This is a genomic window from Seonamhaeicola sp. ABD4_340, assembly GCF_056312135.1.
On the sequence record NZ_CM149981.1, the window covers coordinates 2,826,371 to 3,287,743 of the forward strand.

The window sequence follows — 461,373 nt, forward strand, 5'->3', positions numbered from 1 at the left end:
AATGAAAGAAGAAATTACTTGGATAGAAACCTATTTACTTAACAAGCCTAAAACTAAAAATGAAGCATTTAAAAAAGAAAGTCCTTTGGGTGATATTTTAAAGCTTCAATCTGTAAAATCTCAAAATGGTTTATATGGTGAATTAAAAGATAATAAGTTAATTCCTGAAACGGTTAGCATACAAAAAGATTCAACGTCCATTGGTCGTTTTGAAGTAACTAACGCCCAGTTAAAGGCATTTAAACAAAATCATACTTTTGCAGTTGGTCATGAAAATTATCCAGCGGTTGTAAATTTAGAAACAGCTAAAAATTACATTACGTGGCTATCAAATTTAACCGGAAATGTTTACAGATTACCCAATAAAAAAGAAGCTAAAGCATTACATAAACATGCCGTAAAAGTGGCTTCAAAAGAAAATATTATAAACTATTGGGCGGGTTATAAATTAATACCAAGCGATTATGAAAAATTACAAGAAAAATTAAACGATGTTAAAGTGTCACTATTAAAGCCCGTAGGAAGTTTTAAAGCTGTTAAAATAGGTAATGCTGAAATTTATGATTTAGGTGGTAATGTAGCAGAATTTTACAGCAATGGCATTTACGGCTACAGCGCCTATGATTATTTTGATGTAAATAGTACGGAATACTTAACAAAAAGTAATTACACAGGAATTAGAATAATAAAAGAATAATTTCCTGTGTTTCAATGTAATTTTATTTGTAAAATTATTATAAATCCTCACTCTTAAAGTGGGGATTTTTTTATGTTTAAAACTAAAGTTGCTTAGTGTAATGTATCCTCAAGCACTACTTCAAAATCAAGCAACCATAACATTTTCTTATGCTTAAATAATTTTTGTTTAACTAAAATAAAAATAAGTTAAACAAAATATTGTATCTTTGAAGTAGATTACCTTTTTAACCTATTAAGTTTTATCATGGCAAAGAAAAAAAATATTACAAAAACAGACATCATTTCCATGTATATGGATTATGTTTTAGAGCACAACGAAGACCCAAAATCTGTATACAAATTCAGTAAAGACAACAATTTTGATGAAGCATTGTTTTATCAAATTTTTACTTCATTTGAAACCATAAAAAATGAAATTTTTACTGTTTTTTTTGAAAACACTTTGGGTTTACTTCACAAAAGCGATGAATTTGAAAGTTTTGATGCCAGAAATCAGCTTTTAAGTTTTTATTACACGTTTTTCGAAATTCTTACGGCCAACCGTAGTTACGTAGTGTATGCTTTAAACCAACAAAAAAACAAATTAGAAGTCATGAAAAGCTTAAAAGGTTTAAAGCATGGTTTTACAAAATTTATTGATGGTTTAAACATAGAAAAGTTAGATGTAAAGCAAGAGCGTTTAGAAAAAATTCAAAACAAAGCATTAAGTGAAACTGCTTGGTTACAATTGGTTTTAACTATTAAGTTTTGGTTAGATGATAGTTCTGCTGGCTTTGAAAAAACAGATTTGTTTATTGAAAAATCAGTAAATGCCAGTTTTGATATCATCAATATTGCACCTGTCAAAAGTGTAATTGATTTAGGTAAATTTCTATTTAAAGAAAAAATGAAAAACTAATGAAAACAATAGATAATATTCCAACATCAAAAATACAACGTGCTTCAAAACTTGTGCAAACAGGAGCAAAGGTTGGTGTAAACTACCTAAAATATTATGGTAGTAAATTGGTTAATGGTGAAGATGAAGCTAAAGAACAGTTAAATAAAGACAATGCAGAAGATATTTATGACGGCTTAAAGCAGCTTAAAGGTAGTGCCTTGAAAGTTGCTCAAATGCTTAGTATGGAAAAAGGTATTTTACCACAAGCGTATGTTGAGCAATTTTCATTATCGCAGTTTTCAGTGCCACCATTATCGGCTCCTTTAGTAAAAAAAACCTTCAAAAAATACTTTGGAAAAAACCCAAATGAATTGTTTGACACCTTTAACTTAAACGCAGTTAGTGGCGCAAGTATTGGGCAAGTTCACATTGCAGAAAAAAATGGTAAAAAATATGCCGTTAAAATTCAATATCCTGGTGTTGCAGAAAGTATTTCTACAGATTTGGCTTTGGTTAAACCCATAGCTATTAAAATGTTTAATATTCGTGGCAAAGACAGCGATAAGTATTTTAAAGAAGTTGAAAATAAGTTAATTGAAGAAACAAATTATGTGTTAGAGGTGGCGCAAAGTCAGGCTATTGTTGATGCATGCAAGCATATACCAAATTTACTGTTTCCTAATTATTATGAAGATTTATCTTCTGATAGAATAATTACAATGGATTGGATGAATGGCATTCATCTATCAGAATTCACAAAACAAAATACCAACAAAGAAGTAGCCAATAAACTTGGGCAAGCCTTATGGGATTTTTACATGTACCAAATGCACGTGCTCAAAAAAGTACATGCAGATCCGCACCCAGGAAATTTCATGATTTCTAAAGACAATCAATTAATAGTTTTAGATTTTGGCTGTATGAAAGAGGTGCCAGAAGAGTTTTATGTGCCATATTTTGAGTTGGCTAAAAAAGAAAATATTTCAAACCCAGACCTTTTTGAACAAAAGCTTTACGAGTTAGAAATTTTAAGAACAGATGACAGCAAAGAAGAGCTCACATTTTTCAAAGAAATGTTTCATGAAATGTTAAGCTTATTTACTGAACCTTTTAATAATGAGGTATTTGATTTTTCTGATGAAACATTCTTCGGAAAAATAACAGAATTAGGTACTAAATATTCTAAAAACACAGAGCTAAGAAATATGAATGGCAACCGCGGTTCAAAGCATTTCATTTATATAAATAGAACATTTTTTGGCTTGTATAATTTAATGCATGATTTAAAAGCAACCAACGTAATTATAAATAATTTCAAAACATACGCATGATTTTTTTTAATACCGAAGATATAAAGGGTTTTGATAAAATTTACAGAATTAACCTAATGAATAGTTTATCGGGTTACAAATCTGCTAATTTAATAGGAAGCATTTCAAACAGTTGTAAAGAAAACGTGGCAGTATTTAGTTCTGTAATTCATTTGGGCTCTAATCCGCCATTATTGGGGTTTATTTTACGCCCTAACACCGTGCCAAGAAACACCTATGAAAACATTAAAGAAACGGGTTTTTATACTATAAACCACATAAATGAAGCCTTTATTGAAAGTGCTCATCATACATCGGCAAAGTATCCTAAAGATGTGTCTGAGTTTGAAATTACAGGTTTAACACCCGTTTATAAAAATGAATTTAAAGCACCTTTTGTAAATGAATCATCTGTACAAATTGGCTTAAAGTATGTTGAAGAATATCATATTAAAGCTAACAACACCATTTTGGTGGTTGGTGAAATACAGTGTTTTTATGTGAATGATGATATGCTTGAAACTGATGGTTTTTTAAATCTATCAAAAGCAAAAACAGCAACAATTAATGGTTTAGATGCATATGCTATACCAGAATTAAAAATGCGTTTTGAATATCAAAGACCCAAAAGTTTAGAAAATAAGGTATAAATGAAAATTTTAATCACAGGAACAACCGGTTACATTGCCAAAAGGCTTGCTTTAAAATTAATTGAAAGCGGGCATGAGTTGGTGTGTTGTGTGCGTGATTTAAATAGAATACCCGATGAAATTGAATTTAAAGACCAAGTTGAATTTATAAAAGTAGATTTCTTAAACGATAATTTACCAGATTTACCAAAAGATATTGATGCCGCATATTACCTCATACATTCTATGGCAACAACTGCCAGTAATTTTGAAAATTTAGAACAAAAATGTGCTCAAAATTTTAAGGCTTTAGTTAATAAAACGGATTGTAAGCAGGTTATTTATTTAAGCGGTATTGTTAATGATAAAAGCTTATCAACACACTTAAAATCTAGATTACAAGTTGAAAATACTCTACATTCTAATAATTATGCATTAACCACGTTTAGAGCAGGTATAATTGTGGGTAGTGGTAGTGCTTCATTTGAAATTATAAGAGACATCGTTGAAAAATTACCAATAATGATAACACCTAAGTGGCTTAACACAAAAACACAACCACTTGCTGTTAGAGATGTATTATTGTTTTTAGAGCGTGCGTTGTTAAACCCTAAAGTGCTTAACAAGTCTTTTGATATTTGCGGACCAGAAATTTTAACTTATAAACAAATGCTATTGCAGTTTGCAAGCGTTAGAGGTTTTAAACGCTATATAATAACATTGCCTGTATTATCACCCAAAATGTCGTCTTACTGGTTGTATTTTGTAACGTCAACATCATTTAATTTGGCAAAAGCGTTGGTAGATAGTATGAAAGTTGAAGTAGTTGCAAAACCAAGCAATATCAACCAAATTTTAGGTGTTTTTCCTATTACTTATAAAAAAGCAGTGTCTTTAGCATTTCAAAAAATAGAACAAAATGCTGTAATTTCAAGTTGGAAAGACGCCATGAGTAGTGGTGTTTTTAATTCACAATTAAGTAAACATATACAAATACCGCAATACGGATGTTTTAAAGATTTACGTTCTGTACCCGTTAACGATGAAACTTTTACATTAAACAAAATCTGGTCTATTGGCGGAGAAAACGGTTGGTACAGTTTCAATTGGCTTTGGCGTATAAGAGGGTATATAGATAAATTGTTTGGTGGTGTTGGTTTAAGACGTGGCAGAACGCATAATACTTATTTAGAACCTGGTGATCCAGTAGATTTTTGGCGTGTTTTATTAGCCGACAAAGAAGAAAAACGCCTATTGTTATTTGCCGAAATGAAACTGCCTGGTGAGGCTTGGTTAGAATTCAAAATAGTTAAAAACCAATTATTTCAACGTGCCGTTTTTAGACCCAAAGGTATTTGGGGGCGCCTGTATTGGTTCTCGGTGTTGCCGTTTCATGCTTTTGTTTTTAATGGTATGATAAAGGCTTTAGTAACCAATGACAAGTAGAAAAAAACAACATTTACCCAGTAAAATATGTCCTGTTTGCGAACGACCATTTACATGGCGAAAAAAATGTGAGCGAGACTGGGAGAATGTAAAATATTGTAGTAAAAAATGCAGCAAAACAAAACAGCCATAGTATGGTTTACCACTAATTTACGTGTTCAAGATAATGAAGCTTTATATCAGGCTTGTGCTAATTACGAGCAAGTAATTGCAGTGTATTGTTTTGATGAGGAATTATTTACAAAAACACAGTTTGGATTTAAAAAAATTGAAAAATATAGAGCACAGTTTTTAAGAGAATCGGTTATAGATCTTCAAAAAAACTTACAATCTTTAAATGTTCCTTTTTCTATTTACTATGGGTGTCCGCAACAGGTGGTTACAAGTGTATGTTTAGAATACAACGCAAGCGCCCTCTTTTTTCAGAAAGAGTTTACTAGTGAAGAAAATAAACAAATAGATGCTGTATTAAAAAACTTGCCAAAAAATGTAACAACTCATAGTTTTTATGATCAGTTTTTATTTCATCCAGATGATGTTCCATTTTCTATCAGAAAACTACCAGAGGTTTTTACAATATTTAGAAAAAAGGTTGAAAAATTATCAGAAGTAAGATCTAGGTTCTCACTTCTCCCTAAAAAAGAAACAAAAGTATCAGTTCCTGAATCTAAAGTACCATCTTTAAAAGCATTAGGCTTTGATTCTTTTGAACTTCCTGTAAATACTGCTTTTCCTTTTAAAGGAGGAGAAACAGCCGCGTTACAAAGGTTAAATGATTATTTTTTTAATACTAAAAAGTTAGCTTTTTACAAGAAAACAAGAAACGGACTTATTGGGACAGATTATAGTTCTAAATTTTCATCATGGCTAGCAAACGGAAGCATCTCAGCAAAAACCATTTATTGGAAAGTTAGAGAGTTTGAAAATGAATTTGGTGGAAATCAATCTACTTACTGGATGATTTTTGAGCTTATTTGGAGAGATTATTTCAAGTTTATTGCTTTAAAACACCAAAATAAGCTGTTTAAAATTAGTGGTTTAAAAAACATACACTATGATTGGAAAGAAAGTCAAGCTCAAATAGACCGATGGATTAACGGAGAAACTCAAGAGCCATTTGTAAACGCAAATATGATAGAGTTAAAATTAACTGGTTGGATGAGTAATAGAGGAAGGCAAAATGTAGCATCTTATTTTGCTAAAGAATTGCTGTTAGATTGGCGAATTGGAGCTGCATATTTTGAGAGTATGTTAATAGATTATGATGTACACAGTAACTACGGAAATTGGCAATATGTAGCGGGTGTAGGGAATGATCCAAGAGATAGAAAGTTTAATGTTCAGCTACAGGCAGAAAGGTATGATGCCAAAGGTGCTTTTCAACGTATGTGGTTACAACCAACACTTTTTTAGTTATGAATGAAGTTACTGTTATATTTCCGCATCAATTATTTAAAAATACTGAGTTTTTACCTTCAAAAACACCTGTGTTTTTAGTAGAAGAATACTTGTTTTTTAGTCAATATAATTTTCATAAACAAAAAGTAGCTTTTCATAGAGCAAGTATGAAATTTTATGAAAGCTTTTTAGCTGATAAAGGTTTCAAAGTTACCTATATAGAAGCTTCAGACAAAATAAGTGATGTTAGAAAGCTATTTTCTTTTTTTATTGATGAAGAGATAACAACAGTTCATATTATAAACCCTACTGATAATTGGCTGGAGAAAAGAATAAATACTTTTTCAGAGCAAATATCAATTCAGTATTATGAAAATCCGTTATTTATAAATTCTAAAGAAGAATTAAGTTCTTTTTTTAAACCCAACAAAAAGAAATTTTTTCAAACGTCATTTTATAAAAATCAACGTACGGATAGAAATATTTTAGTCACAAACGGTGAACCTGTTGGTGGTAAATGGACTTTTGATTCAGATAACAGAAAAAAATACCCAAAAGATAAAACACCTCCAACTATTACATATCCAAAGGTTAATAAACATTTTAAAGAAGCAGTAGATTATGTAAATGCCAACTTTAAAAATAATATAGGTGAGGTAGATTCAATCCAGTACTATCCTACAACTTTCAAAGAATCTGAAGATTGGTTACAAGATTTTTTTAAGGTACGTTTTCATGATTTTGGTGCTTATGAAGATGCTATTGTAAAAAAAGAACATTTTTTAAACCATAGTATTCTATCTCCTTTAATTAATGTTGGATTATTGTCGCCTTTGTATGTAATTGAAGAGGCTATAGATTTTGCGGCTAAAAATGACATTCCTATTAATTCTTTAGAAGGTTTTGTCAGACAAATTTTGGGGTGGAGAGAATTTATAAGAGGTGTTTATGAAGTAAAAGGTACAGAAGAACGTACAAAGAATTTTTGGAATCATACTAGAAAAATACCATCTTCTTTTTATACCGGAACAACGGGTATTGATCCTATAGATACTACAATTAAAAAACTATTAAAAATAGGATATGCGCATCATATAGAACGTTTAATGATTTTAGGAAACTTTATGTTGTTGTGTGAGTTTAACCCTGATGAGGTTTACAAATGGTTTATGGAGTTGTTTATTGATGCGTATGATTGGGTTATGGTTCCCAATGTATATGGTATGACTTTGTTTGCAGACGGTGGTTTAATGTCTACAAAACCCTATATAAGTAGTAGTAATTATATAAAAAAAATGAGTGACTATCCTAATGGAGAATGGCAGCAAATATGGGATGGTTTATTTTGGAATTTTATGGATAAAAACAGAAGTTTTTTGAGTAAAAATCCACGTTTAAATATGTTATTGTCCAATTTAGATAAAATGGATAATTCTAAAAGAGAAACTCATTTTAAAAACGCTGCTATGTTTTTTGAACAATTAGAAAATCCTAAAAAAGAAACACAGCTTAATTTATTATAAATGAGTAAAAAAGAAAACATATCTGTTGTTTGGTTAAAACGAGATTTGCGTTTACATGATAATGAAGCAATATATAACGCTTTACAGTCAGGAAACAGAGTGCTTTTTATGTTTGTTTTCGAAAACTTACTACTTCAAGATGCACATTACAGTGAGCGTCATTGGAACTTTATAAAACAATCTATTCAAGATTTAAACGAAGATTTAAAACACTATAACACGCAAGTTTTTTGTGCCACTGGAGAAATTTTTGCCATTTTCAATCAGTTATTCACCAATTTTGATGTAACACAAGTATTTTCTCATCAAGAAACAGGATTACAAGTTACTTTTAATAGAGATAAAGAATTCGCTAGATATTGTAGAAACAATTCTATTGAATGGATAGAAAATATAAATAATGGTGTATTAAGAGGTTTATTAAATAGAGAAGATTGGTTTGATAAGTGGGAGAGTTACATGTATTTACCACAAATACCTTTTGAAGCTTCTTCAGAAAACTTTATCAGTATTGATGAAATCCAAAATATAAGTAAGTATTTTCATGTTACAGATTTATCAACAGAAAAAGATGTAAATTTTCAATATGGCGGAACAAAAATGGCTTGGAAGTATGCAGATTCTTTTTTTAATGAACGATATGAAAAATATATGTTTCATATATCTAAACCAGAAGCGTCTAGAAGTAGTTGCAGTAGGTTATCACCATATATAGCTTGGGGAAATGTATCTATTAGAACCGTATTTCAAAAAGCCAAAGAAGTTAAAGCGCAATCAAAAAATAAAAGACATTTAAGCGCTTTTATATCTCGATTACGATGGCAAGCGCACTTCATTCAAAAGTTCGAAATGGAGTGTACTATGGAAAATGCAAGTGTTAATAAGGGATATCATAAGCTAAAAAAATCGATATCAGAAACCTATAAAACTGCTTGGGAAACAGGATATACAGGTTTTCCTTTAGTAGATGCTTCTATGCGTTGTTTAGCACAAACAGGTTATATAAATTTTAGAATGCGCGCTATGTTAGTATCTTTTTTTACGCATATTTTATGGCAACCATGGCAAGAGGCAACCCATCATTTATCACGCTTATTTCTTGATTTTGAACCTGGTATTCATTTTCCACAATTACAGATGCAAGCAGGTGAAACAGGTATTAATAATTTACGAATTTACAATCCTGTTAAAAATGGACAAGAGCATGATCCTGATGCTGTTTTCATAAAAAAATGGGTGCCTGAATTAGCTCATTTACCAGTTCCGTTTATTCATGAACCCTATTTATTGACTCCTTTAGAGCAACAATTTAACAATTGCATTATAGGGGAAGATTATCCAGCTCCAATTGTAGATATTAAAGAGAATAGAAAACGTGCTAGTGATATTTTATGGAATATGAAAAAAGATCCTGAAGTACGTAGAGAAAGCTACAGAATATTAAAAAAGCATACAATAGATAATAGAAGTAGAATGTTAAGAGATGAATAATGATATTTAATACCACATATACAAACGAAGATTTTCTTGTTTACAGTAGAGAATTTCTAGGTAAACCATTCTCATTACTAAATAAAGTTAAACTGAATGGTGTAGGTTCTGGTCGTTTTATGATTGCTGAAATAAGTCAGAAATTAAAATCAGATAAAGTTCAATTTTCAGAATTAAATTACGGAAATATAGAAATGCGTCCAAAAGGTATTTTAGTTCATTTTACTAACAGACTAGAGCGTTTTTCTTGGTGTATTCCTTACCACAAATTAGTAGTTTACAATGCTTCGTTTTTCAGCATTCATGCCGAAGGAAGTTTCATAAAATTTTTAAAAAACAAGAATTATTCAGCGAATAAAAAATTCATTTCAAAAATGATTGATTATAAAAATGAATATTTAAATCTAGATTATTATGACGGATAGACAAATTGATAGAATTATTGAAATGGCTTGGGAAGATAGAACCACTTTTGATGCTATTCAGTTTCAATTTGGTTTAAAAGAGCAGGAGGTTATTAACTTAATGCGAAGAGAAATGAAGCCTTCTAGTTTTAGAATGTGGCGCAAAAGAGTTCAAGGTAGAGCTACAAAACATGAAGCTAAAAGAGCATTTATAAAAGGTCGTTTTAAATGTTCAAGACAAAGAAATATATCTAATAATAAAATATCTAAAAGATAAAATATGAAAACAATTATAGTAGTAGGAGGAAGTAAAGGTATTGGAGCTGCCATTATAAACAGCTTAAAAGATACTCATAAGGTTATTAACATTAGTAGAACAGCAGCAATATCACATGCTAATGTTACCAATTACAACGTAAATGTTTTAGAGGATGAGCTGCCAGAAATAGAAGCGACAATCAATGGATTAGTGTATTGTCCAGGTAGTATTAATTTAAAACCTATTAACCGATTAAGTTTAGATGATTTTAGAGCTGATTTTGAGATTAATGTTTTAGGAGCTGTTAATGTTATTCAAAAATATGTTAATAATTTAAAGAATAACAACGGTAGTGTAGTATTGTTTAGTACGGTGGCTACTAAGTTAGGTATGCCTTTTCATGCAAGTGTTGCAGCAAGTAAATCTGCTGTAGAAGGTTTAACAAAATCACTGGCCGGAGAATTTGCTACCAAGGTGCGTTTTAATTGTATAGCACCTACTGTTACAGAAACATCATTAGCAGACAAATTATTAAGAAACGACAAACAAAAAGAAAACATGGAGAATAGACATCCATTAAAAACCTATTTACAACCTACAGATGTTGCGAGTTTAGCAGACTATTTGTTATCAGATGCATCTGCAGCTATCTCAGGACAAGTTTTCCCAATAGACGCAGGTATTGTTAGTTTAAAGTTATAATTATACGATGTTTTTTTATCTTTTAAATTTATTACTTATACAAACACATGTTATGATAGCAGATTTTTCAAATTCATACCCTATAGAATCATGGAATATTACTAATGATGTTGTTATGGGAGGGCTATCAAATTCTTATATGAGTTTAACTAATGATGGTCATGCTGTATTTTCGGGTGATGTTTCCACCAAAAATAATGGAGGTTTTGCTATGACAAGACATACAGAATCCATCAATTTTGATAAAAGTCATTCTAAAATAGTTTTAAAAGTTAAAGGAGACGGAAAAAAATATCAGTTTAGAATAAAATCTAACGCACAACAAAATTATTGGTATATTCAAACTTTTCAAACCTCAAACAAATGGGAAGAAATAACCTTGTCTCTCAATGATTTTTATCCATCGTTTAGAGGGAAAAAGCTTAGTTTTCCTAACTTTTCATTTAATAACATTGAAGAAATGGCATTTTTAATAGGTAATAAAAAAGATGAAAATTTTAAACTTATTATAGATACAATCTTAATAAAATAATCTGTTATGAATAAGCCATTAGTGCGTTTTATTATTTTTTTAATAGCTAATTTTTTAGCATTGTACATTGGTACTTTATTGATGAATGACGGACCACAAACTTCTTGGTATCAAAATTTAAATAAAGCTCCATGGACACCACCCGGTTGGGTTTTTGGTGCAGCATGGACAACCATAATGCTACTTTTTGCAGTTTACATGAGTAAATTAAGTTTTCAATTTAATCTTTTTGATAAAAAGTTAATGGTATTATACAGTTTGCAATGGGTTTTAAATGTAAGTTGGAATTTGTTTTTTTTTAACAAACACCTTACAGCTATTGGTTTAGTAATCATAACACTGCTTTGGTTATTAATAGGATATTTTACGTTTAAGTTTAAAAAAGACCTTAGCTATAATACGTTATTTATTTTACCTTACTTAATTTGGATGACCATCGCTACCAGCTTAAATGCCTATGTAGTTTTGTATAATTAAAAACCATTTGTTGTATTTTTTAGTTAACCATTATCCTTTACCTCACTAAATAGCAATTAGTTTTGTTAATACAACTAATAAACTAAACTATTTAATTATGAAGATTTTTAAATTATTATTTCTATGTGTCTTTGTCCTTGTGAGCGGGTGCTCAAGTTCTTCTGAAGACGGTATAAACCCAGATGATTATCGCTTAGATGAAGAAGAACAAATAGAGGAGCAAGAAACCGATGAAACAGATGAAACCGAAGAAGAGGCAGAAGTTGTAACGGTTGATGGTATAAAAATAGGACCTAATTATATAGTATTTGAGCCAGAAGTTACCAAATCAGATTTAGGCTTATGGATATTAAGAAAAAAAGGAGAGGCTGGTTATTATCCAGATACAGATAAGTTTAAAACTACAGCCAACGAAATACCTGCATTAAATGATAATTACTTAGAATTTACAGGAAATAATTTAAACGGTGGAGCAGCAAAATCACCTTTAAAATATACATTTGTGTGTCCTAAAACAGCAAAATTCAGGCTAACAATGCGTATGTTACAACCTTTGGAAAAATGTACACCAGGATCGCAACACTGTACAGATGATGGTTTTGAAAAGGGCGATAAAAGAAATGATTTATGGTTTAAAATTGAAGGCAATTTTACAACGGCATCTACGTTTCCTACAGATCAAATAAAGAAAAATCATAAATTCTGGGGGCGTGGTGTTCGTAAATGGGGCTCATTACATAAAATGGAAGGCCATGTTGATGGAACAAAAAGAAACTCTGATGTGGTAGTAAATTTAAAAAAAGGTGAAGAGTATACGTTAACAATTTCAGGACGAGCTCAGGGATGTAGTATAGATTATATTTTGTTTTATGAAAAAGATTTAGAAAATAAAGAAGGTAGTGAGTTCACTATTGAGAACCATACAGATATAGCCATAGCTTTACCACAATATTTACAACCAGATGTAGTAGATTAATAGCTTAACCCTAACTAAAACTGGTTAACAAAGCTTTGAATTTATGTTCAAGGCTTTTTTGTTTTTAAATGTTTGATATTTTTGTCCTATGAATAATAACTTTGTAAACGAATTTTTTGGAATTGGTATTTTAAACGGTAAAACACCAGAAAACTTGGGTGTTTTATGGCGTTCGGCACAAAATATGGGCGCTAGTTTTATATTCACAATTGGTAACCGCTATGCAAAACAAGCGTGCGATACACACAATGCTGTTAAATCAATGCCATATTTTCACTACAATACTTTTGAAGATTTTTTTAATAATTTACCCAAAGGCACACGCATTGTTGGGGTAGAATTAGATGAGAGTGCAAAAGATTTAGAGACTTTTAATCACCCAAGGCGATGTGTGTATTTATTAGGAGCAGAAGATCATGGTTTAACAAAAGAAGCGATTGAAAAATCTCATTTTTTAGTAAAATTTAAATCAACTTTAAGCTTAAATGTTTCCGTAGCGGGCAGTATTATTATGTATGATAGGCAATTAAGTAAACCCCGAAGCTAATTAATATTAAGCTCTGTTTGTATTCTAAAACAGCGCTCGGTTCCTAAATAATTTGGGTCTCCATAGGTTTCAGACCAAAATCCTTCTAAAATATCTTTGGTTAAGCACTTATAAACTACCACACCTTTAAACGTATCATTATCAACTCCTAAATATTCAAAATTAATAACTAAAATATGGTCTTTAAAAAAACCATAACCTGTCTGTTTTTGTTGGTTGTTAATAAGCCATTTAGCAACAACTCTGTTATAGTCATCGGTAGTAAGCGTTAGTGTGCCTTTGTATTGTATATTCGTTTCATTTTGGTTAGTTCCAATAATGTTGTATGTGCCTTCTAAATCGTTAACTGTCATTCTGCCTTTATACTTTGCTGCAAAGTAACGCTATTTTATTATTATCAATATCTGTTGTGAAGAAAATATAGGTGCCACCTCCATCTTTTATATTAAGTTTTTTACGTATTTGTTGTACTGTTTCAGGAAAATTTCTGGTGGTAATATTCGCTTTAGATATGCCTAGTTTTTTAAAAACCTTTTTGTTGTAAGCTATTTTATTTTCTATTTTAAAAATGCGTCCGGGAAAGGTTTCTAAAACCGTTTCATTAGTATATAAATGTGAATGTTTATGTAATTTAAAAACAGGCAATTGTTGGGTAATTTCATTAAAAGCACCCGATTTTAATATAGCGGCATTAGGTTCATATAAAAAAGAAAGTGGTTTGCTAAATTTAGCAGTTGGTAATGTGTTTGTTTTGAAATTAAAATGTTCGTTTTTGTCTTTTTTTATGTTTACCGTTTCAATAGTAATAGCTTCTTTATTATTATGTTCTAAAACCCAGAGCAGTTCTTTTACCTCATTATTTACAGCAACTACATGTATGGTTTTAACATGGTTTAACTCGTTAATACCAATTGAAATATCTAGCAATGGCGATGTTTTTATAAGTATGCATTTTGCTGTTTTAAAAAGTAACTCTAAATGTTCTGGTATATTAGGTAAACAATCTTTTAAAAAAAAGACTTTGCCTTTACTGTCATGCCTGCGAGACGGATCAATATAAATCCAATCATAGGTTTTTTGTTCAGTTTTTAAAAACGCAATACCATCGGTTTTAACCGTAATTATATTTTTTATTTGAAGTTGCTTAAAGTTATGCGCTACTATTTTTGATAAATTTTCATTTATTTCGCAGTGCGTAACGGTTTCAAAGTGTTTAGAAAAGTAGTAACAATCTACCCCAAAACCACCGGTTACATCAATTATAGAATTGCCCGAAATTAATTCAGCTTTATATTTAGCTGTGATTTCTGATGATGTTTGCTCAATATTTAACTTGTTTGGGTAATAAATATGGGCGGTATTAAACCACGTACTAAGTTTGGTTTTGCAACGCGTTTTAGCTTCAATTTGCTCAACAATTTCTTTAGTATTTACAGCTTCAAAATTTGTACCTTTTAGTAGTATTGTGTTAATATCTGTTTGAAGATTTTCTGAAATGAATTCTTGAACTACAGTATTTAAAATGGCTAAATTCAATAGTAATTATAAATCTTTTGTAAGTTTTTTAACTATTTTATTTTCAGATAAAAAGGCTTTTAAAATTACTTTAATAGCAGTATAAGCAGGTACCGCAATTATGAGCCCTAAAACACCAAATAAAATACCAGCAATTAAAATAACCAAAAATATTTCTAATGGGTGCGATTTTACACTTTTTGAAAAAATTATTGGTTGGCTACCAAAATTATCAACCAATTGACCAATGGCAATAACAAGTAATACCCATAGTGTTTTTGGTAATATAACGTCACTAAAACTTTGCCCAAGTGAGCTTGTCATGGTTAAGGTTACCATTAAAAGTCCGCCAATTAATGGGCCAACGTAGGGTATTAAATTTAGTAATGCACACAAAAAAGCAATAACAACAGCGTTTTCAACACCAATAATTAGTAGCCCAATCATGTAAATAATAAACAAAATAAGTATTTGAAAAATAAGCCCAACAAAGTAACGAGATAGTAAATCTTTTATTTTTTCTGAAGATGCTTTCCAGCGGTTTTCTTTGTTATCTGGTATTAGTGTAAGTATGCTGTTTTCAAACAAACGACTGTCTTTTAAAAAGAAAAACGAAATGAATAATACCGAAAAAAGCCCAATACTAAAGCTGCCTAAACCACTAATTACCGAGTTTAAAAAGTTGGGAATTACCGAAAAATCTAACTTTGAAAATAGGTTAGAATCTTTTAATGATTGCTCAACATCAATTTGATGCAAATCAAAATACGTAATAATTTCAGCGTAAAGCGTTTCAATATCACCTTGTAATTCATTGATGTTTAAAAGCGATAAGTTTTGGCCTTGTTTTATTATTAACGGAATAAACAAGCTAATTAAACCCGCAAAAATACTTAAAAGCAGCGCCATAGTAACTACTACAGCAATGGTGTTTTTAAACTTCAGCCGATTTTCTAAAAATAAAACAATAGGCCTGCCAATTAATGATATTACTGCAGCAATGGCAACATAACCTATAACCGATTGAATTTTGTACAAAAACAAAAGCACCAAAACCACACCGCAAATTATGGCTATAGCACGTAAAATACCGTTGGCAATTAATTTAGAGTTCATTTAGTAAATATATAATAATAAGACTTTTAAGCACAAAAAATGTTACATTAACTGCTTGGTAATTTCATAAAGCGCTATGTTTGTGGCTTGTACAACATTCATACTACTGTTTTGCCCAAACATGTTAATATGAATGGTGGTGTTAGACATGGCTAAAATTTCATTTGATACACCAAAATTTTCATCGCCAATAATTAAAGCAATTGGTTTTTTTACTTCGGAAAAATTAAAAGTATGTAATGGTTGGCTACTGTTAGTTATTTCTAATGATATTATTTGATAACCTTCGTTTTTTAACGTTGAAATGGTGTTAGTGGCATTTAATTGTATTTCAAAATGCACTGATTTTTCGGTAGCTCTTGATGTTTTTGTCATTTTACGCCCAAACGGAATGTTTTCACCACAAAGTATGAGTTTTTCAACACCAAAAGCATCACAAATTCTAAATAAACTTCCAATATTAGGAGCATTGGTTACATTGTTACAAACTACTGTAACCGGAAATGTATGTTTTGTAAAGTTGGTATTGTAGTGGGTGAGTTGCAAGAGGCTTTTGGGTTTTAAGTTTACTTTTAATGTTAGTTTTCAAAAGCATATTTAATAATATTTGCGCCCATTTTAAGCGCTTTTTCTCTAACATGAATAGGGTCATTGTGTACGGCTTCGTCTTCCCAACCATCACCTAAATCGCTTTCAAAAGTAAATAATAATACAAGTCTATCTTTTTCAAAAATACCAAAAGCTTGTGGGCGTTTACCATCATGTTCATGTATTTTAGGTAAACCATTTGGGAAATTATAAACATTATTAAAGATTTTATGATTAGCAGGTAATTCTACCAATTCTTTATCTGGAAATACCTTTTTCAATTCTTTAGTTATAAATGGTTGCATACCGTAGTTATCATCAATATGCAAAAAACCGCCCGATGTTAAGTAATTCCTTAAGTTTTGGGCATCATCATCACTAAAAAAAACATGTCCGTGACCAGTCATATGTACAAACGGATACTGAAAAATATCGGTACTGCCAACTTCAACATTTTGTACGTTGGTTTCTAGTTGGGTGTTTATGTGCGTGTTGCAATAGTTTATAAGGTTTGGCAGTGCGGTTGGGTTACTGTACCAATCTCCACCGCCACTATATTTTAAAACGGCAAGTTCTTGCGCGTTTACTTGTAAAATTGAAAATGATATTGTTAAAAGTAGTAGTAGGTTTTTCATAATTATTCATTAACAAAAGCAACAGAATGGCATGCAACAATAGCAGCGGTTTCTGTTCTTAATCTGGTGTTTCCTAAAGTTACTGGAATACATTTATTTGCTAAAGCCATTTCAATTTCTTGTGAGCTAAAATCGCCTTCAGGACCAATTAAAATGGTAATATTTTCATTTGGTTTTAGTTCACTTTTAAGTGATTTTTTATCGGTTTCTTCACAATGAGCAATGTATGTTTTGCCTTCAAAATTTTGAGTAATAAAATCTTTAAACGTTACAGCGTTATTAAGCTTAGGCATGTAACAGTGTAAAGATTGTTTCATGGCTGCTTGTAAAATACGCTCAAAACGCTCGGGCTTTATTATTTTACGCTCACTATGTTCACAAATAATAGGCGTGATGCTATCAATACCAATTTCTGTAGCTTTTTCTAAAAACCACTCATAGCGGTCGTTCATTTTGGTTGGTGCTACCGCTAAGTGCAAGCTATAAGGGCGCTTATCTTGTTTTTCTTTGTAAATAATATTAGCAATACATTTGTTTGTATTGGGCATTGTTATTTCGGCTTTAAACAACCAACCATTACCATTTGTAATGTTTAAAACATCGCCAGTTTTTTTTCTTAAAACTTTAACAATATGTTTGCTTTCATCTTTTGGGAAAATGATTTGTGCGGTAGTTTCGGTAATATCAGGATTGTAAAATAGTTGCATTTAAAACGCCTTGTTTTACGCAAAGGTATTTAAAAATGATAAGTTATTTATAAAAGTAGAAAAACAAAAAAGCTGCGTTAAACTAAACGCAGCTTTTTACTTATTTAAAAAATGTTGTATTATGAATATGTAATGGTTTTACCAATCTGGGTTCTGTAGTTTGAAGATAAAATAGTGTCAACAAAAATCCATTCAGATTTTACTTCAGTACTAGTAAATGTAGCCATTAAAAACCCGCGCCTTGAGGCATCAAAATAGTTTAAACCATCAATTAAAACAGTTAAAGCTTGCTCAAAACTAGCCACTGTAGTTGGGTCTGTACCAATAAAACTTTCAAAACCAGGTGAACTTACACCGGCAGTTGCTAATTCTATACCAACTTCAGTGTTATTTGCGGTTGTTAACGTGTTGCTCCAAGCATTGTGTGTATCACCTGCAAGTGTAATTATTTTTTTACCATTAAGGGCATTGTAAATAATTTCGCGTTCTGCAGGGTAACCATCCCAAGCATCTAAATTATAAGGCAAAACAGTGGTTACTCTTGCTTTTTCTTGCTCAGTTAATGTTGGGTCTCCTTGTAAAAGTCTGGTTTTTATAGTAACCAGTTCTGTTAGCACTTCAACAAAATTTGAAGCGCCAAAGGCAGTAAGCATTTCGGCAGGAACATACATTTTCCCCATTAAAACCTGTTGCCCTAAAACTTGCCATTTAGCGTTGCTAGTACTTATTTGGTTTAGTAACCAAGTGCGTTGTGTTGCGCCTAAAATGCTTCGGTTAGGGTTGCTTATATCTGTTTGAAATGAAGCAGCATCAAAACCAGAAGTGCCAAAGTAACTAAAAATATCTAGTTGTTTATCTCTACCAATTAATCGGGTATCTAACATTATGAGGTTAACAAGATTTCCAATATTTATGTTTCTATAAATTAAACTATTATCATCTTGTTGTAGCCTTGAAAAAGGTAAAAATTCACTATATGCTTGTAAAGCGTTTTGTTTTCTAACCTCAAAACTACCTTCAGTAGCTTCGTCATGGTTTTCGGCACCATTTTTATAGGTGTCGTTGGCTATCTCGTGGTCATCCCAAACACAAATAAAAGGTTTTTTTTGGTGGGCTAATTGCAATGAAACGTCAGATCTATATTGTTTAAAACGTGTTCTGTAATCTTCTAAATTTATAACTTCTTTATCTGGTTCATGAAACCTGTTTAAACTGGCATTTTCTGCTGTAGCGCCATAACCGCCAGCGGCATATTCATAAAAATAATCGCCTAAATGAATAATGATATCTGCTTCAGAATTAGCCATAGCATCATAAACATTAAATAACCCAGCTTGATAGTTTGAACAAGAACACACAGCTAATTTTGTACTAGAAGCATCTTTGGGTAATGTTATGGTTTCACCTATAACAGATACTTCTTCATCTTCAATATTAACAAAACGGTAGTATAATTTTTGGTTTTCGTCTAGTTGAGTAACTTCAATAGCAACAGTAAAATCTCTAGAGGCATCTGTTGTAACTTTACCATCTCTAATTTTATTTTTAAAGTTAACATCAGAAGCTATTTCCCAAACAATTTCTTGTGTTGGCCCACTGTAGCGTGTCCAAATAATTACTTTAGAATCTGAGGGATCAAAACTAGCAACACCTTCTTTAAAATTTGTAGTTGTAAAGTTAGTGGTGTCAAAATTAAAACCTAAATCGTCATCACTTTTACAACTAATAAAATTAGGAGCTAAAATAATACCACCTGTTGCAAATAGTGCTTTTTGAAGAAAATGTCTTCGGCTGTTATGTTTGTTCATAGTATCAATTTGTTTGCATAAAATTGAAGCTATTTTAAATATTAAGCGTTACTTAAAGTTTAATTTTATATTACGCTTTTTAAAAAAAAATATTTAAACTTTAGGCTCGACAATTTTTAATACGTCAATTTCTGGAATTTCTTTAGGTTCTTCAGTTAAAAGAACTACATAATACCAGTTTTGTGATGGAATATCTAGTGTGAAAGCTTCACCAATAGTATGGTTGGTTTTTATAATTTCTTGTTCAAAATCTGGATGTAAATCGCCTTTTGTAAACCAACCTAAATCGCCTCCTTTTTTAGCATTATCATCCATAGAATATTGTTTGGCTAAAAAATTAAAAGTTGCCCCGGCATTGTAGCGCCCAATGATATTTTTTCTTAAATCATTTATACTTTCGAGGGTGTATTTTGAACCATCTAAATAAATATATGAAGCACGGTAATACGTTTTACTTTTTTTAGCAACTACTTTGTAAAACGTTTTTTCAAATTCGTTTTCAACTGTTTTAGTTCTACCTGTTCCTAATTTAAAAAGTTCTTTAGCTAATATGGTTTTATGTTTTTCTTGGTTAAACGTAATAAGTTTATTTTTTTTAGAGTTTTTAGTAGCTAAATAACGTTCAATTTGCTGGGGTGTTTCAATACTATCAAGCTCTTTTTCGGTAGTACTTTGTGCAAATAGTTGCGTTTGTGAAATAATAATTGATAGTAAAATAAGTAATGTTTTTTTCATAATGTAATTTGGGGTTTTTAAAATTAAGTGTTTTATATTTTTAATCTGGCAGAAGCCATAATGTTTTGTTGTGTTGAGTAGCCCTCTAAATATTTTAAATACCCAACAATAGCAATCATTGCAGCGTTATCTGTGGTGTATTCAAATTTAGGTATGTAGGTAGACCATCCAAATTTTTGTTCGCCATCTTTTAAAGCCTGACGAATTCCTGAATTAGCCGAAACACCACCACCAATAGCAATATGTTTTATACCGGTTTCTTTTGATGCTTTTTTCAGTTTATCAATTAAAATACCAATAATAGTGTATTGAATAGATGCGCAAATATCATTTAAATTTTCTGTAATAAAATTAGGGTTTTCTTTTGTTTCACGTTGAATAAAATACATAATACCTGTTTTTAAACCAGAAAAACTAAAGTTTAAACCATCAACCTTTGGTTTTGTAAATTTAAAGGCTTTTGGGTTGCCAAGTTTAGCACGTTTATCAATTTCTGGACCCGCAGGATAGCCAAGACCTAAAATTTTTCCGCTTTTATCAAAAGCTTCACCAACAGCATCATCAATGGTTTCACCAATAACTTCCATATCAAAATAATGGTTCACTTTTACAATTTGAGTATGGCCGCCAGAAATGGTCATGGCTAAAAACGGAAAAGGCGGTTTTTCAAAACCTTTTTCATCAATATAATGCGCTAAAATATGCCCTTGCATGTGGTTAACATCAATTAACGGAATGTTTAAGCCGTAAGCCAAAGATTTTGCAAAAGATGTACCCACAAGCAAACTACCCATTAAACCTGGGCCACGCGTAAAGGCTACAGCGTTTAAATCTTTTTTTGTAATTCCTGCTTTTTCAAGCGCTTGGTGCACCACGGGCACAATGTTTTGCTGGTGTGCTCTAGAGGCTAATTCTGGCACAACACCACCGTAAGCTTCGTGTATTTTTTGGTTAGCAATAACATTGCTTAAAATTTTTCCGTTATGTATTACTGCAGCAGCGGTATCATCGCATGATGACTCAATTCCTAGAATGTAAATATTTTGTGAATCCATTAATAAATATTAGGCACAATAATTGTTAATTTTGGCATTAATTAACGTTTAAAACTATTTTAATAAACGTAAGTGCAAAAATAGTTTATTCTTAATAATATCAATAATTTTATAGCGTATCAAAAAAGCACTTAAAATAGCATTAAAAATAGCGGGTATTTTCCTGCTTTTGTTCATCATTTTGGTGTTGGTGTTTTCTATTCCTTCAATTCAAACAAGCTTAGGTAATTACGCTACTAAAGAACTCAATAAAGAGTTTGGCACAAATATAAATATTGAAAAAGTTGGTTTACAGTTTAATGGCGATGTAGAATTTAAAAATATTTATGTTGAAGATTATAAAAAAGATACCCTAATTAGTATTGCAGAACTAAATACTTCTATTTTAAGTTTTAGAAATTTAGTTAACAATAAAATGACCTTTGGTGATATTGATATTATAGATTTAATATTAAATATTAAAACCTACAAAGGCGAAACAGATACTAATTTGGATGTTTTTATAGCCAAATTAGAAGGCGATAATCCTAAAAAAGGCGATGGCACTTTTCTTTTGTCCTCAAGTGATGTATCAATTTATAACAGTATTTTTAGACTTATTGATGAAAACCGCGAAACCCCAAAACGGTTAGATTTTTCAAACTTAAATATTAACGGCACCAATTTTTTAATAAAAGGAAGTGATGTTAGTACCAGAATAAATAAACTATCGTTTGTTGATAGTCGCGGGTTAGAGGTTAAAGATATGATGACTAATTTTGAGTATACTTTAACCAGCATGACTTTTGATGATTTAGTGCTAAAAACACCAGAATCTGTTTTAAACGGCAACATTAAATTTACCTACAACCGCCAAGATTTACAATACTTTACAGATAAAGTTCAAATAAATGCCAACTTTACAAACTCAAATATTCTACTAAATGAATTAAATATTCTTTATAACGAATTTGGAAAAACTCAAAGAGCCTTGTTTAGTACAAATGTTTCAGGAACTTTAAACAACTTAAAAGCCTCAAATTTAGATTTAAGTACAAGCCAAAGCACCAAAATACGCGGTAATATAGCTTTTGAAAACCTATTTAATAGTGAAGAAAACAACTTTTACATGAATGGGCGTTTTTCAAACCTAACCTCTACATATCAAGATTTAACCGCTTTGTTACCCAACGTAATTGGTGATGCCATACCATCAACATTCGACAGGTTGGGGCGTTTTACAATAGTAGGAAATACACAAATAACATCAACACTTATAAATGCCGATGTACAAATTGATACCGATATTGGTTTAATAGATTCCAACCTTGAAATAAATAAAGTAAACGATATTGATAACGCCACCTACAAAGGCAACATTTCATTAACAGATTTTGATTTTGGTACTTTTTTAGACGAACCCAAAATTGGCATAGGTTCACTTAATTTTGATGTGAATGGCAACGGTTTTATTACCGAAAATTTAAACACCCAACTAAGCGGCGATGTTTTTAATGTAGTTTATAACAATTACAAATACAACAAAATAAAAGTAGCAGGTAAAGTAATTAATAAAATTTTTGATGGTAATTTAATTGTGAACGACAGAAATTTACAATTAAACTTTAATGGTTTAGTAGATTTTTCTGAAGACGTAAAAAAATATGATTTTGAGGCTAAAGTAGATTACGCCAACCTAAACACCCTAAACTTTGTAAAAAAAGATAGTATTTCAATTTTTAAAAGTAGGGTTAAAATGAATATGAATAGTAGTAATTTAGATGATGCAAAGGGAGTAATATCATTTAGTAATACTACTTATAAAAATGAACACGATACGTATTATTTTAAAAAATTTGATATTTCATCACGTTTTGAAAATACCACGCGTTATATTGAGTTTAAATCACCCGATATTGTTGAAGGTAACTTAAAAGGCACCTTTGTATTTAAAGATTTAAAAAAGCTTTTTGAAAACTCAATTGGGCATATTTACACCAATTATCAGCCACATAAAGTAAACATTAATCAAAGTATAGATTTTAACTTTAAAATTTATAATAAAATAGCCGAAGTTATTTTTCCTGAAATAGAATTGGGTAAAAACACTTTTATTAGAGGCCGTGTTGAGAGTGATGAAACCAAGTTTAAACTCACGTTTAAATCGCCACAAATAAAAGTGTATAATTATTTTGCTGATAATATTGAGCTTCAGGTAGATAACAGCAACCCGCTATTCAATACATATGTTGAAATTGATAGCTTAAATACCAAGTTTTATAACGTTTCAAAATTTAATTTAATTAATGTTACCGTAAATGATACGCTGTTTATGCGTTCAGAATTTAACGGCGGTAAACGAAATGATGATAATTTTAACCTAAGTTTTTATCACACTATAAATGAAAATAAAGAATCTGTTTTAGGGTTAAAAAAATCAGATTTTACCGTAAAAAATCGTAAATGGTTTATAAATGAAGCAGGCGATAGGTTTAATAAAATTTCGTTTGATAAATCATTATCAAAATTCAATGTAGATAATTTTAAAATCAATCATAAAAATGAAGAAATTAAACTTTCCGGGTTTTTAAAAGATTCTACTCAAAAAGACATAAAACTTAATTTTAAAAACGTAAATCTAGCTAAAATAACACCAGATATTGATAGTTTATCTTTAGGAGGAAACGTAAACGGAAAGTTAGATATTCTTCAAAAAAACGGCAGTTATTTGCCTAATTCAACCATAGTAATTAATGATTTTGCAGTGAATAATTTCCCCTTAGGAGATTTTAATGCACAAATTACCGGAAACGATAATTTAACGCATTATTTGGTTGATGCCACTATAAAAAACAACATATCAAAATCGTTTACAGCAAAGGGTGATATTGTTGTAAACAGGCGGCAATCTAACCTTAATGTAGATTTAACGTTTGATGATTTTAAACTAGCACCATTAAACCCATTACTTTATGATGTTTTATCTAATATTAGAGGCGAAGTATCAGGTAAAGTAAAACTTATTGGTGATGCAAGAAAGCCCAATATAAATGGCAATTTAACCTTAGCCAATGCCGGTTTTACAATACCTTATTTAAATGTTGATTATGCTTTTAAAAACCAGGAAAAAGTAACCTTAAAAGCACAAAGTTTTATTTTTAATAATATTGAATTAACCGATACGCAGTTTAATTCTGGCGGCACTTTAAACGGCACTTTAAGCCATAATAATTTATCAAAATGGGATTTAGATTTAGATATTAATACCAAACGGTTATTAGTTCTAAACACGCAAGAAACTGAAGATGCCTTGTATTACGGACGTGGTTTTATTGGTGGTGAAGCTAAAATTTTTGGTCCTACAGATCAATTAACCATAAGTGTTGTAGCGCAAACAAAACCAGGTACCGTATTTAAAATTCCTTTAAATGATACCGAATCATTTGGTGATAATACCTTTATAAGGCTAGTTTCAAAAGAAGAAAAAGAAGCCAAAAATAAAAATAAAGCCTATGTTTTTGATGATATAAAAGGGTTAGAATTAGATTTTGATGTTGATATTACTGAAGATGCAGACCTAGAAATTATAATAGATAAAAGCACAGGCCACTCATTAAAAGGTAATGGACGTGGTGGTATTTTAGTTGAAATAAATACTAACGGGAAGTTTGATATGTGGGGAGATTTCTCGGTATTTAAAGGTGTTTACAATTTTGCTTATGGAGGTTTAGTACAAAAACAATTTATAGTGCAACCAGGTGGTTCTATTAACTGGGAAGGAGACCCGCTAAAAGCAAGAATAGATATGCTAGCTATTTACAAAACACAAGCAAATCCATCGCCGTTACTTGATAATCCTATAAACCGCAGCATTCCTGTAGAACTAAATATAGCGTTAACAGGTGAGCTTGAACAACCAGACCCAGAGTTTAGTTTTGAGTTTCCAAATGTAAATTCAGCAGTAAAATCTGAGCTGCAATATAGGTTAGATTCCCCAGAAGATATGCAAAACCAAGCACTGTACTTAATATCTACAGGTTCGTTTTCGCGAGGTTTAAATGAACTTAATTTCTCTGGTACCATTGCCGAAAGGCTTAACGGTATTATAAACGGTATTTTTTCAAACGGAGATGGGAAACTTAACTTAGGTTTAAATTATGAAGCTGGCCAAAACAGACCAGATTATCAAACAAATGATAGAGTAGGCCTTACGTTACAAACCCAAATTAGTGACAGAGTACTTATAAATGGTAAAGTAGGTGTACCTATTGGCGATAGTAATGCTACTAACACAGTTGTAGCCGGCGATGTGCAAATAGAATTTTTATTAAATGAAGAAGGTACACTAGTAGCAAAAGTATTTAATAGAGAAAATAGCATTCAAAATTTTGGAGAACAAATTGGCTACACACAGGGTGTTGGTTTATCATATAATGTAGATTTTGATACCTTTAAAGAACTACTTCAAAATTTATTTAAAAGTAAAAAAGAAGAAAAGCCAACAGAAGAAATTATAGAAGAAAATACCTCGCCAGATTTTATTACTCACAAGCAAACTTCACAAAATTAAAGTATCTTCTTTTTAGTTGTTTTTTAGGTAATTATAAAACAATTATTAACTAAAACGTTATAGTATTAACAATGTATTAAAAAGCGCTAAATGCTATGTTTTTTAGGTTTTTGTTTATAATTTTACAAGCAAATACAAATAAAGTATATGTCAAATAAAATTACAAGAATAGCAGTTTTAACTTCTGGAGGAGATTCACCCGGAATGAACGCAGCTATACGCTCTGTGGTTAGAACATGTGCCTACCATAATGTAGAATGTATTGGTATCTACCAAGGATATCAAGGAATGATAGATGATGAGTTTACCCCTTTAGATGCACGTAGCGTTAAAGGTATAATTAACAAAGGAGGTACGTTTTTAAAATCTGCACGCTCACAAGAGTTTCGCACCAAAGAAGGCCGAGAAAAAGCACATAAAAACTTATTAAAGCATAATATTGATGCCTTGGTAGTTATTGGTGGTGATGGTTCTTTTACAGGAGGTTTAGTGTTTAATCAAGAATTTGGGTTTCCTGTAATAGGCATTCCAGGTACTATTGATAATGATATTTACGGTACAACACATACCTTAGGGTTTGATACCGCTTTAAATACCGTTGTTGATGCTATTGATAAAATTAGAGATACAGCCAGCTCACATAACAGATTGTTTTTTATTGAAGTTATGGGGCGTGATGTTGGCCATATTGCACTTAACACAGGTATTGCAGGTGGTGCTGAAGAAATTTTAATTCCTGAAGAAGATTTAGGATTAGATAGATTAGTAGATTCGCTTAACAAAAGTAGAAAATCTGGAAAATCATCAAGCATTGTTGTAGTTGCCGAAGGTGATAAAATTGGTAAAAACATATTTGAATTAAAAGAATATGTTGATCAAAATATGGAAGGGTATGATGTTCGCGTATCTGTTTTAGGGCACATGCAACGTGGTGGTGCACCTTCATGTTTTGATAGAGTTTTAGCAAGCCGTATGGGTGTAAAAGCAGTAGAATCTTTACTAGAAGGCAAAACCAATTATATGGTTGGTTTGTTAAATAGTAAAATGGAACTTACACCATTAGAAAAAGCCATAAAAGGAAAAACAAAAATAAATTTAGAATTATTACGAGTGTCAGATATAATGACTACTTAAAACACTTATTAAATAAGAGATTATGTCAAAATTAAAATTAGGAATTAACGGATTTGGTAGAATTGGTAGAATTGCATTTAGAGTTGCAGCTTCAAGACCAGATGTTGAAATAGTAGCAATTAACGATTTATTAGACGTTGAACACTTAGCATATTTATTAAAATACGATTCTGTTCACGGAAGATTTAACGGAACAGTAGACGTTAAAAACGGTAACTTAGTAGTTAACGGTAACGAAATTAGAATTACTGCAGAGCGTAACCCAGAAGATTTAAAATGGGATGCTGTTGGTGTTGAAGTAGTTTTAGATTGTACAGGTATTTTCACAACTTTAGATAAAGCTCAAGCGCACATTAAAGCAGGTGCTAAAAAAGTAGCAATTTCAGCGCCTTCTGCTGATGCTCCTATGTTTGTAATGGGTGTAAACCACGATAAAATTACAAATGCAGATACAATTGTATCAAATGCTTCTTGTACAACTAACTGTTTAGCACCTTTAGCTAAAGTAATTAACGATAAATTTGGTATTGCTGAAGGTTTAATGACAACCGTTCACGCTTCAACTTCTACACAGTTTGTTGTAGATGCACCTTCAAGAAAAAATTACAGATTAGGTCGTGCAGCCATTTCAAACATTATACCATCTTCAACTGGTGCAGCTAAAGCTGTAGGTAAAGTAATTCCTGAATTAAACGGAAAATTAACAGGTATGGCTTTTAGAGTACCAACGCCAGATGTTTCTGTTGTAGATTTAACGTGTCGTTTAGAAAATCCAGCTTCTTTTGATGATGTTAAAGCTGCTTTAAAAGAAGCTTCAGAAAATGAGTTAAAAGGAATTTTAGGTTATACTGAAGAAGGTGTAGTATCTCAAGATTTTGTTTCAGAACCAAGAACAAGTGTTTTTGATGCTGGTGCAAGTATTGGTTTAAATGATGGTTTCATTAAATTAATTTCTTGGTATGATAATGAGTTTGGTTACTCAACTAAACTTGTTGATTTAGCACAACACATTGGTTCTTTATAATATTTAAATAACTTTAAAGCTCCGCAATTTTTTGGTTGCGGAGCTTTTTTATTCTTAAACTTATGATTTTAATTGTTGATAGTGGTTCTACAAAATCAGATTGGTTAGCAGTAGATAAACAAGGAAATAAACTAATGGATAAAGTACGAACTAAAGGACTTAATCCAGCTATTTTAAGTGAAAAAAAACTTCACAAAACAATTTTAAAAAGTAAAGAATTAAAAGAAAATATAGAACAAGTAACACACGTGTTTTTTTATGGCGCTGGTTGTGGTACAGAAAATGCTAAAGAGCTATTAACTTCTGTTTTAACCGAAATTTTCCCTAAGGCTCATGTTGAAGTTAATGAAGATACTTTAGCAGCTGTTTACGCAACAATTAATCATCCAAAAGAAGCTGCTGTTGTTTGTATTATGGGTACTGGTTCAAATTGTAGTTATTATGATGGAGAGGTGTTGCACCAACGCGTTAAATCTTTAGGTTATACATTAATGGATGACGCCTCAGGTAATTATTATGGCAAACAGTTAATTAAAGATTATTACTTTAACCACATGCCAGAAAATGTAAAAATAGCTTTTGGCGCTAAGTATAATTTAGATGCAGATTTTATTAAATATAATTTATACAAGCAACCAAGCCCTAACGCATATTTAGCAAATTTTGCAGAGTTTATGTTTTTGCACAAAGACTCAAACTACACCATTAATTTAATTAAAAATGGAGTAAGAGAGTTTGCTAGAAATATGATTTTTCAATACAAGGAAGAACTTAAAACAGTTCCTGTTCATTTTGCAGGTTCTATAGCCTTTTTTGCTCAAAAAGAAATTAAAGAAGTAGCTGAAGAAATGGGGTTTAAAGTTGGTAATTTTGAACGCAGACCCATTGATGGTTTAGTACCTTTTCACACTAAAAATTTATAGTAAAACCATACAATAAAATTCATAACCTTTAAGCAGTAACACTATTGTTTAAAGGTTTTTTTTATAACTAATTATTAAGTAATTTGAAAACACACGTAGCCATATATATATCAAGCAAACACGATAAACAATTACTAGTAAATAGTATAATTTCTGGTAAATTATTGCCAAACTTGAAACCATTAAATGGCGCCATTTTTTCTGAAACTATTATTAACAAACATATTGATTTAGAAAGACAATACGGACATGTGTTTATTACGGCAGCCAATAAAAATAGTTTAGCTAAAGCATCCGAAGGTGAGCGTAAAAAAGCACTATTAAAACACATAATTTCAAAAAAGCCTGAATATATAATAGCCGATAATATTTTTGGTAATTTAGATGTTGAAGCCCAACAAAACATTAAAACACAATTCAAAAAATTAAGCAATAGCATACCAATTATTCAAATTACAAACCGAAAACAAGATGTTTTAAGCTTTATAAATACTGTTTTTTACTTTTCAGAAAACACATTAAAACCTTTAATACATACTGAAGATATAAAAAACACCCAAAATTACTTTATAAACACCTTGCCAAAACCACACAAGCCAATAAGATTAAAAACTAAAACACTTGTTAGGTTTGAAAATGTATCAGTAGCGTATTTTGATAGAATGATAATTAAAAATATAAACTGGGAAGTAAAACAAGGTGAATTTTGGCAATTAAAAGGCGCTAATGGTTCAGGTAAAAGCACCATATTATCATTAATTTCAGGTGATAATCCTAAAGCATACAATCAAAATATTTATCTCTTCGGAAATAAAAAGGGTAGTGGTGAAAGTGTTTGGGATATTAAAAAGCAAGTTGGGTTCTTTGGCTTTGATATGCTAAGAGGTTTTAAAAAACACGAAAGCATTGAAAACATGATTCTATCTGGGTTTTATGATTCTGTAGGTTTGTATAAATATCCCAACGAATCTGAAATAACTTTAGTACAACAATGGTTAGCGCTTTTAGGCTTAGAAACAATTAAAAGTAAAAGTTTTCAAACATTATCATCGGGTCATAAGCGTTTGGTTTTAATAGCCAGAGCAATGGTAAAACATCCTCCTTTGTTAATTTTAGATGAGCCCACAAATGGTTTAGATGATGCAGACGCATTAATTTTCACAAGCTTAATTAATAAAATAGCCAATGAAACTAACACGGCTATTATATACGTATCTCATAGAGATGAAGTTGGTTTAAAACCAAATTTTATTTACCAATTATCACCAGGTAAAACAGGTTCAACGGGTAAACAAATTACTTAGAGTATACTGTGTTTTCTTGTTCTGCAACTCTAATAAATGTTGTACGCTTTGTAAGTTCTTTTAAACGTTGGGCACCAACATAGGTACAAGTGCTTCTTAAACCACCTAGAATATCTTGTAAAGTAGATTCTACTGCACCGCGGTACGGTACTTCAACAGTTTTGCCTTCACTAGCTCTGTATTCGGCAACGCCTCCAACGTGTTTTTCCATAGCTGTAGCAGAACTCATACCATAAAATTGCTTGTAGGTTTTGCCATTTTTTTTAATGGTTTGTCCGCCACTTTCATCATGGCCAGCAAGCATGCCACCAAGCATTACAAAATCTGCACCAGCACCAAAAGCTTTAGCCACATCACCAGGTATGGCACAACCGCCATCACTAATTATTTGTCCGCCCAAACCATGTGCAGCATCGGCACATTCTATAATGGCAGAAAGTTGTGGGTATCCAACGCCGGTTTTAACTCTGGTAGTGCAAACAGAACCAGGACCAATACCAACTTTTACAATATCGGCACCAGATAACAATAATTCTTCAACCATTTCACCAGTAACAACATTGCCAGCAATTATTACTTTATCAGGATATTTTTCACGAGTTTGCTTTACAAAATTTGCAAAATATTCTGAGTAGCCATTGGCAACATCAATACATATAAATTTAAACTGCGGATTATACTTAATTATTTGCGCAAGTTTAGTAGAATCTTGTTCGCTAATGCCTGTACTAATAGCTACATAATTGGTGTAATTTTGTGGTAAATTAGCCGAAAAAGCGTTCCAATCGGCTAAAGTGTAATGTTTATGTATTGCGGTAAATAATTGTTTATTTGCTAAAGCATTAGCCATTTCAAAAGTACCAACTGTATCCATATTTGCAGCTATAATAGGTATGCCTGACCAAACTAAAGGACTGTGTAAAAATTTAAATGTTCTTTCTAAATTTACTTCCGATCTGCTTTTTAATGTAGATCGTTTTGGGCGAATCATCACATCTTTAAACCCTAATTTAATTTCATATTCTATGCGCATTCTACTTAAATTTTGTTAAAATAAAAGTACAATAATTTATATAATTATAGCATCTTTACAAAGCCTAATAGTACTATTAATTTGATATTTGCTATATTTATAAATATGTTTGCCTAACCCATACATTAAATGAATATTCTCCTAAAATTTATGAGATCTAATACCAAAAAGGTATTGTCGCTTTTAATCTTTGCCTCTATCGTTTTAATCCTTTTTTTAGGGTTTGCTTTTATAAATGGTTTTCTAGGTTTAAAAATTATAATAATAACACTTTTTGTTTTAGCCATCATACAAGTTTTTACACTGCAATATTTTTTTAAAAATCAACTAAAAAATAATTTTACTCGCGGAAATTTATTAACCCGTATTAAGGAATTAAAATCTGCGCTTGATGAGAGCGAAAAATTAGCCGACCATAAGTCTATTTACTTAGAAAACATGAGTTACGAGGTTAGAACACCTTTAAGCACCGTTATGGGCATGCTAAATATGCTAATGCAAACAGAATTAAATACAGACCAGCGTGCGCAGGCTGAAATTGCTTTATATTCATCAAAATACTTATTGCAATTGGTAGATATGGTTACCAATAATGCAAATGTTGATACAGGAAATTTACAATTAAATGAAACGGCAATAGATTTAAAATTAGACCTAACACGTTTATTTAAAGTTTTTGAATATCAAGCATGGGAAAAAGGTTTAGAATTTGAATTTAAATTTTTATCAAAAGAAACAGATAAGTTTTTGGTAATGGCAGATTCTACCCGTATACAACAAGTATTAATAAACCTAATTAATAATGCCATTAAGTTTACTAATTCAGGTAAAATATCTGTTATTGTAGATCAAACTGTGGGTATAGATAATGAACAAATAATAACATTTTACATTAAAGATACAGGTGTTGGAATGCGCCCACAAGAGGTACGACGTATTTTTAAAAATGCTGAAGCATCTCAAGGAAATATATTAGCCACAGATTATAGAGGTGGTGGTATTGGTTTGGCAATTTCACACCAATTGGTACACGCTATGGGGGGTGAACTTAAGTTAGAAACCAAAGAGAATGAAGGCTCAACATTTTATTTTAGTTTACAACTTAAAAAGACACTAAACATTAAAAACGAGGCTACTAATTTTAAGCCTATACTAACTAATAAATTTAATGTTTTAGTTGCTGAAGATAACCGCATGAACCAAAAGGTTATTAAATTTTTATTAGAACGTTTAGGAGCAGATTGTACTTTTGTGAAGAACGGTTTAGAAGCTTTGGAGCTTTATAAAATTTTAGATTTTGATATGGTGTTTATGGATATTTATATGCCAGATATGGATGGTTATGAAGCTACACAATTAATTCAAAAAACAGATAAGTATGCCAAAACCAAAACACCAATAATTGGTGTATCAGCAAGTGCTTTTGAAGCCGATATCAATAAAGCTAAACTGGCAGGAATTGATGCGTTTTTAGCAAAACCAATTGACGTTGATGAGTTAAAAGAATTACTTATTGAATATGCTAAAAAGTAAGCTGCATTAGTTGTTTATTTAACAGCAATCATGCTAATTTCAACATTTACATTTTTGGGTAATTTAGCTACTTGCACAGTTTCTCTTGCAGGAGCAGTGGCTTCATTAAAATAACTGCCATAAACGGTATTAATAGCATTAAAATCGTCCATGTTACTTATAAAAATTGATGATTTAACAACATTTTCAAAAGTCATATTAGCTGCTTTTAATACAGCTTCTAAGTTTTTCATAACTTGCGTAGTTTCAGCATTTATATCTACTAAAACAAGTGCGTTAGTTTGCGTGTTAATAGCTATTTGGCCAGAAATATAAAGGGTGTTGCCACTTAAAATAGCTTGGTTGTAGGGTCCAAGAGGAGCAGGGGCATTTGGTGTAGTTATAATAGTTTTCATGTGCTATAATTGTTGGTCTGGTTGTCTTCGTTTTTCGTATTTCAGGTCTTTCAAAATACTAGATTTTATACCAATAAAGAAATTCCAAGAGGTTCTATCGCTAAAAGGTATCCAACTAAAATTCATATTCCAACTTTCTAAATCTCTTTGAAACCTAAATTGAGTGTATGTAAAGCCTTGGTTTTTAATATCGTAACCAGATGAAGCACCAATAGACCATTTACTAGTTAACTCAATATCACCAGAAAACATGAGTGAGTGCGATGAAATTTCATTTTGCCTTCGTGAATTGGCATAATTTACGGCATAGGCTAAACGCACATTCCAAGGTATTTTATGATTGAAGAATTTTGATGGTTCTTCATCTTCATCATTATTACCCTTTTTGGTGTCTTTATTGTTTTGGTATTCGTTTATTTGGTCATTAGAGAAATCCATGTTTTTGGGTAAAAAATCTTCAGGATTATCACTGGCCGAAGTATTGCCTTTGTCTTTACCTTTATTCTTGTTTGATAAAGACCAACTAGCCGTTAAGTTAGCGCTTGTTAGCCTAAATAAACTACCGCCATTATCAATATTAAATTTGTTAATACGTGTATTATTGTTGTCTAGCGCATACGGATCTAAAGTTGCACCAAAATTTATACTCATTTGGTTTTGAAAAAGTTGCGTACTACCACTCATTCTAACCGGACTCCATTGTAAAGAATCTGCGGCAAAATTATAGGCCGATGAAAAGTTTAAACTGTTTAGTAATTTAATTTTTTTAGGCTCGGTTGCTGTACTGTCACGGTCTTTTACTTTAGCTTCAAAATTATTGGCTAAAGATATACCCATTGAACTTGAAAAATTTTTGTTTGGTGCACCAAAAATAGCATCTTCAAACCTTGAAAACTCAACGTCTCTGGTTGTTAAACCATCGGCAGTAATAACTTCTTCTTCGTATGTATTGTAATATTTATCAAAAGCCGGATTAATATTATAGCTAATAGAAGGCCGCATAACATGCCTTATGGCTTTAAGCTTGGTATCTTTACCTTCTTTTTCAAAATTAAACATACCATAAACAGTGGTACCAATACTGGTGCTAAAATTGTAAGTTCTGTAAGCATCAAAGCCATTAATGGTTTCAACTTCTTCTTCACCTAAAACAGAGTTAAAACGTTTATCAATGGTTTTAAAAGTCCAAACCTCATTGTAATTGGCACCAGCACTTACACTAAAATATTTAAATATTTTGAAGTTTGTACTAATTGGTATTGTATGCTGAAACCCAGCGCGGGCATCATCAAACATTTCTTTTTTAAAGAAAAGCGAATCTACAGTGGCAATTCTGTTTTCACCACGTACGTTGTATTGAAGATTTATATTTTGAATAATACCTTTTTTAGAACCCGATTTTGATGAAAACGGATACATTCTACCAACACTACCTTGAAATGTTGGTAAAGTCATGTTTATGGTTTGAGTATTGGTGTTTTGAGAATGTGTTGCCGTTAAACTGTAACTAACTTGAGGCTCACCTTGAAATGTTTTTGAGTATGAAACCGAAGATGATAAAGTGTTTGTTAAGTAATTACTACCAGAATTTATTTGATTTATAGAATTTCTGTAATAGGTGCTACTACCTAAATTTACCGATGCTGAAAAGCGTGAGCTTGGGTTGGCTTTAGAGTCTTGACTATGAGACCAGCGTAGATTATAAATAGTGTTTCGGGCATAATCTGGAAAACCACGCTCACTAGTAATAAGGTTTTCATACCTAAAGGCTAAATTACCTCTAAATCTGTAGCGTTTGGCATAGGTATTTTCTAGGCGTAAACCAAAACTACCATTGGTGTAATAATCGCCTAAAACGGCCAAATCCATATAATCACTTATAGCAAAATAGTAACCACCGTTTTGTAAAAAGTAACCTCTATCATTTTGTTCACCAAAGGTTGGAATTATAATACCAGATGTATGTTTTTCGCTTTGCGGAAAAAAACTAAAAGGCAACCAAACAGGTGTTGGTACATCATAAATATAAATACCTGCAGGCCCTGTAACTATTTTTTTACCGGGTACAATTTTGGCCTTTAAAAGTCTGATGTAATAATCTGGGTCTTCAAGATTTTCTGCAGTGGTGTATTTGGCGTTTTTAATAAAGTAAACAGAGTCATTTTCCTTTTTAGTAATTCTTGCAATAACGTTGCCTTCGCCTTGTTCTGTAACAGAGTTATAAATTAATGCTTTTTGAGATTTAGTGTTAAAAACAATAGAATCTGGCTCAACAACATTACTACCTTGAGTAAACACGGGTTTTTGTGTGTAGCCATCAATAGTATCTGTAATTCCGCGTGCATAAACTGTATTTGTACCGTAATCTACAGTAATACTACCTGCGGAAATATTCATATCACCATAATCAATTTTAGCATTGTTATACAAGTATAATTGTTGTTTTTTATTGTTGAATTTGGTGTAATCTGTAGCACTGTATTTTACAATATGTTCAAGTAATTCTTTAGGTTTAACACTGTCTGTAACAGTGGTATCTGCAATTTTTTCAGAGTTTAAAGCTTCGGGTTCAGTAGGTTTATCAATATTAACCACCACAGAATCTTTCACTGTTGCGCCAATAGATTTACCTTTTTTGGGAATATCTTGGCTGTAGCTTAACGTGTTAATAAACACTGTAAAACTTAGCACAAAAAGTATTTTAAAGTTGTTTGTATGCAACGCTTTTAATGTATTTTTGTAAAAGTATGGCTCGGTTTTTGAATTGCCAAAATTACATATATTTTTTGTGTGATTTATTAAAATTTAAAATAAAAATCTGCACAGTAAAAAACCAAAGCAATAATTCAATTTTTTAGTTGTTTAAACATTTATGCAAACGTACAGAATATCCTTTTTCGTATTTATAATTTCAGTATTAACATTTTCTTTAAATAATGTTCAGGCACAAGCTGCTTCAAATTCATTTGTAATAATGATAGATCCTGGGCATGGTGGTAAAGATTCTGGTACACCAGGAACTGGAAGATATAAAGCCACTGAGAAAGATATTGCTTTAGATGTATCATTAGATTTGGGTGAAATGATAGAAAAAAAACTAGACAACGTTAAAGTATTATACACAAGAAAAAATGATACGTACCCAACGTTAAATGGTAGAACCGTTTTAGCAAATAAAAAGGATGTAGATTTATTTATTTCTATTCACTGTAATGCGCAACCAGGAAAAACAGGTAGTGCTTACGGCTCTGAAACCTATGTTTTAGGTTTAACAAAAAATAAACAAAATTTAGAGGTTGCCAAGCGTGAAAATAGTGTTATTGCTTTAGAAGATGATACAGAGGTTTATAAAGATTTCAACCCAAATTCACCAGAATCTGTTTTAGGTTTAATGATTGCGCAAGAAGAATATTTAGACCGTAGTATAAAATTAGCCAGATATATTGAAGATGAGTTTCAAACAACTGCTAAACGCCGTAGCAGAGGTGTAAAACAAAATATATTTTATGTATTAGCATACACATACATGCCTAGTGTTTTAGTTGAACTTGGGTTTTTAACACATAAAAAAGAAGAAGATTTTTTAAATTCTAAAAAAGGAAAAGCTTTAATGACAAAATCTTTATACAATGCTGTTGAAAACTATATTAAATACTTCAATTTAAATAAAAAAAGTGTTTCTGTAAGTGCCAATTTACCTGAAATTGAAACTACAGAAACAACTACCAATACTTCAATTGAATATAAAATTCAAATAGCAGCTAGTTCAAAAGCTTTAGAAACTAAACCCTATAATTTTAAGGGTTTAAGTGAGATTTCGCGTATTAAAGAAGGCAATCTCTACAAATATTATTACGGTAGTACGCATAATTATGATACTACAAAAAAACTTGAAGAAGAGGCCAAAAGTAAAGGGTACAAATCTAGTTTTATAGTGGCTTTTAAAAACGGTAAAAAAATAAGTTTAGCCGAAGCTTTAAAAACAACAGCCAATTAAAAATTTCCTATTCAAAATTATTCTAAATTTGCTATAAACGGTAAATTGTATTTAATTGCAATATAGTTTCCTTTATATTTATGGCTTAAATATTAGCCCAAAATCAAAAAAACTAAACCAACCCAATGAAAATATCTAGAGAAGTAAAAACAGCTTTATTAGTAATATCAGGTATTGTACTGTTAATTTTTGGTTTTAATTATTTAAAAGGTCAAAATTTATTAGATAGTTCTAGAACATTTTACACAGAATACAATAATGTTGAAGGTTTAACACCTTCAATGCCGGTTACAATAAATGGATTAATAGTTGGTAAAGTAACCAATATAAGTTTTAAAGGTGATGGGTCTGCAAAATTAAAGGTAACATTGTTGGTTGATAGTGATTATCAATTTTCAAAAAATAGTAAAGCAGAGTTGTATGAAGCTGGCTTAATTGGAGGTAAAGCCGTGGCTATTGTACCTGCTTTTGATAATGCTGAAATTGCTAAAAATGGTGACGATTTACAAGGCACTGTAAAAGCCGGATTAAGCGAGCTTGTAAACCAAAAATTAACACCATTGCAAGAAAGCCTTGGCGGTACTTTAATTCGAGCCGAAGAACTTTTAAAAAATATAAACGAAGTGTTTGATGCCCAAACAAAAAACAATTTAAAAAGCAGTTTGGCTAATTTAAATGCGGTGCTTGCCAATTTCAAGCAAACATCTGGCACATTAAATAACATAGTTACAGAAAACAAAACCAAATTAGATAACACACTTAGTAATGTAGATAATATGTCGGCAAACTTTTCAAAAGTGTCAGATTCTTTAGCAAATGCCAATATAGGTGCTACCGTTGCAAATTTAGAAGCTACTTTAAAAAACTTCAACAATATTTTAGCAAGTGTTGAAAGCGGAAAAGGCTCAATGGGCAAACTTTTAAAAGACGATGGTTTGTATAATAATATTGAAGGTGCCACTGGCGAGCTAGAAGAACTTTTAAGAGACATTAAACTACATCCAAAACGTTATTTTAGAATTCTTTCTAAAAAAGAAATTCCTTATTCTAAAGAAAATTAATAGTAATAGTATGCAATACCTACCAAATATCATTTTTGCTATCCTGCTAATTGTAGCCATAGGATATTTTGCAAAAAACGTTAAAAAACTAATAAGAAACATAAAACTGGGGCAAGATGTAGACGTTTCAAACAATAAAAAGGAACGTTTAAAAAATATGGCAATGATTGCCTTAGGGCAAAGTAAAATGGTAAAACGGCCCATAGCTGGTATTTTACACATTATAGTTTATGTAGGCTTTATAATAATTAATATTGAAGTTTTAGAAATTATAATTGATGGGCTTTTTGGTACACACAGAGCGTTTTCGGGTATTGGCCCCATTTACGGCGTATTAATTGGCATTTTTGAAATTTTAGCCTTTTTAGTTTTTGTTGCAGTTGTTATTTTCTGGATAAGACGAAATGTTATGAAACTAAGTCGTTTTTGGAAAAGTGAAATGACCACATGGCCCAAAAATGATGGTAACTTCATTCTCTATTTTGAAATGGTATTAATGACACTATTTTTAGTAATGAATGCTACCGATGTTACCTTTCAAAACATGAATAACGGTAACGTAATTAGTCAATTTATAGCACCATTATTTAATGGCATGCCAGAAACCACATTACACATAATTGAAAGAGCCGCTTGGTGGTTACACATAGTGGGTATTTTAATATTTTTAAACTATTTATATTTTTCAAAACACCTCCATATAATTTTAGCTTTTCCAAACACGTATTATGGTAGCTTAAAACCTAAAGGAGCGTTTAATAATTTAGAGGCGGTTACAAAAGAGGTTAAAATGATGATGGACCCTAACGTAGACCCTTTTGCAGCACCACCAGAAGGCGCTGAACCAGCAATGCCAGCTAAATTTGGTGCAAGTGATGTGCAAGATTTAAATTGGGTACAACTTTTAAGTGCCTACACTTGTACAGAGTGTGGTAGGTGTACATCGGCGTGTCCTGCTAACCTAACAGGTAAAAAGTTATCGCCAAGAAAAATTATGATGGATACCAGAGACCGTCTTGAAGAGGTTGGTAAAAATATTGACGCTAATAATGGAGCGTTTAAAGATGATGGTAAACAACTTTTAGGTGATTATATTACAAACGAAGAACTTTGGGCATGTACCACTTGTAATGCCTGTGTAGAAGAATGTCCTGTAAGCATCAATCCATTATCAATTATTTTAGAAATGCGCCGTTACCTAGTAATGGAACAAAGTGCAGCACCCGTTGAATTAAATAATATGATGACAAACATTGAAAACAACGGTGCCCCTTGGCCATATAACCAAATGGACAGATTAAACTGGAAAGACGAATAAACAAACAACCCCAATACACACATGAAAACCTTTTTTAAAACCGTAGCATTTTTAATAGCATTTTTTCCATTGTTAATGCACGCGCAACAGGCCGAAGTTAAAGCAATGGCAGACAAAATGTTTACCGATGTTTTAAACAAAGATTTTGAATCTTTATTAAACATGACACACCCCAAAGTGTTTGATTTAGTACCAAAAGAACAAATGCTACCAATTATAAAAGGCACGTTTGAAGGTAATGATGAGTTTTCAATAGAACTACCAAAAGAAACCCCTTCATATAAAATATCTGAAGTGTTTAAAGGCGAAAACAACAATTTAGTTTACGCTTTTGTAACCTATGATATGGCTATGAATATGACCTTTAAAAAACAAGAGTTTGACGAAGAATCAAAAAAAATGATGATTTCAATATTGAAAGCTCAAGGCATGGATGTAGAGTTTACATCAAGTAATAGCATGAATGTTTTAATGCGCGATAGAATAACCATTTTCTTAAAAGAAGATGCCACAAATAATGAATGGGTTGTTGTAAATTATGACGCTAATTCGCCTTTATTTTACCAAGTATTATCGTCTGATTTGCTAGAAGCAGCTAAAACTTACAAGCAAGATTTAATGCTTGAAAGTAAAAAGAAAACAGAGAACTAATAAAAACCATTGAGTATGATAGTTAAAACAATGGCAGAATTTATGGCCGAAGGCAAACAACCAGAAATTTTATTTTGGGTTGGTTCTGCAGGAAGCTATGATGATAGAGCAAAAAAAATAACAAAAGCATTTGTTAAAATTCTTAATAAAGCCAATGTAGATTTTGCAGTTTTAGGCACCGAAGAAAGTAACACGGGCGACGTTGCAAAACGCGCCGGAAACGAGTTTTTGTTTCAAATGCAAGCAGTAATGAATATTGAAGTTTTAAACGCTTACCAGGTTAAAAAAATTGTAACCTGCGATCCGCATTCATACAACTGTTTAAAAAATGAGTATCCAAGTTTAGGTGGTAATTATCAAGTATTGCATCATACGCAATTTATTCAACATTTAATACAAGAAGGCCGTTTAACGTTACAAGGTAACTTGTATAAGGGCAAACGTATTACATTTCATGATCCGTGCTATTTGGGTAGAGCAAACAATGAGTTTGATGCACCTAGAAATGTATTAAAAAATACGAATGCTGAAATAATAGAAATGAAACGCCACAAACAAACGGCTTTGTGTTGTGGAGCTGGTGGTGCACAAATGTTTAAAGAACCTGAAAAAGGAGATAAGGATATTAATGTGTTAAGAACCGAAGATGCACTTGAAACCAAACCAAATATCATAGCAACGGGCTGCCCTTACTGCAATACAATGATGACTGATGGTGTAAAAGCTAAAGAAAAGGAAGCCGAAATAACTGTTTTAGATATTGCTGAACTTATAGCAAATTCTGAAGAATTATAATTTAGGTAAATTCACAATTTATACAATGTTAGTAGATTTTAATACATTACCAGAAGCCTCAAGAGTCTGGATATATCAAGCAAACCGTTCGTTTACCGAAGATGAAATTGCTGAAATTTCATCAAAACTAAATACGTTTATAGAAAACTGGACTGCACATGGTTCAGATTTACAAGCGGGCTATCAAATTAAATACAAACGATTCATAATACTGGGTTTAAATCAAAATTTAAATGCAGCTACAGGCTGTTCAATTGATGCTTCAGTACATTTTATTCAGCAGTTAGAAAAAACCTATAATGTTGATTTAATGGATAAAATGAATGTGTCTTACAAACAAGGTGAATTTATTGCCTATAAATCATTAACAGATTTTAAACAAATGGCAAAAGACAAGGCCGTGTCTAAAAACACCATTGTTTTTAATAACCTTGTAGCAAATAAAGCAGAGTTTGAAGAAAATTGGGAAGTGCCTGCAAGTGAAAGTTGGCACAACAGATTTATTAAATAATTAATTCTGCATAAAATCACTTTCATATTTCAATTAGAATATTCATTTTTACAAACGTAAAAGTGAAACAACTAAATTATGGCTAAAGAAATTTTTTTACTAAATATTTCCGGACAAGATAAACCTGGTTTAACATCGGCATTAACAGCTGTTTTAGCGCAATACAATGCCAAAGTTTTAGATATTGGGCAAGCAAACATACATGATACACTTTCTTTAGGAATGATGTTTGAAGTGAAATCTAAAAAAAAATCGGCAGCCGTATTAAAAGATTTACTTTTTAAAGCCTATGAGTTAGGTATTAACTGCAAATTTACACCAATTTCTCTTGAAGATTATGAAGATTGGGTAAACCAACAAGGAAAAAACAGGTACATAGTTACCATTTTAGGAGAAAAACTAAAAGCCGAACAAATATCTAGGGTTACAGAAATAATTTCTGAAAAAAACCTAAATATTGATGCTATTAAGCGTTTAACTGGGCGTTTATCTCTGGTTAAAAAAGACGATTATCCAAGGGCATCAATTCAATTATCTATTAGAGGAAGAATTGATAATAAAGCAGAATTTACAGAGAAATTCATGCAAATATCGCAAGAATTAGATGTTGATATTGCTTTTCAAGAAGATAACATTTTTAGAAGAAACAGACGTTTAGTGTGTTTTGATATGGATTCAACCTTAATTCAAACCGAAGTTATTGATGAATTAGCAGAATTAGCAGGTGTTGGTGAACAGGTTAAAGCCATTACCGAAGCAGCAATGCAAGGCGAAATTGATTTTAACGAAAGCTTTAAAAGACGCATGAAACTCTTAGAAGGTTTAAGTGAAGATGTATTGCAAAATGTTGCTGTTAATTTGCCTATTACAAAAGGAGCCAGACGATTAATTGATACCCTTAAAAACTACGGGTTTAAAACCGCTATTTTATCTGGTGGTTTTACCTATTTTGGGCACTATTTACAAAAAGAATTGGGTATAGATTACGTGTATGCTAACCAATTAGAAATAAAAAATGGTGCTTTAACGGGTAACTATTTAGGTGAAATTGTAAATGGCGAAAAGAAAGCTGAATATTTAAAACAAATAGCCGAACAAGAAGGTATTGATATTAGCCAAACCATTGCTGTTGGTGATGGCGCTAATGATTTACCAATGCTAAATCTTGCCGGTTTAGGTATTGCATTTCATGCAAAGCCAAAAGTAAAAGACAATGCACAAAGCTCAATATCAAGTATTGGGTTAGATGGCGTACTGTATCTTTTAGGCTACCACGATAGGCATATTGATTTAATAGAGTAACCCAAAACGTGGTTAATTTCTTATTTATAAAACTATCTTAAAGTCTTTTTATCTTGTTGCTAAAAGTAGTATTTTGGCATGATTATTAGTGTAAATAAAACAAAACTAATAAGCCAAAAAATACACCTATGCGTCAAACCTTTATATATAGTTTTTTCTTATTTATATTCAGTGCTTTATATGCACAAAATACACCAAATCCGTTATTAACAGATGATGCTGAATCTCAAAAAAAATGGGTAGATAGCATTTACAACAACATGTCTTTAAAAGAAAAAGTAGGGCAGTTGTTTATGGTGCAGGTAATGTCTAACCAAAGTTTAGCCGAAAAAAACAAGATAGTACAGCTCATTCAAAAATCGCATATTGGAGGTGTTATTTATTCAACTGGCGGTCCTGTAAGGCAAGCAAAACTTAATAATGAGCTACAATTTGCAGCCAAAGTACCATTATTAATAGGTATGGATGCAGAATGGGGTTTAAGCATGCGGTTAGATTCTACGTATGCTTTTCCGTGGAATATGACTTTAGGTGCTATTAAAGACGCAAAACTTGTTGAACGTGCAGGCAAGCACATAGGTGAGCACAATAAAAGGTTAGGGGTGCATTTTAATTTTGCACCTGTTGTAGATATTAATACAAACCCCAACAACCCAATAATTGGAAATCGTTCTTTTGGTGAAGATAGAGATAATGTTACGGAAAAAGCATTAGCCTTTATGAAAGGTATGCAAGACGCCGGTGTTTTAGCAAATGCAAAACATTTTCCAGGACATGGAGATACTGAAACAGATTCTCATAAAACCTTACCAAGTATTAATTTTGATGAAAAACGTATAGATTCTATAGAGCTATATCCATACCGAAAGTTAATAAAAGAAGGCTTATCAAGTGTTATGGTGGCTCATTTGAGTGTGCCAAGTTTAGAGCCTCGTACAAATTACCCTTCATCTCTATCAAAACATATAGTTACTAATATTTTAAAAGAAAAGTTAGGATTTAAAGGTCTTATTTTTACAGATGCTTTAACCATGAAAGGCGCTGCAAATTATGCCGAAAAAGCGGTTGATGGTATTGCTCCCAAAACCTTGCCTAAAGGCGGTGAGGTAGATTTACTTGCCTTTTTATCAGGTAATGATGTCATGTTAATGTCTGAAAATCCAGAACAAGCTATTAACAGATTTGTATATGCGTTTAACAATAAAATTATAACTGAAGAAAGGTTAGCACATTCAGTTAAAAAAATACTTCAAGCTAAGTATAAAGTAGGTTTAAATAATTATAAACCTATTGGTATTCACAATTTAGTTGAAGATTTAAACAGGCTACAAGACGACATATTATACGAAGAACTTATTGAAAATGCGGTTACCGTTGTAAAAAACAGTAATAATTTATTGCCTTTAATGCAGTTAGAAACTAAAACGATGGCTTATGTGCATTTGGGTGATGATGATGGGAGTGTTTTTTATAATGAACTAAAAAAATACAATAAAATACACCAAATAAAATCTGATAATTTAGATGACTTAATACAAAAGCTAAAATCGTATAATACGGTAGTGGTTGGTTTTCATCGTTCCAATGCTAACCCTTGGAAAGCCTATAAATTTACAAATCAAGAAATTGTTTGGTTACAAGAAATAGCAAGAAATCACAATGTTATTTTAGATGTTTTTGTGCGCCCCTATGCACTATCAAACATTAAAAGTATTGAAAATATTGAAAGCATTATTGTGAGCTATCAAAACAGTAAAATAGCTCAAGAAAAATCTGCTCAAATAATTTTTGGTGCATTACCCGCTAAAGGAAATTTACCGGTTTCAGTAGGGCATTTTAGTTTAAATGAAGGTATTCATTACAATCAAATAAGTCGTTTAGGTTATACCGTTCCAGAGCGTGTGGGAATGAGTTCAGAAAAATTAAAAAAAGTAGATTCTATGGCAAACCTAGCTGTTAATGGTAAAATGACACCAGGTATACAACTATTAATTGCCAGAAAAGGTAAAGTTATTTACAATAAAAACTTTGGAAAACACACCTATGAAGGCAACCAAAAAGTAACTTTTGATGCTATTTATGATGTAGCTTCACTAACAAAAATATTAGCTACATTGCCCTTGTTAATGGAACTTGAAGAGCAAGGTATTGTGTCTTTAGATACCAAGCTATCAGAAATTTTACCAGCATATAAAACTAGTAATAAAGCCAATATTACAATAAAGCAAATGCTATCACATTATGCAAGATTACGCCCTTGGGAACCTTTTTATTATCATACGCTAGACACCATAACAAAAAAACCAAGTAAAAAATATTATCGATCAGAAAAGAGTGATCAGTTTAATATTGAAGTTACAAAAAACATGTATTTAAGGTCTGATTATCAAGATTCTATTCAGGAAATTATAAAAGATTCAGAACTATTAGATAGATTACGTTACCGCTACAGTGATTTTCCTTATTACATTTTAAAGAAATTTATTGAAACACATTACGACAAATCTTTAGACGAGTTAGTGCAAGATCATATTTATCAGTCTTTAGGGGCAAATAACACGCTGTACAATCCATATTACAAAATAAGCAATAAAAAAATTGTACCTACAGAAATTGATGACTATTACCGCCATCAAAAAGTGCATGGTTTTGTACATGATATGGGAGCTGCAATGCAAAATGGTGTTGGCGGGCATGCAGGTATTTTTAGTAATGCTAATGATGTTGCTAAAATTATGCAAATGTTTTTACAAAAAGGGTTTTATGGCGGTAAGCGCTATTTTAAACCAGAAACAATAGATAAGTTTAACACCTGCTATTTTTGTGAAAATAAAAACAGGCGTGGTGTTGGTTTTGATAAACCGCAATTAGACGAAGAAGGGCCAACATGCGGTTGTGTGTCTATGACAAGTTTTGGGCATTCTGGTTTTACAGGAACCTACGCTTGGGCAGATCCTGAAGCCGATTTAGTATACGTGTTTTTAGCTAACAGAACGTATCCAAATGCAGGTAAAAATTTGCTGCTAAGAGAAAATATAAGAACAGAAATTCAACGCTTTATTTATGAAGCCATTGAAAATTAATAAAGCATAAAATAAAACCAATGAAAATAGGCATAGTTTGTTACCCAACATTTGGTGGTAGTGGCGTAGTTGCAACAGAGTTAGGGTTAGAACTTTCTAAACGCGGGCATGAAATTCACTTCATAACATACAATCAGCCCGTTAGGTTAGAGTTAATAAGTAATAACGTGCATTATCATGAAGTTACTGTACCAGAATATCCATTATTTCATTACCAACCTTATGAGTTGGCTTTGTCAAGTAAATTGGTAGATATGGTAAAGCTTCACAATATTGAAATTTTACACGTACACTATGCAATACCGCATGCTTATGCTGCATACATGGCAAAAAAAATGTTAAAAGAAGAAGGTATTCATGTGCCTATTGTAACTACTTTACACGGTACAGATATTACACTTGTTGGTAGTCATCCGTTTTACAAACCAGCAGTTACTTTTAGCATCAACAAATCTGATGCGGTAACAGCCGTTTCTAAAAGTTTAAAAGATGATACATTAAGGTTATTTGATATAAAAAGAAGTATAAACGTTGTACCAAATTTTATTGATTTAGAAAAATATAGTAACCAAGGTTTTACAGATTGCCAACGCCATATTATGGCAAATGAAGACGAGAAAATAATTACACATATTAGTAATTTGCGCCCTGTAAAGCGCGCGCATGATGTTATTAGCGTGTTTTATAATATTCAAAAGCAAATTCCAGCTAAATTGATGTTTATTGGTGAAGGCCCTGAAAAAGAAAACATTGAAAAGCAATGTGCAGATTTAGGTATTTTAGATAGGGTTATTTTCTTTGGAAGAAGTAATGAAATAGATAAAATATTGTGCTTTAGCGATTTGTTTTTACTGCCCTCATTAACCGAAAGTTTTGGGTTGGCGGCTTTAGAGGCTATGGCATCGGGTGTACCTGTAATTTCAAGCAATACCGGCGGCATACCCGAAGTAAATGTACATGGCTATTCTGGGTTTTTAAGTGATGTTGGAGATATTGATGATATGACTAAAAATGCACTACATATTTTAAGTGACGATGAAAGATTGAAAACATTTAAAGATAATGCTAGAAAAGAATCATTAAAATTCGATTTACATAAAATAGTACCGCAATACGAAGCTATTTATCAAGATACTTTAAGTAAATGTTTGGTACTTTAATAATTTAAAAAACACATACATGGCCGTTTTAGGAAGTTTAATTAAAGGTTTTATTGAGTTGTCTGATACGTTTTCTTCAGAAACAAATCATTTAGAATCTCAAAAAAATGTATTAAAAGAACTTTTAGAAACAGCCAAAAACACAGCATTTGGTAAACATTACAATTTTGAGGCTATTTTAGCTTCAGAAGATATTCAAAAGGCATTTTCAAAAACAGTTCCTTATTTTGATTATCATAACATGCACCAAGCATGGTGGCACAAATTACATGAAGGTGAAACCAATGTAACATGGCCGGGAGATTTAAACTATTTTGCCTTAAGCTCTGGCACAACAGGTAAAACTAGCAAACGAATTCCAGTAACCAATGCTATGATAGCTGCCATTAGGCAATCTGGAATTAAGCAGGTTTTAGCACTTAAAAACTTTGACTTTCCAGCAGATTTTTTTGAAAAAGAAATCATGATGTTAGGAAGCTCAACCGATTTAAATGAACATAACGATTTTCTTGAAGGCGAAATTAGCGGCATAAGCGCTAGTAATATTCCATTTTGGTTTAAAAGCTACTATAAACCGGGTGAAAATATTGCTAAAATTGACGATTGGGATGCTCGTGTTTTACAAATTGCTAAACGTGCTAAAGATTGGGACATTGGTGCATTAAGCGGTATTCCGTCTTGGATAGAGTTAATGCTTCAAAAAGTAATAGAATATCATAATTTGAACAATATTCATGATATTTGGCCAAATTTAATGGTTTATACGTCTGGTGGTGTAGCTTTTGGGCCTTATGAAAAAAGTTTTCATGCCTTAATGGGAAAACCAGTTACAGTTATAGATACTTATTTGGCTTCCGAAGGTTATATAGCAACACAAACCAGACCAGAAACTACGGCCATGGAATTAAATACTAACCACGGTATTTATTTTGAATTTGTGCCTTTTAAACCAGAATTTATTAATCAAGATGGTTCTTTAGCTCAAAACGCACCCGTTGTAACGCTTGAAAATGTTGAATTAGAGCAAGATTATGTGTTAATTATAAGCACCGTTAGTGGGGCATGGCGTTATTTAATTGGCGATACCATTGAGTTTACTAACATTGAACGTGCTGAAATTAAAATTACAGGCCGTACAAAATTCTTTTTAAATACGGTAGGTTCTCAACTATCTGTTAATAAAATGGATGCTGCAATGAAGAGTTTAGAAGATACGTTTTCTACTAAAATTACAGAATATACCATTTGTGCAAAACGCGGTGATGATGATGAGTTTTATCATTTTTGGTATATAGGAGCAGACAATACAAATTTAGATGAAACAGATGTTGCAAATGCTTTAGATGAAGCATTAAAAACAGCTAATAAAAACTATAAAGTAGCCAGGAGTAAAGCATTAAAAGGCGTAAAAGTTACATTGGTAAGCCCTGAAATGTTTCATGAATGGAACGCAAAAAACAAGAAAAAAGGTGGGCAAGTTAAAATGGAACGTGTAATGGGTGAAGACACCTTTACAGCTTGGGAAACTTTTGTAAAATCACAATAACATTTTAACTTTTTAAACTATTTCGGTTATTAACCAATTCCATGATTTCTTCGGGTGATAAGTAATAACGTTTTATACGTTTTTTATAGCTTTCGGTAATATCAGCATGGTTTAAAATAAAGTTTTTCGTTTTTAAAATATACTTATCCATACCGTTGTTTACAGCAAAAGTATCAGCGGTTCTCTCAGCTTCTACAATATGTTTTTCAAACAGTAAATATTTAATACCAAATTGTATTAAGTTGAAGTTACTGCGTGTTTTATAATCCATAATATGGCCTAATTCATGACCAATCCAACCTATGAATATATCAGAAGGTATGTGCTTTGTTAAAAACTTTTTATCAGCTATTTTAAAAGATTCACTAATTAAAATAATATAATGCCTTTTGTGTTTTGGTTTAAAAAAACTACCCAATTTAGGTTGTGCCTGCATAGTAGATTTTTTTATATTTTTTTTGAATTTAAATTCAATAGGTGTTTTAGCTAATTCAGGAAAAAAACTTAGCGCTGTTTTTACTTCTTTTGTTATGCTTTGAGGAATTTTATGTAGCAATGTGTTTTTGTATAAAGATACTATTAAATACCAAGAAAGGGCAAATGTTTTACGTTATGATATGTTAAAGCAGCTACAATACAAGGTTGTAAAAGGTTTTTGGGTAGTGATTCATTTAAATTTAAAACTATGGCTCGGTTACCGTTAAAACTTAGCATATTTTTGTACAATAACCTAAATGTGGTTACTAATTTGCTATTGCATTGAAAATAAATATAATATGTATTAGGGGTTTTAACTTTCCAGTCTATTCTTAAGGTGCTTCCGTGTTTGGTTATATAGCTAGGTTCTCCCCATTTTAAAGTTTCTTCTAAGGTATCTATATCTTCAATATTTTTTGCAACATCAATTATAAATGTTCTTAAAGCATCCATTTTAGGTTTTACATGTTCTGGGTAGCTATTAAAAAAAATGCTAACATTTTTGTTAGTAATTAGCTTCATTCTAAAAATAAATTAAGGTTTATAAACCCACTTTCTTACACTTGTACTGTCTGCTGTTGGGAAATCTTTAGGTATTTCTTGTGTTACTTTTCCCGTAGCAGCCCACTCAGCACCGCGTTGAAATGTGGTTATAAAACCAGCACATTCAAACGAATAATCCATGTGCCCAAGAGCAGAGTGAAATATTCTGCCTTTACCGTAATTTATAGCCATTAACATAGGCTCATGCCTTCCGGTTCCAGTTACGTCTTTTTTCCAAGGTGGTGCATTTTTTTCAACATCAGAATAGGCTGTAGCTAAAATAGTCATGTTGTTTCCAGGACCACGCATTCTATCATATAGCTCGTCTTTTGTGTGTAGCCATAGTTTTGGTAATCCTTTCATTATAGGATGATTTTCAGCTCTGGTTTGAATTTGAAATTCATATTGAGCTCCATGCGAAGCGCAGATACCTTCAGATGGGTCATGTTCAACTTCATTAGCATCATTATAAAAAATGTACGGGCCTGTTTGTGCATTTCTATCGCCCCAAGCACCTAAGCCAATCATTTTGTTGTATGCATCCCATTGCCCCCAAGCATTATTAGCTGCGTGCACAACCACCAAACCACCACCATTTTTCATATAGTTTTCAAATTTTGTTTTAGTGGCTTCTGGCCAATTTGAAGATTTCCAACCTAAATTATTTATTACAACATCATAGTTTTCAAAATCTGGATTAAAATTTGGGTCTTCCTTAGGTTCATCAACAGCTGTTCTTTTTACACCATCATTTAAAGGGTAGAGCGTTAGTAGTTCATTAATATCTGTAACGCCTTCAATTTCATTGTAATGTGGCCCAATCCAAGTGTATGTTTTTCTGGTAATATCTACTTCAAAAAGGCCAGTTTCTTCTAAATAACTTTTCATCATAAAGGTTGTTTTTGGCCAGACACCGTGGTTGTTTTCGCCATCTAAAATGAGCGCTTTTAATTTTTGCTTTTGTGGTGTTTCAGGTTGTTTTTTTGTATTGTTTTTACAGTTGAAAATCAACATTGAAAACATGAAAAAATAGCAAATGTGTTTAATATTCATGGTGTAATATTTAGTGTAATTGATTTTTAAAGATAATTAATTGAGTTTAAGTAAAGGTTCAAAATATTTCACCGTAAAAATTTATACAATAAAAAAAGCGCCATTATAAGGCGCTTTATGATATTTTTTTGTGTTTTGTTAGAATTGATAACGGATGCCAAGAGCAATATCAAAATCTAAATCGTTGTTATCATAAACATCATCACCAAAACCAATTTCTGGTCTGAAGTCTAATGATAACTGCAGCGGAATGTCAAAATCATACTCAATACCAATATCACCAGCAGCAAAAATAAACGTGTCTGTTACATCATTGCCTGGTGTATCAATACTAAAAGAGCCAATACCACCACCAGCACCAACGTACCAGTTAAAGTTACCATCTAAAGGCATAACCCATTGGTATAAACCTGCTAGTTTAAAACCATCGTAGTTGTTTCCATCTCTCCAGCCTAAATCAAACTCTAAACGATTGCTATCACCAAGTGCTCTTTGGTATGAAATTTCGGCACCAAAGCCGTCGCTATCACCTAAGCGTAAGCCTAAAGCATTTTCAGATATACTTTGCGCGTTTGTTGTAAATACAAATGATACTAGTGCTATTACAGCAATACATAGTTTTTTCATAAAAATTAATTTTTTGTTTTAATTGATGTTCTAAAACAAAGTACGTTAAAATACTTTGTTTAGATTTTTGTCAAAAATAACGCCAAAAACTATGTAATATTTATTTTTTTGTGCTTAAAAAAACAATATAACAGGTAAGTATTTGTTTTTTAAGTAGTTGTTGTGATTTAGTTTTTTTCGTGTTTGTCTACAATGGTAATGGCAGCAATTAAATCTTTAACTTCTAAGTCTTCCATAGAATCATCAATGTAAAAAGGCGCTAGTTTGTCTTTGTTGTAGTTGTAAATTTTCCAGCGTTTAAATTGATACTCTAAAGCGGTAAAGTTTTCAACCCAATCACCAGAATTTAGGTACATGGTTTTACCGTGTTTATTTTCTTTGTATTCCATTTTAGGTTGATGTATATGGCCGCAAACCACATAATCATAACCGTTTTCAATGGCTAAATCAGATATTACGGTTTCAAAATCATTAATAAATTTAACCGCTTTTTTTACACTGTTTTTTATTTTTTTTGAGAAAGAATAGCGCTCTTTACCACGTTTTTCTAAATACCAATTAACAAGTCTGTTTATTAAAATAAGTAAATCATACCCGTAACCACCTAGTTTAGCTACCCATTTTGCTTGCTGAATAGAGACATCAAAAACATCACCATGAAAAAACCACCCTTTTTTTCCATCTAAATTTAAAACAAGCTTATCAACAATAGCAATATTACCAATACTTGTACCGCTAAATTTACGGAGCATTTCATCATGATTTCCCGTGATATAGAAAATTTCAACGCCATCAGAAGCCATATCCATTATTTTTTTAATCACCTTTAAGTGTGATTTTGGAAAATAACGTTTACTAAATTGCCAAACATCAATAATATCACCATTCAATATTAATTTTTTTGGATCAATACTATTAAGGTATGTTAACAAATGTTTAGCATGGCATCCGTATGTTCCTAGGTGAACATCAGATATAACGGCAATTTCTATTTTTCTTTTTACTTTCAATATTAGGGAGTTAATGGTTTATACAAATAACAGTTTTTACTATTATGTAATCATTACCGCATAATTATTTATATATGAGAATATTGTTAAGCTATTGTTACCATTTTTTGTATTTATATAGTTTGTTTCAGCCAATTTCATTTTTGTTTTTGTGATATAACATTTACATTAGCACAAAATTTTTGTTATGGCAGGAAATTCCTTTGGAAAACTATTTAATTTAACCACTTACGGAGAGTCTCACGGGTCCGCTTTAGGCGGCGTAATTGATGGTTGTCCATCTGGTGTAGCTTTAGATTTAGATGCAATTCAACACGAGTTAAATAGGCGTAAACCAGGGCAATCTGCCATAGTAACACAACGTAAAGAGCCTGATACAGTTAAATTTCACTCAGGCATCTTTGAAGGAAAAACTACAGGAACACCAATTGGCTTTGTAATTGAAAATACCAACCAAAAATCTCATGACTATTCGCATATAAAAGATAGCTACAGACCAAGTCATGCCGATTATGTGTACGATAAAAAATACGGTTTTAGAGATTACCGTGGTGGCGGACGTAGTTCTGCACGCGAAACCGCTTGTAGAGTAGTAGCAGGTGCCATAGCCAAACAATTACTTAAAGGTATTGAAATAACAGCCTATGTGTCTGGTGTAGGAACCATGAAACTTAATAAGCCTTATACAGATTTAAATTTGGCTAAAGCCGAAGAAAATATAGTACGTTGCCCAGACCCTGAAATGGCAACTCAAATGGAAAGCTATATTAAAGAAGTGCGTAGTAAAGGAGATACTGTTGGCGGTATTGTAAGCTGTGTTATTAAAAATGTACCTGTTGGTTTAGGTGAGCCTGTTTTTGATAAATTACATGCCGAATTAGGTAAAGCAATGTTATCAATAAACGCTGTTAAAGGTTTTGAATATGGTAGTGGCTTTCACGGTAGTACCATGTATGGAAGTGAGCACAATGATGCATTTAATAACGATGGTAGTACAAAATCAAATTTTTCAGGTGGCGTACAAGGCGGTATAAGCAATGGTATGGATATTTACTTTAATGTAGCCTTTAAACCGGTAGCCACATTAATTCAAAAGTATGAAACTATTGATAAGCATGGTAAAACCGTTGAAATGCAAGGTAAAGGGCGTCATGACCCATGTGTTGTACCACGCGCCGTACCAATTGTAGAAGCTATGGCAGCTTTAGTTTTAGCAGATTACTATCTAATTAACAAAATGCATTCTTAATAGCTTTTTGCATTGTAGTAAAATCAAAATTCTTTTTGTTTAGCATAAAGCTTAACATCTTTGTTATTGCATCACTCTTAAAATGATGCATTAATAATTTAATATGTTAATTTGCTGTGTTTCTTATTAAATAACTATTAAAAGTAGGCAAATTTAGCATGTTATTAAAAGCAGGTTAAAAAAGTGCTTTGGCTTTATGTAACTAAAAAAAATGGTTAACTTTAGCTATCAATAAAATTAAACACCCTAAAATATAACAAACATGAATGTTTGCTTTTTAATGTACCCCTGGGAAGAAATAGACCCAGAAAAAGATTCAACATTAGCATTAATTAAAGAATGTGTAAAACGTAACCACGGTGTAGCCATGTGTGTTCCAGCAGATTTAACCATACGAAACAGTGTTACAACAGCAAATTGTTCGGTTATTAAGCGTATGGAAAAAACACCAGCAGCGCTAAAATCGTTTTATAATAAGGTTGAATTTAGAAAAGAAATGTTACCGTTAGCGGGGTTTGATGTTATATTTTTTAGAGCAAATCCGCCACTAGATCCGTTAATGCTTAATTTTCTAGATTCTGTTAAAGATGATGTTTTTGTAATGAATTCTTTAGAAGGACTTCGCGAAGCAAATAATAAACTCTATACTGCAGCCTTTGGTGATGCACACAGCAATATAATACCTGCCACGCATGTTTCAAAAAGTAAAAATTATTTGATCAGGCAAATTAAAGAGTCTAAGGCAGATAAAATGATACTGAAACCATTAAATGGCTATGGCGGATCTGGCGTTATTCTAATTGAAAAATCGGCAATGAGTAATATTAATTCGCTGTTAGATTTTTACATAACCAATAGAGATGGCACTAAAAACTACGTGATACTGCAAGATTATATTGAAGGAGCCGATAAAGGCGATGTTCGTATTCTACTTTTAAACGGAGAACCCATTGGCGCTATGAAACGCGTTCCTGGTAATGAAGATCACAGATCTAATATTACCGCAGGAGGCAGCGTACAAAGGCACACGCTAAGTAAAGAAGAAAAAGCATTGTGCAAACAAATTGGACCTAAATTAGTAAATGACGGGCTCTATTTTGTGGGTATTGATGTTATTGGTGGTAAACTGGTAGAGGTTAATGTAATGTCTCCCGGAGGTATCACATACATAAATAAAGTGTATAAATTAAAAACTAAAATTGAAGAAAAAGTGGTAGATTTTCTAGAAATGAAAGTGCTAGATAAATTACAAGCTTTTGATAGAAGACAACGCTTACGTAAAGCCGTACAAGACGCTTAAAATTTAAAATACCAATGAAAAGAAAATTAATAATTGCTATTGCTTGCTTGGGGGTGTTTTTAATTTCATGTAAAAAAGAAAAAACACCAAAACAAGAGTTGTTAAGTATTATGACAAAACTGCAAAAAGATACTGATTATTCTTTTTTTAAAACATTTGAACCCACAAAAGCAGATATAAAATTTATAGCAAAAGATAGTTTAGTAACAGAACAATTATTTAAATACTCAAAAAGTAGGTGGGCTGTGGTTGATGAGATGCCAAAAAACCTAATGTTATTAGATAATAAAACCGACAAAATAGCCATTGTGTCATCAAATAAAATGCAGTTGGTAGAGTGGCGTCATTTAGGTGGTGTACCACAAAATTATAGCATGTTACATGAGTTTATTAATAATGATGTTGTTGTTTACGGCATTCAATTTATTAATAATGAAGGTAAATTAATAAAAGAAAGAGATGCCTTTTTTAAAGTTAACAATAAATGGATTTTTATACCAGAAACATATAAAGCATTTTATTAATAATTATGAATAATCAACTAACACTATTACATCCGGTTGTATCGGTAACATGGCTAAATAATAATATTAACGCCTCAAATTTAGTGGTGTTAGATGGCACCATAGCAAAAACATTAAACGCAGATTCTATACAAATTCCCAAAGCCCGTTTTTTTAATATAAAAGAAACGTTTAGTGATATTAGTAGCGCGTTCCCTAGTACATTTCCTTCGGAAAAACAATTTCAAACCGAAGCTCAAAATTTAGGCATCAATAATAATAGTGCCATTGTGGTTTATGATGATAAAGGTATTTATTCTAGTGCCCGCGTATGGTGGTTGTTTAAAGCATTTGGTTACAATAATGTAGCAATTTTAAATGGCGGTTTTCCTGCTTGGTTAAAAAGTAATCTTCAAACAGAAAAAGCAATGCCTTATACTGGTGAAAAAGGTGATTTTATGGCTAATCTTCAACCAGAATATATGATGTTTTTTAATGATGTAAAACAAGCTTCAAACAATAAAACACATACAATTATTGATGCGCGTTCTGAAGGCAGGTTTTCAGGAAAAGAACCAGAACCTAGAGCAGGTTTGCGTTCGGGTACCATTCCAAATTCTGTTAATTTACCGTTTACTAATCTGTTAAAAAATGGTGTTTTAAAAGATGAAGAAACAATAGCTAAAGCATTTTCAAACGTAATAAAAAGTAAAAACGAGCCTGTTATTTTTTCATGTGGGTCTGGTATTACAGCCTGTGTTTTGGCTTTAGGTGCTGAAATTTCAGGATATAAAAATGTAGCTGTTTATGATGGTTCTTGGACAGAGTGGGGCACATTAGTACCAGCAAGTATGGAGCACCCAAGCACATGGACAAAGCAACAACTTTTAGCTTATATTTTACTTTATGTTGCGCATTCAGATTTAAATGAAAGCAACAAAGAAAAAGACTATATTTTAAATAGAGTTGATAAAAATGTGTACAAATTGGTGTATGATCGTTTTGAAAAAGATAACGATTACCAAAGCATTGAAAATATTATTGAAGCTGTAAAAGCACATGATTATTTTAGAAATGATTTGGCCGATTTATTTGCCGATATTAAACTCATGGCATTTGCCGATGGAGATTTTAACACCATGGAACAAGTAGTTTATAATCAATTACAGCATATTTTGAAGCATGAATAAGCTTAGTGTTGAAAATATAATTACCAATATTGCCAATAAAAAAACATTTCATGCCGTGGCTTCAGATTATAGTTTTACTATAAAAATTGAAAGTTATGTGCCCTATGCTTGTGCAGCTATTCATAACGGACATCAATTTAGAAAAGACCTTTGGAGTAATTGTTTTCATACTGCTTATGAACGGTGGTATGAAGAAGACCCCGAAACAAAAACTATGATACAAAGTCACCCAATTGTTATTGCAGGTTGCGATTCTAGGTTTGAATACGATTTAAATCGTACGCCAGAAGAAGCTGTGTTTACAACAGCCTGGGGTAAAGCGCTATGGAAAACACCATTAACTAATGAAGCTAAAACCCAAAGCTTAAATAAGCATGCAAACTTTTATAAAGTTGTATATGCGCTTATTGAAACTTTAGAAAAAACTTTTGGTTTCTGTACGGTTTATGATATGCATAGTTATAATTGGGAACGTTGGGATAGGGAAGTGCCTACATGGAATTTAGGTACAACAAACCTAGATAATAAACGATTTGGAGAGGTTATTGAGTTATGGAGACAAAATCTGGAAAGTATAAAACTACCAAACGGAATAGCACAAACTGCTAAAATAAACGACACGTTTTTTGGTAATGGTTATTTTTTAAAATACATAACCAATCACTTTAATAATACCTTAGTTTTAGCCACCGAAATAGCTAAAGTATATTGTGATGAAACAAACCAAATTATATATCCAGAGGTAGTTACTGCTGTTGAAAACCAATTAAAAACACATATTGAAACACATGCCAACCATGTTTACAACGTAATGTGTTAAAACTATAAAGTGTTAAAGTGGCTAATATTTAAAAATAAACTTTGCAACACTTTAAATTATTTTCAAAAAAACATCATGAATATAGATAGTAATATAGATAACAAAGCACTTATAATAATTGATGCTAATATTGATAAATTAGTAAAACAAATAGAACTTTTAAGCTTTGTTAATCCTGTTAATATTGAAGAAGAAAAACAACGTTTTTTTGCTTCAAAATATTTAACCGATCCTGTTTTTAAATACCCAAACATAAATTTTGACAGGTACAAACTTCATAGGAAATTATTTGAGAATAACTTAGAAGCTATTGAAAATAATGCTATTAGAAAATTATATGAAGATATTATTTACCAATATTCAGGTTTAATTCAGTGTATTGAAAACATTGGTAGTGGTAAAAAGTTTTATTATGATTGTTTACGTTGTTTTGGTACACCTACAGAGCAAGATGTTGAAAACGCTAAATTTATTTTACATTTTGAAGAAGAACCTGCTGATGTTGGTATGTTTGAACCAAAGTATAGCGCCCAAGTCTCTGAAACGTTTTTTAGAGACTATTCAAAACGATATGATTTTGATTATAAAATTGCACATTCCAACAAAATATCGGCCATTGCAATGGTATTAAACAATGTGCAAACATTAGTTTTAAATAGTAATTACACCTATTCTGATAATGAAATTGCAGTACTAACCAATCATGAAATTGGTGTGCATATGGTAACTACCATGAATGCGCAGCAACATGCTTTAAAAATATTTTCGCATGGGTTTCCAAATAATGAAGAAACCCAAGAGGGGTTAGCTGTTTTTTCAGAATATATGAGTAATAATCTCACTATAAAACGGCTCAAAGAATTAGCCTATAGAGTTATTGCTGTTGATAGTTTAGCAAAAGGCTATTCGTTTTCAAAAACCTTTAGATTACTTCACAACCAATACGATTTAAACCGTGAAAAGGCTTTTTTTATAACTCTTAGAGTACATCGAGGTGGAGGTTTTACCAAAGATTATTTGTATTTAACAGGCTTAAAAAAAGTTTACAACTACTATAAAGATGGTAAAGATTTAGGTTTGTTGCTCACAGGAAAAGTAACTTTAGAGTATGCAAGCCAAATACAAACGTTGATAAAACAAGGTTTAGCAACACCACCAAAGCATATAACAGATGCTTATGCGGTAAATAAAAACACCAATAAAACAATAGATTTTATTTTAGAAAGTTTAAAGTAACTTTTTAAAATAAAGGTGTTTTTTGTCATACTGTTCTTAAGGTGCTAAAATAAACCCAGGCAATAAAGAAACATTGCAACGGAATTCTAAACCATAAATAAGAAATGCCATGGCCGTTAAAGGTGCCTTTTTGATAATTAATACTGTGAATTGAAGCATAAACATTAGCAGGTAGCATTAATAGTAAAAAAACAATTAAAAGCCATCCGCTGAGTACTTTAAATTTTGGAATAAGCAAACCAATAGCTAAAATGACTTCTAATATACCGGTAAGGTAAACAAGAAACGTTTTAAACGGCATAAATTGAGGTATCATCATTGTCATTCCTTTAGTAAATAAAAAATGTCCAAGTGCCGTAAAGCAAAGCATAACAGCCATTGCTACTCTTGCAGCTAAAATTATATCATATGTTTTTTTTGCAAATTTCACTATGAAAATTGCAATTACAAAGCTTACTAAAAGCACTAATAATGGTTTCATATTGTCTATATTTAATAAATTACAAAGTTGCAATTCGGTTTTAAATTAGACAATGAACCTAAGTTAAGTAATGCGTTTCCGTATTCTGCTTAGGGCTTGTGGAGTAACGCCAATATAAGATGCAATAAATTTAAGTGGAATTTGTTTTAATAAATTAGGGCGTTCTAAAAACAGGTCTAAATAGCGCGCTTCGGCTGTTTTACTTAATAGTGCCATTTCTCTTTTTGCTTTTATTAAAAACATGTTTTCAGCCATAACTCGTCCAATTATATTGCCACTTTTAGTTTTGTTATAAACGTCTTGCAGGTTTTTAAAGGTTATTTGCCACAAAATGGTATCTGTTAATGTTTCTATTTCATATAATGAGGGTGTTTGGGTAATAAAAGAATCATAAGCCGTTACAAATTCGTTTTCAAATACAAATCCAAAAGTTAAGTCGGTTTCTTCTTTCGGAATATAAAGTCTTACCGTGCCTTCAGAAATAAACGATAGATAGTTTTCAATAGCACCAGTTTTTATTAAAGTTGTGTGCTTTTTTAATGTGGTTTTATGTAGTTTAGAAGAAAAAAAAGCCCAGTCAGTATCACTCATTGGGTGAATTTTATCAATAAATTTTTTGATTTCTTCCATGCTATTTTTGATTAGTTAACAACTTTATTTATTAAAACATTAGAATAATTAACATTATGCCATAAAAATAAAAAGTATTCTTTAATTATTACTTACATGCATTATTTACAGTAATTTTATATTTGTTACATTTATAGAATGAGTTAACTATTAACTAGATTTGTTGCTTTTTTGGTGCATTTTCTCAATAAAAAGATTAATTTCTTTCAAGTTGGAATTCTTATGCTTGTAAGAATAAAATAGTTTTTGCCCTATTTTATTAGAAGATTTAAAGGGTGTTTTAACTGTTTTTTGCTGAAGCGCATCTTCACACAAGCTCCTAGGTACTACGGCACATCCGCTGTTGTTTTTTAAAGCGTCAATTATACCTAAATAAGATGGTAAAACATATCTTGGTACTATTTTAGGGCTAGTATTAAAACTAAAATCCCAAAATTTTTTAATATCTTTTTGTTCGTTATTAAAAGTAAACCAAGTTTGCTTTTGTAACCATTTAATAAGTTTAATATTGTTTTTTTTGATGTTTTCAGGAATGCTAATATTGTTAGAGCATATTAACTCTAAAGTTTCATTCTTTAAATAAGTGAACTCATGATCGTGTGTTTCATGTTTTTTTATACCAACTAATAATTGAATTTCTTCGGCTTCAAGGGCTTCTATTAAATCTTTTTCTGTACCAAATTGGGTAACAATGTACATGTCAAAAGTGTAAATTTTATGAATTAATTCTTTCTTAAATACATCTGTTGTACAACCAATTGTAATAGAAGAACGTTGCTTTTTTGTTCTTTGACTTGAATAATATTCTACTTTTTTTAACTCCTGTAAAGGGTTGCTAATTTGAGAATATAAAAACTTTCCATATTCTGTGGCTAACAATTTTCTTGTAGTTCTTTCAAATAATTTTTTCCCAATATGGCTTTCTAATGCAGATAAGTGTTTACTAACACCTGGCTGAGTCATATTTAATTTTTTTGAGGCTTCTGTGATGCTTATACATTCATATATAGCGCTAAATGTTCTTAGCCATTCTAAATTAATCATAACAATTGTTATAAATACATAAACAAAAATAATTAAAATTATTAATAGGCTAGATCTATATTTGTAAAAAATATAATTTATGACAAAAACATTAGCAATTAATTATGCCCCAAGAAAAGGTTCATACACGAAAATTTTATTTGATGAATTTGTGAAACTTGCTAAAGGGAAAACAGAAATTAAACAACTTAATTTAGTAGAAAATCCACCAGATTTGCTGCTAGAAGAAAATTTGAATTTAATAATGGCTTGGAATTTAGGAAAGAGAGACTTTACCGAAGATGAAATTAAAACACTATCCAACCATCAAAAACTTATTAATGATGTTGTAGAAGCCGATAATATTGTATTAGCATTCCCTATTTATAATTTTACTATGCCAGCAACTGTTAAAGCATGGATAGATGCTATTGTTGTAAGTGATAAAACATTTTCTTTTAATCCTGAAACGGGTTTCATTGGTCTTTGCAATAATAAAAAAGCTTTATCTATAATGGTGAGCGGATTTGATTATAGTAAATCAGGAAATATTAAAGAATTTGCTTCTTCTACCTTAAAACAAAATTTTGATTTTATAGGCATGACTTCTGAACAGGTTTCAGCTTTTGGAATAGACCAAAATAGAGATCAATTAAATTTGATTTTAGATAATGCCAAATCTGAAATTAAGGCTGTAATTGATAAATGGTTCACAGGTTAATATAATTTACATGTAATTTATATAGATAAAGAATAGGTAAAACAACTTGTAGCTACAGTAAAAACTTGCTTTCTAACTCAGGAGTTGGTAACATGCAAGCATCTTTTTTACCAAACCATTTATAGCGGTTTTTAGCAATAAAACCATACACCCAATTGCGTATAAAAGCAGGCACAATTAAAAACAATACTAAAAGGTTTGTTGGTAAGCCTAAATGTTTGGCAATGCCTAAGGCAGCGGTACTTTTGTGTGTAATGCCTTTGTTTGGTGTGTACAATAATATAGAATCTATTTTTTTTGTGTTAATGTTATATGCTTTAATAAGTTGTTGCCCTATATTGCTTTGTAAGGGCGCAAATAAAAAGCGGTTGTTTTTATCATGTTTTATAACATACTGCACAGCATTGTTGCAAAGGTTGCAAACGCCATCAAATAAAATAAGTTGTTTGTTATGTGGTATTGGGGTTTTCACATTACAAAAATACGGCTTTTAAAGGGTATTTAAAAAGGTGTTTAAATCGGTTTCTTTATCTAGTTTTAGTTTCTTTTTCAGTCGGTATTTACTTTTTAAAACACTTTCGGGTAATACATTAAGCATTGAGGCAATCTCTTTTGTAGACAGGTTCATACGTAAAAAGGATGCTAACCTAATTTCTTTTTCGGTAATTTCGGCATAAATGGTTTTTAATTTGTTATCAAAGTTGTTATGTACCTCAGAAAAGTAGCTTTTAAATATTTCCCAGTCTTTATCTTCAGCACTTTCTTTTTTAAGTAGCATAACCAAACGGCGGAATTCAACTTTAAAAAGTTCTGGAGATTTTTTTATCTTCTCTAAATTCTCTTTTAACTCTTGTATAAAGGTGTTTTTTTGAACCAAATGTAGCGTTTGTGAAGCAAGTTCTTTCTTTTTAAAAGCAATCTCCTGTTTGTAGATTACTTCTTGTTTTTCACGCTCAATTTTATTTTTCTTTATACGTTGTTTAAACCCGAAATATAACAAACCAGAAACTGCAAGAAATGTAAACATACCACCGGCGTAAAGCCCTTTTTTAAGATTGCTAATTTCAACTTTTTGGTTTAGAGTTTCTATTTCTTTTTGTTGAAAAGCAATTTCAGCTTCTTTTTTTTCGGTTTCATAAATGGTTTGTAGTTCAGATAATTTTTGTCCGTTTTCAATATTGTAAATGCTATCGCTTATTTTTTTAAAGAGCTTATGATAGAAAAAGGCTTGATTGGTTTGGTTTAATTTTTCATAATTTTTATAAAGTAAATTGTAAGTGTTTAGCTGTGTTTCTAATAAGTCTTTATGTTTTGCAAGCTTTAAAGCTTTTTCTGAAAGACTAATGCTTTTGTTGTAGTTACTTTCTACAAAAGCAATTTCAGCCATTTGAATTTGATTATCGGTAACTCTAGCTGTTTCTTGAAGAGAGTCAGATATTTTTAAAGATTTGTTAAAGTATTTGTTCGCTTCTTTATATGTTTTTCCTTTTTTATGATAGAGACCTAAACCATAATAAACCATAGATAGTCTACCTGGGCTTTTCATTTCAATAGCAAGATCTTTGGCTTCTAATAGCATTGTTTTAGATGTATTGTAATGTTCTTTGTTTCTAAGATTAAGAACACCTAATTGTGTGAGTCCAAAAATAACCCCAAGCTTATCATCTCTTTCTTTGTATTTGTTGAGTGCTTTTTCATAGTAATTAATTGCCATTGAAGTGTCCTTCATTTTTAAGTAGTTATAACCAATAGAATTTATAGCACTAATGGTACTTCTTATGGCTCTATCATCTGAATATTGTTCATAAATCCTCATGGCTTTTAAGTTGTTTTCTAACGCCAATTTAAACTGTCCTAAATCATTATAAACAATAGCTTTCTTTTCAAGTGCTCCAGCATAACCTGTAGTATCGTGAGCTATAAGAAAGTGTTTTTCAGCCTTACTTGCATGATATAAAGTGCTGTCGTGTTGGTTAATAATAGCATGGTTTAGTGATAAATTTAAGTGCATTACAGCAATGCAACTATGTTCTTCATGTTCAATACTTAATTTTAGGCCTTTTCTGTAATATTTATTAGAATTTTCTAAGTCGTCTGTATAAGAATATGCAATAGCCATTCTTTGGTAACCAGTATAGGTGGTAGGCACATCGTTTAGTTTTTTGCCTAAATCTACAAGTTGTTGTGCATATGCAAATGCTTTACCGCTATTTCTATTTATATGGGCTCTCCATAAATTTGTTAAAATGGGTGTTCTTTCTGTGGTTTCTGGTGTGTTGTTTAAAATATTTATAAGGCTGTCAATTTGTTTTGGTGTAGCATCATATTGTGAAAAACAGAAAGAAACGCTAAATAAAAGAAGAAATAAAGTGGTTAACTTTTTCATTATTAGGATGGTTAATTACACAACTAAGATAGTTAATAAACCTTTTGTTTTCTATATAAGAAGTTTTCTTAAAAATAGTCTTGTCCACAATAAGTCTATGTCTTTGGTTTGGGTTTTATAATTGTTTTAAAAATTAGTTTACTGATAATCAGTTTTTTGTGGTGATTTTAAAAATTGTATGTTACAGCTTTGTCCATGTGTGTTTTTAGCTGTTTTTGGTAATGCTGTCCATGGTTTGTCCATGCTAAAAATTAGTTTTCACTTCCATTGGTGTATAAGTTTGAACTGTTGAATCACAAAAATTAGAAATCATGAAAACACAGCTATTAACAATCAAGCCAATTTTATTGGTATTAACAACCATTATACTTTCATGCAACGCATGCAGTTCAGAAAGTGTAGAAACAAACCCAAACAATCAAGTATCGGGCGAAGCACTTTTAGAAGTAAATAATCTTCTAGCAAGTCTAAGTAATTTTGAACAACCAGACGAAGACGCCAACCAAAAATTTGTTGAAGAAGTAAGTAAAGAGCGCGAAGGCCAAAAAAACGAGTGCGTAGTAAACAAATACAAGTTATCACCCGGTTTTAGTGAAATGATTTTACTAGACCCTACAAGCGATGTTATTTACCCTGGCGCTATGCTAAAAGGAGAATCGATTCCAACAGGAGAATATATTGGTATAACAGGAAATAGAGCTCCCATAACTTTATCGGTTTCTTTAGAAAATTTAAACGGAAAACCATCAGCGTATATAGAAAACCCTAATGTAAACACTGTAAGAACAGGTGTAAAAAATATGCTGCAACAAGGTGTAACGGGGTCAGCATCAGCAAAAGTAAATTTTACTACAGAAGAAGTATATTCAGAAGAGCACTTAGGGGTTGCATTAGGCGCTAGTTATTCTAAAGGAAAAAATAGTATTTCGGGGTCTTTCAATTTCAATAGTTCAGAAAAAAAATATAAATACGTTATTAAATATTTGCAAGTATATTATACCATAGATTTAACCATAGAAGACAGTGAAAACCCTGGAAAACTTTTCGCTTCAGCACCTAATTTAAACAGTACAAGCCCTGTAATAGTATCTTCTGTAAAATACGGACGAATGTTAATTTATACTGTAGAAACCAACTCAAAATTTACCGATACCCAAGCAGCCTTTAATGCGGCATTTAAAGGTGGATCTGCTGGTGGTAATGGAGAGCACCAAGCATTTTGGAACAGCTCTACCGTAAAAGCGCTAGTAATTGGAGGTTCATCTGGTGATGCGGCACAGGTTGTAAGCGGTCCGCAAGGTGTATACAGTTATATTACTGAAGGTGGCGAGTATTCAGCAAATTCTCCTGGCGCACCTTTGGGTTATACATTGCGTTATATTAGAAAAGGCTTTCCGGTTGCAAATGTGGTGTTATCTAGTGAATATAATATTAGAACATGTTATGAAGCATATCATAAATTTGGTATTCAGCTTTACGGTATAAACTTGGTAAAAAATAACGGTGGCAGTATACGTTTACACGGTAATATGAAAGCACAAGTTTTTCAAAATAACAATGTTATGGCGTCAGAGTCTTACACACGTACTAGAAATAATTACATTATACCCGAGGAAGGTAAGTTTTGGCCTATACCAATAGATAAAACTCAAGAAATTGAATTGTATATGCCAGATTTAGAGAACGATTATATATTACTTTCTGCAGAGTTTACCGAGGATGATGCCATTGGAGGCGATGACTATTTAGGAAAAACAGAAATGAAAATTTTACTAAAAGATGTGCAAAATGGTAAAGATGATGATAATGATGGCAGCGACAAAGACGATTATGTTAGATTACTTCTAACAGAAGATAAAGATATTGATATGCGTACCTACTTTTATGCGTGGCGAGTTTACTAATATATTTATTAAAAGCAGTCGGCACCTTAAAGTTGTAGATTCAACAACTTGGTGTTGGCTGTTAATTAATTCCTTAAAACTTTTAAACTATAATTTTTTATGGTGTTACCCTTCTTAGGTCGGGTCGGGCTTTCGGTAGTCGCTCTCTCCTGCGTCGAGGAGCTCCAACAAATACCTCAATCCCTAACACAACTACCAGCAATAACAGTTAAACACACAAAAAAAATTACTGCCAGCCAATGCCTAATACTTTATTTTTTCACAGCTTCAACCAATTCCAATTGTTCTAAACTCACATTGGTAGTAAAAATACCGTAGTTAACAACAGCTTTGTTTTTTTCAATTTTGTCAATAGTACCAATAGCTCTGCCATCTTCCATTCTAACGCGGTCTCCAAGTTTCAAAATAGGTTTTGGTTTAGGTGGTTGTTTGGCTTTTAGTTCTTTTTCAACCTTTTTCTTTTTTCTTATAACGTTTACCTTTTTTTCAACCTCCTGCTTTACCTGTTTTTCTTTGGCTTTTTCTGCCTTTTTTTGTTTAACCGATATGCGCTTACGTTTCGAGTTTTCAATTTGTACCAACTTAAAAAGCTCGTTCATTAAATCTCGCTTTTGTTTGTTGTTAAAATATTTTTCGGCTAAATCATCAACTTTTTGTCCTAAATAAATTAAGCGTTGGTTGCTATCGTATAGTTCTTGGTAGCTTTCAAGCTTTTTCTGTATTTTGGCATTAATCTCTTCTAACTTATCAGCTTCTTCACCTTTTTTCTTTTCATTTTGTTTAAGTGATTGCCCTGTTTTTTCAAGCTTAGAGCGTTCTTTTTGTAGTTTAGCAATAGTAGCATCAAAACGCACTTTACTGCGTTCAATTTTCTTTTTAGCACGGTTAATTAAACTGTACGGTATACCGTTTTTCTGGGCAACTTCAAACGTAAAACTACTACCAGCTTGCCCAATTACTAGTTTAAACATGGGCTCTAATGTGCGCTCATTAAACAGCATATTAGCGTTTTCCATAAAAGGCAATTCGGTAGCTAATATTTTTAGGTTAGAGTAGTGGGTGGTTATAATACCAAAGGCTTCACGGTGGTAAAACTCTTCTAAAAACGTTTCGGCTAAAGCGCCACCAAGCTCTGGGTCACTACCTGTACCAAATTCATCAATTAAAAAAAGCGTGTTTTTATTACACTTTCTTAAAAAGTAATTCATTTGTTTTAGCCTGTAACTGTAGGTGCTTAAGTGATTTTCTATAGATTGGTTATCGCCAATATCACTTAAAACCCTATCAAAAATACAAACCCTACTGCGCTCATGCACCGGAATTAATATACCACTTTGCAGCATAACTTGCAGTAAACCAATGGTTTTTAATGTAATACTTTTTCCGCCAGCATTTGGCCCAGAAATAACAATAATTCTACTATCTTGTTTTAGTTCAATAGTTTGCGGAAAGGTTTCTTCATTTTTTGCTAAATTATTTAAATATAGCAGCGGGTGGTAGGCGTCACGTAAAAATAGGTGGCGTTCTTCGGTTATTTCAGGTAAAATAGCATTCATAGAGCGCGCATATTTAGCTTTAGCTGCAATTACATCCATGGTTACTAAAAACGATTGAGAGTCTTTTAAATGGTTTGCAAATGGCCTAATAAAGTTAGTAAGTTCTTTTAAAATTCTTATAACTTCTTCTTGCTCTTCGTATTCTAAATTATTAAGTTCTCGGGTATGTTGTAAAGTTGTTTCGGGTTCAATATAAACGATACTACCGGTTTTACTGCTGCCCATTATAGAACCACGTACTTTGCGCCTGTACATGGCTTTTACGGCTAAAACGCGCTTGTTTTCTATTACGGTTTCTCTAATATCATCTAAATAATCCTGACTACTGTATTGGTTTAAAGCCGATGTAAAACTTTGGTTTATTTTCCCTTTTATAATGTTTATAGATTGCCTTAAATTATAAAGTAATGGTGATGCATTGTTTTTAATTTCACCAAATTTATCAATAACACTTTCGGTTTTTTCAATAATTATTTTGGTAACTTCAATGCGTGAACTTAAATTATTTAGTTGTAAATAGTACTCTTTAAACTTTTCTAAAAACAGTACAATGTCATTGGTAGTTGCAGATAGTGATGCTATTTTTTTAAAACTGTAAACCTCTAAGTATGTGTTTTCTATGTTTAGTAACTTTAACTCTTTGTTTATATCTTCAAAACCATGGTTTGGTATCCGGTTGTCATTATAAAATGAAGATACATACTCATTGGTTAATGCTAATGAGAATAGAACAGCTTCTTTGGTTTTTAGCGGATTTGATTTTAGAACACGTGCTGTACCAAGTGGCGTAATACAGTGTGTGCTTACTTGTTGTAAAACCGTGTAAAACTCTAAATCTTCTAATGTTTTTTTGTGAATGTTTATCATTCTTAAATGCTAAATAAGGCTGCAAATTTAAGCATTATGTTTAAAGGTTTGTGTGGTTTTGTTTAGGTTAATTACTGTTAATTAACAATGCGGTGTTGTTTTTTAACACAGTTATAACGTTAACTTGTTGATTTTGTGTGTACTTTGCACTTGTGGAAATTAATTAATTATCCAAAGCAAACATTAATCAAACATCGAACAGTTAAGTGAAAAACCCAATTGGAAACAGTTGGGTTTTTTAGCTTATGTAATTCCAAATGTTTTTGTATTTAGATAATGCTTTGTAAGTATTTAAAATATTAATATTACTTGGATGTGATAATGAGGGATCTTCTTTAAGTACTTTTTTAGCGTAGTAGCGTGCATGTTGCAATACATCTTTATCTTTTACAATATCGGCAATTCTTAGGTTTAAAACACCGCTTTGTTGGGTTCCCATAACATCACCAGGACCTCTTAGTTTTAAGTCAACTTCGGCAATTTCAAAACCGTCATTAGTTTTAACCATGGTGTCTAATCTAGTTTTACTGTCGTCAGATAATTTATGCCCTGTCATAAGTATGCAGTAGCTTTGTTCTGCACCTCTACCAACACGACCACGTAATTGGTGTAGTTGTGATAAGCCAAAACGTTCGGCGCTTTCTATAATCATTACCGAAGCATTAGGCACATTAACGCCTACTTCAATTACAGTTGTAGCAACCATAATTTGTGTTTCGCCTTTGGCAAAGCGTTGCATTTCATAATCTTTATCGGCGGGTTTCATTTTACCGTGAACAATAGAAATTTGGTAATCTGGCATAGGAAAATCTCTCGAAATGCTTTCATAGCCATCCATTAAATCTTTATAATCCATTTTTTCACTTTCTTGAATTAACGGATATACCACGTAAATTTGGCGACCTTTTTTTATTTCGTCTTTAATAAACTTAAAAACATTAAGGCGGTTTTTATCAAACCTGTGTACGGTTTTAATGGCTTGTCTCCCCGGAGGTAATTCATCAATAACAGAAATATCTAAATCACCGTAAACAGACATTGCTAAAGTTCGCGGAATTGGTGTAGCGGTCATTACCAAAATATGGGGCGGATTTGAGGTGCCTTTATCCCAAAGTTTTTTTCTTTGTGCTACTCCAAAACGGTGTTGCTCATCAATAATAGCAAGTCCTAAATTTTTAAATTTCACTTTGTCTTCAAGTAAGGCATGAGTGCCTACTAATATTTGCAAATTACCGCTTTCAAGCGCTTGGTGTATTGTTTTTCTATTTGAAGTTTTAGTTGAGCCTGTTAATATTTTTATATTGATATTCAGTTTATTACACCATTCTAATAATCCGTTGTAGTGTTGAACTGACAAAATTTCAGTAGGCGCCATTAAGCAGGCTTGAAAACCATTATCTAAAGCCATAAGCATACACATAAAAGCCACAATGGTTTTACCGGAACCAACATCACCTTGTAACAGTCTGTTCATTTGGGCATTGCTTCCTAAGTCGGCTCTTATTTCTTTTAAAACTCGCTTTTGAGCATTGGTTAATTCAAAAGGCAAATGGTTGTTGAAAAAGGTGTTAAAATAGGTGCCAACTTTATCAAAAGTAAACCCTTTAATTTTTGTTTTATGAATAAGGTTTTTAATTATTAGTTGTAGCTGAATAAAAAATAATTCTTCAAATTTTAAGCGTAATTGTGCTTTTGCTAATAATTCTTGGCTTTTTGGAAAATGAATATTTAAAAGCGCTTCACTTTTATTTAAAAGGTGTAATTCTGAAATGAGTTCAGAAGAAAGTGTCTCGGTAAAACGTCCTTTTGTTTCTAAAAATAATTGCTGCACAATTTTACTAACAACCCTATTACTAATGCCTTTATTTGTAAGTTTTTCGGTTGAAGGATAAATAGGTTGTATACCCGCGTTAAGTCCTTTTTTGTGCTCTTCAGTAGTTTCAATATCGGGGTGTGGCATGCTAAATTTGCCGTTAAACCAATTGGTTTTACCAAAAATAACATAAGGGATATTTAATTTTAAGCTGTCTTTTATCCATTTATGACCTCTAAACCAAACCAGTTCCATAGTGCCAGTTTCATCTTGAAATGTTGCCACTAAACGCTTGCCACGTTTTTGTGCCACCTCTTTAAAGCTTTTAATAACGCCAACCACTTGTATTTCGGCATTACTTTGCTTAATTTGGTTTATTTTGTAATACCGCGTTCGGTCTATGTAACGGTTAGGGAATAGGTTGAGTAAATCTTGAAATGTATGAATACCTAGCTCTTTACGCAACAAATCGGCTCTGTTGGGGCCAACGCCTTTAAGGTAATCTATGGGTGTTTGTAAAAAAGCGGTATTCATAGAACTAAATTAATTCTTTTGAAACGAATTACAAATGGTATTTTGGACTAAAGTTTGCTATATTCACTGTATGAAACATATATTCATATTATTTCTGTTTTTTTTAACAGTAGTCTGTTTTGGCCAACAAACTGATAGTGTTGATTTTAAAACTTGTAAAGCAAATATTAGTTTTAATGTTGCTAAAAATGAAGTAATAGGCAAGGTGGCTTATACTTTTAGTATATTAAAAAAAACAGATTCGGTTTATTTAGATGCACAAAACATGCAGTTTAAAAATGTTAGCTTGTTTAAAAATAATAAGCAACAATTTTTAAATATCGTAAATTCTAAAAGTAAACTCATACTTCATCATACATTTAAAAAAGGGAAACAATACACTGTAACGTTTAATTATAATGCTACTCCAAAAAAAGCATTATACTTTGTTGAAAGAGATAATGAACCTCAAATTTGGACTCAAGGACAAGGGAAATATACAAGCAATTGGTTACCAAGTATTGATGATATGAATGATAAAATAGCGTTTAACTTAGCTGTTACTTTTAATAAAAATTATGCAGTTATAGCCAACGGTAATGTAATAAACAAGCATATAAACCAATCTACAACCGCATGGCACTATAGTATGCAAAAACCCATGTCTAGCTATTTGGTAGCTCTGGTTATTGGTAAATATGATAAAAAGGTAGAATATTCTAAAAGCGGCATTCCTTTAGAAATGTATTACTACCCAGAAGACTCCCTAAAAGTTGAACCAACCTATCGCTACACGAAACAAATATTCGATTTTTTAGAAGAAGACATTGAAGTACCATACCCTTGGCAAAATTACAAGCAAATACCAGTAAAAGACTTTTTATATGCCGGTATGGAAAACACAAGCGCAACTATTTTTGTTGATAGTTTTGTAACAGATTCTATTGCATTTACAGATAAAAATTATGTAAATGTAAATGCCCATGAGTTGGCACACCAATGGTTTGGTAATTTGGTAACAGAAACCAATGGTACGCACCATTGGTTACAAGAAGGTTTTGCAACATATTACGCCTTATTAGCAGAAAAAGAAGTGTTTGGAGAAAATTACTATTATTGGCAACTATATAAGTACGCAAAAGAATTACAACAACAAGATAAAGCAAAAGCAGGTACAGCGGTTTTAAACCCTAAGGCAAGTAGCACAACATTTTACAAAAGAGGCGCATGGGTGTTGCATGCACTAAGAAATAAAATAGGAGATGCCGCTTTTAAAAAAGCTGTTAAAAACTATTTGCAAAAACATCAATATAAAAATGTTGAAACTAATGATTTTATAAGTGAAGTAGAAAAAGTAAGCAAGCAAAACTTAAAGGGATTTGTTGAAACTTGGTTAAAGTGTGAGGTTTTTAATTTTGATGATGCTATACAACTTTTAAAAACATCAACATTGATAAGCAATTATTTAGAAGTTGACTGTGAAACTAATGATTTGAAATGTAAACAGTTGTTAAATACTAATAGTTCAGATGAGGTAAAAGTGAAAATAATTACAGAAAACCCACAGCTAATAACTAAAAATACATTTAAAAATTCTATAAAAGTAAGGCAAGCCATTGCTCAAAATTTAATAGAAATTCCTTTAGAATTAAAAGAAGATTATGAGTCGCTTTTAAGTGATAAATCATATGTAACTATTGAAACTGCGTTGTTTAATTTATGGCGAAATTTTCCTGAAAATCAATCAAAATATTTAAAAGCAACAAAGGGAATAATTGGCTTTCAAAATAAAAATATAAGAACGCTTTGGTTAACATTAGCCTTAATTACTGATGGTTTTGAAACCGAATATAAAAAACAATATTTTGAAGAATTAACAGCTTATACAAGTGCCAAATATGGTTTTGAAGTTAGGCAAAATGCCTTTCAATATTTAAGTGAAATTCAAGCTTGTGCAAGCCATTGTAAAGAAAACTTAAAACAAGCTACTAAACATCATAATTGGCGTTTTAAAAGTTTTGCAACTACTTTACTTAAAGCATTAAAAGCAGAATAATTATTTTCTACGTTCGTTATTTGCAGGATTTCTACAAACTAAACAAGCTGCTAAGTAGGTTATAGAAAGTTCGTAAACACCATCGGTTCTTCCAATATTTGATGTGTTAAAATCATAGGAAAAACCAAAGCGTAAACGTTCAAATTCTACACCAACCAATGCATTTATTGATGTTAGTAAATGACTGTTACCACTATTTTTAGCTGGATTTGTAACAGCCATAGCGCCTAAAAATAGTTTGTTTAGTTTGGCTGTGGCGGCTAAATCAAACCTGTTAAACTCGCCTTGTTGCATATAATTTGCAGAAAGTATCATGTCATTATAATCAAAATACGGAAACTTATAATTGGCGTGTATAGTGTACAGAATATCTAATGGAACATTACCATTGTTTAAAAACGAAATATTGGGTCTATTTAAGTGTTTTACGGCGGCACCAAGCCATAAATCGGTATCATTACTTCTGTTTTTTTTATCGAACACAAAACCAGCAGTAAAATCTACAAATCCAATATTATCATTGGCATTAGCAGCAAACGGATCACTAGAATTTGTGTTTACAGTACCAGCATTTATATTAATTTGATCTGATAACAATAAATTTCTGAAGTTAAACGATTTCATGCCGTAACCAATTTCAATGGCAGGCCTAAAAAACCAATCGTTATTTAAACCAATAATATAGGTAAAGTTAGCATTAAACTGAAAATGGTTGTAACTAGTGCTGCTTTCTCGCTGATTTAAAACACTAGCACCAACACCAATGCCATTACTAGCAGTTTCTAACCACGTGTTAAAAAAGGCATAATTAGTGTCTACTTGTAAGTCTAAATAAGGCCATTGTGTACGGTGTAAAACTCCAAAATAGGTAGCTTGTTCAAAACCTGAAAATGCAGGGTTTATAGTTTCAGGCACCATGAAATACTGACTAAAAATGGGGTCTTGCGCATGTGCTTTAAAACAATAACATGCGGTTATTACAATAACATATAATTTTATTTTCATGAGTTTTATCTAATTAGTACAACAACACCTTTGCTAGTAATGGTTTTTCCGTAAAACGTATCACCTGAAAAGGTGTAGTAATAATTGCCGTTTTCAGCTTCGGCATCGTTTACTTTGCCGTCCCAACCACGTATGCTTTCGCCTTCTTCAGAATAAATCATATTGCCCCAAGTATTGTAAATTTCAAATTTCATGTTTGAAAGCGCAATTTGTGAAGGCAAAAAGAAATCGTTTAAAGCATCTTTATTGGGTGTAAAAGCATTTGGTACAATTAAACTGTAGCCTTTTTTTATGTGAATGGTAATACTTTTTGTATAAACGCAATTAAAAGGATACGTTACTGTTTGTGTTATGGTGTAAATGCCCTCGGTTTTGTAGGTGTGTGTAGAATTTTCATTGCTAGAAAAATTGCCGTCTCCAAAATCCCATGAAACTCCAACAAAACTTCCTGTAGAGGTATTTGTAAATGTTATGGGTGATTCAATTGAATAAAAACCAAAGGTGTTAAAAGCTTCTGCGTTTATTGTGAAATCGGCATTACCCAACACAGGAATGTCAACATTGTATGAATATGAAATGGTGCAACCCGCAGCATCTGTAACATCAATAATTACAAGGCCATTTTGTGTAGTTTGCATTGTGTTGTTATTGCTACCACTTACCGTACCGCTAGACCATGCTATTTGATACGGAGGAACACCTCCAGAGGGTTGTGCTATAAATTGCTGATTAATTTCTTTGGTTTCGCAATTATGGGTGGTTTCAGTAACAACCTCAACTGTTAGGGGTTCAAACCTGTTTATGGTAAAGGTTTCAGAAACGTCACAATTATTAGCATCTGTAACCGTAAGGGTGTAATTTCCAGGCGGTAAGTTGGTTATATCTTCTGTAGTTGCGCCGTGAGACCAACTATAGGTTAATGGTAAAGTACCACCTGTAACAATTGCGTTTATTGCTCCAGAGTTGGCATTATCACAATCTAAGGCATCGGTTTTAGTACCCGAAATGGAAAGCTCATCAGGTTCTATAATGGTAAATGTTTCGTTTATGGTACAGGGTTTACCATCAGTAATAGTTACGCTATAGGTTCCTGGCCCCAAGTTGTTACGCTCAACACCTGCGCTAGGGTCATCATCCCAAACTAAATTAACAGGTGCTATGCCGCCTTCAAAATTTAAAACAATGCGTCCGTCGTTTTCACCAAAACAAGAGATATGTTCCACTTGTGGTGTTATTCTAAAAAGAGGGGCTTCATCAATAATAATAGTAGCTTGTTTTTGGCAATTAGTAGCATCGGTTACCGTAATAACATAAGTGCCAGCAGATAAGTTTGTTTGCGAATTACCAGTGCCTAAATTGCTCCAAGCAACAGTGTAAGGTGCATTGCCACCAGTTATAGAATTAATGGTAATTGAAGCATCATTATCGCCATAGCAGGCAATTTCGGTGGCAGTATAATCAATGATAATTTCATCAGATTGATTGATTACAACGTCTAGGGTAGTGGTACAATTAGAAGCATCGGTTACAGTAACTGTATAAGTGCCAGCAGATAGGTTTGATATGTTTTGGTTTGTGCTTGTAAAACTATTTGGACCTGTCCATGTGTACGTATAATTAAAAACACCAGGACTTGTTTCAATTTGTCTTCCGCCAGTGACATCAATATAAATTTCACCTGTAGCATCACCAAAACAAATAACATTTACTTTATTATTTAAGGATGCAATAAGTTCTGCAGGTTCAACCACAGTAAAATTTTGTGTAATAGAGGGGCAGTTATTAGCATCTGTAACAGTAATTTCGTAATTGCCAGGTGAAAGATTTGTTAAATCTTCATCGGTGCTGTAGGTCATACCATTTCTAGTCCAGTTATAGGTATAAGGTTGTGTGCCGCCGCTTACATCAATTGCAATTTCACCATCATTAGCTTGAAAACAACTAATGGTATCAGGATCAAAATCAATATTACTAAACACCAGTTCATCAGGCTCGGTAATAATAAATGTTTCTGAAAAAGGGCAACCACCATCATCTAAAATAGACACGGTGTAGTTACCGGGAGCTAAGTTTGAAATATCTTCATTACTGCTTGTAAATCCGTTAGGACCTGTCCAAGTAATTTGATACGGATTTCCTGTTGAAAATGGCACACCTCCAGCAATAGTAATGTTTAATGCACCCGCATTAGCACTAAAACAATTACTGTTTATTTGTGATGAAGTAATACTTATTGATGGATTTACAGTTATTTCTACCTCAAAACTTGCGCCCACACAATTGCCTAAGGTCGGCGTTATAGTATACGTAACTGTAGCGGGGTTGGGTGTTGTGTTTGTTAAGGTTTGACTTATAGAAGATTGCGGTGTGGTTTCTTCGGAAGCACCAGTAATAGATCCTGAAGGATTAATAACAGGGGTGCTCCATGTATAAGTTGTTCCGTTGGGAGCTATGTCACTCATCAAAGGTGTTATTGTAAAACTGTTACCACTACAAATAATAGTTGTTTTATTACTGATATTAGGAGTTTCATTAACCGTTTGTTCAGAAGGTGCCGATGCAATTTCTGTACATCCACCTGTAGCAAAAGTTAATACTACATAGTAATACACAGTGCCAATAGTTGTTGAACTAGGTATGAAGTTAGAGCTCGTTTCACCACTAATTGGTGTACCCGAAGTATTGTTGTTTGTGGTATTAGAATACCATTGATAACTAGGTATGCCAACACCATTTGTATAGTTAACAGATAAGGTATTAAAACTGTCACCAAAGCAAATGGTTTCAGAAATTGGCTGATTGGTAATGGTAGCAGCTTGATTGATAATGACTTCAGATGTGTTGCTATTAACTGCACAATCAATACCGGCTTGAGTAACTTCAACATAATAATAAACGGTTCCAACAGCAGAATTTGGTGGTGTAAAAATGGCGTTTGTAGCACCTGTTATGGCTGTGCCGCCAACATTTGTATTGGTACTATTGGTGTACCATTGGTAATTATAGTTATTCCCTAAACCACCCGAAACACTAACACTTAAATTTGTAACTGCAGTGCCTTCGCAAATGGTTTGGGTTGGTAAGGGTTGGTTATCTATAGCGGGGTCTGTAACCACTATAACTTCAGAAACATTGCTGGTTACAGGATTACAACCACTACCAGTTGCGGTAATAATGACGTAAAAATAGTAATTACCAGCTGTATTGAATGTTGGCGGATTATAGCTAGAACTTGTAGCACCTGCTATAGCTGTTCCACCAGTATTGCTATTTGTGGTGTTAGAATACCATTGATAACTTAAAGTGCCTGTGCCGCCTGTATGCGTAACCGATAAGCTGGATGATAGAGTACCACCAACACACAGGCTTTCTGTTGGGGTTGGTTGGGTGGTTATTTGTAGGCCTTCAACAACTTCAACGCGTGCTGTATTTGAACTTATTTCATCACAACCAGCACCCGATGTGAATGATGCAATTACATAATAATATGTAATGCCTATAGTATTGTTTGGTGGTGTAAAGCTATTACTGGTTTCACCGGTAATAGCAGTACCTGTAACGGTGTTATTTGTAGTGTTTTCATACCATTGATAGGTTGGTGTACCCGGACCGTTAACTGATACTGATAAGGGTGTAGAGCTACCGTTTAAGCAAATGGTTTCATCTTGTGGCTGATTGGTAAATGCTGGAGCAGGATCTACAGTAATAACTAGGTTTACAGGTGCACCATCACAACTTCCATTAAATGGTGTTATGGTGTATACCACGTTTTCTGAAGTGGTATTGGTGTTTGTAATTGTTTGTACTGGAATAGCATTGGTAGTGCCACTAGTTGTGTATCCTGTAACCCCTGTTGGTGCTGTGGCAGACCACGAATAAGTAGTGCCAGCAATATTAGATGTTAAATTTACCTCGGTAGTTTGTGTCCCAGAGCAAATGGTTTGTGCTAAATTGGTATTGGTAAGCGTTGGCACTTCATTAATAGTGAAATCTTCGGTAGTGGTTGTAGTGCCACAACTAGAGCTTACACTTAAGCTAATTTGATAGTTTCCTGGACTGCTATAGCTTATAGTTCCGGGGTTTTCGGTAGTTGCAGTAGCTGGTGTTCCGCCGGGGAAACTCCAATTGTAACTAATGGTTTCTGTAGCGGGCGCACAGGTATTTATAATTGCTGAGGGGTTTAATGTGGCAGTTCCGCAGAAATCATTTATAGCATTAATAGTAATGGTTGGTGGCTGTTTAACTTCTATGGTTTGTGATGTAGTATTGCTTCCGCAGCTATTGGTTGTGGTTAATGTAAGCGTGTATGTGCCATCTGTTGTGAACTCTAAAGTTGGTGATTGTGAATTTTCGTTTGTGCCATTAGTAAATTGCCATTGGACAATACCTGTATTACAAAATCCTGAAGTATAACTCACTTCCCAAAGGTATTGCTCACCGCCACAACTATTGGTTAAATTGGTATTATTTGTTGTTTGAACAGTTAAAGGCGTACAGCCATTGTTTGTGTTTAAAGTAAAGGCAGGTACTATTTCAGGTTCTATGCAAATAGTGTTTGTTATGGTATTTGTTGTACCGCAAAAGTTTTGAGCATACAATGATACGGTGTAAGTACCCGGTGTAGTGTACGTATGCAAAGGGTCTCTTAAATTTGATGTATTACCATCACCAAAATCCCAAAAATACCCTGCAGTAGTATCACAGTTTTGGTTATAGCCTGTTTGTGATGTATTAGTAAACTGTACAGCCGTATTAACACAGCCTGTTGCCGGATTTTCAAAAGCCACATCAGGTTTTTTTAATATAATTATGGGGCCTGCTGTTAAGTTTGTAGCACCACATGATGTTGTAATGTATAAAAACACCGTATAACTAAAGTTTGGGCAGTTAGATTCTGTATATTCATGAGGAATAGGGAAATCTTGAGAATTCACTGGGGCTGCACTATTGTAATATATTGAGTTTTCTAGTTGTTGTTGGGTGTAAGTTTCAATAGTACCATCACCAAAATCAACTTGGTAATTGGTATCTGGCGGATTTGTACCCCATGAACCAATGGCAAATTCAATAGGCGCAATGGGTGTACATAAATTAACTGTATTACCAGGGTTTACAATAGCGCCTGTAGGGTTACTTGAATTTTTTATTAAATAAGTTACGGTATTGTTACAATTTGTGCCATTACCTGTAATGCGCATATTGTAAGACCCTAGTTGTGTGTAGGTGTGCGTTAAAGGAAAACTTACGTTTGTTTCAGTGTTGCCATCGCCCCAATCTATATCATAAGATGTTATACAACTTCCGGTTGATCTGTTTCCTACATTTACGGTGTATGAAGGATCTGATGTATTATTTCCACAATTATCAAATTGAGGTGTAAAATTAGCTTCGGCATCAATATCATAAAAATTTAAATTAGGTGTTTCAAGTACAGGAACAGCTTTGGTTACAGAAGCTCTTTCTCCATTGGAGTCTGTTACTGTAAGTGTAACATTTACGTTTCTAGTACCGCAACCCACTACATTAAACCTATGTGAAGGGTTGTTACTAGTGCTAGTGCTGCCGTCATCACTAAAATTCCATAAATAGGTAAAAGGACCATCTCCAGAAACCGATGAAGTAAAATTAACTTGAGTACCAGAACAAGCCCCACTATTATTAAACGTAAAATCTATTACAGGAGGTGGTAAAGCATGTGATGAACTATTTAAAAACGATGATGCTAACAGGTTTTGGTTAGATTTTAGCGCAGATAATGATGCAATAATTGCAACAGAAAACACTGCAAGAAGAAAAAATTTCTTAAGCATACGCAGGGTTAAGATTTTAGTTAATAGCTGATACTAAAATAGATATTCTTTTTTTTCCTGCTAAATTAAATTAGAGGTATAACCTTTTTATTCTATAAACTACCAACCTATTTAAAAAAAACAGAAGGCTTGTATAAATGTGATGCCATAATCATTATATTTAAACCTTATTTTACTTTATGAAAGCATTAGTAATTTCTGGCGGTGGTAGTAAAGGCGCTTTTGCGGGCGGTGTTGCTCAATATTTAATTGAAGAACAAAAAAACGATTATGATATGTTTTTGGGTACTTCAACCGGAAGCTTGTTAGTGCCACATTTAGCAGCGGGTAGAATTGATAAATTATTTGATGTTTATACCAATGTAAATCAAGATAGCATTTTTAGTGTAAACCCTTTTGTTATAAGGAAAAAGGGCGATAGAAACTTTGTATCTATAGATTTTATAAATACCATTTGGCAGTTTATAAAAATGAAACGCACCTTTGGTGAAAGTAAAAACCTAAAAAAACTAATTAAGCGAAAATTTACTGAAGAAGAGTTTAACTTAATTAAACAAACCAAAGATGATGTGGTTATAACGGTATCTAACCTTACAAAAAACAGTGTTGAGTATAAATCTATTAACGATTATTCATACGAAGAATTTTGTGAATGGATTTGGATTTCATGTAATTACATACCATTTATGTCTTTAGTGAAAAAGAATGATTTTGAATATGCCGATGGCGGTTTAGGGTGTATTGTACCTATACGCGAAGCTATTTTAAGAGGTGCAACACAGGTTGATGCCATTGTTTTAAAAGCAGAATCTATGCAAGGCAATAAAGTGTTGGGAAAAAATCCGTTTTCACTAATGATTAGTTTGTTTGGGCATTTATTAGACAGAATGGAGCGTAACGATGTTACCATTGGTAAATTAGCTGCTATTGCTAAAAATGTAGACCTTAATTTATATTACACACCATCAAACCTTACAGAAAACTCATTGATTTTTGATAAAAAACTAATGCGTACTTGGTGGCAACAAGGTTTTGAGTATGCTAAAAATAAATGCGCAGAAGCTAAAAATAACGAACTCCGTTTAGAAGAAGATTAAGAGGTTACCAAAGGCTAGAAACCTCATCTTTAATAAACATAAGCGCCGTGTCACTAGGTGCTTTTCGCTCCATCATTTCAGTTAAAATAATCTCACGTAATTTACTGGCCGTATCTGTTTTTTCAGAAAGATTTGCTTTTCTAATTAATTGAATAGTAGCGTTTTTAGCCGCTACAATTATGCTCCAGCATTTATCTGTAACGTAAATTTGTTGTGATAAGTTATGTTCAAATTCCTGTTCAATACTCTGTATTAAAAGTGCTTCATACATGTTTTTATCGTCACTGTTTGGTGCAACTCTTAGCAGTAATTTAGAAGGCGTAATACGTTCTAAAAAAAGGGCCATACGCTCATAGGCTTGTAATCTAGAGGGTAGTGCGCTTACTTGTAAATCTTTTTTTAATAAAAAGCGCCTACGACCATCTTCATTTTTAGTATGCGCTTTAAAAAATTTATAGGCAATTATACCAGTAATTAATGTTGGTATAGCAAAAAGAAATAAATCAAAAATTCTGGTTAATTCCATGATGTTTTAAGCGTTTTGTTTACCACCCAAATATAAACAATCTTTTAAATGTTGCATGCCAGAAAATGGCACTGGGTCTTTTTCGTACATGTACGTGCGGCTTAATTCTTTACTCAAGTTGTGGTCATCAACATTTACTTCAATATCAGTCATTTTAAACTGGCAAGGGTGCTCATAACCGGCAGCATGTGTTATTTCAATTAATTCTTTTTTAAAGGTTTTAAAATACTGTGCTAAACGTTCAGATTTTAAAGGAATATTAATACCATTTTGTAGCCATTTACTTTGGGTAGCTATACCAGCAGGACAACGGTTTGTATGGCAAACTTGCGCTTGTATGCAGCCAATGCTCATCATAGCTTCACGGGCTACATTAATACAATCTGCCCCCATAGCAAAGGCCATAGCAGCTTTGGCAGGAAAACCTAATTTGCCACTACCAATAAACACAATACGGTCTGTTAAGCCTTTATTTTTAAAAAGTTTGTATAAATCACTAAAACCATACACCCATGGTAATGATACGTGGTCTGCAAAACTAGGAGGTGCAGCTCCTGTACCGCCTTCACCACCGTCAACAGCAATAAAATCGGGGCCTTTTCCTGTTTTAAGCATAATGTCGGCTAATTCTTGCCATTGATTTAATTTACCAATAGCGGCTTTAATACCAACAGGTAAACCGGTTGCTTCGGCAATGTTTTCAATAAAATCTACCATCTCTTTAACGTTAGAAAACGCCGAATGATTTGGAGGCGATAGTACGTCTTTACCAATTTCAACACCACGAATATCTGCAATTTGTTTGGTTATTTTTGCACCTGGTAATACACCACCTTTTCCTGGTTTTGCACCCTGTGAAAGTTTAATTTCTATCGCTTTAATAAACGGATTATCGTTAACCAGTTGCTTCATTTTTTCCATAGAAAAATTACCATCATTATCACGCACACCAAAATAACCCGTACCAAAATGAAAAATAACATCGCCACCGTTTCTGTGGTAGGGCGATAGGCCACCTTCACCTGTATTATGGTAAGCATCGGCAATTTTAACACCTTTGTTTAAAGACTCAACAGCTTTGGCAGATAATGAGCCAAAACTCATAGCAGAAACATTAATTATAGACGCTGGCCTATAAGGTTTTTTGCGTTTGTTGTAAGCACCCATAACTTTGGCACATGGTAAAAAACTTTTATCAATGCTATTAGGGTGGTTTTTATCAATTTTATAAGGCATCATAGCATTATTTATAAAAATATGCTGATGTTCAAAAATATCTCTATCTGTACCAAAACCTTCGTAGTTGTTTTCGTTTTTAGCCGAGGCGTAAATCCAACCACGTTCAATACGGTTAAACGGCAGTTCTTCGCGGTTATTAGCTACAAAATATTGGCGCATTTCGGGGCCTATACTTTCTAGCCAATAGCGTAAATGCCCAACAATAGGGTAGTTGTGGCTTATAGTGTGTTTTTTTTGTATAAAAATATCACGAATTGCCACTAAGATTAAAACAATAAAAATCCATAACCACCAAGGTATATTTGAGAGGGTATTAAAAACAGTATCCATGTAAATTAAATTGATAAGTATTTTGTAAAGTTAAAGATATTTAAAATTTAAAACTTATAATGTTAACACAACCTTAAGTATTGATTTTATGAAATGCTGAGGTTTTAATAATATTGTTTATAATTATTAATAAATAGCTATAATTAAAACCGAAACAATAGTTATTTTCACATGATTAAAAATGATGATGATTTGGAAAAGTATTTAAGCCAACTAAATGACGCACAATTAGAGCCTACCATACAAGTTGATGGCCCTATGATTGTTATAGCAGGAGCAGGTTCTGGTAAAACCAGAGTGCTTACGTATAGAATTGCATATATGATGAGTAAAGGTATTGATGCCTTTAATATTTTAGCCTTAACATTTACCAATAAAGCAGCGCGCGAAATGAAAGAGCGTATTGCTAGTATTGTAGGAACTACCGAAGCCAAAAATTTATGGATGGGTACATTTCACTCGGTGTTTGCTAGAATTTTACGTAGTGAGGCCGATAAGTTAGGCTACCCAAGTAATTTTACTATTTATGATACACAAGATTCTGATAGGTTAATACGCGATATAATTAAAGAATTACAGCTAGATAAAGATATTTATAAGTATAAACAAATACGCTCTAGAATTTCATCATACAAAAACAGTTTAATTACGGTACGTGCTTATTTTCAAAACCCGGAACTAATTGAGGCCGATACCATGGCACGCAGACCACGCATGGGCGATATTTACAAAACCTATGTAGAGCGCTGTTTTAAAGCTGGTGCTATGGATTTTGATGATTTATTGCTTAAAACAAACGAACTTTTAACGCGTTTCCCAGAGGTGTTAGCCAAATACCAAAACCGTTTTAAATATATTTTGGTAGATGAGTACCAAGATACCAACCATTCACAATATTTGATAGTTAGAGCCTTATCAGATAAGTTTCAAAATATATGTGTTGTGGGTGATGATGCGCAAAGTATTTATGCCTTCCGTGGGGCAAACATTAATAATATTTTAAATTTTCAAAAAGATTATGATGATGTAAAAGTGTTTAGGTTAGAGCAAAATTACCGCTCTACCAAAAACATTGTAAATGCCGCTAATTCCGTAATCGATAAAAATCAAACCAAATTAGATAAAGTAGTTTGGACAGCCAATGACGAGGGAGGTAAAATTGTAGTACACCGCTCTTTAACCGATGCCGATGAAGGGCGTTACGTGGCTAGTACAATTTTTGATACTAAAATGAATAATCAATTACCTAATAGTGATTTTGCTATTTTGTATAGAACCAATGCCCAATCGCGCTCCATTGAAGATGCGTTACGCAAACGCGAAATTCCTTATAGAATTTATGGTGGTTTATCGTTCTATCAGCGTAAAGAAATTAAAGATGTACTATCATACTTAAGGCTTGTTATAAACCCCAAAGACGAAGAGGCTTTAAAGCGTGTTATAAACTTTCCACCACGCGGTATTGGGCAAACTACTATTGATAAATTAATGGTGGCAGCCAATGGGTACAACCGCTCTATTTTTGAGGTTATGAAAAACATTGATAAAACCAATGTTAAAGTAAATTCAGGCACCAAAAATAAGCTGCTAGATTTTGTAACCCTAATAGAAAGTTACCAAGTATTAAACCAAACTGCCGATGTTTTTGAGTTAGCTGAACATGTTACCAAAAGCAGCGGTTTAATAAAAGAATTTAATAAAGATGGTACGCCCGAAGGTGTTACCAGAATGGAAAATATTGAAGAGCTTTTAAATGGTATGAAAGATTTTGTGGAAGGCCAAAAAGAAATTGCCGATGCCAGAGGATCTTTAGCAGAGTTTTTAGAAGATGTTGCCTTAGCTACCGATATGGATAATGATAAAGATGATGGCAATAAAGTAGCACTTATGACCATTCACTTAGCCAAAGGTTTAGAGTTTCCGTATGTGTATATTGTTGGTTTAGAAGAAGATTTGTTTCCAAGTGCTATGAGCATGAATACCCGTAGCGAGTTAGAAGAAGAGCGCCGTTTGTTTTATGTAGCTTTAACCAGAGCCGAAAAGCAAGCCTATTTAACCTATGCCTTATCACGTTACCGTTGGGGGAAATTAGTAGATTCTGAACCAAGTAGATTTATTCAAGAAATAGACGAGCAGTATTTAGATATACAAACGCCTATAGAAGAACAGCGTATTAACCCTATGCTTAGCGCCGATATTTTTGGCGATGTTGATGCAAACGGACACAAAACAGAGTATAACAAAGTACGTTTTAAACCCGCAAAACAACCTACTTTAAAAAAGGGACAAACCAAACAAGCACCAGAAAAATATCAAGCACCTACGCCTAAAAATTTAAAACGCGTATCTAGTGCAACAAGTAATGCCGGAAGCACCAATTTATTTGATGGTAAATTAGTAGCAGGTAATATGGTTAAGCACGAGCGTTTTGGAACAGGCGAAGTCTTAAAAATTGAAGGCGTTGGAGCAGATACCAAAGCAGAAATTAAATTTACTGGTGTTGGTGTAAAAAAATTACTATTAAGATTTGCTAAGTTAGAAGTAGTAGGGTAGTATTTTAAGTTAATTACGCGTTAAATAATTAAGGTTTATCATATACATTTTCTCATTGCATTAAATTTGAATTCATAAATATCGTAATTATGAAATTGTATATATCTCTATTTATTGTTTTAAGTTTTAACATGTTGTCTTTTGCTCAAAGAGGTGGCGGTGGTATGCAAGGAGGTGGTATGAGAGGTGGCGGACAAAGAGGTAATATGCCTAACGGTATGCAACAAAGACCAGAAGTTAAAAAATTTAATGCTTATGATGTTGCTGGTTTTATAACCTATGACTCTGATGAAATTATAAAAAAAATAAAGCTAAAAAAAGATAAAAAGGTTATTCTAGGTTTAGAAAGAGCTGTTGCTACTTACAATCAAAGTATAAGTGAAATTAAGCTAATGAATAAAGATAATTTTGATACGCTTAACATTTATATGAATTCAATTATGGAAGCTAGAATGCTTGAAAGAAGATCTGGTATGGTTACCCAAATGCCAGGTGAAGATGAGCAAATGTTAGAAGCTAGAAAGAAAATAGGCGAAAAAATAAAACCAGCAAGACAAGCAATAAAAAAAGAGGGTGAAAAATTAAATGCCGCTATGAAAATATTACTAGATAATAAAAAATTTAGTAAATGGGTTAAATACGAAAAAGAGTTAAAAGAAGCTCTAAAACCAGAGAAAGTTAATAGAAATGAAGATAATTTGAGTATGCAAAGGCGTGGTAGTATGGGTAGGCCGCGTTTTTAAACGCTGTTATTTCACCATACAAACTGAGTTTACATTACCAGAATCATCATATTCTTTAACGCTGTTATTGGGGTCTGTAATCCATTGTCCATCAACAATAAATTTGTAATGGTGTTTACCACCAGAAAGCGGCACTACGTATTTCCAACCATAATCGGTTTTGCGCATTTCATATAAATACGTATTCCAGTTATTAAAAGAGCCAGACAATATCACTTTTTTAGCATTGGTATGGCCTCTAAGTTTAAAAGCGGTGTAGGCCTTTATATCTATAACCGAGTTGAATTCACCATACTCATTGGGTGTTTTATTAGGGTTGTGCGGGTCTTCTATCCAGTGGCCATCAACAATAAACCGGTATTGATACACATCGGGTTTCATTTGTAATGTAAGTTCCCAACCGGTTGATGTGCGTTTCATTTTAAATAAATTTTCATGCCATTTATTAAAAGAACCTGCCAAAATAACACGCTTCGCATTTTTATAACCATTTAGTTTAAAATGCACGTTGCCATTATCATCAGGGTAGGCGGTGTACATTTTTAGGTTGTAAATACCTTTTAATTTTATATGGTGCTTGCGGGCTTTTGCTATATTTGGGTCTTGTTTTGTAGGTTCTGCCCAATAGTTGTTGTTTATTACAAACTTAAATTCGTAAGTAAAATTATCAGAAAAATCTAAAATACTTTTTTTAAGTTGATACACGTATTGGTCAATTCTTGCCATTTTCCAATGGTTTCTAGACCATAAATTGAAATCGCCAGCAACTACCACATTTTCAATATCAAAATCTTGAAATTCTAAAACTTGCCCCGTATGTTCTTGGGTAAATTTTTGGTAATCTCGCACATCAAAAGTAAACACCACGGTATCGCCTTCAATTTTATAGCCTTTAAAGGTGTTTTTTTGGGCAAACATGGCTAAAGAAAAGGTGGTAATATAAATAAAAATAATATGTGTAACTACTAGTTTCAATGTTGGGGTAACGGAAAATCTATGAAATATAACATTTCTTTTTTGTAATTAATAATAGTACGTTTTTGGGCAAAAAAGGCGTACCCTAAAATACCGTCTAAATCTGTGCCAAAAGCAGCATTCATGTTATTTAAATTTGTTAAAATAGTAAGCATGGGGCCAAAATAAATGCGCTCACTTAGTTTTACACGGTGTAATTTGCCTGCTAATACTTCAATGCGCCTGTGTTTACTAGCCCCGGTTAATATAAGTCTTTTTTTAGGAATAAAATATTGTAAAGCCTTTTTGTTAATGCGTTTATTAATTTGGTTAAACTCGGCAGCACTATCTATACCAAGTTTTACAAAGTGGTTATTTATAAAACCATTAACAACAATACTGTGTTTTTTAAGGGTAAAGTTAAGGCTATCAGCAATTTTTTCTAGGTACACGTGTTTGTTTAAGGTATTACCTGCGTGGTCTGTTTTTGTAAGTGTTATTTGGTTTAAGTACATATCAATAAACACTTCATAATCTTTAAGTATGTTATAGCCAATAATACCTAAAATTTGTGTTTTTTTGGTTTTTTCAATATGCGATAAATCAATAACATCCGATGTTTTATTTTCTAAAGTAAAGCCTTGTAGCGCTAATTTTTTAATTTGTTTTTGGTGTAGGTTTTCAATATTGTGTAATACGCCACTAGTGTTGCTTTGTTTTTTATTAAAAGCATATACGTTTTTAAAATGTACTTTGTTTAAAATTAGGCTTTCAGAACCAGTATCAATAATAAAATTGCCTTTTTTATTAAGTAATTCAGCTTCAACCACCATTAAATGGTCTACTAGTTTAAACGGAATTCTGGTAGTATATTTGTTAACATTTTCGGCTTTTGAAAACCTTATAGGTGGCACTATACCAGTATTTGCAAGAGCGTTATTGCCTATTAAAATAAACGTAATAATGTATAAAAGCTTTTGCATATACCATAAAAGACGCCTGTACAATGTATATGTTACAAGAAATTGTTTTAAATTGTTATTAATTACAAAAAAAATGAGGTGTTATGGCAGTATTATTAAGAATTTATGAAGAAAACCCCAATGCTAAAGATATTGAAAAAGCAGTAGCTGTTTTAAAACGCGGTGGTTTAATAATTTACCCAACCGATACCGTATATAGTTTAGGGTGCGATATTACTAATATTAAAGCCCTAGAACGTGTTGCACAAATAAAAGGAGTGAAATTAGAAAAGGCTAACTTTTCATTTGTGTGTCATGATTTAAGTAATTTAAGCGATTATGTAAAGCAAATAGATACGTCTGTTTTTAAAATACTAAAACGTGCGTTACCAGGGCCATATACCTTTGTGTTGCCAGGAGCAAAATCATTACCCAATCCGTTTAAAAAACGTAAAACCGTAGGTATACGTGTGCCCAATAATGCCATAACTTTAGAGCTGGTAAAGCAATTAGGTAACCCTATAATTTCAACCTCTATTTATGATGAAGATGAAGTTATTGAATATACCACAGACCCTGAACTTATTCACGAAAAATGGAATACCACGGTAGATTTGGTTATAGATGGTGGTTATGGCGATAACGTACCATCAACCATTATTGATGTATCAAAAGACACGCCCGAAGTAGTACGAGAAGGCAAAGGCGATTTATCTATTTTTTAACCTTTTCAACCAAACTTAATAAATAAAAATACTGTTTTTAATTTGATAAACAACATCATGAATAGTTTCAATTAACATATAATTTCTTCTGAATATAAAAACGCTTTAAAAACTACTATTTATCTTATAAAAAAGCACTTAAAAACAGTGTTGTATAAAAAATATTACGTAATTTAGTTATGTCTTTTGAAGGGTGTTTATTGCTAGCTTCTATAACTCATAAGGCAACGTGCTCTCACAACAAAAAGCAACGTTTTATATAATTAAACGTGTGCTTTAATTTCTAATGTACAATTGTGGAATATGGAGCATTATTTAAAACAAGAACTTTATGATTTAATAAAAACGGATAGTAACATATTCAATTTTATTGAAAAAGGATCGCTTGATGGTATTTGGTATTGGGATTTAGAACATCCTGAAAATGAATGGATGAGCGAAAAATTTTGGACTGAGCTTGGGTACAATCCTGAAGACATGCCCCATAAAGCTTCTGCATGGCAAGACATTATAAACCAAGACGATTTAGCTGTAGCCATTGATAATTTTAATAAACACTGTGCAGACTCATCACATCCATATGATCAAATTGTGAGATACACTCATAAAAATGGTTCTACAGTATATATACGTTGCCGGGGCTTAGTAATTCGTGATGATAACGGAAAACCCCTAAGAATGTTAGGCGCTCATAACAACATCACATCGGCTATAAACTATAATTTAGAAAAACAAGTAAACCAAAAATTAGCAGACACCAATAAACTTCTTAAAAGTAAAAATAACGAGCTTGAGCAGTTTTCATACATTACCTCACATGATTTGCAAGAGCCTCTTAATTCCATAATTTCATTCTCAAATTTATTAGAAAACGAAAAAGCCAACATGGGCGAAGTTGGTATTAAGAGTATTGAAGTTATTAAAAGTTCGGCATACAGAATGAAAGATTTTATTGTGTCTTTGCTTGAATATTCCAGAATAGGAAAACAGAAAGAAAAAACAATAGTTGATATTGAAACCATTATTAATAACCTAAAAATAGACTTGCACGATTTAATTAAATGCAAACAAGCAAGTGTAAATTATATAGGTAAGCCCTTAAAAATAAGTGCTTTTAAACAAGATTTAATAAAAGTATTTCAAAATTTAGTAGTAAACGGTATAAAGTACACCAAAGAAAATAAGCAACCATTTATAGTTATAAATGTAGAAGAAGACACCAAAGTATATAAATTCTCGGTAACCGATAATGGTATAGGCATTCCAGAAAACCAATTTGATAAAGTATTTGAAGTATTCCAAAGATTACATGCACGAGACAAATACTCAGGTACAGGCATAGGGCTATCGCACTGTAAAAAAGTTGTAGAATTACACGGTGGTGATATGTGGTTAACTTCTCAAGTAGGAAAAGGCAGTACATTTTATTTTACAATAGCTAAAACATAACAAATGAAAACTTTAGAGCGTATTATGTTGGTTGATGATGACCCCAACACCAACTATTACAACAAAATTGTATTAGAACAAAAAAAACTATCAAACCACATTGTTATTTTTGAAAGCGCACAGGAAGCTTTAGAATATTTAAAACACGGCAATGATAAAGTAGATTTAATTTTGTTAGACATTAATATGCCAATAATGAATGGGTGGCAGTTTTTAGAGCATTATGAGGCTTTAGATGCTAACAGAAAAGCAACCATAGTTGTTGTTATGCTAACATCATCAGTTAATGGTGATGATAAAGACAAAGCCGAAAAGTTAGGTACGGTTAAAAAGTTTATTAATAAACCTTTAGTACCAGAAACCATTGATGAAATACGAAGCCTTTTTGAATAATTACATGTAGACTTTTAAGAACTTTTTATAGGCTAAAAACCCCTAAAAAAACACTAATTTATGTTATGGGCGTTTTCCTAAAAAAATGCCTTGTAAAGCCCAGTAAAATTAGGGGCTAAGAACGGTACTGATGAATAAATTGATTCGTCAGTACCGTTTTGCGCATTCATGCGTACGAATAAAATGATTCGTACGCATGAATTTTTGCACTCGTTTGGATGGTGCTTTTTTTTAGGCTTTTTTAGGGTAAAAATTTTGTTTAAAATGCCTATAAAATACCAGTTAATTACAGTGTGTTTTATTTAAGAAATTTCATATATTTATAATCTCTCTCTTAAAAAAATAACAGCTCATTTTTAGTTGTGTGTAACTTGTTGATAGCTAGTGTTAAAGTGTTTTACTGAAAAATACATCTAATTAAAAACTAGGATAATTAGATGCCGAATACGTAAATTTTATAATTTATGAGTTAGTACTAGTGAAATCATTTTATAGCAAAAAAATGCGTCGAATTAGAAGTCGAGGCGGCTTAAATGTTTTACTCGCAAATTTTATGATTGATAGGATTGAGCTCGTGAAGCCATTTAAAGAAAAAAAGAAAACGACACAAGATAACCTATGCCGTTTTAAATGTTTTCACAACGGAATAATCCTTATTGTGAATTGCTTTCAGTACGGTAAATATATAAAAAAATTAATAAACCAAATACGGATTTCCGTAATAGACATAATAAATAAACTTATAAGTTTTAATAAAGCATACATTAATGAAAAAAATACTAGGGTTAGATTTAGGTACCAACTCTATTGGGTGGGCGTTAGTAGATCAAAATTTTGATAAAAAGGAAGGAAAAATAAACAATTTGGGTGTCCGTATTATTCCAATGAGTGCGGACATTCTAGGAAAGTTTGATGCGGGACAATCGCATTCACAAACAGCAGATAGGACAGGATATAGAGGAACAAGACGTTTATACCAACGTGATAACTTACGTAGAGAACGTTTGCATCGTGTACTGAATATACTTGGTTTTTTACCAGAACATTATGCAGAACATATTGATTTTGAAAAACATTTGGGACAATTTAAACAGGGTAAAGAAATTAAGCTTAATTATAAACCGACTGCTGAAGGCAAGTTTGAGTTTATTTTTCAATCTTCTTTTAAAGAAATGGTTGCAGATTTCAAAAAACATCAAGCAGAATTGTTCTATGTGAAGCCTAACGGAGAAGAAACTAAGATACCCTATGATTGGACACTCTATTATTTGCGCAAGAAAGCGTTAACTCAACCTTTAACCAAACAAGAACTTGCTTGGATTATTCTAAATTTCAACCAAAAACGTGGATATTATCAGTTACGAGGTGAAGAGATTGATGATGATAAAAACAAGCAATTTGTAAAGCTTAAGGTAAAAGAAGTTATTGACTCTGGCGAAGCTGTAAAAGGAAAACCATTGTTTAATGTGATTTTTGAAAACGGTTGGAATTACGATAAACAAGTTGTTAAAACCGAAGATTGGATAGATAGAACCAAAGAGTTTATTGTAACTACAAAAACTCTAAAAAATGGAGATTTAAAAAGAACCTATAAAGCGGTAGATTCTGAACAAGATTGGGCAGCCATAAAAGCTAAAACCGAACAAGATATTGAATGTTCAAGTAAAACGGTTGGCGAATATATTTACGAAACCCTACTTGAAAATCCAACCCAAAAGATAAGAGGGAAACTTGTAAAAACCATCGAACGTAAGTTCTACAAAGAGGAATTGCAGAAAATATTATCAAAGCAAAAAGAGCTACAACCGCATCTTTTTACAAATGACTTATTCACAGCTTGTATTGAAGAATTATATCCTAGAAATGAAGCACATCAAAATACTATAAAAAATAAAGATTTCGTTTATTTATTGATGGACGATATTATTTTTTATCAACGTCCTCTTAAAAGTCAAAAATCTAATATTTCGGGTTGCCAATTAGAACAACGCGTTTACTTCAAAACCAATAAAGAAACAGGTGAAAAAGAAAAAGTGAAACAAGCTGTAAAAAGCATACCAAAATCGCACCCGTTATTTCAAGAGTTTAGAATATGGCAGTGGTTACAAAACCTAAAAATTTATAATAAAGTTGATACGGATAAAGGAGAACTAACCGATGTTACTTCAGAATTATTACCAAACGAAGTCAGTTGGGTAGATTTATTTGACTTTCTTCAAAGTAAAAAAGAACTAGAACAAAAGCAATTCATAAAATACTTCATTGACAAAAAGCTTATCAATAAAACTGAAAAAGACCATTACCGTTGGAATTATGTTGAGGATAAAAAATATCCTTTCGCAGAAACCAGAGCTCAGTTTATTTCTCGTTTATCTAAAGTAGAAGGTATTGAAGACATCAACACCTTTTTAGATGAAAAAACCCAACTCGGGACTAAACAAAACAGCCCCATTGTATCCAGAATCGAACAGCTCTGGCACATTATTTATTCGGTTTCAGATATTAACGAATACAAATCTGCCCTAGAAAAGTTCGCCATAAAGCACCATTTAAATCAAGAATCTTTTGTAGCCAATTTCATTAAATTTCCACCTTTTAAAAGCGACTATGGCAGCTATTCTAAAAAAGCATTAAACAAATTGTTGCCTTTAATGCGTAGAGGTAAATACTGGAACGAAAATGAGATTTCAGATAAAGTAAAACAGCGTGCTTCTGAGGTAATGGAACGCATTAAGGCGCTTCAGCTAAAAGAGGATTTCAGTACCAAGGAATTAGCCGAAGCTTTGGCAGCTGTTAGTGATGATGATGTAAACAAACAGCTTGTCAAAAGTTTTGTTCCATTTACAAATAAAAACCCTTTAATGGGCTTAAATACTTATCAAGCTACATATTTGGTTTATGGCAGACATTCCGAGGTTGGTGAAATTCAAAAGTGGAAAACACCGGAAGATATAGACACGTATCTTAAAAACTTTAAGCAACACTCACTTCGTAATCCAATTGTTGAGCAAGTAGTTACTGAAACGTTGCGTGTGGTACGCGATATATGGAAATACCACGGCAAAAGCCAACCTAGATTTTTCAATGAAATTCATGTAGAGCTAGGTCGTGAAATGAAAAACCCAGCCGGAAAACGTGAACAAATTTCAAAACGAAATACCGAGAACGAAAATACCAATCATCGCATTAGAGAAATCTTAAAAGAGTTAATGAAAGATGCTTCTATTCATGGTGATGTTCGAGATTATTCTCCTAATCAACAAGATTTATTAAAAATTTATGAAGAAGGGGTATATCAAAGTCCAAAGGTAGATTACTCAAAAGTTAGCGAAGATGAGATTGCTAAGATTAGACGTAGCAACAGCCCAACGCCAAAGGAAATTCAGCGTTATCGCTTATGGCTAGAACAAGGCTATATTTCTCCATACACAGGTAAACTAATTCCATTGTCAAAACTGTTTACGCACGAATATCAAATAGAACATATTATACCACAGTCGCGTTACTTTGACAATTCATTAAGTAATAAAATTATTTGCGAAAGCGCTGTCAATGAGGATAAAGATAATAAAACAGCATTTGAATATTTGCAAGTAAAAGGCGGGAACGTTGTCAACGGTCATAAATTATTAAGTCTTGCTGAATATGAAGCCCATGTTGCTCAATACTTCAAAAACAATCGTCAAAAGCTTAAAAACCTGTTGAGTGAAGATATTCCAGAAGGGTTTATTAATCGACAAATGAACGATAGTCGTTACATAAGTAAATTGATTAAAGGTTTATTGAGTAATATTGTACGAGAAGAGGGCGAACAAGAAGCTACCTCTAAAAACTTAATTCCTGTAACAGGTTCTATAACCTCAAAACTTAAAAACGATTGGGGATTAAACGACAAATGGAACGAACTTATTTTACCACGGTTTGAACGTTTAAATCAATTAACTCAAACTAACGCTTTTACAACAAAAAACACTAATGGTACTACAATACCTACTGTACCAGATAACTTGCTAAAAGGCTTTAGCAAAAAACGAATAGACCATCGCCATCACGCTTTAGATGCTTTGGTGGTAGCTTGCAGCACACGAAAGCATACGCAATACCTTAACTCATTAAACAATGAAAAAATAAAACACGAACTAAAGCCTTCTTTACTAGTTAAAAATAGTGATAGCAGGTATTCAAAAGCTTTCCAAATGCCGTGGCAAGGATTTACATCCGAGGCTAAAAACCAGCTAGAAAAAACGGTGGTTAGTTTTAAGCAAAACTTACGAGTTATCAACAAAGCCAACAATAAATTTTGGTCTTATACAGATGAAAATGGTAAACTAAACTTAGACAAAAACAACAACCCCGTTAAAAAACTTCGCAAGCAAACCAAGGGTGATAATTGGGCAATTAGAAAAGCAATGCATAAAGAAACCGTTTCAGGCAAATACAATATCAAAACACCTAACGGTAAAATTGCGACTGCTGTAAGAGGTTCTTTGGCTGACATTAAAAACGAAAAGCATTTAGCTAAAATAACAGACGCCCAAATAAGAGAAGTGATTTTACCAAATCATTTAAAAAACTATATAGACGAGAAAGGCAAAATTAAATTTGATGTAGCCTTTAGCGATGAAGGAATCGAAGATTTGAACAAAAATATTGTCGACTTAAACAATGGTAAAAAGCATCAACCTATTCGTAAAGTTAAGTTTTTTGAAGTTGGGAGTAAGTTTTCTGTATCCGAAAATGAAAATTCAGCAAAAAACAAGAAATACGTTGAAGCTGCAAAAGGCACCAACCTCTTTTTTGCTGTGTATTGGAATGATAAAAAACAAAAAAGAAATTATGAAACTGTACCCCTTAATGAGGTAATTGCACACCAAAAGCAAGTAGCACATTTACCCAAAAGTGAACGTTTACCCATACAGCCCAACAGTCAAAAAGGTGAGCTTCTATTTACGCTTTCGCCAAATGACTTGGTTTACGTTCCAACAGATGAGGAACTAATCAATATAGATGCCATTGACTTCAATAGTTTAAATCAAGAACAAACAAAACGAGTGTATAAAATGGTGAGCTGTACTGGAAGTGAATGTCATTTCATATCACAAACACTAGCATCATTAATTAAAAATTACGATTCGAAATCAAAAATCGGTGAATTAGGTAGTTTAAACAAACAAGAAACATCAATGGATTTAATAAATTCTATCAGAATAAAAGAAAGATGCATCAAACTAAAAGTCGATAGACTCGGTATCATAACACAAATTAAGTAGAATGATAAAACGCACTCTTTTTTTTGGCAATCCGGCTTATTTGAGTACCAAAAACGAACAAATGGTAGTCAGTTTTCCTGAAGATGATAAACTAGAAAGAAACATACCAATTGAAGATTTAGGGTATTTGGTTCTAGAACATTCACAAATAACTATTACCAATGGGTTGCTCATGAAACTGGTGCAAAATAAAACAGCAGTTATAACCTGCGATAAACAACATTTACCTTGTGGTTTTCTACAACCTTTGGTAGGGCATACAGAACAGACCGAACGTATGCGCCACCAATTAAATACTAGCCTCCCCTTAAAAAAGAATATGTGGCAGCAAACCGTAATGGCTAAAATAGACAATCAAGCCAATCATTTTTTAAGTTTAGGCAAAAATGCCCTACGCTTAAAACGTTATGCTAAAGCTGTAAAAAGTGGTGATTTAAATAATGAAGAAGCCTTGGCGGCAGCATATTATTTTCAAAATTTATTTGATATAGAGGGGTTTAGCCGCAACCAAAAAGGTGTAGCGCCCAATAACCTGCTCAATTATGGGTATGCTATATTAAGAGCGGTAACAGCAAGAGCCATAGTAAGTAGTGGTTTGTTGCCAAGTGTAGGTATTTTTCATCATAACAAATACAATGCCTTTTGTTTAGCCGATGATGTTATGGAACCCTACAGGCCATTTGTAGATGCATTGGTGTACGATATTGTAGAAAGTGGTTGCCAAATAGAAGAACTAAATACAAATTTAAAAGCGGAATTATTAACCATACCAGCTATTGATGTGGTGATTGATGATAAACAGAGCCCATTAATGAATGCTATGAGTAGAACAACAGCTAGTTTATATGAGTGTTTTGAAGGTACAAGCCGTAAAATTAGGTATCCTGTTTTTCAATAAATTATGAGGCAAAACCGATTAAACCGTTTAAATCAATACCGTTGCATGTGGGTTTTAGTATTTTTTGATTTGCCAACCGAAACCATAACCGAGCGTAAAGTAGCAGCCAAGTTTAGAAAAAACTTACTTAATGATGGTTTTAATATGTTTCAGTTTAGTATTTACATGCGCCATTGCCCCAGTAGAGAAAATGCTGCGGTGCATATAAAACGCACAAAACAAGCATTGCCTAAAAAAGGAAAGGTGTGTATTATGCAAATAACCGATAAACAGTTTAGTATGATGGAGTTGTTTCATGGTAAAAAAGAAGTTGAAAAAGAAACACCAAATCAGCAGCTAGAATTGTTTTAATTATAATGCAAAACTGGTATGTATTTAACTTGTTTTCAGTAATTCAGTATCTCAAAAAAACAACTTTTATATATGTGTAACCCTAATTCAGATAAAAAATGTGTAATTCTATAAATATAGATAAAAAACAGAATACCAGCTATTTGTAGCAAGTATCCTGTGAATTATCCATAAAAATAAAGAACTGAAAGCAATTCACAACCCTCTTCTGACTTAACCTCGATGTCTTCAGCCTGTGAATTATCCATAAAAATAAAGAACTGAAAGCAATTCACAACTAGATTCACCTAAAGCTATTATATATTTCCCTGTGAATTATCCATAAAAATAAAGAACTGAAAGCAATTCACAACTGGCTTTCTCGAAGCCTGTAAAACCTTGTTCCTGTGAATTATCCATAAAAATAAAGAACTGAAAGCAATTCACAACGCTCACCTAAAACCTCCATTATGATAGCTTCCTGTGAATTATCCATAAAAATAAAGAACTGAAAGCAATTCACAACTGATACCTTGATATGTATTAATAACAGCTTCCTGTGAATTATCCATAAAAATAAAGAACTGAAAGCAATTCACAACAAAAAACATGTTTAAAAATATGCAACCATGCCTGTGAATTATCCATAAAAATAAAGAACTGAAAGCAATTCACAACTGTCACTAAGTAATGAGCGTTTTGTACTGGCCTGTGAATTATCCATAAAAATAAAGAACTGAAAGCAATTCACAACGTTTTCATAATTTAAGGGTTTTAAGGGTTCCTGTGAATTATCCATAAAAATAAAGAACTGAAAGCAATTCACAACTAGTTAAGGCGAGTGCGCCTGAATATGTGACCTGTGAATTATCCATAAAAATAAAGAACTGAAAGCAATTCACAACGTGATGATTTTGGTACTAATAGACGTGTACCTGTGAATTATCCATAAAAATAAAGAACTGAAAGCAATTCACAACCAACATCATCTTGTTGTTTTTCCCACTTGCCTGTGAATTATCCATAAAAATAAAGAACTGAAAGCAATTCACAACTTTTACTACCTAATATTAAATTACCAAAAGCCTGTGAATTATCCATAAAAATAAAGAACTGAAAGCAATTCACAACTAGTTTTATAACTATGAACCACATAATTATCCTGTGAATTATCCATAAAAATAAAGAACTGAAAGCAATTCACAACGTGTTAACATTTCTGTTACTAGTTCGTGTTCCTGTGAATTATCCATAAAAATAAAGAACTGAAAGCAATTCACAACTAAAATCTCTTCCCTTATATCGTCTATATTCCTGTGAATTATCCATAAAAATAAAGAACTGAAAGCAATTCACAACTTGCGGATTGCTAACACTTCCAAACTTCATCCTGTGAATTATCCATAAAAATAAAGAACTGAAAGCAATTCACAACTTGGTTCTGTTGCGAATGATTCGGTTGTTTCCTGTGAATTATCCATAAAAATAAAGAACTGAAAGCAATTCACAACTAGTTTTATAACTATGAACCACATAATTATCCTGTGAATTATCCATAAAAATAAAGAACTGAAAGCAATTCACAACTATGTGGCGTTACTATTATGAAAGAATTACCTGTGAATTATCCATAAAAATAAAGAACTGAAAGCAATTCACAACGGTTGTTGCTTCTACTGTGTATATGTTCGCCCTGTGAATTATCCATAAAAATAAAGAACTGAAAGCAATTCACAACCTAGTGAAGCTAAAGCGTTTAAACCATTCACCTGTGAATTATCCATAAAAATAAAGAACTGAAAGCAATTCACAACACACGCCATGTTCCTGATTCTTGGTACAATCCTGTGAATTATCCATAAAAATAAAGAACTGAAAGCAATTCACAACACCTGTTCCAAACTCAACATAAGCAGCATACCTGTGAATTATCCATAAAAATAAAGAACTGAAAGCAATTCACAACAGTATGCGGTTGAAAGATTGTAAATAAATGCCTGTGAATTATCCATAAAAATAAAGAACTGAAAGCAATTCACAACGTGTCTTATTTCTTCGTTTAGTCTAACTTGCCTGTGAATTATCCATAAAAATAAAGAACTGAAAGCAATTCACAACTAAGAGATGCTTTTTATATCGACGACCAAACCTGTGAATTATCCATAAAAATAAAGAACTGAAAGCAATTCACAACTCATCGACTGTAATTTCTTCAAAGTCTGGACCTGTGAATTATCCATAAAAATAAAGAACTGAAAGCAATTCACAACATGGTGTTGTGTTGGGAGGTGATTATTTACCTGTGAATTATCCATAAAAATAAAGAACTGAAAGCAATTCACAACTAACAACTAACAATAATTAAAGTTATAATACCTGTGAATTATCCATAAAAATAAAGAACTGAAAGCAATTCACAACTTGCTCGATTGCCACTAACGCCAGCCGTAACCTGTGAATTATCCATAAAAATAAAGAACTGAAAGCAATTCACAACTCTTGCTTGTTTTGACCTATTAACCCCATTCCTGTGAATTATCCATAAAAATAAAGAACTGAAAGCAATTCACAACGCGAAGGTAGTTACCCGCTTTATTTTTTGCCCTGTGAATTATCCATAAAAATAAAGAACTGAAAGCAATTCACAACCTAACGAAGCTAAAGCGTTTAAACCATTCACCTGTGAATTATCCATAAAAATAAAGAACTGAAAGCAATTCACAACATGTAGTAGGTAGTTTGTTTGCGCCTTTTGCCTGTGAATTATCCATAAAAATAAAGAACTGAAAGCAATTCACAACTTTGGGTGGATGAATCCTTTGGAGGCGCACCCTGTGAATTATCCATAAAAATAAAGAACTGAAAGCAATTCACAACGTGTTTCGGCATCATTATTAGCTGTTGCGCCCTGTGAATTATCCATAAAAATAAAGAACTGAAAGCAATTCACAACGTAATTCATATTTCTTTAGTTTTTGTAATTCCTGTGAATTATCCATAAAAATAAAGAACTGAAAGCAATTCACAACTATAAATAGTTTCAGGCTCTTGCACTGCCTCCTGTGAATTATCCATAAAAATAAAGAACTGAAAGCAATTCACAACTTTGGTCGTCTATCTCATAAGCTGTACCTTCCTGTGAATTATCCATAAAAATAAAGAACTGAAAGCAATTCACAACAAAAAGCCTTTCTAAAATAACCTTTAGAACCTGTGAATTATCCATAAAAATAAAGAACTGAAAGCAATTCACAACAACACCACTAACACCTTTATCCATGTATGGCCTGTGAATTATCCATAAAAATAAAGAACTGAAAGCAATTCACAACGTAAGAACACAAGCGTTTTGTTATTTGTAACCTGTGAATTATCCATAAAAATAAAGAACTGAAAGCAATTCACAACGTAAGAACACAAGCGTTTTGTTATTTGTAACCTGTGAATTATCCATAAAAATAAAGAACTGAAAGCAATTCACAACGTAGTATTTATTTAAAACATCATTTGGTTTCCTGTGAATTATCCATAAAAATAAAGAACTGAAAGAAGCAATTACACAATAATGTAAATAGAGATAACGTTTTTACCGTTTAAAAAGCAATATAAATGAACACATTAAAGTTTATAGCATGGAACTAGAACCAATTAATTATTACTATGATTTAATTAATAGAGACGCCATAATAGTAAAGCAAAAAGCTCCTTTTTTTAATTGGGTGAATACTGTTTTTACTGATGATGAGCCTGTTACCAGTAATACCGAAAATAACGTATATCTTTTAAGAGAGATGGATGATATTGAAAAAGTTAGAAATTGGATAAAACACAACTACAATAAAATATTTGTAAACGAATTAAATGATTGGTGTACTGATGAAGCTAGTTGGCCGCAAAAAAGAACATTTAAAATGTTTAATGAATGGTTTGATGTTGATGTAACTTCAATGGTATTAGATTTAGAAGATTTCCCTGTGACTAAAGACTTATAAATGAATCATACTTTTTTGTAATAAAAAAACATAAAATAATACAATAAAACAAAAAAGCCCAACATTGTTGGGCTTTTAAAATATATGTATTGTTTATCTACTAGTTAGTAGCAGATAAGTTTTTCATTTCTTTTTCAATCATGTCGTAAAACTGATCAATTTTTGGTAATACAACAATACGCGTACGTCTGTTTTTTGCTCTGTTTTCAGCAGTATTGTTATCAACTAACGGTACATAGTGGCTACGTCCTGCAGCAATTAACTGGCTTGGGTTAACACCTAAATCTTCTAATACTCTAATAATAGATGTAGAACGTTTAACACTTAAATCCCAGTTGTCTAACAATGGCTCTTTTCTGTAAGGTACGTTATCAGTATGTCCTTCCACCATACACTCAAAATCTGGTTTACTATTTACCACTTTAGCAACTTTAGCTAATACATCTTTAGCTTTTGATGTTACAATGTAGCTACCGCTTTTAAATAATAATTTATCGGCAATAGAAATAAATACCACACCTTTTTCAACATTTACTTCAATGTCTGGGTCGTTAATACCAACTTCGCGTTTTAAGCTTGTTACTAAAGCCAATGTTACACTATCTTTTTTAGTAAGGGCATCTTGTAAGCGTGTAATTTTTAAATCTTTTTCTTTAATGCTTTCTAATGTTTTTTCAACATTGCTAGCACCTTTAGCAGATAATATTTGAAGGTTATCATTATACTTACGTAAATCTGCTACTTGCTCTTCTAAGGCTTGAGATCTTGCCGATGCTGATGCTTTTTCTTCTAAACATGAGTTTAATTTAACGGTAGCAGAGTTAAGCAAATCTTGAGTTTCTTTTTGTTTTTCTTGTAATGCCGTGTACTCTTTTTTAGATACACATGAGCTTAACAATAATACTGAAGATAAGCTAAATAATAAGAATTTTTTCATAAGTTATTAAGTAATTTATAAGGATTAATTTATCTAGTTGTGTTACAAAAGTATGTAAAAAAAACTGTTCAAAGTTGTTAGTTAACAAAACTTTTACTAAGTGCTTTTTATAATTGGTTATACGTGTTTTTTCTTAAAACAAAATATTGAAATACTATAGACTTTACATGGTTATACGTTTTTTTTGGTGTCATGGTTGTTCGTTTTTTTAATAATTGGTTTAATTGCGCATAGTAATGTAAATGCGCTTTAAGTATGGCTAAAGTGTGTTGGGGTTTTAATTCACATAAAAACTTAATTGCAGCAACACCATCTAGCAATAACCTAGCCAAAATTATACCAAAAAGTATGCCATGTGTGTTTTTTGTGAGTGTAAATAAGCTATTTCTAAAATTTAAGTACGTTTTTTTGGGGTTTGTGTTTTTTAGCGTAGCACCACCAACATGATATACGGTTGATGCACCTACGTATTTTACTTGGTAGCCCAAATTTATAGCACGCCAGCATAGGTCAATTTCTTCCATGTGCGCAAAAAAGGAAGCATCAAAGCCGTTTAAGGTGTTAAATACTGTTTTGCGTATAAATAAACAGGCCCCCGATGCCCAAAAAATTGAAGTTGTATCATTGTATTGCCCAACATCTTTTTCAACAGTATTAAAAATTCTGCCACGGCAATAGGGGTAAGCAAAGGCATCAATAAAACCACCGGCAGCACCAGCATATTCAAAATGGTCTTTTTGCTTGTAATCTAATATTTTAGGCTGAATAATAGCCGTGTTAGCATCTGTTTTAAAAGCAGTAATAATGGGTTCTAACCAATGTTCTGTTACTTCAACATCACTATTTAAAAGGCAAAAAATGGGTTCTTCAACATGTTTTAAAGCATCATTATAACCTTTGGCGTAGCCTCCATTTTCTGTGTTTTGAATAATTTTTACGGTAGGAAAATGTGCTTTTACATAAGCTACCGAAGCATCTGTTGAGGCATTATCTGCCACATAAATACTGGCTTGGGGCGAGTGTTTTGTTACCGATGGTAAAAATTGCTCTAGTAATTGTTTTCCATTCCAGTTTAATATAACAACGGCTATTTTCATACTTTGTAATTAGGAATGTCTTTTAAAAAATTATAACGCTCATTATCAAAATCCATTTGGCAATAATAATGATTTAATCCGTTTGTAACCATTAAATAGGTAGCGTTAAGCGCTAGATTGTATTGCGCAACTTGATCAAAAGTAGTTTGGTTAATAGTAATTTTAGGCGCTTTGCATTCAACAATTAAAAAAATTGAACCGTTGGGGTTAAAAACTACAATGTCGTAGCGTTTTTTTAATCCGTTTACAGTCAGTTCTTTTTCAACATTTATAAGCGATTTAGGATATTTTTTTTCCAACATTAAATACCTTACACAATGCTGGCGTACCCATTCTTCGGGCTGTAAAACCACAAACTTTTTACGAATACTATCGAATATAGAAATTTTATTTTCGTTACTTTTGAAACGAAACGCATATGTGGGGAAATTAAGTTGTTGCACGCTGCAAATTTATAACTATATAATGGCACTTTAAATTATTTTTAATAGAAAATAGTTTTGAAAATAATACCATAAATAGCACTTAAATACTAGCAAGGCAACACATACATTAAAAATAATTACACTTTTGGACGAGGTTAAACAACTGGTAACAGCCATAAAAAATAAGCAATTAAAACCCATTTACTTTTTAATGGGCGAAGAACCGTATTACATTGATAAAATATCAGATTTTATTGAAAGTACTGTTTTAACCGAAGAAGAGCGCGGGTTTAACCAAATGGTATTGTACGGTAGAGATGTAAGTATTGAAGATATTGTAAGTAATGCCAAACGATTTCCAATGATGGCCGAATACCAGGTTGTTATTGTAAAAGAAGCCCAAGACCTCTCTAGAACCATTGAAAAATTGGCGGCTTATGCGCAAAATCCGCAGCCAACCACCATATTAGTTGTAAATTACAAATACAAAAAAATAGATAAGCGCAAAACACTTTACAAAAGCCTCAAAAAAACAGGGGTTATTTATGAAAGTAAAAAACTGTATGATAACCAAGTAGCCGATTGGATTAGGCGCGTGCTTTCGCCAAAAGGCTATAAAATAGCTCCAAAAGCAGCGCAAATGTTGGTAGAGTTTTTAGGAACCGATTTAAGTAAAATTAATAACGAGCTTGAAAAACTTCAAATTATTTTACCTGAAAACACACAAATCACACCAGAGCATATTGAAGAAAACATAGGAATAAGTAAAGACTTTAATAATTTTGAGTTACGCAAAGCCATTGGTGAAAAAAATGCGATTAAAGCGTATAAGATAGTGAATTACTTTGCCGAAAACCCTAAAGACAACCCTATGGTGGTTACCGTGGCGTTGTTGTTTAACTTTTTTTCGCAGTTATTACAGTTTCATGGCATGACCGATAAATCACCCAGAAATGTAGCGGCTGCACTTAAAATCAATCCGTATTTTGTAAATGAATATATTACAGCAGCAAAAAACTATCCTATGCGAAAAGTTAGTGCTATTGTGGCACTGTTAAGAACGTTTGATGTAAAAGGAAAAGGGGTAGGTGCTAATGCTGTTCCGCAAGGCGATTTATTAAAAGAATTACTTGCTGGTATTTTAAATTAACATACTATATTTTGAATGAACGTTGATATTCACCATAGTTGGAGACCTTATTTAGAACCCGAATTTAATAAACCATATTTTTCTGAGTTGGTAGCCTTTGTAAAACAAGAGTATGAGCAATACACGTGTTATCCGCCAGGGAATGCTATTTTTAACGCTTTTAATCACTGTCATTTTAATGATGTTAAAGTCGTTATCATTGGTCAAGACCCCTACCACGGACCAAACCAAGCTAACGGATTATGTTTTTCAGTGAATGACGGTATAGCGCATCCACCATCATTAATAAATATTTTTAAAGAAATAGAAACTGATTTAGGTGTGGCGTATCCTAAAAGTGGTAATTTAATGCGTTGGGCGCAACAAGGGGTTTTGCTTTTAAACGCAACACTTACAGTGAGAGCTCACGAGGCAGGAAGTCACCAAAAACAAGGTTGGGAAACCTTTACTGATGCTGTTATAAAAACCGTTAGTACTCACACAAATGATGTGGTGTTTTTATTATGGGGTGGCTTTGCTAAGAAAAAGGCTAAGTTAATAGATGTAAAGAAACACCATGTGTTAACTTCAGGGCATCCTTCGCCATTAAGTGCAAATAGAGGGTATTGGTTTAATAATTCACATTTTAGTAAAACCAATAGCATATTAAAAAAGGTGCATAAAGCACCTGTTAATTGGTAGTTTTTAGCTTCCTGTAGGTGCTAAAACTTGGTTGCCTGTAGTTGCGTGTGCCTTTCTAGAGTTTAGTACAACAATTCTTTTGTCTTTATTACTTTTATTAACTTTATTAACACTAAAAATCAGCAATAAAAAGTTAATTAAAACTAAAGAAGCAATGGTTAGGGTAATTGTTAATAGCATAGGCCACTGGGTTTTAAGTTTACGGTAAAATACGCTTTTTGGTTGATAAAAAGCATAAATTACTATTAAATTTACAATTATACTGCAAACATAATACATAAAGTACTACAAAACAATACGTGCTTATACTAATCTATTATAATTAACAAATGTTTAAAATACCTCTAACATAATATGTAATATGTTAATTTATTAACAAGAAAATTATCTAATTCTAGATGCCCTATTTGTTTAAAAAAATTATTTTTGAGAAAAATATGAATTATGAAGAAAGCAAATTGGGTAACAGCTAAAGAATATCAAGATATAACATATAAAAAATGTAACGGTGTAGCACGTATTGCATTTAACAGACCAAATGTTAGAAATGCCTTTAGGCCAAAAACAACAAGTGAGCTTTATGATGCTTTTTATGATGCTAATGAAGACGTTAATATAGGTGCCGTTTTACTATCGGCCGAAGGACCTTCAACCAAAGATGGCGTGTATTCGTTTTGTAGTGGTGGCGACCAAAAAGCGAGAGGGCATCAAGGTTACGTTGGTGAAGATGGATACCACAGATTAAATATTTTAGAAGTACAACGTTTAATACGGTTTATGCCAAAAGCGGTTATAGCCGTAGTACCAGGATGGGCTGTTGGTGGTGGCCATAGTTTGCATGTGGTGTGCGATTTAACTCTAGCAAGTAAAGAACACGCTATTTTTAAACAAACAGATGCCGATGTTACTAGTTTTGATGGTGGTTATGGCTCAGCGTATTTAGCTAAAATGGTAGGGCAAAAAAAAGCCAGAGAAATATTCTTTTTAGGCAGAAATTATTCGGCACAAGAGGCTTATGAAATGGGGATGGTAAATGCTGTTATTCCGCATGATGAATTAGAAGATACAGCCTATGAATGGGCACAAGAAATTTTAGCAAAATCACCCACATCTATAAAAATGCTAAAGTTCGCCATGAATTTAACTGATGATGGTATGGTTGGCCAACAAGTATTTGCAGGTGAAGCTACAAGGTTAGCTTACATGACCGATGAAGCTAGAGAAGGGCGTAATGCATTTTTAGAAAAACGAGCGCCTAATTTTGAGAAAAAATGGATTCCTTAAAATATGAGTAAATTTTCTATTTGGGTATCTTCAATGCGGTTGCGTACGTTACCGCTTTCAATTTCTGGTATTATAATAGCATCGTGTTTAGCGGCAAAAAAAGGTGTGTTTAGCTGGGGTATTTTTACACTCGCTATTTTAACCACATTGAGTTTGCAAATTTTATCTAATTTGGCAAATGATTATGGAGATGGCGTAAAAGGCACAGATAATGATGATAGAATAGGGCCTGAGCGCGCTATTCAATCGGGTAAATTAACACCCAAAGAAATGCTAAACGCCATTAAAATAAACGTGTTTATAGCCATTGCTCTTGCTTTAACACTCATTTTTACAGCTTTTGGTACACAAAATGTTTTATTATTACTCACGTTTTTTATTTTAGGTTTAGCCAGTATTGTGGCTGCCATAAAATATACTATTGGTGGTAGCGCTTATGGTTACCGTGGGTTGGGTGATGTGTTTGTGTTTATATTTTTTGGCTTGGTAAGTGTATGTGGTTGTTATGTGTTATACGCCAAAGCTTTACATGCTGTGGTTTTTTTGCCAGCATGTGCAGTGGGGTTATTAAGTGCGGGTGTTCTTAATTTAAATAATATGCGCGACATCATATCTGATGAAAAATCTAATAAAATAACCTTAGCAGTAAAATTAGGAAGAAAAAAAGCAAAAATATACCACTATACACTTGTTGTGTTGGCAATAATATTATCGGCCTTATTCGGTATACTTTATTATGCATCACCTTTAAATCTTATTTTTGTGGTGGCTTATGTGCCTTTATTATTTCATTTAAAAACCGTTAAAAATAACAAAGAACCCAAGCTCTTAGACCCTGAATTAAAAAAACTAGCATTAACAACCGTTTTGCTAGCCATTCTTTTAGGTGTAGGGCATTTATTGTAAGCATAACTTTTTGTAATTTTAGCTAGTCAATTTTTTAATACAAACATCATGAAAATTACATTTTTGGGTCACGCCAGTTTAGCCATTCAAATTGGCGATATTGATATTTTGGTCGATCCGTTTATTACAGGAAACCCTAAAGCGTCACATATAAAAATAGAAAACTTAAATGCCAACTATATTTTAGTAACACATGCACACCAAGATCATATTTTAGATGTTGAAGCTATTGCAAGACATACAGGCGCCACAATAATTTCTAATTATGAAATTGTGAACCATTACAGCGCTTTGAATTTAGAAGGACACCCAATGAATCATGGCGGTTCATGGGATTTTGAGTTTGGCAAAGTAAAATATGTAAATGCCATACACACATCATCATTTCCTGATGGTAGTTACGGTGGGCAACCTGGAGGTTTTATAATTGAAGGCGAACATAAAAATATTTACATAGCCGGTGATACCGCTTTAACTTTTGATATGAAATTAATACCCATGCAAACCAATTTAGATTTAGCCATTTTACCAATTGGCGATAATTTTACAATGGGTGTTGATGATGCCATTATTGCAAGTAATTTTTTAGAATGTAATAAAGTTTTAGGCTATCATTATGATACCTTTGGTTATATTGAAATTGATCATGCTGCCGCAAAGAAAAAATTCTTTGATAATGATAAAGATTTAATGTTGTTGAATATAGGAGAATCTATTGAATTGTAAATGATTAAAGCCAGTTACCAACAATACATTTTAAATTTTAAACACCCCAGCGGAACTTCACGAGGTATTTTAAAAACCAAAGAAACGTGGTTTATTTTTTTAACTTCGGAAGGCAAACAAGGCATTGGCGAATGTGGTTTATTTAGAGGTTTATCTATTGATGATAGACCTGATTATGAAGAAAAACTACAATGGGTTTGCAATAACATACATTTGGGGTTGACCAAACTATTAGAAGCTTTAACCGAATTCCCCAGCATTCAATTTGGTTTAGAAATGGCTTTTTTATCGTTACAAGCCACTGATTCTTTTACGTTATTTCCTTCACAATTTACAAAAAACGAAGCGCCAATACCAATTAATGGTTTAATTTGGATGGGTTCTGAAGCCTTTATGAAACAGCAAATAGAGGCTAAAATTAAGGAAGGTTTTACATGCATAAAAATGAAAATTGGAGCTATAGATTTTGATGCCGAATGTAAACTACTAAAATCTATAAGAACATCATTTTCAGTAAATGATATAGAATTACGTGTTGATGCCAATGGTGCTTTTTCACCCGGTGAAGCTTTAGAGAAATTAAAAATATTATCAGATTTCAATTTACACTCCATTGAACAACCCATAAAACAAGGTCAAATAGAAGACATGGCACAACTTTGTGATGTAACGCCGTTACCAATAGCTTTAGATGAAGAATTAATTGGTGTGTTTTCTGTAACAAATAAAGAAACTTTAATACAAACCATACAACCGCAATACATTATACTAAAACCCAGTTTAATTGGTGGTTTTAGCGGAAGTGATACGTGGATACAAATTGCTGAAAATCATAATATTGGTTGGTGGATTACCAGTGCTTTAGAAAGTAATGTAGGCCTTAATGCCATTGCACAATACACCTATAATAAACAAAGTATTATGCCCCAAGGATTAGGCACAGGCAGTTTATTTACAAACAATTTTAGTAGTCCATTGCAAGTAAAAAATGGTACATTGCAATACAATAAAAACAAAACGTGGAATTTAGAATTTTTAACAAACAAATAATAGTATGTATATAGCACAAGCATTTAATGTTTTGCATGATTGGTGGCGGTATGTAATTGGCGTGGTAATAGTTGTATTTGGTGTTATAGTTGGGCAGTTGCCATTTACAGCAGCCGTTATAGCAAAAGCATTTAGTAGTGGTGAAGATATGGCTAATTTAGACCAAACTAAAATGCTTGGATTATTAGAGCCTAATTTAAGTCTGTTTTTAATGTTATTATCATTCGCGACAGGTTTATTAGCAGTTATTTTAGTATCAAAATACTTGCATAAGCAATCATTTACGCATTTAACCACCAGCCGCAAAAAAATAGATTGGAAACGTTTTTGGTTTATTTTTGTGATTTGGGGCGTTATTTCTAGTGCTTTAATAGCGGTTGAATATTTTGCTGCACCAGAAAATTACCAACTAAATTTTAAGTTAGTACCATTTTTAATTTTATGCGTAATTGCCATAATAATGGTACCGCTGCAAACCAGTTTTGAAGAGTACTTATTTAGAGGCTATTTAATGCAGGGTATTGGGGTTATTTCTAAAAATAAATGGCTACCACTATTAATTACATCTATAGTTTTCGGCTTGCTACATATTGCAAATCCGGAGGTAGAAAAATTAGGCTATCTTATAATGGTTTACTACATTGGTACTGGTTTATTTTTGGGTATAATAACGCTAATGGATGAAGGTATGGAATTAGCTTTGGGCTTTCACGCAGCCAATAATTTATTTGCTGCTTTATTGCTTACAGCAGACTGGACAGCGTTTCAAACGCACTCTATTTTAAAAGATATTTCAGACCCCGAGCAAATTGGGTTTACGGAGCTTATTTTGCCTGTTTTTGTAATTTTTCCAATACTACTGTTTATACTTTCAAAAAAATATAAATGGACCAACTGGAAAGATAAATTAGTAGGCACAGTTACAGAACCGCCTAAAGAAGATTACAAAGTTTTAGAAGATATAGATTTTCAACCATAAATACACAACACAATGATTCCTACTTACACAAACGTACACTTAAGGTTTAAGTTAAATAACTATCATTATTCATTTGAAGACCTCATGGAAGTAGCCTACAGTTTTACCAAAGAAGGTATACCGTACCAGCGTGAGTTAGGGTTATTTCTGTTAGATTGGTTAGATAATAAAGATTATATAGAAGTACAAACCTCAGGGTCTACAGGCAAACCCAAAAAACTAAAAATAAAAAAACAAGCTATGGTAAATTCTGCCATTGCTACAGGTAACTTTTTTAATTTAACTCCAGGAAAAAAGGTGTTAAACTGTTTACCATCAAACTTTATTGCTGGTAAAATGATGATTGTTAGAGCCATAATTTTAGGTTTAGAACTAGATATGGTTGAACCATCTGTTTCACCAAGAATAGATTTAAAAAAGCACTATGATTTTTGTGCTTTTACACCCATGCAACTTAAAAACTTTGCAAAACACCTAAAATCTTTAAAAACAGCTATAGTTGGCGGCGGTCGCGTATCTGAACCCATAAAAGCTTTAATTCAAGATAAACCAACGCAGGTGTATGAAACTTATGGCATGACAGAAACTGTTACGCATATTGCCGTTAGAAAACTTAACCATTTTACAGATGAAGATTCTAAAATATGTTTCACAACACTACCCGATATTAAAATTTCAACAGATGAAAGAAATTGTTTAGTAATTGAAGCACCTCACATATCAGATGATACAGTAGTTACTAACGATATTGTGAAAATTCATTCTGAAAACGAGTTTGAATGGTTAGGGCGTTTTGATAATGTGATAAATTCTGGTGGGATAAAATTATATCCTGAACAAATTGAAGAAAAACTGCAAAGTAAAATAAAAGAACAATTTTTTGTTACTTCTATGCCCGATGATACTTTGGGAGATAAACTAATTTTAATTGTTGAAGGTGAAGAAAATTGTGTAGATCCTTCTGTTTTTAATGGTTTAGATAAATATCAAGTACCTAAAAAGGTATACTATTTACCTAATTTTGCTGAAACACTTTCAGGTAAAATACACAGAGAAAACACTTTAAAATTGATACAGTAAAAAATTTTAGTTTTAGTGTTTTCAAAACAAATACAATCTTTATACAAACCGAAACGTTTAGCGGTAAAACTTAGTGCAAAAGGCGAGCAATCTGTTTTAAAACAGCACCCATGGGTGTTTTCAAATAGCATAATAAAAATTAATAATAATGCTAAAACAGGCGATTTAGCTATTGTTTTCAGTAAAAATAGCAACAAACCCATTGGCTTGGGTTTATTTGATGCTAATTCACCCATAAGAATTAAAATGATGCATTTTTCAGCAGAAACCATCAATGCATCTTTCTTTTTAAAAAAAATAAAAACAGCCTATTCAAAACGCTTACCATTATTAAAAACTAATACCAATAGTTACAGATTGCTGTTTGGTGAAAATGATGGGTTTCCGGGTTTAATTGCAGATGTATATGCGTCTGTTTTAGTTGTAAAATTATATTCTGAAATTTGGTTACCTTATTTAGAAACTGTTTTAGAAAGTTTGCAAACTGTAACGCAGGCAAACACCATTGTAATACGGTTAAGCAGAAGTTTGCAACAAGCTAATAATCATCATTTAAATGATGGCGATGTTGTGTTTGGTACTTTAGAAAATGAAGTAGTTAATTTCGTGGAGCATAACGTAAACTTTTCAGCTAACGTTATAAAAGGACATAAAACGGGTTATTTTTTAGATCATAGAGCCAACCGAAAACAAGTAGGGCAGTGGAGCAAAAATAAAACTGTTTTAGATGTGTTTAGTTATGCTGGCGGTTTTTCGGTGCATGCCTTAGCCAATGGCGCAAAAGAAGTTACAAGTTTAGATATTAGTAAACAAGCGCTAAATATTGCCGTTGAAAATGGTAAATTAAATAACTACACAGGCAAACATTTAACCATGGCTGGAGACGCTTTTGAAACTTTAAATACGCTTATAAAAAACGGTAAAACTTTTGATGTGGTGGTAATTGATCCGCCTAGTTTTGCCAAACAACAATCTGAAATTGTATTGGCTAAAAAAAAGTATGCACAATTAGCAAAATTAGGTGTAAAACTAACTGCTAAAAATGGTTTGTTAGTGTTAGCATCATGTTCATCGCGTGTGTTGGCACAAGCTTTTTTTGACATTAATTTGCAAGTATTAACAGCCCAAACAAGACCTTTTAAAAACATATTAAATACGTACCACGATATAGATCATCCTGTGGCATTTCCAGAAGGTGCCTATTTAAAATGTGGTTATTATAGGTTTAGTAATTAAATAAATTGGCCTTTTTCATTTGTTTTTACTTCAATAATGTCATTATTATGTTTTAATATTACGTGATATTCTTTTACTGCCAATCCTTTTTTAGCTATGTATTTAAGTTTGTAAACATCTTCAACAATGCAGCAGTTTGGGTATTTTTTACAAATGGCTTGCGAAACTTCTAACGGTAAACGTACGTTATTAAATGTTTCATAAGCACGCACAATAGTTCCTTCTTTTGTAAAATACGCTACAATGTCACCATGTTCTGTACTAAAATTTACGCTATATACATCATCTTTTCTATCATACAGTTCTGCTATAGTTTCATAATCAAAATTAGAAACTATTTCTTGTAACTTTTTTATGCACAATGCATTATCTTCTTCAAAAGTAGAAGTATAATCTGTGTTAACAGTTATTACTGTGTTTGGTAACGTAATGGTTTGGGCGGTAGTGAAGCCTAATGCAAATAGGGTTAAAATACTAGTAACGAGAGTTTTCATGATATTGTTGTTTTATTTCAACTATAAAATTAACTATGCGTGCATAATAATTTTATGATAAATATCATGTTATCAGAAATTTAAGTTCAGATTAAATATAAATTTGTTATGCATGCATAATATTTATTATATTTGTTTAAATTGAAATAGTATGTCTGTAAGTATCACCAATATTTTAAATATAAAATACCCAATTATACAAGCACCCATGTTTTTGGTATCTAATGTTGCTATGGTAACCGAGGCTATGAAAAGTGGTATAGCAGGTTGTATACCAGCATTAAATTACCGTACGTTAGATGAATTAAGTGAGGCTATACAAGCTCTTAAAAAGGCAAAAGTTGAAGGTGGTTCATTTGGGTTTAATTTAATTGTAAATAAATCGAATGTAAAATACAAAGCGCAGTTAGAAGTTTTGTGTAACGAAGGTTGTGATTTTATTATAACCTCACTGGGTAGTCCAGAGGAAACCATAAAACAAGCTCACAAAGCAGGTATAAAAGTATTTTGTGATGTAACCGATTTAAAATTTGCAAAAAAAGTGGAAGCTTTAGGTGCCGATGCTATTATTGCTGTAAATAATGAAGCAGGTGGCCACCGAGGCAATATTTCACCAAAAGATTTAATTACAGAATTGGTAGCAAATTGTAATATTCCTGTTATTTCGGCAGGTGGTGTTGGTTGTAAGGCAGATGTTGATAAAATGTTAAGCTACGGCGCTTCGGGCGTATCAGTTGGCAGTCCGTTTATAGCATCTGTAGAAGCTGGTGTAACTAGTGAGTATAAACAAGCTTGTGTAGATTATGGCGCCGATGATATTGTAATGACAGAACGTATTTCTGGTACACCGTGTACTGTTATAAATACACCTTATGTAAAAAAAATAGGCACAAAATCTACGTGGATTGAAAACATATTAAATAAAAACCGAAAACTTAAAAAGTGGGTGAAAATGATACGTTTTTCAATAGGTATGAATGCCACTAAAAATGCGGCCACCAAAGCTACCTACAAAACAGTTTGGGTTGCTGGCCCAAGTATAGAGCACACCAAAGCTATTTTACCCGTTAAAGCTATTGTAAAAGGTTTAGTTAGCTAATAGCAATGCTTCTTTTTGTTTTTTAGCTTTGTTTTTGCCTGTAAAAATACTTAAGGTAAAACTAGCCGCTAGTCCACCAAGTGCGCTACTAGCAGCTTCAACAGTATCAAATTTGTTATTGGGTTTTCCGCTATCTAAGAGCTCTTTAGTAATTCCAGCGGCTGTAGCCATACCAAAGCTATACCAAAAGGCCTTTTTCTTATCTTTTGTTTTAATATAAACTACGGTATAAATACTTGTTGAAATAACTGCACCTGCAATAATATGCAATTTATCATCTTCTGAAGGATATTGTGCTTGAGAGACTGCACAAAACATACATGTTAATAATAGCAAAAAAGATTTCATAATTGGTTGATTTACTTTTAATTATTCAATTTTAAAACCTTTTTTTTATATTAAAGTTTATAATAGTTTAAAAGTAAATTTTAATAGATAAAAACACGAAATAGTGCAGTTTGTAAACTCAAAAAAATATAAACCAACAACAACAAAACAAATACTAATGCTTTAAGTTTTGTATTTTTGCAAACTAAAAATTAAAAAATTATTCAGCATGCAACTATCTAAAGAAATGGTATTAGAACAAGCAAATAACGCTACCAAAAATACTTTAATGGAAACCTTAGATATTAAAATGATTGATTTTGGTGACGATTTTTTAATAGCCCGCATGCCTGTTACACCCAAAGTACATCAACCCGATGGTGTTTTGCACGGTGGCGCTACAGCTGCTTTAGCTGAAACCGTGGGTAGTTTTGCATCGCATATTTTTATTGATACAGAAAATATGTTTGTTCGTGGTTTAGAAATTACGGCAAACCATTTAAAAAGCGTAAAATCTGGTTTTGTGTATGCCAAGGCCACGTTTTTACATAAAGGCCGCACTACACAACTTATTGATATTAAAATTACCGATGATGATGAAAACTTAATATCGGTTTGTAAATTAACTACCATTTCGCTTCCAAAAAAATAGATAAATAATGACTTCGGAAGTGTTTTTCAACCATATTGAAACCCAATACAAACAGCAGTTACCATTTGTAGTATACCGTAAGCCAAATAAAACAAAAGTTAGCGGTTTATTACAAAAAACTGATGAATTGCATACAACATCAAATTTTACAGAACAAGGCTTTGTGTTTTCTCCTTTTGATGATTCTCAAAAAACAGTTTTATTTCCTTTTAAAGCTTGTGAAACCATAACACTAAATGATTACACTGAAACTAGCAATTTTTCAAGTAATACAAATGCCAAATTTGATGACGTTTCAAAAAAACAGCATATAGCATTAGTTGAAAAAGCTGTTGAAGTTTTAAAAGAAGACACTTTAAAAAAAGTAGTATTATCTAGGGTTGAAAGTATAGATTTAAACACCGAGAATCCGTTTTTAATATTTAAACGTTTACTTCAAAACTATCAAAAGGCATTTGTGTACTGCTGGTATCACCCAAAAGTAGGGTTGTGGTTAGGCGCTACCCCAGAAACCTTAGTAAAAATTGAAGGTAGCAGATTTTCTATAATGGCCTTGGCCGGTACACAAGTGTATAATGGCAGTTTAGATGTGGTTTGGCAAAATAAAGAATTACAAGAACAGCAATACGTAACAGATTATGTGGTTAAAAATTTAAAATCTGCCGCCCAAAGTATTCAGGTTTCAAAAACAAACACAGTTAAAGCGGGGAGTTTACTACATTTAAAAACCATAATATCTGCACAGCTAAAAACTACTGCCAATTTAAACGATGTTATAAAAACCATGCACCCAACACCAGCTGTTTGCGGTGTGCCCAAAGAAAAAGCCAAACAATTTATTTTAAAACACGAGCCTTATAATCGTGAGTTTTATACAGGTTTTTTAGGAGAATTAAATTATGAAACTACTTTAAAACCACGATCTAGCAAACGCAACATAGAAAATAGGGCATACAGCACCACTAAAAAAAGCACACAATTGTATGTTAACTTGCGTTGCATGCAACTTAAAAACAACCAAGCGTTAGTGTATATAGGTGGCGGTATTACAAAAGGATCTAATGCCGAAAAAGAGTGGGAGGAAACCGTTTCAAAATCATTAATAATAAAATCGGTTTTATAAAAGTATTAACAGTGGTTTTGGCATATATTTAAAGCACTATTTTGTAATTTTGTATTACATTTTTTAGTTCTATGATGTATCCTAAAATTCCGTTAGCCCAAACCGTTATTCAACTTTGTAAAGCTAAAGGTATTAAACATATAGTTTTATCTCCTGGTAGCCGTAATGCACCACTAACCATTGGGTTTTCAAATAACAACTATTTTAAATGTTACAGTGTTGTAGATGAGCGTTGTGCGGCATTTTTTGCACTTGGTATTGCACAAAAATTACAAGAACCAACAGCTGTGGTTTGTACATCGGGTAGTGCGCTATTAAATTATTATCCGGCAGTTGCCGAGGCCTTTTACAGCCATATTCCGTTAGTAGTTATTTCGGCTGATAGACCTAAGCATTTAATTGGTATTGGTGATGGGCAAACCATTAATCAGCCCAATGTTTTTGAAAATCACATTCATTATTCGGCCAATTTGAAGCAAGATTTAAATGAAAATGAAGCAGAAAATCAAACCGAAGATGTGCCTATTTTTCAAAATTTAGAAAATAAAATTGAAACGTTATTAGGTTTAAAACAATCTATTCAAACTTATAATGAAACTGAAATTAACAAAGCCATTAATGTTTCAATAGAAAAAAAAGGACCTGTACATTTAAATGTGCCTTTTAATGAACCATTATATGAACGTGTTGAACATTTATCTGTACAGCCAGAAGTTCAATTACCTAAAATAAAAGATGATACGGTTAATGATGATGTTTTAAATACTTGTGTTGCAGATTGGAATAACGCAAAACGTAAAATGATTTTAGTAGGCGTAAATAAACCCAACGACATTGAACAGCATTGGCTTGATGCATTAGCTAATGATAAAAGCGTTATTGTTTTTACAGAAACGACTTCAAACATTCACAACAACGCTTTTTTTCCAAGTATAGATCAAATAATTGCGCCATTAAATGCAGATGATTTCAATAAGCTTCAACCAGAAATATTACTCACCTTTGGCGGATTAGTAGTATCAAAAAAAATAAAAGCATTTTTACGCAATTACAAACCTAAACAGCATTGGCATATTGGTAATACTAAAGCTAACAACACGTTTTTCAGTTTAAATAAAATTATAGAAACCACACCAAATACATTTTTCAACGTATTTTTACCTAAAATAAATGCCGTAAAAAGTAACTATCAAACGTATTGGGAAAACGTAAAAAAGCATAGAATTTTAAAACATAGTGCGTATTTAAAAACCATTCCATTTTCAGATTTTACGGCTTTTAACACACTATTACAAGCCATACCAAACCATACGGTTTTACAACTAAGCAATAGTTCAACCATACGCTATGCGCAGTTGTTTACATTAAATAATACTTTAGAGGTGTATTGTAACCGTGGTACAAGTGGTATAGATGGTAGTACGGCTACAGCTATTGGGTTTGCATCAGTTTCAAACAAACAAACAACACTCATTACAGGCGATTTAAGCTTTTTTTACGATAGCAATGCCCTTTGGAACAACCATATTCCTTTAAATTTTAGAATTATAGTAATAAACAATCAAGGTGGTGGTATTTTCAGGATTTTACCAGGCCACAAAAACACCGAAAATTTTGATACCTATTTTGAAACCACACACCATTTAACAGCAAAACATTTATGCGCCATGTATGGGTTTAACTATGAAAAAGCACATGATAATACATCATTAAAAAGCGCTTTAAAAACATTTTTTAATGAAGACGATACTCCAAAATTATTAGAAATATTTACCCCAAAAAATACTAATGATGAAATCCTTTTAAATTATTTTAAATTTATAAAGTAAAAATGTGACTTATTTTTTACAGCTGTGTCTAAAAATTGTATCTTTAAAAAAGTTATCAATTAAAATATTTTACTAACACTTAAACACTAAATTAATCATGAGTAAACGTGACGAACTTATTGCAAAATACGCAGCAGATTTAAAAGAGAAATGTGGAGTTGATGCAGACATGGATTTTTTAACCAAAGTAACAATTGGTTGTGGGCCATCTATTTATAATGCAGATGCTTCAACCGTATCTGGTTCAGACCAAAAAGAATTAGACACCGTAAAAAACAACTTCTTAATTAAAAAATTAGGTTTAAGTGAATCTGATGATTTAGACGGTGCAATTGCTAGCGTAATTGAGCAATACGGTAAATCAAACAGAACAAAATACAGAGCTGTTGTATACTACTTATTAGCCAAACATTTTGGTAAAGAAGCTATTTACTCATAAATAGATATTCTTATAAAAAATATTAAGCGCTGCACATAGTAGCGCTTTTTTTATGCGCTAAACTTAAAAATATATTTGGGCGTTACCCCGATGAAAAATTGGGGTCAGGCTTTCCGCGTTACACGGTAACTTGCTTCAATCCTTAACGCAAAACACAATTTGTTAGTTTATATTACTACCTTTGCCACATGATGCAATTAGGAAAAATAAATACCTTAGAAATACTACGCGAAACAGACCACGGCGTCTATTTAGTAGATGAAGAAAATAACGAAGTTTTATTACCAAACCGTTATGTGCCAAGTGCATTTAAAATTTGGGATAAAATTGATGTTTTTGTGTATTTAGATAATGAAGAAAGACTTGTCGCCACCACCGATGTGCCTTACATAACTCTGGGCGATTTTGCCTTACTACGCTGTAGCCAAGTAAATGATTTTGGTGCGTTTTTAGATTGGGGTTTGGTAAAAGAACTCTTTTGCCCATTTAAAGAACAGTCCTTTAAAATGAAACCAGGCGGTTGGTATTTGGTACATTGCTATTTAGATGAAAAAACCGAAAGACTTGTAGCTTCAAGTAAAACAAACCATTTTTTAAGTAATAAAACATTAACAGTAAACCAATTTGATGAAGTAGATATTATAGTTTCGCATCCGTCTGATATTGGTTGGAATGTTATTGTAAATAAGCAACACACAGGCTTAATTTTTAAAGATACCATATTTACCGATGTAAACGTAGGTGATAAGTTTAAAGCTATTGTTAAAAAAATAAGACCTGGTAATAAATTAGACATTGTTTTAGGCCAAATAGGATATAGAAATATAGAGCCTAATGCTAAGCGTGTTTTAGAAATGCTAGAAGATAATAGTGGCTTTTTAAATTTAACCGATAAATCTGACCCAGAAACAATTAAAGACGTGTTGCAAATGAGTAAAAAGAGCTTTAAAAAAGCTATTGGAACTTTATATAAACAACGCCAAATAGATATTAAAACAGATGGTGTTTACTTATTAAATAAGTAAACACTAGTTTTCATTTACACAGGTTTTAACCCATTCAATAGCCAAATCTAAATCGGTAAAATTTTCTTTATTAAACTTAAAAAAGTGTTTTTCTAGGTCAAAAAGTTTATTGTTAATTACGTTGTAAATTACAGTAGCGTAGGCTTTTAAGTTGGTGAATTCTTTGGTAAACAAAGGGCCGTCTTTTAAATCAATGGCGTATGAGTTTACTCTATTACCAATAAAACCAAAAGGCTTATTACCGTAAAATTCTTTTATAAGTATCGTTGCTTCTTTAAAATTTTCAAAGTTAACAACAACCCCTTCCTTAAATTCTGCTATTAAAAATGTATCAAAAAAATATAATTTCCCTATAGGTATAATTTCTTCTTTTATACATTCATTTTTTAATAATGATGATTGTACTTGCATGGTGGTTTTGTAAAATGGGGCCCAAATATACTCTATTTTAATGTATTAAAACAATAAATTAGTTATCTTCTAATTTCCATGTTCTTACCCAGTCGTATTTTGTAGTTCTATCATCCCATGAGGCAGTTTCAAATAAATTATTTTCATCAATGGGGTTCCAATCATAGGTTTCAATAGCCATTGTAATATGTCCTTCCAAATCAAAGTTAGTTGGTGGTGTTATGGTGTAAGCATATTTACCATCTAGATAGAAAATAATTTCCGAAGGTGATTTCCACCAACAGCCATAAACAAAATATCTAGAATGATTTTTTTCTTCTAAGTTTATTTTAGCAGGTGCATTTTTGCTTTCAGTTTCTTCAGTATCACAAATTCTGTTATGTCTCCAAGTATTAGAATGGTAAATAGCATCCCATTTGCTTGCCCAAGATTGGGTTCCACTATGAGTTCTTCCAACACATTCTTGTATGTCTAATTCTAATTTTCTTAGTGGGCCTGTATTACAATTTTGAAGAAAGGCAATCCAGAATGTAGAAGACATAACGGTTTTGTTTGCTTGCATTTTACACTCATAATAATAACCATGTTTTGCTTTGGTTTTAGAGCGTAAAATAGCACCACCATGTGTCCAATTTATATTTTTTACATTTTTAGGGTTATCAAATTTTTCAACAGTAACATTAAGGTTTCCATTGCTAACAGTAACATTGTCGGCTTCAAACAGAGCTGGAGGTCTTCCGTACCAACCAAATGGATCTTTTGAAGGGTCTCTAAACCATTTAGAATCATCAAAACTAGCGTTATTAAATTCATCAGATAATTCTTCAACCTTAACCCATTTTTTGCCATTAGGTGTTGGGTTTATTTCAACAAAAAACGGCATATTTTCAGAGGGTGTATTTTGAGAAACAACAACATCAAAACTACAAGTGCTAGTGTTTCCGGCAGCATCTTTAACTTCAAAAGTATTGGTGGTAGTTCCTATTGGAAATAATTCACCCGATGCAATACCGCTAATTTGTGTTGTTATAGCCCCATCATTATCATCTGTACCAACAGGTGTTGTGTATGTTACAGCGGTTTCAGTAGTAAAATTATCAACAGAAATATTTATAGTTTCAAGGCAGTTAATTGTTGGCTTAATAGTATCGGCTGTTGGTGTGTTGTTATCATCATTACCGCTACTACAATTTGTAATTAATAAGCCAGCAGTTAAACAGCTTATAAATATCAGTTTTTGTTTAATCATTGTGCAATTGTTTAGTTTAGTATCACAAATTTTAACTTTATTATAATTTTTTAATGCTTCAAATGGTTATATGAATAAAACAAATGAGCCAAAGCACTAAATAATATTATATTTTTGCAGCATGATTAATAATGATACTATTGTAGCTTTGGCAACACCTTCAGGAGCAGGTGCCATTGCAGTTATAAGACTTTCTGGAAATGACGCTATTACTATTGCCGAAAAACAATTTAAATCTGTTTCTGGCAAGCAATTAGCCAAACAGCCAACGCACACTATACATTTGGGACATATAATTGAAGAAAATAGAACTTTAGATGAAGTTTTGGTATCTGTTTTTAAAAACCCTAATTCTTATACAGGTGAAAATGTAGTAGAAATATCTTGTCATGGTTCTAATTATATTCAACAAGAAATAATACAATTATTTTTAAGAAACGGGTGCCGAATGGCCACTGCGGGCGAATTTACATTGCGTGCTTTTTTAAATGGGAAATTAGATTTAAGTCAAGCCGAAGCTGTAGCCGATTTAATTGCTAGTGATAATGAAGCATCTCACCAAATTGCTATGCAACAAATGCGTGGGGGTTTTTCTACTGAAATTGCCAAATTACGCGAAGAGTTATTAAATTTTGCTAGTTTAATTGAATTAGAATTAGATTTTGCAGAAGAAGATGTAGAATTTGCCGATAGAACCCAGTTTAAAGATTTAACAGCTAGAATTTTAACGGTTTTAAAACGTTTAATAGATTCTTTTGCCGTTGGTAATGTTATTAAAAATGGTATACCAGTAGCTATTGTAGGAGAACCCAATGTTGGTAAATCTACATTATTAAATGCACTTTTAAATGAAGAACGTGCTATAGTAAGTGACATTGCGGGTACTACACGCGATACTATTGAAGACGAAATTTCTATTGGCGGCATAGGGTTTAGGTTTATAGATACAGCAGGTATAAGAGATACCAAAGATGTAGTTGAAAGCATTGGAATTAAAAAAACCTTTGAAAAAATAGAACAAGCACAGGTAGTTATTTATCTTTTTGAAGCTGATGTGTTTGTAAATGACACCGAAAAATCAAATCTACTGAAAGTTGAAATTGAAAAAATTAAAAACAAGTATCCGCAAAAACCGTTATTAATTATTGCAAATAAGTCTGATAAAATTTCTGAAGTACAATTTTCAGAATTAAATAAAGTACTAACAAATATATCTAAAACAGGAGCTAAATCTCAAGCTCAAATGTTATCGGCTAAAACAAATGACGGTGTAGAACAACTAAAAAATACACTTTTAAGTTTTGTAAATACAGGAGCTTTAAAAAATAACGATACTATTGTAACAAATACAAGACATTATGATTCTTTACTAAAGGCTTTAGAAGAAGTACAAAAGGTAAAATATGGTCTTGAAACTGGCTTATCAGGCGATTTGTTGGCAATAGATATTCGTCAGGCTTTATATTATTTTGGTGAGATTACGGGAGAAATATCTAATGATGATTTACTTGGTAATATTTTTGCTAATTTTTGTATTGGTAAGTAGTATTGTCTTAAAGCAACATTTCATTTTTATCTTTAAATTGCTCATATAATTCTGGGTAATTTTTTTTAAATGTTTCTTTGATAAAAATGAAAGGGACATCTTCAAAATGGCCGTAATCTTCTAAATATGTCATGAATTTATGGTCATCTTTATTATATTCTTGTAAAACGGCATCATGAGTACCATCAAAATCTAAAACATCAACATTGTAAATTTTACAAAGCTCTATATTGAATGCTGGTGAACATTTCACCCATTTTTCGTTGTAAAAAACATCAACTAACCCATGTGGTGCTAATTCATTAGTACCAATTATTTTTTCTAAACGTTCAGTAGCTATGTGGTTTGATACTTTAGCTAAATGTAGGCGGGCAGGAATATTAAATGAGCGTAAACAAGCAATATATAAAATGGCCTTATCAATACAATGTCCATGATTTTTTTTGGCAATATTACTAGCTTTAAAATGTGCTTTAGTTAAGCCAATATTAAAAGGTGTATAACGCCAATTGTCACGTATTTTTATATATAAACTCTCAATAATTTTTTGTTTAGAATGTAAATGCTCAAACTCTTTTGTTATATTTTTTATAACAGGGTTTTCATAATCAAAATAGTACGTGTTTGCTGTGTAATTCATAAATTAAAATTACAAATTTTATATAAAACATTACATTATTTCATTATGAAGTACATTTCAAGTTCTCTACAATATTGTTGCCTTTTGTATTTGTTATAAATTAATTCATATTTTTATCACTAAATAACTTATCAAATTTAGTGCAGATAAACAAAAAATCTATAGCTGTTCTACCATTTGTTAATATGAGTAATGATATTGACAATGAATATTTTAGTGACGGAATTACAGAAGAAATTATTAATGCTTTAACCAAAATTAAAGGTCTAAAAGTAATTGCTAGGACTTCTTCTTTTGCTTTTAAAAACAAAAGCATTGATGTTAGACATATTGGTAGTCAATTAAGTGTAGCAACCATCTTAGAAGGTAGTATTAGAATATTTAAAGATAGAATCCGCATTAATACCCAGTTAATACGAACAAATGATGGTTTTCAAATTTGGTCACAAAATTTTGATAGAAAATTAGATCATATTTTTGAACTTCAAGATGAAATAAGTTTAATAATTGCAGAACAGATTAGGGAAAACTTTGGGCACTTACATATACATAACCACATATCTATAATTGGAACTAAAAATATTTATGCTTATAAATTATATTTAAAAGGTAGAGCTTATCAACTTAATTGGGTTTTAGAAGATTATCTTAATGCAATAGATTATTATAAAAAAAGTATAGCAGTTGATGCAAATTTTTATGATGCTTACTTTGCATTAAGTAGATCCTATGGTATTTTATCTAGTTGGGGTTTTATAGATAAAACAGAAGGAGAAAGATTAGCTAAACATTATTTAAATAAAGGCTTAAAAATTAATTCATCATCTTATTTAGCATATTTTTCTCAATCTTCATTAAGTTTTTGGAACCAATGGAATTACACTAATGGCATAAATTTATTAAAAGAAACATTACATAAAAACCCAAACTATGCTATAGCTTATGAGGGTATTGCCGAAATATATATGGCTACTAATCAGTTAGAAAAAGCTTTACTAAATATTAATAAGGCTATAGAAATTAGTCCATTATCACCTAATCATCATTTTACTAAAGGAAATATTTATTTTCTAAAAAAAATGTATAACGAATCTATTTTACATTTAAATGAATGTTTAAGAATAGATCCAAATTTTAGTTTAGCAATTGAAACTAAATTAGCATGTTATATATTTTTAAACGACGTTTCAAAATTTGAAAACTTTATTGCTGTAATGCCACAACTAAATAATCCTGAAATTTGCAAAGCGTTATTTAGTTTGATTAATAAAAAACAATTAAAAAGACCTATTGACATTGCCACTATTGATATAGATGAAAGTTTTAAATATATATATCCTTGGCATTTTTATTTACTGATACATTATGGTAATACAGAAAAAGCACTAGATGTTTTAGAAGATAAAATGAAATTAAAAGTAGGTCAATTAGTTAACTTTCAATTAGATCCTTTTTTAGATTCTTTGAGAGAAAACAAGCGCTTTCAATTAATAACAAAACAAATTATTTCTTCAGAATCATTCTCAGAAAACAAAGAAGTTATAAATAAAATTGAAAGAGAAATTTCAAAACCTTCTAATGATTCTGAGATCAAGGAATATAAGTTGATTTTAGAGAATTTTATAAAAAACAATAAGCCATTTTTAAACCCAAATCTTTCATTAAAAGAACTAGGTGAAAGTATTGATTTACATCCTAATAAATTGTCTTGGTTACTTAATACTGAATTCAATAAAAATTTTAATGATTTTATAAACTACTTTCGTCTTAATCATTTTAAAACTATAGCCTTAAACCCTAAAAATTCTCATCTTACTATTCTTGGGTTGGCTTATGATAGTGGTTTTAATTCTAAAAGCGTATTTAATACATACTTCAAAAAAGCTGAAGGGATTACACCTAGCAAATGGGTGCAAAAACACTCTAAGTAAATTACTTTTCATTTCAAATTCCGAACGTTCTAAATTATAATTCGGAACGATTAGCACTGAAACTTGCTTCACCTTTGCCATACAATCAGTAAAATATTTTCAAAATGAAAAAACAAGTATGGCTTATTGCCTTTATGGCATTGATGGGTTTAAAACACAATGCACAAACACGATTTATAAAAGCAAACGACACCGTTAGACAGTTTACAATTTATAGTTCGTCAAAAATAAATTCAGACGAAAAAGTGCCATTATTGCTGAACTTTCACGGTTCTGGGATGACCGCAATAGAACATATGTTTTATACAAACACCAACGCTTTAGCCGAAGCAAAAGATTTTATTGTGGTGTATCCGCAAGGTCTCAATAACGATTGGAATGTAGGCTTTGAGCAAGACTACGATCATGGCACTAAAGATGTGGAATTCATACAAATACTTATACAAAAACTACAAAAACACTATCCTATAGATGTCGATAAAATTTATGCTACTGGCCTTTCAAGAGGTGGTTTTTTTATTCAACGCTTAGTTGCTGAATTACCCAATACGATAAAAGGTTTTGTTTCTGTAGGAGCACCTATGCCAAATGAAGTAAAAAACCGCATGCAGTCTTCAGAGCCCGTAAAAGCCATGTATGTTCATGGTACAGCAGATGAAATTGTTTCTCCCGATGGTATGAACAATGCATACCTTTCCGTCACTGACTGCTTAGACTATTGGAAACAAAGAAATAAATCAAATAAAAAAGCCTTGGTTTCTGAGTATGATGTTGTAGATGACAACACCTCAATAATAGTAGAAAATTATAACTCGGTTGCTTTTATGAAGATAAAAAACGGAGGTCATACTTGGCCAAATTCAGATCCTTTTAACGTCGGATTTCCTTTAGGTAAAACAACCCAAGACATCAATTTTAACGAACATATTTACAATTTTTTATTCCATTAAATCAATCAAAACAACAACAGTTATGACAACTTTACACAAATTATTAGTCGCATTAGCAGTTAGCATGGTGATCCTTTTTACATCATGCTCATCTGATGATGACAGTAACACACCTTCCGTTAATTACACAACCGCTGAAAATTTATTAACCGACATTAACTTTCAAGGCTATGTTATTATCACAAAAAATGGAAACGATTTGGTGCGCCAAGGTTTTGGCTTAGCCAATGAAAATACTGCACTTCCTCAGGATTACGAATTAGCTTACCGCATTGGTTCGGTATCTAAAACATTAACTGCAGCTGCAATTATTCAGCTAAAACGCGATGGTTATATTTCTAATTACAACCAAACGTTAAACGAATTTGATCCAGAGTTTCCAAATGGAAATCAAATTAGTATTGCACAACTTTTATCGCACCAATCAGGTATTCCAGATTATCAATTTGTGGTTGAAGATGCTGCAGCACAAGGAAGCTTTTTTGATGAAGAAGATATCTATGAAGTGATTATTGAATTAATTACAGAAAACGGACTCAACTTTACACCAGGCGCAGGGAAACAATACAGTAACTCTAACTACCTTATTGCGGCTTTGCTGGTTGAAGAACTTACTAACATGTCTTACCACGACTACATTCAGCAAAATATTTTTAATCCTTTGCAAATGACAGACACATACAGAGGTACTGATATTATTGACCAAAACACACATGCCGAAGGCTACAACAATGGTAGTGCAAATAGTGTTTACCCTATGAATTTAGCGTTTGGCGCTGGCGATTTTAGTAGCACACCAAAAGATATGGAAACTTGGACAAATGCGGTAAAGACGAACTGGTTTTCGGCTACGGAAAAAGACGATATATTCGCGCAAGATGTGCCAAGTGGTTATGTAGATTTTGGTTTGGGTTGGTTTACAACACAAGAAGGTAACACTACACTTTACTGGCATGGTGGCGATATCAATGGTTACTGGAGTATGATTGGCTTTATACCAGAATACGATGCTACTATTGTACTATTAAGCAATAAGCAAGACGATACTGGCACACAGCGTAATACTATTATTGAAAAACTATTAACAAAAGAGTTTAACCAATAAATTACAGATATGCAACATATCAATGTTTTATTGGCAGGTGCTACTGGTTATCTTGGCAGACATTTATTAAAGGTTTTAATAGAAAAACAAAACCAGGTGGTTGCTATTGTCCGTAACCCAAATCAGATTGATAATCCTAATGAAAACTATCTGGAAATTAAACAAGCCGAAGTCACCAAACCCGAAACTTTACGAGACATTTGTAAGGGCATAGACACGGTCATTTCAACCGTTGGCATTACGAGGCAAAAGGATGGTTTAACTTATATGGATGTCGATTATCAAGCAAATATGAATTTACTTGAAGAAGCTAAAAAGTCTGGTGTAAATCACTTTGTTTATGTGTCTGCTATTAATGGCGATAAACATCGAAATTTGAAAATTTTTGAAGCCAAAGAAAAGTTTGTTGACGCTTTAAAAACATCAGGATTAAATTATACCATTGTTAGACCTAATGGATTTTTCTCAGACATGAAAGATTTTCTGCAAATGGCAAAATCGGGTCGTGTGTATTTATTTGGATCAGGCAATCAAAAATTCAATCCAATTCACGGAGAGGATTTAGCAAAAGCTATTGTCGATAAATTAGAGGATTTCAACAACGAATTAACAATTGGAGGTCCTGATATATTAAGCTTAAATGATATTAGTAAACTCGCACTGACTTCATTAAACAAGCCCATAAAAATAACGCGTTTACCAGATTGCTTAAGACGATTCACTATTTGGACTTTAAGAACATTTACCAGCGTAAAAACCTATGGTCCTATTGAATTTTTCTTAACCTTAATGGCTGAGGATAATATTGCCCCAACTTATGGCGAGTATCATTTAAAAGACTATTTTAGAGAAGAAGCTAATACATTATGAATATGAACATTCCAGATCCAAATACCGTTTTTCCGTTAGCCAATTACGATAAGTTGTGCTTTTTGAAAAACTACATCAACAATCCTAATATTGAGGTTGGTGACTACACCTATTATGACGATTTTGAAGATGTTTCTAACTTTGAAAAAAATGTGAAATACCATTTCGATTTTATTGGTGACAAACTCATCATTGGTAAGTTTTGTATGATTGCTTCTGGCGCAATTTTTATTATGAATGGTGGTAATCATTTGACCGAAGCTACATCTGCTTACCCATTTGCTATTTTTGGTGGTGCGTGGCAACATGCAATGGATAGTAAAAACTATCCAACTAAAGGTAACACCGTAATTGGTAATGATGTGTGGATTGGTCACGATGCTACCATTATGCCTGGTGTAACCATTGGTGATGGTGCTATTATAGCCACAAAAGCAGTGGTTACAAAAAACGTAGAACCTTACACTATTGTTGGTGGCAATCCTGCAAAACCGATTAAAAAACGTTTTTCAGATGACATTATTTCAAAACTATTAGAACTTAAATGGTGGGATTGGGATATCGAGAAAATCACTAAAAATGTAGATAAACTCACCTCTCATCCAAAAGCGTTGTTTTAAAATAATACTCTAAAGATTAATTAAAGGTTTAGCACTAATTGTGTTAAGCCTTTTTTTTTATTCAAAAACCCTAAAAATCAGCAATAAGTGCTGAATTTCAAAAAGGTTTGAAATCATAATTCAGGACGATTGACTTTCACTTCTGTCTCATCTTTGTTCCATAAAATTAACAATCAAAAAACGAACAATTTAAACATCCATCACAATGAAAAAATTAGTAATTATCTGCTTAACACTTTTCACAATTCACGGTTTTGCTCAACAGATTTCCAAACAAGAAAAACACAATGACTCTGATTTAAAATACAGAGTTAGTTTTCCTGCTATTATCTTATCTAATATTGGTGACGGAGGTAAAAGAACCAACACACAACACATTGAATTACACGTTAAACGCGAGCTCGATGCCAAAAACATAGTTGGCGTAAAATTTGCCACTTGGCGTTTGTTTCAACCTATGGGAATTCAATGGTGGGATGGACTTACAGACAAAATAGATTCTGAAACCGAATTTTATCCTGGCTATTTACGCGAGACAGGTATAGGTATCTCATACCAACGTATGCTATGGAAAGGGTTATTTGCTTCAATTGAAGTATTACCATTATACAAAACGTATTTAGATCTTAATGACAAGAAAATAGCCAACGGTTTTAAACTCTACAACTCATATCATATTGGTTATCATTTTGCTTTTGGTAAAAAGAAACAGTTTTTTATAGAACCACAATTTCATTGTAATGTTTGGCATTTTGACACCAATACGCCAGATTCATTTAAGCAACTCGACAAGAAATGGGATTCCTATTTTCTGTTTGAACCTAACCTTTATATTGGTGTAAAATTTTAACTTACAAAACCATTATTCAACAAATCACTAATATTATGAAACATCTATTTCTAGGTATAATATTTTTAGTTGGATTATCAGCTATTGCTCAACAAACAATAGAAACAACAATTAAAAAATATTTTAAAACCGAATTAGTAAAGGAAAATATAAAAAGTGGAATGCTACACGTGTATTCTGAATCCCGTGGTGTCGATATTCAGATTGCGGAAAGTAAAGAAGATTCTATTTCAATAAATCATCCATTTTATACAGCTAGCATTACCAAGATGTTTACCGCAACAGCAATTGGTATTTTAAAAGATAGAAAGTTATTAAGTTTTGAAGATAAAATTGCTCAGTACATACCAGATTCTTTGGTGAATAATCTTCATGTTTTAAATGGTAAAAACTATTCAAAAGATTTAACCATCGCACATTTATTACAACACACCTCTGGTTTACCTGATTATTTCACCGATGAAACTAACGACGGAAGTCCGAATATCATCAATCAACTATTAATGAATCCTAATAAATTGTGGTCTGCTGAAGGACTGATTCAATTTTCTAAAGAAAAAATGACACCTCATTTTGTTCCTAGTAAAGGTTATCATTACACAGATACTGAATATGTGCTTCTAGCCTTAATTATTGAAAATGTTAGTGGTTTACCGTTAGAAGAGTTCTTTAAGCAGCATATTTTTCAACCATTGAATATGAATAGTTCGTACATGAACTTAAAATCTAAAGCTATAGATAATAAACGTTCTATAGTTAAATTCTATGCAAGTCAATATGAATTATCTTCTCTTAAAAGCTTAAGTGCCGATTGGGGCGGAGGCGGCTTAGTCTCAACCACTCACGATTTAATAGCATTTTTAAAAGCCTTTAATACCGATAAAATTGTAAAGAAAGACACACGTTTAGCCATGCAAAATTGGGTAACTGAATCAAAAGGAATGGAATACGGTTTTGGGATAAGACAAGTGTCTATTGATGAATTAACTAACACAGAATCTGACTTGCAGCTTATTGGTCATTCTGGATCTACAGCGTCGTTTTTATGGTATTGTCCGCAATTAGATACTTATATTTCGGGGACTTTTAATCAATTAGAAGTTTCGAAAAGTGCCATGATTTTGGTAAATAATGTAATCAATCTAATTAAAAAGAATTAATAAAAAATCTTAATAATTTAAAAATACGTTACTCAAAAATTATTACATCTTCGAAAACTATTGATGTTTTATATGTATTAAGAGTTAGAAAGTAATTGTTAGTTTGGTGTTATTTTATTTTTTGAAAAGAAAACATCACGTGTTTTTAAAACCACTTGTTTGCCTTCAATGTTAATGTTTTTAGATAATTTAATATCTAAAGAAGAAGCTCCAATTTTAAATTGATATACTCCAGGATTAATAATCCATTTTTTGTTTTTATAATAAGCCAATTGTTGAGGTGAAACTAAAATTTCAATAGTTTTTGTGGCGCCTTTTTTTAAATACACTTTAGCAAAACCTTTTAATTCAATAGGCTCTAAATGATTGTTTTCTTTTGGAGGTGTTACATATAATTGAGCAATTTCTGCCCCATCAAATTTACTTTTATTTGTTATTGTGAATGAAAGCGGAATAGTTTCATCGTTTATTGAAACCGTAGCAGGTGCATTTAAATTATTATAAACAAATGACGCATAACTTAATCCGTAGCCAAAAGGGTACATGGGCATGTCATTTTCATCATAACCTTTACTGTAAACAATAGGTGCTTGCCCGTTGTGTTTAGGGTACGTAACGGTTAATTTTGCTGACGGATTTACCTTTCCTGTAATAATATCTGACAATGCGTTGCCGCCTTCTTCTCCAGGAAACCACGCTTGTATAATGGCAGCGCATTTTGGAGCTAACTCTGTTATAATTTGTGGTCTGCCTCCAAAAATAACCAAAACCACAGGTTTTCCAGTAGCTTGTAATTGTTTAACAAAAGCCGCTTGCTCTCCAGGTAAATGAATGTCTTTTCTGTCTCTACCTTCGCCCACTAAATAGAGGTGTTCTCCCATAGCGGCAATAATTACATCGCTTTCTTTAGCTATTTTTAAAGCACGTTTTGTATTTGGTTCAGGAAAATCTTTAACACCAATATATGCAAACTTTTTAATGCGCTCATCGCCAATTTTTTCATTGGGTTGTTTGTTGTTAATTTTAGTCCAATCACAACCTCTTTCAAAATTAATTTCGGTGTTATTTCCTAGTGTATTTTGTAATCCTTCAAGTAAAGTAACAAGTTTAGGATTATTTGGGTCTACAGGCTCCGATCTAAAAAAGGTAGATAAAGATTGGTGTGTGTAGTCACCTAATAAAGACTGAACAGCATTGGCATTAGGGCCAACAACAGCTATTTTTTTTGTGTTTTTTGAAAGTGGTAAAATACCATTGTTTTTTAGTAATACTATGGCTTCGCAAGCGGCATTGTAAGCTAAAGTTCGGTTAGTAGGCGGATCTAAATCTACAGGTTTTATTTCTGGTCGTTTATAGTCTAATAAACCAAGATTTCCTTTTGATATTAACACGCGCTTTAAAGCTTTATCTATAACGCTTACAGAGATAGAACCTTTATTAATTTCATTTTTTAAATAAGGAAAACTCATGCCAAATGGCAGTTCAACATCTAAACCTGCTTTCAAACTTAAAACACCAGCTTCAGCTTCTGTTTTAGCATGCTTATATCTTGAAAATACTTGTTTTACAGACCAAAAATCTGATACTACAACGCCGTTAAACCCTAATTCTTCTCTTAAAATAGTGGTGAGTAATTCAGGGTTTGCTGAACAAGGAATATTTTTTATTTGATGATAACCAGCCATGGCATTTTGCGCATTACCTAATTTTATGGCAACTTCATGGGGTAAAAGTGTTTCTTCGTAAAAATTTTTCTCATCAAAATCACCTTTATATCCGTAACCAGCAAAATGCTTAATTGTAGTAGCAACGCCATTGGTTAAATCATCAGTTTGCATTCCTTTAACAAAAGCTAAACCCATGCTAGCAGTTAAATAAGGCTCTTCACCAAAGCTTTCTTCAATTCTTCCCCAATGTGAATTTCTACATATATCTAGCATAGGAGACAGCACATGTGTAGCCCCAACGCTGCGCATTAATTTTGATGTGTTAGCGCTGTTACGTTCAATTAAACTAGGATTCCAAGAACAGCCCATGCCAATTTGTTGAGGCAAAGTTGTAGCGCCTTTTGTAGAAAACCCGCTAATGGCTTCTTCTGAAAAAATAGCAGGAATTTGACTTTCGGTTTCATTAATTAAATAATCTTGAAGATCTGCAATTGCAATTTTTAATTCTGTTGGATTTGTTTTTAAATTACCCGAAAATTGTGCTAAATAGCCAATACCATGCGGAATTTTTTTTCGGCAAGAATCTAAAGATAATTTTGTGCCATCCATTAAATCTTTCATCCAAATACCTTGAAGCTGTGCTACTTTTTCTTCTAAAGGCATGTTTTTTATTAATGAATCAACTTTGGCTTCAAGTTGTATTTTAGAATTGGCAATATTAACTGATGTGTTTTCTTTTCTTTTAGAAGAACAAGCTCCTAATAACACTATGGCTGTAATAAGAAGAAATTTATGCATGGTAATTTTTTGTGTTATAAGTACAAAATTAGGCATGCTAAAACGCTAAGGTTACAACAAATGTTTTTTTTAAAGAATCAAACAGTTATTTACGCTTATTTCTGTTGGTTGAGTTTCTAATAACTAATTCAGATTTTAAAATGCGTTGCGTATAAGTGGTATCTGCTTTATTTTTTATGTTATTAAATATTAGTTGAGCAGCTTCAAAGCCCATTTGGTAAGCAGGTTGATCTATACTTGTTAATGAAGGCTCTAAAAGTTCGTTCACAGGTTCATTGTTAAAACCAATAATAGCCAAATCTTCAGGAATATTTAATCCGCGTTCTTTGGCTGCAAGCATTGCAGAAATAGCTACTTGGTCACTAAAAGCAATAATGCCATCGGGCGGCGTAGGAGCGTACAATAATTTTCTGGCAGCACTTAAGTTACTTTCTTTAGTAAAATTACAATACTCAATAAGTTTGTTGTTTTTAATAATATTAGCGTCTTTTAAAGCTTGTTCATAGCCTAATTGCCTCGTGTTACTAATTTGTAAAATTGGCGGACCACCAATAAAAGCTATATTTTTACAGCCAATTGATGTTAGGTGTTCTGTAGCATCATATGCTGCTTTAAAATTATCTATTACAACTTTATGGGTGTCAACTTCATCACATTGTCTGTTAAAAAACACAAGTGGAATTTGTTTCTTTTTCAACTCTAAAAAGTGCTCAAATTGTTTTGTTTCACTGGCTAAAGAAATTATTAAACCAGAAACACCAATTTCTATAAGTTCTTCAGTTAAACTTTTTTCACGTTCAAAAGATTCGTTAGACTGACAAATAATGAGGTGCATACCGTTTTCTTCGGCAACTTTTTCAATTCCGCTTATGGCCATAGCATATAAATGATAACTTATTTTAGGCACAATAACACCAATAGCATTTAATTTTCTAGGAATAATAGTTTCAGGAAACTTAGTTTCAAAATAATTGAGTTCTTTAGCTACATCTAATACTTTTTTACGCATACTATCACTTATTCTAGGGTTGTTTTGTAACGCCCTAGATGCTGTAGAAGTAGATATGCTTAAGGCCTTTGCAATGTCTTGTAATGTAGCTTTCTTTTTCAAAATATTGAATTTAAATAGTTTTCAAAATTAAAACTAAAATTTATTTATGCAATAATTTGCGCATATTTTTTAGTAAAAAATGTGTTTTTATCATGTTTTATTATGTTTTTTTTCTATTTTTGAAAACAAATTAGATAAAACAACTAACTTAGCGCAATAATTTGCGCAAAAGAAAATTTAAAATTAAATGAGTAAAAATTACAAAATAGCGGTTGTTCCAGGTGATGGTATAGGTAAAGAAATTGTGCCTGAAGGATTACGCGTTATAAACGCCGTAGCAAAAAAACATGGTTTTTCAATTAATACTGAAACGTTTGATTGGGGCGCTGGTTATTATTTAAAAAATAACGAGTTTATGCCAGCAAACGGTTTAGAAATTCTTAAAGCTTTTGATGCCGTATATTTTGGCTCAGTTGGTTTACCCGAAGTTGACGACACTTTACCTGCTAAAGATTATACATTTAAAGTACGTACAGGTTTTAATCAATATGTTAATTACAGGCCAGTTAGAACGTATCCTGGTGTGCAGCGCCCATTAAGAACCGACAAACATATAGACTTTGTTATTGTTAGAGAAAATACAGAAGGTGAATTTGTACAAATGGGCGGACAATATTTACCAGATGAAGCCAACGGTATGGGTACAGATACCAGTGTATTTACAAGAAAAGGCATTGAACGTGTTGCGCATTACGCATTTAAATTAGCACGTACAAGACGTAATAAAGTAACCCATATTACAAAATCTAACACTTTAATTAATAGTTTAAGTTATTGGGACAGAGTTATTAAAGAAGTAGCGCAGCAATACCCAGATGTAGAGCACGAACAAATGTATATTGATAACTCTACGGCTATGTTTGTTTTAAAACCAGAAATTTTTGACGTGGTTTTAACAACCAATTTATTTGGTGATATTTTAAGTGATTTAGGAGGTGCTGTAATGGGAAGCCTTGGTTTAGGTGGCAGTGGAAATGTTAATCCTGAAAAAGAATTTCCATCAATGTTTGAGCCTATTCATGGTTCTGCACCAGATATAGCTGGTAAAAATATTGCAAACCCTTACGGTCAAATTTGGTCTGCCTCAATAATGTTAAATCATTTAGGCGAAACCGAAGCTGCTAATAGTATTATGGAAGCTATTGATAAAACAACATCTTCTGGTGTTTTAACGGTAGATTTAGGAGGAAATGCCAGTACTTCTGATGTGGCCGATGCTGTTATTAAAAATTTATAATCATACATGAATATTGTAGATCTTACATTAACATACTCCAACAGTTTTAGTGGTTTTTCAAAACAAACTGCTAAAACTGTTAAAAATGATGGCTGGAATGCAAGCACGCTTACATTTTATTCGCATTGTGGTACACACATGGATGCGCCCGTTCATTTTAATGTAAGTGAGCAAACAATTGATGCAATACCAGTAAAAAACTTTGTTGGGAAAGCATGGGTAATTGATGTAGCACATGTAGGTGCAAAAGGTGTAATAGAAGTATTTCATATTCCTGAAAACATACTCAAAGCTTTTGAAAAAGGAGATAGCTTAGTTTTTAAAACAGGATGGTCTCAATTTGTAAACACACCTAAATACCGTGATGAATTACCACGAATTAGTGAAAATTTAGCGCATTGGTGTGTGGATAATAAAGTTAAAATACTTGGTGTTGAACCGCCATCTGTTGCCGATGTAAATAACATTGATGAAGTAACAAAAATTCATAAAATATTATTACAAAGTGTTGTAATTGTTGAAGGCTTAACCAATCTTAACCAATTAACAACCAACTGCGTAGAGCTTATTGCTTTACCACTTAAAATTGAAGGAGGCGATGGTGCACCCGCAAGAGTTATAGCTATTGAAAAATATTAAATGAACATTTCTTTTACTAACATATTAGCTACATTACCAAAGCCTGAAACCATCAATTACAGAAGCTTAAACCAACAACTATTCAACAAACTAAATAAGGCTTGTATTGTAATTGATGATGATCCAACGGGAAACCAAACCGTTTATAACATTCCGTTGCTAACCACTTGGAACGAAACGGTTTTTATTGAAGAATTCACAAAAGGCACACCTGTGTTTTTTGTGTTAACTAATTCTAGAAGTTTATCAGCTAAAGAAACTAAAAGGGTGTATACTGAAATTGCTCAAAACATCTTAAAAGCTTCTGAAATTACAAAACGTGAATTCACCATTATTAGTAGAAGCGATTCTACATTACGTGGCCATTTCCCGTTGGAACCTTCAACTTTAAAATCATATTTAAAATTACAAGATGCCATTACAGTGTTTTTACCGGTTATGTTTGAAGGTAATCGTGTAACGGTTAATAACACACATTACATTTTAGATAATGATGTTTTAACACCTGTTAATAACACACCATTTGCGCAAGATCATTCGTTTAAATATTCAAAAGCAAATCTTAAAGCGTATATTGAAGAAAAATCTGAAGGACGTATTAAAGCGTCTAGTGTAATTTCTTTTTCTTTAGAAGATATTAGAATTAAAAACACTAAAGAATTAGCAGCAGCTATTTTAAGTTTGCCTAAAAACTGCTATTGCATTTTTAATAGTGTTAATTATCATGATTTAGATAAAGTATCAAACGCATTACTTATAGCTCAAGAAAACGGAAAGCAAATAATTTACAGAACATCAAGTTCATTTGTACCGTCGTATATTGGACAAACACCTCAAAACTTATTATCTGCTGAAGATTTATTAACCACCTCAAAAACAAATGTTGGCGGATTAACCATTGTAGGTTCTTATGTGAAAAAATCATCAGATCAACTCAAAGAAGCATTACAACTTTTTGATGAAACCACCACCTTTGAAGTTGATGTAGAACAGGTTTTAAGTGAAAATTCTAAAACATATTTACAACTGTTTATAAGTAAGTTAGATAGCGTTTTAAAATCTGGAAAAAATTGTATTGTTTTTACAAGTAGAAAATTAGTAACAGGAAACAGTGAAACAGCCACAATAAATATTGCAGCAGCAATTTCAAATGCATTGGTAAAAATAGTTGAAGGATTAACCACCCAACCCAAATATTTAATAGCCAAAGGCGGTATTACATCACATGATTTGGCCACAAAAGGCTTAAAAATGAAACGCTCAAAAGTAATAGGGCAAATTCAAGCAGGTATTCCTGTTTGGCAAATGAACAACCAAACTAAATTCCCCAACTTACCTTACGTTGTTTTTCCAGGTAACGTTGGTACCATACAAACTTTAAAAGACGTAATAACTAAATTAAACTAAATAATGAGTAAACCCATACCAAAAAAAAGATATTGGTTTTTTGCTGGTTCTTTTTTAATAACCCTTCTTTTGTATATAGATAGGGTGTGTATTTCTTCAGCAAAAGACGCCATTAGTTCAGATTTAAACTTAACCGATATACAAATGGGTTGGGTACTTAGTGCTTTTGCTTTGGGCTATGCATTATTTCAAGTACCAGGAGGTGCCATGGGCGATAAATATGGTGTTAGAAAAGTAATGACTAGCATTATGGTGTTATGGTCAATTTTTACAGCATTAACAGGTGCTGCCTGGAATTATGTTTCCATGCTTTTCTTCAGATTTATTTTTGGTGCTGGTGAAGCTGGTGCATTTCCAAACATATCAAGAGCAGCCTTTTCTTGGGTGCCTACTAAAGAGCGAGGTGTTTTTCAAGGTATAAATTTTTCAGGTTCCAGATTAGGAGCTGCTTTTGCACTACCTTTAGTAGCTTATTTAATTGATGCTTGGGGTTGGCGTAGCATATTTTATTTTTTTGGTGCTGTTGGGCTTGTTTTTGCGGTTTGGTTTGTAATTTTCTTTAGAAACAAACCCGAAGAACACAAAGGATTATCTAATGAAGAAAAAGAATACATCATTAAAAACAGGCAGCATGAGGTTGAAAAAAAAGGTGGTAACTTACCATTAAAAACGGTACTTACCTCAAAAAATGTAATTTTAGCAATGGTGCAATATATAGGGAGTAATTTTATATTTTTCTTCATGTTAACATGGTTGTTTCCGTATATTAAAGATAAATATGAATTAAGCTTGGTAGCTACTGGTTTTTATGCTATGTTACCATTATTGGCAGGAGCTTTTGGAAATTGGACTTCTGGTTTTATGGTTGATAGTATTTACAGAAAAGGACATTGGAAACGCTCAAGACAATTACCTGCAACCATTGGTTTTATTTTAGTGGTTATTGGTATTTTGTCTAGCCTTTACATGAATACTGCTTTAGGTGCAGTATTATGTTTATCTGTAGCTATTTTTGGTGCAGATATGACGTTAAGTCCCTCATGGTCATTTTGTATGGATATAGGCGAAGAAAACTCAGGAAAAGTATCTGGAATGATGAATATGGCCGGTAATTTAGGGGCGTTTACAACCGCGTTAGCATTTCCGTATTTACAGGAATGGACAGGATCTAACGAACCATTTTTTTATGTAGCGGCCGTTTTAGGTATTGTAGCCATTTTTTGTTGGTCTTTTATGAATCCGAATAAAAAATTAAATAATGCAGAATAAATTAAAAGGTGTTGCCATAGGCGCAGGGTATTTTAGTAAATTTCAATATGAAGCATGGACACGCATTCCTGATGTTGAAATTACAGCGCTTTGTAATTCTAATTTAGAGCGTGCCAAAAGCATTATGGAACCTTATGGTGTAAAAAAACATTACACCGATTATAAGGAAATGATTCTTACAGAAAAACCAGATTTTGTAGATATCATAACGCCGCCAGAAACACATTTTGAAATGTGCAAATTTGCAGCAGATAACGGTGTGCATATTATTTGTCAAAAACCATTAGCACCAACATTTGAAGAGTCTAAAAAAATAGTAGACTATGTCTCTAAAAAAGATGTACGTTTTGCAGTGCACGAAAATTTCAGATTTCAACCTTGGCACAGAGAAATAAAAAAAATTATTAATAATGATGGTATTGGTAATGTTTTTAGTCTAAATTTTAGGTCGCGTATGGGCGATGGTTGGGGAGACAATGCTTATTTAGCCAGACAACCCTATTTTAGAGATTACAAAAAACTACTTATTTATGAAACGGGCGTACATTTTATTGATACGTTTCGTTACCACGCAGGTGAAGTAACCAGTGCTTACGCCATTTTAAAACGCTTAAACCCAGTTATAAAAGGTGAAGATTCTGGGTTAGTGGTGTTAAATTTTGAAAACAATGCACATGCCATTTGGGATGCCAACCGTTATAACGAAAACAACTTTAAAAAATCTAGATACACCTTTGGAGAGTATTTAATTGATGGCTCTAAAGGCTCAATCCGCTTGTATTCTGATGGGAAAATAACCATTCAAAAATTAGGTGAGTCTGAACAAGAACACGAATACACACACAATGATGTAGGTTTTGCAGGAGACTGCTGTTATATTTTTCAACAAGATTTTATTGATAAATTATGCAGTGGTGAACCTTTTGAAACCAGCGGAAGCAACTATTTAAAAACATTGCAAGTGCAGGAAGCTGTCTACAAATCGGCCGAAATTAATGCACCTGTAACCTTGTAAATCACAATCAAAAAAACAAACTATTTACGTATTAAATTACTATAACACATGCAAAAAATATCCGTTTTATTAGCAATAATGCTTTTCACAATATTAAACGTAAAAGCGCAAAAAATAGATGGGCCTTTAAAAAAATGGCATAAAATAACTTTAAGTTTTGAAGGTGATGAATTAAGTGAAAGTGAAGAAGAAAATCCGTTTTTAAATTATAGACTAAACGTAATTTTCAAACACAAGAAAAAAACAATGGTTATTCCAGGTTTTTTTGCTGCCGATGGTAATGCTGCCGAAACAAGTGCAAAATATGGAAAGATTTGGCAAGTTAGGTTTATGCCAGACGAAGTAGGCGAGTGGACGTATGAAGTATCATTTAGAAAAGGTAAAAACATAGCTGTAAGTGATGATTTTTATGCAGGTAAACCTGTAAGCTTCAATGGTACAAAAGGTAGTTTTACAATTGCTGAAGCAGATAAAACAGGAAACAATTTTAGAACCAAAGGAAGATTAAAATACACCGGAGATAGATATTTAAAGTATGCTGATACAAATGAAGCATTTTTAAAAGGAGGCGCAGATAGTCCTGAAAGTTTTTTAGGATATTATGAATTTGACCAAACACCAGCTTCACATAAATACGAAGCGCATGCCAAAGATTTTAAACAAGGTGACCCTACATGGCAAAACGGAAAAGGCAAAAACATTATAGGCGCTTTAAATTATTTAGCATCTAAAGGTATGAATTCTGTATACTTTTTAACTATGAATATTCAAGGTGATGGTAAAGATGTTTGGCCTTGGACTAATGAGCATGAGCGTTTTCGTTTTGATTGTAGTAAACTAGACCAATGGGAAATTGTTTTTGATCATATGGATAATTTAGGTTTAATGCTTCATATTGTTACCCAAGAGACTGAAAACGAGTTGTTGCTAGATTTAGGTGAAACTAAAACCATGCGTAAATTATATTACCGCGAGTTAATTGCACGTTTTGCACATCATTTAGCAGTTACTTGGAATTTAGGAGAAGAAAACGGGCCGTTGGTTTGGACACCTAAAGGACAAACCGATAAAGATAGAAAAGAAATGGCTAAGTATATTAAAACACATGATCCTTACCATAATTTTGTGGTTTTACATACGCATGCCAATACCAATGCTCAAAATTTATTTTTAACCCCACTTTTAGGGTATGAATATTTAGATGGCCCTTCAATGCAAACACATCATCCGCATGATGTGCATGATATTACAGTTAATTGGATTAATGAATCTGCTAATTATAACAGGCAATGGGTGGTTTGTCAAGATGAAATTGGGCCAGCACACACAGGAGCAAAACCTGATGCTGATGATCCGGATCATGATGATATTAGAGCTGAAGTTTTATGGGGCAATTTAATGGCAGGTGGCGCCGGTGTAGAGTGGTATTTTGGGTATAAATTTGCGCACCACGATTTAACTTGCGAAGATTGGCGCTCTAGAAACAATGTTTGGGAGCAAACTAAACATGCTTTAGATTTTTTTAATACCTATTTGCCTTTTGAGCAAATGGTGTCTGCAGATGATTTAACAGCAAACACACATGACTATGTGTTTGCAAAAACAGGTGATGTTTACGCGGTGTATCTTCCAACAGTTGAAGAAACTAAATTGCATTTAGCTGGTAATAAAGCTAAATATTCCGTTAAATGGTACAATGCTAAAACGGGTGGTAATCTTCAGACGGGAACTATAAAAACTGTAAGATCTGGTGAAAATGTTTCAATAGGTTTACCGCCGTCAAAAACTGGCGATTGGGTTGCTTTAATTCAAAATACATCTAAGAAAAAAAATACGGCTAGCGCTAAAAATACAATGGTGTTAAATGCTATTCAAGATTTCATAATAGATGAAAGCTCTGAAGCCACTTATTACAAAGAAGAAAAACGTGGTACTTTTGCTATTAATGCAGGAAAAAAAGACCAAAGAGACAAGCAAGCTAAAGCTTTTACAGTGTTTAAAGGTGCTACTGGATTTTACACAGGTGTTTTAAACACGGTTGCTGAAAATGATGGTGAATCTACTTATGAAATTAGAATAAATAACAATGGTTTAAAAAAGGTTAAAAACCCGCAAGCGCCAGAATCTTTTAAAAACACCCGTTTAGCAATAGGAACACTGCATTTAAAAGAAGGAGATACTATAACAATAGGCTCTAAAGCTCTTACAAATGGCAGAATACCTGAAGGTGATGAAACAGCTTGGGCAAGAGGACGTTGGAGATCTTTAGAGTTAACTCCTAAAAACTTCACGTTAAAAGAAACATTAAAATCTGTTACTCCTTTTGAAGAAAAAAATGGTGTTTTAGAAGTTGAAGGAGAAGCTTTTCACCATAACACAAATAACGGTAGCCCAAGAAAATTTTACATTAATGCTTATGAAGGCGAGTTTCCATTTACAACAAGGCATGGTAATCATGCTAAAACTGCAAGTGGTAAAGCGTATATTGAGGCTATGCCAGATACAAGAGTAACTCATAAAGATAAATTGATTGTAGGTGAAAACTTTTTTCCTATACCAGGTACGGGTGGTGTTGTGTCTTATAAAGTAAAAATTAATACACCAGGTACTTATTATGTATGGGTTAGGGCGTTTTCAACGGGGCCAGAAGATAATGGTTTGCATGTTGGTGTTAATGGTGAATGGCCAGAAAGCGGTCAACGCATTCAATTATGCCAAGGAAAACATAATTGGACATGGTCATCGGCTCAACGTGTGCCAGAAAACCATTGCGGATACAAGCAAACTATAACTTTAACATTTGATAAAGCCGATGAATACATTATTTCATTTTCAATGCGTGAAGATGGTTTTGAGCTTGATAAATGGATGTTAGTTATGGATAAAAGCTATATACCAGAATAAAAAGAAGTTTTAGTAGTTAATATTAAAGGCGTTAAGTTAATTTTTAATTTAGCGCCTTTTTCCTGAATACTCCATAGCTTCACCTTTACCAAAACCATAACTTAGGCCAATTGTAATAAAGCGTCCGCGTTGGTTTTCATTGTATAAATAAAAATCGGGTTGAATGGTTTCGCTTTTTTCAATTCTAGAGGCAAAAACATCTCTTACACTTAGGTTAATAACACCTTTACCTTTAATTACTTTTTTGCGTAAGCCTAAATCGGCAAAAATAACGTTGGCTTCATTACCTTGCACTGTTTCGGTTTCGGATCTGTAGTTTCCTGTAATTTCAAAATCTATATCAGCGGGTAGTTTTAATTTACTGGTAAGTTTACCTGTCCATTGGTCTGCATCAAAATCAATTGTTGTGCTATTTAAATTTCCATTACGCTTAAAAGCATTATAATTAATATCACCATTAAAAATTAACCAATTGGTTATTGGGTATTTGCCATTAAACTCAACACCTACAGCGTTTGTTGTGCCTAAGTTTAAAGGTTTAAATGTGTTTACATTGTTTGTAAAAGTTGAAACACTACGCTCAATGGCATTGGTGGTGTAGCGATAATATATGCCAAAATTTATAGAGGCTTTCCCTAGGTTATAAATATTTGTAAGTTCATAAGAATCTGTAAATTCAGGTTGTAAATCTGGGTTTCCGGTTCTAATATTAAAATTGTTTCTTATGTTGAAAAACGGATTTAAGTCCCATAACCTAGGCCTATAAACGCGTCTGGAATACCCAATTTGTACTGAGTAATTACCTGTTATTTTATATGATGCATGTATGCTAGGAAATACGTTAGAATAGTTTTGTTTATTTTGTTCGTTGGTATTTTTAAGTAAAGTTTCTAAATCGGTATTTTCAAGTCGTAAGCCAACTTTAATGCCCCATTTTTCGGCTTCGTAAGCAGCAGTTCCGTAAATACCTAAAACGTTTTGGTTAAAATCAAAAATATTAGTTTGGTTAGCATCGGTAACATAGCTACCATTTTCAAAGTTTTGAACTTCATAATCGTTACTAACATTATTTAATACATATTGTGCTCCAGTTTCAATGGTAAATTTGTCATTAAAAGGTTTGGTATAATCTAACTTAAAGGTGTAATTTGCTTCATCAAAATCTGTTCTGGTTTTTTGTAAGTTATCACGATTATCTCCAGCAATAGTAACATCTTCAAAATTTGAAGACTGTTCTTTACCAAAAAAGCGGCCTAAAGCACTAAATAAAAGCATGTGGTCTTCATGGTCATCAAAATCTTTTTTGTATTGAAGTTCGTATTGGTATTTAGGGTTTGTGGCATCTGTTTCTTCGGTGCGTTTCCAAAGAGACGTATTTGCTGTCTCGGTTTCATCTGTAAAACTAAAGTTTGTTGTTGAGGGCTGATCTTCTACTTCATAAGCATAACTACCAGATAACGTTAAAACATTATTATCGTTTATATGATAATCTGTACCTAAAATAATGTTATAAAACTTTTCATTTCGGTATTCGGTGCCGTTAGAATTTAGGGTGGTATTATTAACCAAATGTTTGTTAATGCTAAATCTGTCATTTGGTAACTTACGGTAACCAACACCAAATTGGCTAAATAAGTTAAACTTTTCGGTACGCCTGTTTAAACTTAAGCCAAAGCTATGATTTGTTGGTGTGCCTAAATTTAAACTGGCAGAACCATTTAAGCCTTTACGTTCATCTTTTTTTAAAACAATGTTAATTATACCGGCAGTTCCTTCGGCGTCGTATTTAGCAGAAGGGTTTGTAATAACTTCAATACGCTCAATCATATCGGCAGTAATTGTTCCTAAGGCATTACCACCATCACTAGCAATGACCGATGGTTTACCGTTAATTAGTATTTGCACACCTTGACTACCTCTAAGGCTAATGGCGCCTTCAATATTTACGTTTACAGACGGCACATTGTTTAAAATTTCAAGAGCACTTGCGCCTGTGCTACTTAAATCTTTACCAATATTAAAAATACGTTTATCTAGCTTAAATTGTGTTTTTGAAACTTCGGCTTCTACAACTACTTCACTTAATTGCGCTAAATCTTCAGTTAAAAATATAGTACCAAGATTTATACTGTTGTTTTTTATAATATACTCATTAATTACTTTAGTTTTGTAACCAATAAAGCTAATTTCAATATTAAATTTTGAAATATTAGTAGATAAATTAAAGGTGCCATCTTCACTAGAAGTAGTACCGCTAATGTTCTTTTTTGTTTGAGCATCTACAATTAAAACCGATGCATAGGCTACAGGTTGTTTGCTACTATATTCTAGAACTTTTCCTGTAATATCTATGGTTTTATTTTGACTTAATGTTGGTATTGAAACACAACAAAACAGACATAAAAAAACAACATGCTTTATTAGTTTATTTGTATACATTGTAATTGATTGAGAAATAATTAACTGATTATTAATTTAGCTAACAAATTAATTAAAAAACAGGCCTTAAATTCTATAATTTTACAATTACTTTAAAATTTTAACATTTTTTTAATAAGGGAAATTAAGAAATGCGGCGTCTAACTTAAAAACACATAAAATTATCTATAAATACATGAAAAAATTTTCAACATTATTATTTCTATTTGTAGGCTTGTTAACATTTGGACAAGACTTAAATAACGCACTTCCGGTTGATGAAACTATAAAAAAAGGTGTTTTACCTAACGGTTTAACTTATTATATTAAAAGTACAGATGTTGTAAAAGATGCAGCAAGCTACTACATAATACAAAATGTAGGTTCTGTTTTAGAAAATGATGACCAACAAGGGTTAGCACACTTTTTAGAACATATGGCTTTTAATGGCACTGAAAATTTTGAAGGAAAAGGTATTTTAAATACGTTTCAAGAAAAAGGACTAGTTTTTGGTAGAGATATTAACGCCTACACTAGTTTTGATGAAACGGTTTATAACATTGATAATGTACCCACAACTCCAGAATTAATAGATAAAGGTTTGCTAGTATTGCATGATTGGTGTAACTATTTATTATTAACTGATGAAGAAATTGATGCAGAAAGAGGTGTGATTAAAGAAGAATGGAGATCACGCCAAAACGGACAAATGCGTTTGTTTCAAACCTCATTGCCTGTAACCTTTAACAATTCTAAATACGCAAAAAGATTGCCAATTGGTTTAATGAGTATTGTTGAAAATTTTGAATACAAAGCGCTTAGAGATTTTTATCATGATTGGTACAGAACAGATTTACAAGCTATTGCCGTAGTTGGTGATATTGATGTTGATGTTATTGAATCTAAAATAAAAGCATTGTTTTCAAAAATACCAGCTGTAAAAAATCCAAGAGAACGCTTTATTGTTGAAGTACCCGAAAACCAAGAAATGCTCTACAGTTTGGGTATGGATAAAGAAATATCTACAGCTAGAATAGATTTTGGTATTCGTCATAAAAAATCATTAGAAAACCAAACTGTAGCAGATTTACAAGAATCATTACTACAATCAATGGTAACCACAATGTTATCATCAAGAATATCAGATGAATCTCAAAAGCCTAACGCTAGTTTTTTAGGAGCTAGAGTTGGATACCAATCTTTAGCAAGAGCTAACAACGCATTTTCTATTACTGTTGTACCAAAACCTGGGCAACAAGAAGCTGCTTTTAAAGCAGTGTTAACAGAGGTTGTTAGAGCCGTTAAATATGGTTTTACACCATCAGAAATAGCGCGTACCATCAAAGAGTTTTCAAACTATTATGAAAATGAAATAGCTAAAAAAGACGATAAAAGTCATGGAGCCCTAATTAATGTTATTAAAGCCGATTATTTAGATAACAAAACCATTACAGATATTGAGAAAGAATATAACATTGCTAAAACATTATTTGCAAGTTTAACGTCACAAACACTTCACAATACAATAAAAAAACTATATACAAAGCATAACAGGTTTTTAAACGTTACAGGCGTAGAAGGGAAAGAAAACTTAACCCAAGAACGTGCTTTAGCTGTTATTAATGAAGTTGAAAATGATACTAGTTTAAAAGCATACACCGAAGCTTTTGAAGGCAAAACTTTAATTTCTGGCCTAAATATTGCTACAGGTAAAATAGCTAATAAAACTGTTAGTAAAGAGCTAGCAGCTACAACCTATACATTAAGCAACGGTATTAAAGTGCACTATAAATTTGCAGATAAACAAAAAAACACGGTAGCTTTTGAAGCTATTAGCCATGGTGGTAAATCACTAATTAGTGATGCTAATTTACCGTCGGCAGAATTGTTAGGAAACTTAATTCAAATGTCTGGTTTAGGTGATTTTTCAGCCACTGAATTACCAAAAATTTTAGCAGGAAAAACGGCATCAATGTCACCAAGCTTAGGTGAAACAACAGAGTCTTTAACCGGTGCTTCAACAACAAAAGATGTTGAAACTATGTTGCAACTTGCACATTTGTATTTTGTGAAACCACGTTTTGATGAGCAAGCTTACAAAGTTTTACAAAGCGGTATTGATAATTATGTTATTAGAAGAAGTAAAGACATAAATGAGCAAATAAAAGACAAAATTACAACCACATTATACGGTAATAATAACCCAAGAAAACGTGTGTTTAATCAAGATTTTGTAAATGATGTATCATTTGAAAAAATAAAAGAAGTGTACTTAAATAGGTTTGCTAATGCAGCAGATTTTGAATTTTTTATTGTTGGCGATATAAAAGCTGAAAATTTAGAGCCTCTTTTAACCAAATATATTGCAAGTATTCCTGTTACTTCAAATAAAGAGCAATTTAAAGATGTAGTACCAAAATGGAAAAGTAATAAGGTTGATGAAGATGTTACTTTAGCAATGGAAGATCCTAAAACAAACGTAAATATTGCTTTAAAAATTGAAACAGATTATACAGTAAAAAATCAATTTGTAACAAAAGCGTTAGGTGATATTTTACAATTAAGGTTAGTAGAAACGCTTAGAGAAGAAGAGGGTGGCGTTTACAGCCCAAGAGCAGGTGCTTTTTTAGTAAAAGAACCTAAAGTATTATCATATGTAACTATAAAGTTTGATTGTAACCCAGCTTTAGCTGAAAAATTAGTTAGCATTGTACATGCTGAAATTTCTAAAATAGCTAAAGGTGAAATAAAACAAGAAGATTTAGATAAAACGTTAACTAGTTATAAAAAATCTAGAGAACAATCAAAAAGTAACAACGGGTATGATATGACACTTTTAACCACTTTTTATAGAGATGGTTATAATATGGAAAACCCAAATAATTTTGAAAAAGTAATTAATAATATTAATAAAAAAGACATACAAAACTTAGCTAAAAAATTGCAAACAAACGGGCAATCGTTTGAAATTGTTGTAAAACCATTAGCTAAAAACTAAAAGCATCTTTTTTAACGTTTATTTTAGTTGTTTTTTTGATTTTGAGTTAGTCAACCACCAAAATTAATAAAGATGCCCAATAAGGGTTATTTGTTAAAAATAACCCTTATTATTAATAAAAATTAAACACACAAAAACATGAAAAAATTAATAGCAATTGCATTACTAGTTTTAACAACTAGCGCCTATTCTCAAATTTTAGAACCTGTAAAATGGAGTACATCTGTAGAAAAAGTTTCAGGCACTGAATACAAATTAATAAGTAAAGCAGTTATTGAAAATGGTTGGCACTTATACTCACAAGCAGTACCAGAAGGTGGTCCAATTGCTACTAGTTTTACTTACAACAGTAATGGGGCTTACCTTAAAAAAGGAAATACTAATGAAGGCGACGGACATGTTGTTGATGATCCTATTTTTAATATGAAAATTAAATATTTTGAAATAGAAACAGTTTTTGAACAACGTATAAAACTAAAAAGTGCAGATGCCTTTCCTGTAACCGCAACAGTAACATTTATGGTGTGCGATGACAGCCGTTGTTTACCTCCAACCGATAAAGAATTAGTTTTTAAATTACAATAACTTTCGCTAAACTAACCTAATGAAAAAGTTTTTATTCCTACTAACGTTATTAATTGTAACGTATAGTAATGCACAAATATTAGATCCTGTAAAATGGACAACTTCTGTTGAAAAAATTTCAGAAACCCAATACAAATTAGTGGCTAATGCTAGTATTGATGCTGGTTGGCATTTATATTCGCAAAATGTTCCTGAGGGAGGACCAATAGCCACTAGTTTTATTTTTGATGATAATAACGGTGCCATCACCTTAGTTGGTAATACAACTGAAGAAAAAGGACATACAATTAACGACCCTGTTTTTGATATGGTTATTACTTTTTTTGAAGATAATGCCATTTTTGAACAAAACATAGAAGTTAAAAACAATACAAACACTGTTAATGGTTTTGTAGAATTTATGGTGTGCGATGATACACGTTGTTTACCACCAAAAGAAGTAGAGTTAACGTTTAATTTAAATAATACTAAAACTTCTGAGGAAGTAGCAGTAGCACAAACCGTAAATTCATCATCAAACAACTCTAATGATGCCGTAAATTCAACTTTAAATGATGGGGCTGAAACATCAAAAAGAGGTTTAATAACCTTATTCTTTTTAGCCTTTTTATCTGGGTTTGCAGCATTGTTAACACCTTGTGTATTTCCAATGATCCCCTTAACAGTAAGCTTCTTTACAAAACAATCTGATAATAAAGCAAAAGGCATTAGAAACGCTATATTTTATGGCGTTTGCATTGTGGTAATCTATGTATTATTGGGTGTTGCTGTATCTGCTATTTTTGGGCCTGCAGCTATGAATGCTTTAGCTTCAAACGTTTGGTTTAATTTAATTTTCTTCTTAATTTTAATAGTATTTGCGCTATCATTTTTAGGTGCTTTTGAAATTACATTACCGCAATCATGGGCCAATAAAGTTGATGCACAATCTAACCGTAGTGGTTTAGTAGGCATATTTTTTATGGCATTGGCTTTAGCAATAGTATCATTTTCATGTACTGGGCCTATTGTTGGTACTATTTTAGTTGAAGCGGCTTCTGGTGGCGATAAAGTAGGGCCAGTAATAGGTATGTTAGGTTTTTCACTAGCAATAGCATTACCATTTGCTTTATTTGCAGCATTTCCAGGCTGGATGAACTCATTACCAAAATCTGGCGGTTGGTTAAATACCGTAAAAGTGGTTTTAGGGTTTTTAGAATTAGCCTTAGCATTTAAGTTTTTATCAACAGCCGATTTAGTATTACAATTACACATTTTTGAGCGCGAAATTTTTATAGCCATCTGGATAGCTGTTTTTGGCGCCTTAGCCATGTATTTATTTGGTAAAATTCAGTTACCACATGATTCGCCATTAACACACATTTCTGTGGGGCGTTTAGGTCTGGGCTTAATAGTTTTAGCATTTACAGTATACTTAATACCAGGATTATGGGGTGCACCATTAAAATTAATTAGTGGTTTTCCTCCGCCATTAAATTATAGTGAATCACCTTACGGTGTTGGTTATACAAAATTAGGGTCTGGTGGTTCTGTAGCCCATGAAGCTTTACCCGAAGATGCGCATTATGGCGTACATGACATAGTAATGTTTCATGATTACGATAAAGGATTAGCTTACGCGAAAAAAGTTGGAAAACCTGCTATTATAGATTTTACTGGATGGTCTTGTGTTAATTGTCGTAAAATGGAAGAATACGTATGGTCTGATCCTAAAGTACTTGACGTAATAAAAAACGACTATGTTATGATATCATTATATGTTGATGAAAAACGAGCACCAACAGAAAGTGAACAAGGTATTTCAGAATATCTATACCCAGGAAAACCCTTTAAAAAAATAGGTGATAAATGGGCAGAATTACAAATAATGAGATACAAATCTAACGCGCAACCGTTGTATGTTTTAATAGATCATAATGAAGCTAACTTAAATGCGCCAGTAGCCTATACGCCCAATGTAGATGATTACTTCAATTGGCTGAAAGACGGTGTTAAAAAGTTTAAGAAATAATAAAAAACTAGGTTTTTGTTTTAGTGAAAAAACTGCCTTGGTTATGTTGTTTTTCCAGGGTGGTTTTTTAAAAAATTAATGCATATGAATGCTATAATAAAAGGAATGAATAAGGTTTTTAAATCTAAACCTAACGCTGCTGTTTCAAATCTTGAAACATATTTTAAACCGTTTAGAGATCATGTAGTGGGTAATGATGAATATTTTGAATCGCCTTACGGAAGAAAAAAAATTATTTATGCCGATTGGACTGCTAGCGGAAGACTATACGAACCTATTGAAACAAAAATATTAAATGATATTGGCCCTTTTGTTGCCAATACACACACTGAAACCTCTATAACAGGTTCTGCAATGACGCATGCGTATCATGATGCCAGAAGCATTATTAAAAATCATGTAAATGCATCGGCAAATGATGTTTTAATAACCGTTGGAACAGGAATGACGGGTGCCATTAATAAGTTTCAGAGAATTTTAGGTATAAAACTTAATGAGAATTTAAAAGATCATACCAAAGTTCCTGAAGAAAAACGCCCTATAATTTTTGTGTCTCATATGGAACATCATTCTAACCAAACATCATGGTTAGAAACCATAGCGAGGGTAGAGGTAATACCATCAAACGCTCACGGTTTGCCGTGTACAGATGAGCTTTTAAAACTCATAGAAAAATATCAAAATTGTCCTATTAAAATAGCTGCTATTACGGGATGTTCAAACGTAACTGGCATTAGAACAAATTACCATGAAGTAGCCAAAATAATGCATCAAAATAATGGCTTGTGCTTTGTAGATTTTGCATGTTCTGCACCCTATGTTAGCATAAATATGCATCCTGAAGATGATGAAGCGTATTTAGATGCTATTACATTTTCTCCTCACAAGTTTTTAGGTGGCCCAGGATCATCAGGAGTTTTAATTTTTAATAAAAAATTATATAAAAATTTAGTACCCGATAATCCTGGTGGTGGTACAGTTTCGTATACAAATCCGTGGGGTGATCATGATTATATTGATGATATTGAAACACGAGAAGATGGCGGAACTCCAGGGTTTTTACAAGCCATTAAAATAGCCCTTTCTATTAAGCTGAAAGAAAAAATGGGTGTTGCTAATATTTTAAAACGAGAACATGAATTAAACACCATTGTTTTTGATAGGTTAAATAAGATAAAAAATCTTAAAATTTTGGCACCAAATCACACAGATAGGTTAGGGGTGTTTTCATTTTATATAGAGAATGTTCATTATAACTTAATTGTAAAACTTTTAAATGATAGGTTTGGTGTACAAACTAGAGGCGGCTGCTCTTGCGCAGGCACATATGGCCATTATTTACTTAATGTAGACAAAAATACATCAAAAGCTATTGAAAAAAAGATATTAGACGGTTGTTTAATTGAACGCCCAGGTTGGATTCGTATGTCTATTCACCCTACAATGACTAATACTGATATTGAATTTATTTGTGATGCTATTAAGCAAGTAGCTATAAATTATGAAACTTGGGGTAAAGATTATGAATATAATGCTTTAAAAAATGAATATATTCACAAATCAAACATTAACACAGAAAAGGAAATAACAAAAAAATGGTTTAGCTTGTAGGCTAAACCATTTTTTTATTCAACAATTTCAATTTCAAACAACTTGTCCCAGCGTTTTCCGGTTACAAAAATAGTTTTGGTTTGTGGGTTGTAAGCAATACCGTTTAAAACATCTAATTTTTCATGTTTCGTAACATGTTTTTTTAATGGCGAAAAATCTATTACACCTATAACAGCACCATTTTTAGGGTTAATTATGGCAACGCCATCCTTTTGGTAACGGTTGGCAAATATTTTTCCATCTATCCATTCCATTTCATTAATTTCAACAATTTTTCCTTTGTTGGTAAATACTTGTATGTAGTCTTCTTCAACAAGCGTTTCAGGATTTAAAGTCCAAATTTTTTCAGTACCATCGCTTTTGTAAATAACATTATCGTGGTTGCATAAACCCCAACCTTCTTTACTGTTACCATATTTAAAACTCCCCGTTTTTTCTAAAGTTTCAGCATTATAAACAAAACCAGTACCTGCTTTCCAGGTTAATTGATACACTTTGTTATTTAATACGGTTAAACCTTCACCAAAATATTGATCGGCTAAATCTATATTTTTTAAAACGTCTCCTGTTTTATAGTTTACAGTTCGTAATTTAGATTCTTTGTATTGCCCTGTACTTTCATACAAAATACCATTAAAAAACTCTAAACCTTGTGTGTATGATGTTATATCATGCGGATATTCATTCACAATATTATATTTAAAAATTTTAGGCGCTTCACTGTTTAAAATTGTAATTGGAGTTGTAGCTGTTTGCCTATCGCCTTCAAAATAAATGGTAGCTTCAATGGTTTGTTTACCAAGTTTAAAATTGTTTAAGGGTGTGTTTTCTGTGATTAGTTTATTATTTAGTTTATACACAACAGAATCTATAGTTGCATTTTTTTTGTTTATTAATAATACTTTTAAGGTTTCATTATTACTAATATTGCCTTTATTAGCATTGGTTTTAATTAAAAAATTTATTTTTTGCTTACCAGAATTAGAACCGCATGAAGCAAAAATTACTGCTAAGAATATGATTGATAGATATTTGAGTGAACGCATAATTTTATATTATTTTTAGGCAAGATATTTATTTAAAATCAGTTTAAAAAATCATTGTTATATTTTTAAAAGATTGTATCTTTGCAGCCGGCAAGTCCTACACAACCAGCTCCTGTAGAATCCTCCAGGGCGGGAACGCAGCAAAGGTATACGGTTGTAGCGGTGTGATGTAGGTAGCTTGCCTTTTTTTATGCGCTAAAATTAAATTTTCTTTTCGGTAATCTATATTGTAATTTGGCGCTTTGTTTTCAAAAAAATCTTTAAATATGTCTAAAGTTGTTTTAATAACTGGAGGTTCTTCAGGAATAGGAAAATCTATTGGTGAATTTTTAAATGAAAAAGGCTACGCTGTTTACGGTACTAGTAGAAATCCGGAAAAATACGCCAACAGTAAATTTCCAATTTTGGCTTTAGATGTTAAAGATGTTGAATCCATTAAAACATCAGTAAATACAGTAATTAAAAAAGAAGGTAAATTAGATGTTTTAATTAATAATGCAGGTGCAGGTATTACCGGACCTATTGAAGAAACACCTGAGGCAGAAATTAAAAATAATTTTGATACTAATTTTTTTGGACCAATAAATGTAATAAAAGCCGTTTTACCGCTAATGCGCACACAACAAAGTGGTTTAATTATAAATATAACATCTATTGCTGGTTATATGGGATTGCCTTACAGAGGCATTTACAGCGCTAGTAAAGGAGCTTTAGAATTAATTACAGAAGCTTTTAGAATGGAGCTTAAAGACTTCAATATAAAAATGACAAACGTTGCACCTGGTGATTTTGCAACCAATATTGCGGCAGGAAGATATCATGCGCCTTTGTTAAATAATTCGCCTTACAAAAAGCCTTACGGTAACACTTTAGATTTAATGAATACTCATGTTGATGCTGGTAGTGATCCTAACCAAATGGCTGAAGCAGTTTATAAAATAATAAATACTAAAAAACCTAAAGTACACTACAAAGTGGGGGCGTTTATGCAAAAATTTTCAATAGTATTAAAACGTATTTTACCAGATTTGGTTTATGAAAAGTTATTAATGAATCACTACAAACTTTAGGTTTATTGGTTAATTACGCCTAAAAGTTGTTCTTCAAAATTAATAGAGAAAATATTAGCGCTAGCACTTACAACCTTTTGGTTTTTATTAACTATAATTGTTTTAGTCATTGGGTAAATGGCTAGTGTTTTTTTACTGGCTTCAGGGTTTTTAAACACATATTGATTTTTATAATTAAACCTAGATGTTTTAAAAGTTTGTTTAGGTTTTTCTACATCCATTTCATCAATATTTATGTAAATAAAATTTACTTCAGGGTATTTTACCTTTAGTTCTTTAATTTTAGCATAACTCTTTTTAAAATGATTATAATACATGTGAGACCAAAAACTTACTACCGTTGGCGTATTGTTTACAAGGTTACTAATATTGTATTCATTGTTATTGAAATCTAAAACTTGAATAGCAGGTAAATTAGAGCCAATTTCTAGATTTTTTAAAGATTTGGTATAATTTATAATAGCAGTTTTAGCTTTTTCATCAGTAGTTTTTTCTAAAAATGAGTTAACAAGGCTATCTGTTTTATTAGCGTTATTGTTAAATGAAATAAACTTCATTGTAAAGTGATAGAGTAATTCATTTTTTATTTTGGGGTTGGTAACTAAACTATCAACTAAATCAAGCCTATCTAAATTGAAACGTAAAACATTCCATTTAAACGATTTGTAATCAGGGTAGCTTGTGTATTTTTCTAAGGTTAAGGTATTAATGTTGTGTTTTAAAAACCTAAGGTAATTGTGGTAACTTTCAAAAAATGTATCATTATAATTTATGTCTTTTCTAAAAGCATAAAAATCTTTTGGTAGTGATTTTAAAAAAGCACCTTTATTTTGCCCATAATGCATAAAAGGATAAGCTTCTTTACTTGAATAGTACTGGAAATCTATGTTTGCCTTTGCTATTTTTTTAAATAGTTTTGATGCGCTACATTTTTTAGTGTAAGGTTCTAGTTTTTTTAATTTTGCATTTCTAATAGAATCTAAACTTTTTTCAAACGCATTGGGAGGTAATTGGCATAACCTTAAAATTTGTTTTTCAATATATTCATTATCTAAAAACTCATTAATAAAGTAATTATTTTTTTTAGCACCATTGCCTGTAAACACAAGTGATTCGTCAAATTCTAGGGTGTTTAGTCTAACTAAAATACTATCTTCGGGCTCTAATAAAATTGTTTGATATTCGCCACCATGTTTAAAGGTGTAAACGCCTTTTTTTAAGTTTTCTATTTTAAAAATAAAGCGGTTTCTGCCATCTAATTTTATAGTATCCGTATGGTGTTCACTATCTGTAATTGTAACAAAACGGGCGTTTGGGTTTATAACTTCACCACCAAAATAGGCATAGTTTTCCTTGATTTTTTCGCTGTTATTGTTGCAGCCAAAAAACACCAACAAACCAAGTATTGTGCATAAGTAAAATTTCATAAAATCCCCCTGTTAACAGTAAATTGTAAACAAAAATACTTTAACATATTAACAAGTGTTGTTAATGCGTTGTTAAATGTTGATTTTTTAGGTAAAACAGAATATTTAGTGGTTAAAAATAGCAGTTATAAGTTTCGGCTTACCAATTCATTTTTCTACTTTTGCAAAAATTTAAAGTAAGCATATGTTATCAGTATCAAATCTTTCGGTTCAATTTGGAAAACGTATTTTGTTTGATGAAGTAAATACCACCTTTACACAGGGTAATTGTTATGGTATAATTGGAGCCAATGGCGCAGGAAAATCTACTTTTTTAAAGATTATTTCTGGAAAAATGGAAGCAACATCCGGACACGTATCGTTAGAATCTGGTAAACGCATGTCTGTATTAGAGCAAAACCATAATTTATATGATGAGCATACGGTTTTAGAAACTGTTTTAATGGGAAACAAACCTTTATTTAAAATTAAAACTGAAATTGATGCGTTGTATGCTGATTATTCTGACGAGAATGCCGATAGAATTGGCGAGCTTCAAGTGCAATTTGAAGAAATGAATGGTTGGAATGCCGATAGTGATGCTGCAGCCATGTTATCTAACCTAGGTATAAAGGAAGATTTTCATTATACATTAATGAGTGATTTAGATGGAAAACAAAAAGTACGCGTGTTATTGGCGCAAGCTCTTTTTGGAAATCCAGATGTGCTTATTATGGATGAGCCTACTAACGACCTTGATTATGAAACCATTTCTTGGTTAGAAAACTTTTTAGCAAATTATGATAACTGTGTAATTGTAGTATCACACGACCGTCACTTTTTAGATGCCGTTTGCACCCATATTTCAGATATTGATTTTGGGAAAATAAATCATTTTTCTGGTAACTATACATTTTGGTACGAGTCATCGCAGCTAGCAGCACGCCAAAGAGCACAACAAAACAAAAAGGCCGAAGAGAAAAAGAAAGAATTAGAAGAATTTATTCGTCGTTTTTCAGCTAATGTTGCTAAAAGTAAACAAGCAACTAGTAGAAAAAAGATGATTGATAAACTAAATATTGAAGATATTAGGCCATCATCTCGCCGTTATCCTGCCATTATTTTTGAACGTGAGCGTGAAGCAGGTGATCAAATTTTAAATGTTGAAGGATTAACAGCTTCAATTGATGGCGAATTACTATTTAAAAATATAGACTTAAACCTTACAAAAGGCGATAAAGTTGTTGTTTTTTCTAGAGATTCTAGAGCAACTACTGCTTTTTATCAAATTTTAAACGATAAAGAAAAAGCCGATGCCGGCACCTTTGCTTGGGGTATTACTACAACACAATCATACTTACCATTAGACAATAGCGAGTTTTTTAAAAACGATTTAACTTTAGTTGATTGGTTACGCCAGTGGGCAAAAACAGAAGAAGAACGTGAAGAGGTAAATATTAGAGGCTTTTTAGGTAAAATGATTTTTAGTGGTGAAGAAGCTTTAAAAAAAAGTAATGTACTTTCTGGTGGAGAAAAAGTACGTTGTATGTTAAGTAGAATGATGTTACAAAGGGCAAATGTTTTAATGCTAGATGAGCCAACAAACCACCTAGACCTTGAAAGTATCACTGCATTTAACAACTCTTTAAAAAACTTTAAAGGCACAATTTTATTTACAACCCATGACCATGAGTTTGCGCAAACTGTAGCCAACAGAGTAGTGGAGTTAACACCAAATGGTGTAATAGACCGTTACACAACGTTTGATGATTACATGCAAAACCCAAAAGTAAAAGAATTAAGAGAAAAAATGTATACAGTAACTGCTTAGTTTACTTACTTTATTCAAAATAAAAACACCCGTTAATAATTTTATTAACGGGTGTTTTTTATGTTTTTACTTTTAGTATTAAACCTTAAACTGAGCGTTTATAGTTTCAATAATTGTAACAGCTTTATCAACTTCATCATTATGAACATAAATTTCTTGTAAGCCTTGTATAGCAGGACCAAAACCTGCTAACCGCGCAGATTCTGCTTCATCTTTAACCACTGCTTTAATATTAACAGTTTCAAGTTCATTTACCATACGTTGTACGGTTATAAAATCTCCAGTGAAAACTTTAATATATTTTGAATCTATCATGTTATTCAAATTTAAATGTTCTTTTAAAGATACAAAATTTTCAGTAGAAAGTATAATAAAGCTTCGCACTAAAAAACACCAACAATACCTATTTTATTAGTACCAAAAGATAAATTCCAAGAAACTGTTTTAGGTTTTAAAGATTTTGTAATGTTATGAGCTTCATTTTTAAACAAAAATTTATCAACACCATCAACCACAATAATACTAACAGCAGCACCAAAAGCAATGTCTGTTAGCCAATGGGCACCATCTATTAATCTAGACACAGGAGCAATGGCACCAACGCTATAAATACCAGCTTTTGTCCAAGGGCTTTTAAATTGTTTAGCAATTGCGTGCGCCATAGTTATAGATAGAACCGTGTGGCCAGAAGGAAAAGAATGATGGCCAGCTTCTTTTGAAAAAGGTTTGAAAAAATAAGGCCCCAAACCAGTACCTGGTCTAGCTCTACCAAAACCATTTTTGGCTATGGTTTGTATTAAACCTGTAGTTACAGATGATGTTATAATTAATACACTTGTACGCCTAATTTTGGCATTTTTAGTAAATAAACCAAAACCATACAAACCTGCATTGGCCATAAAATAGTTTTGCGGACTCCCAAAATACCATCCAATATCTCTTAAAAGCTCTGGGTAACCTTCCCGTTGATGCCCCATAAAGGTTTCAACACTTCTATCAGTAAAAGATAGAGCTGCTGTACCCGCTACTAAGCCACCAAATTTTAAAAAGTCTTTTTCTTTCCATGAAAGTGGCTTTGTTAAAGAGTATTTAACACCATGCCAAGTGGTATTTACGTCATATTTAAAAAGCGTCCATGTAGATGATGTATCTTGCTCTATTTTATAAAGTAAACTGTTGTTTTGTGCTATACTTGTTTTGAAAAGTAAAACACATATAAGCAACAAATAAAAGTATTTTAATTGCATAACTATCTATCTTAACTCTGCACCCAATTGTTTTTCAAAATTAGCTTGCAATTTGTTCATTATTTTATCAATTTGTTTGTCTGTAAGTGTTTTGTTTTCATCTTGAAGTGTAAAACTAACAGCATAACTTTTTTTGCCTTCAGGAAGATTTTTACCTTGGTATACATCAAACAAATCAACATCTTTAAGTAATTGTTTCTCGGTTTGTGATGCTATTCTATCTATTTCTTCAAACGTTACAGTATCATCTAGCAACAGTGCAAAATCTCTTCTAACAGCAGGATATTTAGGAATATCTTTAAACTTAATATTGTTATGTTTTGCCATGTTTAAAACAGTATCCCAACTAAAATCTGCAAATAATACGTTTTGTGAAATACCAAAGTGCTTTAGTATTTTTTTGTTAACCAATCCAAAATCAACTAATTTATTTTTGCCTAATGATAAGCTAATACCTTCACTAAAAATATCGTTTTTAACAGGAGATACTTTATATCTTGATAACCCTAATCTATTTAAAATGCTAGTAATGGTACCTTTTAAGAAAAAGAAATCACTTTTTTGTACAGTATTAGTCCAGCGTTCTTGTGAGCGGTTACCTGTTACAAAAACAGATAGATGTTTAAATTCTTCTCTGGTATCATTAAATTGATGATATGTTTTACCAAATTCAAAAAGTTTTAAACTATCTTGTTTTCTATTTATGTTGTATGCAATAGCCTCTAAACCAGAAAACAATAAACTTTGGCGCATTACACCCAAATCTGTACTTAAATGGTTTAATATTGAAATATTATGTTCTTCTTTTAACTGTTCTGTTAATGTAATGTATTTTGAAGTTGTTAAAGAGTTTGCCATTATTTCATAAAACCCTTGTGCTACCAGTTGATTACCAACAATGTTTTGAATTTTATAGTCATCAAATTTTGATGTGCTTGAAATAGAGGCATTTAACTTTTTAGTTGTTTTTATATTGTTGTAGCCGTAAACACGTAAAATTTCTTCAATAACATCAGCTTCACGCTGTACATCATTTCTGTACGCAGGAACGGTAAGACCTAAACCGGCTTCGGTTACATTATTTACTTTAATTTCTAAGGATGTTAAAATACTTTTAATGGTTTCTTTAGGAATTTCTTCTCCTATTAATTTTTTAGCATTATCAAAGGCTAATCGTACTTGAAAATCTTCAATTTTATTAGGATAAAAATCTGTAATATCACTGGTAATTTCACCACCTGCTAATTCTTGAATTAAAAGTGCCGCTCTTTTTAAAGCATATTTAGTAATATTAGGATCTATTCCTCGTTCAAACCTAAAAGAAGCATCAGTGTTTAAAGCATGACGTTTAGCTGTTTTTCTTATTGAAACAGGATTAAAATAAGCACTTTCTAAAAATATACTTGTTGTACTTTCTGAAACACCAGAGTATTCGCCTCCAAAAACACCCGCAATACACATAGGTTTTTCGGCATCACAAATCATTAAATCATCTTCGTGTAATTCTCTCTCAACACCGTCTAAGGTTGTAAATTTTGTGCCTTTTTCTAAAGTTTTTACTTCAATTTTACTGCCCGTAATTTTAACAGCATCAAAGGCATGAAGTGGTTGCCCTAATTCATGTAAAACATAATTAGTAGCATCAACAATATTGTTTATTGGTGCCAAACCAATAGCTTTTAACCTGTTTTGTAACCATGCCGGCGATTCTTTTACTTTTACACCTGTTAATGTAACACCGCAGTATCTTGGAGCAAGATCTTTGTTAATAACATCTACATCAATTTTTAATGTTCTATTGTCAACATGAAATGCGCTTACAGATGGTGTTATGAGTTCTTGTTTTATATCTTTTTGTTGTAGGCCTGCTTTTAAATCTCGTGCTACACCAAAATGGCTCATGGCGTCGGCTCTGTTTGGTGTCAGGCCAATTTCAAAAACAGCGTCATTTTCAATATTAAAAATTTCGGCACAAGGAGTTCCAACGGTTAAGTCTTCATTTAAAACCATGATACCGTCATGAGATTTACCTAAACCAAGTTCGTCTTCGGCACAAATCATTCCAAAGCTTTCTTCGCCTCTAATTTTACCTTTTTTAATGGTCCAACTTTCACCTTCAGGCGTATAAAGCGTTGTGCCTATAGTAGCAACAGGCACTTTTTGGCCAGTAGCAACATTTGGTGCACCACATACAATTTGTACAGGTTCATTGTTACCAATGTTTACTGTGGTAACTTTTAATTTATCTGCATTAGGATGTTTTTCACATGTTAAAACTTCACCAACAACTACACCTTGTAAACCGCCTTTAACGGACTGGTATGTTTCAATGCCTTCAACCTCAAGTCCTAAATCTGTAAGTAATTCACCTGTTTTTTCAGGTGTCCAATCTATTTTAATAAACTGCTTTAGCCAATTGTATGAAATCTTCATAAAGTGTACATATAGTTAAGAGGGCAAATATAAAACTATTGAAACAAGCAGTCAAAAAAAGTATGCTTATTTGCGTTGATTTTGTATGTGTTTCTGTGTGAAACATGAAATAAAAAGTATTGTTGTTGTTTTTAATTTACAAAAAAAAACAGGTTACATGTACTACATATATAATAAATAATTTTGAATGAAAAGACGTATTTTTTTGAGTGATTAAATATTTAATAAAAAGTTCTATGCATTATTAAATTTTGCTAGAATAAGGGTGCAAATCATTCAGATAAAGCAGTAATTACAGGATATGAGTTGACAATTGGTAGATAATGATTAGAATTTTACTATGCGTTTAAAGTTTCTATTATTATATTAAAATCATATTGTAAATCTTCATGTAATGTATTTATTTGTTTTTTAGCTAAAAGCAGTTGTCTGTTATACATATTTTGAAGTTGCACACTTTTATTAATATTAGGCTTAAATTTTTTAAGTTTCTCACAAAAATAGAGTAGTAGCTCTACTTCGGTTTCTTTCTTTTTTGAATACCTAATGTATTTTTTTATGTTACGAAGAATTTTTCTTAAACTTTTTTTAATGTAATATAAACTATCAGTATTTATAGTATCAAATTCTGTATCAATATAGTTTTTAACACTATCAATATAACCAGCTTCATTATTAGCTTCAAAAAGTAAATACGTGAGTAATTCTTTGTTTTCTTTTTTAAATCTTGAAAGCCTTAAACAAAGTTCTTGAATTTCTTTGTGTGATAGTGTGCTAAGTTCTTTTTTTATTTCTCTAACAGATACGGCATTCATAAACTAAAGAAATTATCGCAATTTTGGATAATTTGAAGGGCTTACTTCATGCATAACATCATAAATAGCTTCAAAAATATCTTCGGCCGATGGTTTTGAGAAATAATCACCATCATTACCATAAGCAGGTCTATGAGCCTTAGCTGTTAGTGTTTTTGGTTCACTATCTAAATACTGAAAAGCTTTTTGCTTATTTAAAATTTCATCTAAAATATATGCCGATGCACCACCAGGAACATCTTCATCAATAATCATAACACGGTTTGTTTTTTCAATACTTTTTACAATATCATGATTAATATCAAAAGGTAAAAGAGACTGAACATCAATAACTTCAGCATTAATGCCAACTGTAAGTAAATCTTTGGCTGTTTGTTCAACTAAACGTAGGGTAGAGCCGTATGAAACTAAAGTAATATCTGTACCTTCTTTTACGGTTTCAACAACACCAATAGGTGTTTTTAAACTACCTAAATTACTTGGCATTTTTTCTTTTAACCTGTAACCGTTTAGGCATTCTACAACAATGGCAGGGTCATCACCTTGCAACAGTGTATTGTAAAAACCTGCGGCTTTAGTCATGTTTCTTGGCACTAAAACATTAACACCGCGTGCTAAATGCAATATGCCACCCATTTGAGAGCCTGAGTGCCAAATACCTTCTAAACGATGACCTCTGGTTCTTATAATTAATGGCGACTTTTGTTTGCCTTTTGTGCGGTAATGCGTTGTGGCCAAATCATCACTAATGGTTTGAATGGCGTATAAAATATAGTCTAAATACTGAATTTCGGCTATTGGGCGTAAACCGCGTAAAGACATACCAATGCCTTGCCCAATAATGGTAGCTTCTCTAATACCTGTATCTGCAATTCTAAGCGCTCCAAATTTTGCTTGTAAACCTTCTAAACCTTGGTTTACATCACCAATATTACCAGTATCTTCTCCAAAAACTAAGGCTTCTGGGTAGTTGGTAAATATGGCATCAAAATTATCTCTAATTATAATTCTACCATCAACTAGTGGTGCATTATCATTATAAGTTGGTTTAACTTCTGATATTTTTGTGTTAGCATGAGCCGTTTCAGAGTATAAATGAGAACTGAATAACGGTTGCGTTTGGTTTATAATAGTATCTATCCAGTTCTTTAGCTTTTGTTTTTCAGCAGATGTATCTGCAATAGTGTATCTGAGCGCTTTTCTAGCTACAGATAATATATCTTTTCTAGCAGGCTCATCTATTGTTACCAAACCATCTTTAAGTTTATTAATAAAAACACCATTGGCCGATTTTGCTGCCAATTGTGTTAAAATAGCAATAAGCTCTGTTTTTTCTTTTACTATTGGTTTTAAAAAGGTGTTCCAAGCATTCTTTTTTGCTTCACGAACTTCTCTTTTTATCACTCTATCAATATCAGTTAATTCTTCATTTGTGGCAATACCACTTTCAATCATCCAATTACGCATTTTTAGGTTACAATCATGCTGTCTTTCCCATTCTAAACGTTCAGGACTTTTGTAACGTTCATGAGAACCTGATGTGGAGTGCCCTTGAGGTTGTGTAAGTTCTTGTACGTGAATTAAAATAGGCACATGTTCTTCTCTTGCAATGGCACTTGCTTCTTGGTATGTTTCAATAAGGTTTGCGTAATCCCAACCTTTAACACGTAAAATTTCGAAACCTTTATTATCTGAATCGCGTTGGAAACCTTTAAGTATTTCAGAGATATTTTCTTTAGTGGTTTGATGTTTGGCGTGAACTGAAATACCATATTCATCATCCCACACACTTACAACCATTGGAACTTGTAAAACACCAGCAGCATTTATGGTTTCAAAAAACAAACCTTCACTAGTACTGGCATTACCAATGGTTCCCCAGGCTACCTCATTACCATTTACTGAAAAATTTGACGTTTTAATACCATCTACATGTCTGAATATTTTAGAAGCCTGTGCTAAACCCAACAAACGGGGCATTTGGCCTGCTGTTGGTGAAATATCGGCACTAGAATTGTACTGTTTTGTAAGGTCTTTCCAGTTACCATTTTTATCTAAACTGTGGGTTACAAAATGGCCACCCATTTGACGACCAGCAGACATGGGTTCTAACTCAATATTTGTGTTAGCGTATAGGCCTGCAAAAAACTGTTCAGGAGTAAGTTCTCCAATAGCCATCATAAAGGTTTGGTCTCTGTAGTACCCAGATCTCCAATCGCCTTTTTTAAAAGCTTTAGCCATGGCAAGTTGTGGTACTTCTTTACCGTCACCAAAAATACCAAATTTTGCTTTACCTGTTAGAACTTCGCGTCTTCCTAATAAGCTACATTCTCTACTTCTAACAGCAACTTTATAATCATTTATAACTTCGGTTTTGAAATCTTCAAATGAAATGTTTTTTAAATCAGGAATACTTTGCATAATTAAGAACGCTTTAGTGCTTTTGCAAAAGTAGTAAAAATTTGTCTTTTTAGCAATATTTTGAAATGCTAAGTTGCTGCTTAATATTGAAAAATATTCATTTTAAAGCGTTTAAAATTAAAATTATTCATCTATAACTGTATTTTAATACAAATACTTCAAAATAATTAAAACCAACGTCTTCTAAATAGTCCAAGAAGTACCTGTGGGTCTACGGTGAATTTAAAGCGTATTTTTTGGTCGTAATTAGGTTGCCCAATTTCCCAGCCTAAATTAGAATACACGGGGAAATATATTTCAAAATAATCGGTTACCAAATTGAGTCTTATACCAGAATCATACATAAAATGCTCAGACTTGTGTTTGTTTTTCACAAAACCAATATCACCGTAAGCTAAAATGTATTTCCAAAGTGTTGTACTTACATTCATGGTTGAAATCCATTGGTTGGCATAAGGTATTTCTAGTTTAGATTTAAAACCACCTTCGGCAGTGATGTATTGCTGACTAAAAATTCCGGTACCTTCAGAGCGTCCTAAGTAGTTATAATCAAACAAATAATCGGTTGGCCTATCTAAAGCAAAACTAAAGTAGTTTGAAGCAGGATTATTGTTATTCTGCAAAAACATACCTCCAAAAAACCTAACGTTTAACTGCCTGTTGCTTTCAAAAAGTTTTCTATATTCATAATTAAAAGCTACTTTGCTAAACTTTTTACCTATTTGAAAATCGGCGTACCATTTATTAAAATTTATTAAATTATCGTTTGAATTAACGTATCGGGCATTAAAAATACTGTAGTTTGGCTCATCAGATGTTAGTGCGTTATTAGCATCTCTATCTCTATGAATATCAATATATCTAAATGTTAAAGAAGCCCGTTTGTTTGATCTGAAATCACTATCATCTCTAAAGGAAAATGATAACGATGGTGTAATTCTTCTAACAAATAAATTTTCGGCGTAAGATGCATAACCTCCATTAATACCGTAATTTATAGCGTATAAATTGGTGTTTTCTAAATAATGAACATTAAAAATTGAAGCAGAACCCGTTATGGTTTTAGATTTTAAAGCGTAACGTGGTTCAAACTTATAGTTAAAAAGCTTTTTTAATACGGTTTTATTGTAAGCTTTAACCCCAAGTGTTAACCCGTCATATATATTATTAAACTCTACCACAGGCATAAAAAACACTTGATTATAGTGTGGATCTTCAATGTCTTTAAAAAGTCTAAATTGTAATGGTTTGTTATTGAAAAAGAAGCCTTTAAGTGATTTCCAGTTGTCTCTTATATTAATTTCTGGTATTACCTCATTGTAATTTAAAACCAGTTTATTAGCGTCGTTACGCGGTAAAGTTAGTGTTTTGTTAATGTTTATATTTTGAACCCAGGTTTTTGAAACAATACTATCGTCTTTTAACGTATATAAAGATACTGGCATGCTATTATTACGTTTATTTTTAATGGTAATAGTTACAGAATCTTTAGTTTTTGAAATTTTTTTTATTTTGAAATCAATTTTTTTGCGTGTCTTTATGTAATCTGAAAAAAACCAATCGACATTTTTTGATGTTTTAGATTCTATAAGCTTTTTAAACGCACGTGTGTTTGTTTGTTGTAGTTTGTTTGTTTTTACAAATTCAGATAAACTATTTTCAACAACATTACTATTTACAAAATCATCTAAATATTTTAAACCAATTCCCGCTTTATATTTATTAGCAATATTGGTATTAAATTTTAACAGTGAATCTTTGGCCATGGTTAGTTTTTGGTCTCGGTTTGTTCTGGCCATAAACATAAAAACAAGGTTATATTTATCGTTGTAACTCATGTCTGCTGCATGAAAAGACCTAACACCCCAAATATTAGCAAAAGATCCTAAAAATTTCATATCAGGGTATTGTTCATCAACATATTTTATTAAGTAATACACCATAATTCCATCAATTAACCAATGATCTTTTCTAGGGTTAATTAAAAGCGTATTTTCTAAATAGTTTAGTAGTGAAATTTTTAAAAGCTTTAATTCATATTGAAAGCTTTTAGGGTATGGTTTTAAAAATTTAGGCAAAAAATTTAAACCATAAATAGGGTTTTTATCATAATCTACATGTGTGAGTAATAATTTTTCATGCGGATATTTACCTAAATTACTTTCAATAAAACGTAATATTTTTTCTGTTATCAAAACCTTATCAACAACCTCTAAATTTTCATCACTAATACTAGAAACTAATGAGATGTTTTCATTTTGAATGGTATTAAAAACTTTGCTTTTTGTTAGAAAAAGTTTAGAGTTAACTCTGTTTTTTCCTGAAATATTAATTAATTGATTTTTAGTATTTTGTGTGTGATTATCTACATTTAATTCTGAAGTAATAAAATAGCCTTTTGGATATTCAATTTCCATTGAAATATTGGCTGTAGACACATACAAATCATCTAAATTTTTATTACTGTAATATTGCCACTCGCCGTTATAAATAGCTGGTGTAATGTACCAATAACGCAAGTTTACATCGCCAGTATTTGTAATACCGTATTTTGTGAATTTAGCATCTGGAATTCTAACAATATAATTTAAATCTATATTATAAGATGTGTTTGGTAAAAGCGGATGTTGCAAATCTACTTTAATAACATCAGGATGTTTTTCAAGCTCGCAATAGGTTATATCGTTATTGTTTTGGGTTATTGATGTTACAACACTATAACCTCTATCTGTACTTTTTGCTAGATGAAAATCGTTAATATATTCATCTGCAATACGCTTAGCTAAAGGTGTTTTTTTTGTGGCGTAACTATTGGCCCAATTGTTTAAATATACCGTTTTTAATGTGTCTTGTGTAGTGTTTAAATAAGTTATGCTTTGTGAAATTTTTATTTCTCTATTATCAACATCAAAACTAGCTTTTAAGTCAATACTATCTTGACTAAAACTGTGTAATGAAAATATAAGTGATATTAAGAATAAATAATTAAAATGAAACTTCAAATTTAGCAAACATTAAAGGTTTAAAAAGTACATTTAAGGGGTTGCAATATAGCAAAATAAGTAAACTACAAGATTAATAGTACTTTACGTAAGCATTATTAAGCTTGTAGTTTTAAGGTTTTATTAAAAATTAGGACTAAGCTGCGATTGTTTGTAGAAATTATCTAGAATATCGGTGACTTCTTCAGCAGTATCAACAAGATGAATTAAGTCTAAATCGCCAGGGCTAATATTATTAAACGTATCTAAAAGTGTTTTTTTAACCCAGTCTAGCAAGCCTTCCCAAAAATCTGTACCCACTAAAATTATTGGAAACTTTCCAATTTTATGTGTTTGAATAAGTGTAATGGCTTCAAAAAGTTCATCAAGTGTACCAAAGCCACCAGGCATAACTACAAACCCTTGTGAGTATTTAACAAACATAACTTTGCGCACAAAGAAATAATCAAAATCTAAATTTTTATCGTGGTCTATGTACGGGTTATCGTGTTGCTCAAAAGGCAATTCAATGTTTAACCCAACCGATGTACCGCCACCAAGGTGTGCACCTTTGTTACCAGCTTCCATAATACCTGGGCCTCCACCAGTAATAACACCATAGCCAGATTGTACAATTTTTTCGGCAACATCAACGGTAAGTTTATAATATTTGTGGTCTGGTTTTGTTCTTGCAGAGCCAAAAATAGACACACAAGGTCCTATTTTACTCATTTTTTCAAAACCATTAACAAATTCTCCCATTATTTTAAAAATTGCCCAAGAATCGTTTGTTTTAATTTCGTTCCAACCTTTGTGGTGCAGTTCTTTTCTCATATAATTTTAATATTTTATGTAATTGTTAGGTGTTTTTTATTTCAGAATGAACACCTGCAAAATACATAGTTTTATTTTGAAAGTATAACAGACTAATTTAATTCTTTTTTAAGAAATTTAGCAGTATAACTTTTTTTATGTTTTGCTACTTCTTCGGGTGTGCCTTCAACAACTAGTTGTCCGCCGCCTTTACCACCTTCATAACCAATGTCAATAATGTGGTCAACGGTTTTAATAACATCTAAATTGTGTTCAATAATTAAAACGGTATTACCTTTGTCTGCCAATTTGTTTAAAACTTGCATAAGTACTCTAATATCTTCAAAATGAAGCCCAGTTGTAGGTTCATCTAAAATATAAAATGTGTTTCCGGTATCTCTTTTACTAAGTTCTGTGGCTAATTTTATACGCTGTGCTTCGCCACCAGATAGCGTAGTACTTTGTTGGCCAAGTGTTATATAGCCCAAACCAACATCTTTTATAGTTTTTAGTTTTTTGAAAATTTTTGGAATGTGCTCAAAAAAATCAACCGCTTCGTTAATAGTCATTTCTAAAACATCACTTATAGATTTTCCTTTGTATCTAATTTCAAGTGTTTCTCTATTAAAACGTTTACCTTGACAAGTTTCACATTCAACATAAACATCGGGTAAAAAATTCATTTCAATAACACGTAAACCACCGCCTTGGCAAGTTTCACAACGTCCACCTTTAACATTAAAACTAAAACGCCCGGGCTTGTAACCACGTATCATGGCTTCGGGTGTTTTTGCAAACAGGCTTCTAATTTCACTAAATGTACCAGTGTAAGTGGCTGGATTACTGCGTGGTGTACGGCCAATGGGAGATTGGTTAATATCTATAACTTTATCAATATGCTCTAAGCCTTTAATGCTTTTGTATGGCATTGGTTTTTTAACACCATTAAAATAATGAGCATTTAAAATAGGGTAGAGCGTTTCATTAATTAATGTAGATTTACCACTACCCGAAACACCCGTAACACCAATCATTTTTCCTAAAGGAAATTTAACCGATACATTTTTTAAGTTATTACCTGTACAACCTTTAAGCTCTAAAAAATTACCATTACCTTTTCTTCGTTTTTTTGGAACTTCAATTTCTTTTGTACCGTTTAAATAATGCGCAGTAAGTGTATTGTGCGTTTTGAGTTCTTTAACATTGCCTTCACTTATAATTTCGCCACCAAATTTACCCGCTTTTGGGCCAATATCAATAACATAATCGGCACGTTCAATCATGTCTTTATCATGTTCAACAACAATAACAGAGTTACCAATATCTCTTAAGGAAACGAGTGAATTTATAAGTTTTTCGTTGTCGCGTTGATGTAAACCAATGCTAGGTTCATCTAAAATATAAAGCACACCAACTAGTTGAGAACCAATTTGTGTTGCTAAACGTATGCGTTGTGCTTCGCCGCCCGATAAGGTTTTAGAGCTTCGGTTTAATGATAAATAATCTAAACCAACATCTAATAAAAATTGGAGTCTAGATTTTATTTCTTTTAGAATTTCCTCAGCTATTTTAAGTTGTTTTTTAGAAAGATGCTCATCTAAATTGTTAAACCAATTTGCAAGCTCCACAATATCAGTATTGGCAAGTTCAGCAATATTTTTATTGTTTATTTTGAAGTAAAGTGATTCTTTTTTTAATCTGGAGCCTTCACATTCCGGACATTTAATTTTGTCCATATATTCTTTTGCCCATCGTTTTAATGATGTAGATTCGGCAGTTTTGTATTGATTTTCAATAAAATTGGCAACACCTTCAAAATCTATATTGTAATTTCTAGTTACGCCTAATGTTTTACTTTCAATGGTAAACTTTTCGTTTCCACCAAAAAGAATCATTTGTTTTGCTTCTTCAGGAATGTCTTTGTAAGCATCGGTTAATTTAAAATCAAAGCGTTGCGCAATGGTTTCAAACTGTTTAAAAATCCAACTTTTTTTCTCAGGGCCATGGGGCGCTAAAGCACCGTTTTTTATTGAAAGTGAATCATCTGGTACTATTTTACTTGGGTTTACTTTGTAAAGTTCGCCAATGCCATTACAATTTGGGCAAGCACCTTTTGGTGAGTTAAACGAAAAATTATTGGGTTCTGGGTTTGGATATGAAATGCCTGAACTTGGGCACATTAAATTTCTGCTAAAATAGCGTGCCTTTTGAGTGTCTTGATCAATAACCATAAGCACATCTTCGCCATGATACATAGCTGTATTTATGGTTTCGGTAAGGCGTTTATCATTATCAGCGGTATTATTTACAACCAATCTATCAATAACTATTTCAATGTCATGTGTTTTGTAGCGGTCTAGCTTCATGCCTTTGGTGATGTCTTTAATTTCACCATCGGTTCTAACTTTAACAAAGCCTTGTTTTGCTATTTGCTCAAAAAGCTCACGATAATGCCCTTTTCTAGAACGAATTACAGGCGCTAAAATGTTTATGCGCTTACCTTCAAAATCTTTTTTTATAAGTTCTTTTATTTGCTCATCACTGTAGCTTACCATTTTTTCGCCAGAATTGTAGCTGTAAGCATCACTAGCACGTGCAAAAAGCAGGCGCATAAAATCATAAATTTCAGTAATTGTGCCAACGGTTGAACGTGGTGATTTGCTGGTTGTTTTTTGCTCAATGGCAATAACGGGTGAGAGGCCGTCAATTTTATCAACATCGGGTCTTTCTAAACCACCTAAAAACTGGCGTGCATAAGCCGAAAAAGTTTCAATGTAACGGCGTTGTCCTTCGGCATAAATAGTATCAAATGCTAAAGACGATTTTCCACTGCCAGACAACCCCGTAATAACCACAAGTTTTTCTCTTGGTATTGCAACATCAATATTTTTAAGGTTGTGGGCTCTAGCACCTTTAACTTCAATAAAATCTGTAAACTCACTCATAAATTTGCAAAAGCGCTAATTTACAACATTCGTTCTTAAAATTATAGCTTGCAGTTTATGTTAAATATTAAAAATTGTTAAATAAAAAAGCCGCATAAAAATGCAGCTTTTTGTGAGTTAGTCAAAAAAAATATTTTAAAACTATTACATTTTTGTTAGCTCTCCAGAGTTTAAAGAGTTGTTATAGTTTGCTTTAATTTGTTTAACATAGCCAAAGAATTTGCTATTATCTTTTTTCTCTAAAATTACGTAGGTGTTTCCGTTTTTATTTTCCACATCTTTAACAACTACTTCGGCACCGTGTACTGGTTTGTAAGTTGCTAAATTTCCTTTTTTCACAATGAAATTTAATTTAGGAAAATAAACATGATTGTACTTTGTATTTGAGGTAGCATTTACAACTAAAACATCACCAACCTTTGGTTCATTTTGGGATAATGCGTTAGGGTTTGTGTTGTTTGCAAATGAAATTCCAAAAACAAATAATAAGGCAAAACTTAATTTTTTCATGATGTTAATTTTTATAGTTAATACTGATCTTTAACGTGAAAATAACTGATGAAAATCATATAAAAAATAGCTTTTGAAATCTTTAACTTTTACCTTTTTTCAATAGTTTTTAAGCAAACCCCTTAGTTTTATAGGGTGTGTTTTTATTTTTATATGTTCACTTGTTTATTAAGGTTATTTTTGTGAATGTTCTTATTCATTTTTAATATAATAAAAGCGCAAATACCGTATAAATTAAGGGGTTGTTATTTTAATGTTATTTTTAAAATTTTAACGTTTTATTAAGAAAACAGAATAACCAAATTTAACCAAGCAACTATTTTGATATAAAAAAGGTTATTTTATTTTTGAAATTATAATAACAACTAAAAACAAGACAAATGAAATTATTAGGAATAGGCTCTAGAATAAACCATAACGATTACGGAAAAGGTGTTATAACTAATGTGACATCTCAACATTATTGGGTGACATTTATTGAAAACGGATTAGAAACTATTGATTTAAATAGTGATTTTGAAGTTATAGAAGCTGCGCATGATGATGTTGATACAGTTAGTTTTTTAGATGTTGAAACAAGTTTGGTAAATATTTTAAAAAAATGGAGTGATGCTACAGAAGTTGTTACCATTGCCGATAAATACAAAGGAGGAACACTAATTTTACAACCAGCAGATGATAATTTGAAACCGTATGAATTACCTATTGATAAGTTTTTTCATAAAATAACAATGGTAAGAGATAGATTGCGAGTTATGGAACAACGTGTTAATGCCAGCGATTTAGATGCGCAACAAAAAATAGATTTACAACAATACATTACAAGAATTTACGGTAGTTTAACCAGTTTTAATGTGCTTTTTAAATCTGATAGCCATAAGTTTGTTGGCCAAAAAAGTAAGTAATTTACTTTACACCTTCAATATCGGTAATTTCAATACCTAAAAATAATAATTTATGAAACGTGGGCACTTGTGCGCCACTTTGTGTGGTAGTCCAATCTGCCCATGAAGCTTCTAAGCCATCAATGGGTAAAATGGAAGTCCACATTTTAAAGGCTTTGGGTTTGTAATTTGTATCAAGCATCCATAGGTAAGAATCACCTGGTGTGCTACCGCCTGTTGTGTAAGTAACTAACAAACCTTTTTCATTATTAGGTAATGTTACAAGTTTGCGTTGTACACCTTCATCAAAAACTTTGTATGGTGCAAAAACCCAAAAAGAATCATTATTATAGTATTTAACTGCTTTTTCAATAAGGTCGTTGGCTAAATCGCCATCAACTTTAAAACTATGTACGTAAGCTGTATGTTTTTTAGGATTATTTAAATTTAAAACAACTTTGTATTCTTGCCACAATACAGCACATTCATTAGTTGTTTTATTCCATTTGTAATGGTGTCTTTGTTTAAAAGTCCATTCAAAATTAGCGGTATTTTTATAAGCTTCAAAATTTAAAGCTTTAAGCATTTTATGGGCTAGGGCATCAGCTTCAACACCTGTTGTTCCTTGTGGTAAATCTTCATTATACTTAAAGTATAAAAAGCCAAAAAGAAGTAAACTTGGCAGTGTAAAAAATATAATGACACCAATAATGACTTTAAATAATTTCTTTAATTTCACTGTAGAATAGGGAGTTAAGTGATTTTTCTTTAAAACTAATTTATTAAATACATTTCATTTTAAAAAAGAAAAAAGATAAACGGATAAATTAAAGGTACTAAAAAGCTATTTTGCAGTTTGAAATTGTATTGATATTTCTTCAAGTTTCTCTTCTGAAAAAATAATTAGCTCTTTAAAAAAAGACGTGAATTCAACTTCAAATTCATTGTAAAACATATCTAGTTCAACAATAGCTTCATTCATTTTTGCCCTGTTTTTAGTTCTTTTATTCATGCCATTTAAAACCTTAGCAATACCACTGGTGGTAGCATAGCTTAACAACCAATTATCTGTTATTAAATAAGGCATCATATTTTTTATTCGAGTGGGAAGTAACTCGTAATGTTCATTCAAATTATTGTAAAAATTGGCTGTATAAATTTCAAGAGGTGTGTTTGAATAGTTACTCCAGTTTTTTGCTAAAAAATGATCATAAAGTATATCTACAATAATACCAGAATATAAGCCATATTTTTTTTGAAGTTTTTTTTTGCTGGCTTTTACAGTTTGGTGCGTATCAGTAAAAAAATCAATTTGTCTGTGCAGTAAAATACCAATTTGTATGGGTGTTGGGTATGTAGTGTATTTTTTTCCTTTAATACTATCGGCTATAAAATTGCCAATTTGTACAAGATTGTTGTTGCCAGATAGGTAGATGTGGGCTAAATAATTCATTCTTTAAACTTACAAATAATTACACAAACTAATTATGTAATGTTCTGTAAATATCATGTTCTTATTTTTTTAAGTTTAATTAAAATACAAGCTAAAAAAATTATGTACGTTTGCAAAAACTACTAATAATTATGACATTAATAAAATCAATATCAGGAATTAGAGGCACTATAGGCGGAGCAATAGGTGAAAATTTAACCCCAATTGACGCTGTTAAATTTGCAGCAGCTTACGGTGCTTGGGTAAAACAAAACAGAAAAAAAGACAACTACACAGTTGTGGTTGGTAGAGACGCAAGAATTTCTGGTAAAATGATACAGAATTTAGTAATGAACACATTAATAGGCCAAGGTATTAATGTGGTTAATTTAGGGTTATCTACTACACCAACAGTTGAAGTTGCTGTACCAATGGAACATGCCGATGGCGGTATAATACTTACAGCAAGCCACAACCCAAAACAATGGAATGCACTTAAGTTATTAAATGAAAAAGGTGAATTTTTAGATGCTGATGAAGGTGCTAAAATACTTGAGTTAGCCGAAAGTAACACCATTAATTTTGCTGATGTAGATAGCTTAGGAAAAATAACTAAAAACGATGCCTATATAGATTTACACATTATTGAGGTGTTAGATTTACCTTTAGTAACCGTAAAACCTATTGAAGAAGCTAATTTTACAGTTGTTGTTGATGGTGTAAACTCAACCGGAGGTATTGCAATACCTTTATTATTAGAACGTTTAGGTGTTGAAGTTATTAAACTATATTGCGAACCAAACGGGCATTTTCCACACAACCCAGAACCTTTAAAAGAACATTTAACCGATTTATCTGAGGCTGTAAAAAAACATAATGCCGATTTTGGTATAGTGGTAGATCCTGATGTTGATAGATTAGCCTTTATGGATGAAAACGGAAATATGTTTGGCGAAGAATACACTTTAGTAGCTTGTGCAGATTATGTTTTGAGTAAAACACCAGGAAACACAGTAAGCAACATGAGCTCAACAAGAGCTTTACGCGATGTAACTGAAAAACACGGAGGAACCTATGAAGCAAGTGCTGTAGGCGAAGTGAACGTTGTTAAACTAATGAAAAAGAATAAAGTAGTTATTGGTGGCGAAGGTAACGGTGGTATTATTTATCCATCATCACATTACGGGCGCGATGCATTGGTTGGTGTAGCGTTATTTTTAAGTTTATTAGCCGAAAAGAAAATGACGGTTAGTGAGTTAAGAAACACGTATCCTAGCTACTTTATGAGCAAAAAGAAAATTCAATTAACACCAGAATTAGATGTTGATGCTGTATTAAAAACCATAGAAAACAGATATCAAAATGAACAAATAACAACCATTGATGGTGTAAAAATAGATTTCCCAGAAAATTGGGTGCATTTACGTAAAAGTAATACAGAACCTATTATTAGAATTTATACTGAGGCAAAATCACAAGAAGAAGCCGATGCTTTAGCTAATAAATTTATTACTGAACTTAGTGAAATAGCAGGTATTTAAAATGTTGTATTAGTAAAATAATATCGAAATTATGTAAATATTGGTCGTTTATAAAAACGGCCTTTTTTATGTTTAAATTTACCTAAACCATCAATTATAACTATGATTTTTAAAAACTACTTATTTTACATTATAGCTTGTTTTACAATTGTTTTTACATCTTGTAATTCAAAAAAAAACAAGTCACTAAAAACTGAAAAACCAAACATAGTTTTAATAATTGCAGATGATGTTAGTTGGGATGATACACAACCTTACGGCCACCCCAATGTAAAAACACCACATTTAAATAAAATGGCTAATGAGGGCATGCTTTTTACAGAAGCTTTTTTAACAACAAGTTCATGTAGCCCAAGTAGAACAAGTATTGTTTCAGGGTTATACCCGCACAATACTGATGCCGAACAATTATCATGGCCTCTGCCAGAAAACAAAAACACCTTTGTGCAGGCTTTAAAAGACGCAGGATATTGGACAGGTTTAGCTGGTAAATATCACATGGGTGATCCTGTAAGAGATGATTTTGATACACTTTTAGAAATGCAATGGATTGATGCTCCAATTGGATTAGACAGACGATTAAAAGGTGATGGTAGCGGCTGCGATGAATGGATTAAACTTTTAAAAGAAAGACCAAAAGACAAACCTTTTTTTACTTGGCTAGCTTCTTTTGATGCACATCGTCCGTTTTACGAAGGTATTAGCGACAATCCATACAGTCCTGATGAGGCCGTAATTCCACCTTACATGCCAGAAACTGAAGCATCAAAAAAAGATTTCGCTTTGTATTATGATGAAATTGCTAGAATGGATGATTATATAGGAAAAGTAATGGCAGAACTTGAAGCCCAAGGTGTTGCTGAAAATACGGTTGTATTATTTATTTCAGACAACGGAAGAGCTTTTCCTAGAGATAAAACCACCTTGTATGACGGTGGTATTAAAACACCATGGATAATTAAATGGCCAGCAAATATAAAACCGGGCACTGTAAACACTAATTTGGTTAGTTCGGTTGATATTGCACCAACATTTTTAATGATGGCAGGAATAAACCCACTGCCAGAATTTGAAGGTGTTAACTTATTGCCAACATTAAAAGATACTACTAAAAAGGTTAGAGATTATGTGTATGCTGAAGATCATTTTCATGATTTTGAAGATTATACACGTGCTGTTAGAAACAAAAAATACAAGTACATTAAAAACTATTATACAGATTTGCCAAACACACCTTCTGCTGATATTATTAGAGACTTAACATGGAAAAGTATGAAAGAAGAACGTGATAAAGGTACTTTAACCGAAGCGCAAATGCATTGCTTTAAAATACCAAGACCAGAGGAAGAGCTATATGATATAGAAAAAGACCCATATGAGCTAAATAATTTAGCCCAAAACAAAGATTATGATTTTATTTTAAATGATATGCGCATGAAACTAAAAACCATGCGTGAAACCACAAACGATTTTTTACCAACTCAAAGAACACCTGATGATTTTGTTAGAGAAACAGGCTATCCTACAAAATATAGAATACGTCCAAGACCATCAAAAGCAGTGTATATGAAAGCCAAAGAAGAAGGACGGGTTTTAATGAATCCAGATTTTGTAGATACAACACCTAAATAATTATTATTTAGGTTCTTTACCACGGTGTTTCCATCTTCTATGTGTCCATAAATAGTATTCAGGAGCTTCATGAAGTTGTTCTTCAACACGTTCTAAAGCAATGTCTGTAATTTCATAATTTTTAAGGTCTTTTGGGGTGTTTGTAATTGTTGAAAAAGTAGCTTCATAATACCCTCTTTTTACCTTTTTTACCTTTAAAAACACGGTAGCCATATCTAGTTTTTTTGCTAGTATTTCGGCACCCACATGTACTGGAACTCTTATTCCCATAAATTCTTTCCAATGTAGGGCTTTACGTAACAATGGAGATTGGTCAAAAACAAAACCATTAAGCGTTAATTCATTATTTTTTTTAGCCTCAATAAGTGTTGTAAATGTTTTTTTAGTAGTAATTAAGTGGCTATTATATTTTGCTCTAATGCGCTTTATCAGTTTGTCAAAATATTTATTACTTAAAGCTTTATAAACGGCGTAACCTTTATACTTAATATGTGTTTGCAAAATAAAAATCCATTCCCAACTAGCATAATGTCCCATTAATAAAACAATGCTTTTATTCTGTTTTTCAAGTTGATGAATTATATCTAAATTGGTAAAAACATAGCGTTTTTGCATCTCAGCTTCAGAAATACTAATAGATTTTATAGCCTCTACCATCATATCACATAAATGATGATAGAATTTTTTTCTAATTGTAGCTATTTCTTTTTCTGATTTTTCAGGGAAAGCAAGTTTTAAATTATTTGTTACAACCTTTGTTCTGTAACCAAAAATACGATAGAGTATAATATAAATACCGTCTGAAATTAAATAAAGTAATTTAAAAGGCAACTTAGAAATAAACCATAATAGCGGATAAACAATAATATAAATTATAAATTGCATGAATTAATTTTACATTTGTAGCCGCAAAAGTACGTGTTTTTGTTTTTACAAAATAAAAATAAAGTGTTTTCATTTTAAACGTTATCACATTATGAATCTAGATATAATAACAATTGTAATTATTGCAGCCAATGTAGTGGTGTCATTAAAAGGTTTTAATGATTATGGTTTTTTTGATAAGTACAAATTTCATGTTGGCGGTATACAGCGTGGTGAGCAAATACGCATGTTTAGTTCTGGTTTTTTGCATGTAGATATGCAACATTTACTTTTTAACATGATTACGCTGTTTTTCTTTGCAAACATTGTTATAGATTTTTTGGGTAATGGTGGTTTTATTTTAGTGTATTTAGGCAGTTTAATTTTAGGGAATTTACTATCACTTTATTTTCATAAAAACGAATACCATTATAGCGCTGTGGGTGCTAGTGGTGCAGTAACAGGTGTTTTATACGCAGCTATTTTACTAAGGCCAGAAATGAGTTTGTATATGTTTTTTATTCCCATACCAATTCCGGCATATGTTTTTGGTATAGGCTATTTATTATACTCAATTTATGGTATGAAAACACGTTTGGGAAACATTGGGCATGATGCGCATTTTGGCGGAGCAATTGGTGGTTACATACTCACGTTATTTATGGCATCGTGGTTGTTTGAACGCAATTTACTTATGGTAATATTACTGGCTTTACCAATTGTATTATTATTTGTTTTAAAACGTGCAGGTAAGCTTTAATACTTCAAAGTTTTGTATCTAGTTATAACGAATGGCATAAGTATTGACCTTATTACTGTGTAATATCAACAAGTGTTTTGTTAAGTAATTGATATTTAAATAATTAATAGTTTTTGCTAATTAAAAAAATGAAGTTAATGTGTTTAATTATGACATATTGACTTGAAAATATATATGAAAAAATCTAATTTTATAACACTAGACAGTTTGTCATTTCAGGAATTCGATGAAAATTCAGAGTTAATTCCACTAATGACACCAGAAGATGAAGAGGCCATAAATAATGAAGCGTTGCCAGAAACATTACCTATTTTATCTTTAAGAAATACCGTATTGTTTCCTGGTGTAGTAATACCTATAACTGCAGGCAGAGACAAATCAATAAAACTTATAAACGATGCCAACAAAGGCAGCAAAGTTATTGGTGTTGTGGCGCAAAAAGACGAATCTGTTGAAAACCCTTCATCAAAAGATATTCATGAAACTGGTACTGTAGCGCGTATTTTACGTGTTTTAAAAATGCCCGATGGCAATGTAACTGTTATTATTCAAGGTAAAAAACGTTTTAAAGTAGCCGAAGTGCTTACTGAAGAACCTTACATGAATGCCACTATTAGAGACTTACCAGAGGCAAAACCTGCAGTAAACAATGAAGAGTTTACAGCCATTATAGAGTCTATAAAAGATTTAGCTTTAGAAATCATTAAAGAAAGTCCTAATATTCCAAGTGAGGCTTCTTTCGCTATAAAAAATATTGAAAGCAATTCGTTTTTGGTAAATTTTGTGTCTTCAAACATGAATTTATCGGTTACTGAAAAACAATCACTTTTAGAAATAAACGATTTAAAACAACGTGCTTTGGCTACATTAAAACATATGAATGTAGAATTCCAAAGACTTGAGCTTAAAAACGATATTCAATCTAAGGTGCAGATGGATATGAGCCAGCAACAGCGCGAGTATTTTTTACACCAACAAATTAAAACTATTCAAGAAGAATTAGGCGGTGTAAGTCATGACGAAGAGATTGAAGACATGAAAGCCAAAGCCCAAGAAAAACATTGGGATGACAAAGTAGCTAAGCATTTTGAAAAAGAAATAGCCAAACTACAGCGCATGAACCCGCAAGTGGCCGAATATTCAATTCAACGTAATTACTTAGAGCTGTTTTTAGATTTACCTTGGAATGAATTCAGCAAAGATAAATTCGATTTAAAACGCGCCAAAAAGATATTAGACAGAGATCATTACGGTTTAGATGATGTGAAAAAACGTATTATTGAATACTTAGCGGTTTTAAAGTTAAGAAATGATATGAAATCGCCAATTTTATGTCTTTATGGTCCTCCAGGAGTTGGTAAAACATCTTTAGGAAAATCTATAGCCGAAGCGTTAGGGCGCGAATATGTTAGAATTTCTTTAGGTGGTTTACGTGATGAAGCTGAAATTAGAGGTCACAGAAAAACCTACATAGGCGCTATGCCAGGGCGTATTATTCAAAGTTTAAAAAAGGCAGGCACATCAAACCCTGTGTTTGTTTTAGATGAAATTGATAAATTATCAAACTCGCATCAAGGAGATCCTTCTTCAGCAATGCTTGAAGTTTTAGACCCTGAACAAAATAGTGAGTTTTATGACAACTTTTTAGAAATGGGCTATGACCTCTCAAAAGTTATGTTCATTGCTACATCAAACAGTTTAGCAACCATTCAACCTGCATTGTTAGACCGTATGGAAATTATAAATGTAACAGGTTATACTATTGAAGAAAAAGTAGAAATTGGTAAACGTCATTTACTTCCAAAGCAATTAAAAGAACACGGTTTAAATACCGATAATCTTAAAATAGGAAAACCACAACTAGAAAAAATTGTTGAAGGTTATACAAGAGAATCTGGTGTGCGTGGTTTAGATAAACAAATAGCTAAAATGGTGCGTTTTGCAGCAAAAAACATAGCTATGGAAGAAGATTACAACATAAAAGTAACAAATGACGATGTTATTGATGTACTAGGAAGCCCTAAATTAGAGCGTGATAAATACGAAAATAACAATGTTGCTGGTGTTGTAACTGGGTTGGCATGGACACGTGTTGGTGGTGATATTTTGTTTATTGAATCTATTTTATCTAAAGGAAAAGGTGCTTTAACAATTACAGGTAACCTTGGTAAAGTCATGAAAGAATCGGCTACCATTGCCATGGAATATATAAAATCTCATGCTGATGAATTTGGTATAAACCCTGAAGTTTTTGATAAGTATAATGTGCATATTCACGTACCAGAAGGTGCTACACCTAAAGATGGGCCAAGTGCGGGTGTAACCATGTTAACATCATTAATTTCATTATTTACACAGCGTAAAGTAAAAAAGAGTATAGCCATGACAGGAGAAATTACTTTACGTGGTAAAGTACTGCCAGTAGGTGGTATAAAAGAGAAAATTTTAGCAGCAAAACGCGCAAGAATAAAAGAAATTTTACTTTGCGAAGATAATAAACGTGATATTGAAGAAATAAAACCTGAATATTTAAAAGGTTTAACATTCCATTACGTGCAAGATATGAGTGATGTTATTAAAATAGCACTCACAAACCAAAAAGTAAAAAATGCTAAAAAACTTTAGTAAGTAATATTTAAAATTAAAAATGTCATTTTAAACCTACTGTTTATAATGACATTTTTTTATGAAATAAAAAAAACATAGTATCGTTTTTAAGATAGATTTACGTTATTTGTACGGTAAATATATGTTTAGAAAAATTATCACGTTTTATTGTTTGTGTTTTTGCTCTTTAATTTTTGCACAAATTGGAGGCGAACACACGTATCAATTTCTAAATTTAATATCTTCTCCAAGACAAGCTGCTTTAGGCGGAAAAGTACTAACCAATGTAGATTATGATGTAACACAAGCCTTATATAACCCAGCAACAATTAATGTTGAAATGGATAACCAATTGGCCGTAAATTACACCAGTTATTTAGGCGGCATAAGTTATGGTACTGCTGCATATGCTTACACTTTAGATAGAAGAACACAAACATTTCACGCAGGTGTAACATATATAAATTATGGCTCTTTTGATGGGTATGACGAACAAGGAAATGCCACAGGAACTTTTTCAGGAGGCGAAGCCGCTTTGTCATTTGGTTATGCTCGCCAAATTGGATATTCAGATTTTTATTTAGGCGGTAATTTGAAATTGATAAGTTCAAAATTAGAACAATACACATCATTTGGTGCAGCCGTTGATGTTGGTTTAATTTATATAAATGAGTATTTAGATTTTAATGCCGCTTTAGTAATTAGAAACCTTGGTACACAAATTACAACATATGCTGGCTTGCAAGAAACATTACCTTTTGAAGTAAGCTTGGGCTTATCACAACGTTTAGAAAATGTGCCAATTCGTTGGCATGTAACTTTAGAAAATTTGCAGCAATGGCCTATTGCAGCATCAAATCCGGCAAGATCTACAAGCGATTTAAACGGTAACCAATCCAATGAAAAAGTGGGATTTCTGGGGCAGGTTATTAGGCATACAATTTTAGGAGCCGAATTATTTCCTGAAGGCGGATTCAATATTAGATTAGGCTATAATTTTAGAAGAGGTGAGGAGTTGCGTATTGTAGATCAGCGTAATTTTTCAGGTTTATCTGCTGGTATTTCTATAAAAATGAATAAAATGCGTTTTAGTTATACACACGCTAAATACACAAGTGCAGCCAATTCAAATTTCTTTGGCTTACAAATAGATTTAAATTAATAAACTCAGTTAAGTACTTTGGTTATTTATTTTTATAAAATTGAAGTATTTTTGTATTTCAAATCTAAAAAATGAACAAAATAACCATTGCAATTGATGGGTTTTCATCAACCGGAAAAAGTACGGTAGCTAAACAAATAGCAAATCATTTAGGGTATATTTATGTAGATTCTGGTGCAATGTATAGAGCTGTTACGCTTTATGCAATGCAAGAAGGGTTAATTTTAAAAGATGATTTTAATGTTGAAGCATTAATTTATCAATTAGATAAAGTAAATATTAGCTTTACTTATAATGAAGATTTAGGTTTTGCTGAAGTTTATTTAAACGGAATTAATGTTGAAAAAAAGATAAGAACTCTTGAAGTTTCAAGTTTTGTTAGTAAAGTAGCTGCAGTATCTGAAGTCAGACAAAAATTAGTAACAATTCAGCAACAATTAGGCAAAGATAAAGGTGTTGTTATGGATGGACGCGATATTGGTACCGTAGTGTTTCCTAATGCTGAATTAAAGTTATTTATGACAGCATCTGCCGAAACTAGAGCGCAAAGGCGTTACAAAGAACTTACAGATAGAGGTGATGATATAACGTATGAAAACGTACTTAAAAATGTGCAAGAACGTGATTATTTAGATTCTACAAGAAAAGATTCACCACTAATAAAAGCAGATGATGCTATTGAAATTGATAACTCAAATTTATCACTTAAACAACAGTTTGAAAAAATTTTGATGTTAGTTAAAATGACTTTAGAAGATACGGAGTGATTTTATAAAATAACTTAATTACATAGAAAAGGCGAAGATTAAAAACTTCGCCTTTTTTAGGTTATTACTTATTTACTAATTTATATTGTGTTTCTAAAGGAACACCAAATAAACCTTCTAATTCGGTTTTAATTTGTTTATAAAATTTGGTGTCTGGAGGCATAACTAAATTATTCCAGAATTCAGGGTTGTATTTTACATCTAAATCATTAACATCTTTTTCTACGCCATAAGGTATTACCTTTATTTTCTTTTTATCTGTTTCAACGTTTAGTACAAAAGCTTCAGATTTATATTGTAAAGTTTCTGCTGGTGTACCCAGTAATTCTTTAGGAATTTTATCTTTTGGAAATTTCCATGAATTTCTGTAGTAGCTTAATACCATTTTTCCATTAGTATGTTTTTTATAAATATAAAGTGAGTTTCCTCGTTCTATTCTATAAACGTTATTATTGTTTACACCAATGTATATTTTTATTTTTTCCCAATCATAAACATTACTTTGGCCTTGCAGTATTACAACATCTTCACCATCATAAGAAGAATCTCCTATTTTTTTCCAAGAAAACTTTTTTAAGTTTCTGGCATGTTGAGAAGCCATAGGCCTAAATGGGTTAAGCTCAAACATACCTTGTATGGGGTGTCTCCATTGTTTTCTTTTCCAGTATCTGTAATCGGCAGATTTTCTTGCTTCTGCTATTTCTACTTGCCCCATGTAATATGCAGGACCTCTATCTCTAATTTTTATATAATTTTCAACAAAAAATTTAGCTTTATTTTCTTCAGTTGAAGAAGCTCTATATAAAATCTCTAATAAATGTGGCTTACTAATTGTGTTGTCTTTTAAAGATTTAATAGCATTTAGTGCGTAATCTTTTGGTGCTAATAGTGTAACTGCATCAAGTTCTGTAATAGTTTCAACTAAAATAATTTCTTTTTTTTCAAGCTTTAAAAAATCTTCAACAACTATTTTATAAGGGTTATAACCTAAACTAGATACAGATATGGTGTCTTTAAGTTCATTTTGTGTTATAGAAAAAGCAAATTCACCATCTTCGGTACTTGCTGTACCAATGTATTTTTCAACAATACCAACAGCAACAAAGGGAACGGGTTCATTAAATTCATCTAAAATAATACCTTTTATTTCTGTTTTTTGTTGTGCATGTGTATGTATAAAACCTATTAAAAACAAGGTTAGTACGTAAAATATTCTTTTCATATAATTTTAATTATTAATTAATTCGTATTGTTTTTCTAACGGTACACCGTAATTACTTTCTAATTCTTTTTTAATTTTTTTGTAGAATTCCGTATCTGGAGGCATGCTAAGATTGTGCCAAAAATAAGCATTGTATGGTACATTGATTTCTCCCATGTCTGTATCGCCTCCAAAAGGTTTTACTTTAGATTTTTTCTTGTCAACTTCAACTTTATAAATAAACGCTTCAGATTTGTATGAAATAATCTTAGCATCAGTATTCCAGTATTCTCTTGGTATTTGGGTTTTGTTATTTTTTGAGTTCCAGCCCCACTCAGATGAATAATAACTTAAATACAACTTGCCATTTACATGTTTTTTGTACAAGTATAATGATTTTCCTTTTTCAATTTTATAAATTCCGTAGTTATCTACACCAATGTATAATGTTATTTTTTCCCATTTTTTCTTTGGGTTTGTACCTTCTAAAATTATAACATCTTCACCTTCATATGATGTGTCTCCTGTTTTTTTCCAGCTAAACTTTTTAAGGTTAGGTTGTTTTTCTGAAGGCCTCAAGGGGTTTCCTGTAGCCATGTAATTAATATTATGTGTCCATTGTTTACGCTTCCAAACTCTATAATCTGCAGATTTTCTAACTTGTGAAACTTCAATTAAGCCTAAAGGGTAAGCGGGACCTCTATCACGAATTTTTATATAATTTTCAACAAAAAATTTAGATTTTCCACTTTCGGTAGCAGCTCTTCTATAAAGCATTTCAATTTTGTGAGGGTCACTTAAAGTATTTTGCTTTAAATATTTGAGAGCATTTACAATATATTCACTTGGTGATAATAATTTAATAATATCAAGTTCTGTTACAGTTTCTTTTAAAATTATTTCTTTTTTCTCTAGTTTTAAATAATCTTCAACCTTTATTTTAAAAGAGTCAAAACCTAAGCTTGATACACTTAAACTATCCTGAAGTTCGTTTTTTGTTACTAAAAATGAAAAACCACCATCTTCAGTACTTGCTGTTCCTATATATTTTTCAACAATACCAACCGCAACAAAAGGTACGGGTTCATTAAATTCGTCTAAAATAATACCTTTAATTTCTATTTTTTGTTGTGCAAATAATAGAAAAGGTAGTATTAAAAATAAATACGTAATTTTTCTCATCATAAGTAATTAGTTTTAAGTTTTAGTTTTTGTGGTTTTTTACATTTAATTAAACGAAAAGTTTTGTAATAAAAAAATGCGTGCTTCAAAAATACTTTTAAAGCACGCATTTAAGTAAAACTTATGTTTTTATATATACAATAAAAGTACTTTTATTATAGGTTTGGTATAACCAACTCTTGGTCTGGGTGAATTACATCTGGGTTTTTTAAAATGTTTGTGTTTGCTTCAAAAATTTCTTTGTATTTCATGGCATCTTTGTAGTAATGCTTAGCAATTTTACCTAGAGTTTCGCCACTTTTTACTATATGTCTGTGGTACACAGTTTCATCGGCTACTTTAATATCGGCCATGATATCTGCTGGATTTTCACCGCCAATTTCCTTAATCTTATCCCAAATTAAGTTTTTTTCGTATTGGGTGTTTGCTGTTCCAAAAACTTTAAGAACATCACCTTCAATTTGTACATCTCCGTTTTGAATGTTTAAAGTTTCTCCTAAATCTAAAACGTCTTGGTATTTTGCTTTTACTGCCATGTTTAAAAAATTTGTATTAATGTTAAGGTTAAATATAATTAAATTTATTAGGTATAAACCAATTTTATAATTTATGTTTCTATTAATTAAGACACATTATTTTGTGTTAAGTCACAAAATATTATGAGTTCATTTTTAGGTAATTAGGTTAAAAATAGTTATTTTTGCACTCCTTTTAGCAAATTGTGAAAAGATAAAAGGGCTGAAACACTAGTAAAATTAACACTTCTGTGTGTTATTTGCTTAATTCTTTTCAAGCATACAGAATACAAATTACAATGTGTATTTATTTACAATAATAATAAATAAAACCATTGTTTACTTATTAAATGGCTGAAGAAGCAAAAAATCCTGAAGTTGAAACTCAAGAAACTTCAACTGTAAAAGAAGCTCCAGTAGTATCTGAAGCACAAGCTAATCCTGAAAAATTTTTAAAAGACTTTAACTGGCACAATTACCAAGAAGGTATTGATGAAGTTGACGGTAAACAACTTGAAGAATTTGAAAAATTAGTAGCTGAAAACTTTGTAGACACTTTAAATGATGAAGTTGTTGAGGGTACAGTAGTTCACATTTCTGATAGAGATGCAATTATTGATATCAACGCAAAATCTGAAGGTGTAATTTCATTAAACGAGTTTCGCTACAACCCTAACTTAGCAGTTGGTGATAAAGTAGAAGTATTAATTGATGTACGTGAAGATGCTACAGGACAATTAGTATTATCTCACAGAAAAGCAAGAGTAATCAAAGCATGGGACCGCGTAAATGCAGCGCATGACACAGGTGAAATTGTTAACGGTTTTGTAAAATGCAGAACTAAAGGAGGTATGATTGTAGATGTTTTTGGCATTGAAGCATTCTTACCAGGATCTCAAATTGACGTTAAACCAATTAGAGATTACGACCAGTATGTAAATAAAACTATGGAATTCAAGGTTGTAAAAATCAACCACGAGTTTAAAAACGTTGTTGTTTCTCATAAAGCACTTATTGAAGCTGATATTGAAGAACAAAAGAAAGAAATCATTGGTCAGTTAGAAAAAGGTCAAGTACTAGAAGGTGTTGTTAAAAACATTACATCTTACGGTGTATTTATTGATCTTGGTGGTGTAGATGGTTTAATTCACATTACAGACTTATCATGGTCTAGAATTAACCACCCTAACGAAATTGTTGAGTTAGATCAAAAATTAAATGTTGTAATTCTTGATTTTGATGAAGATAAATCTAGAATTCAATTAGGATTAAAACAATTAAGCAAACACCCTTGGGAAGCATTAGCTGAAGAGGTTAAAGTAGGTGATAAAGTAAAAGGTAAAGTAGTTGTAATTGCAGATTACGGTGCATTTATTGAAGTTGCTGATGGTGTTGAAGGTTTAATTCACGTATCTGAAATGTCATGGTCTACACACTTACGCTCTGCACAAGATTTCGTTTCTGTAGGAGATGAAGTTGAAGCAGTTATCTTAACTTTAGATAGAGAAGAGCGTAAAATGTCTTTAGGTATTAAGCAATTAACTCCAGACCCATGGACAGATATTACTACTAAATACCCATTAGGCTCTAAACACACAGGTATTGTACGTAACTTTACTAACTTTGGTGTATTTGTTGAATTAGAAGAAGGTATTGACGGGTTAATTTATATCTCAGATTTATCTTGGACTAAGAAAATTAAACACCCAAGTGAATTCTGTGCTGTAGGAGATAAGTTAGATGTTGTTGTTTTAGAATTAGATGTTGAAGGACGTAAATTATCTTTAGGTCACAAACAAACAACTGTAAACCCTTGGGATAAATACGAAACTGAATTTGCTTTAGATACAACACACTCTGGTGCAATTGAAGAATTAGTAGACAAAGGAGCAACAGTTAAGTTTAACGAAGATATAGTAGCATTTGTACCTTCTAGACATTTAGAAAAAGAAGACGGAAGCAAATTATCTAAAGGTGAAACTGCAGATTTCAAAATTATTGAATTCAACAAAGAATTTAAACGTGTTGTAGCATCGCATACAGCAATATTTAGAGAAGAAGAAGCTAAAAATGTAAAAGCTGCCGCTAAAAAAGCTGCCGCTGCTGCTGCTGAAGCTAAACCAACTCTAGGTGATGCTAATGATGCTTTACAAGCTCTTAAAGATAAAATGGACGGAAAAGCATAATTAATAATTTTTTTCATTTCTGTAAAAACAGAAATTCATTTATAAACTTTAAAAAGCCTTCAAGAAATTGAAGGCTTTTTCTATTTAAAACATATAGTTTCTTAAACAATATAATCTTTCAACTTCTAAAATTTTACACTACATTTGTTCTCCAAACCGTTTGGATTAGTATATGAGTCAAAAAGTTTTACTAAACACAAAAGAAGTAAACATCATTCTTCACCGATTGGCTTGTCAACTTATTGAAAAACATAACGATTTTTCAAACACCGTTTTAATTGGTTTACAACCAAGAGGCGTTTATTTGGCAAACAGAATTTCTAAAATACTTAAAAATCAATACAACGTAAAAAACGTTAAACAAGGCCAATTAGATATTACATTTTATAGAGATGATTTTAGAAGAGGAGACAAACCGCTAAAAGCAAACACAACTCAAGTAGATTTTCTTGTTGAAAATAAAAATATTGTGTTCATTGATGATGTTTTGTATACAGGCCGAAGCATAAGAGCCGCTTTAACAGCTATACAATCATTTGGCAGACCAAACGAAATTGAGCTGCTAACCTTAATTGACAGGCGTTTTAGTAGGCATTTACCCATACAACCTAACTACAGAGGCAGGCAAGTTGATGCCATTAATAATGAAAAAGTAATAGTACATTGGCAAGAAAACGAAGGAGAAGATGCCGTGTATTTAATTGAAAAATAATACGTTTTTGGTTTTTATTGTGAAGCATTTTAAACTAAAAACATTAAAATTTAAGTAAATAAAATGAGCGAATTAAGTGTAAACCACTTATTAGGAATAAAATATCTTAAGCCAAAAGATATTGATCTAATTTTTGAAACGGCAGATCATTTTAAAGAAGTGATTAATAGGCCTATAAAAAAAGTACCTTCGCTTAGAGATATTACAATAGCAAACCTGTTTTTTGAAAATTCAACCAGAACAAAATTATCGTTTGAATTAGCCGAAAAACGCTTATCTGCCGATGTTATAAACTTCTCATCAGGGCAATCTTCAGTAAAAAAAGGAGAAACACTTATAGATACTGTAAACAATATTTTATCAATGAAAGTTGATATGGTTGTTATGCGTCACCCCAATCCGGGAGCAGGTATATTTTTATCTAAACACGTAAAGGCAAGCATTGTAAATGCAGGTGATGGCGCACATGAACACCCAACACAAGCCTTGTTAGATTCATATTCTATAAGAGAAAAATTAGGCGATGTAGCTGGTAAAAAAGTGGTTATTGTGGGCGATATTTTACACAGCAGAGTGGCGCTTTCAAATATATTTGCTTTACAATTACAAGGTGCCCAAGTTATGGTTTGTGGCCCAAAAACACTATTGCCTAAATATATTAGTGAATTAGGTGTAAAAGTAGAAACAAACCTGCGTAAAGCGTTAAATTGGTGTGATGTAGCCAATATGTTGCGAGTGCAAAATGAACGCATGGATATTAGTTATTTCCCTTCAACCAGAGAATACACACAACAATTTGGTGTAAACAAAGCCTTTTTAGATTCTTTAGATAAAGAAATTACAATAATGCACCCAGGACCAATTAATAGAGGTGTTGAAATTACTAGTGATGTGGCAGATTCTAATCAATCCATCATTTTAAATCAAGTTGAAAACGGCGTAGCCATAAGAATGGCCGTAATTTATTTGTTAGCCTCAAAAATAAAACAATAGCTATGATTTTTGATCAAAAAGAAAATACAACCATAATAACACAAGAAAAAGCTACCGTTATTGAGTTGGTTAAAAAACTTCAGGCGTTATACCCAAAGTATAAAAATAATAACGTAATTATTAATTTAACAACGTTAAAGCCTATAAAGCTAGAAGAACTTATTGAGTTTTTACAATTATCAAACACGCACAGAGCTGCTAAACATTCGTTTATAATAGTTACTAATAAAGTAAATTTTGATGAAGTTCCAGATGAAATTGTTGTAGTGCCAACATTACAAGAGGCTTATGATATTATTGAAATGGAAGAAATGGAACGCGATTTAGGCTTTTAACCTTATGAAATTAACTATTTTAGGCTGTTACAGTGCCACACCAAGAATTTTAACCAATCCTACCTCTCAAGTTTTAGAGATGCGCGGAAATATGTTTTTAATTGATTGTGGTGAAGGTACACAAGTACAACTTAGAAAACATAAAATAAAGTTTAGCCGCATAAAACACATATTTATATCGCATTTACACGGCGATCATTTTTTTGGTTTAGTTGGCGTAATTTCAACGTTTAGGTTGTTAGGTAGAGAAGCAGATTTGCATATTTATGGACCTAAAGGCATTAAAGAAATAATTACCTTGCAAATGAAGTTGGCAGATTCTTGGACCAATTATAAGCTCATTTTTCATGAACTTACAGAAACCAATTCGCAATGTATTTTTGAAGATGATAAAGTTGAAGTTCATACCATTCCTTTAAATCATAGAATATATACAAACGGTTTTTTATTCAAAGAAAAAGAAGGCGACAGAAAGTTAGATATTAACGCTGCAACAGATGCTAATATTGATGTTGCATACTACCGCAAACTAAAACAAGGTTTTGATATAGTTAATGAAAACGGTGATACTATTAAAAATGAAACGGTAACTAAACCTGCCAAAAAACCTAAAAGTTATGCCTTTTGTAGTGATACTATGTACAAAGAAGATATTGTACCTATAATACAAAATGTAGATGTGCTGTATCACGAATCTACTTTTTTAGAAACCCAAGCACATTTAACAGAGCGTACCAAACATTCAACAGCTAAAGAAGCCGCAACCATTGCTAAAAAAGCAAATACTAATACATTAATTTTAGGGCATTATTCAACACGATATAAAGATATAAATGACTTTAAATTAGAGGCAGAACAAGTTTTTAATAATGTTGTGTTGGCTCAAGATGGTAAAGTTTTCAACTTTTAAGCACCACAAGTTCTTTTAAATTTGAAATCCATTCAATAGCTTCGTTTAAACTTTCGCAACGTTTAATACTTTTATTTGTAATCATTTTTTCAATAGAAGCATTACCAAAAGCCAAATCACTGTATAAAACAAAAGCACTAGCGGTAACAAAATTATATTCAGCATCAATTTTATTAAAACATTGCGGGTTAGTAGAGTATGAGTTAATTCTGTTAGCAATAAAACCTATTTTTGAATGTTCACCATAAAAACTAACCAAATCTTCCATTAACGCTTTTAACAAACTATAATCAATATGTACACCTTCATTAATTTCGGCTACATAAAAATTTTCACAAAGGTAAAATGTACCAAAAGATAAAACATGTTTATAGCTGTTGTTGTTTTTAAAATAATTAGTAGTTTCGAAGCGCATAATACAAACAATTAATTTGAGTATTTTTAAAATTTGAGAAGAGGTTTATAGCAATAATGGCTTCAAAAAATAATCCTATACACTAATATACAATATTTTACATTAATATTAATTATAATAAAAAGTAAAGTTTGTGTTAATTTAATTTATGGAAAACGATTTAAGTAATTACAGAAAATCTTATGAAAAAGGAGCTTTACTTTTAGCCGATGCTCCAGAAAACCCAATGGAATTATTTCAAAAATGGTTTTTTGAAGTTGATGCCTTTTTTACAGAAGATGAAAATAACGCCATGACAATTTCAACAATTGGTTTAGACGGTTTTCCTAAAAGTAGGGTAGTACTACTAAAAAAATATACTTTTGAAGGGTTTATTTTTTATACCAATTATTTAAGTGAAAAGGGTAAAGCCATTGAAAAAAATCCAAATGTATGTTTATCTTTTTTTTGGCATAAAGCCGAAAGACAAGTTATAATTAAAGGAAAAGCCAGTAAAATTGCCGAAAACCTAAGTGATGGTTATTTTGAGTCTAGACCAAGAGGCAGCCAATTAGGGGCATTAGTTTCAAACCAAAGTGAAGTTATAGAAAGCAGGAGTTATATTGAAAACAAACTTATAAACTTAGAAAAAGCCTACGAAGGTAAAGAAATACAAAGACCGGCACATTGGGGTGGTTATATAGTCAAACCTGTTGAAATTGAATTTTGGCAAGGTAGACCAAACAGATTGCATGACAGAATACGATATCAATTACAGGAAGATTATAACTGGCTTATAAATCGACTATCTCCTTAAAATATCGTTTAAAAGCTTTTTTTTAACATTTTAGACTATTTTTAATCGATTAAATACATATTTTTGCGATTAAACACATGTTTTTAATCGATTTTAACATTTCATTAACACTTTATAAGTAGGTTAACCTTAAATTTATAATACCAAATCTAAATTTACCTACTTATGAAGTTATTAGCTAAACTGCCAACATTGGCATTGTTTGCTGTATTGTGCGTTTCTTGTGCCACAGACAGTATTGACGATAAAGTTGAATTGTTAGAATTAAGTACCGTAACCCCACAAACTAAAACTATAGAAATTGAAGTTTTAGAACACATTAACAATCACCGGTTATCTATAGGCTTAAATCCTTTACAAGATTTACAAATTATTAAATCTGTTGCTTTTACACACACAGATTATATGCTTGATACAGGCGATGTGTCTCATCATAATTTTTTTACTAGGAGCGATTATTTAAAATCGAATGCTGGCGCAAAATCTGTTTCTGAAAATGTAGCTTATGGCTATAGTTCTGCCGAAACTGTTGTTAAAGCTTGGTTAAAAAGTGAAGGCCATAGAGCAACAATTGAAGGCGATTTTACAAATTGTGATATTTCAGCTGAACAAAACGACAAAGGGCGTTGGTATTTCACCAACATCTTCATTAAAAAATAACGTTGCATTATACCCTATAATGGTTACGTAAACCCATAACCTTTTATGTTTAAATAATCGTATGGCAAATAGGCACGCTATATGTTACGTTTTATTCATTTTAAGTGTTATATTAATAACTACAGGTTATTAAATTTAGCTTTAGGTATATAAATCCTCTCTTTAAAGGGAGGATTTATTGTTTTATATAGATGAATTAAAATAATAATAAAAAGCCTTTGTATTAATTTACAAAGGCTTTTAGTGAGAAATATATAGAACTTCTAATTGGTTTTTAGTTTGATGTAATAATAATAAACTGTGTACGTCTATTTTGTTGATGTTCAGCTTCAGTACATTTAGTATTATTGTTACAATTATTTACTAATTGTTCTTCGCCATAACCTGTGTAGCCTTTAATTCTACTTTCAGGAACACCTTTATTAATTAAGTATTTAAACGTAGCATTAGCTCTTTTTTGAGATAACATTTTATTGTAATTACTAGGGCCTCTAGAATCTGTATGCGATGCAATACTAATTTCTATATTTGGGTATTTAACTAGTAATATCTCAGCTATTTTATCTAACGCTTCACCACTATCTTTTCTAATGTTAGAAGTATCAAAATCAAAATAAATAGTACTTAAATTATCTAAACTAGGCGCTTCTTCAACAGCTTTGGGTTGTAAAGAAACGTTGTTAGTTATTTTAGTTGTACTTTTTTCTATGTTTTTTGTAGAGACTTGTATTGATTTGTCAATAAAGTTTTCTTTTAAAACTTCAACAATATAGTTTGTGTCTCTTTCTAAATTTATTTCATAATTACCATTTTCATCAGTGGTTAATTCTGCAATTTTAGTACCATTTAGATCTTTAAGAATAACTTTAGCATTTTCTATTGGGGCATTAGTTGAAGCATCGGTAATACTACCTTCTAGTGTTAATTGTGGTATTCTATCAAAAGCATAAATATCATCACTACCAACACCGCCATGTCTGTTTGAAGCGAAAAATCCAGTTAATCCATCATCATCCATAAAAAAAGAGAAATCGTCTTTACTAGAATTTACTGGCACTCCTAAATTAACAATATTAAAATTATTATTACTGTTTTTTACAGCAGCAAAAATATCTAACATGCCTAATCCTGGGTGCCCATCGGAAGCAAAAAACAATGTGCCTTCAGTGTTAATAAACGGGAAACGTTCATTTTTATAGGTGTTAATAGTGTTTCCAACATTAACAGGTTTGCCGTAATTACCATCATTAAGTATTTCTACATAATAAATATCTGATCCACCGTTACCTCCTGGCATATCTGAAGCAAAATACAGTTTTGTTTCATCGTGGTTTAAAGCGGGGTGTGCGTTAGAGTAGGCATTGTTATTAAAGTTTAATTCTTCAATATTGGTCCATGTGTCATCAACAAGCGTGGCTTTATATATTTTTAAATTACTTGTGCCTTTAGAGTCTTTATCTAATTTATTTTTTCTGAAAGATGTTCTAGAAAAATACATGGTTTTACCATCTTTAGTAATAGTAACAGGGCCATCATGGTACACCGAATTTACTTTCCCTTTTAGCCTAGATTTATTGTTTACAATACTGTCAGTTATATTATTTGTAGTGTATATGTCTAAAAAAGGCTGGTTGTCCCAACCGTAAACATGTTTTGTTGAGGCGCCTTCTGTTCTTGATGACGTAAAGTATATTGTACCATTGTGTTTGTACGCTCCAAAATCACTGTATTTAGAGTTAAATTTTACATCTTTTAAAAAGTATTGCTGCTTAGCATCAAATATATTGTTTAAGAAAGTACCATCATTATTTAGTAAGCGAGAGTTCATTACACCACCAGCTTGCTTAAATTTTTGTAAATATGTTCTAGATTCATTGTACTTACCAACTGCACGTAATGCTTGTGCATATTTGTATAAATACTCTTTAGGAGCGTTATTTTGCTGTAAAACTTTTTCGTAATAGACAACAGCACTATCTGCATTACGCATGTAAGCATAACTATCGGCTAGTTGCCTAGTAGCATATTCTGCATTGAAATTTTTATCAATAAGATTGTGGTATACCTTTGTTGCATTGGCAAAAGAAAAGGTATTAAATAGTTTGTCTGCCTTTTTTTGCGCGCCATATTGAGCAAAAGCATTTACGGCAATTAGTATAGCAAAAGCATTTAATATGTATGTTTTTAATTTCATAGGGGCGGTAATTTAAATTAAAAAACTACTAGTAAGCTAGTAAATGAATACAAGTACTAGCTTTTTGTTTATTCCATTTTTACAACAATAAATTGTGTTCTACGGTTTAATTGATGATCTTCTTCTTCACAATTTTCACCATCTTCACAACCGTTGGTTAATCTACGTTCACCAAAACCTTCATGAGCTGTAATTCTATCAGGGTGTATACCTTTTAAAATTAGGTATTCATATGTTGAGTTTGCTCTATCAATAGATAATTTATCATTGTAAGTTAAAGATCCTCTAGAATCTGTGTGTGATTCAATTCTAATTACCATTTCAGGATAATCATTTTGCATGAGGTTTACAATTTTATCTAGCTCTAATGCAGCGTCTTCTCTTATGTTATGTTTGTTAAAATCAAAATAAATGGTATTTAATTCGGCTAGTTTAATAACGTCTTGTACTGGATTTAACAGCATGTTAGCATCAATGGTAACAAGTTCTGTTTGAATATTTTTTGATGTAAAGTTTCTATAATCATCAATATATTTATCTTGACTGGCAACTATTTTATAATCTTGATTTCTATCTATGTTAATTTGATAAAAGCCATTTTCATCGGTTTCCATATAGGCTATTTCATTACCTTTATCATCAAATAAAGTAATTTTTGCACCTACAATGGGGTTCATATTAATAGCATCATTTACAACACCTTCAACATGCAAGGTAGGCTCTCTATGATAGGCATAAATATCATCACTACCGCGACCGCCTTTTCTATTTGAAGCAAAATACCCTGTAATGCCGTTTGGGTTCATTGTAAACGAAAAATCATCTTTGTTAGAGTTTATAGGAATACCTAGATTTACTACATCAATAAAATCATCATTTTCACCTTTAATAGTTGCAAAAATATCAAGTAAACCAAGTCCTGTATGCCCATCGGAGGAGAAGAATAATACATCTTCTTTATTTATAAACGGAAAACCTTCAGCACTTTCAGTATTTATAACACTACCTAAATTTTGGGGTTCACCTAAAGAACCATCAGGTTTTATGTCAACCACGTAAATATCAGATCCGCCGAAGCCTCCAGGTCTATCGGATGCAAAATATAGTTTAGAATCATCTTTATTTAATGCGGCATGTTGTGTAGAGAAATCATCACTATTTATTGAAAGATCTTCAATATCTGTCCATGTACTATCGCGGTATGTTGCACGGTATATTTTCATATTAGTCATACCTTTACTATCTTTTTTCTCAATATCATTTTGAAAATTATTACTTGAGAAATACATGTGTTTACCATTTTTTGTGATAGTTACTGGGCCATCATGGAAAATAGAATTAACATCACCTTTAAGTTTTCCTGAATGATCTACGTTTCTTCTAGATTTAACATCAGTTACGTACACATCAAGAAAAGGCTGCTCATTCCACCCATATACACGCTTTATAGAAACACCTTCATCTCTAGATGAGGCAAAGTAAACTTTACCATTATGTTCAAAAGCGCCAAAATCACTGTATTTAGAATTAAATCTAACTCTGTCTAAAAAATATTGTTTTTTAGCACCAAAAACACTTGAAATAAAATTGATGTCTTTTGAAAAATCATTAGCGTTTACAACCCCACCAGAATCTTTATAACGTTTAAGCCAAATATTAGATTCTTTGTACTTTTTTATACCACGTAATGCTTGGGCGTAACTATAGTAATATTCTACCGGAACATTTTCTTGCTTTACAACACTTTTATAGTATCTGGCAGCATTTTTTGGGTCTCTTAAATACGTATAGCAATCGGCTAAACGTCTTGTTGCATAATCTTTATTATAATTTTTTTGAATAAGTTCTCTGTAAACTTTAGCAGCTTTTACAAATGAAAACTTATTAAAAAGTGTATCGGCTCTTTTTTGCTTGCCTTGTTGTGCATATGCAGATAGACTAAGCGTTAGCGTTATACAAACTAATATGTAATGTTTTAATTTCATAAAATGCCTTAATTAGAAATAACGTGGTGATTTTAGTTTAGAACTTAAGAATTTGAATTCATAAATTAATAGAATTTCATGTGTTCCTGAAGTGTAATCTGCTATGTCTGAAATGGGTTTTTCATAAGCATACCCAACACGCAATTGTCTTGAAATTTGAAAATCTGCAATACCACCAATAGCAGCAGTTTGCTCATTAATTCTGTAAGAACCACCTAACCATAATTTTTCGTTAAAAAGAAAGTTTGCAGTTAAATCAAAAGATAAAGGCGCACCGTTTGTAGCTTTTACTAAACCTGCGGGCTTAAATTTTATGCTGTTACTTAAATCTATAACACCACCAAGTGTGAAATAATAACTTATACGCTCTAAAGCTTCAAAATCATCATTTTTATTACTAAAATCGTTATTAAGAATTCTTGGAGCCGATAAACCAGCGTAAATTCTATCTGTACTCCAATAAATACCTGCACCAAGGTTTGGTGTCCATCTATCTTCAGTACCATAAATTAATGGGTCGTTTTGGTTATCTGGGTCTAATCTAAAATCGGTATCAAAGCTAAATTGTGTAAAACCAGCTTTTAAACCAAAGGCTAGTTTACCTTTATAACCTGTAGGAATTGCATACGAAAAATCGCCATATAAATAGCTAAAATTTTGCGGACCTAAATCATCTTCAATAAACGATAAACCTAAACCAATTCTATCATTACGTAAAGGTGTATGAACAGAAAGGGTTTGTGTGATTGGGCCACCTTTAAAACCAACCCATTGGCTACGGTGTAAACCTACAATGCTTAAAGCTTCTCTACTTCCTGCATATGCAGGGTTTATAGATATAGTATTGTACATGTACTGAGTAAATTGCGGTAATTGTTGCGCAAACCCTGATGTACTAACAAACAATACTAATGTTATTATTAAATATTTAATACGTGTCATAATAGGTTAAGGTTTTATTTGGTTCCAATATAAAGAGGTCCTGTAAATGGAGGTAAACCACTGTCTTTAATTTTTATGATGTAATAATATGTTCCGTTAGGTACTTTACCTGCAGCACCAACAGCAGATTTTGTGCTAGAGCCATCCCAATCATTTTGGTAATCATCAGATTCAAAAACTAAGGCACCCCATCTGTTATAAATTTGAACTTGATAGGTAAATCCGCATAAATCAATACCTGCAATTTCAAATGTTTCGTTGTGGGCATCACCATTAGGTGTAAGAGCTGTTGAAATTTCAACGTCTTTTTCGCCACAAGGTAATACCACACAATCTGCGTGTACATTCATGGTTATTTCTGTAATATTAATACAGCCATCATGCGTTGTTGTATACCTAAATAGGTAGTTTATACCACCGCTATCTGGTAAAAATTCTAGACTTAATTCTAAAGTAGAAGGATCAAAAATATTTTGAGTTAATGTAGCATTTGTATCACCTTCAATCATCTCCCAAGTACCATTTGTGTTAATATCACCAGGTAATAACGAATTCATATCAATAATGCCTTCTTCAAAACACCAATCTGGAGCAACAATATCTAAAATAACTTCATCTAAAATTACATTTAAAGTTTGGGTGTAAACGGCTTCATTGTTGCACTCATCTCTAACAGTCCAAGTTCTCACTATTTGATAGTCTTCAAAAACACCTTCTTCATAAGTACTAGTTTCATTGAAAACTACAATAATGCTAGATTTTGATGAACAATTATCTTCAAATTCTAACTCAGGAATTTCAGGAATATCAGTACAGCTAACTTCTAAAGTTTCCTCAAATGTCGTGGTTGGTAACGGTGCTTTTGTGTCTTGAACAGTAATTAATTGCGTGTGTGTTGCTGTTAAACCACACTCATCAGTAGCCGTCCAAGTACGTGCAATAATATAATTGTTAGGGCAGTTGCCATTTGTAATAGCATCTGCATGTGTTACTGTAGCATCACCACAATTATCAGTTGCAGTAAGTGTTTCTGCATCAGGAATTGCATCACATTCCACTGTAATGTTGCTAGGCAAATCTGAAGTAAATGTTGGCGCAGTTGTATCTTGAACAGTAATTATTTGTGTGTGTGTAGTTGTTAAACCACAAGCATCAGTTGCCGTCCAAGTTCTTGCTAACGTGTAATTTGAAGCACAATCGCCATCAGTTCTAACATCTTCAACAGTTACAGTAGCACTACCACAACTATCTGTAGCAGTAAGTGTTTCTGCTTCAGGAATATTGTTACATTCTACAACTATATTAGCTGCAGGTAAGGTTTCAACAAATGTTGGCGCAGTGGTATCTTGAACTGTTATGGTTTGTACATGAGTATTTGTAATTCCGCAATCATCTCTAGCGGTATATGTTCTGGTTATTGTGTAGTTTGAAGGACAATCACCATTAGTAATAATTTCTTCAAAAGTTACAGTAGCATCTCCACAATTATCGGTTGCAGTTAATGTGACAGCTTCTGGTATATCATCACATTCTACAGTTATGTTTTCTGGTAATTCAGACTGATCAAATTCTGGAGCAGTTGTATCAGAAACGGTTATAATTTGGTCTGCAGCAAAAGTATTTCCACAAGCATCAGTAGTAGACCAAGTTCTAGTAATTGTATATGTACCTTCGCAATCACCCTCAGTAATAACATCTGTAAATGTTACAGAAGGATTATCATCACAATTATCTGTTGCTGTAGCTGTTCCGTATGAAGCGGGTGATAAATCGTCACTACATTCAGCAGAAACATTAGGAGGTAAAATTAATTCAGGTGCTGTAGTGTCAACAACTGTTATTGTTTGTGTAAAACTTTCACTAGTATTTCCACAAGAATCAGTGAAGTTCCAAGTTCTAATTTGAACATAACCATTAGGGCAATTAGGTTCTTGATTAACCACATCACTAACTAAATTTAAAACAGTTGCACTACAATCATCTGTAGCTGCAGGAACTAAAGAAAGTGCAGCAGTTAAAGCGCTCGCATCAGAACATTCAACTGTTCTGTCTAAATCACCATTAGTTGTTTCAACAATTGGCGCTTCAGTATCTTTAATTAAGTATGTAGCAGTTGTTGTAGCAGTAAGACCGCACTCATCGGTAGCGGTAAAAGTAACTGTAACAGCACCGTTATCGCATTGAACAGAATCATCAGCACCGTAGTTGTTAGACCAGGTAACGTTACCACAATTATCAGTAGCTGTGGCACCAGCGTTGTTATTTAACCAATCTTGTAGGGTAGTGGTAGTATCACCAACACCACATTCAATTTCTATATTTTGAGTGTTTGTATTGTCTATTACTGGAGCAGTGGTGTCTTGAACAGTAATAGTTTGATCTTGACTAACGGTGTTGTTACATTCGTCTGTAGCCGTCCAAGTTCTAGTAATTACATAAGTTCCCGGACATGCACCAGGTGTTGTTACATCAGAAGATGAGATAGTTATATTAGCTACTGCAGAACAATTATCATTAGCGGTAGCAGTACCTAAAGCAGTGGTTGATAAATCATCACTACATTCAGCAGTTACATTGGCAGGTAAGGTAATTATAGGTGCTGTATTATCTTCAACAGTAATAATTTGATCTAAACTAGATGCATTATTACATTCGTCTGTAGCTGTCCAAGTTCTCGTAATAACATAGCTATTAGCACAAGTACCCGGTGTTGTTACATCAGAAAATGTAATAGTAATATTAGCTTCCGCAGAACAATTATCTGTAGCAGCAGCAGATCCTAAAGCTGTGGTTGATAAATCATCACTACACTCAACAGTTGTATTACTTGGTAAAGTAATTACAGGAGCTGTAGTATCTTGTACTGTAATAATTTGATCAAGACTAGTAGCGTTGTTACAAGCATCGGTAGCTGTCCAAGTTCTTGTAATAACATAACTGTTAGCACAAGTACCCGGTGTAGTAACATCGGTGAAAGTGATATTAACAGCAGAACAATTATCAGTAGCAGTAGCGTTACCTTGAGTAGCAGGAGTTAAATCGTCATCACATTCAGCAGTGGTGTTACTAGGAATTGTAAGCGTAGGCGCTTCAGTATCTTTAATTAAGTATGTAGCAGTTGTCGTAGCAGTAAGACCGCACTCATCAGTAGCGGTAAAAGTAACCGTAACTGCACCGTTATCACATTGAACAGAATCATCAGCACCGTAGTTGTTAGACCAGGTAACGTTACCACAATTATCAGTAGCTGTGGCGCCAGCGTTGTTATCTAACCAATCTTGTAGGGTAGTGGTAGTATCACCAACACCACATTCAATTTCTATATTTTGAGTGTTTGTGTTGTCTATTATAGGAGCTGTGGTATCTTGAACAGTAATAGTTTGATCTTGACTAACGGTGTTGTTACATTCGTCTGTAGCCGTCCAAGTTCTAGTAATTACATAAGTTCCCGGACAAGCACCAGGTGTTGTTACATCAGAAGATGAGATAGTTATATTAGCTTCTGCAGAACAATTATCATTAGCGGTAGCAGTACCTAAAGCAGTAGTTGATAAATCATCACTACATTCAGCAGTTACATTGGCAGGTAAGGTAATTATAGGTGCTGTATTATCTTCAACAGTAATAATTTGATCTAAACTAGATGCATTATTACATTCGTCTGTAGCTGTCCAAGTTCTCGTAATAACATAGCTATTAGCACAAGTACCCGGTGTTGTTACATCAGAAAATGTAATAGTAATATTAGCTTCCGCAGAACAATTATCTGTAGCAGCAGCAGATCCTAAAGCTGTGGTTGATAAATCATCACTACACTCAACAGTTGTATTACTTGGTAAAGTAATTACAGGAGCTGTAGTATCTTGTACTGTAATAATTTGATCAAGACTAGTAGCGTTGTTACAAGCATCGGTAGCTGTCCAAGTTCTTGTAATAACATAACTGTTAGCACAAGTACCCGGTGTAGTAACATCGGTGAAAGTGATATTAACAGCAGAACAATTATCAGTAGCAGTAGCGTTACCTTGAGTAGCAGGAGTTAAATCGTCATCACATTCAGCAGTGGTGTTACTAGGAATTGTAAGCGTAGGCGCTTCAGTATCTTTAATTAAGTATGTAGCAGTTGTCGTAGCAGTAAGACCGCACTCATCAGTAGCGGTAAAAGTAACCGTAACTGCACCGTTATCACATTGAACAGAATCATCAGCACCGTAGTTGTTAGACCAGGTAACGTTACCACAATTATCAGTAGCTGTGGCGCCAGCGTTGTTATCTAACCAATCTTGTAGGGTAGTGGTAGTATCACCAACACCACATTCAATTTCTATATTTTGAGTGTTTGTGTTGTCTATAATTGGAGCTGTTTGATCACTACCAGAATGTGTAATAGTTTCGCCAGTTATAGTATTACCACAATCATCAACTACGTTGTATGTATAGGTTAAAGACCAGCTACAATTATCTCCAGTTAATTCAGTATTGGTAAGGTTTACAGTGACACTTCCACAGTTATCAGAATAACTAGAAGCTATTGTGTTAGCATCAAAACTATAAGTAGATTGCGCATCAGCATAACATGCATTGGCATTTGTATTTCCTGTTGGTGCAGTTCCTGTAGGAGCTGTTTGATCACTACCAGAATGTGTAATAGTTTCGCCAGTTATGGTATTACCACAATCATCAACTACGTTGTAAGTGTAGGTTAAAGACCAACTACAATTATCTCCAGTTAATTCAGTATTGGTAAGGTTTACCGTAACACTTCCGCAGTTATCAGAATAACTAGAAGCTACTGTGTTAGCATCAAAACTGTAAGTAGATTGCGCATCAGCATAACAAGCATTGGCATTTGTATTTCCTGTTGGTGCAGTTCCTGTAGGAGCTGTTTGATCACTACCAGAATGTGTAATTGTTTCGCCAGTTAGTGTGTTACCACAATCATCAACTACGTTGTAAGTGTAGGTTAAAGACCAGCTACAATTATCTCCAGTTAATTCAGTATTGGTAAGGTTTACCGTAACACTTCCGCAGTTATCAGAATAACTAGAAGCTATTGTGTTAGCATCAAAACTATAAGTAGATTGTGCATCAGCATAACAAGCGTTTACATTTGTATTTCCTGTTGGTGCAGTTCCTGTAGGAGCTGTTTGATCACTACCAGAATGTGTAATTGTTTCGCCAGTTAGGGTGTTACCGCAATCATCAACTACGTTGTAAGTATAGGTTAAAGACCAACTACAATTATCTCCAGTTAATTCAGTATTGGTAAGGTTTACCGTAACACTTCCGCAGTTATCAGAATAACTAGAGGCTACTGTGTTAGCATCAAAACTGTAAGTAGATTGTGCATCAGCATAACAAGCGTTTACATTTGTATTTCCTGTTGGTGCAGTTCCTGTAGGAGCTGTTGTATCAGTAACTGTGATTACTTGAGTAAAATCAGAAATTGTTACACCACAAGCATCAGTAAATGTCCAGGTATTAGTGTAAGTTCCAGCATTAGCACAATTAGCATCAGCAACAAAACTACCTGATGTTTTAACAGGGGTTAAATTACATTTATCGGCCACCGGCGCTAAGCTTTGAGCATCATTTAAATCTGTTGTATTACCACATTCAACAGTTCTATTTAAAGCATTTGGTAATGTTTGCCATGAAATTAAGGGCTGGTTAATAGTAATTGTTAAAGGGTCTTTATTTCCAACACCACATTCGTCTAAAGTTGCAGAACTATTGGTTGTTTGAGGCGCTGGGTTTTGATCTCCTGTGTAATTAGCCTCTAACTGTAAATCGAAATCTAGATCACAATCATCTTCTAAGAAATAACATTCATTATTAATTTGAATATCAAAATTTACAACTACTTCATCATCACCAGCTTCAACAACACTATCATCTATAACAAACTCTAATAATCTGGTAGTTGCATTATAATTATAAGTAACTCCAGATGGTAAGGCTGGTGAAATAGGTTCTACTAAAGAAACTTGCGGTGGTAATGTTGTAGACACTTCTAAACCTAAAGCGTCATCGTTACCAGTATTTTCAATACCAAAACTAACACCTAGAGTGTCACCTGGGTTTGATGTTGTAGTAGGCGCATCTAAAACAAGTTCAATTGGGCTTAAGTTAGGAGCCCAAACATCAACAGATAAACCTAGTAAATATAAACCATAAGCCTCTTGAGTAGATGTTAGTCTAACTGTAGCCGAAGTTTGGTTATTACCAATTATAGAATTCCCGGGGTTTGATAATTCAAAAACAGCAGCATCAAAACCTAACGTATTTTCACTAGCAGGTCTTCTGTCAGAAAAATTATTATTATCAATAGTAATTCTACTATTAAAGAAATTTAATGATGATCTTATTGGGAATAAGGGAGCTGTAGATAAATCAACAAATACATTTGATGTATTTTGTATTTGTAATCTATCACCACCAATACCTCTATCGCCTTCCAAGGCACCTATAAGTATATTTGCGTTAACATCACCTGTTGGAATTGTTTGAAAACCACTGAAATTAATATCATAATCTTTAGCGCCATTTTGGTTTAAAACATGGGCGTAACCATCAAAAATTGTTACATTTTTAGCAGGAAGTGTTGGCGATTCATAAACAAAAACTATTTGCCAACCACCTGAAACACCTGTAGCTAAACCGTTTTGATGATCGTTTAACGACCCTATTTTACCTTCAACGTTAGCTATTTGATAAGTACCAAAAGGGTTTGCTAATGTATTAACATCACTAGTTATATCTTTAACACATATGTACGGGGCATAACTAAAACGAACTTCTTTACCTCTGTAAATAACTTCATCGGCTGTATATGTTGTATACGCTGCTTGAGAAGGAAGCATTAACTTAACATCATTAAAATTCCAATTAGGTTGATTATCTCCTCCAGGAGTTGGTTCTTGATCTGAAGCTGCCCAATATAAAAGTACTTTTTTAAGTGTTAAACAGCTTGCACCAGGAGCAGGGTTTAAAAAGTCTGCGCTACTAGAATTGAAAGTAGTTGGATCTGAATCTATATCTACATAAACAAGGTTGGAAAGACTATTGTTATCGGCTGTTCCATTGTAATCACCAGTGGCTGTTGTAGAAATTGTATTGTTTGCAATAATTGTAAAATCACCATTTACAGGCTCATTAAAACGCGGAGTAAAAGGTGTTTGTAATTGTGCATTAGCAAAGGCGCATAGTAAAAAAACAACTAGCGGTAAAAGTTTTTTACAATTAATAAAAGGTGTAGAGATTTTCATAAGCCTTAAGTTGATAGTTTGTTTTATTAAACTTGAAAGTTTAATTGCCTAAGCTGTTTTGGTTAGCAATTACATTTTTAATTATTACAGATTTTGAAATTAAATCTGAACTCTGAGCTGAAATTTTGAAAAATTTAGTTTCACCTACTTCAGTATTATCTATGCGTTTCATTTTAACATAAAACTTTAGTTCTTCGCTTGGGTTTAGTGTAATGGTATTTAAATTTTTAGTTTTTGTACCATCTACAAAAGAAACCTCAATGCTATTGGCTATTTGTTTAGTATTTATTTTAGTGGTTTTACTAAAGGTAGTAGCATCTTTTTTTCCGTGTTGGTTTTCAACCACGTTTTCATAAGCTTCTTTGTAGTTAGTTACATCACTCTTTAAACTATAACTAGTTTGTTTGTTGCTAGTATTTTTTAAAGAAAGTATGTGGTAGTGTTCTAAACTAAAATCTGGTTGATCACTGTAACTAACAATTTCTAATTCAAATGCATTGGCTGAATCAAAATTATTAATTTGTGCGTTCAAACTTAAAGTTATAATACACATAAAAATAACATTAAATGCTATACTGCTTGTATGTTTCATGATTCGCTTATGTTGTGTTTTTTATTCTTATTGATATTTCATTTAGTTAAATAATGCTAAAAAATAGTCACACTATTTCAATCTAATATATTTCATTAAATTAAACAGTAATAAAGTTTTTGAGGGGAAAAACAATGAGGGAGTAGTACCGTTAAACAATACCTTATTTATATGTGAAATCAGATTTGGGGTCATAATTCTTTAATTAAATAGGTTCCACAAAAAAAACAAGCAATTGCAAAGGATTCAAAAATTTGTGCTAAATCACTTATAAATTCGTTTAAGCGCAGCATATGTACTTTTAATCGGGTTTTAATGTTTTTTTAACGGTTACAGTTAATAATTAATAAAAATTTAAATTATTAAGCTTTAATAATGGGTAAATATTGTACTTTATATTAGATTTACAAAGTATAATAATTGATTTTAATCGATAAAAACAACTTTTTGTCGATTTAAAAAGTATTTAATCGACATTATGAAAACACTTATTTTAGTTAGGCATGCAAAATCTTCTTGGGAATTTGATGTAACAGATCACGAAAGACCATTAAAAAAAAGAGGGGTAAATGATGCCAAACTTGTATCTAATACATTAAAAAATGAAAATTTTAAATTTGATAAAATATTAAGCAGTGATGCCACTAGAACAAAAGAAACTTCTAAAATATTTTTAAAGCATTTAAAAATAGATGCCTCAAATATTCAATATCTCTATAAGTTATATGATTTTTCAGGTACAGATTTAACAAACGTTATTAAAAGTACAAACAATAGCGTAGATAATCTTTTAGTGTTTGGGCATAACCATGCTATAACCGCTTTTGTTAATTTGTATGGTAATACATATATAGATAATGTACCAACAAGTGGTGTGGTTATAATAACATTTAATGTTAATGATTGGAACTTAATTAAAAATGGAGAAACAGTTAAAACTATTTTTCCAAAACATTTAAAAGATTAAAACACATACCTTTATACTATAATATTTGTAAGAAAAATAAATAAAACAGGTTTATTTTGTAAAAAAACCGATTAAATGATTGTTTTTTACGATAAAATGTATAAATTTACCGCCAGAACCACAAATCTTAACATAAATGAAAACAAAATTAATCCTACTTGGTTTTGGTTTATTCTTTGTAACTACCGTTAGTTTTGCTCAAAAAGGCAAGTCTAAAAGTATTATTAGTGATCAAGTTGCTATAAAAAAATACCATAGTAAAGAAGAGTTAGACCGAAAAGCTAAAGGCGAGTTATTGGTACTGTACATTGAAAGAATAGAAAGTTTAGTGCAACTTATGCCTTACATAGCTTTTGCAACTAAACCTGGTGTAACTCTCTCAACTTTGGGTATACCTGAAAATAATGACAATAAAAAAGTTCTTGAAACCAAATTTGAAGCAACTGATGAGTTTTTAGAAAGTAATAGAGAATTTCAAAAAACAATTCTCCCATATTCTGATACAAATAATTTAGTTTCTGCAATATTATTTTTTGAAGACACACTTAAATCACTACATGAATATAGCGAATTTCATTAGCTAGAAACATGAAGTTATAAATTATAAAGCAGCCTAAATTGGTTGCTTTTTTGTTACAGTTTACATTAAAGTCTTAGTTAGATAGATTTTTCCTATAAAACATCGATGAAATACACTAAATTTTAACAAAATCCAGCATTTTATCGATTTATTTGGTATTTCGTGGATTTTATTCTATATTTGACTTGTTTATTAGAAACCCCATTTCTACTAACAACCTAAATGCTTGATTATGAAAATATTTAAATTAGTAACCTACCTATTTTTTCTTGTAGCTACAACAGGTTTAGCACAACAAGAAAAAGGAATTGTTGGTAAAAACAATTGGTTAGAAAACTGGACAGAGTTTAAACCAAGTCAAATTACCTACAGAGAGCCTACTCAAATTATTACTGGAAACATTACTGAAGACACAAAGCTTAACAAGCGCGATACATATTTGCTTGTTGGTAGTGTATTTGTAACCAATAATGCCACACTTACAATTGAACCCGGAACAGTAATTTTAGCAGATTATACATCAAAAGCTTCTTTAACAATTTCTAAAGGCGCTAAAATTATGGCTGAAGGCACTGAAACAGATCCTATTGTTTTTTCATCTAACAGAAGTATGAAATACCCAGGAGATTGGGGTGGCCTTGTTTTATTAGGTAATGCACCTTCTAATAAATTTGGCAATGGTTCAGTTGCAAACTTATATTATAATCTAAATCCTGCAAATTATGCGCATGTAAACTTTGGAGGAGATGATAATTGTAGTAGTTCAGGAACATTAAAGTATGTTAGAATTGAATATGCAGGAAAACGCATAAGAGGTGCAGGATACCTAAATGGCCTATTATTAGCAGGTGTTGGCAATGAAACAGCAATAAACAATGTAATGGTAAGTTACTGTGCTGGTGATGCATTTGAAATATGGGGTGGTGAGGTTAATATAAACAAAGCTATTTCATACAAAACAAGTAGTACAGATTTTAAACTAAATTTCGGTGCGCAATGCAAATTGAATAATTCTTTAGCTATTCGTTCACCATATATATCTAGTAGTGAAGGGTCTCGTTGTTTAAAGATACTTTCGTATGATAAAAAAGAAGAAGTAGATTTTTCAAAAAAAGGCACATCATTAGTTGCTACAAATTTAACTTTACTTAATGATAGTGAAACATTAAAAGACGATATTAGCAAAGGTTTAGTAAATGAAGCTGTTTTTATTGGTAAAGATGCGTCTCTAGACATGAAAACAACTGTAATTTCAGGTTTTAATCCTGCTGTTATTTTAGATGATGATATTGTAATTGGTCAAGCAAGTTTAGAGCAAATACAATTTTCTAACATGTATTTTAATAATTGTAATGGTAATATTTTTGAAGAAAATAATACTAATAATGACGATTTAGAAAATTGGTACGGTAACGCTGCTTTTTTTAATGTGTATTCTAAAAGTTCAAATGTTGAAACGTTTATAGATATACAAAATGAAAGAAGGCCAGATTACAGATTGAGAATTAATAAAATTATAGCAACAAACATTGATGATATAAACGATTAGTAATTTTTCCTTTAAATCATTTAGGCAATAATTTCTCTCTTAAAACTAAAAACACAGTGTCTAATGAAACATATTTATGTTATAGTAATTTGCTATTTATTTACTGTATTTACTGTAAATGCACAACTTGTTATAGGTAAGCCAAACTTAGGTTTTACACAAGCTTGTGCTAGTGAATCATTTAATAGTTATAAAGTTACATTTTCATTTTCACCAGAAATTGCATTAACGGCATCAAATAGTTTTATTGTAGAGTTATCTGATGAAACTGGAGATTTTACAGATGCAACCCCAATTTACACATCATCACCAGGCAGTGTAACAAGTTCTCCAGCAACATTAACATTTGCAATTCCTGAAACAACTAGAGGTGAGGCTTTTAAAGTAAGAATAAAAAGCACATCGCCTGCTGCAACTAGTACGCCTTCAAATGCTTTTGCGGCTTATTATAAAATTCAAGATGCTCCTTTCACAATAAATAATTTAGTTGAAGATGCTATTTTTTGTAGCGGTGAAAGCTATTTATTAACTATTGATAATCCTGGGAGTGACATGAATGATTCTCCGCTTCAATATCCATCATTAACCTATAATTGGTATAAAGAAATTACAGAAACAACATCTGTTTTTGTGGCATCGGGTAATAGTTTAGAGGTTTTTGAAGAAGGTACGTATTTTGTTGAAACAGATTATGGTACATGTACTTCAAACTCGTTTTCAAACAGAGTAACGGTAAGCGAAGTTGATGCAGATGAAATAGATATTTCTATTGAATCATCGTTGGGTAATCCATATTGTCATCAAAATGGGCCAACAGTATTGTCAACTATTAATGGTAATTCTTACCAATGGTTTAAAGACGGTGTTGAAATTACTGGAGCAACCAATCAAACATTAGAAACCAATGAAGCGGGTGTGTTTTCAGTTATTGTAAGTTTAGGTGAGTGTTCTGCAACAGATTCAATAGATTTAGAAAATAGTGGCTTTACAAGTAGCATAGATTTTGAAGGCGCTTATGAGTTAGAAGAAAATGAAACATTTACAGTTACTTTAACAACATCTGCAACTAATCCTGTTTTTCAATGGTATAGAGATGATGTTTTAATTAACGGTGAATCAAATAGTTCTTTAGATATTTCAACATCTGGAAATTACACAGCAACTATTACGCAAAATGTGGGTTGTGAATCTACTAAAGCCTATACGTTTGAAATTACCGAACAATTTCCTGATGTAGCCAATATTCCAAACTTAATAAGTCCTAATGGTGATGATATTAATGATACTTGGATAATTCCAAAAGAATTTATTACAGGTACAAATACACAAATAACCATTTTTAATGCGCAAGGAAAAATAGAATTATCAACCAATCAATATCAAAATAACTGGCCAGAAAATTTAGAGTTTAAAGATGTAAACCCTGTTTACTACTATATAATCACTACATCTAATAACCAAACCTACAAAGGCTCTATAACAGTAGTAAAGTAATATGTTAAAAACGTTTCAATATATATTTTTGTTTTTTTGCTTTGTGCAATTAACCCATGCTCAAGAAACTGAAAATGGTGTTGTGGCGTTAGATTTACCTGTTAGAAACTCACTAAAATTTAATAGATATGTTGTAAACCCAACATTTAGCTTTGTGCGTGAACAAAATAAATATATTAGTTTTAGTAATAAAAGGCAGTGGACCCAATTTGAGAATCCGCCGCAAACATATTTATTTAGTTTCACAGGCAGAATAAAAGAAAATATAGGTGCAAGTATTGGGTTATTTCAGCAAGATTACGGCGTGCAAACTGTTTTTGGCGGAATTTTAAACTTTGCATACAATGCAGCCATAAATAGAGATAACAATTTAACGTTTGGTTTAAACATTGGTGCTTACCAAAGTGGTATTAATGAAGGTAAAGTTGTAACTAACACACCAGAACCGGTTTTAAATAATATTCCAAATAATTTATTATTAACTATAAATCCGGGTATAAATTATGGTACAGAGTTTTTTGATTTCGGATTATCTATAAATAATTTAGTATCGTACAATTTAAATTCATCTAAAATAATTGAAGACAATCCGCAACAAAGTCTGCAAGCACACGTAATGTACACTGGTTATATGGATACACGTGGCTTTTTTGACGAAAGTAAGTTTTCTACATTAATAACATCAGAATTCAAAAAAGAAGAAACTGTAATTTCAGGGTTGGCCATGTTAACTGTTCCTAAAGGTATTTGGGCTCAAGTTGGTTATAATACATTGTATGGCGCCTCAGCAGGTTTGGGGGTAAATATTACCGAACAAATTGCTTTAGAATATAATTTTGAAAAATCTATTGGCGATTTATCTGAATTTGGTACATCGCATGAATTTTCAGTAGCATACAGATTTAAAAATAATAATAGATACGTTTACAGTGGTGACGATGAAGAATCTGCACTATTAGCACCAAAACGAAAAAAACAAACGGTAGCAAAACGTAAACCTTCTAAAAAGAAAAAGGAAAATAAGCCAAGTACTACCGTAAAAAATAATGAAGCAAAAGACGTTGCCGAAAACACAAATAATGAAGAGGCAGAAGCTAAAGCACAAGAAGAAGCTGCACGTTTAGAAGCCCTAGAAGCGGAAAAAGCTAAAGCAGAAGAAGCGGCCAGATTAAAGGCAGAACAAGAAAAACAGAAAGCTGAAGAGGAAGCTAGAGCAGAAGCATTACGCAAACAACAAGAGGCAGAAGCTAAAGCACAAGAAGAAGCTGCACGTTTAGAAGCCTTAGAAGCTGATAAAGCTAAAGCAGAGGAAGCTGCTAGATTAAAAGCAGAACAAGAAAAACAAAAAGCTGAAGAGGAAGCTAAAGCAGAAGCATTACGCAAACAACAAGAGGCAGAGGCTAAAGCACAAGAGGAAGCTGCACGTTTAGAAGCCTTAGAAGCGGAAAAAGCTAAAGCAGAAGAAGCGGCCAGATTAAAGGCAGAACAAGAAAAACAAAAAGCTGAAGAGGAGGAAGCTAAAGCAGAAGCATTACGCAAACAACAAGAGGCAGAGGCTAAAGCACAAGAGGAAGCTGCACGTTTAGAAGCCTTAGAAGCGGAAAAAGCTAAAGCAGAAGAAGCGGCCAGATTAAAGGCAGAACAGGAAAAACAAAAAGCTGAAGAGGAGGCTAAAGTAGAAGCATTACGCAAACAACAAGAGGCAGAGGCAAAAGCAAAAGAGGAAGCTGCACGATTAGAAGCCTTAGAAGCTGAAAAAGCTAAAGCAGAGGAAGCAGCCAGATTAAAGGCAGAACAAGAAAAACAGAAAGCTGAAGAAGAAGCAAGATTAAAAGCAGAGCAAGAAAAAACCGAAGATTTAAGTAATTTAGATGCAGAAACCGTTGCTGAAATTGAAAAATTAAATACTGTTTCAGATAATGCTGCACAATCTCAAGGTGCTTTAATAGATAAGCTAACAGAAAAGGTTGCTGTTAAGCAAGAAGATTTAAATGCACTTAAAAAAGAAAATGACTTAAGTGAACGCGGTATTGTTGTTGCACCTAGACCTTTTAAAAGTATAGCTGCTGAAAATGCTGAAATTGAATCTATTAAAGATGAGTTAGATCAAATTATTGAAGAGCAACGCTTTAAAATAGAAGAATTAGAAGCTGTTTACATTAGCAGAAAACGTAAAGTAAAAGATGATAATGATCCGCTAAATGCTGCGTATTTAAAAGCTATAGAGCAATTGAAAGCAGAGCAATTAAAAACAATAAACGCTAAAGCAAATTTAGAAACTACATTAAAAGATATTAAACTAGCTACCGATGTTGAACGTAGACGCAGAATAAAACGCGCCGTTTATGACAATCAAAAAGATAGATTTGTAAAAGATAGTAATGCACTTTCTAATATTAAAAAATTCACAAATCCATCAATCGAACCCATAACGGTTTCAGATTTTGACTTCGGTGAAAAAGCAAGTAACAACATTCAAATTGTTAAAAATGTACCGTATGCGGAATCTGGATATTATATGGTTTTAGCAGTGCACAGTAGTGAAGAAAAACGCGATGAGTTTTTAAGAAAAGCTGTTGCAGCTGGTCAAAAAGATATTAACTTCTTCTTTGATGTAAATACTAATAAATATTTTATTTATTATGATAGGTTTGATTCAATAGAGCAGGCTCAATATACACTTCAAAACGAGTCTAAAGAACCTTATGATGCTAATAGGTCTATAGTTAAAATTGAAAACTAATAAAAAAACATAATTTAAAGCACTACTTTCTTGTAGTGCTTTTCTGTTTTACATGTTAAGAAAACAGGTTTAAAGGTGTTAAAATTTCGATGAAATGCAAAAAAATACGCTTTTATGTTTTATTCTTAAGAAATTTTAACGATATTTACATCGACAAAAGACAATAATAACAGCTTAATTGTAATTTTTTTATAGAATAATCTTACGGTTAATCATGTTTAGATTTAAATAAAAAATAGACATTTTCATTTTAACGCCCCTTAAAGTGGATTAAAACGCCAGCCCATGAAAAAAACTACTTATGTAAAAAGTATTGGCATCTTTGTAATTCTTATGCTGTTTTCTGCAAAAATATTTGCACAAAATTACCAGCCATTTACTCCAAGATTTAACCAAGATTTAAAAGGCGATATTGTTTTAATTGGTAACAATATATTAGGGCCAAATAATAACGCGTTTAATAACAATTCTACGTACAACCACAATGTTAACATGCGCTATATTGATATTGATGGAGACCCATCAACATTCAGTTCCTCTAGCGCAGACCTCGTGATTGATAATGCAGCTTGTTATAATATTATTCATGCAGGTTTATATTGGGGTGCAGTAAATAGAGGTAGTGCACCTATAAATCAAGTAAGATTAAAAGGTCCTACAGGTAATTATCAAGATATTACGGGTACTGTAGTTTATAATGCCGGTACATCATCAGTTGATGGAGGAGATAGTTATCCTTACGCATGTTATGCAGATGTTACTAATATAATTACAAGTTTAGGAACCAATTTAGGTACATACACAGTTGCAAATGTTTCATCTGCACAAGGAAGAACTCGCAGATTTGGAAATAACACAGGGCATTCTGCGGGATGGTCTTTATTTATAGTTTATGAAGATCCAACGCTTACAGGAAAATCTATTACAAGTTTTGATGGGTTTAGCGCTATTAGTATAGCAGGAGGAAATCCAACTTTAGATATTCCTGTTTCTGGTTTTAGAACCGTTCCTGCGCCAACACCTGTACGCGCAAATTTTGCCTTTGCAACTTTAGAGGGTGACAAGGCAATTAGGGGAGATAGATTAAGACTTAATGGTTCTATATTATCATCGGCAGATAGAGGAGCTAATAACTTTTTTAATAGTTCTGTTACACAACTTAGTGCTACTCCTGTAAATAACAGGGTGCCTAATAGTACAAATACCTTGGGTTTTGATACAGGTATAATGGCTGTACCTAACCCTAGTAACTCTGTAATAGCCAATGGTGCTACTTCGGCTACTGTTAGGTTAGAAACATCAGGTGATACTTATTTTCCGTATTTCTTCGCTTTAGCTGTAGATATTATTGAACCCAACATTGTTTTAACTAAAATTGTTGAAGATGATTCTGGTAATAACATTGGTGGGCAGGTTGTAAACTTAGGTGATGAACTTAACTACGTAATTGGATTTCAAAATACAGGAAATGATAATGCTACAAATTTAACTATTAGAGATGTTTTACCTGTAAATATTGTATTTGATTATCCATCAGATATTGTTTCATTACCACCAGGTGTATCAGTTCAAAGTTATGATCCCGTAACTAGAGAAATAATTTTTCAGGTAGAAGATTATGTTGTTGAAGAATTTGATCCAGTTTCAGAAATTAGATTTAGAGTAAGTGTAGTTTCAAATTGTAGCCTTTTAAATGATGCATGTTCAAATGTGGTTAATAACCAGGCTTACGCAACGTACGCGGGGACATTAAACCCTAATTTTACAATTTCTGATGACCCAAGTATAAATTCTAATACGGGTTGTTTATTAACCCCAGGCGCAACTACTTTTTTAGGCGATTTAAATTGTGAGTTTAGAGAAGAAGTTATTTTATGTGGTGATAATGTTGTTTTAACAGCAGGTGATGGTTATGATAATTACACATGGTCTACAAGTACATCTGTTACTGTTATAGGTAGAAGTCAATCTATTACAGTAACAGATGTTGGTACGTATTATGTATATAATGAAGCTGTAGCACCATGTCAATCTATTGTTCAAATTTTTGACGTTATAACTTACGGAGCAGGTGTGCCAAATCCTGTAATACCGTTTGCAGACCAAGTTGTTACATGCCCAAATGATGGTAAAGAACTACCAAACTTCTTTTTATGTGGTGCAAATGATTTTAGAGATATTGAAACAGGTATTACAGATACCTCATCTATGATTTGGGAACGTTTAGATGAATCAAGCTGTTCTGCAGTAATAAATCAAAACTGTGCCAATGAAGATGCTGCTTGCTCTTGGATACAAGTTGCTACAGGGCCAGATTACACAGTAGATACCGTTGGTCAATATAGATTAACATTAAATTATACAGGTGGTTGTTTTAATCAATATTATTTCAATGCTTATGAAAACGTACTAGAACCTACAGTAAACTCAAGAGATATTATTTGTAATACGCCAGGTGAAATTGTTGTTGGCGGCATACCAAGTGGTTATGAGTTTAGTATTGATAATGTTAACTATCAATCAAGTAATACATTAAGCGTAAATACAGCAGGTATTTATACAGTATATATTAGGCAAGCGGGTGTTTCGCCAAATCCATGTATATTTGAAGTACCTGATGTTCAAGTAAGAGAACGAAATTTTTCAGTGTCAACAACAGTTACACAGCCACTATGTCATGATGATTTAGGAAATGTAGTATTAGCAGCAAACGATGCTAGACCACAATATTTCTTTTCTATATACCAAGGTGCAACTTTAGTTAATAGTGTTGGCCCAATAACTGAAAATAATTACACATTTAGTAATTTAAATCCTGGTACTTACACTGTAAATGTTTCTACTGAAGATGGTTGTACACACACCGAAGATATTGAAATTATTCAGCCTCCATTATTAACAGCAACGGCAGCAATAACACAACCATTAACATGTACCAATGGCGAAATAACAATATATCCAAACGGAGGAACAGCACCATATTTCTACTTTATAAACAGCACAACAGATTTTCAAACAGTACCAACAATTGATGTTGATACGGCAGGAACATTCAATATTACAGTTGTAGATTCTAACAATTGTACCGCTGAAGTTTCTATTGATATTGATGCAATATCGCCTCCTGAGTTCACTATAAATACATCTGATATTTTATGTGCTGAAGATGTAAATGGCGGAAGCATAAACGTAAATGTAACTAATGCCAATGGAAACACATTACGTTATAGTATTGATAATGGTTCAACGTATCAAAATTCACCAACATTTTCAGGTTTAGCCGCAGGTTCTTATGATGTAATGGTTGAATACACTTTTGGAAATGATGTTTGTGAAACCATATCGCAAAATGCTACAATTAATGCCGTAAACGCTATAGATGGTATAGCAACACTAACAACTAATTATACTTGTACTACAGATGGTGTTATAACAGTTTCTGGTGTAACAGGTGGTACAGCGCCATATATGTATAGTTTAAATGGTGTAGTATACCAAACAGGAAATACTTTTAATGGATTAACTAACGGTAGTTATACAGTAACAATTAGAGACGCCAACAATTGTACTTTTGTTACAGCACCAGTTAATATAGATCCTTTAGATCCTCCAACAAATTTAGACTTTAGTCATACAGCATTAAGTTGTCCTGCAAATACAAGTACAGTAACTTTAACAGCCACAGGAGGAACACCTGCTTTAGAATACCAAATTACATCACCGGCAAGTGCAGCTACAGCATATCAATCTGGGAATTCATTCTCAGGTCTAGCTCCAGGTTCGTATACTTTTCAAGTTAGAGATGCTAATAACTGTGAGTATTCTGAAACATATATTATAGATCCGTTACCTCAGCTATCAGTTGTAGGTCAGGTTATTGAAAATATTAGTTGTTTTGGCGCAGCAGATGGTGAAGCGCAATTTACAGTTTCAAATACTACATCATTTACATATACAGTTAACGGAGGAACTGCCGTAGCAGGAACTTCTCCAATAAATTTAACAGGATTAACAGCGGGTAATTACACTGTTGAAATTACTGATACTGTAACAAATTGTACAGCTTCAGATACCGTTACAATCAATGGACCAAGTGCTGCATTGTCAATGTCTTTAAGTACAGATCCGCTTACTTGTGTGTCTGGTGGTAGTGTAACTATAACAGCAACTGGTGGTTGGGGCAATTATTCGTATCAATTAGAGCAACCAAACAGCACTGTAGTTGGACCACAAAATAACAATACATTTGCTAATTTAACACAATCAGGAACTTATACCGTTAGTGTTACTGATGCTAACAACTGTACAATTACAGATACGTTTAATCTAAACGCTCCAATAGGGCCAACTGCTACTATTGATACCAGTTCAGATTACTGTTATGACGCTAGTAATAGTGCAACTATTGTGGTTAATGCTTCAAGTGGAAACCCACCATACGAATACAGTGTTAATAGCGGACCTTATACGTCTAATAATACATTTAATAATTTAGCTCCTGGAAGCTATAATATTGTAGTAAGAGATGCTTTTGGTTGTGTGTTTGCATTACCAACACAGGTAATAGCTGATGAATTAGCTTTAGATGCAAATTTAATTAAAGGTTTAGATTGTTCTACAACACCTGATGCATCAATTTCTTTAGCTCCAATTGGCGGAACTGCACCATTTACATATGAAGTTAATTATAATGGTGGTGGTTTTACAGCTATAACAGGAACACCTTCACCTTATACAGCAACAGCAGCTGGTACTTATGAAATTAGAATTACAGATAATTTTGGTTGTGAAGCTACTTCCACAATTACTGTTAACCTTATAAGTAATCCAACAGCAACTGAAACTATTGTGAATCCTACTTGTAGTGGAGATGCCAATGGATCGGTTCAAATTATTGCATCAGGAGGTGCTGGTCCTTATGAATATAGTTTTGATGGCAGTAGTTTTTCATCAACATCATTATATGATAATTTATTAGCAGGTACTTATACGTATGAAGTTAGAGATGCTAACCAATGTATTGGCACAGGTTCTGTAACATTAACAGCTCCTTCAGCATTAACAACAACAGCTAGTGCTACATCATTTAGTTGTAATACTTCAAACGCACCACAATCAGCTACAATTACGGTAAGTGTTCCAACTACAGGAACAGCACCTTATCAATACAGTTTTAATGGTTCAGGTTTTAATTCAAACAACACATATACTGTAAACGATAATGGAAGCACTCAAACTATTAACTATACAGTTAGAGATGCTCAAGGATGTACCTTTACAGATTCGGTTACTTTATCTCCTTTAGATCCTCCAACAGCATTAACATTAACTGCAAGCGCTGTTACCTGTTCTGCAACAACTAGTAATGTTAATGCAGTAGCAACAGGAGGTTTAGGAACTTTAACTTATGAAATAATAGCGCCTTCAGCTGCAGCAGCATCAAATACTACAGGTAGTTTTACTGGCTTAGCTCCAGACACCTACGTGTTTAGAGTAACAGATGCTAGTGGTTGTTATTTTGAAGAATCATTAATTATAAATCCGGTAGTAAATATTGGTGTAATTGGTGTTTTAGATAGTGATGTAAGCTGTAATGGTGGAAATGACGGTGCATTAACATTTACTGTTTCCGATTTTTCTAGTACATATAGTTACACAATTAATAGTGGAACACCAGCAACTGGTCAAACTGCTACAACAATACCTTTAACAGGTTTATCTGCGGGCACATACACTATTGATGTAACTGATGAAACTACAGATTGTACAGCTACAGCAACAATATCCGTTAGTGAGCCAACATCAGCTTTATCATTTACAGCAACAGCTACTAATGTATTTTGTACAAATGATCAATCTCAAATTACTGTTACAGCAACAGGAGGAACTCCAAATTACAGATATGCAGCTGTAGTATCTGGTGCATCAGCACCTTCGGCGGGCGCTTACATATCAAGTAATGTAATTACTGTTGATACTAATTCAGCCACTGATTTAGTTTGGGATGTTTATGTAAGAGATATAAACGACTGTGAATTGATGCAGTCTGTAACAATAATTAATGATAATCCGCCAACTTTAGATCCAATACCACAACAATGTTATGATGGAAGTAGTTTTAATGTAACTCTATCAGGCACCGTATTTGTTGGTACAGCAGAATACAGTATGGGAAGCGGTTATCAAGCAAGCCCAACTTTTACAATAACAAGTGCAGGAACCTATACATTTAGCATTAGAGACGGAAATGGATGTACTGCTACTCAAACATTAGTAGTTGAGCCAAATTTATTAGCCAGTGCATTGTTAACAAAAGATTTAACCTGTTCTGTTCCTGTTGATGCTACAATAGATGTAACTATATCAGGTGGTACAGGTACTTACACTAACTATGAAGTATCAACCGATGGTGGTACAACTTACAATCCCGTAATTCCAACACCAGCGGGCGCATCTTTTACTTATACAACAGCAACTGCTGGTAATTATGAATTTAGAATAACAGATTCAAATTCATGTCAAATAACAACAAACAGTGTAGCAGTTAGTGCTCCTGTAAATCCAAGTATAACAAGCGTTACTCAAATAACCGATGTATTATGTAGTGGTGAATCAACTGCATCTATAGATGTTGTTTATGATAACACACAAGGTATACCACCATTTACAATTAACGTGAATAATGATACTACAGGTACTAATTACGGTACACAAACCAGTGGTCTAACTGCGGGTACATATACAATTACATTAACTGATGGAAATGGTTGTACAGATACAGATACAATAACAATTAGTGAGCCTAATCCAATATCAGTTTCACACACGGTAACACCTATTACTTGTGGTGCAGGAGGTGTATCATTAGGAGAAATTGTAATTAATTCTGTTACAGGTGGCACACCTAATTATAGCTATCACGTAACAGGTGTTAACGGTTATGATGTTGAAAGAACAAACCAAACTGGAACAACTTCAGTTTTTGAAGTAGTAGATTTTGGTATATATGAAATAATAATTACTGATGCTAATGGGTGTACAGCTATTGTACAAAACATATTAGTTGCATCTCCGCCAGATGATTTAGATATTACTGTAACCTCTCCGCCAGCAGATTGCTCAACGGGTGGTGAAGCTACTGTTGGAATAGGAACAGCAACAACGGTAACAGGTACGGGGCCATTCTATTTTGCAATTTACACAGGGCCTGGAATGACTTGGGATGGTATTGTTGGAGGTTCTGCTACTTGGCAATTAGGAACAGGATCACCTGCATCAACTACATTTACAAATTTAATTCCTGGTGCCTCATATACATTTATAGTTTATGATGATGATACAAAATGTTATTATTTTGAACAATCAACTATTCCGGTACCAACTAATTCAACATTAACAACAACCGCAGTTGCATCAAATAATGTTACTTGTACAGGTAGTGCCGATGGTAACGTGAGTTTTGAAATAAATAGTATTTATAATACTGATACACCAGTTAGCTATGAAATTTATGAAACACTTTCTTTAGCCACTACAGGTGTAACAGGCACAGGCCTTGTTCCTTCAAATGGTACATTAACAGTAAGTAATTTAGGGCCATTACCTTTTGGTGATTATATTGTAGTTATTACTGAAACTGGTACAGCTGAAAACGCTGGTTGTAGTGTGGTTACAACAAACTTCCAAATTACAGAGTCCGCTATTTTATTAGCTGTAACTGCAAATGCAACAAGAAACGAAAATTGTAATGAGTTAGGTGTAATTACCGTAACTGCGCAACATGGAACTGGGCCTTATGAATACCAAGCTGTTGCAACAGGTTCTGGTATTCCTGTTACATGGGTAGGTACAAATTCATTTAATTTAGCAGCAGGAACTTACGATCTTTATGTTAGAGATGCTTACGGTTGTATACAGTTTGATACTGAAACAGTTATTAGAGATGCTGATCCAACATTAGACCCTATTCCGCAGCAATGTTTTACAGGTTCTCCATTAAGTATAACGCTTTCAGGTACAGTATCGGTAGGGCCAGCTTCATACAGTATGGGTGGAGCTTTTCAAAATAGTCCAACATTTAGTATTACAACACCAGGTACTTATACATTCACAATACAAGATGCTAATGGATGTACAGCAACACAAAATTTAGTTGTTGAACCACAACTTCAATTATTAGCAGAATTAACAAAAGAATTAGATTGTACTACAACACCAGACGCAACCATTACGCTTACACCATCTGGTGGTACAGGAACTTATACTACTTTTGAAGTAGATTACAATGGTGGCGGATTTGTAGCTATTGGAGGTTCGCCTTATACAGCTGTGGCTGCAGGAACATATCAATTTAGAGTTACAGATAGCCAAGGTTGTACCGCTTTATCAAATGTAATAACTGTTGATGCTATAACCAACCCAACAGCTTCAGAAACACATATTGATGTAAGTTGTAATGGCGGAAGTGATGGTAGTATAACAGTTACGGCTTCGGGTGGTGTTGGTCCTTATGAATATAGTATTGATAATGGTAGTACCTATCAAACATCAAATACATTTACTGGCTTAAATGTTGCTGGTAATACATACAACGTAATAGTAAGAGATAGTAAAAGTTGTACATCTAACGTTATTGCTGTAGATCTAATAGAACCATCAACAGTTACAGCAAGTTTAACGCTAACACAAGGCTTAACTTGTGGTACATCAAATACAACACAAGCAGCTGTTTTAACTGCCACAGGTAATAATGGTACACCACCGTACATGTATAGTTTTAATGGTGGTACATTTACATCAACCAACACATTCACAACAAATACAGCAGGTTTAGTATCTGTTGTAGTTAGAGATGCTAATGGTTGTTTAAGTGCTGCGGCTACTGAAACAGTACCTGCTTTAGATCCGCCAACAGATTTATCATTCTCGTCAACACCTATAACATGTTCTGCTACAACAAGTGATGTAACAGTAACAGCTACTAATGGTGTAGCGCCACTTAGTTTTGAAATTATTTCTCCTGCTAGTGCTACATCTAACACTACCGGTGCATCATCTGGTGTATTCACGGGATTAGCACCTGACGTTTATGTGTTTAGAGTTACTGATGCTAATGGCTGTTATTATGATGAGTCTTTTACTGTTAATACAGTTGAAAATATAGCTGTAATAGGAAATTTAGATACTAATGTTAGTTGTAATAGTGGAAATGACGGTGCTGTTACATTTACAGTTTCAGGTTTTTCAGGTACTTATAGCTACACAATTAACGGAGGTACAGCAGTAACGGGTGTTTCTGGCACAACAATTCCTTTAACAGGTTTAGTTGCTAACACGTATACCATTGTTGTCACAGATGAGATTACTGATTGTACTGCAACAACCAATGTTGTAGTTACAGAACCTACAGTGTTAAACCTTACTGAAACTTCAAACATTAATGCTAATTGTAATATTGATGCCCAAGTTACTGTTGAGGCAACAGGAGGTACAGCACCTTATACTTACGCATTTGTACAAGACGGTGTTGCGCCAATAGCTACTGATTATACATCGAGCGATTCTAGAGTATTAGATCCAACAACAAATACAGATTGGGATATATATGTTTTAGATGCTAACAATTGTATGTTTATGATAGATGTAGTTGTTGCTACAGATCTGTTACCATCGGTAACAGTGCCAACATTTGCTTCAAATCAATGTGATCCATCTGGTCCTTACTCGTTTACGGTTACAAGTCCTACAGGAATTGCTCCTTTTGAATATAGCATTGATGGCGGATTGTCATATCAAACTAGTCCAACATTCTCTGTGAATACTGCAGGTACTTACACTGTAACAGTACGAGACGGAAATGGCTGTTCAATTGACATACCAACAACTATTGAGATTTACAATGGTTTAAATATAACACCAACAGTTACAGCATTACCATCATGTAGTAATAATGATGGTGAAATAACGGTTACAGGCGCAGGTGGATCTGGTACATACTCATACAGTATAAGCCCGAGTGCAGGTATTACTTTAACAGGTAATGTATTTTCTGGTGTACCATCAGGAACATATACCGTTACAATTACCGATCTTGTTACATCATGTACCACAAATGTAAATGTAGAATTAGAAGCTGCTACACCAGTTACGTTTACAACAACAGCTACTGATGTGTCTTGTGCTTCAGGAAGTGATGGTACAATTACAGTAAATTTAGATGCTACAAATGATAATCCAACATATTCATATGAAATTACAGCGCCAATTACAGTAGCGCCTCAAAGTTCAAATGTATTTACAGGTTTACCAGCAGATACTTATACGGTACAAGTTACATCAGGAAGAAACTGTGTTGCTACAGCAAACGTAATTATAAATGAGCCTGCTATATTAACAGCATCAGGTACTGCAACAGATTATAGTTGTACAGCTTCAAATGTTGTAAATACGTCTACATTAACAATTACAGAAACAGGAGGTACTGCACCATACATGTATAGTATTGATGGTTCAAACTATTTCACATCAAATTCATTTGATATTATTGATACCGGAAGTGTTCAAAATATTGATGTATATGTTAGAGATACTAATAATTGTATTGCTACAAATACAGTAACTATAAACCCGTTACCAACTTTAACAGCGGCTACAGTTACTGAAGCAACTCCAATAGACTGTAATAATACAGGAAGCGTAACAATTAATGTTACTGGTGGTTCTGGTAGTTTTGAGTATGTTATGTTACCAAGCGGAACACCTCAAGCATCAAATACATTTAGTGTTATAGCTCCAGGCGACTACTATTTTGAAGTACGTGATTTAACTACTAGTTGTACAATAACAACAGCAGCTTACACAGTTGCCCCTTACAATACTATTGAAGCTACTGCAACAGCAACAGCATCTGTTACTTGTTTTGGTGATGTAAATGGTACTTTTGAATTAAATGTTACTAATTACACGGGTAACTACACGTATGAAGTTTTTGATAGCAATGATGTATCTGTAATTGCAGCAACTCCTGCAAATACATCAACAAATCCACTTTCTGTAACAGGACTAGCTGGTGGTAATTATTATGTAGAAGTAACAGAAACAGATAGCCCTTTTTGTAGTACAACAACTAATGTGTTTACAATAAACTCTCCTGCAAGTGCACTAACATTAGTAGCTTCAGAAGATGCTAATGTAACATGTGATAATGATAAAGGAGCCATTACAGCAGTAGCTAGTGGAGGTTGGGGAAGTTATGAATACGAATTAACAGGAACTGCTACAGTTGCATATTCATCAAACCCAACTTTTACAGGACTTTCAGCTGGGGCTTATACTGTTAATGTTCGTGATGCCGGTGGGTGTATAGCTTCATTCAATATAACTTTAAATCCTCCAACTCCAATAAATGGTACTATTACAGCAACACCATCACCATTAGCGTGTTTTGGTGATGATAATTCAACAATTACAGTAAGTGGTGTAACTGGTGGGCAAGGAGCAAACTATTCATATACATTAAATACTATAGCGCCAACAGCAAGTAATTCTGGTCCGCAATCATCGCCAGTATTCACAAATTTAGCAGCTGGCACGTATAATGTAACAATAACTGATGGTTATAACTGTACGTTCACAACAACAGATGTTGTTATAGCACAACCACCAGTAATTGAAACTAGTTTAGTAAAAGCTACCTCGCAAACATGTACAACCAATGCTACTTTAACATTAAGTGCAAACGGAGGAACCGGTTCTTATGAATATAGTGATACAGAAACCTTTGCAACTGTAATAGGTACGTTTACAAGCTCAGTAACTTTTGCGGTAACGCCTGGTGATTACATGTATTATGTAAGAGATGCAAATGGATGTATTTCATCAGTTTCAAACCAAATAACTATTGATCCGTTACCTCCTTTAACCCTAGCGGTAGATGATACTAACGCAACCATTAATTGTGCAGGTGACACAACGGGTGTAATTGTGGCAGTAGCCGAAGGTGGCTTAGGTAATTACGTTTACACGTTACAAGATACTATGGGTAACGCTATACCAGCAACACAAGATAGCCCAGGAGTATTTACTAACTTAGGTGTGGGAGATTACCAAGTACATGTTGATAGTGGCGATTGTTTATACACATCTGCAACTGTTAGCATAATAGAACCAAGCTTACCTTTAGAAGTTAGTTTTGATGTTACAGATGTAACCTGTAATGGTGAAAACAACGGTATTTTAGAAATTATTGCAACGGGTGGTACAGGTGTTATTAAATATGCTATTTCACCACAATTGAATCAATTTTTTGATGAGCCAATTTTTGAAAACTTAGCCCCAGGAAATTACCAAGCAATTGTACAAGATGAATTAGGTTGTTTCGTGTTATTTGATTATGTAATTAATGAGCCTGCTCCAGTTTTAATTTCAATAGTACCAAACTCTTTATCTCCTGAAGTTTGTGAAGGCGATATGGATGGTGAATTTAGTATAGACATTTCTGGTGGTACCTTGCCGTATAGTGTAGCTTTAGATGATATTAACGGAACATATACCACAGGAAGCGCAACACAAACACGATTTGATTTTACAAATTTAGAAGGTGGAGATCATATAGTTTACATTACTGATGCTGAAGGTTGCGAATCTGAATGGAATATAGCGTTTCCAGAATCTGTAGCATTAAATCCTGAAGCAACTGTTGCATATTGTACTGATATTGCCGATGCTACAAGTAATACTGTAACCATAACAATTGATGAAAGTATTGATGCAAATGAGGTTGATTACTCACTTGATGGTGTAAACTTCCAAACTAATAACGTGTTTGTTGATGTTGCTCCAGGAACAAATCAATCTATTACTGTTAGGCATTCAAACGGTTGTGAGCAACTTGTTTTCTTTGATGTTAATGACTATGATCCGTTAGAAATAGCATTATCTGATGGTGAAATTAACGAAATCATTGCCCAAGCAAGTGGTGGTGCTGGAAACTATGAATACGCTGTTAGACGTGTAAATGAGGTAGATTATGAACCTTACCAAAACACAGGCTCATTTGTAATTTATGAATCTGGTGAATACACTGTAACTGTTACAGATAGTAACGGGTGTGTTGCAACAGCTACTAGGTATTTTGAATACATTGATATTTGTGTACCAAACTACTTTGTACCAGCAAATGGTGGTTGGGGTCCTGGTTGTGTTACACAATACAAAAACTTAACCTTTGATATTTTTGATAGATACGGACGTAAAATAGCTACTTTAAATGTAGATGACACATGGGATGGTACTTACAATGGTAAAGAATTACCAACAGGAGATTATTGGTACTTAGTTAAGCTAAATGATCCTAGAGACGATAGAACTTTTGTAGGCAACTTTACATTATATAGATAGTTTTAAAAACAAAAAACATGCAAAAATTATTTACATATCTGTGCTTTTTACTAGTAACGTTTACTTATGCGCAGGAGCTTAATTTACCAGTATTTACCCAATATTTGGCAGATAACAACTTTGTGGTTTCGCCAACCTATGCCGGTATTGGTGATAATGTAAAGCTTAGAGCTAATGGTTTAACACAATGGGTTGGTATTAAAAATGCCCCAGACAACCAATCGTTTTATGGTGATGTTAGAATAGCCGATAGGTCTGGTGTTGGTTTATCTTTGTATAACGATAGAAATGGTAACACTATACAAACTGGTGCTAAATTTTCGTTTGCTCACCATTTAGTACTAGATTATTATGCAAAAATGTACTTGTCTTTAGGTATTTCATATAACATTAATAATTTTAGAATTGATATTAACAACTTTAATACAAGTTATGAAAATCCAACAATAGACCCTTTTGTTACTGATGATAGAAGAACAACCAATCATAACTTTGATGTTGGAGCATTATTTAGGCTTAAAGGCATGTTTGTAAGCTTAAATGTGAATAATATTTTAGAGAAAAAACTTGAAGAATCTGAAAGAGTTTTTGAGCCTAACTTGCTTTTAAATTATCAAATATATGCGGGTTACACCATTCCTGGGCCAAAAAAGAGTGGTTTAGAGTTTGAGCCTTCTATTTTCTATCAAATGTTTACTAGTGATAAACGTTCGGCTACCGATGTGAATTTTAAAGTTAGAAAATATAACCGTAAAGAAGATTATATTTGGGGTGGTATTAGTTACCGTTTTTTAAACGATCAGTTTTTTAAGCCACTAAATGTGGGGCCAATGGTTGGGTTTAAAAAATCTATGTTTTATTTTGGTTATGCTTACCAGGTTACTACTAATGATTTATCGGCTTATAATTCTGGCACACACGTTGTTACAATTGGCATAGACTTTTTGCAGGGTATAAGCAATTGCCCTTGTACGCAAGACCCTGTACACCACTAGTAAGCGCGTTAGGGATAGCAGCGGAAAGCCCACAGCGGTAGCGAGGACTTGCAGCGTATAGCCCGCCAGCACCATAGGTGGTGGAACGCCAAAATTTTTGTAGTATATTTAAAGGAAATTTAAAGCTAGAGTCTTTATTTTTTATAGTTAAATAGAATATATTTGTTTGCTGTTACATCCTTAAATATATAATTCTGCAAAAATATGATAGCTACCGAAACCGAAAATAACTTATATATAAACCGTGAGATAAGTTGGTTACAATTTAATGCAAGAGTACTTCAAGAAGCTTCAGATGAGCGTGTACCTCTTATTGAACGTTTAAGGTTTTTAGGCATTTTTTCTAATAATTTAGATGAATTTTTTAAAGTACGTTATGCAACTGTTAAACGTATTGTTGAGGTTGGTAAAGATGGTAAAAACCAACTTGGTGGTATTAAAGCCAAAGAATTGCTTGAAATTATAACCCAAATTGTAATTAAACAACAAGCAGAAAGTATAAAGGTTTTAAATGATATTGATGCCAAATTAAAGGAAGAAAATATTTATGTTATAGATGAAACGCAAGTTGATAGCCTGCAACATGAATATATTAAAAAATATTACTACCAAAATGTAAGTTCTGCTTTAGTTACCATTATTTTAAATGATTTGGTTCAAATACCAAATTTAAAAGACAGTGCTGCTTATTTAGCTGTTAAAATGGAAATGAATGATGATACTAAGCAGTTTGCACTTATTGAAATACCAAAATCTGTTAAGCGTTTTATTGAGTTACCTAATCAAAATGGGCATAGTTATATTATAATGTATGATGATTTGTTGAGGTATTGCTTAAGTGATATTTTTAGCATTTTTGATTACAAAACCATATCGGCTCACATGATTAAAATAACACGCGATGCTGAGCTTGATTTTGATAGTGATTTAAGTAAAAGTTTTATTGAAAAAATATCAGATAGCGTTAAACACCGCGAAATTGGTGATCCTGTACGTTTTGTTTTTGATAAAACTATTGATGATGACACGTTGCACTATCTTATGGAAAAAATGAATATTGAAAATACAGATAGTATTATTCCAGGAGGCCGTTATCACAATAAAAGAGACTACATGGGATTTCCTAGTTTAGGAAGAACCGATTTGTTATATGATAAAATTGAAGCTTTGCCCATAAAAGGTTTAAGTTTAGAAAGCAGTAGCATTTTTGAGGCTATTGCTAAAAAAGATTATTTACAACACGCACCATACCAAACGTTTTCATATATTATTAAGTTTTTACGAGAAGCCTCTTTAGATCCTAAAGTAAAAACTATAAAAATTACCATTTACAGGTTAGCACAAATATCGCACGTTGCAAGTGCCTTAATTAATGCTGCCATTAATGGCAAAACGGTTACGGTTTCCATTGAGCTAAGAGCACGTTTTGATGAAAAAGCCAATATTAAATACGCCGAACAAATGAAACGAGAAGGCGTAAATTTAATTTTTGGAGTTCCTGGTTTAAAAGTACACAGTAAAATGTGTGTTATTGAGCGTGAAGAAGGCAAAAAAATAAAACGTTACGGATTTATTAGTACAGGAAACTTTAATGAATCTACAGCAAAAATATATACAGATTATACATTATTTACTGCCAACCAAGGCATATTAAAAGATGTAAATAAAATATTTAATTTTTTTGATGCTAACTATAAAATATTCTCATACAAGCATTTATTAGTATCTCCACATTACACACAAAAAAGCATTTTTAAATTAATTGATAAAGAAATTGAAAAAAGCAAAAATGGCAAAGGTGGTTACATTAGGTTAAAAATGAATAGCGTATCAAGCTATGAAATGGTAGATAAATTATATGAAGCCAGTAACCATGGCGTTAAAATTGATATGATTGTTCGTGGTATTTGTTGTTTAATTCCTGGCGTTGCGGGTATGAGTGAAAATATTAACGTAATTAGTGTTGTTGATAAATTTTTAGAACACCCAAGAGTTTATATTTTTGGTAAAGAAGAAGATACTAAAGTTTACATATCTTCAGCAGATTGGATGACAAGAAATATTGTGAATAGAGTAGAGGTAAGTTGTCCTGTTTATGATGAAGATATTAAACAAGAAATTATTGATACCTTTAATATTTGTTGGAGTGATAATGTAAAGGCTAGATTAATTAATACGCCTAATGAAAATGAATACAGAAAAAATGATAATCCGGAAGTACGCTCACAAATAGCAATTTACGATTATTATTTAGAGAAGCTTAAAAACTAATATGCTTACAATTAAAAAATACGCAGCCATAGATATAGGTTCTAACGCTGTAAGACTACTAATTTCAAACATAATAGAAGAAACCGGCAAACCAGTTAAGTTTAAAAAAAACTCATTGGTAAGGGTGCCAATACGCTTGGGTGCCGATGTGTTTATAAACAAAAAAATTTCAGAAGAAAATAAAGAGCGCATGGTTGATACCATGTTAGCCTTTAAATTGCTTATGAAATCTCATAAGGTTGAAAAATACAAAGCCTGCGCAACATCGGCCATGAGAGAATCTAAAAACGGAAAAGCCGTTGTAGAACTCATAAAAAAGAATGCAGGCATTAATATAGATTTAATTAATGGTGAAGTTGAAGCTGAAATTATTGCAGCAACAGATTTAAATAAATTTATAGACCCTAACAAAACTTATTTATACGTTGATGTTGGTGGTGGTAGTACAGAGTTTAGTGTTATTTGTAATGGCGAAAAAAAAGCCTCAAAATCATTTAAAATAGGTACTGTACGTATTTTAAATGACATGGTGAAAGATAATGCTTGGGAAAAACTAGAAAAATGGATTGGCAAACATACAGCCGGTTATGATAAAGTGTATGTTTTAGGTTCTGGTGGTAATATTAATAAAATATTTAAAGTATCAGGTAAAGCAATTGGAAAGCCTTTAACGTACTTTTATTTAACTAATTACTACAAATTACTACAAAGCTATACCTATGAAGAACGTATTACAGAGCTTGAACTTAACCAAGACAGAGCCGATGTTATTATTCCAGCAATGAAAATTTATTTATCTGCCATGAAATGGAGTAAATCTAAACATATTTATGTACCAAAAATAGGATTAGCTGATGGTATTATAAAAAGCATATACTATGATACCGTTTCAAGTAATACACAGTAAAATTATGCACTTTAGCCTGTAAAATATTGCTTTTTAATATTATAGCATATATTCGTATTAATATAATTACAACTACAAGCCCAAATTTATTACTTATGAAAAAAACAGTACTTTTTACCTTACTTCTTGTTTTTTCAGTATATAGTTTTTCTCAAGAAAAAACACAAGACACAACAAAAGTAGTTGCTGCAAAAAAACAAGATAATTACGTTTATAAAGGCGTTAAATACGGTATTAGAGGTGGTTATAACATTTCAAATTTAGATTTTGAAGATACACCACCAATGATTAACAAACACCGCAATAGTGTTTATTTTGGTTTTTTTGCTCAAATAGGTTTTTCAAAAAGCATTGCCTTAGCACCTGAGTTACAATTTTCTGCAGAGGGTGCTAATGATGAAAAAATTCATTTAGATTATATACAAGCGCCAATACTTTTAAAAGTAAGATTAAGCGAAAAGTTTCATATTGGTGCTGGTCCGCAGGTGGGTTTAAAAGTACATAAAGAAGATGATGGTGTAAACAACTTTGCATACTCTGCTGTTGGTGCTTTAGAATATAAAATCAACTATGCATTATTTGCTGATGTAAGATACACTTATGGTATTAGAAATGTTTTTGAAGATGCCACAGGGTTGTCAGCTAAAAACACTAATATTCAAATAGGTGTAGGCTATAAGTTTTAGCCGTGTACGGTTTCGTTTTTTCCTAAATCAGACATAATTTTTGCTTCAAACTCTAAAAGTTGTTGCCATTTGGTGTCAACTTCTTTTTTATCACCATATTTTCTGGCAAAGCCTAGAAACATGGTGTAATGGTTTGCTTCACTTACCATTAAATTTCTATAAAAAGTAGCTAACTCTTGGTCTTTTAATTCTTCAGATAATAACCTGAAACGTTCACAACTTCTAGCTTCAATTAAAGCAGCATAAAGCAACCTGTGCACTAGTTGTGTTGTACGGCTTCCTCCTTTTGGGAAAAATTTCATTAATTGAATTACGTATTCGTCTTTTCGGTCTCTACCTAAAGTCCAGCCACGTTCTAAAATTTTATCATGTACCATTTTAAAATGGCTAATTTCTTCTTTAACCAAAGCAACCATTTCTTGAACAAGTTCAGTATATTCAGGAAAACTAACAATTAATGAAATAGCAGTACTGGTAGCTTTTTGTTCACAAAAGGCATGGTCTGTAAGTATTTCTTCAATATTTTTTTCAACAATATTTACCCATCTTGGGTCTGTTGGTAACTTAAGTCCTAGCATAGGTATTTAAATTTTCTGTTGTAAAATGGCCATTTTCATCAATTATAATATAAAATGATATACAATCTGTACTTTTTGGTTTGTATAATGAAGCCGTTAACACAAGTTTATTAAATTTTAAAGTTGCTTCTTGGTTTATAGTTATGGTATTACCTACAAATTGACTTCCATTAATTAGATTTGGAAGGTTATTGACAATAAAATCTGTATCAATTTTTTTATTGAAGATAATGGCGTTGTTTTTTGTTACCAGAACATCAGATTCTATACATCTAAAATGCGCTGTATTAATAACCGAATTGTTTTTAACAACTTCAGTTATCGCTTTTTCCATGTTGGTATAATTTTTTATACTAACGTTATAGCCATTGCTTAAAATGGAATCTTGCACAACCTCATTATAGTGTTTTGGTGTAAAACTTTCAATTTCAATAGGTTTAGAAGTTTTATTGAAATCTGTAATAGCATCTTTCAATAAATCGGTTTTATGTTTTCGGCCATCACAACTTGATAGCATTATAAAAACTCCTAAAAATAAGAGTAATGTTATGTTTATAATTTTTTTAAACATCTAGATTAAAAGTTTTTCTTAGTAACTCAATATTAGGGTTTTTTTCTTTTAATTTTTCAAACTTTTCTAGCGTTGTATAAGCATATTGTTTTTCTTTAATTTCATTAACAGAAATAGATAATTCAATATCATAATTTTTTAAAGATTGCCTAATAAATGCTAATAAATCGTATTGATTACGCTCAATTTCAACTTTATTTGTTGCATTTGGGTATTCTAAATACGCGGTTGTTCCTTTAACTCTAGGCGTATCAATGGAAAGAATTGATGCCAAATTACGTTTTCCTTGTTCTAAAAGTTTTTCAATATATGTATGCCATACTTTAAGAAAGGCTTCTTCTGTAAATGGTTCTTTTGGTAAATTTTCTTCATCAACAACAACATTCATTTGCTTAATTTGGTGCTCTTTTTTCGCTTTTAAACTACTTAAAGATAGACCAGAAGTTCGCTTATTAGATTGTTTTAAAATAATTTTTTGAGGTTGTGTTTTTTGAAAATCATTACCTGTTTTGTTGGCTTTTAAATCTGTTTTTTCAGGTTCAGTTTCTGGTGTTGCCTTAGGTTTGTTTTCTGGCACAGAAACTTTTACAGGTTTAATACCTTTACTTTTAAAGTAAGCTGCCGGAATTATGTAATGTTTGCTATTTTTTTTTTCTCCATCAAAAGTGATAGAGGCAAGTTGCATAAGGCAAAGTTCAACCAGCAATCGCTGATTTTTACTGGTTTTATACTTGAGGTCGCATTCATTAGCCAAATGAATACCTTGAATTAAAAACTCCCTATTGGCTTTTCTAGATTGTTGTAAATATTTTTGTTTGGTTTGTTCACCAACTTCAAGTAAAGCTATGGTATTTTCGGTTTTACTAACCAATAAATCTCTAAAATGAGAAGCTAAACCTGCAATATAATGGTGTCCATCAAAACCTTTAGACAGCGTTTCATTGAATTGTAGTAAAAGCTCTGGTATTTTATTATCTAAAATAAGATTGGTGCTTTCAAAATACGTTTCGTAATCTAAAACATTTAAATTTTCGGTTACGGCTTGTCTGGTAAGGTTTTTTCCAGAAAAACTTACCACACGATCAAAAATTGAAAGTGCATCGCGCATAGCGCCATCTGCCTTTTGCGCTATAATGTGCAAGGCATCATCTTCGGCAGTAATGCCTTGTTCTTCAGCAATATATTTTAAATATTCTTTTGCATCGGTTACTGTTATGCGTTTAAAGTCAAATATTTGACAACGCGATAAAATAGTGGGTATTATTTTATGTTTTTCAGTAGTTGCTAAAATAAAAATACAGTGTTTTGGTGGTTCTTCTAAAGTTTTTAAAAACGCATTAAAAGCAGCCTGTGAGAGCATGTGAACCTCGTCAATAATATAAACCTTGTATTTACCAACTTGTGGCGGAATTCTAACTTGATCGGTTAAATTTCTAATATCATCAACAGAGTTGTTTGATGCGGCATCTAATTCAAAAATATTAAATGCGAAATCTTCATCTGTATCAACACCATCACTATTAATCATTTTGGCTAAAATACGTGCGCAAGTAGTTTTACCAACACCACGCGGCCCTGTAAAAAGAAGCGCTTGGGCTAAATGGTTGTTGTTTATGGCATTTAATAATGTATTTGTAATAGCCTTTTGCCCAACAACGTCTTTAAACGTTTGGGGTCTGTATTTTCTGGCTGATACTACAAAATGTTCCATTAAAAATTATTAGAATAACAAATTTAAAAATTCAGTTATTAATTATAAAGTTTGAAGGTGATTTTTAAAAGGAGTTATTAACAATTTGTTTACTTTTGCGGCAAAGTAGACCGCCTTATCGCTTTTTAACGTTGAACTTGTTTCAGCGTAAAAGAGAGGAAAGTCCGAACACCGTAGTGCAATATAGTGGTTAATGGCCACCAGTTGTAAAGCTAGGAAAAGTGCAACAGAAAGTATGTACAGGTAAGGCTGTAGTGAAATCAGGTAAACTCTATATGGTGCAATGCCATGTATACCAACGTTTAAGGGTTGCACGCCCAATGTTGGAGGGTAGGCAGCTAAAGTGTATTGGCAACAGTACATTAAGATAAATGATAAGGGTGTTTTTTATTGTGAATGGTTTCATTCTCAATTTTAAGCATACAGAATTCGGCTTATAGGTTTACTTTAAAATAAACAAACCCTTCGTTTTGAAGGGTTTTGCTTTTATTTATTTTCTATAATTTCGAAAAAGCTAAATACGTTACCGCCATAACTTTTGGAGTAACTGAAGTGTTTTAATTCAGATAAGTTAGTGTGTTTTGAGTGTTCTACTATTAAAACACCACCTTCTTCTAATACATTATTTTGAAAAACTAACTGCGGAATGGTTTCAAAAAGCTCCGTAGAAAAATCATAAGGCGGGTCTGCAAAAATAACATCATATTTTAAGGTGTTATTTTCTAAAAATTTAAATACATCACTTTTTATAGTTTCAATAGGCATTTCAAAAGCTGTAGCCGTTTCATTTATAAACTTAATACAGTTGTAATTTTGGTCTACACTTGTAATATTTTCAGTGCCACGAGATGCAAATTCATAACTTATGTTGCCTGTGCCCGCAAATAAATCTAAAACATTAATATCATCAAAATAGTACAAATTGTTTAAAATGTTGAATAGTGATTCTTTGGCCATATCTGTAGTTGGGCGCACCGGTAAATTTTTGGGAGCTACTATTTTTCGTCGTTTGTATGTGCCTGATATTATTCGCATTAAAAACTCTTAATTAAAGTGAAAAATGAATGTTTATCTTTTGGTTTTTCAGTAAAATTATAATTAGCAATGCTATTGCCAAAAGAAACATTTCTTACGTATTTGTATGTTATTTTGTAAAACTCATCGGCATCATCAATATCACCAACAAATACTAAATTAAAAACCTCTGGATTTAATTCTAATTGTTCTGCAGTAAACAATATATAGTAAATAAAATCTTGTTTTGTAATGTATTCAAAAGTGTTATAAAAAACAAGTTTGTTATTATTTACAATTACAAGTTCAAAATTATTTGTGTTTACATTAACATAAACTTTGGGTTCTTTATTGTCTTTTTCCGTTTCTAATATACTTTCAATTAGTACTGTTGAGATATGTTTAAATGTAAATGCGCCAAATTTGTCATAAATATAATTGTTTATGTTAACGTAGGGTACATAAACGCTTATTGCTTCAGTGTTGTTTATTTCATCAAAAGAAATAAAATCTGTTTGTAATATTTTAGCGTTAAACTTTAAATAATCAGCCAAAGCATCTTCATTAAAAACATGTTTTGGTACGAGAGTGGATAGCTCGTTTTCGTGAATTACCGTTACATTATTAAAAGTGTCTTTTTGCAAGCTTTTTTCTGTTTTAAAAAGCGTTTCTACCTGCTCTAAAAGTTTAATAGGGTTTAGTTTTTTACTAAAGTCTATTTTTTTTAATGCAGTAATAGTGTTTGTGTCTTGATTTAAAACACAAAAAGAAAGTCCATTCAAACTAATTTGAATGGACAGTTTCTTGTTAGTTAGTTTATGTACTGTATTACTCGTTAGAGCCATAAGTTTTAGGCCAGTTTCCTATAGTTTTAACTTCTTCCATAGAACCTACTTTTAAAGCGCTACCATTAACACCATCAACCGATATTACTTGGTTTTCTTGCACTAAAAGGTCTTTATTTTGGTCAAATAAAATAACGTCTTTTTTAACTGAAGCTTCAAAAACAGGAATGTTTAAATTGTTTTGCTCAATAAAACCTGCATCCATTTTAAATTTAGCACCAGGTTCTCCAACAGGTACATTCATCATTGTTTTATATCTGTCTGAATTTTTGAATAATGAATCTTTAACAGATGCATATCCTAAGGTATCAATAATTACAATGTCTTTAAACATATCAACACCGTAACGTTTTGTTTGTTCAACATCTAAAACACTAGAATCTCTTCGTTGTGTAATTGTAAATTTAGCAGTATCTAAAAACTTAACTAAACCATCAAAATCTTTTGAGAATTTTCCGGTAACTGTTTTGTGTGCTAATTGTGAGTCTCTAATATCAATTAAGCTTTTAATTACTTTAGCGTAACGTTTTTGCTTTGTTTTATTAAATTGAATTGGCTCATATATAGACATGTAAGTTTGGTAGCCCAAAAATCCTATTAATACCCAAAGGATGATGGTTAAAAAAGGTTTAGCTTTTGTTGGTACAAATTTGTCTATTAATTTTACTAATACTATGGTTAGAAGTATAACACCAACTGCAATAAGAATAAATTTTAGCATTGTTATTTTTAATTATTAAGTTATCAAAGGTCTTTCGCAAATCTACAATTTTTTTTTATTCGTTAAAACCTACAAACAAAAAAATCATTTCTATATTTGAATAATTTTTTTCTTGGTAATTAATTCATGACGTCTTCAGAATTTTATTCGCTTATAAAACAACATTTTCCTTTTCAGCCAACGCTAAAGCAAGATGTTGTATTACAGCAACTTTCAAATTTTATTTTTAGTAAAACGCCTAATAGTCTTTATGTTTTAAAAGGCTATGCGGGTACAGGTAAAACAACTATTGTTGGTGCTATAGTTTCTAACCTTTGGAAGGCAAAAAAGAGCGCAATTTTAATGGCGCCTACCGGAAGAGCAGCAAAAGTAATAGCAAATTATTCTAAAAAAGAGGCATTTACCATTCATAAGAAGATATATTTCCCTCGAAAAGAAAAGGGTGGTGGTGTTAAATTTGTATTACAGCCAAACAAACATAAAAACACTATTTTTATTGTAGATGAAGCCTCAATGATACCAGATACACCTGGCGATTCAAAATTATTTGAAAATGGCTCATTACTTGATGATTTAATGCAATATGTATATTCTGGTCACCAATGTAAATTACTTTTAATTGGTGATACAGCACAATTACCACCAGTAAAATTAGATTTAAGTCCTGCTTTAAACGAAGATACTATTAGCTTAAATTACAATAAAGAAGTTAGTGTAATGGAACTTGATGAAGTTGTAAGGCAAGAATATGACTCCGGAATATTATCTAATGCTACCATTTTAAGAGAAGCTCTTGCTAATGAAGTTTATGACTATTTTAAGTTTGATTTAAACGGCTTTAAAGATATTGTAAGGCTTGTTGATGGCTATGAAATTATGGACGCCATAAACGAATCTTACAGCAATTTAGGTAATGAAGAAACGGCTATTATTGTACGCAGCAATAAACGAGCCAACTTATATAACCAGCAAATACGCAGTCGTATTCTATTTAATGAATACGAACTTTCTTCAGGAGATTATCTTATGGTTGTTAAAAACAATTACTTTTGGGTAAAACCAAACTCTGAAGCAGGTTTTATTGCCAATGGTGATATTATTGAAGTGCTTGAAATTTTTAGAATTGAAGAACTTTACGGTTTTAAATTTGCATCGGTTAAAATACGCATGGTAGATTACCCCAAAATGCAACCCATTGAAACCATGTTACTATTAGATACTATTACTGCCGAAACGCCTTCATTATCTTATAACGATTCAAACAGATTGTACCAAGAAGTAGCTAAAGACTATGAAAACGAAAGTAATTATAAAAAGTTTTTAAAAATAAAAGCCAATAAACATTTTAATGCGCTACAGGTTAAGTTTTCATATGCTATTACCTGCCATAAATCTCAAGGTGGACAATGGAATACTGTGTTTGTTGAGCAACCATATTTACCAGATGGAATAAATAAAGATTATTTACGTTGGTTGTATACCGCTGTAACCAGAGCCAAAGAAAAATTGTATCTTATTGGTTTTAAAGATGATTTTTTTGAAGAATAACACATATGAATTCAGAAACATTAATTAGTATTTGTTTAGGTATTGGACTTTCAGCATCGGTTGGCTTTAGAGTTTTTTTGCCATTATTTGCATTAAGTCTTGCTGCTTATTTTGATGTTTGGCAACTCAATGAATCATGGCAATGGGTTGGCAGTACAACGGCTTTAGTAACCTTAGGTGTGGCAACAATTGCCGAAATTACAGCATATTTTATTCCATATATTGATAATTTGTTAGATAGTATTGCGGTGCCATTAGCAGGTATTGCAGGTACCGTGGTAATGCTTTCAACAGTAGCTAATCTAGACCCTGTAATTACGTGGTCTTTAGCTATAATTGCTGGTGGTGGTACTGCTGCAGCAATTTCTGGAGCTTCTGGTACAACACGTTTAGCATCAACAGCCACTACTGCTGGTGTAGCAAATCCATTAGTTTCTAGTTTAGAAACAGGTACCTCATTAATTATGTCTGTTTTATCCATATTTATGCCTGTTGTTGCTGTTATTTTTACGGTTTTTATATGTTATATTTTTTTCAAACTGTATAAAAAGTTAAAGAAAACCAAGCATACTGCTCCATAAAAAAGAGTATTTTTGAAGACGAATTGATTAATTAATTTATGAAGATAATTTCAATGATTCCGGCGCGTTACAGCGCAACAAGGTTTCCTGCAAAACTCATGCAAGACCTTAATGGTAAACCTGTAATATTACGAACTTACCAAGCCACAGTTGCAACAAATTTATTTGATGATGTTTTTGTGGTTACAGATAGTGATATTATTTATAATGAAATTGTAAATAATGGCGGAAAAGCCATAATGAGTAAAAAAGAACATCAATCAGGCAGTGATAGAATTGCTGAAGCAGTTGAAAATATGGATGTAGATGTTGTTATAAATGTTCAAGGTGATGAACCTTTTACCGATAAAGAATCATTATCAAAACTCATTCAAGTTTTTAAAAATGACAATGATAAAACGGTTGATTTGGCTTCATTAATGGTACATATTACTGATGAAGACGAAATAAATAACCCTAACACGGTAAAGGTAATTATTGATACTTTCAACTTTGCATTATATTTTTCTAGAAGCCCAATTCCGTATCCAAGAGACACAACTGTTAATGTTAAATATTACAAACACAAAGGTGTTTATGCTTTTAGAAAACAGGCGCTTATAGATTTTTACAATTTACCAATGCTAACTTTAGAAGCTTCAGAAAAACTAGAGCAACTTAGGTATTTAGAATATGGTAAACGCATAAAAATGGTTGAAACAAACGTACAAGGCATAGAAATTGATACACCTGAAGATTTAGAACGGGCTAAAAAAGCTTGGAAATAGTTAGTAAATATGAGTGAATACAAAAACATAAAAGTTATTGGTTTTGATGCAGATGATACACTTTGGGTTAACGAAACCTATTTTAGAGAAGCCGAAGAGGCATTTTGTAAATTATTATCTGAATACGAAACACCTAACAAATTAGACCAAGAACTTTTTAAAATGGAAATGGCTAATTTAGAGCTTTACGGTTATGGAGTTAAGGCTTTTACACTATCAATGGTGGAAGCTGCTCTAGAACTTTCAAATTATAATATTTCAAACAAAAAGCTGGAGCAGGTTTTAAATATTGGAAAAAACATGCTTAATAAACCCGTTGAATTACTTGATGGGGTAGAGCAAGTGTTAAAAACACTATCAAAAAAATACAAACTAATTTTAGCTACTAAAGGCGATTTGCTAGACCAAGAGCGCAAGCTTGAAAAATCTGGATTAACATCGTATTTTCATCACATTGAAGTTTTAAGTGATAAAAAAGAAGCTAATTACAGCAAACTTTTAAATCATCTAGATATAAAGCCAGAGCAGTTTCTAATGGTTGGAAATTCGTTAAAATCTGATGTGCTTCCGTTAGTAAATCTAAAAGCGCATGCTATTCATGTGCCATTTCATATAACTTGGGCGCATGAACTTGTAACCGAAAACGAAACCAACGGAAAAGAATACAAAACAATAAGTTCACTAAAAGAACTTTTAAACTTACTAGATTAGTGAAAATTATAGATATTGAAAACTGGAACAGAAAAGCGCATTACAACCATTTTTGTGGTTTAAAAGATCCGTATTTTGCATTAACCATACCATTTAACGTTACCAAAGCATATCAGTTTTCAAAAGACAATAACATTAGTTTTTTTGCAAAATATTTACATGATTGTATGAAAGCTATTAATGCTGTTGATAATTTAAAATACAGAATAGAAAATAACAATGTGGTACAGCATGATGTTATAAATGCATCGGCTACTTTAATGCGTAGTGATAATACATACGGATTTTCGTTTATAGATTTTGATGCAGATTTACAAACTTTCATAAAAAATATTGAAAGCGAAAAACAGCGCATAGAAAATTCAAATGATTTGTATCCTCCAAAAAATACTTTAGACTGTATTCATTGCTCTGCATTACCTTGGGTGTATTATTCGGGTCATAAAGAGCCTGTTTCGGGTGTTTTAGAGTCTATTCCAAAATTATCATTTAGTAAGGCAATTAAAAATCAATCAGAATTAACCATGAATGTATCTATAAACGTAAATCATGCATTGGTAGATGGTTATCATGTTGGGCTTTTTTCTGAGAAATTTCAACAAAATTTAAACCAATAAACGTAGAAATAGTATTATTTTTACATTTCGAAAAAGAAATTAGAGTAAATGAGTTATAAAAACTTTCCAATGGTGCCAAGAGTTGTTTTTGGCAGAGGTAGTTTCAACCAATTAAGCGAAATATTAGACCCCAAACGCTTAAGTATAAATGCTCCATTTATATTTTTAGTAGATGCTGTTTTTAAAACAGATGGTAAATTAACTTCAAGAATACCGTTATCATATAATGACAAAATAATATATGTTTCAGCTAAAGAAGAACCAAAAACAGAGCAGGTTGATAACATTGTTAAAGATATCATCTTAACTACAAAAGAAAGACCTTCGGGCATTATTGGTATTGGTGGAGGTACGCTACTAGATTTAGCAAAAGCGGTGTCTATTATGCTTACAAATGAAGGCGAAGCTAAAGATTACCAAGGTTGGGATTTGGTTAAAAACCCAGCCATTTACCACGTTGGTATTCCAACAATTTCGGGTACAGGTGCTGAAGTTTCGAGAACAACCGTTTTAACAGGACCAGAAAAAAAATTAGGAATAAATTCAGATTTTACACCTTTTGATCAAGTTGTTTTAGATTCTGAATTATTACAGGGCGTAGACAAAAACCAATGGTTTTACACAGGTATGGATTGCTATATTCACTGTATAGAATCTTTAAACGGCACTTATTTAAACGCCTTTAGCCAAAGTTATGGAGATATTGCACTTTCACTTTGTAAAGAAGTGTTTTTAAATAATAATTTATCGCAAGTTGAAGCCGACGAAAAGCTTATGATGGCTTCATGGCACGGTGGTATGAGTATTGCATATTCTCAAGTTGGCGTAGCGCATGCTATGAGTTATGGCTTATCTTATCTTTTAGGAACAAAACATGGTATTGGCAACTGTATTGTTTTTGATCATTTAGAAGAATTTTATCCTGAAGGTGTAAAACTTTTTAAAGAAATGAAAGCTCTGCATAACATAACATTACCACAAGGAATTTGTGCAAATTTATCTGATGCAGATTTTGATACTATGATTGATATTTCATTAGATTTAAAACCACTTTGGGAAAATGCTTTAGGTAAAAATTGGCAAAAAATAATTACCCGTAAAAAGTTAAAAGCGCTTTACCAAAAAATGTAACATGCGCTGGTTATCAAAATTTATTTACTTTAAAATACTACGCTGGAAAGTTGTAGGCAATGTTACGCTTTCAAAAAACACCATAAAAAAAGCTGTAATAATAGCAGCACCTCATACTAGCTGGCACGATTTTTACATTGGTGTGCTTTTACGTTCTGTAATTAACGTTAAAACAAATTATATTGCAAAAAAAGCATTGTTTAAATTTCCTTACGGATGGTTTTTTAGAGCTTTAGGTGGTACACCTGTAAATAGGTTTTCAAATGAAAATAAAGTATTAGCCATTGCCAATATTTTTAAAAAGCATAATGAATTTAGAATAACCATGGCGCCTGAAGGTACCAGAAAAAAGGTTAACCATTGGCGTACTGGTTTTTATTATATAGCTAAAGAAGCCCATGTGCCCATTATAATGATTACGTTTGATTTTAAAAACAAACAAAATAAAATTTCTGAACCTTTCTATCCAACAAAAAATAAGGAAGACGATTTTAAATTTATGCGAAACTTTTTTAAAAATGTTGAAGGTAAGATACCCAAATATTCTTAAATATCAGGTAATTAATAAATTATGGCATACATTTTGATTATTATTCGTTGTACTTAGTTAATGAAACATAAAGTAAACAATTAGTCCCTAAAAAGAAACATAAACTAATACACTGTAAAAAAACAAAAAAGCTATTTCTAAAACGAAATAGCTTTTTTTTATTGGTCATATTTTTAGGTATTACTTTATTTCTTTTAAAGCATTATCTATTAAGGTTCTTAAATGTTGTTTATGCGCTCTAGATGCCGTATTGCCACTTGTATTGGCTATTGCTCTTATACGTTTCAAATTATATAAAGCCATAGATTTTGATGTATTTGTAAACTTACTAGATTGTTTACCTGTTAACATATTTATTAGTCTATTAGTATATTCAATTTGTAAATTTTGTCTAAACGAATTTACATTACCATAAATATCTGCTTTAAAAATTGCATCATTCAAATCTGTCATGAAAGTAGATAAACTATACTGGTTTCCATAAAGCTCAGAATCTGTTATACGTTGTAAGGTGTTAGGGTGTAGTATATGATTTAACACATTTTTTTGATAACTTAAAACTTGACTATGAATTTTAGGGTCTTCAGGTCCACTCATAAAATCAAAACCACGACGTTGTTTAGCTAAATAGTTGAATAAATCATTGGGTGTATTAAAAGCATTTGGCGCAAAAACATATTTTCTTAAGGCAGTCATTGCTCGTTTTTGGTCTGCTAAACTAACTGGTGTATAAGGTTGTGTTGCGCCTTGTTGTCCTGCCATAGCTCTATCAACGTATACACCGCCTATGTAACGAGAAATTATATTAGCAGCGCCACTTCTTTGTCCGCTTAATAAGCCATAAACACGTCTTAATTCTTCGTATGATTGTCCATCTTTCACAAATTTTTCTTTAGCTGTTTGAAGTAAATTATCAGAAAGTTCTATTCTATCAATAGCATACTGTATAGCATCACTAGATTGATCGTTGGTATTCACTCTTGGGTCAATGGCTTTACCTGGAGCCCGCATATCATCAGCATCATTACCAAAAATTAATTCTGGTTCAGTAGATCTGTTCAATAATAGATTTTTTTCAGCTTCATTTTTAAAAGGCGTATAACCAAATTGAATAGCCCAAACATCATATGGGCCAACAGCTACGTCATCATATTGACCTTGTTTGCTTCTGTCTTTGGTAATATTAAGTGTTGCATAATCCATTACAGATGCTGTTAAGCATTTACCTTCAATAAAATCAGGTGTTGCCAATTGTTCTGGAGAAAATAACTGACTCGCTTTCATGTTATGGTTTAGCCCAAGAGTATGCCCAACTTCATGCATAATTAAAGCCATCATAGACTCTTTTTTTATACGCTCCATTTCTAAATCTGATGCGCCCGTAGCACTAGCAACAGCATTTGCAAACATGATGTCTACATGCATGGCATCACCAAACGAACAGTAATTATGATTATGTTCATCATGCGAGTTGTTTTCAAAAGCTTTGTGTTCACTAGCTAATTCGTAAACCTTGTCATAAAACACACGGTTTGTAAAATGCACATATTCTAGCATAATATCTGCACCTAAAATTTCACCTGTTCTAGGGTTAACAAAACTTGGTCCGTAACCACCAAAAGGAGGTTGCGGAGATGATGTCCAACGCAACACATTATACCTAATATCTCCAGCATCCCAATCTGCATCATCTGGCTGTTGTTTAACAACCATGGCATTTTTAAAACCAGCTTTTTCAAACGCTTTATTCCATTGTAAAACAGCTTCTTTAATAGTTGCTCTCCATTCATGAGGTGTTGAGTTTTCCATCCACCAAACAATTGGTTTAACAGGCTCAGAAATTACGGCATTAGGATCTTTTTTTACTAAATTCCATCTATGTACCAAATCTCTATATGCAATAGTTTTTGTAGTAGTTTGGTCGTCAACTTGCGTGGTGAAATACCCAACTCTTGGGTCATCAAATCTAGGTTGGTAGTCATTATCAGGCATTGCAATTAAACTATGAAACACTTTAATGCTTACGTTTCTACCATCAGAAACAGCCCCCGAACCTCTGTTTAATGCATAGGGGTTAGAGTAAACATATTCAATTTTTAAATTAGTGTTTTCAGGGTAGTTTTTAATAGCATTTACTTTGGTTTTGTTTTTATCTAAATTACCAAGTTTAAAAGCTAGAGGAGATGTGCCTGGTCTAGATGCAGGTTTTACTGTTGCAAATGTTTCTTTTAAAAATAAGTCGTTAGCTTTAATTAAGTATAAGCCTTTCTTTTCATCATGTGCTTCTATTTTTAAGCTTGCCATTATGCCTTCACTTATATTGGCAGATTCAGATTTTGAGATAGGGTTTGTTGGATCAAAATAAAACGAAGTGTTTTGATAAACAAATTCAATTTTATCAAAATACTTATTAATTTTAAATACTTTTGAACCTCTGTAAGAACCTCTATTAATTCTACCAGCATCCATTACACCATCGGCTATTTGGCTAAAATAGATAAACTCTTTACCTAATTGCTCTTCAGAAATTAACATTTGTAAAGCTCCATTTACTGTATCTTGATAAATGGTAAATAAACCTTCCATTTTTTTGCTTCGCTTAACAAAGTCTGCAATTTGTTTCTTTTTTGGAGTTTTTGGTTTTGGAGCTTCAGTTTTAGCCTGATTTTTTTTCTTTTTCTTCTTTTGTGCCGAAATATTTAAGGGCGACAAAAATGCTACCAAAACAAAAGCAGCCAATAGCATTTTAATTGGTTTTTGTAGTTTGATTTTCATGTATTGAAATTGATTATTAAGTATAAATGATGTCATTTTTTAAAAATGATACCAAATTTAACCAAACAATAACAAAATTGTTACAATAAAATGTTAAATTGAAATGTTTTGAAAGCTGTAAACTAGAGTTTTCCTAATATTTTATCCATAACCCAATTAGTGTGTAATGCTGTTTTTCCTGTTGAAGGATGCTTGTAATTGTTGTAAAGTAATTGATTACGCATACCTTCAATATGAAATTGCTGTATGTGTTTAGGGTTTTCTATTTCAATTGCTGTGGTTTTAGAGGCTGTTGTTAAAACCAATGGCTTTTCATGAAAAACTGCAAAATTAATAGTGCCTTTACTACCATAAATAGTAACAGTATCTAAATGTAAACTTGCAGCAAAGTTCCATGAAGCACAACCTGTAGCACCATTAGCATGCAACCAACTCGCTGTAACGGCATCTTTTGCGCTGTATAAATTTTGTTGATTAGTAGCAAAACCTGTAGCGTTAACAATGTTACCTAAAAGTTGCGAAAATAAATCTAAGCCATGACTAGCTAAATCGTCAAAATAACCACCAGAAGCAATGTTAGCATCGGTACGCCAATTATATTCACCAGATAAATCAAGTGCACTTGCAGGTTTGCATTGTTGCCAATTTATGTGCCTTACAATACCAATTTCACCAGCATCAATCCATGTTTTAATTTGTTTAAAACGGGGCAAAGAACGCCTGTAATATGCCACAAATAACGGAATGTTTTTGTCTTTAAATGTGTTATAAATTTCTAAGCTATCGTGGTAAGATGGTGTCATAGGTTTTTCAATGCAACAAATTTTACCCGCATTAGCAACTTTAAGTGCGTAAAACTTATGTGTATCGGGCGGTGTAGCTATGTAAACAGCATCAACTTCGGTATCGTTAATTAAAGCATCTGCATTCGTGTAATATTTTTTTACCTGATGGCGCAGTGCATAATCTTTTGCTTTAGCTTCATTACGGCGCATTACAGCAACTAAATCAAAACCATCAGTTAATTTATAGGGAGGACCGCTTTTTATTTCGGTTACATTACCGCAACCAATAATGCCCCATTTAATAGTTTTGTTGGGTTGTGTTGCGGTTTCCATAATTTAAAAATTGAAGTATTATTAAGCAGATTCTTCCATGGTATGATATACGTTTTGTACATCATCATCTTCTTCAAGTTTTTCTAATAGTTTTTCAACATCGGCAACTTGTTCTTCGTTTAATTTTTTTGTTACCTGCGGAATACGCTCAAAACCAGAAGATAGAATTTCAATATTATTTTCTTCTAAATACGCTTGTATTTTACCAAAACTTTCAAAAGGAGCATAAATCATAATACTGGTTATTTCGTTTCCATCTGCATCTTCATCAGTATCTTCAAAAATTTCTTCAACACCAAAATCAATCAACTCTAATTCTAGTTCTTCTAAATCTAAATTTTCACCTTTTACTTTAAAATTGCACGTATGATCGAACATGAAAACAACAGATCCTGAAGTGCCTAAACTTCCGTCGCATTTATTAAAATAGCTACGTACGTTGGCTACAGTTCTTGTATTGTTATCGGTTGCTGTTTCAACTAAAATAGCAATACCGTGTTGTGCATAACCTTCAAAAAGTACTTCTTTATAATCGCCTTGGCTTTTATCGCTTGCACGTTTTATAGCGCGTTCAATATTATCTTTTGGCATGTTAACAGACTTTGCATTCTGTATAACAGCGCGTAAACGGGAATTACTGTCTGGGTCTGGGCCACCTTCTTTTACAGCCATAACAATATCTTTACCAATACGTGTAAAGGCTTTACTCATGGCAGACCAACGTTTCATTTTTCTTGCTTTTCTAAATTCAAAAGCTCTTCCCATAATACTATTTAAGTTAAAAGTTATTTTACGCTTTAATGTTGTTGTTTTTAAAACGTTGCGCAAATTTAAAAAATTATTGCATTTTTAGTAGTTTTTGTACTCTGTGATGTGAAATTTATTCATCAACCGGTTCTACAATGGCTTCAATGGCCTCGGCAAGTTTAAAATCTTTATCGGTTACGCCATTAGCATCGTGTGTTGAAAGTGATATTGTTAATACATTATAAATGTTGCTCCAGTTTGGGTGATGGTTAAGTGCTTCGCATTCAAAGGCTATACGACTCATGGCGCTAAAGCAGTCTCTAAAATTATCAAATTCAAATTCAGCATGAATAGCATCATCAAAATATTCCCAATCTGGGAAACGTAAAAGTTTTGTTTCAATGTCTTGTGCCGATAGTTTACTCATTTTATTTGTGTTTTTTGATTAACAGATTAAAAATACTGATTATTGCTGTTTAAATCAATTATTTTTTTAAATCTTCTAAAACATTTGTACTATAAATTTGTAAATGTTTTGGTAGCTTATTGGTTTTTGGTAAAACCGCTAAATAACGTTCATCATTTGTTGTGAAAACTCTTTTTATAAGCGCTTTTTTTGGTGTTATAATTTGAATCATTTCATTAATAAAGTCGTCATGATGTACCAAATCATTACTACCTAAATGAAAAACGCCATATTTATTTCGGTTTATTATATAGTGTATTTGTTGTGATAATTTATCAATATTTGTAACATTCATAATTAAATTTGGAAACACTTCAACGGGTTCATTTTCATTGATGTTTTTGAGTATTTCAAGCACTCTAGGAGATTTAGCGCCAAAAACCATTGGCAACCTTAAAACAGCTACTTGTTTTTTGGGCAAACGCAATAAATTATTTTCTATTTTTATTTTGAAATGCCCATAAATACTATTGCTAAGCGTTTTTTCATCTTCGTAACTTGGGTATTTACTGTAAGCGTCAAAAACGTTTGCTGATGATAAGTATATTATTTTTATTTTATGGACTCTTACGTATTCAGAAAGATGTAAATGTAGTAGTACTTGTTTTGAAAAATCGCCTCGTAGTGCCGAAATAATTATTGTTGGTTTTACAATTTCTAGAATTTCATATAAATCATCTTCTTCAAAATTATAATGAAAAAAGTGACGATTTTTTTCTAATTGAGTATTTGGTGTACAATAAGTGCCAAAAGTTTTAAAATAAGAGCATAGTTCTTTATAAATGGCATTGCCTATAAAACCACTAGCGCCAAGTATTAATATGCTATGTTTTTCATCTTTCATTTTTAATGAGCAACAACAATTTATCCCTTATAAAAAGGTAATTTAACTACAGTTGCAGGAATGGCTTTTTTTCTAATTTGAATGTTAATTTTACTATCTACCGCTGCAAAAACTTTAGGCAGATAACCTAAACCAATACCAATACCTAGGCTAGGAGACATGGTACCCGATGTTACGTTGCCTATAATATTGCCGTTGCCATCTACAATGTCATATCCTTGGCGCGGAATACCACGTTCATCTAACTTAAAGGCTACTAATTTACGATTTGCACCACGTTCTTTTTCGGCTTTTAAAGCTTCAGAATTTGTAAAATTTTTAGTGAATTTTGTAATCCAACTTAAGCCAGCTTCAATAGGCGATGTAGTGTCATCAATATCATTTCCATATAAACAATATCCCATTTCTAAGCGTAAAGTATCTCTAGCAGCTAAACCAATAGGTTTTATACCAAAATCTGCTCCGGCTTCAAATACTTTGTCCCAAATTTGTTTTACTTCAGAGTTTTTACAGTAAATTTCAAATCCGCCACTACCTGTATAGCCAGTTGCAGAAATAATAACATGCTCAATACCAGCAAAATCACCTACAATAAAGCTGTAAAAGTTAATGGCCGATAAGTCATGACTACTTAAACTTTGCATGGCTTCAACGGCTTTAGGGCCTTGAATGGCTAGTAAAGAATAGTCATCACTTAAATTTCGCATGGTTGCACCAACATCATTTTTACTAGAAATCCAGTTCCAATCTTTTTCAATATTACTGGCATTAACAACCAATAAATACGTATTTTCTTTAATTTTATAAACAATTAAATCATCTACAATACCGCCAGTTTCATTAGGTAAACAACTGTATTGTGCTTTACCTATTGTTAGTTTTGAGGCATCATTACTTGTTACTTTTTGTATTAAATCTAAAGCTTTTTCTCCTTCAATTAAAAATTCGCCCATGTGGCTAACATCAAAAACACCCACAGCATTTCTAACGGTTTCATGTTCAGCATTTACACCTTCGTATTGTACAGGCATATTAAAACCAGCAAAAGGCACCATTTTAGCACCTAAAGCTTCATGAGTTGATGTTAAGGCGGTATTTTTCATAATTTCAACAACTATTTAGATTAAATTTTGGCAAATGTATCGAAAATTGTTCGGTTTTATAAACCTATGCTTAACATTAACTTTATATGAATTCCATAAGGTAATGCAAGTGTTTCTGTTTTAAATTGTTAGTGATTTATAGTTGTTAATACTTGTTAAACTCAGGTTAATTAGCGTTAAATTGTTGGAAATTAATATGTTTGAAGTTATACTGTATATATGGAAAATATATTAGTAGCCGGTGCAAATGGCACCACAGGAAAACAAATAGTAAATTTATTAAACGCATCGCAATATTTTAAGCCTATTGCTATGGTTAGGAAAGAAGAGCAAAAATCGCAATTTGAAAATGAAAATATAAAAACTGTTTTAGGCGATTTAGAAGAAGATTTAAATCATGTATTTAACAGTGAAACAAGCATAGATAAAGTGTTATTTGCTGCTGGTTCTGGCGGTAAAAATGTATTTGCTGTAGACCAAGATGGTGCAAAACGATTAATTGATGCTTCAAAAAACAACAACGTAAAGAAGTTTGTTATGTTAAGCTCTATGGGTGCTGATAAACCCGAAGAAGCTTCTCAACTAAAAGATTATTTAAAAGCAAAACATAATGCCGATGAATATTTAAAAAGTAGCGGATTAAATTATAGTATTGTGCGCCCCGGAACATTAACAAATAATGCAGCTGAACATAAAATTAAGTTAGAAGAAACACTAAATGAGCATGGTGAAATTAGTAGGGCAGATGTAGCACAAACTTTAGTTAAAGTACTTAATGATGATACTGCAAATAAAGCAACTTTTGAAATAATAAAAGGCCACACCTTAATAGGTGAAGCCTTAGATAAATTTTCAACGGTTGTGTATTAACGATTAAGTAAATACAATTTTAAATCATTGTAGCTGCCAATTTTGGTGGCTACTTTTGTTTTACCCATTACAGCTTGAATTTGTTCTGGTAAAGGTTGTTTTTCTTTTACAACATCTTCAACTACATCTAAAAACTTAGTTGGGTGTGCTGTTTCTAAAAATACACAATGTGCATTTGGGTTAGTTTCTAAATGTTTTTTACAACCTAAATACCCAACAGCACCATGCGGATCTGCAACATAGTTATAATTGTTATACATTTCTAACATAGCAGCTTTGGTAGCATCATCTGTAAACCAATACGAAGACAAGTTATTTTTTAATGTTTCAAATTTGTTTTTATATATTTCTTGAATTCTTATAAAGTTACTTGGTGCACCAACATCCATAGCATTGCTTATTGTTTGTATAGATGGTTTAGGCTCATACAATGCAGATTCTAAATAACGTGTTACAACGTTATTAGCATTATTTGAAGCTATAAAGTGTTTTATTGGCAACCCTAATTGTTGCGCCATCATACCAGCACAAATATTACCAAAATTACCACTTGGTACAGAAAATACAATGTTATTATGCTTTTTATAAAGTTGTTTGTAAGCAAATATAAAGTAAAATAACTGTGGTAACCAACGTGCTACATTAATAGAGTTTGCAGATGTTAGCTGCATTTTATTAGTTAAATCTTCATCTAAAAATGCTGTTTTAACCATGGCTTGACAGTCATCAAAAGTGCCATTAACTTCTAAAGCCTTTATGTTTTGTCCAAGTGTAGTTAATTGCTTTTCTTGAATATCACTCACTTTTCCGCTAGGATAAAGTATGACTACATTTACACCTTTAACACCTAAAAAACCATTTGCAACAGCACCTCCAGTATCACCAGATGTTGCTACTAAAACAGTTACTTCATTATTATTGTTTTTATTAAAATAACCTAAACAACGCGCCATAAAGCGTGCGCCAACATCTTTAAATGCCATGGTTGGCCCATGAAACAATTCTAATGTTGAAATATTATCATTCAACTTTACTACAGGAAAATCAAATGACAAGGTTTCTTCAACAATAGTTTTCAAAACGTCTTCTGGAATTTCTGGTGATACGAATTGTTTAATAGTTTCAAAAGCTATTTCTGCATTTGATAAATTGTCTAAATTTTTAAAAAAATCGTCTGATAATGGCGTTATGCTTTCAGGAAAATATAAACCTTTATCTGATGCTAAGCCTTTAACAACTGCGTTTTCAAAGGTTGTGTTTGGTGCTTGTTTATTAAGAGAATAATAATTCATGGTTTGTTTAATTCAATATTTTTATCCCTTTTGTATTAATTTTAGATATGTGAATATCAAAATCAATTCCAGTAGAGTTGTATACGTTTTTAATAGCTTCTGCTACTTTTTTTGCAGTTTCTTCGCCTTTGCAAAGCGAAAAAATAGATGGTCCGGAACCCGAAATACAAGCGCCTAATGCTCCGGCACTTAGCATGCTGTTTTTAACCTCTTGATAATGCGGAATTAGTTTGCTTCTGTGCGGTTCTATAATAACATCGTGAAGCGAATCTTTAATTAAATTATAATCACTTGTATGTAAGGCATGAATTAAACTACCCACATTAGACCATTGTGTTATAGCATCATTTAGCGAAACTTCATTTGGTAATACAGCTCTTGAGTCTGATGTTTTTATTTCTATTTGTGGATGAATAATAGTTGCAAACAAATTATCTGGACTCGGAATTTCCAAAATTTGCAAAGGCTTGATGCCTTTTACTAAAGTAAAACCACCAAACATAGCAGGAGCAAGGTTATCGGCATGTTCACATTTACTTGCTAAAGCTTCGCCTTTCATGGCAAATTCTGTTAGTTGTGTTTTGTTAAACGGACGATTTAAAAGTTCGTTCATACCAAAAACGCTACCCACAGCACTGGCTGCGCTACTACCAATACCGCTACCAGGTTTTATGTTTTTATAAATTTCAATTTCAAAACCAAAATCTATATCCAGAGCTTCGTACATGGCTAGTGCTGAAACACCAGCTACGTTTTGTTCGGCTTCATAAGGCAAATTGAAACCTTCAATATTTGTTATTTTAATACCTTTAGTTTCAACCTTACGAATAACCATGGTATCACCAACAGTATCTAAACAAAAGCCTAAAACGTCAAATCCGCAAGCAACATTTGCTACTGTAGCAGGTGAAAAAATTTTTATTTCGTTCATGTTTTCAATTAAATAATTTTCTGCGGCACTAGAGCATGAAATATCACTTTCTTTGTGTAATTCCATAATTTTTTAATTGTTTGCTAGTCTAATAATATCTGCAAACAAGCCTGATGCTGTAACATCGGCACCAGCGCCAGCGCCTTTAATAATCATAGGTTGTTTTGGGTAACGTTCAGTATAAAACATTACTATATTATCACTACCTTCTAAATTATAAAATGGATGTCCTACAGGAATTTCTTGCAGGCTTACACTTGCTTTACCGTTATCAAACTTTGCTACATATTTTAACTGACAATTTTGCGCTTTCGCGGAAGCAAATAAAGCTTGGTAATGTGCTTCATCATCAATCAATGTTTTATAGAAATCATCAACGGTATCACTTTTTAGTCCTGCTTGAGAAAGGAATGATGTGTTTTCAATGTCTTCTAAATTCATTTCAACACCGCTTTCTCTGGCTAAAATTAAAATTTTTCTAGCCACATCAACACCACTTAAGTCTATTCTTGGGTCTGGCTCAGTGTAACCTTCGGCTGCTGCTTGTTTTACAACATCGTAAAATTTAGTGGTATCATTAAAATTGTTAAAAACAAAGTTTAAACTTCCGCTTAAAACGGCTTGAATAGATTTAACTTTATCACCCGAAGCTACTAAATTATTAAGCGTATCAATAACAGGTAAACCTGCGCCAACGTTGGTTTCAAACAAAAAAGGCGCATTATATTTTAATGATAAACGTTTTAACTCTTTGTAGTTTGAAAACGCACTAGAGCAGGCAATTTTATTACATGCTACAACAGCAATACTTTCACGCAAATAATGTGCGTAAAGGTTAGCAACATCTTTGTTGGCAGTAACATCAACAAAAATACTATTACGTAAATTAAGCAATTTTGTTTTTTCAAAAAAGCCTTGTAATGTTGCTTTTTCTCCGTTATTTAGTTGGTCTTTCCAGTCTTTTAAATCTAAACCACTTTCATTAAAAACCATTTTTCTTGAGTTTGAAAGTCCGGCAACACGTAGGTTTATTTTTAAATTTTCTTTTAAATATTTACGTTGTTGTTTTATTTGTTCAACCAAACGTTCGCCAACATTACCAACACCTGTAATAAATACATTAAGTTGCTTTGTTTTACTTTCAAAAAACTGTTCGTGTAGTACGTTTAATGCCTTTTTTACATCACTTTCGGCAATGACAACAGATATGTTTTTTTCTGAAGCACCTTGAGCAATGGCACGAATATTAATATTGTTTTTACCAAGAGCGCTAAACATTTTACCACTAATACCTTGGTGGTTTTTCATATTATCGCCCACTAAAGCAACAATAGACAAATGTTCTTCAACAATAATAGGTTCTATTTTATTAAGAGCAATTTCGTTTTCAAAAGTAGCATCAATAGCTTCTTTTGCTAACACAGCATCTTTAGCTTCAATACCTAAACAAATAGAATGTTCAGATGATGCTTGGGTAATTAAAATAATATTAATTTTTTCTTGAGAAAGTGTTTCAAACAAACGCTTAGAGAACCCAGGGATTCCAACCATTCCGCTACCTTCTAAAGTCAACAAAGCAATGTTACCAATGTTACTTATTCCTTTTACGGGGTTAGCGCCATTTGTAGCTTTATTTGATATTATTGTACCAACAGCTTCGGGCTTTAAAGTGTTTTTTATATGAATAGGAATTTCTAAATTTAAAACAGGTTGTACCGTTGGCGGGTATAAAACCTTAGCGCCAAAATGCGATAATTCCATGGCTTCTTGGTATGATATTTCGCTAATAGGGTAGGCTTGTTTTACCATTTTTGGGTTGGTGGTAAACATACCGCTAACATCTGTCCAAATTTCTAATTGTTCAACTTTTAAAGCTGCTGCAATAATTGCTGCTGTAAAATCTGATCCGCCACGACCTAAAGTTGTTTGTTCTCCATTTAAAGATTTTGAAACAAAACCAGGTAAAATGGTAATTGTTTGTGAGGCCGATTTAAAGTAATTTTGAATGTTTTCATTGGTAATTTTGTAATTAACTTCGGCTTTTGTAAAGTTAGCATTAGTAATTACAAGCTCTTGAGAATTTTTTCTTTCAGCAGATATTCCTCTACTTTTCATGGTTTCAGCAATAATGAAAGACGATAAAAGCTCACCAAAGCTCACAAGTTTATCTGATGTTTTTGGTGATAACTCGTTTATTAAAAAAATACCATCTAATAAATTTTTTAATGCCTCAAGTTTTTCTTCAACATAAGCTATAACCGTTTGGTTGTTTTCTGGTATTAACTCCTTTACAATGGTAATATGCGTTTGCTTTATAGTGTTAAAAACATTGGTGAAGTCTGCTTCTTTATTTTGTGCTTTTTTACCTGCTAATAACAATTTATCGGTAATGCCTCCAACAGCAGACACAACACATGCTACGTTGCTGTTTTTTGAGGTGTTTTCTAAAATGTTTATTACGTTATTTATGTTTTTTGAAGAACCTACAGATGTTCCCCCAAATTTTAAAACCTTCATTTTTTAATGAAATTGATTATGTAAATATTTTATTGAAACGTGATTTGTTGAAAAAATCACACGATAGCCCGAAGTATATATAATTAACAACCCCAAAGGGTAGTTGTGTTTGTAGTTGTACCAATAATAGAAATGGTTCTTTTAGTAGAAAAAGAACGTGTAAACATCGTATTTTGGTTCAAATGAATCATTATAAGCTATTATAATATTACCCAAAAGTATTACATTTAACCAAATTAAAAAACTAAAACATTTTTTTTGTAGTATTCTTAAGCATAACACTTTTTATTTTAAGAAATTCAACGTTATTACAAAAGAATTAGAAATTCAATAAACATTACATTAATGAAAATATTCTCTAAAGAACAAATTTACGAAGGAGATAAACTTACAGCCGTAAGACAAAATATTACATCAACCGATTTAATGGAACGTGCGGCTACCCAAATTTTTAACTGGATGCACATGCGCATGCAAGGTGCTCAAGTACCCGTGCACGTATTTTGTGGTATTGGCAATAATGGTGGCGATGGTTTGGTATTAGCAAGGCATTTAATAACACATGGCTACAATGTGCACACTTATGTTGTAAACTACAGTGATAAACGCTCAAAAGATTTTTTAATAAATTATGATAGAATAAAAAATGTTACTAAAAATTGGCCCACTTTATTAAAATGTGAAGAAGATTTTCCTGAAATTCACCCTGATGATATTATTGTTGATGCTGTTTTTGGCATAGGCCTAAATAGACCGGTTGCAAACTGGGTTAAAGCCTTATTTGTTCATTTTAGAAATACAAAAGCTTTCACTTTATCGGTTGATATCCCATCAGGATTACATACCGATAAAGTTCCCGAAAATGAAAATGATGTTGTACAAGCCGGTTATACCTTAAGTTTTGCAACCCCAAAACTAGTGTTCTTTTTACCTGAAACCGCTAAGTACACTGTACAGTGGGAAGTTTTAGATATTGGTTTAGATGCCGAATTTGTGCAAACTACTAACACCGAAGTAGAATTAATTGGTAAATATGAAGTTTTGCCAATGTACGTTCCGCGTGATAAATTTTCGCATAAAGGCAATTTTGGACATAGTTTAATAATTGGAGGAAGCTACGGAAAAATTGGCGCTGTTACTTTGGCCAGTAAAGCGTGTTTATCTGCAGGTGCTGGCTTAGTTTCTGCATTTGTTCCTAAATGTGGTTATAATGTGTTGCAAGCTTCATTTCCTGAAGCCATGGTGTTTACAGATGATAGTGAAACTCACATAACTAATATTGTATTTGATGTTGAACCAACGGTTGTTGGCTTGGGTATTGGTTTAGGTACCAACACCAAAACAGTAACAGCTTTTGAAAAATTTTTAAAAGAAAACAAAACACCTTTAGTTATTGATGCCGATGGCCTAAATATTTTAGCAAAAAACAAAGATTTATTAAAATTATTACCCGAAAACACAGTTTTAACCCCGCACCCAAAAGAATTAGAGCGTCTTGTTGGTAAATGGGAAGACGATTTTGATAAACTGAAAAAAACCAAAGCTTTATCAAAAAAATACAGAATTATTATTGTTGTGAAAGGCGCCAATACCATTACTGTTGCTGGCGATAAACTTTATGTAAACACTACAGGAAATCCGGGGTTAGCCACCGCAGGAACGGGAGATGTTTTAATGGGAATTATTACTGGTTTAATTTCACAAGGTTACAACCCGTTGGCTGCAAGTATTTTTGGTGTTTATTTACACGGAAAATCTGGAGATATTGCTGTTAACGATTATGGTTACCAAAGTTTAATAGCAAGTCACATAATAGATTATTTAGGCGAAGCCTTTATAGATTTATTTAAACAGCCAGAACAAGAACAAGCGCCTAAAGAAGGCGATGAAGCAGCAGCACAACAGTAAATTAAATTTAGCTATACACTGGTTTTGTTTAAACTAAGCAATACAAAAAACTAGTGTATAGTTTCATTACTTATTAACAAGGCATCTTTAACAAGTAATTTTTCACCATTATTAGTAGCTACAATAAACGCGTCTTTAAAGCCAAGAGTTATTAAGTCTTTTTTTAAAGATAAAGCTTCATTATAGTTTCTAAAATTACCAACAGCATATTTGTAATTATTATTAACCTTGCTTTTGGTTATAACGCCAGCTTGATGTTCTTCTATTGTTTTTATATTAAACTTTTCAAAAGCACCTATTTGTACGCTGTATATTAAACCTTGGTATGTGTTAGTGTTTAATGCTGTATTAAGCAATTCAGGTTGTTTTTTTATTACTATTTCATGGTTTACAATTTGGTTTTCATTATTAAAAGTATAGAAATAGTAAAGCGCGTAGACAAGGCCAAAAAACAGAATACAAGCAAGTATTATTAGCATTTTATTAAAAAAATAAGCGTTTTGTAACTTGCTTGTTTTTGTTTTTATTTCTTGTGAAGCAAGATCTAAATCTTTTTCTCCTTTTTCAATTAATTTATGTAAGTTAACTAAGTTGGTTTCTTCAATAAAAGGCATCTTTTATAAAGTGTTTTTTGCATTAATAAATTCTTAAAAGAAAACTTGCTAGGGAAAGTTCTGCTTAAAACAAATATAAAGTTTTAATATTTTTTTTCAAATAAGTTTTTGGTATAAAAAAAGCCTCAAAAAATGAGGCTTTACTTTATTTTATAATGAAATTTTTAAATACTTAAACTATTAAATATTTCGATGAGTTTTGGGCTTGAAGGTCTTGGTGCATCGGCATCAACAACATTTCCTTCTGGATCAATAATAATGAATCTAGGAATACCCATAATTTTATAGCCTTGTACAAATTCTGATCTCCAAGCATTATCTGCTAATAACTGTAAGCCACCCATGTTTTTATCGGCAATCATTTTTTTCCAACCTTCTTTAGCTGCTGCTAAACGAGCTTCGGGCGTATCGCCTTTATAACCACGACCTTCATCAACAGAAATGCTTACAAACTCAATATTTTTATCGTGATATTTTGCTTCAACTTCCTTTAAAAACGGAATTTCTCTTTTGCATGGTCCGCACCAAGTTGCCCAAATATCAATGTATAAGTATTTTCCTTTTAAATCACTTAAAGATGTAGTGCCGCCTTTAGCGTTTTCATAGTTAGAAAAACTAGGTGATGGTTTTCCAATTAAATCATCATATTGGCTTGCCATGGCTTTTTGTTGCTTGTAAGCCGTAAGTAAACCTTCTTCCATTTTACTTAAATTAGTAGCTTCATTGGCTTGAATAGTTGAATCTAAACCTTTTGAATTTTCTAATAATTCAGTGAATTGCTTTTGCACTTCAGATACTTTAGTTTTAAAAGCATCTTCTTCTAAATCTAACAAATCTGCAGTTAAAGCGGTTTCTTGCAATAATGCTTTTTTAGCTAAATAGGTACTAGTTTCTGCACCTTCACCTGTATAACTTATACTTTCATCAAATTCATCAGTATTTAAAGTCATTTTGATATCTACACCATTTTTTAAAAATAAATAGGTAGATTCTTTTCCATCAAATAAGTTGTAAACACCAGCTTCTACTTTTAGTGTATCTTTAAAAGTTCCATCGTCATTAACCTGTATTGTTTTAGTGAAATTTCTAGATCTAATTAATAGTGAGTCACTATTTTTATTAGTTATTTCACCCGAAAGTGTTGCGTAATCTTTAGGTTCTTGTTTGCAAGCAAATGCAAAAGCAACTAAAGTAATTAATAAAATTTTCTTCATTATTTATATAAATTTTCAATTCAAAAATACACAATTAGTTATGTCTGCTATAAATTTTTCAATTTAATTAACAGTTGTTTCTTTTATATTTTATGAATTAATGTGTTGTAGTCTACTTTATTGGGTATTATGTTTAGTTTTAGCAGTTTGTTTTGTACGTTTTCAATGGTATTTTTATCAATAACCTCTTGAGACCACTCTGTTAAAGTGAGCCATTCTTGTACATCTTCTAGTTTTTGTTCATAGCGGTTTGCTATGGTTTTATCAATACTTGGTATGTCTTTAAAATCGGCTGTGGTGTTATTAATAATATCTAGAATAGTTTTGAGTTCAGCTTCATTATTTTCAATAAAATCTTCTCTAACAGCAATAACAAAACAAGGCCACGGAGAAGGGCAGTTGCCAACACTTCTAAAAGTACCATCATCTACCAAAGGCTTAGTTGTAAATTTTTCCCAAAGAAAATAATCGGCATCACCATTGGTTAAACCTTCAACAGCACCGTTAAGGTTTTTTATAACTTCAAAATTTAAATCATTTTCTAAATTCCATTGGTTATTTTCGGCATTTATGTAAGCCATTAAATGTGACCCAGAACCATATCTGCTAATTGCAGCTTTTGTTCCTTTTAAATCATTTAAAGTTTTATATTTTGATTTTTCTGCTACGTGAATACCCCAAATTAAAGGTGTTTGCACAAAGGTTTGCACAATTTTGCTTGGGTTTCCGGCAATGATATCTTTTATAATGCCTTCGGTTAAAATAACAGCTATATCAATATCTTTATTTCTTAAAGCTTTACACATGGCGCCTGTACCACCATAATAGTCGTGCCAGCGTAAATTAATACCTTCATTTTTATACTCACCATCTTTTAGCGTTAAGTACCAAGCTAAATTAAAATGCTCTGGTACACCACCAATGTTTACTTGTTTCATTAATTATTCTGCAATTTTATTAAGGGTGTATGTTATTAAATTCTCAACGGTTTTGTATGGGTTTTGGCTAAAATCACCTGTTGCTCTGTTTGCTATAATAGCGTTCATAGAAACGGCATTATGCCCTAAAAGTTCACTAAGGCCGTAAATGGCCGATGTTTCCATTTCTAAATTGGTAACACGCAATCCGTTAAAATTAAAACTATCAATTTTTTTATTAAGAAGTTCATCTTGCAAAGGTAACCTTAGTACGCGACCCTGTGGCGCATAAAAACCGCCAGCCGTGGCCGTAACGCCTAGAAACGTTTGGTTACTATTAATTTTATTTTGAAGCGTTTCACTGTTTTTTATAACAATAGGGCGCGCTTTGTTAGCACTCCAATTAGTTTGGTTTACAAAAGCATTTTCAATATCTGGATGGCTAATATTTTCTATTTGATAACTATGGAGCATACCGTTTAAATCTAGAGCGTATTCACTTAAAACAAAAGCATCAACAGGAATATCTTTTTGTAAAGAACCTGATGTGCCAATTCTAATAATATCAAGACTTTTAAGTGTTTTGTTAGGTTGCCTAGTATCTAAATTTATGTTTACAAGAGCATCTAATTCATTTAAAACAATATCAATATTGTCAGGCCCAATACCGGTTGAAATAACCGATATTCGCTTGCCTTTGTAGGTGCCTGTTTGTGTTTTAAACTCTCTTTTTTGAGTTTCAAAATCTACAGTATCAAAATGTTTTGTTACTTTTTCAACTCTATTTTGGTCACCAACAAAAATAATTGTACCTCCAATGTTTTCAGGTTTTAAATTTAAATGATAAACACTACCATCTGGATTTAAAATTAGTTCAGATTCTTTTATTGCCATAATATTGTATTAGCCGCCAACGCGTTTTACTTTAAACCCTTTGTTTTTTAAAATAGTCATTATTTTATCTCTGTAATCACCTTGAATAAAAATTTTATCATCTTTAAAACTACCACCAACACTTAGCGTTTTTTTTATGTCTTTTGCTAGTATTTTAAAATCTTCGGTAGCGCCTGTGTAACCTTCTAAAATTGTAATAGGCTTGCCTTTACGTTTTTCGTATTTGCAAATTATAGGGTCATCTTGCATCCAAATATTATCATTTTCATTGGAAGTTTCATTAATTGGTTCTTCCGATACGTGATCTGGAAACAGATTTTTTAATTGATCTTGTAAATCCATATTAAGTTTAAATAAATAAGCAAACGGCTATTTTTTAATTAGGCCCAATTCAATTAAACGTTCGGTTAAAAATTCGCCAGCAGTAATATTATCAAACTGTTTTGGGTTATTTTCATCAATGCATTGCTCTAAAACATCTAATTTCATATCACTAATTGGATGCATAAAAAATGGAATTGAATAACGCGAAGTTCCCCAAAGCTCTTTAGGTGGATTAACCACTCTATGAATTGTAGATTTTAATTTATTATTTGTGTGCCTTGATAGCATGTCTCCAACATTAATCATTAATTCATCAGGTTGTGCTATGGCATCAATCCATTCGCCTTTATGATTTTGCACTTGTAAACCTTTACCTTGCGCACCCATTAAAAGGGTTATTAAATTAATATCGCCATGTGCAGCAGCTCTAACAGCTTCTTTAGGTTCTGCAGTTATTGGTGGGTAATGAATAGGCCTTAAAATAGAGTTTCCGTTGTGTATGTAATTATCAAAATATGTTTCTTCTAAACCTAAATGAAGTGCTAAAGCCCTAAGTACATATTTTGCTGTTTTTTCAAGCATTTTGTAGGTTTCTTTACCAACTTTGTTAAATTCTGGTAATTCTTCAACATTAACATTTTCTGGGTATTCGGCTTTTAAAGCGTCATTATCATCAACATATTGTCCAAAATGCCAAAACTCTTTTAAATCGCCTTCTTTTTTACCTTTTGCACTTTCTTTTCCAAATGACACATAACCTCTTTGTCCGCCAATACCTGGAATTTCGTATTTCTGCTTAGTTTCTAAAGGTAATTCAAAAAAATTCTTTACTTCAGTATATAACCTTTCAACCAATGCGTCATCTAAAAAATGCCCTTTTAAGGCCACAAAACCTATATCTTCATAAGCCTTTCCTATGGCATTTACAAAGCTTTGTTTTTTTTCTGGATTGTTAGAAATAAAATCTTCTAAATTAACACTTGGTATACTATTCATGTTATTTTTTTTAATTGTGAATGTTACAAATGTACAAAAACATTACAAGTTTAGAGTCTGTTTAATTTAACTTAAATTTGAGGATTAAGCTTGCTTTTTATGGTATATTTGATATGTAATATCCCAAATTATGAGCGCTAGTTTTGCTAATAAAACCTTAGTTTATAAAAACAAATTAAAAACCAAAAAGTTAATAAACTTATACGTAAACATGCTAAAATCTCGCATGATTGAAGAGCGTATGCTTTTATTACTTAGGCAAGGAAAAATAAGCAAATGGTTTTCGGGTATTGGGCAAGAAGCAATTGCCGTTGGTGTTACGTTAGCATTAAAAAAGAATGAATATATTTTACCAATGCACCGTAATCTGGGAGTTTTTACTAGTAGAAACATACCATTAAACAGATTGTTTGCACAGTGGTTTGGCAAAGCTTCGGGTTTTACAAAAGGTAGAGACAGATCGTTTCACTTTGGTACACAAGCATATAAAATTATTGGTATGATATCACATTTGGGCCCACAATTAGGTGTTGCCGATGGCATAGCATTAGCCAGTAAATTAAAAAACAAAAACACTGTAACTGCTGTTTTTACAGGTGAAGGCGGCACTAGTGAGGGTGATTTTCATGAAGCACTAAATGTGGCTTCCGTTTGGCAATTACCCGTATTATTTTGTGTTGAGAATAATGGTTACGGACTTTCAACTCCTACAAAAGAGCAATATAATTGTGAAAATTTGGCTGATAGAGGTTTAGGTTACGGTATGGAATCGCATATAATTGACGGCAATAATATTATTGACGTTTACACCAAAATTAAAAAGATAGCCAAAAGTATGCGCAAAAATGCACGACCTGTTTTAGTAGAATTTAAAACTTTTAGAATGCGTGGACACGAAGAGGCTAGCGGTACTAAATACGTTCCGGAATCTCTTTTAAAGACTTGGAAAAAGAGAGATCCGTTAAAAAATTATGAGCAGTATTTAAAAAGTAAAAATATTATAACTGATGATTTTGAAGTTAAAATTAAAGCTGAAATAGATACTGAAATAAAAGACAATTTAGCTATTGCTTTTGCTGAAAATGATATTGTATTTTGTGAAAGTATAGAATTAAATGATGTTTTTAAAAATTTTGATTTTCAAGAGTTTAAACCAGTAAAAAATACAAATAATTTAAGGTTTGTTGATGCCATTTCTGATGGGCTAAAACAAAGCATGGAACAACATGAAGATTTAGTTGTTTTAGGACAAGACATTGCTGAATATGGTGGTGTTTTTAAGGTAACCGAAGGTTTTGTTCAGCAATTTGGTAAAGAGCGTGTTCGTAATACACCCATTTGCGAATCTGCAATTATTGAAACCGCCATGGGTTTATCAATTGCAGGCATGAAAGCAGTTGTAGAACTTCAGTTTGCAGATTTTATTAGTTCGGGTTTTAATCCTGTGGTAAATTATTTAGCAAAATCATACTACCGTTGGCAACAACACGCTCATGTAGTTTTAAGAATGCCTTGTGGTGCAGATGTTGGTGCGGGTCCTTTTCATTCACAAACCAATGAAGCGTGGTTTACAAAAACACCTGGTTTAAAAGTGGTGTATCCTGCATTTCCGCAAGACGCCAAAGGCTTGTTAAACACTGCTATAAATGACCCTAATCCGGTATTATTTTTTGAGCACAAAGCCCTTTATAGAAGCATACGGCAACCCGTGCCCACTAATTATTACACCATTCCGTTTGGAAAAGCTTCAGTAATAAAACAAGGCGCGCAAGTTAGTGTTATAGCGTATGGCGCAGCCGTTCATTGGGCGTTAAATACTCTAAATAAAAATCCAGACATATCAGCCGATGTAATTGATTTACGTACACTTCAACCACTAGATACTGAAACTATTTTTAATTCGGTAAAAAAAACAGGTCGTGTTATTATATTTCAAGAAGACTCGCTTTTTGGTGGCATTGCTAGTGATATTTCAGCATTGATAATAGAAAATTGTTTTGAATATTTAGATGCGCCCATACAACGGGTTGCTAGTATTGATACGCCAATTCCGTTTGCTAAACCTTTAGAAGATGGCTATTTACCCAAAAACCGATTTGAAATAGCTTTAAAAACACTTATTAATTATTAATATGAATACCTATTTAGAGGCTTTTTACAACGCTTTTGTTAATTCTGTTACATGGACTTGGCATTCAATAACTTTTAAAGTACCAATACAACAAAATTACTTTTGGGGTTTAGTGGTTATTTCTTTGATTGTTTGGCTGTTAGAAATTGTATTTCCTTGGCGTAAAGAACAATCTATATTTAGAAAAGATTTTTGGTTAGATGCTTTCTACATGTTTTTTAACTTTTTTATATTCACAATAATTATAAGCGGTTTTTACAATGTTTTAGAATTAATTTTTGAAAATTTTGGTATAAAAGCAACATCATTTCAATTGATAAATTTAGCGCATTTACCAACATGGTTAGAATTATTAGTATTTTTTGTGCTATTAGATTTTGTACAGTGGTTTACTCATGTTATGCTACATAGATTTGAGTTTTTATGGCAATTTCATAAAGTACACCATTCTGTAAAACAAATGGGTTTTGCTGCACATCTGCGTTACCATTGGATGGAAAACATATTATACAAACCGTTAAAACTATTAGCTGTTATGTTTATAGGTGGTTTTGAACCCCAACAAGCTTTTATTGTACATTTTGTAGCAATAACCATTGGGCATTTAAACCATGCCAACATTAAATTATCATATGGGCCACTAAAATATATTTTCAATAATCCTGTAATGCACTTATATCACCATGCTTATACACTACCAAAAACGCATAACCATGGTGTGAATTATGGTATTAGCCTAAGTATTTGGGATTATATTTTTAATACCAATTATATACCTGAAACTAGTGGCAAAATAACTTTAGGCTACAATGATGATAATAAAATGCCTAAAAACTTCTTTAAACAGCTAGTTTATGGCTTTAAAAAAGAAAAAAAGGAATAGTTTTTGTGTTAAAAGAAGTAAAAATGTATTTTAATTGTTAAGAATAAAAAATATATTTGAAAAAGTAACACAGTATTACATGATTAAAACACAACATTTCTATTATTTATTTATTGTGCTTTTGTTTTTTTCTGTATCAATGCAAGCTCAAATTGATTCTAAGAAAAAATCATTTGCAATACCCGCTGTAGAAACTAAAAAAGACTCCTTAGATGCGTCTCCTTTAACACCTTCAAAAAAAATAGATAATAAATCTAACCCATTCACAGGATTATCTGCCCCTAAACAAGTTCAAAATTTAAAAATGCCAAAAAAAGAATTATCTATGTTTAGTGAAGATTTTGGCGACCCTGGTGAATTGTATACAGACCGCATTAAAAAACACGAAAATACCATAAAACAACAAGAAGGTTTAGGTACTAAAGGGAGCAAGGTTGATGTGTTTTTTGGAGATCACAGAACAACATCAAAAGTGGTTAGAGTTATGTACAGAGATTATGGTTTAGAAGATGGTGATTTAGTGCGTGTTACTGTAAATGGTGAAATTATGGTTTACAGAGCAGGTTTATCAAATGCTTTTAGTGGTTTTAAAATTGAACTAAAGCCAGGTGTAAACACCATTGAATTTTTAGCCTTAGATGAAGGCTATGCATTACCAAATACCGCACATTTTAGAGTTGTTGATGAAAACAACAAAGTTATAGCATCAGATTTGTGGGCGCTTTCAATAAATGTAAAAGGCACCGTAAATATTATAAAAGAATAGCTGATTAAACACCAACTATTCTTTCAATACTTTGTAATTCTTCTTCAGAAAACTCTAAATTATCTAAAGCTTTTAAATTTTCTTTTAACTGATTTGCAGAACTTGCACCAAGTAAAACCGAGGCTACTTGTGGTTTTCTCAAAATCCAAGCAATAGCCATTTGTGATAATTTTTGTCCGCGTTGTTCAGCTATTTTATTTAAAGCTTGTACTTTTTTAATATTACTTTCAACAGTTTCAGTATTTAAATAACTTAAACTTTTTGCAGCTCTAGAACCTTCGGGTATTCCGTTTAGGTATTTATCTGTAAGCATGCCTTGAGCCAAAGGAGAAAATGCAATACAACCAACACCATTATCTTCTAAAGTATCTAACAGACCATTTTCTACCCATCTATCAAACATAGAATAACGTGCTTGATGCAAAATAAAAGGCACATTCAATTGTTTTAATATGGTTGCTGCTTTTTGAGTTTCTTCAGATTGATAGTTAGAGATACCTACATACAAGGCTTTTCCTTGGCGCACAATATCTGCCAAAGCACCCATGGTTTCTTCCAAAGGCGTATCTGGGTCTGGTCTATGATGGTAAAAAATATCAACATAATCTAACCCCATACGTTTCAAACTTTGGTCTAAACTTGCTATTAAATATTTTCTAGAGCCTAAATTACCGTATGGCCCGGGCCACATATCATAACCGGCTTTGGTAGCAATAAAAAGTTCATCTCTGTATTGTTTAAAATCTTGCTTAAATATAGTGCCAAAATTCTCTTCGGCAGAACCATAAGGCGGGCCGTAATTATTAGCTAAATCAAAATGAGTGATGCCAGCATCAAAAGCGCAACGTAAAATATCTCTTCCGTTTTGAATGCTATCAATAAAACCAAAATTATGCCACAACCCAATTGAAATAGCAGGTAAAAGCACACCACTTTTTCCGGTGCGCTTGTATGTCATTGAATCATAGCGTTGTTCATTAGCGCTGTAAGCTTTAACACCAGATTTATCGTTTATTTGCATGTTTTTTATTTTAATGTGATGTAGCAAAAATATGAATAAGATTAAGTTTTATTCAATATTTTACGTTAAACATACTTTCAAAACTGCATAAAGATGTTATTTTTGCATTTGTAAAAAATATTACATGGCAGTATCACAAACAGAATTAGAAGAAAGAAAAACCGGTAAAGATTTATACAGTTACCAAAAAGGCGCAATTGATAAAATTTTTAAAAGTTTTGATGAATCTCCTTCTGATTATCATTTGCTATATCAATTACCAACAGGTGGAGGTAAAACCGTTATTTTCTCTGAAATTGTTAGACAATATTTAAAAACTCATAAGAAGAAAGTTTTAGTAATGACTCATAGAATTGAGTTATGCAAGCAAACCTCTAGGGTTTTAACAGAATTTGGAGTTCATAATAAAGTAGTAGATAGTAAGGCAGATTTAAGTGATCAAGCAGACTATTCTTGCTTTGTAGCCATGGTTGAAACCTTAAACAATAGGTTAAATGATGATAAGTTAGATATTTCTGATATTGGCTTGGTAATTATTGATGAAGCGCACTACAATTCATTTACAAAACTATTTAAATTTTTTAGTCAAAGTTTTATTTTAGGTGTAACTGCAACACCTTTAAGTTCAAGCATTGAGCTGCCAATGACTGATAATTACGATGAGTTAATTGTTGGTGAAAGTATAGAATCTTTAATTAGTAATGGCTTTTTGGCAAGAGCCGAAATGTTTAGCTACAATGTTGGTTTAACATCATTAGTAGTAGGAGCAAATGGTGATTATACCGTAAAATCTTCTGAAGATTTATATACAGATGATAATATGCTCTCAAAATTATTAAGAGCTTATGAAGAACGTTCTAAAGGCAAAAAAACCTTAATTTTTAACAACGGTATTAATACATCATTACACGTGTATGATACTTTTAGAAGAGCAGGTTACCCAATAGCACACCTAGATAATACACACTCTAAAAAAGAACGTGCACAAATATTAAAATGGTTTAGTAAAACACCCGATGCCATTTTAACCTCGGTAAGTATTTTAACCACTGGTTTTGATGAACCTACCGTTGAAAGTATTATTTTAAACAGAGCTACAAAATCTTTAACACTTTACTATCAAATGATTGGTAGAGGGTCAAGGGTTTTAGACAATAAAAAAACATTTGCGGTTATAGATTTGGGTAACAACTTTCATAGGTTTGGACCTTGGGGTGATAATTTAGATTGGCAACGTATTTTTAGGTCTCCAAACTATTATTTAGATGCTTTATTAAGTGATGAAGAATTAGAAAGCAACTTTAGGTATGAAATGCCCGATGCTTTAAGAGAAGAATTTAGCAATTCTAAAGAAGTGTATTTTGATATTCAAAAAACATATGTAGAGTCTATTAGAGCTGGCGAATCATCAAAAGTTGTGTTAGAACGTTCTATTGCACAACACGCAAAAATTTGTGTTGAAAATAGCGAAGATGTTTATGATGCGCTTACACTAGCAAGAAAATTAGGTGATGACATTGATTTTAGAATTGGCCGTTACACAAAATGTATTAGTAAAAGTACATTTAATTTTGTTGAATGGTTAAAAGGCGAGTACCGTAAAAAACTAAACTCATACATTAGAACTAATTTTGATGAAGTTTTTGAAACCGTTCACGGCTATCCTCCTGAAGATTAAAAGATAAACACACCCTTTAAATAGTTTTATTTGGATTATAAACAAGCTTTAAAGTTTATGCTTATTAGTACACTTTCATTTGCGTGTATGAATAGCATTGTAAAGCATTTAGTGCAATTTAGCGCTTATCAAATTGTATTTTTTAGGTCTTTTGGTACATTAATATTTACGTTTTCCATTCTTTTTAAAAACAACATTTCCTTTTTTGGCAATAACAAAAAGCTTTTAATACTGCGTGGTATTGTTGGTTTAACATCAATGACATTCTTTTTTATGTCTACTAAATATTTGCCCATTGGTACAGCGGTTTCACTACGCTATATGGCACCTATTTTTGCAGCAGTTTTTTCAATTTTCTTTTTAAAAGAAACCGTAAAGCCTTTGCAATGGCTTTGTTTTATAATAGCTTTTGTGGGCGTTGTTATTTTAAAAGGGTTTGATACTCAAGTAAGCACTTATGGGCTTGTGCTCATTTTTTTATCGGCTATTTTTAGCGGATTTGTTTATATTGTGTTGAGTAAAATTGGTAATACAGAACATCCTGTTGTAGTGGTAAATTATTTTATGCTAATTTCATTATTTGTTGGTGGTTTATTATCAATTAATAACTGGATTACTCCAAAAGGTATAGAGTGGTTATTACTTTTAGCTTTAGGTGTTTTTGGGTATTTTGGACAAGTTTTTATGACTAAAGCATTCTATAAAGTAGCATCGGCAAGCCAAATAGCTCCTTTAAAATATATTGAAACTGTTTTCACCCTATTGTTTGGTGTATTTATTTTTTCTGAAGTATATACATTTTGGAGTTTATTAGGTATTGCTTTAATTATTATTGGTTTAGTTTTAAACGCAAGGTTTAAAGAAAAGAAATAGCAACTTTATGAATATTAAAAAAGCCATTAATAGCTTAAGATTTAAGGTAATGGGGCGTTTAACAAAAAACGTTGGCAAATCATACACTACACCAAATACACAATTAAAAAATGCTTCTCAAATAAAAAAAATATTGGTTAGTCGTCCTAATCATAAACTAGGTAATCAACTACTCTTAACACCTTTAATTCAAGAGCTTAATAACACGTTTCCTCACAGCAAAATAGATTTATTTGTAAAAGGAAGTGTAGCACATGTTATATATAAAAATTACAAACAGATAAATACCATAATAGAATTACCACGTAAACCATTTAACCAATTATTAAAATATGGTTTTACTTGGTTGAAGTTGAAAAAAACAAAATACGATTTAGTAATTAATGTTGACAAAAACTCATCTTCGGGCAAATTATCAACCAAATTTGCGAGGTCTACCTTTAAATTATTTGGCGATGTTGATGCTCAAATAATTAATAATTTTGATGATTATGAGCACCTTTCAAAATATCCTATTTACAATTTAAGACTGTATTTGCAGGTATTAGGATTACCAACAAACCAAACTGATGTTCCTGTTTTAAACATTAAACTAACCAATTCTGAAATTAAACACGGTAAAACAATTTTAAATAATATTACAAAAAACAACAAGCCAACTATTTGTATTTATACAAACGCAACAGGTAATAAATGTTATGATGAAATTTGGTGGAACACACTTTACAAGCGCCTTTTGAAAGAATTTCCAAAGCATAATATTATTGAAATGTTACCCGTTGAAAATATTTCAAAAATTAATTTTGAAGCACCTCATTTTTACAGTAAAGATATTAGAGAAATGGCTGGTGTATTAAATAACACCGCTGCTTTTATAGCTGCAGATAATGGTGTTATGCATTTAGCTAGCGCATCATTAACACCAACAGTTGGTTTTTTTAAAACAACCAACGCTGCTATTTACGCGCCATATGGTAACGGTAGTTTTGCTATAAACACTAATAAAAATACCAATATAAATGATTGGATTATTAGTATTAAAAATGTTGTGAAAACTGTTTAAATTATCGCTGGTTTTAAAAGTAAATTACCTATTTCTTCCCAATTTGTTACACGTTTGTAACCTGTGTCTTTTATATTATGCGGATTAGAAAATAAAAGTGTATCACCTTCAAAATTTTCTAAATTATAGACTCTATCATCAATTAATAAATCGCCATTTAAAATAAATTTATGGCCACACATAATTTGATGTTCCCAGGTAATAAACGGCATATATTTAGCCAACCAATCGCTTTTTTCTTTTAATGAAGTAGGAAACTGCGTAGCCGCTGTGGCTATATAAACTTCGTGTTTATTGTAAAGTGCTTCCATAACTTCAATACTATTAGGCAAAGGTTCTAATTCATAAAAAAAGCCAGGAGTAAAGGCATGTTGTAATACACTTTTTTGGTGCTGTTTTGGTACATTTTGGTAAACTTCGCCACTAATTATATCTTCTCTTTTTAAATTGGCATTAAACTCTCTGTTATACCATGCAATGTGTTTACCAAACGTGTCGGCTAGCACATCATCCATATCTACAAATATTGTCATAAACTTAATTTTTTAACTAAGTTCGGCAATTTTCAAAATACAAAAAACAGCAAATTGTTAAATAAAGTTAATATAACTGTAAGTTGTTTTGGTATAGGTGTTTAATCGGTGTTTTTTGCAAAAGAAATCAATTTATCGAGTTAATGTATTCATTGATATATTTTTTATTGCTGAACAGTTTAAAAAATATAATTTCAAAATAAATTAATTAACCCTATGAAAAATTATGCTTCCCTCATGAGCATTATTACTATTGGTATGGTAATAATGAGTGCTTCAGTATTAGCACAAGAAAATAATACTGTTATAAATGATGCACCTGAAAATTATAAAAAACGCAGTCCTGTTTATGATTTTTCTGAAAAAAACTTGAACAATACTGATACTATTCCAGATTTCAATTCGAAAAAAAATAAGTTAAAAATAACAGGTACTATTTATGAAGCCGATGGTGTTACACCTGCTAAAAATGTAGTATTGTTTGTGCATCAAACTGATGAAGATGGCAATTTTGAATTAAAACGCCACAATAAAAAACGCTATGTACACCACAGAGGTTGGGTAAGAACTGATGAAGATGGCAAATACACACTTTACACATTTGTACCTGGTAGTTATTTTCATAGCAAAGAGCCCAAACAAATTTATCCAATTGTAAAAGAACCTAATAAACCTGAATATAAAATTGAAACTTTTTTGTTTGATGACGACCCATTATTAACAGAAAAATGCAGAAAAGAAGTTAAAGAAACAGATCCGCAAAGAATTTTAAAATTAGATTTAAAAGAAGGGTTGTGGGTAGCTAAAAGAGATATTATTTTAGGTAGAGAAATAGATTCTTACTAAAGAAAAATACAACATAAAATTAAAGCAATCAAGTTAGTCACTTTGTTGCTTTTTTTGTTAATATACATTTAACTTATAGTATTTGTAAAATGTGTACTTTTAAACATCTCCTTAAACAAAATTGTTAGCCTAATCTTATAAAATAACTAATATTATGTGGTATAACGATTTAAGACCCGATAGTGAGCTCACAACAGACAGGTATTCATTAATAATGCTAGATGCTAGTAATAATTTTGCTAGAGAAATGACTGATGTTGATAAACAACGAACTATCAGCAATATTTTAGAATTAAAAAATGGGCTTCAACAAAAAATACCCAATAAAACAGTTGATAAAAACTTGCTTTTAGCTTCTTGGAATATTAAAAATTTCGGAAAACTGCTAAACAGAACCTCAGAATCGCTTTATTATATAGCAGAAATAATTAGCGCTTTCGATATTGTTGGTATACAAGAAATTAATAGCAACATTACTCAGTTTAATAAGTTGTTACAAATACTTGGAAGCCATTGGAAATATACTTTAAGCGATGTAACCGAAGGTGATTCTGGTAACGATGAACGTTTTGGTTTTATTTATGATTCTAGGCGTGTAACACACTCTGGGTTGGCTGGTGAGTTGGTTATTCCGGCAGAAATAGCAAATAACAACCCCATAATTAAGCAATTAAAACGAACACCAACTTTTACTGGTTTTGAAAGTGGTTGGCGAAAATTTTCTGTAGTTAGTGTACATTTACACCCAGGCGATGGTAACACTAATAAAAATTTACGCAAAGAAGAAGTTAAATTATTGCTGAATTTACTTGAAGGTAAACAAAAGAGTACTTCGTACGAAAATCAAAATCTTATTATTTTAGGTGATACTAATTTATATGTAGATGATGATGATATTGTAGATTTATTTACCTCTAAAGGCTTTTTTGAAAGCGATGGTTTAAAAGGAAAATTTACAAATACCAGTTTAAATCAAATTTACGATAGGATATTTTTAAACGTTCATAAATATTTTAAAATTGGTACAGATGCTAATGGCAATGAAAGAGGAGGCGTATTCAACCTTTTTGATTATGTGTATAAAAACACTGATGCTGAAATTGAAAAATATCACAGCTTAATGCTAGCGCATAAGGGCGATCCTTCAACATTAACATCAAATTCAGCTTTTAAAAGCTATTTCAATTCGTATTGGAAACGCAACCAAATAAGTGACCATTTACCTGTTTGGTTAGAAATTGAAGTAGATAGTAGCCCCAGTTTTTTGGCCAGCAAACTTCATAAGTTTTAAGCTTTTTTAAATAGGTATTTGTAAAACATTAAAAATTAAACGCTTTAGGCAACATCACAAGCCCCACGTTTTAGCAACATATATTCACCTTTGTTTTTAAATTCTTTAATAGAAGTACCTGCGTAACGCTTAAAGGTTTTAGAAAGGTGACTAACATCAGTAAACCCTAAATCGTCTGCAATTTGAGTTAGTGTGAAATCTGAATTTAACAATCTTATCTCAACTAATTTTAGTTTTGCTTTTATAATGTACTCACGTAACGACATTTTAGCTTGTTTTTTAAAATATTCACTAACGTAAGTGGCAGACATGTTAAATACATTGGCTAAATTATCAACTTTAAGTAATTCAGTTTTATCAATGTTTTCATTTATATAGGTTAGCATTTTAGTTATTTTATCATCACTTTTATCTTTAGGCAATTCAAAATAATTAGCTTTTTTAATATTTCTAATTAAAATTTCTAAAACGCTGGTCATTAAGCTTGTAACCAAACTAATGGCATTAGCATTACTACTTTTAGATTCTTGTAAAATAATATTTATTAGGCTTTCAAGAAAATCTCTGTCTGCAGTTTCTTTTATAATATCACCTGGTAATTGGTTGTAGTTAGATAAAATGTAAGCTGCTTCTTTAAACCATTCATTTCTATCAATACTTATGCTTTTAGCGCTTCTAAAAAATGAATCTGTAAATTTTAAAAACACAAACTTAGTTGGTTTTTCAATAGTAAAAGAATGACATTTTAAAGGTGGTAATAAAAAAATACTGCCTTTTTTGTATTTGTAATGGTTATAATTAATGCATTGTGAACCTTCGCCCTCCTTTATTAAAACTAATTCAAAAAAATTATTCTTTACAGGGCGTTGTTTCCAATCAGATAATTCAATTTCTTGTATTTCAAAAGGTTTATAAGCTTCTATTACTTGCATAACTAGAGATTTATGTTTGGTTTACTCGCAAAATTAACTAAAAATAGAGGTGTTGTGTTAATTTTAACCTTTATTTATACATTTCTACTATTAACAGCCCAAAAATTAATGCTCAATTATCAATTAAAACGCACACAAAATTGTTAAATAAAGACTATAAGCACAGGACTTTAAGAAAAGTTTAAGAGTAAAACCTCTTTTTATACTAACAACACCTTTTTTTGTACATGCTTTTACTAATGAAGCTAATGTACTTTTGTTTATATAATTAGAAAACTATTTAAAAAACACATAAAAATGAATACACCAAACATTGCACAAGAAGACATTTTAAACGCATTTAATTACAGACACGCTACCAAAGAATTTGACGCGTCAAAAACATTAACCGATGAGCAAATCAATTTCATCTTAAAAACAGCCAATTTATCACCAAGTTCTTTTGGTTTTGAACCTTGGCATTTTATAGTAGTGCAAGACAAAGAATTACGCGAACTTTTAAAACCTGTAGCTTGGGGAGCACCAGTAAAATTAGATACTGCAAGTCACTTTATTTTAGGTTTAGCCATGAAAGCACCTATGGTAAAACACGATGCAGCATACATTGAACACATGATGAAAGAGGTTAAGCAAATGCCTGAAGATGTTATAGAAATGTATTCTAAATTTTACAGAGAATTCCAAGAGCGCGATTTTAATTTAGATTCAGATAAAAAATTATTCGATTGGTCATCAAAGCAAACTTACATTGCATTAGGTAATATGATGACTGCTGCCGCATTAACAGGAATCGATTCTTGCCCAATAGAAGGATTTCATATTGAAGAAACCGAAGCTCTATTAAGAGATAAGTTTGATGTTGATACTGATAAATACGGAATTTCATTTATGGCTGCATTCGGATACAGAAAAGCAGATCCTGAATTCCCAAAATCTAGAAGAGCTTTTGATGAGATTGTAACTTGGAAGTAAGAAATATTATGAAAACAATAGCATACAAAGAGAACTTGCCAATTGATAACGAAAAGTCGCTGCAAGACGTTGAGCTTGACATTCCAAAAGCAAAAGGACATGATATTCTTGTTAAAACAAAAGCCATTTCAGTAAATCCAGCAGATTACAAAGTGCGTGCAGGAATGCCTGCTGAAGGTGACAACTGGAAAGTAATTGGTTGGGATGCAACAGGAATTGTAAAGGAAGTTGGAGAAGATGTAACCTTGTTTAGTGTAGGTGATGAAGTTTGGTATGCAGGAGATTTTACACGTCAAGGTAGTTATGCAGAATACCAAATTGTAGATGAACGTATTGTTGGTAAAAAACCAAAAAGTTTATCGTTTTCTGAAGCTGCTGCGTTGCCGTTAACAACACTTACAGCATACGAAATGTTGTTTGATAGGTTAGAGGTTTCAAAAGAAGATCCCAACAAATCTATTTTAGTTATTGGTGCTGCGGGTGGTGTTGGTTCTATTATGGTGCAATTAATTAAAAAGTTAACGAAGTTGAATATTATTGGTACAGCTTCTCGCGAAGAAACCACATCTTGGTTAAAAGAATTGGGCGCGGATACCGTAATCAATCACAGAAATAAATTGAGTGAAGAGTTTGAAAAATACAAACTTCCTGCACCAGAATATGTAGTGAGTTTAAATGCTACGGAACACCACGTAGATGAAATTGTAAAACTGATTAAACCTCAAGGTAAATTCGGATTTATCGACGATCCAAAATCGCTAAACGTGATGCCTTTTAAATCAAAAGCGGTATCAACGCACATCGAATTTATGTTTGCACGCTCAATGTTTCAGACCGAAGATATGATTGAGCAGCATAATATTTTGAACGAAGTTTCCGAATTAATCGACAACGGAACCATAAAAACCACATTAGGTGAAAATTTCGGAACTATAAATGCTGAAAACCTGAGAAAAGCACATGCGTTTTTAGAAACAGGTAAAGCAAAAGGAAAAATTGTTTTAGAAGGATTTTAGAAACAATAGAGTATAAAATTGTAAATTATGAAAACGAAAATAGTTGCTTTAATAATACTTATAGTTTGTTTTATAGGAGTTGAAGCAAGCGCACAAGTAAATAGCATAGATTCTGTAGCCACTTCAAAAGTGCAACATTTCAATTTTGATGAAATGGAATCAGAAACTATTGGTAAAGGCATAAAACGCAAGTGGTTTCACGGTGAAAAAGGACAAATGACCATTTTCAATCTTGAAAAAGGCGCTCATATTCCTTGGCACAAACACCCAAATGAGCAAATTACATACATTTTGTCTGGTAAGGTGAAAATAAAAACCATAATAGACGGTAAAGAAGAATTTGTAATTGTTTCTGGCGGAGAAGTAATTGTTTTTCCAGAAAATGTGCCACACGAATTTTGGGCATTAGAAGAAACGGTAGATTTAGATGTGCATGTGCCGGTTCGTCAAGATTGGCTAAGCAAAGAATTACCTGCATATCTTAAGAAAACAAAAGAAAAATAAAATTTTTAAAACGAAATGTTTTCGTTTTTAATCAATAAAAACAAAAATCATGAAATCAATCACAACAACATTAGTATTGCTGTTATTAAGTGTTACGGCTTTTGCCCAAACACCAACAACAGATGCTAGAAAATCTAAAAACGAAGTCGTAACGGCAGACAACGTAGAATGGGGATGGTTAAATCCATTACGAGGCGATAAAAGTCCTGCTGCAGGAAAACTTTGGGGCGACCGTACAAAAAATGAGCCAGCAGGTTTTTTAGTGAAATTTAAAAAAGGATTTTCATCACCACCACATATTCACAACATCACCTATCGTGGTGTTGTAATTAAAGGTTTGTTACATAATGATGATGAAAACGCCGAAAAACAATGGTTACCAGCCGGTTCATATTGGCAGCAACCAGCAGGAGAAGCACATATTACAGCTGCAGATGCTGAAGATAATATGGCGTTTTTAGATATTCAAGAAGGACCATATTTGGTAAAACCAACATCAGAAGCGTTTGATAATGGCGAAAAACCAGTAAACGTAGATAAAACCAATTTAGTTTGGTTAAACGCTAATGATATTGAATGGGTTTCAGAAAAAAGTAATGTAGAAACTGCTTTTTTATGGGGAAGTCACGAAAAAAATCAACTGCGCGCGTCTTTAATAAAATTACCTGCTGGATTTAAAGGTAAAATTAAAAATTTAAGTCCAAATTTTAGAGCTGTTGTTATATCAGGTAAAGTAACGCATCAATTTTCTAAAAAAGATGCTAAAAATATCTTAGAACCAGGTTCTTATTTTGGTGCAGAAGAAAAAGCATCACCACGCTTAAGTACAGATACAGAAACGGTTATTTACATCCGTTCTAATGGTAAATTCAAAATTAAATAGTACTTATGAAAACTTTAAAAATAGTATCTATTATAGCTTTGTCATTACTTTTTGGATGTCATTCAAAAGCAGATAAAACAGCCAAAAATAGCGAGTCAAAAGAAGAACAAAAGCAACCTAATATTCTTCTAATATTGGCAGATGATATGGGTTATGGTGACATTGGCGTTTACGGTAGTGAAATCAATACACCAAACATCAATAAATTGGCAGAAGAAGGCACGCAGTTTACTAATTTCCACGTAAGTGCAGCTTGTTCGCCATCTAGGTCTATGCTGATGACTGGTGTCGATAATCATAGAGCAGGTATTGGTAATTTGGTAGAAATACAAGCCGATAACCAATTTGGGCAACCAGGTTACGAAGGTTTTTTAAATGATGACGTAGTATCTGTAGCCACTCGATTAAAAGATGGTGGTTACCATACTTATATGGTTGGTAAATGGCACTTGGGAAAAACAGAAACCAAAATTCCTTATGCCAGAGGTTTCGAAAAGTCTTTTGCACTTATGGAAAGTGGTGCAGATAATTGGGTTGAACAACCGTATATGCCACTAAACAAAGAAGTGCATTATTTTGAAGATGATAAACAAATTAGTTTGCCAACAGAAAACTATTTTTCTTCAAATTACTACACTGATAAAATGATAAGCTACATCGATTCTAGTAAAGAAGATAACAAACCATTTTTTGGTTATGTAGCATATCAAGCGGTTCATTATCCACATCAGGCGCCAAAAGAATTTATAGACAAATATAATGGTGTTTATGATAAGGGTTGGAAAGAATTACGCCTTAACAGGTTACAGAAACAAAAAGAATTAGGAATAGTTTCACCAGAAGTTACCCTTAATTTTGAAAATGCAGCAACAACAGTTCCTGCTTGGAAATTGTCCGATTGGGAAAACTTATCAGAAGAAGAACAAAAGTTCAATGCCAGAAGAATGCAAGCCTACGCAGGTATGGCAGATAATATGGACTATAATATTGGTCGTATCATCAATCATCTTAAAGACATTGGTGAGTATGATAATACGGTAATTATTTTCCTTTCAGATAATGGTGCAGACCCAAATCAGTTACCAAAAAATCCGGCATTTAAAGATTGGTACAAAAACAATTACACCTATTCTTCTATGGAAGATTATAATGGTGATTATTCGCAAGTAGGGCTAAAAGGTTCCTTTTCAGATTACGGTCCAAACTGGGCTTCAGCATCCAACACGCCAAATAGTTATTACAAAATGTTTTCTACTGAAGGTGGTGTAAGAGTGCCTTTTATAGCGTGGTATCCAAAGAAAATTAAAGCCGGAAAAATTACTCAAGAATTTGCATTTATTAAGGATGTAGTACCTACAATGTTAGAAGTTGCAGGATTGGAAGACACAGGAAACACCTATAAAAACAAGGACATTTTTCCAATTACAGGAAAAAGTATGTGGGCATCTTTAACCACTGAATCGAGTAAAGTTCACAGCGCAGAGGAAACCATAGGTTCAGAATTGGCAGGTAGTAGAGCTGTTTTTAAAGGCGATTACAAACTAGTGTACAACCCTAAAACTAAAGGTTTTGGTGAATGGGAACTTTATAACATTATCAAAGACCCATCAGAAATGCATAATCTAATTTCTGAAATGCCAGAAGTTGCAGAAGAATTAAAGAAAGCTTACGAAGTGTACCAAACTGAAAACGGTGTAATTCCTGTTCCAAGTGATTATGATGTATTGAAACAGTTGGTGAAAAATTCTGAAAGAGAGAATTCGCATTAAAAAGTATAATTGTAAAATAGCTATGAAACATTCCATCTTAGTATTTGCTTTAGCAGTTTCGGTTATGACATTAAACGCACAAAATTCACTGACAGAAGCAGAAGTATTTGCCACAACAAATCAGGCAGTTGGTAACATTACGTTTACCAATAACGGCGATTTAGTTTATAGCCATCATCCATTTTTTGAACCCGAAAATCGCGTGATGATAATGGATGCAAAAACCAAAGAAAGCAAACCGTTTCCAAATAAAGCGTGGAACAAACCAAGAGTTACAGATGACAACTATTTAAGTAACGTTTTAGGAATCCGTAATGACCAAAATGGAATCATTTGGATGATAGATATGGCACAACGTAATAACGTAACGCCAAAAATCGTGGGATGGAATACAAACACCAACAGTTTAGAGCGTATTTATTACTTGCCAAAGTCGTCGGTTCCAAAGATTGCACAGCCCAACGATATGGTCGTAGATACCAAACACGGTTATTTTATCATTGCAGACGAAGGTATTGGTAATGGTGGCGATGGAAGTAAGGCGGCATTCATCATTGTAAATATGAAAACTGGAAAAACACGTCGCATTTTGGAAGGTACACGAACCACAAAACCAGAAAACACACCAACGGTTATTAATGGTAAACATCTGGCAGTAAACGGAAACGATTTGTTGGTTGGTAACGACGGAATTACAGCAGATAAAGATTTTGAATACATCTACTACGGACCGTTAAACGGAACCAAAATTTACAGAATTAAAACGCTTGATTTAGTAAATGAAGCTTATACAGATAAAGATTTAGATGCTAAAATTGAAACCTATTCTGAAAAACCGAACAATGGCGGAATGAGTATTGATATGGATGGAAATATTTACCTAACAGCACTTGAAACGCAAAGTGTTGCAGTGGTTTTAGCGAAAGATAAATCTGTAAAAACAATGGTTCAAGACAAAAATATGGTATGGCCAGATGGCGTGAGTTACAATCACTTAGATGGTTATATGTACGTTTCTGCAGCACAAGTAAACAATGGCGCTGTATTTAATAACGGAAAAGATAAATCATCAACACCATTTTACATATTTAGATTTAAACCTTTAGTAAAAGGTGTTCCTTATAGATAGTTTTAAGTTTAGTTTGATTGATTAATAGCAGAAAAAGCCACTATTTATAGTTTATAATGTGTGGCTTTTTCATTTTTAAAATGTTAAATTGGTAAGCATTATGGCAAGAACAATCCTAGAAAATATCGTTATTCAACAATACAAAGAGCAAACATTTTTCTCGTTTTGTGAGTATACCAGCATTCGTTTTTTCGAGATTTTATATTTTGAATCGGGTAATGGACGTATTAAAATAAACGGAAATACGGTTAATTATACACCAAATAGCATTTTTGTATTTGTTCCAGATGATATTTACATCGTTGAACCCGAAACGGCTACAAGTACCATTGCCATTAAGTTTTTAAAGAGTTTCTTTAGAAATCCCAACGAACAAAACCAAGAATTACCAGTAAACGACTGGTTTCGTAAAATTGAAGAAATTCTTAATAGCGAAAGCCATCAACTACGTGAAATGCAGTTTGAAACAACTTCAGACAGGTCGCACTTGGTTTCTTTAGTAAATATGGTAGCTACGGAATATTTAAATACCCAAACTCACGATATTTTTATTATTCAAAATTCATTGTCTGTAATTCTTCATTTAATTGCGCGTAATATTCAGTATGTAAACGCTTCAGAAGTCAAAGCAATAAAGTCTTCAAAAATTCAGCAAATCATTAACTATATTCATTCTAACATTTATAATTCGGAATTATTAACTACTAAAAGTTTAGCCAATGAATTCCATATGGCAGATAATTACATTAGTGAATATTTTAAAAAACATACCGATGTTTCTCTTAAAAAGTATATCATCAACTACAAATTAAAGTTGGTAGAAACTCGCCTAAAATACACCGATGCACAAGACTCTGAAATTGCATTAGAACTTGGTTTTACAGATTCTAGTCATTTAAACAAAACGTTTAAAACTTATAAAGGCATTAGTTTAAGTGCCTATAAAGCTAGTTTATAATAGTTTTTTACTAGAAACCTTATTTTTTACCAATACCACATTGTTTTCTACCAAAAAATAGCTTGATGTCTAGAATACATTTGTACTGTACAAACAACACAACAGTATTAATCAAATTCAGACATTATGAACTACAAGAACTTTCAAACATTCACAGCAAAACAAAACGGTGCTATTTTAACCGTAGACATCAACTTCGGACCGGTAAACGTACAAGGCCAAGAAATGTTAGCAGACTTAAGCAGTCTCTGTTTACGATTAGAACGCGATAGAAGCGTAAAAGTAGTCGTTTTTGAATCATCTAATCCAGGTTATTGGGTTTGCCATTACGATACCGATTTACTTAAAGACTTATCTACCGAAGCGGTACCAAGAAATGAAATAAAATTATTCGATTTACAATCTATTTTAGAGCGTTTAAGCAATTTGCCACAGGCAACAATAGCAAAAATTGAAGGTTTTGCGCGTGGTGGCGGACACGAAATGGCATTGGCTTTAGATATGCGTTTTGCAGCAAGAGGAAAAGCCAAATTCATGCAAATGGAAGTAGGTATGGGCATTTTACCTTGTGGTGGTGGCGCTTCCCGTATGGCAAGACAAACTAGCTTGGGTAAAGCTTTGGAAATCATACTTGGTGCAAGAGACTGGGGCGCAGATGAGGCAGAAAAATTTGGAACAGTAAACAAAGCATTAGATCCTGATGAGATTGGACCCTATGTTGATGCTTTAGCAGAACGTATCGCAAAATTTCCAGCAGATTCTATAGCAGCATGTAAGCGTGCAGTTTATGCTTCATTAGACTTGCCAATTAAAGAAGCTTTAAAAGAAGAAGCCTACCAATTATTCCAAGCAACAAGTAGAACACCAGCAGTTAAACGTTTTCAATATGCCGATGAAAATGGTGCTCAGTTTAACCATGATAACCAAAAGAATTGGGAATCTATGCTCATAGATATTCAAGAAATAAATTAAAATTTTAAAATCAAATTAATAAATCATAAATAAAAAGAAGAAAAATTATGAAAGCAATGTTATTAAACAGTTACGCTGAAAATGCAACATTTACAGCAACTGAAATTGATAAACCAGAAGTAAAAACAAATCACGTTTTAGTTAAAATAGCGGCATCTAGTGTGAATACAATTGACACCATGATTAAAAACATGGGAACCGATTTACCGTTATCGCCTGCTACACCTGCCTTATTAGGAATGGATTTTTCAGGAACCGTAGAAGCTGTTGGTGATGGTGTAGAAGGTTTTAAAGTAGGTGATGAAGTGTATGGTTGTGCCGGCGGATTAGCCGATTTACCAGGAACCTTAACGGAATATATTGTAGCAGATAGCAACCTTGTTTCACACAAACCAAAAGGCTTAACCATGCGCGAAACTGCAGCCTTACCATTAGTTGCTATTACAGCTTACGAAGGTTTAACAAGAGCAGGTGTAAAAGAAGGTCAAAAAGTACTAATACACGGTGGTTCTGGTGGTGTTGGTCACTTAGCAGTACAATTGGCAAAGTATTTTGGAGCAGAAGTTTTTGCCACAGGAACAGGTGACGACCAAAAAGCGATTGTAGAAAAATTTGGCGCAACCTTCATCGATTTTAAAACTGAAAAAGTAGCCGATTATACTGCAAAATATACCGATGGCGGTTTTGATGTAGTTTTTGATACCGTTGGTGGTGCAAACCTTACCAATTCTATTGAAGCCATAGCGCTTAACGGACATATTGCAACTACAGTTTCTTTATGTGAATTAGACTTAACACCCTTACATTTTAAAGGCGCATCATTACACGTGGTATTCATGCTAATTCCAATGTTACATAACTTTAAAAGAGATGTTCATGGTAAAATTCTAGAGCGTTTAGCTGAAATTTCTAATGAAGGACATTTAACACCAATTTTAGATGAAAATAAGTTTTCGCTAGAACAAGTGGGTGACGCTTATGCACACTTACAAAGCGGAAAAGCTATTGGTAAAATAGTAGTAGAAAACTAAAAAAAAATAAGGATTTGCAATGTATCCTTATGGTTGATTAGTAGCGTTAAATGCCTCTTTTAGAGGCATTTTTCATTTTTAAACAGTCAAAACCTTGTTTTTTACTAAAACCACCATTTTTACTACCAAAAACAAAGAGGACTTCACACGTAGATTTGCTGTATAAAAAAAACAAATTTTAGAAAATTTTTAAAACCAATCAGTTATGTATACTAAACCAAAATATTCAATTCCAGTAGTTCTTAAATGGACCAGAAGGTATATTTACATCTTCTTTTTAACCGCTTTAATTCCTGTACTACTTTATGAGGTTGTAGGTTGCAAATGGCTAACATTACCTTGGCAACCAATTGGGTTAATTGGTACTGCATTAGCCTTTATAACCGGTTTTAAAAACAATGCGTCTTACGATAGACAATGGGAAGCAAGAAAAATTTATGGCGGTATTGTAAATGCTTCGCGCTGGTTTACTACCATGGTAAACGATTTTATTACCAATACAAATGCAGAAGAACCAAAGAGTGAAAAAGAACTTTTTCTTATTAAAAAAACGATGGTGTTACGTCATGTTGCTTGGATGAGTGCCTTACGTCATGCTTTACGACAAAAAAAGACTTGGGAAACTGCAAAAACCAATAAATCGGACCAAGAGCATATGAAACAAATAAAGGTGCCAGAATTCGAAAACACATTATCTGACGATTTAGAAGACTATTTGTCTCTAGATGAAAAAGGTAAAGTTCTTTCTAAAACCAATAAACAAACGGCAGTTTTAAATTTTCAGTCTAATCACATTAGCAAATTGGCTTCATTAGGATTAATAGATAATTTTAGACATGTTGAATTTCAAAATGTTATAGGCGAATTATTCACCTTACAAGGAAAAGCAGAGCGTATTAAAAATTTCCCATACCCAAGGCAATTTGCAACTTTAAACACTTTTTTCGTTTGGATTTTCATCTTAATAATGCCTTTCGGTTTTATGCGTCAGTTTGATTTAACGGGACAATCTTTAATAGAATCTGGTATCCCAAATGCCTATTTTGGATTTTTAGCAGAAAATTTTGTGTGGCTTTCTATTCCGTTTAGTATAATTATTTCGTGGATATTTTTTGCTATGGAACGTGTAGGAGATACTTCAGAAAACCCGTTTGAAGGTATGGGTAACGATGTGCCAATTTCTACGATATCTAGAGCAATAGAAATAGATATTAGAGAAATGATTGATGATGACAAAACACTTATACCAAAGCCATTACCAGAATATCAAAATACTCAAATGTAAGTTTTAAGGTCTTAATTTTTCAAACCTTGTTTTTTACTAAAACTACCAGTTTTACTACCAAAATTTAGCTGCTGTTTAGCTTTAAATTTGTATCAAATAATAAAAGCAATTATAAAATTTTAAAAAATAATATCATGAAAACAATAGAACATACAAACGCACTTAAAGAAGCACTTGCTTTAGAAGTGCCATCAAGAGAATTATCATTAAGACGCGATCCATCGGTTTCTAAATTTTGGAACGATAACCGTGAATTATTAGAAGCTGCTTGGGCGGAATGGGAACAAAAAAACAAAGATAATTTGTTATTACCAGACGAATCTTTACTCGACCCAAAATTGCGTAAAGCCATTAACGATGCTTGGGAAAATCCAGAAAAAGAAATTGCTGTAGCCGATTTATGGGAAGAAATTATTCCTGGTGTGTACGAAACGCAGTTTTTCGATTTAGAGCGTTTAGCCGATTTTAGAACGTATTTAGAAGATGTGGTTAATTCTGGAATTCCAAAACGTGCACCTTACGGTATTCAATTAAACCGCTACGGTATGATGTTAGATCCACGTTCTGAAGGTCATTTGGCAGCACCAAGTTTTCAAGCATTCTATAACGCTATTATGGACCGTTATATGCGTCCTATTTCTCGCCTTTTATTAGGAACTTACGGTTACGACAATCAAACTTTCGGATTTTCAATACAGTACAATCCTGATAAAGACAAAGATTTACATGCGCATACCGATGCTTCATCAGCAACCTTAAATATTAACACCAATTTACCTGATGAAGAATTTACGGGTTCCATAGTAGACTTCTATGATAAAGCTTCTGGTAAAACGGTACAAACCAAGTTTCAACCTGGTAAAGCCATCATTCACAGAGGTAATGTACCACACGCCACACATCCAATTGAAAGCGGGCAACGCAGTAATTTAGTAGTTTGGTTGTATGGCGATAATATGCAGATACCACGAGGAAGTACCAGTAGTTATGGAAATATTAGTAACAGCAGTAGTATTAAAGATGTGGCATTAGAAAACGTTACAGCGCGCCAACGTTGGAGTTTGCCTGATGGACCAAAAGATACTGTTGCACCATTCTAAAAAATAGAATATTTTACAAATGAATTAGAAACGTCAGTTCGAGTAATTATTCTTCAGAACAATTTTTGAAAAAAAATAGTATGAAGAACTTCTCTTGAACTGACATTTTAATAAAACATAAAAAAATGAAAACCATATTAATAACAGGAAGTACCGATGGCATTGGGAAACTTACCGCTTTAAAACTAGCCAAAGAAGGACACCAAATATATCTTCATGGTAGAAGTGAAGAAAAATTAAAAGCAGTAATTAATGAACTAAAAGAAGCTTCAGAAAACCAAAATATTAAAGGATTTGTAGCTGATTTTTCAGATTTAAATGCTGTAAAACAAATGGCAGAACAAATTAATAAAGATGTTCCAAAACTAGATATATTAATCAATAACGCTGGAATATTTAAAACATCTTCAGAAAAAACAAAAGACGGTTTAGATATTAGAATGGCTGTAAATTACTTGGCGCCTTTCATCTTAACAGAAAACATTATTTCGGTTTTAGAAAAAGGAACAAATACAAGAGTGGTTAATTTAAGTTCAGCAGCACAATCTACCGTACAAAAAGGGGTATTAACTGGTGATGCAACAGTAAATGATAGTGAAAGTTATGCGCAGAGTAAACTGGCATTAACCATGTGGTCGTTCAATTTTGCAAAACAACATTCCAATATTACAACCATAGCCGTAAATCCAGGTTCGTTATTAAACACAAAAATGGCAAAGGAAGCTTATGGTCAACATTGGTCGTCTGCGGAGAAAGGTGTAGATATTTTATATTCTCTAGCCATGGATAGCATTCATGCCAATAAAACAGGTTCTTATTTTGATAACGATAGAGGTGGATATAATAATGCGCATCCAGATGCTTATGATATTGATAAAATTAATAATCTTTTAACTAATACAGCAGGTGTTTTAACAAATGTTTAATGCTTTAAATTAGGGCATTAAAGCTTTATTATTAGATTTATTATAGCATTAGTTTCAAAAAAAATAAAAAAAGGAAAATTACTACATGAAAGCATCAGATTTATTTATTAAAGCACTAGAAAACGAAGGCGTAGAATACATCTTTGGTTTACCCGGTGAAGAGAATTTAGATTTCTTAGAATCTCTACGAAAATCAAAAAAAATAAAATTGGTGCTAACACGCCATGAACAAGGTGCTGGTTTTATGGCCGCAACTTATGGCAGATTAACAGGCAAACCAGGTGTTTGTTTAGCTACTTTAGGTCCGGGCGCTACTAATTTAGTAACACCGGCCGCTTATGCGCAATTGGGCGCTATGCCTTTGGTAATGATTACGGGGCAAAAGCCTATTAAAAAAAGTAAACAAGGTAAATTTCAAATAATTGATGTGGTTGAAATGATGCAACCACTCACAAAATTTACTAAACAAGTTACACATGGTGCACATATTCCGTCAATAACGCGAGAGGCATTTAGGTTAGCTCAGGAAGAAAGACCCGGAGCTGTACATATTGAATTACCCGAAGATATTGCCGAAGAACAGGTTGAAGATGCTAATATTTTTGAAGTAGTAGATTATAGAATACCACACGTAGATACCGAAACGATAACAAAAGCAGCTACCATGATAAAGGCAGCAAAAAAGCCTTTATTACTTATAGGTGCTGGCGCAAACCGCAAAAGAGCTAGTGAAGCACTCACCAAATTTGTTGATGTGTTGGGTATTCCGTTTTTTAATACCCAAATGGGCAAAGGTATCATAGATGAAAGACATCCCATGTATTTGGGTACTGCTGCCTTGTCAGAGTCAGATTTCCTTCATGAAGCCATCAGTAATGCCGATGTTATAATAAATGTAGGGCATGATACCATTGAAAAACCACCGTTTTTTATGCATACTGAAGACACCCGAAAGGTCATTCACCTTAACTTTTTCCCTGCCGAAATTGATGAGGTTTATTTCCCGCATCTCAATGTTATAGGAGACATTGCTAACAGTGTTACACAATTAACAAAGGCTTTAAAAGTATTTGCAAAAAGCTGGGATATTGATTTCTTTTTAAAAGTAAAACAAAATGTAAACAAACACTTATCAAAATACAAAGAAGACAATAGGTTTCCTGTTTTGCCACAGCGTTTGGTAAATATTATTAGAAATACTTTACCCGAAAATGGCATTGTAACCTTAGATAACGGTATTTATAAAATTTGGTTTGCACGTAATTACCCAGCATACCAACAAAACAGTTTAATTTTAGATAATGCTTTGGCAACCATGGGCGCTGGTTTAGCTTCAGCAATTATGGCCAAAGAATTAAACCCAAATAAAAAAGTAATTTCGGTAAATGGCGATGGCGGTTTTATGATGAATTCTCAAGAACTTGAAACTGCAGTGCGATTAAATTTAGACTTGGTTGTTATTATTTTGAATGACAACGCCTACGGAATGATTAAATGGAAACAAGAGAATAATGGTTTTGGCGCTTACGGTTTAGATTATAAAAATCCTGATTTCATTAAATATGCCGAAAGTTTCGGTGCCAAGGGCTACAGAGCTTCATCTGTAGAAAATTTCCAAAACATTCTAGAAACCTCTTTAAATTCAAAAGGTGTACATATTATAGATTTACCTGTTGACTATTCACTAAATCACGAAATTCTAAATGTGCGCATAAAAGAATTTTCACAAAATTTAAAAAAATAAAAAATGGCAAACGCAATAAGTATAAATCCTTCAAACGGAAAAGAAATAGCAACCTACAAACGTAAAGATGAAGATGAATTAAATGATAAAATTTTAAAAGCACATAAAACTTTTAAAACTTGGAAAACACTTTCCTTTGAAGAACGTGCAACCTACATGCGAAAATTGGCTAATGTTTTAGAAACCAACAAAGAACACTACGCACAATTGGCTACTGCCGAAATGGGGAAAACAATTGGGCAGTCTAGAAAAGAAATAGAAAAATGTATCTGGATTTGTAATTATTATGCCGATAACACGAGTGATTTACTAGCTAATGAAACCGTTAAAACCGAAGCAAGTAAAAGCTATGTAGTATTTCAACCAATAGGCGTTGTTTTAGCAGTTATGCCTTGGAATTTTCCTTTTTATCAGGTTATAAGGTTTGCAGCACCTGCATTAATGGCGGGTAATATTGGGGTACTTAAACACGCATCAAACGTACAAGGTTGTGCATTTGCTTTAGAAGATGCTTTTAAACAAGCAGGTTTTCCAGAATATACTTTTACAAACCTAAATATAAGTTCTAAATTAGTTAAAAATGTTATTGAAAACCAAGCTGTTGCTGCTGTTACATTAACGGGTAGTGATCCTGCCGGAAGATCGGTAGCTTCTATCGCTGGCCAAAATCTTAAAAAAACAGTTATGGAACTTGGCGGTAGTGATGCTTATATTATTTTAGAAGATGCCGATTTAGATAAAGCCACAGATTTAGCCACATTTGGTAGGCTACAAAACAACGGACAAACATGTATTGCAGCCAAACGTTTTGTTGTTTTAGAAAGCATTTATGACGAATTTTTAGAGCGTTACAAAACTAAAATGGCCGCTGCTAAAATGGGAAGTCCGTTAGATGAAGATACCTATTTTGGCCCCATGGCACGAGTAGATTTAAGAGACGAGCTACATGAACAAGTAACCAAAACTATTGAGCAAGGTGGAAAATTAATTTTAGGTGGTACTATACCAGAAACAGATGGTGCTTATTATCCAGCTACAATTTTAGCCGATTTAAAACCAGGAATGGAAGGTTTTGATAATGAGCTATTTGGCCCTGTTGCTTCAGTTATTAAAGCCAAAGATGAAGCTGAAGCTATAGCGCTTGCAAACAACTCACAATTTGGTTTGGGGTCTGGTGTTATTACAAGCAACAAAGCACGCGGTGAAAACATAGCATTGCAACTTGAAGCTGGTAGTAGCTTTGTAAATAAATTAGTGGTTTCAGATCCGAGATTACCATTTGGCGGTGTTAAAAACAGTGGTTACGGTAGAGAGTTAGCAGGCTATGGTATCAAAGAATTTACAAATACAAAATCTGTTTGGGTAGATTAAAGTGCTATTAAAAGTTAAATTATTACTAACTTTAACATAGGCTATTACAAGCTTGTAATCTCTTAACATCAACCAATTTCAGCTAATGAAAAAAGTTCTCATCCTTTTTGCACATCCTAAATTTGAAAAATCTAGAGTTAATGCAACGCTTATTGAGCGATTAAAGGATAAAGCTCATGTTACATTTCACGATTTGTATGAGCATTATCCTAACTTTCATATCAATGTGCAGCATGAACAAGAGTTACTGCTTCAGCACGACATTATTATTTGGCATCATCCGCTGTATTGGTACAGCAGTCCCGCCATTTTAAAGCAATGGAAAGACTTGGTTTTAGAGTTTAACTGGGCATACGGTCCAAACGGAAAAGTATTGCACAACAAAACCGTTTTTAACGTAATAACTACTGGCGGATCTCGCGAAGTGTATTGTACAGAAGGGTATAATACGTATACAATTAATGAGTTTTTAAGACCTTTTGAACAAACTGCAAAATTATGTGGTATGAACTATTTACCGCCTTTTGCAGTTATGGGAACACATCATTTATCTGATGATGATTTATTGGATTACGCCAACCAATACGAACAGCTAATTGATTTGTTACAAGGTGATTTTAAAGCAACCCAATTATCAAATTGCTTTTTCTTGAACGATTTAGAAATTTTAAACGCGTAATGTATGTCTGGAAGTTTATTATTTGAAGCAATTGTTTTTCTAGCTGGTGCCATTATTTGTGTATCAATAGCTAAACGATTGGGTTTAAGCTCAGTCATTGGATATTTATTAGCTGGTGTACTTATCGGTCCTTATGTTTTGGGATTTATTGGTGAAGAAGGTGAAGATATTTTACACTTTGCTGAGTTTGGCGTTGTAGTAATGCTGTTTTTAATAGGATTAGAAATTGAACCTAAAAATTTCTGGAACATGCGAAAGTCCATTCTCGGAATGGGCGGAATACAAGTGGCACTAACCATTGGGTTAACCTATGTGTTATTTGCTTTTTTAGGTTATGAATGGCAAGTTGCTCTTGCAATTGGTATGGCTGTGGCGCTCTCATCAACTGCAATTGCGTTACAAACCATAAAGGAAAAAGGGTTAATGAACACCACCTTTGGTTCAAGTTCATTTTCAATATTATTATTTCAAGATATTATTGTTATATTTATGATTGGTATCTTGCCTTTATTTAGTAATTCATCTGAAGAAACAACAACTACAAATACACATGCAACAGAGACTTTAATTGAAAGCTTACCAATTGGTTTACAGACTTTAGCAATTATACTTTCCGTAGTTTTAATTGTTATAGCGGGTCGTTTTGTAGTGGTGCCCATGTTGCGCAAAGTGGCTAAAACAGGCGTGAGAGAATTGTTGATTGCGGCTGCGTTTTTAATCGTTTTCGGAATTTCATACTTAATGGAATTTGTTGGTTTAAGTCCAGCTCTAGGTGCCTTTTTAGGCGGTGTTGTTTTATCTACAAGTGAATTTAAGCATGAATTAGAAAGCACGCTAGAACCGTTTAAAAATCTACTACTCGGACTCTTTTTTATGGCGGTTGGTGCGTCTATTAATTTTGTGGTGATTGCGAATAGCCCGTTAACTATTGGCGGTATTTTACTCGCTATTGTTGCCATAAAAGCGTTGGTATTATTTATTACAGGGCGTATTTTCAAATTAAAACTCGATCAAAATGTGCTATTAACTTTCAGTTTAGCGCAGGTTGGTGAGTTTGCTTTTGTACTGCTGTCGTTCGCCTTTCAGCTTAATATTTTAGAACAAGCACAAATGGATATGATGTTGGTAGTTACCGCAGTCTCAATGTCATTAACACCAATTTTAGCTGTGGTAAACGAGCGTTTTATTCTTCCTAAAATAGGAACTAAAGAATCTATTAAACGCCCAATGGATCATATTGCTAAATCGCAAAAAGTAATATTAGTTGGTTTTGGGCATTTTGGTAGTACGGTTGGCCGATTTTTGCGTTCACACGGTGTAGAAGCCACCATTTTAGATTTCGATTCTAACCGAGTAGATTTTTTACGTAAAATGGGATTCGAAGTGTATTATGGTGATGCCACACGCGAAGATTTGTTAGAATCTGCCGGAATTGCAGAAGCTAAATTACTCATTTGCGCCACAAATAAAGTTTCTGTAGCAAAAGCGATTAGTAAAATTGTGAAAGAAAAATATCCGCATGTTGAAATGTTGGTTCGCACAAAAAACCGTTACGATGCTTACGAGTTATTAAATCTTGACGTAACTAATATTTACCGAGAAACTTTAGATACGTCGTTAGCGTTGGCCAGTGATGCCCTTAATAAATTAGGCTTTAGAAAATACACGTTGAATCGTCAAGTACAGAATTTTATTAAATATGATGAAGCCAGTTTACGTCGTTTAGCAACCTCACCAAAACGTGATGACGATTATATATTTAACGCCCGAAAGGAACTTCAACAACAGGAAAAACTACTTGAAGATGATTTTAAAAGAGGTATTGTAGCTTATGATAATCATTGGGATAGCGAGCATATTAGAAAGCAATTAGAAAAATCTAATGAAGCCATAAGTTAAAATAGGGCAGAGGTGGCACAAAAAGATCTTCCAAATATTGAGTTTAAATCTAAAAAACCAAACAATTCTGGCGTAGAAATTCTTACCATTGAAAATTTAGCCAGTCGTAAAGATTTAGTGAAAGACCATCATCCAGAAAAAGCACATCAAGTGGCTTTTAATATGATTGTGTACTATACCGAAGGTGAAAGCCAACAACTGGTAGACTTTGTATGGCATCCGGTGAAAAAAAACACTATAATTCATATTTCAAAAGGTCAGATAAATGCTTTCAAATTTACCAAAGAATTAAAGGGTTATATTTTATTGTTTACTTCGAAATATCTTCAAAAGCAAATTAATGCATTACCTAAAAATGAAATTATTAGGTTGTTTAATGCGCACTTGTTTTCACCCATCATTCAAGTTCCTAAAGATTCAAATGTGTTGCAGTATTTTAATTTATTTTATGAAGAATATACCAATTCAAACGAAGATTACAATCAAGAAAACACCTATAAAGCCTTACATTCAATTATTTTTTCAAAATTAGAACGCTTAAAGCAATATCAAACATTTCATCTTAAACAATCTGAAAAGCTTCAAACGTTTCTACAATTCAAATCACTATTAGAAAAGCATTACAAATTAAGTAGAAATGCCGATTTTTTTGCCGAAAAACTTAACATTACCTACAAACACCTTAACACCATTTGTAAATCTACTGTTAGTATTACAGCCAAACAATTTATTGATCAGTTTTTGGTATTAGAAGCTAAACGTTTACTTATAAATTCAGAAATTAAGAGTACCGAATTAGCTTATAATTTAGGGTTTGAAGAGCCTACAAATTTTGTGAAATACTTTAAAAAACATACAGGATTAACCCCAAATAACTTCAAAAAAGAATATCTGTAAATACTTAGGTTCGATATTTACCATTTTTCTTCTGAAATCTATCTTAATACAAGTTAAGTTTCATAATAATTTTGCTGTGTAATTAAAGCACAAACCAAAATGAAACATTTAGTAACAGCATTATCGCTAGCATTAGTTATAGCATCATGCAAATCTGAAAAACAAAGCAAAAACACGCAAAAAGAAGAAATAAACGCTATGGAAACACAAGTTAAATTATCTAATAAAGATAAAGTGGTCGCACTTTTAAAAAGTATAGAAACTGGAGATAAAACACCAGCAAGCTACATTAATCCAGAAAAATACATTCAGCATAACTTAACTGTAGCCGATGGTTTAGCAGGATTTGGAGCAATATTGCAAAACGCACCAGAAGGCGGATTTAAAGTAAATACTATAAGAGCTTTTGAAGATGGTGATTATGTATTTACACAAACAGAATATGATTTTTTTGGACCAAAAATAGGTTTTGATGTTTTTCGATTCGAAAATGGTTTAATTGTAGAACATTGGGATAATTTAATTGAAAAACAACCCGAAAATCCAAGTGGTCGCACGCAAATAGATGGTACAACAACTATTACCGATTTAGATAAAACCGAAGCTAACAAAACATTAGTATTAAACTTTGCAAATGATGTTTTAGTGAATGGAAAAATGGATAAGCTTCAAAGTTACTTTAATGACGATAATTACATACAACACAACCCAAATATTGCCGATGGTTTATCTGGACTAGGGCAAGCGTTAGAAGCTATGGCGAAACAAGGTATAAATATGGAGTTTGATACCGTACACAAAACATTAGGTGAAGGTAATTTTGTATTAACCATTAGCGAAGGTCGTTTTGCAGGTAAACCAACCTCATATTATGATTTATTTAGAGTAGAAGACGGTAAAATTGCAGAACACTGGGATGTAATGGAAACCATTTTACCTGAAACTGATAGAAAAAACACAAACGGAAAATTTAACTTTTAATAAAACCAACAATGAAATACGCAATAATTATATTTTTAAGTTTAACAGCTTTAAGCTTTAATAAAAAAGAAAAAAACATGGACACTTATGTAATAGAAATAACCACTTTCAAAATGAAATCAACAGTAAATGCTGATGAGTTTTGGATTGAAGATGCCAAGGTAGATACTAATTATACCAGTAAACAACCTGGTTATATTAGTAGAGAAAGCGCTTTTGATGACGACACCAATGAAGTATTAGTAGTAGCTAAATGGAAGACAATGACAGATGCAGAAAATTCTATGCAAAAATTTATGAAAGACACATCTGTTGCAACATATGCCAATATGATTGATGGAAATACAATGAAAATGAAAAGGTATATCGTAAAATAATAGGTGTAAATTAATAGCAGAAAAGACTACCATTTTGGGTAGTCTTTTCATTTGTTAACCATAAAAACAACTTAAAAATGTCAGATGTAAGAACATGCCCAACCTGTGCCGCAAAAGCAAAGTATAAAGAAAACGAAGGTGTAGAAACTTTTACAGCAGTACAAGATGAAGAGGCTTTTAAGAAAATAGAACAGATGAAGAAAGCTCTAGAAAAGTTTAAAGCCAAAACAGAAGCTTTAGAGAAGGAATTGAAAGCTTTGAAATCATAAAAAAAACAGGACTTTATGTAAAATAAAGTCCTGTTTTTCTTTATGATTATTATATTAAAGCTATACTATTTTAATATGCCATAGTTACTATTTTTTTAGCGTCTGTTGGCAATAATTCTTGTTTTTCACCCAATTTCCAGCCACGATCTTCAAAACGTTTTTCTACTTCTTCAGCAGTACCTTCAAACTTATCTGTGTAATCAGATAATTTAGTATCTATACCTAACTGGCGGTAAAACGCTTCGGTTTTCTCAATAGCAGCATAGGCTTTATCATCAATACTACCTTCGGTTACATTCCAAACACGTTCTGCGTATTGCGCTAATTTTTCTTTTTTAGCTTCAAAATTATACTTGTAATGGCTTGGTGCAATAACAGCTAATGTTCTGGCATGATCTATTCCAAATAAAGCGGTTAATTCGTGTCCCATCATATGGATGGCCCAGTCACCTGGAACTCCTTGTTGTATAAGTCCGTTTAACGCCATAGTACAGCTCCACATAAAGTTAGACGCTGCTTCATAATTTGTAGGATCTTCTAATACTTTTGGTGCAACTTCTATTAAGGTTTGAATAATACTTTCGGCAAATCTATCTTGTAATAATGCGCCAACAGGATAGGTCATATACTGCTCTAAAACGTGTGTAAAAGCATCAGCTAAACCGTTTGCTAATTGACGTTGTGGAATAGAGGTAATTACCGAAGGATCTAATATTGAAAACTGCGGAAATAAACCTGGTCCGCCCATAGCTAATTTCTCTTTAGTTTCTTCTCTGGTAATAACTGCTCCAGAATTCATTTCAGATCCTGTAGCAGGTAAGGTTAATACGGTACCAAATGGCATTCCTTTTTCAGTACGCACTTTGTTTATTAAAATATCCCAAGGTGTGTCACCGTCATAAACTGCAGCAGCCGATAAAAATTTTGTTCCGTCAATTACAGAACCGCCACCAACAGCTAATAAATAGGTGATGTTTTCTTCTTTAATGACTTTTAAAGCGTTCATTAAAATATCATATTCTGGATTAGCAGGAATACCTCCAAACTCGGTAACGTCTACGTTAGCTAAAGCGGTTTTTACTTTATCATAAATACCATTTTTTTTAATACTACCACCACCATAAAGCATTAATACTTTGGCATCTTGTGGTATTTGATTTTTTAGTTTTTCTATTGAATCCTTTCCAAAAATGATTTTGGTAGGATTTTTAAATTCAAAATTGTTCATTTTCTTTCTCTTTTTTTAATTAGTCAATTACGGTTACTAAATCTTCCATAGGTTTTCTAACCTTTACAAGATTTACCAACCAATCATTTTCTTCTTCTCTATAACCAAGCGGTAACAATACTGCACTACGTAAGCCTTTTTCGCGTAAGCCTAAAATTTTATCTACAGCTTCAGGATCAAAACCTTCAATTGGTGTTGCATCTACACCTTCAAAAGCAGCAGCTGCGATTGCTTGAGAAAATGCAATGTAGGCTTGTTTTGCCGCGTGATTAAAGTTTTCTTCTTCGTCTTTTTGTGGATATGCGTTAAGTAACATTTGACGGTAATTCTCCCAACCTTCATTTTTAAAACCACGAATATCGTTGGTTAAATCGAACATGTAATTAATGCGATCTGCAGTGTACGTGTCCCAAGCAGCAAAAACGAGTAGGTGAGAGCACTCTGTAATAACTCTTTGGTTCCAAGCTATTGGTTTAATTTGTTCTTTAATGTCTTGGTTTTTTACCACAAAAATTTCGAAAGGTTGCAAACCACTAGACGTTGGTGCTAATCTTGCAGCTTCTAAAATACGTTCTACTTTTTCTTCTGGTACGGCTTTACCGTTCATAGCCTTAGCGGCATATCTCCAATTTAATTTATCTAATAATTCCATAGTTTGTTTTTATTTTTTTATACTGTTCCAAGCTGCTTCAAAAGCATTTTTAATTAAGGTGTCATCTAAAGTAATTGCGCCACGTTTTTGAGCTAACATTAAAAAAGCTAACGGGTTTATAGCGTAGGCGTATAAAATATAGTCTGAATATGGCTTAATAATACCTTCGGCTTTACCTTTTGCCCACAAATCCAAAAGTGGTTGTAAGTGTTTAATGCCTTCTTGTCTGCTAGCTTCATCAATCATTGGTGTATTATCACATTGTGCTAAAAAGAGAGCGTGTTCGCATTGTTTTAGTTTAAAATCTGCAATTCGATTCCAGATGTATTGAAATGCTTCTTTTACAGGTGCATTGGCATCATAATTTTCAAAAGTAAAACGTGTAAATTCAGTTTTTACATCTATGTAAGTTTGATTCACTAAATCTTGCTTGTTTTCAAAATATAAATAGATTGTTGCTGGCGAAACATTAGCCATTTTAGCAATTTTACTCATAGGTGTAGCGTGGAAACCATTGTTGTTTACCAAATCAATAGTTGCCTTAATTAAAGCGTTACGCTTGTCTATGCTTTTTTGAAGTTTTGCCATTACTTTTAATTCTACTATGCAAAGGTAGAAAAAAGTGAATGAACATTCATTTTTTTTAACAAATGTTTAATGTAAATACGCTAATTATAACAAAATTTTAACTGTATAGAATAAGAAAAACGCCTGCCATAATACCTGCTAAAGGTACCAGTTTTTTGCGTTTATTTTGCTCTTTAAAAATGAAGCCACCAACCACAACGGCTATGATAATTTGACTACGTTTAATAGCTGACAGTAGCATAATTAAAGCATCAGGATCTTGTAAAGCCTTAAAGTAAAAATAGTCGGCTGCTTGCAATAAAATGCCAACTGCAATTATAGACCATCTGAATTTGAATGCTTTACGTTTTTCTGTAAAAGGAAACCAAGTTATACTTAAAATAATTAGTAAAATAAGAATAGTGTAGAGGCAGAACCAAAATTGTAATGTTTGCGGATTTAAGCTTAAATTTTGAATTAAAAATTTATCATATAATCCGCTACTAGCTCCCAAAAACGTTGCGCCAATAATGGCAAATATCCATTTATTTCGTTTGAAAATGATGCCTTCCTTTTTTCCTATTTTTGAATATAGAATTACCGAAAAAATAATGAGAAAAAAACCTATCCATTGATAAAAATTAGGACTTTCTCTGTAAATAACTATGGCGCCAATAAAGGTAAAAAATGGACCTGCAGAACGAATAGGTGTTACAATAGTTATAGGTAAATGTTTTAATGCTTGATACGCTAATAACCATGATGCTGCCATTATAGCTGATTTTATGATTATAAAACCATGTTGTTGCCATGAAATATCTTGAAAATTATAGCCTTTACTTTGGGCATATTCCGGATAAAAAACAGATAACACATAAAAAAAAGCTATAAAAACAAAACCACTAGATACAGTGCCTAACAACACCGGAAATGCCTCATTACCCTGTACTGCATGCTTTTTACAAAGATTGTGTAAACCTAAAAACAACGCAGCTAATAAACCTAAATACATCCACATAATGGGCGCAAATATAGTTTGTTCTTAAGGTTTAAAATAGGAGTTTGTATTAATTTTATTTAAAAAAAAAATAAAATTATTTGAAGCAATATAACACTAATTTCTTTTTGTTTTAATTGGACTTGTTTCAACAATAAATTTTGTTAAAAAGAAAAGTGCCGTGAAATGTGTTAGTAAAATTAAAACCGAAAAAAACTTATGAGAATATAAATATTGGTTTATTGTACTAAGCGTTATTTGAAAAAAAAGTAAAATACCTGAAATTAATATTATAGGACCATTTTTATAAACATTACTTAAATAAATAACTGCAATTGCTGTTAAATAAACTACCAGTAAAAAGGCACATAAAAATGTAATAATAATTTTATTTCCAACTATAAAACTCATTAAATAACTTAAAATCATGTATAAAACATAACCAATAAATAAAACACTTATTAAAACATGAGCTTTTAAGAAATTACTCAATTTACTATGGGTTAAATAATTTTTAATTACCAGAATAAACCCAATTAAATATGTTGATGTTAGAAGCGCCACAACATGCTGAAATTTTGAAAAAGCCAACAAAGAAATAATATCTGTTACAAAAACAATACATAAAGCTATTACAAAAAGCAGGTTAAGTTTTTGCTTTTTTTGGGTTACATAAAAAGATAACAAATTAAATCCTAATAAGGGCACAACATAAATTTGACAACGCCTCTCAAAAAAGAAGGCTATTACACTTCCTATTAAAAGAAGAACATAAAAGCTAGTTATTAAAGCCTTTTTTAAGCCATTATTAGGATTTATATTTTTATTAAAAACAAACATTAAATGTTATTCACTTTTTTTTAAAAAAAGTAGGTTAAGTTTGTTTTAATCGATTTGGTTTTACAAATATATTAGCCAAATTCAATTTAAACAGTTGTTATTAGTTAAATATTCTTGTATGTATAGATGAATACAAATTTAAAGAAGGTAAGCTGTTAATTTTAAACAAATCTTTCTTCAGTGTTTTTAACACTGCTCACCTTAGTTTCAACAATAAACTTCATTAAAAAGTAAATTGCTACAAAATGTGTAATAATTATTAAAACAGTAAAAAACTTATTAAAATACAAATACTCATTTATAGTACTTAATCCCATTTGAAAAAATAACAAAATACCTGAGGTTAAAACATTTAAACAATTTTCATAAACATCGTTTATATAAATAACCGATACTGTAAACATAAAAACCACTATACTAATAGCGCATATTAAAGAGAAGAATAATTCATTATCTGAGATTTGTTCCATCAAAAAACTTAAAACAGTGTAAATAATATATAGTATTAAACCAAAACTAATTATTACATGGCTTTTTAAAAATGACTTTAACGTGCCTTTTTTTAAATATTTTTTTAAAACTACTGAAAATAATACCAAATGTAATGTTGTTAAATTGGTTATCCATAGGTAAAACCTATCAAAATTATAAAGTGAAAAAAAATTAGAAACTAAAACCGCAATTAATGCTGCTATAAATAGTAAATTGGCTTTTTTTTTGGTTTTGTGTATGTATGTAATTATTAATGCCAAAACAGCTGCAGGTACAATAATGTACAACTGTTGCTTTTGTAAAAAAGCACTCATAATAACTGATGCTGCAGCTAAAACAAAAAACAAAACATCAAAAAAAGTTATTTTGGCAACATCATTCATTCAACATTACAGTTTACTTTAGTGTATTTAATTTTAATAAGATATTGATAGACTATCAAATTTAGTTATTAATTTTCATTGAGTTTATAATTAAATGATGAAATAATTATTTTAAAAAGCATTTTCATCTTTTTTATAGATTAAATGCATCATACTTTAAAAAAGTAGTTATTTTAAATTAATAGCACCAATACCTTCTTTCCATAACATTGCATTAAAACCGGGTATTTTAGTATTAATTAAATTATCTGCTGTTTGTTTTAAAGTTTTCCATTGTTTATCTAATTCTTGTTTCCTAAGTACTGATGCTTGGGTTATTTTTGGTAAACTGCTGTTAGTTTGATTCATTAAAAATAAATAATCTGCTGTAAATTTATTTTCAAAGTTTTCAACGTCATCATATGCTTGAGATTTTCGTTGTACCATTTTTTCATCCCAGTTTTTTATGGCTTTCAATATACTATCACCTGTTTTAATAACATCAGAGTCTTTATTCTTCTTTTTTAACCTAATTAATGCCTTACTTATATCTTTAGCTACTGAATTTAACAAGTTAACCTTGTTATGCATTTCGGTAACATTGGCTTCTAATTCGCTCATAATTGTATCATAAGCTATGTATTCATCTTTTGTGATATTGTAGTCTGGATTTTCTTTAATTACCGCTTTTGTAGTATACGTTTTTCCATCATAACTTAATGTAATTGTATATTCACCTGGTATAACTTTGTGACCGTTAAAACTAGCTTCAATATAAACCTTTGGTATACCGGGCACAATTTTATGTTGCATATTCCACACAAAACGGTTTAAACCTTCTTTTTTAGACAGCATAGGAGCTCTTGGTGCACCACCACCGTTATGTGGCACGTAGGTAGAATCTTTTACAGAAGTATATGTATTAATAAGTTTACCGTTACTATCTGTTACTTTTAACGTAACAGGTTTTGATTTTTCTACCTTTGGAAGCTCATAATACAGCTCAATACCGTTAGTTGGATTAACACCAACAAAGTTTTGCATACCATTAAATTTATCAATATTGCCGTTCATTCTGCTTCCCCAATTGCCATAGTAAATAGGCTCTGGTTCATATAATTTTACACCTTTGATTTTGGCTTCGTATTGTGATAATAATGACAAATTATCTAATATCCAGAATGATCTGCCTGAAGTTGCTACAATTAAATCATTTTGGTGTACCATTATATCTAAAATGGGTGTTTGCGGCAAGTTTCTTTGAAAAGATTCCCATGTATTTCCATCATCAAAAGATATATAAATACCCAATTCTGTACCTGCATACAATAGTCCTTTTTTAGCTTTATCTTCTCTAATTACTCTGGTGTGAGCACCTTGTGGAATGCCGTTATTAATAGCTTTCCATGTTTTTCCATAATCATTACTTTTAAAAAGGGCAGGCGTGTAGTTGCCTAGTTTATATTTGGTAGTAGCTATGTAAACCACTGCCGGATTGTGTGGCGATACTTCAATAGCATTAATAAGTGTTTCTCCTAATTTTTTAGGTGTAATATTCTGCCAGGTTTTGCCATTATCTTTGGTAATGTGCACCAAACCATCATCACTACCGGAGTAAAACACGCCTTTTTCATGAGGCGATTCTATTAAATAACTAATAGTGCCATAATTTTCGGCACCAACAGCTTCATTGGTATATGGGCCACCGCCTTTACCTTGCTTTTCATCAATATTTCTAGTTAAATCTGGAGAGAAATGTGTCCAGGTTTTTCCCATATCAGTAGATTTTAAAACCAATTGTGCTGCATGAAAAATAGTGTTTGGCTCATGTTGAGACCAAATAATAGGCGCATTCCAATTAAAAAGATATTTCATGTCTCTGGCGGCTTTTCCTAGATATTGAATAGGCGCAGCCATAATTTTGGTGCTTACTTTAGTTTTCATATTTAAAGCCTCTATAGTACCTAAGTAGCTTCCGCCAACAGTAACGGTTGGATTATCTTTGTTGAAGGCTAAAAATGCACTTTCACCACCAGCAGCCGGTGTCCAGTTACGTTCTGTAATGCTGCTACCTGTCAAATTCATACTTGCAATTTTTACCGAAGTATTGTCTTGCTGGCCCGCGTAAATATTATAAGGAAAATCATTATCAACATTAATACGGTAAAATTGCGCGGTAGGCATAATATCTTGTGAAGACCAACTTTTTGCAAAATTAAAGGAAATTGCTGCGCCACCATCATTGGCAATTACCATATTTTTTGAGTCGTTTGGGTTAATCCATAAATCATGAAAATCGCCATGAGTTCCGGTAATTCTTTCCCAAGATTTCCCACCATCTTTAGAGCGTAGTGCTGGTGCGCTCAATACATAAACAGTTTCATCATCTTTAGGATCAACAAAAACTTCAATATAATACCAAGCGCGTTGTGTTAACCTGTTATCACCACTTACTTGTTTCCAAGATTTCCCTGCGTTGTTTGATACATATAAACCACTTTTATCGGTTTCTGAATCACTTTCAATAAGCGCATACACTTTATTGCTATTGCTACGGCAAACCGTAATAGCCAATTTACCTAAGGCTTTTGGTAAACCATTTTCTAATTTTGTCCATGTTTCACCAGCATCGGTAGATTTATATAAACCACTACCTTGGCCACCACTAATCATTTTCCAAGGTGTTCTTTGATGATGCCATAAAGCCGCATAAAGCACTTGCGGATTATTCATATCTATTGATAATTCTGAAGCACCAGAAAAATCATTAACAAATAAAGTTTTTTTCCAAGTTTTACCACCATCAACAGATTTATAAACGCCACGTTCTTGGGTTGGGGAACTATATTTTCCTTGGGCAGCTACGTAAACAATATCTGGATTTGTTGGATGAATAACAATTCTAGAAATTTGTTCGGTTTTAGTTAAACCAATGTGTTTCCATGTTTTTCCGGCATCGGTAGATTTGTAAACACCATCACCGTAAGAGGTCATTACACCTCGTATAGCGTGTTCACCCATGCCAACATAAATAATATTGGGGTTACTTTCTGAAGCAGCTACAGCACCAACAGAACCTGTTTTAAAAAAACCATCACTAATGTTATTCCAGTGCGCACCAGCATCTTCAGTTTTCCAAAGACCACCTCCTGTGGTTCCCATATAATAGGTGAGTGGGTTATTTACAACACCAGTGGCACTCACAGAACGTCCGCCTCTAAACGGACCAATATTTCTGTATTTCATAGAAGAAAAATACGTATTCGCGTCTTGAGCAATTAATAACACTGGTACTAATAATAATGTATACGTTATTTTGAATTTCATAAAAAAATGATGGTTTGTTTTCCACTAAATTACATGATTTATTTTGAATAAAATAACATAATAATTATCTGTTTAATTTGATAAAAACCCTTATGGATTTTTACGAAAAATCTAAATTTAACATCATATTTTTATTATTTAAAAAGTTATAGTAACTTTTAATAATAGTTATTTTTGCGTATACAATTAGTTATTACATAAAGTATTGGATTCACTAACACAAATAGTATTGGGCGCCGCAGTAGGTGAAGCCATTTTAGGAAAAAAAATAGGCAATAAAGCATTGCTTTACGGGGCTATTGCTGGTACAATACCAGATCTTGATGTGTTACTTGGAAATTTTACAGATACTATAACTGCCATAGAACTGCATCGTGGTTTTAGTCATTCAATAGTATTTTGTTTGTTTATGGCACCTTTATTGGGGTTGCTAGTTAATAAATTTGAAAAAAAACAAAATCTTGGTTGGCAACCATGGGCAAAATTGTTTTTTTGGTGTTTAGTAACACACCCCATGTTAGATGCTTTTACCACATGGGGCACACAACTTTTTTGGCCTTTTAACTTAAAACTTGCCTTTAACGCTATTTTTGTAATAGACCCTTTGTACACATTACCGTTTCTATTTTGTTGTATTGTTGTAATGTTTTGCAAACGCAATTCAAAACTAAGAAGGCGATTTAATAATTTTGGTTTATTATTTTCAACAAGTTATTTATTGGTAACACTTGTTTTAAAGTTTGCAGCACACCAAAAAATTGAGCAAGCATTACAAGATCAAGACATTGAATATACAGCTATAAGTACACGTCCGGCACCATTAAATACTATTTTATGGAATGCTAATATTGATACCAAAGAGGATTACCTCATAACAGATTACTCATTTTTTGATACAAAACCCTTAAAATTCACCAAATACCCTAAAAACCGTGAAACTTCATTTTTTTTAACAAAACACCCTAATGTTCAACGCCTTATAAATATTTCTGAAGGTTGGTATATCATTGAACAAAAAGAAGGCGTGTGGTACTTTAATGATTTGCGTTTTGGATTAATCCCCAAAAAAGATGGTACTTCGTTTTTTACATTTTCTTATGCTTTAGAAAAAAATAATGGGCAAATAGAAGCTACTGAAGTTCCAAAAACTGGTCGTGATGCTAAATTTTTGATGAATTTTTTATGGAACCGGATTGAAGGAAATTAAAATGGCTTTTTAGAGAACATACTTCAATCATGCCAAATAAAACGAAATGCGATATTTCAACAATTTGTTATTTGTACTATAATTTATATTATGTAAAATAGAATATTTCTCCTGTACTACTTTCAATAAAAAGAAATATATTTATAAAGTATTTTATGAAACAAAAACCTCAGTTTGTATATATAGCTTTTGATGTATTTCCTTCAAAAAAAGGTGCTGCAACACATATAAATCACTGTTTAAACGCTTTACAAGAAACATTTAGTTGTGGATTGTTAATTTGTTTAGGTAATGATACTATGCCAACTTTTCAATATGAGGAAAACCGAAAACTTTATGTATACCGTTGGAAAGAAAAAATTTATAATTTTTTAGAACGTACAACTAAGTTTCAAGCAGCTGTTTCAAACATTTTAGCATCAGATATTTGTAAAAATATTAAACTTATTCATTTTCGTGATATTTGGGGCGGCTTACCTGCTCTAAAATCATCAAAAAATGTAAAAACAGTATTTGAAGTTAACGCTTTTAATCATATTGAATTACCAAACAGATACCCTAACATTAGTGCATCGGTATTGCAAAAAATTAAAAACATCGAACTGTATTGTATAGAAAACGCATCGGTTTTAATAACACCTTCAAAAATTACAAAGCAATTTGTAATGCAGTTTTCAAATACTAACGATAATAAAATAACTGTAATACCCAACGGTGTAACTATCTATAAATCAAATAGTAAAATTAATATTAAGCCTCACTCCTACATTTTATATTTTGGAGCTTTACAAAAATGGCAAGGTATAAAAACGCTTTTAAAAGCGTTAAAAGAGTTAGAAAACACAGATATACAATTGGTAATTTGTGCATCTGTACCAGAAAAAAGAACGTTAATTTATAAAGAATTAGCTATTGCTATTGGTGTAAACCATAAAATCACGTGGTTATTTGAACTAGATAAGTCTAGTTTAGCTACCGTAATAAAAAATGCAATTTTAACAGTGGCGCCGCTTACTGCTTGCAATAGAAACATTATACAAGGTTGTAATCCGTTAAAAATCATAGAGTCTTTAGCGTATGGTACACCGGTTATTGCTAGCCATATTCCTGTGGTTAATGAAATAATTACAGCAAATAAAACAGGTATTTTAGTGCCACCAGACCGACCACAAATTTTAGGCAGAAAAATTAAAGAATTACTTGAAAACCCTGAAATTTTAAAACGTATTGGTGAAAACGGAAAAAAACATATTGAAAAAAATTATCTTTGGAAACATCAAGAAACTAAAATGATTAATACCTACAAAAAACTTTTAGAACATGCTTGAAAAAGCGCTTAAAAAAGACCTTCAAAATATAGGAAAAACTAAAAGATTTAAGGCTAAACGCCCTATTGAATATTGGTTGTTTTTTTTTAAAGAAACCATATTTATACGCACCTCGTTTTTAAACAGGCTTACACCAGCTTACCTATTGTATTTACTACCAATAATAGTTTTGGTCATAATTATATTTAAACTTCAAAAATATAACCTTATTATACCAACAATAATTTTTAGCTTTTTTTATAGCATTATATTAAGCATAGTTTTAGTGGCCGTTAAAAAACAGGCATTTGTACCAGTTGATGCTTTTCAAGATTTAGCAAAATTCCTTATTGCCAATAAAGGTGATATTTACAAAAACCTTATTACATTAAGGCTAGACTATTCTACTATTGAAAACGAAAATAATTTACTAGACCCCAATAAAATTGGCATTAAAAAACGCAGAAAAACTGAATTTAAGCCTTATAAATTAGAGCGTTATCATGCACAATTTACCATGAAAGATGGTACTGTTTGTACAACAGCACTCAACCAAATTTCAGTACGTGTTAAAACCACAAAAAGACGCTCAAGTGGTAAAGTAAAAACAAAAATTAAACATAAACACAAGTTTTTTTATGCTTTAACTTTAAAACTTAATGCCAATAACTATAATATAATAGATGTAAAACAAGCTTTAAAATTATGTAATGAAACGTACAATTTAGCAGTAACATCACAAAACAATGCGCATTTTGTTAAAATAAAATGCAAAACTAAACCTAGTGTTGTGGCTTCTGCCCTAAGGCCGCAATTAAAACATTCAACATCAAAAATTACTGAAATGATGGATTATTTAATTGATAACAACGTAATCATATCTCAATTAAAACTAAAACAAGCCTAAATATGAAGTGTGAACAAAAGTCTGGCCTGTTTTTAAATTTAAATTGTAACAATACTGCTGAAGAAACATGTAACAACTGCCAGAAAAAAGTTTGTAGTGTGCATGCGTTTAAAACTAATACCAAAATATATTGTGAAGACTGTTATTGGGAAAATTATTTATACACTGCTGAAATTGTAAATACCACAAAAAGGCATGATGATGTGTTTATTTCAACCAACCACACTCCTACTACATTTAGTAATACAAATTCTGAATCCCAAAATCCTGAAGGCTTTGAAAACGGGTTTGGTGGAGGAAGTTTTGGTGGCGGTGGCGCACAAGCTGAATGGACCGATGGCGAAATGCAGAGTTTACATAATGATGATGAAAATAATAACATTGGAGGCATGCTTAGTGCCGATGATACGTTTTTTTACAGTTAATAAATAACGCATGGTTATAAGCTGGTTTACAGAAAATTACCCGCCAAATAAAGGCGGTATGGCTAGAAGCTGTGACAGAATTATTGATAATTTAAGAAAACACCATACAGTAAACATTTATCACTTCACAAATAAACTAAAAGCTTTTGAAACCGTAGCGCAAGTAAACGGTAATTACACCGCTATCCCTGTTTTTGAAGACAGCGCACATACTTTAAACACGTTATGGACTTATTTAAATATTAACACTCAAATTTCAAAAAGTAGTGCTTTAGTGGCCTACGGCAGTCATTTATGTTTAAAAGGCTTGCCCTTAATTGCTAAATGGTTAAAACAACCATTGCTTATTTGTTTTAGAGGTAATGATTTTGACACCGCTATTTTTTCACAAAAAAAACAAGATGTATTGTTTGCTATTGAAAACGCAACTGCTATTGCTTGCGTATCAAAAGAAAAGGTAAACCGTATTAAGGCTCTTAAACTCAATAATAACGTATTTTTTACGCCAAATGCCATAGATACTAACCATTGGAAAACATTAAAATCTGATTTAGATTTAGCTAAAACACTCCATGAAAAAATTAATAGCTCCAAGCATGCAACCATTATAGGTTTTATAGGGTATTTAAAACAGAAAAAAGGTATCGATTTTTTTATTAGTGGTTTAAAAAAATCCGCACTTTACAAACGTGTACATTTACATTTTGTTGGCGAAGTTGAGCCACACATTACAGGGCTTTTAAATAAATTAAATATTCCTTTTTCAATTGCGAAGCCCGAATCTAAAACAGATTTGATAGCAAATTATTTACTTTGCAATGCCGTTGCTATTCCTTCAATTTATGACGGTATGCCCAACGTAATTTTTGAAGCTGCAGTTTTAAAAGTGCCAATAATAGCTTCAAACGCTGGCGGAATTCCAGATGTTTTAAATAACAGCAATTCTTTTATTTTCAATTCGTTAAAAGAAGAATCATTAATAAACACTTTAAATACATTTCACTCAACCACTATTGATGTTGTTCAACAAAAAACGAGTGTTTTACATCATGAAATAAATACAAATTACACACCTGAAACAGAAATATCAAACTATTTAAAAATTATAGAAAACATCCATTCTTATGAAAGTTAAAAAAACAAATCAATTATTAGTAAGCATTTTTTTTATTATTCTAATTACCGCTTGTAAGCAAAATACAAATACAACAAATGCAAGTTCTGAAACATCGAAAACATCCATAAATAGTGCTTCGGAAACATACACGTCTAAAATGACTAAGGCAGATAAGAAAAAATACTACAACACTAGCGGCAATGTAGTTTTTGAAATTAAATACAAATCTGATGGTTTTAAATTAAGAACAGCTAATTCTGATTTACTTTGGAAAATTAAACTGTACGAAAACAAAATAAAAATAAGTGATAATGAAGAAAATTTAAATCCGTTTGAAATAAAATTCACTGATACTAAAAAAGCAAAATTGGTAAAAAACGATGTTACACTTGCCAGAACTTCTTATAATTTAGAAAAAAATGAACAAATAGTTTCTGTTGAAAATGCATCTCCAGAGTTTTTTAATCAAAACTATTCTGCAAGTCTTTTAATTTCTAAAATACCAAGTATTCCAAATAACCAAAAGGAAATAATTATAAAGGAATTAATTCTAAAAGGCTATTAATGCATGTGTTTTATGCCCAAGGTGGCGGTTTGGGGCATTTAACTAGAATAGACACTTTAGTTAAACAACTTGAAATCCCTCAAAACAATGTAATAATTATAGCGCCTTTAACTTTTACAAAGTATTTTAATTACACTTTTATTGGTTTATCATGGCAAGATGATACTTTAAGTTGGACTGAAATTATAACAACCTGCATTAAACAGCATAAAATAACCTCATTTTATATTGATGCGTTTCCTTTTGGATTAAAAGGCGAGCTAATTACTATTTACAAAAAACACCCTAACATAAACTATATTTATATTTCTAGAGTTTTAAAATGGTCTTTTTATTTAAAAAGCATTCAACCACAAAACCAAATTATCTTTAGCAAAACACTACTTTTAGAAAAACTATACACCAATCATTATAACTGGATTTTAAAACATTCAAAAAGCACAGAAACATTAAGTATAAATGAGTCTGTTCCTCAAAAAAACATAGTATTTTCAGCTTCACCTTATATAGTGATAGTACATTCTGGCGGTAAAAATGATGTGCTAAAACTTTGTGGTTTAGTTGTAAAAAATGAGTGTTTACAGGGAAATATTATTGTTGCCGTTTTTACTCAAGTTAATTTAAAGTATAAACACCCTAAATTTAAAATATTCAATAATATATATCCTGTAAACTTATATTTTAAGCACGCCTTAAAAATTTATACGGGTTGCGGTTTCAATGCAGCACATCAACTAAAACCCTACAAAAACAAACATATTATTATTCCTTTTGAAAAGCTTTACGACGATCAGTACTTTAGAAAAACCTCAATAAACACATAGACTTCAAGGCTTTTTGTGTTAAAAATTTGATAAACGTAATATATTTCTTTAGCAACCAAAAAAAAGAAACTAAATTTGCAGGCCTTAAATTAGTGTACTATACCATGAAACCTAAAGAAAAGTCTAAAACAGAACGTAAATCGCGTTTGCATTTACTGCACCAATACTACAGCTATACAGGCTTTTATAACTTTGTTGGTAAAAGTGTTTTAAAAGCTTTGCCTTATATTATTATTGCCGTTGCAGCAATTTACGTGGTAAATCACTTTTTTAATATTAATGAAGCTCTTGTAAAACTAACGCAAATACTGCCTGTTTATGGCGTTTTATTATTTTTCTTTGTTTCAGAAACCCTATTAGGTTTAGTGCCACCAGAAATATTTATTGCATGGTCTGGTAAATTACATAACCCATGGCTATATTTAAGCATTTTAGCATTATTATCATATGCTGGCGGTTTAGTATCGTATTATATTGGAGATTTTATAACTAAAATCCCCAGAGTGCACAACTACTTGCAAAACAAAATGGAAAAACAGCTAAAAAACTCCAAAAAATGGGGCGGTTTTTTAATAATTGTTGGCGCTTTGCTACCACTACCCTTTTCAATTTCATGTATGGCTGCGGGCATCATTAATTTTCCATTTAAAAACGTAGTAATTTATGGGTCATTACGCTTGTTACGCTTTGCTATTTATGGCCTTATAATTTTTAATGTTGTTTAGTATTTAGTACTTATTTACAACTTTAAACCTTATTTTTGTGAAAAAATAACACATGTTTTCACTACTTAATATATTTAGGCTAGTTGCCTTTTTAGAAGGCGTTTCATACCTGCTACTTCTGTTTATTGCAACGCCAATTAAATACCTTTCTGGAGATCCGCAATATGTAAAACTATTAGGCATGCCACACGGTATTTTATTTATGCTTTATATTGTTTTAGCTTTCATAATAAAACCAGATTTTAAATGGAATAACAAACAATTTATTACGGTGTTAATAGCTTCAATAATTCCGTTTGGCACGTTTTATGTTGAAAGAAAATTATTAAAAAGCCCTAATTAAACCATGAATAACATAAAACTATTACTTTATAATTACCTAATTGAACAAGGTGTGCAGGTTGCTACAGCAAAGTATTTAAACATGCTAGCACTTTTGGTAGTAGCTATAATAGTTGTTTTTGTAGTAGATTTTATAATTAGAAAAATTTTACTGCAAATGTTTATGCGTTTTGCTCAAGCATCTAAATCTAATTTTGATGATTTGCTTGTTGAAAACAAAGTACCTAGAAATATAGCACACATCATTCCGCTTTTACTAGCATTAGAATTTATACCCATAGTATTTTTTCATTTTGAAACGTTTGAAATTTATGTTGAAAAAGGCGTACAAGTTTTTGCTATTGTTTTAACATTATGGATTGTTAGAAGCTTACTACACACCGCAAAAGATTTTTTAAAAACATTACCTAGTTTAAAGGACAAACCCATTGCAAGCTACATACAAGTTTTTATGATTTTTGCTTGGTTAGGTGGTATTATGTCTGCCATTGCCATTATTACGGGCATTCCATTTTTAAAATTTTTAACCGGTCTTGGCGCTATTTCAGCAGTTATAATTTTAGTTTTTAAAGATACCATTTTAGGCTTTGTTGCAAGCATACAAGTATCTATAAATGACATGGTTAGAATTGGAGATTGGGTAACTTTTGAAAAATTTGGAGCCGATGGCGATGTAACCGAAATCACTCTAGCTACCGTAAAAGTTCAAAATTTCGACAAAACAATAACCACCATTCCTACGTACGCTCTCATATCTGAATCGTTTAAAAACTGGCGCGGAATGACAAGTTCTGAAGGCAGACGTATTAAGCGTTCCATAAACATAAAAACAGATAGCATTAAGTTTTTAACCCCTGAAACTGTTGAAAAACTTAAAAGCATCCAATTACTAGAAAGCTATTTAAATACAAGACAAAAAGACATTAATAAACATAACGAGCAGCATAAGGCCAACAAAACATTAGCCATAAACGGCAGAAATTTAACCAACATTGGTGTTTTTAGAAAATATGTTCAAACATATATTGAACAACATTCAGCTATAAATAAAGATATGACGGTAATGGTGCGCCAGCTACAGCCAACATCTCAAGGTTTACCTATTGAAATTTATGCGTTTAGCAGTGATAAACGATGGGTTAATTATGAGTATATTTTAGCTGATATTTTTGACCACGTCATTGCTGCTATTCCATTTTTTGAATTAGAAATTTTTGAATTACCCAGTAGTTCAACCTTCTCAAAATAAAGTTGTTAATCTGTATGTTTGAAAATTTTTAATTATTTTTGTTTAATTTACCTACTTATTTTTAATAAAATATGAAGTTTTTAAGTTTTATCCCCATTCTATTATTAAGCTTTTTTTATTGTGAAGCTCAAAATGTAGATTTTGTTTTTCACAAAGATTTTAATGCTTTAATGGTTGAAAAAGAAGGCAGTTCTCCTTATGTATATGAAATACTTAACGAAAAAGGCGCTTCAACCATTACAACAATTCCTGCCACAAAGCGCTTAACAGCTTATTATAAAAAAGCATTGGCTTATTATAAAAAAGCTCAAAATGACAGTTCAAAAATATCAAAACTTGTAAAGGCTGGTAAAACTAAATCACAAATAAATAAAATAATTAATATTGATGATGTTAGTAAAAGGTTAGCTACTTCACATCGTATTTTAAGAACCACACGAAAATATGAACGTGTACCAAGTAAAGTTGTAACTACTAAAGGAAATAAATATAAGTTAAGACGAAATTTATTTAAACCTGAAACCATTGTTTTAGGAAACTTTAAACATTTAGGCAGCTATTATGTTGCTAAAAGTGTAAAAGGTTATATACAAGGAGATTTAATACCCGAAGCTACAGCTAAAAAAGAGAATTTAACCACAAACGATTTTCTTTTTGCAAACGTTTTTGATTTAATTCAAAATATAAATACTGAAGATATTTATATGGTATATCCAGATTTTTTAAAAAACTACCCTATAAACGTTGCCCGTTATAGAGATGTTAAATCTAATTTAGACATTAAAATAAATGACTTAATAAAAGCATACCGCGTTAAATAAAAGAAAAACGCATCTTGTTTAACGCATAAAAAAAAGACCCATCAATAAAAAATTGACAGGTCTTTTCAAGTGTTAGTTAGTTGTCTATTTAGTTATTATTTATATGTTTGCGGCCAACCAATCGCCTACTTCTTTAGTTCCGTAAGCTTTTGCACCATCTGATAAATCTTCAGTTACAACACCTTCATTTAACGCTTTATTTACAGCATCTCTAATAGTTTTTCCTTCTTCAGCTAAACCAAAATTTTCAAACATCATAGCAGCCGATAAAACTGTTGCCATTGGGTTTGCAATATTTTTCCCAGCAGCTTGCGGGTAAGACCCGTGAATTGGTTCAAATAAACCAATATCAGACCCTAAAGACGCAGAAGGCATTAAACCCATTGATCCTGAAATTACAGAGGCTTCATCAGTTAAAATATCACCAAATAAGTTTTCAGTAATTAACACATCATAATCTGATGGCCATTGTACCAAACGCATTGCTACAGCATCAACAAATTCATAAGATACAGTAACCTCAGGGTATTCTGCTTCTAAACCTTGAACAGTTTCACGCCATAAACGAGATGTTTCAAGTACATTTGCTTTATCTACACAGCATAAACGTTTAGAGCGCGTCATAGCTAATTCAAAACCTTTTCGTGCTAAACGCGTTACTTCATCTTTTGTATAAACACAATTATCATAGGCTGTATTTCTATCATCTCTTCTACCCTTTTCACCAAAATAAATACCACCAGTTAACTCACGTAAAAACACTAAATCAGTACCTTCAATACGTTCCTTTTTCAATGGTGATTTATCTAATAACGAAGGAAACACAAATGTTGGGCGCACATTAGCAAATAAACCCAAGGCTTTACGCATTTTTAACAACCCTTGCTCTGGGCGTACAGGTGCAGAAGGATCATTATCATACTTTGGGTCTCCAATAGCACCAAACAAAACAGCATCAGAAGATTTACAAATTTCATGGGTTTCATCTGGGTAAGGCTCACCAACGGCATCAATAGCTGCGGCACCTGTTAACGCTGGTTTCCAAGTAATATCATGTCCAAATTTAGCTGCTACCGCATCACTTACTTTTACGGCTTGGTCTATAACTTCTGGTCCAATACCATCACCTGCTAAAAGTGCTATGTTTAATTTCATGTGTTTATTTTTATAGTTTTATCTTAATTATTTATAATATTGAGCATTTTTTCTGTGGCTTTGATAGCTGAAACCGTTTGATCTGAATCTAAGCCACGTGTTTTAAACTCTTTATTTTGGTTTTTCCAAGTTATAATGGTTTCACAAAGCGCATCAGATTTACTTCCAGGAGGAATTCTCACTGCGTAATCTGTTAATTGTGGTAAAGTGATGTTTTTCTTTTTGAATATTTTTTTAATGGCATTCATAAAAGCATCAAATTGTCCGTCACCTTGTGCATTTTCTTCAAACTTTTCACTTTCAATAGAAATAGCTACTGTTGTTGAAGGTTTTAAGCCTTTTGAATGTGTTAACACGTACGATTCAATTTTCACTTTCTCTTCATAAGAACCACTATCTAAAACATCAGAAATAATGTATGGTAAATCTTCTTTAGTAACAACTTGTTTTTTATCTCCTAATTCAATAATTCGTTGTGTTACTTTTTTTATTTCCTCATCATTTAACTGAAGCCCTAATTCTTGTAAATTCTTTTGAATATTAGCTTTACCAGAAGCTTTACCTAGTGCGTATTGGCGTGTTCTACCAAAACGTTCTGGCGATAATTCACTAAAATAAAGATTGTTTTTATTATCTCCATCTGCATGAATACCAGCGGTTTGCGTAAACACATTAGCACCAATTACAGGTTTGTTTGCAGGTATCATTACGCCAGAAAAATTCTCTACCAGTTTACTAACAGTGTAAAGTACTTTTTCATTAACATCTATGTTAATTTCTGGCATAAAATCATTTATTACAGCAACGGTACTTGCCATGGGTGCGTTACCCGCACGCTCTCCCATACCATTTACGGTTAAATGCAAACCATCGGCACCGGCCTTTAAAGCCTCCATAGCATTTGAAACACCCAAATCATAATCGTTATGCGGGTGGAAATCAAAATGTAAATGAGGGAATTTTGTTTTAATTTCAGCAATAAAATCAAAAGATTCTTTAGGAGTTAAAACGCCTAAAGTATCAGGTAACATTATACGCTTAACATTTTGTGTGGTTAAAAACTCTAAAAACTGAAAAACATAGTCTTTAGAATTACGCATGCCATTACTCCAATCTTCTAAATAAATGTTAGTTGCAACACCTTGTTCTGAAGCATTGTTTATTACATTTTCAATTTCTTTAAAATGCTGACTAGGTGTTTTTTTAAGTTGATGAGTTAAATGATTAAGTGAACCTTTAGTTAACAAATTTTGAACTCTTGCTCCTGCTTTAACTATCCAATCAATAGAAACACCATTATCTACAAACGCTAAAACTTCAACAGCATTTAAATAACCATGTTCTCTTGCCCAATTTGTTATAACTTTTACGGCTTGAAATTCGCCTTCAGATACTCTGGCCGATGCTACTTCTATTCTATTTACTTTAAGTTCTTCTAGTAATAGTTTTGCTATGGTTAATTTTTCGGAAGCAGAAAACGACACGCTTGAGGTTTGTTCACCATCACGCAATGTCGTGTCCATTATTTCTATATGCTTATTGTGCATAATGTTTTGTAGAAAAATTAAATGTCATTCAGCATAAAAAGTTTATCAAATTTTAAAAAGATGATTTATTTTGATGTTGAATGACAAAAATTAAAAAGGTTTATTTAAAACGGTCTAGTTTCTCCAAAAGCAGCAATTTCTTCTTTCATATTTTGAAGATAATCAATATCATCAAAACCATTAAGCATATTGCCTTTTTTGTAACCGTTAATATCAAAAGATTCAGATTCACCTGTTGCTACCAACGTTACAGTTTGGTTTGGTAAATCTACTTTAATTTCAGCTTTTGGGTTTGCTTCAATTGCATCAAATAATTTTTGAGCAAATTCAGCAGATACTTGTACTGGCAAAACGCCAATATTTAAACAGTTATTTCTAAAAATATCTGCAAAAAACGATGAAATTACGCAACGTAAGCCAAAATCATACACAGACCATGCTGCGTGCTCTCTTGAAGACCCTGAGCCAAAATTTTTACCACCAACTAATATTTTAGAACCAGCGTATTTTGTATCATTTAAAGGAAAATCTGCAATAGGATTTCCTTCAGAATCATATCTCCAATCTCTAAAAAAGTTATCACCAAACCCTTTACGCTCTGTTGCTTTTAAAAAACGTGCAGGTATAATTTGGTCTGTATCTACATTTTCTATTGGTAATGGATATGCTGTACTTGTTAGTACTTCAAATTTATCGTAAGCCATGTTTTATTTTCTTTTGGCCTTTAGCTATATGCTATTGGCAAACTTATAATTTATATTTTATTTGCTGATGGCCAATAGCCAAAAGCTAGTAGCTATTTAAGCTGTTTCTAATATTGTTCTTGGATCTGTAACTACACCTTCAACAGCTGTTGCTGCTGCTACTAATGGAGATGCTAATAAGGTTCTTGAACCTGGTCCTTGGCGTCCTTCAAAGTTTCTATTAGAAGTAGATACTGCTAATTTACCAGCAGGAACTTTATCATCGTTCATTGCTAAACATGCCGAACAACCTGGTTCTCTTAATACAAATCCTGCAGCTTCTAAAATTTTATCTAAACCTTCTTCTTTTATTTGGTCGACTACTTTGTGAGATCCTGGTACTAACCAAGCGGTTATATTCTCAGCTTTTTGGCGTCCTTCAATTATAGAACAAAAGGCTCTAAAATCTTCAATACGTCCGTTTGTACATGAACCAAGAAACACATAGTCAACAGGTTTGCCAATCATATTGTCACCTTCGTTAAACTTCATGTAACCTAATGATTTTTTATAGGTAGCTTCACCACCTTCAACTTCATTAGCATTAGGAATTGATTTTGTAACACCAATACCCATACCCGGGTTAGTACCGTAAGTAATCATTGGTTCAATATCGGCTGCGTCATAATTAAATTCGGCATCAAACGCTGCACCATCTTCGGTGTAAAGTGTTTGCCAGTATTCCATAGCCTTATCCCAATCGGCTCCTTTTGGTGTATGCTTTCTACCTTTTATGTATTCAAAAGTTTTTTCATCAGGAGCAATCATACCTCCACGTGCTCCCATTTCTATTGAAAGGTTACAAACAGTCATACGGCCTTCCATAGTCATATCCTCAAAAACATCGCCAGCATACTCTACAAAATAGCCTGTAGCACCTGATGTTGTTTGTTTTGAAATAATATATAAAGCAACATCTTTAGGTGTAACACCAAAGCCTAATTTACCATTTACGTTAATACGCATTTTTTTAGGTTTTGGTTGCATGATACATTGTGTAGATAATACCATTTCTACTTCAGAAGTACCAATACCAAAGGCTATTGCGCCAAAAGCACCGTGTGTTGATGTATGTGAGTCTCCACAAACAATAGTTGAACCTGGTAATGTAATACCATTTTCAGGACCAACAATATGAACAATACCATTATTTCTGTGACCTAAACCCCAGTGAGAAATACCATGTTCTTCAGCATTGTTAGCTAAAGCTTCAAGTTGATTTGCAGATAATGGATCTGCCACTGGTAAATGTTGATTCCAAGTTGGTGTGTTATGATCGGCAGTAGCAAATGTTTTTTCAGGATACATTACGCCAATACCACGACTTTTTAAACCAACAAAGGCTACAGGACTGGTAACTTCGTGAATAAAATGACGGTCTATAAAAAATACGTCTGGACCATCTTCTATTTTTCTAACAACATGGGAATCCCATACTTTATCAAACAGTGTTTTGCTCATAAAATGTTTTGAATTAATTTTTGCCAAATTTATAAAATATAGCTTGTTTTACTAGGAAAACCGAGAATCTCTGATACGATAGTCAACATTTTTGTATAATTGTTAATCATTTTAAGCAAATCGCTAATAAGTTCAATAAAATAGCGTGTTTGCTGAAAATTTTACAAGATAAATTGGTGCATTATTTTACGAAAGCCAAAAAATAAAATTTTAAAAATAAGCTAATTTTATGTTTACTATTTTAATCTATCGGCAACATATTCTACTTTGGTTTTTCCGTGTGGCAAAGCTTTACCGTCTTTACCAAGGTTTACCATTACAATACTTGCTACCGTAATAATGGTTTCATGAGTCATTTTATTTCTAACTTCGCAGCTTAATGTAAGTGAAGCTTTGCCAAACTTTACAACATCAATACCTATTTCTATTATATCGCCTTGGCGTGCAGATGCTTTAAAATCTATTTCACTTATATACTTTGTAACTACTTTTTGGTTTTCTAATTGTATAATGGTGTAAAGTGCAGCTTCTTCGTCTATCCATTCTAATAAGCGGCCACCAAATAAGGTGCCATTTGCATTTAAATCTTCAGGTTTAATCCATTTTCTGGTGTGAAATCTCATATGTGTGTATTGTTTTATTGTTTTGAAGATGTATTGTATACCTTTTAAAATAATGCTTGTTGTTCATCTTCATTAGGAATTTTTAATGAGCAACCCAATGTTTTATTAAGTTCTTTAATGAAATAAGCCGATAATAATGGAGATTCTTTTTCTATATTTTGATGAATAAAAAAATCTATTTCTTTAATACCTTGATCTTGCCACGTTTTAAGGCGCGCAACCCAATCATTTAAACGCGTATAATCACTCTCATGGTTTGCGCCAACATAGCGTACAAAAGCTGTAGCATTGGTTAAACGCATATGAAGTAAATCTCGCCTACCAGCTGTATCTACAATTACATTAGATATATTATTGGTTTCTAATAGTTGAAACAATTCGTTAGCAACAACATTATCATTATACCAATTTGTATGACGAAACTCTAAGGCTAAAGGCACTTCTTTTGGCCACGTTTCAACAAAATTAACTACTCTATCAAAATCTTTGGGCGCAAAATTATTGTGCATTTGTAAAAATATAGTACCTAATTTTTCTTTTAAGTTTGAAGCATTGTATAAATAATGTTCTACTACTTCTTTTGTATCATTTAAGCGTTTCCAATGGCTAATTTCTTGATTTAATTTTGGAAAAAACTTAAAGTTAGCAGGTGTTTTATCATACCACTTAGCAAACTGTTCTGCTGGAAATATTCTATAAAAAGTGGCATTTAACTCAATGGCATTAAACTGTTTTGAATAGTATGCTAATTCATCTTTTGTGCCTCTTGGATAAAACCCTTTTAAATCTGCCCTATTCCATTTAGCACACCCTACAAATATTTCAGGTATATTGTCATCTATCACACTATTTAAAACAGATTTTGTTTTTGGATGATCTGGTGGTAAGGTAAAATTAATGTCTTGCGGGTTGCTAACACTTCCAAACTTCATAAAAAGATAATATTTAATACATGGTAAAATTACAATAATTTAATTGTTAATAATACCGTTGAAAACTATATTTACCTCAATGTTTATATGCCATTATAATTAATAATTTTATTAAAACTACAAAAATGAGCCCACGAGACATTAACCTAAAAAGCATGCGCCCTGAAATTGCTTCATCAAAAGTAAATGATAATATGAGCAGCGACGAGCGTTTTCAAAATTCAGTTTTAAGACCTGTAATTAAACTTCAAAATGATTTGTTAATAGCTGTTTTTAAAAATTATATTAGTAAACACAAGGCTGTGTTTTATGAATTAACCATGCAAAAGCGTATTGATTATATTGAAAATGCCATACATAAAGACATGAAATTTAGAAACTCTGTTAAAGGTATGATTATTGGCATGTTCACCATTGAAGAATATACGTTGTACATTAAAAATTCTTCGGCTTTAAATAAACGTATGATGAATTTAGTAAAAGATAGGTTGCTTAGTCAAATTCAACTTTTTGAAAAACCTGATTTATTAAAAGCTGTTTAAATTTTACTATTTTTCTTCTAAAAAAATCATTTAAACCAATTTATTTGCATTTCAGCGAAAAAAACAAGACATTTCATCGATATTTAAACCTCTTTAACATATTTTATTTTACTGTTTTTAGAAATTAGTAGTACCTAAAGTTTTGTAATCAAATATTAAAGTATTTAACCTTTACATTTTTAAGTAGAACGCCCTAAACCTACTAACTATGAGAACACTACTATTTTTTTCGCTATGTATTTTTACATTACAATTTAATGCACAAGTAAATTTTAACTACACGTACAGTGGTACTGGTTATTGGACAGATACGGCTAATTGGTCGCCTTCATATCCTGGAACTATGGTAACCCAATCATACACGGTAACAATTCCATCAGGATCTAGTATAACCATAGATACCCCTACATCTATTTATGGAAAAATTACAGTTGATGGCTCTATAAAAAACGCTTCAAATTTTAATATTGTTGGTGAATTTATTTGCAACGGAACGTTTACTAATAATTCGCTTTTTTCAAATTTTGGTAACTCAACTTTTAATAATACAGTAACAAGCACATCGGTATTTACAAATGAAGGAACGGCTATTTTTAAATCAACTTTTGATAACAACTCATCTTTAGTTACTAAAAATGCTGGTATAACTAAAATTGAATCTACTTTAAACAACACATCATCTATTAAAATTGAGTTTGGTGGCAGCTTAGTAAATACAGGTACAATTAACAATACCAATACCGCTAGTATTTCAAATAACGGTACTATTACAAATGAAAACATTATAAATAGCTACACTTTTACTAATAATAATACCATTATTAATGATGTTGGCACCATAACGTTTAGTAATAGCGTATTTTATTTAATGGGAAATAATGTATCACATACAGGTAATAATAGTTTTACAAACAGAATTTCGCCTAAAACAATGGTTGATGCTAATTACAACACCATTTTTCCTGCAAACCCCATTGGCACATATACTTTAAATGATAATGCTACATTGCAAAATTCTTCAAGAATTGAAATAGATTTAAAAGCAGATAACGATTATGATAAAATTATGATTGGCGGAACAGCATCTATTTCTGGTATTTTAGAAGTGCGTTTGGTTGATGGTTATGATCCTGCAATTGGTACTAAATTAACCTTTTTACAGGCAAACACAGTTGTAAACGGTACATTCAGCACAACAGTTTTACCAAATTTAGGTGGCTCAAAAACCTTTGCCGTAAACTACAATGCTAATAATATAGAGTTAGAAGTTGTAAGCGCACTTTCTGCCAACGATGTTGCTAAAAATACATTTAGCCTGTACCCTAACCCAACAAAAGATGTTTTACATATAAAAAATTTAAAACATTCTGAAACATTTACATTAAACACAATTACAGGACAAAAAGTTATGGAAACTACCATTTCACCGTATAAAAACAATGTAGATTTAAGCCCTTTAAAACCTGCAATGTACATTGCTACCATAGCAAATAATTCTTTTAAAATATTGAAGAATTAAATAAGCTTTGGTTATTCAATTAAAGAAACACCATTTAAATCTGTAGTTAACACATCGCTCATGTAGTCAAAAAACGGACGTACTGCTTTAAATGATGCATTTACATCATCAATAAACGTAGCCGATAACACTTGAGCATCAGTATATTTTTTAGTGAAAATGTATTGTTTTTTCTTTATTAAATCTATGGCTTTGTGGTCTTTACTAAAACCTTTGGGGGCTGTTTTTACTTCATCGCCTTCAAAGGTATTGCCCCAAACAGAACTGAATTTTTTGTTAGCTAATATGGCTCGTATATCTTCATCATCCATTTCAAACTCTTTTCTTATGCGCAACAAATCTTCTTTAACAGGCTCCCAAAAACCTGTGGCAATAAAACTTTGGTTGTTGGGTTGTATGTGTAAATAGTAACCACCGCGTAATTTGGGTTTTGTTCTATTAAACGAACCTCCAAAATGGGTTTTATATGGTAGTTTGTTTTTTGAAAAACGCACGTCTCTATATATTCTAAACAGTTTCATTTTATCTATATCGTCGTGGGTGTTAAGCGCATCAAAAATACCAGCATATACCTGTTTTACGTCTTTTTCTAAAGCTTTAAATTCTTTTTTATGTTCATTAAACCAATCTCTATTGTTGTTTTTTTCTAAGGTTTTTAAAAATTTGAAAACGGCTTCTGGTATGCTTACAGACATTTATATTGTTATTTAATGTGAATGAAATTTAAAAATACAAAAAAGTCCTAAGTAACTTAGGACTTTTTAATCTTTCTATTTCATAGCGTTTTATACTAACTGCTTACATCGGCTAGTTTATAAACCTTGGTTTCAATGGTATCAGACTCTTTGTTGTAGTATTGAATAACAAAATCGCCTTCTGTATTAAAATAACCAACACCTGCATAAGTTTCACCATTTACTAAATAATGGCCATTAGCATCGGTAGTTATAGCTTCTTCAATGGTTACAAATTTATTTTCGTCTTTATTAAATGCTATTTTAAAACCACGATTGTTGGGTGTAAATAAATACTTTTTTTCTCCTAATTGATAATAGGTTTCTTTGGTTAACATATCATAATCACCATCAGTATCATTATCAACCATAATCATTTTTTCAACCTTTGATGCCGATTGTACCCTGCTTTGGTTAACACTATTTTTATCTTTTTCATTTAAAGTAACCTGAGCTGTTTCTCTGGTAACTACTTTTACTTTTTTCTCGGTAGTTTTTTCGCCATCTTTAATTTTTACTACCTTAACTTCGGTTTCTTCTTTGGCTTCTTTTGGCTTTTCTTGCGCCACTGCAGCACTTGTTATAAGTATAAAAGCGCTTGTATATATTAAATTTTTCATTGTTTTATTTTTTTTTATTATTCTATTTTTCAGCCTCTTCTTTAGCTTCTTCTATTTCATCTTTCACATCTTCAATGGCATCTTGCACATCATCTGAAGCGTTTTCTACATCATCTTCAACTTCATCAATAGCTTTTTCTATGTGTTCATCGGGTGTTTTTTTGTTATCTCTGCACCCAAGAAATACTGCTGATGATGTTAAAATTAAGGCTAATACTATTATTACTTTTTTCATTTTTGTTGCTTTTGGTTAAACTAAATTGCATGTTGGCTTAAAGCTCATCTTCTACTTCATCAACGGCGTCTTCAACACCATCTTTAACTTCTTCTACACCTTCTTCAATTTTATCTTCTGTACTTTTTTGATCTCTACAACCTGTTAAGATTATTGATGTTGTAAATAAAAATGCTATGGCTAATATGATTTTTTTCATGATTTTATTTTTTTTGATTTGTTAATTGATTTTTTTATTGAAGGTGCTTATTCTACTTTCTAACAAGCCCTCTTAATAGTGATAAAACAAATAGCACTAAAAATATAAAGAAACATATTTTTGCTATGCCTGCAGATGCTCCTGCTATACCGCCAAAGCCCAAAACTCCGGCTATTAATGCAATAACTACAAATGTGATTGTCCAACGTAACATAATTCTAATATTTTAATGATTGTTATTAATAACTTGCAAAAAAAGCCGCAAGTCTACTCTATGTTTTAGAGAATTGTAATAGCTAGCTAATAAATAAGTACTATACTTAATTTACGGTAGTTACTAGCAGCCAGATGCTTTGTTAACATAGTTTGTGATTTTGTTTCACAAAGTGTTAAATTAATTAAGAAATAGGCGCAACTGATGCCTTTACAACAGATTAGTTGTTTGAGAATTGATTTTGAATTGAAGCTTCATCAAAAGCCAATTTATTATTAAATTCAAGTGTTCTAATAGGAAACGGAATGTTAATGCCATTGCTATCATAGGCCTTTTTAATTTCAATAATAGCTTTGGTTTTTGCTTTAAGTTTTTCAAGCATACTTTCAGATTCTATCCAAAATCTACATAAATAATTAATAGAACTGTCTCCAAATTCAGTGTAATAAAACTCTACATTGTCAGAGCCGCCAACCTCATTAAAAGTATTGGCTATAGTTTGTTTGGTTAGGGTTTCTACCGCTTCTAAATCAGACTCATAACCAACACCACACTCTAAATTAACACGCATTTTATTGGTTAGCGAATAGTTTTTTAACGGATTTTCTAAAACCATTTTATTAGGTATAATAACTAAATTATTATCGGCTTCTCGTAATACAAATTCTTTTAAATTTACATCAACAACCTCTCCTGAAAACCCATTGGTTTCTACCCAATTACCTAATTGAATACGTTTTCTAAAAGATATAACCACACCAGCAAAGGTGTTTGATAGCGTGCCTTGTAAGGCTAAACCAACAGCTAAACCAGCAACACCAGCACCAGCTAGTAAAGAGGTTAACATTTTACTTAAGTTTAAAATACCTAATGATAAAAATAACCCTACTGCAACAACTACTACTGCTGAAATTTTAGCAATCATGTTTGCTACAGATGCTTGACTAACACGTTTACTTATTAGTTTTAAAACCAGCTTTCTAGTATAAATAGCTATAAAATATGAAGCTACCATTACTAAAATTGCTAATACTAAATTGGGTATATTTTGAATAAAAGCACTTAACCAACCGTGAAGTTTGTCTATTAAACTATTGAGTGCTTCTGTTATTGTATCTATCATTTTTATTAGTTTTTAAGGTTAATAATTAAAGTTTTAAACAGAAATTATTATTTAACCTCTACTAAATTTTCTTTTAAAGATTCTGTTGTTTTTTTACTCCACGCTGTTAACATCCAGCTCGTTTTTTCAAGTTCTCTAATGTATGCACCAATTAAATCTACAGTACCTTCATCTGAAATGGCATTGGCTTCATCAACCACTTTGCCCATTTGTTCTAACAGAATTTTATGGTCACTTAATGTTTCTTTCACCATTTCAGTATCTGTTTTTAAAGGTGTATCTTCACTAATTGAAGCTGTTTTTAAATAATCTTGATACTTACTCATTGGGTGATGTTTTAGTGTTAAAATGCGTTCTGCAATTTCATCAATTTTAACTTTGGCATCGTTATACATTTCTTCAAACTTTTCATGTAAATCAAAAAAGTTTTTACCTGTAATATTCCAATGATTGCTTCTTAACTTTTGATAATATACGTGGTAATCAGCTAAAAGGATGTTTAATTCTACCACTACATTTAATAATTTCTCGTCGTTCATATTCAAATACTTCATAATTTATTTTTTTTTAAGTTCTCCATTCAAGTTAGGGCATAAACTCGTTTTGTCAAGCGCTTTAACAGGGTTTAACGGTGTTAAGTTTTAATTAACTTAAATTATGTTAAAACTTTTTGCGGGTGTTAATTTTTTTAAGAAGAATAATACCGTTTAATTAAACGCTACAGTATTTAAAATTAGGCCAGAAGCAGGTGCAATGTAGGTCATTTTTACATACACATTTGGCTGTAAACTATGCTCAATATCTTGTAAAGTTAAAATGCCTTTACCCAAATCAAACAATGTTCCCATCATGAGGCGTATTTGGTTGCGCATAAAACCTTTACCTTTTACACGAAGTATATATGATTTTTCGGGGAAATAATTTGCCGTATAAATAGTATTTTCAACAAGTTCACAGGTTTCAATAGTTCTTGTGTAAATACCTTTATCGGTAGGTTTGTAGCAATACGATTTAAAATGATGTTCGCCTTCAAACAATTTTGCGCCTTGTTTCATTATTTCAATATCTAAATCATCTAAAATAGTAGTCATTATGGGCGCGCAAAACGGATGACATTTTTCACCAAAAGTGAATAAATACAAATATTCTTTTGTTTTTGGGTGATTTATTATATTGAATTTAGCATCAACTTCTTTAATACTTAATGCTCTGATATCTTGCGGAAGATTGTAGTTGAAAAGCGCTAAAAAAGTATCTAAATCTTCAATTTCATGCTGAAGAAATAACTCAAACGTAGCATTTTCAGCAGATACCATTGCATCTGTTCTGCCTGAAACTAAGGTTTTAAAATATTTGCCTTCAAGAATGTAATTTAAGGTTCTGTCAACCATTAAATGCAATGTTTTTACATTAGGTTGTTTTTGCCAACCATGAAACCTGTAGCCTAAATACTGAAAGTTTACTAAATAATAATATTTTTTGGGCTGAAATTGCATTTGGCAATAATACTACTTTTAATTAATCCAGCAGCCATTCCAAGGAGTGTTTTGTTGCAACGGAATATCAAAAGGCTCATTGTTATAGGTGTTTCCGTTAGCACTACCTGAAACCTCTAGAAAACGGTATGCCCAACACGTATTTGGGTGTGTTACGGCATTGTTTTCTAAAATTAAATTTTCCATTTCTTTAAAAGCTAAATGACCATTAATCATGCTATTATTTTTTAAGGTTAAATTAGCGCCTTTATACATATACATACCACAATTATTAAGTGTGTTATTTTCAATAAATGTTGTATCTGTATTGCTTTTAGGGGTGTCATTTGAATACATTATAATACCATTCCAGTTATTAACTGATACTGTTCGCATGGTAATGCTATTATTTTTTATTGTAGCACTTGCGTTTTTCCAGTATACCAAAGGGCCGTCAATATACTCACTTTCATTACCTTGTAATAAAATATTATTTTCAATAACAACATGAGTACCATCTGTATTTACAATATCACCGCCTCTGTTATTATGAAAATAATTACTTCTTATAACCACACTATCGTTTATTCTGCCAGCTCCTTCCAAATCAATACCAAATTGTGGTGCAGTACCATTGGTATGGTGAAATTCATTGTTTTCTATTAAAATATGTTTACCGCCTACAATTGAAATTCCTTGCCTTCTATTATCAGAAAAATTATTTCTGCTTATGTTAATGTTAGCTAATTTTTGATTTTCTCCAACGCCGCTGCCTACTATTAAAACACCATCGCCATTGGCTTTACCAAGAATGGTGTTTTCTACGGTAACAAAAGTACTTTCTCCTTCAATACAAATAAGATGTCCTTCATCATGAGCTCTGGAACCATCAGCTCTTTGGGTATACTCATGGTTATCTCTATCTCCAAGAATAGTTCCACCAGAAACTATAACGTTAGATTGGTTACTAATTTTAATGGCACAATAATTCCATTTGTTATTAGGTGACATTTCAATAATTGCATTTTGATCTAACATTAAAGCTACGTTACTACTTAACTCTAAACCACCGTAATAAATGTTATTTTTTTCAATTCCTATTAAATAATGACCTTCAGGAATACAAATAATTCCGTAACCTTCGTTTACAGCCCAGTCAATAGCTTTCTGTAAGTTTTCAGTAGTTTTTGTGGGGTTTGTTCTATTGTTTGGTATATCCCATAACTCAATATCTATACAATATTTAGCGCTTGAAATTTCTGCGTAAGGTATTCTATCAATTGGTGCTTGTGGACCATTAAAAGGAAAAGGATTATTAGGATCTGTATCACTTAAAACTATTGGGTTAAAGGAAGGATTATCATCTAAATCATAAGCACAGGCACAAATGATAAGACCTATAATAGTTAACAAACAACAATTTTTAAAAGTAAAGTAGGCATTCATTAATTTGGGGTTTAATGTTACACCTAATATACGATTAAAACCGAAATAAAGTTTACTTATGTCTGCCTTTTAATTCTGTCTCAATGTCTTTGAGCGTGAACCCTTTAGCTTGAAGTAACATTAAGTAATGAAACAACAAATCGGCCGATTCATATAAAAACAGTTCATCGCTATTATCCATTGCTTCAATAACGGTTTCAACGGCCTCCTCGCCTACTTTCTGCGCCACTTTATTAATGCCTTTTGCAAACAAACTCGCCACATACGATTTTGCGGTATCTTTATTCGCTACACGTTCTGCAATTACAGTTTCTAAGGTTGAAAAGAAACCATAATTAGGCGTATTTTCTTCGCCCCAACAATTTCCTGTTCCTTTATGGCAGGTTGGTCCTGCAGGATTTACTTGAATTAGCAACGAATCGTTATCGCAATCGTTCTTAAGTTCAACCAAGTTTAAAAAGTTACCACTCTCCTCGCCTTTTGTCCATAAGCGTTGTTTACTACGGCTAAAAAAAGTAACTTTTTTAGTTTCTATTGTTTTTTGGTAAGCTTCTTCGTTCATATAACCCAACATTAATACATTTTTTGTTGTGGCATCTTGAATTATTGCTGGTACTAAGCCGTTTGAATCGAATTTAATTTTCATTTTAATCGTTATTGTTATTGCGAATCGCGTAGCGATGTGGCAATCTATTAAACAGATTACGTCGTCATTCTTCCTTGGAATGATTTATAATCGTACTTCAATATTTTGTTTTTTTAACTCTTTTTTTAATTCTGGTATAGGAATTTCACCAAAATGAAACACACTTGCTGCTAAGGCCGCATCTGCTTTTCCTTCTACAAAAGTATCCACAAAATGCTGAACATTTCCCGCACCACCTGATGCAATAATAGGGATATTTAAGGTTTCGGACAATTGTGCCAACGCTTCATTTGCAAAACCTGCTTTTGTACCATCGTGATCCATTGAAGTGAATAAAATTTCACCCGCACCACGTGTTTCAACCTCTTTTGCCCATTCAAATAAATCGATTTCTGTTGGAATGGTACCTCCTGCTAAATGCACTTTCCAGTTTCCATCAACTTGTTTAGCATCAATAGCAACTACAACACACTGACTACCAAATTTGTTTGCCAATTCGTTTACCAATTCTGGTCGTTTTACTGCCGATGAATTGATTGACACTTTATCGGCACCACATTTTAAAAGGGCATCAACGTGTTCTACAGACGAAATACCGCCACCAACAGTAAACGGAATGTTAACTTGTTCGGCAACACGTGTAACCATATCTAAAGTGGTTCCTCTATTTTCTAAAGTGGCTGCAATGTCAAGAAAAACCAGCTCATCTGCTCCAACTTCGGCATATTGTTTGGCAAGTTCTACAGGATCACCGGCATCACGTAAATCTACAAAGTTTACGCCTTTTACTGTGCGACCATTTTTTATATCTAGACAGGGAACAATTCTTTTTGTGAGCATAATTTAAGCATTTAGCTTTTGGCTTTTGGCTGCTTGCAGATGCTAACAGCAATAGACAAGTAGCTTATTTATTCAATATATATTCTTCTAATTGTTTTAAACTTATTTTATTCTCGTAAATAGCTTTTCCAATTATGGTGCCTTCGCAACCTATTTCGGCTAGTTTTGGCAATTCATCAAATGTAGAAATACCACCTGATGCTATTAATTTTAAAGATTTTTCGCTTTCACTTCGACTGCGCTCAGTGTGACATTCTTCGAGCATTTTTTTATACAAATCAAACGAAGGGCCTTGTAACATACCATCTTTAGCGATATCTGTACAAATAACATAACTAACACCTTTAGTCATATAATTCTGCACAAACGGAATTAACTCTTCATCACTTTCTTCTAACCAACCGCTAATGGCAATTTTTTCGTTATTGGCATCGGCACCTAAAATAATTTTATCGCTTCCGTATTTGGTTAGCCAACTTTCAAAAACTTCTGGTTTTTTAACAGCAATGCTTCCACCAGTAATTTGTCCTGCGCCAGATTCAAAAGCAATTCTTAAATCATCATCAGTTTTTAAACCACCACCAAAATCAATCTTCAAATTGGTTTTATTTGCTATAGTTTCTAACACTTTATGGTTTACAATATGACTAGCTTTTGCGCCATCTAAATCTACTAAATGTAAATATTCAATGCCATGAGCTTCGTATTGCTTTGCTATTTCTAACGGATTTTCGTTATATATTTTTTTTGTACTGTAATCGCCTTTTGACAGTCTTACACATTTACCGTCTATGATGTCTATGGCTGGTATAATTCTCATTTTCTAATATTAAATATTTGAAGTTTGATATTAAAAGTTATTTTAGAAATCATTTTTTATTCTGATTTTTCTTAGCAGTATTAATTGAAGCTACTGTTATAGCCAATAATCTGATTCTTCATAAGCTTTTAATATCTAACCTTTAACTTCTAACTTTAAGAAGTTTTCTAAAATTTTAGCACCCTCATTGCCACTTTTTTCTGGGTGAAACTGCGTTCCGTAAAAATTTTCATGTTGTAATGCTGATGCGTAATTAATTTCATAATCGGTAGCAGCAATGGTTTCGTTGCAATGTTCGGCATAAAAACTATGTACCAAATACATGTATTCGTTTTCTTTAATACCTTTAAATAAATCGGATTTTAAATCTTTTACAACATTCCATCCCATTTGAGGCACTTTTACATTGTTTGAAAAACGCTTCACCTTAGTTTGAAATATTCCTAAACCATCGGTATTGCCTTCTTCGGAATGTAAACACATAAGTTGCATACCCAAACAAATGCCTAAAACAGGTTGTTTTAACGTAGGAATTAAAGTATCTAAACCACTTTTTTTAAGCATTTTCATGGCAGAACTTGCTTCGCCTACTCCTGGAAAAATAACTTTATCAGCAGCTTTTATTTCTTCAGGATTATTCGATAAAACGGCATTAACACCTAAACGTTTAAAAGCAAATTGTATGCTTTTAATATTTCCTGCACCGTAATCTATTATAACAATCCCCCCAGCCCCCAAAGGGGGAGCATAAGGGCTTTCTTTTGTATTTTCTTTCATATTATTTATTTTACACTTTCCCTTTGGGAAGGTTGGGATGGGCTTACAACATTCCCTTTGTACTTGGTAAAAACATTTTATTGGCATCGCGTTTTACGGCCATTTTCATGGCTTTTGCAAAGGCTTTAAAAATACCTTCGATTTTATGATGCTCGTTTACACCTTCTGCTTTTACATTTAAATTACATTTTGCACCATCGGTAAACGATTTGAATAAATGATAAAACATTTCAGTGGGCATATCGCCTATTTTTTCGCGCTTAAATTCGGCATCCCATTCTAACCAGTTTCTTCCTCCAAAATCTACCGCAACTTGCGCTAAGCAATCGTCCATTGGTAAACAAAAGCCGTAACGTTCAATACCTAATTTATTACCTAAGGCTTTATTGAATAATTCGCCTAAAGCAATCATGGTATCTTCAATGGTATGATGTTCGTCAACCTCTAAATCGCCATTTACTTTTATGGTTAAATCCATGGCACCATGGCGACCAATTTGGTCTAACATATGATCGAAAAACGACAAACCTGTATCAATATCATTTTTACCCGAACCATCAAGATTTAATTTTATATAAATTTGAGTTTCATTGGTGTTACGTGTAATTTCTTCAACTCTATCTTTAAGTTTTAAAAACTCATAAATAGCTTTCCAATCGGTGCTTGTTAACGCAATACAATCTGAAATTTCCTGCTTTGATGATTCTATTTCATCGGCACCTAAATCTGGATCTTCAGACAAATAAATACCTTTTGCTCCCAAATTTTTAGCCAATTCCATATCGGTAATACGATCACCTAAAACAAACGAATTTTCTAGATCGTAATCTTCAGAAAAATACTTTGTCAATAAACCTGTTCTTGGTTTACGAGTATCGGCATTTTCATGCGGGAAGGTTTTATCTATATGAATTTCAGTAAACTCTACACCTTCTTTTTTAAACGCATCAATAATTTTGTTTTGTGCTGGCCAAAAGGTATCTTCGGGAAAAGAATCGGTTCCTAAGCCATCTTGATTGGTAACCATAACCAATTCAAAATCTAATTCACTGGCAATTTTAGCCATGTATTGAAATACTTTTGGGTAAAATTCAAGCTTTTCAAGACTATCTAATTGATAATCTACTGGTGGTTCTAACACCAACGTGCCGTCACGGTCTATAAATAATACTTTTTTCATATTTATGCTTTTGGCTTTTGGCTTTTAGCTATTTGCTAACTGCCTTAAAGCAAAAATTAATTTTTTATTTTCATTTGGAGTTCCCACTGTAAAACGCAATGTATTTTCGCAAAGCGGTTGCGTGGTTCGGTTTCTAATGACGATGCCTTTTTCGAGTAACTGATTGTAACGTTTTGTAGCATCATCAACACGTGCTAACACAAAATTAGCTTCGGTTGGAAAAATAGTTTCTACAAAATTGATGTTATTCAAAGCTTCAATTAAAATGGTACGCTCCTTTAAAACCGCATTAACCTCATTTTTAACTACTTCTAAATCAGAAATACGCTCTAGCGCTCGTTTTTGGGTGAGTTCATTAACATTATAAGGCGGTTTAATTTTGTTTAAAACCGTAATAATTTCTGCGGAAGCGTAACACAACCCTAAACGAATTCCGGCTAAACCATAAGCTTTAGACAGTGTTTGTGTAACAATTAAATTCGGGTAATTGTTTAATTCTGAAATCCAACTTTGCTCATTTGAAAAATCGATATAAGCTTCATCAATCACTACTAATCCATTAAATTTTTCGAGTAGTATTTTTATTTTTTCTGAAGCTATTAAATTTCCGGTTGGGTTATTTGGCGAACAAATGAAAAGCATTTTAGAGTTTATATCAACGGCTTCTAAAATAGCATCAACATTCGGTTGAAAATCTGCGTTTAACTCAACTTTTCGTTCTTCAATTTCATTTAAATTCGCTAAAACCGTGTACATGCCGTATGTTGGCGGCAAGGTTATAATGTTGTCTTTTTTAGGATCACAAAACGCCCTGAATAGTAAATCCAATACTTCGTCACTGCCATTTCCTAATAAAATCTGATTTTCAGAAACGTTTTTTTGCTGCGCTAAAACAGCTTTTAATGAACGCTGTAACGGATCTGGGTAGCGGTTTACACCATTTTTGAACGGATTTTCATTGGCGTCTAAAAAAATCATTTTAGAACCATCGGAAACATATTCGTCTCGTGCCGAACTGTAAGCTTTCATTGCTTTTACGTTCTCACGAATTATATTTTGTAGATTGAAGTTGTTCATTGTTTTATTCCGAAATTACTTCTGGTTATAATCTATTTTTTATGTTATGCAAAAACAAGCTCAGCATAACACAAAACGTTCTATTTTAAATCTTTTAAACGAATACTAACCGCATTTTTGTGCGCTTGTAAACCTTCGGCTTCGGCCATTAATTCAATAGTTTTACCAATATTTAAAATACCTTCCTTTGATATTTTTTGAAAGGTCATACTCTTCATGAAACTATCTAAATTTACACCAGAATAAGCTTTACTAAATCCGTTTGTTGGCAATGTATGGTTGGTTCCAGAAGCATAATCTCCTGCGCTTTCTGGTGTGTAATCGCCAATAAAAACCGAACCTGCATTTCTTATATTTTCAACATAAAAATCTTCATTTTTCGAACAAATAATGAAGTGTTCTGGCCCGTATTGATTGATTAAATCTAAAGCAATTTCATCGTTTTCAACAAAAATAGATTTTGAATTAGCAATGGCTTTTTCAGCAATTTCCTTGCGTGGTAACACTTGTAATTGTGCTTCAACTTCTTCAGAAACCTTAGCAATCAGCTCTTTTGAAGTGGCTACTAAAATCACCTGACTATCAACGCCATGTTCTGCTTGACTTAACAAATCCGAAGCAATATAACTTGCATTGGCGCTATCATCAGCAACTACTAATAATTCACTTGGACCTGCGGGCATATCGATAGCCACACCAAACTTTGTAGCCAATTGTTTTGCTACGGTTACAAATTGGTTTCCCGGACCAAAAATTTTATAAACCTGCGGAATGGTTTCCGTACCAAAGGTTAAGGCTGCAATAGCTTGAATGCCTCCTACTTTAAATATTTTAGTGACACCACAAAGTTTTGCTGCGTATAAAATTTCTGGAGCAAGTTTGCCTTGTTTATTTGGTGGTGAACACAATACAATCTCGTTACAACCTGCAATTTGTGCAGGAGCAGCCAACATTAAAACGGTTGAAAACAAAGGCGCTGTACCACCAGGAATATACAAACCAACACGTTCTATAGGACGTTTTTCTTGCCAACATTGTACACCATTTGTGGTTTCTAAATGTACTTTTTGTGTTTTTTGTGCGCTATGGAAAGCTTCAATGTTTGCTTTTGCGTTTGCAATTGCAGTTTTTAAAGCTTCTGGAATGGTTTTAACAGCCGCTTCAATTTCTTCAGTAGAGACTAAATTAGTTTCTAAAGTTACCTTATCGAAACGTTCTGTATAATTTTTTATAGCACTGTCGCCATTGTTTTGCACATCTTTAAACACCTCGCTTACAACACCTTCAATATCGTTAACGGTTTGTGTTGGACGCTCTAAAATATCAGCCCATGTGCTTTTATCTGGATTGTTAATTATTTGCATAAAACTTTCTTTTCTTCATTTCCGTAAAAGTGGAAATACAAAAACTTTTCATTAAAGCACCATTTTCTCAATTGGGCAAACTAGAATGCCTTCGGCGCCGTTGGCTTTTAACTCGTCAATAACTTCCCAAAAATCGTTTTTATTAATTACAGAATGTACCGAGCTCCAACCTTCTTGCGCTAATGGTAATACAGTTGGGCTTTTCATACCTGGTAATAAACTCACAATTTTATTAAGCTTATCGTTTGGCGCGTTTAATAAAACGTATTTAGAGTTTTTCCCTTTTAAAACAGCTTTCATTCTAAATAACAACTTATTTAAAATGGCTTGTTTCTCTTCAGATAATTGCGGTGCCGAAGTTAATACAGCTTCACTTTTAAACAGTACTTCAACTTCTTTTAAATTGTTTTTAAAAAGCGTACTTCCACTTGAAACAATATCAACAATAGCATGAGATAACCCAATATTTGGAGCAATTTCTACCGAACCGTTAATGATATGAATATCGGCTTTTTCGCCTTTCTTTTCAAAATATTGATTTACGGTATTTGGGTAAGATGTTGCTATTTTTTTACCGCGTAAATCTTCAATAGAATTGTACTCGGCATTTTTAGGTACAGCAATAGACACTTTGCATTTTGAAAACCCTAAACGCTCTACAATTGGCAAATCGTTTCCTTTTTCAATTAACGTGTTTTCGCCTAAAATGGCAATATCTACAACGCCATCGCGCAAATACTGCGGAATATCGCCATTACGAAGGTATAAAACTTCCATAGGGAAATTTCTAGCTTCGGCTTTAAGTTGGTCTTTACCATTATCGATAGAGATTCCACAATTTTTTAACAAGTCTAACGATTCTTCGTTTAATCGTCCTGATTTTTGTACTGCAATTTTTAGTTTACTCATTGTTGTTTTTTATATGAGTTTGAAACAATCTTGTTGATTTTTTTAAATGAAAAACCCGCTTGATTGTCTCAAACGGGTTTAAATATATGTTTTTCATTAAAATCAATACATTCTTACTTCGCTTGAGAGCAAATGTGAAAATGATGATGTAAATGAATAAAAGTCATGTCTTTTTTATTTCTTCAGCAAATATCAAAATTTTAAATAATATTTCAAACTCTAAAGTGTAAATTTTGAAACATTTTACAATTTTTAAGTATTTGTAATATATTTATTTAAAATGTTTATTGGTTTCCTAAAATTATTGGCATTCCGCTATCACCAGAGCCAATTACGATAACTTTACTGTTTGAAGATTCTGATAGTTTTATTGTAGCTTCAATACCTTTGTCTTGTAAAATTTTATCGGTTAGTGATGCGCTTAGTATTTTGTTGGCATCGGCTTTTCCTTTTGCCTCAATACGTTGTTTTTCTGCTTCTTTTTCAGCAGTTACTAATCTAAACTCATACTCTAAAGATTCTTGTTCTTGTTTTAGCTTACGCTCAATAGCATCTTTTATGGTTGGTGGTAACGTTACGTCTCTAATTAAAATACTATTTAGTTGAATATATTGACTTTCAACAATTTTCTTGGTTTCCATAAATATTTCTTCTTGTATGGCATCGCGTTTACTAGAATATAATTGCTCTGGCGTGTAGCGGCCAACAACACTTCTTGCTGCACTTCTAACTGCTGGTTGTAAAACTCTTCTTAAATAATTTTCTCCTTTTTCATTGTGAAGTCTTCCTAAATTATTAACATCGGGTTCATATAAAACCGATGCATCTAATTTAATATCTAACCCGTTTGATGATAATACAGACATGGCTTCTGGAACTTCTTGCTGGCGTGTTTCATAATCAATAACACGATTCCAAGGTGCTATAATATGAAAACCCGGACCTAAAGGGGCTTTTTCAGAGTCGACACCATTTCCTAAAGTTTCATATAGAACTCCAGCATGTCCTGCATCTATAGTAACAGCCGATTTAACTAATACAATTATAATAATAAAAATTGCCACTATTATAGGCAATCCAATTTTGGGTAATTTGTTCATTTTTTTATTGTTTAAATTAATCCGTTATATTTTCTTAAAAACCACTCTACACTTAGCGCTACAGCTATTATTGCTAATAAAATTTTCCAATCAATTAATGGTATAGTGGTTTTTGTACTCTTTTGTATGGCTGTGTAGTTTTTGTTATTAATAACATCTTCAACCAAATTACTAGTGTTATCAATAAAATAACTTTTACCTTGACTATTAGTAGCTACCTGTTGTAGTTTTGTTACATTGGCATTTAAAAATTGTTGCTCAACATTGTATTCTAAAATGGTAAAACTGCCAGATTTACTAATATTTGCTGTATTTGCCTTAACCGTAAAATTATACTCGCCTGCTTGTAAACTACTTAAATCTACCTGATAATTGGCGTTTTTTAGTATTAAAGGGAACTCTTTTTTATTATTGGTTTTAGTATTTGTAACGGTTATTGATATGTTTTCTCGGGTATCAAACACATAATTTTTATCAAAAAACTGCGCATTAATAACAACATTATTATTGCCAATATAAAACGATTCAAAATCTACATTTAAACGATTACGTTTTTTTGCAGTAGCCAAATATTGCACCAATCTGCCCATAAAATTATCAAAAGCGTTAAACGATTTAGTGTTTAAATAACTTTGCGCACGCCACCTCCAAATATTTTCTCCAAATAAAACAGCTTCTCTTCTGCCTTCATTTTCAATGGTTGCTAATAAAGGCTCTTTGGTAGCAACATCAGCTACACGCTTTGTTAAAATATTTTGATAAGGCACAAAAAAATTAACAGACCCGTAATTGGATTGCAGTGGAGGAAACGATTCAAAATCTATGTTATCTATTTGAAAAGGTGCATAATTAGTATTTAAATTGGCTTGGTATTCTTCAATTTGCGGTAATAATTCATGGGTGTAAGCCGTTGTGTTTTCATTCACAAAACTTACATTGGTTTTAGTAGCAACAACCACTAACCTATTCAAATTCAAACTATTTAATAACGCGTATACTTGCTTAAAATCTGCATCTGGCTGATATAAAATGGCTAACTGAAAATCATTTTGCTTTGCAATGTACGCTTTTGGTTTTAGTATGGTTACAGCACGCTGTTCATTAGTTTCAATACTTTTTTTAATAGCTCCAATATCTGGGTGTAAAATATTAGCAACAATGGCTATGTTTGTTTTTTGGTCTATAACATTTACTGCAAAATTTTTAACGTTGTTTACGGTATTTTTTTCGTTTTTTAAAGGTGTTAATTTAGCCGTATACGTATTGGTGCCAATAGAGTTTGCAGATAAAGTAAGGTTTATAATTTTTGAATTATTTACTTTTGAAAACGTAACAGGCTCTGAATGTACCAACCTAGTGCCTTTATAAATGGCTAATTTGCTGTTTACCGTTGTGTTTCCTTTGTAAACTAAAATAGCCTCAACAGGAAATTTATTTTTTAAGTAAGCGTATTTATTAACGTTTAGTTGTTCTATTTTTAAATCGGTGTAAGTAACTGTATCTCCAACAATTACAGGGTAAATAGGTTGTTTAAAACGCGATGTTATAAATTGATAATCACTACCATAAGTTTGGTTACCATCTGTTATTAAAATGGTAGGTGTTGTAGTGTTTTTATAAATAGGCTCAAGCTGCTCTAATGCGTTATGTATATTGGTTTCCTTTTCAGAAAACTGTAAACTATCAGAAGTATTTAAACCACCTCCAAAGGTGTATGTTGTAATAGTAAACTTTTCTTTAAGTGAAGAATTATTTTTTAAATTATTGAATAGTTTAACTGTTTGTGCATCTCGTTTTAAATGCTGAATAGATGAAGAATTATCGGCTAAAATAACCAAATTAGGTTTTTCAGTATAGTATTTTATTTTGTTAAACTTTGGGTTTACCAGTAACAATAATAGTGCAAATACTGATGTAAATCTTAAAAAAGTAAAAATAATAGCGTGCCTTTTACTTTTTAATTTTGATTTATACCCATACTGAAAAAGCGCTATAAATAGCGCTATAATTCCAGATATAATAATATACATTAACGTTTGTAAAGACATGTATAAGTTCAGGTTTACGAATATTAGTGCACTTTCAAAATAAAATTGAAAATATATTTAGGCCATCTAAATTCGTAAAATTAAGTAAGCATTCCGCCATCAACATTTAAAGTCTGCCCTGTAACATACGCCGATAAATCACTAGCTAAAAACACACAAGCATTGGCTACATCTTCAGGTGAACCACCACGTTTTAATGGAATGCCTGCACGCCATCCTTTTACAACTTCCTCATCTAATTTGGCTGTCATTTCAGTTTCTATAAATCCAGGCGCAATCACGTTGCTTCTTATGTTTCTTGAGCCTAACTCTAAAGCTACAGATTTTGAAAATCCTATAATACCAGCTTTACTAGCTGCATAATTTGTTTGACCCGCATTACCTTTAACACCAACCACAGAACTCATATTAATAATAGAACCTTTGCGCTGTTTTAACATGGTGCGTTGTACAGCTTTGGTCATGTTGAAAACCGATTTTAGGTTCACTTCAATAACAGTATCAAAATCTTCTTCACTAATGCGCATTAATAAATTATCTTTAGTAATACCTGCGTTATTAACCAATATATCAATACTTCCAAATTCTTTTACAACAGCATCGGCTAAAGTTTGTGCTTCATCAAAACTAGCAGCATTACTTTGGTAACCTTTAGCTTTTACGCCTAAATTAGTTAATTCGGTTTCTAATGCTTTTGCTGCATCTACCGATGAGCTATATGTAAATGCCACATTAGCACCTTGCTTAGCAAACACTTCTGCTATTCCTTTACCAATACCTCTACTTGCACCAGTAATTATAGCCGTTTTTCCTTCTAATAATTTCATTTTAATACTATGTAATTTTTAAAATAGTTGATATCAAATATACTAATTACCTGCTGCATGAAATAACAAAACTGTAAAATTAATGCACTATTTTTTGCAGAAATAAAAAAATCCGTTGATTTAACTAATCAACGGATTTATATTATGTTGTGCTTTGTTTAATTATGCTAAAACTTCAGCTACCTTTACACCTATTTTTGCTGGAGAATCTACTACGTGAATACCACATTCTTTCATAATAGCTTTTTTTGCTTGTGCTGTATCATCACTACCGCCTACAATAGCACCAGCATGACCCATGGTGCGTCCCGCAGGAGCTGTTTCACCAGCAATAAAACCAATAACTGGTTTTTTACTACCACTTTCTTTATACCATTTAGCAGCATCGGCTTCTAATTGCCCACCAATTTCACCAATCATTACAACCGCTTCAGTTTCTGGGTCATTAATTAATAATTCAACAGCTTCTTTGGTAGTTGTTCCAATAATTGGATCGCCTCCAATACCAATAGCTGTAGTAATGCCTAAACCTTGTTTTACAACTTGGTCTGCAGCTTCATAAGTTAATGTACCAGATTTTGATACAATACCTACTTTACCTTTTTTGAAAACAAACCCTGGCATGATACCTACTTTTGCTTCACCTGGAGTTATAACACCTGGGCAGTTAGGACCAATTAAACGGCAGTCTTTTCCTTTTATATAATCTGCAGCCTTAATCATATCGGCAACAGGAATACCTTCTGTAATAGTTATAATTACTTTAATACCGGCATTAGCAGCTTCCATAATGGCATCGGCAGCAAATGCTGGCGGAACAAAAATAATGGTAGTATCTGCTCCAACTTCTTTTACAGCTTCAGCAACTGTGTTAAAAACGGGTTTGTCTAAGTGTGTTTGCCCTCCTTTACCAGGTGTAACACCACCAACCACATTGGTACCGTACTCTATCATTTGACTAGCGTGAAATGTACCTTCACTACCAGTAAATCCTTGAACTATTATTTTTGAATCTTTATTTACTAAAACACTCATACGTGACTATTTGAAGTTATTGAATAAATACGAGCAAATGTAATTTTTTGAATTAATTTTTTAAAGGAATAATGCAATTATTTTTAGAAAAAACTAAATCTTTGCTTGTGTTTTTATATAATCTAAAATCTCTGGAATTTTTTTAATGGAAGCAATTTCTTTGTATTTGCTTCTAAAATCATCGGCAGGCACACCAAAATAACTTTTATGGCCTTCTAAAGATTTACTAACACCCGATTTTGCCGAAATTACCGCCTTAGCTCCTATGGTTATGCCGCTAGTTATACCAACTTGCCCCCAAATGGTAACCTCGTCTTCAATAACAACACAACCGGCAATACCAACATGCGAGGCTATTAAGCATTTTTTACCAATAATGGTATCATGACCAACTTGCACTAAATTATCAATTTTAGTACCTTCTTTTATAGTTGTATCACCTGTAACACCTCTATCTACGGTACAATTAGCGCCAATATCAACATGGTTTTCAATACAGATACTGCCGCATGATAGTAACCTATCAAAACCTTCGGGCCTTTTTTTATAGTAAAAGGCATTAGCACCTAAAACAGTGCCTGCATGAATGGTAACATTATCACCTAAAACAACATCATCATAAATACTTACATTGGAGTGAATTACGCAGTTTTCGCCAATAACAACGTTATTGCCAATAAATGTATTGGGTTGAATAACAGTATTTTTACCTATTTTAGCAGACTCTGAAATTTGCGTATTGGCTGCTTTAAAGGGTTTAAAGTGATTTGATAGTTTATTGAAATCTCTAAAAGGGTCATCACTAACCAACAATGCTTTACCTTCGGGACAATCAACTTTTTTATTAATTAAAACAATTGTAGCGGCCGATTGTAGTGCTTTATCGTAATATTTTGGATGATCAACAAATACAATGTCTCCAGGTTCAACAACATGAATTTCGTTCATGCCTAATACCGGAAAATGAGCATCACCAACAAAATCTACATCTATTAATTGCGCTATTTGCTGTAAGGTGTGTGGTTTTGGAAATTTCATGCTTAATACAGATGAAAAATAGTCTGTTTTCAGAAGTAATAATTACTATTTAATACTGAAACAGACCACTTTAAATTACTCTTTTATACGTTCTTTATACGTACCTTTATCGGTTTCAACCTTAATTTTATCACCTTCATTAATAAATAAAGGCACATTAACGGTAGCACCAGTTTCTACAGTTGCTGGTTTTGTAGCATTTGTAGCTGTGTTTCCTTTTACACCAGGCTCTGTATGTGTAACTTCTAAAATAACATTTGCTGGCATTTCAACTGATAATGGCATACCATCTTCTGTGTTTATTAAAACGGTTACAACTTCACCTTCTTTCATTAAATCAGGACTATCTAAAGTGGCTTTTTGTAATGCTATTTGTGAATAATCGCTTGTATTCATAAAATGATAGGTTTCGCCTTCATTGTATAAATATTGAAATTTATGCGTTTCAACTCTTACATCTTCTAATTTATGTCCTGCAGAAAAGGTATTATCAATAACTTTACCTGTAGTTACACTTTTAAGTTTTGTTCTTACAAAAGCAGGCCCTTTACCTGGTTTTACATGTAAAAATTCTATAATTTTAAAAATATCATGATTGTATCGTATACATAATCCGTTTCTAATATCACTAGTACTTGCCATATAATTAATTTGATTTAAAATATCCTTTCATAATACCACGGTGTGAATTCTTTATAAATTGAAGAATTTCATCACGTTCTGGTGTTGCTTCCATTTCAGCTTCAATAATTTCAGAAGCTTGTGTGTTGTTATAATTTTTTTGGTACAGAATTCTGTATATATTCTGAATTTCTCTAATCTTTTCGGTATCAAAACCACGTCTTCTTAAGCCTACAGAATTAATACCAACGTATGATAATGGTTCTCTAGCAGCTTTTACAAATGGAGGTACATCTTTTCTAACTAAAGACCCGCCTGTTACAAAGGCATGGTTTCCAACAGAAACAAACTGATGTACCGCTGTCATACCTGCTAACACTACATAATCGCCCACTGTTATGTGGCCTGCTAATGTACTATTGTTTGAAAAAATACAGTTATTACCCACAATACAATCGTGCGCTATGTGGCAATAGGCCATAATTAAACAATTATTACCAATTACGGTTTTCATTCTATCGGCTGTACCTCTATTAATGGTTACACATTCTCTTATGGTAACATTATCGCCTATTTGTACTATGGTATCTTCGCCGTTATACTTTAAGTCTTGTGGATTTGCAGAAATAACAGAACCTGGAAATATACTACAATTTTTACCTATACGGGCACCTTCCATGATGGTTACATTGCTTCCAATCCAAGTGCCTTCACCAATAACAACATTGTTATCTATGGTAGTAAAAGGCTCAATCACTACATTTTTAGCAATTTTAGCACCAGGGTGCACATAAGCTAAGGGTTGATTCATTTTTTATTTTTTTATTTAGTAAGTATAAATGTTATGCGCAATAAAAAGTTAATGTTATTTTACTTTTGTTATTTGCGCCATTAATTCTGCCTCGGCACATAATTTACCGTTGGCATAAGCATACCCTTGCATGTGGCAAATACCACGACGTATAGGAGTTATTAATGAACATTTAAAAATTAACGTGTCTCCTGGCATTACTTTTTGTTTAAACTTTACATTATCCATTTTCATGAAAAATGTTAAGTAATTTTCAGGATCTGGCACGGTGTTTAAAACCAAAATACCACCAGTTTGCGCCATAGCTTCTACTATTAAAACACCTGGCATTACAGGTGCTCCCGGGAAGTGTCCTTTAAAAAACTCTTCATTCATAGTAACGTTTTTGGTTGCTGTAACATGGTTATCTGTTAGCTCAAAAACTTTATCTATTAATAAAAATGGTTGCCTGTGTGGTAACATAGCCATTATTTGGGTAACATCCATTAATGGCGCTTGGTTTAAATCTATATTAGGAACGTTGTTTCTACGCTCGTTTTTTATAATTTTAGCTAATTTTTTAGCAAATTGTGTGTTTACAAAATGACCTGGTTTGTTAGCTATAACTTTACCTTTAATACGGGTTCTAACCAAAGCTAAATCTCCAATAACATCAAGTAATTTATGTCTTGCAGCTTCATTTGGGTAGTGCAATGTAAGGTTGTCTAAAATACCATTAGGTTTTATAGCAATACTATCTTTTTTAAAGGCTACTTTTAGTTTTTCCATAGTGTCTTCAGACAGTGGTTTGTCTACATACACAATAGCATTGTTTAAATCGCCGCCTTTAATTAAACCATGCTCTAAAAGCATTTCAAGTTCATGTAAAAAACTAAAGGTTCTAGAGCTTGCTATGTCTTCTTTAAAATCAGACATTTGTTTTAAGGTAGCATTTTGGGTGCCTAAAACTTTTGTACCAAAATCTACCATGGTAGTAACTTGATATGCTTTTGCTGGCATCACTAATATTTCACTACCAGATTCTTCATCAGTATAAGATACTATTTCTGTAACTTCAAATTCTTCTCTAAACGCATCTTGTTCAACAATACCTGCTTTTTCAATAGCTTCAACAAAAAACTTTGAAGACCCATCCATAATTGGTGGTTCAGAAGCATCTAATTCTATAATGGCATTATCAACATCTAAACCAACAAAGGCTGCTAAAACATGTTCAGAGGTTTGAATTTTAACACCGTTTTTTTCTAAACAGGTGCCACGTTGTGTGTTGGTAACATAATTGGCATCTGCTTCAATAATTGGAGCGCCTTCTAAATCTACGCGTTTAAAAGCCAACCCAAAGTTTGCCGGTGCTGGTGTGAATTTTAGTGTAACATCTTTACCGGTGTGCAAGCCTACGCCTGTTAAAGATACTTCGTTATCAATGGTTTTCTGTTTTACATCAGTGTTTATAATTCCCATTATTATTTTTCTATATCGTTTAGTTTCTTAACTATTTTTGGTAAGTTTTTAAAGTGTACGTAAGATTTGTTATAATCTGAATACGGTAAAGCTGGCGAACCTTGTAACACTTCGTTGTCTTTTACATTGCGTCCAATACCAGACTGGGCTTGTATTTTCACATTGTTACCAATGGTAATATGGCCAACAATACCAACCTGCCCTCCTATTTGACAATTTTCGCCAATTTTAGTTGAGCCAGCAACACCTGTTTGTGCCGCTATTACAGTATTTTTACCAATTTCTACGTTATGTGCTATTTGTATTTGGTTGTCTAGTTTAACACCACTACGTATTATGGTTGATCCTAAGGTAGCCCTATCAATGGTAGTTGCAGCACCAATATCAACATGGTCTTCAAGAATTACATTACCAATTTGAGGCACTTTATGGTATTCCCCTTTTTCATTAGGCGTAAATCCAAAACCATCAGCTCCTATAATAGCCCCTGAGTTTACTACGCAATTATTACCTATTACGGTTTCAGAATATATTTTAGCACCTGCAAATACAACAGTATTATTGCCTATAGTGACATTATCACCAATATAAGCGTTGGGGAAAATTTTAACGTTATCGCCAATGTTTACATTTTCACCTATATAAGAAAAAGCACCAATATAAATGCCACTGCCGTAAGAGGCTGTATTTGCTATAAAATGAGGTTGCTCTATACCTTCTTTATTGTTTTTAACTTCGTTATAATACGCTAAAAGCTTTGAAAAGGCTTTATAAGCATCATCTACTTTAATTAAAGTGGTGCTTATAGGTTCTTCGGGTGTAAAACTTTTATTAACAATAGCCACAGTAGCTTTTGTTGTGTAAATATGTGCGGTGTATTTAGGGTTTGCCAAAAAGGTTAATGCACCTTCGGTCCCTTCTTCTATTTTTGATAATTTAGATACTTCGGCGTTTGGATTGCCTACTACATCGCCCTCTAAAATACCTGCAATTTGTTGTGCTGTAAATTTCACACTGTCTTGAGTTTGTAGTTATTTGTTAGTTTGGTAGCGCAAAAATAGAAAAAATGTGCTAAAATTTGCTATGTACCATTTCTTATTAATTTTTAATTAGCTGATATCTGTTTTAGGATAGCACAAATAATACTTAGTAACAGGTTTTGAAAGTGCTTTCAAATTAAGGTGATCTGAAGCTTTTACGATGTCTTCAATTTTGCCATTTTTATACAAAATGTTAATACCCCTATGCTTTAATTGGTAGGCTTGGTTTGATATACTTCCAGTAAATACAAAGTAGGCCGCTTCTTCGCTACTAATATTATGCTTTTGCATTAATGCCGTTGTATGATTATCTAAACTACTTGTTTTAGCGGGTTTCTTTTTAAGTTTTATTTTTAAAAGGTTTCTATTAATAATCATTTCGCATAAGTTGCTTAGCACAAAATCGTCTTCGTACTGCCAGTGTTTCATTGCCGAAATAATATCATAATCATCTAAACGCGCAAATACCTCTAAGGTTTCAGTAGTAAAGTTTTCTTTTGTAATTTTTGTATCTAAAAAATACATAAGTGCTTTACTAGCGTATAATTTATGGCCGCTTTCATGCAATTCTTTGGCGCGTTTTAACACCCTTATTAGCAACTGTTCTGCCACCAAACTGGTTTTATGTAAATATACTTGCCAATACATTAAACGTCTGGCTACAATAAATTTTTCAACACTATAAATACCTTTTTCTTCAACCACTAATTCATCATCAACTACATTTAACATGGTTATTAAGCGCTCACTATTTATGTTTCCTTCGGCAACGCCTGTGTAAAAACTATCGCGTTTTAAATAATCGGCCCTATCCATATCTAACTGACCAGAAATAAGCTGACACAGAAAATTTCGATGATATTCACCTTTAAAAACCGCAATGGCAAGCGTTAAAGTTCCGTTAAATTCTTCATTTAAACGCTCCATAAAAAGCAATGAAATTTCTTCATGTGATACGTTGTTTACAATACTATGTTCCATAGCATGCGAAAAAGGCCCGTGCCCAATATCATGTAATAAAATAGCAATGTAAAGCGCGTTTTCTTCGTCTTCAGAAATGCTAACACCCTTAAAACGAAGCACATTTACAGCCTGCTGCATTAAATGCATGCAACCTAAAGCGTGATGAAATCTGGTATGATGTGCACCAGGATATACTAAATACGATAAACCCATTTGGGTAATACGCCTAAGCCTTTGAAAATATTTATGCTGAATTAAATCAAAAATTAACGAATTTGGAATGGTAATAAATCCGTAAATTGGGTCGTTTAATATTTTAAGTTTATTCAAACTTTTAAAATTGCGGTTATATTTTACAAATATAATTATTACAATAACATTTAACAGTAGCTTTAATGAATACAATACATATACTTTGGGTTGATGATGAAATAGATTTACTAAAACCACATATTATTTTTTTAGAACAACGCCATTATAAAGTCACCAAATGCAAAAGCGGTACCGAAGCGCTAGATGCCATAGCAGATACAGCGTTTGACATTGTTTTTTTAGATGAAAACATGCCCGGTTTAACAGGTCTTGAAACGCTTAATGCCATCAAAGAAAAAAAGGCTAATTTGCCCGTTGTAATGATTACAAAAAGCGAAGAAGAATATATTATGGAAGAGGCTATTGGAAATAAAATTGCCGATTACCTTATAAAACCCGTAAACCCTAACCAAATATTATTAAGTTTAAAAAAGAATTTAGACCACTCTAGACTGGTTTCTGAAAAAACCACCTCAAATTACCAACAAGAATTTAGAAAAATAGCTATGAATTTGGCCATGGTAAACACCTATGAAGAATGGGTAGAGTTATACCAAAAACTTATTTATTGGGAAATTCAATTAGAAGATATTGAAGACACCGGGATGTTTGAAATTTTAGAATCGCAAAAAAACGAAGCCAACATACAATTTGGTAAGTTTATTGAAAAAAATTACCCCAAATGGTTTGAACCAAATACCAATGCGCCGGTTATGTCTCACACCTTATTTAAGGAAAAGGTACTACCCGAGATTTCACCTAAACAACCTACTCTACTTTTAGTAATTGATAACTTAAGGTACGACCAATGGAAAGCTTTTGAACCCATTATTAATAACTATTATAAAAAAGACAAAGAAGATGCCTTTTTTAGCATACTACCATCGGCAACCCAATATGCGCGAAATGCTATTTTCTCAGGTTTAATGCCTAGTGATATGGAAACCTTATTTCCGCAGTTTTGGAAAAATGATACGGATGATGGTGGAAAAAACTTGCACGAAGCCGATTTTTTAGACGCCCAAATGAAACGTTTAGGCTTAAACAACTTAAACTATGAATACCATAAAATAACCAACCTAAAAAACGGAAAAAAACTAGCAGAAAACTTTAGCACACTAAAAAACAACGATTTAACAGTGGTGGTTTATAATTTTGTTGATATGCTATCGCATGCTAAAACCGAAATGGAAGTAGTTAAAGAGTTAGCTTCAAATGATAAAGCTTACAGATCATTAACCGTAAGTTGGTTTAAAAATTCACCGTTGTTAGACATGATTCAGCAAGCACAACAACTGGGGTTTAAACTTATTTTAACCACAGACCACGGTACTATAAATGTTAAAAACCCTTCAAAAGTTATTGGCGATAGAGAAACCAGCTTAAATTTACGCTATAAAACAGGCCGAAGTTTAACCTATGATTCCAAAGAAGTTTTTGAAGTTAAAAACCCCAAAGCATTACACTTGCCTGCAATAACCATGAGCAGTTCGTTTATTTTTGCTAAAAGCGACTCGTTTTTTGCTTACCCCAATAATTATAATCATTATGTAAGCTATTACAGAAACACATATCAACATGGGGGTATTTCCATGGAAGAAATGATTATTCCGTTTACGGTGCTTTCACCAAAATAATCCACATAATACACAAAACACCTGATGAAATGCATTGAACTGCTAGGAAAAGATAAATTAATTACTTATACTTGCATTAAAATAGGTAGATTTTGAAAGTTGATTATACCATTGAAAACATTGATGCTATAGCGCAAAACATAGTTAACAATTTAACTAGCAACATCATACTATTATATGGCAACATGGGCGTTGGTAAAACCACATTGGTTAAACATTTGGTTAAAACCCTAAGTAGTCACGACGATGTTAGTAGCCCAACGTTTTCTATAGTTAATGAATATGAAGCAAAAGATAAATTAATATATCATTTTGATTTGTATAGAATAAAAGATATTGAAGAAGCTTATAATTTTGGTATTGAAGATTATTTATATAGTGAAAACTACATACTAATTGAATGGCCAGAATTAATAGAAAAATATATTGATAACCCTGTTAATTGTATTAAAATTGTTTTAAACCCAGACAATTCAAGAACGTTAACATTACAGTAACCAACAAAAAAGCAGAATACTGCTGCCATATGTAACGCTAAACCAAATGATTAAAATGAGCGTATTTTTTGCTATGTACGGAAAAACCATAGCTAAATTTTACAAAAACCCTCTTTTTAACATTTCTTTAACATTTTGAAGCCAACTGAATTTTAGTCTTTAGCTACTTTTGAGGTAAATAATTAATTAATTTAAATCCCTTAAAAAAATGAAAACTAAAAAGTATTTAATCGCTTTAGCGATTTTTACCGGAATGGTATTTTTAGCTCAGGCAGCTGATTCATATAATGATAATGGAACAGAAACAGCAAAAGTTGACAAAAGAAAAATCAAAGTTCCAAGGAGCGGATAGAAAAGGCTTAATAGTAGGCAGTATTGTTGCTACCATAATAGCAAGCACGCCTTACTTATTTTATTTATATGAAAGTGTTCCAAACGAAAAGGTTTGGAACACTTTTTTATTTACATACAATAGTGGTTATTTTGAGGATGCCAATGTGGCCATGTGGATTATTACAAGTAAATCGATTCCCTTAATTTTACTTGTTTTATGGTTTTTTACGTGCAGGCATTGGTGGTATCATGTTTTATTAGTACCCATAGTCATGTATGCTTATCAATTATTCGACACTATAAGTAATGATCAAGTTTATTTTGACTCTAACCAACTTGTTTATTTAATACCTGTTATGGCAGTATTTATTCCTTCAATTTATTTAATAAGAGCACGTATTTTTAATAAAATTAACGATGCTGAAAAATCGTTAGAAGAATTAGAAGAAGAATTAAAATTATCGCCAAAAAACTTTTGGCAAAAAATTAAACAATACTTTTAAATTATTTATCGCTGCGGTCTAAGCGGTCTCTTTCTTCCAATTCAATGGTGCGCTTTTTAATTTTTAGTTTTGTATTACCAAATTTGTAGTTAAAACCAACAGTAAACAATCTGTTTTCAATATTCGACTTTGTTAAAATATCTTGATTTAAATAATTGGTGCTATAATTAAAATTTAGTGTGTTAAAAATATCGGTAACTCCCAAACTTAATGACGCTTTATTGTCCCAAAACGTTTTTCTTACACTTAAATCTACTCCCAATCGCGAACTTGCTTCCGAAGGGCCATCAACTATAGGCGATATATAAAATAAAGAGGCCTCAGCACTTAAACTTTTATCTTTTAAAAAGCTAACATAATTCACCATTTGTGCTAATAATGTCCACTTTTCGAAATTTAACGTTGCGCTATTGTTTTCTAAAGCAATAAACGTATTATCATAATAAAAAATACTAGATAATACATAAATACTCCAATCTTTAAGTATTGGTGTGTAGGTTGTAAAATCAAAACCATAAGACACACTGTTGTCTATATTAGTATTTATGTATTTAATAAGGTTTTCGTTATTATCTTGAAAACTAACTTCTAACGTCGGATTGTTTTCATAGCGGTAGTATAACTCAAAAGTAAAGGTATTATTTAGCGTATATCCTAATGTAAACACGTCATCAATTTGTGGTAACAGGCCTGGGTCTCCTGTAATGTATGTATTGTCGTTTAAAAAGAATTTAAACGGGTTTAACTGGTTATATCTAGGCCTATAAATACGTTTTTTATAGTTGGCATACACTTCGTGATTTTGATTAATACGGTGCAAAAGATTAACCGATGGAAACAACTTAAAATAATTAGTGTCATTATCTTGATTTTGTGATGCAGACACACTATTTATTGTAGTATATTCACCACGAAAACCTGCCTTTAAGCTCCAATTTTGCCAATCTTTTTCAAAACTAACATAGGCGGCGTAATTGCCCTCTTCATAATCAAAAATATCAGAATTTTCAAAATCTGTTTCTTTCATTCCATTTTCAAAAGAAAACTGATTTAAAACACTTTCAGAATTTATATGTGACACCTTCACCCCTGTTTCAAACAAAGCATCATTAGCCAAAGGCCATTCAAAATCAGTTTGTGCTGTACTTAGTTTTATAACCTGACTAGAAAAGGTTTGAAATTTATTATTTCTAAAAGGGCTGTTTGCATTTGGTAGAAAATACCCAGTATTAACATCTTGAAAGTTAGAAAAATCATAATTTGTATGATGCAAACTGGCCGATAATTGTGCACCTTCTTTGTTAAATTGATGTTTATAATCTAAAGTAAACGCCATATTAAAAAGCTCTAAAACAGCATTGTTGGTGGTGTGAAATGTAGAATCTAAATTTTTATTAGCATCAAAAACTTCGGTATAGGAATCTACATCGGTTTGCGAAGGACGCCTTGGTGAAATTAGCATATTGGTGCTTAACCCTAAACTATTCTTGGCATCTATACTATAATCTATTTGCGCATTAATGGTTTTATTAGCCGATTGTCTGGTGCGTTTATAATCTGTTTCCCAAGCAGTTGTTTGGATGTTATTGGTATAAAAGTTTACAAATTCTAGATTGTTTCTGTAGGCTTTTTGCGGATTATCATTAAAATTGACATACGTATTCAGCTTATCTGATTTAAAAAAATGACTTGTACCATACGAAAACTTAGGAAACTGAAACCCCTGTTTATAACTACCATAAACAGAACCATGATAGCCGGTAATTAAATTTCTAGTAGTTACAATATTTAAAACCGAACCGCCTTCAGCTTCATATTTTGCTGGTGGATTGGTAATAACCTCTACAGATTTTATGTTATTGGCCGGTGTTGCCTCTAAAAGCTGCAACACTTCATTGGCAGACAAATGTACTTTACGGTCGTTTATGTATATGGTAGGTTCTGAATTTTTAATAGATATACGGCCATCAAACACCAAAACACTGGGCGTATGCTTTAACACATCTAGCATGGTATTGTTAGAAAGGGTAGAGTTTTCAACTTGAAACACCAACCTATCTACCATACGCTTTATAGTAGGTTTTTTAGCAACAACCGTAACACCATCAAGAGATTCTACAGCATCTTTTAATATTAAAGTATTCACGTTAACATCACTAGAAACTGTTAACGATCTTTTTAACGTGCTATACCCCAAAAAACGCACTTCTAAGGTATATACACCACTTTTTAAATGTTGCGCCACAAAATTACCTAGGTCATCTGTAGTGGTTCCCTTTACAATCACGTCATTTTGCAATAAAACAATATTAGCAAACGCTATAGGCTTTTGCTGCTCATCTATAACTTTACCGCTTACAGTATATGTTTGAGAAAACACTAGACTATTAAAAAATATAATAGAGAGAAGTAGTATTTTTTTTATCATTAGGTTAAATTCTGATTACAAAAATACATAATTTAACATTTAAGCACTTCGGAAAAACCACAGAAAACGGCAAAACAAACATCACTTTTATTAATTTGTTATTTTTTTAATCAATAATTATATTTTGTTTTAATTCGCATTAAAAAATTTATTTGTAATTTGATTTTTATAAACAAACAACACCATGTCAAATCCATTATCCCCTTTTACTAAGCAACAGCTTATTCCGCAAGAAGAAACCTTAGAAATTTTTAAAAAAAAGGGTGATTTATTTATAGGTATTCCAAAAGAAACCGCTTTTCAAGAAAAACGTATTTGTTTAACGCCCGATGCTGTTTATGCGCTAGTAAATAATGGCCACCGCGTATTATTAGAGGCCGGTGCTGGTGAAGGCGCTAGTTTTACAGATAAAGATTACAGTGAAGCAGGTGCTGAAATAACCAAAGATACCGCCAAAGTATTTGGCTGCCCTATGATTTTAAAAGTAGAGCCGCCAACACTAGAGCAAATAAAACTTATAAATCCTGGTACCATCCTAATATCGGCATTACAATTAAAAACACAAACAAAAAAATACTTTGAAACCTTAGCTAGCAAACGTATTACAGCTCTAGCTTTCGAGTTTATAAAAGATGCCGATGGTACATATCCTGCGGTAAAATCCTTAAGCGAAATAGCAGGTACTGCCTCGGTATTAATTGCTTCAGAATTGCTATCAAACCCCCATACGGGTAACGGCCTTATGTTTGGTAATATTAGTGGTGTGCCACCGGTTGAAGTGGTTATTTTGGGCGCAGGTACAGTAGGTGAATTTGCTGCCAGAGGCGCCATGGGATTAGGAGCTAACGTGAAGGTTTTTGATAATTCTATTACCAAATTACGCTGCATTCAAACGCATTTGGGTAGGCCTTTTTTCACATCTACCATACAGCCTAAAAATTTAACCAAAGCCTTAAAACGTTGCGATGTGGTTATTGGTGCTGTTAGAGGTAAAAACAGATCGCCTATAGTGGTTTCTGAAAGTTTAGTACAATCTATGAAAAAAGGCGCTATTATTATAGATGTTAGTATTGATATGGGTGGTTGTTTTGAAACCAGTGAAGTAACATCTCATAAAAACCCCACCTTTGAAAAACATGGTGTGGTACATTATTGTGTGCCTAATATTCCTGCCAGATATCCTAAAACTGCTTCAGTTTCAATAAGTAATATTTTCACGCCCTACTTAATGCAAATTGCAGAAGATGGTGGTTTAGAAAATTCATTACGAATAGACCGCGGTTTAAGAAATGGGTTGTATTTTTACCACGGCATTTTAACCAGTAAACCCGTTGGCGAATGGTTCGATTTAGGATATAATGATGCCAATTTGCTTATTTTTTAACAGCTTCCTAAAACACAATACATGAAATTAATGCAACGTTTAGGCTACTATTTGGGTGGCTTTTCAGTAGGTTTAATCATTTTAGCTTTTTTTTTAAGTGGTAAAAAAACCTCGTGTAGTTACGGGCCAGAAGCACGCGTTTTAAAAAACATAAACTCTAAAACCCTTCATTATACACCAAGGTTTTTAAAAGATTCTGTAATAATTACACAAATTTTGCACACTGGTAATGTGGTGTTTTCAAAAAGCAACCCTAGGCAAACACCTTGTGGCACTTATTGTATTGAAGGGCAGTACAATGATTTTCTGTATGAATTAACCATTGAAAACTGCGATAGTATAGCTACCGTTAAAAATTTTAAGCACGCCCCCTAACATGCTAAAACGAGGTTTTGATATTGTTTTTTCGGTTATTGGTATTATCATAACGGCGCCCTTACTTGCAATTATTGCCATACTTATAAAACTAGACTCTAAAGGCCCTATCCTATTCATACAAGGGCGTGTTGGGAAGCACAACACAGATTTTAATATTTATAAATTTAGAACCATGCGTGTGCGTTCTGAAACATCGGGCTTGCTCACCCTTGGTAATAATGATAATAGAATCACTAAAGTTGGTTATGTATTAAGACGGTATAAATTAGATGAATTTCCACAGTTATTCAATATTTTAAAAGGTGATATGAGTTTTGTAGGGCCACGACCCGAACTACGATATTACGTTAATTTTTATACTGAAGATGATATGAAAATTTTTGCGGTACGCCCAGGTATTACAGGGCTTGCCTCTTTAAAATATCGGAATGAGGTTGAACTTTTAAAAGCAGCCGATGATCCTGAACATTTTTTTATACATACTATAATTCCTGATAAACTGCGTTACAACAAAACCTACATTAAAAATCAAAGCTTTTTATTAGATATCAAACTTATAGCGCAAACCATTTTTAAAGTCATAACTAAATAATATACTTTTAATTATAAATGCTGCCGTTTCTAATTTTATGACTACATTACAAATTTTATACGTTTAGTAAAAAACATCTACACAAAATAAAAATTTAATTTACATCATAATTAAGCAATTTGAGCTTAAAATACACATAAAAACCATGTCACAGACAACAAACATAAACCTTGCCGTTCTTATTGATGGCGATAATATACCTTCTGCATAAGTAAAAGAAATGATGGAAGAAATAGCAAAATACGGCAACCCCACAATAAAAAGAATTTATGGTGATTGGACTAAGCCTAATTTATCTAAATGGAAGAACATGTTATTAGAACATGCCATAACACCTATTCAACAATATGGTTATACCTCTGGTAAAAATGCTACAGATTCAGCCATGATTATAGATGCTATGGATATTTTATACTCTAATAAAGTACATGGGTTTTGCATTGTCTCTAGTGACAGTGATTTTACCAGATTAGCAACAAGATTAAGAGAAGCAGGTATGCAAGTAATTGGTATTGGTGAAAAGAAGACACCAAACCCATTTATAGTGGCCTGTGATAAGTTTATATATATTGAAATTCTTAAAACACAATCAAAAGAAAAACAATCTGAAGAAGCTAAAGAACAAGACATAGAATCAGTTGAAAAAATAACAAATAAAGAGCTGAAACTTATTGCGGATTCTATTAATGCCGTGTCAGATGATGATGGTTGGGCTTTTTTAGGAGACGTTGGAAGTTTAATTCAAAAAAAACGTCCTAATTTTGATCCTAGAAACTATGGGTTTCAAAAGTTAACGCCACTAATAAATGCAACAGCTGCTTTTGATATTGAAAAACGCGAAAACCAAAAAGGAAAATACAAATTAATTTATGTAAAAAATAAAGAAAAGCGGTTGACACGTAATTAAAAATTTAAATTTAAAACATCGTATATTTATACGTTACCATACAATAAATTAATTTCATAGTGTGCATACATGAAACCAAATACGCCCAATTATTTAGACCAACTTTTTAATAGCTATGAAGAGGTCTCTGATCAAACTACCTATGCTACACAAAATAAAACACTAGATTTTTCACAACATACCATTTTAATAACAGGCGCTGCAGGCACCATTGGCAGTGCATTAACCAATCAATTGGCTGCTTCAAATGTTAAAAAATTAATAGCTGTTGATGTTGCAGAATCCCCTCTTTATAATCTTAGCAAAGCCTTAGAAAACACAGCAAACAACCACATAACTTTTGCACTTTTAGATATTTTAGATGAAGATGCATTGCTGCACATTTTTAAAACACACCAACCAACACTGGTATTTCATACCGCCGCTTACAAGCATGTGCCCCTTATGGAAAACGCGCCATACAATGCTGTTAGAGTAAATATTTTAGGTACACATCGTGTAGCTAATATGGCGCATACATTTAAGGTACAAAAATTTGTGTTTATATCAACCGATAAAGCTGTGCAAGCATCGGGTGTTATGGGCATGAGTAAAAAGGTGGTCGAAAACTATCTACACACCCTATCTAAAACCAGTACTACCTCCTTTATAACAGCAAGGTTTGGTAATATTTTTGGTTCTAATGGTTCTGTGGTATGCCAGTTTAAACAACAATTAGCGTTGGGTTTACCGCTAACCATTACAAATACCAATATTGCACGCTATTTTATTTCCAAGCAACAGGCTACCGCACTTATTTTACAAATAGCAACATATAAAAGTAAAGGCTATACATTATACAGTTTCAACATGGGGCAAGCCATTAAAATTATAGATATCGCAAAAAAGCTTTTACAGCGTAATCATAAAAATCTAGAAGATCACATCCGTATTACAGGCCTCAGGCCAGGTGAAAAGTTTTCAGAAATCTTAGTTGCTGCTCATGAAACCATAATACCTACCGCCCATAAAGATATTTTTGAAATTAGCACGCAAACACCGTGCAATAATATTACTGATATTTCTGTGTTTGAAACAGTAAAACCGCATACTGCTGCACATACTATAAAAGCCTTACTTAAAGCACATATCTAAAACGCATTTGCATTTTTTTCATTGAAACGATTACTCATAACCATCAATTACTGAAAATACACAAAGTTTTTCGGTTTTACAGTTACGCTAGCAATATCGGGTGAATTCTTAGAGGTAGCCAACTATGCAGTAATGGCATTTATAGATTATTAACATCAATACGGAACGAATTTTGATATCGTAATAAAATGTATTTACTTTGTAATAACATACTAAGATATTATGGAAACATCAATAATCAAAATTGGAAATTCAAAAGGGCTTCGTTTAAGCAAGACCATTTTGGAAAAATATAACATAAAAGACAAGGTTGAACTTATTCTTGAAAAAGGGCAGATAATTATAAAACCTGTTACTTCACCAAGAAAAAATTGGGAAGAGAAATTTAAGAAGATGAGTGAAAACGGTGACGACAAATTACTTATGAATGATGTGTTCGATGATGAAAACCTTGAAGAATGGATTTAAAACAATATGCAATAGTTCTTGTAAATCTTGACCCAACAATTGGGAGTGAAATAAAAAAGACAAGACCTTGTGTTATCATTTCTCCAAATGAAATGAATAAATATTTAAACACCATCGTGCTTGCTCCAATGACTACAAACCTGAAAGAGTATCCAACAAGAGTTTCAGTAAAACATAACGGAAAAAAGGGAATGATTGCAATAGACCAAATTCGGACAGTTGATAAAACCAGAATCGTCCGAGTTTTTGAATGTTTGACAACATCAGAAATCAGAAATTGCAAAGAAGTAATAAAAGAAACCTTTGTGAGTTAAAAAAAGCACTTATGCCTACAATGTGCAAATTAATTACTTAGTTATAAGACTACTATTGGCAACACACAGGCAACGTCTGTATTTATTGTTTGTTTCTTAAATGTTATATGTTGCCTCAACATAATTTAATTAATTAGTGTAAACATGTACCAAAAGCAAATCATCTCAAATTATATTACACTATAAAACTACACCTCTTTTCTGCGCTGGATCTCTTTGTTTATAAGCGTTAATTCTCTACTGGTTTGTCCTGCTACCGAGGTGTTTTCTTCAGCCCTTCTAATTAAATAAGGCATCACATCTTTTACAGGGCCAAACGGTAAATACTTAGCCACATTATAGCTATGGTGTGCCAAGTTAAAACTAATATGATCACTCATACCGTACAATTGGCCAAACCATACGCGGGCATCATTATGGGCTATTTGTTGGTTTTGCATTAAATCCATAAGCAAGTATGAACTGTTTTCGTTATGTGTTCCGGCAAATAAAGCAATGGTATCTATATGCGCCATAATGTATTTTAAAGCCGCATTAAAATTTTCATCGGTTGTAAACTTGTCTTTGCATATAGGTGATGCATAGCCGCGGTCTTCAGCCCTATCATTTTCTTTTTCCATATACGCACCACGCACTACTTTATAACCTAAAAAATAACCTTCGGCAAGGGCTTTTTCGTGTTCTTTTTTTAGAAACGCCATACGGTCGTGTCTGTACATTTGCAGTGTATTAAAAATAAGCGCCTTTTCGGTATTGTAGGTTTGCATCATTTGTGTTACCAAACCATCGGCGGCATCTTGCATCCAGCTTTCTTCGGCATCAACTAAAATAGCAACGTCATAAGCTTTGGCTTTTTTACAAACGGCATCAAACCTCGCTACAATACGTTGCCATGCGTCTTGTTCGGCAGGGCTTAATGTACTGCCAGCACCTACTTTTTCATACAAACGTATACTACCAAATGCCGTAGGTTTAAAAACCGCAATAGGTATAGCTTCTAAATGTTTGGCAAATTCAATAATCTCAAGTATTTTTTCGCATGACGCATCAAAATGTGTTTCATCATTTTTGCCTTCCACAGAATAGTCTAACACAGAACACACCCCTTTGTCATACATCGCATTAATTACAGGTACGCAATCGTTTTCGTTAACACCGCCACAAAAATGATCAAATACGGTAGCACGTATTAAACCATCAATAGGCAAACGTAATTTTATAGCAACATGGGTAAGTGCAGTGCCTATTTTAACCAAGGGCGCTATAGAAATCATTCTAAACAAATAATACGCGCGTTTTAAAGCGGTATTGTTCTTTAATGAAAACGCAATTTCAGTATTATTAAAGATTTGATTGTTTTGTTGCATTATCTTCAAAATTTTCGGCAAATATAATTAACCTTATGCTATCATTTTATATAAAAACGCCGTAATTTCACGGCTTTAAAAATTTTAACTTTTTTTTATGGATTCTATTAGTTATAAAAATTGTAAAATTCATTTCAACAATACGTGCTACACTGCTATAAATGCGCACATTACACAACATAATTTCTCTAAAATCTTCATTTTAGTAGATGAAAACACGCACACCCATTGTTTACCATTATTTTTAAAACATTTAGAAACTCATGTTGCTATTGAGATTATTGAAATAGCATCGGGCGAAATACATAAAACCATAGACACTTGTGTGGGCGTTTGGAACACCTTGTCTGATCTTGATGCCGATAGAAAAAGTCTTATGATAAACATTGGCGGTGGCGTTATTACAGATCTTGGTGGTTTTGTAGCCTGTACCTTTAAAAGAGGTATTGCTTATGTTAATGTGCCTACTACCCTATTATCTATGGTTGATGCTTCGGTAGGTGGAAAAACAGGTGTAGATTTAGGGCATTTAAAAAATCAAATTGGGGTTATTAGCGACCCAGATATGGTACTTATAGATCCGTATTTTTTAAATACACTCCCAGCAAACCAAATGCGCTCTGGTCTTGCCGAAATGCTAAAACACGGGCTCATTAGCGGTGATACCTATTGGCAAAAGTTTCAAGATTTAGCCGCATTAACCTTGGCCGATTTAGACATGCTTATTTATGAATCGGTGCTTATTAAAAAGCATGTGGTTAGCGAAGACCCTTTTGAAGATGGTATACGCAAAACCCTAAACTATGGGCATACCCTTGGGCACGCCATAGAATCGTATTTTTTAAGTCACCCAAACAAGCAAACACTGCTTCATGGTGAAGCTATTGTAATAGGCATGATTTTAGCAAACTACATTTCTACTCAATTAACAGGGTTTCCTAAAGAAACTACAGACGCAATTAAAGCGTTATTTGTTAGTTACTATGGTAAAGTAAAAATTGATACCTCTGAATATGAACCAATAATGGAGCTTCTTAAATATGACAAGAAGAATAACCACGGAAATATTAATTTTGTATTGTTAGAAGCCATAGGAAAACCTAAAATAGATTGCAAAGTAGATGATGCCATTATTATTGATGCCTTTGCATATTACGCCAGTTAAATACTAATATCACGTCAGTCCACGTGATTTTGAGGCACAAGGCATTGTATCGAGAAGCCATAGTGAGCAATACGATACCAATAAAATCGCATCAGGCGAACTGATGATGATGAAAAAATTATGCTCACAAAAAGAATAATTCCTTGCCTAGTTATTAAAATGGTCGCACCGTAAAAGGCGTAAACTTTTCAGATTTACGTGATGCCTACACTATCTAGTAAAACACGTTAAACAATATGCCGAAGTTTGTACAGTCCCCCTAAATATAACCTATAATCCTAGCACCTCAGTTCGCGTTTCATCTCACTATAAAGCATGGTATCAAAAACCTGGTATTAAAATTGAGCTGTTTTTTTTGTAAATTTGTTTAAGACAATTTTTATTTACATGGACATACAAACCACAAAACTAGAATTACTAAAAATCATTTTAGAAAACGAAAACGCTGAATTTATTCAACGTATAGCTGATTTTGTGAAAAAAGAAGAAAAAGATTTTTGGTATGACCTTAGTGCCTCTGAGCAGGCAGAAATCAAAAAAGGCATTCAAGACCTTAAAGAAGGACGAAGGATTTCTTACGAGGATTTTTTAAATAAAATGTCGTAAATAATGACTGTATTTTTATCTGCTCTTGCAGAAACTAAGCTTCTAAAACTATCAGAATACTTAATAAAACATTGGAATTTAAAAACAAGAGATGATTTTATTACTAAATTAACTGAAAAAATCAACCAAATTTCAGTGCATCCAGAAAGCTTTCCGAAATCATCTGAATTCCAAAACCTGTATAAATGTGTTGTAACAAAACAAACAACCCTGTATTATCAGATTAATTTCCCTAAAAATGAAGTTGAAATCATTACTATTTTTGATAGCCGACAACAACCTGAAAGGCTAAAAAAAGATATAAATTAAACCATATAAAAACAGCGAAAAACGACATCACTACAAAACAGTTAAACAACCCTTTTCAAATTCTTATCACATCAGTTCGCGTAATTTTGGGCACAAGGCATTGTATCAAAAACCAAACGCTATAAACACACTCATACGTTGATATCATCATGCTATATCACAAACAAAAAAACGTCGGTAATTATAATATCACAGACGTTTTTTATATTAAAATATATCGTTTTTAAGCCTTCCCTTTTTTAAACCAGCGTTTCTTTTGAGGTGCTGCATAATACCCATAATTACCACCGTAACCATAGTTAGATTCTTGTACATCATTCACCACAAGCATCATACCGTTTAATTTATTATCGGCATGTAATTCTTTGGTAAAGTTTAAAATGCGCTTTTCGGTATAGCCTGCTCTGGTTACATATATGGTATGACCCGCATATTGGCTTATTAATAATGTATCTGTGACTAACATGGCAGGAGCTGTATCTACAATAACATAATCGTACTGTTCAGAAACAGTATCAAATAATACTTTCATACGGTCACTCATTAACAACTCTGCTGGGTTTGGTGGTATTTTACCAGATAGCATAATATCAATAGACACGTCATTAATATCATACGGGTTTACAGCATCTTGAATACCTAAGGTATCATCTACTAAAAATTCTGTTAAACCAATATCAGCTTCTTCCGTATCTATGCGGCGTTTAATAGCTTTATAAATTTGTGGGTTACGTATATCAGCCCCAAGTAACAACACGCGTTTACCTGCATTAGCCATCGTTAATGCCAAGTTTAAACTCACAAACGATTTTCCCTCGCCGCTAATAGTAGAGGTTACAAATATCACATTGTTTTGCGTTTTCACTTGTCTACCGCGTGCAATGAAGTCTAGGTTGGTACGTATAATTCTAAACGATTCAGACATGATAGAACGGTCGTGCTTGGTTACCAAACCATTGGCTTTATTGCCAAAATTTGGTATTTCACCCAGTACCGTAATATTAGGAATTTCCTGTTGCAAGTCTTCTTTACTATGAATTTTAGTATCTAATAAATCTTTCACGTAAATAACACCAAACGGTATAAACAAACCTAAAAATAAAGCCCCAAAAATAAGCACTGTAGGCTGTGGTGCTATAAAACTACCCAAGCTATAAGGGCTTTCAACCACTTTTATTTTTGGTGAAATCGATGAAATAGATATGTGGGCTTCCTCACGTTTTTCTAAAAGAAAAATGTACATCGATTCTATAATACCCTGCTTACGCTGTATAGAACGTAAGGTACGCTCTTGGTTAGGTGCAGAGTATAATTTTGAATTTATTTTACGTGAACTATTTTGTAAAGCGCCTAATTGTATGTTTAAGGTTTGTTTGGTATTGTTAATACTTTGCAAGAGGTTACCGCGTATTTGCCCAAGCGTATTATCTAATTCTACCACCACGGCATTATTCTCGCCAGCACTCTTTAAATAATTACTGCGTTGTGCTAACAACTCATTGTAGCGAGACGCCATATTATTTATAGCGGCATCACCACCACCTATGTTAGACGGAATGCTTTCATAAGGATTATCACCCAAAGCACCGCCCATATAATCTAACAAACTCAGTTGGGTTTTGGCTGTTTGAATCATTTCTTCATTTTGCACACTAGAGCTAAACGCCTGTTCCGATGAACTGGCCATATCAGCAATACGGTTACGCGATTTAAACCCTACAATACTATCATCTACGTTTTCAAGATCAGATGCAATAGATTGCACACGCTCATTAATAAAATTAGCCGTGTTAATCGCTTGTCGGCGTTTTTTATTAATAGACGAGGTATCGTATTCATCAATAAGCGTCCCTATAATATCAATGGCTTTTTTCTCCACAGGGTCGTCCATTGTAATATTTAATACTTTAGACGATTCCCCACTGGGGTACACCCCTATACGGCCTTTTAAACTTTGCGCAATGCGTTCAACAGGAATAATATCTACTTTAATAATTTGATTGGTATAACCACTAATATTGGTGTTAGGTGTTAAAATCATCCCTCCAAAATGCGTGTCTATTTTTTCACCAAAGGCCAGTGGTTTGGGGGCATCATCTTCATGTAACCTGTAATTAAAATGCGTGTTAGATGTTGCTTCTACATAAAAGGTAAAACCCACTTCATTAATTAACGAATCTGATGCTATAAAATTAATTTGAAATGGTTTTTTACTGTATAATTCATAGTCTTTAACACGCCCAATAGAAAAATACTGAATGTTTAAATCCAGCTTATCCACAATATTACGTAAAAACTCTCTAGACTTAATTACCTGAATTTCATCATCTATTTTAGCAGCCTCATCGCCTGAAAAAATGGTTAAATCTTTAATAGCTGCTTTTCCGGTTTCATTTTCACCATCATCTAACACCATAATTTTAGCCATGGCGGTATATTGCGGTACAAGCGTTCGCATTTGTAAATAAGCCAATACCAAAAAAACAAGTACTGAAAGTACAAACCATTTCCAATGCTTGGTATAGCCGCTTATAAACTTTTTAAAATCAAAATTTTGAAATCCGTTTCCTTTAGGGTGCTGGTTTAAAGGTTCCATATAATAGTAATTGTCTTATCGGGTAAGTATAACTGCTAAACTAACTATAATACCGGCTACAGAAGATATAACGCCAATACGGGAATCACCAGACGCTCTACTTATTCCACCTTTATTAGGTTTTACATATACAATATCATTTTGCGTTAAGTAAAACACCGGCGAGTTAAACACTTCTTTACTGGTTAAATCTATTTCTGTATAGGTCTTGGTACCGTTAAAATCTCTAATCACCATAATATCTTTACGTTGCCCGTTAATATTAAGGTCGCCTGCCATGGCAATAGCTTCTAATATTGAAATACGCTCACCACTTATAGGGTAAACACCGGGGCTATTTACCCAACCTAAAATACTCACGCGGTAATTTTTTATACGCATAATAACCACCGGGTCTTTAAGGAGTTGCCCTTGTTCAAATTTCTTTTTTAAAAGTTCCTTGGCTTCTTCAACCGTAAGGCCTACCATTTTAATTTTCCCTAATACCGGGTAATCAATATTACCATCGGCATCAATAAGATAATCTATTAACTGGCCACCACCATCACCACCTGTAGCTTCTACTAAGTTATAAGGTTTGGTTACTTCAAGGTTTAAAGTAGATACGTTAATACTTAAAATATCGCCAATTTTAAGTTTGGCTTTAAAGGTATCAGTATCAACAATGGTTTCAAAATTTTTAGCATTCTGAAAATACACCACATCTTTTTTGGTGTAGCAAGATGTGAGAGCTAACAACATAACACACAGGCATACAAGCTTGCATCTATTAAAATAGCGGATCATACAATATAATATATTTGGGGAAAATAATAATTTTTAACCAGTTATTAAAGGCTCTTAGAGGTTTTGTTTGGTTTGTTACTTTGGCCTTCAGTTAAGCTTTTGGCTTTCTTATAAATTTGCACACGCTTATCAAAACGCTCATAATCTGAGTTATTTGATTTATATTCTGGTATTAACTCCTTCATTTTTAAAACAATGTTGTTGTTTTGAAAACGGTTGGTAATACAAAGCTCTTCTATTTGTGCTTTTACATTTGCGTGGTCAAGGTCTCTGGTTTTACTTATCATAATTTTCTTATGGTAGGTAGATAAGGTATTTTCACCATTAGCCAATAACTCTTCGTATAATTTTTCACCAGGGCGTAAACCTGTAATTTTAATATCAATATCATCAGGGTAATGTAAGCCTGATAGTTTAATCATGTTTTTAGCCAGGTCAAAAATCTTAACAGAATCACCCATATCAAAAATAAAGATCTCACCGCCTTTACCCATAGTACCCGCTTCTAATACCAATTGTGAGGCTTCAGGTATGGTCATAAAATAACGCGTAATATCTTTATGGGTTAATGTTAACGGTCCGCCTTGTTCTATTTGCTTTTTAAACAACGGTATAACAGACCCGTTAGACCCTAGTACATTACCAAATCTGGTAGTAATAAATTTGGTTTTACTTTCTTTTTGTAAACAGCTAATATACATTTCAGCCATACGCTTGGTAGCCCCCATTACACTGGTAGGATTCACTGCTTTATCGGTAGATACAAACACAAATTTTCTAACGTTGTATCTAGACGCGGTATCGGCCAATAACTTCGTACCGTTTACATTTATTTTAATAGCCTCGTAAGGCGATTTTTCCATTAAAGGCACATGCTTGTAAGCCGCCGCATGAAACACCATTGTAGGTTTGTAGTATTGAAAAATACTATCCATACGCAAACCATCTCTAATATCAGCTACAATGGCTGTAAAATTGTGTTTACCAGCACGTTTTAAATCTTGTTGCACATCGTATAAAGCAGATTCGGCTTGATCTACCAATATTAAATGCTTCACATCAAAATTAGAAATTTGATTCACCAACTCACTACCAATAGAACCTGCAGCCCCCGTTACAATAACCGTTTCGCCTTTAAATTCATTAATTAAGTTAGGATTTTCTATTTCTATAGGCTTACGGCCTAATAAATCTTCAATCTGGAATTGTTTAATTTGGTTCGCACTAAACTCGCCATCAATCCACTTTTCAATAGGTGGTACTTTTTTAACTTCTACATCTAAAGCTGTTAAACTATCTACCAAACGTATAATACGTCTTGGTTCAATCGTTTGGGCAGCTACAATAATTTCATCAATACCATGTTTCTTAATAAAACGGGTATCTACGTTTTTTGAGGGTACAATACTAATACCATTTATTAATTTACCACGTTTTTTAGCATCATCATCAATAAAGTTAATAATGTTAAACTTTTTATCGGTACCACTTAATAAGGCATTATAGGTAACAATACCAGAATCGCCCGCCCCATAAATTAAAATATTTTTAGAGGTTTTAAACTTACATTTTAAGGTGTTGTATATTAATTTAAAGGCTAACCTACTCCCTGCCAAGGCTACAAAACTTAATAAGGCATGCATGACAATAATGGTTAACGGAATGGTAAACTTAGGCAAGATACCAAAGGCTCTGTTGGTTAACACACCAACACTACAAATAGTTGCAATAAGCATTACGGCTTTAAATACATTGACCACATCGGTAAAACCGGTATGCCTAATCACACTTTTATAAGAGCCTACTAATAAAAAGCTCACACCAGCTACAAACGCTAAAAATGGTAATTGCACAAAAAACTGATTGGTGTCAAAGTTAAGCGTAAAATTAAAACGTATCACGTAGGCCACAAATAAGGTAGCCAAAACAATAGCTAGGTCAATAGCAAATACCAGCCATTTTGAGGCATAGCGTTGCGATAGTTTAAAGAGGTAATTTTGCATCATGATAAATTGGGGGTTTTTAATATAGTATGTAAAATACGGTCTAAATCACTGGGGGTTAAATTAGAACCACTAGGTAAACAAAGCCCTCTATTAAAAAGGTCTTCAGATACACCATTGGTAACATGCGCACAATCCTTAAATACGGGTTGTGTATGCATAGGCTTCCATAAAGGTCTAGATTCTATAGCGTCTTCTAATAACGTAAGGCGAATGGCCTCACGCGTGCTGTATGAATCGGTTAAAATACAGGTTAACCAACGGTTTGAAAACAAACCAGCAGGCTCTTCTAAAAACGTCACGTTTTTAAAATGTGACAAGTGTTGTTTATAAAAGTCGTAATTGCGGCGTCTGGCGGCAACACGGTCGTCTAGTACTTCCATTTGGCCTCTACCAATACCAGCCACCACATTACTCATACGGTAATTATAGCCAATAGCCGAATGTTGATAGTGCGGTGCCTCATCGCGGGCTTGGGTGGCTAAAAATACCGCCCTATCTTTCAAGGCTTGGGTATTTGTTATTAACGCACCACCACCCGATGTGGTAATAATTTTATTGCCATTAAATGATAATATCCCCATATCAGCCAAAGTACCACAAGCCTGTCCTTTATAAGTACTTCCTAAAGCTTCGGCGCTGTCTTCAATCACGGGAATATCATAGGTGTTCGCAATGGCTTGTATGGCCTCGGCCTTGTAAGGCATACCATATAAATGCACGGCAATAATAGCCTTAGGCTTTTTACCTTGCTGTATACGTGCTTTAATAGCAGTTTCTAAAAGCTCAGGACACATGTTCCAAGTATCACGTTCACTATCAATAAAAATAGGTGTGGCGCCTTGGTACACAATAGGGTTGGCAGATGCTGAAAAGGTAAAACTTTGGCATAATACCTCGTCACCTGCACCAACATCTAATAACTGCAATGCTAAATGAATAGCTGCTGTACCGGCGCTTAAGGCAGCTACATGCTTTATACCTCCTAAATACGCTTGTATGGCTTCTTCAAAACCATTCACATTAGGTCCTAAAGGCGCAATCCAATTGGTATCAAAAGCCTCATTCACATACTGGCGCTCCGTACCGCCCATGTGGGGAGATGATAGGTATATTTTAGTTTGGGTTAGCATGTATCATATGTTTTATAAGACAAAACATATAAACGCAACTCCTCACTGTCTCGTAAAAAATTAAAGTTTGTGGTATGTTCCCTCTTAATCATAAATAGTTAATATCAAATCAATGGTGTAAATAATTGCCATAAAATACCTAAAAAGCCTTTGTGCTTGCAGCATGAAACATCAACTCAGAGAGACTTTTTAATCTAAAAGAACTTTTAAGTACTGTATTAAACAATTAAATCAACTTGCTATTAATCAATTCAATCTTGTTTGTTTCCGGGTGTAAATTTAGTAATACTTTTTATCTGCCAAACACGGTTTTTACTTATTTCGCCAAAAGCGATATTAAATTCGGTTAAATACATCAAGTGGTGTGATAGGTAGGGGTTCTTATGCGGATGGTCGATTTTAATATGGTCTATGCGCTTCACAAACCCCTTTATAATCATATATAATATACTACAAACGTTATTTTTTAGGCTTTTTTCAGCATAACTCAATACAATTTAGCATCTTTGAGGTCTCAATACATAAGTTATATGAAAATATTGGTTACAGGCGCTGCCGGTTTTATAGGCTTTCACGTATGCCAAGTACTTCTAAACAAAGGGCATCAGGTTGTTGGTTTAGACAATATCAACAATTATTACGATGTCAACTTAAAATACGCCCGCCTACAAGCTCTAGGCGTATCTAAAAACGATGCTTCGGTGTTTTTAAAACAAACAAGCAGCACCGCGCACCCACAGTTCACCTTTGTACGCATGCATTTAGAAGACCGTGAGGCGCTCCCCCAACTGTTTAAAACCCATAATATAAGCATTGTTTGTAATTTAGCCGCCCAAGCAGGCGTACGTTACAGTATTGAAAACCCTGAAACCTATATTGATGCTAATATTGTAGGGTTTTTAAATATTTTAGAATGCTGCCGCCACCACCACATCAAACACTTGGTCTATGCCAGCAGCTCTAGCGTGTATGGGCTGAACACCCAAATACCTTTTACCACCAACCAACAGGTAGATACCCCCATCAGTTTGTATGCCGCCAGTAAAAAAAGCAACGAGCTTATGGCACATACCTACAGCCATTTATTTAAAATACCTACCACAGGCTTACGCTTTTTTACCGTGTATGGGCCCTGGGGCAGACCCGATATGGCACTCTTTTTATTTACCGATGCCATTGCAAAAGGCCAACCCATAAAGGTATTCAACCACGGTGATATGGCGCGCGATTTCACCTATATAGATGATATTGTAGAGGGTGTTGTGCGCATCCTTGAAAAAGACACAAAACCAAGAATAGACAGCAACAGCTTATATAAGGTCTATAATATAGGGAATAACAACGCCGTAAAACTGCTAGACTTTATTGAAGCTATTGAAACCCACTTAGGTAAAACCGCCATCAAACACATGCTACCCATGCAACCTGGTGATGTGGCGCGCACCTGGGCCAATGTAGACGATTTAATACACGATTATAATTACCAACCCCACACCCCCATCAACCAAGGCGTTAAAGCGTTTGTAAATTGGTATAAAACGCACTACAATGTTACCTAATTGTTAACAAGGGGATTTCGTCGGAAAAAATGAATCATTAACATAATAAGTATGCTGGTTTAATATTTTTTTACATATTTGCGCAGCTATTAATAAACCCAAATTGCATGTTACAAGCATTACAAGATAAAACCGTACTCGTTACAGGCGGTGCTGGCTTTATCGGTTCAAACCTTATTGAAACTTTATTAGAAAACAACATTAAAACAGTCTGTTTAGATAACTTTGCCACTGGCAAACGCCATAATATCGCGCCATTTCTAGACAATACCCTGTTTACCCTTATAGAGGGTGATATTAGAGACATCAACCACTGCCACCAAGCCTGTAAAGGCGTTAATTATGTGTTACACCAAGCGGCTTTAGGCTCGGTGCCACGTTCTATTAACGATCCGGCAACCACCAATGATGTGAATATTTCAGGCTTTTTAAACATGCTTATAGCGGCTAGAGATGCTCAAGTAACGCGTTTTGTATATGCCGCAAGTTCTTCTACCTATGGAGACCATGAGGCCTTACCTAAAGTAGAAGATACCATAGGCAAACCATTATCGCCCTACGCCATCACCAAATATGTGAATGAGTTGTATGCCGATATTTTTAACAAAACCTATGGCTTAGATACCATTGGCTTGCGTTATTTTAATGTATTTGGCAAACGCCAAGACCCTAACGGGGCCTATGCAGCCGTTATACCAAAGTTTGTACAACAACTGGTAAAACACGAATCGCCGTATATTAATGGCGATGGCAGCTACTCACGTGATTTCACCTATATAGATAATGTGGTGCAAATGAACCTTAAGGCCATCACTACAACCAATCAAGCAGCCCTCAACCAGGTATATAACGTGGCTTTTGGTGAGCGTACTACACTGTTAGAGCTTACTAAATTATTAAAAGACTACTTATCGGAATTTGACCCTAAAATAGCCGATGTGGCCATCAAACACCGTGATAACAGAGCGGGCGATATTCCACATTCTTTGGCTTCTATAGATAAAGCAAAAACATTACTCAATTACAATCCCGCATACAGCGTTAGCGAAGGCCTAAAAGCCGCCGTACGTTGGTATTGGGAGCATTTATAATATTACTATAATTACATGACTATTAAAAACATTTGTTGTATTGGGGCAGGCTACGTCGGCGGGCCTACCATGGCGGTCATCGCACAAAAAAATCCTAATATCAAGGTCACCATTGTTGACATCAATGCCGATCGTATTGCGGCCTGGAATGATGCAGACCTTACAAAATTACCGGTATATGAACCGGGGTTGGCCGATATTGTGGGCGCTACCCGTGGTAAAAACCTGTTTTTTTCTACAGCCATTGATGAAGCCATTGATGCGGCCGATATGATTTTTATCTCGGTAAACACCCCTACCAAAACCTACGGTAAAGGCAAAGGGCAAGCAGCCGATTTAAAATATATTGAGCTATGTGCCCGTAACATTGCCAAAGTGGCTACTACCGATAAAATTGTGGTTGAAAAATCAACCCTTCCCGTACGTACGGCCGAGGCCATTAAAAGCATTTTACACAATACCGGTAATGGTATTAATTTTCATATTTTATCCAATCCTGAGTTTTTAGCCGAAGGAACGGCGGTTGATGATTTATTACAGCCCGATCGTGTGCTTATAGGCGGCGAAAACGAGGCTGCTATTGAAAGTTTGGCCAGCGTTTATGCCAGTTGGGTACCGCAAGACCGTATTTTACGTACCAATTTATGGTCGTCAGAGTTATCCAAACTTACGGCCAATGCCTTTTTAGCGCAACGCGTATCGTCTATCAATGCCATCTCAGAACTCTGTGAGCTCACGGGGGCTAACGTTGATGAGGTTGCCAAAGCCATCGGTACCGATTCACGTATAGGCCCTAAATTCCTTAAAGCCTCGGTAGGCTTTGGCGGGTCGTGTTTTCAAAAAGATATCTTAAACCTGGTATACATTGCCCGTTCGTATAACTTACAAGAAGTGGCCAATTACTGGGAACAGGTTATTATTATGAACGACCACCAAAAACGCCGTTTTGCCGATCGTTTGATTAAAACCCTGTACAATACCGTATCGGGTAAAAAAATTGCCGTATTAGGTTGGGCCTTTAAAAAAGACACCAATGATACCCGCGAGTCGGCAGCCATTTACGTCACGGATCATTTATTGAACGAGCAAGCCCATATAGCGGTGCACGACCCCAAGGTACCGGCACAAAAAGTATATGCCGACCTTAATTATTTAAACACCCGTACCGAAGATGACAACCAAAACAACGTAGCGGTGTTACAAAATCCGTATGACGCGGTTAAAGAGGCCCATGCCATTGCTATTATGACGGAATGGGATGCCTTTAAAAGCTTAGATTGGGACGCTATTTACAACAGCATGCAAAAACCGGCCTTTATTTTTGATGGCCGCAATATATTAGATAAACAGACTATGGAAGCCATTGGTTTTGAATACCATGCCATTGGCCAATAACAACACACACTCATGAATACACCAAATATTGCCATTATAGGTTTGGGTTATGTAGGCTTACCCCTCGCCCGTTTATTTGCCACCAAATACCCCGTGGTAGGTTTTGATATTAACCAAGCCCGTGTAGACGAACTCATGCAAGGCGTTGATAGCACTTTAGAGGTAGATAACAGCGTACTACAAGCGGTTATCAAACCACAAGCCAATGCGCAAAACGGTTTGTACTGCACCACAGACCTAGAGGCTATAAAACAGTGCAATTATTACATTGTAACCGTACCCACACCCATTGATAAAAACAACCGCCCCGATTTAACACCCCTGTACAAGTCTAGTGAAACCGTGGGCAAGGTTTTAAAAGCTGGCGATATTGTTATTTATGAATCTACCGTATACCCCGGAGTTACTGAAGACGAATGTGTGCCTATTTTAGAACAGGTCAGTGGTTTGCGTTTTAACACCGATTTTTTTGCAGGCTACTCGCCAGAACGCATCAACCCAGGTGATAAAGAACATACCGTTGAAAAAATATTAAAAGTCACTGCCGGTTCTACACCAGCCATTGGCCAACAGGTGAATGACTTATATGCCAGCGTTATTACCGCAGGTACCCACCTAGCCCCTACCATTAAGGTAGCCGAAGCGGCTAAGGTGATTGAAAACTCACAGCGCGATATTAACATTGCCTTTGTAAATGAGTTGGCCAAAATTTTTAACCTCATGGGCATTGATACCCATGCCGTACTAGAAGCCGCAGGTACCAAATGGAACTTTTTACCCTTTAAACCCGGTTTGGTAGGTGGCCACTGTATAGGTGTAGACCCTTATTATTTAGCGCAAAAAGCACAAGAAGTAGGCTACCACCCCGAAATTATTTTAGCAGGCCGCCGCGTTAATGACGGTATGGGGCAGTATGTAGCCTCAGAGGTCATTAAACTGATGATTAAAAACGACATCATCATTAAAAATGCCAATATCTTGGTATTGGGCATTACCTTTAAAGAAAACTGCCCCGATGTACGTAACACCAAAGTGGTAGATGTCATTACCCAATTACAAAGCTATGGTACTAACATCACCATTTATGACCCTTGGGCAAACCCCGAGGAGGTCATGCACGAATACGGTTTAAAAACCACCCAAAACCTTGAAAACACCAAGGCTGGCGAAGCAGGTACTTATGATGCCGTGGTGTTAACCGTAGCACACCAAGCCTTTTTACAACAAAACCTCCAGCGCCTCTTAGCGCCTAAAGGGGTATTATATGATGTTAAAGGGGTATTAGCTCCTACAGCCACTACCGGAAGGTTATAAATTGTAATACACAAAGCCCTATGTCTAGAGTTAATAAAACACTAAAAAACGCCAAGGTTAGTACGTTTTTCTTTGTGATTACTACTTCTATTGGTATTTTCTCTAGAAGTATATTCTTATCTAAATTAGGAGATGACTTTATGGGGCTTACAGCTACCCTGCAAAGTTTTTTACAATTTTTAAATCTAGTAGAATTAGGTATTGGGTCTGCTATGGGCTTTGCGCTTTACAAATCATTACATAATAAAGACCATGAACAATTAAATGAACTCTTTTCTTTAATTGGCTATTTATACAGTAAAGTTGGTAAAATTGTATTGGTAGCAGGCATGGTTTTATCTTTATTTTTTCCATTAATTTTTAATGACACTACCATACCGTTATATGTTATATATTATGTGTTTTACGTGTACTTGTTTTCAAGTTTGCTTACCTATTTTTATAATTACCAATTAATATTATTACAAGCAGACCAAAAAGGCTACATCCCAACAGCCTATTTACAGATTACACACATTACAAAGGTGTCTTTACAAATAATAACCCTATACCTTACCACTAATTTTATTGTGTTCATAACTATTGAGCTTGTAACTTTAACACTGTTCAATTTATTCATACATAAACGCATACACAAAGAGTATCCTTGGCTCAAATTCCCCAATAAAGGTAATAAGGCTTTACTAACAAAACATAAGCTCATTATTACCAAAATAAAGCAAATGTTTGTACATAAAATAGCTGGTTTTATACTAAAAAGTACAGACAACATTGTTATTTTCTCCTTTGTAAGTTTACAAAGTGTGGCTTATGTAAACAACTACTATTTAATTACCGGTAGTGCATCTGCACTGCTAACCAATTTTTTATCAGGTACGGGGGCTGCTGTTGGGAGTTTAGTGGCTGAAAACGACAAAAAAAAAATAAACAAAGTCTTTTGGGAGCTCATGAGTTTAAACCATTATATAGGTGGCTTGTTAGTACTAGCGCTCTATTATGGCATCAACCCCGTAATTGGGCTTTGGTTGGGTGAGCGCTATATCATGGACGCCCACATTGTTCTATTATTGTTGGCCAATGTCTATATCATGAAGATGCGTGTCCCTATGGATAATTTTATTAGTGCATACGGTATGTTTCATGATGTTTGGGCGCCCATTACAGAAGGACTATTAAACCTAGTTGTATCAATTGTATTAGCATACTTTTTTGGTATTTCAGGGGTGTTATTAGGTACCTTTATTAGTGTTACTTGTATTGCATTAGGCTGGAAACCTTATTTCTTATTTAGCCAAGGTTTTAAAGCAAATATATGGGCGTATTGGAAAGGTTTTTTTACGCTTTTAGTAACATTTAGCATTGCGTTTATTGTTATCAATTACATCGTTACACATTATATAATTATAAATGAACAATCATGGGGTTTACTAATACTGTCCTTAATAAAAGTCGGCTTTATAATTCTTATTATTTATACCTCTTTAATGTTTATATTAAACAAAGGGTTTAAAAATGTCCTTAATAGATTTATAATAATGATCAAAAAATATAAGCCTTAATTAAAATCAATAGTAAATTGTATATTAAAATGAAATGGTCTCCTTTTTTATCAATAGTAATTCCCGTATATAATTCACAAGACTATCTTGCTGAATGCCTTGATAGTATCATTTATCAATCTTTTACTGATTATGAGGTAATCGTTATTAATGATGGCTCTACAGATAACAGCTTATCCATTTGTAATAGTTATAAAAGCAAAATACATAAGCTGAAAGTTATTGACAAAAAAAATGAAGGAGCTAGTGTCGCCAGAAATGTAGGTATCAAAAATGCTATAGGCGATTATATTTGGTTTATTGACAGTGATGACCACATACCTAACAAACATGTTTTCAATACATTAAAGCATAATACCAAAAATACAAAAATAGATATTTTAGGTTTTTCAAACTACATTTATATTGTAGACGAAAAAAAGACAATTAAAGACCAAAGAGTTAACAACACATCTATTATGAGTCCTAAAGAATTTGTTAGTGATATAAATAGGCATGTAAGGATTACACCCTGGATTGTTATTTTTAGAAATATTTTTTTAAAAGAAAATGACATACTATTTGATCAAAACTTAATAATCTCTGAAGATGTGTTATTTATGCATGTATGTATTTCCAAAGCTAAAACAATTAAATACATTCCTGATTATTTATACACTCAAAAATGGAGGGAAAATAGTCTATCAAGTAAAAGTGTAAATAGGCATTATATTTTAAAAGCAGAAATAGCATTGCTAAAATTATCCCAAAATGCAGTAAATACAACTGATTTTGAAGATTTTTGGTATACAAAAATATATGATAGTTACATTAAGATTTATTTTGAATACTACAACTTAAAAGAAGGTCGCAATGATTACAAAAACATAATAAAATCAATGAAAAAGAAGAAATTATTATTACGAAAAAAAGATGTTTTTGGAATCAAAGTTTTAAAAACATTACATAATTATTGTTTTCCTATTTACAAATTAAGAATTCTAGGTAGGTTATGGTAATGAATAAAAACATAAAAAATAAATTAAACATATTATTTCTAGTTCCTAGATTTCCTGCGGTTTCTGAAACTTTTATAGTCAATCAAATAGTTGATTTAATTGATCGTGGTCATTCTGTACATATTTTTGCTACAGAAAAAACGAATCATATTGTGCACCCTAAAATAATAGAGTATAAACTACTTGAACAAACCTACTATACCAATTACCCTAACACCGTATTGAAGCGTATAAAGGAGTTTTTTAAACTTCTAAAATCAACCAAAACAAAAAACACACTTAAATTACTTAGATCACTAAACATTTTTAAATACGGGGTTTCTGCCCTAAAATTAAGTACTTTTTTTAAATTAGCATGGATTACTAAAACTACAAAAGCCTATAATATAGTTCATGCTCATTTTGGTCCTATGAGTGATTATTTTTTCTTAGCCAAAGATTGCGGTTTTTTTAAAGAAGCAAAATTAGTTACTACTTTTCATGGCTATGATATTATTCCTGAACAAAGGCAATTAAACAAGAGTCGATATAAAAAATTATTAGAAAACAACATTACTATAACCGCGAATACTTTATACACTAAATCATTGTTATTAGATATTGGCTTTAGTAACGATAATATATATATTTTACCTGTTGGATTGAATACTTCTTATTATAAATCAAATAATACTATTGAAAATAAAACTAAAGTAACCCTATTATTTATTGGTAGAATTATTCGTTTTAAGGGAGTTTCATTATTAGCTGATATAGCCAATGATTTAATTAATAAAAAGGGAATTGAAAATTTTGAAATTAAAATTATTGGTGGTAGTGATGAAGAAAATAATAAAGAGTTAAATAAGCTAAATACTAAAGTTAGAGATTTTAAATTATCAAGTTTTATCTTTCTTTTGGGGTCAAAAAACCAACAAGAAGTTATTAATGAATTAAATGCTGCTGATATTTTTATTATGCCAGGCATTACGGATAATAATGGAAGGGCTGAAAATCAAGGCTTAGTGATACAAGAAGCTCAAGCAATGGAAGTGCCCGTAGTAGTTACTAATGCAGGCGGAATGCAATACGGTTTAATTAATAAGAAAACTGGATTTGTGGTAAAAGAAAAAGACATTAAAGCTTTTAGTGATACACTAGAATTTCTAATAAACAGCCCTGAAAAAAGAAAAGAAATGGGGAAACAAGGTAGAAAATTTGTAGTTGAACACTACGACTCAAAAATTTTAGGCCATGAATTAGAAACTATTTATAATAATTTACTAAATCAAAATTTACAATAATTATGCTAGTATCTGTAGTCATCCCTACTTATAAACGCAGTACAAGGCTACCCATAGCCATTGATAGTATGTTAAAGCAAACTTATAGTCCTATTGAAATTATTGTGGTTGATGATAATAATGACGATGATTTTAGAGCGGCCACAAAAAAAACCTTAGCGCCTTACATCAATAATAAGCAAATTACATATATAACACATACCCTTAATCAAGGAGGCTGTGCTGCGAGAAATACGGGTGCTAAACAAGCTAACGGTGCTTATTTAGCTTTTTTAGATGATGACGATTTTTATGAACCCGAAAAAATAGCAGCACAAATGGCGGTGCTAACCCAAACCCCTGAATTAGATGCCTGTATGTGTAGTATGTACCGTATTGATGAGCAACAGAACCGCATAACATCGCGCGAAAACATAGCACGGGGTACCAACTTAAAAGACGCTATTTTAGATGGTAATTTATTCACCTCTATGTTACTTATAAAAACAGCGGTTTTTAACAATTTAGGTGGCTTTTCTGAAATACCAAGATTTCAAGACAAGTATTTTCATTACAAATTTTTAGCGCACAAGCATCGTATTGCGGTACTAAACACGCCTTTACTCACCTTGGTAGAACATCAAGATTTTAGAATTTCATTATCAGCACATAAAAAAATTATAGACGCTTTAAATACCTTACACAGGTTTGAAAACCAACAACAAGCATTGTTTTCAAAAAAAGAATGGCGCTATATTACAGAACGTTACTATTACAATAAAGCCTACACCTTGTGTCAAGGCACCCTAGCGCATAAATTGCAAGCGCTTAAAAATGGGCTACAAAGCTTAGCTTATTATACCGGTAAACACAATACCAAAAAAGTACTATTAAAAGCTTGTTTACCTAATTTTGTATTTAAAAAAACATCTTAAACCATGATACCAAAAATAATACATTACTGTTGGCTCAGTGGCGACCCCTTTCCGCCTTTAATACAACAATGTATTGATAGCTGGAAAACTGCCTTACCCGACTATGAATTTATGTTGTGGGATACCCAACGCTTTCCCTTAGAAAATAACCTATGGGTACAACAGGCCTTTGAAACCAAAAAATACGCCTTTGCGGCCGATTATATTCGCCTATATGCCGTGTACCACCATGGGGGTATTTATTTAGATACCGATATTGAAGTACTCAAACCCTTTGATGATTTATTACCACGCCCTTATTTTGTAGGCGCTGAAGGTCAAGGCATTATTGAAGCTGGGGTGTTTGGGGCACAAAAACACAGTGCCTGGGTAAAACAATGTTTAGACTATTACCAAGGCAAACAGTTTATAAAACCCGATGGTAGTTTTGATACCTGGACGCTGCCACGCATCATGATGCAGCAAATTACCCAAGTAAAAACCTTTAAAGAGCTATTACCGGAGCAAATACCTGTAGCGCAACAGCAAGCAGATACGGCTACCATGTATATGTTTCCTAAAGACTTTTTTTGCGCTAAAAACCATGGTACAGGGGTTATTGAAAAAACGGAAAACACCTACTGTATTCACCACTTCGCCATGTCGTGGGTACCTAAAAAACGTACATTATTGCCTAATGTGAAACGCAAACTGATGGCTATTTTTGGGGTACAAACCATTAATGGCATGATACGCGTGTTAGGCTTAAGACATTTGAAAAAATAAGTAGAGCATGACAGTTGTATATTATACCGATCAAATCTATAAACACGGAGGTTTAGAACGTGTGATGGCGAATAAGCTGCATTATTTTAGTACCCACACCAATTTAAATTTGCATGTAATTACCTTTCAACAAGAAGCAAAAGCGCCTTGTTATGCCATACCTAACAATGTCACCTTACATGATTTGGGTATACAGTACAACCGTCAAAAATCGTTTTTACACCCAACCAATAGCAAACACGTATGGGCGCATTTTAAGCGCTTAAAACACACCCTTAAAGCTATTAAGCCTGATGTGATTATTGTATGCAACTATGAGTTTGGGTTTTATATGATGCCGTTTTTAGCAAAACAAGCCATAACCATCAAAGAATACCATTCCTCAGGCTATTTTAAACACCAAAACCGCTTGCAAACCAAACACCCCTTAAAAAAATTACGCTATAAGGTTTTAGAGTATATAGAAGCGAAATACAGTTACTTGGTAGTATTAACTAAAGATGAATTGCCGTATTACCATAATAAAAACAAAATAGTAATCCCTAACAGTGTCCAACACACACTAACAACGCCTACCCTTTTAAAAGCAAAACGGGTACTGGCTGCTGGAAGAATTGCCCCCGTAAAAGGTTTTGAATACCTCATAGCAGCCTGGGTCGAAGTGCATAAGGCGCACCCTGATTGGTGCTTGGATATTTATGGCGATGGTGAACCTGACTATATAAGCAGTTTACAAACACAAATAGACAGCTTACACTTAGGGCATACGGTCACTTTAAAGGGGGCTACCAATACACTAAACAAAGCCATGCAAGAAGCCAGCATATATGCCATGTCTTCCTTAACAGAATGTTTTCCTATGGTGTTATTAGAAGCCATGAGTCATGGTTTGCCCATCGTGAGTTTTGATTGCCCTAATGGCCCAAGAAACATCATCACCCACAAGCAAGATGGCCTTTTAGTACCTTATTTAGATACTGCTGCCTTAGCACAAAGTATCATCACTTTAATGGCTAAAGATGAAAAACGTGTAAGCCTAGGTAAACAGGCCATGACTAATGTACAACAATTTACCCATGACATGATCATGAAAAAATGGTTAACCTTATTTAATTATACAAATGCTATTTAATTCTTTTGAATATTTAATATTTCTCCCCACGGTTTTTATCTTGTATTGGTTTGTAACCCAAAACCATTTAAAACTACAAAACACCCTATTATTGGTGGTGAGTTATGTGTTTTACGGTTGGTGGGATTACCGCTTTTTAGCCCTCATCGTGTTCAGCTCTATCATTGATTTTTATTGCGGTATTTACATTGAAAAAGCCGCTACCAAGGCTTTAAAAAAACGGTGGCTCACCCTTAGTATGTTTATCAACTTGGGCTTTTTAGGGGTATTTAAATACTATAACTTTTTTGCAAATGCCTTAGAAGATGCGGTGCATGCCTTTGGTTATCAATTAGATGCCCTCACCTTAAACATCATTTTACCGGTAGGTATCAGTTTTTATACCTTCCAAACCATGAGTTACACCATTGATGTATACCGAGGCCAGTTAAAACCCACCAAAGACCCTATAGCCTTTTTTGCATTTGTGAGCTTTTTTCCGCAACTTGTGGCAGGACCTATTGAACGGGCTACCAACCTATTACCGCAGTTTTATAAAAAACGACGCTTTAACCATGACCAAGCGGTAGATGGTTTGCGCCAAATACTCTGGGGCTTGTTTAAAAAAATTGTGGTGGCCGATAATTGTGCCATCGTGGTGAATCAGGTATTTGATAGCCATACCAACATGGATGCCAGCAGCCTAGTTTTAGGCGCGGTCTTTTTTGCCTTCCAAATTTATGGCGATTTTTCAGGCTATTCTGATATTGCTATTGGTACGGCTCGTTTATTTGGCTTTAACCTCATGCAAAACTTTGCGTTCCCTTATTTTTCAAGAGATATTGCTGAATTCTGGAGGCGTTGGCACATATCATTATCTACTTGGTTTAGAGATTATGTGTACATCCCTTTGGGAGGTAGTAGAGGTGGTACATGGATGAAAGTGAAAAATACCTTTATCATTTTTGTAGTCAGCGGCTTTTGGCATGGCGCCAACTGGACCTTTTTGGCTTGGGGCTTTTTAAATGCTTTGTATTTTCTGCCCTTGCTCCTACTCAAACAAAACAGAAAAAACACCAACACCGTGGCACAAGACCGCGTGTTTATAAATATAAGAGAACTCGTTAGTGTGGGCATCACATTCACCCTTACTAGTATTGCCTGGGTATTTTTTAGAGCTGAAAGCATAGAACAGGCCTTTAGCTATATTGCTGGTATGTGCGCACCATCATTGTTTAGTATGCCGCAAGTAGATATAAAACCGCTGGCTTTTATTTGTTTATTAGTTATTATTGAATGGTTACAACGCCATAAACAACATGGCTTAGAACTTAATCCGCTTAAAGTAAACAGGCCTGTACGTTGGGTTATATATTATGTGTTAATTGTTATTATTTTTTGTTTTGGTGCTGAAAAACAAGAATTTATTTATTTTCAATTTTAAATGATGAAAAAGTTTATAATTAGAAACAGTATTTTTGGCTTGAGTGTCATAGGGTTAATACTTTTTGGCTTATTATTACCAAACAATACCCCCGTAAAAAGCGTAGATTACAGTTTAATTACAAAACATCAATTATTAGCTGAAACAAAACGTCCAAAAATTGTTTTAACAGGGGGCTCTAACGTTTTATTTGGTTTTAATAGCAAGCTCTTACAAGACAGTTTAAAAAAACCTGTAATCAACCATGCCATTCATGCAGGCTATGGTTTAAAATATATTTTAGATGATGTGCTACCTTATGTTAACGATAAAGATATTGTTGTTTTGTCTCCTGAATATTCACATTTTTTAGGGAATACTTATTTAGGTAAAGAACCTTTATTATTTTCTTTAAAGGCGATTCCAGAAAATATAAAACATATTTCTTTTGAACAATTCATAGCAATATCCCAATATATTACCAAGTTTTCTTTTGATAGAATTAAATCATTTACCTACAGTATACTATACAAAAAAAAATCAAAAAAAAATAAATATTCTGATTATACAGAATACTCTATAAATGAGTATGGAGATCATATTACACATTGGGCAAAGAACAGAAAAAATATTAAACACTATGATTTTAATGGTACTGTCAATAAAAACGTCTTAGCTTATTTAAAAGAATTTAACAAGAAAATATCTCATAAAAATGCTAAATTCTACATCAGTTATCCTAGTTTAGCTAACAGTACGTATTCAATTAATATAAATACTATTAAAAATATTGATAGCCTTTTGAAACAAACTTCATTAAACATAATTGGATCATCGAAAGATTACACATTAAATGATTCATTGTTTTATGACACTCCATACCATTTAACAAAAATTGGTAGTGAAATACGGTCTCAAAAACTAATACATCATTTAAAACAACTATTAATGAATGATTAATTTTATACCATTACCATATTACTACGACGTTTATATTTACTTTTGCTTCTTTTTAGTAGTAGCTAATATGCTTCATGCCTATACGGTTGATTTGAACAATCCAAAAAATTTAGGGTTTATTCAATCTGCGGGTATTACTTTATTAGTATTATTAACTCTATATATCGGTTTACGGCCTATTACTTATTTAGGAGGCTTTGGTGATATGGCTGCTTATGCTAGGTATTTTAATCAATATGCGCATGGCGCAGCAATAACAATAGATAGAGACATTTTTTTTCATCAGTATATTAAATTAACATCTTATGTTGTTGATGCACACGGTTTTTTTTTAATAACTGCCATACTGTACATTTATCCCATGTATAAGCTGTCTATTACGCATTTTAAAGCTTATTGGTTTTATGCTTTTTTAATGTTTGTGGTGTCCTTTTCTTTTTTTACCTATGGCGTGAACGGTTTACGTAATGGCGTGGCCACCTCTATGTTTTTATGGGGGCTTTGTTATACAAATAACAAACTTAAAATGGGGGGCTTTTTCCTTATTGCCGTGTTGTTTCATAAAACCCTGCTCTTACCCGTGGCCGCTTTTGCATTAAATTATGTTTACAACAAACCCAAGGTCTTTTTTAAGGTATGGTTGCTAGCCATACCCTTATCGTTTGCCGCTGGGGGTGTGTTTATCAGTATTTTTACCAGTTTGGGGTTTGGTGACGACCGTTTAGCAGCCTATTTATCAGGAGACATGGAAGGTGCTGGAGGTGGCCGCTTTCGTTGGGATTTTCTATTTTACAGCGCCTTTCCCGTGATAGCAGGCTGGTATTTTATTTTTAAAAAGCAGTTTAAAGATGTGTTTTACAACCAAGTGTTTAATACCTATCTTATTTGTAATACCTTTTGGATCTTGGTCATTCGGGCTAATTTTTCCAACCGTTTTGCCTACCTCTCATGGTTTATCATGGCCTTTATTATCATTTACCCCTTGTTAAAACAACGCTTTTTTAAACAGCAAGAAATTGTCATGGCAAAAATAATAACCGCCTATTTCATGTTCACCTTTTTAATGTTCTTTATTTATTACGCCGATAAACGTTAACCCTATGAAAACACTCACCGTTTTTACCCCTACCTATAACCGTGCATACTGTTTGCACCAATGTTATGAGAGCTTAATAGCCCAAACCAACCAAGATTTTACCTGGTTGATTATTGATGATGGCTCTACCGATGACACCAAAACCTTGGTAGAAAGCTGGATGGCCGACAATAAGATCAGCATCCGCTACCACTACCAAGAAAACCAAGGCATGCACGGGGGGCACAATGCTGCCTACCGTTTGATAGATACGGAACTGAATGTGTGTATTGATAGTGATGATTTTATGCCCCCAGAGGCCATAGAACACATTATCAGCTTTTGGGCAAGCGCCCCAAAAAAAGACAGTACCGCAGGTTTTATTGGTTTAGATGCTTATAAGGATGGTACGGTTATAGGCCAACGCTTGCCCGAACAGCTCACCGAAACCACCTTAGAAGCCCTACACAATGTGCATAAGGTTAGCGGTGATAAAAAGCTGGTGTTACGCACAGCAGTAGTAAAACAATTTCCGCCCTATCCTATTTTTCCAGACGAACGTTTTGTGCCCCTTGGTACCCTGTATTTGTTAATAGACCAAAGCTACACCCTATTATGCCTTAATGAGGTCCTCTGTGTGGTAGAGTATATGGAAGATGGCTCGTCACGAAACATCATCAAACAGTATTACAGGCATCCCAAAGGCTTTCAGTACGCCCGCATGCTCTATTTAAAACACAGCCGCTTTTTTAAAGTGCGGGTAAAAAATGCCATCCATTACATATCACATAGCATCCAATTACGCGATGCGGCCTGCATTACAAAATCACCCAAACCCCTATTAACCCTGGCCGTAGTGCCTTTAGGGATTTTATTACACCTGTATGTATTATACATAAACAAAGTAAAACAGTGAAGCTCTTACAAATCATCAATTCATTGGGCGCTGGTGGCGCTGAAACCTTGGTAGCCCATACCAGTATCCGCTATAAACAGGCAGGTATTGCCGTGAGCATTCTGGTGTTAGACCCCACACCTACACCCCTACATGACAAGGTATTGGCATATGATATCCCCATACATACCATCAATGCCAAAAGTAAAGGCCTTTACAATCCTTTAAACAGCACCAAACTCATACGGTTTTTAAAACAATACCCTTTGGTACATGCGCACCTGTTCCCTACCGCCTATTGGGTAGCCTTAGCCAAACGTTTAGGTGCGCAACAGACTAAAGTGGTCTTTACAGAACACAACACCACCAACAGGCGCCGCAAACTCATGCTGTTTAAGTATTTAGACCGTATGATGTATAAACAATTTGATAGTATAATAAGCATTTCAGATGCGGTAGACCACAGTTTAAAAGCCCATTTAGGAGCACGCTTTCATAACAAGATCACCAAAATTTACAATGGCATTGATGTGGCAGCATTTACAGAAGCGCAGCCTTACCCCAAAACCCAATTTGGTATGGCGGCCGATGATGTGGTGCTGATACAGGTAGCCAGCTTTACCCCACAAAAAGACCAAACCACCCTTATAAACGCCCTTAGCCACTTACCTGCCCATATTAAACTATTGCTAGTAGGTACGGGCCCCTTAATACAAGATGCCCAAGCCCTTGTTACACAATTACAACTGGAAACACGGGTGCAGTTTTTAGGGGTACGCCCTGATGTACCACGCCTTTTAAAAACCGCCGATATCGTGGTATTGGCATCACATTATGAGGGCTTATCTTTGTCCTGTATTGAAGGCATGGCATCGGGCAAGCCTTTTATTGCCAGTGATACCCCCGGTTTGGGCGATATTGTAAAACACCATGGCCTGGTATTTCCTGATGCGGATGCCGGAGCTTTGGCTAAACACATTGAAACCTTGATTAATGATAATGTCTTCTATAAAGAAACAGTAAAACACTGTTTAAAAAGGGCTAACGCTTTTGATATACATAAAATGATTCAAGCACATATAACGCTATATAAAACACTGGTATAATTATGCTTTTTAATTCTATAGACTTTGCTGTTTTTTTACCTATTGTATTTATAATGTATTGGGTTTTAAAAAAATCATTAAAAACGCAAAACATTATTTTATTAATAGCCAGTTATGTATTTTATGGTTGGTGGGACTATCGATTTTTGTCTTTAATAGCTTTAAGTACACTTGTAGATTTTTACATCGGTTTAAAAATTCATAAAACATCTAATCAAAAGATAAAAAAACGCTGGTTATGGAGCAGTATGTGCTTTAACTTAGGCTTATTAGGTTTTTTTAAATATTATAATTTTTTTATCACGTCATGGGTTGATTTACTGCATAGTGTAGGTTATACTGTTGAGAATACGTGGACACTGCAGGTTATATTACCTGTAGGTATTAGTTTTTATACATTTCAAACTATGTCATATTCCATTGATATTTATCGGAACCAATTAAAACCTACCAGTGATTTTATTGGGTTTGCAGCTTTCGTGTCTTTTTTCCCGCAATTAGTTGCAGGACCTATTGAACGGGCTTCTAATTTATTGCCACAAATATTAAACAAGCGTGATTTTGATAAAGAAAATGCTAAACATGGCATAGAACTTATCATTTGGGGCTTGTTTAAAAAAGTAGTTATTGCAGACACCTTTGCGCCTATTGTTAATGACATTTTTTCAAATTATACCAACTATTCAGGAGGTACTTTATTTATGGGGGCAATATTTTTTGCGTTCCAAATTTATGGTGATTTTTCAGGCTATTCTGATATTGCCATTGGTACAGCCAAACTATTTGGTTTTAATTTAATGACCAATTTTAATTACCCGTATTTTTCAAGAAGTATTGGTGAATTTTGGCGTAAATGGCACATTTCTTTGTCTACTTGGTTTAGAGACTATGTATATATCCCCTTAGGTGGTTCTAAAGTTGGAAAATACAAAGGTATCCGTAATGTCTTTGCCATTTTTTTAATAAGTGGGTTTTGGCACGGTGCCAATTGGACCTTTATAGCTTGGGGTGGTATACATGCATTATTATTTATGCCCTCATTTATATTAGGGACTAATAGAAAACACCTAAATGACCATAATAGTTATAATTTCAAAGAAACTTTAAAGTATATACTACAAATACTATATGTTTTTTTTATGGTAACCATAGCTTGGATATTTTTTAGAGCTGCAACTATTTATGATGCCTTACATTACATAAAAGGTATTAATTCTTTTAAAACAGATACTTCTAGTTTAATTATTTTTACCGATTATTTATTAATTATACTTGTAATTGGTTTAGATTTTATAAGATTTAAAAATATTAGGTTTCATAAAATAGTATGGCTGCTTTTGATAATAGTTATATTGGGTGCTTTAAATAGAAACACGCAAGCTGAATTCATATACTTTCAATTTTAATATGATGAAATACTTAAAAACCTTTACATTGTATATTGTGATTATTGAACTGATCCACCTCATAATATGTTTTGCTTGCAGTGGTAAAAATGCTCTTTTACCACTCACAAAATTCAATGATCCACCGCTTTACTATGACATGGATACATTGTATGGCGTAACCCGTCAAAAGAATGCTAAACAGTTAATTAATAGGCCTTGGGGTGGCATTTTACATGAAACCAATAGCCTTGGTTTTAGGGATGATGCCTTTAATGAAAACCACACCTTGGTTTTAGGCAATTCTTTTATTGAGGGCTATGGTGTAAACAAACCCAATAGATTTACAGAATTATTAGAAGAAAACACAGCTATAAACATAGATAATGCCGCCTTTAGCGGGGTGTGGTCACCAATACAAAGCATTGTATTATTAGAAGATTTAATAAAAAATAAAAATATACATTACAAACGTGTCTTACTATTTATAACACCAAGCGAGTTGATGCATATTGGTAAACGAAACCCAAAAAACGATACCAATAGAAATTACCCCTATAGAGCTAACGATTCTTTACGTTTTTATAAAGCTGCCAAAAGCAGTTTTCAAAATAGTATAAGTACTATTAATAAAATTAAACGCTTCTCAAAAAGCTTGTTTTTTTTTAAACTTTATAATAGTTTTAAATATTACGGTGCTGCAAAATTTCCTAAAGCAGAATTAACGTTTGACCCAACAAACTTGCACTGGCTCATAAAACTTATTGATGACAAAACCTTAAACACACAAATTGATATCATTATTATAAATAATCTTAACCGCCGTTACATCAAAAATATTGATGCTTTTAAGCTAACAAAACCGTCATCAAGTAACATTTCTATTAAAACCATCTATTTTCCTGATGATTTAAATAATTATTTTATGGCGAACGGTCATTTAAATGAGTTCGGTCATAAAACATTAAGTAAATTGTGTATGCCGATAATAAACAAAAAAAGCAGTGATTAACCACTGCTTTTTTGTTTTCGTTTTGAGTATTTTAATTTACTAGCGCAAATTAAATTAATTATTTGTACAATTAATGTTAGATATACTAACATTTGTAGCGTTTTCTTCACCTATAATACAATCAGCCCCTCCACTTACTATAACCGTTTCATCAATAGTTATATTAGTATTTGATTCCATAAATCGTATACCTGCTGTTAAATTAGCCGCCAAAATTTCACCTTGTAAAATACTTATATTATTACAATTAACTAACTGCACTTGTCCATAGTCATTAATATTATTTTATAAGCAAAAAACTAAAAACAAAAATATATATAAAACTAGTAACTACCCTAAAAAAGTAAATTCCAGTAACGAAAATATAATATTTTCTTAAAAGAATTTATTTTTAATGATTAGATCATAAGAAAAAGTGCAGAAAATTGTATGTTTCTACACTTTTTATCATAAATCATAAAGATGTATATTTTATTTAGTTACAAACATTATCATTTTTAATTATGTTAACTGCATCAGTATTATTATCAGCAAAACAATAACCATCTACAATTGAATTTTCTATAAAAGAAATATTTGAACACTCTTTTTCTATACGTATCCCATACCCGTTTAATAAATTATTTTGAAATTTAGAGTCAGACACTTTTGTCAACATAATAGAGTTATTTGTTAACACATTATCATAAAATTCTAATCCTCTTACTATATAAAAACTTGTAGTTCCATTTGGGTTAGAATTAGCCGTATTACTGAAAATTTCTAATTTAAAAGCAGCATTTTCATTGTCTTGATTTACATCTGTAAATCGAAATGGCGCATTTTCTACATTAATTTCATTATCATAAATTTTCACATTGTTAATATAATCAGAAGTATGATTACCGATACCTTCACTACGTTCTACGTTGCTTTCAATTGTATTATTTCTTATTTTAGAATCCCTTGAATTAACAATGAGTATACCTGATTTACAATTCATTATAGTATTACTATGTAAATCTACTCCTGGATCTGAAAGCATTATACCTTTAGGAAAACCTTGAATAATATTCCCATACACTTGATTGTCATGATTGCGTTCATTACCATAACCTCTATCGTCTTTTCTTCCTGCATAAATAGCAACATTAGCATTTTTTGTAGGGTTCTCAAATTTATTATGACGTATGATTGAGTAAGTGGTTTCTGAAAACGAAATTTTACTCTCCATTTGGTTATTTTCTATTGTCACTTTATCACCTCTGTGTATTAAAAAGCCACCTTTTTCTGAGCCACGCTCAATATTATTTCTAATAATGATGTCTTCTGAAATTTCATACTTTAAACCATTAGCATGAACAGCCTCTATATCTAAAGCCCATTGTGGCGCTGCTCCACCAGATTTTGCAGTGGGCACCCCAGAGTCTATAAACTCATTATATTCAATTATAATGTTTCGTCCATCCGTAATAGACAAACCATTTCGTCTCGCTCTAATAATTTTATTACCTGTAATTAATACATTATCACAATACTTATAATGGGAGTCAAACGCATGACCTAAAGCATTAATATCAATACCATCACCTCCTGCATCCATTAGAGTAGCATTTTTAAATATAACATTACTACAAGCTTTTAATAAAACTAAATGCCCCCATTCATGGGTACCGCCACTAGAGTAATCATGTTCATCACGATCTCCATGAAAAACTCCACCATCAATTGTAACATTATTAACATTAAATACTGAAAATAACACAGTATTCTTATAACTATTTGGTTGTACTCTCAAATGTGTTTTATCGGTCATTTCCAAAGTAAAATCCGAAGGTACATTTATAGCTTCATCCTGCGGTACGGTTTTATTAAAAATCCCATCTACTTTAAAATAAGCATCCATGGCATCAATTTTTACCGTAGCAATACCTAAATCATGCAATTCAAAAAAGGTGGCTTCTAATATATCTCTGTTAGCTCTTGCCACTTCATCACTTACCTTACCCTCTACAATGCCCCAACGTTTAGGGTCAAACTCAAAATAATCCGCTTTTACTTGTGGGGTGCTTCCTGTAATGGTAAAGGTATTATTTAACAACTCGCCACCAATTTCGGCATCGCCTAAAAAGTTCAGCGTACCGTTAATAATATCACCACCTTCATACACAATGGTAACGCCGGCAGGTATATCCACCGTAGCCCCTTCTAAATCCATGATGCAATTAATAATCACCGTGCTGTTAGGTGCTAAATTGCTTAAGGTAAAATCACATGGTTGTGTGGGGTCTGCAACTACGTCTTCTTCTTCCGTGGTATCTTCTTCTTCGCTGGTATCGTCGTCGTCCGTATCTTCTGGGGTTTCTTCCACCTCTTCAGGGGTCTCTTCTACAATGGTTTCTTCAACAAACAGTTCTTCGTCATTGCAAGAAACCACATTTAAACTCAAGGCGCATAGCGCTAATAGGGATAATACAAATGTCTTTTTCATAATAGGTTAAGAATTTTTGGGGGTTTGATTTGGTGTTGTAAACTTAAGCGTTTTCGTAATTAAATCGTTAAAACGATGTTGTTTTTCGATGAAATGCATTGGTTTTTGTTTTTTGTAGTCGATGAAATACAATTTTAACAGTTTTTAAGAGTTATACAAAAGGTTTAATGCGACTATATACGACCAAATTGAAATTTTAGACGTTGTAATCCCTCACTTTTTTTCAAAGCGCCGTAAAAATACTGAAAACAAACAGGCTTGTAAGTGCTTGTTAATAAGTATTCCAGAGTTTTTATTAACAATGTGCTGTTGATAAGTCAGTATGTAGATAGTTGGAATTTTTAGATGGGTAGATTTTTAGATTTTTAGACTATTAGATGGTTAGATTGTTGAATTTAATGATCACTGCGTATTGAAGACGGAAATTAAAAGCGTTGAAAGTTAAACGTTTTTAAAGTTGAAAGTTGGATGTTTAGAACCTTAGAGCGTTAGAGCGTTAGAGCTTTAGATGGTTAGATTTTATTTGTTAGCTGTTGGTTGTTAGCTTTTAGCTGTTAGATAGTTGGTATCGTTTTACATTTATTAATGCCATTGTAGACTGAACGTGAACGCGTTGAAAGTTGAACGTTTTTATAGTTTTTAAAGTTGAAAGTTTAAAAGTTGAAAGTTTAAAAGTTTAAAAGTTGAACGTTGGATTTTAGATTTTTAGACTTTTAGATGCTTAGAACTTTAGATTGTCAGTGTTATAGATCAACAGTAGTTCCTATTTGTCGTAATAGGAGCTCGAAAGCACATACAAGCTTCACAAAAACCATATAGATAATAGTATCATGACGTTAATTAGCATTCTATTGTTTATAACTTATTGACATTTTTTAGATGTATTATCTTACGCTAAATCATTCAAATACTTGATTTACAATCAATTAACCCTAAAAATACGCCGTTTTGTTTGTTGAAAAGATTCTTTAGAGTTTTTAAAAATTATTATCACCTTTGTAGAGCAGTTAGGCACTGAAAGACAGTGTACTAAGCAAAAAAATTTTTATTATTCAATTTTAAATTTTAATTAAATGGCAATAACATTTAAAGCGCAAACGCGCAAAAATCCTCAGGATAGAACATTACCTGAGAAGTATTACGCCGCTGCCATAGGCGATGGCAGTGTAGATATGGAAACGCTCGCGGAGCAAATAGCATATCAATGTACCATTACCCAACCCGATTGTTATGCGGTGCTTATGGCTTTAGAACGCAACATTGTAGATGCCCTAAAGCAAGGACGCATTGTAAAACTTGGGCACTTGGGTAATTTTCAAGTGGGTATTAGTTCGCAAGGACGCGATACCGTAGAAGAACTGGATGCCTCGGCCATTACAAAAGCACGTATTTTGTTCCGCCCTGGTAAAAGTTTCAGACAGTTACTTAAAAATCTGTCGTTTACAAAAGCGCGTCGTTAGAATCCCGCGTATCTAGAGTGATCTAGTAAGGTCTTGAGTAGTTCCACCTACTCAGGGCCTTTTTTTTGCCCTTTTTTTTATCCATATTCATGCCTATCAATAATCACAACGGTACGCATGAGTAAAAATTTTGGTAGGCACCATCCAAACAAAGCATAGGCATCGTTTCAACACCTCACAACATGTAATACAATACGTGCGTAAAATAATTTTAACGTATTTTTACCTACAAACAAAATGAACTAAACCTACAATAAAAAACAGAAAAGACGTAAAAAAAGCTCAAAAATATGGTTAGAATCCCGCGTTTTTTTGAGCTCAATCTAATAAGGTCTTGAATAGTTCCACCTACTCAATGTGTAATTTCGATGGGTTAAAAGTACTATATATTGTATAATTGTGCAAAAGAAACCCTCATTTTAATCAAAAAAATTTGAGTATCACCCACCGAAACCTTTATAAAAACAACCATTGGTCTAGTAATTATACACCAAGGCTAATTTTTAACAATGATACCTTATTTACTTTAGTATATTTGCGCAGCTATTAACCCGTTGACACAGCACAACACCATGAAAAAACTGATTAGAATAACCACCGTACCTGGCTCTTTAGGTGGCTTATTAACAGGACAATTACAATTTATGTCGCAATACTATGAGGTATTAGGTATTGCCGACCCCGGAAAAAATAACAAATTACAGCAAGTAGGAAATGCCGAAGGCATACCTACCAAGCCTGTAAAAATGACCCGTAAAATAACCCCGGTACACGATTTAAAAGCGGTGTTTCAGCTTTATAAAATTTTTAAAAAAGAACGCCCCTTTATAGTACACACCCACACCCCCAAAGCAGGCACCCTAGGCATGATGGCTGCTAAATTAGCAGGCGTACCTCACCGCCTACATACCATAGCGGGCTTACCTCTAGTAGAGGCTACAGGCAATAAACGCCGTTTGCTCAACCTGGTGGAAAAACTCACCTATGCTTGTGCCACAAATATTTACCCCAATGCCTATGGTTTGGTGGATATTATTTTAGAAAATAAATTCACACACAAAGGCAAATTAAAAGTATTAGCCAGCGGCAGCTCTAACGGTATTGACACCCTCTATTTTGACCCTGCCTTATACAGTACGGCTGCAAAAAGCGATACCCGTGCCCAATTGAATATACAAGCTACCGATATGGTGTATGTATTTGTAGGCCGTATGGTGGCCGATAAAGGCGTTAATGAACTGGTGCAGGCTTTTAACAAGCTGAACCAATTACACCCCGACACCAAACTTTTGTTGGTAGGCGATTATGAAACGGCCTTAGATCCGTTATTACCAGAAACCTTAAATATTATTGATAACAACACCAACATTATAAGTACGGGTTGGGTAAACGATGTACGCCCCTATTTGGCAGTGGCCAATATACTCACCTTCCCCAGTTACCGTGAAGGTTTCCCCAATGTGGTGATGCAAGCAGGCGCTATGGGCTTACCGGCCATAGTAACCAATATAAACGGCTGTAATGAAATTATTATTGAAGGTGAAAACGGCACCATTATACCCACCAAGGATAGCCAAAGCCTTTTTGAAAACATGCGCGATTTTTACCAAAACCCCGCACAGTTTGATAGGCATACCTGCCGCCAACTCATTGTAGACCGCTACCAACGCCAAAAAGTATGGGATGCCATTTTAACCGAATACCAACGTTTAGAGGATGCCTAAATACCCATGCCAACACAAAATCCGTTTTTACATACGCTGTTTATTAACACATGGATAAAGCATTGTAAGCCTCATACAAAACCATTACAGATACAAGGTATTAAACACTTGCAATTTTATAAAGCCAAAGGGTTTAAATTGTATAAAAATATAGGCGATACCCTTACCCATGGGCTGCACTACCAGCTTGAAGACAGTTTACCAAAACGCCTAAACAAGGTGTGTATGGTGTACGATGTGCTTGAAGACACCCCTACACCAAACACACATACACAGGCCCCTATAGCTATAAAAAAAATACAACAATACAAAGGCTATAAAATTCATACCAACCGTTATAAAACCCTAGAAGATTATACAGCCTCACAGCTAAGTAGTAAAACCCGCTGGAAGTTAAAACGGGCAGCGAAACGTTTACACAGCTGTTTTGAGATACGCTATGAAACGTTTACAAGCACAAACATTAACAGCAGCACCTATGAAATGCTTGTAGATACTTACCATGCCCTATTAGATAAACGCACGCAGCAGCAACAACACTATAACCACTGGTTAACACCTGAAAAACAAGCCTTTTTTAAAGACCTGTTTTGGGCTTTATTACAAGATGATCAAGCGCTGGTATTTGTTATTTACAAGCAAGACACCCCTATTAGCATTACCTTTAATTACTTAGCTAACAATAGCATGATTTTAGGCGCTCCCGTGTTTGATAATGCTTTTGAAAAATTTAACTTAGGTTACTTAAGTACCTTAAATCAATTGTCATGGTGTATAGCGCATGATATAGAGACTTTTGATTTTTCAAAAGGGCACTACCCTTATAAAAAACGGTTGGCAGATACCGAATATCACTTTTATTACCATATTATATACAATAAAAAACACCTATTATCAAAGCTACTAGCCGCGGTATTATCTGCCAAATATAACACCAAGCAATGGCTAAGAACCCATAACATAGACAGTCTATGGAGCCGTTTGTTATTTAGATTAAAACAGCAAACAACCAAACCCTACACCCTACAAATGACGCCTTTAGCGGCCTTACCCGATGCCCACACCCTAGAACTTATTAATTACAACGAAGCGGCTTACGCTTTTTTAAAACCTACGGTGTACCATACCGCCTTTAAACACGTACTACCAGAAAACAAACTTCGCCTGTATAAAACGCGACACTCTAAAAAAAGTTTTATATTAGAGGCGCAAACAACCTACCTACACATACTAGTTGTTTAAAAACACCCTAAACACCAGCATGCACACCCTATTACACGCTATACGACGCCACAGCTTTTGGTTAAAAGACCGCTTGTTACAACAAGGCGTTGCACAGCATATACAGCACATAAAAAGCATACAAAAAGCAGGGGTTTCCCCGAAGCAAACACCCAACAAAGCCCTGTTTGCCTTATTACAGCACGCGTGCCGTACCACACCGTTTTATGCGGTTTATAAAGACAAACCCTTAGAACGCTTTCCGGTGATTACTAAAAATACCGTAAGAGACCGCTTGTCCGATTTTAAGGCTTGTAACTACCTAAAAAAGCCCCTTAAAACCATTAAAACCAGTGGTTCTACAGGTGCGCCCTTGCAAATAGCGCATAACACCAACAAAGTACAGCGCAATACCGCCGATACCTTATGTTTTGCCGGCAAGATCCACTACCGTGTGGGCGATCGGTTGTACTACATGCGCCATTGGTTAGACTATTATAAAAAACCTGCTTGGGCATACTGGCTACAAAACATACGCCCTATTGAGGTGTTAGCGTTAGATGATGCCTATATAGAGCGTCTACTCCATCAGCTTAAAAAGGATGCCAGCCCCAAAATATGGCAAGGCTATGCCTCGGCTTTTGATACCATTGTGGGCTATTTAGACCGTACCAAGGCCGCCCCCATAAACATACCCCGCCTTAAAGGCATCATCACCATGTCTGAAGCCTTGAGCCCTTACACAAAACAACAACTAGCTTATTACTTTAACGTACCCGTAGTGTCGCGTTACTCCAACATGGAACAAGGTATTATAGCGCAACAGCCACCCAACGCTGACCATTTTGAAATAAATTGGAGCAGCTACCATGTAGAAGTATTAGATATGAATTCCGATACCCCAGCGGCCACCAACAGCTTAGGCCGCATTGTGATTACCGACCTGTACAATCATGCTACCCCATTAATACGCTATGACACAGGCGATTTAGGAATTATAGATAACAGCACAAACCCGCCGGTGTTTACCCATATTGAAGGCCGAAAAACGGATGTGATTTATAACACCCAAGGCCAAATTGTAAGCGCCTTTATTATGATGCACAGCTACAGTTTTGAAGGGCTACTACAAAGTCAGCTTATTCAAGAAGCAAAGACCCAATACACGCTAAAACTGAATGTTACCGAAGCATTCCACCAAGAAACCGACATTATAGCACGTTTTAAAAGCTTTTTAGGCAACGATGCTAGTATACAAGTGGTGTATGTAAACGAAATACCCGTGCTAGCCTCTGGTAAACGTAAAGCCACGGTGAATCATTATATAAAGGAATAGGCGTTTGTTTTCAATCAGGTTGAAACGTTTAAAAGTATAACGATAATTAAGATTCTAGCAGCTAAAAGCTAACGGCTAAAAGCAAACAGCCAACAACCAAGTTCTAACCATCTAAAATTCTAATAATTTAACCGTCTAATAATCTAATCATCCAACTTTCAACTTTAAAAACGTTCAACTTTCAACGCCTTCATGTTCAGTCTAAAAGTACAATAAAACGTTTAAAAGTATAACGATAATTAAGGTTCTAGCAACTAAAAGTTAAAAGCTAAAAGCTAACGGCCAAAAGCTAACAGCTAAAAGCAAAAAACTTGCTTTGATAGCGGTATGCAATAAGCTTTTGAAACAGGCTTTTGCCATTGCAAAATCCGGAATACCTTACGATGAGAAATATGTGTCGAAATTGAACTAAAAAAGCTTGTTTTTTAACTCAGTTCTTTGTTGGGCTTTCGTTTTTATATTTCTTTGTCTAATTTATTTGGGTCTTGTCTAGTGTCGAATAACGTAACAATATTTATCCGCTTGGAATTATATCTATAATATATAGTCGTTTGTTTTGTAACTACACATTTTCTTAAACTTTATCTTTTTTTAGATTCAGGAAATATTTGAGGCTGGTTTTTAATTATCTCAATCGATGAATCTAATTTTTCTACAAAATCCTTTTTTACTTTTAAAGACCATTCTTTAATTAAATATTCGAAAAGCTTTTCTAATTTCCTTTCCGCTGTTTTAGAGATAACAACTTTTCTACTCAATCTACCTGTGTTTTTGAATAAAAGATTCGTAATCCGTTATTTCTCCGTTTTCGATTTCAAGAGAAGCTTTTTCAATTTCTTTTCGTTGATCAACAGACAACTCGTCCCAAAAGTCAGCAGTTTTAGCTTTTTTGAAATTTTTTTTAATTGATTCAATTATTTTAGGATTTTCTGTATCCAAAAGCATTTTTACCAATTCTATTTTTTCCGCCTGAATATTGATCTCACATTTATTTATAATCAAAAATAATAATTTTAACCTTAAATTTTGATTGGATACGATTTTTTTTAAATGAAGACCAACTAACTACTAAAAGCCAACGGCTATCGGCTAACTACAGTCTCCAGTTCACAGTTCACAGTCTCGAGTTTAATATACTTTCTAAAATTTAAGATTCTAACGATCTAAAAATCTAACCATCCAACTTTCAACTTTCAACTTTAAAACTTTCAACGAACTCATGTTCAGTCTAAAAGTACATTGAAACGCTTAAAAATATAACGCTAATTAACGCTCTAAAGGCAAAAAGCTAACAGCTAACAGCAAACAGCTAACAGCTAAAAGCCAACAGTCAAAATCTAACCATCTAAAATTCTAATAATCTAACCACCCAACTTTCAACTTTAAAAACGTTCAACTTTCAACACCTTCATGTTCTGTCTATAAACACGTTGAAACGCTTAAAAGTATAACGCTAATTAACTTTCTAATAGCTAAAAACTACCAGTTAAAAGCTAACGGCTTCGTATAACCCATCCGTTAACGGGCTAATTTAGACAAAAGTTTTTAGTTATTTACTAGCTTAAGCAATTCCGAGTGGATTCGGACGAAGTAGAATCTCGCGTAATTGCGGTTATACATTGTTGTGCAACATTAGGAAAAACGACCAATTATTCGGATATTTATAAAATAAATTTAAATAAAAATGGCAACAGTAGATAATATACGAAACGGGTTGATTGACAAAATACTATCGATTAAAAACAAAGACTTTTTAGTAGCTCTTGACAAAATAATTACATCAAGTTCATCTGAATCTGAAATAGTTGAACTGACTAAAGAACAGAAATTGATGCTGGAAATGAGTGAACGCGATATAAAAGATGGAAAACTAATTTCTCAAGAAGCTATGAATAAAAGGAATTTGGAATGGCTAAACGCAATGTAATCTGGACACGAACAGCTGACATTCAGTTTGTGGAATTTTAGAATATTGGGTTAAAAAAAACAAATCAAATAGATACTCTAAAAAACTTTTAAAGCTAGTTTTGTAAAGAACAAAACAAGTAGCCGAAAAACCTTTGATTTACAAAGCAACAGATTATAAAGATACAAGAGTTGCTTCTTTAGGCAATTTTAGTATTTACTATAAATTTAATGACACAGAGATTATCATCACAGCTTTTTGGGACAATAGACAAAATCCGAAAAAACTTTTGAAAATATTGGAAAACAAAAAATAACGTTGCGCAACAACGTATATAATTTATTGCTGGTTCTAGCCTGCTTACGAAAAATCCTCGCGAATTTTCTATTCGGTTTTTATTTGCTAAACTTATTGTTTAAACCATATAAAAACACGTTGGGTGTAGTTTTTTATTCGGTTATTCTTTTTTTCAAATCCATCAGTATTCAATCTTCAGTCTAAAATTACGTTGAAACGTTTAAAAATATAACGCTAATTAACGCTCTAAAGACTAAAAGCTAACAGCTAACAGCCAACAGCTAACAGCCAACAGCTAAAGGCTAAAAGCCAACACCAAGTTCTAACTATCTAAAATTCTAAAAATCTAACCATCTAATAATCTAATCACCCAACTTTCAACTTTAAAAACGTTCAACTTTCAACACCTTCATGTTCCGTCTACAAACACGTTGAAACGCTTAAAAATATAACAATAATTAACGCTCTAAAAGCTAAAAGCTAAAAGCCAACAGCCAACAGCTAAAGGCTAAAAGCCAACACCAAGTTCTAACCATCTAAAACTCTAATAATCTAACCGTCTAATAATCTAATCATCCAACTTTCAACTTTAAAAACGTTCAACTTTCAACGCCTTCATGTTCCGTCTACAAACACGTTGAAACGCTTAAAAGTATAACGATAATTAAGGCTCCAACAACAAATTCTCGCCCAATAGTTTTGTAATCTCATAATTTTATAGAATATTAGCCTTTTTAACACAACTGTTTTCTTGTAACCATGTTTGCCCTATGAATACAAAGACTTTAGAGTTTGGTTCCTTTTTTCAAAAACCTGTAACTGCAGACTATCAAACGCATCATCATACATTTAAAAACCAGGTATTATTTTACAACGGACGGCATGCTGTTAAATACTTGATAGATACCATTATGAGTTTACATACGGTAAACAGCATTTGGATACCCGAATACTACTGCCAGCATGTAAGCCACTGGTTAAAAACGTGTTACAACACCATTAAAACCTACCCAGCAGATCCTAAAAACCACCCAGACCATGTTATTACAATACCAGAAGCTATAGACCATGATATTGTATTAATTAACAACTTTTGGGGTACGTCTTCATGTCATATAAATACAGCTGGAAAAACATGCATAACCATAGAAGACCACTCACACGGTTGGTTGAGTAAGGCTTGCCTAAACAGTACTGCCGATTACTGTTTTGCATCCTTACGAAAATCATTACCCATACCGCTTGGGGGTATGGCATGGTCTAACACACACGCATTGCCAGCATACCGTAGTGACAAAAAAGCTGACACCTTTAAAACCATTTGGGACACAACCGCAGCGGCCATGACCCAAAAAGCCGATTTTTTAAATACCAAAGATAGTACCGTTGAAAAAAATGCGTTTTTAGCATTAGTTAACACTGCCGAACTTGCGATGCATCAACACCATAATATTGAGCCTCTAGACCCCGCACATGAAGCCCTTATAAAGCAATGGTTACCCTTTGACGCCCTCTACTACAAAAAACAACATGAAACGCTTTTAAAAACCCTTGTAAAACCAGCACTACAACCCCAATGGTGTGCAACTGATGGCACAAATTTTGGATGGTTATATCACTTTGAAACGCAAGACCACCTCACCCGTTTTAAACATTATTTGATAACAAACAAGGTATACCCATCGCTACTATGGCCTGATAACCCTGAAAGTTATGGCTATTATTTAAATCTGCACATAGATTTTAGATATACCACAGACCATATAACCCAGCTTGCCCACATACTAAACAATGCCCCGTTGTAACGACCTCTAAAATTCTAACCATTTAATAGTCTAATCATCCAACTTTAAACTTTAAAACTTTCAACACATTTATGTTCAGTCTAAAAGTACGTTGAAACGTTTAAAAGTATAACGCTAATTAACGCTCTAACAGCTAAAAGCTAAAAGCCAACAGCCAAGAGCTAAAGGCTAAAGGCCAAAAGCTAAATGCCAAAAGCCAACAGCCACACACGGAATATCGAGAATTAAAGACATTTAAGCTAAATTTAAACGTGCTTTCGCTTTTAGTACTATTTTTGTAGTAAAATAACCCCAAGCAAAACACCACTATGTATTCGTATATCAAATCCATCATTGATTTTTTCATTGCTTTTACAGCCTTAGTACTCCTAGCGCCTATTTTTATTACGGTCGCTATTATTTTAGCTATTAAAAATAATGGCAGTATATTCTTTTTTCAAGAACGCCCTGGTAAAGATGAACGCATTTTTAAAATTATAAAGTTTAAAACCATGCGTGATTTAAAACCTAATGAAGATTCTAATGGCCTTAATAGGGTAACGAAAACAGGGAATTTTTTACGCCAATATTCTTTAGACGAAATTCCGCAACTCATTAATGTACTAAAAGGTGATATGAGTGTTGTAGGCCCTAGACCTTTAATGGTATCTTACTTAACACGTTATAACGATTTTCAAAAACAACGCCATGATGTAAAACCTGGTATTACAGGTTGGGCACAGGTAAAAGGTAGAAATGCCATTTCATGGGAGAAAAAATTTGAATATGATGTGTATTACGTAAAGCACCAATCGTTTGCCTTAGATGTGAAAATTATGCTATTAACGTTTTTAAGATTGGTAAAACCACAGGGTGTGAACAGTAACGCCAATGTGAACATGCCAGAATTTACAGGAAGCAAATGAAAAAAAACATCCTTGTTATAGGCGCTTCAGGCCATGCCAAAGTTATTATTGATATTATTGAGCGTACACATTTGTACCATATAGTAGGTTTGGTAGATAGTTTTAAAACCCGTGATGAAACCTTATTTGATTACAAAATATTAGGCACTGAACACGACATTCCAACACTTATAGACAGCCATAATTTATACGGCGGCATTATTGCCATAGGCGATAATTACACCCGTATGAAATTGGCCAAAACCATAAACAACCAACATACCAATTTTAAGTTTATTAATGCCATACACCCCCAAGCCATTATAGGTAAAAACGTACATATAGATGAAGGCTCTTGTGTCATGGCAGGCGCTATTATTAATGCCGATGCAACAATAGGCACGCATTGTATTATAAACACCAAAAGTTCTGTAGGGCATGATTGTATTATAAAATGCTATAACAGTATTGCTCCGGGCGCCACATTAGGCGGTAATGTACGTTTAGGCAAATGCTCATCAATATCCATCAATGCCACGGTGATTGAAAACGTGCACATTGGCAAACACACTGTTATTGGGGCGGCCTCACTGGTTAATAAAAACATTGATAGTTATAAAGTAGCCTACGGCATACCCGCCAAAGTAATTAAAGACCGTAAAAAAGACGATAAATACTTGGGGCTTGCCCGTGCTAAAAGCCCTTATACCTTAGAGTGCCATACCATTACAAATGAAACCGACATTGCAACCTATAACAACACCTTGGAAGCTATTGATGGCACTGACGTGTTTTATAGTTTAGCATATTGTAATACGGTACCCGGTAAACACCTGAATTATTTTGTGTTTAAAGTAAATGACACGCCCATTATTTTAATGCCTATACACAAAAACACCATACCGCTTAAAACACCAGACGATGCTACCAAATATTATGATGTAACCGCACCTTATGGCTATAGCGGCCCTGTATACCACACCTCCAACAAAGACAAGCTTCCCGAGTTTTGGGAACAGGTAGATGCTTGGTACAAAGCCCATAATGTGGTTACCGAATTTATGCGCTTTAACCTGAATGGCAATTTTAAATGCTACTCTGGCCAAATATTGCCCTCACTAAGTAATGTAAGAGGTAATTTATCTATAGGCTTTGAAGCTATTTGGGATAATTTTAAACAGAAAGTACGTAATAACTACCGCAAAGCACAACAAAGTGGTTTAAAGGCTATATTTTATCACAAAAACATAACCGATGCCCACATAACGAGCTTTTACGATATATACATTAGTACCATGGTACGTAACAAGGCCACAGATAACTATTTTTATCCTAAAAGTTATTTTGAACATTTAATACAACAAAACAAAGACCATATTCTATTGGTGGTGGTGTATTACGAAAACACGCCTATTTCGGTAGAACTTTGTATCATTAACAATAAGGCGCTCTACTCCTATTTGGGTGGCACCTTAGCCGACTATTTTGCACACCGCCCTAACGACTTTTTAAAAATTGAAGCCATGAAATGGGCTATAGAACATGACATTTATTACTACATACTAGGTGGTGGCCGAAAAGATGGCGATGGTTTGTACAACTATAAAAAAGCGTTTTTTCCAAAAGATGAGGATGCTACGTTTTACACCGGTAGAAAAGTGGTGAATCCCAAAATATATAAGCATTTATTAGAAGCTGCAGGGGTCAATACTGCTGAAATTGCAAACCTGATAGCAGATACCAATACCTATTTTCCTTATTACAACCAACAACATGTTACCTCAGCAGAATAACCTGCTTATTATAACCCAAAAAACGGAGTGGGATGCAGTACTTAAAAGCATAGACATGTATGATGTGTACCATACCTATGCCTACCACCAGAGTACAAAACACAGTAGCTATAAAGCGGTTTTAATTGTTTACAGGGCACATAACACTATAATAGCACTTCCCGTATTAATAAGACCTATTGCCAATACCCCCTATTTTGATGCGACCTCGGTGTACGGTTATGCTGGCCCTTTAACAAAAGGCCCTTTAACAACACATGTGCTTGAAGACTTTAACCAATTATTACAAACATTTTTTGAAAAAGAAAACATCGTTTCCGTGTTTTCGCGTTTACACCCATTTATAACACAAACCCCTGTGATAACATCCATGGGGAGCATTACCCATATTGGTGATGTAGTCAATATTGATTTAACGCTTCCTGTTGACATACAACGCAGTCTGTTTTCTAAAACAACCAAACGCTATTTAAACAAATGTTATAAACAATTTTATGTAAAAACAGGCAAAACAGCCAATGACATCGCTACCTTTAAAGCGCTGTATTATGAAAACATGGACCGCGTGCAAGCTAACAAAGCCTATTATTTTTCTGAGGCCTATTTTAACAACCTGCTCAACAACCCAGCTTTAGATAACACCTTACTCATGGCTGTTGATTATGAAACAGAAACGGTAGCAGCCGCAGCCATCATGCTAAAAACCAAGCATATTGTGCAATACCATCTATCTGGAACAAAGGCCGATTATTTACACCTATCGCCTATTAGATTGCTAATAGACACCATGCGCCTAAAAGCCATAGAAGCCCAATGCACCTATTTTAATTTAGGCGGGGGCTTAGGCGGACGTAGTGATGATGCGCTGTTTAATTTTAAAGCCTCTTTCTCTAAAGATTTTAAGGCTTTTAAGGTGTGGAAATACATTGTAAATGAGGATGTTTACAAGGCATTGGTTACGCAACACCATATAAATGCCACCGATGATGATGATACTTACTTTCCGTTATACCGCAAGCATGAAGCCTATTAAGGATTTACAATACCATGCTTTTTAACATACTGCGCTATGGCCTGCGCTACTAAGGTTCTACCATGATCATTCCAATGCATATCATACACCAAATTGGTTTTGGTTTTAGACGCTGCTAATAACTGCGAATAATCTATATATTTAAAGTCATGCGTTTGCAAGTAGTTTAAGAACATGGCAGGTGTTTTAGATGCATCTAACAATAAAATATATTTCGCTTTATTATAATGATACGTAGTAGTGAGCGCTATAAAATTATCCAGCCGCTTTTGATATATGACTGTACTATCTACAGTACTAACGGCGGTTTTATGATCTGCTTGGGCGTTTTGAGGTGCGCGCCCTTTTAACGTATTTATAAGTTTTCCCGGTATGGCTTTTATAGGGTTTAAAGCACCGATGTTTTTAGCATAATTAAGCAGCTTAAACTGACGTAAACGTCGGTAAAATGGGGTTTCAAAGCGCATGCGATCGGTTAAAACCGTATAACGATTACGCTCTAAATCATCTTTAAAAGTAAGATTTAAAATCACACAATCTATCAACTCAAAATCTGCTTTATAAGCATCTACCAAATGCACCTCGTCAGCAAAATCATAGCCCGCATAACCATATTCGTAAACAGGAACACCATCAAAATGGGCTTCTATTTTTTTACCTATAGAATTATTATAGTGCTGATGAAAGCCTTCAATAAACGAATCGCCTACCAAAGCGATCTCAAATTGATCTGCTGTTGGTGTAAACTCGCGATACGAATTAAACCCTGAGCCATTGATATGAAACTGTGAAAAATTTTGACGCCGATTTCCGGTTACAGAATACCCTGTTTGATGCGGTTGCCATTTTTCTACCTCTTGCGCATCTACCATACGCACTGGGTAATCTTTTGTTAAATGAAAAACACGTACTAATAGCTCTAAACTCAACAGTATAAGCAAACTATAAACACCTAAACGTACTATTAACTTTTTCATACATGCTTTTGTTTTGTAATAATAAAATCACCAATAACAAGACAATCTAAACCTGTTGAAAAAAAGCATCTAACAGCGTCTTGCGGCGACTCTACAACAGGTTCTCCTTGTATATTAAAACTGGTATTTAAAACCACCGGCACCCCTGTTTTATCTCCCAGATTTTTAATAAGCTGATAGTATTTAGGATGCAATTCTTTTTTAACGGTTTGTAACCTTGCACTACCATCTACATGTGTTACTGCCGGTATCACATCTTGCTTTTCTTTAAGCACATTACATACTTTTAGCATGAAAGGAGCTTCAACGGTTAAATCAAAAAAGTCATTTTTAGCCTCTACAATAGCCGATGGTGCAAAAGGCCTGTAGGCTTCTCTAAATTTTACCTCAGCATTTATTTTATCTTTCATATCAGGAAATGCTGGGTTTGCCAATATACTTCTACTCCCTAAGGCTCGTGGGCCTATTTCCATAGTGCCTTGAAACCAACCTATAATTTGGCCTTGTTCTAATAACGTAGCAGCTACTTCACATACATCATCATGCTTGGTATAATGAAGTTTAGCACCTTTAAGCACATGCTCAATATCATCATTACTATACGTAGTACCCACATACGGATTATCATGAACAAAGGTTCTAGGTTGTTTTAAAATACCATTATACAAATAATAGGCTGCCCCAATGGCTGTGCCGTTATCACCGGCAGCAGGCATAACATATACGTCTTTAAATTTACTATCGCGTACAATACGACCGTTCATAACACTATTAAGTGAAACACCGCCTGAAATAACCAGGTAATCAGCCTTGGTTTTTTCATACAAAATATCACAAATTTCAAGAACTTTGTCTTCTAAAACACGCTGAAAAGCAGCAGCAACATCCATATGATGTTTTTGAAACGGTTCACCATGCTTTCGTGGTGTGCCAAAAATTTCAAAAAACTTAGGCGAACAACGTTTCCAACTAAAATGTTGGTAATTGAAATAACTTAAATCGAACGTTAATTGGCCATTTTTGCTAACCGTTATAATTTTTTCAACTTCTGCTTTAAATACATTTGGGTCTCCCATAGGCGCTAACCCCATGGTTTTTCCCTCATCATAACTGGTTCTAAAACCACAAAACTGCGTAACTGCCTCATAAAAAGACCCTAACGAATGTGGAAAAAAACTTTCACTTATACATGAAATACGCGTGTCTTTTCCGTGACCTAACCAGGTAGTAGCCCACTCACCAGAACCATCAACCCCTAAAAGTGCTGCCTCTTTGTATGGTGATACATAAAAAGACCCTGGGGCATGACTGAAGTGATGCGGTATAAAATGCACTTGAGGCCCTTGTTTTTTAGTCTCCCAATGGTATTTAAACCAATTCCAAAAACTTTTTTGCTTATTGTAAGCATGCACAAACTCATGATTAACAAAGGTTTTTATACCACTAATATTTTTTAAGCAATGAAGTAATTTTTTTCCAAGATTATGTGTGGGCTTTATAGATACTGCTATATGATCTATGTCGTTATAGGTTAAATTGGCTATTTTTAAACACCTATCTATAGCTTTATGAGGAAATACGCGCGTGTGCTTATCCCTATTAAGACGTTCTTCTTCAATGGCTGCAATAAGTTGTCCGTTCACCGCAATACAAGCAGTTGAATCGTGAAAATAATAGTTTAAACCAAGTATAACCATAATATAATATTTTTAATTAAAATTGAAAATAAATAAAGGATTTATCAATACCATCATCATAAAACAACAGCATTAAAAATATAAGTAGAGTATATATAACAAACCTTACGGCTTTATGTTTAAAATAAAACGGGTTGCGTGGATGATGCCTTATCATAAATTCATACACCATAAACCCCACAACCAGTATATAATAATCAACCATACGATAGCCCATAGGGTGCATATAGGCTGTAAATTGAGTGCGCGTAAAAATACCGTTAATGTATGCTAATGCATGCGTGATGGTATCGGCTCTAAAAAAAATCCATGAAAAAGTAACCAGCACAAAAACCCCTAACATACTTAAAAGTTCTGAAACAGTAGGCAACATACGGCTTTGTGCAACCACCGTATCTTTATATTTTTTATTATTACCAAAAACAAATAATGGTATAAAAGCCAGCGCATGAAAGGCACCCCAAGCTATAAACGTCCAATTAGCCCCATGCCAAAAACCACTGACTAAGAATACAATAGCCACATTTCTGAGCGCTTTAAAACGCCCTTGTTTTGAACCACCCAAAGGAATGTAAATGTAGTAACGAAACCACTCGGATAATGATATGTGCCAACGTTGCCAAAACTCGGCTATATTTCTAGACAGGTACGGGAATTTAAAATTAGTCATCAACTCTACCCCAAATAATTTAGCAGTACCAATAGCAATATCAGAATACCCTGAAAAATCACCATATATTTGAAAACTAAACAATACAACACCTAAAACTAATGTGGATGCGGGATACGACGAGGCATTGGCAAAAATATCGTCAACAATAGGTGCCAAAGCATCGGCTATGACTAATTTTTTAAAAAGCCCCCATAAAATAAGCTTCACACCTGCTACGGCTTGCGGGTAATTAAAAGTGCGTTTGTTAGTAATTTGAGATAACAAATTGGAGGCACGCTCTATAGGGCCCGCTACCAATTGCGGAAAAAAGCTTACAAAAGCTGCAAAAGCTATAAAATTTTTAGTGGGTTTTAATTGTTTGTAATAAATATCAAAGGAATAGCTCATGGTTTGAAACGTATAAAACGAGATGCCTACAGGTAATATAATTTGTAAGGTCCAAGTGCTCTTAATCTCATACCCTATAAGGCTTGCCATATCTACCCATGAGTCTACAAAAAAATTGAAGTATTTAAAAAACCCTAACAAACCAATATTAAATAGCACACTTACCCACAACCACTGCTTACGTTTGCGTTGTTGGGTTTGGGCATGTATTTGTTGCCCTACATAAAAATCGACCACCGTACTTAAAAAAATAAGCGCTAAAAAACGGTAATCCCACCAGCCATAAAACAGGTAGCTAATAGCAAGTAAAAATATGTTTTGTGCCTTTAAGTGGCGGTTAAACAGCTTCCAATAAAGCAGGTAGCTGATTACTAAGAATATAAAGAATTCTACCGAATTAAATAACATGGTGAGAGGGTTGGTTTATGGCTTCCAAATATCACAGAATAAAACAGATACATCAAAACTTTTCTGCAAAATACACACAAAACCCTACAAAATGCATAGACATAAAAACACCCCGGACATCGGAAAAAAAATACATTCATTACAATAAATAGTAATTTCATCGAAAAAAGTAATAGCATTGCGGCAAGTGCTGTATTTTAGCTTGAAATTTTAAGTATCATACTACAATGAATCCCAAATCATTTTTTAAAAGCATTCCTACAGAGGTAAAACGCTTTCTTGGTAAAGCCCTCCTTTTTTTTATTATATGGAAGGTAGTCTATAATATATTTTTATACGACTCTAAATACCTAGACCACCCGCTAACAACACATGTAGGCAACGCCTCTGCGTGGTTGATAAACCAATTGGGCGACATGGAAGGGTTTACAGCCAAACGCGAAGTAGTAAAGCATTATTTTGAAGGCGGCGTAAATTTAAATGAATCATCAGCCATTTACCACCAAGACCGTATTGTGTTATACATAGCCAATGTGTGCAATGGCTTAGAATTAATAGTATTATACATTGGTTTTATAGTATGCATGCCGGCCTCTTTTTTAAGAAAGTTAAAATACATTATAATAGGTGTTATTGTTTTAGACCTCACCAATATTTTACGCTGCACCGGCCTTATTTACTTGCGTGAGTACTACGAAATTTACTTTGATTTTGCACACCATTACCTGTTTAATACGGTGGTTTACACCGCGACCTTTATTATGTGGTATGTATTTAGCAGAAAAATAACCTTAAAATCTCAACACCTTGAAACACCTGTACAAGCAGGATAAGTCCCGATTTATTATTGGCCTTATTCTCATTATTATCATATACTCCAGTTATTACATTTGTTTTGCTGAAAACCCTGATGCAGGCGCCATACCCCGAAAACTAAGACATGTTATTAAACTAGGTACCACCATTATTGTATACCTAGTAGGCTCTATACATTTAGGCAAATTAAAAGACCAATGGATGAGTGCCTTGTGGCATATAATCCACATAAGTGGCTTGGGCGCTATTTTTATTATTGGAGGGTACGATTGGCTTATTAGCGAATCTACATTGCGTTTAAAATTGTTGGCCCAAAGCATACAAGAAATGCTTATTTCGCCCATGCTCTATGTCGCTATGGGTTTACTAAACCGAAGTTTGAATAAGGTAAAAACCAAATAGCAATAAATAAAAAAAACGTCCAAAACCTTTAGGTTTTGGACGTTGTATTGTGAGTTTTAATGATTTTAGCTTTCTAAATCTTAGCTTTCTAAATCATTAAAAATAGAATGCATTAAGCGTTTTTTATCGTTAATACTTTCTTCCAACGATATCATTGTTTCTGTTCTGTACACCCCTTCTATTTCGTCTAGTAGAAATATCACCTCTTTAGCATGCTCTGTGCTGCGTGCTCTAATTTTACAGAAAATATTAAACTTTCCGGTAGTAATATGCGCCACGGTTACATAAGGAATTTCATTAATACGCTCTAACACAAACTTGGTTTGTGAGGTATTGTTTAAATACACCCCTACGTAGGCTATAAATGAATACCCTAGCTTTTTGTAATCTAACATTAGCGACGAGCCTTTTATAATGCCTGCTTCTTCCATTTTTTTAACACGTACATGCACGGTACCGGCAGATATTAAAAGTTTTTTTGCAATGTCTGTAAACGGAATTCTTGTGTTATCAATTAACATGTCAAGAATTTGATGATCAATTTCGTCTAATTTAATTTTCCCCATAATAAAGTATTCTTAGATAAAAATCAAAATTAGCATATTTTTATTAATAATTACGCATATAAAGTACGTTTTATTTTGCTTTTAATACGATTTTTTCATTTTTCAATATTACGATAACGTTTTCGTTACCTTCAGCTAACATTTTATGCGTTTCATCTAGCAGCGTGTTGCCTTGTGCATCAATTTCTTTATGGCCATAATATGTATGTAGCTCATCAATTTTTGCAACCACAGGCACAAACACCACATCATTACCCTGTAAGGTTTCTTTATATTGAATAGCCACATCTACCAAATGAGTAGCGTAACCCGATACATTTCTAATAATAACATCAAAAAATAGCTTCTCATTTTCAGGAATGTTATAATAGGGCTTGTAATGCGCCCCTGTAACCGTATGAGCTGCTATGTATTGTAAAGAGGTTAGGTAACAGTTAAAAATAAGTTGGCGGGTATATTCCCTATCATAATCCCCCTCAAAATGCCCTGCTTCAAACAATATAGTTGGCACATGTTCACTTTGAAACGTATCACCCACACAATTTAAATTGAAGGCATCATCATACACGCCTACTTGCGCTGGAATAACTGTTTGTAACATGGTATTCATTTGTGCAATAACCTCCATAGCTATTTTACGGGTAGCTGTAACGCTACAAGCAGCATCTTCTGCTGGAGATAAAAACGATACCGTAGCCGATTTACGAGCCCTACCTGCACTAAAAATAGTACGTTGCCCATGCAAATTATAACAAAAATGCGGCTTAAAGCTGTTAAAAACCTGGCGCAATACCAAACTTTCGGGTTGTGTTAGGTTTTGAGCATCGCGGTTTAAATCTACCTGGTTGGCATTTACGCGTGTGTATGCCTCAGCGCCATCAGGATTTAAAATAGGTATGATGTTTAAAGTAACAGAAGCTAACAGGCTATTACTAGCAGGCGATGCATTACATAAGGTATTTAATAAGTCGAATAAGGCTTTGGTGGTTGTAGACTCGTTACCGTGCATTTGAGACCACATTAAAATACGTTTAGCACCCGTACCAATAGTAAGACCATAAATAGGTTTTTTAAGTACCGATTGCCCAATAACATTTACAGTGCATAGGTTAGGTAAAGCATCTAATAAAGGACTAATAATGTCATTGGTAATATACCGGCCATTTAAGGCGGTTGCTTTGTGTGATGTATAAAGTGCTTGTAAGGTATCTGTTGTCATGATTTTTATTTGGATACAAATGTAAACAATTACATTTTTACAATTGTAAACATCGTAATTCACAGATTATGATTACAGATGTATACAGCTTACGGGAAGATTATTTACAATATGCTTCACAAAACACGGAAAACAATAAAAAATACTGTTTTTCAGACATTTAAATATCATTATGTAAACAAAAAATTCAACAAAAATAAACATTTAACATACGTTTACAGATGTTAATTAAATTATTTTTTACATTTGTAACAGTTATACCTAAACCCTATTGTTTACAATGATAAACAACAAAGATTTTGCCAACAGATTGAAAAAAGTAATTGATTATTACGGAGAATCAGCCTCTTCATTTGCTGAAAAAATTAGCGTGCAACGCTCTAGTATTTCGCATATACTATCAGGAAGAAATAAACCCAGTTTAGACTTTGTTTTAAAAATTTTAACCACCTACCCAGAGGTTGATTTGTATTGGTTGCTCAATGGCAAAGGCAGTTTTCCTACCCAACAAAGCACATTTAATTTTAATGAGGCCAACACACCACAAGCAGCACCTATTAAAACCCAACCAAACACTCAACAACCCGCTGCCCCATTACAAGACCTTGTAAAGCAAACAACAGCTGATACTAAAACCATTGAGCGTATTGTTATTTTTTATACGGACGGAAGTTTTAAAAACTTTAAGAATTAGCATAAATTTGCATGTAAAATTTTAAACCATGCGTTTTATATATCTTCTTGTGTGTGTATTATTATTGAACTGTTATCAGGTGGAGCGCCAATGTGCCGACTATAAAACAGGATCATTTTACAGCGAAATTACCATTGATGGTACCGTATACAAATCTACATTTACAAGAACAGACACCTTGCAAATTGAAAGATATAACAACCATGTAGATTCTACCAAACTACGATGGGTTAATGATTGTGAAGTTATTTTTAAAACCATCAACCCGAAAAGTATGGCTGAAAAAAAGGATGTGCACTTAAAAATTTTAACCACCACCGATAGCTCTTACACGTTTGAGTATTCTTATGTGGGCGAGACCAAAAAACAAAAAGGGGTGGCGTTTAAAAAAGCAGACTAATCAAAAGGGTATAAAAACGATTCTACCAAGGTAAATGCCACGGTATCATCTTTATTAATTTGGTAAGTTAAAAACACTTCGCCCCAAAATTCGCCATCTGAAAAATCGGCAATAATCCATTTATGATTCAGCATCTTAACGGTGTTAATCATCATTTTTCGGCCGGTACTAGATGCATAAGGCACAATTGGATGTTGCCCTTTAACCTCATTAAGCTTATACAATTCATCTTTTACAAATGGCATAAGACTATCAATGTTATAACCATCGGCTTCAAAATAACTAATAGCGTCTTCATTATGCGCTAAATTAAAATGCGCCGCGTTTAAATAGGCATTTTCTAAACCAGCTACAGAATCTTTATAAGTAACCAAAGCAGCTTCGCGCTTAGCTAAAGTGTTGTTTAAATCTTCAAAAACCCGTTTGGCATTCATATACTGAAATAATATAAGTAATACAGAAAACACAAACAGATACATAAAAATACGTTGTTTCATAATAGGGGTTTAAATTGTAATTTGTAATTCATCATAGGCTAAAAACACATTATGGGGCAAGGTTTTTTCAACAGCATCATGAAATCCTAACATATGACTAATATGGGTTAAATAGGCTTTTTCTGGCTTTACTTGTTTTATAAACGCCAACGCTTCAGCCAAATTAAAATGCGAATGGTGTGGTTGTTCGCGCAAAGCGTTAACCACCAACACCTTTACGTTTTTAAGTTTATCTATTTCTTTTGGGGCAACAGTTTTCATATCGGTTAAATAAGCAAAATTACCAAACCTAAACCCGAATACTTGTAAACTACCATGCTTGCCATTAATAGGCACAATGGTGTGGTTATGAATAGTAAACGGTGTATTTTTAATTTTGTTAATGCTTACCGTAGGCGCTCCCGGATATTTGTTTTTGGTAACAAACACATAATCAAAGCGTTTTTTTAAAGCTTTCACAACGCGCTTGTGCGCATAAATAGGAATATCGCCCTGTTTAAAATAAAACGGCCTAATATCATCTAACCCCGCAACATGATCTGAGTGTTCATGCGTAAACAACAAGGCATCCATTTTTTGGCAACCACTACGCAGCATTTGGTATCTAAAATCAGGGCCACAATCTACCACATAATTGTAACCTTCCCAGGTTATTAATACCGAAACACGCAAGCGCTTATCTTTAGGGTTGGTACTTAAACACACCGGATGCGTGCTTCCTATAATGGGAATACCTTGTGACGTGCCTGTACCTAAAAACGTTACTTTCAATGCTTGTGGATTTTGTACAAAAATAGCGTTATTTTTTTGTTTGCTTTACTTATTTAATAACTTTGCATAGAACGTATGTAACCTATAATATATGGATATTCACATTAAAGGCGATAGAGAATTTGACGATATTCCTTCAATAAAATCTAAAGCACTTCGCGTAAACTTAAATCAAAATATTTACGGAACATTTGCCGAAATTGGCGCAGGCCAAGAAACATGTAGGCATTTTTTTAGAGCTGGTGGCGCTTCGGGAACCATAGCCAAAGCCATGTCGGCTTATGATAAAGCCTTTAGTGACGCCATTTATGGCGCTGAAGCCGATGGGCGCTACGTAACAGAATCTAGACTACGCAAAATGCTTAGCCATGAAATGGATTTAATGGAAAAACGTATTACCCGAGACGTTAATCCGGATAAAATTTTCTTTACCTATGCCAATACTGTAGCCACTATAGATTTTGCAAAACAATTTAAAGGCCATGGTTGGGTAGGTATTAGATACCAAGTAGATGCCGAACAAAAAGAATACAACGAAATAACCTTACATATTCGGTTTAAAGAAACCGATGCGCGCTTACAACAAGAAACGCTAGGTGTTTTAGGAACCAACCTTATTTATGGCGCGTTTTACCACTACCACCAACCTAAAAAATTATTACGCTATTTATACGACCATTTAGATAAAGACCAAATTGAAATTGACACCATTAATTTTTCTGGGCCTATATTTAAAACGGTAGACAACCGCTTGATGAGTTTACAGCTGGTGAAAAACGGCATGACCGATGCCGTAGTTTTTGGACCTGATGGCACAAACGTATTACCAGCAAGAATTTTTTATAAGAAAAACATTTTAGCGCTTCGCGGAAGTTTTAGACCCGTAACCAAGGTGAACATGGCTATGTATGAGAAATCATTTGAAATGTTTACCAAAGAGCGCAAGGTTGATGCCAATAATACCGTTACTGTTTTTGAAATAACCTTATCAAACTTAAGAGCTGAAGGCGAAATTGACGAACAAGATTTTATTGATAGAGCCGACTTGTTGTGCGCCTTAGGCCACTCTGTAATGATATCTAATTTCCAAGAATATTTTAAAGTTGTTGAATATTTTTCAAACTATACCAAAGCACGTATGGGGCTTGCCATGGGCGTAAGCAACTTGGTTGATATTTTTGATGAAAAATATTACCGCCATATTAGTGGTGGTATTTTAGAAGCCTTTGGTAAATTATTCTTTAAAGATTTAAAGGTATACCTATACCCTATGTTTGACCCTGAAACAGGCGAACTTATTACCAGCGATAACCTGAAGGTGTACCCACGTATGAAAGAATTATACAAATTCTTTAAATACAACGGTAAAGTGGTAGATATTGAAGATTATGATGAAAGCATTATGAATATATTCTCTAGACAAGCTTTAAAAATGATTGATAAAGGGGAACCCGGTTGGGAAGACATGCTACCCGAAGGCACTGCCGATTTAATTAAAGATTATCGTTTGTTTGGTTACACCCGTAAACCATTGAAACCATTGGTTATAAAACGCAGAAATGCCCGAAAAAAATAAAAAAAAGCCCTTTTAAAAAGGGCTTTTTTTATGCTTCTTATCTGTTAAAAAACACACGTAACAATCTTTATTTTAAAATCTGATTGGTATGATCTTTAGTTTTTACTTTGGTAATTATATCTTCTATAACGCCCTCAGCATCAATTACAAAAGTTGTTCTATGAATACCGTCATATTCACGCCCCATAAACTTTTTAGGCCCCCAAACACCAAACGCGTTAATTACCGTTTTATCTTCATCGGCCAATAACGGATACGGAAAATTGTATTTGTTTTTAAAGTTTGATTGACGCTTAGCACTGTCGGCACTCACTCCTAAAATATCGTAACCTTGTGCCTTAAAACGTTCATGGTTATCGCTTAAATTACACGCTTCGGCTGTACAACCAGGTGTGCTGGCTTTGGGGTAAAAAAACAATACAAGCTTTTTACCAACATAATCACTTAACTTAACCGTATTACCATCTTGATCTTGAGCTTCAAAATGGGGCGCCTTATCGCCTATTTTTAATGTAGTCATATTTAATATCTTTGTTTTTTGTAAAAATACAACTCTATGACAAAACAAGAAAGTGTAAACTTTGTTATCAATACATTATATAAGCTATATCCTGAAATACCTATTCCGCTAGACCATAAAGATCCGTACACGCTGTTAATAGCCGTACTTATGTCTGCTCAAAGCACCGATGTACGCGTTAACCAAATTACACCACTGCTTTTTGAGCGTGCCGACAACCCTTATGATATGGTAAAACTAACGGTAGATGAGATAAGAGACATTATAAAACCCGTAGGTCTATCGCCTATGAAAAGTAAAGGCATTTATGGTTTATCAAAAATTTTAATTGAGGAACATAACGGCGAAGTACCACAAAGTTTTGAAGCGCTAGAAGCACTACCAGCAGTAGGACACAAAACCGCCAGTGTAGTCATGTCTCAAGCCTTTGGTGTACCCGCTTTTCCTGTAGATACGCATATTCATAGGTTAATGTATCGTTGGAATTTAAGCAACGGAAAAAATGTAGCACAAACTGAAAAGGATGCTAAACGCTTATTTCCAAAAGAATTATGGAATGATTTACATCTTCAAATTATTTGGTACGGACGTGAATATTCCCCTGCACGTGGTTGGGATTTAGAAAAAGATGTGATTACCAAAACCATTGGTAGAAAATCGGTAATTAACGACTACCTCAAAAAGAAAAAGACTGTTTAGTGGTTACCTAAACAGTCTTTAAACACTTAATTTTGAAGCATTTCAAACGTCAATGTATTACAATTTATAACACGTAATGCTTTTGAATAATTTAAAATAAACTGCACCGTTTCATCTTTAGGTTGCTGTTTATTAATGTTTTCAGAAAAATGTTTTTCAGAGTAAAGTTTTGCCATTATATCAATTTAAAGATTTATACCATTGATAACGCAGCAAAAATGACAATATTGTACTAGTTAGTTAAAACAATATTATGCTTTTCTATAATTTTACGTAAATTAATAAGTGCATAGCGCATTCTACCCAATGCTGTATTAATGCTCACACCTGTTTTATCTGATATTTCTTTAAAACTCATATCTTTATAAATACGCATAAGCAGCACTTCTTTTTGGTCTTCAGGCAGTTCGTCAACCAAACGGCGTACATCACGTTCTACCTGGCTTTTAATAATAGCGGTTTCTGCATTTAGTGCAGCATCACTTAGCACCGAAAAAATGCTAAATTCACCCGCATTATCAAATTTAGGCATGCGGTTGTGCTTTCTAAAATAATCAATCACCAAATTGTGCGCAATACGCATAACCCATGGCAAAAACTTACCCTCTTCGTTATAAGACCCATGTTTTAAGGTTTTTATAACTTTTATAAAAGTATCTTGAAAAAGATCTTCAGCCAAATCTTTATCATATACTTTAGAAAATATAAAACTGTATATTTTTTGTTTGTGCCTGTAGATTAAGGTTTCTAAAGCACACTCATCGCCTTTAATGTAGTTGCTTACCAGTGTAGCATCTGGAGTTAATTGATGTTGCATAATCATTACTTTTTATACAAGAAGCAGGGCTTCTTTGTTTGGGGTTATTCTTTTTTAAAAAGTAATATTATACTATAGGCTTCTCGTTTTTAGCGGATTATTATAATCCAAATATAACAACAATCGTTCCTAAAAAACAAAATTTATAGATTTTTTTTATGTAACCTATGGGTTTCACCTATACTTTTTAAGTTCAAATTCTTGTAGTATCTTTGTTAGGTTATTTCTTTAAAAAGCCCATGAATACTGATATTTTAGACGTAAACCCCAAAGAAAACATTATTATTAAAGGTGCAAAATTGCACAACTTAAAAAATATTGATGTTGTAATACCACGCAATAAATTAGTGGTAATCACCGGCTTATCGGGTTCTGGTAAATCTAGTTTAGCCTTTGACACCTTATATGCCGAAGGCCAAAGACGCTACGTTGAAAGCTTATCTAGCTACGCACGCCAGTTTTTAGGGCGCTTAAATAAACCCAAAGTAGATTATATTAAAGGTATTGCACCAGCCATTGCTATAGAGCAAAAGGTAAATTCTACCAACCCACGTTCTACCGTTGGCACTACTACCGAAATTTATGACTACCTCAAACTATTATTTGCGCGCATTGGTAAAACCTACTCACCCATTTCTGGTAATGAAGTAAAAAAAGAAACGGTTACCGATGTTTTAAACTATATAAAAACCTTTAACAAGGGCGACAAACTTTTGCTTTTAGCGCCTATTTTTTTAGAAGAAGGCCGTAGTATAGATAATAAATTACAAGCCCTAAACCAGCAAGGGTATGCCCGTATACAAGTTAACAACAAAGTGCAACGTATTGAAGAGGCTGAGGTGACCGATGCCGACCAGGTTTTGCTTGTGGTAGATCGTGTTATTGTAAAACATGAAGACGATTTTTACAACCGTTTGGCCGATGCCATTCAAACTGCTTTTTACGAAGGCAAAGGCACCTGTTTTGTTGAAACGTTAAAAGACAACCAACAGCGTGCTTTTAGTAATAAGTTTGAGCTAGACGGCATGACGTTTTTAGAGCCCAATGTGCATCTATTCAGTTTTAACAACCCGTATGGCGCTTGCCCTAAATGCGAAGGTTACGGCGATATTATAGGTATTGATGAAGATTTAGTAATACCCAACACAGGCTTATCGGTGTATGAAAACGCCATTTTCCCATGGCGTGGTGATAGTATGAGTTGGTACAAAGACCAATTGGTAAATAATTCACATAAATTCAATTTCCCCATACATAAACCGTATTTTGAATTAACCGCTGCCCAAAAACAACTTATTTGGGATGGTAACCAACATTTTGAAGGCTTAAACAGCTTTTTTGCAGAGTTAGAAGCCAAAGCCTATAAAATTCAAAACAGGGTTATGTTATCGCGTTATCGCGGAAAAACCACATGTAAAGCCTGTAACGGGAAACGGTTACGACCAGAAGCAAACTATATAAAAGTTGGCAATACCACCATTACCGATTTGGTTGAAATGCCTTTAAACACGCTGGCTAATTTTTTTAAAAATTTAACGCTTAATGAATACGATACACAAATAGCATCCAGACTTTTAACCGAAATTAATAACAGACTCTCGTTTTTAACCAACGTAGGGCTTTCATATTTAACACTTAACAGGCGCTCAAACACCTTATCTGGTGGCGAAAGTCAACGTATTAACCTTGCCACTTCTTTAGGGAGTAGTTTAGTAGGTTCTATGTATATTTTAGACGAACCCAGTATTGGCCTGCACCCCAAAGACACCGAACAGCTTATTTTGGTATTAAAAGCCTTACGCGATTTAGGCAATACGGTAATTGTAGTAGAACACGACGAAGATATTATGAAAGCGGCCGATACCGTTATTGATATTGGCCCTGAAGCAGGCACAAACGGCGGCCATGTTGTAGCACAAGGCACCTATAAAGATATGCTGGCTTCAAACTCTTTAACTGCACAATATTTAAATGCATCTTTAGAAATTGAAGTACCTAACACACGACGAACCACAAAATACCACGTAGATATTGTAGGCGCTAGAGAAAATAATTTAAAGAATATTGATGTCTGTTTTCCGTTAGGCATGTTAACCGTTGTTACAGGCGTTTCTGGTAGTGGCAAAAGCACATTGGTTAAGAAAATATTATATCCGGCTTTACAAAAAAAACTTACCGATTTTGGTGACAAACCCGGGCAATTTTCAGCATTGAAAGGCAACTTCAGCAATATTAAAGCCATTGAATTTGTTGACCAAAACCCTATTGGGCGTTCATCACGTTCTAACCCGGTTACCTATATAAAAGCTTATGACGATATTAGAAGCCTGTTTTCAAAACAAAAATTAAGCACCATACGAAACTACCAACCCAAACATTTTAGTTTTAACGTAGATGGCGGACGCTGTGAAACTTGTAAAGGTGAAGGTGAAGTAACTATTGAAATGCAATTTATGGCCGATGTGCATTTAGAATGCGATACCTGCAAAGGCAAACGCTTTAAAAAAGAAGTGCTTGAAGTTACATTTGCTGAAAAAAACATTGATGATATTTTAAATTTAACCATTGATGATGCGGTTGCCTTTTTTGAAGCCAATAACCAACCTAAAATAAAAAACAAACTACAACCCTTACAAGATGTTGGCTTGGGCTATGTTACCTTAGGGCAAAGTTCTTCTACCCTTTCTGGTGGTGAAGCGCAACGCATTAAATTGGCTACATTTTTAGGGAAAGGCAACACCAAAGACAAGGCCCTGTTTATTTTTGATGAACCTACTACAGGCTTGCATTTTCATGATATTAAAAAATTATTAAAATCGTTTAACGCACTTATTGCAAAAGGACATTCTATTATTGTGGTAGAACATAATTTAGATTTAATTAAATGTGCAGACCATGTTATTGATTTAGGTCCTGAAGGCGGAGAAAATGGTGGAAATATTGTAGCTTTTGGTACACCGGAAGCCTTAGTTAATAATAAAGAATCTGTAACAGGTACGTATTTAAAAGATAAGTTATAAATGAAAAAGAACGCTTAAAAAAGCGTTCTTTTTCCCAACAAACTAATTAAGTATTTAAATTACTTAACAAACTTTAAACTACCACTGGCTGTTGATAAAATATAGAGTCCTGATTTTAATCTAGAAACATCAATTTTATTTGAAACAGCGCCTGCTTGTATTGCTTGCCCCATGATGTTATAAACAGTGTAACCATCTGTAATAGTAGCAGCATTTTTAAAAACGATTGCATCCGTTTTTGCGTTATAGTAAGCGTTTAATTTATTCTTATTGAAACGAGACGTTGATAATGCATTTATTTCGGCTTGACTTCTTATATACACCAACGTTGGATCACTTGCTCCGGGGCCACCATAAGTAGTAGAACCACCATCTGGCGTATAAGCCAAATAGGTTAATATTCTGTAAGTTAAATTCGTGTTTTCTGAACTCAAAGGCGCATTAGCAGGAATGGTATAATTGGCTGTAGTAACACCACCTGAGCCAGCACCAGGAAACGCATAATCATTAGGCTGTGCTACTGTTTCATTAGCCCAAGTACCATTAATCACATCATGGTTAGCTATTGGTTCATCTTGCAAACCTGCTAAAACAAAATTAAACGCATCATTAGTACCATTAGTAGACCCTAAGGTATAGGTTATTTCAATGGTAATATTATCACCTGGTTTAAAGGTAACAGCGGTTTCACCATTAATTTGATAATCGGCTTTATTAGACCAACTGAATGTGGGTTCTACGCGCTGCGCAAATGTTATTGAAGTAAAAAAAATAAATACTAGTGTAATGTTTTTCATAATGTATACGTGTTTAGTTAATAGTTAAACCAAATGTAACCAAGCAAACAAAACATTACTAAAAACAATACTTGACAAAAACTTGACATCAAAAAAATCCTTCAAATAAACCAATTATTTCAGATAAAGAAGTATTAAAAACAAACCTTTGTTACACTGTTGCATTATATCGTTTAAAATTAATCAAGTACACAAAAAAAGTAAAGAAACTGTAATAATAAAGACGTTTTTAGGCACCTAAACCCTGAGGAGAAACAAAGTTTCAACATAAGCAGGTATTTATAGAAAAGCTGTAAATAAAAAAAAAGAACGCTTTTTTAAGCGTTCTTTTCACAAACAAATTAATTATGTTTTTAAATTATTTTGCAAATTTTAAACTACCATATTCTGTAGACAAAATATAAATCCCTGATTTTAAACCAGAAACATTAATATCGTTTGAAATACCTCCTGCTTGCACCTCTTGTCCTGTTAAATTATAAATTGAATAATCACCTGTAAATTGCTCCTTAACTATTACCGCTTTTAAGTCTGTACTGTAATATGCATTTAGTTTAGATTTCGTAAAGTCATTATTAGATAATGTCACTTGATCTAAAACAATGTAATTAAAATGATTGAATGCAGTATTTCCTCCACCATCAGTACCAGGGCTAAAAAGTTGTATTCTACAAGGTGTATCTGCTGTAACATCAGGCACAGTAAAAGTAACAGAAGCTGCTGTACCTGAAACAGGCATAGCTCCAGTTCCTCCTACTATTAGACTTGTTCCTTGAGAACCAGCTACAACTGATGATCCAACTAATCTAGCATAAATTTCATTTCCTTGAACAGTATAATCAAACCCCACAGTAATAGTATTTCCTTCGGGAAGTATTGCTAAATCTGTACCAGGCGTGTCATCAGCTAGTGAGTCTCTGAAATCAGCTGGGGTTTGTGTGTTAATTGTTACATTGGAAAATTGCGCCATTGCAATTGAGCTTGTTAAAAACGCAGTAAATAATAAAGTAATTTTTTTCATAATGTTTAGTTTTTGTTTTAGTTAATATTAATTCATTTACAAAATTTGTTTTTAAATATAAAAAACAAAAACAAAAAAAACGATATAAATATCGTCTTTTTTTTCCTGTATAACAGCAAGTTAATTATTTTACAAATTTTAAGCTTCCGTTTTTAGTAGATAAAATATACAAACCTGCTTTAAGGCTTGAAACATTAATTTCTTTTGAAACAAAAAAACAATTAGCGTTTCGTTTATTTTTATAAGCGCCTATTATATTTTTCAAAATTATATAAAAAAAGAGTAGCACATAGATACTTAAAAAACAAAAAAGCCGCTATTTAAGCGGCTTTTAAATGGAATATTTTTTAACTTATTCTTTAATTATCTTTTTTGTAAGGCCTGTATCAGTCTTTAAAATATAAACCCCTGAGGCTAAATCAGAAATATCTATAGACTCCTTAGCTTTCATAGATTTCACTTCTGCCCCTAGTAAGTTATGCACAGTAATTGACTTAAAGCGGTTAGGTTTTGAAAGTATTAATTCTCCTTTAGTTGGGTTAGGATAAATATCTAATGGTTTAGCTAGAATAACATTGTTAGATAATGTATTTACTTGTTGAATATCATCTATCCAAGTAACTTCTCCTGCTACATTACTTCTTGTTATTTGATCAAACCCAATGTCTAGCCTTGTAACACCAGTAGCAAACCCTGTGATATCAAAACCTATAGTTTGCCATTCGGTTGTGCTAGTAGGCGTATAGGTTGTTGTGTAATTAACTACAGCACCAGACCCAACTTTTAACCCAAAATTAAATGATGTTTCTCCTCCTGCAACAGCTGAAGCAGATGACAAAACTTTTAAGGTAATAAAGTTTCCATTAGAAGCATTTAACGCACTACCAGGAATATTTATTAGTGGATAATGAAAAGCAAAAGTATTTGCGGCTCCAATTTCAAATTTTAAAGCCCTAGTGGAAGGGTTTCCTGTTGTACCTCCTGGAATTGCTTCAACTGTTGTGGTATGTAGCTCACCTCCTCCATCTTGGTCTGATACAGTATTGAATTGACTTACGCCAGTATCATCAAAATTTTCAACTATCACAGATGGACCATCTGGAGTTTCCTCGAAATTAATATTCAATTGCGCTTGGCATAATGAGATTGTAAAAAGCGCTGAAAACAATAAAGTAATTTTTTTCATAAATTTTAGTTTTTGTAGTTAATACTTCAAATATCAGTAAATACATCTCTAATATACAGAACATTTGTTCAAAATACTGCAACAAAAGTTTTTTTACCTTGTTTCTTTTAAGAAATTAATCTTAATAAAAACAACCCATAAAAGGTGTTTTATTTTTTGGCACGCTGTTTGGTATTACATAAACGTATTCACATTTAAATTTACAGATTATGAAAAAAATACTATTCATTTTAGCTGGATTCATCCTTACAGGATTTACCGCTAATGCCGTTACAACCACCAAAAACAATAGTAACAACACATCTGCTTATATTGGAGGCTACAGTAATTCTTTCATATTTGTAGAAAATGGTATTGAATTCTCGGTGTTTAGAGATGGACAATTCGATTTTAACATTGTAAGAGGTAATGCGAGGTTCAATGTATCAATTGGCTCACCTAATATTCATGTTAGTTTTAATTCTGGCTATGATTATAATGCCTATGTGCAATATGACGAGTTTGGAGCTATTATTCAAATTGAAAACACACCAATTTACTATGATCACTACGGCCGTATTGTACAGGCTGGAAATATAAACATTTTTTACAACAACTTTGGATATGTGTCTAGAGTGGGCGGTTTATACGTACACTACAACAGATACAATACATTTTCACACTGTACAGGCTTTATAAATGTTTATAATAGAAATTATGTATACCGCCCATGGCATAGATACTACGCAGTACCTGCAGTGAATTACTGTGTGGTTTACAACAGGCCGTATAGAAGACATTACACACCAGTAAGATATGTATACTCAAGACCATTTTATAACAATTACAGACCTAGAACAGCTGTTGCAAGCAGACGTGGACATAGCATTATAAGAAACAGAAGTTACGCAACCGTTAACCGCAGTAACAGAAACATAACACGTGTTAACCGCTATAGCACAAACCGAAGCCATATGACTAAGGCTACTGTATCTAGAAAGAGCAATAACACATACAGCAGAAACAATGGTGTTAGACAAAACAATAGCTCTAGAAGTATATCTAAAAACAATAGAAACGCAAACACTATTACTAATAGAAATACAACTATTAATAGATCTAGTAATACTAATATTACCAGAAAGAGTAATAGATACAGTAAACCACAGACAAACACGTCTAGAAACTATAAAAGTAATAACACAAAAAGAGCGCCACAAGTAGCTAAAAAAGCAACAAGAACACCGCAAAAAAGTTACCAAAGATCTAGCTCTACACAGCAGCGTAAAAGTGTACCGCAAAGAACCGTAACAAGAAGTGTTAATAAAAATAATAACGCTAGAGTGTCTCAAAACAGACAATCATCTAGCAACAATACACGATCTACCTCTAGAAGAAGATCATAATAACTTTGGTTGGTTAGTTGGAAAGCCCTGTGATACGTTTGCCTCAAAGCAGCATCATGGGGTTTTCTTTTTTATTTTTTTAAGATTTTATTTATGTTGTACACAATATCTTCAGACAGCTTAAACTTATAAACCACAACAAGATACAACACACTAATTAACGCAGATTTTAAAGTTATATTTAGAATAGGTGTAAAAGAAAAATCCCAAAAATAAAACACAACAAAACACCCAAATATTAACATTCCTGTTTTTAAGCTATTACGTGTAAAAGGTTGTATTTTGAAGTATTTATATACAAAAAATAGTTTAGCCGAATTATAAAACACAATAGCCAAAAACGTAGCCATGGCTGCCCCATTAATGCCATATTTTGGTATAAAAACAATGTTTAAAATAAGTGTTAGCACTGCTAAAAAAATGCCCAACAAAAGTACAACTCTATAATAATCACTATTAAACAAAATAGCATTATTACTACCTAACATGGCATCATACAATTTTGCGGTACTAATTAACAACACCACATAAAGCCCTACACTATATTGTGTATTAATTAAAAAATAAAATTGTTTTACATTAAGCACTATTAACAAGAAGATACATCCGCTAATAATTAAAAGGTTTAATGCGCTTTTTTTATATAATTCATCTAAAGCATCGAAATCTTTTTCATTTAGATATTTAGCCGATAATGGCATTAAAATTTGATGCATAGAACGTTGTGGCACTGCAATAACAGTAGCCATGTAAACCGCTACATTATAATACGCTACATTATTTAAGTCAACTAATAGTTTACCTAACATTACCTTATCTACATCTAATAAAATACTAGCTACAGAACCTGCAATTAATATAAGCGACGTGTATTTTAAAATAGCTGATATATTACCAATTTTTTTAAACACTATAACCGGCACGCGTACACTAAATGCATAAAACATCATAACAAGCATGCGTATTAAATACATACACACCAAACCTACCATAAACTGCTTTACAGTTAACAGTTCTAAATACAAGCAAAATAATAAAACCATGGAAGCCACTCTATGAAAAACCTCTTTCATAAAATTACCAAACACCGTTTTCATTTGCACTTTTGCCCAGGCAAAAAACACTTCAAAATACGCCAAAGCAATAGCAATAACAATGGTGTGCCACACGTAATTTTTTATAAGCGTATTTTTAGAGGCTAGAAAATCACCTACAGCTTCATAACACACATACCCAATAATACTTACAGGCACAATAACAACTAATGGCAATAAAACCATTATTGTTAAGAAACTATTTAGTGAAACCCGCGTTTTAAACGTACTGTAAAATTTAACCAAGGTATTGTGTACGCCAAAGGCCATTAATGGCATCATAACATGTGCTGCAGATAGCATAACCCCTACCATACCGTAATATTCACCAGATAGGAAATTGGTGTATAAAAATAAGGTGTTAATTGCGCCAATAATAAAGCCTAAATACGTAGAGGCTACATTTTTTAAAGATTGTGATGCAACGATACCCATTATATAATTGTAGCTAACTGTTGTGTTAAAGCCTCTCTGCTATACTTCTGTAAACCAACTGCATGTACTTTTAAATTATTATTTCTATAAGCCTTGTAATGATTTAAAATAGCAGCTTTTAATGCTTCATAAGCATTATAATTAAAATACAGTCCGGTGTTGGTTTCTTTAATAATATTTTCAACATCAGAACCTTCAGGACCTAACGAAATTATAGGTCTGTTTGACACCATATACTCAAACAACTTACCTGGAATAATGCATCGTGTTTCTTCTGAATCAATTTCAACCAACAATAATACCTGTGATTTTTTTTGAAATACAATAGCCTCTTTATGAGGTAAATACCCAAACACATTTACACTATCACTTAAATTATGTTTTTTTATAGACTGTAATATATCATCACTAACAGCGCCAATGAAATTGAGTTGCAAATCATGTTTAAATTCAGGATTTTTTTGCACTAAATCTTGCAACACGCGCCATAAAATTTCAGGATTTCGTTTTGACAACAAAGACCCAATATGCGCTATAGAAAATTTAGTATCCAAGGCTACGGTTGGCACTTTTTCATAGTCATAGCCATTAGTTATAACATCAATAGGTTTATTAGTGAGTTTAGTAAATTCCTGCTTAGTTACAAAACTAGTAACCACTACCCTGTCTGCTGTATTTAACACCTGCTTTTCTAGAAACAAATGTTTCCTTTTAGCCCATTTTGTGAGTTTAAGTTTTTTGTGATACCCAATGGTTGTCCACGGATCTCTAAAATCTGCCAACCACTTAACGTGTAATTGTTTTTTTAATTGCATACCAATTAAGTGTAAACTATGCGGCGGACCAGTAGTAATAACAACGTCTACTGGATTTTTTTCAATATATTCTGACAGATACTGAGTAGCAGGCGCCACCCAATGTTTCCTAGCATCTGGAATAAAAAAATTACCACGCACAAATAGCATGGTTTTTTCAATAAAGCTCTGGTTTTTATAATCTGAAATGATACCCTTACTCATGGTATTTGATTTCTTTTTTGAAAGAAAACGTGCTAACTTGTAAGGCTCTTTAATAGGAAGCTTTAATAGTTGCAAATCTTTTGAAACATCTTGAGTTAAACTAGCATCAGTTAAAGCATAATTAGGATTTTCAGGAACAAAAACAATAGGTTCTACATTAAAATTTGGCAGATATTTTACAAATTTCAACCAACGCTGTACGCCCGGGCCACCCGCAGGCGGCCAATAATATGTTATTATGAGCGCTTTTTTAGGCACCTTTTTCTTGTGTTTTCTTAAATTCAAAAAACAATCCTCCTGCTAGCAAAAGCACTAATAAAACCGAACTGCCTAAAGCAATACGACTACCTGTTTTAACCACTTGCGGATCAAAAACAAATTCAATAGTATGTGTGCCTTTTGGTATTTGCATACCACGCAACGTGTAATTAACGCGCATGTGTGTTGTTGGTTTACCATCTAAAAGTGTTTTCCAGCCATTACCATAATAAACCTCTGAAAACACCGCAAAACCATCGTGATTGTTCTTAGATTTGTACTTTAAGTAATTAGGAGCAACTTCCTGTAGCTCAATATTTGATAGAGAGTCTAATTCAAAATTTTGTTTTGCTATTGTGCCATGTGTGTAAACGGCTTTGTGTTTAGTATTTAAACTATCTAAAGCTAAAATTTCATCGTTGGCCGTAGCTACCTTTTCTACAGTTTTTACAAACCAAGCATTACCATTAGCCTCATCATTCAACAATGCCGATGGGCCTTTTTCACCATCAATAATTACATATTTTGTATTAAGCATGTTAAGCACATTTATATTGTTTTTCGCAATATAAAAATCGAAAACTTCGCGATAGCGTTTTAATTCTGCCGCGTTATAGCCATTTAATGAGTTATGGAAATACGATGCTCTGGTGCGATTTTGCAACCCTTCATTAGTCACATCAAACACTCTAAAATGACCTTCGTCTTTTAAAATATCGTTATCAGCTGTGGTGGCTGAAAATGGCTTATTCACTTTAATAGCTGCTACAAAATCGTCATTATTCACATAACGCCTATCTACAAGCACCAAATCGAATAAAATAAGTATAGCAAAAACTGTAATAACGCCGGTTTCTTTTAATTTCTTTTTTAGAAAGAAAAACACAGTACCCACGGCTAGTAGTACCAGAACTAGGGTACGGAAAGTATCGGCAGTAAACATAGCTTTTCTATCATCTTTTACAGCGTTTAGAAAATCTTGTCCGTAACTTTGCAAATAGTACCCATCATTTGCACCGGAAAAAGTAAACAATGTGTTTTTAAACAACAAAAATACTACAGCTAAACCTGCGGTAATGATGGTTGTATATTTAAGCGCTTTAAATTTTTCATCTTCTTTTTCAAAATCGTTAAGCAATCGTGCTAAAGCAAATATACCCAGCACAGGTACACATAATTCTAGTATAACCTGAATAGAACTTACGGCTCTAAATTTATTGTATAGTGGCACATAATCAATAAAAAAATTGGTTAAAAACCCTAAATTTTTACCATAAGAAAGCAGCAAAGACATTACTGTGCCACCTACTAACCACCATTTTAAGCGACCTTTTACTAAAAACAACCCTAAAACAAACAAGAAAATAACCACCGCACCCACATAGGCAGGCGCTTCAACAATGGGCTGATTACCCCAATACGTTGGCGCTTCTTGAGACCTGAATTTTTTATAGGTTTGTGAATCTTTCCCAACATGTTCAAAATTTCCACCACCCATAAAACGCGGTATGTACAAATTAAAAGTCTCAACAATACCGTAACTAAACTGAGTGATGTAATCTCTATCTAAACCCGAAGTAACTTCTTTAGGTGAACCATCTTCATTAATAGTTAATTCACTTTTACCTCTGGTACTTTCTTTTACGTATTCTTGGGTTGCCAAAACACCTGTAGCATTTAAGCCAATAGATAAAATTACAGCTAACACCAATACCCCAACCGATTTAAAATAATGCGGTAACACTTGTTTTTTAAATGCATCTATTAAGTAAACAACGCCTAAAACAAGTACCAATAGCAGTAAATAATAGGTCATTTGAAAATGGTTAGACACAATTTCTAACCCCATAGCCACCGTAGTTAATAAAAAACCAGCAATATATTTTTTTTGAAACGTTAGCAATATACCACTTAAAACCAGAGGCATATAAGCAATAGCATGTGCTTTACTATTATGCCCAACGCCTAAAATTATAATTAAATAGGTTGAAAAGCCAAATGCTAGTGCACCAACAGCTGCCAGTTTAAAATCTACTTTTAATACCAGCATTAAAACATAAAAACCTAATAAATATAAGAATAAATAATCGGCTGGTCTTGGCAAGAACCGCAGTGCTAAATCCAAATTTTTTATATAATTATGTGGATATTTAGCACCTAATTGATAGGTTGGCATACCACCAAAGGCACTATTAGTCCAATAAGTTTCTTCGCCTGTTTGCGCCCTATAATCTTTTTGTTGTTTAGACATCCCAATGTATTGTTTGATGTCACTTTGAAAAATAGCTTTTCCTTGTAAAACAGGACTAAAATATGCTAAAGATATAACTACAAACCCCAGTAAAACAAGTACATGAGGCCAGATTTTTTTAAATGAAAGTTGCATGAAGGTGCTTTAAAATCAATGGTTGTGAAATTAATCAATTTCTTCGAAATCCACGTAATCTCCAACATCTTTATTTGATGTTTTACGCGTTGGTATTTTATCTATGGTAACTTCGCCCTCCTTTTTAGGTTTTTCTTGAGTCTTTCTATTTTGAAAATTCCCGTTAAACTGTTGTCCAAAGCGCTCTTCGGCTTTTTTGGCTACAAACTTTATTAAAAATGGCGAAAACAAACGTGCTAATATTTTAACACCAAAATAAATTAACAAAATGATAAGAATCATTTTTACTAAACCTGTGGCAGATGCAAATTGTTGCATGAAAATTCTTTTTTAAAAAACAAAAATACAATTCTATATACTTAAAAAACGTTTAAAACTGATAAAAAAAGTATAAAATATATATATTTGATAACTAAATTTGAGGTAACAGCCCCTTGCAACAACCCCTATTTTGTTCTTTATAACACCTAATTTTTAATGATGAAGCCATACAAATCTATCTTTGCAGCCTTAATGTGTTTTTTAAGCTTAAACGCTTTTAGCCAATATACCGATGTTATAAACTCTAACAGACCTGGTGTTTCTAGAAGCGCCTTTTCTGTAGGTAAAAACGTAGTACAATTTGAAGTTGGCCCCTATTTTGTAAAAGAAAAACGCACACCCGCAACCACTTACGAAGTTTCTGGCTTAGGTGCAGATTTTGCAGTACGCTACGGCTTTTTATTTGAGCAATTAGAAATTAATATAGAAGGTGCTTACCAAAATGATACAAAAACATACACCTACCAAGAAGGTGCCGAAGAAGACAGAGCAAACTTTAAACATTTGGCTTTAGGTGCTAAATACTTAATTTTTGACCCCTATAAAAATGAAGAAGCTAACAAGCCAAACTTATACAGCTGGAAAGCTAATCACAGTTTTAAATGGCGTAATTTAATACCGGCAGTTTCAATTTTTGCAGGAATTAATTATGATACTAAAAACAACCCATATACCGCACCAGGTGTTGAAGGCATTAGCCCAAAAGTAATGATTGCTACACAAAATAATTTTTCTGGCGGTTGGGTTTTTGTTATGAATTTAATTAAAGACCGTATTGGTACAGATCAATCTGATTTTCAATATATACTTACCCTTACACATGCATTTAACCCTCAATGGGTTATTTTTGGTGAAGCACAAGGCATTAAAAGTGATTTTTATGCCGATAACTTATTTAGAGTTGGTGGCGCACGCTTATTTGGAAAAGATTTTCAGTTAGATGCCGCCATAACCTTTAACACCAAAGACACGCCATCTGTTTTTAATGCCAGTATAGGCGCCTCTTACAGGTTAGATTTTCATAAAGACCCAAAAATAGATAATGGCACAAGCGCTGAAGATGAAGGTGATAGACGCGATAGAAAAAACGGTAAAAAAAGATCTAAAAAAGCCTCTAAAAAGCGTAAAAATACTACCGATGATGATGATAGCCCTAAAAAACAAAAAAAGCAAAGTATAGATTTTGATTAAACGAAATAACCCTAAAGACGTTAACTGTATATGATTACAATTAAAGAAGTTAGCAATAAGAAGGCCTTAAAAACCTTTGTTAAATTTCCATTTACACTCTATAAAAATTCACCATACTGGACACCACCAATTATTAGTCAAGAGCTAAAAACTTTTGACACCAATGAAAACCCTGTATTTAATGATGCTGAAGCTACGCTATTTTTAGCTTATAAAAATAATACCGTAGTTGGTAGAGTGGCGGCCATTATAAATTGGCTTGAGGTAAAAGACCAAAAACAATTAAAAATGCGTTTTGGCTGGTTTGATTTTATAGATGATTTAGAAGTATCAAAAGCCTTATTAAACAAAGTTGAAGCTATAGGAAAAGCACACAATTTAGAATATACCGAAGGGCCTGTTGGGTTTTCAAACCTTGATAAAGTTGGTGTTATTACAGATGGTTTTGAGCATAATGCGCCTATGGTAACATGGTATAATCATCCCTATTACACAAAACATTACGAAGCTGCTGGATTTAAAATTGAAAAAAGATACATAGAAAGTAAATTTCCGTTTAGCAATGTAAAACCTGAAACCTTTGAAAAGGCACAAGCACTTATTAAAAGACGTTACCAACTTACCGCATTAAACTTTACTAAAACATCAGAAGTTATGCCGTATGTTGATAAAATGTTTGATTTATTTAATAAAACCTATGCTTCCTTATCGTCATTTGTAGCTATAACCGATATTCAAAAAGCCTATTTTAAAAAGAAGTTTATAAGTTTTGTAAACCCAGAATACATAAAGTTTGTAGTTGATAAAGACAATAATTTAATAGGCTTTGCTATTGTAATGCCTTCATTTGCAAAAGCTTTACAAAAAGCCAATGGCAAACTGTTCCCATTTGGTTTTAGGCATATTTTAAAAGCTAAAAAGCACAGTAAAGATGTTAATTTTTACCTTATTGGTATACATCCAGATTACCAAAATAAAGGCGTACATGCGGTAATTTTTAATGAATATTATAAAACATTTACTGAAAAAGGTATAGAATTCTGCTATAGAACACCAGAACTAGAAGACAACATTGCCATTCATCAAATTTGGAAACATTTTAACCCTGAAGTGTACCGAAAGCGTAAAACGTTTAGAAAAGATTTATAAAAACAAAAAGTCCGAATTTTAAATTCGGACTTTTTTTATGAGAATAATTAATTAGTTTATTACTCACCCATTGCTGCCATAACAGCGGCAGATAAACGCTTATAAGTACCGTTTTCTAACCTGTCTCTAATCCCTTCAAAGGCAGCAAGTGTTTCATTTACATCATCTAAGGTATGTGAAGCCGTAGGTATTAATCTTAATAAAATTAAACCTTTTGGTATTACAGGATACACTACAATAGAACAGAATATACCGTAATTTTCACGTAAATCTTTAACCAAAGCCATGGCTTCAGGAATACTTCCTTTTAAATATACAGGTGTTACACAACTTTGTGTAGTACCAATATCAAAACCACGATCTTTTAAACCAGACTGTAAAGCTGTTACATTTTCCCAAAGTTTTGCTTTTAATTCTGGCATGGTTCTTAACATTTCTAAACGTTTTAAAGCACCAACCACCAACTGCATTTGTAGTGATTTGGCAAACATTTGAGAACGTAAGTTATATTTTAAATAATCTATAATTTCTTTATCACCAGCAATAAAAGCACCAGTACTTGCTAAAGATTTTGCAAAGGTTGCAAAGTATACATCAATATCATCTTGCACACCTTGCTCCTCACCTGCACCTGCACCCGTAGCACCTAACGTACCAAAACCGTGTGCATCATCTACAAATAATCTGAAATTGAATTTCTTTTTTAAAGCTACAATTTCTTTTAAGCGTCCTTGTTCGCCTCGCATACCAAAAACACCTTCAGAAATAACTAAAATACCACCACCGGTTTGTTCTGCCATTTTAGCGGCACGCTCTAAGTTTTTTTCTAAACTTTCAACATCGTTGTGTTTGTAAGTAAAACGCTTACCCATGTGTAAACGCACACCATCAATAATACATGCGTGTGCATCAACATCATACACAATAATATCATCTTTAGAAACCAAAGCATCTATGGTAGATACCATACCTTGGTAACCAAAATTCAAAAGATATGCCGCTTCTTTTTTTACAAATGAAGCTAATTCATTTTGAAGTTTTTCATGCAAATCTGTGTGACCAGACATCATACGTGCGCCCATTGGGTATGCAGAACCGTATTGTGCAGCAGCTTCAGCATCAACCTTTCTTACTTCTGGGTGATTTGCTAAACCTAAATAATCGTTTATACTCCAAGTAATAACTTCTTTCCCTTGAAATTTCATTCTATTTGAAATTTCTCCTTCTAATTTAGGAAACACAAAGTACCCTTCTGCTTGTGATGCCCACTTACCTAACGGCCCTTTGTCTTTATAAATTTTTTCAAATAAATCCTTCATTTAAAAATGTCTTAACGCTATTTAATTCTAAGATATCACTAATTAAGGTGATTGTTTGCTGTGTTAAACAAGTCCATTTTTAAAGGACAAAACATATTAGTTTAATACCTTAGTTAGTTCGTGCAAAATTAATTATTTAATTGTTTTGAACATAATTTTTAGCACGCAATTATTATAAAATAAAAGAGATTAAATTTTGCTTTTAAACAAAATACAATCTCTTTTATAAAAAAGTATATTTTTTACTTTATATATTGAACTTTTTCAAGTGTTTCTTCATTAACACTATCAAAAAATCCTTGATCATTCATCCACTTATCACTGTACACTTTACTCATGTATCTTGAACCATGATCTGGAAAAATAACCACTACTTTATCGCCTTTTTTAAAGGTTCCTGCTTCTCCTAATTGTTTTAAGCCTTGTACTACAGCGCCTGATGTATAGCCTACAAACATACCTTCTGTTCTGGCAATTTCTCTTGCGGTGTGTGCGCTTTCTTCGTCTGTTACTTTTACAAATTCATCAATAACATCAAAATCTGTAGCTGCAGGAATTAAATTTTTACCTAGACCTTCAATACGGTAAGGGTAAATTTCTTTTTCATCAAACTCACGTGTTTCGTGGTATTTTTTTATAACCGATCCAAAAGCATCAATACCTATTACTTTAATATTAGGGTTTTGCTCTTTTAAATACCTAGCTGTACCCGAAATAGTACCTCCAGTACCACTACAAGCTACTAAATGCGTTATGTTACCTTCTGTTTGTTCCCAAATTTCAGGACCTGTAGAGTGGTAATGCGCATCAATATTTAACTCATTAAAATACTGGTTAATGTACACTGAGCCTTTACGCTCTTGGTGTAACCGTTTTGCAACCTCATAATAAGATCTAGGATCATCGGCACTTACGTGTGCAGGACACACATATACTTTGGCGCCCATGGTTTTTAGCATGTCTATTTTATCTGGTGAAGATTTAGAGCTTACTGCTAATACACACTCATAGCCTTTTATAATACTAACCATAGCAATACTAAAACCTGTATTGCCTGATGTAGTTTCAATAATAGTATCGCCTGGTTTTAAAATACCTTTTCTTTCGGCTTCCTCTATTATATAAAGTGCTATTCTATCTTTAGATGATTGACCCGGATTGAAAGATTCTATTTTTGCATAGAAATCACCTTCAAAATCTGAGGTTATTTTATTAAGCTTAACAAGCGGGGTGTTGCCAATTAAGTCTAAAAAACTGTTGTAAACCTTACTGTCTTGTTTCATTAAATGCTTTTTAAAGGGCGCAATGTATTATTAAAACGCGACTTAAAACCTGACAAAAATAAGTTTTTTTTTTAAATTAAGCATTAATACCTTCTAAATCTAATAAAAAAGCATATTCTAGGGCCACTTCTTTTAAACTTTCAAATCGGCCAGAAGCACCACCATGCCCCGCATCCATATCGGTTTGTAATAGTAAAATATTGTGGTCTGTTTTTAAGTCGCGTAGCTTAGCTACCCATTTTGCAGGTTCCCAGTATTGCACTTGCGAATCATGCAAACCTGTTGTTACTAATACATTGGGGTATGCTTTAGCTTCTACATTATCATAGGGTGAATATGATTTCATGTAATGATAATAAGTTTCTTCATTAGGGTTGCCCCACTCATCATACTCGCCTGTGGTTAATGGTATGGTGTCATCTAACATAGTAGTAACCACATCAACAAATGGTACAGCTGCAATAATACCATTATATAATTCAGGATTCATATTCATTACAGCCCCCATGAGTAAACCACCTGCAGACCCGCCGTAAGCGTACAAATGTTTGCTAGATGTGTACTTGTTTTCTATAAGATATTTAGATACATCAATAAAATCATAAAACGTATTTTTTTTGGTAAGCAATTTGCCGTTTTCATACCAATCTCGTCCTAAATATTCACTACCTCTAATGTGTGCTATGGCATAAATAAAACCACGATCTAATAAACTTAAACGAATGGAAGAAAATGACGGATCTACGGTAGAGCCATACGATCCGTAGGCATATTGCAACAAGGGGTTTTCGCCATTTAAAACCACATCATTTTTATATATTAAAGATACGGGTACTTTAACACCATCGCGTGCGGTAACCCACACACGTTTTGTTGCATAATTGGCTTTATTAAATTTACCACCCAATACTTGTTGTTCTTTTTTTATAGTGCTTTGTTTGGTTTCTAAATCATAATCAATAACAGAACTTGGTGTATTTAAAGCATTAAAACCGTAGCGTAGTGTGTTGCTTTCAAAATCTGGGTTACTGCCAATGTAAGCGGTATAGGTTTCAGAGTTAAACGGCAAGTAATAATCTTCTTCACCATTCCAACTCATAATACGTAATTTATTCAAACCGTTTTCACGTTCATTTATCACCAAAAAGTCTTTAAAAATTTCAATATCCTCTAACAAAACGTGATCTCTGTGGGGTAAAACTTCTTCCCAATTATTAATATTTGTGGCGGTTTCGGGTGTTTTTAAAAGTTTGAAATTGGTAGCACCATCATTATTTGCCATTATATAAAAGGCGTTGTTATAATGTGAAATACTATACTCTAAATCGGGTTGTCTTTCTTGAAATATTGTGAAATCAGCCTCGGGCGTATTGGCATTTAAAAACCTATACTCGGTAGACAAGGTACTTGAAGAACCAATAACAATGTATTTTCTAGATTTTGTTTTGTAAACGAAGGTATTGAAGGTATCATCAGTTTCATGAAATACTTCAACATCATTACTAACAGGACTTCCTAAAAAATGTTTGCATATTTTATGCGAACGTAGTGTAACCGCGTCTTTTAAAGCATAAAAAAGTGTTTTATTGTCATTTGCCCAGGTTATGCTACCAGTGGTGTTTTTAATGGTATCTTTTAAAATTTCGCCTGTTTCTAAATTTTTTATTTGTACGGTATATTGACGTCTACTTACCAAATCGGTTGTGAAAGCCGCTAGCTTATTATCAGGGCTAATAGCTATGCTGCCTAACTTAAAATACGTTTGGTTTTTGGCCATTTCATTACAATCAAACAATACCTCTTCTTCGGCATCTAGTGTTCCCTTTTTACGGGTGTAAATTGGGTAACCTTTATCTTTTTCAAAACGTGTAATATACCAATAGCCGTTTAATTTATATGGTACAGTTTCATCATCTTCTTTAATACGGCCTTTCATTTCTTCAAATAGTGTGTTTTGAAAAGCTTCAGTATGCTTTAAAATACGGTTTGTATAGTCATTTTCGGCTTCTAAATAATCTATTACAGCTTGGTCTTCTCTGTTATTAAGCCAAAAATAGTTGTCTACCCTAACATCATTATGCGCTTGAAGTTTTTTGGGTGTTTTTTTTGCTTTTGGTGGCGTTATGGTCTTTTTCAAATTAATGTTAAATTTTAGCGCACAAATATAAAATTAAATAGTTTTGTATTTATAAAAAAATTGATACGATATGTTTGGAGATATGATGAATATGATGGGTAAACTTAAAGAAACCCAGAAAAAAGTTGAAGAAACAAGAAAACGTTTAGATACCGTTTTAATTGATGAAGCTAGTACAGACAATAAACTTAAAGTGACCATTACAGCCAATAGAGAAATTAAAGGCTTAGACATAGACGATGCGTTACTTGAGGACAAAGAACAACTTGAAGATTACTTAGTTTTAACGCTTAATAAGGCTATTGAAAAAGCCTCTAAAATAAACGAAGCTGAACTTGCTGCTGCTGCCAAAGAAGGCTTACCGAATATTCCGGGTATGGATATGTTTAAATAAAGTTATTTGTTAAAATTAGTGTTTTTTAAAATCTTTAACAGTACTTCATGCATATCATTAGTATAATCTAAATGTGTTACCATACGCAGTTTATTGCTTCCCATACTAATAATATGAATGTTATGTTCTGTTAGTTTATTTAAAAAATGTGTTTCGTTAACATTGAGGTTTAGCTCAAAAATTACAATATTGGTTTCAATAGGCTCAACTTTTTTTATGATTGACAAACCTTTTAGTATGTCACCAATATCTTTTGCTTTTTGGTGATCTTCGGCTAAACGCTTAATATTATTCTCTAAAGCATAAATACCTGCGGCAGCCAAATATCCTGCTTGTCTCATATTTCCGCCAAAAACCTTACGAATTCTTTGAGCGTTTTTCATAATAGCAGCATCACCAATTAAAACAGATCCTACAGGGCAACCCAAACCTTTGCTTAAACAAACTGATATGGTATTAAAAACAGCACCATATTGCTGGGTGGTTTCATTTTTAGCAACTAAAGCATTCCAAAGTCTGGCACCATCTAAATGAAGTCCTAAATTTTTGTCTACGCAAAGCGTTTTTATTTTTTCAATTTCAGTAAAATCCCAACAAGCACCGCCACCTTTATTAGTAGTGTTTTCTAAAGCTACTAAGCGGGTTTCGGCATACCAATAATCGGCAGGGTTTATAGCTGCTTCAACCTGTTCTGCTGTAAACCTACCATTATTACCTTGTAACAATTTACAAGATACACCACTATTAAATGCAACACCACCAGACTCATAATTATAAATATGCGCATAGGTATCACAAATAACCTGATTACCTGGTTGCGTGTGTAATTTAATAGCGGTTTGGTTGGCCATAGTACCGCTAGGAAAAAACAAAGCGTTGTCTTTACCAAACATATTAGCAACCTTTTGCTCTAACAGGTTTATAGTTTCATCTTCACCAAAAACATCATCGCCCACAGAGGCTTGCATCATAACATCAAGCATTTGAGTACTTGGTTTGGTAACAGTATCACTTCTTAGGTCTATTTTCATTACTTTGAGAAATTAAAAAGATAAAACTAAAAAAATATCTAAAGTTTTTTCCTGTTAAGTATTAATTATATTTTTACCCAAAATATTAAAACTATGATTACTTCAGATCAAATTAAAGATCTTAACACCCGCCTTGACAAACTAAGGCACTATCTTTGACATAGATAGAAAATTAATTGAAATACAAAACGAAGAAGAAAAAACCTTCGACCCTAATTTTTGGGATGACCCAAAAGCTGCAGAAATTGTAATGAAATCGCTCAGAGTAAAAAAGAAATGGGTAGAAGATTACAATACCATAAAAACTCAAATAGAAGATTTAGAAGTTCTGTATGAATTTTACAAAGAAGGCGAAGCACCACTAGACGACGTTGAAGAAAACTTCAACAAAGTATCTACCTATTTAGAAGATACCGAGTTTAGAAATATGCTTTCAGACGAAGGCGATAGCCTAAGTGCCGTATTACAAATTACCGCCGGTGCTGGTGGTACAGAAAGTTGTGATTGGGCCAGTATGCTTATGCGCATGTACTTAATGTATGCTGAAAAAGAAGGTTTTAAAGTTAAAGAACTTAACTACCAAGAGGGTGATGTGGCAGGCATTAAAACGGTTACTTTAGAAATTAATGGCGATTTTGCTTTTGGCTGGTTAAAAGGCGAAAACGGTGTACATAGATTGGTAAGAATTTCACCTTTTGATAGCAACGCTAAACGCCATACAAGTTTTGCTTCGGTTTACGTGTACCCATTGGTTGATGATACTATTGAAATAGATATTAATCCGGCCGATATTGAAATTACAACCGCACGTTCTAGTGGCGCGGGCGGGCAAAATGTTAATAAGGTTGAAACAAAAGTGCAGCTATTACACAAACCAACTGGTATTCAAATTCAATGTTCAGAAACCCGTTCGCAACACGATAATAGAGACCGTGCTATGCAAATGCTACGCTCACAACTTTATGAAATTGAGCTAGAAAAACAACGTGCACAGCGTGATGATATTGAAGCCAGTAAAATGAAAATTGAATGGGGAAGCCAAATTAGAAACTACGTTATGCATCCTTATAAATTGGTTAAAGATGTAAGAACCGCCCATGAAACAGGCAATGTAGATGATGTAATGAATGGCGATATCAATGCCTTTTTAAAAGCCTATTTAATGATGATGGGCCAGCAAGAAGAAAACACAAACGAGCTTTAACATGCAACCAATAGATACTTTTATTTTCGATTTAGGCGGTGTTCTTATAGATTGGAACCCTGAGTACGTTTACTTAAATGAATTCAATGGCGACCGTGATAAAATGCAATGGTTTTTTGACAATATTTGCACCATGGATTGGAATGAAAACCAAGATGCCGGCTACCCTATTGCGAAAGCTACAGAAGAAAGGGTAGCTATGTTTCCAGAATATGAAAATTTAATAAGCATCTATTACGGCCGTTGGGAAGAGATGTTAGGAGGTGCCATTTCTGGAACGGTTGATATTCTAAAAAAAATAATTGAAAGTAAGCAATTCAAAGTAGTGGCGTTAACAAATTGGAGTAACGAAACCTTTCCTATTGCATTAAAAAGATTTGAATTTTTACAATGGTTTGAAGGTATTGTTGTTTCGGGTGATGAAAAAACAAGAAAACCTTTTAAAGATATTTACATCACCACGCTAAATCGTTATAATATAACAGCCGAAAAAGCCATTTTTATTGATGATAACGCCAGAAATATTAAAGCTGCCAATACATTAGGTATTAACGGTATTCAATTTAAAAATCCTGAACAGCTTATTTCAGCATTAAAAACATTCAACATAAACATTTAAACACTAAAAAATGATTACAATATATCACAATAACCGTTGTAGCAAATCAAGACAAGGCTTAGGTATTTTAGAGGCTTCTGGTAAAGATTTTGAAGTTGTAAAATATTTAGAAAACACACCTACTGAAGCCGAATTAAAAGCTATTATTAAGCTGTTAAACATTGCACCTATTAATCTTGTTAGAAAAAACGAAACTATTTGGAAAACAGATTTTAAAGGCAAAGACTTATCGGATGACGACATTATTTTAGCTATGGTAAACAACCCAAAACTTATTGAAAGACCCATAGTTATAAACAATAAAAAAGCTGTTATTGGCAGGCCACCAGAGAAAATTAAAGACATAATTTAACATTTCAATCTTTAATTTAGCACAACTTTAACTAAAAGCGGTTTTACCTAATTATATTTTTGGAGTCTTAAGTCTAAACTATAATTATGTACAAAATTTTTACGCTCTTTTTTTTATTCGCCTGTATTACCCTTTCAACTGCACAACCCAAACCACAAGAAACCTCAGCTACATTAGCTTTAAAAGATGTTACTGTTACAGGTAAAGTTTTAGACAAAGAAACCAATGACCCGCTAGAATATGCTACTGTTTCATTTTTTAGTAAAAAAGCTAATAAGGTTGTAACTGGCGGTATTACTGATATTAACGGTAGTTTTAGTATTCCTGTACCACAAGGCACTTATGATATTACTATTGAATATATTTCATACAAAACACAAAAACTATACAATAAAAATATCTTCAAAGCCCAAAATTTAGGCACTATTTATTTAGATATTGATATTGCTTCTTTAGGTGAAGTTGAAATTATAGCAGAAAAAACAACCGTTGAAATAAAATTAGATAAGAAAATATACAACGTTGGTAAAGATTTAACCGTTAGCGGCGGCAGCGTTAGTGATGTTTTAGACAATGTGCCCTCTGTATCTGTTGATGCCGAAGGCGGTATAGCACTTCGTGGTAATGATAATGTACGAATACTTATAAATGGGAAACCTTCGGGATTGGTAGGTTTAAACTCATCAGACGCTTTACAACAATTACCTGCCGATGCCATTGAAAAAGTTGAAGTTATCACATCGCCTTCAGCAAGATATGAAGCCGAAGGTACTGCCGGTATTTTAAATATTATTTTACGCCGCAGTAAACTACAAGGACTAAACGGTTCTGTTACAGTTAATGGTGGCCACCCAAAAGCCGCTGGAATTTCGGGTAATATAAATTACAGAACGGGCGATTTAAACTTTTTTAATACCACATCATATAGATACAATGAAAGACCCGGCCGCTGGTATAACGATGTAGAATATTTTGATATTAACACACCCGATTTAAATGAAAGACGCGATTTTACCAGAATAAATAATGGCATAACAACAAATGCCGGGGTTGAGTGGTATGTAAACGAAACTGCTTCTATTACCACATCATTAGTTTACAGAAATAACAACAATGAAAACAACTCTGTAAACCGTATGATTCAGTTTGATAAAATAAATAATACCACAACCACTGATATTAGGTTAGATCCGGAAGATGGTGATAGAAAAACCATTCAATATGCTTTAAATTTTAGCAAAGATTTTGAGAAAACCGATCATAAATTTACATTAGATTTTCAGTATGAAGATAATGATGATAACGAGTTTTCATTAATAAACTTTAACGGTACAGATACCGATATTTTAGAGAATATTGAAAAGGAATCTAAAATTCTTTTACGGTCTGATTATGTGTTACCTGTGGGAGACATGAGCCAAATTGAAGTAGGTGTTCGCGGTGATTTCAATAATACTTCAACCGATTATAATGTTGAATTATTAAACCCTAACACCAATGAATTTGAAGTAAATACAGATTTATCAAACATATTCAACTTCAAACAATATTTAATGGCTGCATATGCACAATATGGTAGCAAAATAAACAAAGTTTCCTATTTATTAGGCTTAAGGTTAGAAAACACACGCACTACCCTAGACCAACCCACCACGGGCGATTTTAAACGAAAAAACCTAACCGGCTTATTTCCAACGTTAAATATAAATTTAGAATTAAGTGATGACGAAAGTATTACCTTAGGTTATAACCGCCGATTAAGAAGACCACGTGGTTTTATGTTAAATCCGTTCCCCTCACGCTCAAGTATTACAAATGTATTTCAAGGAAACCCAGATTTAGATCCAACTTACACAAGCAAATATGAAATTGGCTATTTAAATAGGTTTGGTAACATTACACTAAGTTCGGCAGTATATTATGCACATGCTACCGATGTAATGGCTTTTGTTAGTAGAGAAACTGGAGAAACAGCCATGGTTGGCAATGAAGCGTTTCCTGTTATACAAAGAAGCCCTGTAAATGTGGCTACAGACGATAGTTATGGTGTTGAATTGAATATTAATTACAGTCCGTCTAGAAAATGGCGCATTAATACAGATGTAAACTTTTTTAAATTTGAAAGAGAAGGTAGTTTTGAAGGCATAGATTTAGGTGCTGATAATTTTACATGGCGTGGAAGAATTTCAAATAAGCTAACATTGCCTTTTGATATAGATTGGCAAACCATGGCAAATTACCGTGGGCCAACCTCTGATAACCAAAACGATAGAGATGGTGTGTTTTCAGTAAACCAAGCACTTAGTAAAGATTTATTTAATGATAAAGCATCTATAGCTTTTAATGTAAGAGACGTTTTTAACAGTGGTTACTCTAGAAACAATATTACTGCCGATACTTTTACGGCATATCAAGAAATACAATTTAGAGGTGGTACTATTTACAACGTATCATTTACTTACAGATTTAACCAGCAGAAAAAACGCGAGCGTAATGGTGATTATGAGGGCGGTGGTGATGGCATGGAAATGTAATGCCACAATTAAGCACAAAAAAAGGAAGCTGTTTAGCTTCCTTTTTTATTTTATGTATTTTAAACATTATGCTTGAGCACGTTTAGCTTTCTTTTCCTCTCTAATTTCTTTTAATCTTTCAATTGAAGATCCAAAAATCCAGTAAGGAATTACAAACGTTAATAAAAATATCATTAACCAAAAACCTATTGTTAAAATGGTTAAAAAAGCTAAAAATCCTAAATATTGGTCAAATTCAAACATAATTGTAAGTTCTCTTTTAATAAACTAGCGCAAAGATAATGCAAAGCTAATTGTTATACAATATAGTTTTTAAATTTATTAACAGAGTTTTCAACTAGTTTAAATTAGGTTGTGGCGTCATGCGTAAATAAGGTTTTACTTCATTGACACCTTTTGTGAAAATGGTTTTAGCATCTTCAGTTGAAATTGCAGGACTAACAACCACATCATCACCATGATTCCAGTTGGCTGGTGTTGCTACTTTATGGTATGCTGTAAGCTGTAAAGAATCTATAACACGTAGCAATTCATCAAAATTTCTACCAGTTGAAGCCGGATACGTTATAATTAATTTCACTTTTTTATCATCACCAATAATAAAAACAGAACGCACTGTTAAATTACTATCGGCATTTGGGTGAATCATATCATAAAGTTCAGATACTTTTTTGTCTTCATCGGCAATTATAGGAAAATTAACCGTGGTGTTTTGGGTTTCATTAATATCATTTACCCAACCTTTGTGAGACTCTAAACCATCAACACTTAAAGCTACTACTTTAGTGTTTCGCTTATCAAATTCATCTTTATATTTTGCTACAGTACCAAGTTCAGTAGTACAAACAGGTGTATAATCTGATGGGTGTGAAAATAACACCCCCCAACTATCACCTAACCATTCATGAAAATTTATATCACCTTCAGTAGACTGTGCTGTAAAGTTTGGAGCTTCATCTCCTAATCTTATTGTTGCCATAATATGTAAATTTTATAATGTTTTTTATTTCCTACTAAATTAGTAGATTTTAAAATGTTTCAAAAAAAATTACTGTTATATATCTGTTAAAAAAAATAACAAATATCATAGATAAAAAATTAGTAAACTGTAAATTTGTGTAATACAATTAAAACGTATTAAACATGAGTTTCAGAATAGAAAAAGACACCATGGGCGAGGTAAAAGTACCTGCCGATAAACTTTGGGGTGCACAAACAGAACGATCTAGAAATAACTTTAAAATTGGTCCGGCTGCATCAATGCCACTAGAAGTTGTTTACGGATTTGCGTATTTGAAAAAAGCCGCAGCTTACACCAACTGTGAATTAGGCGTTTTGGCTATTGAAAAGCGCGATTTAATTGCGCAAGTTTGTGATGAAATTTTAGAAGGAAAACATGATGACCAATTTCCGTTAGTTGTTTGGCAAACGGGTTCTGGTACACAAAGCAATATGAATGTAAACGAAGTTATTGCTAACAGAGCGCACCAATTGGCTGGAAAAACTATTGGCGAAGGCGATAAAACCATTCAGCCAAATGATGATGTAAACAAATCGCAATCATCAAACGACACTTTCCCTACTGGTATGCACATTGCAGCCTATAAAAAAATAGTTGAAGTTACTATTCCTGGTGTTAAACAACTTAGAAACACATTAGACAAAAAATCTAAAGCATTTAAAGATGTTGTAAAAATAGGTAGAACACACCTTATGGATGCTACACCATTAACATTAGGGCAAGAATTATCTGGTTACGTAGCACAGTTAGATCACGGTATTAAGGCTTTAGAAAACACGCTACCACATTTAAGTGAGCTTGCATTAGGAGGTACAGCTGTTGGTACAGGGCTTAATACACCTAAAGGTTATGATAAACGTGTAGCTGAATACATTGCTAAATTTACCAATTTACCTTTTGTTACTGCACCAAATAAGTTTGAAGCTTTGGCTGCTCATGATGCCTTGGTTGAAACACACGGCGCTTTAAAGCAATTAGCTGTTTCTTTAAACAAAATTGCTAATGATATTAGAATGATGGCTTCTGGCCCAAGAAGTGGTATAGGTGAAATTATTATTCCTGCAAATGAGCCTGGTAGTTCAATAATGCCAGGAAAAGTAAACCCAACACAGTGTGAGGCTATGACCATGGTTTGCGCACAAGTTTTTGGTAATGACGTTACGGTAACTGTAGGTGGTACACAAGGCCATTATGAATTAAATGTATTTAAACCTGTAATGGCTGCAAACGTTTTACAGTCGGCTCAATTAATTGGTGATGCTTGTGTTAGTTTTGATGTTAATTGTGCTGTTGGTATTGAACCAAACCACGCTGTAATTGAAAAATTACTTAACAATTCATTAATGCTTGTAACTGCTTTAAATACTAAAATAGGTTATTATAAAGCTGCTGAAATAGCTAACACTGCTCATAAAAATGGTACAACTTTAAAAGAAGAAGCCATTAATTTAGGCTATGTTACTGCTGAAGAATATGATGAATGGGTTAACCCTAAAGATATGGTTGGTAGCTTAAAATAAATACCAACATAATAAATAACAAAAAACCAGGTAAAACAATATTACCTGGTTTTTTTTGGTTAGTTAGCTATCAATCCTTACATAAATTACAAATGTTTACAAGGAATATGTTCTCAAATATATTATTATTGATGTTTTTAATTGTTAACAAATGTTAACGTATATCAATTTTTTTTCTAATACGGCTTAATTGTACCGGGGTTATTCCTAAATAAGATGCAATATGATATTGCGGAATAGTATTTTCTAAATCTGGTATTTCTTTACGCAAAGCCAAGTATCTTTCGGTAGCATCTAGTGTTATTAAGTTTAACAAGCGTTTTTCATAATTTATATATACGTACTCTAAAATAGTGGCGTTTAAATTACTTAAGGCTAAATTGGTTTTACATATGTCTTTAATTTTATGATAATCTACTTCATAAATTTTACAATCTGTAAGTGTTTCAAATACAAAAGCAGATGGTTTATTAGTTACCAGCGCTGTTAAAGATGCCACAAAATGGTTTGGTAAATAGAATGATTTGTTAAATTCTTTTCCTTTTTCGGTGGTTACATAACACCTAACAACACCATCAACTAAAAAATAAAGTTTAGTGGGTACCTCGCCTAGTTTTATGAGTTGGGTACCAGATTTTAGTCGTTTAAAAGCTGTAATGTTGGCTATTTCTAAAAATGTTTCTTCAGATATATTACCGAGTTTGTTTAAAAAATGAAAATTGCGATGCATTAAAATTTTATTAGGGTAAATTGGTTAAACTAAGTTAAACCCTTTATTAATTTAACACAATTATTTCCTTACTATTTGCCAATAAACTTGTTTAATTGTAAAACTAATGTAAAAATAAAAAGCCCCTAGCAGAAAACTAGGGGCTTTACTTTAAGTGTTATATTAATTTACTTTAGCGTAAATTCTGTAGTTGAAACTAAATCTTTTTCATTGTATACGTTAACAATGTAACGTCCTTTTTCAAAATCTTCATCTGCTTTAACCACAAACTCACATATATTTAAGTTTGCGTTTTCATAATTAAACTTGCTAATAGTACTGTAGTTTAAAGATTGGTCATCAAACTGTACTTGTTTGTTTAAACCTAAAATATTGCTACCTGGATCTATTACTTGTATGTAAAGCTCTTGGTCTCCGGCTTGTACTAAATTATTTTTAGCTACTGTAAAACATACTCTAATTTTATCTGCTCTACGAGCTCTTTCTGTAGGTATTAATTTTCCTGAAGTTCTTTCAATAACACCAAAGCCTTTTAAACCAACTGTACCTAATATTGCAGCGTTTTCAACAACTTCAGCTAATGCAGTATTTTGCACCAATAACGAGTCTGTAAACATTGTACGCTCTTCTAACCTTACACGTGTACTATCTAAAGATGATGCTAAATAGCTATTTTCAACACGTAAAGAATCATTTTGCGCTAATAATACATCCATTTCTTTTTGTAACGATAAGTATTTCTTTTTATAACGCCATAAACTTCTTACGTTAGTTTCAGAAATTTTTAAAGAGTCTATTAATCCTTGTATGCGTTCTCTGGCATCAATTAAATTTTTATTTGTTGTTTTATTTTCACCTATAGCCTCGTCATATTGTTTTGCCATAGCATCTAAATCATTCATTACTAGCTGTTTTTCTGCCATTAAATCATTTTTAGTTTGCTTGCTTTCATTCATTAAATTCATGGTATAAAAACCAAGTCCTAAAAATAAAGCAAAAGCAATACCTAACGCCACCTTAAGCCCTGTGTTACTTTTATTTCCTTCCATAGTTATGTGTTTTTTAATGTAAAATTTAAGTTTAATTTATTGTTTTCAATGTAATGCTTTTAAATAATTATTTAATGTATTTTTATAAAAATTTACACCAAATGGATAAACTTGTTTTATTAGATAGCGTTACTAAAAACAAACTTATAAATAAGCGTTTAGGCGAATCTAAATTTGGACAACATATTAAATTACTTTCAAGCATTTCTAATATATACGAACAACTGGTAAATTTAGATGTTTCGTACGTTATTTTTGGCGTTTGTGAATCTGTTGGCGTTTATGCTAACTACGGAAATACAGGAACTCACAAAGCTTGGGAAGCTACTTTAAAGGCTTTACTTAACATACAAAGTAACAGTTTTACAAAGCCAGAACGCGTTTTAATTTTGGGGCATTTAAACTTTATTGAAGACTTGCCTCTTGAAAACAAAACACAAGCTAATATTAAAAAAGCCCGAAATATGGTTAGTGTTATAGATAAAGCCGTTACACATTTAGTACACACTATTATTAAAGCTGGTAAAAAGGCCATTATTATTGGTGGTGGCCATAACAATGCCTATGGTAACATTAAAGGCTCTGCTTTAGCTTTGAACGCCCCTATAAACGCCATAAATTTTGATGCACACTCAAATTTTAGATTTGATAAAGGAAGGCATAGTGGCAACGGATTTAGTTACGCATACGCGGAAGGTTTTTTAAAAAAATACTTTGTTTTTGGTTTGCATGAAAACTATACACCAGAGGCTGTTTTAACGTCATTAAATATGGTTAAAGCAGTTAAATATAACACTTTTGAAAGTATTGAAGTAAACAACACACATAAGTTTAAACCCGAAATGGAACGCGCTTTAAACCACATAAGCAAGTATAATTTTGGTATTGAAATTGATTGTAATGCTATTGAAAATATAACTAGTAGTGCCATGACACCTAGTGGATTTAGTGCTAATAAAACTAGAAAATTTGTAAGCTATTTTGCTAAACACCAAAATGCTACTTATTTACATATTTGCGAGGCTTTGCCAAAAAAGAAAAACCAACAGCAAATTGGTAAACTAATAGCCTATTTAATTACAGATTTTATAAAAGCCAATGGACATTAAATTTGACACCTTTAAACCAGCTTACGCCTCTCAATTTTATAATTTAAATATTGAATGGCTAAAAACATTTTTTGTTGTTGAACCCTATGACGAAACTGTTCTAAGTAACCCTGAAACATACATTATAAATAAAGGCGGACATATTTTTTTTGCTAAACTAAACAATACCATTGTTGGTACTGTGGCTTTAATGCCCATTAATAACGGCGGAGTGTTTGAACTCACAAAAATGGCCGTATCTACTAAACATAGAGGTTTAAAAATTGGCCAGAAACTATTAGAGCATTGTATTCATTATGCAAAGCATACTATGAAATTACCAAAACTTATACTCTACTCTAACACAAAACTTGAAAACGCCATTTATATTTACAGAAAATTTGGCTTTGTTGAAATTCCTGTTGAACCTAACTCGCCTTACAAACGTAGCGATATTAAAATGGAACTGGTTTTTTAAAACAAAAAAAACCGAAGCTTTAACTTCGGTTTTTCAAACAAACTAAATTTAAAAGACAATCTATTGGTCTTCTAATTTCCAAGTTCTTACCCAATCAACACGCATGGTGTTAATTGTATCATCGGCCAAATCTGTTTTAGGCGGTAAACCACCTAACCAACCGGCCTCATTGGTCCATAAATCAAAAATAATTTCTAAATCGCGTGTAAATATTCTATCGTACGTATTTCCATCGTTATGCTCGCCAACAACTACGCTTCCGGCAGGTTCACCATCTAAATAAAATTGAATATGTTTAGCATCTTTCCACCAAACGCCGTAAGTATGGTAAGCTTCGTTCCAGCCTTTACTTTTTAACGGATTTGCATCTGATAAATCTGCTCTAAGATAGGTGCCTTTATTTCGAATGGTTTGTGGTGTTTCATTTTCATCGGCCTGAAAATATTGCGAATTCATTCTTTCAGGAAAAATTTCAGCATCGCAATTTGTACATGATGGTTTTGAATTGTTTTCAATAATATCAATTTCATCTCTATTATTAATATCACCGTTATTTAACCAATACGTATTATATGCAGAAATATGAGCCGTTTTTATACTAGCTTCAGTATACATAGGGTATTTTGTTTCAGCTTTTGAATGTATTCTGGCTGTTTGAAACCATCTATTGTCTGGATTGTTTTCATTTAAGGTAGCTTTTATCCATAATTTGCCATCTGTTACTCCAGAGTTTGTTGCTGAATTTGACATAAATACAGGTTCGCCGTAGTGCCATGTAGATTTAAACCATTTTGCACTATCCCAAGTATCAAACTCATCAGACATGGGTTCATGTTTTACCCATTTTTTTCCTGCAGGTGTGGTATCATCAATAGAAACAAATGATGGAAAATTAGGGTCTATGTTATTAAAATCTTCGGCTGTTGGGCCATCAGGCACATCATTTACAGTTATAGTTACAGTAGCATCATCTGAATCGCCATCAGCATCCGTTAGTGTATAAACAAAGCTATCTTGACCATTATAATTTGTATTAGGTATGTACTCAAAAATACCATCTGAAACTTCAGAAACGCTTCCGTTTGTGGCATTGTTTTTTAGGCTATAGTTATCAGTATCACCACCATCATTACCAATATCATCATTTTGAGATACATCAATTTGGTTGGCAGTGCCTGAAACGCTGTCTTCATCAACTGTTAAAGTGTCATTTTTAGCTGAAGGAACATCATTAGGTGTTTCTTTATCTTCTTCTTCATTTGAACTGCTACTAGAGCAGCTATTGCAACTTACTGCAATACCAAAAAAAACAGCAATAAGTAGTAAATATGCTTGTGAATTTAACCTTATTTTCATCGTTAATAATTATGATTTATTCAAAATTAAACGACTGAAAAAGTTAACACTAAAACGTATGGTTATTGCAGTAAAACATATGTTTTTTAAAAACTTGACAAAAACTATACATTTTACCTAATTACTTGATTTCAATGAATCTAATTGCTTTTGAAGGTTTTCTATTTGAATTTCTTTTTCGGTTTTTATTGATACTGAAGTAGAGTCATTAGTTTGAGTTTGAACATCAATATCTTTAGTTTCTTCAACAAAGTAGTAGCCAATACCTTCGCTTGCTCTCCAAGCTTCACCCAATTGATCATACACGGTTTTATCCCATTGACTTGGGTGTTTAACATCTATCCAAATAACATCACGATATTCGCTATCAATTAATGCTAAATCTGGTGTTGCAGAACCATCAAACTTTTCGGCTTCATTATCTCTAATGGCTGAAATTGTTCCTAAGAAAAACATACGCTTTCTTCCTGCTATATTCTTAATATAAGGTCTAAATTCAACAGGTTTATTAACAGACCAATCAAATTCTTTTCTAGATTCAATAACCTTTAAAGGCATTGCAGATACGCCCGCATAGCCTTGTTTTTTAGCAGCATGGTTGTAGTAATAAAATTTGTTTGTACCATCGGCAGGTATAAACACACTAAAGGTTAAACTGGTACGCTCATCGCCTACTGGCTCTAAACCAAACCAATGATATAAACCACTGTAAGCATTGGTGTTAGTATCAGAAAAATCAAAATCTGTTACAAAAGGTTGTTGGTTTTGGTCATTAGGTAACATAGGAATTTTTACAGCGGTTTCCATATTCCAAGGTAACGGATCACTAAAGCCACCCAAAAACTTTAAAGATTCAGCCTGTAAACGAGATACTTTTTCGGCTAAAGTATTTTGGCGTGTTAAATATGGGTAGTTACGCATGTTTTTAGGGCTAACATAGGTGCCTTTACCAATGGCAATACGCTCTATATAATCTTTAAAATCATGTTCGCCATTATCAATTACCATAACACCACCAAATGTTGGGTATGGAAATAAAAAGCCTTTCCATTTTATTAAACTTACCACCTGTACCCATTGGCCATTATCATTTTTCATATAATAAGTATCACTTGGTTCCATGGTAAACAACTGAAAAAAGTTAAAGCGCTGTACTACGGCATTATAAGTGTTTCGGCTAAATTTTAATGATTCACCAATAGAAAACGTAACCGGAATACGGTTTTCATTTGAAAATCTAGGAAACGGTGTGGTGCTAGATACGGCAAAAACTTCTTCTGTATTATCTGTCATGCCTTGCCAAACGTATTTTTCGGTTGGCTGTATAGCCATAGTCCATTTATTTTGGTCGCCAATTCTAACTAAATGTGGTAATGACACGTCTTTGGTTTCACCTACACTTTCATTGGCCATAGAAAAAATGTTGCGTAATGGCTGAATACGCTCGTTTTGTGTTAATGGTAATTCATTAATTTCAATTTTATTTAAATTGTTAAATACGTTGTAAGTTTTCATGTAATTGTACATATTATAATGCCAACCTACAACATATAAAACACCAAAAAACACTACTAAAAGGGCTAAAATGCCTAACCTACCACCTGTACTGGCGGTATTTCTAAATTTTCTTAATCCGAAAAACAACACCAAAACACTTAGAAGAATTACAAAAATAAATTTTCTAATAAATAATAGTGCTGGTTGGTAATCATCTCTTAAAACAAATAGAAGTATGAGTAAAATTAAACCAAAAATTATGGTGTTACGCTTTTGTTTTGCGCCTTTATTCCAATAAGATTTTATCATGACAAAAAGTTCATTTATAGTTAAAAAGGGTGTTAGTTTTCGGCAACTTTATTAACGTGTTTAATGCTTAAAGCCATAGCTATAATCATAATAATTGGTAAAATTACAGTTAGGCTTTCTCTAATACTTGGTATAGTGTTATAATTTGTATTTAAGGCATTTATAATTAAAATTATAGTAAAAATCGCTATTGAAATGTATCTGTAAGTTTGTTTTTTCATTTTAAATATCCTTTATCTTTTAAACGTTCTCTGGCACTTTTTGTATCTGCTTTGTTTATATTGTTTTCAGACACATTTTCTTTTTCTGATGTCACGTTTTCTTCATCATCTTTAGTGGTTATATCTTCTATAAAATCTTTCCCTTTTTCAACGGCATCATGCACTAAATCTTCAACAACATCGGCTTTTTCCTCAATAACTTTGCCCGATTTTAAAACGAAATTAGCTACATACGTTCCTACTAAAACACCAACAATAAGCGATGAAAACGCTGAAATACCATTGTAATTGGTGAAAATTTTAAAAGGTGTTAAAAATTGAACTATAATACCTATAATTAAAAAAATGCCTACAACATACACCAATCTTGGTAAAAAAGCTTGCTTAAAAACAAAGCCTTTTTTATCGGTTGATTTCATTTGTAGAGATTTACTATTAAATATTTTATTAAAAAACCTGTAAAGTGCATTGTTTTGCGATTCGCGCCAATACACAAGAATTCCTAATAAAATAGCGCCTATAAAAATTACTAATTCTAGTCCCATGTTTTTTTAGTTAAAAAATTATAAGTAAAAAGTTTTAAAGTTAACACTCTTAACTTATTTGTATGTATTTATTAAATATTGTTACTAATAGTTTTAATTACCCATTCTTGCAATGATTCATTCCAGGTTTTAAAATGTTTATAAAAATCTGGCTTGTCATACCAATACCAATACAAAACATCTTTAGGTGTAATATTTACTAATAATTTCCAAATTAAATCTTGGTGTTTTGCTTCTAATGATGAATGCGGTTTATGCAGTGCATTAAACATGGCTGAGTCTACAATATCGGCAATTTTATACTGGTTACTGGTTTCTAATTTTTCTAAATAACGCTCTACACTCATTACTTTTTTTCTTTCTTCAATAGCTAATTTATTTAAGTAGCTTTTAAAAAGTATGGGGTTACCTAAAATATCGCTAATAGGGTGTTCTGGGGTTTTTAAATGTTGTGCTAATTCAAACTTTTTTATACGTTGGTATTGTTTGGTTTCAACAGATTTTTCAAGATCATACTCTATAATCATATGGTCTCGTAGCTTATCCATTAATTCTTTTTGTTGAATATGGAAAATTAACACCTCATAATTGGTGTCTTTTATGGCTTCTTTATGCCATTTTTCATCTTCAAAAATAACTATGGGCGAAATAAAATCTCTTAAAACATACACGCCACCAAAGGCTCTTGTATAGAATGAACTTACTGAAAAATTAAGCGCAGGTAAATCTAAATTTCTATTGCGTAAATCGCCATAGGTTGTAACAGATTTTAAAATGTCATTATGAATATCTTCATTTATAAAATTATGGTGGTGCTTAAATTTGTCAATCAACGCAAGTTGTTCTTTTTGTTGATGATACAAATTATTCATTAAATGAAAATTTATATGAATAGTATTGTATTTTAACACATCTAAAGGTTCATAGAATGCATCAATTTTTTGATCAAAATCAATACAAATGGCCGAGTCTCTGGTAATGTCTTTTATTTGATTTTCATACACTTTAAAAATATGTTTCATCATATCTCTATCAAAAGTATGAAACGGTAAATACACTGGTTTTCCCTTTTGCAACGGTGAAATTATAATTCCGTGCGGATTTGCTTCACCATTATTTAAGTAGTTTATATTGTTTTTTTCTTCGGCAATTTCTGGGCTCCAGCCTATACCGTCAATTAAAAAACTGGTGAGTTTTGTTGGTTTAAAACCAAGTTTAACTAAGCATTTGTTGTAACGCTCAACCAGTTTGCCGCTAACGGGTATTAATTCACTTCGGTATAAATTGGCTTCTATTAATTTTTTCATAGTTTCTTCTTGCTAAAGCAGGAATCTCTTTATTTATAACGTTTTGTGTATTCTTTACCTATTTTTATTGGTATTAATAAAAATTAAAAACGCTACTTAATTATTAGATTTCCGTTTTCACGGGAATACAAAATTATTCTAACAACTTATGAATAATAGCGTATTGTAATAAAACAATGGTTCTTGTATCAACAATTTCACCATTGTGTAATTTATCTACGGCTTCATTAAATGGCATTTCTAGCACTTCAATATCTTCATTTTCAGTATCTACACCACCACCTTCATTCACTTTCATATCATCGGTATATTCACCTATAAAAAAATGCATTTTTTCGGTCATTACACCTGGTGATGAATAGGCTTCATACACTTTTTCAACACTTTTTAATTGGTAACCCGTTTCCTCTTCGGTTTCTCTAATAATGCATGCTTCAGGATTATCTTTATCTAGCATACCTGCGGCAATTTCAACCAAAAATCCATCTTCATTATCATTTAAAAATGTTGGCATTCTAAACTGTTTTGTTAAAATAACAGTTCGCTTTTTTTTGTTATACAGCAAAATACCGGCACCATCGCCTCTATCATACACTTCACGCATGGTGTTAACCCAACGTCCGTCTTTCATTAAATAATCAAAGGTTACTCTATTTAAAATATAGTAATTATCTGAAAGTAATGTTTTTTTTATGTTTTTTATGTATTCTTTAGGCATTTTCAAAGGTTTTACGTGCTTCCATTTCAATGTTTAATTGATTAACTCTAGCGTCTACTTTTCGTTTAAAATCTGTATCGGCAATAGTGGCCACATTATCTAAATAACGAACTACTTCTTGACGACGAATGTCAGAAAAGTTTAAACCTTTCATATTACTTCGCATTAATTCTTGTAGCATGTTAAACTTGGTGTTATAATCTTGTTTGAAGTAAATTTCGGGGTTTGCAAACCAGTCTTCTTCTAAATCAAAATCGGTTAAACGCAATGAAATAGCGCTTTGAATGTTTCTAACATCACGTGATGAGAAAAACGGAAATTCATCTTGCATGGCTTTATACAAGTTTGCAAAAAATAAATGCTGATTTGTTTTTAACTGTTTTTCTACGGCATCATAAATTGCGTGCACGCGGGCTTCGGTAGGTTTTTCTACACTGCTTAAAATTTCGCCCATATTTTTAGCCAATCCTTGGTTTTGTAAATAGCTATAGTTTTCTGGCCCTTGCATATTTACAAAATTGGGCATGGTATCATCAAATTTACGCCACCACAGGTGATCTTGATCTAAAAAATCATGCTCAGTGCGTGCGCCATCAATTTTAAAACGTCCTTGTACACGCGAAATTACGGCTTTATCTAACATTTCTGGTAAATTGGTAAATAACCCAATTGAGCTGTTACCATAATTTACAGCATAAGCGCCCTCGGTATAACGTAAAAACACACCAATAACTTCTTTTACACCTGCCGAAACACCTTGAGCTGTACGCTCTTGCAAGTTATTTTCGGCATCATCAATGGGTGCAAATATTAATTTTGAAGGGTCTTGCATGGGTTTCATCCATTCTACCATTTTTTCTGCAGAACCACCTTGAAATGTACTAATTAAAGTATCGGGCATTGGGTGAAATAGAAACGGAATCTCTAAAGCATCACAATGTTCTTTTAGCCTGGTGGCAATAGCCGCAATAAGCATACTTTTACCGGTACCGGGAATACCATAGCCCATAAAAACCGGCATAAAACCACCTAATTCTTGAAATGGGTTTTTCTTTGCTTCAAAATCATAACTTAACATACGTTCGGTTAAACGACGCGCAAAATGCTTTGCATCTCGGTTACCAACAATTTGTTCAAACTTAATTTTATTAAATTCTACGCTTTTTGCTGTACCAGAGAACACGTTGCTCCATCCTGAAACGGCAAACTCACTGTTTTCTAGTTTGTATGTTCTGTCTTCAATAGTCTCAGTATATTCTAAAGTGCTTTTTCTAAGTTGAATTTCATCAATAAGTGCTTCAAAATATACTACGGTAAAATCTATAACATCTTTATCTGTTTTTATAATATCTGGATGCCCTAAATACTTATCAAAATAAAACAAGGCGCATGAAATGCCTTTTATGGGCGATAAGAATGACACCTCTGGAATGCCTGCAAACTTTTGTTTCATTACACTTAAATCATCTGAAGCATGAGGTTTTAAATCGTGTAAAATTTTGTAGGCTGTTGAAAATAACATAAATGCCGTAGCGGTGTGCATTTTGCTTTCAAACTCACGTTTCCCTGCAGTATCTAAAGCCGATTTGTTTTGATTTAAAGTTGATAAACCTGAAGCATCATAATAACTATCTTTAATCCAAACACCTAAAGTTATGCCTTCTTGTACTGCAAAAAGTGTTTGATTTAAATGTACAGGTATGGCAACAGAATCTGGTAATAAACGCTTTTTTAATGCTAAAATAGTTTTTGATACTGATGTAATTTCAGCTGAGTTTGTGCCGTTATTAGCACGCGATAGATACAATAATATAGATTCATCTTTGGCATTTTTATCTCTACTTTTTGCTTTAGCGCTTTGCTCCCATTGTATGCTTTTTATGTATGAAGTAGCTTCATCACGAAGCATATCTAATTCGGTTTGTTTTATGGGGAATGTTGAGTTGTGTTCCATGTTTTTTTAGTAAAGTTATTGGTTGAAAAATTAAAAGTGTAATTACTCTATTATGAAAAAATAGTACCTAATAGCCTTAACTAACTTTTAATGGATTCAATCTTCAAATCTGCCATTTCTATGGGTGGAATAGCTAATTTGTTCATTATTTCTGGTGTTTTATTGTAAAATAGTTGAATAATTCTGTGCGGAGCAAACACATATTTTTGTTTAGAAACATCTCCCCAGCGTTGTAATGTTTGTTTATTAAAAAAGCTACCTTCTTTAAATTCACTTTTTGATGTTACTTCATCTATTTTTAATGATAAAGCATATGATTCTAAAGGAATTTCTTTTTTACTCAATCCTTCTAAAATGGTGTGTGTTAAGCTATTTTCATCTTTAGCAAACATGTTGTGTAATGGCCCTAAATCTATACGTTTTATGAGTTTTGGTGATATTTTTTCAAGTTTTCTGTCTATGCCATAAGCCATAGTATCTAGGTTCATTTTTCTATCGGCGCTGTGTTTTAGCACTTCATAAATGTTGTTTTTGTAATCGTTTATGCGGTTACCATCATAATTAAAGTACATAAAGCATACAAAAGGCCTGTTACTTGCAACATCATAAAAACTCCAACTGGTTAATAAATTGCCCGGAGCACCTTTAGGAGCGCTTACAATTTTGCCTTGTACAAACCTGTTAAATATAAATTGTTTATTAACAGAAGTGTAGTATACAATAGATGCTGCCTGAAACAGTTTACTGCGCTGTATGGGTTCTTTTTTACGCATGAGCGTATCTAAAAACTCTTCTTGTAATGTTGTTATTGGTGTTAGTTTTTGCAAATATTCATTACGCAATTCTAAATCATTGAATAAATACCTAAATTCTAAATAATTTGGAAAACCAGACTCGGTTAAATCAACCTTCATATTGTCTTCTTCATCGTACATATACTTTACACGCATAGCTTCTACGGAATACAACAACAAATCACAGTATTGTTTAAACATGTTTATTTCTTGTGAATTGATAAGTTTATGGTGTTGTATGGCAACTATGAGTTCTTTGAATACAAAGTCTACCATTTTATGGTAAAACATATAGTGCTCTTTAGAATCTAAGGTTGCGGAATCTAAGGGTGTTGTAATGTGATTAATTGACATTTTTTATTATTGTGTAAACAATTGCAGCAAATAAGAAAGTGTGTTTGTTTTTTTGCTTTTGTTAGCAAGTAAGTGCGTTAAGGATTGTAGTGGAAAGCCCACAGCGTAGCGAGGACTTGCAACGAAAAGCCTGACCCCGATTTTTCATCGGGGTAACGCCCTTTTTGTTTTAAGACAATAGATCGTCTTCTGTTGTTTCTGGTTTTGGTTTGCCTTCTGGTGCGCCATCATTGGTTGGCTTGTTGGCATCTGCTTTGTAATATTCTTCAAAAATTTCTTTCATATCAATGCCGTAACGTTCTGCAAAATTCTTTTGAATATCAACATCTTTTTCACGTATTTCTTGTAAGGCTTCGGCATAACTGCTGTAAACGCCTTGCATTACTTTTTCGTGTACCGGAATGTTATCCATCATATCTTGACGTGCTCTGGCACTTGCGGTGTGCATTGCTGCTAGGGTTTCACCAATATGCTCATCGGTTTTTACGCCTAAATGCTCTAATATGGCTGCAAATTCTTGGTCTGTACGTGCTTTTAATGCTACAACGTAACCATCGTAATACTTTAACCTTTCTTCTGTATCACTTTTTAATTTTGCTCGGTGGGTTTGTAAATTGCTTCGTAGAGATGTTAATACTTTAATGGTTAAATTGTGTTTGTGTACAAAGCTATCTTTACTGGCAGCTAAAGTGGTGTAGGCATTTTTTAAGCCTTCAAGCTCTTCAACTTTTTGCTCTAAAGTAGTTACTTTTCCAATGGCCTCGGCATACTCGGTAGATTGTTTATCGGCTATATCTTCTAGTGCTTGTCTTGCTTGTTTTAGTAATGCGTACTGCGTTTCTAATTTGGCTTCAACTTCTTTCTTTTTTTCTAGTGCTTTGGTGTGGTTTTTAGTGGCCTCAACAATGGCGTCTTGCAGTTTATCTTCTACCTCTTTTATTTCAACCTCACGGTTTTTTAGGCGTGTTACTGCTGCTTGACTTTTATATGAAAGTTCACTTAATAGTGTTTGAACATCGGCACTTTCAATACGCGCTTGAAACATGGCTTTTGCTTTATTATCGGCAGCGGCTCTTGTTTTTTCGGCAGCTTTAAGGGCTTCTTGTGCTTTTTTAATTTTGCTTTTGCGCCCCCAAAGGTTATTCCACCAAGTGTCTGGTTTATTTTCTGCATCTTCAAGTTCAACTTTAGCACGCTCTAAGGCTTTTTGAGCATCATCAATAACTTTTTGCTCTGTGGCGTTTAATGATGAGAATTTTTCAAAAAGAATACCAACCTCGTCTTGATAATCGGTTAAATCTTTAATAGCATCTAAAAGTGTGGTTCTATCTTTTTCGGCCATATTTACCACATCGTCTAAGGTGGCATTTAGTATTTTTTGGCGTACTTCAGGATCATCTTCTTGAGCTAATTTAGATTTCATAGTGTCAATGGCTTTCCCCCAATTAACATCTACTTTTTCTGTTTTCTCATTTGAGTTGGTTTCTAATAAATCAAAATCATCAGACATGGTAAGTTTTCTGTATTAAGTTGAACAATTTTATAGTTAAGCAATTTCGTTAAAAAAGATGACTTTTAAAACAGTTTATGCGCATATAATTAGTACAAATTATTATTAAATTGTTACAAGTATATTATGTTTTCGATGAAATGCAGAATAAAAGGTGTGAGATTTTTTTTGAATAAATGTAAGCTTATACAGGTTAAATAAAGGGGTTTTCTATTTATATAATAAATAATATTAACAACAAATTGTTTATATTCTTTTCATTATTAATAGGTTAGTTCTTGTTTTTATTACTATATTTGATTAGTTGAACCTATTTATACCCTAACAATGCTATTTATTAAAATCCCGTTCTATCTCTCCCTAACTAATTTATTAATTAGTCAAAGTGCTATTTTAACGGTTCTTATAATTGTTGTTGTTTTTTTTAGCGTGCTTCTTTTACTTGGTATTAGAAAATCGCATTTATTACAAAAAGAAAACGAACGCTTGGATAAGATAAGTGAAGAAATGGCCAAAAAAAGTGATAAACAGTATAATGATTTCACTGAAGGACACATGTACCAATAAGTACATGAATTAATACTTAATAGCAGTTAACCGTATAAAATAAAAAAAGCGCACTTTTAAAGTGCGCTTTTTTATTGGTAGAAACTAAAATTTATCTTACCAGTTTTTTATACTTAATACGTTTTGGCATAATGTCTCCACCTAAACGTTTCTTTTTATTTTCTTCGTAATCTGAAAAACTACCTTCAAAGAAATACACTTGGCTATCGCCTTCAAAAGCTAAAATATGCGTACAAATTCTATCTAGAAACCAGCGGTCGTGACTAATTACTACGGCACAACCTGCAAAGTTTTCTAAACCTTCTTCTAGGGCACGTAATGTATTCACATCTAAATCGTTTGTTGGCTCATCTAACAGTAATACGTTGCCTTCTTCTTTTAACGTCATAGCTAAATGCAAACGGTTACGCTCTCCACCTGAAAGCAATTTAACCTTTTTGTTTTGCTCGCTTCCTGAGAAATTAAAACGGCTTAAATAGGCTCTAGAATTAACTTGACGCCCGCCCATCATGACCAATTCTTGCTCATCACTAAAGTTTTGCCAAATGGTTTTTTCTGGGTCTATATTAGAGTGACTTTGGTCTACGTAGGCTATTTTGGCAGTTTCTCCAACTTCAAAAGCTCCTTTATCTGGTGTTTCTTCTCCCATAATCATTCTAAAAATGGTTGTTTTACCAGCACCATTAGGCCCAATAATACCAACAATTCCTGCTTGAGGTAGGTTAAAGTTTAAATCTTCGTATAACAATTTATCGCCATAGCCTTTACTTACACCTTTTGCTTCAATTACATTTGTGCCTAAACGCGGACCGTTTGGAATGTATATTTCAAGTTTTTCGTCAAGTTGTTTTTGGTCTTGACTCATTAACTTATCGTAGTTTTTTAAACGAGCCTTTTGTTTGGTTTGGCGTCCTTTTGCACCTTGCCTTACCCATTCTAACTCACGTTCTAGTGTTTTTTGGCGTTTAGAAGCACTTTTGTTTTCTTGAGCTAATCGTTTAGATTTTTGATCTAACCACGAAGAATAATTTCCTTTCCAAGGTATACCTTCGCCTCTATCTAACTCTAAAATCCAACCTGCAATATTATCTAAAAAGTAACGGTCGTGAGTTACGGCAATAACGGTACCTTTATATTGTGCTAAATGATGCTCTAGCCAATGTACAGATTCTGCATCTAAATGGTTGGTAGGCTCATCTAAAAGTAACACATCGGGTTCTTGCAACAATAGCCTACACAAAGCAACTCTACGACGCTCACCACCAGAAAGCACACCAATTTTTTTATCGCCTTCGGGTGTTCTTAGGGCATCCATGGCTATTTCTAATTTGGTATCTAATTCCCAAGCATTTGCTGCGTCAATTTGATCTTGAAGTTCTGCCTGACGGTTCATAAGCTTCTCCATTTTATCAGGGTTGCTATACACTTCTTCTAAACCAAATTGGTCGTTAATACTGTTGTATTCATCAAGTATGGCTACAGTTTCTGCTGCACCTTCTTTTACAACCTCTAAAACAGTTTTGCTTTCATCTAGCTGTGGTTCCTGTTCTAAATATCCAACAGAATAATCTTG

The 461,373-nt window shown here is 32.8% G+C and carries 392 protein-coding genes, 2 other RNA genes, 2 pseudogenes and 1 CRISPR repeat array (2 of these 397 only partly in view); of the genes and pseudogenes, 222 read left to right on the top strand and 174 right to left on the bottom strand.

Going from position 1 to position 461,373, the window contains the following annotated elements; translation table 11 throughout:
- From ACYX4H_RS12230 to ACYX4H_RS12305, 16 genes are all read left to right on the top strand, one after another.
- Positions 1-697, top strand: the final stretch of a protein-coding gene (locus ACYX4H_RS12230; RefSeq protein WP_476236566.1) for a prolyl oligopeptidase family serine peptidase. The gene continues 2,003 nt to the left of window position 1, outside the view; only the last 697 of its 2,700 coding nucleotides appear in the window; its start codon lies beyond the left edge, outside the window; its stop codon occupies positions 695-697.
- A gap of 246 nt (positions 698-943) precedes the next feature.
- The gene (locus ACYX4H_RS12235) at positions 944-1,597 is read left to right on the top strand and encodes a TetR family transcriptional regulator C-terminal domain-containing protein (RefSeq protein WP_476236567.1); all 654 of its coding nucleotides are present in this window, start codon (positions 944-946) and stop codon (positions 1,595-1,597) included.
- Positions 1,597-2,910 carry an ABC1 kinase family protein gene (locus ACYX4H_RS12240; RefSeq protein WP_476236568.1) on the top strand — a complete coding sequence of 438 codons (1,314 nt, stop codon included), beginning with the start codon at positions 1,597-1,599 and terminating at the stop codon, positions 2,908-2,910. The genes ACYX4H_RS12235 and ACYX4H_RS12240 overlap by 1 nt, the downstream gene beginning before the upstream one ends.
- Complete coding sequence (locus ACYX4H_RS12245) at positions 2,907-3,539, top strand: flavin reductase family protein (protein ID WP_476236569.1); 633 nt, start codon at positions 2,907-2,909, stop codon at positions 3,537-3,539. The genes ACYX4H_RS12240 and ACYX4H_RS12245 overlap by 4 nt, the downstream gene beginning before the upstream one ends.
- Positions 3,540-4,964 (top strand): SDR family oxidoreductase, encoded by a 1,425-nt coding sequence (locus ACYX4H_RS12250; RefSeq protein ID WP_476236570.1) that lies wholly within the window; start codon positions 3,540-3,542, stop codon positions 4,962-4,964. It begins immediately after the preceding gene.
- Complete coding sequence (locus ACYX4H_RS12255; protein WP_476236571.1) at positions 4,954-5,097, top strand: DUF2256 domain-containing protein; 144 nt, start codon at positions 4,954-4,956, stop codon at positions 5,095-5,097. Before ACYX4H_RS12250 ends, ACYX4H_RS12255 begins: the two co-directional genes overlap by 11 nt.
- Positions 5,073-6,377: a DASH family cryptochrome gene (locus ACYX4H_RS12260; protein ID WP_476236572.1), complete on the top strand. Its 1,305-nt coding sequence runs from the start codon at positions 5,073-5,075 to the stop codon at positions 6,375-6,377. The genes ACYX4H_RS12255 and ACYX4H_RS12260 overlap by 25 nt, the downstream gene beginning before the upstream one ends.
- Before the next feature lie 2 nt (positions 6,378-6,379).
- Positions 6,380-7,885 carry a cryptochrome/photolyase family protein gene (locus ACYX4H_RS12265; RefSeq protein WP_476236573.1) on the top strand — a complete coding sequence of 502 codons (1,506 nt, stop codon included), beginning with the start codon at positions 6,380-6,382 and terminating at the stop codon, positions 7,883-7,885.
- Complete coding sequence (locus ACYX4H_RS12270) at positions 7,886-9,376, top strand: cryptochrome/deoxyribodipyrimidine photo-lyase family protein (RefSeq protein ID WP_476236574.1); 1,491 nt, start codon at positions 7,886-7,888, stop codon at positions 9,374-9,376.
- Entirely contained in the window at positions 9,376-9,801 is a 426-nt protein-coding gene (locus ACYX4H_RS12275; RefSeq protein ID WP_476236575.1) for a hypothetical protein, read from the top strand. The genes ACYX4H_RS12270 and ACYX4H_RS12275 overlap by 1 nt, the downstream gene beginning before the upstream one ends.
- Entirely contained in the window at positions 9,791-10,057 is a 267-nt protein-coding gene (locus tag ACYX4H_RS12280) for a TIGR03643 family protein (RefSeq protein ID WP_475296111.1), read from the top strand. Before ACYX4H_RS12275 ends, ACYX4H_RS12280 begins: the two co-directional genes overlap by 11 nt.
- Positions 10,058-10,060: 3 nt before the next feature.
- Positions 10,061-10,741, top strand: a complete 681-nt coding sequence (locus tag ACYX4H_RS12285; RefSeq protein ID WP_476236577.1) for an SDR family NAD(P)-dependent oxidoreductase — start codon at positions 10,061-10,063, stop codon at positions 10,739-10,741.
- Between the two features lie 52 nt (positions 10,742-10,793).
- The gene (locus ACYX4H_RS12290; RefSeq protein ID WP_476236578.1) at positions 10,794-11,273 is read left to right on the top strand and encodes a CIA30 family protein; all 480 of its coding nucleotides are present in this window, start codon (positions 10,794-10,796) and stop codon (positions 11,271-11,273) included.
- Positions 11,274-11,279: 6 nt separating this feature from the next.
- Complete coding sequence (locus ACYX4H_RS12295; RefSeq protein ID WP_476236579.1) at positions 11,280-11,750, top strand: TspO/MBR family protein; 471 nt, start codon at positions 11,280-11,282, stop codon at positions 11,748-11,750.
- Between the two features lie 97 nt (positions 11,751-11,847).
- Entirely contained in the window at positions 11,848-12,726 is an 879-nt protein-coding gene (locus tag ACYX4H_RS12300) for a hypothetical protein (protein ID WP_476236580.1), read from the top strand.
- Between the two features lie 88 nt (positions 12,727-12,814).
- Positions 12,815-13,273, top strand: coding sequence for an RNA methyltransferase (locus tag ACYX4H_RS12305; protein WP_476236582.1), 459 nt, complete (start codon positions 12,815-12,817; stop codon positions 13,271-13,273).
- Here the strand turns inward: ACYX4H_RS12305 and ACYX4H_RS12310 are convergent.
- The 9 genes from ACYX4H_RS12310 to tsaD all read right to left on the bottom strand — a co-directional run bounded on the left by ACYX4H_RS12310 (position 13,270) and on the right by tsaD (position 21,432).
- Positions 13,270-13,626, bottom strand: a complete 357-nt coding sequence (locus ACYX4H_RS12310; protein WP_476236584.1) for a hypothetical protein — start codon at positions 13,624-13,626, stop codon at positions 13,270-13,272. The two genes, ACYX4H_RS12305 and ACYX4H_RS12310, sit on opposite strands and share 4 nt — an antisense overlap.
- Before the next feature lie 7 nt (positions 13,627-13,633).
- A complete protein-coding gene (locus tag ACYX4H_RS12315; RefSeq protein ID WP_476236585.1) occupies positions 13,634-14,809 on the bottom strand; it encodes a THUMP-like domain-containing protein in 1,176 nt (391 codons plus the stop codon).
- Positions 14,810-14,815: 6 nt separating this feature from the next.
- Entirely contained in the window at positions 14,816-15,904 is a 1,089-nt protein-coding gene (locus ACYX4H_RS12320) for an AI-2E family transporter (protein ID WP_476236586.1), read from the bottom strand.
- 42 nt (positions 15,905-15,946) lie between these two features.
- Complete coding sequence (locus ACYX4H_RS12325) at positions 15,947-16,450, bottom strand: TrmH family RNA methyltransferase (RefSeq protein ID WP_476236587.1); 504 nt, start codon at positions 16,448-16,450, stop codon at positions 15,947-15,949.
- A gap of 32 nt (positions 16,451-16,482) precedes the next feature.
- The gene (locus ACYX4H_RS12330) at positions 16,483-17,127 is read right to left on the bottom strand and encodes a DUF4159 domain-containing protein (RefSeq protein ID WP_476236588.1); all 645 of its coding nucleotides are present in this window, start codon (positions 17,125-17,127) and stop codon (positions 16,483-16,485) included.
- 2 nt (positions 17,128-17,129) lie between these two features.
- Positions 17,130-17,834 (bottom strand): 16S rRNA (uracil(1498)-N(3))-methyltransferase, encoded by a 705-nt coding sequence (locus ACYX4H_RS12335; RefSeq protein WP_476236589.1) that lies wholly within the window; start codon positions 17,832-17,834, stop codon positions 17,130-17,132.
- Between the two features lie 119 nt (positions 17,835-17,953).
- Positions 17,954-19,642, bottom strand: a complete 1,689-nt coding sequence (locus ACYX4H_RS12340; protein ID WP_476236590.1) for an alkaline phosphatase D family protein — start codon at positions 19,640-19,642, stop codon at positions 17,954-17,956.
- 93 nt (positions 19,643-19,735) lie between these two features.
- Positions 19,736-20,377 carry a peptidylprolyl isomerase gene (locus ACYX4H_RS12345; RefSeq protein WP_476236591.1) on the bottom strand — a complete coding sequence of 214 codons (642 nt, stop codon included), beginning with the start codon at positions 20,375-20,377 and terminating at the stop codon, positions 19,736-19,738.
- Between the two features lie 32 nt (positions 20,378-20,409).
- Positions 20,410-21,432 (bottom strand): tRNA (adenosine(37)-N6)-threonylcarbamoyltransferase complex transferase subunit TsaD, encoded by a 1,023-nt coding sequence (gene tsaD / locus ACYX4H_RS12350; RefSeq protein ID WP_476236592.1) that lies wholly within the window; start codon positions 21,430-21,432, stop codon positions 20,410-20,412.
- Between the two features lie 169 nt (positions 21,433-21,601).
- Here tsaD and ACYX4H_RS12355 point away from each other — a divergent pair, with 169 nt between their 5' ends.
- The 5 genes from ACYX4H_RS12355 (at position 21,602) to ACYX4H_RS12375 (ending at position 30,366) form a co-directional block, all read left to right on the top strand.
- Positions 21,602-25,981, top strand: a complete 4,380-nt coding sequence (locus ACYX4H_RS12355) for a translocation/assembly module TamB domain-containing protein (protein WP_476236593.1) — start codon at positions 21,602-21,604, stop codon at positions 25,979-25,981.
- Between the two features lie 147 nt (positions 25,982-26,128).
- Entirely contained in the window at positions 26,129-27,115 is a 987-nt protein-coding gene (gene pfkA, locus ACYX4H_RS12360; protein WP_475296126.1) for a 6-phosphofructokinase, read from the top strand.
- A gap of 22 nt (positions 27,116-27,137) precedes the next feature.
- Positions 27,138-28,139: a type I glyceraldehyde-3-phosphate dehydrogenase gene (gene gap / locus ACYX4H_RS12365; RefSeq protein WP_475296127.1), complete on the top strand. Its 1,002-nt coding sequence runs from the start codon at positions 27,138-27,140 to the stop codon at positions 28,137-28,139.
- 62 nt (positions 28,140-28,201) lie between these two features.
- Positions 28,202-29,062 carry an N-acetylglucosamine kinase gene (locus ACYX4H_RS12370; protein ID WP_476236594.1) on the top strand — a complete coding sequence of 287 codons (861 nt, stop codon included), beginning with the start codon at positions 28,202-28,204 and terminating at the stop codon, positions 29,060-29,062.
- A gap of 83 nt (positions 29,063-29,145) precedes the next feature.
- Positions 29,146-30,366, top strand: coding sequence for an ABC transporter ATP-binding protein (locus ACYX4H_RS12375; RefSeq protein ID WP_476236595.1), 1,221 nt, complete (start codon positions 29,146-29,148; stop codon positions 30,364-30,366).
- Here ACYX4H_RS12375 and ACYX4H_RS12380 read toward each other — a convergent pair.
- The gene (locus ACYX4H_RS12380; RefSeq protein WP_476236596.1) at positions 30,359-31,399 is read right to left on the bottom strand and encodes a GMP reductase; all 1,041 of its coding nucleotides are present in this window, start codon (positions 31,397-31,399) and stop codon (positions 30,359-30,361) included. The two genes, ACYX4H_RS12375 and ACYX4H_RS12380, sit on opposite strands and share 8 nt — an antisense overlap.
- Before the next feature lie 129 nt (positions 31,400-31,528).
- Between ACYX4H_RS12380 and ACYX4H_RS12385 the strand changes: the two genes are divergently transcribed.
- On the top strand, positions 31,529-32,932 hold the full coding sequence (locus tag ACYX4H_RS12385) for a response regulator (protein ID WP_476236597.1): 1,404 nt from the start codon (positions 31,529-31,531) through the stop codon (positions 32,930-32,932).
- A gap of 14 nt (positions 32,933-32,946) precedes the next feature.
- Here ACYX4H_RS12385 and ACYX4H_RS12390 read toward each other — a convergent pair whose 3' ends face one another.
- Together ACYX4H_RS12390 and ACYX4H_RS12395 are read right to left on the bottom strand one after the other, a co-directional pair.
- A complete protein-coding gene (locus ACYX4H_RS12390; RefSeq protein WP_476236598.1) occupies positions 32,947-33,327 on the bottom strand; it encodes a Rid family detoxifying hydrolase in 381 nt (126 codons plus the stop codon).
- Between the two features lie 3 nt (positions 33,328-33,330).
- Positions 33,331-36,018 (bottom strand): putative LPS assembly protein LptD, encoded by a 2,688-nt coding sequence (locus tag ACYX4H_RS12395; protein ID WP_476236599.1) that lies wholly within the window; start codon positions 36,016-36,018, stop codon positions 33,331-33,333.
- Positions 36,019-36,199: 181 nt separating this feature from the next.
- Between ACYX4H_RS12395 and ACYX4H_RS12400 the strand changes: the two genes are divergently transcribed.
- The 10 genes from ACYX4H_RS12400 to ACYX4H_RS12445 all read left to right on the top strand — a co-directional run bounded on the left by ACYX4H_RS12400 (position 36,200) and on the right by ACYX4H_RS12445 (position 48,751).
- A complete protein-coding gene (locus ACYX4H_RS12400) occupies positions 36,200-37,324 on the top strand; it encodes an N-acetylmuramoyl-L-alanine amidase family protein (protein ID WP_476236601.1) in 1,125 nt (374 codons plus the stop codon).
- Positions 37,325-37,449: 125 nt separating this feature from the next.
- Positions 37,450-38,385, top strand: coding sequence for an MlaD family protein (locus ACYX4H_RS12405; protein WP_476236602.1), 936 nt, complete (start codon positions 37,450-37,452; stop codon positions 38,383-38,385).
- Between the two features lie 10 nt (positions 38,386-38,395).
- Positions 38,396-39,703 carry a 4Fe-4S dicluster domain-containing protein gene (locus ACYX4H_RS12410; protein ID WP_476236603.1) on the top strand — a complete coding sequence of 436 codons (1,308 nt, stop codon included), beginning with the start codon at positions 38,396-38,398 and terminating at the stop codon, positions 39,701-39,703.
- 21 nt (positions 39,704-39,724) lie between these two features.
- A complete protein-coding gene (locus ACYX4H_RS12415; protein WP_476236604.1) occupies positions 39,725-40,354 on the top strand; it encodes a hypothetical protein in 630 nt (209 codons plus the stop codon).
- A gap of 15 nt (positions 40,355-40,369) precedes the next feature.
- Positions 40,370-41,149 carry a (Fe-S)-binding protein gene (locus tag ACYX4H_RS12420; protein WP_476236605.1) on the top strand — a complete coding sequence of 260 codons (780 nt, stop codon included), beginning with the start codon at positions 40,370-40,372 and terminating at the stop codon, positions 41,147-41,149.
- Positions 41,150-41,174: 25 nt separating this feature from the next.
- A complete protein-coding gene (locus ACYX4H_RS12425; RefSeq protein WP_476236606.1) occupies positions 41,175-41,660 on the top strand; it encodes an ABC transporter ATPase in 486 nt (161 codons plus the stop codon).
- Positions 41,661-41,738: 78 nt separating this feature from the next.
- Positions 41,739-42,962 carry a phosphoserine phosphatase SerB gene (gene serB, locus ACYX4H_RS12430; RefSeq protein ID WP_475296140.1) on the top strand — a complete coding sequence of 408 codons (1,224 nt, stop codon included), beginning with the start codon at positions 41,739-41,741 and terminating at the stop codon, positions 42,960-42,962.
- Positions 42,963-43,090: 128 nt separating this feature from the next.
- Complete coding sequence (locus tag ACYX4H_RS12435; protein ID WP_476236607.1) at positions 43,091-46,045, top strand: glycoside hydrolase family 3 N-terminal domain-containing protein; 2,955 nt, start codon at positions 43,091-43,093, stop codon at positions 46,043-46,045.
- A gap of 20 nt (positions 46,046-46,065) precedes the next feature.
- Positions 46,066-47,205: an N-acetyl-alpha-D-glucosaminyl L-malate synthase BshA gene (gene bshA, locus ACYX4H_RS12440; RefSeq protein ID WP_476236608.1), complete on the top strand. Its 1,140-nt coding sequence runs from the start codon at positions 46,066-46,068 to the stop codon at positions 47,203-47,205.
- Between the two features lie 19 nt (positions 47,206-47,224).
- A complete protein-coding gene (locus ACYX4H_RS12445) occupies positions 47,225-48,751 on the top strand; it encodes a GH3 family acyl-acid amido synthetase (protein WP_476236609.1) in 1,527 nt (508 codons plus the stop codon).
- Positions 48,752-48,755: 4 nt separating this feature from the next.
- On the opposite strand, the gene ACYX4H_RS12450 is transcribed toward ACYX4H_RS12445, so the two are convergent.
- The 5 genes from ACYX4H_RS12450 to ACYX4H_RS12470 form a co-directional block, all read right to left on the bottom strand.
- Positions 48,756-49,307, bottom strand: a complete 552-nt coding sequence (locus tag ACYX4H_RS12450; RefSeq protein WP_476236610.1) for a hypothetical protein — start codon at positions 49,305-49,307, stop codon at positions 48,756-48,758.
- A gap of 23 nt (positions 49,308-49,330) precedes the next feature.
- Positions 49,331-49,750: a DUF1801 domain-containing protein gene (locus ACYX4H_RS12455; protein ID WP_476236611.1), complete on the bottom strand. Its 420-nt coding sequence runs from the start codon at positions 49,748-49,750 to the stop codon at positions 49,331-49,333.
- A gap of 12 nt (positions 49,751-49,762) precedes the next feature.
- Positions 49,763-50,824 (bottom strand): ThuA domain-containing protein, encoded by a 1,062-nt coding sequence (locus ACYX4H_RS12460; protein ID WP_476236612.1) that lies wholly within the window; start codon positions 50,822-50,824, stop codon positions 49,763-49,765.
- A gap of 138 nt (positions 50,825-50,962) precedes the next feature.
- Complete coding sequence (locus tag ACYX4H_RS12465) at positions 50,963-51,451, bottom strand: hypothetical protein (protein ID WP_475296147.1); 489 nt, start codon at positions 51,449-51,451, stop codon at positions 50,963-50,965.
- Positions 51,452-51,618: 167 nt separating this feature from the next.
- On the bottom strand, positions 51,619-52,461 hold the full coding sequence (locus ACYX4H_RS12470; RefSeq protein ID WP_476236613.1) for a UDP-2,3-diacylglucosamine diphosphatase: 843 nt from the start codon (positions 52,459-52,461) through the stop codon (positions 51,619-51,621).
- A 187-nt stretch (positions 52,462-52,648) separates the two neighbouring features.
- Here ACYX4H_RS12470 and aroC point away from each other — a divergent pair, with 187 nt between their 5' ends.
- The 6 genes from aroC (at position 52,649) to ACYX4H_RS12500 (ending at position 58,759) form a co-directional block, all read left to right on the top strand.
- A complete protein-coding gene (gene aroC / locus ACYX4H_RS12475) occupies positions 52,649-53,710 on the top strand; it encodes a chorismate synthase (protein WP_476236615.1) in 1,062 nt (353 codons plus the stop codon).
- A gap of 262 nt (positions 53,711-53,972) precedes the next feature.
- Positions 53,973-55,010, top strand: coding sequence for a glutathione synthase (gshB, locus tag ACYX4H_RS12480; RefSeq protein WP_475296150.1), 1,038 nt, complete (start codon positions 53,973-53,975; stop codon positions 55,008-55,010).
- Between the two features lie 14 nt (positions 55,011-55,024).
- Complete coding sequence (locus ACYX4H_RS12485) at positions 55,025-55,534, top strand: hypothetical protein (protein WP_476236616.1); 510 nt, start codon at positions 55,025-55,027, stop codon at positions 55,532-55,534.
- A 5-nt stretch (positions 55,535-55,539) separates the two neighbouring features.
- The gene (locus tag ACYX4H_RS12490) at positions 55,540-56,703 is read left to right on the top strand and encodes a sulfurtransferase (RefSeq protein WP_476236617.1); all 1,164 of its coding nucleotides are present in this window, start codon (positions 55,540-55,542) and stop codon (positions 56,701-56,703) included.
- Positions 56,696-57,523, top strand: coding sequence for an N-formylglutamate amidohydrolase (locus ACYX4H_RS12495; protein ID WP_476236618.1), 828 nt, complete (start codon positions 56,696-56,698; stop codon positions 57,521-57,523). The genes ACYX4H_RS12490 and ACYX4H_RS12495 overlap by 8 nt, the downstream gene beginning before the upstream one ends.
- A 75-nt stretch (positions 57,524-57,598) precedes the next feature.
- Positions 57,599-58,759 (top strand): flavohemoglobin expression-modulating QEGLA motif protein, encoded by a 1,161-nt coding sequence (locus ACYX4H_RS12500; protein ID WP_476236619.1) that lies wholly within the window; start codon positions 57,599-57,601, stop codon positions 58,757-58,759.
- 25 nt (positions 58,760-58,784) lie between these two features.
- On the opposite strand, the gene ACYX4H_RS12505 is transcribed toward ACYX4H_RS12500, so the two are convergent.
- The 3 genes from ACYX4H_RS12505 to ACYX4H_RS12515 all read right to left on the bottom strand — a co-directional run bounded on the left by ACYX4H_RS12505 (position 58,785) and on the right by ACYX4H_RS12515 (position 60,914).
- Positions 58,785-59,240 carry a DoxX family protein gene (locus ACYX4H_RS12505; protein WP_476236620.1) on the bottom strand — a complete coding sequence of 152 codons (456 nt, stop codon included), beginning with the start codon at positions 59,238-59,240 and terminating at the stop codon, positions 58,785-58,787.
- A 63-nt stretch (positions 59,241-59,303) separates the two neighbouring features.
- On the bottom strand, positions 59,304-59,870 hold the full coding sequence (locus tag ACYX4H_RS12510) for a Crp/Fnr family transcriptional regulator (RefSeq protein WP_476236621.1): 567 nt from the start codon (positions 59,868-59,870) through the stop codon (positions 59,304-59,306).
- A 150-nt stretch (positions 59,871-60,020) separates the two neighbouring features.
- Positions 60,021-60,914 carry a LysR family transcriptional regulator gene (locus ACYX4H_RS12515; protein WP_476236622.1) on the bottom strand — a complete coding sequence of 298 codons (894 nt, stop codon included), beginning with the start codon at positions 60,912-60,914 and terminating at the stop codon, positions 60,021-60,023.
- Positions 60,915-60,993: 79 nt separating this feature from the next.
- Between ACYX4H_RS12515 and ACYX4H_RS12520 the strand changes: the two genes are divergently transcribed.
- Positions 60,994-61,614, top strand: coding sequence for an NAD(P)H-dependent oxidoreductase (locus ACYX4H_RS12520; protein ID WP_476236623.1), 621 nt, complete (start codon positions 60,994-60,996; stop codon positions 61,612-61,614).
- Between the two features lie 52 nt (positions 61,615-61,666).
- On the opposite strand, the gene ACYX4H_RS12525 is transcribed toward ACYX4H_RS12520, so the two are convergent.
- Both ACYX4H_RS12525 and ACYX4H_RS12530 read right to left on the bottom strand, forming a co-directional pair.
- A complete protein-coding gene (locus ACYX4H_RS12525; RefSeq protein ID WP_476236624.1) occupies positions 61,667-62,086 on the bottom strand; it encodes a thiol-disulfide oxidoreductase DCC family protein in 420 nt (139 codons plus the stop codon).
- Positions 62,087-62,104: 18 nt separating this feature from the next.
- On the bottom strand, positions 62,105-64,000 hold the full coding sequence (locus tag ACYX4H_RS12530) for a tetratricopeptide repeat protein (RefSeq protein WP_476236625.1): 1,896 nt from the start codon (positions 63,998-64,000) through the stop codon (positions 62,105-62,107).
- Between the two features lie 311 nt (positions 64,001-64,311).
- On the opposite strand from ACYX4H_RS12530, the gene ACYX4H_RS12535 reads away from it, so the two are divergent.
- Entirely contained in the window at positions 64,312-65,904 is a 1,593-nt protein-coding gene (locus tag ACYX4H_RS12535) for a thiol-activated cytolysin family protein (protein ID WP_476236626.1), read from the top strand.
- 251 nt (positions 65,905-66,155) lie between these two features.
- Here the strand turns inward: ACYX4H_RS12535 and ACYX4H_RS12540 are convergent, their stop codons facing one another.
- Together ACYX4H_RS12540 and recG are read right to left on the bottom strand one after the other, a co-directional pair.
- Positions 66,156-68,327 (bottom strand): endonuclease MutS2, encoded by a 2,172-nt coding sequence (locus ACYX4H_RS12540; RefSeq protein WP_476236627.1) that lies wholly within the window; start codon positions 68,325-68,327, stop codon positions 66,156-66,158.
- A gap of 238 nt (positions 68,328-68,565) precedes the next feature.
- Complete coding sequence (gene recG, locus ACYX4H_RS12545; protein WP_476236628.1) at positions 68,566-70,674, bottom strand: ATP-dependent DNA helicase RecG; 2,109 nt, start codon at positions 70,672-70,674, stop codon at positions 68,566-68,568.
- A 70-nt stretch (positions 70,675-70,744) separates the two neighbouring features.
- Here recG and ACYX4H_RS12550 point away from each other — a divergent pair, with 70 nt between their 5' ends.
- Entirely contained in the window at positions 70,745-72,709 is a 1,965-nt protein-coding gene (locus ACYX4H_RS12550; protein WP_476236629.1) for a M1 family metallopeptidase, read from the top strand.
- Here ACYX4H_RS12550 and ACYX4H_RS12555 read toward each other — a convergent pair whose 3' ends face one another.
- Both ACYX4H_RS12555 and ACYX4H_RS12560 read right to left on the bottom strand, forming a co-directional pair.
- The gene (locus ACYX4H_RS12555; RefSeq protein ID WP_476236630.1) at positions 72,710-73,714 is read right to left on the bottom strand and encodes a PorP/SprF family type IX secretion system membrane protein; all 1,005 of its coding nucleotides are present in this window, start codon (positions 73,712-73,714) and stop codon (positions 72,710-72,712) included.
- A 5-nt stretch (positions 73,715-73,719) separates the two neighbouring features.
- Positions 73,720-79,524 (bottom strand): PKD domain-containing protein, encoded by a 5,805-nt coding sequence (locus ACYX4H_RS12560; protein ID WP_476236631.1) that lies wholly within the window; start codon positions 79,522-79,524, stop codon positions 73,720-73,722.
- Positions 79,525-79,703: 179 nt separating this feature from the next.
- Between ACYX4H_RS12560 and ACYX4H_RS12565 the strand changes: the two genes are divergently transcribed.
- Positions 79,704-80,621, top strand: coding sequence for a patatin-like phospholipase family protein (locus ACYX4H_RS12565; RefSeq protein WP_476236632.1), 918 nt, complete (start codon positions 79,704-79,706; stop codon positions 80,619-80,621).
- Positions 80,622-80,625: 4 nt separating this feature from the next.
- On the opposite strand, the gene ACYX4H_RS12570 is transcribed toward ACYX4H_RS12565, so the two are convergent.
- Both ACYX4H_RS12570 and ACYX4H_RS12575 read right to left on the bottom strand, forming a co-directional pair.
- Positions 80,626-81,147 carry a DUF7935 family protein gene (locus tag ACYX4H_RS12570; protein WP_475296167.1) on the bottom strand — a complete coding sequence of 174 codons (522 nt, stop codon included), beginning with the start codon at positions 81,145-81,147 and terminating at the stop codon, positions 80,626-80,628.
- A gap of 6 nt (positions 81,148-81,153) precedes the next feature.
- Positions 81,154-82,716, bottom strand: coding sequence for an FMN-binding glutamate synthase family protein (locus ACYX4H_RS12575; protein WP_476236633.1), 1,563 nt, complete (start codon positions 82,714-82,716; stop codon positions 81,154-81,156).
- Between the two features lie 192 nt (positions 82,717-82,908).
- On the opposite strand from ACYX4H_RS12575, the gene ACYX4H_RS12580 reads away from it, so the two are divergent.
- Together ACYX4H_RS12580 and ACYX4H_RS12585 are read left to right on the top strand one after the other, a co-directional pair.
- A complete protein-coding gene (locus ACYX4H_RS12580; RefSeq protein WP_475296440.1) occupies positions 82,909-85,269 on the top strand; it encodes an ATP-dependent helicase in 2,361 nt (786 codons plus the stop codon).
- Between the two features lie 89 nt (positions 85,270-85,358).
- A complete protein-coding gene (locus tag ACYX4H_RS12585; RefSeq protein ID WP_476236634.1) occupies positions 85,359-86,012 on the top strand; it encodes a hypothetical protein in 654 nt (217 codons plus the stop codon).
- Positions 86,013-86,018: 6 nt separating this feature from the next.
- Here the strand turns inward: ACYX4H_RS12585 and ACYX4H_RS12590 are convergent, their stop codons facing one another.
- Together ACYX4H_RS12590 and ACYX4H_RS12595 are read right to left on the bottom strand one after the other, a co-directional pair.
- Positions 86,019-86,987, bottom strand: a complete 969-nt coding sequence (locus tag ACYX4H_RS12590) for a hypothetical protein (RefSeq protein ID WP_476236635.1) — start codon at positions 86,985-86,987, stop codon at positions 86,019-86,021.
- Entirely contained in the window at positions 86,984-87,949 is a 966-nt protein-coding gene (locus ACYX4H_RS12595) for a hypothetical protein (RefSeq protein WP_476236636.1), read from the bottom strand. Before ACYX4H_RS12595 ends, ACYX4H_RS12590 begins: the two co-directional genes overlap by 4 nt.
- Positions 87,950-88,032: 83 nt before the next feature.
- Here ACYX4H_RS12595 and ACYX4H_RS12600 point away from each other — a divergent pair, with 83 nt between their 5' ends.
- From ACYX4H_RS12600 to ACYX4H_RS12630, 7 genes are all read left to right on the top strand, one after another.
- Positions 88,033-88,653, top strand: coding sequence for an L-threonylcarbamoyladenylate synthase (locus tag ACYX4H_RS12600; RefSeq protein WP_475296171.1), 621 nt, complete (start codon positions 88,033-88,035; stop codon positions 88,651-88,653).
- A gap of 303 nt (positions 88,654-88,956) precedes the next feature.
- Entirely contained in the window at positions 88,957-90,102 is a 1,146-nt protein-coding gene (locus ACYX4H_RS12605; protein WP_476236637.1) for a sensor histidine kinase, read from the top strand.
- Between the two features lie 3 nt (positions 90,103-90,105).
- Positions 90,106-90,495: a response regulator gene (locus ACYX4H_RS12610; protein ID WP_475296173.1), complete on the top strand. Its 390-nt coding sequence runs from the start codon at positions 90,106-90,108 to the stop codon at positions 90,493-90,495.
- 767 nt (positions 90,496-91,262) lie between these two features.
- Entirely contained in the window at positions 91,263-95,765 is a 4,503-nt protein-coding gene (gene cas9, locus ACYX4H_RS12615; protein WP_476236638.1) for a type II CRISPR RNA-guided endonuclease Cas9, read from the top strand.
- A 1-nt stretch (position 95,766) separates the two neighbouring features.
- Positions 95,767-96,663 carry a type II CRISPR-associated endonuclease Cas1 gene (gene cas1 / locus ACYX4H_RS12620; protein WP_476236639.1) on the top strand — a complete coding sequence of 299 codons (897 nt, stop codon included), beginning with the start codon at positions 95,767-95,769 and terminating at the stop codon, positions 96,661-96,663.
- 3 nt (positions 96,664-96,666) lie between these two features.
- Complete coding sequence (gene cas2 / locus ACYX4H_RS12625) at positions 96,667-97,014, top strand: CRISPR-associated endonuclease Cas2 (RefSeq protein WP_476236640.1); 348 nt, start codon at positions 96,667-96,669, stop codon at positions 97,012-97,014.
- Between the two features lie 156 nt (positions 97,015-97,170).
- A CRISPR array of direct repeats spans positions 97,171-100,553; the repeat unit is 46 nt; unit sequence CCTGTGAATTATCCATAAAAATAAAGAACTGAAAGCAATTCACAAC.
- Positions 100,554-100,625: 72 nt separating this feature from the next.
- The gene (locus ACYX4H_RS12630; protein ID WP_476236641.1) at positions 100,626-100,985 is read left to right on the top strand and encodes a hypothetical protein; all 360 of its coding nucleotides are present in this window, start codon (positions 100,626-100,628) and stop codon (positions 100,983-100,985) included.
- A gap of 100 nt (positions 100,986-101,085) precedes the next feature.
- On the opposite strand, the gene ACYX4H_RS12635 is transcribed toward ACYX4H_RS12630, so the two are convergent.
- The 3 genes from ACYX4H_RS12635 to ACYX4H_RS12645 all read right to left on the bottom strand — a co-directional run bounded on the left by ACYX4H_RS12635 (position 101,086) and on the right by ACYX4H_RS12645 (position 103,462).
- Positions 101,086-101,922, bottom strand: a complete 837-nt coding sequence (locus ACYX4H_RS12635; RefSeq protein WP_475296183.1) for an OmpA/MotB family protein — start codon at positions 101,920-101,922, stop codon at positions 101,086-101,088.
- A 107-nt stretch (positions 101,923-102,029) separates the two neighbouring features.
- Positions 102,030-103,019 (bottom strand): glycosyltransferase family 2 protein, encoded by a 990-nt coding sequence (locus tag ACYX4H_RS12640; protein ID WP_476236642.1) that lies wholly within the window; start codon positions 103,017-103,019, stop codon positions 102,030-102,032.
- The gene (locus ACYX4H_RS12645; protein WP_476236643.1) at positions 103,016-103,462 is read right to left on the bottom strand and encodes a type I restriction enzyme HsdR N-terminal domain-containing protein; all 447 of its coding nucleotides are present in this window, start codon (positions 103,460-103,462) and stop codon (positions 103,016-103,018) included. The genes ACYX4H_RS12640 and ACYX4H_RS12645 overlap by 4 nt, the downstream gene beginning before the upstream one ends.
- Before the next feature lie 127 nt (positions 103,463-103,589).
- On the opposite strand from ACYX4H_RS12645, the gene holA reads away from it, so the two are divergent.
- A complete protein-coding gene (gene holA / locus ACYX4H_RS12650; RefSeq protein WP_476236644.1) occupies positions 103,590-104,594 on the top strand; it encodes a DNA polymerase III subunit delta in 1,005 nt (334 codons plus the stop codon).
- A 15-nt stretch (positions 104,595-104,609) separates the two neighbouring features.
- Positions 104,610-105,275, top strand: coding sequence for a uracil-DNA glycosylase (locus ACYX4H_RS12655; RefSeq protein ID WP_476236645.1), 666 nt, complete (start codon positions 104,610-104,612; stop codon positions 105,273-105,275).
- Between the two features lie 3 nt (positions 105,276-105,278).
- Here ACYX4H_RS12655 and ACYX4H_RS12660 read toward each other — a convergent pair whose 3' ends face one another.
- A complete protein-coding gene (locus tag ACYX4H_RS12660; RefSeq protein WP_476236646.1) occupies positions 105,279-105,455 on the bottom strand; it encodes a hypothetical protein in 177 nt (58 codons plus the stop codon).
- Positions 105,456-105,719: 264 nt separating this feature from the next.
- Between ACYX4H_RS12660 and ACYX4H_RS12665 the strand changes: the two genes are divergently transcribed.
- The 7 genes from ACYX4H_RS12665 to ACYX4H_RS12695 are packed head-to-tail and all read left to right on the top strand — an operon-like array spanning position 105,720 to position 112,536.
- Positions 105,720-106,559, top strand: a complete 840-nt coding sequence (locus tag ACYX4H_RS12665; RefSeq protein ID WP_476236647.1) for a 1,4-dihydroxy-2-naphthoyl-CoA synthase — start codon at positions 105,720-105,722, stop codon at positions 106,557-106,559.
- Positions 106,560-106,562: 3 nt separating this feature from the next.
- Positions 106,563-107,465, top strand: a complete 903-nt coding sequence (gene menA, locus ACYX4H_RS12670) for a 1,4-dihydroxy-2-naphthoate octaprenyltransferase (protein ID WP_476236648.1) — start codon at positions 106,563-106,565, stop codon at positions 107,463-107,465.
- Between the two features lie 48 nt (positions 107,466-107,513).
- Positions 107,514-108,191, top strand: a complete 678-nt coding sequence (locus ACYX4H_RS12675; RefSeq protein WP_475296191.1) for a metal-dependent hydrolase — start codon at positions 107,514-107,516, stop codon at positions 108,189-108,191.
- A complete protein-coding gene (locus tag ACYX4H_RS12680; protein ID WP_476236649.1) occupies positions 108,192-109,241 on the top strand; it encodes an o-succinylbenzoate synthase in 1,050 nt (349 codons plus the stop codon). It begins immediately after the preceding gene.
- A gap of 4 nt (positions 109,242-109,245) precedes the next feature.
- The gene (locus ACYX4H_RS12685) at positions 109,246-110,220 is read left to right on the top strand and encodes a lysostaphin resistance A-like protein (protein ID WP_476236650.1); all 975 of its coding nucleotides are present in this window, start codon (positions 109,246-109,248) and stop codon (positions 110,218-110,220) included.
- A gap of 12 nt (positions 110,221-110,232) precedes the next feature.
- Positions 110,233-111,300, top strand: a complete 1,068-nt coding sequence (locus ACYX4H_RS12690) for an AMP-binding protein (protein ID WP_476236651.1) — start codon at positions 110,233-110,235, stop codon at positions 111,298-111,300.
- Positions 111,301-111,315: 15 nt separating this feature from the next.
- Positions 111,316-112,536, top strand: a complete 1,221-nt coding sequence (locus ACYX4H_RS12695) for a class I SAM-dependent rRNA methyltransferase (protein WP_476236652.1) — start codon at positions 111,316-111,318, stop codon at positions 112,534-112,536.
- Here the strand turns inward: ACYX4H_RS12695 and ACYX4H_RS12700 are convergent.
- Positions 112,533-113,030 carry a hypothetical protein gene (locus ACYX4H_RS12700; protein ID WP_476236653.1) on the bottom strand — a complete coding sequence of 166 codons (498 nt, stop codon included), beginning with the start codon at positions 113,028-113,030 and terminating at the stop codon, positions 112,533-112,535. The genes ACYX4H_RS12695 and ACYX4H_RS12700 overlap by 4 nt on opposite strands.
- Before the next feature lie 151 nt (positions 113,031-113,181).
- Here ACYX4H_RS12700 and ACYX4H_RS12705 point away from each other — a divergent pair, with 151 nt between their 5' ends.
- Positions 113,182-114,129 (top strand): NAD(P)H-dependent flavin oxidoreductase, encoded by a 948-nt coding sequence (locus tag ACYX4H_RS12705; protein WP_476236654.1) that lies wholly within the window; start codon positions 113,182-113,184, stop codon positions 114,127-114,129.
- On the opposite strand, the gene ACYX4H_RS12710 is transcribed toward ACYX4H_RS12705, so the two are convergent.
- Positions 114,118-114,477, bottom strand: coding sequence for a hypothetical protein (locus ACYX4H_RS12710; RefSeq protein ID WP_476236656.1), 360 nt, complete (start codon positions 114,475-114,477; stop codon positions 114,118-114,120). The genes ACYX4H_RS12705 and ACYX4H_RS12710 overlap by 12 nt on opposite strands.
- Positions 114,478-114,685: 208 nt before the next feature.
- Between ACYX4H_RS12710 and ACYX4H_RS12715 the strand changes: the two genes are divergently transcribed.
- The 5 genes from ACYX4H_RS12715 to ACYX4H_RS12735 all read left to right on the top strand — a co-directional run bounded on the left by ACYX4H_RS12715 (position 114,686) and on the right by ACYX4H_RS12735 (position 119,524).
- A complete protein-coding gene (locus tag ACYX4H_RS12715; protein ID WP_476236657.1) occupies positions 114,686-115,108 on the top strand; it encodes a PaaI family thioesterase in 423 nt (140 codons plus the stop codon).
- A gap of 7 nt (positions 115,109-115,115) precedes the next feature.
- The gene (locus tag ACYX4H_RS12720; RefSeq protein ID WP_476236659.1) at positions 115,116-116,231 is read left to right on the top strand and encodes a chorismate-binding protein; all 1,116 of its coding nucleotides are present in this window, start codon (positions 115,116-115,118) and stop codon (positions 116,229-116,231) included.
- A gap of 71 nt (positions 116,232-116,302) precedes the next feature.
- Positions 116,303-118,060 (top strand): 2-succinyl-5-enolpyruvyl-6-hydroxy-3-cyclohexene-1-carboxylate synthase, encoded by a 1,758-nt coding sequence (gene menD, locus ACYX4H_RS12725; RefSeq protein ID WP_476236660.1) that lies wholly within the window; start codon positions 116,303-116,305, stop codon positions 118,058-118,060.
- Between the two features lie 97 nt (positions 118,061-118,157).
- Positions 118,158-118,499 (top strand): DUF2853 family protein, encoded by a 342-nt coding sequence (locus ACYX4H_RS12730; protein ID WP_475296201.1) that lies wholly within the window; start codon positions 118,158-118,160, stop codon positions 118,497-118,499.
- A gap of 188 nt (positions 118,500-118,687) precedes the next feature.
- The gene (locus tag ACYX4H_RS12735) at positions 118,688-119,524 is read left to right on the top strand and encodes a CvfB family protein (protein ID WP_476236661.1); all 837 of its coding nucleotides are present in this window, start codon (positions 118,688-118,690) and stop codon (positions 119,522-119,524) included.
- 3 nt (positions 119,525-119,527) lie between these two features.
- Here ACYX4H_RS12735 and ACYX4H_RS12740 read toward each other — a convergent pair whose 3' ends face one another.
- Together ACYX4H_RS12740 and ACYX4H_RS12745 are read right to left on the bottom strand one after the other, a co-directional pair.
- Positions 119,528-119,935, bottom strand: coding sequence for a hypothetical protein (locus ACYX4H_RS12740; RefSeq protein WP_476236662.1), 408 nt, complete (start codon positions 119,933-119,935; stop codon positions 119,528-119,530).
- Positions 119,936-119,993: 58 nt separating this feature from the next.
- Complete coding sequence (locus ACYX4H_RS12745; RefSeq protein ID WP_476236663.1) at positions 119,994-121,184, bottom strand: HYR domain-containing protein; 1,191 nt, start codon at positions 121,182-121,184, stop codon at positions 119,994-119,996.
- 121 nt (positions 121,185-121,305) lie between these two features.
- Here ACYX4H_RS12745 and mnmE point away from each other — a divergent pair, with 121 nt between their 5' ends.
- The gene (gene mnmE / locus ACYX4H_RS12750; protein ID WP_476236664.1) at positions 121,306-122,730 is read left to right on the top strand and encodes a tRNA uridine-5-carboxymethylaminomethyl(34) synthesis GTPase MnmE; all 1,425 of its coding nucleotides are present in this window, start codon (positions 121,306-121,308) and stop codon (positions 122,728-122,730) included.
- Positions 122,731-122,737: 7 nt separating this feature from the next.
- On the opposite strand, the gene ACYX4H_RS12755 is transcribed toward mnmE, so the two are convergent.
- Entirely contained in the window at positions 122,738-123,370 is a 633-nt protein-coding gene (locus ACYX4H_RS12755) for a transglutaminase-like domain-containing protein (protein WP_476236665.1), read from the bottom strand.
- Between the two features lie 140 nt (positions 123,371-123,510).
- Here ACYX4H_RS12755 and ACYX4H_RS12760 point away from each other — a divergent pair, with 140 nt between their 5' ends.
- From ACYX4H_RS12760 to ACYX4H_RS12790, 7 genes are all read left to right on the top strand, one after another.
- A complete protein-coding gene (locus ACYX4H_RS12760; RefSeq protein ID WP_476236666.1) occupies positions 123,511-125,301 on the top strand; it encodes a helix-turn-helix domain-containing protein in 1,791 nt (596 codons plus the stop codon).
- A 104-nt stretch (positions 125,302-125,405) separates the two neighbouring features.
- Entirely contained in the window at positions 125,406-126,251 is an 846-nt protein-coding gene (locus tag ACYX4H_RS12765) for a CE1 family esterase (RefSeq protein WP_476236667.1), read from the top strand.
- A 22-nt stretch (positions 126,252-126,273) separates the two neighbouring features.
- On the top strand, positions 126,274-127,356 hold the full coding sequence (locus ACYX4H_RS12770; protein WP_476236668.1) for a serine hydrolase domain-containing protein: 1,083 nt from the start codon (positions 126,274-126,276) through the stop codon (positions 127,354-127,356).
- Between the two features lie 9 nt (positions 127,357-127,365).
- Positions 127,366-128,226: an SDR family oxidoreductase gene (locus ACYX4H_RS12775; RefSeq protein ID WP_476236669.1), complete on the top strand. Its 861-nt coding sequence runs from the start codon at positions 127,366-127,368 to the stop codon at positions 128,224-128,226.
- A gap of 2 nt (positions 128,227-128,228) precedes the next feature.
- Positions 128,229-128,846 (top strand): CatB-related O-acetyltransferase, encoded by a 618-nt coding sequence (locus ACYX4H_RS12780; RefSeq protein WP_476238664.1) that lies wholly within the window; start codon positions 128,229-128,231, stop codon positions 128,844-128,846.
- A gap of 205 nt (positions 128,847-129,051) precedes the next feature.
- Positions 129,052-129,696 carry a hypothetical protein gene (locus ACYX4H_RS12785; RefSeq protein WP_476236671.1) on the top strand — a complete coding sequence of 215 codons (645 nt, stop codon included), beginning with the start codon at positions 129,052-129,054 and terminating at the stop codon, positions 129,694-129,696.
- 35 nt (positions 129,697-129,731) lie between these two features.
- Complete coding sequence (locus ACYX4H_RS12790; protein WP_476236672.1) at positions 129,732-130,856, top strand: serine hydrolase domain-containing protein; 1,125 nt, start codon at positions 129,732-129,734, stop codon at positions 130,854-130,856.
- 98 nt (positions 130,857-130,954) lie between these two features.
- Here the strand turns inward: ACYX4H_RS12790 and ACYX4H_RS12795 are convergent, their stop codons facing one another.
- Both ACYX4H_RS12795 and ACYX4H_RS12800 read right to left on the bottom strand, forming a co-directional pair.
- A complete protein-coding gene (locus tag ACYX4H_RS12795; protein WP_476236673.1) occupies positions 130,955-133,321 on the bottom strand; it encodes a glycoside hydrolase family 3 N-terminal domain-containing protein in 2,367 nt (788 codons plus the stop codon).
- Between the two features lie 85 nt (positions 133,322-133,406).
- Complete coding sequence (locus ACYX4H_RS12800) at positions 133,407-134,432, bottom strand: LacI family DNA-binding transcriptional regulator (protein WP_476236674.1); 1,026 nt, start codon at positions 134,430-134,432, stop codon at positions 133,407-133,409.
- Positions 134,433-134,619: 187 nt separating this feature from the next.
- Between ACYX4H_RS12800 and ACYX4H_RS12805 the strand changes: the two genes are divergently transcribed.
- From ACYX4H_RS12805 to ACYX4H_RS12830, 6 genes are read left to right on the top strand one after another with little or no spacing between them, the layout of a single operon-like run.
- Positions 134,620-135,669: a tartrate dehydrogenase gene (locus ACYX4H_RS12805; protein WP_476236676.1), complete on the top strand. Its 1,050-nt coding sequence runs from the start codon at positions 134,620-134,622 to the stop codon at positions 135,667-135,669.
- Between the two features lie 6 nt (positions 135,670-135,675).
- On the top strand, positions 135,676-136,308 hold the full coding sequence (locus tag ACYX4H_RS12810; protein WP_475296228.1) for a cyclase family protein: 633 nt from the start codon (positions 135,676-135,678) through the stop codon (positions 136,306-136,308).
- Entirely contained in the window at positions 136,309-137,715 is a 1,407-nt protein-coding gene (locus ACYX4H_RS12815) for a four-carbon acid sugar kinase family protein (RefSeq protein ID WP_476236677.1), read from the top strand.
- Positions 137,716-137,718: 3 nt separating this feature from the next.
- Positions 137,719-138,984 (top strand): MFS transporter, encoded by a 1,266-nt coding sequence (locus ACYX4H_RS12820; protein ID WP_476236678.1) that lies wholly within the window; start codon positions 137,719-137,721, stop codon positions 138,982-138,984.
- A complete protein-coding gene (locus ACYX4H_RS12825) occupies positions 138,974-139,999 on the top strand; it encodes a Gfo/Idh/MocA family protein (protein ID WP_476236679.1) in 1,026 nt (341 codons plus the stop codon). Before ACYX4H_RS12820 ends, ACYX4H_RS12825 begins: the two co-directional genes overlap by 11 nt.
- Positions 140,000-140,047: 48 nt before the next feature.
- A complete protein-coding gene (locus ACYX4H_RS12830; RefSeq protein WP_476236680.1) occupies positions 140,048-142,903 on the top strand; it encodes a DUF5060 domain-containing protein in 2,856 nt (951 codons plus the stop codon).
- A gap of 48 nt (positions 142,904-142,951) precedes the next feature.
- Here ACYX4H_RS12830 and ACYX4H_RS12835 read toward each other — a convergent pair whose 3' ends face one another.
- Complete coding sequence (locus tag ACYX4H_RS12835; RefSeq protein WP_476236681.1) at positions 142,952-145,342, bottom strand: TonB-dependent receptor; 2,391 nt, start codon at positions 145,340-145,342, stop codon at positions 142,952-142,954.
- A gap of 175 nt (positions 145,343-145,517) precedes the next feature.
- On the opposite strand from ACYX4H_RS12835, the gene ACYX4H_RS12840 reads away from it, so the two are divergent.
- From ACYX4H_RS12840 to ACYX4H_RS12855, 4 genes are all read left to right on the top strand, one after another.
- Positions 145,518-148,319, top strand: a complete 2,802-nt coding sequence (locus ACYX4H_RS12840; RefSeq protein ID WP_476236682.1) for a M16 family metallopeptidase — start codon at positions 145,518-145,520, stop codon at positions 148,317-148,319.
- Between the two features lie 138 nt (positions 148,320-148,457).
- On the top strand, positions 148,458-148,904 hold the full coding sequence (locus tag ACYX4H_RS12845) for a protein-disulfide reductase DsbD domain-containing protein (RefSeq protein ID WP_476236684.1): 447 nt from the start codon (positions 148,458-148,460) through the stop codon (positions 148,902-148,904).
- Positions 148,905-148,923: 19 nt separating this feature from the next.
- Complete coding sequence (locus tag ACYX4H_RS12850) at positions 148,924-150,915, top strand: protein-disulfide reductase DsbD family protein (protein ID WP_476236686.1); 1,992 nt, start codon at positions 148,924-148,926, stop codon at positions 150,913-150,915.
- 84 nt (positions 150,916-150,999) lie between these two features.
- Positions 151,000-152,526: an aminotransferase class V-fold PLP-dependent enzyme gene (locus ACYX4H_RS12855; protein ID WP_476236687.1), complete on the top strand. Its 1,527-nt coding sequence runs from the start codon at positions 151,000-151,002 to the stop codon at positions 152,524-152,526.
- Between the two features lie 14 nt (positions 152,527-152,540).
- On the opposite strand, the gene ACYX4H_RS12860 is transcribed toward ACYX4H_RS12855, so the two are convergent.
- Entirely contained in the window at positions 152,541-153,572 is a 1,032-nt protein-coding gene (locus tag ACYX4H_RS12860; protein WP_476236688.1) for a glutaminyl-peptide cyclotransferase, read from the bottom strand.
- A gap of 88 nt (positions 153,573-153,660) precedes the next feature.
- Between ACYX4H_RS12860 and ffs the strand changes: the two genes are divergently transcribed.
- Together ffs and ACYX4H_RS12870 are read left to right on the top strand one after the other, a co-directional pair.
- An RNA gene (ffs, locus tag ACYX4H_RS12865) (signal recognition particle sRNA small type) lies at positions 153,661-153,759 on the top strand.
- Positions 153,760-153,838: 79 nt separating this feature from the next.
- Positions 153,839-154,642 (top strand): SDR family oxidoreductase, encoded by an 804-nt coding sequence (locus tag ACYX4H_RS12870; RefSeq protein ID WP_476236689.1) that lies wholly within the window; start codon positions 153,839-153,841, stop codon positions 154,640-154,642.
- A 2-nt stretch (positions 154,643-154,644) separates the two neighbouring features.
- Here the strand turns inward: ACYX4H_RS12870 and ACYX4H_RS12875 are convergent, their stop codons facing one another.
- Complete coding sequence (locus ACYX4H_RS12875; RefSeq protein ID WP_476236690.1) at positions 154,645-156,069, bottom strand: TlpA family protein disulfide reductase; 1,425 nt, start codon at positions 156,067-156,069, stop codon at positions 154,645-154,647.
- A 184-nt stretch (positions 156,070-156,253) separates the two neighbouring features.
- Between ACYX4H_RS12875 and ACYX4H_RS12880 the strand changes: the two genes are divergently transcribed.
- Positions 156,254-157,879: an ABC-F family ATP-binding cassette domain-containing protein gene (locus tag ACYX4H_RS12880; protein ID WP_476236691.1), complete on the top strand. Its 1,626-nt coding sequence runs from the start codon at positions 156,254-156,256 to the stop codon at positions 157,877-157,879.
- A 78-nt stretch (positions 157,880-157,957) separates the two neighbouring features.
- On the opposite strand, the gene ACYX4H_RS12885 is transcribed toward ACYX4H_RS12880, so the two are convergent.
- The 9 genes from ACYX4H_RS12885 to ACYX4H_RS12925 form a co-directional block, all read right to left on the bottom strand.
- The gene (locus ACYX4H_RS12885; protein WP_476236692.1) at positions 157,958-158,194 is read right to left on the bottom strand and encodes a putative signal transducing protein; all 237 of its coding nucleotides are present in this window, start codon (positions 158,192-158,194) and stop codon (positions 157,958-157,960) included.
- A gap of 68 nt (positions 158,195-158,262) precedes the next feature.
- Positions 158,263-159,126: a phosphatase PAP2 family protein gene (locus ACYX4H_RS12890; RefSeq protein WP_476236693.1), complete on the bottom strand. Its 864-nt coding sequence runs from the start codon at positions 159,124-159,126 to the stop codon at positions 158,263-158,265.
- A gap of 6 nt (positions 159,127-159,132) precedes the next feature.
- On the bottom strand, positions 159,133-161,559 hold the full coding sequence (pheT, locus tag ACYX4H_RS12895; protein WP_476236694.1) for a phenylalanine--tRNA ligase subunit beta: 2,427 nt from the start codon (positions 161,557-161,559) through the stop codon (positions 159,133-159,135).
- A gap of 338 nt (positions 161,560-161,897) precedes the next feature.
- Positions 161,898-162,374 carry a hypothetical protein gene (locus ACYX4H_RS12900; protein ID WP_476236695.1) on the bottom strand — a complete coding sequence of 159 codons (477 nt, stop codon included), beginning with the start codon at positions 162,372-162,374 and terminating at the stop codon, positions 161,898-161,900.
- 12 nt (positions 162,375-162,386) lie between these two features.
- Positions 162,387-164,795, bottom strand: coding sequence for an alpha-ketoacid dehydrogenase subunit alpha/beta (locus tag ACYX4H_RS12905; RefSeq protein ID WP_476236697.1), 2,409 nt, complete (start codon positions 164,793-164,795; stop codon positions 162,387-162,389).
- A 167-nt stretch (positions 164,796-164,962) separates the two neighbouring features.
- Complete coding sequence (locus tag ACYX4H_RS12910) at positions 164,963-167,797, bottom strand: gluzincin family metallopeptidase (RefSeq protein ID WP_476236698.1); 2,835 nt, start codon at positions 167,795-167,797, stop codon at positions 164,963-164,965.
- Positions 167,798-167,920: 123 nt separating this feature from the next.
- A complete protein-coding gene (locus ACYX4H_RS12915; RefSeq protein ID WP_475296251.1) occupies positions 167,921-168,610 on the bottom strand; it encodes an LOG family protein in 690 nt (229 codons plus the stop codon).
- Between the two features lie 92 nt (positions 168,611-168,702).
- The gene (gene uvrA, locus ACYX4H_RS12920) at positions 168,703-171,534 is read right to left on the bottom strand and encodes an excinuclease ABC subunit UvrA (RefSeq protein ID WP_476236699.1); all 2,832 of its coding nucleotides are present in this window, start codon (positions 171,532-171,534) and stop codon (positions 168,703-168,705) included.
- A 144-nt stretch (positions 171,535-171,678) separates the two neighbouring features.
- A complete protein-coding gene (locus ACYX4H_RS12925) occupies positions 171,679-172,044 on the bottom strand; it encodes a hypothetical protein (protein WP_476236700.1) in 366 nt (121 codons plus the stop codon).
- A 380-nt stretch (positions 172,045-172,424) separates the two neighbouring features.
- Between ACYX4H_RS12925 and ACYX4H_RS12930 the strand changes: the two genes are divergently transcribed.
- On the top strand, positions 172,425-172,949 hold the full coding sequence (locus ACYX4H_RS12930) for a hypothetical protein (RefSeq protein ID WP_476236702.1): 525 nt from the start codon (positions 172,425-172,427) through the stop codon (positions 172,947-172,949).
- Position 172,950: 1 nt separating this feature from the next.
- On the opposite strand, the gene ACYX4H_RS12935 is transcribed toward ACYX4H_RS12930, so the two are convergent.
- Together ACYX4H_RS12935 and ACYX4H_RS12940 are read right to left on the bottom strand one after the other, a co-directional pair.
- Positions 172,951-173,667, bottom strand: coding sequence for a hypothetical protein (locus tag ACYX4H_RS12935; RefSeq protein ID WP_476236703.1), 717 nt, complete (start codon positions 173,665-173,667; stop codon positions 172,951-172,953).
- Positions 173,668-173,772: 105 nt separating this feature from the next.
- Positions 173,773-174,381, bottom strand: coding sequence for an acyl carrier protein phosphodiesterase (locus tag ACYX4H_RS12940; protein ID WP_476236704.1), 609 nt, complete (start codon positions 174,379-174,381; stop codon positions 173,773-173,775).
- Positions 174,382-174,512: 131 nt separating this feature from the next.
- On the opposite strand from ACYX4H_RS12940, the gene glmM reads away from it, so the two are divergent.
- On the top strand, positions 174,513-175,901 hold the full coding sequence (gene glmM, locus ACYX4H_RS12945) for a phosphoglucosamine mutase (RefSeq protein WP_476236705.1): 1,389 nt from the start codon (positions 174,513-174,515) through the stop codon (positions 175,899-175,901).
- 102 nt (positions 175,902-176,003) lie between these two features.
- Positions 176,004-177,533 carry a sulfatase family protein gene (locus tag ACYX4H_RS12950; RefSeq protein WP_476236706.1) on the top strand — a complete coding sequence of 510 codons (1,530 nt, stop codon included), beginning with the start codon at positions 176,004-176,006 and terminating at the stop codon, positions 177,531-177,533.
- Positions 177,534-177,536: 3 nt separating this feature from the next.
- Here ACYX4H_RS12950 and ACYX4H_RS12955 read toward each other — a convergent pair whose 3' ends face one another.
- On the bottom strand, positions 177,537-178,418 hold the full coding sequence (locus ACYX4H_RS12955) for a lysophospholipid acyltransferase family protein (protein ID WP_476236707.1): 882 nt from the start codon (positions 178,416-178,418) through the stop codon (positions 177,537-177,539).
- 91 nt (positions 178,419-178,509) lie between these two features.
- Here ACYX4H_RS12955 and ACYX4H_RS12960 point away from each other — a divergent pair, with 91 nt between their 5' ends.
- From ACYX4H_RS12960 to cmk, 4 genes are all read left to right on the top strand, one after another.
- Positions 178,510-179,157, top strand: a complete 648-nt coding sequence (locus ACYX4H_RS12960) for a rhomboid family intramembrane serine protease (RefSeq protein WP_476236709.1) — start codon at positions 178,510-178,512, stop codon at positions 179,155-179,157.
- Positions 179,158-179,331: 174 nt separating this feature from the next.
- Positions 179,332-181,782, top strand: a complete 2,451-nt coding sequence (gene lon / locus ACYX4H_RS12965) for an endopeptidase La (RefSeq protein WP_475296261.1) — start codon at positions 179,332-179,334, stop codon at positions 181,780-181,782.
- Positions 181,783-181,906: 124 nt separating this feature from the next.
- Entirely contained in the window at positions 181,907-182,926 is a 1,020-nt protein-coding gene (gene porQ, locus ACYX4H_RS12970) for a type IX secretion system protein PorQ (RefSeq protein WP_476236711.1), read from the top strand.
- Positions 182,927-182,997: 71 nt separating this feature from the next.
- Entirely contained in the window at positions 182,998-183,693 is a 696-nt protein-coding gene (cmk, locus tag ACYX4H_RS12975; protein WP_476236712.1) for a (d)CMP kinase, read from the top strand.
- A 64-nt stretch (positions 183,694-183,757) separates the two neighbouring features.
- Here cmk and ACYX4H_RS12980 read toward each other — a convergent pair whose 3' ends face one another.
- The 3 genes from ACYX4H_RS12980 to ACYX4H_RS12990 all read right to left on the bottom strand — a co-directional run bounded on the left by ACYX4H_RS12980 (position 183,758) and on the right by ACYX4H_RS12990 (position 186,612).
- Complete coding sequence (locus ACYX4H_RS12980) at positions 183,758-184,915, bottom strand: carboxypeptidase-like regulatory domain-containing protein (RefSeq protein WP_476236713.1); 1,158 nt, start codon at positions 184,913-184,915, stop codon at positions 183,758-183,760.
- Between the two features lie 6 nt (positions 184,916-184,921).
- The gene (locus ACYX4H_RS12985; protein WP_476236715.1) at positions 184,922-186,079 is read right to left on the bottom strand and encodes a carboxypeptidase-like regulatory domain-containing protein; all 1,158 of its coding nucleotides are present in this window, start codon (positions 186,077-186,079) and stop codon (positions 184,922-184,924) included.
- Positions 186,080-186,231: 152 nt separating this feature from the next.
- Complete coding sequence (locus ACYX4H_RS12990; protein WP_476236716.1) at positions 186,232-186,612, bottom strand: LysM peptidoglycan-binding domain-containing protein; 381 nt, start codon at positions 186,610-186,612, stop codon at positions 186,232-186,234.
- Between the two features lie 329 nt (positions 186,613-186,941).
- Here ACYX4H_RS12990 and rpsA point away from each other — a divergent pair, with 329 nt between their 5' ends.
- The 5 genes from rpsA to ACYX4H_RS13015 all read left to right on the top strand — a co-directional run bounded on the left by rpsA (position 186,942) and on the right by ACYX4H_RS13015 (position 191,727).
- Positions 186,942-188,777, top strand: a complete 1,836-nt coding sequence (gene rpsA, locus ACYX4H_RS12995) for a 30S ribosomal protein S1 (protein WP_476236717.1) — start codon at positions 186,942-186,944, stop codon at positions 188,775-188,777.
- Positions 188,778-188,949: 172 nt separating this feature from the next.
- Entirely contained in the window at positions 188,950-189,489 is a 540-nt protein-coding gene (gene pyrR / locus ACYX4H_RS13000) for a bifunctional pyr operon transcriptional regulator/uracil phosphoribosyltransferase PyrR (protein ID WP_476236719.1), read from the top strand.
- A 63-nt stretch (positions 189,490-189,552) separates the two neighbouring features.
- Positions 189,553-190,482, top strand: a complete 930-nt coding sequence (locus tag ACYX4H_RS13005; protein ID WP_476236720.1) for an aspartate carbamoyltransferase catalytic subunit — start codon at positions 189,553-189,555, stop codon at positions 190,480-190,482.
- A gap of 2 nt (positions 190,483-190,484) precedes the next feature.
- Positions 190,485-190,817, top strand: coding sequence for a ribonuclease Z (locus ACYX4H_RS13010; protein WP_476236721.1), 333 nt, complete (start codon positions 190,485-190,487; stop codon positions 190,815-190,817).
- Between the two features lie 4 nt (positions 190,818-190,821).
- Positions 190,822-191,727 (top strand): ribonuclease Z, encoded by a 906-nt coding sequence (locus ACYX4H_RS13015; protein ID WP_476236722.1) that lies wholly within the window; start codon positions 190,822-190,824, stop codon positions 191,725-191,727.
- Here the strand turns inward: ACYX4H_RS13015 and ACYX4H_RS13020 are convergent.
- Positions 191,717-192,142 (bottom strand): hypothetical protein, encoded by a 426-nt coding sequence (locus tag ACYX4H_RS13020; RefSeq protein ID WP_475296272.1) that lies wholly within the window; start codon positions 192,140-192,142, stop codon positions 191,717-191,719. The two genes, ACYX4H_RS13015 and ACYX4H_RS13020, sit on opposite strands and share 11 nt — an antisense overlap.
- A gap of 148 nt (positions 192,143-192,290) precedes the next feature.
- On the opposite strand from ACYX4H_RS13020, the gene pdxH reads away from it, so the two are divergent.
- The gene (pdxH, locus tag ACYX4H_RS13025; RefSeq protein WP_476236723.1) at positions 192,291-192,938 is read left to right on the top strand and encodes a pyridoxamine 5'-phosphate oxidase; all 648 of its coding nucleotides are present in this window, start codon (positions 192,291-192,293) and stop codon (positions 192,936-192,938) included.
- Positions 192,939-193,103: 165 nt separating this feature from the next.
- Positions 193,104-193,598, top strand: a complete 495-nt coding sequence (locus ACYX4H_RS13030) for a CAP domain-containing protein (RefSeq protein WP_475296274.1) — start codon at positions 193,104-193,106, stop codon at positions 193,596-193,598.
- 274 nt (positions 193,599-193,872) lie between these two features.
- Here ACYX4H_RS13030 and ACYX4H_RS13035 read toward each other — a convergent pair whose 3' ends face one another.
- The 5 genes from ACYX4H_RS13035 to ACYX4H_RS13055 all read right to left on the bottom strand — a co-directional run bounded on the left by ACYX4H_RS13035 (position 193,873) and on the right by ACYX4H_RS13055 (position 206,579).
- The gene (locus tag ACYX4H_RS13035) at positions 193,873-195,792 is read right to left on the bottom strand and encodes an OmpA family protein (RefSeq protein ID WP_476236724.1); all 1,920 of its coding nucleotides are present in this window, start codon (positions 195,790-195,792) and stop codon (positions 193,873-193,875) included.
- Positions 195,793-195,860: 68 nt separating this feature from the next.
- Complete coding sequence (locus ACYX4H_RS13040; RefSeq protein WP_476236725.1) at positions 195,861-197,777, bottom strand: OmpA family protein; 1,917 nt, start codon at positions 197,775-197,777, stop codon at positions 195,861-195,863.
- 12 nt (positions 197,778-197,789) lie between these two features.
- Entirely contained in the window at positions 197,790-198,719 is a 930-nt protein-coding gene (locus ACYX4H_RS13045; RefSeq protein WP_476236726.1) for a PorP/SprF family type IX secretion system membrane protein, read from the bottom strand.
- 14 nt (positions 198,720-198,733) lie between these two features.
- Complete coding sequence (locus ACYX4H_RS13050) at positions 198,734-205,987, bottom strand: HYR-like domain-containing protein (RefSeq protein ID WP_476236727.1); 7,254 nt, start codon at positions 205,985-205,987, stop codon at positions 198,734-198,736.
- 40 nt (positions 205,988-206,027) lie between these two features.
- A complete protein-coding gene (locus ACYX4H_RS13055) occupies positions 206,028-206,579 on the bottom strand; it encodes a hypothetical protein (protein ID WP_476236728.1) in 552 nt (183 codons plus the stop codon).
- 478 nt (positions 206,580-207,057) lie between these two features.
- Between ACYX4H_RS13055 and ACYX4H_RS13060 the strand changes: the two genes are divergently transcribed.
- The 10 genes from ACYX4H_RS13060 to ACYX4H_RS13105 all read left to right on the top strand — a co-directional run bounded on the left by ACYX4H_RS13060 (position 207,058) and on the right by ACYX4H_RS13105 (position 232,169).
- Positions 207,058-207,546: a SixA phosphatase family protein gene (locus tag ACYX4H_RS13060; RefSeq protein ID WP_476236729.1), complete on the top strand. Its 489-nt coding sequence runs from the start codon at positions 207,058-207,060 to the stop codon at positions 207,544-207,546.
- Positions 207,547-207,682: 136 nt separating this feature from the next.
- The gene (locus tag ACYX4H_RS13065; protein ID WP_475296281.1) at positions 207,683-208,126 is read left to right on the top strand and encodes a hypothetical protein; all 444 of its coding nucleotides are present in this window, start codon (positions 207,683-207,685) and stop codon (positions 208,124-208,126) included.
- 232 nt (positions 208,127-208,358) lie between these two features.
- On the top strand, positions 208,359-209,675 hold the full coding sequence (locus ACYX4H_RS13070) for a hypothetical protein (RefSeq protein ID WP_476236730.1): 1,317 nt from the start codon (positions 208,359-208,361) through the stop codon (positions 209,673-209,675).
- A gap of 63 nt (positions 209,676-209,738) precedes the next feature.
- Positions 209,739-211,169: a T9SS type B sorting domain-containing protein gene (locus ACYX4H_RS13075; protein ID WP_476236731.1), complete on the top strand. Its 1,431-nt coding sequence runs from the start codon at positions 209,739-209,741 to the stop codon at positions 211,167-211,169.
- A 28-nt stretch (positions 211,170-211,197) separates the two neighbouring features.
- On the top strand, positions 211,198-213,912 hold the full coding sequence (locus ACYX4H_RS13080; RefSeq protein WP_476236733.1) for a PorP/SprF family type IX secretion system membrane protein: 2,715 nt from the start codon (positions 211,198-211,200) through the stop codon (positions 213,910-213,912).
- 285 nt (positions 213,913-214,197) lie between these two features.
- Positions 214,198-227,310, top strand: coding sequence for a T9SS type B sorting domain-containing protein (locus ACYX4H_RS13085; RefSeq protein WP_476236734.1), 13,113 nt, complete (start codon positions 214,198-214,200; stop codon positions 227,308-227,310).
- A 17-nt stretch (positions 227,311-227,327) separates the two neighbouring features.
- Positions 227,328-228,305 carry a PorP/SprF family type IX secretion system membrane protein gene (locus ACYX4H_RS13090; protein ID WP_476236735.1) on the top strand — a complete coding sequence of 326 codons (978 nt, stop codon included), beginning with the start codon at positions 227,328-227,330 and terminating at the stop codon, positions 228,303-228,305.
- Positions 228,306-228,509: 204 nt separating this feature from the next.
- Complete coding sequence (gene ppk1 / locus ACYX4H_RS13095; protein WP_476236736.1) at positions 228,510-230,576, top strand: polyphosphate kinase 1; 2,067 nt, start codon at positions 228,510-228,512, stop codon at positions 230,574-230,576.
- 1 nt (position 230,577) lies between these two features.
- On the top strand, positions 230,578-231,483 hold the full coding sequence (locus tag ACYX4H_RS13100; protein ID WP_476236737.1) for a Ppx/GppA phosphatase family protein: 906 nt from the start codon (positions 230,578-230,580) through the stop codon (positions 231,481-231,483).
- Between the two features lie 95 nt (positions 231,484-231,578).
- A complete protein-coding gene (locus ACYX4H_RS13105; RefSeq protein WP_476236738.1) occupies positions 231,579-232,169 on the top strand; it encodes a porin family protein in 591 nt (196 codons plus the stop codon).
- On the opposite strand, the gene ACYX4H_RS13110 is transcribed toward ACYX4H_RS13105, so the two are convergent.
- From ACYX4H_RS13110 to dnaX, 3 genes are read right to left on the bottom strand one after another with little or no spacing between them, the layout of a single operon-like run.
- The gene (locus ACYX4H_RS13110) at positions 232,166-232,747 is read right to left on the bottom strand and encodes a MiaE family protein (protein ID WP_475296290.1); all 582 of its coding nucleotides are present in this window, start codon (positions 232,745-232,747) and stop codon (positions 232,166-232,168) included. The two genes, ACYX4H_RS13105 and ACYX4H_RS13110, sit on opposite strands and share 4 nt — an antisense overlap.
- Positions 232,734-233,318 carry a hypothetical protein gene (locus ACYX4H_RS13115; RefSeq protein WP_476236739.1) on the bottom strand — a complete coding sequence of 195 codons (585 nt, stop codon included), beginning with the start codon at positions 233,316-233,318 and terminating at the stop codon, positions 232,734-232,736. Before ACYX4H_RS13115 ends, ACYX4H_RS13110 begins: the two co-directional genes overlap by 14 nt.
- Positions 233,311-235,029 carry a DNA polymerase III subunit gamma/tau gene (gene dnaX / locus ACYX4H_RS13120; RefSeq protein WP_476236740.1) on the bottom strand — a complete coding sequence of 573 codons (1,719 nt, stop codon included), beginning with the start codon at positions 235,027-235,029 and terminating at the stop codon, positions 233,311-233,313. Before dnaX ends, ACYX4H_RS13115 begins: the two co-directional genes overlap by 8 nt.
- Positions 235,030-235,131: 102 nt before the next feature.
- On the opposite strand from dnaX, the gene rnpB reads away from it, so the two are divergent.
- Positions 235,132-235,482: RNase P RNA component class A (gene rnpB / locus ACYX4H_RS13125), an RNA gene on the top strand.
- A 33-nt stretch (positions 235,483-235,515) separates the two neighbouring features.
- Here rnpB and rsmD read toward each other — a convergent pair.
- The 3 genes from rsmD to ACYX4H_RS13140 are packed head-to-tail and all read right to left on the bottom strand — an operon-like array spanning position 235,516 to position 237,609.
- Positions 235,516-236,064 (bottom strand): 16S rRNA (guanine(966)-N(2))-methyltransferase RsmD, encoded by a 549-nt coding sequence (gene rsmD / locus ACYX4H_RS13130; protein ID WP_475296293.1) that lies wholly within the window; start codon positions 236,062-236,064, stop codon positions 235,516-235,518.
- A complete protein-coding gene (locus ACYX4H_RS13135; RefSeq protein WP_476236741.1) occupies positions 236,064-236,888 on the bottom strand; it encodes a DUF3822 family protein in 825 nt (274 codons plus the stop codon). The genes rsmD and ACYX4H_RS13135 overlap by 1 nt, the downstream gene beginning before the upstream one ends.
- A complete protein-coding gene (locus ACYX4H_RS13140) occupies positions 236,872-237,609 on the bottom strand; it encodes a hypothetical protein (protein WP_476236742.1) in 738 nt (245 codons plus the stop codon). Before ACYX4H_RS13140 ends, ACYX4H_RS13135 begins: the two co-directional genes overlap by 17 nt.
- Positions 237,610-237,735: 126 nt before the next feature.
- Here ACYX4H_RS13140 and ACYX4H_RS13145 point away from each other — a divergent pair, with 126 nt between their 5' ends.
- Genes ACYX4H_RS13145 through ACYX4H_RS13175 form a run of 7 tightly spaced genes read left to right on the top strand, consistent with a single transcriptional unit; the run spans position 237,736 to position 243,514 of the window.
- Positions 237,736-239,157, top strand: coding sequence for an ATP-dependent DNA helicase (locus ACYX4H_RS13145; protein ID WP_475296296.1), 1,422 nt, complete (start codon positions 237,736-237,738; stop codon positions 239,155-239,157).
- 5 nt (positions 239,158-239,162) lie between these two features.
- Positions 239,163-239,738 (top strand): DUF4126 domain-containing protein, encoded by a 576-nt coding sequence (locus ACYX4H_RS13150; RefSeq protein ID WP_476236744.1) that lies wholly within the window; start codon positions 239,163-239,165, stop codon positions 239,736-239,738.
- A gap of 38 nt (positions 239,739-239,776) precedes the next feature.
- On the top strand, positions 239,777-240,505 hold the full coding sequence (gene kdsB / locus ACYX4H_RS13155; protein ID WP_476236745.1) for a 3-deoxy-manno-octulosonate cytidylyltransferase: 729 nt from the start codon (positions 239,777-239,779) through the stop codon (positions 240,503-240,505).
- A 9-nt stretch (positions 240,506-240,514) separates the two neighbouring features.
- Positions 240,515-241,216 carry an HAD family hydrolase gene (locus ACYX4H_RS13160; RefSeq protein WP_476236746.1) on the top strand — a complete coding sequence of 234 codons (702 nt, stop codon included), beginning with the start codon at positions 240,515-240,517 and terminating at the stop codon, positions 241,214-241,216.
- On the top strand, positions 241,216-241,833 hold the full coding sequence (locus tag ACYX4H_RS13165; protein ID WP_476236747.1) for a CatA-like O-acetyltransferase: 618 nt from the start codon (positions 241,216-241,218) through the stop codon (positions 241,831-241,833). Before ACYX4H_RS13160 ends, ACYX4H_RS13165 begins: the two co-directional genes overlap by 1 nt.
- 48 nt (positions 241,834-241,881) lie before the next feature.
- The gene (locus tag ACYX4H_RS13170; protein ID WP_475296301.1) at positions 241,882-242,964 is read left to right on the top strand and encodes an iron-containing alcohol dehydrogenase family protein; all 1,083 of its coding nucleotides are present in this window, start codon (positions 241,882-241,884) and stop codon (positions 242,962-242,964) included.
- Position 242,965: 1 nt separating this feature from the next.
- Positions 242,966-243,514 (top strand): 1-acyl-sn-glycerol-3-phosphate acyltransferase, encoded by a 549-nt coding sequence (locus ACYX4H_RS13175; RefSeq protein WP_476236748.1) that lies wholly within the window; start codon positions 242,966-242,968, stop codon positions 243,512-243,514.
- 180 nt (positions 243,515-243,694) lie between these two features.
- Here ACYX4H_RS13175 and ACYX4H_RS13180 read toward each other — a convergent pair whose 3' ends face one another.
- The 6 genes from ACYX4H_RS13180 to gcvT form a co-directional block, all read right to left on the bottom strand.
- Entirely contained in the window at positions 243,695-246,325 is a 2,631-nt protein-coding gene (locus ACYX4H_RS13180; RefSeq protein ID WP_476236749.1) for a zinc-dependent metalloprotease, read from the bottom strand.
- 86 nt (positions 246,326-246,411) lie between these two features.
- Entirely contained in the window at positions 246,412-247,407 is a 996-nt protein-coding gene (locus ACYX4H_RS13185; RefSeq protein ID WP_476236751.1) for a Gfo/Idh/MocA family protein, read from the bottom strand.
- Between the two features lie 21 nt (positions 247,408-247,428).
- The gene (locus ACYX4H_RS13190; protein ID WP_475296305.1) at positions 247,429-248,172 is read right to left on the bottom strand and encodes a YebC/PmpR family DNA-binding transcriptional regulator; all 744 of its coding nucleotides are present in this window, start codon (positions 248,170-248,172) and stop codon (positions 247,429-247,431) included.
- 115 nt (positions 248,173-248,287) lie between these two features.
- A complete protein-coding gene (locus ACYX4H_RS13195; protein WP_476236753.1) occupies positions 248,288-248,581 on the bottom strand; it encodes a 4a-hydroxytetrahydrobiopterin dehydratase in 294 nt (97 codons plus the stop codon).
- A gap of 58 nt (positions 248,582-248,639) precedes the next feature.
- Positions 248,640-249,464 carry a sugar nucleotide-binding protein gene (locus ACYX4H_RS13200; protein WP_476236754.1) on the bottom strand — a complete coding sequence of 275 codons (825 nt, stop codon included), beginning with the start codon at positions 249,462-249,464 and terminating at the stop codon, positions 248,640-248,642.
- Positions 249,465-249,484: 20 nt separating this feature from the next.
- Positions 249,485-250,567, bottom strand: coding sequence for a glycine cleavage system aminomethyltransferase GcvT (gcvT, locus tag ACYX4H_RS13205; RefSeq protein WP_476236755.1), 1,083 nt, complete (start codon positions 250,565-250,567; stop codon positions 249,485-249,487).
- Between the two features lie 219 nt (positions 250,568-250,786).
- On the opposite strand from gcvT, the gene ACYX4H_RS13210 reads away from it, so the two are divergent.
- Complete coding sequence (locus ACYX4H_RS13210; protein ID WP_476236756.1) at positions 250,787-251,437, top strand: SDR family oxidoreductase; 651 nt, start codon at positions 250,787-250,789, stop codon at positions 251,435-251,437.
- Here ACYX4H_RS13210 and thrC read toward each other — a convergent pair.
- From thrC to thrA, 3 genes are all read right to left on the bottom strand, one after another.
- Positions 251,434-252,729, bottom strand: a complete 1,296-nt coding sequence (thrC, locus tag ACYX4H_RS13215) for a threonine synthase (RefSeq protein WP_476236757.1) — start codon at positions 252,727-252,729, stop codon at positions 251,434-251,436. The genes ACYX4H_RS13210 and thrC overlap by 4 nt on opposite strands.
- A gap of 7 nt (positions 252,730-252,736) precedes the next feature.
- Positions 252,737-253,660, bottom strand: a complete 924-nt coding sequence (locus tag ACYX4H_RS13220) for a homoserine kinase (protein ID WP_476238665.1) — start codon at positions 253,658-253,660, stop codon at positions 252,737-252,739.
- A gap of 72 nt (positions 253,661-253,732) precedes the next feature.
- On the bottom strand, positions 253,733-256,177 hold the full coding sequence (gene thrA, locus ACYX4H_RS13225) for a bifunctional aspartate kinase/homoserine dehydrogenase I (RefSeq protein WP_476236758.1): 2,445 nt from the start codon (positions 256,175-256,177) through the stop codon (positions 253,733-253,735).
- A 345-nt stretch (positions 256,178-256,522) separates the two neighbouring features.
- Here thrA and ACYX4H_RS13230 point away from each other — a divergent pair, with 345 nt between their 5' ends.
- The gene (locus ACYX4H_RS13230) at positions 256,523-258,085 is read left to right on the top strand and encodes an NAD(P)H-hydrate dehydratase (protein ID WP_476236759.1); all 1,563 of its coding nucleotides are present in this window, start codon (positions 256,523-256,525) and stop codon (positions 258,083-258,085) included.
- Positions 258,086-258,135: 50 nt separating this feature from the next.
- On the opposite strand, the gene ACYX4H_RS13235 is transcribed toward ACYX4H_RS13230, so the two are convergent.
- From ACYX4H_RS13235 to ACYX4H_RS13260, 6 genes are all read right to left on the bottom strand, one after another.
- The gene (locus tag ACYX4H_RS13235) at positions 258,136-258,699 is read right to left on the bottom strand and encodes an SPOR domain-containing protein (protein WP_476236760.1); all 564 of its coding nucleotides are present in this window, start codon (positions 258,697-258,699) and stop codon (positions 258,136-258,138) included.
- Between the two features lie 164 nt (positions 258,700-258,863).
- Positions 258,864-259,913, bottom strand: a complete 1,050-nt coding sequence (locus tag ACYX4H_RS13240; protein ID WP_476236761.1) for a TlpA family protein disulfide reductase — start codon at positions 259,911-259,913, stop codon at positions 258,864-258,866.
- An 83-nt stretch (positions 259,914-259,996) separates the two neighbouring features.
- A complete protein-coding gene (locus ACYX4H_RS13245; RefSeq protein ID WP_476236762.1) occupies positions 259,997-260,851 on the bottom strand; it encodes a substrate-binding domain-containing protein in 855 nt (284 codons plus the stop codon).
- 3 nt (positions 260,852-260,854) lie between these two features.
- On the bottom strand, positions 260,855-261,724 hold the full coding sequence (locus ACYX4H_RS13250; protein WP_476236763.1) for a nucleoside phosphorylase: 870 nt from the start codon (positions 261,722-261,724) through the stop codon (positions 260,855-260,857).
- A 9-nt stretch (positions 261,725-261,733) separates the two neighbouring features.
- A complete protein-coding gene (locus ACYX4H_RS13255; protein WP_476236764.1) occupies positions 261,734-262,066 on the bottom strand; it encodes a translation initiation factor in 333 nt (110 codons plus the stop codon).
- Between the two features lie 27 nt (positions 262,067-262,093).
- A complete protein-coding gene (locus ACYX4H_RS13260) occupies positions 262,094-263,044 on the bottom strand; it encodes an isopenicillin N synthase family dioxygenase (RefSeq protein WP_476236765.1) in 951 nt (316 codons plus the stop codon).
- 130 nt (positions 263,045-263,174) lie between these two features.
- On the opposite strand from ACYX4H_RS13260, the gene ACYX4H_RS13265 reads away from it, so the two are divergent.
- The 3 genes from ACYX4H_RS13265 to ACYX4H_RS13275 all read left to right on the top strand — a co-directional run bounded on the left by ACYX4H_RS13265 (position 263,175) and on the right by ACYX4H_RS13275 (position 266,824).
- Positions 263,175-265,175 carry an alpha-ketoacid dehydrogenase subunit alpha/beta gene (locus ACYX4H_RS13265; RefSeq protein WP_476236766.1) on the top strand — a complete coding sequence of 667 codons (2,001 nt, stop codon included), beginning with the start codon at positions 263,175-263,177 and terminating at the stop codon, positions 265,173-265,175.
- Between the two features lies 1 nt (position 265,176).
- Positions 265,177-266,058: a sterol desaturase family protein gene (locus ACYX4H_RS13270; RefSeq protein WP_476236767.1), complete on the top strand. Its 882-nt coding sequence runs from the start codon at positions 265,177-265,179 to the stop codon at positions 266,056-266,058.
- Positions 266,059-266,137: 79 nt separating this feature from the next.
- The gene (locus ACYX4H_RS13275) at positions 266,138-266,824 is read left to right on the top strand and encodes a hypothetical protein (protein WP_476236768.1); all 687 of its coding nucleotides are present in this window, start codon (positions 266,138-266,140) and stop codon (positions 266,822-266,824) included.
- 4 nt (positions 266,825-266,828) lie between these two features.
- On the opposite strand, the gene mgrA is transcribed toward ACYX4H_RS13275, so the two are convergent.
- Positions 266,829-267,845 (bottom strand): L-glyceraldehyde 3-phosphate reductase, encoded by a 1,017-nt coding sequence (gene mgrA, locus ACYX4H_RS13280; protein ID WP_476236769.1) that lies wholly within the window; start codon positions 267,843-267,845, stop codon positions 266,829-266,831.
- 124 nt (positions 267,846-267,969) lie between these two features.
- Between mgrA and ACYX4H_RS13285 the strand changes: the two genes are divergently transcribed.
- The 3 genes from ACYX4H_RS13285 to ACYX4H_RS13295 are packed head-to-tail and all read left to right on the top strand — an operon-like array spanning position 267,970 to position 271,459.
- Complete coding sequence (locus tag ACYX4H_RS13285; protein ID WP_476236770.1) at positions 267,970-269,523, top strand: DEAD/DEAH box helicase; 1,554 nt, start codon at positions 267,970-267,972, stop codon at positions 269,521-269,523.
- Between the two features lie 30 nt (positions 269,524-269,553).
- Positions 269,554-270,396, top strand: coding sequence for a DMT family transporter (locus ACYX4H_RS13290; RefSeq protein WP_476236771.1), 843 nt, complete (start codon positions 269,554-269,556; stop codon positions 270,394-270,396).
- Between the two features lie 7 nt (positions 270,397-270,403).
- Entirely contained in the window at positions 270,404-271,459 is a 1,056-nt protein-coding gene (locus ACYX4H_RS13295) for a glycosyltransferase family 9 protein (protein WP_476236772.1), read from the top strand.
- Here ACYX4H_RS13295 and ACYX4H_RS13300 read toward each other — a convergent pair.
- Complete coding sequence (locus ACYX4H_RS13300) at positions 271,456-271,992, bottom strand: 5' nucleotidase, NT5C type (protein WP_476236773.1); 537 nt, start codon at positions 271,990-271,992, stop codon at positions 271,456-271,458. The genes ACYX4H_RS13295 and ACYX4H_RS13300 overlap by 4 nt on opposite strands.
- 237 nt (positions 271,993-272,229) lie before the next feature.
- Between ACYX4H_RS13300 and ACYX4H_RS13305 the strand changes: the two genes are divergently transcribed.
- Together ACYX4H_RS13305 and ACYX4H_RS13310 are read left to right on the top strand one after the other, a co-directional pair.
- Complete coding sequence (locus tag ACYX4H_RS13305) at positions 272,230-272,838, top strand: hypothetical protein (RefSeq protein WP_476236774.1); 609 nt, start codon at positions 272,230-272,232, stop codon at positions 272,836-272,838.
- 154 nt (positions 272,839-272,992) lie between these two features.
- The gene (locus ACYX4H_RS13310; protein ID WP_476236775.1) at positions 272,993-274,129 is read left to right on the top strand and encodes an endonuclease/exonuclease/phosphatase family protein; all 1,137 of its coding nucleotides are present in this window, start codon (positions 272,993-272,995) and stop codon (positions 274,127-274,129) included.
- Between the two features lie 44 nt (positions 274,130-274,173).
- On the opposite strand, the gene ACYX4H_RS13315 is transcribed toward ACYX4H_RS13310, so the two are convergent.
- Positions 274,174-275,061, bottom strand: a complete 888-nt coding sequence (locus ACYX4H_RS13315; protein WP_476236776.1) for an AraC family transcriptional regulator — start codon at positions 275,059-275,061, stop codon at positions 274,174-274,176.
- A gap of 297 nt (positions 275,062-275,358) precedes the next feature.
- On the opposite strand from ACYX4H_RS13315, the gene ACYX4H_RS13320 reads away from it, so the two are divergent.
- From ACYX4H_RS13320 to ACYX4H_RS13415, 20 genes are all read left to right on the top strand, one after another.
- Positions 275,359-276,033: an NAD(P)H-dependent oxidoreductase gene (locus ACYX4H_RS13320; RefSeq protein ID WP_476236777.1), complete on the top strand. Its 675-nt coding sequence runs from the start codon at positions 275,359-275,361 to the stop codon at positions 276,031-276,033.
- Positions 276,034-276,041: 8 nt separating this feature from the next.
- Entirely contained in the window at positions 276,042-277,049 is a 1,008-nt protein-coding gene (locus ACYX4H_RS13325; RefSeq protein WP_476236778.1) for a zinc-binding alcohol dehydrogenase family protein, read from the top strand.
- A gap of 27 nt (positions 277,050-277,076) precedes the next feature.
- Positions 277,077-277,553, top strand: coding sequence for a cupin domain-containing protein (locus ACYX4H_RS13330; protein WP_476236779.1), 477 nt, complete (start codon positions 277,077-277,079; stop codon positions 277,551-277,553).
- Between the two features lie 49 nt (positions 277,554-277,602).
- Positions 277,603-278,436 (top strand): DUF4437 domain-containing protein, encoded by an 834-nt coding sequence (locus ACYX4H_RS13335; RefSeq protein ID WP_476236780.1) that lies wholly within the window; start codon positions 277,603-277,605, stop codon positions 278,434-278,436.
- A gap of 5 nt (positions 278,437-278,441) precedes the next feature.
- Positions 278,442-280,205 carry a sulfatase family protein gene (locus ACYX4H_RS13340; protein WP_476236781.1) on the top strand — a complete coding sequence of 588 codons (1,764 nt, stop codon included), beginning with the start codon at positions 278,442-278,444 and terminating at the stop codon, positions 280,203-280,205.
- A 22-nt stretch (positions 280,206-280,227) separates the two neighbouring features.
- Positions 280,228-281,334: an L-dopachrome tautomerase-related protein gene (locus tag ACYX4H_RS13345; protein ID WP_476236782.1), complete on the top strand. Its 1,107-nt coding sequence runs from the start codon at positions 280,228-280,230 to the stop codon at positions 281,332-281,334.
- A gap of 100 nt (positions 281,335-281,434) precedes the next feature.
- A complete protein-coding gene (locus ACYX4H_RS13350; protein WP_476236783.1) occupies positions 281,435-282,292 on the top strand; it encodes a helix-turn-helix domain-containing protein in 858 nt (285 codons plus the stop codon).
- A gap of 126 nt (positions 282,293-282,418) precedes the next feature.
- A complete protein-coding gene (locus tag ACYX4H_RS13355) occupies positions 282,419-283,264 on the top strand; it encodes an enoyl-CoA hydratase/isomerase family protein (RefSeq protein WP_476236784.1) in 846 nt (281 codons plus the stop codon).
- Between the two features lie 47 nt (positions 283,265-283,311).
- The gene (locus tag ACYX4H_RS13360) at positions 283,312-284,295 is read left to right on the top strand and encodes a zinc-dependent alcohol dehydrogenase family protein (RefSeq protein ID WP_476236785.1); all 984 of its coding nucleotides are present in this window, start codon (positions 283,312-283,314) and stop codon (positions 284,293-284,295) included.
- Between the two features lie 205 nt (positions 284,296-284,500).
- Complete coding sequence (locus ACYX4H_RS13365) at positions 284,501-285,580, top strand: bestrophin family protein (protein ID WP_476236786.1); 1,080 nt, start codon at positions 284,501-284,503, stop codon at positions 285,578-285,580.
- A 134-nt stretch (positions 285,581-285,714) separates the two neighbouring features.
- Positions 285,715-286,680: a 2OG-Fe(II) oxygenase gene (locus tag ACYX4H_RS13370; RefSeq protein WP_476236787.1), complete on the top strand. Its 966-nt coding sequence runs from the start codon at positions 285,715-285,717 to the stop codon at positions 286,678-286,680.
- A gap of 125 nt (positions 286,681-286,805) precedes the next feature.
- On the top strand, positions 286,806-287,606 hold the full coding sequence (locus ACYX4H_RS13375) for an SDR family NAD(P)-dependent oxidoreductase (protein ID WP_476236788.1): 801 nt from the start codon (positions 286,806-286,808) through the stop codon (positions 287,604-287,606).
- Between the two features lie 85 nt (positions 287,607-287,691).
- The gene (locus ACYX4H_RS13380) at positions 287,692-289,350 is read left to right on the top strand and encodes an acetolactate synthase large subunit (RefSeq protein WP_476236789.1); all 1,659 of its coding nucleotides are present in this window, start codon (positions 287,692-287,694) and stop codon (positions 289,348-289,350) included.
- A gap of 3 nt (positions 289,351-289,353) precedes the next feature.
- Complete coding sequence (locus ACYX4H_RS13385; protein WP_476236790.1) at positions 289,354-290,721, top strand: NAD-dependent succinate-semialdehyde dehydrogenase; 1,368 nt, start codon at positions 289,354-289,356, stop codon at positions 290,719-290,721.
- 85 nt (positions 290,722-290,806) lie between these two features.
- Positions 290,807-291,400 carry an NAD(P)H-dependent oxidoreductase gene (locus tag ACYX4H_RS13390; protein ID WP_476236791.1) on the top strand — a complete coding sequence of 198 codons (594 nt, stop codon included), beginning with the start codon at positions 290,807-290,809 and terminating at the stop codon, positions 291,398-291,400.
- A 3-nt stretch (positions 291,401-291,403) separates the two neighbouring features.
- Entirely contained in the window at positions 291,404-293,299 is a 1,896-nt protein-coding gene (locus tag ACYX4H_RS13395) for a monovalent cation:proton antiporter-2 (CPA2) family protein (protein WP_476236792.1), read from the top strand.
- A 12-nt stretch (positions 293,300-293,311) separates the two neighbouring features.
- A complete protein-coding gene (locus ACYX4H_RS13400; RefSeq protein WP_476236793.1) occupies positions 293,312-294,196 on the top strand; it encodes a helix-turn-helix domain-containing protein in 885 nt (294 codons plus the stop codon).
- 99 nt (positions 294,197-294,295) lie between these two features.
- Positions 294,296-295,177 (top strand): nuclear transport factor 2 family protein, encoded by an 882-nt coding sequence (locus ACYX4H_RS13405; RefSeq protein ID WP_476236794.1) that lies wholly within the window; start codon positions 294,296-294,298, stop codon positions 295,175-295,177.
- 11 nt (positions 295,178-295,188) lie between these two features.
- Complete coding sequence (locus tag ACYX4H_RS13410; RefSeq protein WP_476236795.1) at positions 295,189-295,554, top strand: hypothetical protein; 366 nt, start codon at positions 295,189-295,191, stop codon at positions 295,552-295,554.
- Between the two features lie 77 nt (positions 295,555-295,631).
- Positions 295,632-295,823 (top strand): hypothetical protein, encoded by a 192-nt coding sequence (locus ACYX4H_RS13415; protein ID WP_476236796.1) that lies wholly within the window; start codon positions 295,632-295,634, stop codon positions 295,821-295,823.
- 70 nt (positions 295,824-295,893) lie between these two features.
- Here ACYX4H_RS13415 and ACYX4H_RS13420 read toward each other — a convergent pair whose 3' ends face one another.
- From ACYX4H_RS13420 to ACYX4H_RS13450, 7 genes are all read right to left on the bottom strand, one after another.
- Entirely contained in the window at positions 295,894-297,051 is a 1,158-nt protein-coding gene (locus ACYX4H_RS13420; protein WP_476236797.1) for an iron-containing alcohol dehydrogenase, read from the bottom strand.
- 19 nt (positions 297,052-297,070) lie between these two features.
- Positions 297,071-297,703 (bottom strand): nitroreductase family protein, encoded by a 633-nt coding sequence (locus ACYX4H_RS13425; protein ID WP_474539507.1) that lies wholly within the window; start codon positions 297,701-297,703, stop codon positions 297,071-297,073.
- 9 nt (positions 297,704-297,712) lie between these two features.
- Positions 297,713-298,291, bottom strand: a complete 579-nt coding sequence (locus ACYX4H_RS13430; RefSeq protein ID WP_476236798.1) for a TetR/AcrR family transcriptional regulator — start codon at positions 298,289-298,291, stop codon at positions 297,713-297,715.
- Between the two features lie 97 nt (positions 298,292-298,388).
- Positions 298,389-299,288 carry an EamA family transporter gene (locus ACYX4H_RS13435; protein ID WP_476236799.1) on the bottom strand — a complete coding sequence of 300 codons (900 nt, stop codon included), beginning with the start codon at positions 299,286-299,288 and terminating at the stop codon, positions 298,389-298,391.
- A 96-nt stretch (positions 299,289-299,384) separates the two neighbouring features.
- Positions 299,385-300,107, bottom strand: a complete 723-nt coding sequence (locus tag ACYX4H_RS13440; protein ID WP_476236800.1) for a hypothetical protein — start codon at positions 300,105-300,107, stop codon at positions 299,385-299,387.
- Between the two features lie 161 nt (positions 300,108-300,268).
- Positions 300,269-300,982 (bottom strand): hypothetical protein, encoded by a 714-nt coding sequence (locus ACYX4H_RS13445; RefSeq protein ID WP_476236801.1) that lies wholly within the window; start codon positions 300,980-300,982, stop codon positions 300,269-300,271.
- Positions 300,983-301,150: 168 nt separating this feature from the next.
- Positions 301,151-304,288 carry a WD40/YVTN/BNR-like repeat-containing protein gene (locus ACYX4H_RS13450; RefSeq protein WP_476236802.1) on the bottom strand — a complete coding sequence of 1,046 codons (3,138 nt, stop codon included), beginning with the start codon at positions 304,286-304,288 and terminating at the stop codon, positions 301,151-301,153.
- 205 nt (positions 304,289-304,493) lie between these two features.
- Between ACYX4H_RS13450 and ACYX4H_RS13455 the strand changes: the two genes are divergently transcribed.
- The 11 genes from ACYX4H_RS13455 (at position 304,494) to ACYX4H_RS13505 (ending at position 313,777) form a co-directional block, all read left to right on the top strand.
- Complete coding sequence (locus ACYX4H_RS13455; RefSeq protein ID WP_476236803.1) at positions 304,494-305,495, top strand: metal-dependent hydrolase; 1,002 nt, start codon at positions 304,494-304,496, stop codon at positions 305,493-305,495.
- A 155-nt stretch (positions 305,496-305,650) separates the two neighbouring features.
- Positions 305,651-306,823: a glycosyltransferase family 4 protein gene (locus ACYX4H_RS13460; protein ID WP_476236804.1), complete on the top strand. Its 1,173-nt coding sequence runs from the start codon at positions 305,651-305,653 to the stop codon at positions 306,821-306,823.
- Positions 306,816-307,709, top strand: a complete 894-nt coding sequence (locus ACYX4H_RS13465; RefSeq protein WP_476236805.1) for a hypothetical protein — start codon at positions 306,816-306,818, stop codon at positions 307,707-307,709. The genes ACYX4H_RS13460 and ACYX4H_RS13465 overlap by 8 nt, the downstream gene beginning before the upstream one ends.
- 2 nt (positions 307,710-307,711) lie before the next feature.
- Positions 307,712-308,134, top strand: coding sequence for a hypothetical protein (locus ACYX4H_RS13470; RefSeq protein ID WP_476236806.1), 423 nt, complete (start codon positions 307,712-307,714; stop codon positions 308,132-308,134).
- Positions 308,135-308,144: 10 nt separating this feature from the next.
- On the top strand, positions 308,145-309,269 hold the full coding sequence (locus ACYX4H_RS13475) for a glycosyltransferase family 4 protein (protein ID WP_475296358.1): 1,125 nt from the start codon (positions 308,145-308,147) through the stop codon (positions 309,267-309,269).
- Positions 309,259-309,816, top strand: a complete 558-nt coding sequence (locus tag ACYX4H_RS13480) for a hypothetical protein (protein ID WP_476236808.1) — start codon at positions 309,259-309,261, stop codon at positions 309,814-309,816. Before ACYX4H_RS13475 ends, ACYX4H_RS13480 begins: the two co-directional genes overlap by 11 nt.
- The gene (locus ACYX4H_RS13485) at positions 309,816-310,640 is read left to right on the top strand and encodes a hypothetical protein (RefSeq protein WP_476236809.1); all 825 of its coding nucleotides are present in this window, start codon (positions 309,816-309,818) and stop codon (positions 310,638-310,640) included. The genes ACYX4H_RS13480 and ACYX4H_RS13485 overlap by 1 nt, the downstream gene beginning before the upstream one ends.
- A 26-nt stretch (positions 310,641-310,666) precedes the next feature.
- Entirely contained in the window at positions 310,667-311,365 is a 699-nt protein-coding gene (locus ACYX4H_RS13490) for a YqaA family protein (protein ID WP_476236811.1), read from the top strand.
- A gap of 52 nt (positions 311,366-311,417) precedes the next feature.
- On the top strand, positions 311,418-311,708 hold the full coding sequence (locus tag ACYX4H_RS13495) for a DUF3817 domain-containing protein (RefSeq protein ID WP_476236812.1): 291 nt from the start codon (positions 311,418-311,420) through the stop codon (positions 311,706-311,708).
- A gap of 3 nt (positions 311,709-311,711) precedes the next feature.
- The gene (locus ACYX4H_RS13500; protein WP_476236813.1) at positions 311,712-312,956 is read left to right on the top strand and encodes a mechanosensitive ion channel family protein; all 1,245 of its coding nucleotides are present in this window, start codon (positions 311,712-311,714) and stop codon (positions 312,954-312,956) included.
- 71 nt (positions 312,957-313,027) lie between these two features.
- Complete coding sequence (locus tag ACYX4H_RS13505; protein ID WP_475296364.1) at positions 313,028-313,777, top strand: hypothetical protein; 750 nt, start codon at positions 313,028-313,030, stop codon at positions 313,775-313,777.
- 99 nt (positions 313,778-313,876) lie between these two features.
- Here the strand turns inward: ACYX4H_RS13505 and leuB are convergent, their stop codons facing one another.
- From leuB to ACYX4H_RS13535, 6 genes are all read right to left on the bottom strand, one after another.
- A complete protein-coding gene (gene leuB / locus ACYX4H_RS13510; protein WP_476236814.1) occupies positions 313,877-314,932 on the bottom strand; it encodes a 3-isopropylmalate dehydrogenase in 1,056 nt (351 codons plus the stop codon).
- A 23-nt stretch (positions 314,933-314,955) separates the two neighbouring features.
- The gene (locus ACYX4H_RS13515; protein WP_476236815.1) at positions 314,956-316,479 is read right to left on the bottom strand and encodes an alpha-isopropylmalate synthase regulatory domain-containing protein; all 1,524 of its coding nucleotides are present in this window, start codon (positions 316,477-316,479) and stop codon (positions 314,956-314,958) included.
- 104 nt (positions 316,480-316,583) lie between these two features.
- Entirely contained in the window at positions 316,584-317,183 is a 600-nt protein-coding gene (gene leuD, locus ACYX4H_RS13520) for a 3-isopropylmalate dehydratase small subunit (protein ID WP_476236816.1), read from the bottom strand.
- Positions 317,184-317,279: 96 nt separating this feature from the next.
- Positions 317,280-318,683, bottom strand: a complete 1,404-nt coding sequence (leuC, locus tag ACYX4H_RS13525) for a 3-isopropylmalate dehydratase large subunit (protein WP_475296368.1) — start codon at positions 318,681-318,683, stop codon at positions 317,280-317,282.
- 236 nt (positions 318,684-318,919) lie between these two features.
- The gene (locus ACYX4H_RS13530; RefSeq protein WP_147132975.1) at positions 318,920-319,306 is read right to left on the bottom strand and encodes an acyl-CoA thioesterase; all 387 of its coding nucleotides are present in this window, start codon (positions 319,304-319,306) and stop codon (positions 318,920-318,922) included.
- A 44-nt stretch (positions 319,307-319,350) separates the two neighbouring features.
- Positions 319,351-320,238 carry a DUF72 domain-containing protein gene (locus tag ACYX4H_RS13535; protein ID WP_476236817.1) on the bottom strand — a complete coding sequence of 296 codons (888 nt, stop codon included), beginning with the start codon at positions 320,236-320,238 and terminating at the stop codon, positions 319,351-319,353.
- A gap of 125 nt (positions 320,239-320,363) precedes the next feature.
- Here ACYX4H_RS13535 and ACYX4H_RS13540 point away from each other — a divergent pair, with 125 nt between their 5' ends.
- Positions 320,364-320,780: a glyoxalase gene (locus tag ACYX4H_RS13540; RefSeq protein ID WP_475296370.1), complete on the top strand. Its 417-nt coding sequence runs from the start codon at positions 320,364-320,366 to the stop codon at positions 320,778-320,780.
- Between the two features lie 208 nt (positions 320,781-320,988).
- Entirely contained in the window at positions 320,989-322,299 is a 1,311-nt protein-coding gene (locus ACYX4H_RS13545; RefSeq protein WP_476236818.1) for a T9SS type A sorting domain-containing protein, read from the top strand.
- 11 nt (positions 322,300-322,310) lie between these two features.
- Here ACYX4H_RS13545 and ACYX4H_RS13550 read toward each other — a convergent pair whose 3' ends face one another.
- The 27 genes from ACYX4H_RS13550 to ACYX4H_RS13680 form a co-directional block, all read right to left on the bottom strand.
- Positions 322,311-322,994 carry a DUF2461 domain-containing protein gene (locus ACYX4H_RS13550; RefSeq protein WP_476236819.1) on the bottom strand — a complete coding sequence of 228 codons (684 nt, stop codon included), beginning with the start codon at positions 322,992-322,994 and terminating at the stop codon, positions 322,311-322,313.
- Between the two features lie 95 nt (positions 322,995-323,089).
- Entirely contained in the window at positions 323,090-323,653 is a 564-nt protein-coding gene (locus tag ACYX4H_RS13555; protein WP_476236820.1) for a hypothetical protein, read from the bottom strand.
- Between the two features lie 22 nt (positions 323,654-323,675).
- Complete coding sequence (locus ACYX4H_RS13560; protein WP_476236821.1) at positions 323,676-323,888, bottom strand: hypothetical protein; 213 nt, start codon at positions 323,886-323,888, stop codon at positions 323,676-323,678.
- Between the two features lie 37 nt (positions 323,889-323,925).
- Positions 323,926-324,087 carry a hypothetical protein gene (locus ACYX4H_RS13565; protein ID WP_476236822.1) on the bottom strand — a complete coding sequence of 54 codons (162 nt, stop codon included), beginning with the start codon at positions 324,085-324,087 and terminating at the stop codon, positions 323,926-323,928.
- 52 nt (positions 324,088-324,139) lie between these two features.
- Positions 324,140-324,301, bottom strand: coding sequence for a DUF1328 domain-containing protein (locus ACYX4H_RS13570; RefSeq protein WP_475296376.1), 162 nt, complete (start codon positions 324,299-324,301; stop codon positions 324,140-324,142).
- A 220-nt stretch (positions 324,302-324,521) separates the two neighbouring features.
- Positions 324,522-325,424 carry a mechanosensitive ion channel family protein gene (locus ACYX4H_RS13575; RefSeq protein ID WP_476236823.1) on the bottom strand — a complete coding sequence of 301 codons (903 nt, stop codon included), beginning with the start codon at positions 325,422-325,424 and terminating at the stop codon, positions 324,522-324,524.
- Between the two features lie 47 nt (positions 325,425-325,471).
- Positions 325,472-325,978, bottom strand: coding sequence for a Dps family protein (locus ACYX4H_RS13580; protein ID WP_475296378.1), 507 nt, complete (start codon positions 325,976-325,978; stop codon positions 325,472-325,474).
- A 153-nt stretch (positions 325,979-326,131) separates the two neighbouring features.
- On the bottom strand, positions 326,132-326,920 hold the full coding sequence (locus ACYX4H_RS13585; protein ID WP_475296379.1) for a tRNA pseudouridine synthase A: 789 nt from the start codon (positions 326,918-326,920) through the stop codon (positions 326,132-326,134).
- 18 nt (positions 326,921-326,938) lie between these two features.
- Entirely contained in the window at positions 326,939-328,312 is a 1,374-nt protein-coding gene (locus ACYX4H_RS13590; protein WP_476236824.1) for a right-handed parallel beta-helix repeat-containing protein, read from the bottom strand.
- 85 nt (positions 328,313-328,397) lie between these two features.
- Positions 328,398-329,003, bottom strand: coding sequence for a bifunctional phosphoribosyl-AMP cyclohydrolase/phosphoribosyl-ATP diphosphatase HisIE (gene hisIE / locus ACYX4H_RS13595; RefSeq protein WP_476238667.1), 606 nt, complete (start codon positions 329,001-329,003; stop codon positions 328,398-328,400).
- Positions 329,004-329,075: 72 nt separating this feature from the next.
- Positions 329,076-329,831, bottom strand: a complete 756-nt coding sequence (gene hisF, locus ACYX4H_RS13600) for an imidazole glycerol phosphate synthase subunit HisF (protein ID WP_476236825.1) — start codon at positions 329,829-329,831, stop codon at positions 329,076-329,078.
- A 64-nt stretch (positions 329,832-329,895) separates the two neighbouring features.
- Positions 329,896-330,651, bottom strand: coding sequence for a 1-(5-phosphoribosyl)-5-[(5-phosphoribosylamino)methylideneamino]imidazole-4-carboxamide isomerase (gene hisA, locus ACYX4H_RS13605; RefSeq protein ID WP_476236826.1), 756 nt, complete (start codon positions 330,649-330,651; stop codon positions 329,896-329,898).
- A 135-nt stretch (positions 330,652-330,786) separates the two neighbouring features.
- Complete coding sequence (gene hisH, locus ACYX4H_RS13610; protein ID WP_476236827.1) at positions 330,787-331,428, bottom strand: imidazole glycerol phosphate synthase subunit HisH; 642 nt, start codon at positions 331,426-331,428, stop codon at positions 330,787-330,789.
- Between the two features lie 43 nt (positions 331,429-331,471).
- Positions 331,472-332,608 carry a bifunctional histidinol-phosphatase/imidazoleglycerol-phosphate dehydratase HisB gene (gene hisB, locus ACYX4H_RS13615; RefSeq protein ID WP_476236828.1) on the bottom strand — a complete coding sequence of 379 codons (1,137 nt, stop codon included), beginning with the start codon at positions 332,606-332,608 and terminating at the stop codon, positions 331,472-331,474.
- Between the two features lie 24 nt (positions 332,609-332,632).
- On the bottom strand, positions 332,633-333,685 hold the full coding sequence (gene hisC, locus ACYX4H_RS13620; RefSeq protein ID WP_476236829.1) for a histidinol-phosphate transaminase: 1,053 nt from the start codon (positions 333,683-333,685) through the stop codon (positions 332,633-332,635).
- A gap of 80 nt (positions 333,686-333,765) precedes the next feature.
- The gene (gene hisD, locus ACYX4H_RS13625) at positions 333,766-335,049 is read right to left on the bottom strand and encodes a histidinol dehydrogenase (protein ID WP_476236830.1); all 1,284 of its coding nucleotides are present in this window, start codon (positions 335,047-335,049) and stop codon (positions 333,766-333,768) included.
- A gap of 51 nt (positions 335,050-335,100) precedes the next feature.
- The gene (hisG, locus tag ACYX4H_RS13630) at positions 335,101-335,958 is read right to left on the bottom strand and encodes an ATP phosphoribosyltransferase (RefSeq protein ID WP_476236831.1); all 858 of its coding nucleotides are present in this window, start codon (positions 335,956-335,958) and stop codon (positions 335,101-335,103) included.
- A 284-nt stretch (positions 335,959-336,242) separates the two neighbouring features.
- The gene (locus ACYX4H_RS13635) at positions 336,243-337,058 is read right to left on the bottom strand and encodes a prohibitin family protein (RefSeq protein ID WP_475296388.1); all 816 of its coding nucleotides are present in this window, start codon (positions 337,056-337,058) and stop codon (positions 336,243-336,245) included.
- Positions 337,059-337,069: 11 nt separating this feature from the next.
- Complete coding sequence (locus tag ACYX4H_RS13640; protein ID WP_476236833.1) at positions 337,070-339,106, bottom strand: VWA domain-containing protein; 2,037 nt, start codon at positions 339,104-339,106, stop codon at positions 337,070-337,072.
- A gap of 80 nt (positions 339,107-339,186) precedes the next feature.
- The gene (gene fabG / locus ACYX4H_RS13645; RefSeq protein ID WP_476236834.1) at positions 339,187-339,933 is read right to left on the bottom strand and encodes a 3-oxoacyl-[acyl-carrier-protein] reductase; all 747 of its coding nucleotides are present in this window, start codon (positions 339,931-339,933) and stop codon (positions 339,187-339,189) included.
- 162 nt (positions 339,934-340,095) lie between these two features.
- Positions 340,096-340,968, bottom strand: coding sequence for a succinate--CoA ligase subunit alpha (gene sucD / locus ACYX4H_RS13650; RefSeq protein WP_475296391.1), 873 nt, complete (start codon positions 340,966-340,968; stop codon positions 340,096-340,098).
- A 93-nt stretch (positions 340,969-341,061) separates the two neighbouring features.
- Positions 341,062-342,006 carry a UDP-3-O-(3-hydroxymyristoyl)glucosamine N-acyltransferase gene (locus ACYX4H_RS13655; protein WP_475296392.1) on the bottom strand — a complete coding sequence of 315 codons (945 nt, stop codon included), beginning with the start codon at positions 342,004-342,006 and terminating at the stop codon, positions 341,062-341,064.
- A 75-nt stretch (positions 342,007-342,081) separates the two neighbouring features.
- Entirely contained in the window at positions 342,082-342,648 is a 567-nt protein-coding gene (gene efp, locus ACYX4H_RS13660; RefSeq protein WP_475296393.1) for an elongation factor P, read from the bottom strand.
- A gap of 4 nt (positions 342,649-342,652) precedes the next feature.
- Positions 342,653-343,438 (bottom strand): acyl-ACP--UDP-N-acetylglucosamine O-acyltransferase, encoded by a 786-nt coding sequence (lpxA, locus tag ACYX4H_RS13665; protein ID WP_475296394.1) that lies wholly within the window; start codon positions 343,436-343,438, stop codon positions 342,653-342,655.
- 54 nt (positions 343,439-343,492) lie between these two features.
- Positions 343,493-344,899: a bifunctional UDP-3-O-[3-hydroxymyristoyl] N-acetylglucosamine deacetylase/3-hydroxyacyl-ACP dehydratase gene (locus tag ACYX4H_RS13670; RefSeq protein ID WP_476236835.1), complete on the bottom strand. Its 1,407-nt coding sequence runs from the start codon at positions 344,897-344,899 to the stop codon at positions 343,493-343,495.
- A gap of 2 nt (positions 344,900-344,901) precedes the next feature.
- Positions 344,902-345,912, bottom strand: a complete 1,011-nt coding sequence (lpxD, locus tag ACYX4H_RS13675; protein ID WP_476236836.1) for a UDP-3-O-(3-hydroxymyristoyl)glucosamine N-acyltransferase — start codon at positions 345,910-345,912, stop codon at positions 344,902-344,904.
- Positions 345,913-346,008: 96 nt separating this feature from the next.
- Positions 346,009-347,232: an HD domain-containing protein gene (locus ACYX4H_RS13680; RefSeq protein ID WP_476236837.1), complete on the bottom strand. Its 1,224-nt coding sequence runs from the start codon at positions 347,230-347,232 to the stop codon at positions 346,009-346,011.
- 65 nt (positions 347,233-347,297) lie between these two features.
- On the opposite strand from ACYX4H_RS13680, the gene porX reads away from it, so the two are divergent.
- The 4 genes from porX to ACYX4H_RS13700 all read left to right on the top strand — a co-directional run bounded on the left by porX (position 347,298) and on the right by ACYX4H_RS13700 (position 350,184).
- The gene (porX, locus tag ACYX4H_RS13685) at positions 347,298-348,851 is read left to right on the top strand and encodes a T9SS response regulator signal transducer PorX (protein WP_476236839.1); all 1,554 of its coding nucleotides are present in this window, start codon (positions 347,298-347,300) and stop codon (positions 348,849-348,851) included.
- 92 nt (positions 348,852-348,943) lie between these two features.
- The gene (tsaE, locus tag ACYX4H_RS13690) at positions 348,944-349,348 is read left to right on the top strand and encodes a tRNA (adenosine(37)-N6)-threonylcarbamoyltransferase complex ATPase subunit type 1 TsaE (protein ID WP_476236840.1); all 405 of its coding nucleotides are present in this window, start codon (positions 348,944-348,946) and stop codon (positions 349,346-349,348) included.
- Positions 349,349-349,556: 208 nt separating this feature from the next.
- Complete coding sequence (locus ACYX4H_RS13695) at positions 349,557-349,700, top strand: hypothetical protein (RefSeq protein WP_476236842.1); 144 nt, start codon at positions 349,557-349,559, stop codon at positions 349,698-349,700.
- Complete coding sequence (locus tag ACYX4H_RS13700; protein ID WP_476236843.1) at positions 349,663-350,184, top strand: hypothetical protein; 522 nt, start codon at positions 349,663-349,665, stop codon at positions 350,182-350,184. Before ACYX4H_RS13695 ends, ACYX4H_RS13700 begins: the two co-directional genes overlap by 38 nt.
- A 1-nt stretch (position 350,185) precedes the next feature.
- Here ACYX4H_RS13700 and ACYX4H_RS13705 read toward each other — a convergent pair whose 3' ends face one another.
- Positions 350,186-352,612 carry a TonB-dependent receptor domain-containing protein gene (locus ACYX4H_RS13705; RefSeq protein WP_476236844.1) on the bottom strand — a complete coding sequence of 809 codons (2,427 nt, stop codon included), beginning with the start codon at positions 352,610-352,612 and terminating at the stop codon, positions 350,186-350,188.
- A gap of 184 nt (positions 352,613-352,796) precedes the next feature.
- Between ACYX4H_RS13705 and ACYX4H_RS13710 the strand changes: the two genes are divergently transcribed.
- The 7 genes and pseudogenes from ACYX4H_RS13710 to ACYX4H_RS13740 all read left to right on the top strand — a co-directional run bounded on the left by ACYX4H_RS13710 (position 352,797) and on the right by ACYX4H_RS13740 (position 357,789).
- Entirely contained in the window at positions 352,797-353,996 is a 1,200-nt protein-coding gene (locus ACYX4H_RS13710) for an alanine dehydrogenase (RefSeq protein ID WP_475296403.1), read from the top strand.
- 21 nt (positions 353,997-354,017) lie between these two features.
- The gene (locus tag ACYX4H_RS13715) at positions 354,018-354,371 is read left to right on the top strand and encodes a hypothetical protein (RefSeq protein ID WP_476236845.1); all 354 of its coding nucleotides are present in this window, start codon (positions 354,018-354,020) and stop codon (positions 354,369-354,371) included.
- 1 nt (position 354,372) lies between these two features.
- Positions 354,373-354,966: a sugar transferase gene (locus ACYX4H_RS13720; RefSeq protein WP_476236846.1), complete on the top strand. Its 594-nt coding sequence runs from the start codon at positions 354,373-354,375 to the stop codon at positions 354,964-354,966.
- A gap of 145 nt (positions 354,967-355,111) precedes the next feature.
- Positions 355,112-355,873: pseudogene (locus ACYX4H_RS13725) on the top strand (NYN domain-containing protein).
- A gap of 69 nt (positions 355,874-355,942) precedes the next feature.
- Positions 355,943-357,007: an SDR family NAD(P)-dependent oxidoreductase gene (locus ACYX4H_RS13730; RefSeq protein WP_476236848.1), complete on the top strand. Its 1,065-nt coding sequence runs from the start codon at positions 355,943-355,945 to the stop codon at positions 357,005-357,007.
- Between the two features lie 222 nt (positions 357,008-357,229).
- Entirely contained in the window at positions 357,230-357,475 is a 246-nt protein-coding gene (locus tag ACYX4H_RS13735; protein ID WP_476236849.1) for an AbrB/MazE/SpoVT family DNA-binding domain-containing protein, read from the top strand.
- A complete protein-coding gene (locus ACYX4H_RS13740) occupies positions 357,466-357,789 on the top strand; it encodes a type II toxin-antitoxin system PemK/MazF family toxin (protein WP_476236850.1) in 324 nt (107 codons plus the stop codon). Before ACYX4H_RS13735 ends, ACYX4H_RS13740 begins: the two co-directional genes overlap by 10 nt.
- Positions 357,790-357,977: 188 nt before the next feature.
- Here the strand turns inward: ACYX4H_RS13740 and ACYX4H_RS13745 are convergent, their stop codons facing one another.
- On the bottom strand, positions 357,978-359,156 hold the full coding sequence (locus ACYX4H_RS13745; RefSeq protein ID WP_476236851.1) for a proline dehydrogenase family protein: 1,179 nt from the start codon (positions 359,154-359,156) through the stop codon (positions 357,978-357,980).
- Between the two features lie 97 nt (positions 359,157-359,253).
- On the opposite strand from ACYX4H_RS13745, the gene aroB reads away from it, so the two are divergent.
- The 3 genes from aroB (at position 359,254) to ACYX4H_RS13760 (ending at position 361,236) form a co-directional block, all read left to right on the top strand.
- The gene (gene aroB, locus ACYX4H_RS13750; protein WP_476236852.1) at positions 359,254-360,321 is read left to right on the top strand and encodes a 3-dehydroquinate synthase; all 1,068 of its coding nucleotides are present in this window, start codon (positions 359,254-359,256) and stop codon (positions 360,319-360,321) included.
- Between the two features lie 387 nt (positions 360,322-360,708).
- The gene (locus tag ACYX4H_RS13755; protein WP_476236853.1) at positions 360,709-360,927 is read left to right on the top strand and encodes a hypothetical protein; all 219 of its coding nucleotides are present in this window, start codon (positions 360,709-360,711) and stop codon (positions 360,925-360,927) included.
- Between the two features lie 3 nt (positions 360,928-360,930).
- Positions 360,931-361,236: a type II toxin-antitoxin system RelE/ParE family toxin gene (locus tag ACYX4H_RS13760; RefSeq protein ID WP_476236855.1), complete on the top strand. Its 306-nt coding sequence runs from the start codon at positions 360,931-360,933 to the stop codon at positions 361,234-361,236.
- A 223-nt stretch (positions 361,237-361,459) separates the two neighbouring features.
- Here ACYX4H_RS13760 and ACYX4H_RS13765 read toward each other — a convergent pair whose 3' ends face one another.
- The 4 genes from ACYX4H_RS13765 to ACYX4H_RS13780 form a co-directional block, all read right to left on the bottom strand.
- The gene (locus ACYX4H_RS13765; protein ID WP_476236856.1) at positions 361,460-363,832 is read right to left on the bottom strand and encodes a GumC family protein; all 2,373 of its coding nucleotides are present in this window, start codon (positions 363,830-363,832) and stop codon (positions 361,460-361,462) included.
- A 15-nt stretch (positions 363,833-363,847) separates the two neighbouring features.
- Positions 363,848-364,573 (bottom strand): polysaccharide biosynthesis/export family protein, encoded by a 726-nt coding sequence (locus tag ACYX4H_RS13770; protein WP_476236857.1) that lies wholly within the window; start codon positions 364,571-364,573, stop codon positions 363,848-363,850.
- Between the two features lie 89 nt (positions 364,574-364,662).
- On the bottom strand, positions 364,663-366,624 hold the full coding sequence (locus ACYX4H_RS13775; protein WP_476236858.1) for a polysaccharide biosynthesis protein: 1,962 nt from the start codon (positions 366,622-366,624) through the stop codon (positions 364,663-364,665).
- Positions 366,621-367,754, bottom strand: coding sequence for a DegT/DnrJ/EryC1/StrS family aminotransferase (locus ACYX4H_RS13780; protein WP_476236860.1), 1,134 nt, complete (start codon positions 367,752-367,754; stop codon positions 366,621-366,623). Before ACYX4H_RS13780 ends, ACYX4H_RS13775 begins: the two co-directional genes overlap by 4 nt.
- A 530-nt stretch (positions 367,755-368,284) precedes the next feature.
- Here ACYX4H_RS13780 and ACYX4H_RS13785 point away from each other — a divergent pair.
- The 17 genes from ACYX4H_RS13785 to ACYX4H_RS13865 all read left to right on the top strand — a co-directional run bounded on the left by ACYX4H_RS13785 (position 368,285) and on the right by ACYX4H_RS13865 (position 387,599).
- On the top strand, positions 368,285-369,313 hold the full coding sequence (locus tag ACYX4H_RS13785; RefSeq protein ID WP_476236861.1) for an NAD-dependent epimerase: 1,029 nt from the start codon (positions 368,285-368,287) through the stop codon (positions 369,311-369,313).
- A gap of 107 nt (positions 369,314-369,420) precedes the next feature.
- Positions 369,421-370,404 carry an SDR family oxidoreductase gene (locus ACYX4H_RS13790; RefSeq protein WP_476236862.1) on the top strand — a complete coding sequence of 328 codons (984 nt, stop codon included), beginning with the start codon at positions 369,421-369,423 and terminating at the stop codon, positions 370,402-370,404.
- Between the two features lie 15 nt (positions 370,405-370,419).
- A complete protein-coding gene (locus ACYX4H_RS13795) occupies positions 370,420-371,799 on the top strand; it encodes a nucleotide sugar dehydrogenase (protein WP_476236863.1) in 1,380 nt (459 codons plus the stop codon).
- 12 nt (positions 371,800-371,811) lie between these two features.
- The gene (locus ACYX4H_RS13800; RefSeq protein WP_476236865.1) at positions 371,812-373,113 is read left to right on the top strand and encodes a nucleotide sugar dehydrogenase; all 1,302 of its coding nucleotides are present in this window, start codon (positions 371,812-371,814) and stop codon (positions 373,111-373,113) included.
- Between the two features lie 20 nt (positions 373,114-373,133).
- Positions 373,134-374,672 (top strand): lipopolysaccharide biosynthesis protein, encoded by a 1,539-nt coding sequence (locus ACYX4H_RS13805; protein WP_476236867.1) that lies wholly within the window; start codon positions 373,134-373,136, stop codon positions 374,670-374,672.
- A 29-nt stretch (positions 374,673-374,701) separates the two neighbouring features.
- Entirely contained in the window at positions 374,702-375,670 is a 969-nt protein-coding gene (locus ACYX4H_RS13810; RefSeq protein ID WP_476236868.1) for a glycosyltransferase, read from the top strand.
- Positions 375,670-376,953 (top strand): glycosyltransferase, encoded by a 1,284-nt coding sequence (locus ACYX4H_RS13815; protein WP_476236869.1) that lies wholly within the window; start codon positions 375,670-375,672, stop codon positions 376,951-376,953. The genes ACYX4H_RS13810 and ACYX4H_RS13815 overlap by 1 nt, the downstream gene beginning before the upstream one ends.
- Before the next feature lie 2 nt (positions 376,954-376,955).
- Positions 376,956-377,867, top strand: coding sequence for a glycosyltransferase family 2 protein (locus ACYX4H_RS13820; RefSeq protein ID WP_476236870.1), 912 nt, complete (start codon positions 376,956-376,958; stop codon positions 377,865-377,867).
- A 3-nt stretch (positions 377,868-377,870) separates the two neighbouring features.
- Positions 377,871-378,632, top strand: coding sequence for a glycosyltransferase family 32 protein (locus tag ACYX4H_RS13825; protein ID WP_476236871.1), 762 nt, complete (start codon positions 377,871-377,873; stop codon positions 378,630-378,632).
- A gap of 7 nt (positions 378,633-378,639) precedes the next feature.
- Positions 378,640-379,764, top strand: coding sequence for a glycosyltransferase family 4 protein (locus ACYX4H_RS13830; protein ID WP_476236872.1), 1,125 nt, complete (start codon positions 378,640-378,642; stop codon positions 379,762-379,764).
- On the top strand, positions 379,754-381,187 hold the full coding sequence (locus tag ACYX4H_RS13835; protein WP_476236873.1) for an MBOAT family O-acyltransferase: 1,434 nt from the start codon (positions 379,754-379,756) through the stop codon (positions 381,185-381,187). The genes ACYX4H_RS13830 and ACYX4H_RS13835 overlap by 11 nt, the downstream gene beginning before the upstream one ends.
- Positions 381,188-381,226: 39 nt before the next feature.
- Complete coding sequence (locus ACYX4H_RS13840) at positions 381,227-382,126, top strand: hypothetical protein (protein ID WP_476236874.1); 900 nt, start codon at positions 381,227-381,229, stop codon at positions 382,124-382,126.
- A gap of 67 nt (positions 382,127-382,193) precedes the next feature.
- Complete coding sequence (locus ACYX4H_RS13845) at positions 382,194-383,222, top strand: EpsG family protein (RefSeq protein WP_476236875.1); 1,029 nt, start codon at positions 382,194-382,196, stop codon at positions 383,220-383,222.
- A 4-nt stretch (positions 383,223-383,226) separates the two neighbouring features.
- On the top strand, positions 383,227-384,117 hold the full coding sequence (locus ACYX4H_RS13850; RefSeq protein WP_476236876.1) for a glycosyltransferase family 2 protein: 891 nt from the start codon (positions 383,227-383,229) through the stop codon (positions 384,115-384,117).
- Between the two features lie 23 nt (positions 384,118-384,140).
- Positions 384,141-385,202, top strand: a complete 1,062-nt coding sequence (locus ACYX4H_RS13855) for a glycosyltransferase (RefSeq protein WP_476236877.1) — start codon at positions 384,141-384,143, stop codon at positions 385,200-385,202.
- Positions 385,203-385,204: 2 nt separating this feature from the next.
- Positions 385,205-386,608 (top strand): MBOAT family O-acyltransferase, encoded by a 1,404-nt coding sequence (locus tag ACYX4H_RS13860; RefSeq protein WP_476236878.1) that lies wholly within the window; start codon positions 385,205-385,207, stop codon positions 386,606-386,608.
- Position 386,609: 1 nt separating this feature from the next.
- Positions 386,610-387,599: a hypothetical protein gene (locus ACYX4H_RS13865; RefSeq protein WP_476236879.1), complete on the top strand. Its 990-nt coding sequence runs from the start codon at positions 386,610-386,612 to the stop codon at positions 387,597-387,599.
- A 54-nt stretch (positions 387,600-387,653) separates the two neighbouring features.
- Here ACYX4H_RS13865 and ACYX4H_RS13870 read toward each other — a convergent pair whose 3' ends face one another.
- Together ACYX4H_RS13870 and ACYX4H_RS13875 are read right to left on the bottom strand one after the other, a co-directional pair.
- Positions 387,654-387,860 (bottom strand): hypothetical protein, encoded by a 207-nt coding sequence (locus ACYX4H_RS13870; RefSeq protein WP_476236880.1) that lies wholly within the window; start codon positions 387,858-387,860, stop codon positions 387,654-387,656.
- A 214-nt stretch (positions 387,861-388,074) separates the two neighbouring features.
- Positions 388,075-390,069, bottom strand: coding sequence for a right-handed parallel beta-helix repeat-containing protein (locus ACYX4H_RS13875; protein ID WP_476236881.1), 1,995 nt, complete (start codon positions 390,067-390,069; stop codon positions 388,075-388,077).
- Positions 390,070-391,142: 1,073 nt separating this feature from the next.
- Here ACYX4H_RS13875 and ACYX4H_RS13880 point away from each other — a divergent pair.
- The 5 genes and pseudogenes from ACYX4H_RS13880 to ACYX4H_RS13900 all read left to right on the top strand — a co-directional run.
- Positions 391,143-391,529, top strand: coding sequence for an HU family DNA-binding protein (locus ACYX4H_RS13880; protein WP_475296435.1), 387 nt, complete (start codon positions 391,143-391,145; stop codon positions 391,527-391,529).
- Positions 391,530-392,101: 572 nt separating this feature from the next.
- On the top strand, positions 392,102-393,253 hold the full coding sequence (locus tag ACYX4H_RS13885; protein ID WP_476236882.1) for a glycosyltransferase family 4 protein: 1,152 nt from the start codon (positions 392,102-392,104) through the stop codon (positions 393,251-393,253).
- 6 nt (positions 393,254-393,259) lie between these two features.
- A complete protein-coding gene (locus tag ACYX4H_RS13890) occupies positions 393,260-394,495 on the top strand; it encodes a GNAT family N-acetyltransferase (protein ID WP_476236883.1) in 1,236 nt (411 codons plus the stop codon).
- Between the two features lie 19 nt (positions 394,496-394,514).
- On the top strand, positions 394,515-395,810 hold the full coding sequence (locus ACYX4H_RS13895; protein ID WP_476236884.1) for a phenylacetate--CoA ligase family protein: 1,296 nt from the start codon (positions 394,515-394,517) through the stop codon (positions 395,808-395,810).
- 298 nt (positions 395,811-396,108) lie between these two features.
- A pseudogene (locus ACYX4H_RS13900) lies at positions 396,109-396,222 on the top strand (IS110 family transposase); the annotation flags it as partial.
- A 169-nt stretch (positions 396,223-396,391) separates the two neighbouring features.
- On the opposite strand, the gene ACYX4H_RS13905 reads toward ACYX4H_RS13900, so the two are convergent.
- Together ACYX4H_RS13905 and ACYX4H_RS13910 are read right to left on the bottom strand one after the other, a co-directional pair.
- On the bottom strand, positions 396,392-396,568 hold the full coding sequence (locus tag ACYX4H_RS13905) for a type II toxin-antitoxin system RelE/ParE family toxin (RefSeq protein WP_476236885.1): 177 nt from the start codon (positions 396,566-396,568) through the stop codon (positions 396,392-396,394).
- A 1-nt stretch (position 396,569) separates the two neighbouring features.
- The gene (locus tag ACYX4H_RS13910; RefSeq protein WP_476236886.1) at positions 396,570-396,812 is read right to left on the bottom strand and encodes a hypothetical protein; all 243 of its coding nucleotides are present in this window, start codon (positions 396,810-396,812) and stop codon (positions 396,570-396,572) included.
- Positions 396,813-397,494: 682 nt separating this feature from the next.
- Between ACYX4H_RS13910 and ACYX4H_RS13915 the strand changes: the two genes are divergently transcribed.
- The 5 genes from ACYX4H_RS13915 (at position 397,495) to ACYX4H_RS13935 (ending at position 403,528) form a co-directional block, all read left to right on the top strand.
- Positions 397,495-397,737, top strand: a complete 243-nt coding sequence (locus ACYX4H_RS13915) for a hypothetical protein (RefSeq protein WP_207972095.1) — start codon at positions 397,495-397,497, stop codon at positions 397,735-397,737.
- Between the two features lie 1,046 nt (positions 397,738-398,783).
- Positions 398,784-399,818 carry a hypothetical protein gene (locus tag ACYX4H_RS13920; protein WP_476236887.1) on the top strand — a complete coding sequence of 345 codons (1,035 nt, stop codon included), beginning with the start codon at positions 398,784-398,786 and terminating at the stop codon, positions 399,816-399,818.
- Between the two features lie 308 nt (positions 399,819-400,126).
- Positions 400,127-400,723, top strand: coding sequence for a sugar transferase (locus tag ACYX4H_RS13925; protein WP_475296445.1), 597 nt, complete (start codon positions 400,127-400,129; stop codon positions 400,721-400,723).
- A complete protein-coding gene (locus tag ACYX4H_RS13930) occupies positions 400,720-402,495 on the top strand; it encodes a NeuD/PglB/VioB family sugar acetyltransferase (RefSeq protein ID WP_476236888.1) in 1,776 nt (591 codons plus the stop codon). Before ACYX4H_RS13925 ends, ACYX4H_RS13930 begins: the two co-directional genes overlap by 4 nt.
- A complete protein-coding gene (locus ACYX4H_RS13935) occupies positions 402,476-403,528 on the top strand; it encodes a GNAT family N-acetyltransferase (protein ID WP_476236889.1) in 1,053 nt (350 codons plus the stop codon). Before ACYX4H_RS13930 ends, ACYX4H_RS13935 begins: the two co-directional genes overlap by 20 nt.
- Here the strand turns inward: ACYX4H_RS13935 and ACYX4H_RS13940 are convergent.
- From ACYX4H_RS13940 to ACYX4H_RS13950, 3 genes are read right to left on the bottom strand one after another with little or no spacing between them, the layout of a single operon-like run.
- The gene (locus ACYX4H_RS13940) at positions 403,525-404,505 is read right to left on the bottom strand and encodes a hypothetical protein (protein ID WP_476236890.1); all 981 of its coding nucleotides are present in this window, start codon (positions 404,503-404,505) and stop codon (positions 403,525-403,527) included. The genes ACYX4H_RS13935 and ACYX4H_RS13940 overlap by 4 nt on opposite strands.
- Positions 404,502-406,202: a carbamoyltransferase family protein gene (locus ACYX4H_RS13945; RefSeq protein WP_476236891.1), complete on the bottom strand. Its 1,701-nt coding sequence runs from the start codon at positions 406,200-406,202 to the stop codon at positions 404,502-404,504. The genes ACYX4H_RS13940 and ACYX4H_RS13945 overlap by 4 nt, the downstream gene beginning before the upstream one ends.
- 16 nt (positions 406,203-406,218) lie before the next feature.
- The gene (locus ACYX4H_RS13950; RefSeq protein WP_476236892.1) at positions 406,219-407,670 is read right to left on the bottom strand and encodes an MBOAT family O-acyltransferase; all 1,452 of its coding nucleotides are present in this window, start codon (positions 407,668-407,670) and stop codon (positions 406,219-406,221) included.
- A 227-nt stretch (positions 407,671-407,897) separates the two neighbouring features.
- Between ACYX4H_RS13950 and ACYX4H_RS13955 the strand changes: the two genes are divergently transcribed.
- Both ACYX4H_RS13955 and ACYX4H_RS13960 read left to right on the top strand, forming a co-directional pair.
- Positions 407,898-408,503, top strand: a complete 606-nt coding sequence (locus ACYX4H_RS13955; RefSeq protein WP_475296451.1) for an exosortase/archaeosortase family protein — start codon at positions 407,898-407,900, stop codon at positions 408,501-408,503.
- Positions 408,478-408,888: a hypothetical protein gene (locus ACYX4H_RS13960; protein ID WP_476236893.1), complete on the top strand. Its 411-nt coding sequence runs from the start codon at positions 408,478-408,480 to the stop codon at positions 408,886-408,888. The genes ACYX4H_RS13955 and ACYX4H_RS13960 overlap by 26 nt, the downstream gene beginning before the upstream one ends.
- Before the next feature lie 80 nt (positions 408,889-408,968).
- Here ACYX4H_RS13960 and ACYX4H_RS13965 read toward each other — a convergent pair whose 3' ends face one another.
- Positions 408,969-409,454 carry an Lrp/AsnC family transcriptional regulator gene (locus tag ACYX4H_RS13965; RefSeq protein ID WP_475296453.1) on the bottom strand — a complete coding sequence of 162 codons (486 nt, stop codon included), beginning with the start codon at positions 409,452-409,454 and terminating at the stop codon, positions 408,969-408,971.
- A gap of 70 nt (positions 409,455-409,524) precedes the next feature.
- Complete coding sequence (locus ACYX4H_RS13970) at positions 409,525-410,673, bottom strand: M14 family zinc carboxypeptidase (protein WP_476236894.1); 1,149 nt, start codon at positions 410,671-410,673, stop codon at positions 409,525-409,527.
- Positions 410,674-410,953: 280 nt separating this feature from the next.
- On the opposite strand from ACYX4H_RS13970, the gene ACYX4H_RS13975 reads away from it, so the two are divergent.
- Positions 410,954-411,367: a helix-turn-helix transcriptional regulator gene (locus ACYX4H_RS13975; protein ID WP_476236895.1), complete on the top strand. Its 414-nt coding sequence runs from the start codon at positions 410,954-410,956 to the stop codon at positions 411,365-411,367.
- Between the two features lie 28 nt (positions 411,368-411,395).
- Positions 411,396-411,767 (top strand): DNA topoisomerase IV, encoded by a 372-nt coding sequence (locus ACYX4H_RS13980; RefSeq protein ID WP_476236896.1) that lies wholly within the window; start codon positions 411,396-411,398, stop codon positions 411,765-411,767.
- Here the strand turns inward: ACYX4H_RS13980 and ACYX4H_RS13985 are convergent.
- Positions 411,764-412,264, bottom strand: a complete 501-nt coding sequence (locus tag ACYX4H_RS13985) for a hydrolase (protein ID WP_475296457.1) — start codon at positions 412,262-412,264, stop codon at positions 411,764-411,766. The genes ACYX4H_RS13980 and ACYX4H_RS13985 overlap by 4 nt on opposite strands.
- Positions 412,265-412,273: 9 nt before the next feature.
- Positions 412,274-413,035 (bottom strand): MBL fold metallo-hydrolase, encoded by a 762-nt coding sequence (locus ACYX4H_RS13990; RefSeq protein ID WP_476236897.1) that lies wholly within the window; start codon positions 413,033-413,035, stop codon positions 412,274-412,276.
- Positions 413,036-413,126: 91 nt separating this feature from the next.
- Between ACYX4H_RS13990 and ACYX4H_RS13995 the strand changes: the two genes are divergently transcribed.
- The gene (locus ACYX4H_RS13995) at positions 413,127-414,611 is read left to right on the top strand and encodes a TonB-dependent receptor (RefSeq protein WP_476236898.1); all 1,485 of its coding nucleotides are present in this window, start codon (positions 413,127-413,129) and stop codon (positions 414,609-414,611) included.
- 67 nt (positions 414,612-414,678) lie between these two features.
- Here the strand turns inward: ACYX4H_RS13995 and bcp are convergent, their stop codons facing one another.
- Positions 414,679-415,131, bottom strand: a complete 453-nt coding sequence (gene bcp / locus ACYX4H_RS14000; RefSeq protein WP_476236899.1) for a thioredoxin-dependent thiol peroxidase — start codon at positions 415,129-415,131, stop codon at positions 414,679-414,681.
- Between the two features lie 36 nt (positions 415,132-415,167).
- On the opposite strand from bcp, the gene ACYX4H_RS14005 reads away from it, so the two are divergent.
- Positions 415,168-415,830 carry an endonuclease III domain-containing protein gene (locus tag ACYX4H_RS14005; protein ID WP_476236900.1) on the top strand — a complete coding sequence of 221 codons (663 nt, stop codon included), beginning with the start codon at positions 415,168-415,170 and terminating at the stop codon, positions 415,828-415,830.
- A 26-nt stretch (positions 415,831-415,856) separates the two neighbouring features.
- Here ACYX4H_RS14005 and ACYX4H_RS14010 read toward each other — a convergent pair whose 3' ends face one another.
- Both ACYX4H_RS14010 and ACYX4H_RS14015 read right to left on the bottom strand, forming a co-directional pair.
- Entirely contained in the window at positions 415,857-416,006 is a 150-nt protein-coding gene (locus tag ACYX4H_RS14010) for a hypothetical protein (RefSeq protein ID WP_476236901.1), read from the bottom strand.
- 56 nt (positions 416,007-416,062) lie between these two features.
- Complete coding sequence (locus ACYX4H_RS14015) at positions 416,063-416,647, bottom strand: RNA polymerase sigma factor (protein WP_476236902.1); 585 nt, start codon at positions 416,645-416,647, stop codon at positions 416,063-416,065.
- A gap of 239 nt (positions 416,648-416,886) precedes the next feature.
- On the opposite strand from ACYX4H_RS14015, the gene uvrA (ACYX4H_RS14020) reads away from it, so the two are divergent.
- A complete protein-coding gene (uvrA, locus tag ACYX4H_RS14020) occupies positions 416,887-419,667 on the top strand; it encodes an excinuclease ABC subunit UvrA (RefSeq protein WP_476236903.1) in 2,781 nt (926 codons plus the stop codon).
- A 59-nt stretch (positions 419,668-419,726) separates the two neighbouring features.
- Here uvrA (ACYX4H_RS14020) and ACYX4H_RS14025 read toward each other — a convergent pair whose 3' ends face one another.
- The 3 genes from ACYX4H_RS14025 to ACYX4H_RS14035 form a co-directional block, all read right to left on the bottom strand.
- Positions 419,727-420,464: a T9SS type A sorting domain-containing protein gene (locus tag ACYX4H_RS14025; RefSeq protein ID WP_476236904.1), complete on the bottom strand. Its 738-nt coding sequence runs from the start codon at positions 420,462-420,464 to the stop codon at positions 419,727-419,729.
- Positions 420,465-420,822: 358 nt separating this feature from the next.
- Complete coding sequence (locus ACYX4H_RS14030) at positions 420,823-421,434, bottom strand: T9SS type A sorting domain-containing protein (protein WP_476236905.1); 612 nt, start codon at positions 421,432-421,434, stop codon at positions 420,823-420,825.
- A gap of 403 nt (positions 421,435-421,837) precedes the next feature.
- The gene (locus ACYX4H_RS14035; protein WP_476236906.1) at positions 421,838-422,671 is read right to left on the bottom strand and encodes a T9SS type A sorting domain-containing protein; all 834 of its coding nucleotides are present in this window, start codon (positions 422,669-422,671) and stop codon (positions 421,838-421,840) included.
- 209 nt (positions 422,672-422,880) lie between these two features.
- Here ACYX4H_RS14035 and ACYX4H_RS14040 point away from each other — a divergent pair, with 209 nt between their 5' ends.
- Positions 422,881-424,056: a hypothetical protein gene (locus ACYX4H_RS14040; RefSeq protein ID WP_476236907.1), complete on the top strand. Its 1,176-nt coding sequence runs from the start codon at positions 422,881-422,883 to the stop codon at positions 424,054-424,056.
- A gap of 71 nt (positions 424,057-424,127) precedes the next feature.
- Here the strand turns inward: ACYX4H_RS14040 and ACYX4H_RS14045 are convergent, their stop codons facing one another.
- From ACYX4H_RS14045 to ACYX4H_RS14060, 4 genes are read right to left on the bottom strand one after another with little or no spacing between them, the layout of a single operon-like run.
- Positions 424,128-425,585 carry a lipopolysaccharide biosynthesis protein gene (locus ACYX4H_RS14045; RefSeq protein WP_476236908.1) on the bottom strand — a complete coding sequence of 486 codons (1,458 nt, stop codon included), beginning with the start codon at positions 425,583-425,585 and terminating at the stop codon, positions 424,128-424,130.
- Entirely contained in the window at positions 425,585-426,862 is a 1,278-nt protein-coding gene (locus tag ACYX4H_RS14050) for a glycosyltransferase family 4 protein (protein WP_476236909.1), read from the bottom strand. The genes ACYX4H_RS14045 and ACYX4H_RS14050 overlap by 1 nt, the downstream gene beginning before the upstream one ends.
- A complete protein-coding gene (locus ACYX4H_RS14055; protein ID WP_476236910.1) occupies positions 426,855-429,248 on the bottom strand; it encodes a YfhO family protein in 2,394 nt (797 codons plus the stop codon). Before ACYX4H_RS14055 ends, ACYX4H_RS14050 begins: the two co-directional genes overlap by 8 nt.
- A gap of 30 nt (positions 429,249-429,278) precedes the next feature.
- Positions 429,279-429,566 (bottom strand): DUF4834 family protein, encoded by a 288-nt coding sequence (locus tag ACYX4H_RS14060; protein WP_475296470.1) that lies wholly within the window; start codon positions 429,564-429,566, stop codon positions 429,279-429,281.
- A 159-nt stretch (positions 429,567-429,725) separates the two neighbouring features.
- Between ACYX4H_RS14060 and ACYX4H_RS14065 the strand changes: the two genes are divergently transcribed.
- The gene (locus ACYX4H_RS14065; protein WP_476236911.1) at positions 429,726-430,760 is read left to right on the top strand and encodes a transporter; all 1,035 of its coding nucleotides are present in this window, start codon (positions 429,726-429,728) and stop codon (positions 430,758-430,760) included.
- Positions 430,761-430,790: 30 nt separating this feature from the next.
- Positions 430,791-431,909, top strand: a complete 1,119-nt coding sequence (locus ACYX4H_RS14070; protein ID WP_476236912.1) for a GTP cyclohydrolase — start codon at positions 430,791-430,793, stop codon at positions 431,907-431,909.
- A 59-nt stretch (positions 431,910-431,968) separates the two neighbouring features.
- Here ACYX4H_RS14070 and capB read toward each other — a convergent pair whose 3' ends face one another.
- The 3 genes from capB to ACYX4H_RS14085 form a co-directional block, all read right to left on the bottom strand.
- Entirely contained in the window at positions 431,969-433,228 is a 1,260-nt protein-coding gene (capB, locus tag ACYX4H_RS14075) for a cysteate-C-fatty acyltransferase (RefSeq protein ID WP_475296473.1), read from the bottom strand.
- A gap of 242 nt (positions 433,229-433,470) precedes the next feature.
- Positions 433,471-434,511 carry a cysteate synthase gene (gene capA, locus ACYX4H_RS14080; RefSeq protein ID WP_475296474.1) on the bottom strand — a complete coding sequence of 347 codons (1,041 nt, stop codon included), beginning with the start codon at positions 434,509-434,511 and terminating at the stop codon, positions 433,471-433,473.
- Positions 434,512-434,587: 76 nt separating this feature from the next.
- Positions 434,588-436,648 carry a S9 family peptidase gene (locus tag ACYX4H_RS14085; RefSeq protein WP_476236913.1) on the bottom strand — a complete coding sequence of 687 codons (2,061 nt, stop codon included), beginning with the start codon at positions 436,646-436,648 and terminating at the stop codon, positions 434,588-434,590.
- Positions 436,649-436,718: 70 nt separating this feature from the next.
- Between ACYX4H_RS14085 and ACYX4H_RS14090 the strand changes: the two genes are divergently transcribed.
- A complete protein-coding gene (locus tag ACYX4H_RS14090) occupies positions 436,719-437,042 on the top strand; it encodes a YbaB/EbfC family nucleoid-associated protein (protein WP_475296476.1) in 324 nt (107 codons plus the stop codon).
- Between the two features lie 2 nt (positions 437,043-437,044).
- Here ACYX4H_RS14090 and ACYX4H_RS14095 read toward each other — a convergent pair whose 3' ends face one another.
- Positions 437,045-438,073, bottom strand: a complete 1,029-nt coding sequence (locus tag ACYX4H_RS14095) for a threonine aldolase family protein (RefSeq protein WP_476236914.1) — start codon at positions 438,071-438,073, stop codon at positions 437,045-437,047.
- 93 nt (positions 438,074-438,166) lie between these two features.
- On the opposite strand from ACYX4H_RS14095, the gene prfB reads away from it, so the two are divergent.
- The 4 genes from prfB to ACYX4H_RS14115 all read left to right on the top strand — a co-directional run bounded on the left by prfB (position 438,167) and on the right by ACYX4H_RS14115 (position 442,782).
- Positions 438,167-439,277 (top strand): peptide chain release factor 2 gene (gene prfB / locus ACYX4H_RS14100; RefSeq protein WP_476236915.1). Its coding sequence is split into 2 segments (ribosomal slippage): positions 438,167-438,229 and positions 438,231-439,277, totalling 1,110 coding nucleotides; the frame shifts between segments, so codons are not numbered across the junction.
- 1 nt (position 439,278) lies between these two features.
- Entirely contained in the window at positions 439,279-439,896 is a 618-nt protein-coding gene (locus tag ACYX4H_RS14105; protein WP_476236916.1) for an HAD family hydrolase, read from the top strand.
- A gap of 10 nt (positions 439,897-439,906) precedes the next feature.
- Positions 439,907-440,248, top strand: a complete 342-nt coding sequence (arsC, locus tag ACYX4H_RS14110; protein WP_476236917.1) for an arsenate reductase (glutaredoxin) — start codon at positions 439,907-439,909, stop codon at positions 440,246-440,248.
- An 86-nt stretch (positions 440,249-440,334) separates the two neighbouring features.
- Positions 440,335-442,782, top strand: coding sequence for a TonB-dependent receptor (locus ACYX4H_RS14115; protein ID WP_476236918.1), 2,448 nt, complete (start codon positions 440,335-440,337; stop codon positions 442,780-442,782).
- A 66-nt stretch (positions 442,783-442,848) separates the two neighbouring features.
- Here the strand turns inward: ACYX4H_RS14115 and ACYX4H_RS14120 are convergent, their stop codons facing one another.
- Both ACYX4H_RS14120 and ACYX4H_RS14125 read right to left on the bottom strand, forming a co-directional pair.
- A complete protein-coding gene (locus ACYX4H_RS14120) occupies positions 442,849-443,025 on the bottom strand; it encodes a hypothetical protein (RefSeq protein ID WP_475296482.1) in 177 nt (58 codons plus the stop codon).
- Between the two features lie 94 nt (positions 443,026-443,119).
- Complete coding sequence (locus ACYX4H_RS14125) at positions 443,120-443,761, bottom strand: peroxiredoxin (protein ID WP_475296483.1); 642 nt, start codon at positions 443,759-443,761, stop codon at positions 443,120-443,122.
- A gap of 164 nt (positions 443,762-443,925) precedes the next feature.
- Here ACYX4H_RS14125 and fumC point away from each other — a divergent pair, with 164 nt between their 5' ends.
- A complete protein-coding gene (gene fumC, locus ACYX4H_RS14130) occupies positions 443,926-445,323 on the top strand; it encodes a class II fumarate hydratase (RefSeq protein WP_476236919.1) in 1,398 nt (465 codons plus the stop codon).
- 154 nt (positions 445,324-445,477) lie between these two features.
- Here fumC and ACYX4H_RS14135 read toward each other — a convergent pair whose 3' ends face one another.
- Both ACYX4H_RS14135 and ACYX4H_RS14140 read right to left on the bottom strand, forming a co-directional pair.
- Positions 445,478-446,053: a Crp/Fnr family transcriptional regulator gene (locus ACYX4H_RS14135; protein ID WP_476236920.1), complete on the bottom strand. Its 576-nt coding sequence runs from the start codon at positions 446,051-446,053 to the stop codon at positions 445,478-445,480.
- 167 nt (positions 446,054-446,220) lie between these two features.
- A complete protein-coding gene (locus ACYX4H_RS14140) occupies positions 446,221-447,102 on the bottom strand; it encodes a chromosome partitioning protein ParA (RefSeq protein WP_476236921.1) in 882 nt (293 codons plus the stop codon).
- Between the two features lie 101 nt (positions 447,103-447,203).
- Between ACYX4H_RS14140 and ACYX4H_RS14145 the strand changes: the two genes are divergently transcribed.
- Positions 447,204-448,211: a formimidoylglutamase gene (locus ACYX4H_RS14145; protein WP_476236922.1), complete on the top strand. Its 1,008-nt coding sequence runs from the start codon at positions 447,204-447,206 to the stop codon at positions 448,209-448,211.
- Positions 448,201-448,668, top strand: coding sequence for a GNAT family N-acetyltransferase (locus ACYX4H_RS14150; protein WP_476236923.1), 468 nt, complete (start codon positions 448,201-448,203; stop codon positions 448,666-448,668). Before ACYX4H_RS14145 ends, ACYX4H_RS14150 begins: the two co-directional genes overlap by 11 nt.
- Positions 448,669-448,728: 60 nt before the next feature.
- Here the strand turns inward: ACYX4H_RS14150 and ACYX4H_RS14155 are convergent, their stop codons facing one another.
- From ACYX4H_RS14155 to ACYX4H_RS14195, 9 genes are all read right to left on the bottom strand, one after another.
- Complete coding sequence (locus tag ACYX4H_RS14155) at positions 448,729-450,024, bottom strand: Ig-like domain-containing protein (protein WP_476236924.1); 1,296 nt, start codon at positions 450,022-450,024, stop codon at positions 448,729-448,731.
- Positions 450,025-450,141: 117 nt separating this feature from the next.
- Positions 450,142-451,830, bottom strand: coding sequence for a hypothetical protein (locus tag ACYX4H_RS14160; RefSeq protein WP_476236925.1), 1,689 nt, complete (start codon positions 451,828-451,830; stop codon positions 450,142-450,144).
- A gap of 32 nt (positions 451,831-451,862) precedes the next feature.
- Entirely contained in the window at positions 451,863-452,051 is a 189-nt protein-coding gene (locus ACYX4H_RS14165; RefSeq protein WP_476236926.1) for a hypothetical protein, read from the bottom strand.
- Positions 452,048-452,596, bottom strand: a complete 549-nt coding sequence (locus ACYX4H_RS14170; protein WP_476236927.1) for a hypothetical protein — start codon at positions 452,594-452,596, stop codon at positions 452,048-452,050. The genes ACYX4H_RS14165 and ACYX4H_RS14170 overlap by 4 nt, the downstream gene beginning before the upstream one ends.
- A 71-nt stretch (positions 452,597-452,667) precedes the next feature.
- Positions 452,668-453,903 carry a DUF6638 family protein gene (locus ACYX4H_RS14175; protein ID WP_476236928.1) on the bottom strand — a complete coding sequence of 412 codons (1,236 nt, stop codon included), beginning with the start codon at positions 453,901-453,903 and terminating at the stop codon, positions 452,668-452,670.
- A 133-nt stretch (positions 453,904-454,036) separates the two neighbouring features.
- On the bottom strand, positions 454,037-454,621 hold the full coding sequence (locus ACYX4H_RS14180; protein ID WP_476236929.1) for an NUDIX domain-containing protein: 585 nt from the start codon (positions 454,619-454,621) through the stop codon (positions 454,037-454,039).
- Entirely contained in the window at positions 454,614-456,575 is a 1,962-nt protein-coding gene (locus ACYX4H_RS14185; protein WP_476236930.1) for an AAA family ATPase, read from the bottom strand. The genes ACYX4H_RS14180 and ACYX4H_RS14185 overlap by 8 nt, the downstream gene beginning before the upstream one ends.
- A gap of 80 nt (positions 456,576-456,655) precedes the next feature.
- On the bottom strand, positions 456,656-457,723 hold the full coding sequence (locus tag ACYX4H_RS14190) for a hypothetical protein (RefSeq protein WP_476236931.1): 1,068 nt from the start codon (positions 457,721-457,723) through the stop codon (positions 456,656-456,658).
- A 169-nt stretch (positions 457,724-457,892) separates the two neighbouring features.
- The gene (locus ACYX4H_RS14195; RefSeq protein ID WP_476236932.1) at positions 457,893-459,233 is read right to left on the bottom strand and encodes a microtubule-binding protein; all 1,341 of its coding nucleotides are present in this window, start codon (positions 459,231-459,233) and stop codon (positions 457,893-457,895) included.
- Positions 459,234-459,662: 429 nt separating this feature from the next.
- Between ACYX4H_RS14195 and ACYX4H_RS14200 the strand changes: the two genes are divergently transcribed.
- A complete protein-coding gene (locus ACYX4H_RS14200) occupies positions 459,663-459,800 on the top strand; it encodes a hypothetical protein (protein ID WP_475296497.1) in 138 nt (45 codons plus the stop codon).
- A 91-nt stretch (positions 459,801-459,891) separates the two neighbouring features.
- Here ACYX4H_RS14200 and ettA read toward each other — a convergent pair whose 3' ends face one another.
- On the bottom strand, positions 459,892-461,373 hold the 3' portion of the coding sequence (ettA, locus tag ACYX4H_RS14205) for an energy-dependent translational throttle protein EttA (protein WP_476236933.1). It continues 210 nt past the right edge of the window; only the last 1,482 of its 1,692 coding nucleotides appear in the window; the start codon falls outside the window, past its right edge; the stop codon is at positions 459,892-459,894.

Excerpts from the sequence above, each read along its gene's own strand:
- ACYX4H_RS13070 (WP_476236730.1), top strand. The coding sequence starts at position 208,359 with ATGAAAATATTTAAATTAGTAACCTACCTATTTTTTCTTGTAGCTACA.
- ACYX4H_RS12805 (WP_476236676.1), top strand. The coding sequence starts at position 134,620 with ATGAGTAAAAATTACAAAATAGCGGTTGTTCCAGGTGATGGTATAGGT.
- ACYX4H_RS12980 (WP_476236713.1), bottom strand. The coding sequence starts at position 184,915 with ATGAAAAGAATATTTTACGTACTAACCTTGTTTTTAATAGGTTTTATA.
- ACYX4H_RS13440 (WP_476236800.1), bottom strand. The coding sequence starts at position 300,107 with ATGTTTGTTTTTAATAAAAATATAAATCCTAATAATGGCTTAAAAAAG.
- ACYX4H_RS12815 (WP_476236677.1), top strand. The coding sequence starts at position 136,309 with ATGAACATTTCTTTTACTAACATATTAGCTACATTACCAAAGCCTGAA.
- ACYX4H_RS13975 (WP_476236895.1), top strand. The coding sequence starts at position 410,954 with ATGATAAACAACAAAGATTTTGCCAACAGATTGAAAAAAGTAATTGAT.
- ACYX4H_RS12515 (WP_476236622.1), bottom strand. The coding sequence starts at position 60,914 with ATGATTAATTTAGAATGGCTAAGAACATTTAGCGCTATATATGAATGT.
- ACYX4H_RS13310 (WP_476236775.1), top strand. The coding sequence starts at position 272,993 with ATGTGGTATAACGATTTAAGACCCGATAGTGAGCTCACAACAGACAGG.
- ACYX4H_RS12240 (WP_476236568.1), top strand. The coding sequence starts at position 1,597 with ATGAAAACAATAGATAATATTCCAACATCAAAAATACAACGTGCTTCA.
- ACYX4H_RS13360 (WP_476236785.1), top strand. The coding sequence starts at position 283,312 with ATGAAAGCAATGTTATTAAACAGTTACGCTGAAAATGCAACATTTACA.
- ACYX4H_RS13325 (WP_476236778.1), top strand. The coding sequence starts at position 276,042 with ATGAAAACAATAGCATACAAAGAGAACTTGCCAATTGATAACGAAAAG.
- ACYX4H_RS13775 (WP_476236858.1), bottom strand. The coding sequence starts at position 366,624 with ATGATGCAAAATTACCTCTTTAAACTATCGCAACGCTATGCCTCAAAA.
- ACYX4H_RS13500 (WP_476236813.1), top strand. The coding sequence starts at position 311,712 with ATGAATAACATAAAACTATTACTTTATAATTACCTAATTGAACAAGGT.
- ACYX4H_RS13995 (WP_476236898.1), top strand. The coding sequence starts at position 413,127 with ATGGATATTCACATTAAAGGCGATAGAGAATTTGACGATATTCCTTCA.
- ACYX4H_RS13735 (WP_476236849.1), top strand. The coding sequence starts at position 357,230 with ATGGAAACATCAATAATCAAAATTGGAAATTCAAAAGGGCTTCGTTTA.
- ACYX4H_RS13585 (WP_475296379.1), bottom strand. The coding sequence starts at position 326,920 with ATGCAATTTCAGCCCAAAAAATATTATTATTTAGTAAACTTTCAGTAT.
- ACYX4H_RS14005 (WP_476236900.1), top strand. The coding sequence starts at position 415,168 with ATGACAAAACAAGAAAGTGTAAACTTTGTTATCAATACATTATATAAG.
- ACYX4H_RS12405 (WP_476236602.1), top strand. The coding sequence starts at position 37,450 with ATGAAAATATCTAGAGAAGTAAAAACAGCTTTATTAGTAATATCAGGT.
- ACYX4H_RS13115 (WP_476236739.1), bottom strand. The coding sequence starts at position 233,318 with ATGTTTAAAAAAATTATAAACATAACATTACTCTTATTTTTAGGAGTT.
- ACYX4H_RS13530 (WP_147132975.1), bottom strand. The coding sequence starts at position 319,306 with ATGAGATTTCACACCAGAAAATGGATTAAACCTGAAGATTTAAATGCA.
- ACYX4H_RS12610 (WP_475296173.1), top strand. The coding sequence starts at position 90,106 with ATGAAAACTTTAGAGCGTATTATGTTGGTTGATGATGACCCCAACACC.
- ACYX4H_RS13040 (WP_476236725.1), bottom strand. The coding sequence starts at position 197,777 with ATGAAATTAAAACATTACATATTAGTTTGTATAACGCTAACGCTTAGT.
- ACYX4H_RS13375 (WP_476236788.1), top strand. The coding sequence starts at position 286,806 with ATGAAAACCATATTAATAACAGGAAGTACCGATGGCATTGGGAAACTT.
- ACYX4H_RS12880 (WP_476236691.1), top strand. The coding sequence starts at position 156,254 with ATGTTATCAGTATCAAATCTTTCGGTTCAATTTGGAAAACGTATTTTG.
- ACYX4H_RS13370 (WP_476236787.1), top strand. The coding sequence starts at position 285,715 with ATGAAAACAATAGAACATACAAACGCACTTAAAGAAGCACTTGCTTTA.
- ACYX4H_RS12500 (WP_476236619.1), top strand. The coding sequence starts at position 57,599 with ATGAATATAGATAGTAATATAGATAACAAAGCACTTATAATAATTGAT.
- ACYX4H_RS14035 (WP_476236906.1), bottom strand. The coding sequence starts at position 422,671 with ATGAAAAAAATTACTTTATTGTTTTCAGCGCTTTTTACAATCTCATTA.
- ACYX4H_RS13825 (WP_476236871.1), top strand. The coding sequence starts at position 377,871 with ATGATACCAAAAATAATACATTACTGTTGGCTCAGTGGCGACCCCTTT.
- ACYX4H_RS13140 (WP_476236742.1), bottom strand. The coding sequence starts at position 237,609 with ATGCTAAAATTTATTCTTATTGCAGTTGGTGTTATACTTCTAACCATA.
- ACYX4H_RS13335 (WP_476236780.1), top strand. The coding sequence starts at position 277,603 with ATGAAATCAATCACAACAACATTAGTATTGCTGTTATTAAGTGTTACG.
- ACYX4H_RS12320 (WP_476236586.1), bottom strand. The coding sequence starts at position 15,904 with ATGAACTCTAAATTAATTGCCAACGGTATTTTACGTGCTATAGCCATA.
- ACYX4H_RS13445 (WP_476236801.1), bottom strand. The coding sequence starts at position 300,982 with ATGAATGATGTTGCCAAAATAACTTTTTTTGATGTTTTGTTTTTTGTT.
- fumC (WP_476236919.1), top strand. The coding sequence starts at position 443,926 with ATGAGTTTCAGAATAGAAAAAGACACCATGGGCGAGGTAAAAGTACCT.
- ACYX4H_RS13965 (WP_475296453.1), bottom strand. The coding sequence starts at position 409,454 with ATGGGGAAAATTAAATTAGACGAAATTGATCATCAAATTCTTGACATG.
- ACYX4H_RS12415 (WP_476236604.1), top strand. The coding sequence starts at position 39,725 with ATGAAAACCTTTTTTAAAACCGTAGCATTTTTAATAGCATTTTTTCCA.
- aroB (WP_476236852.1), top strand. The coding sequence starts at position 359,254 with ATGGATTCTATTAGTTATAAAAATTGTAAAATTCATTTCAACAATACG.
- ACYX4H_RS13245 (WP_476236762.1), bottom strand. The coding sequence starts at position 260,851 with ATGAAACAAGTAAACATTGGTGGTGTACCAGAGCATTTTAATTTAGCT.
- kdsB (WP_476236745.1), top strand. The coding sequence starts at position 239,777 with ATGAAGATAATTTCAATGATTCCGGCGCGTTACAGCGCAACAAGGTTT.
- ACYX4H_RS13330 (WP_476236779.1), top strand. The coding sequence starts at position 277,077 with ATGAAAACGAAAATAGTTGCTTTAATAATACTTATAGTTTGTTTTATA.
- capA (WP_475296474.1), bottom strand. The coding sequence starts at position 434,511 with ATGAAACAAGACAGTAAGGTTTACAACAGTTTTTTAGACTTAATTGGC.
- ACYX4H_RS13110 (WP_475296290.1), bottom strand. The coding sequence starts at position 232,747 with ATGCTAGGACTTAAGTTACCAACAGACCCAAGATGGGTAAATATTGTT.
- ACYX4H_RS12830 (WP_476236680.1), top strand. The coding sequence starts at position 140,048 with ATGCAAAAAATATCCGTTTTATTAGCAATAATGCTTTTCACAATATTA.
- ACYX4H_RS12345 (WP_476236591.1), bottom strand. The coding sequence starts at position 20,377 with ATGAAAAAAACATTACTTATTTTACTATCAATTATTATTTCACAAACG.
- ACYX4H_RS12925 (WP_476236700.1), bottom strand. The coding sequence starts at position 172,044 with ATGAAAAAATTAAGTTTTGCCTTATTATTTGTTTTTGGAATTTCATTT.
- ACYX4H_RS13815 (WP_476236869.1), top strand. The coding sequence starts at position 375,670 with ATGAATAAAAACATAAAAAATAAATTAAACATATTATTTCTAGTTCCT.
- ACYX4H_RS14125 (WP_475296483.1), bottom strand. The coding sequence starts at position 443,761 with ATGGCAACAATAAGATTAGGAGATGAAGCTCCAAACTTTACAGCACAG.
- ACYX4H_RS13470 (WP_476236806.1), top strand. The coding sequence starts at position 307,712 with ATGAAGTGTGAACAAAAGTCTGGCCTGTTTTTAAATTTAAATTGTAAC.
- ACYX4H_RS14105 (WP_476236916.1), top strand. The coding sequence starts at position 439,279 with ATGCAACCAATAGATACTTTTATTTTCGATTTAGGCGGTGTTCTTATA.
- leuB (WP_476236814.1), bottom strand. The coding sequence starts at position 314,932 with ATGAAATTAAACATAGCACTTTTAGCAGGTGATGGTATTGGACCAGAA.
- ACYX4H_RS12810 (WP_475296228.1), top strand. The coding sequence starts at position 135,676 with ATGAATATTGTAGATCTTACATTAACATACTCCAACAGTTTTAGTGGT.
- ACYX4H_RS13230 (WP_476236759.1), top strand. The coding sequence starts at position 256,523 with ATGAAAATATTCTCTAAAGAACAAATTTACGAAGGAGATAAACTTACA.
- ACYX4H_RS12390 (WP_476236598.1), bottom strand. The coding sequence starts at position 33,327 with ATGAAAACTATTATAACTACACCAAATGCCCCTGCTCCTCTTGGACCC.
- ACYX4H_RS13480 (WP_476236808.1), top strand. The coding sequence starts at position 309,259 with ATGAAAGTTAAAAAAACAAATCAATTATTAGTAAGCATTTTTTTTATT.
- ACYX4H_RS12575 (WP_476236633.1), bottom strand. The coding sequence starts at position 82,716 with ATGGATACTGTTTTTAATACCCTCTCAAATATACCTTGGTGGTTATGG.
- ACYX4H_RS13320 (WP_476236777.1), top strand. The coding sequence starts at position 275,359 with ATGAATACACCAAACATTGCACAAGAAGACATTTTAAACGCATTTAAT.
- ACYX4H_RS12745 (WP_476236663.1), bottom strand. The coding sequence starts at position 121,184 with ATGATTAAACAAAAACTGATATTTATAAGCTGTTTAACTGCTGGCTTA.
- aroC (WP_476236615.1), top strand. The coding sequence starts at position 52,649 with ATGGCAGGAAATTCCTTTGGAAAACTATTTAATTTAACCACTTACGGA.
- ACYX4H_RS13450 (WP_476236802.1), bottom strand. The coding sequence starts at position 304,288 with ATGAAATTCAAAATAACGTATACATTATTATTAGTACCAGTGTTATTA.
- hisB (WP_476236828.1), bottom strand. The coding sequence starts at position 332,608 with ATGAAAAAAGTATTATTTATAGACCGTGACGGCACGTTGGTGTTAGAA.
- ACYX4H_RS13940 (WP_476236890.1), bottom strand. The coding sequence starts at position 404,505 with ATGAAAAAGTTAATAGTACGTTTAGGTGTTTATAGTTTGCTTATACTG.
- ACYX4H_RS13535 (WP_476236817.1), bottom strand. The coding sequence starts at position 320,238 with ATGAAGTTTGGAAGTGTTAGCAACCCGCAAGACATTAATTTTACCTTA.
- ACYX4H_RS13925 (WP_475296445.1), top strand. The coding sequence starts at position 400,127 with ATGTATTCGTATATCAAATCCATCATTGATTTTTTCATTGCTTTTACA.
- ACYX4H_RS13020 (WP_475296272.1), bottom strand. The coding sequence starts at position 192,142 with ATGCGCTTCGAAACTACTAATTATTTTAAAAACAACAACAGCTATAAA.
- ACYX4H_RS12860 (WP_476236688.1), bottom strand. The coding sequence starts at position 153,572 with ATGCGTTCACTCAAATATCTATCAATCATATTCTTAGCAGTAATTTTT.
- ACYX4H_RS12825 (WP_476236679.1), top strand. The coding sequence starts at position 138,974 with ATGCAGAATAAATTAAAAGGTGTTGCCATAGGCGCAGGGTATTTTAGT.
- ACYX4H_RS13255 (WP_476236764.1), bottom strand. The coding sequence starts at position 262,066 with ATGGATTTACAAGATCAATTAAAAAATCTGTTTCCAGATCACGTATCG.
- sucD (WP_475296391.1), bottom strand. The coding sequence starts at position 340,968 with ATGAGTGTTTTAGTAAATAAAGATTCAAAAATAATAGTTCAAGGATTT.
- ACYX4H_RS13315 (WP_476236776.1), bottom strand. The coding sequence starts at position 275,061 with ATGCAAGTAATAGAAGCTTATAAACCTTTTGAAATACAAGAAATTGAA.
- ACYX4H_RS12370 (WP_476236594.1), top strand. The coding sequence starts at position 28,202 with ATGATTTTAATTGTTGATAGTGGTTCTACAAAATCAGATTGGTTAGCA.
- ACYX4H_RS13740 (WP_476236850.1), top strand. The coding sequence starts at position 357,466 with ATGGATTTAAAACAATATGCAATAGTTCTTGTAAATCTTGACCCAACA.
- ACYX4H_RS13195 (WP_476236753.1), bottom strand. The coding sequence starts at position 248,581 with ATGAGTAAACTATCGGCACAAGACATTGAAACAAAACTTTTACGTTTC.
- ACYX4H_RS12310 (WP_476236584.1), bottom strand. The coding sequence starts at position 13,626 with ATGACAGTTAACGATTTAGAAGGCACATACAACATTATTGGAACTAAC.
- ACYX4H_RS14150 (WP_476236923.1), top strand. The coding sequence starts at position 448,201 with ATGGACATTAAATTTGACACCTTTAAACCAGCTTACGCCTCTCAATTT.
- cas9 (WP_476236638.1), top strand. The coding sequence starts at position 91,263 with ATGAAAAAAATACTAGGGTTAGATTTAGGTACCAACTCTATTGGGTGG.
- ACYX4H_RS14015 (WP_476236902.1), bottom strand. The coding sequence starts at position 416,647 with ATGCAACATCAATTAACTCCAGATGCTACACTGGTAAGCAACTACATT.
- ACYX4H_RS14140 (WP_476236921.1), bottom strand. The coding sequence starts at position 447,102 with ATGGAAGGAAATAAAAGTAACACAGGGCTTAAGGTGGCGTTAGGTATT.
- ACYX4H_RS14045 (WP_476236908.1), bottom strand. The coding sequence starts at position 425,585 with ATGGGTATCGTTGCATCACAATCTTTAAAAAATGTAGCCTCTACGTAT.
- ACYX4H_RS13240 (WP_476236761.1), bottom strand. The coding sequence starts at position 259,913 with ATGAAGAAAATTTTATTAATTACTTTAGTTGCTTTTGCATTTGCTTGC.
- ACYX4H_RS14055 (WP_476236910.1), bottom strand. The coding sequence starts at position 429,248 with ATGCAACTTTCATTTAAAAAAATCTGGCCTCATGTACTTGTTTTACTG.
- ACYX4H_RS12780 (WP_476238664.1), top strand. The coding sequence starts at position 128,229 with ATGAACATTCCAGATCCAAATACCGTTTTTCCGTTAGCCAATTACGAT.
- ACYX4H_RS13035 (WP_476236724.1), bottom strand. The coding sequence starts at position 195,792 with ATGAAATTAAAAACATACATATTAAATGCTTTTGCTATACTAATTGCC.
- lpxA (WP_475296394.1), bottom strand. The coding sequence starts at position 343,438 with ATGAATCAACCCTTAGCTTATGTGCACCCTGGTGCTAAAATTGCTAAA.
- ACYX4H_RS13950 (WP_476236892.1), bottom strand. The coding sequence starts at position 407,670 with ATGTTATTTAATTCGGTAGAATTCTTTATATTCTTAGTAATCAGCTAC.
- ACYX4H_RS14065 (WP_476236911.1), top strand. The coding sequence starts at position 429,726 with ATGATGAAGCCATACAAATCTATCTTTGCAGCCTTAATGTGTTTTTTA.
- porQ (WP_476236711.1), top strand. The coding sequence starts at position 181,907 with ATGTTTAGAAAAATTATCACGTTTTATTGTTTGTGTTTTTGCTCTTTA.
- ACYX4H_RS13100 (WP_476236737.1), top strand. The coding sequence starts at position 230,578 with ATGCTTACAATTAAAAAATACGCAGCCATAGATATAGGTTCTAACGCT.
- ACYX4H_RS13760 (WP_476236855.1), top strand. The coding sequence starts at position 360,931 with ATGACTGTATTTTTATCTGCTCTTGCAGAAACTAAGCTTCTAAAACTA.
- ACYX4H_RS14160 (WP_476236925.1), bottom strand. The coding sequence starts at position 451,830 with ATGATAAAATCTTATTGGAATAAAGGCGCAAAACAAAAGCGTAACACC.
- ACYX4H_RS13105 (WP_476236738.1), top strand. The coding sequence starts at position 231,579 with ATGAAAAAAACAGTACTTTTTACCTTACTTCTTGTTTTTTCAGTATAT.
- ACYX4H_RS12550 (WP_476236629.1), top strand. The coding sequence starts at position 70,745 with ATGAAACATATATTCATATTATTTCTGTTTTTTTTAACAGTAGTCTGT.
- ACYX4H_RS12330 (WP_476236588.1), bottom strand. The coding sequence starts at position 17,127 with ATGAAAAACCTACTACTACTTTTAACAATATCATTTTCAATTTTACAA.
- ACYX4H_RS12790 (WP_476236672.1), top strand. The coding sequence starts at position 129,732 with ATGAAACATCTATTTCTAGGTATAATATTTTTAGTTGGATTATCAGCT.
- ACYX4H_RS13005 (WP_476236720.1), top strand. The coding sequence starts at position 189,553 with ATGAGCGAATTAAGTGTAAACCACTTATTAGGAATAAAATATCTTAAG.
- ACYX4H_RS12265 (WP_476236573.1), top strand. The coding sequence starts at position 6,380 with ATGAATGAAGTTACTGTTATATTTCCGCATCAATTATTTAAAAATACT.
- tsaD (WP_476236592.1), bottom strand. The coding sequence starts at position 21,432 with ATGGATTCACAAAATATTTACATTCTAGGAATTGAGTCATCATGCGAT.
- ACYX4H_RS13745 (WP_476236851.1), bottom strand. The coding sequence starts at position 359,156 with ATGCAACAAAACAATCAAATCTTTAATAATACTGAAATTGCGTTTTCA.
- ACYX4H_RS12305 (WP_476236582.1), top strand. The coding sequence starts at position 12,815 with ATGAATAATAACTTTGTAAACGAATTTTTTGGAATTGGTATTTTAAAC.
- ACYX4H_RS13190 (WP_475296305.1), bottom strand. The coding sequence starts at position 248,172 with ATGGGAAGAGCTTTTGAATTTAGAAAAGCAAGAAAAATGAAACGTTGG.
- ACYX4H_RS12340 (WP_476236590.1), bottom strand. The coding sequence starts at position 19,642 with ATGAACAAACATAACAGCCGAAGACATTTTCTTCAAAAAGCACTATTT.
- ACYX4H_RS12940 (WP_476236704.1), bottom strand. The coding sequence starts at position 174,381 with ATGAATTATTTAGCCCACATCTACCTATCTGGCAACAACAATCTTGTA.
- ACYX4H_RS12665 (WP_476236647.1), top strand. The coding sequence starts at position 105,720 with ATGAAGAAAGCAAATTGGGTAACAGCTAAAGAATATCAAGATATAACA.
- ACYX4H_RS13425 (WP_474539507.1), bottom strand. The coding sequence starts at position 297,703 with ATGGAATTATTAGATAAATTAAATTGGAGATATGCCGCTAAGGCTATG.
- ACYX4H_RS13730 (WP_476236848.1), top strand. The coding sequence starts at position 355,943 with ATGAAACCAAATACGCCCAATTATTTAGACCAACTTTTTAATAGCTAT.
- ACYX4H_RS12900 (WP_476236695.1), bottom strand. The coding sequence starts at position 162,374 with ATGAATGCCGTATCTGTTAGAGAAATAAAAAAAGAACTTAGCACACTA.
- ACYX4H_RS14060 (WP_475296470.1), bottom strand. The coding sequence starts at position 429,566 with ATGCAACAATTTGCATCTGCCACAGGTTTAGTAAAAATGATTCTTATC.
- ACYX4H_RS13805 (WP_476236867.1), top strand. The coding sequence starts at position 373,134 with ATGTCTAGAGTTAATAAAACACTAAAAAACGCCAAGGTTAGTACGTTT.
- ACYX4H_RS13875 (WP_476236881.1), bottom strand. The coding sequence starts at position 390,069 with ATGAAAAAGACATTTGTATTATCCCTATTAGCGCTATGCGCCTTGAGT.
- ACYX4H_RS12290 (WP_476236578.1), top strand. The coding sequence starts at position 10,794 with ATGATAGCAGATTTTTCAAATTCATACCCTATAGAATCATGGAATATT.
- ACYX4H_RS14175 (WP_476236928.1), bottom strand. The coding sequence starts at position 453,903 with ATGAAAAAATTAATAGAAGCCAATTTATACCGAAGTGAATTAATACCC.
- ACYX4H_RS13075 (WP_476236731.1), top strand. The coding sequence starts at position 209,739 with ATGAAACATATTTATGTTATAGTAATTTGCTATTTATTTACTGTATTT.
- ACYX4H_RS13270 (WP_476236767.1), top strand. The coding sequence starts at position 265,177 with ATGAATACCTATTTAGAGGCTTTTTACAACGCTTTTGTTAATTCTGTT.
- ACYX4H_RS12685 (WP_476236650.1), top strand. The coding sequence starts at position 109,246 with ATGTATATAGCACAAGCATTTAATGTTTTGCATGATTGGTGGCGGTAT.
- ACYX4H_RS13800 (WP_476236865.1), top strand. The coding sequence starts at position 371,812 with ATGAATACACCAAATATTGCCATTATAGGTTTGGGTTATGTAGGCTTA.
- ACYX4H_RS12255 (WP_476236571.1), top strand. The coding sequence starts at position 4,954 with ATGACAAGTAGAAAAAAACAACATTTACCCAGTAAAATATGTCCTGTT.
- ACYX4H_RS13265 (WP_476236766.1), top strand. The coding sequence starts at position 263,175 with ATGAGCGCTAGTTTTGCTAATAAAACCTTAGTTTATAAAAACAAATTA.
- ACYX4H_RS13970 (WP_476236894.1), bottom strand. The coding sequence starts at position 410,673 with ATGACAACAGATACCTTACAAGCACTTTATACATCACACAAAGCAACC.
- ACYX4H_RS14115 (WP_476236918.1), top strand. The coding sequence starts at position 440,335 with ATGTACAAAATTTTTACGCTCTTTTTTTTATTCGCCTGTATTACCCTT.
- ACYX4H_RS12300 (WP_476236580.1), top strand. The coding sequence starts at position 11,848 with ATGAAGATTTTTAAATTATTATTTCTATGTGTCTTTGTCCTTGTGAGC.
- ACYX4H_RS12875 (WP_476236690.1), bottom strand. The coding sequence starts at position 156,069 with ATGAAATTTTACTTATGCACAATACTTGGTTTGTTGGTGTTTTTTGGC.
- ACYX4H_RS12915 (WP_475296251.1), bottom strand. The coding sequence starts at position 168,610 with ATGAGAAAAGAACTGCACCACAAAGGTTGGAACGAAATTAAAACAAAC.
- ACYX4H_RS12585 (WP_476236634.1), top strand. The coding sequence starts at position 85,359 with ATGAAATTGTATATATCTCTATTTATTGTTTTAAGTTTTAACATGTTG.
- ACYX4H_RS12990 (WP_476236716.1), bottom strand. The coding sequence starts at position 186,612 with ATGGCAGTAAAAGCAAAATACCAAGACGTTTTAGATTTAGGAGAAACT.
- dnaX (WP_476236740.1), bottom strand. The coding sequence starts at position 235,029 with ATGGAACATTTTGTAGTATCAGCCAGAAAATACAGACCCCAAACGTTT.
- ACYX4H_RS13050 (WP_476236727.1), bottom strand. The coding sequence starts at position 205,987 with ATGAAAATCTCTACACCTTTTATTAATTGTAAAAAACTTTTACCGCTA.
- ACYX4H_RS12400 (WP_476236601.1), top strand. The coding sequence starts at position 36,200 with ATGCAAACGTACAGAATATCCTTTTTCGTATTTATAATTTCAGTATTA.
- serB (WP_475296140.1), top strand. The coding sequence starts at position 41,739 with ATGGCTAAAGAAATTTTTTTACTAAATATTTCCGGACAAGATAAACCT.
- ACYX4H_RS13485 (WP_476236809.1), top strand. The coding sequence starts at position 309,816 with ATGCATGTGTTTTATGCCCAAGGTGGCGGTTTGGGGCATTTAACTAGA.
- ACYX4H_RS13695 (WP_476236842.1), top strand. The coding sequence starts at position 349,557 with ATGAAAACTAAAAAGTATTTAATCGCTTTAGCGATTTTTACCGGAATG.
- ACYX4H_RS13795 (WP_476236863.1), top strand. The coding sequence starts at position 370,420 with ATGACTATTAAAAACATTTGTTGTATTGGGGCAGGCTACGTCGGCGGG.
- ACYX4H_RS13495 (WP_476236812.1), top strand. The coding sequence starts at position 311,418 with ATGTTTTCACTACTTAATATATTTAGGCTAGTTGCCTTTTTAGAAGGC.
- ACYX4H_RS13865 (WP_476236879.1), top strand. The coding sequence starts at position 386,610 with ATGATGAAATACTTAAAAACCTTTACATTGTATATTGTGATTATTGAA.
- ACYX4H_RS13835 (WP_476236873.1), top strand. The coding sequence starts at position 379,754 with ATGCTATTTAATTCTTTTGAATATTTAATATTTCTCCCCACGGTTTTT.
- porX (WP_476236839.1), top strand. The coding sequence starts at position 347,298 with ATGAATACAATACATATACTTTGGGTTGATGATGAAATAGATTTACTA.
- capB (WP_475296473.1), bottom strand. The coding sequence starts at position 433,228 with ATGAAGGATTTATTTGAAAAAATTTATAAAGACAAAGGGCCGTTAGGT.
- ACYX4H_RS14155 (WP_476236924.1), bottom strand. The coding sequence starts at position 450,024 with ATGAAAATAAGGTTAAATTCACAAGCATATTTACTACTTATTGCTGTT.
- hisA (WP_476236826.1), bottom strand. The coding sequence starts at position 330,651 with ATGAGAATTATACCAGCCATAGACATCATAGACGGTAAATGTGTAAGA.
- ACYX4H_RS12840 (WP_476236682.1), top strand. The coding sequence starts at position 145,518 with ATGAAAAAATTTTCAACATTATTATTTCTATTTGTAGGCTTGTTAACA.
- ACYX4H_RS12735 (WP_476236661.1), top strand. The coding sequence starts at position 118,688 with ATGATGCAATTAGGAAAAATAAATACCTTAGAAATACTACGCGAAACA.
- ACYX4H_RS14170 (WP_476236927.1), bottom strand. The coding sequence starts at position 452,596 with ATGGGACTAGAATTAGTAATTTTTATAGGCGCTATTTTATTAGGAATT.
- ACYX4H_RS12555 (WP_476236630.1), bottom strand. The coding sequence starts at position 73,714 with ATGAAAATAAAATTATATGTTATTGTAATAACCGCATGTTATTGTTTT.
- pdxH (WP_476236723.1), top strand. The coding sequence starts at position 192,291 with ATGGAAAACGATTTAAGTAATTACAGAAAATCTTATGAAAAAGGAGCT.
- ACYX4H_RS13980 (WP_476236896.1), top strand. The coding sequence starts at position 411,396 with ATGCGTTTTATATATCTTCTTGTGTGTGTATTATTATTGAACTGTTAT.
- ACYX4H_RS12605 (WP_476236637.1), top strand. The coding sequence starts at position 88,957 with ATGGAGCATTATTTAAAACAAGAACTTTATGATTTAATAAAAACGGAT.
- pfkA (WP_475296126.1), top strand. The coding sequence starts at position 26,129 with ATGTCAAATAAAATTACAAGAATAGCAGTTTTAACTTCTGGAGGAGAT.
- cmk (WP_476236712.1), top strand. The coding sequence starts at position 182,998 with ATGAACAAAATAACCATTGCAATTGATGGGTTTTCATCAACCGGAAAA.
- ACYX4H_RS13545 (WP_476236818.1), top strand. The coding sequence starts at position 320,989 with ATGAGAACACTACTATTTTTTTCGCTATGTATTTTTACATTACAATTT.
- ACYX4H_RS14165 (WP_476236926.1), bottom strand. The coding sequence starts at position 452,051 with ATGAAAAAACAAACTTACAGATACATTTCAATAGCGATTTTTACTATA.
- ACYX4H_RS12710 (WP_476236656.1), bottom strand. The coding sequence starts at position 114,477 with ATGAAATCTTTTTTGCTATTATTAACATGTATGTTTTGTGCAGTCTCT.
- ACYX4H_RS13845 (WP_476236875.1), top strand. The coding sequence starts at position 382,194 with ATGCTTCATGCCTATACGGTTGATTTGAACAATCCAAAAAATTTAGGG.
- ACYX4H_RS12435 (WP_476236607.1), top strand. The coding sequence starts at position 43,091 with ATGCGTCAAACCTTTATATATAGTTTTTTCTTATTTATATTCAGTGCT.
- ACYX4H_RS13710 (WP_475296403.1), top strand. The coding sequence starts at position 352,797 with ATGTCAAATCCATTATCCCCTTTTACTAAGCAACAGCTTATTCCGCAA.
- ACYX4H_RS13170 (WP_475296301.1), top strand. The coding sequence starts at position 241,882 with ATGAGTTATAAAAACTTTCCAATGGTGCCAAGAGTTGTTTTTGGCAGA.
- ACYX4H_RS13715 (WP_476236845.1), top strand. The coding sequence starts at position 354,018 with ATGAAATTAATGCAACGTTTAGGCTACTATTTGGGTGGCTTTTCAGTA.
- ACYX4H_RS13210 (WP_476236756.1), top strand. The coding sequence starts at position 250,787 with ATGGAAAATATATTAGTAGCCGGTGCAAATGGCACCACAGGAAAACAA.
- ACYX4H_RS13350 (WP_476236783.1), top strand. The coding sequence starts at position 281,435 with ATGGCAAGAACAATCCTAGAAAATATCGTTATTCAACAATACAAAGAG.
- ACYX4H_RS13030 (WP_475296274.1), top strand. The coding sequence starts at position 193,104 with ATGAAGTTATTAGCTAAACTGCCAACATTGGCATTGTTTGCTGTATTG.
- ACYX4H_RS13385 (WP_476236790.1), top strand. The coding sequence starts at position 289,354 with ATGGCAAACGCAATAAGTATAAATCCTTCAAACGGAAAAGAAATAGCA.
- thrC (WP_476236757.1), bottom strand. The coding sequence starts at position 252,729 with ATGAATTATTATTCTCTTAATAAACAAGCACCAAACACAACCTTTGAA.
- ACYX4H_RS12420 (WP_476236605.1), top strand. The coding sequence starts at position 40,370 with ATGATAGTTAAAACAATGGCAGAATTTATGGCCGAAGGCAAACAACCA.
- gap (WP_475296127.1), top strand. The coding sequence starts at position 27,138 with ATGTCAAAATTAAAATTAGGAATTAACGGATTTGGTAGAATTGGTAGA.
- hisC (WP_476236829.1), bottom strand. The coding sequence starts at position 333,685 with ATGAACAACTTCAATCTACAAAATATAATTCGTGAGAACGTAAAAGCA.
- ACYX4H_RS13145 (WP_475296296.1), top strand. The coding sequence starts at position 237,736 with ATGACGTCTTCAGAATTTTATTCGCTTATAAAACAACATTTTCCTTTT.
- ACYX4H_RS14070 (WP_476236912.1), top strand. The coding sequence starts at position 430,791 with ATGATTACAATTAAAGAAGTTAGCAATAAGAAGGCCTTAAAAACCTTT.
- ACYX4H_RS12950 (WP_476236706.1), top strand. The coding sequence starts at position 176,004 with ATGATTTTTAAAAACTACTTATTTTACATTATAGCTTGTTTTACAATT.
- ACYX4H_RS13135 (WP_476236741.1), bottom strand. The coding sequence starts at position 236,888 with ATGGCTCTAACGAGTAATACAGTACATAAACTAACTAACAAGAAACTG.
- ACYX4H_RS13160 (WP_476236746.1), top strand. The coding sequence starts at position 240,515 with ATGAGTGAATACAAAAACATAAAAGTTATTGGTTTTGATGCAGATGAT.
- lon (WP_475296261.1), top strand. The coding sequence starts at position 179,332 with ATGAAAAAATCTAATTTTATAACACTAGACAGTTTGTCATTTCAGGAA.
- uvrA (WP_476236903.1), top strand. The coding sequence starts at position 416,887 with ATGAATACTGATATTTTAGACGTAAACCCCAAAGAAAACATTATTATT.
- ACYX4H_RS13720 (WP_476236846.1), top strand. The coding sequence starts at position 354,373 with ATGCTAAAACGAGGTTTTGATATTGTTTTTTCGGTTATTGGTATTATC.
- ACYX4H_RS12410 (WP_476236603.1), top strand. The coding sequence starts at position 38,396 with ATGCAATACCTACCAAATATCATTTTTGCTATCCTGCTAATTGTAGCC.
- ACYX4H_RS14030 (WP_476236905.1), bottom strand. The coding sequence starts at position 421,434 with ATGGCGCAATTTTCCAATGTAACAATTAACACACAAACCCCAGCTGAT.
- ACYX4H_RS12540 (WP_476236627.1), bottom strand. The coding sequence starts at position 68,327 with ATGATAAACATTCACAAAAAAACATTAGAAGATTTAGAGTTTTACACG.
- ACYX4H_RS12560 (WP_476236631.1), bottom strand. The coding sequence starts at position 79,524 with ATGCTTAAGAAATTTTTTCTTCTTGCAGTGTTTTCTGTTGCAATTATT.
- ACYX4H_RS13935 (WP_476236889.1), top strand. The coding sequence starts at position 402,476 with ATGTTACCTCAGCAGAATAACCTGCTTATTATAACCCAAAAAACGGAG.
- ACYX4H_RS13635 (WP_475296388.1), bottom strand. The coding sequence starts at position 337,058 with ATGAACAAATTACCCAAAATTGGATTGCCTATAATAGTGGCAATTTTT.
- ACYX4H_RS14185 (WP_476236930.1), bottom strand. The coding sequence starts at position 456,575 with ATGGAACACAACTCAACATTCCCCATAAAACAAACCGAATTAGATATG.
- ACYX4H_RS13830 (WP_476236872.1), top strand. The coding sequence starts at position 378,640 with ATGACAGTTGTATATTATACCGATCAAATCTATAAACACGGAGGTTTA.
- bshA (WP_476236608.1), top strand. The coding sequence starts at position 46,066 with ATGAAAATAGGCATAGTTTGTTACCCAACATTTGGTGGTAGTGGCGTA.
- ACYX4H_RS13415 (WP_476236796.1), top strand. The coding sequence starts at position 295,632 with ATGTCAGATGTAAGAACATGCCCAACCTGTGCCGCAAAAGCAAAGTAT.
- ACYX4H_RS12485 (WP_476236616.1), top strand. The coding sequence starts at position 55,025 with ATGAAAAGAAAATTAATAATTGCTATTGCTTGCTTGGGGGTGTTTTTA.
- ACYX4H_RS13060 (WP_476236729.1), top strand. The coding sequence starts at position 207,058 with ATGAAAACACTTATTTTAGTTAGGCATGCAAAATCTTCTTGGGAATTT.
- ACYX4H_RS14040 (WP_476236907.1), top strand. The coding sequence starts at position 422,881 with ATGAAAAAAATACTATTCATTTTAGCTGGATTCATCCTTACAGGATTT.
- ACYX4H_RS13405 (WP_476236794.1), top strand. The coding sequence starts at position 294,296 with ATGAAACATTTAGTAACAGCATTATCGCTAGCATTAGTTATAGCATCA.
- arsC (WP_476236917.1), top strand. The coding sequence starts at position 439,907 with ATGATTACAATATATCACAATAACCGTTGTAGCAAATCAAGACAAGGC.
- ACYX4H_RS13435 (WP_476236799.1), bottom strand. The coding sequence starts at position 299,288 with ATGTGGATGTATTTAGGTTTATTAGCTGCGTTGTTTTTAGGTTTACAC.
- fabG (WP_476236834.1), bottom strand. The coding sequence starts at position 339,933 with ATGAAATTATTAGAAGGAAAAACGGCTATAATTACTGGTGCAAGTAGA.
- ACYX4H_RS13915 (WP_207972095.1), top strand. The coding sequence starts at position 397,495 with ATGGCAACAGTAGATAATATACGAAACGGGTTGATTGACAAAATACTA.
- mnmE (WP_476236664.1), top strand. The coding sequence starts at position 121,306 with ATGATTAATAATGATACTATTGTAGCTTTGGCAACACCTTCAGGAGCA.
- ACYX4H_RS13945 (WP_476236891.1), bottom strand. The coding sequence starts at position 406,202 with ATGGTTATACTTGGTTTAAACTATTATTTTCACGATTCAACTGCTTGT.
- ACYX4H_RS13785 (WP_476236861.1), top strand. The coding sequence starts at position 368,285 with ATGAAAATATTGGTTACAGGCGCTGCCGGTTTTATAGGCTTTCACGTA.
- ACYX4H_RS13985 (WP_475296457.1), bottom strand. The coding sequence starts at position 412,264 with ATGAAACAACGTATTTTTATGTATCTGTTTGTGTTTTCTGTATTACTT.
- ACYX4H_RS13295 (WP_476236772.1), top strand. The coding sequence starts at position 270,404 with ATGAATATTAAAAAAGCCATTAATAGCTTAAGATTTAAGGTAATGGGG.
- ACYX4H_RS13655 (WP_475296392.1), bottom strand. The coding sequence starts at position 342,006 with ATGAAATTTCCAAAACCACACACCTTACAGCAAATAGCGCAATTAATA.
- ACYX4H_RS13390 (WP_476236791.1), top strand. The coding sequence starts at position 290,807 with ATGAAAAAAGTTCTCATCCTTTTTGCACATCCTAAATTTGAAAAATCT.
- hisH (WP_476236827.1), bottom strand. The coding sequence starts at position 331,428 with ATGAAAGAAAATACAAAAGAAAGCCCTTATGCTCCCCCTTTGGGGGCT.
- ACYX4H_RS12530 (WP_476236625.1), bottom strand. The coding sequence starts at position 64,000 with ATGAAAAAGTTAACCACTTTATTTCTTCTTTTATTTAGCGTTTCTTTC.
- ACYX4H_RS13505 (WP_475296364.1), top strand. The coding sequence starts at position 313,028 with ATGAAGTTTTTAAGTTTTATCCCCATTCTATTATTAAGCTTTTTTTAT.
- ACYX4H_RS13475 (WP_475296358.1), top strand. The coding sequence starts at position 308,145 with ATGGTTATAAGCTGGTTTACAGAAAATTACCCGCCAAATAAAGGCGGT.
- ACYX4H_RS13860 (WP_476236878.1), top strand. The coding sequence starts at position 385,205 with ATGCTTTTTAATTCTATAGACTTTGCTGTTTTTTTACCTATTGTATTT.
- ACYX4H_RS13770 (WP_476236857.1), bottom strand. The coding sequence starts at position 364,573 with ATGTTGTTAGCTCTCACATCTTGCTACACCAAAAAAGATGTGGTGTAT.
- ACYX4H_RS12730 (WP_475296201.1), top strand. The coding sequence starts at position 118,158 with ATGAGTAAACGTGACGAACTTATTGCAAAATACGCAGCAGATTTAAAA.
- ACYX4H_RS13555 (WP_476236820.1), bottom strand. The coding sequence starts at position 323,653 with ATGAAAAATTTAATATATACAAGCGCTTTTATACTTATAACAAGTGCT.
- ACYX4H_RS12640 (WP_476236642.1), bottom strand. The coding sequence starts at position 103,019 with ATGAAAATAGCCGTTGTTATATTAAACTGGAATGGAAAACAATTACTA.
- recG (WP_476236628.1), bottom strand. The coding sequence starts at position 70,674 with ATGAATACCGCTTTTTTACAAACACCCATAGATTACCTTAAAGGCGTT.
- ACYX4H_RS12285 (WP_476236577.1), top strand. The coding sequence starts at position 10,061 with ATGAAAACAATTATAGTAGTAGGAGGAAGTAAAGGTATTGGAGCTGCC.
- ACYX4H_RS13955 (WP_475296451.1), top strand. The coding sequence starts at position 407,898 with ATGAATCCCAAATCATTTTTTAAAAGCATTCCTACAGAGGTAAAACGC.
- ACYX4H_RS12850 (WP_476236686.1), top strand. The coding sequence starts at position 148,924 with ATGAAAAAGTTTTTATTCCTACTAACGTTATTAATTGTAACGTATAGT.
- ACYX4H_RS12535 (WP_476236626.1), top strand. The coding sequence starts at position 64,312 with ATGAAAACACAGCTATTAACAATCAAGCCAATTTTATTGGTATTAACA.
- ACYX4H_RS13550 (WP_476236819.1), bottom strand. The coding sequence starts at position 322,994 with ATGTCTGTAAGCATACCAGAAGCCGTTTTCAAATTTTTAAAAACCTTA.
- ACYX4H_RS13380 (WP_476236789.1), top strand. The coding sequence starts at position 287,692 with ATGAAAGCATCAGATTTATTTATTAAAGCACTAGAAAACGAAGGCGTA.
- ACYX4H_RS13340 (WP_476236781.1), top strand. The coding sequence starts at position 278,442 with ATGAAAACTTTAAAAATAGTATCTATTATAGCTTTGTCATTACTTTTT.
- ACYX4H_RS13920 (WP_476236887.1), top strand. The coding sequence starts at position 398,784 with ATGAATACAAAGACTTTAGAGTTTGGTTCCTTTTTTCAAAAACCTGTA.
- ACYX4H_RS12835 (WP_476236681.1), bottom strand. The coding sequence starts at position 145,342 with ATGTATACAAATAAACTAATAAAGCATGTTGTTTTTTTATGTCTGTTT.
- ACYX4H_RS13460 (WP_476236804.1), top strand. The coding sequence starts at position 305,651 with ATGAAACAAAAACCTCAGTTTGTATATATAGCTTTTGATGTATTTCCT.
- ACYX4H_RS12520 (WP_476236623.1), top strand. The coding sequence starts at position 60,994 with ATGACAAAAACATTAGCAATTAATTATGCCCCAAGAAAAGGTTCATAC.
- ACYX4H_RS13880 (WP_475296435.1), top strand. The coding sequence starts at position 391,143 with ATGGCAATAACATTTAAAGCGCAAACGCGCAAAAATCCTCAGGATAGA.
- ACYX4H_RS13465 (WP_476236805.1), top strand. The coding sequence starts at position 306,816 with ATGCTTGAAAAAGCGCTTAAAAAAGACCTTCAAAATATAGGAAAAACT.
- ACYX4H_RS12235 (WP_476236567.1), top strand. The coding sequence starts at position 944 with ATGGCAAAGAAAAAAAATATTACAAAAACAGACATCATTTCCATGTAT.
- ACYX4H_RS13395 (WP_476236792.1), top strand. The coding sequence starts at position 291,404 with ATGTCTGGAAGTTTATTATTTGAAGCAATTGTTTTTCTAGCTGGTGCC.
- ACYX4H_RS12785 (WP_476236671.1), top strand. The coding sequence starts at position 129,052 with ATGAAAAAATTAGTAATTATCTGCTTAACACTTTTCACAATTCACGGT.
- ACYX4H_RS13010 (WP_476236721.1), top strand. The coding sequence starts at position 190,485 with ATGATTTTTGATCAAAAAGAAAATACAACCATAATAACACAAGAAAAA.
- ACYX4H_RS14135 (WP_476236920.1), bottom strand. The coding sequence starts at position 446,053 with ATGCATCGCAATTTTCATTTTTTAAACAAACTCGGTAATATATCTGAA.
- ACYX4H_RS13065 (WP_475296281.1), top strand. The coding sequence starts at position 207,683 with ATGAAAACAAAATTAATCCTACTTGGTTTTGGTTTATTCTTTGTAACT.
- ACYX4H_RS13085 (WP_476236734.1), top strand. The coding sequence starts at position 214,198 with ATGAAAAAAACTACTTATGTAAAAAGTATTGGCATCTTTGTAATTCTT.
- ACYX4H_RS12490 (WP_476236617.1), top strand. The coding sequence starts at position 55,540 with ATGAATAATCAACTAACACTATTACATCCGGTTGTATCGGTAACATGG.
- glmM (WP_476236705.1), top strand. The coding sequence starts at position 174,513 with ATGACATTAATAAAATCAATATCAGGAATTAGAGGCACTATAGGCGGA.
- ACYX4H_RS12600 (WP_475296171.1), top strand. The coding sequence starts at position 88,033 with ATGGCAGTATTATTAAGAATTTATGAAGAAAACCCCAATGCTAAAGAT.
- efp (WP_475296393.1), bottom strand. The coding sequence starts at position 342,648 with ATGGCAAGTACTAGTGATATTAGAAACGGATTATGTATACGATACAAT.
- bcp (WP_476236899.1), bottom strand. The coding sequence starts at position 415,131 with ATGACTACATTAAAAATAGGCGATAAGGCGCCCCATTTTGAAGCTCAA.
- ACYX4H_RS12260 (WP_476236572.1), top strand. The coding sequence starts at position 5,073 with ATGCAGCAAAACAAAACAGCCATAGTATGGTTTACCACTAATTTACGT.
- ACYX4H_RS13410 (WP_476236795.1), top strand. The coding sequence starts at position 295,189 with ATGAAATACGCAATAATTATATTTTTAAGTTTAACAGCTTTAAGCTTT.
- ACYX4H_RS12270 (WP_476236574.1), top strand. The coding sequence starts at position 7,886 with ATGAGTAAAAAAGAAAACATATCTGTTGTTTGGTTAAAACGAGATTTG.
- ACYX4H_RS13565 (WP_476236822.1), bottom strand. The coding sequence starts at position 324,087 with ATGAAAAAAATCATATTAGCCATAGCATTTTTATTTACAACATCAATA.
- ACYX4H_RS12700 (WP_476236653.1), bottom strand. The coding sequence starts at position 113,030 with ATGAAAACTCTCGTTACTAGTATTTTAACCCTATTTGCATTAGGCTTC.
- ACYX4H_RS13150 (WP_476236744.1), top strand. The coding sequence starts at position 239,163 with ATGAATTCAGAAACATTAATTAGTATTTGTTTAGGTATTGGACTTTCA.
- ACYX4H_RS12495 (WP_476236618.1), top strand. The coding sequence starts at position 56,696 with ATGAATAAGCTTAGTGTTGAAAATATAATTACCAATATTGCCAATAAA.
- ACYX4H_RS13305 (WP_476236774.1), top strand. The coding sequence starts at position 272,230 with ATGAGCATTATTACTATTGGTATGGTAATAATGAGTGCTTCAGTATTA.
- ACYX4H_RS12855 (WP_476236687.1), top strand. The coding sequence starts at position 151,000 with ATGAATGCTATAATAAAAGGAATGAATAAGGTTTTTAAATCTAAACCT.
- rpsA (WP_476236717.1), top strand. The coding sequence starts at position 186,942 with ATGGCTGAAGAAGCAAAAAATCCTGAAGTTGAAACTCAAGAAACTTCA.
- ACYX4H_RS13185 (WP_476236751.1), bottom strand. The coding sequence starts at position 247,407 with ATGGAAACCGCAACACAACCCAACAAAACTATTAAATGGGGCATTATT.
- ACYX4H_RS13515 (WP_476236815.1), bottom strand. The coding sequence starts at position 316,479 with ATGCACAATAAGCATATAGAAATAATGGACACGACATTGCGTGATGGT.
- leuC (WP_475296368.1), bottom strand. The coding sequence starts at position 318,683 with ATGAGCAAAACACTGTTTGATAAAGTATGGGATTCCCATGTTGTTAGA.
- ACYX4H_RS12505 (WP_476236620.1), bottom strand. The coding sequence starts at position 59,240 with ATGAAACCATTATTAGTGCTTTTAGTAAGCTTTGTAATTGCAATTTTC.
- ACYX4H_RS13765 (WP_476236856.1), bottom strand. The coding sequence starts at position 363,832 with ATGGAACCTTTAAACCAGCACCCTAAAGGAAACGGATTTCAAAATTTT.
- mgrA (WP_476236769.1), bottom strand. The coding sequence starts at position 267,845 with ATGCAAATAAACGATAAATCTGGTGTTAAAGCTTACAGCGCTAATGAA.
- ACYX4H_RS12960 (WP_476236709.1), top strand. The coding sequence starts at position 178,510 with ATGAATCTAGATATAATAACAATTGTAATTATTGCAGCCAATGTAGTG.
- ACYX4H_RS13055 (WP_476236728.1), bottom strand. The coding sequence starts at position 206,579 with ATGAAACATACAAGCAGTATAGCATTTAATGTTATTTTTATGTGTATT.
- ACYX4H_RS12385 (WP_476236597.1), top strand. The coding sequence starts at position 31,529 with ATGAATATTCTCCTAAAATTTATGAGATCTAATACCAAAAAGGTATTG.
- ACYX4H_RS12845 (WP_476236684.1), top strand. The coding sequence starts at position 148,458 with ATGAAAAAATTAATAGCAATTGCATTACTAGTTTTAACAACTAGCGCC.
- uvrA (WP_476236699.1), bottom strand. The coding sequence starts at position 171,534 with ATGAGTGAGTTTACAGATTTTATTGAAGTTAAAGGTGCTAGAGCCCAC.
- ACYX4H_RS13175 (WP_476236748.1), top strand. The coding sequence starts at position 242,966 with ATGCGCTGGTTATCAAAATTTATTTACTTTAAAATACTACGCTGGAAA.
- ACYX4H_RS13820 (WP_476236870.1), top strand. The coding sequence starts at position 376,956 with ATGCTAGTATCTGTAGTCATCCCTACTTATAAACGCAGTACAAGGCTA.
- ACYX4H_RS13885 (WP_476236882.1), top strand. The coding sequence starts at position 392,102 with ATGAAAAAACTGATTAGAATAACCACCGTACCTGGCTCTTTAGGTGGC.
- ACYX4H_RS13670 (WP_476236835.1), bottom strand. The coding sequence starts at position 344,899 with ATGGGAATTATAAACACTGATGTAAAACAGAAAACCATTGATAACGAA.
- ACYX4H_RS12795 (WP_476236673.1), bottom strand. The coding sequence starts at position 133,321 with ATGCATAAATTTCTTCTTATTACAGCCATAGTGTTATTAGGAGCTTGT.
- ACYX4H_RS12660 (WP_476236646.1), bottom strand. The coding sequence starts at position 105,455 with ATGCTATTAACAATTACCCTAACCATTGCTTCTTTAGTTTTAATTAAC.
- menD (WP_476236660.1), top strand. The coding sequence starts at position 116,303 with ATGATGTATCCTAAAATTCCGTTAGCCCAAACCGTTATTCAACTTTGT.
- ACYX4H_RS14180 (WP_476236929.1), bottom strand. The coding sequence starts at position 454,621 with ATGCCTAAAGAATACATAAAAAACATAAAAAAAACATTACTTTCAGAT.
- ACYX4H_RS13345 (WP_476236782.1), top strand. The coding sequence starts at position 280,228 with ATGAAACATTCCATCTTAGTATTTGCTTTAGCAGTTTCGGTTATGACA.
- thrA (WP_476236758.1), bottom strand. The coding sequence starts at position 256,177 with ATGAAGGTTTTAAAATTTGGGGGAACATCTGTAGGTTCTTCAAAAAAC.
- ACYX4H_RS13575 (WP_476236823.1), bottom strand. The coding sequence starts at position 325,424 with ATGATAGATACAATAACAGAAGCACTCAATAGTTTAATAGACAAACTT.
- ACYX4H_RS13755 (WP_476236853.1), top strand. The coding sequence starts at position 360,709 with ATGGACATACAAACCACAAAACTAGAATTACTAAAAATCATTTTAGAA.
- ACYX4H_RS13540 (WP_475296370.1), top strand. The coding sequence starts at position 320,364 with ATGAGCCCACGAGACATTAACCTAAAAAGCATGCGCCCTGAAATTGCT.
- ACYX4H_RS12675 (WP_475296191.1), top strand. The coding sequence starts at position 107,514 with ATGAAAATTACATTTTTGGGTCACGCCAGTTTAGCCATTCAAATTGGC.
- ACYX4H_RS13420 (WP_476236797.1), bottom strand. The coding sequence starts at position 297,051 with ATGAACAATTTTGAATTTAAAAATCCTACCAAAATCATTTTTGGAAAG.
- ACYX4H_RS13640 (WP_476236833.1), bottom strand. The coding sequence starts at position 339,106 with ATGTCTTTACAAACGTTAATGTATATTATTATATCTGGAATTATAGCG.
- ACYX4H_RS12765 (WP_476236667.1), top strand. The coding sequence starts at position 125,406 with ATGAAAAAACAAGTATGGCTTATTGCCTTTATGGCATTGATGGGTTTA.
- ACYX4H_RS12755 (WP_476236665.1), bottom strand. The coding sequence starts at position 123,370 with ATGAATTACACAGCAAACACGTACTATTTTGATTATGAAAACCCTGTT.
- ACYX4H_RS13220 (WP_476238665.1), bottom strand. The coding sequence starts at position 253,660 with ATGAACGAAATAAAAATTTTTTCACCTGCTACAGTAGCAAATGTTGCT.
- leuD (WP_476236816.1), bottom strand. The coding sequence starts at position 317,183 with ATGGCTTACGATAAATTTGAAGTACTAACAAGTACAGCATATCCATTA.
- pyrR (WP_476236719.1), top strand. The coding sequence starts at position 188,950 with ATGAGTCAAAAAGTTTTACTAAACACAAAAGAAGTAAACATCATTCTT.
- hisG (WP_476236831.1), bottom strand. The coding sequence starts at position 335,958 with ATGAGTAAACTAAAAATTGCAGTACAAAAATCAGGACGATTAAACGAA.
- ACYX4H_RS12595 (WP_476236636.1), bottom strand. The coding sequence starts at position 87,949 with ATGCAAAAGCTTTTATACATTATTACGTTTATTTTAATAGGCAATAAC.
- ACYX4H_RS12820 (WP_476236678.1), top strand. The coding sequence starts at position 137,719 with ATGAGTAAACCCATACCAAAAAAAAGATATTGGTTTTTTGCTGGTTCT.
- ACYX4H_RS12870 (WP_476236689.1), top strand. The coding sequence starts at position 153,839 with ATGTCTAAAGTTGTTTTAATAACTGGAGGTTCTTCAGGAATAGGAAAA.
- ACYX4H_RS12775 (WP_476236669.1), top strand. The coding sequence starts at position 127,366 with ATGCAACATATCAATGTTTTATTGGCAGGTGCTACTGGTTATCTTGGC.
- ACYX4H_RS13580 (WP_475296378.1), bottom strand. The coding sequence starts at position 325,978 with ATGAAGTATTTGAATATGAACGACGAGAAATTATTAAATGTAGTGGTA.
- ACYX4H_RS12250 (WP_476236570.1), top strand. The coding sequence starts at position 3,540 with ATGAAAATTTTAATCACAGGAACAACCGGTTACATTGCCAAAAGGCTT.
- ACYX4H_RS13430 (WP_476236798.1), bottom strand. The coding sequence starts at position 298,291 with ATGGCAAAACTTCAAAAAAGCATAGACAAGCGTAACGCTTTAATTAAG.
- ACYX4H_RS13560 (WP_476236821.1), bottom strand. The coding sequence starts at position 323,888 with ATGAAAAAAGTAATAATAGTATTAGCCTTAATTTTAACATCATCAGCA.
- ACYX4H_RS12720 (WP_476236659.1), top strand. The coding sequence starts at position 115,116 with ATGACTTCGGAAGTGTTTTTCAACCATATTGAAACCCAATACAAACAG.
- ACYX4H_RS14145 (WP_476236922.1), top strand. The coding sequence starts at position 447,204 with ATGGATAAACTTGTTTTATTAGATAGCGTTACTAAAAACAAACTTATA.
- ACYX4H_RS13790 (WP_476236862.1), top strand. The coding sequence starts at position 369,421 with ATGTTACAAGCATTACAAGATAAAACCGTACTCGTTACAGGCGGTGCT.
- ACYX4H_RS13570 (WP_475296376.1), bottom strand. The coding sequence starts at position 324,301 with ATGTTACGTTGGACAATCACATTTGTAGTTATTGCATTAATAGCCGGA.
- ACYX4H_RS13895 (WP_476236884.1), top strand. The coding sequence starts at position 394,515 with ATGCACACCCTATTACACGCTATACGACGCCACAGCTTTTGGTTAAAA.
- ACYX4H_RS12335 (WP_476236589.1), bottom strand. The coding sequence starts at position 17,834 with ATGCAACTATTTTACAATCCTGATATTACCGAAACTACCGCACAAATC.
- hisD (WP_476236830.1), bottom strand. The coding sequence starts at position 335,049 with ATGCAAATAATTAACAATCCAGATAAAAGCACATGGGCTGATATTTTA.
- ACYX4H_RS13090 (WP_476236735.1), top strand. The coding sequence starts at position 227,328 with ATGCAAAAATTATTTACATATCTGTGCTTTTTACTAGTAACGTTTACT.
- ACYX4H_RS14190 (WP_476236931.1), bottom strand. The coding sequence starts at position 457,723 with ATGTCAATTAATCACATTACAACACCCTTAGATTCCGCAACCTTAGAT.
- ACYX4H_RS13705 (WP_476236844.1), bottom strand. The coding sequence starts at position 352,612 with ATGATAAAAAAAATACTACTTCTCTCTATTATATTTTTTAATAGTCTA.
- ACYX4H_RS12635 (WP_475296183.1), bottom strand. The coding sequence starts at position 101,922 with ATGAAAAAATTCTTATTATTTAGCTTATCTTCAGTATTATTGTTAAGC.
- ACYX4H_RS14090 (WP_475296476.1), top strand. The coding sequence starts at position 436,719 with ATGTTTGGAGATATGATGAATATGATGGGTAAACTTAAAGAAACCCAG.
- ACYX4H_RS14195 (WP_476236932.1), bottom strand. The coding sequence starts at position 459,233 with ATGTCTGATGATTTTGATTTATTAGAAACCAACTCAAATGAGAAAACA.
- ACYX4H_RS14010 (WP_476236901.1), bottom strand. The coding sequence starts at position 416,006 with ATGGCAAAACTTTACTCTGAAAAACATTTTTCTGAAAACATTAATAAA.
- ACYX4H_RS13285 (WP_476236770.1), top strand. The coding sequence starts at position 267,970 with ATGGCAGTATCACAAACAGAATTAGAAGAAAGAAAAACCGGTAAAGAT.
- ACYX4H_RS13355 (WP_476236784.1), top strand. The coding sequence starts at position 282,419 with ATGAACTACAAGAACTTTCAAACATTCACAGCAAAACAAAACGGTGCT.
- ACYX4H_RS12955 (WP_476236707.1), bottom strand. The coding sequence starts at position 178,418 with ATGCAATTTATAATTTATATTATTGTTTATCCGCTATTATGGTTTATT.
- gshB (WP_475296150.1), top strand. The coding sequence starts at position 53,973 with ATGAATGTTTGCTTTTTAATGTACCCCTGGGAAGAAATAGACCCAGAA.
- ACYX4H_RS12570 (WP_475296167.1), bottom strand. The coding sequence starts at position 81,147 with ATGGAATTAACCAGAATTTTTGATTTATTTCTTTTTGCTATACCAACA.
- ACYX4H_RS12565 (WP_476236632.1), top strand. The coding sequence starts at position 79,704 with ATGAAAGCATTAGTAATTTCTGGCGGTGGTAGTAAAGGCGCTTTTGCG.
- ACYX4H_RS13200 (WP_476236754.1), bottom strand. The coding sequence starts at position 249,464 with ATGAAAGATGAAAAACATAGCATATTAATACTTGGCGCTAGTGGTTTT.
- ACYX4H_RS12905 (WP_476236697.1), bottom strand. The coding sequence starts at position 164,795 with ATGCAAAGTATTCCTGATTTAAAAAACATTTCATTTGAAGATTTCAAA.
- ACYX4H_RS12690 (WP_476236651.1), top strand. The coding sequence starts at position 110,233 with ATGATTCCTACTTACACAAACGTACACTTAAGGTTTAAGTTAAATAAC.
- ACYX4H_RS13260 (WP_476236765.1), bottom strand. The coding sequence starts at position 263,044 with ATGAATAGTATACCAAGTGTTAATTTAGAAGATTTTATTTCTAACAAT.
- ACYX4H_RS12455 (WP_476236611.1), bottom strand. The coding sequence starts at position 49,750 with ATGAAGCTAATTACTAACAAAAATGTTAGCATTTTTTTTAATAGCTAC.
- cas2 (WP_476236640.1), top strand. The coding sequence starts at position 96,667 with ATGAGGCAAAACCGATTAAACCGTTTAAATCAATACCGTTGCATGTGG.
- ACYX4H_RS12460 (WP_476236612.1), bottom strand. The coding sequence starts at position 50,824 with ATGAATATTAAACACATTTGCTATTTTTTCATGTTTTCAATGTTGATT.
- ACYX4H_RS14095 (WP_476236914.1), bottom strand. The coding sequence starts at position 438,073 with ATGAAAATAGACCTAAGAAGTGATACTGTTACCAAACCAAGTACTCAA.
- ACYX4H_RS13365 (WP_476236786.1), top strand. The coding sequence starts at position 284,501 with ATGTATACTAAACCAAAATATTCAATTCCAGTAGTTCTTAAATGGACC.
- ACYX4H_RS12425 (WP_476236606.1), top strand. The coding sequence starts at position 41,175 with ATGTTAGTAGATTTTAATACATTACCAGAAGCCTCAAGAGTCTGGATA.
- ACYX4H_RS12705 (WP_476236654.1), top strand. The coding sequence starts at position 113,182 with ATGTCTGTAAGTATCACCAATATTTTAAATATAAAATACCCAATTATA.
- ACYX4H_RS12280 (WP_475296111.1), top strand. The coding sequence starts at position 9,791 with ATGACGGATAGACAAATTGATAGAATTATTGAAATGGCTTGGGAAGAT.
- ACYX4H_RS12380 (WP_476236596.1), bottom strand. The coding sequence starts at position 31,399 with ATGCGCATAGAATATGAAATTAAATTAGGGTTTAAAGATGTGATGATT.
- ACYX4H_RS13045 (WP_476236726.1), bottom strand. The coding sequence starts at position 198,719 with ATGACACGTATTAAATATTTAATAATAACATTAGTATTGTTTGTTAGT.
- ACYX4H_RS12630 (WP_476236641.1), top strand. The coding sequence starts at position 100,626 with ATGGAACTAGAACCAATTAATTATTACTATGATTTAATTAATAGAGAC.
- ACYX4H_RS13180 (WP_476236749.1), bottom strand. The coding sequence starts at position 246,325 with ATGACATCATTTATACTTAATAATCAATTTCAATACATGAAAATCAAA.
- gcvT (WP_476236755.1), bottom strand. The coding sequence starts at position 250,567 with ATGAAAAATACCGCCTTAACATCAACTCATGAAGCTTTAGGTGCTAAA.
- ACYX4H_RS12275 (WP_476236575.1), top strand. The coding sequence starts at position 9,376 with ATGATATTTAATACCACATATACAAACGAAGATTTTCTTGTTTACAGT.
- ACYX4H_RS13810 (WP_476236868.1), top strand. The coding sequence starts at position 374,702 with ATGAAATGGTCTCCTTTTTTATCAATAGTAATTCCCGTATATAATTCA.
- ACYX4H_RS12890 (WP_476236693.1), bottom strand. The coding sequence starts at position 159,126 with ATGCAATTAAAATACTTTTATTTGTTGCTTATATGTGTTTTACTTTTC.
- hisF (WP_476236825.1), bottom strand. The coding sequence starts at position 329,831 with ATGCTCACAAAAAGAATTGTTCCCTGTCTAGATATAAAAAATGGTCGC.
- ACYX4H_RS12295 (WP_476236579.1), top strand. The coding sequence starts at position 11,280 with ATGAATAAGCCATTAGTGCGTTTTATTATTTTTTTAATAGCTAATTTT.
- ACYX4H_RS13930 (WP_476236888.1), top strand. The coding sequence starts at position 400,720 with ATGAAAAAAAACATCCTTGTTATAGGCGCTTCAGGCCATGCCAAAGTT.
- ACYX4H_RS12445 (WP_476236609.1), top strand. The coding sequence starts at position 47,225 with ATGGCCGTTTTAGGAAGTTTAATTAAAGGTTTTATTGAGTTGTCTGAT.
- ACYX4H_RS12715 (WP_476236657.1), top strand. The coding sequence starts at position 114,686 with ATGCAACTATCTAAAGAAATGGTATTAGAACAAGCAAATAACGCTACC.
- ACYX4H_RS12510 (WP_476236621.1), bottom strand. The coding sequence starts at position 59,870 with ATGGAAGAAATCAAAAAATTTATTGATAAAATTCACCCAATGAGTGAT.
- ACYX4H_RS14025 (WP_476236904.1), bottom strand. The coding sequence starts at position 420,464 with ATGAAAAACATTACACTAGTATTTATTTTTTTTACTTCAATAACATTT.
- ACYX4H_RS13275 (WP_476236768.1), top strand. The coding sequence starts at position 266,138 with ATGATTAAAACACAACATTTCTATTATTTATTTATTGTGCTTTTGTTT.
- ACYX4H_RS13850 (WP_476236876.1), top strand. The coding sequence starts at position 383,227 with ATGAAAACACTCACCGTTTTTACCCCTACCTATAACCGTGCATACTGT.
- pheT (WP_476236694.1), bottom strand. The coding sequence starts at position 161,559 with ATGAAGATTTCATACAATTGGCTAAAGCAGTTTATTAAAATAGATTGG.
- ACYX4H_RS13235 (WP_476236760.1), bottom strand. The coding sequence starts at position 258,699 with ATGCCTTTTATTGAAGAAACCAACTTAGTTAACTTACATAAATTAATT.
- ACYX4H_RS13015 (WP_476236722.1), top strand. The coding sequence starts at position 190,822 with ATGAAATTAACTATTTTAGGCTGTTACAGTGCCACACCAAGAATTTTA.
- ACYX4H_RS12770 (WP_476236668.1), top strand. The coding sequence starts at position 126,274 with ATGACAACTTTACACAAATTATTAGTCGCATTAGCAGTTAGCATGGTG.
- ACYX4H_RS13300 (WP_476236773.1), bottom strand. The coding sequence starts at position 271,992 with ATGACAATATTTGTAGATATGGATGATGTGCTAGCCGACACGTTTGGT.
- ACYX4H_RS13250 (WP_476236763.1), bottom strand. The coding sequence starts at position 261,724 with ATGGCAATAAAAGAATCTGAACTAATTTTAAATCCAGATGGTAGTGTT.
- ACYX4H_RS12930 (WP_476236702.1), top strand. The coding sequence starts at position 172,425 with ATGAAATTATTAGGAATAGGCTCTAGAATAAACCATAACGATTACGGA.
- ACYX4H_RS12885 (WP_476236692.1), bottom strand. The coding sequence starts at position 158,194 with ATGATAGATTCAAAATATATTAAAGTTTTCACTGGAGATTTTATAACC.
- ACYX4H_RS12245 (WP_476236569.1), top strand. The coding sequence starts at position 2,907 with ATGATTTTTTTTAATACCGAAGATATAAAGGGTTTTGATAAAATTTAC.
- rsmD (WP_475296293.1), bottom strand. The coding sequence starts at position 236,064 with ATGCGAATAATATCAGGCACATACAAACGACGAAAAATAGTAGCTCCC.
- ACYX4H_RS14120 (WP_475296482.1), bottom strand. The coding sequence starts at position 443,025 with ATGTTTGAATTTGACCAATATTTAGGATTTTTAGCTTTTTTAACCATT.
- ppk1 (WP_476236736.1), top strand. The coding sequence starts at position 228,510 with ATGATAGCTACCGAAACCGAAAATAACTTATATATAAACCGTGAGATA.
- ACYX4H_RS12465 (WP_475296147.1), bottom strand. The coding sequence starts at position 51,451 with ATGAAAAAACTATGTATTGCTGTAATAGCACTAGTATCATTTGTATTT.
- ACYX4H_RS12655 (WP_476236645.1), top strand. The coding sequence starts at position 104,610 with ATGAACGTTGATATTCACCATAGTTGGAGACCTTATTTAGAACCCGAA.
- cas1 (WP_476236639.1), top strand. The coding sequence starts at position 95,767 with ATGATAAAACGCACTCTTTTTTTTGGCAATCCGGCTTATTTGAGTACC.
- ACYX4H_RS12680 (WP_476236649.1), top strand. The coding sequence starts at position 108,192 with ATGATTAAAGCCAGTTACCAACAATACATTTTAAATTTTAAACACCCC.
- ACYX4H_RS13780 (WP_476236860.1), bottom strand. The coding sequence starts at position 367,754 with ATGCTAACCCAAACTAAAATATACCTATCATCTCCCCACATGGGCGGT.
- ACYX4H_RS13890 (WP_476236883.1), top strand. The coding sequence starts at position 393,260 with ATGCCAACACAAAATCCGTTTTTACATACGCTGTTTATTAACACATGG.
- ACYX4H_RS12740 (WP_476236662.1), bottom strand. The coding sequence starts at position 119,935 with ATGCAAGTACAATCATCATTATTAAAAAATGAATGTATAAAAGAAGAA.
- ACYX4H_RS12985 (WP_476236715.1), bottom strand. The coding sequence starts at position 186,079 with ATGATGAGAAAAATTACGTATTTATTTTTAATACTACCTTTTCTATTA.
- menA (WP_476236648.1), top strand. The coding sequence starts at position 106,563 with ATGAGTAAATTTTCTATTTGGGTATCTTCAATGCGGTTGCGTACGTTA.